Here is a 342813-nt window from a genome sequence, read left to right on the forward strand (position 1 = left end):
CCAGTCGATGCAGGAGCTTGAGCTCTCGCCGGCCATGACGCGCCTCGACGAGTGCTTGATCCGATCGGCCACTGGCGCGCGCGACCCGGACATCTATTACAGTTGGGCACCTCTCGAACAGATGAGCGAGAAGGAGAAGGCCGACATCTTCAACACGAAGGCGACGGCAGCTCGTACCCTCGTCGGATCAGGGACCGGACAGGAGATCATCCCGCGCGATGCGCTGTCGGACGCCCTGGTCAACACCTTCGTCGAGGATGGCTCATTGCCTGGCCTCGAAGCAGCGATTGAAGAATACGGGAAGCTGAGCGAGCAAGAGCCTTCGGAAGAGGAGATTGCCGCCGCTGCGGCTGCACAGGCAGCGACACAGCCGAAGCCGGGCGCCAACACCCAGCAGGCAGCGGACGCCGCTCCACGGACGCTCTATGTCAGCCGCAAGGTGACCAACGCAGCCGATATCATTGCATGGGCCAAAGGGCAGGGCTTCACGATCACGCTCCCAGCTAATGATCTGCATGTGACCATTATGTATTCGCCGACCGCTGTCGATTGGATGCGGGCCGGTCAAGATAGCTGGAACGCCGACGGAACGCTCGTCATCCCGCCCGGCGGCCCGCGCGTCGTCTCGCAGTTCGGTCAAGGTGCCATTGTGCTTGAGTTCTCCTCGGCCGCGTTGTCATGGCGCCATGAGGAACTGAAGCGCATCGGCGCTGAGCCGACCTATCCGGAATATGCGCCGCATATCACGATCACCTATGAGCCCGGCGACGTCGATGTCGACAAGGTCGAGCCGTATCGCGGCGCGATCAAGCTTGGCATCGAGCTCTTCGCCGAGGTGAAGAGCGATTGGGAAATGGGCGTCAGCGAGGAATGACCATGAACTTCACCGACGATGTAACCGTCGCGGGAACGCGCCGGCGTGATGACGGCTATCTGGTCGCCGACGCCCGCATCGCCCGCACCGGCGTTCAGAGCTATCTCGGCTCCGAGGTTGGGAAGCCCGACATGGCCATGGTCAAGGTCTATCGGCCCGGCTCCGAGGTGTTCAGCGATGACACCATGAAGAGCGCGGCGCACCGCCCAGTGACGAACGATCATCCGTCCGAGATGGTAACCTCTGACAATTGGAAGAAGTATTCGGTCGGCCAGACCGGCGACGAAGTCTCGGGTGAGGGCATTTTCATCCGCGTCCCGCTCATGGTCAGTGACGAGGCCGCCATCAAGGATATCGAGGCAGGCAAGCAAGAGCTTTCCGCCGGATATACCTGCGATCTCGACTTCACGGCGGGTAAGACGCCCAGCGGTGAAGAGTTCGACGCCATCCAGAAGAATATCCGGATCAACCATGTTGCCGTCGTGCAGCGCGGTCGAGCCGGTTCGAAAGTCCGCATCGGCGACGGTGTGGCAGCTTGGGGCATCAGCCCTTTCACCACTGATCACAACCCTGAAGAGGAAAAGATCATGACCCTGAAGACGGTTACCGTCGACGGCATCCCGGTTGAAGTAACCGACCAGGGCGCCGTGGTTATCGGAACGCTGCAGACGCGGCTTGCTGATGCCAACACCAAGTTCGCCGACGCTGCCAAGGATCATCTGGCGGCCATCGCTGCCAAGGATGCCGAATTGGCCAAGAAGGACGCCGAGATCGACGCCATGAAAGCCAAGGTGCTTTCCGACGCCGATCTCGACAAGCGCGTCCAGGCTCGCGCCGATCTCGTGACGGTCGCCAAGACCATCGCAAAGGACGTGAAGGTTGAAGGCCTGTCCGATGCAGCCATCCGCAAGGCGGTTGTTGCTGCCAAGCTCGGTGACGCGGCCATTGCCGGGAAGCCGGACGCCTATGTTGATGCCCGCTTCGACATCCTCGTCGAGGACGCCAAGAAAGTGGCCGGCGCCGATCCGTTCGCCTCCACGGTCAAGGATGGCATCAACACTCCGCTCACCGCCGACAAGGACGTGGCCGATGCTTACACGCTGATGGTCGCCGATCTCAAGCTCGGCAAGACCGCCGCAACGGCCAACTAAGGGAGACGCTGCAATGGCAACGTACCAGACCACCTATGGAAACGCTCCCGCGAAAGGCCTGCCAGGTCAGATCGCGAACGAGGAGAAGTGCAACAAGATTTCTCGCACCGTTGAATCGGCCGCCGGCATTGAGTTCGGTCAGCCTGCATTCCGCGGCGCGAGCGATCACGGCGCTGTAGCCGGCGGCGCTTTCGCCGGTACCGCTACGAGTGCCGCAGGCTCTGGCAACGTCGGCAATGGCGTCATGGGAGCTGTCACGGTGTCTGCTGGCGCCAAGAAGGGCGTCTATAAGCTCGTCATCATCGCGCCGGCTGCGAATGCCGGGGCGTTTGAGGTCTCCGACCCGGATGGCGTCTTCGTCGACAACGGCAATGTCGCCGCTGCCTTCTCTGCTGGCGGGCTGGCCTTCACGCTTGCTGACGGCGCTACCGACTTCGCTGCGGGCGATTCCTTCGACATCACCGTCGCCCTCACGGCGAACGGCACGTTCATCGGTCTCGCTGTGCTGAACCCGGCAGTTCCTCCGGTCGCGCCTGGCTCGACGCTAGTCGACGGCTATCCGCAGTACTTCACCGGCGCCTTCATGACGATGGGCCAGATGTACGTCACTGCCGGCGCGGCCGTGGCCGATGGTGGCGATGTCTATTGGAACCCGGCCACCAAGCGCTACACCTCCACCACGACGCATATCCGGATTCCGGGTGCGACGTTCGACACCAGCGGTGCAGACGGCGACATTGTCGAAGTCTCGCTGAAGCTGCGTTAATCCGCGAAAGGACATCAGACAATGAACAACATCGTTCGTCAGGCCTTTGCCGATGCACAGGCCGCAATGCCCTTCGTGATCGCGCAGGGCCGCAACATCGAAACCCGCATCTATCAGCGGCGCTATCCGACCTTCAACTATGGGCTTCACGTCCCCGTCGTCACAGAAGGCAATGAATGGGCGATCGGAACCACGTTCTTCACCGTCGATACGGCGGGCGAAGCGAAGTTCCTGTCGGGCGCCGCCACCGATATGCCGTTCAACCAGGCAACGAAGGACATGGCCAGCCATGACTTCGCCATGCTCGGTTCGGGCTGGGAATGGAACCTCGAGGAAGTCAACCAGGCTTCGCTCTACAACATCGACCTGAACGGCACGAAGGCACTTTCCGCCGCCGATAAGGTGGAGCGCCTGCTCAATTCCGTGGCCATGGTTGGCTCCACGGAGAAGAACTGGACCGGCTTCGTCAATGCCACCGGCGTCTCCCGTGTTGATGTTGCCGCCGACGGTACGGGCTCGGTCACTTTCTGGGCCGCCAAGACTGTCGACCAGATCCTTCGGGACATCAACAACCTGATTTCGAGCGTGCGTGAAAACACGTCCGAGGTCGAATGGATTGACAGCCTTCGCCTGCCGCCCGAGGCCTTCCGTGACGTCGCCACCCGCCGCATGGGTGCCGGTGACGGCTTCCTGACTGTCCTCGAATACATCCGCCGCAACAACGTTTACACGGCGGAAACCGGTCAGGCCCTCGACATCCAGCCGCTGCGCGAACTGGCGAATGCCTCTCAGGATGGCGGCGGCCGTATGGTCGTTTACCGTCGTGATCCGGAAGTCCTTCGCTTCCACCTCCCGATGCCGCGCCGGGTGCTGCAGCCGCGTCAGAAGTCCATCATGGGCTTTGAGACCGGCATCATCGCCCGCACCGGCGGCACTGAGGTTCGTCTCCCCGGCGCCATGGCGTACGGCGACGAGATCACCGCACCGTAAGGAGATCATCCATGAAGGTGACCAACAACAGCCGAGCCGTGCAGGGCGTCCATACTCTGCACGGGGTCCGGTATATCCAGCCGGGCGCTAGCCGCCATCTGGTATTGACGCTGAGCCAAGCCGCGCGGGTCGAGCGTCTGCCGTTCATTGAGCTTGACGGCGATCCCGTCGAGGATCCCGCTCCGTCTCTATCGGTTTCGGCCGACGGCAAGGAAGGGGTCTACATTCCGGCTTCGGAGTTCAATGGACTGCGCGATTCCTTCGAGCAGCTTCGTACTGAGAATGCGTCTCTTCGCCAGCGCATCGATGAGCTGGAGGGCAACGGCGGCGAACAGACGAAGACGATCGATGAAGTCCTCGTCCTCGCCGACGACGGCACGCACTTCAAGACCTTCGAGGCGGAAGCCAAGAAGATCCTCGGTGATGCCACGCCGGCAACCAAGGATGAGATCGTCGCAGCCCTGAAGGCCAAGCAGACCGCATAACAATCAGCCCGGCGGGAAACTGCCGGGTTCAACTTCCCCTCGGAGAATGACATGGCTGGCTACGGAAACAACGCCGATTTTACGGCATATGCGGAAGCAGCCGGCTATGTCATCCCCGACGGTACGACCGATGCCGAGATAGCCGCAGCGCGCCAACGCGGTTCTCTCGTGATCGATCGATATGAGGTGAAATTCAGCGGGACGCGCACCGGCGGGTTTCAGCAGGAACGCTCATGGCCGCGCACAGGCGCAGTGACCTATTACGGTGAAGCAATCCCGTCCGACATCATCCCGACGCCGATCATCAACGCGAGCTATGAGGCAGCCTTCCTTGAGCTGACCAATCCGGGCAGCCTATCGCCTGTCATCACGGCTTCGGAGAGCGTCCAGCGCGAGAAGATCGGGCAATTGGAAGTCGAATATCAGCAGGCATCATCTTCGGCCACGCCGGCCGATCTAGTCGCGCTTGCAACGCCGGTCGTCACGATCATCGAGGGGCTGCTCTGGCTGTTCCTACGCCCGTGCTTTCCGGGGATCTTGGCAGTCTGATGGCAAACGCGATCTATACCCGCTTCCAAGCGACGGCCCAGCGGCTTATCGTCAAGTATGGCCAGAGCGGCACGGTGAAGCGCGTCTCGCCTCCCAATCCGATCGAAGGCGGCGAAGGCTCGATAATCTCGTATCCGGCCAAGCTCGTGCCGATGACCTACGATCAGCGCTACATCAACGGAACGACGATTCTGACGAACGATCGACAGGTTTATATCTCGTCCGTCGGTCTTGCTGTCGTGCCTCAAGTTGGTGACATCGTTTCCGCTGGCGGCGTGGACTATCACGTCATCAATGCCGATCCGAACAACTATGACGGCGTGACGAACGTCGTCTTCATCGTACAGGGAAGGATACTGTGATGCTGACACGTCGAGGCCTATTCGGTTTAGCGGCTGGTGGCGCTGTCGCAGCCCCGACGCTGCTCAAAGGCGAGCAACCGTTCCCTTCCGTTGGCGTTATCGGGGAAATTGGCCCTGAAGCTGAATTTCCTATTGTGAACGTGCAAATCGCTGCTGGTGAGGCTGAAATCAAGCGGTTGGTCGTAAATGGCGTTGATGCTGCTCTCAGGCAATACGTTGGTTCCGGTCGACTGATGCCACTCTATGAAAGCCGCCGAGGCTGATGATGCGGCATTCGTGGCTCTTCCGCTTCCGTGCTCTTGGTTCCGGCGGCCCTTCGATCTGCGCTGCCATGTGGATGTCTGGCGTTATCTCCGCCCCTGAAGCCATTGGCTTCTCTGTTGCATCCCTGCTGATCTCTGCCGGCATTGCCGCAACGTGGAAGTGGTAAATGCCAACCCTTCGCCAGCAGCTTGACGACCTGATCGAAAAGCTTGCGCCCGACATGGAGAAGGCCTTCCACGCCGCCGTCGACGACCTGAAGGATGAGATCGTTCTAAAAGAGGTCGTCGAGCGTCTGGAACGCCGCGACATCAACGGCGCGCTGGCTGCATTGCATATCGATCCGGAAGCGTTTCAGCCGCTCTCTGAGGCGCTGCGCAACGCCTACAATGCAGGCGGCTCGCTGGTGGCGGAAAACATGCCGCGCCTGTTCGATCCGAATGGCGGTCGCGTCGTGTTCCGCTGGGACGTGCGCAACCAGGGTGCAGAGGCGCACATCCGCGAGCTCTCCTCGGCGCTGATCACCAACGTTTCGGAAAGCACGATCGAGGCGGCCCGTCAGACGATCGTCGAGGGCTATTCGCGCGGGCAGGGGCCGAACACGATCGCTCGCGATCTGGTGGGCCGGAAGAACGCAGTCACCGGCAAGCGGGAAGGTGGCGTGATCGGGCTCAATGCCCCACAAGCCGAGCTTATCGAGCGCACGCGGATCAATCTCGCCTCGGGCGATCCGGCTCTGATGTCGAAGTATCTCGCTCTGCAGACGCGGGACAAGCGACTCGACGGCGCGGTGAAGAAGGCTATTGCGGCCGGGAAGCCGCTCGATCAAGCCACGCTCGACAAGGTGCTGATGCGCCTCAGGGATAACAATCTCCGCCTTCGTGGCAACACCATCGCCCGAACGGAGACGCTGACATCCGTTATGTCGGCGCGGCACGAGAGCTACAGGCAGGCTACGGCGAAAGCCAACCGGAACGAAAACCTGATCACTCGCAAGTGGCACAACTCCGGTAAGCGGACGTCTCGCCACACCCACCAGATCTTGAACGCCCAAGAGGTCACGGGGCTGGACATGCCGTTCCATTCCGTATCGGGCGCTATGCTGCGCTATCCGGGGGATACGTCGCTGGGTGCACCGGCCTCCGAGATCGTGAACTGCGAGTGTGACTGCGAATACAACTTCAACTTCGCCGAGGCCTATGCACGGTCGCGAGGTCGGTAGTATGATCAAGAATTGCAGGGTGCCAAAAGGTGAGCGCAAGCCGTCAATAGCGCCATTATCCCGCAAGGGAGGCGAAGCTCGGACAGTCGTGGGTAAACTGTCCATCCCTGCAATCCACGAAGGCTGACCGATGGCAACAGAAGGCCAATCCTTCAGCGCTCAAGTCGGAGCGTGGGCTGCCGCAGAGCTTGAGCGCGCGGAAGCTGTCTTACAGACCGCAGCGCAGACGGTCGCCAATGAAGTCCGGACACCAGTCGCCGAGGGCGGCCGGATGCCGATCAAGACGGGAAACCTACGTCGCTCGCTAATGGCCTCAACCTCGACGATGCCAACGATGGTCGAAGGAAAGCAGACATTCTCTGACGGTGGCGTCGATCTGGTCATCGCCGGCGCGGAGTTGGGCGGGATCATCTATCTCGGCTTTCAGGCCGCCTACGCCGCCAGGCTCAATTTTGGCTTCGTCGGGGAAGACAGCCTCGGCCGCTCCTACAATCAGGCCGGGTTCGGCTTTGTGGACGCGGTGGCGCAGCGCTGGCCGCAGATCGTTGCTGCAGCCGAAGCTACTGTTCGGGATCGCTTCGAGAAAGCTTGACGCCCTCGGACAGGGCCAAGAACGCGGTCTGGATAATCGACAAGTCACGGATGGCCATGGCGAGCACGTCTTGAGCGTGCTTCGTCCGAACGGTCCTGTTCAGAAGAAGAGCAAGCGACTGGTGGATGAGGTCATAGACCTCTTCATCTGTAAGCGGGCGGTTGTCGGCCATTGGAGGCAGGAGTAGCAGATGGTCGATACGGTTGAAAAGGTCATTTATCAGGCGCTGCTGGTCCGCATGCAGGCTTTCGTGCTGCCGGCCGGCGTCGACCTTGTTCTGCCCGGCGCGATCTACACGCCGACGGCCACCAGCAAGTTCATCTCGGTGGAAGTCCATTTCAACCGCTCGATCGAGACTGACCTGTCGCTTGTCATGGACCCGATCCGCCAAGGCTTCATGCGGACGAATGTCATGTGGCCCAAGGGAGCGGCGATCGTTGACGGATACAACGTCGCAGGCGGCCTCTGTGCTCATCTGAAGCGTGGAACCAAGCTTCTACGCGACGTCACGCAAGTTCGCATTGATGAGGCGCCGGAGATCGGCGTCCTCGTTACCGGGGATACTCATTTTACGATCCCTGTCACGACGCGCTGGAATTGCCAGCCTCAAGTTCCGGCCTGATTGGCCTGCCGTATTCTCCGCGCCTTCGGCAAGCGTAATCAGACACCTGAAAGGAAAATCTCATGAGCCTTCTCGCTCCTGTAGCTGGTTGCCATATCGCCATCGGGCCGGCCGCCGTTGATGTGCCGGATGACGACGATATCACGCTGGCCGAATTCACAACTGGTGTGACCTATGTCGACATCGACGGATGGCAGACCATGGGCGCCCACGGAGACAGCAAGACGCTGATCACCGAATCCATCATCAACCGCAAGCGTGACGCCAAGACCGGCGGCACGACCAATGGCGGATCGATGCAGAACAACTTCATCATTCTGCGCGACGACCCCGGCCAAATCGCCGTTCGCACCGCCGCGACTACCAACTTCAACTATAAGATCCGCATCACCTATGACGATGCGCCTCCCGGCGTCGGGTCAACGCCTACCATTGAGTATTTTTACGCTCTCATCATGTCGGCAAGTGAGGCCGGCGGCGGCGCCAACACGGCGCAGCTTCTCAACGCCACCTTCGAAATCAACTCAGCGTCGGTATATGTGCCGGCAGATGTGGCCTGATCATGAGTAAGCAAACTGCTGGAAATGCGGAAATCGACTTCATCGACCTGTCGCTGCTTGATGAAAATCTGCAGCTTCAGGAAGAGGGGATCGATGTTGAAATCCTCGGCCCAACAAACAAGCCGACGGGATTGGTGATCACGATATTCGGCCCAGACAGCACCCGCGCACAGGAAGCTAGCAAGGCTCTTTCTGCGGCGATCGAGCAAGAGGCGGCGAAGGAAGGCAATATCGATATTGACACGCCTGAAGATCGTCGTCGTCGCCAGATTTTGTATCTGTCCAAGGTCACCAAGGGATGGAACAAGCCTATTGGCGCAGAACGCCTTGAATATTCCGAGGCCAATGCCCGCCTGCTCTACACCAAATACCCGATCATCGAGGACCAGGTGAAGTTCAAGGCTGAGCGCCGCGGGTCTTTTATCAAAAGCTGATCCTCAAACTGCAGAAATGCATGAGGGATCAGCATGAGGGAAAGAAGCCCCGCATTCCAGTTGCGGGGCAGCATGTTTGGTATTGGTTCAAGAAAATGGACGTTACCAGAGAGGGGACTGGCTATGGGATCAATCCCCTACAGCCGACCCAGATTGAGGCGTGGACGCGCCAACGCGGCATCAAGCTCACGCCCTGGCAGTTAGACGCGATCGAAGCTCTCGATATGCTTCGTCTGCAATTGTTCTTTGAGAAGAGCGAGCAAGACGAGGGGGCCGTTGGGAAGCCGGTTGTTTCAAAACAGCCGCTTACCCCAAAGTCCATGGCCTATCTGTTCCCTGGCGACCGTATCGCATTTTCGCGGGCCGGAAAGCGGCTCTGACCAACAGTCGCAGGCCATTCAGAATCTTCAATCCGTCACTCGCTAGCGGGGCGATAACTCGCGCGTAGAAGAGGCAAACTAAAAATGACGACTGCTCAACTCGGATTTGCCATCGATTCCAGTTCTGCTGCCGGCGCCGCTTCTGACCTTGATAGGCTCACTACGTCCTCTGGCAAGGCTGAACAGGCCGCGAACAAGGTCAGCATTGCGGCGACGAAGGCGAGCCGTGGTTTCGGTGATATCAGCCCAGCCCTTGATCGCCTCATTGCTGGGTTGTCCCGCCTGGAAGCCACGGCGAGTTCGATCGATCAGCGTCTCGCCGCCATGGCGAAGAGTGCCAAAAGCGCGGCGGCTGCTAATCGTTCGCTTGCCGAGACGACTAGCAGTGTTCAGGCGTCGCAGTCGAAGGGAGCGTCCACGGCTACGCAGGCCACGGCAGCTATCGATCGCCAGCGCCAGGCAACTGAGCGTCTTAATGCTGCTCAGCGCGCATCCAACAGGGCGCCAGCCGCAGCAAACCAGAACCGTGGTGCCCAGAACTTCCAGACCGCGAACGTTGCCGCTCAGTTCCAGGACATCGCGGTCACCTCTGCAATGGGTATGAGCCCGCTTCAAATCGCCTTGCAGCAGGGCACGCAGCTATCGGCTGTTCTTGGACCGATGGGGGCGACTGGCGCGGTCAAGGGCCTCGCTGCCGCCTTCTTGTCGGTGATTAGCCCGGTATCGCTGGTAACCCTCGCGCTTGTCGGCGGCGCAGCGGCTGCCATTCAATATTTTTCGTCGGCAGGCAAAGAATCCAAGACCCTCGAAAAGCTGCTGGATGAACAGGTAGCCGCGATAAAGCGCATCAAGGATGTTTGGGGTGAAGCCGCGACTGCTCGCAGCCAGTACGGGCGCGAAAGCTCGGGATCAGCTTCCTTCGGCCTTGAGACCAACATTTCGGAGATGACTAAGAAGCTCCGGGAAGCCAACGCCCCGACGACGTTTGGACCCGGCGCTGTCTCTTCGTCTGTCACGGACGCTATCAACAAGAACATCGGCGCGACGGGCCTCACCGCACGCCAGTTTCGCGAGACGAGCCTATTCAAGACCCTCAGCATCGACTTTCAGCAGCTCCAGAAGGTGACTGTTGAAGGAAAGCCCGACGTTCTGGGTCTCGTCAGCTCGCTCGAAGACATAGGGCGCAGCGCGAATAACGCCGGCATCAAAGCCATTGCACAAGACGCGGTTGCCGCCCTGCAGCCATTCAAGGATCTAGCTCAGGCTATCCGTGACGCAGAGGTCGAGCGCCTCCGGTTGTTCGATTCCGTCGGCCCGAACGCCATGGCCCTTTCGCAGGGGCTGATTGCGCAAGCTGACAGCAACCAGAGCGCCATCTACGAGTCCCGCAATCGGGTAGCAGCCGAACGCCAGCGAAAGGCGCTTGACGCCCAAATCATGGGGATCAACGCGCGTTCTCCTTCCGACCGGGAAGCGGCGGCTCGTGCTTCGGCGGCTGCCACCTACAACAACGATGAGGATCCAACTCAGCGGAACCAGCGCATCAATGATGCCGCTCAGATTTCTCGCGTGCAGTCCGAAAAGCAATTGGCAGATGCCGCGCGCGATCGGGCGATGAACCTCGACAAGATATTGCAGGATCAGCAAACAGATATCTCGCTTATCGGCAAGACCGGCGGTGCTGCCGCTGCCCTTCGCAAGGAATATGAGCTGACATCGGCTCTTCGTATGGAGGCCGCTCGCCAGGGCATCGATGTCGACAAACAAGAGATTGAGGCGATCAAGCAGAAGTCTGCTGAACTCGGCAAGCTCACCGATACCTACAACCAAGGACGGTTCAATTTCGACATCAATCAGCAGAATAGCGATGCCCAACTCTCGCCTCGGGACCGCCAAATTGTCCAGACCCAGCGGCAATATAGTCTGTCCGAAAACCCGAACGACGCCAACGGGAAGGCAATCGGCCAGCAACTCGATTGGCAGGATGCGAAGAACACGGCGAAGCAGTTCGGATCGGCATTCAGCAACGAACTGATCTCCGGTAGCCACAATATCGGCAAATCATTCCTCAAGGGCTTTCAGTCTTCCATCGAGAATGGAGCACAGAAGCTTTGGGAGAAACTTTTCGATGGCGTTGGCACGACCTTCGCCAATTGGATTACAGGGTCGAAGGGACTGGCGGGAACGCAGGCCGGCGCCGCAAATGGGGCGGTCGCACTTGGCGGCAAGCTTCTCGGCGGCACATCTGGGACCGGACAGGCCGCCGCGACCACTTCACAGACAGGCGTTGCTGCGCAGGCTTGGAACTTCTTCGCCGGCAAGGGTCTGCACCCGCATCAGATCGCGGGCGTTCTCGGCAACATCAGCGCCGAAAGTGGGTTCAATTCGAAGGCCGTCGGTGACGCTGGGAAAGCATTCGGTTTATTCCAGAACCATGCGGCCCGTGGCGGCGGATCGGCTCTGCTTTCGAGCGGCGTAGATGGTCAACTCAATCACGCGTGGAATGAACTGCAAGGGCCGGAGAACAAGGCGTATCAAGCCCTCATGAAGTCCACCGATGTTCGTGGCGCGACAGCGGCTTTTGCTGGCTTCGAACGCCCGCGCGGCTTCTCCTTGGGTAATCCAGAAGGGGCAGATAATTTCTCCGGCCGGCTCAGCGCCGCCAATGACGCCCTGAACAAGTTCGGGACCACGACCAATCAGGCCACGCAAGGAGTGGGGGCGCTTGGCAACGGCCTTGGACAGCTTGGAACATCGCTCGGTAGCGGGGCCGCTGGCGCCGCAACAGGCGCTGGAGGGGGCGGCCTCTTCGGCTGGCTCGGAAACCTGTTCAAACCGGCTGCCAGCGCTTCATCGGGCTTCAACATCGGATCGAACATGGTGCCCTTCAAGGGCTTTGCCACCGGCACGAACTATGCGCCCGGCGGCCCGGCAATTGTCGGTGAGAACGGCCCGGAGCTGATGAACCTGCCACAAGGCTCTCAGGTCACCAGCAATCACAAGCTGATGTCTGCGCTCGCTGCGAACAGCAACAATGCTCCACAGGCTTCGCAGTCTCTCATGGTCAACGTCCAAGGCGCCAACGGCGATGATCATGTCCGCACGCTCGTGCAGCAGGGCGTGGGCGCGGCTCTCTCCGACTACAACACTCAGCAGCGGCGCGGCGGCGTTGGCGTCCTCCAGGCACGCTATTCGAACCAGAAGGTATAACGATGGGCAGCTTTATCAATCAGCCCACCGTTCCCATCATGTATCTGCGTCCGACGCGGGCGAGTTTCGATGTCATTGGCAATTCGATCGACGGCGGCACGAACTCGATCGGAGAATCCATCGACATCGAGATCGGCGGCGGCGGCCGAGTTGTCTGCGCATACGAGCGCTGCGTCTTGCAGGGAGACGATACCGAACGGCACGAGGTCATCAACTGGCTTGGCGCCCGCATGAATGGTGGGTTCCGGTTTGCGAACGTGCCGATCATCAACGACGGGATCGGTCCATTCCCGATCATCAATGGTAAGCGCCGGCCGATCATCAGCGGTATCCCGCATTCCGATGGGTCACTCTTTTCGGATGATTCCGGATACTCGCAGGCGACAGTTTACGGAATGATCACGGCCAACGCTGTCGTCGGTGCTGGCGTCGTTCAGATGCAAGTCTTTGGTGCTGCGCGGCCGCTCCGCTGGTCGGACTGGTTTTCGATCTATCATCCGACAAAGGGATGGCGAGCCTACCGCTATTGGGAAGTTCAATCTGTCAGCGCCGATGCAAACCCGATCTACACGCTAGCGATAGGGCCTGCGTTGCGCCAGGCGATCACCGTTGGAACGCGGGTCGAGCTGGCGCGGCCGATGTGCTGCATGAAGTTCCCGAAGGGTGTCACGTTGCCATGGGATTTTGAGGCGAACTATCAGTCGCGCCCCACGCTTCAATTCACTGAGGCTATGTGATGGGTGTCTTCCCCGACTACGTCATCGCAGCGATGCGCCAGAGCCATGCGCTCGGCATCTTCCTGCGCATCGACGCAGACCCGGCGCTTCACGTCTGGTTCGGCGTCGAGGAGAAGACGGCACGCTTTGACAGCATCGATCCAGAGGGTACGACCTATCTCGGCGGCGGCTACCTCATCGGCATCCCCACGCTGGAAATGCTGGTCAACGGGCAGTCGGACAACATCGACTTCACGCTTTCCGGCATCGACCCGACTACCGCAGAGAAGACGCTGGACAGCATCCCCCCCGTTCGCGGCGTAGCCGTTCAGCTCGGGCTTATGGTGCTTGATGATTACTACCAGCCGATGGCCCCGATTGTGGCCATGTGGAATGGAACCGCTTCGCATACCTCCGAAATCGGGCAGGCGTCAGAGAGCGGTGACATGAGCGTGACGCTCAATCTTTCGGTCGTCGCCGGCAGTGTGACGCGCTCGAGGGCAGCGAAGACGCTTTGGACACACGCCCAACAGACGTTGCTCTCGTCAACGGACAATTTCTGCAAGCAGGTTCAGCGCCTCGCCAATGGCTTGGCAGTTGTCTGGCCCAATTACGGCTGAGGAATTCATGACATTGAAAGAATGGCTCGAAAAGCCGTCGCACCGGTTTCGGTGGGGCGGCCAAGGCGGTGACGACTGCCTGATGTTCTGCGCCTCATGGGTGGAGCATGTCACGGGCAGCGATCCTGTCGCAGACTTTCGGGGCACATACGGGACAGAAGAAGAGGCCCACGCGATCGTCGAGCAGCGCGGCGGCATGGTCGCGCTCGTATCCGAAATGGCGATCCGCGCCGGGTTTGAGCGCACCGATAGCCCTGAAGATGGAGATATCGGGATCATAATCGCACCGGCTGGTCTTGGCGGGAGCCTCAAGGAGATCGGCGCCATCAAATTCGGCCCCCTGTGGGCGGTGATCGGCCCGGCTGGCGTCCGCGCAAAAAAGGCTGAATGTATCGCGGCTTGGCGGGTGCCTCAATGAGCACGCACCATCAACGCATGCTGCAGCGCTATGGATTGGCGCATTCGACGTCGCTCTACAGCCAGGTCGTGTTCGATCCGATCTTCACGCCGTTGTTCACGACATTGCTCGGAAGCTTCGGGGCAACGACGATCGTCGGCAGCGTGACCGTCGCGCAAGTCGCCTCGGCTCTGACTGTCACGGCGCTATCTGTCGGCCTGCAATCGCTTATGGCGCCCAAGCCGCCGGAGCCCGAGAGCGGTCGTGTCGCCAAGACGCAGAGCGAGCCGTATCGGATATGGGCGGTTGGCCGCAATAGGCTCGCCGGCGCCTATATGCTTTGGGAGGCAAGCGGCGATTTCCTCTATTCGGTTCAGGCGCTCGTCGCCCATCGGGTAAAGTCGATCAACCGCTATTGGCTGCATGCCGACGAGGTCTTTATCGACGCCGACGGCTTCACGACCAACGATGACAATGGCCGCTACGGGAACAACGTCCGCCTCCTGACGCGCATCGGCCTCACTCCTGAGACCGCCTATGCGCCGCTCGTGGCCAAGCTGTCCGCTTCCGGTATTTGGACGAACAATCACCGCGGCGACGGGCAAGCCTCGATCGCGATGATTGCGGAATCGACCACGCAGAAAAACCAGAGCAAGCGCTTTCCCTATGGCGCTCCGCAGGTTTCCGCCGAAGTCGATGGCGCTCTCTGCTGGGACTTCCGCGATCCGGCTCAGAGCCCGACAAACCCCGCGACGTGGGTATGGACGCGCAACAGCGTTCTTTGCCTCTGCTGGCATGAATGCTTTAACGAGTTTGGCAACCGACGCGATTATACCAAGGCTATTCTGCCAGTACTCGACATGTGGACCGAAGAGGCCAACATCTGCGACGAAGATGTCCCGCTCGCCGCTGGCGGCACAGAGAAGCGCTACGAGTGCAACGGCTGGGACACGACAGAGAACGGCCCGAAGGTCGGCACTCAGGCAATTCTATCGACCTGTGACGGCTGGATGATCGAACGCGGCGATGGCGCACTGCTGCTCACTGTCGGCAAGTTCAGAGAAAGCCGCGTAGAAACCCTGACAGATGCCGATCTCATCGGCCATCAAGTTCAGTACGATGTTCTTTTCGAGGACGAGTGCAATAAGCTCGTCCCAAAGTTCACCTATCCAGATACGGGCTATTCGAGCTGCGACACAGATGCTTTCCAAGACACCGACGCTCAGCTTACCGCAGGCCGGGTCTTGTCGCAGGACGGCGACTATCGTTTCTGCCATCAATGGCGGCAAGCTCGGCGGCTCGGAAAGCGCGATTGGGACCGCGTCCGCCAAAAGGTTAGGGGATCGATCGACGCTCGCCTGTCAGGCGTCAATGCTGTCTATGCCCGTTGGATCCGCTTTGAAACGCCGGTTCGGCTGCCACGGCTCAATGGCAAGATCATTGAGGACAGAAAGTCAACTCTGGCAATCACTCGAGGCGGCTTCACGATGGAGTTCGTGCAGCACCCGGACAATATCGATGATTGGAACCCGGCGACGGATGAGGGCGCGCAGCCGCCCGTTCCGAACACTCTGGGAACCGCCGAGATCTCGCCCGGCGTCATCAACACGGTGCAGGCAAAGGCCAATGGCGGCTCGGTGTATCTCCGCGTCGTTCTTGTCGACCCTGGTTCCGATAGCTGGACACCAGTTATCTTCTACCGCCTATCTGACATCGGCGGGGGTACGCCGGGTGCATGGGTTGAGCAGCAGTTTCCCGACTGGACGTTGTCCGGCGGCTTTATCGAGTTGAATACTGGCGCTGTTCCGGTCGATGTCGATCTAGATGTTGAGGCCGGTTACATCGGATCGAACGGATCATATGGCCCGCGCTCTCCGACTGAGGAAGTCCATACGACGGCCGATCCGACCGCCCCGATTGCTTTAACCTCGTTCAGCAACACCGACGCGGCTCCGCATCTTGGTCGCGCCACCTTTGGATTTACGACCGGAAACGACACGCATGTGCGTTCGGTGCAGTTGTTTCGTGTTGCGACCGGCGCCGCGTTTAATCCGACCACGTCCTTGAAGATTGGCACGCCGCTGGCCGTGGCCCCGAACGGGACATATAGCTATGTCGATGGCGATGCGACGCGCGCAAACGTGCTTACAGATGGTGATTTCGCCACCAGCCCAGGGCCATGGTCCCTCGGCACTGGTTGGACGATAGCCAGTGCCGTGGCGACTAAGGCGGCCGGCTCTGTTTCCGTCCTCTATCAGTCCATGACCATTGCAAGCGCCGATGTCGTTCGGGTGGCCTTCAGCGTCACTTCCTACACGGCCGGCAATATTCGTGCTCGTCTGGGGACTTCCGGCACGACGCCGCTCGACGATGCTGCAGATCATGCCGCCGCAGGAACATTCCTGCATTCTATCACGGCGACTGGAACCAGAAATTCGCTTGCGCTGCGAGCCGACGCCTCGTTCGCCGGCTCCATTGATAACGTCATCGCATACAAGCAGACAGCGACGACAGCCCCGCAAGGGACTTGGGATTATTACGCTGTTCCAGTCAACGGAAGCGGCGTGATCGGCCCATCGAGCGGCCCCGTGACTGTGACCATCATCTGATCAACAGCCATCAATCAATTATCCGCCTTGGTTAATCGCCGGGGCGCTTTTTCATGGAGAAATGCATGGCTAAGAGCCCTCTCGTAATTTGGGCCGATGGTCCCTCTTCCGACCCGACGAAGCCCTATAAGCCGGACGTTCGCGAATGGGCGCTCTGGATGCAGGGGCAGCTTGACCCGTCTGGTTCCGGAACGGGCGTGGACTTTGCCACCGATCTAATCGCTCATGTCGGCGACTTCGATAATCCGCACCACGTCACCAAAGAGCAGCTTGGCCTTGGCAACGTTGACAACACGTCTGATGCCAACAAGCCAGTCTCGAACGCCACGAATGCTCTGATCGGTACGGCCGGCGATCTGATCAATGCGCGGCCCGGCGACATGCCGCAGCATTTCGTCGATACACTGATCGGCGGCGTCCCGGCTTTGCTCGCGCCGCTCGCTACCGGTGAGCAGAAATACGACGAGAACGGCCGGGTTTTGCGTGTGTCCGGCTCTGGCGTTGTCGGCACGCGCACGCTTTATTCGCTTGAGCCTGCCAAGACATATCTGGTCGAGTTCGTCGTTCAACGCCGCTCGAATTCCTCCGATCCATCCAATGATGCCGTTCGTTGCGCACTTGCCTGGTACGATCAGGGGGCGAATCCAAGCGGAACGCCGCTGACCGTTGTTCAGGACATCACGACGCTCAATGTAGGTTCTGGTCGAACGCTGGTATCGGCTACCGTCTCGCGCGCGTCCGGAACGGGCATCACCATCGTTTCGCCAGCTGATGCGCGCTACGTGCGCCCCTATGCCCAGACCTACGGTACGAGCCCGGTTACGGACATCGAAATTATCCGCTGGGAGGATATCACCCACGCAACGACGTATGCGCCGGACGTTGATGCTCTTGAGGTCCGCATTGCGGCACAGGAGGCGATTGACGCGGATTCCCGCCTGGATACGCTAGAAAGCCAGGTCACGGCTCCAGACAGTGTTCGGTTCAAGACTGTTGCGGATCTGGCGGCTGCCGACGTTCCAGAATCTACTGATGTCGTGGAACTGCTCGGCTATTACGAGGCTGGTGACGGCGGGGCCGTCCAATGCCGGCGCATGGCGGCGATCGAGGCAGTGCAGCCCGGAGAGCATCCCTCCAACAGTGGAAGCAAGCGGTGGGGCCTTATAGGCTCTCGTTTGTCAGCGTTGGTATTCGGTGTGAAAGGCGATGGTACGACAGATGATGCATCGGCCATGCTGGTGTCGCTCAACTGGTTTGCAAGCGCTTCTAATCTGGCTCTCATCTATCCTGGCAATCGAAGCTATCGCATGGCTTCGGGAATCCTTCGCGACTTCAGCGGGCCTCCTTCGGTCGGCAGCCTGACGTTTGAAGGATCCATCAAGCCGGACGCCGGCATCGGCAGAGCAATCACCATTCGAAACGCCCGTGGTGGCAGGTTCACTTGCAAAGTGAGCGGCGGCGGCCAGACGGCAGACTATTCGGTGGCGAATCCTGTCGGTGGCGACGAGGCGTTTGTCTTCGTCAATCTTTATCGCGCCATCATTCGCAATGTCGAGGGGGCCAACTACAAGGGACGCGTTCTCAGGATAACGAGTGATGTGGCCAATATCGGACCTGATGGGTTCAAGACGCAGTGGGTTGATATTCGAAGGGTGAGCTTTGACAGCACATCTCCTATTACGGCAACGGAAGCCACTCGTATGGCTACGGGTGTAGGGCAGGGTTTTTACATCGACACCGGTACTAATGCTTTCGGAAACATGAATAACTACATTACCCAGTGGGAGCTTTACGGTTCCATATGGGAAAACACGTCTGACATTACATTGCTGAACGCAGAGACCGGGTGGCGCGGAAACTCTGGCATGGAAGTTCGTGGTTGCTTGTCGTTTTGGGGCGGAAAGCTCAAGATCGGTTCTGAAAAGGGCGTCGGGTCTCCCGACCTTCTGCGCATTATTCCAAGCACTGTCACCACTGGAACAGCAGTTCCGCGCGCCTGCCAGAACGTTGAGATAGAGCATATTTTTGCGGTCGGCGGCACAAACAACGTTGTTATTACGGACGTTGGCACCGTAGCCGGCCAGGGGATTGTGATCCACAGCCTGAATAGTCGCACCTCGGTCACGGCAGGTCTCGTGCTGAACAACGTCCGCAAATGCAAGATCGGATACGAGAGCTATGCGGATGGTATCGCGCTTGTTACGACGGGGTCAACGCAGAGGGTTGACTTCCTACGCTTCAGCTCTGACGCGAGTAAGTTGCAAACCATGGTTATCGGCGATGGCGCGGCTGGCATTAATTTCTTCGGCGGTGGAGCCTATAACGGCAACGTGAATGCTGCAGCGTCTACAGCACTGTGTGAAATCAACACAGTTGGTCGAATTAATTTCTTCGGGTTCGAGTTCTCTTCGGGCAACGTAGATTACTTGCTTAAAATGGTGTCCAGCAACGGTGTGCGGCTGTCAGGAGGCGCCGTATCGGCTTCTGGAGGTTCTGCAGTCATGAGCGGACAGCCGAGTAGAGCAAGTAATGTTTCTGGTCTGACATCCGCTGCGCGCGGACAGGTATCTGTAGCATCGGGGGCAACCTCGGTAACCATAGCGCATGGCCTTTATAAAATACCTTCGTGGTGGGATGCTAAAGGAAACACGACCGAAGCGGCCGCACCAAGAGTGACGGCCGACGCCACTAACCTCACCGTAACCTTCCCGGCTGCGCTTACGGCGACTTCTCTTGTGGTATGGAAGGCAGAGGTAGATTTCGCAGGAACTTGATATCAAAGGAGTTAGCTAAATGACGGCAGCGACAACAGATGCAGCAGCAGAGCAATTGCTCGCCGCTGCGAAGGCTATTCTTGCTTATCCTGGCATGGATGAGTTCATCAGCAATGGAGATCCGCAAGCGGCCTATGCGATTATGACGGATGCGTTAGCTGGATTGCAATCTGCTGTGGCGGCCGCCGAGGCCGTTTCATAGAATACTTCTGATGATCCACTCTATTTGTTTTCTCTGAAACTGGGCACAACTGCTGCGGCATGCCGTCTTGTGTTGCCTGCATCCACCGTCTATTGATGTCGATTATATTACGTTTTTGCGACATAGAAAGGCGAGGGACATGGCTGAGGGCACGAATAGAGATTACTGGGATCAATATTATCAGGTGCCAGCCGCCCGAAATTCAACCCTTCCGTCACAATTCGCGGTCTTTGTTTTAGGAGAGATTCGCGGTGCAAAACATATCGTCGAATTTGGCTGTGGAAGTGGTCGGGACAGCTTATTCTTCGCCAAGAGTGGATTGCGCGTCACCGGCATTGATGCGTCTGCTACTGCAATTGCTGCATGCCAGGGGGAAGCATTTCAACATGAGTATCCAGCGAGCTTCTATCAGGCCGTTCTGGGCGAAAATGCGATAATTCCTATGATTTGGGGTGGCCTACCCGAGGATTTGAGCGACACCATACTTTATGCGCGCTTCTTCCTGCATGCCATCAACGAGGAAGCGCAACGAGCTTTCCTCGATGTTGCTAGCCAAATGGCTGCAAGCGGCGCCACCGTCGCTGTCGAATTCCGCACGCATCGAGACGAGAAGCAGAGCAAGGTGACGGAAAGCCACTACCGCAGGTTCATCAACCCAACTGACTTCCAGAGGGATGTTGTCCTCGCCGGTCTCAAGGTCGATTATTTTGCCGAAGGGGTTGGCTTTGCCAAGTACGGTGAAGACGACGCCCACGTTGCCCGGTTCATAATTCGAAAGGGGTGACGATGATTGATCCGCTACTTCTAGATTTAAAAACTCTGGAAGCGAATGTCCGGGCATTGTTCGCTCTGGATGACGATTTGCTGAGCTTGATATCCCCGCCGGATACAGACCCTATTCGCAAATATTACGTGAGGGCGGTTAAATATATCAGGGCCGGGGATTACGAAACGGCGCAAAGGCTGATCTATGGCGGCAAAGTACCGGACGATTTCAAGAAGACGATCCAGAGGACGGTAAATGAAGTTTACCTGCTTCAGCGGAATTTAGAATGGGCTAAGCCAGGCATCATGCGCACCTTCCGATTTTGGTCGGAGGCTGAGAAGAAAGACTATATCGCCATGGCTTCACGGGTCGTTGGCGATCTGAACAAATCGGGGCTGAATGCCTGCCTTGGATTTGGCTCGGTATTATCCTTTGTGCGCGATCGCGATCTGATGCCGCATGATGATGACCTCGATATAATCGTCGCTATGGATCAATCGATACGCAGCTTCCCCGCTGCGCTTGACGCGATTAGGGGAAGGCTTGTCGATATGGGGCATGAAGTATCCGGCGATTTTCTCGGCCATTGTCATGTCGTTGTAGCTGGCGACATTGTCGTAGATGTCTTCGCAGGTATAGCCGAGGATGAATATGTGACGTGGTTCCCAGGGCCGCGACGCGCGATCAAAAGATCCGATGTTTATGCCCCTATCGAGGCGCGTTTCTTGGGTGTCGAAAGCTTATTTCCCAAGAACCCATATCGATACCTTGAGCTGATTTATGGCCATGATTGGGAAAAGCCAAAGCCTCTTTGGAACCATATATGGGATCAGGAGGCTATTTCTGACTTGTTGTGAGGGGCCGGCCAGGTCGGCTTTGCACCTGCAACATTGACGGTATTGCTTCGCTAAAGCACGGATAATGGGCGCGTGATGTATGAGGCGTAGAGCATTTCTGCAAGGGGCGTTGGTCGCCGCAGTAGCAGGCACTGTGAAGGCGCAAGACGCTCCAACGCCCGCGCCAGCGGTCCCGAAGTCCAGAAATGCTTGGTCTGTTCTGGACTTCCATGGGGGATCCTTCGGGGCGAAGTTGCAGAATGCACTAAATGCTGCGGCTGGCGATAATCTGGAAATTAAGATTCCGGGTGGCTCTCCGCACGACTTGGATGAGCCGGTCCAAATCTCATCAAATAGCGTTCTGAGGATCGCATTGTCTGGCGATGGGATGACGACGACTGAGATTCGGTGCCACGGCGTCGGGCTTCAGCTTCATGGGGAAGCCGGTTCCAGATATTCAGTGCAGGACCTAGCATTTACCCCGCAAACGCCAAAAGCCGGCACGGCGCTGACATTTGACTGGTCCGCAGCTGCGATCGGCAAAGGCTTCGTCATTGAGAATGTTGCCTTCGGATCAATGGTTGCGGATCCGGACAACTTCTTCGATCGTGGGCTTGAGATCCGAACCAAGGGCAGCGGTCAGGTGAGCGGCTGCTGGTTTAATGGTAAGTCGAGCACCGATCCTCAAGGCGAAGGTCTGGTCCTTGCTGGCGCGAACGATGTAATCGTTTCCGACACTCATATGTATAATCTAGCATATGCTTGCCGTTCAGATGGCCGCACGACGCTTGAGGGATTCAAGCTCCAAGGTTCATACTTGGTGCGCGTAGGGCATGGTGTTTACTTCGAGGCGAAGCCGGTCGGCTTGCCGTATATCGAAGTGGCTCTGAGCCACATCAGTGCATGTTATGAGGCGGTCCATTTGGACGGTTATAGTCAGGCCAATATCGTTGACAACCTGATCTATGCTCGCAACGATATCTCTGTGGGCGATACACAAACGGATATCTGGATTCGCTATTGTCCGGAACTGACGATTGCGCGCAACAAATTTATGAGCGGCATGGATAAGGCAAAGTTTAGCAAAACGGCGATCAAGACCGTTGGAATTGTCCGGAACGGGTCGATATCTGAGAATCTGGCAAGTGACCGCACGGTGTTTCTTTCCATAACGGATGACGGAAAAAGCGGCGCTCAAGACCTAGTTGTCTCGAAAAATCGAGCAGCCAAAGATGAACAAGGCAAGTCCACCGTTACCGAGATGTATCAGATCACTCAGAGCCCGTTGCATCGTCGGATCACTTGGGACGGCGCGCGGGATGAATTCGAGAGCAGCGCGATACTGAAGTCCGACTTCACTGTCTCGCCAGGTCAGTGGGTGGAAATGCCATTCCACCTAGCGCAGGTTGGAACTGCGGGGTTGGCTCTACAGGAAAAAGATCCGCCGGGCGAGTTCGCTATCCCCGCTGGAATTACCTACGCAAAGGTATCTGCTCGGGCCAGAATTGTGATGAAGGGCGGTTCGATATCCGTTTGCGGAATCCGGATTATCAAGGAAAACGGCTCTGGATCTCAAGAGATTGCCCGGTCTACCGAAACCGGAGTTAATTGTACGGTAGCCGTCGAGGCCGAGGTTTCAACTCTTATGATGAGTGATACGATCAGAGTTGAAGTTTTTCACAATGCAAAAGATGCCGGACTCGTAAGCAGTGCGCCAGCGGAGACGGCTTTCAGCTTTTCACCTCAGTGAATACCTTGCGAGAAGAGGCAACATTTAGTGCCGTGTCCAAGTCGACGGATATGGCTATCTCTCGGTAGCTGACGCCATTGCGGATTACATGAATCATGTAAGGCTTCAGGAGAGCCTTGGCGTCGTCTGGCTGGGAAAGTTTGCTTTGCTTTGCCATCAGAGTTCCTCGTGTTGAGGTTCCGTAGCAGTCGAATATTACAATTCAGCGACATAAGCCGAATTTGGGCCGCCTTTCTATAATCAAGCGCTCGCTCACGCGGGCCTTTTTCTTTTCCAAGGACATCCGATGAAACTGAAACTCGTTCCAGACGCTGGGCGGCTGCTGAAGCATTCCGTCACCTTGCGCATGATAGAGGCCTTTGTCGCGATCACTGTGCTTGAACTGGTGGCTACGCTCGCGCCCACCGTTGCCAGCTATCTGCCATTCAATCCGATCTGGCTCGCCGCTGCCGCCTCTGTCTGTGGCTCCCTGGCTTGGGTGTTCAGGTTCATTCTTCAACGAAAAATCTCAGGAGACGAAGATGGCGAATAAGAGCCGGTATCTTGCTGGCGCAGCCGGCGCTGTGTTGCTCGCCGCAGCAACCGCATACACAGGATCATGGGAAGGCAACAGTTACACCGCCTATCTGGATTCTGGCGGCGTTCCGACGATCTGCAAAGGTCATACGGGGCCGGAAGTGCACCTCGGCATGAAGGCGACGCCAGCCGAATGCGATGCGATGCTGCGCGCCGATATCTTGGCGCACGAACGCCGGATGCTCGCATGTGCACCCGAGCTTCAAACCGTATCGGATAAGACCTATATCGCCATCAACGATTGGGCATTCAACGTCGGAACAGGGGCCGCGTGTGAATCGACCCTTATCAAGGTCAAGCTCAGAAAAGGTGATATCCGTGGCGCTTGCGAACAACTCAGCCGATGGGTGTTCGTCAAGGGTGAGGTGATCAAGGGTTTGACGAATCGTCGCGTCACTGGGACGCCTGGGCGCGTCAGTGAGCGCGCGCTTTGCTTGGCGGGGCTCTGATGTTCGGAATCCTCGATTATCTCAAAATAGGCGCCGGCTTCGCGCTGGGCGCCGTCCTTGTTTTCTATCCCGCTCGGTGGATCGGCCAGGGCGAAGGCAAACAGATTGCCGCGACGGCCGCGCTCTCCAAATCGGTAACGCTTCTCCGCGAAAGGAATGTGGTCAATGAACAGGTGTCTACTGCTGATGCTGCCGCTCTGTGCGCTGATTTCGGGTTGTCAGACGACGACACCGCAGAATGCGTGCGACGGTTGGCAGAAGCTCCAGCCAAGCCTAGCGACGTCGGTAACGATCCTGCAAACGGATCGGCCTTTTGCCAATCAGGTCGCGGCCCACAATAAATTCGGCCTGTCGCAGAAATGCTGGTGATGCGAAATCGCCCCGCATCTTCCTAGCTCTCCCGCATTGAAAGAAACGAAACGAGATGACGCCAATGGACCCGACCGCAATTCCCGCCAATCGTTTTAATGAGCTTCCTTCCGAAACGCAGGAATTTCTCTCCCAACTTCGAGAGGACGATATCGAGTTGCTGAAAGACGGTCTCGAGCTCGTGCGGTCGACAAGAACCGTCGGCCGCTTCATGCGCTGGATGATCCTTGGCTTCCTTGCCGTCATGGTCGGCGCGGTTTCGTTCTATGAGAACGTGCTGAAAATCATAGCCTGGATGCACCCGCAGAAGTGAGGCTCGGTAGCTTTCGATTCCCATGAACATCCAGAGAACGCCACTGTGCCGTAAACGTGCCGTTTGTGCCAACGAGTTCCTGACTCGTTCTCGTTTCAACCTGCATAGACCTGCAAGACATATAAAGAGTGGATTTTTCACTTTCCGTCAAAAAGCCCTTGCAATCAAAGGCGATCCCTCATAGTTAGGCCGCACCGGAGAGGTGGCCGAGTGGTCGAAGGCGCTCCCCTGCTAAGGGAGTATACCAGTGATGGTATCGTGGGTTCGAATCCCATCTTCTCCGCCATTTTCCCAAAAATGCGAAAAGCCGGTTCCATTGAATTCCTCGTTGAGTAGCCGCGAGGCACGTTCCAGGCGTTTGTCGCGACAGGGACCTTTCACAACAGCACCGTTGCCAGCACATCCACTCCACGCTCGATCTCATGCTCGTCAAGGCTCGCATAGCCGATGATGAAGCCGGCGCGATCGGGCCGGTAGGGCGCATGAGCGGCCGCATAAGTCGGCGTCACGGGGTAGAGGCCGATTCCCGCTTGCCGGGCGCGCTCGATCAGTTGGTTTTCCTCATTTGCGGATATGGCGTTGCACCAGACGATGACATGCAGGCCGGCGTCTGCACCGACGATCGTGAGGCGGTCGCCGAGTTTTGCACGCAGCGCCGCAAGCAGGGTTGCCCGCCTGGCGGCATTGTGTCGCCGTGTCCGGCGGACGTGCCGTTCATAGGCGCCCGTCGCAATCAGGGCTGCGGCCGCTTCCTGTTCGAGCTGCGGCGAATGACGGTCGGTGAGCCGCTTGGCGGCCGCGAATGCCTCCGCCAGCTCGTGCGGCACGACCATGTAGCCAAGGCGTAGGGTCGGCGACAGCGTCTTGGAGAGGGTGCCCAGATAGATGACATTGTCCGCCCCGCCCAGCGTCTGAAGCGGTGGGACCGGTGCTATATCGTAGCGGTACTCGCCGTCGTAATCGTCCTCGATCACATAGGCCCCGCATTGTCGCGACCAGGCGAGCAACGCGTTGCGGCGTCCGATCGACATGACGCCGCCGAGCGGGAATTGATGAGAGGGTGTCACAAAGGCCAGTCGCGCATCGATGAGGTGAAGCAAGTCTGTCCTCAGTCCTTCGTGATCGGCCGGGACCGGCACGACGGTCGCGCCGACGGCCGTGAAGACGTTTCGGGCCATTGCATAGCAGGGGTCTTCGATCACCACGGCATCGCCGGGATCGACGAGCAGGCGTGTACAGAGGTCGAGCCCTTGCTGCGATCCGTTGACGATAATGAGTTGGCCCAGCTCGCAGCGAATTCCGCGTGCCCGCCACAGATAGGCTTGCAATGTCGTGCGGAGCGCAAAGCTGCCGCGCGGGTCGTCATAGGCCAGCCGGTCCCGCCGCCGCCTGACTGTGTCATCGACCGCCCGTTTCCACAGCAGCGCCGGAAAGTCCGACGCAGCCAGGTCTCCATAGCGGAAATCGGCAATCAGCTTTGATGGGTTGTGCTGCGGCGGATGCGGCAACACCTGTAGTCGCTCGCCATAGGCGGAGAGGTGGCGCTTGGTCGTGGTCGCTGAGGCGGCTCGCTCCGGAGGAGATTCGACGGGGCGCAGCATGGCGACGCGGGTGCGCGCACCTTGCCTGCTCTCGATGAAGCCCTCAGACAGCAATTGTTCATAGGCGATCGTCACCGTCGAGCGCGCGACGCCAAGCTCGGCCGCGAGCGAGCGGGTCGAGGGCATGGGCGAGCCGGAGGCATAGATGCCGTTTGCGATCTGCGCCTTCAGCTCCTCATAGATGCGGCGTGCGCCGAGCCTGGACGAACGACCGGCCTCACCCTCTAACTGGTCTTCCATTTATTCTCCAAACTGGCCGTTTATTGCATGCCAGTGTGCCGCTATTGCTCCGGAAAACCAAGGATGATGTCGATGTATGTTCCGCCGGCCTTTCGGGAGTACGATCCCGCCGAGCTCCATGCCATGATGCGTGAAGCGCGCCTCTGCAATTTCGTCACGGCAACCGCGGATGGATTGCTCTCGACGCCGCTGCCGCTGTTTCTCGATCCGGATGAGGGCGAGCACGGGACGCTCTACGGCCATCTTGCCCGGGCCAATTCGCAATGGAAGACGCCGCCGATCGGCGAGGCTCTCGCCATTTTCATGGGGCCGGACGCCTATGTCAGCCCATCCTGGTATGCGACCAAGCAGGAGCACGGCAAGGTTGTGCCGACCTGGAACTATACTGCAGTGCATGCCTATGGGGCGGTGGAGTTCTTCGAGGATGCGGATAGATTGCTCGAGGTCGTGTCGCGCCTGACCAATCTTTACGAACGACCGCGCGCCGAGCCATGGGCCGTGACCGACGCGCCGGAACCCTTCATCAAGGCGCAGCTCAAGGGGATCGTCGGACTACGCCTGCCTATCGGCCGAATCGAAGGCAAGCGCAAGATGAGCCAGAACCGCAGCGCGGAGGATCGGGCGGGTGTCGCCAAGGGGCTCGGCGAGAGCGATCGTCCGACGGACCGGATCGTTGCCGATCTCATTCCCGTGGATGATGCTTGAGACTGCCACTACCGCTGATCTCTCAAGGACCAGCGGCATCAACCAGCGTGCGGTTCGCTGGACAATCGCGCAATCCCCATAAACGCCAGCAAGGCTCCGCTTCCAAGAACGGCGGTGATCGTTAGCGCCCAGCTCACGCCGATATTCTCCATCAGCAGGGCGAAGGCGAAGGGCGCGGCCGAGGAGACGATCAGGCGCACTGACATGAGCTGACCCTGGCGGGCGCCGTATCCCTCACTGCCGAAGAGGGCCAGGGGCAATACGCCGCTGACAATGCTGTAAAGCCCGTTGCCCATGCCGAACAGCACGGCGAAGGCCAATGCTCCGGGAACGGAAGGCGCGGTCAGAAGCAGCAGCGCCGCCGAGGCTGGCAGCAGTGTGGCGGAAATCATCGCAAGCCTGATCTGGGACAGGTTTTTGCCGAACATCATGTTGATGAAGCGGCTTGCAACCTGTGCGGGGCCGAAGAGCGTGCCGACCATGACGCCGGCAACGCCGAGCCCCAGCGCGCCGAGAAGCGGCAGCATGTGCACGAGGATGGCCGAGCCGACGAAGCTCTGGAGCGCGAAACCAATTGCCATGAGGATGAAGCCTCTCCGTCGGGCGGCGGCGGGAAGACTGCCATCGACCACTGTGCTCTGCGTGGTGCCATCGGCATTTCCCGTTTCGTTGGGAGGCCGGTCCAGCCGCGACAGCCAGGCGTGGATCGGCAGGCAGATGAAAAGGTTCATCGCCGCGAAGACAAAATATACCTGCTGCCACGACAGTGCGTTGTGGAGCGCCGTAGTGATCGGCCAGAAGATCGTCGAGGCAAAGCCGGCGATCAGCGTCAGATGGACGATACTGCGTTGCGCGGTGTGTGACTGTTGCTGCACGAGAAGAGCAAAGGCGGCGCCATATTGCACCAGGGTCGAGGCAATCTCGATGGCGATCAGCGCCGGCACGAAGGCGATGCCGACCGGCGCCAGGGCGCAGGCGATCAGAGCGGCTGCTGCCGCCAGCGACCCGACCGTCATGATGCGTGCGGCGCCATAGCGGTCCATCCAGCGGCCCGCCCATGGCGCGGCCAGACCGCCGATCAACAGCGCGCCGGAAAGCGCACCGAAGATCCATTCGGTCGGCCATCCGAAGTCGCGCGCCATGGCGGGAGCCAGAATGCTGAAGCTGTAATAGAGTGTGCCATAGCCGATGATTTGCGTCAGGCCGAGCGCCGGGATAACGAGCCGGGATCTTGCGCGAGGTGCGGCTGCTGAAGGGTTTGCGGGCGATTGGTCGAGGCGACCACCGGACGCATCCGCAAGATCGCCGGACATCAGCGATGAGCCTCGGCAATTGCCGCGACCCGGTCACCGCGCTCGTACCAGCCCTTGGATCTGTTCACGACCCAGACGACGGTAAGCATGACTGGCACTTCGATCAGCACGCCGACGACGGTGGCGAGTGCGGCGCCCGAATGGAAGCCGAAGAGGCTGATCGCGGCGGCGACGGCGAGTTCGAAGAAGTTCGATGCTCCGATCAGCGCGGAAGGGCCGGCAACGCAATGTTGTTCGCCGGCAATGCGGTTCAGCAGATAGGCAAGTCCCGCATTGAAATAGACCTGGATCAGGATCGGCACCGCAAGGAGCGCAATGACCAGCGGCTGTGCAACGATCTCTCCGCCCTGGAAGCCGAACAGCAGCACCAGCGTTGCCAGCAGTGCCACGAGCGATACTGGGCCGAGCCTGGCGAGCAGCCGATCGAGCGCTTCCTGGCCGCCTGAGGCAAGCAATCGACGACGCAGGAGTTGTGCGATGATCACTGGAATGACGATGTAGAGGACGACCGACAGGACAAGCGTGCCCCACGGCACGGTGATGGCGGAAAGGCCGAGCAACAGGCCGACGAGTGGCGCAAAGGCGACGACCATGATGGCGTCGTTGAGCGCCACCTGGCTCAGCGTAAAATGCGGTTCGCCCTTGGTCAGGTTCGACCAGACGAACACCATGGCGGTGCAGGGCGCGGCGGCGAGGATGATCAGCCCGGCGATATAGCTGTCGATCTGGCCGGCCGGCAGATAGGGTCGGAACAGCCAGCCGATGAACAGCCAGCCGAGCAGAGCCATCGAAAAGGGTTTCACCGCCCAGTTGATGAACAACGTCACGCCGATGCCGCGCCAATGGCGGCCGACTTCGCCAAGGGCGGCGAAATCGATCTTGAGCAGCATCGGAATGACCATAAGCCAGATCAGCAAGGCAACCGGCAGGTTGACCCGGGCAATCTCGGCCGCGCCGACGGCCTGGAATGCACCGGGCATGATGTGTCCAAGCGCGATGCCGACGACGATGCAGAGTGCGACCCAGAGGGTGAGATAGCGTTCAAAGATCGACATGGTGCTTCCTCAAGCGCTCGCGACACGGCGGCCGTGTTCGTCGACGATGCGCTCGCCGTCCTCCTTGAAGAACTCGCCGAGCTGGGGAGGCAGCAGATCGAGAACCTCTTCGGACGGCCGGCAAAGCTTCACACCCTTCGGGCTGACCACGATCGGCCGGTTGATCAGGATGGGCTGCCGCATCATCGCGTCGAGAAGCTGGTCGTCCGTCAGGTTCGGATCGCCAAGGCCGAGCTCCGCATAGGGCGTGCCCTTTTCCCGCAACAACTCGCGGGTAGCTATTCCCATCCGCGCGATGAGCTGGACTAGCATCGCGCGTGACGGCGGCGTCTTCAGATATTCGATGACATGCGGCTCGATGCCGGCATTGCGGATCAGCGCCACTGTGTTGCGCGAAGTGCCACAGTCAGGGTTGTGGTAAATGATGACATCCATGATCTGTCTCACTTTGCTTTGTCTTCGAGAGCACTTGTTCCAGCGAACTGGGCGATTTGGTTGAAGATGCTGTCTGATTGATTGGCGTCATGCATGGACGGCGTCCTTCTCGGGCTTGCAGCAGGAGGATAGCGCCGCAACGGCCGGGCTGCACACGTCGGGATGGCCCTGGCAGCAGTCGCGCATGAGGAATTCGATGAGACCGGAGAGCGCGGGATAGGCGGCGGTGTAGATGATCGAGCGGCCCTCGCGCCGGGATTCGACCAATCCGGCGTGTTCGAGATGGCTCAGGTGGAAGGACATGCGCGAGGAGGAGGCGCCGTCCATGGCCTCGCCGATCGCGCCGGCTGGCAATCCTTCGGGTCCGGCCGTCACCAGCAGGCGGACGATTCGCAACCGGGTCTCCTGCGAGAGTGCCGCGAAAGCGTCGAGGGCTTGCTTATCGTTCATAGTTGCCTCAATATATCAAGAGTAGTTGAGATAAAGGTACATGAAGATGATTGACGATGCCAGACCCCTGGAGATGAATTTTGACGGTGACGCTTCGCTCGGCGCACTGTTGGGCGCATTGGAGCCGTATGCCGGCAAGGCGCTGGTAATCGATTATGGCGGGCGGACGATTCGGTCCGGCTATCACGTCACCGAGGTGAAGGCCGGCTCATTCGTCACGCTCGACTGCGGCGGAAACCCGGATGCATGGCGTGAGACCGTTCTACAGATCGAGGATATCGCCCAGGAAGGCGAGGGCGACTATTTGTCGGTCGACAAATTCCGAGAAATTCTCGATCAGGTTGCCCAGCGGGTCGAGCTTGATGCTCGCGCGCGGCTTACTTTCGAGGTGGGGCCTCCGAATGCCGCCATGCGGGTTTTCGATGTTGACAGGCTTCGCATGGAGGCCGGTCGCGTCGTATTGCGGCTTGTCGCTCGCGCGGCGATCTGCAAGCCAAGGCACCGTGCCAAGCAGGAGGCAACAACCACATGCTGCGGTCCGAAGGCGGCTGGTGAGAGCTGCTGCGCCGCGTAAAGGTCAAAGGGTGCAATGGAAGGACATTCATTCCGGATGCCTTTCTTTCATTGCAGGCTCAACGAGCTTCTTTTGTCATTCGGCTGCAATCTTGAGGGCGAATAATCTGTAACTGTCGCTCCCCGTCGAATCGGCCGCAACAGAATCGCGTACTCGGGAGTCTCGATCCGGGACCCCGGAATGTGGTTTGTCTGTTCCCCGCCATTGATGGGGATCGCGGCAAATGTCGGAAATGGCGTGTCCGGCGTCGTTGGTGTCACGGATTTGCCCCGGATCTGCCATGTTGGCGGCTTGTCCCATTTCCACGTCTTCATTTAATATTGGCTCGTAAGTGTCGATACATTAAGGACTTTCTTAACGAAGTCTAAACAAATGTGGCGCCCGTGTTGCTGACTTGTGTCCTTTCGGCAACAGGAATTATGTAAGGCTCCTGTGAAACCCCCTTTCCGGCAAGATGTAGATTGCGTGACAGTTCGCGTCTTGTATTTTCAAATTCGGAAGCGCGGGCGATTGATCGTCCACTTCTTGAAACACGAGGATGGGGCAGGGAATACCTTCGGGTAGTTCTCATTCTCGAATGAAACTTTGACTGGAGGTCAATAATGAACATCAAGAGCCTTCTTCTCGGCTCCGCTGCTGCCCTCGTAGCAGTTTCCGGTGCTCGCGCGGCTGACGCTATCGTTGCTGCTGAGCCGGAGCCGCTGGAATACGTTCGCATCTGCGACGCATACGGCGCTGGCTATTTCTTCATTCCGGGCACCGAAACCTGCCTCAAGATCGGCGGTAAGGTTCGTACGGAAGGTCAGTGGTACGACGCCTACAACCCGCAGCACACCACGGGTACGCTCTGGCACACCCGCGCTGAGTTGAACGTCAACACCGCGACCGACACTGAATACGGTCCGCTGAAGACCGAAACCATCATTCGTTGGGATTGGAACGACGGCAACTCCACCAGCACGAACCTGCTGTGGTCGTACATCAGCCTCGGCGGCTTCACCGTTGGTAAGACGGACTCGCAGTTCAACCAGTTCACCGGTTATGCCGGCGACGTCATCAACGACGACGTGGTCTATGACGGCCCGTACGAACTTAACCAGATCACCTACAACTACGACGCCGGCAACGGCTTCACGGCTGTGGTCTCGGTGGAAGACAGCAACTCTGGTCCGGGCGCCACTGGCGTTAACGGCGAAGACAGCCACAACCATTACGCTCCGGACGCTGTTGCCGGTGTTGGCTACAAGGCTGGCGCATGGTCCTTCAAGGTCGTTGGTGGTTATGACTCCATCGTCGAAGAAGGCGCCATCAAGGCTCGCGTCGACGCTGACTTCGGTGCTTTCTCGGCCTTCGTCATGGGCGGCTGGAACACGGACGGCGACAAGCTGAACAAGTACGCTGGCTCGAACGGTGGCGGCGACGCTGCTGATATCGGCTGGGGTGACTGGGCAGTTTGGGGTGGCGTTGGCGTACCGGTCAACGAAAAGCTGAAGTGGAACCTGCAGCTCGCCTACACCGACTCGAAGATCTTTGCTGCTACCACGAACGTCAAGTGGAACCCGGTTAAGAACCTCCTGATCGAGCCGGAAGTCTCCTACACCAACTGGGATTCGATCAACGAAGACCAGTGGGCTGGTATCCTCCGCTTCGAGCGTTCTTTCTAATCTGATTTGACTTCGGTCATGATCTGATTTGTCACGCAAGTGACGAAAAGCCCGGCTTTCGAGCCGGGCTTTTTGCTGTTCGGCGGTAGATGATCGACGTTTGATTCCAACGGGGGAAGGATGTCTTTGCTTACTTTATGTATTAGCTATCTTTAATTGAGGGCGGCTTTATAACTTGAGTGCTGTTTGAAAGTAATTCCAAGTGGCGTTCTGCAGAACGTATCTTTCTTGTGACAATTTTGCGACGTGATTTTTGTGCAACGCGAAATTCGAAACAAGTGTCACACACGCCTATAGTTTGTATCTGATATTGCTCTGAAAAATTCGATCTGTAGGTTCGCAAATCGGAAGCGAGGCTTACTGTCTCGATTCTCCCAGATCAGGGGTCAACTTTGAACGCAAGGTGGGGTGGGGCGCGTCGTTTTTCGGCGTGAATACTCTTGCCTAATTAATTTTGGAACTGGAGTTATTATGAACATCAAGAGCCTTCTTCTCGGCTCCGCTGCTGCGCTGGCAGCAGTTTCCGGTGCTCATGCAGCAGACGCTATCGTTGCTGCCGAGCCCGAGCCGCTTGAATATGTTCGCATCTGCGACGCCTATGGCGCTGGCTACTTCTTCATTCCCGGCACCGAAACCTGCCTGAAGGTCGGTGGCCGCGTTCGTACTGAAGGTGGCTGGTATAACGCCTACAAGGCTGGCCAAGACGCAGGTGCTCGCGGTACCTATTGGCATACCCGTGCTGAACTTTCCCTCGACACCGCGACCGACACCGAATACGGCCCGCTGAAGACCAATACGGTTGCTCGTTGGGACTGGAACGACGGCAATTCGACCACGACGAAGCTCCTCTGGGCTAACATCAGCCTCGGTGGTTTCCTCGTCGGTAAGGCTGATTCGCAGTATTCGACCTTCCTCGGCTATGCCGGCGACGTCATTAACGATGACGTGATCGAATACGGTATCAATGGTACCGACGAACTCAATCAGCTCACCTACAAGTATGATGCCGGCAACGGCTTCACCGCCGTGATCTCGCTGGAAGATTCCAATTCCGGCACGGGCGCAACCGGTGCAAACGGCGAAAACAGCACTGACCACTATGCTCCGGACGTCGTCGCGGGTGCGGGCTACAAGGCCGGCGCATGGCAGTTCCGTGTTGTAGGCGGCTACGACTCCATCGTTGAAGAAGGCGCTGTCAAGGCTCGCGTCGATGCCGACTTCGGCGTCCTTACCGCTTTCGTTATGGGCGGCTACAACACCGATGGCGACAAGCTCAACAAGTATGCCGGTGCCGGCGGTGCTGGTCTTGGCTGGGGTGACTGGGCTGTCTGGGGTGGCGTTGGCGTTCCGATCAACGACAAGCTGAAGTGGAACCTGCAGCTTGCCTATGACGACCTGAAAACTTTCTCTGCGACGACGAACGTCAAGTTCAACCCTGTCAAGGACCTGCTGATCGAGCCGGAATTGACCTACGTGAACTATGACGCTGTCAACAAGGACACCTGGGCTGGTATCATTCGCTTCCAGCGCACGTTCTAATTTGGTTCGAAGAACCGGATTTGACATAGCTCATATTCTGATCTGACCTCCGATCAGAAGGGATTGGCCCGGTTTTCCCAACCGGGCCTTTTCTGTTTCGGTCCCACCCCGTCGTCTCAGAATCAGAGCGTTGCGAGGAAATCCCTGATTGCGGCCGGGATATCGCCGACATGCAGGATCGGCGCGTGTCCTTGTCCGAGGGCAATCTTTGCCGTCATGCCGGGATGGCGCCTTGCCATTTCCTCGACCGTGGCGGTCGCCAAAAGCTTGGAGTTCTCCCCGCGAATCACCATCAGCGGGATGGTCTGAAACGCCTCGAATTGTGGCCACAGATCCGGAAGCGGCGCTTCGAGGTCCAGCGATTGCATCTGCGCGGCAATGGCGGGATCGTAATCAGCGGCGATCTTCCCGTCCGTGACGGTGTAGATCGCCCGCGCCATGTCGCGCCAATCCTCCTCCGCCAGCGCCGTGAAGGTGCCGCCGTGATTTTCCCGCAGGATGTCGACAGCCTCGCTCCAGTCGCCGGGCTTCCTGTCGCGGTTCAGATAGTCGCGGATATCGCCAAGCCCTTCCTTCTCCAGAACAGGGCCGATATCGTTGAGGATGACCGCTTTTAGAAGATCCGGATGGCTGACGGTCAATAGATGCAGGACGAGGCCGCCACGCGATGTGCCGATGAAGACCGCCTTGGATATGTGGAGTGCTGCGCACATCGCAAGCACGTCCTGGGCTTCCACAACGAGATTATAATGGCTTTTGTCGTCATCCCAGGCCGACAGGCCGCGCCCTCGGGCATCGAGCGTGATCACCCTGCGCGGCGCAATCGCATCGCTGGACAAGAGTAGTGCCAGTTGATGAAAATCCCGCGAATTGCGGGTCAGTCCCGGCAGGCAGATGACGGGCGGCAGTCCGCTAACCGATGAACGGTCGCCGCCATAATCACGCGCATGGAGTTTCAGTCCGTCCGGTGCGGTGATCGTCCTGACAATAAAGCCGCTCTCATCGCTGCTGCTCATGAATAGTCCCTCGTGGATGATATCTCACGAGGGATGTAACGTCATTTTGCAGTTTGCGACAATCGGAGTTGCGAGGAGGGAGATCAGCCGCGGCCGTAGATCAGGTCGCGTTCGATATCGGTCTTCTGGCCGAGCCGCGCCTTGTAGACCTGATAATTTTCCATGACGCGCTGGACGTAATTGCGCGTTTCGGGGAAGGGGATGCGTTCGATCCAGTCCACGACGTCGTCGATCGACTTGCCGCGCGGATCGCCATAGCGGCTGATCCATTCCGGCACTTTGTTCGGGCCGGCATTATAGGCGATAAAGGTCAGGATGTAGGAGCCGCCGAAGGCGTCGATCTGTTCGCCGAGGTAGTGAGCGCCGAGCGTCGCGTTATAGCCGGCATCCTGCGTCAGCTTGGCGTCGGAATAGGTCATGCCGTGACGGCCGGCGACTGCCTTGGCCGTCTTCGGCAGAAGCTGCAGCAGGCCGCGCGCATTGGCCGAGGAGACCGCCGCCGGATTGAAGGCGCTTTCCTGCCGGGCGATGGCATAGGCGAGCGCCTTGCCCGAGCCGGTAATATTGGCATTGTCCGGAATGACGCCGATCGGGAAAGCAAGCGCGGCGACATCGACGCCACGGCCATAGGCGATCTTGCCGACCTGAAGGGAAAGCTGATGATTGCCGGAACGCTCGGCCTGCGCTGCCAGCATTGCGATCTCGCCGGGGCTATCCAATTGCTTTGCCAGCGCCCGATAGAGAGCCTCGGCTCGCCAACCGTGACCCGCCGCCTCCAGCCGCGTGATCGCCTGGACGGCTTCACGCGATTGGAAAAGCCGCCGGTCTTCGCTTGTCGGTGAGGGGTAGGTGACGTTCAATGTCCGCCGGCCAAGCTTCTCGGCGGCGAGCTGGCCATAGAAGGTGCTGGGATAGGAGGCGGCCTTCGAATAGAATTCTGAAGCCTTGCCGGGACCGCCGGCTTCGGCGGAGCGGCCAAGCCAGTACCAGGCGCGCGACTGCGAGATCGGGCCGTTCGAAACCTGCAGGATCTTGCGGAAATGCACCGAGGCTGCGGCGCCGTCCTGCAGGCCGCGCAGCGCATACCAGCCGGCATGGAATTCCGCCTCGCCGACATCTTGCGGGCTCTCCGCCGCACTGGCGTCGACGACGCGATAAGCAGATTTGAAGTTACCCTGGTCGACCAGGCCGCGGCTGACGATGCGCTGCTCGTTCCACCATGCTCCGGCATTGACAAGTGCCCCGCGGTCGCGCGGGATCTGCGTCAGGAGGCTGGCGGCATCGTCATATTTGTCCTGGCGGCGCAGGTTCTCGATCCGCATGAAGAGATAGGCGGGATCCTTGCGCCATTGCGCATCGATAGTGGCAAGCAGGGTCCCGGCATTGGCCGAGCGATTGTTGACCGCCGCCCAAGCCTTGTAGAGCGACTGCGCCTTGCCGAGATCGCCGAAGCGCTTGGCCTGCGCGGTGCGGTCGCGATAAAGCAGAAAATCCATGCGCGCCTTGTGATCGGCCGGCGTCAGCAGGCTGGAGAATTCGGCGAGGATCTTATCTTCGAAGGATTTATCCAGAGCTTCATCGCGCCAGATCTTGCGGATGAGCTTGGCAGCTTGCGCCGATGCACCGCGCGAAACCAGCGCTCGCGACAGGATCACGCTGCCTTCCGGCGTTTCCGGCTGTGTGTTGCCGAAGGCGGCAAGCACTTGATCGGCCGGCGGATTTTCGGTGTAGAGCGCCCGTTCGGAGTTGGCGCGCAGGCTGCCGAGACCCGGCCATCCCACAAGCTCGCGCGCTGCTGCTGCGATTTCGCCAGAGGGAACGCCGGCCTGGCCCGAGGTCGCGATCGCCCAGGTCAGGATATGACGGTCGAGCGTCCCCTGGCCCATGCTGTTGCGGACAGCGAGCGCCTGCATCGGGTTCTTGTTGGAAAGGGCGTCGAGGCCGGCCTTGAGGTCGCCGCTGAGAGGCGCGACGGCGGTTCCGCGCGGGATGGATCCCGTGTTCAGCGGATCCGGCATGGTCATCGCCACATCGGTTGCCCTGCGCGGCAGTGTCTGTTCACCGGGGAGTTGTGATGCAAAACTACTCCACGCGACCGCCACGCCCGCAGCCGCAGTCAGGATCACGAGAGGTCTTTTCATCCGGTTACTCACAACAAAAAACAGGTCCCTTCCATTTGCCGAAGTTTATATTAACGAAACCTTAGCGTTGGCTCGAATTTCAATCAATTATGATATCGGAAACTGCTCTTCACCAATGAAAGCGTGCTTGTCGCCGGCAAGTCGGCGCTTTATGGTGCGCGGATTCATAACCATGGATTGCGGCTGAAGCGTGAAAGCGCCGCCGCGAGGAGACTTGCATGTTCCAGGGGTCCATTCCCGCACTCGTTACGCCCTTCACTGACGCCGGCAAGGTGGATGAAGCATCCTTCGCTTCCCATGTCGATTGGCAGATCAAAGAGGGCAGCAGCGGGCTCGTTCCCGTCGGCACGACGGGAGAATCGCCGACCCTGTCGCATGATGAGCATAAGCGTGTCGTCGAGCTCTCGATCGAAGTTGCAAACAAGCGCGTCCCGGTCATGGCCGGTGCCGGCTCCAACAATACCCGCGAGGCGATCGAGCTTGCCCAGCACGCCGAAAAGGTGGGCGCCAATGCGGTGCTGGTCGTCACCCCTTACTACAACAAGCCGACACAGAAGGGGCTTTACGCGCATTTCTCGGCGATTGCCGAAGCGGTGAAGCTGCCGATCTATATCTACAATATTCCCGGTCGCTCGGTTGTCGACATGACGCCGGAGACCATGGGCGCGCTTACCAAGGCCTATGCGAACATCGTCGGCGTCAAGGACGCGACGGGCAAGATCGAGCGCGTGTCCGAGCAGCGTATCACTTGCGGCAACGACTTCCGTCAGCTTTCCGGCGAGGATGCGACGGCGCTCGGCTTCAACGCTCACGGCGGCGTCGGCTGCATTTCGGTGACGGCGAACGTCGCGCCGCGCCTTTGCGCCGAATTCCAGGCTGCGACGCTTGCTGGCGATTATGCCAAGGCGCTCGCCTATCAGGATCGGTTGATGCCGTTGCACAAGGCGATCTTCCTGGAGCCAGGCCTCTGCGGTGCCAAGTATGGTCTCTCCCGTCTCGGCCGGATGAGCCGCAACGTGCGCTCGCCGTTGCTCTCGACGCTGGAGCCAGGCACGGAAGCGGCCATCGATGCCGCCATGCGCCATGCCGGCCTGTTGAACTGACGGCAACACCGACGCTAGCCCTATTCGAGACCGCTCTCTTCACAAGGAGGGCGGTCTCGCTTATTTAAGGTCTGGAACCTCGGAATTGACGCACGAAAAAGAAGAAGAAAAATCATGGCCCCCAAAGGCAGCCAACGCGTAGTGAAGAAGATTGTCGCGGAGAACCGCAAGGCGCGCTTCAATTACGAGATCATCGATACCTATGAGGCCGGCATCGTGCTGATGGGCACAGAGGTCAAGTCCCTGCGCGAAGGCAAGGCGAATATCGCCGAATCCTATGCCTCGGACGAGGACGGCGAGATCTGGCTGATCAATTCCTATTTGCCGGAATATCTGCAGGCGAACCGCTTCAATCACGAACCGCGCCGCCGCCGCAAGCTGTTGCTCTCAGGCCGTGAGATCGGCCGGCTACGCTCAGGCATCAATCGCGAAGGCATGACGCTGATCCCGTTGAAGATCTATTTCAACGACAATGGTCGCGCCAAGCTCGAATTGGCGCTCGCCAAGGGCAAGAAGCTTCACGACAAGCGTCAATCCGAGAAAGAACGCGACTGGAACCGGCAGAAGGGCCGCATTCTCAAAGACAACAGGTGAGGGTGAGGAGCGGTCGGGCAAAGCCCGAGCAATCGATCCTGCGAATCGATTGCAGCGACAAACGCCCTGAGCCAAAGCGAAGGGCCGGTGGCGCAGCGAACACTGGACGTATTCGCTGCGGGTTTACCTATTCCTCGGCATCAGCCGCAGTAGCTGCCGGCTCGGCTGGGCGCGGCGGGCGATCGGAGGGATCGCGGCCGATTTCAGCTTTTAGCGACACGAGATCAATGAAGTGATCGGCCTGGCGGCGCAGATCGTCGGCGATCATCGGCGGCTGAGTGGCCATCGTCGAGATAACCGACACCTTGCGGCCGCGACGCTGCAACGCTTCCACCAGGGTGGTGAAGTCGCCGTCGCCGGAGAAGATCACCAGATGATCGACGGTTTCGGACTGCTCCATGGCGTCGATCGCCAGCTCGATATCCATGTTGCCCTTGATCTTGCGGCGCCCCATGGAGTCGGTGAATTCTTTCGCTGGCTTGGTGATGACCTTATAGCCATTATAGTCGAGCCAGTCGATCAGCGGGCGGATCGAGGAATATTCCTGATCCTCGATCAGAGCGGTGTAATAGTAGGCACGCAGCAAATATCCGCGCTTTTGGAACGCCTTCAACAGCTTACGGTAGTCAATATCAAAACCGAGGCTCTTGGATGCGGCGTAGAGATTGGCGCCGTCTATAAAAAGGGCAATTTTTTCGCGTGGGTCGAACATCGCTTACATATCCACTGTTATCAAAATGCAATTACTGTACTCAAAATGTAGCCAAAACAATGTCTTGCATGACGCCGGCGAACAATTCATATTACTTTATGAATCATTCATATAACCAAGATTTAGGGCACGAAATCCGATATTCCAAGCAATCTTAAGTAGAATCCTTGATTTGTCTAATGAATTTTAGCGCATTGGGGAGGGATTGGGACCCCTGGAGCAGGAAAAACTTGAATTTGCCTTCGTTTGCTTGTATCGGCGTGCTACTCCGAGACATGATGACGACATCACGACCGCAAAGGACAGGCAATGGCCCGTGTCACAGTAGAAGATTGCATTGATAAAGTTGAGAACCGGTTCGAGCTCGTGTTGCTCGCCAGCCATCGCGCCCGCCTGATTTCGCAGGGCTCCTCGATCACCATAGACCGCGACAATGACAAGAACCCTGTCGTGGCCTTGCGCGAAATCGCCGACGAGACGCTGTCTCCCGACGATCTCAAGGAAGACCTGATCCATTCGCTGCAGAAGCACGTCGAAATCGACGAGCCGGAACCCGATCCGGCAAGCCTCCTGGCTGCTGGCGGCAGCGTTTCGGCTTCGGGCGACGAAGAAGAAGATGCTCCGGAAGCCGTCACGTTCGACCAGATGTCGGAAGAAGAGCTGCTGGCCGGCATCGAAGGCCTTGTTCCGCCAGAAAAAAGCGACGATTACTGATCGTCGAGCTTGATGCTCTAACCAAGAGCGATATGATGAAGTAATGTGTGCGCCGGTCGTATGACTGGCGCGCTTTCGTTTTTGCTGGAGTAGCTTGGGAATGATGCGGCAGTACGAGCTTGTTGAGCGTGTGCAGAAATACAAGCCCGATGCCAACGAAGCTCTTCTTAACAAAGCCTATGTCTATGCGATGCAGAAGCATGGACAGCAGAAACGCGCCAGTGGCGACCCCTATATTTCCCATCCTCTCGAAGTCGCCGCCATCCTGACCGACATGCGTCTGGATGAATCGACGATTGCCGTCGCCCTCCTGCACGATACGATCGAAGATACGACCGCGACCCGCGCTGAAATCGACGAGCTGTTCGGCGAGGATATCGGCCGTCTGGTTGAAGGTCTGACCAAGATCAAGAAGCTCGATCTTGTCACCAAGAAGGCGAAGCAGGCGGAAAACCTGCGCAAGCTGTTGCTCGCCATTTCCGACGATGTCCGCGTGCTCCTGGTGAAGCTCGCCGACCGCCTGCACAATATGCGCACGCTCGACCATATGTCGCCGGAGAAGCGCGCCCGCATCTCCGAAGAGACGATGGAAATCTATGCGCCGCTCGCCGGCCGCATGGGCATGCAGGACATGCGCGAAGAGCTGGAGGAGCTTTCCTTCCGCCATATCAACCCCGAAGCGCATGACACTGTCACCAAGCGTCTCGAGGAACTGTCGCGGCGCAACGAAGGCCTGGTGAAGAAGATCGAGGTGGAGCTGCGCGACCTGCTCGTCGCCAATGGCCTTGCCAATGCGATGGTCAAGGGACGGCAGAAGAAGCCTTACTCGGTCTTCCGCAAGATGCAGTCGAAGTCGCTGTCCTTCGAACAGCTATCCGATGTCTATGGCTTCCGCCTGCTGGTCGACGATATTCCCTCCTGCTATCGCGCGCTCGGCATCGTGCATACGCGCTGGCGCGTCGTGCCCGGCCGGTTCAAGGATTACATCTCGACGCCGAAGCAGAACGACTATCGCTCGCTGCACACCACCATCGTTGGTCCGTCCAGCCAGCGCATCGAGCTGCAGATCCGCACCAAGCGCATGCATGAAATCGCCGAATTCGGCATTGCCGCCCATGCGCTCTACAAGGACAAGGACGGCAACAGCAATGGCGACGGCGAGCTGCTGTCGCGCGAAAGCAATGCCTATTCCTGGCTGCGCCACACCATCGAGGCACTGGCCGAAGGCGACAGCCCGGAAGAGTTCCTTGAACATACCAAGCTTGAGCTCTTCCAGGATCAGGTTTTCTGCTTCACGCCGAAGGGCAAGCTGATCGCGCTGCCGCGCGGCGCCACGCCGATCGATTTCGCCTATGCGGTTCACACCAATATCGGCGACACCACCGTCGGCGCCAAGATCAACGGCCGCATCATGCCGCTGGTGACGCGCCTGACCAATGGCGATGAAGTCGAGATCATCCGCTCCGGCGTGCAGGTTCCGCCGGCCGCCTGGGAAGAAATCGTCGTGACCGGCAAGGCGCGCGCCGCCATCCGCCGTGCCACGCGTCTTGCCATCCGCAAGCAATATGCCGGCCTCGGTCACCGGATTCTGGAGCGCACCTTCGAGCGCGCCGGCAAGGTCTTTTCGCGCGAGGCGCTGAAGCCGGCGCTGCATCGCCTCGGCCAGAAGGATGTCGAGGACGCGATTGCCGCCGTCGGACGCGGGGAGATGTCGTCGCTCGATGTACTGCGCGCCGTCTATCCCGACCATCAGGACGAGCGCGTGACCGTCAAGCCCGCCGGCGACGAAGGTTGGTTCAACGTCCGTAGCGCCTCCGGTATGATCTTCAAGATCCCCGGCAAGACCAAGGCGGATCTCGCCGCGAGCATCGAGGGTATCGATGCCCTGCCGATCCGCGGCCTGGCGGCGGATGTCGAAGTGCATTTCGCCCCGACCGGCGCCGTGCCCGGCGATCGGATCGTCGGCATCATGGAAAAAGGCAAGGGGATCACCATCTATCCGATCCAGTCGCCGGTGCTGCAGCGCTTCGACGATCAGCCGGAGCGCTGGATCGACGTGCGCTGGGATCTGGACGAGGCCAACAAGTCCCGCTTTGGCGCCCGGATCCTGATCAATGCGCTGAACGAGCCGGGCACGCTTGCCAAGGTCGCCCAGACGGTTGCCGGCATCGATGTCAATATCCGCATTCTCAACACGGTGCGCGTCGCCGCCGACTTTACCGAGATGGCTCTGGATGTCGAAGTCTGGGATCTGCGTCAGCTCAACCAGCTCCTAGTGCAGCTGAAAGAGCTCGACTGCATTGCCACTGTAAAGCGGCTTTACGAATAATTATCTCTAGCGATGACCTTGATCCGGCGAGGCTGCATATTTTGTGACCAATTTATGGTCAAATCCGACCGCCTTTATGTGTAGCCATGCGATATGTGCATGGCTGCATGGGTTTTACAGCGTTGGTAATTAACCTTTGCAACGCTTATCTTCTGGTCATCGAAGAAACGTAACAGAGATGAGAGAAGACAATGTTTGGTCCTATCAAGAAATTCGCCCGCGCCTTGCGTGTTCCGAGTGCTGAAGAGCGCGAAATGGCTTACCTGAACGGCTCGCACGACCGTTTTGACCTTGAATATCGTCAGCGTCAGGTCGATCGCGGCATGTTCCGTCAGCGTTAATCGCTGACAATACTTTCGAATGGGAAGGGGCGTGACAGTTGCTGCGCCCTTGGAGCATCCCGCCACAAGCGGATTGAATGTTCCTGATCCAAAAGCTAGAGCGGTTATTGGTGTTTTGAACACCCAGTGCTCTGAAAAGCAGCGCATTGCGGCTGGACAATCAGCGCATGAACGCTTTGTCGCTCTTGTCATGACGGCCCTCAGTGCACTAGATAAGCCGCATGTTATTTCGACGCCGAAAACCACTGACGTTCAGGGAGAAACTGCGGGAGCATCTATGGCCCCGTAAGGGTTTCATCCGCTCGTTCCAATATTTTGGAAAACGCCTCGTGCGCCTCGCCGCTTCGCCACATTCGGTGGCGGCTGGCTTTGCGGCGGGCATTGTCGTTTCCTGGACCCCGTTCATCGGTGTGCATTTTGTGATGGCGATCATCATCGCCTATCTGATCGGCGGCAATGTGATTGCGTCCGCGCTTGGCTGTCTGGCCGCCGGCAATCCTATTACCTATCCCTTCATCTGGGCGTTCACCTGGGAAATCGGCCATCTGATCCTGGCGCGCGACAGCGGCGGGCAGGGCGCTGGCATCGATCTGCCGGCGCTGTGGCACAAGGGCGATCTCTCGCAAATTTGGGACCCGGTTCTGAAACCGATGTTGATCGGCGGCATTCCGCCGGCAATCGTTTCGGGCGTCGTCGTCTATGCCTTGACCTATTACGGTGTGAAGAGCTTCAAGACCCGCCGCAAGGAGCGGCTGATGCAGCGTGCCCGCGAGCGCATGTCGCTTGCCGACAACGCATCCGGCGTCTGACGGGCGCTGATATCGCCGCGGCCAGCTGGAGGGCTTCTCATGATCATCGGGATCGGCAGCGACCTTATCGACATCCGGCGCGTCGAGAAATCGATCGAGCGTTTCGGCACCCGCTTCACCGAGCGCTGTTTCACCGACATCGAGCGCGCCAAATCCGAAGGGCGCAAGAACAAGGCCGCTTCCTACGCCAAGCGTTTCGCCGCCAAGGAAGCCTGTTCCAAAGCACTCGGCACCGGTCTGGCGCAAGGCGTTTTCTGGCGAGACATGGGGGTGGTCAACCTGCCGAGCGGCAAACCGACCATGCAATTGACGGGCGGAGCAGCCAGGAGGCTGGCCGCCTTGCTGCCGGAAAATCACCGCGCCGCCATTCATTTGACGATAACGGATGATTTCCCTCTCGCTCAAGCCTTTGTGATTATCGAGGCACTGCCGATTGCGGGCTGAATGACGGCCGTGTGTCGCTTTTGATACCGGCGCCATTGCCGCCGTGGTATGAAGCGGGTAGAGAGTGCCTGAATGAAAGTGCGCCGGTGGGGTGCGAACAAGGAATAAGACTGCGTGTCCGAGAAAGCCGAAAAACAGCAGAACGCCCTCTGGGAAAACATCAAGGTTATCGTACAGGCTCTCGTCCTGGCCATGATCATCCGCACGGTGCTATTTCAACCCTTCACCATCCCGTCCGGTTCGATGATGCCGACGCTTCTTGTCGGGGACTATATCTTCGTCAATAAATTCGCCTATGGCTATTCGAAATACTCGTTGCCTTTCTCGCCCGACCTGTTCAGCGGCCGTCTTTTTGGCAGCGAACCGAAGCGTGGCGACGTCGTGGTCTTCCGTTTCCCGCCGAATCCGGATGTCGACTATATCAAGCGCGTCATCGGTCTGCCGGGCGACCGCATTCAGGTGAAGAACGACATTCTTTATATCAACGGTCAGGCCGTTCCGCGCGAGCCGCACGGCACTTTCGCCTCGGATTACAGCCAGGAGCCGGGCGACAGCATTCCGGTCTACAGCGAGCGGCTGGCGGACACCGGCAAGGTCTATGATACGCTGGACCTCTCGCCGACCTCGCGCGGCGACAACACGCAGGAGTATGTCGTTCCGGCCGATCACTACTTCATGATGGGCGATAACCGCGACAATTCCGACGACAGCCGTTTCGACGTCGGTTACGTGCCGGCCGAGAACCTGATTGGCCGCGCCAGCGTCATCTTCTTCTCGCTCGGGCATGACACCTCGTTCCGCGAAATCTGGAAATGGCCGACCAATATGCGTTGGGACCGCCTCTTCAAGGTTGTCGAATGACGAAGACGTCGACGCTCTCGCAGGCGGATCGTCTTACGCTTGAAGCCGCGATAGGCCATGCCTTCGTGGAAAAGGAGCGCCTGGATTGGGCTCTGACACATGCCAGCGCCCGCACGCACAAGGCCGGCAATTACGAGCGGCTGGAATTTCTCGGCGACCGGGTTCTCGGCCTGTGCATCGCCGAGCTCCTGTTCCGTACGTTCGGCGCGGCGACCGAGGGCGAGCTTTCGGTTCGCCTCAACCAGCTCGTCAGCGCCGAGACCTGCGCGGCGGTCGCCGACGAGATGCAACTGCATCTCTTCATTCGCACCGGCGCCGATGTGAAGAAACTGACCGGCAAGCGCATGCTGAACGTGCGCGCCGATGTCGTCGAAAGCCTGATCGCGGCGCTCTATCTCGATGGTGGCCTCGAAGTGGCGCGCAAGTTCATTCTGCGTTATTGGGAAGGGCGTGCTGTTCGGCCCGATGGCGCCCGCCGCGACGCCAAGACGGAATTGCAGGAATGGGCGCATGCGAAATTCGGCGTCACGCCCGTTTATAGGGTTGATGACCGCAGCGGACCGGATCATGATCCCCGCTTCACGGTAACGGTGGAAGTGGCTGGAGCCGCGCCCGAGACCGGTATAGAACGCTCCAAGCGCGCCGCCGAGCAGGTGGCCGCGACGCGGATCCTGGAGCGCGAAGGCATATGGCAGCCGCAGTCGGCTCAGAAATGACGGAAAAAATGACCAATCAGGAAGACACGGCTGCCGGCGAAGGTGCAGCTGAAAATAACGGCCCGACCCATTCGGGTTTCGTGGCCCTTATCGGCCCAACCAATGCCGGCAAGTCGACGCTCGTCAACCGGCTCGTCGGCGCCAAGGTGTCGATCGTCAGCCATAAGGTACAGACGACGCGCGCCATCGTGCGCGGCATCGCTATCCACGACAATGCGCAGATCGTCTTCATGGACACGCCCGGCATCTTCAAGCCGCGCCGCCGTCTCGACCGCGCCATGGTGACCTCAGCCTGGGGCGGCGCCAAGGATGCCGATCTCATCATGCTGCTGATCGACAGCGAACGCGGAATACGCGGCGATGCAGAAGCTATTCTCGAAGGGCTGAAGGAAGTCTTTCAGCCGAAGATCCTTGTTCTCAACAAGATCGACCGCGTTCGCCGCGAAGACCTCTTGGCGCTTGCCGCCGCCGCCAATGAGAAGATCGCCTTCCAGGAGACCTTCATGGTCTCGGCCGAAAACGGCTCCGGCTGCGAAGACGTCATGAACTATCTGGCAAAGACCCTGCCGGAAGGCCCCTGGTATTATCCGGAAGATCAGATCTCCGATTTGCCGATGCGTCAGCTCGCCGCCGAAATCACTCGCGAAAAACTGTTCCTGCGCCTGCATCAGGAGCTTCCCTATTCCTCGCATGTCGAGACGGAAAAGTGGGAAGAGCGCAAGGACGGCTCGGTTCGCATCGAGCAGGTCATCTATGTCGAGCGCGAAAGCCAGAAGAAGATCACCCTCGGCAAATCGGGCGAGGCGATCAAGGCGATCTCCACCGCCTCGCGAAAGGAACTGTCCGCGATCCTGGAGCAGCCGGTCCACCTCTTCCTCTTCGTGAAGGTGCGCGAGAACTGGGGCGACGATCCCGAACGCTTCCGCGAAATGGGGCTCGAGTTTCCGCGCGGATAGAATTGAGTTCCGGCGACTGTCTCACCTCGCGACAATCGCCGGCCAGATGCTGGAGCCGTCAAGGCGATTTTTTGGGGCAGCTTATCCCCTCGCATATCTCTTCGGTTGGATCTTTCGCGGCAGCTTCCTTGAAGAAGGGTGCTCATGGGCGTCGTTCATTTGATCCCGGCGATCTCACCCGTCTCTGCGTCGTTCAGACAAACAAGACATTGAAAAAGCTGCCGAAACGCGGGTTGATCCACTCGCGGCGCGCAGCTGTGACGTGTTGGCGGGCCGACGGGTTCACCACGCTTGCGCGAATCGGGATGGCTCAATCTGGACACGTGAATGCTCGGCAGGCGGGGGCGTTGACACGATCTGGCACATGTCTTTTTAATGGCAGCTGATAGTGTATCAACATAGACTAGTATCACCGTCACTTTTCGACCAGTTTCACCTCTTACTAACCGCAGCGGCAAAAGCGATTGGAGCATGATCACGAGCCCATAGTACCGCGGGGCGAAAAGTGCGAAGCGGGTTAGGGCAAGGTCATGTGACTTGAGACCGAGCCAACACGGATGGGGGAATGCCGTCCATTCAACACGGGCCGATGATTGGCGCCGGAGGGATAGATGTGGAAAGTACTACGGGGCGTGGCGTCGTCAGACGCGTGCATGAAGGGGTGTCGCTGATATGACGGTTCAGCGCGCTCTTATTTTGGAAGATAATCTGATCATTGCCATGGAGGCGGAGGAAATCCTTCGTCTTGTCGGGGTCGCAGAGGTGGAAATCGCCTCGAACCTGGAGCAGGCAGTCAACGCCATCCATACCGATCACTATGACTTTGCGATGCTGGATGTGAACCTGGGGGAGTCGATGAGCTTCGGTTTTGCCCGGTTGCTGGTCGAGCGCGGCATCGCCTTCGGTTTCGTCAGCGGCTATTCCGATACGCTCGATTTCCCGGCGGACCTGCGGCATGTGCCGTTGCTCAACAAGCCCTTCGACGAGGCGGCCATGCGGATATTCGTCGACAAGCTGTCATCGGCAAGCAGATCGTCCGAGATGTGACAGCGCCCGCCGTTTGTCCTAAACTCGAATCAAGACAGTCTACGGGACAAATCGGCCGATGCAGTGGCAGGACCATGCGATCATTCTGGGCGTCAAGCGCCTCGGCGAGACTAGTGTCATCGCCGAGGTGATGACGCGCGATCGCGGCCGGCATATGGGACTGGTGCGCTCCGGCCGGTCGCGCTCCATGCAGCCGGTACTGCAACCAGGCAATCTGGTCGAGGTGACGTGGCGCGCGCGGCTGCACGAACATCTCGGTGAGTTCCGCATGGAGCCGGTGCGGCTGCGGGCGGCGCGGCTGATGGAGACGGCGACCGCGGTCTATGGCGTGCAGGCCATGGGCGCGTTGCTGCGCCTGCTGCCCGAGCGCGATCCGCATCCCTATCTCTACGACGCGCTCGACGTCATCCTCGAAAACATGCAGAACCCGTTGGACGCCGGTGAGCTTTTCGTCCGTTTCGAGTTGGCGGTGCTCAACGAGCTTGGCTATGGCCTGGATCTGGGCGAATGCGCCGCGACCGGCGTGCGCGACGATCTGGCTTTCGTGTCGCCAAAGACTGGACGCGCCGTTTGCCGTGCAGCCGGCGCACCCTGGGCCGACAAGATGCTGGCGCTCCCGCCTTTCCTTGCTGCTGGAGCCGCTGAGGCTGCAGATGGCGAAAGCCTCGCCGCCGCCTTCCGCCTGACCGGCTTCTTCCTGCATCGCCATGTCTATGAGCCGCGCGGCATCGAGATCGCCGCGGCGCGAGACGGTTTCATTCAAGCCGCGCTGAAAGCGGTGAATGCCGTTTCGCTGGATCGGCCGGACAATCAGCCCGTCATCGCCGCCAAACGTTGAGGCTTGTTAAATCGGCGAAGCGATTATCGCCGCTTGAATGCCCAGCCTTCCGGCCGCTCCTCGACCACCGTCACCGTATCGCCAATCTTCACGGTACCTTCGCCGCGCGGGACGACATTCCAGCCGAAGAGCGGGCCTGGAACACGCCGATCGGCGGACATGCGGACGCGGCCCATTGCCGGCATAGGGTTCGGAACGTCGCGCGAGCCCGTCTGCTGATCCTGCGTCGTCATGATGCAGCGGGCGCAGGGCTTGACGAGATCGAGGCGAATGCCACCGATGTCGATCGCCGCCCAGCGGTCCTCCGGCCACTCCTCGTCGCAGTCGATGACGATGTTCGGGCGGAAACGCTCCATGCTGACCGAGCCCTCGCCATGGGCGGCAAGATTGGCATTCAGCGCCTTCAGCGAGCCGGTGGTGGTGATCAGGATCTGGTAGCCGTCGGAAAAGGTGACCGGCGTGTCGTCGCCCGCCCATTCCGGGCTGGCAATGCGCGTGGCGAGCCGGTCGAAGAACACCATCCTGACATCGCGCCCGAGCCAGCCGGACAGCGCCGTGTTCGTCGCGTCGTCGGCGACCGAGGCATTAACGGCCGACTTCCAGACATCGACGTCCATGCGGTTATCCGGATGCGGCGGAGGCACGATGATGTCGGCCTTGCCCTCCATTTTCAGCCGCAAATAAGAGGGAGCCGGCTGGACATCGATGCGGGCAATATCCTGCAACTCGCGCTGGGTGATGAAATGCCCTGAGGGGTCGACCAGCATGGCCCGGCGGTCGCCGGCGAGACCGAAGGCGTCGATGGCGGCGGAGGGAATGGCTATGCCGCGTGCGCTCTTGAGCGGATAGATGAAGAGGTCGCTGACCTGCATGAGTAGTCCTCAGATTTCGTCGATGAACATTGCCAGCACGGTCTTCAGCCGCTCATGCCGGTCGCCGGCGAACCTGCGGCCGGCCTCGGTCTGGAACCCATCCGCCAGTTTGAACAGCTTCGTCTCGAAATGATCGATGGCGAAGCGCTTGTCGTCAAGCGGCCGCTCCGTGGCAAGCGGATCGAACGGGTCATAGAGACCGGAGCCCATGCGCCCGGCGATATAGAAGCAGCGCGCTGCACCCACCATGCCGATCGCATCCAGCCGGTCGGCGTCCTGCAATATTTTCGCCTCCAGCGTTTCCGGCGGCAGATTGGCGGAGAAGCTGTGCGTGGTGATCGCATGCGCGGCGGCGGCGATGTCCTCATCGGTCCATCCAAGCTCTCTGAGGATGCCGGACGCCTTCTCGGCGGCGAGCCTCGATGCCTGGGCGCGATGCGGCGAGTTCTTCTCGACCGAGACGCAATCATGCAGCAGCGTGGCTGCGGCGAGGATGCGGGCATTGCCGCCTTCCTCGGCCTGAATGGCCATGGCGCTCCTGAAGACGCGCAGGATATGGGCGATGTCATGCGAGCCGTCGTCGCCATCGGCTGCATGCGGAATGAGATCCGCGGCCAGCGTTTCGAACGGGGCAAAGGCCCGCGCCATCCTGTTGGTGTCCATCGTCAGCCCCGTGTCGGAATGATCTCTCCTGTTCCTATCGAGCGCGGAGATTCTCTGCAATCACCCCGAGGCCTTCTTGCCCGTCAGAAGCTTCTGATAGAACAGGCCGATGCCGATCAATACCGCGCCGAGGCCGATGAAGGACAGCGCCCGCAGGAAGCCCTCCAGATTTGCCATGTCGATGAGGAAGACCTTGACGACGGCGACGAGGACCAGCGCGGCGGAGGCGATGCGCAGGCTGCGGGCATCAAAGCGTGCCCCGAGCCAGAGAAGGGCGATACCGATCGTCAGCCAGACGACGGAGTAGGAATAGAGTTCCCCTTGAATGAAGCCGTTCCAGAACGGGATATACTCGCCCTGCCAGAAGCGGCGCACCGATAGCGTCGCCCAGGCAAAGGTCATGACGGCGCCGGCGACTGCCAGCATGGTCACATAGGGCAGGGGCCGCCTGTTTCGCGCATAGAGAGCCAATCCGGCATAGGCGAGCGCCGGCAGCAGATAGCCGAGCAGCAGCAAGTTGAAGAAGGGGATCCTGCCCGTGCTCTCGCCGGTGATGAACGGATTGAGCCCGAGCAGATGCAGCGTCAGGATCGAGATGACGGAGAGGACGCCGACTGCCATGCCGCCATAGCGGAAGACGGGGCTCGAAGCGCTGAGATCGAGCGCCATCAGCGTTGCCGAGGCGCCGATCGCCAGCAATGTGTAGATCGATTGTTCGCCAAGCGTCGGAACGCTTGAATTAAGCACGCCGCCATTCATCGCGTGACGCACGAGGATGGCGATGGTCAGCAGCACCAGAAGGCTCGCCAGCGCCTGCAATGCATTGCGAAGCCTGAGGCTTGGCGAGCGCCTGACCTCGAATGCGGACCAGACGGCGAGTGCGGCGGGGATACCGTAGCCGACCAGCAGCATGTTGAAGACCGGCGTCGTGCCGAGTTCACCCGGGTCGACGATCGTCGGTTGCCAGGCGATGCGTCCCATGGTGATGATCAGCGCCGCGACCATCGTCCATGGCAGCACCAGCCACGAGCGGATCCGCCCGACCAGCAGATAGGCAATGCCCAGCATCGGCAGCAGGATCGTCGGCACGGCGTCGTGGGCAAGCGTATGTAGGGCAAAGACCGCAGCGGCAAACGAGCCGGCCGCGAGGATATTCGTAGGCAGCGCCAGGCTGCTCTCGGCGGAGCGGCGATGCTGCCATTCGGCGAGCGCCATCAGGATGACGGCGAGCCCGATGCCATAGAGCCCGTGCAGCCAGTCGCGGGTCCAGTTGCCGAAGGTGATGTAGCTGATGGTGGCGATCGCCAGCGGTGTGGCGGCCATGATGACGCTCCAGAACGCCGCAAAGGGCTTCTCGCTCTCGCCGAACCGTTTGAGGAAGAAGACGCCGATCAGCACGAAGACTGCACCGAGGCCGAGACCTTCATAGACCACGATATCATAGAGCGCTGGCGAAACCTCCGCGATGCCCCAATCCAAGGCATTCATCGGGGACGTCAGAAGCATGGACATGCCAAGACCGGCGGCGACAGCTGACAAGATGGCCGCCCAGGCCGCATGCAAACGGCTGGCTCCGAAGGCCGCGACTGCCGCAACGATCGCCGCGAACAGAAGGGTGGCGTTGGAGAGCGGGTATCCGTTCAACAGGCCGTAGCCCAGCATGGACAGCGCGACTGCGCAGGCGCCGATAGATGCTGTCAGCGTCATGCCGAGTGGCTCGCGGGCGAGAAATAGGACCGGGCGGCTCACGGGCGGCAGGGCCGGCGACTCTTCTGAGTCGGTCAGCCCGGCTGGCACTGAAGGATCTTCGCCAGGCACTGCTGCGATTTCATAACGCCCCGGCCAGATGAAGATCGTACCGGCGATCATCGCCAGCATGGCGAGTGTGACGGGGCTAAGGTCAACGACAGGACTGTTTGTAATGTAGAGTAGTGCCCAAAGGCTGAGGAGCACATTTGCCAAGGCGGGCGCGATCTGCCAGCGGCGCAGCCGCGATGCGGTGGCTGTGGCGAGCCAGGTGAGGACGAGATAGCCGAACAATACCCACGGCTTTGGCGCCGTCGAGGCGATCAGGGCCGGGGTGACCATCGAGGCCAGCAGACCGAGGCCGGCAAGCGCCTGGCCGTGCAACAGCGACAGGCCGAGGGTGGCAAGCGAGATCAGCGCCAGGAGAAAGAAGGCGGTCGCCGGTCCGATGAAGCCGTAAATGCCATGCGCGGCATAGGTCGAGCCGAACAGCGCAACGACACCCGCCGCCGTCAGCACGCCGGGGATCATCGCATTCTGGAAGGCATTGGCAAGAACTGGCGCGGAGCGGCGGCGGATCACTTCGCCGGCGGCAATCAGAACCAGACCGAAGAGCGCGGCGAGTGCCAGCCGCACGCCTGGGCTGAGCAGGCCGCTCTCGATCGAATACTTGACCATGAAGATACCGCCGAATGCCAGCGCGATACCGCCGACCCAGACGGCCCAGCGGGCGCCGATCGTGCTTTCCAGGCTTTCATTTCCGGAGGTATGGGCATCCTGCGCAAAGGCGGGAGTTACGGTCTCATGGATTGGTGCTGTTTCGCCGCCATCGGTCATGGTGGCTGCTTCAACAGCAGGCGCCGCTACCGTCTCTGCCAAGGGCTGCGCAGCAGATTCGGTGTCTGAATCGGCCACATCGATGGTTTCGGCCGCACTAGCTGATTCGCCGCTTCCCATGGCCAGCACCCGGCCGGCGAGTGCATTCTGCAGCTCCTGGACGCGGCTTTCGAGCTTTCCTAGCCGTAGATTGTAGCTCCGCAGTATAAAAATACCGACGACTACGACCGCGATCAGCAGCAAATCCATGATGTCCCCTCCATGGGCTCTTGGCCGCACATTATACGAAATGAACCGGGGAGTAAGGGACGATCAGCCAATTCACTCATGATTCCAGGGGATTACGCGACGAAGATGGCGTGTTCTGGTTTGCCGACGGCTCTAGAATTATTAGGATGTGTTAATTTATAACTTGGAAACTATTGTTAATACTCATTAACAATTTGGCCTTTACCGATGCTGAGAACAGGCCTATCAGCACATGTATAGTTCAACTGAAATGTATTGCGTACAAACGACGTCGCATGAGGCGGCTCCTACCCTAGGAGGTTTGTATGTCCCATGTATCTTCCATATCCAACAGTTCCTATCCTTATCGGGGCACTCTTTCGCGGCTCGACGCGAATGATGATGGTGTCCTGAGCCGTGAGGAGCGTGAAGCCGATGAGCGCCCGGGTATCCTCGAGGACGATTCGAATGCTGAAGGCAGCGATGGAACCAGCAGTGCGCTGAGCAGCCTGATGGCGAAGCTCATGCAAATGCCGATTGCCGGCACGACTGCGACGGGCAAATCGCTGGAGACGAACAGTGCTTTCGACCTCGACCTGCTGACGCCGATGGATGCCTATAACAGCACCTACGGACAGTACGACGTGGACAGTGCAGCGGCCTGATCCGCTTTTGCCGGATAATGATAGCGGTTCGCCGGACAACGGCGGACCGCTTCTTTGTGATTGAAACTATTCATTTTCCTCCTCGCCGGAACACCCGTCCCCGTGATGCGTTGCATTGGTAACGCCAAAAGGGAGGATGTATCCATGAGAACGATCATTATTGCCGCAACGCTGGCGCTGACTGCGGCCTTGCCCGCCTTCGCGCAGGGTAAGCAGACGGCGATTGCGAATTTCATCGGTGCCGACGGCAAGCAGTCGGGACGGGCGGTCCTGACCGAGGCGAAGACGGGCGTGCTGATCGAGCTCGATGTCTCCGGACTGCCGGTCAATCGTTGGGTTGCCTTCCATATCCACGAGAGTGATCGCTGCGACCACACACACGGGTTCGATTCCGCCGGCGGCCATTTCAATCCCACCAAGGCGGAGCATGGTCTGCTTGCCGCCAATGGCCCGCATGCTGGCGACATGCCCAACCAATATGTCGATCAGGACGGCAAGCTGCGGGCACAGGTCTTCAACGGCATGGTATCGCTCGACGGCAAGAACGGTATCCGCGGCCGGACGCTGATGATCCACGCTGACTCCGATGATTACCGCAGCCAGCCCGTCGGCGGTGCCGGCAAGCGGCTGGCCTGCGCGGTGATCCAATAGTTTTGCCGCCTTAGTGATTCGCGGCATTTGCCCCGATTTCTTACCTAGCGCCGGTTGTCCTTCTCATGCGGAGGCCCACCGGCGATATGATTCGATGCCTGTCAATTGGGGTTAATGATCAATTAACACCTATCTTTGACCACCCCTCCAAATCGGCCTATCCCATCAGGCATTTCAACAAGTGTGCTGCGTCCCACCGAAAGCGCCTGGTGGCGTTTACTTCAGGAGATTTGGATGAGTAGTATTTCTTCAGTTGGAAGCAGCATGAGCGCTGCCTCGTACAATCCCCTTGATAAAAACCATGACGGCGTTGTGGACGCCCAGGAGCTGCAGGAAGCAGCGCAATCAGGGCTTCTGTCGGCGAGCGTTCTCGGCGATGAGGACAGCGATGACAGCAGCGCTCAGAGTCCGACGAGCGCGTTCTCCGGCAATCTGGCGTCCATGCTGCTGCAGATGCAGCAGGCGAGCGCCAGCGGCCAGACCGGCACGGACACGTCAAGCGATGACTCGTCCGACCAATCACCGATGGACCAGCTCTTCGCCAGCCTCGATACCAACAAGGATGGCAAGGTTTCCTCCGACGAGTTCGTGGCCGGACGCCCGAAGGACATGAGCGAAAGCGATGCCGCGAACCTGTTCAACAGCCTGGATACCCAAAGCTCGGGTTCGCTGGACAAGGATCAGTTCGCCGAAGGCCTCGATGTCCTAAAGTCGACCGATGCGTCCGCCGCCGATGTCCTGTCGCAGGAGCAGCCCTCCAGTGATAGCACCAGCGACAATGCCGACCAGAACGCGCTGGAAGTTTTCATCAGCGAGCTGCAGGCCTCGATGAACGTCTATCAGAATACCTATGGTCAGTATGATACGGATCAGACGAACAGCGTTGCCGCCTGATCAGTTGCCATGACTTAAACCTGAAATGGACGGAGATTGCGCAAATGCAGTCTCCGTTTTTTATGGGACGTCGATCTCCGCTGGCAGCGGCAGCACGAAGGGCGCATTGCCATCCGCGTCAGCACCCCGGCCGATCGCCTTGACGGCGTCGACCAGCCGTCCCTTGCGGCCAAGCACCTCGTCACCGATCATGATCAATCGCGTGTTCGGCGTCGCATAGCGCGAGGCGGTACGCAGGCGGCGGGCAAGCGTCAAGTCGTCCTCTCCGGGATGAACGGCAAGCGCTGCGATCAGTGCCGCCGCCGGCGAGCGCGAGACGCCCATCCAGCAATGGATCAGCAGTGGCGCGGTGCGATCCCAGCTTCTCGCGAAATCGATGATGTCGCGGACATGCGTCTCCTGCGGTGCGACGAGATCGCCGGTGCCGGCAAAGCTGATATCGTTCATGCCGAGCAACAGATGCCGCTCCGCCTTGATCACGGCCGGCCGATGAAAGCTCTGCTCCTTCGCCATCAGGCTGATCATTTCCGATGCGCCATGGCGGACAGCCATTTCAGCGATGCGCGCCAGCGGCGACACGACGATCGTGGTCATGCCTCGGCTCCCACGGCGGCGCGTTCGGCCTCGATCGCCTCGAAACGTCTTAGGAAAAGCCGCTGGGCTTCGATCGCCGGCATGGGCTGGATCGGCAGCATGTCCTGCGTAATGCCGCGCGGCTGGCCGAAGAACTTTCGCGCTTCCTGCGGTGTAAAGCCGGCCAGCAGCGTTGCCTCGAAATAGGCTGAGACCGTGTCGGCCTTCTTGATCTTTTCCTTCAGGCGCGGGGCGCAGTGTGGCGGCAAGGCGAAGCGCCGGTAGATTGCCGCCTCCAGCCGCTTTTCCACCAGCTTGTACTCGCCGCCGACCACCGATTTGAACGGTGAGATCATATCGCCGATGACGTATTCGGGAGCGTCATGCAGCAGCGCCGCCAGCAGTTCATCCGGTGTCGCCGGGTTGAGCTGGCGGAAGATCGCCTCGACGACGAGGCTGTGCTGCGCCACCGAGAAGGCGTGATCCCCGGAGGTCTGGCCGTTCCAGCGTGCGACGCGGGCGAGTCCATGGGCGATATCGCTGATCTCGACGTCGAGCGGCGAGGGGTCCAGCAGGTCGAGCCTGCGCCCGGACAGCATGCGCTGCCAGGCACGCGGGGTAGTACCCGATGTCATGCCGAAGCCTCGTCGGTATGCGTCGGGAAGGTGAGGCCGGACCAGACGGGCAATGCAACGGAGACCGCGATGCCGGCGGCCAGGATCGGCGTGCCGGCAGCGATGGCTTCGCCGGCGCGGTCGATACGAACAATGGCAAGCCCGCTGGCGCCAGCGATCGAACCCAGCGTGCCGATCGGCTTGCCGCCGGCGGTCAATTCCGTGCCGCTTGCGGGCAGATCGGTGCTTCCGGTGACGATGACGACCCGCCGGCGCGCGGTGCCGCGATGCTGCATGCGCGAAACCACTTCCTGGCCGACATAGCAGCCCTTGCGGAAGCCAAGGCCACCATTGAGGTCCAGCAGCACATCATGCGGAAAAGCGTCCTGCAGGGCGAAATCCGGGCCGGAAACGGCAATGCCATTGGCGATGCGTAGCGCCTCGTAAAGTGTCTCGGCGTCGTCGCCATGATGGCCTGATGTCCGCGTCAATACAATGCCCGCCTTGGCGAAGCGGCTATCCTTGGGGCCTTCGGCTGCATTGTCGCCCCAGGCGACCGTAACGCCGTCGGTCTCCTCTACAGCGAAATCGACCGGCGCGCGCAGCCTATACATGGTGAGCCGCTTCAGCAGCCCATCCCTTTGCGCCGTATCGGTTTCCAGTAGAAAGCCGGGGCCATCCCTGGAGATCATGAAGTCGAACAGGATCTTGCCCTGCGGCGTCAACAGCGCGCCGGGACGCACCTCGTCCGTGCCGAGCGAGGCAAGGTCGGTAGTGATGAGATTGTGCAGGAAAGGCTCCGCCTCGGCGCCGGTGACGCGAAGAAAGGAACGGTCTTTCAGGAATACGGCTGGCATGATGAACCCGCTAATTTCGCCTATCGCCCAGAGGTAGGGCCTCTGCTCGGGAACCGCAAGTTCTGCGGCCGGATCATTCGCCGGAGGTGAAGAATTTCCACTTGCCGTCGGGCGTGATGCCGACGCGATAGAAATTATAGCCGCCGAACTCCAGCATGTCGGAGAAATCGCCGGCGGTGACGATCCGCATCAGGTCGACCTTTTCCGGCGCGGTCAGGGTCTTGATGTCCTTCTCGGCGAAATAGGGCCAGACATACATCTCGTTCGGCGTTCCCTGGCCGACATGGGCGCAGGCACTCGACAGGATATCGAGGAGGATGGAGAGGATCTCGATGCCGTCGGAATCGCCGGAGAGATCATGCAGCGTCTTGATCGGATCTTCGCCCGGATCGTCCGCCGTCACCTGCGTCTGGTTGAGGCCGCCACCGACATTCATCAACGGGCGCAGGCGCTCAAGATCGCCGGAGGCAGCCGCCTCGACGATGGTCTCGCGCAGCTTGCGCACCGGCTCCGGCACCTTGCTGATATCGTAGATGATTTCCGCCGGCTTGCCGTTATTCGGAGCATCGTTGGCGGCGGCGCCGCCGCTGGATTCTCCGGCCTGGCTCTTGACCAGCGGGTCCGGCATGGGAAGAGCTTTGGAGGGGGCTTCCAGCGCCTGCTCGATCGGCTTGTCACTGTTTTGCTGCGTAGGCTTGCTCGCAGCACCCGACTGAGCGGCGGACGGATTTATCAGCGAAAAGGCGAGAGCCGGCAGAGGGGAAGCAAGGCTGCCGAAAAACATAGTCGCGGCGGCGAGCGAGGCAATGGAACGTCGAAACTCATTGCCTGGTACTACATGCATAAGGGATCTCTGGCTGTTATTGCAGGGTGCGGTTCGGAGAGAATTCACCAGCAAGCATGCGTTCCCTAAGCGATTCGAGCAAGGCTTCCGCGCCCTGTTCCCCATGAATGCGAATAGTCTCGCGGATGGCATGGGCAATCGCGGCGTCGGCGATGATCTCCGGCTCAATGCCGTCGGCCATTCCGTCGGCCCAAGCCTCGTTCTGGTATTCCAGCGCTGCCTGCATCTTTTCGTGGACGATCATGTCGTCGATTTCGTTCAGGCTAGCTTCCATCGATTCTTCCTTACGACGTTCATGTCCTTACCGCTTGATTAACGACTTTATCAGCCTTTTCCTAAAACGACACGGCTCGGTACGAAAAGGGGTTAATAAATCGTCAATTTCCAAAGCGAGCGGTTATTTCTGTAGCGAGTGTTGCACCTTCGTTACGGTATCGCTCCTCGGCGACAACGGCCTGCGAGGTGCAATTCGTGTAAACCGACGCAAAAGATCTGTACCCACGGTTGAACGCGGCGGTTAGTCTTTCCTTGCGTTTCGGTTCGTTCTTGGTCTCCGCGTCGAGCAACTGCTGCATGCCCGTCCGCCAGCCGTCTTCCGTGGCGGGGCTGCAGAGGTTGCGCAGATAGTTGACCGAGCCGAGAATTTCGGCGAGCCGCAAAAGTTGGTCGTCATAAGGCGTCGGCTGCTCGGCGTCGCCATTATCGCCGGGCGCCTGCACTTGCGGAGCGGTCGTCGCCGGCTGCGCAAAGGCCGGAAATGCAGCCGCAAGCGCGGCGCAGATCACAAGCGGATGAATGAGGCGACGATGAATCATGTGTTCAATTGATACGGCAAGCATGACGGGAACAAGGCGAAAGGCTCGCTTTCCACCCCGTTATTGTTAAGCATCGTTAACGCCGGAGCCGGCTCATCCCCTCAGCCACGGGCTGCAGCGATCCGCTCGACGCATTCGAGCACGCTTGCTGGAACGGGCAGGGCGCGGATCTCCTCCAGCGTGTACCAGCCGATTGCAGCGGCATCGTCGGCGGCTTCGGCGGTCGCTTCCTCGTCGGCATCGACCTGGAAGACCGACAGGAGGAAGTGACTGGTAAGTGTCCCGTCTGCTGCATGGCTCCGGAGATCATAAGTCTCGAACAGGCGGGGATTGCGGGCCGGTATCCCCGTCTCCTCCTCGAACTCCCGCACCGCCGTTTCCGCCGGCGTCTCGCCGTCCTCGGCCCGTCCGCCGGGAAAAGCATACATATCGGCGGACGGCGGGTTGCGGCGCAGCACCAACAGGAAGCGACCGTCGCGTTCAAGGATGGCGGAGGAGGCAGGGCGAGGGATGGAGGTCATGGGTCTTCGAATCCCGAGGGAAATATTATGCGGCGATGGAGGCTTTCAATGCTTGCAAGATACGGCTCTTGTTGCACCGGATGAAAGCCCTTTTACTTGCAAATGAGAACGACGATTCGAAACCGCCGCCCAAGCAGCCGAATATTATGATGACATACGCCCTCTATGCCCTTGCCGCGTTGGCTGAGATTGCCGGCTGCTTTGCCTTCTGGGCTTGGCTGCGGCTGGCAAAGCCCATCTGGTGGCTGGCGCCCGGCCTGGTGTCGCTGGCGCTGTTCGCCTGGCTGCTGGCGTTGGTGCCGAGCGATGCGGCGGGGCGCACCTACGCGGCCTATGGTGGTGTCTATATCGTCGCCTCCATTCTCTGGCTTTGGCTAGCCGAGGGACGGTTGCCTGATCGCTGGGATATCACCGGTGCCGCGGTCTGCCTCGCGGGTGGCTCCATCATTCTCTTCGGCCCGCGCGGCTGACCTTCTCCTTGACCCAGGGCTTTCAGGGTGCAAAACAAGCCCTATGTGCGGACGCTTTGCATTGACATCGACGCCGGAATACGTGGGCGAGGCGCTGGGCGTCCTGCTCAGCGAAGGCTTTCCCGCGCGCTATAATATCGCGCCGACACAGCCGATCCTCGTTGTCATCTCGGGCGACAGGCAGGAGCGGGGCAGCAACCTGCCGGATCGTCGCGCAGTGCTCGTCCGCTGGGGCTTTACGCCCGCCTGGGTGAAGGATCCGAAGGAGTTTCCGCTGCTGATCAATGCGCGTGCCGAAACCGCAATCGGCAAGGCCTCGTTCCGCGCCGCCATGCGGCATCGGCGCATTCTGATCCCCGCCTCGGGCTTTTACGAATGGCATCGCCCCTCCAAGGAGAGCGGCGAGAAGTCTCAAGCTTATTGGATACGCCCGCGCGAAGGCGGTGTCATCGCCTTTGCCGGCCTGATGGAGACTTGGGCGTCGGCCGATGGGTCGGAAGTCGATACGGGTGCGATCCTGACGACGGCGGCGAACAAGACGATGCGTCCCATTCATGACCGCATGCCCGTTGTCATCAAGCCGGAGGATTTTGCCCGCTGGCTGGATTGCAAGACACAGGAGCCGCGCGAGGTTCTCGACCTGATGGCACCGGTTCAGGAGGATTTCTTCGAGGCGATCCCGGTTTCGGATCGCATTAACAAGGTCGCCAATATGGGACCTGACTTGCAGGAGCCGGTAACGATCGAGGCTCCGGCCAAGCCGTTGAAGAAGCCAGACCCTGGCGATGGCCAGTTGAACCTCTTCTGAACGGCTTCGTGTCGAGATCGGCGCTGCCACAAGCCGCTGATAAGACAGTCGGCTCCCGCTGGCTGGCGAATAAAGTCTGGTCTTAGGCGATCTTCTTTTTCATCGGCTTGGTCTTCAGCATCAGATGTGCTGCCAGAACGGCCTTCAGGCCGAGCGGACGATAAAGCAGGCTGGGATCGATCTTTGCCTGCGGTTGTGCCGCTTCGTTTTTCTTCGTGGTCATGGGTTACTCCTCACCTTGTTCCCGCTGGTGTTTTCTGAATCACCAAACTGCTTCGCTAATGTGTCGTAAATCATGACAAATCAAAGGCGTTTGCCGATCAGCTTTTGTAAACAGCGACCATATTTCGCGAGATGAGCGCGAAATTTCCGTATTTTATATATCTACCTAAGGTATTAATTCTTAATTAACCATATGCCCGCTTGGCGTGAGCCGACGCAACCCGTCGACCAACGACGAGCAGTATGGCTCGGCGCGTCGAGCCATGCCGGCTTTTTGGCTAGATATGCCGACCGATATCGTCGTTGGAATCGTCGACGTCGGGATCGGCGGGGCCGTTGATGGTGAAGGTGCCGTATTTGCGCGCCCAGGAGCGGGCGCCGAGCGGCAGTGACAGCAGGTAGGCAATGACGGTCACCACCATGACATGCCAGGTGTAGCTCATCAGCAGCGCCACATAGACAACGAGCGCCAGCATGATCGGCAGCACGAGATCGCGGCGAATGCCGCTGCCTCCGGTCTTGCCGGACCAGACGGGCAAGCGGCTGACCAGCAGGAAGCCGATCAGCACGGTATAGGCGGCACCCCAATAGGCGAAGGTTCTGGTGGGCTCCACGCCCAGAAAACCGAGATAGACCGGCAGCAGCACAAGCATGGCGCCGGCCGGCGCCGGCACGCCGACGAAATATTCCGACTGCCAGGACGCCTTGTGCTCGCGCTCCGCCATGACGTTGAAGCGTGCAAGGCGTAAGCCGGCGGCGATGGTGTAGATCAGGGCTGCGATCCAGCCGAGCGAGCGTGCCTGATCGAGCAGGAAGACATAGACGACAAGCGCCGGCGCGACACCGAAATTGACGATGTCGGCAAGCGAATCCATCTGGGCGCCGAATTTGGACGTGGCCTTCATCAGCCGCGCCACGCGTCCGTCGACGCCGTCGAGGAATGCGGCGACCAGCACGGCAACCACGGCGAGTTCGTAACGGTTTTCGAAAGCGAGACGGATGCCGGTCAGGCCCGCGCAGATCGCCAGGACGGTGATCATGTTCGGCACCATCAGCCGTAATGGAATTTCCCTAAGGCGCGGCCCGCGCGCCTCGTCATTGGGACCATTCGGCTCGAAGGGCGGAAAGGGCGTTTTCATCCTGCTCGTTTCCTTGGCGCTTAGCTGCGGCGGCTAACGGTCGGGCCTTTCGGCGAGCCGAATTCGGCGATCACGGTCTCGCCGGCGATCGCCCTCTGGCCGACCGCAACGCGCGGTTCGGCGCCCGCGGGAAGGAAGACATCGAGACGTGAACCGAAGCGGATCAGGCCGATGCGCTCGCCGGCGTCGAGCGGCTCGTTGACATTGACGAAGCAAAGGATGCGGCGGGCAACGAGGCCCGCGATCTGCACGACGCCGATCTCACCATGCTTGGTTTCGATCGTGAGGCCGTTGCGCTCGTTCTCCTCGCTCGCCTTGTCCAGCTCCGCATTGAGGAAGCTGCCCTGGCGATAGGCGATATTGGTGATGCGGCCGCGCATCGGCGAACGGTTCACATGGCAATCGAAGACATTCATGAAAATCGACACGCGCAGCATCGGCTCGATGCCGAGATTAAGCTCGGCCGGCGGCGTGACCATCTGCACGCCGGAGACCTTACCGTCGGCAGGCGATATGGCCAGATCATCGTCCTGCGCCGTCATGCGCTCGGGATCGCGGAAGAAATAGGCGCACCAGAGCGTCAGGATCAGGCCGATCCAGAAGAGCGGCTTGAAGACCCAGCCGAGAACCAGCGATGCAACAAAGAAGCCTGCGACGAAGGGATAGCCTTCCTTGTGCACGGGGACGATTACGTTGCGTACGCTATTCAACAAGCTCATCGATGGCGGGCTCCTGTGATTGCCAGTTGACGGTGACTACAGGCAAAAGCCGTCATGGGCAATGGTTTCGCGCAGTCACCCCCAGGCGAAACCGGCCGGGATAAGCCTATTGCCATTGCCGCGTTCCCCAACGCTTGGTCGGGCACAAATTCTTGCAACGCCGAAAGGGTCGTCGCGACAGCGAATGAAAAGCCGCCGGAAGATGGTCCGGCGGCTTGTTATGCCAGTGCTGTGCTCAGCGAGGATCAAAGGCCGAGAGCGGCCCGCAGCTCTTCCCTAGCGGCCTCGTATTCGGCCTTGTAATCCTCATGCGTGGTGATGGTCTGTGCGATGACTGTGCCCGCGATGCGGCCGGCCTCGATGTCGGTGGCGTAGTGGATGCCGCCGACGATGCGGTTATGGCCGTATTCCCAGGCGCGGGTCATGATGACAGCCTTCTTTTCCGGCACCATGTTCGAAAGCACGATACCCATCAGCGTTCCGAGCGTCGTATGGCCGGACGGATAGGAACCGGACTTCGACAGAGGCACGATCGGCTTGACGAGATCGCTGTAGAGATGCGGGCGCGGGCGCTTCCAGACATCCTTGGCCGGATCGACGACGGCGCCCTCGGTTTCGACGATACGATCGAAGAAGGCCGAGAACTTCGGAAGGTTTTCCTTGGTGAATTTCGGATTGTCGATGACGTCGGAGAAGCGCCAGACGTTTTCCTCGGCATCGGCAACTGCGCGGGCAGCCATTTCCGGGGTGCGGGTCACCTGCAGCGTCAGGATTTCTCCCAGCTCGGCTTTGGTCTGGGCCGAGTCATTGGCCGGCGGTGGGGGCAGAAGGTTCAGGAGATTGATCTCCTTGGCATTGGCAAATGGCTTGGCGTCGTCGGCGAAGACCGGCGCGGCAAGACCGACGGCGAGAAGGAGGGTAAAGGTTCTGGCGAGATTGCGCATTCGGGGGGCCTCTTCGAATGAGTGACCGCTCTCGCTATCAAGCGCGTATCTCAGTCTCATGACAGCCGCTTGCTTCAGCGCGCCGGCGCGAGCCGATTGACCACACCGAGGTCGTCGTTCTCGCGCACCTGCTTCAGATGCTCTTCGGCCTGTGTCGCTTCGCGCTGGCGGTTCCACATCGAGGCGTAGAGGCCGTTCTGTTCCAGAAGGGCGGCATGCGTGCCGCGTTCGGCGATTTCCCCGCTTTTCAGCACGATGATCTCGTCGGCGCCGATGACGGTGGAGAGCCGGTGGGCGATGACCAGCGTCGTGCGGTTCTTCGAAACGACGTCGAGGGCCGTCTGGATTTCCTGTTCGGTCGTGGTGTCCAGCGCCGAGGTCGCTTCATCGAGGATGAGCACCGGCGGGGCCTTGAGAACGGTGCGGGCAATGGCGACACGCTGCTTTTCGCCGCCGGAAAGTTTCAGGCCGCGTTCGCCCACCTTGGTCTCAAAACCCTCGGGCAGCTGGCGGATGAAGTTGCCGATCTGGGCAATTTCGGCCGCTGCCATCACCTCGTCCTCGCTCGCACCCGTCCGTCCGTAGCGGATGTTGTAGGCGATGGTGTCGTTGAAAAGCACGGTATCCTGCGGCACCATGCCGATCACCTTGCGCAGGCTCTTCTGCGTCACCGTGCGCAGATCCTGATCGTCGATGGTGATCGTGCCGCTCTGGACGTCGTAGAAGCGGTAGAGCAGCCGCGACAAGGTGGATTTGCCGGCGCCCGAGGGACCGACAACGGCGACCGTCTTGCCGGCCGGCACCTCGAAGGAGATGCCTTTCAGGATCGGCCGGGCGGCGTCATAGGCGAAATGCACATCCTTGAAGGAAATGGCGCCCTTGCCGATGACAAGTTCCTTGGCGTCGGGAGCGTCCGTTACCTCGGGCTTGACTTCCAGGAGGTCGAACATCTCCTCGATGTCGGTCAGGCCCTGGCGGATTTCGCGGTAGACGAAGCCGATGAAGTTGAGCGGCACGGAGAGTTGCAGCAGCATGGCGTTGACGAAGACGAAGTCGCCGACCGTCTGGTGGCCGTTAAGAACGGCCCAGCCGGAGACGACCATCATGACCGTGGTACCGAGTCCGAAGATCACGCCCTGGCCGAAGTTGAGCCAGCCCAGCGACGTCCAGACGCCGGTGGCGGCCTTCTCGTAACGCGCCATCGACTGATCGAAACGCTTGGCCTCCATCTCCTCATTGCCGAAATATTTGACCGTCTCGAAGTTCAGGAGTGAATCGATCGCCTTGGTGTTGGCGTCCGTGTCGCTCTCGTTCATCGTCCGGCGGATGGAGATGCGCCAGTCGCTCGCCTTGACGGTGAACCAGATATAGAGCCAGACCGTAACCGCCGTGATGGCGAGATAGGAAAAGCCGTAGCCGCGCCAGAAGATGATGGCGGTCAGCAGGAACTCGACGAAGGTCGGGAGAGTGTTGAGAATGGTGAAGCGGACGATCGTCTCGATGCCCTTGGTGCCGCGCTCGATGACGCGCGACAGGCCGCCGGTCTTGCGCTCAAGATGAAAGCGCAGCGACAGCTCGTGAATGTGCACGAAGGTCCGGTAGGCGAGCTGACGCACGGCATACTGGCCAACGCTGGCAAACAGTGCGTCCCGAAGCTGGTTGAGGCCGAGCTGGATAAGGCGGGTGACATTGGTGGCGATGATCAGCGCGATGGCGCCGACCATGAAGGCCGGCAGGATACCCTGCATGTCGAGCTTGCCGTTCAGCGCATCGACGGACCATTTGAAGAAATACGGGACCAGCAGCAGGAAGAGTTTCGAGACCAGCAGGTAGACGGTTGCCCAGACGACCCGCATCTTCAGGTCCATGCGCCCCGTCGGCCACATATAGGGCCAGAGATTGACGAGCGTATTCAATGGATTGCTGGAATCCGCCGATATGGTCTTCTTGCGGTCTGCCATGTCCGTCTCCGGCGAATATGTGAGGCAGCCGGGCAATGGCACGCAATCGCGCCGCCTGGCTGGAAAGGCCCAGTCGGATCATGACCAGGGCAAAGGGATTGGCGGCACGCTTATACTATTTTGATGCCCGGTAAAAGCAGCGGCCAGGCGTTGATGGCGCCTGGCCGCATCGTATTGGTTTTGTTGCGAGAGCTTGCCTCTTACAGATGCTCGCCCGAAAGCCGCTTGCGGTGCAGTTCTTCAGCATTCGGCAGCGCGTCCTTCGGCAGGCCGAAGACCTGGCCCGGTAGGATGCGGTCCGGATTATTGATCTTGTCTTCGTTGGCGATATAGATCGTCGTATAGCGCACGCCCGCGCCGTAGATGCGGCGGGAGATCTGCCAGAGCGTATCGCCGCGGCGGATGATGACCGCATTGGTGTCCTGCGATAGCGGCGCCTGTTCTATGGTTTTCGGGCCGCCGCCATTGGAGGCGGTTTCCGCGCTTGCCGGCGTCGCTTTTTCCGGCTTGGCGACGGCGGCGATCATCTGCTCGAGATTGGGCAAGGCATCGCCGACCGACTTCGGATCCTTCGGCAGGGCCTGCAGCGAGGAAAGCGCCTTGAGTGCCGCGTTCGAGGCATCCGTGGCCGCCTGTTTCAGCGCCGCATTCGCGTCGATCGTCGGACGGAATTCCGAAAGGGACTTGAGCGCGATTTCCGTTCCCGAACGGGCAGCGGCAAGCTGCTCGGCATTCGGCTGCTTGCCATCGGCGAAGAGGCCCTTCAGCAGGGTGAAGGCCTTCGAGGCATTCTCCGTCAGCTTGCCGAGCTCACCTACGTCAAGCGGCACCATGGTGGTGGCGGCCGGATTGCTGCTGGCACCGGCAGCCGCTGGTGTCTGCGCCGCGACCGTCACCTGATTGCCCTCGGGGCGGGTGAAGTTGACGCTGGTGCGGACCACCACATCGCCGTTGCCGCCGAGAACGTCGACGCGGATCTTGTGGTTGCCGACCGACAACGGCATTGTACCGTCGACGACGAAATGCCCATCGGCTCCCGCTGCGATTTCACCGATCAGCTTGTCGTCGGCATAGGCGCGGACCTTGGCGTTCGGCTTGGTCGTCCCGGCAACGAAGATGTGGTCGTTCTCGATTTCGACCGCATTGACCATCACGTCTGGCTCGCTGCCGGACGTTGCGGCAGGCGGCGTGGCTGTAGCGTTGCCGGCGGTCGCGGTCGCGGTGGCGACGGCGGCATTATCCTGCGGTTTGGCGTCGGCGGCGGTCGCCGGCGGGTTGGTGGTCGTCGCCTGTTCGCTCGGAGAGACGCGTCCCTGCTTGGCCGACGGCGCGGTGATGATGCGGCTTGCTACGCCCGGCTTGGAGACCATGGCAAGAAGTTGGCTCTTGTCGTCCTTCGGAACCGAAACGGTGGCGACTTCTTCCGAAGTCACGGCCTTGCCGTCCTTGCCGGTTGCGCGCAAGGCGAGTTCATGGTCGCCGGGCGGCAGCGGATTGTCGAGCACGGCCACGAAATCGCCGCTCGGCCCGACCTGGGTCGTCGTCACCACCTTGTCGCCGTCGACGATTTCCAGCTTGGAATTGGGCTCGGCCGAACCGGCGATGACGGTGGAGCCATCGGGCTCGACACGCAGCACGTCGAAGGATGGCGTCGAGGATCCGGCTGCGGCCTGTGTCTGCGGCACGGGCTGGCCGGTCAGCGCTGCCAGCGCCTTGTCGATCGCGGCATTGGCATCGGCGATGTTTTCCGGAAGCGACTGGATGATGGAGAGCGCCTTGCCGGCGCCGTCATGCGCCTTGTCGACCAGGGCGGTCGTGGTGGCGTCCGTCCCTTGCGGAGCGGTAAAGCCGACGACTGCTTGCAGCGCCGTGATCACCTTCGTCTTGGCGGCTGCGAATATATCCTCGCTCGGACCCTTGCCGTCCTTGAAGAGCGCCTTGAGATCGGCGAGGGAGGCTGTCGCCGCGCCGCTGAGATCGGTGAGCTTCTTGACGACATCGGCGGCATTGATAGCGGTTTTGGCAGCGTTCTGCGTTGCTTCGCTCGCCTTTTGCGCAGCATCATCCGCCTTTTGCGCGCTCTCAGAGAGGGTGTTCTTCACCGTGTCGCTGGCCTGATTGACGGCGTCGCCGATCGGCTTCTTGTCGCCGTTGATGCGTGGCATCACGAAAAAGACCATCAGGAGGGTCGCAATTACCAGCACCAACAGAGCCAGCCAGCCGGCACGGTTCTTCATCATCATTCATCTCCAAGCGGCGGCATCGTCCCCACTCTTGAAATTGCTAACGATTTCGCCTGCTTTTACAAGCTTTCTCAGGCATTTCCGCATGTTCGGGCACAAGTTTTCTTGTGAAAATTCTTGACTGAGCATCTGCAGCATAGTTGTTTGCATTCATGACCGAAGATTCTGCACCAATTCGATCCATTTGCGTCTATTGCGGCTCAAGGCCGGGACGCGATCCTGCCCACATGGCCGCGGGCCGCGAGCTTGGCAAGCACATCGCCGAGAGCGGGCTGCGCCTCGTCTACGGCGGCGGAACGAAGGGCATCATGGGCGCTGTGGCAAGCGGTGTCCTGTCGCATGGCGGCAAGGTCACCGGCATCATTCCGGAATTCCTCGTCGATATGGAAGCGACGCGCCATTCGCTCGGCCAGTTGGACGAGCTCATCATAACCCCGGACATGCATACGCGCAAACATGGCATGTTCGAGCGCGCCGACGCCTTCGTCGCACTACCGGGCGGTATCGGCACGCTGGAGGAGATCGTCGAGATCATGACCTGGGGCCAGCTCGGCCGTCATGAGAAGCCGATGGTCTTTGCCAATATCAACGGTTTCTGGGACCCGATGATGGAGCTGATCCGCCACATGACGGAAGAAGGCTTCATCCATACGTCCCATCGCGTCCAGCCGCTGGTCATCGACCAGATTGCCGACATCATCCCGGCGATCCGCAAGCATGCCGCTGAAGTGCAGGGACCGCGCGATGGCGAAGAGGCTGTTATCTCAAAGCTCTGATTAAGGATTCGCTAACCATGTTTGTCGGTTAGCGTGTCCGGCTCTGACGCAGCATCGACCAGCTATAGAGCACCAACCCCGCCCAGATCAGCGAGAAGGCGATCATCTGCGTCGTGCCAAAAGGCTCCTTGAACAGGAAGACCGCGATGAGGAAGATCATAGTCGGCGCGATATACTGCATGATGCCGATCGTGGAGAGCCTGAGCAGCTTCGCCCCATTGGCGAAGATCATCAGCGGCAGGGCGGTCACCAGGCCGCAACCGAGCAGAAGCGCCGTATCCGCGATGCCCGTGCGGTAGAGATGGCCTTCGCCGCGTGCTTCCAGATAGAGGATGTAAAGCGTAGCCGGAATGCAGAGGAGCAGCACCTCCAGGAAGAAGCCCTGGTTTGCTCCTACCGGCAGCGTCTTGCGGAAAAAGGCATAGAAGCCCCAGGATAGGGTCAGCGTCAGCGCCACCCAGGGTACGGTGCCGGCCTCGATGGTCAGAATGACCACTGCCGCCGCCGCAAGGCAGATCGCGGCGATCTGTAGCGGCGCCAGCTTCTCCTTCAACAGCAGGGCGCCGAGCGCGATACTGAACAGCGGATTGATGAAATAGCCGAGCGCCGCGTCGAGCGAATGTCCGGCGCTGATCGCCCAGACATAGGTTCCCCAGTTTACGGTCACCAGCGTCGCCGTCAGCGACACCATGGCGACCGTGCGCGGACTGCTGAGCGCCGCCTTGATATCGCCCATGCGACCGAGCGCCAGAAGCACGACGCCGGCAACGGGTACGGACCATAAAATACGGTGGGCGACGATCTCCGTGGCCGGAATATGCGCCAAGGCCTTCATGTAGAGCGGCAAGACGCCCCAGAATAGGTAGGCCGTCAGCGCGAAGCCGAAGCCGCGCAGGCTGTCCTCGTTCTTGACGTCAGGTGCGACCGTGTCGGTAGCCATTGGTGTTTCCCGTCATGCTATTTTTATTGGGGACGGGATTACTCCAAAGTTTGGCATTGGGCCAATTCATTTCCTTGACGGCATGGTCAAGGTTTTTGATGAGCGGCGGATCACTCCGCCGCGATCTTGCCCGCCATATGCCGGTTCTTCATCAGCTTGTAGATGACGGAATCCATCAGCGCCTGGAACGAGGCGTCGATGATGTTTTCCGAAACGCCGACCGTCCACCAGCGCACGCCGTCGCTATCGGTGGATTCGATCAGGACACGGGTCACGGCCCCGGTGCCGCCATTGAGGATACGCACCTTGAAGTCGGCCAGTTCCAGATCGTCGATCTCATGCTGGTATTTGCCGAAATCCTTGCGCAGCGCCAGATCGAGCGCGTTGACCGGGCCGTCGCCTTCGGCAACCGACATGATGGTCTGGCCGTCGATGATGATTCTGACCACCGCTTCCGAGACAGTTTTTACTCGGCCGTGGGAATCGAAGCGGCGCTCTACCATGACGCGGAAGCCGTCAACGGCGAAGAAGTCCGGAATGGTGCCGAGCGTGCGGCGCGCCAGAAGCTCGAAGCTGGCGTCGGCACCTTCGTAAGCGTAGCCGGTGGCTTCCCGTTCCTTGACGATCTGGATCAGCCGGTCGAGCTTCGGATCGTCCTTGCCGACCTCGATGCCGCGCCGTTTCAGCGCATTGATGAAATTCGACTTGCCGCCCTGGTCGGAGACCATGACCTTGCGGAAGTTGCCGACGGTTTCCGGCGGCACATGCTCGTAGGTGCGCGGATCCTTCAGCAGTGCCGAGGCATGGATGCCGGCCTTGGTCGCGAAGGCGGAAGCGCCGACATAGGGGGCCTGATGGTCCGGCGAGCGGTTCAGCAGCTCATCGAAGGCATGCGACAGGCTGGTCAGGCCCAACAGCCGTTCGCCGTCGATCGCCGTTTCGAAACGCTCGCTATAGGTTCTCTTCAATGCCAGCGTCGGGATTAGCGTGATCAGGTTGGCATTACCGCAGCGCTCGCCGATGCCGTTCAGCGTGCCCTGGATCTGCCGCACGCCGGCTTCGACGGCGGCAAGCGAGTTGGCGACCGCCTGGCCGGTGTCGTTATGAGCATGAATGCCAAGACAGTGCCCCGGAATGCCCTCGGCGATCACGGCCTCGACGATGGCGCGCACTTCCGGTGGCTGCGTGCCGCCATTGGTGTCGCAGAGCACGACCCAGCGGGCTCCGGCCTCATAGGCCGTCTTGGCGCAGGCCAGCGCATAGGTCGGATTGGCTTTGTAGCCGTCGAAGAAATGCTCGCAGTCGACCAGCGCTTCCTTGCCCGCGCCGATGGCCGCCTTGACGCTTTCGGCAATGCTTTCGAGGTTTTCCTCGTTGGTGCAGCCGAGCGCGACCTTGACGTGATAGTCCCAGCTCTTGGCGACGAAACAGATGGCGTCGGCCTTTGCCTGCAGGAGGGTCGCAAGGCCCGGATCGTTGGAGGTGGAAACGCCGGCGCGCTTGGTCATGCCGAAGGCGACGAAGGAGGCCGTCTGCGTCCGCTTCTCGTTGAAAAAGGCGGTATCGGTCGGATTCGCGCCAGGATAGCCGCCCTCGACATAATCGAGGCCGAATTCATCCAGCATGGTGGCGATCGAAATCTTGTCCTCGACCGAAAAATCGATGCCGGGCGTCTGCTGCCCGTCGCGCAAGGTCGTGTCGAAGAGATAGATTTTTTCGCGTGTCATACTGTTTCCTCCGGCGAGCCGGTTTCTTCTTGCTCAGTCACTTCCTCTCCTCACCTTGAGCTTGTCGAAGGGGCGGGGAGAGGTATCGTTCAGGCTTGGATCTTCCCTGCGAACTTATCGGTGGCGCGGATCAGCTGGTCGAGAATACCGGGCTCGGAATAGGCATGGCCTGCGCCTTCAATCAGATGAAATTCCGCTTTCGGCCATGCCTTGTGCAGCGCCCAGGCATATTTTGCCGGGCAGGGCATGTCATAGCGGCCATGAACGATAGCGCCTGGAATGTCCTTCAGCTTGTAGGCATCGCGCAGCAGTTGGCCTTCGTCCATCCAGCCGGCATTGACGAAGAAGTGGTTCTCGATGCGCGCGAAGGCATGCGCGAATTCCGTATCTTCGAACGGCGTGCTGGTCGAAGGGTCGGGCAGAAGCGTGATGGTCTCGCCCTCCCAGAGCGACCAGGCTTTGGCGGCCTCGAGACGGGCAGCCTTGTCCTCATGCGTCAGCCGGCGGTGATAGGCGAGCATCATCTCATGGCGCTCTTCCGGCGGGATCGGTGCTAAGAAGCGCTCCCACTTATCCGGGAACATTTCCGAGACGCCGAACTGATAATACCAGTCGAGCTCCGCCCTGGTCAGCGTATAGATGCCGCGTACGACCAGTTCCGAGACATGTTCGGAGTGGGTTTCCGCATAGGCGAGCGCCAGCGTCGATCCCCAGGAGCCGCCGAACACCAGCCACTTGTCGACACCCGCCATGCTGCGCAGCCGTTCGATATCATCAACCAGATGCCAGGTCGTGTTGGCCTCGAGCCCCGCATGCGGCGTGGACTTGCCGCAGCCGCGTTGGTCGAACAATGTCACATCGTAGAGCGTCGGATCGAACAGACGGCGATGGCTCGGCGAGATGCCGCCGCCTGGGCCGCCATGCAGGAAGACGGCAGGCTTGGCGCCAGGCGTGCCGGCGCGTTCCCAATAGATGACATGGCCGTCACCGACATCGAGATGGCCGGAGGCATAGGGCTCGATTTCCGGGTAAAGCGTGCGCAAAACTTCCGTCATATTTTCAGCCCTTCCGAGGGCCACACGTCGGTGTCATGGTCGGGGTGTTGGAAGGAAATGATCCGTTCCTGCTGGGCATAAAAATCCGGATCCTGATGTACCGGCTGCTGGAATATGGTTTCGACCCAAGGCAGGCGCGAGGCGTGATTCACCTGGATCTGCGGCGCCAGATCGTCGCGTTCGTCGAAGGCGCCGATGGCGATCTCCAGGCCGCCGGGATGGCGATAGGTCAGCGGCGTGCCGCAATTCTTGCAGAAGCCGCGCTCGATGTTGACGGAGGACTGGAAATAAGTCGGCTCGCCGCGCGTCCATTCCAGCTTACCGTCCGGTGCGGTCACCAGAGCGGAGAAGAAGCTGCCGAACTGCTTCTGGCACATGCGGCAATGGCAGATCGAGGGGCGTCCGAGTTCACCGCGAATGCGAAACCGCACCGCGCCGCACTGGCATCCTCCGCTTCTGGTGACTTCAGTCATGGTTCTTCTCCTGTGGCCAGGTTTGGGTATCGTGATCGGGATGCTGATGATTGGACGAGCGGATCGCCTCGGTGCGGTCAGCCTCATCTTCATCCGCTTCCACCGGCAGCACATCCAGCGCATGGAACCACGGCATCTTTGCCGCCAGATTCGATTGCGCGACCGGTTGCACCGCCATCGGCTCGTCCAGCGAGCCAAGTGTCACATTGATGGAATCTGCGCCGGGAATATCGTAGAACAAAGGCGTGCCGCAGGTGCCGCAAAAGCCGCGGCGCACAAGGTCGGATGAGTGAAACCACGAGGGCTCGCCACGCGTCAGCTCGAAATCCGTAAGCTTGGCACTGCCCAGCGGTAGCGCATAGTTGCCGGAGGCTTTCTGGCACATGCGGCAATGGCAAAGATGCGAATAGCCGAGGGCTCCGGCGGTTCGATAGCGAACCGCGCCGCATTGGCATCCACCGCTATATCCCGCCGCCTTGGTCATTGACCCGTCTCCTGTGGCCATGCTGCCGTATCGTGATCCGGATGCTGGTACGACACAAGCTCCAGCACAAAGGGCGCCTGTTCCGCATCCTCTTCCGTCCGGTGGCCGGGCAGCAGATGCAGGCCATCGACAAAGTCGATCTTGCCTTCCGTGCCGAACTGCACCACCGGCGGCAATAGCGAGGGATCATCGAAAGCGCCCGCCGCGACCGCTATGCCATCCGGCGCCTCATAAGTCAGCGGCGTGCCGCAATCGCCGCAGAAGCCACGCTCGACGAAATTCGACGAGCGGAACGTCTTCCGCTCCCCCCGCGTCCAGACAAGCTCGGCACCGCGGGTCGAGACCAGTGGTGCATAATAGGCGCCGAAGGCCTTCTGACACATCCGGCAGTGACAGATCGACGCGTCCTTGAGCTCGCCCCGCACCCGGAAGCGAACCGCACCGCATTGACAGCCGCCGGTGTAGGTCACACTCACCGCTTGACCTCCCAGGTCGTGATGCGCTCGCCCGTTGCCGGATCCTTGCCGTCCTTCAGCTGAATACCTTCAGCCAGAAGTACGTCCCGGATCTTGTCTGCCTCGGCAAAGTTCTTCGCTTTCAGCAGTTCCAGACGTGCTCGCACCCGTGCATCGATCTCCGAAGCGACGGCATCATCCATCTCGACCTTTTCGGGCAGCAGACCGAGCAATGCAGCACTTGCCGCAAACACGGGCAAGATGCTGGCATCGGCATTGGCAGCCTGTGCCAGGGCATGCAGCGCCTGGATCGCGACGACGGTGTTGAGGTCGTCGGCAAGGGCGGCCAGCACGGTGGCGTCCGGCTTGGCATTACCGATATCCGCCGCTGGCCACTTGGCGAGAAGCCTTTCGGCCTCTTCCAGCCGCTTCACGGAGAAGTCGATCGGCTCGCGATAGTGCGTCATCAGCATGGCAAGTCGCAGGACTGCGCCCGGCCAGGTCCGGCCGCCGAGTTTCTCCGTCTGCAGCAGTTCGTAGATGGTGACGAAATTGCCTTCCGACTTCGACATCTTGCGGCCTTCGACCTGCAGGAAGCCGTTGTGCATCCAGACATTCGCCATCACGTCCGTGCCATGGGCGCAACGCGACTGGGCAATCTCGTTCTCATGGTGCGGGAAGATCAGATCCAGACCGCCGCCATGGATATCGAAGACATCGCCGAGATAGCGGCCGCTCATGGCCGAGCATTCGATATGCCAGCCCGGACGGCCACGGCCCCAAGGGCTTTCCCATCCGGGCTCGTTGTCGGCGGACAGCTTCCACAGCACGAAGTCGCCGGGGCTCTTCTTATGGGCGTCGACGGCGACACGCGCGCCGGCCTGCTGCTCGTCGAGATTGCGCTTCGAGAGCTGGCCGTAATCGGCCATGGACTTGGTATCGAACAGCACTTCGCCCGCCGCCTGATAGGCATGGCCCCTGGCGATCAGTTTCTCGATGATCTCGATCATCTCAGCGATGTTGTCCGTCGCACGCGGCTGCACCGTCGGCTCCAGGCAGCCGAGCGCGGTCGTATCCTGATAATACTGTGTCTCGGTCTTCTCGGTGACCAGGCGGATCGCCTCGTTCAGCGGCAGGCCGGGATGGTCGCGCAGTGCCCGCGCGTTGATCTTGTCATCGACGTCGGTGATGTTTCGCGCATAGGTGACATGGCTTTCGCCATAGACCTGCCTGAGCAGCCGGAAGAGCACATCGAAGACGATGGCCGGGCGGCCGTTGCCGATATGGGCGAAATCATAGACAGTCGGGCCGCAGACATACAGGCGCACGTTCTCGCGATCGATCGGCTGGAAGTCGACCTTTTCGCGCGTCAGCGTGTTGTACAGCTTCAGTTGTGGCTCGGTACCCATTTCATTCTCCCAAAGGCATAAATCCGAAAAATATCGTCACCGGCAGGCCGGGGCGTTTGTCATCTTGGATTTTGGGAGACGAAAACGGCCAGGCCAGCGAAGCGCTAGCGAATAATTTTCCGGCAGATAATGCAGATAACCGTTTTCATGGCAGGCTTTATCGCTCGACTATGGCGATTGGTCAAGAGCCCAATCTCTCCTTCTCCCCTCGGGGAGAAGGTGGCCCGAAGGGTCGGATGAGGGGGACGACGAGCGCTAGCTCGGAGCGGCCTGAACGATAGAGAAGAGCAACCCTTACGGTGCAACGCCCCCTCAACCCGAGCTTCGCTCGACCTTCTCCCCGAGGGGAGAAGGTGTTCTATTCCGGCATCCGATAATCGACGAGCTTGTTCTCGCGCACGACGAAGAGCTTGCCGGTTTCCGTCACATCCGGGCCGGCGAGCGGCAGGATGGATTGCGCCACGTCGCGGGGATGCGGCAGCGTATCCGGATCTTCGCCCGGCATAGCTTGGGCGCGCATGGCGGTGCGGGTGGCGCCGGGGTCGACGCTGGTGATGCGCAGTGGTGTGCTCTGGGTTTCTCCGGCCCAGGTGCGGGCAAGCGCCTCGACGGCGGCCTTGGAGGCGGAATAGGCGCCCCAGAAGGGGCGGCAGCGATGAGCTGCGGCCGACGACAGGATGATGGCGCGGCCGGCATCGGAGCGCATCAGCAGCGGTTCGACCGAGCGGATCAGCCGCCAGGTGGCGGTGACGTTGACGGTCATCACCTTCTCGAACACCTTGGCCTCGATATGGCCGATCGGCGAGATGACGCCGAGCACGCCGGCATTGGCGACGAGAATATCGAGCTTGCCCCAGCGTTCGAAGATCGACGCGCCGAGCGCATCGATCGCGTTCATGTCGGCGAGGTCGAAGGGCACGAGCGTCGCGGACCCGCCGACGGCCTTGATGGCGTCGTCAAGCTCCTCGAGGCCGCCCACCGTGCGGGCGCAGGCAATCACATGCGCGCCGGCCTTGGCCAGTTCCAGTGCGGTGAAATAGCCGATACCGCGCGATGCGCCGGTAACGAGGGCGATCTTGTCCTTGAGATTGACGCTCATGCTGCCTGGATCCGAATGCTCTGGGGAAGGAAAGGGGCGAAGATACGCCCCTTGTCAGCCGTTACCGGGGTCAGCCGTTGCTGGCAAGCATGGAGAGCTTGCGCACATTGCTGGTGCTTTCCCGGTCGAGCAGGCGGGTCGGATAGTCACCGGTGAAATAGTGGTCGGTGAACTGCGGCTGCGCATTGTCGCGCGGCGTGCCGCCGACGGCGCGGTAGAGGCCGTCGATCGACAGAAATGCCAGCGAGTCGGCACCGATGAAATCGCCCATCGCCTTCAGGCTGTTGTATTGATTGGCGAGCAGCTTTTCGGCATCCGGCGTGTCGATGCCGTAGAAATCCGGATGGAAGATCATCGGGCTGGCGACGCGCACATGCACTTCAAGGGCGCCGGCATCGCGGATCATCTGCACGATCTTCACCGAGGTGGTGCCGCGCACGATGGAATCATCAACCAGAATGACGCGCTTACCTTCGATGATGGCGCGATTGGCGGAATGCTTGAGCTTGACGCCGAAAGCGCGGATCTGCTGCGTCGGCTCGATGAAGGTGCGGCCGACATAGTGGTTGCGGATGATGCCGAGTTCGAAGGGAATGCCGCTTTCCTGCGCATAGCCGATAGCGGCCGGCGTGCCGCCATCCGGCACCGGTACGACGACATCGGCCTCGACTGGGGCTTCCTTGGCCAGATTGATGCCCATGTTCCGGCGGGCGACGTAGACGTTGCGGCCGCCGACCACGGAATCGGGACGGGCGAAATAGACATATTCGAACAGGCAAAGGCGTTCCGGCTTGGAGACTTCCGGCTTGCGGGCATCGATGGTGATTGAGCCGTCCGGCTGGATCTCGCAGATGACGACTTCGCCGTTTTCGATGTCGCGGACGTATTTAGCGCCGATGATGTCGAGTGCGCAGGTTTCCGAGCAGAAGATCGGCTTGCCGTCGAGTTCGCCCATCACCAGTGGCCGGATGCCGATCGGGTCGCGCGCGGCGATCAGCTTGGTGCGCGTCATCGCGAGCATCGAATAGCCGCCCTCCATCTGGCGGATCGCGTCGATGAAGCGGTCGGAGGAGGAGGCCTGCTTGGAGCGGGCAATGAGGTGGAGGACGACTTCGGTGTCCGATGTCGACTGACAGATGGCGCCGTCGGCGATCAGCTGCCGGCGCATGGTCAGGCCGTTGGTGAAATTGCCGTTGTGAGCAATCGCGATACCGCCGACTTCCAGTTCGGCAAACAGTGGCTGGACGTTGCGCAGGATGGTTTCGCCCGTCGTCGAGTAACGCACATGGCCCATCGACCGGTCGCCGGGCAGGCGGGCAAGCGTGGCGGGATCGGTATAATGATCGCCAACGAGACCCATGCGCCGTTCGGAGTGAAAGCGCTGGCCGTCGAAGGAGACGATGCCGGCCGCTTCCTGGCCGCGGTGTTGCAGGGCATGCAGCCCGAGCGCCGTGAGCGTCGCCGCGTCCGGGTGGCCGAGAATGCCGAAGACGCCGCACTCTTCATGCAGCGTATCGCCGTCGATGTCATCCTCGATGGAAAGGGAATGGGTCATGGCTGCAGGACCTTTGCTCTCAACATGTGTGGGTCGGGGCGGCATCGCTACTGAATGCAAAAATAGCTGAAAATCCGGCCGGAAAAACTATCGGGCCGGATCTTCGGTTTCCATGGCGTTCACATGGCGATTATCGCCCGGCGGGTCAAGCCTGTAAACGCTTTGTCAATTATTCGTTTGCGGCGCCGGTGCGTCGTCTGACGGTGCCGTATCGTTCGTTGCGCCACCATCCTGCGGCTGCGACTGCTGTTGATTCGGCGAGATCTTGTTGATGATTTCGGCCGGAATCATCTTCTGAACGTTTTCCGGAAGCGCGGACCTCAGCTTTTCAACCATGGAATCGAGGAAAGGCTTCGATTTCGCATTGTTGACCCAATCCGGGCGAGCCGGCGGTGCGACGAGCCAGTTCCAGAAACCGACGACGACGACCATCAGCAACAGGCCGCGGGCGGCGCCAAAAAGAAAGCCGAGCGTGCGATCTAGCGCGCCGATGCGGCTGTCGATGATGAAGTCGGCGATCCTGATGGTGATGAAGGAAATGATGATCAGCGCGATGAGGAAGATAACGGCGGCAGAGGCGATCGTCGCGATGCGAGTGTCCGCCGTGTAGCGCAGCGCATAGGGTACGAGCAGCGAATAGAAATAATAGGCAGCGACGGCCGAGCCGCCCCAACTGACGATCGAGAGAATTTCGCGGGAGAAGCCGCGCACCATGGCCAGAACGGCGGAGAACAGGATGACGCCGATAACAATACCGTCGAAAATCGTAATGGGCATGTATAATCCACTCCAAGACTTGCCATGCCGAGCATGGCTGCCATCGGCCTCACTATGCGCCTCTCTTGCCGTCAAGAACGGCTGAAGTAAGGCTCAGTCCTCGTCTTCCGCACGCTTGAGCGCGCCCTTCGATCCGGCAATGCGCACCACCAGATCCGGCAGACTGTCGATCTCGCTCCAGCGTCCACCATTGCCTTTCGGCAGGTCGGGGGAGGCGGTCGGGAGAAGCGCTGCAGAAAATCCCAGCTTCTCGGCTTCCTTGAGGCGCTGGCCGGTGTGCGCAACCGGCCGGACGGCGCCCGACAGGCTGACTTCGCCGAAATAGACGCAATCGGCGGGAAGGGCAATACCGGCCAGGGAGGAAACCAGTGCAGAAGCGACGGCAAGGTCGGCAGCCGGCTCAGAAATGCGATAACCGCCGGCAATATTGAGATAGACGTCGTGCTGGCCGAGCCGCACGCCGCAATGAGCCTCGAGAACCGCGAGAATCATCGACAACCGCGCCGAATCCCAGCCGACGACGGCGCGCCTGGGTGTTCCGAGCGATGTTGGGGCGACCAGCGCCTGCACTTCGACCAGTATCGGCCGCGTGCCTTCCATACCAGCAAAGACGGCTGCACCCGGTGATTTCGAGTTGCGCTCGCCGAGAAAGAGTTCGGACGGATTGGCCACTTCGCGCAGGCCCATATCGGACATTTCGAAGACACCGATCTCGTCGGTCGGGCCGAAACGGTTCTTCACTGTGCGCAGGATGCGGTAGTGATGGCCGCGATCGCCTTCGAAATAGAGGACGGCGTCGACCATGTGCTCGACGACGCGCGGGCCGGCGATCTGACCGTCCTTGGTGACGTGACCGACCAGCACCATCGCAGCACCCGTCTGCTTGGCAAAGCGGATCATCGCCTGAACGCCGGTGCGCACCTGCGTCACCGTGCCGGGCGCGGATTCGGCAAGCTCGCTCCACAGCGTCTGGATGGAATCGATGATGACAAGATCCGGCCGTTTGCCTTCGGCGAGCGTCGCCAGGATATCCTCGACATTGGTTTCGGCGGCCAGCATCACGTCGGTGTCGGCGGCATGCAGCCGCTGGGCGCGAAGGCGAACCTGCGCCACGGCTTCTTCACCGGAGACGTAGACGATCTTGTGCCCTCGCCGGGCAAGGGCGGCCGCTGCCTGCATCAGCAGCGTCGATTTGCCGATGCCGGGATCGCCGCCGACCAGCACGGCCGAACCACGCACGAAACCGCCGCCGGTCGCCCGATCAAGCTCGGAGATGCCCGTGTAGATGCGCGGCGCTTCCTCGATTTCGCCGGACAGCGCCGTCAACGTCACCGCTCGACCCTTCTTCGGCACCTTGGCGGGACCGCCACCGATGCCGCCCATCGGATCTTCCTCGACGATGGTGTTCCACTCGCCGCAGCCGTCGCATTTTCCCGCCCAGCGATTGTGGATCGTGCCGCAGTTCTGGCAGATGAATTGTGTACGGGCTTTTGCCATCGGATGCTGTTCTCAATGTTCGAATGCTTCGCTCTTCAAAGCGAATCGCGATCGGCTGTCAGATAATGTCTTTCGCGGCCTATCAAAACTAATGATTTCCGTATCAATGGCGATCGTGTCAGGCTTATGCCAGCTTTTTGATGGATGATGACCGATGTTCGACTATTCGCTTGCACACTGGATCGCGTTTCTATCCGCAGCGACACTTCTCAATCTGTCGCCGGGGCCGGATATCGCCTTCATTCTCGGTCACACGATCCGAGGCGGCAAACGGTCGGGTTTCGCGGCCCTGTTTGGCATATGGAGCGGCGCGTGTCTGCATGTGCTGATGGCCGCCGCCGGGCTGTCGGCAATCCTGGCTGCCTCCGCGCTCGCCTTCTCGACGATAAAATGGGTGGGGGCCGCTTATCTCATCTGGCTCGGCGTTCAGGCGCTGCGTTCGAAGGGCGACGGCGCTTGGATCAAGGAGACGGGCAAGACGTTGCCGTGGAGCCGGATCTATCGGCAGGGTATTTTCGTGTCATTGCTCAATCCGAAAGTAGCGATCTTCTTTCTCGCCTTCCTGCCGCAGTTCGTCGTTGAAGGCGCTGGCCCGGTCTGGGCGCAGCTATTGCTTCATGGCAGTCTCATCATCGTGGTTGCCGCCTTCATCGAGCCGCCGCTCATCCTTCTCGGTGGCCGTCTTACCGAGGCGCTGCGGCGCAATCGAAGCGTCGGCCTGTGGCTGGATCGCGGGCTTGGCGCGCTGTTGGTGGCATTGGGTGTCCGCTTGGCGATCAGCACGCGCTGAGGCCGGCTACTCCTCAACCTCTTCCGAAATATATCGCCGCTCATGCCGGAGCCCCAGGCTCGTCAGCATTTCATAGCCAATCGTACCGGCCGCGCGGGCTGCATCGTCGACCGGAATATTGTTGCCGAAGAGTTCGACGTAGTCGCCGGCGCGAACGAGATTGTCCGGCAGATCGGTGACGTCGAAGATGGTGAGGTCCATCGTGATGCGGCCGGCAACGGGAACCCTGTGGCCGGCGATGAAGCCATGGCCGCCGGGTAGGCCGGTCTGACGCAGCGGCACGCCGCCGCTCGACTGGCTGCGCATATAGCCGTCGGCATAGCCGGCGGAAACGATCGCCAGACGGCTGTCACGCGTAAGCTGCATCGCACGCCCATAGCCGACGGTTTCACCGGCTTTTACGAAGCGGGTCTGGATGATCCGCGCTTCGGCGGTTGCGACCGGCCGCATCGGATTGACGATGCCGGGAACCGCCTCGCCGCCATAGGTGGCGATGCCCGGACGGGTAAGATCGAAATGATATTCCGGGCCGAGGAAGATGCCGGCCGAATTGGCAAGGCTCGCTTCGATGCCTTCGAAGGCGGCGCTCACCTTGCGGAAGGCTTCCAGCTGCTGCCGGTTCATCGGGTTGGCGGGATCGTCACCGCAGGCGAGGTGGCTCATCACCAGCACCGGCGCAAAGCTTGCCGGGCGGGAGACGTCGTCGGCCAGCGCCAGCGCATCCTCCAGCGGCAGGCCGAGCCGATTGAAGCCGGTGTCGACCTGCAGAGCGCAGGGATAATCGCCATAATCCGACAGCACCGACATCCAGAAGGTGAGCTGCTCTTCCGAGGCGATGACCGGCACGAGGTCGTTTTCGAAGAAGACCCGCTCCATGCCCGGCCAGATGCCTGAGAGCACGAAGATGCGCGCATCGGGAGCGTAAAGCCGCAAGGTCGCGCCCTCATCGGCAGTCGCGACGAAGAAGTCGCGAGCGCCGGCCAGATAGAGCGCTTCTCCGACATCCTCGATCCCGAGCCCATAGGCGTCCGCCTTGACGACGGCCGAGGCGCGGGCGCGTCCGGAGCGGTGCGCCATGTCGCGCCAGTTCTCGACAAGGGCGTCCAGATCGACCGTCAGCCGCAGGCCGGCAGCGGCGAAAGCGTCATTGTCGTCGAAACTATCTGTCATGAAACCGCCTGAACGAGAAATGGCCGGAGGGGACTATTGCTCCGGCCAGAATAGTGATCATCGCTGCAAAGAGAAAGTGCTGCACTGCACATATGTGCCGTGAGCGACCGTCATCAATGCTCCTCGTAAGGGGAGAAGGATGGGTCAGCGAGGTCGGCGAAGCGCGTGAATTCCGACTGGAAGGCGAGCTTCACCGTGCCGGTCGGCCCGTGGCGCTGCTTGGCAATGATGACATCGGCCGTGCCCTTCACTTTTTCGAACAGGGCTTCCCATTCGGCGTATTTCGGATCGGCCGGATCGCGCGGTTCGGAGTTCTTGACGTAATATTCCTCGCGGAACACGAAAAGCACGACGTCGGCGTCCTGCTCGATCGAGCCGGATTCGCGAAGGTCGGACAGCTGTGGCCGCTTGTCGTCGCGGCTTTCGACAGCGCGCGAGAGCTGAGAAAGTGCGACGATCGGAACATTCAGTTCCTTGCCGAGCGCCTTCAGGCCGGTGGTGATCTGGGTGATTTCCTGGACGCGGTTCTCGTTCGATTTCCCTGAGCCGGTCATGAGCTGCACGTAGTCGACCACGAGAACGTCGAGGCCGCGCTGTCGCTTCAGGCGCCGCGCGCGGGCGGACAGCTGGGCGATGGAGATACCGCCGGTCTGGTCGATGAAAAGCGGCACCTTCTGCATCATCATCGAGCAGGCGACCAGCTTTTCGAAGTCGGCATCGTTGATGTCGCCGCGACGGATCTTCGACGAGGAGACTTCCGTCTGCTCGGAGATGATACGGGTGGCGAGCTGTTCGGACGACATTTCCAGCGAATAGAAGCCGACGACGCCACCGTTTTTCGCCTTAGTGGAGCCGTCCGGCTGTACTTCGCCTTCATAGGCGGCGGCAATGTTATAGGCGATGTTGGTGGCGAGAGATGTCTTGCCCATGCCGGGACGTCCGGCAAGGATAATCAAGTCCGAGCGCTGCAGGCCGCCCATCTTGCTGTCGAGCGAATGAATACCGGTAGAAATACCCGACAGGCCGCCATCGCGCTCCTTGGCGACGGCCGCCATGTCGATCGCCAGTGCTACGGCGTCGTTGAAGGCCTGGAAGCCGCCATCGTAGCGGCCGTTTTCGGCAAGCTCGAACAGCCGGCGCTCGGTGTCCTCGATCTGGCTCTGCGGCGGCATGTCGAGCGGCGCGTCATAGGCGATATTGACCACGTCTTCGCCGATGGTGATCAGCGCACGGCGCAGCGCAAGGTCGTAAATGGCGCGGCCGTAATCCTCGGCATTGATGATTGAGACGGCTTCGGTGGCGAGCCGGGCTAGATATTGCGCCACCGTCATGTCGCCGACCTTGTCGTCGGCCGGCAGGAAGGTCTTGATCGTCACCGGATTGGCGGTCTTGCCCATGCGGATGATGTCGCCCGCCACTTCGTAGATCTTCCGGTGCAGCGGCTCATAGAGATGGATGGGCTTCAGGAAGTCGGAGACGCGGTAATAGGCGTCATTGTTGACGAGAATGGCGCCGAGCAGGGCCTGCTCCGCCTCGATATTGTTCGGCGCTTCGCGGTAATGCGCTTCGGCGGGAGCAATGGCGGCAATGTTGCGCGCGGCTTCGTTCATTTTCCGTCTCTTCGTCTCTAGGTGTGCCGAATGGTTTGCGACGTTCCGGTGTCACGGTCAATTGCAGAAGAGCCTCAGCGTGGCGCACGATGCGAATTCGCTCGCGAAATTCACGTTGTTCCACTCATCCACAGGGACAAACTCTCCGCAGTAAAAAAGTCTTTGTCGCTGGGTTGCAATGGAATCGCCGACACGCGAATCACTTATGCAGAATGTCTGATGACGATTTTAACCCAGCCTGCCCCAGCATACATCGGTAAACTGGCGAGCGCCCTTGTAAAAATGAAAAAATCCAGCTATTTCCTAGAAATAGGGTAGGTTTTTAATCATATAAAGTAGGTATATGCCGGGTCAGCCACAACGCCGAGAAATCTTCGACGAGCTTTCCGCTTTTAATCGGAAGCTTAGGGCGGCGTTCGACAGCCTGGTGCGTGAGCATGGAATGACATTGGCGAGAGCCCGGGTCTTCCATAAGCTGTCGCGCCGTGATGGCATCAATCAGCGGGAACTTGCCGACGAACTTGAGCTTGAGACCCCGACGCTGGTTCGCATCCTCGATGCCATGGAAGCGCAGACCTTCATCGAGCGCCGCGCGGTGCCCTCGGATCGGCGCGCCAAGCAGATATTCATGACGGAATCCGGAAAAGTCGTGGCCGCCGAAGTCGAGGCTCTTGCCAGTGGCGTGCGGGCGGATATCTTGCAGGGAATTCCGGACGAGGATATCGGCATGGCTCTCAAGGTCATCCGGGCCATGACTGCGAATCTGCAGAATGTGGGCAAGTCATGAGGTGACGTATGAGCGGTGAGCCAGGCCCGATCGCAAATGCGAAAGCCACCGTCGCCGCACCTGCTGTCCAAGCCGCTCCACCGCCCATGCCCGGCTGGAAGATGCTGCTCTACATCGCCGCATCCATCATGTTCTTCCTGACGCAGGGCCTCGGTCTCAATCTCGCTCTTGCCAATCTCACCCAGATCCAAGGTTCTATCGCCGCGACAACCACCGAATCGGTATGGTTGTCGGCCGCCTATATGGCGCCGAACGTCAGTCTCGCCATCGCGCTGGTGAAGATCCGCATGCAGTACGGCGTGCGCAATTTTGCCGAGGTCAGCATTATCGGCTTTGTCGTCGCCTCGCTGCTCAATCTCTTCGTATCCGACCTGCAATCGGCCATCGTCGTCCGCTTCCTGAGCGGCATTGCCGCAGCGCCTCTCTCGACACTCGGCTTCCTCTATATGCTGGAGGCTTTCGAACCTGCCAGAAAGATGACGGTTGGCGTCAGCCTGGCGATGATGAATACGCTGCTGGCCGCTCCCATCACCCGCCTCGTCTCCCCATCGCTCCTCGACTATGGCGAATGGCGTGGGCTCTATACGCTGGAAATGGCATTGGCGCTGCTGGTGATGCCGATCATCTATCTATTGCCGCTGACGCCGCCGCCGCGTGTGAAGGTCATCGTCTTTGGCGATATCATCAGCTATCTGCTGATCGCGGTCGGTTTTGGCTGTCTGGCCGTCGTTCTCTCGGTCGGGCGGCTCTACTGGTGGCTGGAAGTGCCCTGGCTTGGCGTGCTGTCGGCGATCAGCATCGCCAGCCTGACGCTCGCCGCCGTCATCGACCTGCGTCGGGCGACGCCACTGATCGACGTCCGCTGGCTGCTCAGTCCGGCGATCATACATCTGACCGGCATTCTTCTGGTCTTTCGCATCATCTTCGGCGAGCAGAGCGCGATCATCATGACATTCTACCAGAATGCCGTCGGCCTGCTCTATGACCAGCTCTCGATGCTCTATTGGATCATCCTGGTGTTCACGATTGTCGGCGGTCTCGTCTGCACGGTGCTGATGAGCTATGGGCTGAGCTGGCAGATCCAGTTTGCAGCACTCGTCATGATGGCGGCGGGCGCCTTCATGGATGCACAGGTCACCACACTGACCCGGCCCGAGCAGATGTATCTCAGCCAGGCGCTGGTGGCGGCGGGCGCAGCCCTTTTCCTGCCGCCTTCCATGTCCGAGGGCTTCAAGGCGGCCTTTTCGAAAGGTCCGCCTTATCTGGTGACCTTCTTCGTGGTCTTCACCTTCACGCAGAGTATCGGCGGTCTGATTGCCACGGCCTTCTACGGCACGCTGATCACCATTCGCGAAAAATTCCATTCCGCCGTGCTGACCGAACGTGTGCTGCTGACCGATCCCCATGTTGCCCAGCGCGTCAGCCAGCTTTCGTCGTCCTACGGCAAAGTGATTGGCGATAGCGCGCTCCTGAAGGGCGAGGGACTGGCGTTGCTCGGCGCGCAGGTCACCCGCGAGGCCAATACGCTTGCCTATGCCGATGCGTTTCTGGTTGCCGGCGTGATCGCCGTCGTGTCGCTCGCCGGACTGTCGCTGCATGTATTCTATCGCTTCATCAAGGCACGGCTTGCCGACGATCGGCCGCAGACCGTGGCATCCAACCCCTGAGGATATGAAATAGCGCCATGTCGAGGCTCGTTCGCTCCCCCATCGAAGTCATTGCCGTTCTCGCCGGCGTCGGCGGCGTCATGCTGGTGCTTTATGCCTGGCACTTGCCGCCCTTCAAAAGCTCCGTCGAGACCACTGACGACGCCTATGTCAAAGGCTATGTCACCACCATCAGCCCGCAGGTCAGCGGCTATATCACCGACGTGCCGATCAAGGACTACAAGCTCGTCAAGCAGGGCGACGTACTGACGAAGATCGATGACCGTATCTATCAGCAGAAGGTAGCGCAGGCGCGCGCGACACTGGCCGGCCAGAAGGCGGCGCTTGCCAATTCCCAGCAGCAGGAGCAGGCAGCCAAGGCCGGCATCGCCTCCAGCCAGGCGCAGATCGACAGTGCCAATGCCGCGCTGAAGCGTGCGCAGCTTGCTGCGGATCGCGTCACGACGCTGGTGGCCAAGGGCGTGTCCACGACAAGCGATTCCGAGCAGGCACAGGCGACGCTGCAGCAGGCGCAGGCCGCGGTCAATCAGGCGAAAGCCGCCCTTGACGTATCGCAGCAGAACCTCACGACGATCATCGTCAACCGCGCCTCGCTGGAGGCCGGCGTCAGTGGTGCGGAAGCGGCCGTGCAACTTGCCGATATCGATCTTCAGAATGCAACCATCGTTGCGCCGCAGGACGGCCGTGTCGGAGAGGTCGGCGTGCGCCTCGGCCAGTATGTGACCGCTGGAACGCAGCTCATGGGTCTCGTGCCCAAGGATATCTGGGTGATCGCCAACTTCAAGGAAACCCAGCTTGACGGCATGAAGATCGATCAGCCCGCGACGATCTCCGTCGATGCGCTCGGCCACCGCCAGCTCAAGGGCCACGTCCAGCGCTTCTCGCCGGCCGCGGGCTCGGAATTCGCCGTCATCAAGCCTGACAACGCGACCGGCAATTTCACCAAGGTCGCGCAGCGCATCGGCGTCAGGATCAAGATCGATAAGGATCAGCCGCAGGCGGATGATCTGGCACCAGGCATGTCGGTTGTCGTCTCGATCGACAAGGACTCCCAGCCAGAGGTGGGCGTAAACGACGACTGAAGCAATTCCGGGAAACGTAAGTTACCCGGCTTCTATGGCCGTAAAGAAGAAAAGCCCGGATCGTGAGATCCGGGCTTTCCGTTATCCAGCGGTGGGCTGGAAATTATGCGTCTTCATCTTCGGCGTTGCCGTCGGCTTCCGGATCGAAGAAGTCTTCCGGACGCAGGGCATCTTCGTCGATGCCGTAGATGGCGTCAGCGGAGGTGAGGGTTTCGCCCTTGGACTGGCGCTCGGCTTCTTCAGCGGAACGGGCAACGTTGAGCTCAACGGTGATTTCGACTTCGGCGTGAAGTCCGATCGTAACATTGTGCAGGCCAATGGCCTTGATCGGCGTGTTCAGGTGAACCTGGCTACGGCCGATGTTGAAGCCTTCAGCGGCGAGGATTTCAACGACGTCACGGGCAGCGACCGAACCGTAGAGCTGGCCGGTTTCGCCAGCCGAACGAACGACGATGAAGGACTTGCCACCGAGAACGTCGGCAACCTTCTGGGCTTCGCTCTTGCGCTCGAGGTTACGGGCTTCGAGCGTTGCGCGCTCAGCTTCGAAGCGGGTCTTGTTGGCGGCATTGGCGCGCAGCGCCTTGCCGAGCGGCAGCAGGTAGTTACGGGCAAAGCCGTCGCGAACCTTAACCACTTCGCCCATCTGGCCGAGCTTGGAGATACGCTCCAGGAGAATGACTTCCATTTTAGTGTTCCTTTCAGATGTCAGATTTTCGTGTCTGGTTGTTTGGGTATTTCGGCATTCTTGTTCGGGGTGAGCGCGATCGCCTTGCGCGTATCGGACAAACCTAGAATGAGGATGAAGAGGGCAATGATAGGCCCCACTAAGTAGCAGAGGATCAGAACTGGCGCGCGCCAGCTTTTGCCACGGGTGCGGAAATGCAGGGCGGCATAGCCGGAAATTAAGAAACCGGCACCGAATGCGCCGAAAACTGTGGCGCCGACCATAGCCGGTATGCCGCCGACGAAACACGCGACGATACTGGCGAGAAAGACGAAGATCGCATTGCGGTTCATGCGCAGCGCAGAGGGGATGTCCTCGCGCGGGCGCAGATTGCGGCCTGATGCTGCGACGATGCGGGTAGCTATGTAGTAGGCGGCAAAGAGAAGGATCACCCAGGCGCTCGCCTGTGCCACCGGCAACATCAAAAGCAGCGTTGCCTTGGTCGGTGCAATGGTCTGAGGGTCGAACACTATGGTCGGGTTTTGGGTCGTCAGCGCGGTGATGAGTTCATCGACGATCTTCCCGACAAGCTCAGGGCCGTAGCCGATCATGATGCCAATGACGACAACGGCAAGGGTGACCAGGCCACAGAGGTGGAGCAAGATATCTGACAGAGGATACCAAGCCATCAAATGGTCCGGTCCGCCGAGTTCGGAAGCGGGGCGTGCCAGATTGGCTAGATGGCTGAGCCAGCCTGCTGGCGCCAGCGTCACCAGTGTCACCGCCAATGCGAAGGAGGGATCAATAGCGAGAGCACCGAGTGCCGCAGCGCTAACGACCGCAACGACGGCCGCGATATTCCCCCAGCCTAGGCCAGCAATCAGGATCGGGAGAGCAGATGCTGTATAGAGGACGGCGCTGAACGACGGCTGCGCCACTGCACCCCGCGCGAGCAGGATGGCGGTAAAACCGGCGAGGGCGCCGATACCAAGCACTTTTGCGTTCAAATTTTTCAAGTCGCTGTCCTGCTTCATGATCGAGCAGTTAGAGGATGCTTCCGACACTCAGGTCTGAAAGCCGTCCCCAACATGGGTTTTCAAGGTTCCGATCCGCGCCCATCGCGAAAGGGAGAAGGGAAGGCATGACTGCCTTCCCTCTATTCATGCAGCGTCGGCTTAAATTAAGCGACGACGTAAGGCAGCAGGCCGAGGAAACGGGCACGCTTGATCGCCTGGGCGAGTTCGCGCTGCTTCTTCTGGGAAACGGCCGTGATGCGGGAAGGAACGATCTTGCCACGCTCGGAAATGTAGCGCTGCAGGAGACGGACGTCCTTGTAGTCGATACGCGGCGCATTGGCGCCCGAGAACGGGCAGGTCTTGCGGCGGCGATGGAACGGACGGCGGACCGGTGCGGAGGAAACTTCAGACATTGTTCAAAATCTCCTTATACGCGGTCTTCGCGCGGACGGCGCGGACGGTCTTCGCGGTCACCACGATCCGGGCGCGGACCACGGTCACGGTCGCCGAAGCTGCGCTCCGGACGGTCGCCATCGCGGCGCGGGCGGTCGTCACGGTCGCGCTTCTGCATCATGGCAGACGGGCCTTCTTCGTGCTTTTCAACAGCGATCGTCATGTAACGCAGGACGTCTTCGCTGATGCGCATCTGACGTTCCATTTCCTGGACGGCAGCGGCCGGTGCATCGATGTCCATCAGGGCGTAATGAGCCTTGCGGTTCTTCTTGATGCGATAGGTAAGGGACTTGAGGCCCCAGTTTTCGATACGCCCGACTTTACCGCCGTTAGCTTCGATAACACCCTTGTACTGTTCTACGAGGGCATCAACCTGCTGTGCGGAAATATCCTGTCGGGCAAGGAATACATGTTCATAAAGAGCCATGACAGCTTCGCCTTTCTTGCGTTGATCTGAACCCGGGCTCTAGCGGCTAAGCCTCAACGACTGCTCCTGAGAGGGATAAACCCCAAGCAAGAAAAGCGTTTCCGAGACGGTCGAGAGCGGAGACACGGGAGGCTGGAACGCTTCCGTTCCGACGATTTTCCCTGGAGAAAACCGGCCCTCCGTTCAGCCACCAGCCAGAAGACCGGGTTGCGAACAGGGCGGCTTATACGGATTTTTGCGGGAAAGGCAAGGGGAGGGGCGAAATTGGGTTATTCGCTGGTCGTGCCATCAAGATGCAGGCGCCGCTATCTCGATCTTCTTTCCGTCCCGAAGCCTGTCGGAGACATACCAGCCATCCCACTGCGAGAACTGCTCGAATACTCTTTTATATCCCTTGCTCTCCAGCAGCTTCTGTATCGCGCTTTCCGTCTTCCGGTTGTTCTCCACGGATATGAGGTCAAATTTGCGGTCGAAGCTGTAGGCGGACAGTATGTCCAGCTCGCTGCCCTCGGTATCGATCGACAGATAGTCCACGGCAGGCGGTGCTTGGTATTTTTCGAGCAGATCATCCAGCGATATCGTCTCCACCTGAAGGTGCTTTCCCTGGCTGCGAAGGTCGGAGAAGTGATCGCCCTTGGAGAAATCGGCAATCGCGCTCAGTTCGGGATCGGATTCATCGGTCGCGATAAATGTGACGATGTCGTTGGATTTCGAAGAGACACATTTGTGCTCGATGGAGGCCGTTCTGTTGGCCGCGAGATCCGCGTGCCAGATGGGATTGGGTTCTGCAAGAATACCGTTCCAGCCGAATTTCTTTTCGAGCAGCCAGGTATTGCTGTTCTTCAGCCCGTTCGTTGAGCCGAATTCTACGAAAAAACCGCTTCGTTTCTCGGAAAGCTCAAAACAGACCCACAAATCCTGCATGATCTGGGCTTTGGACCAATCTCGCCTTGATAAGCAATAACTAATAAATCTGATATCTTCATTCAGTATGATATTTGATATCTGCGGCCTGTTGAGGCGAATGGCGTTGAATATCGTCTTCTGTATAGATTTATTATCATGCAACCTGTTGCAAATGGCCGCTATGCTGGAAAACGTAAATTTTCTTGTGTCGAACATTCTGGCTATCCAGGTCCCATGATAGGTTAGACTAGCTTAGAACGATTTTGTGCTTCAATCAATATTTGTATTGATATCGGAGGGTTGCAATTCCAAGTAACGCCTTCGGGTAGAAGTATTCCTTAGTCTCCGGCCTGTTCATCCCAGGATTTGCCGGGCCATCGTTGCGCCTCGCCCGTGTGGGCAAGGCGCTTTCGCTGGATGTTACATCGGCAGCGGATACACGCGGTGCACCTTTTCGATCTCCGCCAAGACGTCGTCTGACAGCGTCACATAGGCCGCGCCGATATCGGTCTCGAGTTGGGCGATCGATGTTGCGCCGATGATGACGGAGGCCATGAAGGGCTTGGTGAGACAATAGGCGATCGCCAGCTTCGACGGGTCGAGATTGTGTTTGGCGGCGATCTCGAGATAGGCCTTGACCGCCGGCTCCTGCAGCGGCTGCAGGCGGCCGCCGATGTCGTGGTTGATCGAGCCGCGCGAGCCGGCCGGCCGTGCGCCGCCGACATATTTGCCCGTGAGGATACCGCCGGCGAGCGGCGAATAGGCGAGCAGGCCGACATCTTCGTGATGCGACAGCTCGGCGAGATCGAGATCGAAGTGCCGGTAGAGTAGGTTGTATTCGTTTTGTGTCGAAACGACGCGCGGCAGGCTCTTCTGCTCGGCGATCGTCAGATACTTCTGAATGCCCCAGGTCGTTTCGTTGGAAAGGCCAAGCGCACGGATCTTGCCAGCCTTCATCAGCTCGCCCATCGTTTCCAGAATGTCGGTGATATTGGCGACAACCTTCTCGCGGTCCTGATGGAAGGGGTTGTAGCGCCAGTTCTGGCGGAAATGGAAATGCCCGCGGTTCGGCCAGTGCACCTGATAGAGGTCGATATAGTCGGTCTTCAACCGCTTCAGGCTGGCGTCGATCGCAGCACGGATATTGGCGGCATCCGCACCCTGACCGTTGCGCAGATAATCGCGGCCGGGGCCGGCAACCTTGGTGGCGAGCACGACATCCTTGCGCTTGCCGGTCTTTTCGAACCAGGTGCCGATATATTCTTCAGTGCGGCCTTGAGTCTCCGCGCCGACGGGCGTCGTCGGGTACATTTCGGCGGTATCGAAGAAATTGACGCCCTTTTGCAGGGCATAATCCATCTGTTCATGCGCCTCGGCTTCGCTGTTCTGCGTACCCCAGGTCATCGTGCCCAGGCAGATCTGCGAAACGGAAATATCGGTGCGGCCTAAATTCTTATACTTCATGGGAAAACCTTGCGGATAACGGGAACGTCTCTAAGGGGAAGGTCGAGCGAATTTAGGCTCGAATTGAGCAAGTGCAAGAAGAAAATTGGTGCATTTCGCAAACGCAAAAGCCGTTGGCTGCGGGGCTTGCGCTATTGACTCCACCGCAAACAATGTCATTTGGGAACGAAACGACGCCATAGGAAGCCTAATATAATGACTGTAGCTTTCACATTTCCCGGCCAGGGCAGCCAAACTGTCGGCATGGGCAAGGATCTCGCAGACAATTTCGCCGAAGCGCGCGCCGTCTTCGAGGAAGTTGATGAAGCGCTTGGTGAAAAGCTCTCCGACGTCATTTTCAATGGTCCCGAGGAGAAGCTGACGCTGACGGCCAACGCCCAGCCGGCGCTGATGGCAGTATCGATCGCCGTCATCCGCGTTCTGCAGGCACGCGGCCTCGATCTGAAGAGCAAGGTCGCGTATGTCGCCGGCCATTCGCTCGGCGAATATTCGGCGCTGTGTGCCGCCGGCACGTTCTCGCTTACCGATACGGCGCGGCTGTTGCGCATCCGCGGCAATGCCATGCAGGCGGCGGTTCCGGTCGGCGTCGGCGCCATGGCGGCGATCATTGGCCTCGAACATGCCGATGTCGTCGCTGTCTGCGCGGAGGCGTCGGTCCTTGGCGCCTGTCAGATCGCCAACGACAATGGCGGCGGCCAGATCGTCATTTCCGGCGAGAAGGCCCCGGTTGAGAAGGCTGCCGAGCTGGCGACCGCCAAGGGCGCGAAGCGCGCAATTCTGCTGCCGGTCTCCGCCCCCTTCCATTCTTCGCTGATGGCGCCCGCCGCCGAGGCGATGCGCGCGGCACTTGTCGACGTTGCGAAATCCAATCCGATCGTGCCGCTCATCGCCAATGTGCGCGCTGCTCCAGTCACGGACGCCGGCGAGGTCGCCAATCTGCTGGTGGAGCAGGTCACCGGCCAGGTGCGCTGGCGCGAGACGGTGGAGTGGTTCGCCGCTCATAATGTGACAACATTGTACGAGATCGGTGCCGGCAAGGTGCTGACGGGGCTTGCAAGGCGTATCGACAAATCGGTGAACGGCATTGCGGTGAATTCGGCCGCCGATATTGATACTGCGCTCGCAAGCCTGCTTTAAGAACATTACGGAACGAGGAACACTCCATGCTTGATTTGACCGGCCGCAAGGCCCTGGTAACCGGCTCGTCCGGCGGTATCGGTGAGGAAATTGCAAGGCTGCTGCACAAGCAGGGCGCCATTGTCGGCCTGCACGGCACCCGCGTCGAGAAGCTCGAGGCGCTTGCCGCTGAGCTTGGCGACCGCGTCAAGATCTTCCCGGCCAACCTGTCCGATCGCGAAGAGGTCCAGGCGTTGGGCGTCAAGGCGGAAGAAGAACTCGGCGGCATCGACATCCTGGTCAACAATGCCGGCATCACCAAGGACGGTCTTTTCGTGCGCATGAGCGACGAGGACTGGGACAGCGTGCTGGAGGTCGATCTCACCTCCGTTTTCCGCCTGACGCGGGAGCTGACCCATCCGATGATGCGCCGTCGCTATGGCCGCATCATCAACATCACCTCCGTCGTCGGCGTCGTCGGCAATCCCGGTCAGGCCAATTATTGCGCCGCCAAGGCCGGCATGATCGGCTTCAGCAAATCGCTGGCGCAGGAAATCGCCACCCGCAATGTGACGGTCAATTGCGTCGCTCCGGGCTTCATCGAGAGCGCCATGACCGGCAAACTCAACGATAAGCAGAAGGAAGCGATCATGGGAGCCATCCCCATGAAGCGCATGGGCAATGGCGCCGAGGTTGCATCCGCCGTCGCCTATCTTGCGTCCTCGGAGGCGAGCTACATCACCGGCCAGACGATTCACGTCAACGGCGGCATGGCGATGATCTGAAATGGAAAAGTCTATTGGTGGGAACTTTCCCTCCAATAGCATGTTGAGCAACGCAGAACCGGCAATTTTCTGGCTTTGCGACGGACTTAAACCGTGTTAAGCGGGCCATGACTGTGAACAGTCGCCCCGAAAATGCAGAAGGACTGTGCCGCGCATAAGGCGGCTGGGCCGGATCTCAGGGCGGGGTTGAACAGATTTGCCAGCGGCGCCAATAGGGGTGTTGCAGGCTTTGAACAGGGTAGGGATGTCACACGGCATTCTGATCAGGACATAAGGTCGAGGAAACCGACATGAGCGATATCGCAGAACGCGTAAAGAAAATTGTTATTGATCATCTTGGCGTCGACGCCGACAAGGTTGTTGAAAGCGCTAGCTTCATCGACGATCTGGGCGCCGACTCGCTCGACACCGTCGAACTGGTCATGGCTTTCGAAGAAGAATTTGGCGTTGAAATCCCCGATGACGCTGCTGACTCGATCCTGACGGTCGGCGACGCGGTAAAGTTTATTGAAAAGGCTCAGGCCTAATCATTTGCACTTTTTGATGGGCGGGCTCTCAGAGTCCGCCCTATTTCGTCCGGCGATGCCGGGCGCTTTCTATTCATACGCATGGCATAAGAGGACGGGGGTCTGCAGGCGATGAGACGTGTCGTTATCACGGGTACCGGCATGGTATCACCTTTGGGCTGTGGCACGGAGGTGTCCTGGTCGCGCTTGATCGCCGGACACAACGGCGCGCGTCTGGTGACGGAATTCGAGGTCGAAGACCTCCCCGCAAAGATTGCTTGCCGCGTTCCGGTCGGTGATGGCAGTGACGGCACCTTCAATGCCGACGACTGGATGGAGCCCAAGGAACAGCGCAAGGTCGATCCTTTCATCATTTACGGCATGGCAGCGGCCGACATGGCGCTCGCCGACGCCGGCTGGCATCCGACGTCGGATGAAGACCAGATCGCGACCGGCGTCATGATCGGCTCGGGCATCGGCGGCCTGGAAGGCATTGTCGAGGCCGGCTATACGCTGCGCGACAAGGGCCCGCGCCGCATTTCGCCCTTCTTCATTCCCGGGCGCCTCATCAATCTCGTTTCCGGCCAGGTCTCGATTCGCCACAAGCTGCGCGGTCCGAACCATGCCGTCGTCACGGCCTGTTCGACCGGTGCGCATGCGATCGGCGATGCGGCTCGCCTGATCATGCTCGGTGACGCCGAGGTCATGGTCGCCGGCGGCGCCGAAGCGCCGGTTTGCCGTATCTCGCTTGCCGGCTTTGCCGCCTGTAAGGCGCTGTCGACGGAATTTAATGACGACCCGCAGCGGGCTTCGCGTCCCTACGACCGCGACCGCGACGGCTTCGTCATGGGCGAAGGCGCCGGCATCGTCGTTCTGGAAGAGCTGGAACATGCCAAGGCGCGTGGCGCCAAGATCTATGCCGAAGTGGTTGGTTACGGCCTTTCCGGTGATGCCTATCACATCACTGCCCCGTCTTCAGACGGTGAGGGTGCCTTCCGCTGCATGACATCGGCCCTGAAGCGCGCCGGTCTGACGCCGGCGGATGTGGATTATATCAACGCGCACGGCACCTCGACCATGGCCGACACGATCGAGCTTGGCGCTGTCGAGCGGCTGGTCGGCGACGCCGCGCCCGGGATCTCGATGTCATCGACCAAGTCCGCGACCGGCCATCTCCTTGGGGCTGCCGGCGCGATCGAGGCGATCTTCTCCACGCTTGCCATTCGCGACAACATAGCGCCGCCGACGCTGAACCTCGACAATCCGGAACGCGAGACGGCGATCGACCTCGTTCCGCACAAGTCCCGCAAGCGGGACATCAATGTCGCTCTGTCGAATTCCTTCGGATTCGGCGGTACGAACGCGTCGCTTGTCCTGCGGCGCTATGAGGCATAATAAAAGCGCGTAAATCCCAAAAGCTTAAGTGCTTTTCGGCAAAGCTATGCGCCGCCCTTGAATGTTACCGCATGTTTCTGGCATCCCAAAAGATGCTCTCGCGGTAATGTCTGATCGGTCAAAAGCGGAGCTCCACCAGGCCCCGCTTTGTTTCCTGAACCTGTTTTTTGCCGCATTGCTTGGCCAAACAGCAGGCAACGACAAAATGAAGGGATTGCCGGTGAGCGATACGAATCAGAGCAACGGAACTCCGAACGGGCAGAAGGGGCCGATCATCCCGAAATCGGCCAACGAAGCGCTGCGTCCGGAACGTGTTCCGGATCCGCCGAAGCGCTCCCGCAAGGCCCGCAGTCAGATGGTGATCTTTCTGAACTTTCTGATGACGCTGGTCGTCTTCGTCATCGTTCTCGCGGTCATCGGTGCCTACTACGCCATTTCTGCCTATCAAAGCCCCGGGCCCCTGACGACCAACAGCAATTTCATCGTGCGCAACGGCGCGGGCCTTGCCGAAATTTCCAATCGGCTTGAAGCCAACAACATCATCTCCGATGCCCGTATCTTCCGCTACCTGACGGTCACCTATCTGCATGATGGCGAAACCTTGCGGTCCGGCGAATACGAGATCAAGGCCGGCGCTTCCATGAAAGACATCATGGAACTGCTGAAATCCGGCAAGTCGATCCTCTATTCGGTCACCCTGCCGGAAGGGCTGACCGTACGCCAGATTTTCAACAAGCTGCAGGCTGACACGGTGCTCGAAGGCGACCTGCCTTCGGCGCTGCCGGCGGAAGGCAGCCTGCGGCCCGACACCTACAAGTTCACGCGCGGTACCAAGCGGACGGAGATCGTTCAGCAGATGGCGGGCGCGCAGGAGAAGCTGGTCGATCAGATCTGGGAGAAGCGCGATCCGAACCTGGCGCTTGCCAACAAGCAGGAATTCGTGACGCTCGCCTCGATCGTCGAAAAGGAAACCGGTCTGGCGGATGAGCGGGCCCATGTCGCCTCCGTCTTCCTGAACCGCATCGGCAAGGGCATGCGCCTGCAGTCCGATCCGACGATCATCTACGGTCTCTTCGGCGGCGACGGAAAGCCGGCCGACCGACCGATCTACCAGTCGGATCTGAAGAAAGAGACAGCCTACAACACCTATATCATCAAGGGGTTGCCGCCGACGCCGATCGCCAATCCGGGCAGGGATGCACTGGAAGCCGTTGCCAATCCCTGGAAGACACAGGACCTCTATTTCGTCGCTGACGGCACCGGCGGGCATGTCTTTGCCGCAACGCTGGAAGATCACAATGCCAACGTCAAGCGCTGGCGCAAGCTCGTCGCGGAAAAGGGCGAGGACCCGAGCGCAATCGCGGTCGATGGTCAGCCGGACGATGGCGCCGCTGCTACCCCCGGTTCCGGCACACAGCAGAAAAAGAAGACGAACTGATCCTTGGCCCGCACCGTGCTTTCGATGGGACGCACGGGCGGACTCACGTTACAATCGTCCGCGATACGCTGATTTTCGGCGAATGATGGACCATAATCTTCGGAGGCTTGCATGGGGCTGCAGTCCATGACCGGTTTTGCCCGGCGTGAGGGAACGAGCGGGCGCTCTCGTTGGGCATGGGAGCTGCGGTCGGTCAACGGCAAGGGCCTTGACGTGCGTCTGCGGCTGCCGCCAGGACTGGAGCGCCTGGAAACCGATATACGCAAGCTGATCACCGACAGGTTTTCGCGCGGTAACCTCCAAGTCGGCCTTTCCGTGTCTGTCGACGAAAGCCGGGTCGAAGCCGTCGTCAATCAGAATGCGCTGGCGACCGTGCTGACGCTGCGCGACCAGCTTACCGGCCTTATCGATCCTGCGCCGCTCAGGCTGGACACGCTGCTCGGTATCCGTGGCATTGTGGAATTCAAGGAAGCTGAAGAGAGCGAGGAAGCGCTCGCGGCGCGTGACGCCGACATCATGGCGGGTCTTGATGGAGCGCTTGGCGATCTTACCGAGATGCGTCGGCAGGAGGGCCATGCGCTCGGCCAGATCCTTCTTGGTCATGTCGTCACTATCGAGACGCTGACGGGGGCGGTTGAGCGCGATCCTTCGCGCTCGCCGCAGGAGATCGCCGCAAAGCTGGCGGCGCAGGTTGCCCTGCTTCTTGACGGTGCAGCAAGCCTCGATCGCGACCGTCTGCATGCGGAAGCCGCACTCATCGCCACCAGGGCCGATCTGCGCGAAGAGATCGATCGGCTGAAGGCGCATGTGACGGCTGCCCGCGACCTGATCGCCAAGGGCGGTCCGGTCGGTCGCAAGCTCGATTTCCTTGCACAGGAATTTAACCGGGAATCGAATACTATCTGTTCGAAGTCGAATGCCGCGGCGGTCACCGCCGCCGGCATCGAATTGAAGGTGGTCATCGATCAGTTCCGCGAACAAGTCCAGAATTTGGAGTAGGCTATGAAGCCGGCGACATCCACATCCATTCCAATTGCCCGCCGGGGGCTGATGCTGGCCATTTCCTCGCCCTCGGGCGCGGGGAAGTCGACGATTGCCCGCACGCTGCTCGACACCGACAAGCATGTCGGCCTTTCCGTCAGTGTCACGACGCGGCAACGCCGGCCGAGCGAAATCGAGGGCGTGCACTATCATTTCGTCTCGCAACGGGAGTTCGAGCGGCTTCGCGATTCCGATTCGCTGCTTGAATGGGCAGAGGTACACGGCAATTTCTACGGCACGCCGCGCGAGCCGGTGGAAACGGCGATGGCCGAGGGCCGCGACATGCTCTTCGATATCGACTGGCAGGGCGCACAGCAGCTTCAGGAGAAGATGCCCGCCGATGTCGTCTCCATCTTCGTGTTGCCGCCGACCATGACGGAGCTGCAATCGCGCCTGCATCGCCGCGCCGAGGATTCCGAAGAGGTGATCGCCACGCGGCTTGCCAATTCGCGATCGGAGATCGCCCATTGGCGTGAGTATGACTATGTCATCATCAATGACGACCTGAATGCCGCCTTCGATGCGGTTCAGTCGATCGTCAAGGCCGAACGCCTGCGCCGCGACCGTCGTCACGGCATGTTCGATTTCGTCCGTGGTCTCCTGGAAGAAACGCCGAAGCTCTGATGCCGATCGGAAATTCCGATCCGGTCAGAAGCTCTGATCTCAGATCAGAGGCAATTCGCCAGGCGGCAGAATTCCACGACGGAGAGCGTTTCGGCGCGGCGCTGCGGATCGATATCGGCTTTGTGCAATAACGCCTCGCCACCCAGCGGCTTCAGGCTCTGGCGCAGCATCTTACGACGCTGACCGAAGGCAGCCTGTGTTACCTTCTCCAGCTTTTCGACGTCGCAGGGGATCGGTTTTTCCCTTGGGGTCAGATGCACGACCGTCGAGGTTACCTTCGGCGGCGGCGAGAAGGCCTGGGGTGATATGTCGAAAGCCATGTGGGCGTTCGTGCGCCAGCCGCAGAGAACGCCGAGACGGCCGTAATGATCGTCATCCTCGTCAGCGACGATCCGCTGGCCGACTTCCTTCTGGAACATCAGCGTCAGCGACTGCCAGAAGGGTGGCCAGTGGCCCGGCAGTAGCCAGTTTACCAGCAACTGCGTGCCGACATTATAGGGCAGGTTGGCGATGATCTTCACCGGACCTTCCGGCGCCATCGCCGCGAAATCCGTCTTCAAGGCATCGCCCTCGATGACCTCCAGCCGGCCGGGATAATGGGCGGCGATTTCGGCGAGCGCCGGTAGGCATCGCGCGTCGCGCTCGACGGCGATGACCTTCGCGGCCCCGAGCGCCAGGATGGCGCGCGTCAGTCCGCCCGGTCCCGGACCCACCTCGAAGACGGTAACGCCTTCCAGCGATCCGGCGGTGCGGGCAACCTTCTGGGTCAGATTGAGGTCCAGCAGAAAGTTCTGGCCGAGCGCCTTGCGCGCGTCGAGGCCATGGCGCTGAATCACATCGCGAAGCGGAGGAAGGCCGTCGAGCGCAGCCATCAGCGGTCGCTTCCCGCACGGCTGATCTCGCTTGCCAGCCTGAGGGCGGCCACGAGGCTATCCTCCTTGGCGACACCCTTGCCGGCAATGCCGAAGGCAGTACCGTGGTCCGGCGAGGTGCGGACAAAGGGAAGGCCGAGCGTGACATTGACGGAATCATCGAAGCCGAGCGCCTTGGCCGGGATCAAGGCCTGATCGTGGTACATGCAGATGGCAACGTCATAGCCTTGGCGCGCGGCGTCATGGAACATCGTGTCGGCGGGCAGGGGACCGAAAGCATCGATGCCCTCGTTGCGCAGCACCTCGATCGCTGGGCGGATGATCTGCTCATCCTCCTTGCCGATCGCGCCGTTCTCGCCGGCATGCGGATTGAGGCCGGCGATTGCGAGACGCGGCTTGGCAATGCCGAAGCGGGTCCTAAGATCGTGATCGGTGATCCGGCAGGTCTGGATGATCAGATCGGTCGTCAGCGCCGCCGGCACGTCCTTCAGCGGGATATGAATGGTGACTGGGATGGCCCGCAGTTTCGGCCCTGCGAGCAGCATTACCGGCATCACCGGCTTGCCTGTCGCACGCATAGCCAGATCTGCGAGGAACTCGGTATGTCCGGGAAAGCCGAAGCCGGCATCGTAGAGAACAGATTTCGCGATCGGATTGGTGACGACAGCCGCAGTGTCGCCATTCATGCTGAGCGAGACCGCCGTCTCGATAGCCGCAATCGTACCCTTCGCCGTAGCAACATGCGGTTCGCCGGCGACCACAGTCGTGCCGGCAGCGATTGGCAGCACCGGCAGGGCCTCGGTGAAGACGACGCTGGCAGTCGCCGCGTCTGCTTCCCGCAGGGGTACATCCAGGTTCAATTGCCTGGCGCGCGTCGCAAGGACGTTCGGATCGCCGAGAAAGAGGAAGGGTGGCAGAGAAAGCTCGCCGCGGCGGAGCCAGGCGGCGAGCGTGATGTCAGGTCCGATACCTGCAGGATCCCCTTGCGTCAGCGCGAGGGGGTGGGAAGGGTGCTGCGGCATCGCGGCAATCAGCGATAGAGGATCTGCGCCTTGGAGCGCAGTTCGTCCATATATTTCTTGTCGTTGGCGCTGACGCCCTGAGCACCCGCCTTGCCGATGTCTTCGGCGCGGAAGACGGCTGCGGCGGCAACGTCGTCGTTCACTTGGCGCTGGGAGCAGATGGCGACGTATTCAACGCCACGATCGGTGACGACAGGGGTGGTCGTGTTGCCCTGGGCCTTTTCAAGCAGCGGCTTCCAGACTTCGGGAAGATCGGGCGCGAGCACGCGGCCGAGATCCTGGACGGAAACGTCACGCATGGTTGCGGCAAAGACCTTCGCCTGGTCGCAACCGGGGAACTTGGAGCGCGAGGATTCCGCCTCGGCCTTGCGCTGGTTGAGGATGGCATTCCGCTTCGCTTGCGGGACGACGAAGATAATCTGTTTCAGGAAGTATTCCGTCGTGACCGGCTTTGTCTTGTTTTCGGTCATGCGCGTCACGAGGTCGTCGTTCGACAGCTTGCTGGAGTTGCTCGAGCCGAAGCGGGCATTGACGACGCGCGGCCAGCTCATGGAGACGGCGACATAGGATTTGAAGTGATCGACGCCGACGCCCATCTTGTCGAGGATCTGGCCGAGCTGCTGCGGCGACATCTTGTTGCTCGCGGCGAAGCGGCCGAAGGCGCTGTCGACGTCTGACGTCGACACCGACATGCGCACGCGGGAGATTTCAGCCCGCTTCAGCGTCTCGTCGACAAGCTGTTCCTGCGCCAGCTTGTTGAGGTCGCCCTTTTGATGCTGCAATTTGAGGAAGTTGACACGCTTGGCGATATCGCCCGAGGTAATCACCGAGTTGTTGACAACGACCTTCACCTCGCTTGCAGCGAATGCAACATCGCTGCTCGGCATGGCGAACGTGGCCATGATCAGCGCCGCGGCTCCGAACAGCACAGCGCGCATCGGTGTCTTTTCAGAGAACATCAATTACCCCTTCCCAAAGGTCCTTATCCGCACTGCGTCACATCGGGACGCCGTTCGCGCAATACGGCAATTTTGCGCCACATGTCTACAACAAGCACGACGAATTGCAAAATCCTTGCGGCGAAACAATGACGCGGAGAATGGCTGCGGTCGGTTTCAAACAAAAAGGGCCGGCTGTGGAGCCGGCCCTCTTTTTGAGTTTGATGGATCAGAACGTGGCGTCCTGTGTGTTGCCGAGATTGACGTCGCCGAGCGTACGGAACGTTATCCTGGCGCCGACCGACCAGTCGCTTGCCGATGCATCCGTCGAATCCTTCTTGTTCAGGAAGGAAATGCTGAAGATCGTGCATTCGTCCTCATAGGAGAGGCCAACGCCCTGGCGAGTGATCTCACTGTCGTTGATGTCATAGTTCACCGTACCGAATACAGACCAATATTCCTTGAACTTGATCTGCGCACGCGTCTGGATTTCATCCTGATCCGAGGTGAAACCGTATTGTGGCTGCGCGGCAATATGCGTGTAGGTCGCCGTGGTCTGGAAGACATCATTGGAGAAGCCGACCGTGGTATCGCCACGGCGGAAGGCAAAATCCTTCTCGTCGAAACGATAGGACTGCGAAAGCGAAATGCCCTGCGGCGTGGTGAGGCCAAACATGGTCACGTAGTCGGAGCGGGTGGTTTCAAGCCCCGAGTCCGCGCCGACGCCGGCCAGATCGGTCTCGGCGAAGGAGTTGCGGCCGGCAAGCTGGAAGGACTGGCCGAATATATGCTGCAACTTGTAGCCACTGTCGAAGTTGCCGGTGTAGCGCCAGCCGACATTGGCGCGTGTGCCGCCTTCGACGCGGTCGAAACCGGAGAACTTGTCGCGATCAAACAGATTGGTCGCATCGAAGACGAAGCTTTGTGCATCCTCATTCGGCAGACGTCCGGCAAGCTGCTCGTCCGGACGCACATAGAGCTGTGCGATCGGCTCGAACACATGCGTGCTGTTGCTGGTAGTGATGAGGAAGGGATACTTCGCTTCAACACCGGCCGTCGCCATGCCACGCGTGGCATAGTCGCTCGTGTCGTAATTGCCGGAATAAGTGCCAGCTCCAGGCGCATCCATGTCCAGGCCATAGACGTCGCCGCGAAGTGCCGCCAATGGCGTCAACACCAGACCTTGATCCGTGGTGAAGGTACGTTGCCACTGCACCTCGGTGCTGAGGCGCGTATAGTCTCCGGAAAGACCGAGATAGCGGTCATTCAGGCTGGAGTCACCGAGAGTATTGGTGGCGTCAAGCGCCAGGGTCTTGTCACGCGACAGGTGCGTGAAGTTCATGGTCGCCGACAGTTCGCCGCCATAGACCGACTTCGGATCGACATAGTGATAGTCGACGCTCGGATAGACGACCGCCTGCTGTTTCTCGGCGGTGCTGTTATTGTCGGCGTCCTGGACGTCGTAATAGAAGGCGCGCATATCGAAATAATTGCGCTTGCCGAGGCCGGTCAGATAGATGTCGTTGGTATGGGTGCTCTGGTTGAGACCATCGAGCCCATAGGTGCGCGAGAAGTTATTGTCGCTCTGCGCCATGACATCCCAGCCGAAGGTCCAGCGGGGATTGATCTTGAAATCCGCCTTGGAGGAGATCATGCCGCGAGCCTTGTGCTCGGCATCGCTGGTGCCGGACGTGAACGTGCCGGGGTCCATCTGGTTGATACCTGCAACCCGCAGGGTATGCGTACCGTTTTCAAACCGTTGACGGAATTCGCCCTCAAGCAGGAGGCCCTGGCTCGTGTAGCCAGTGGCACTGATCGTAGCGTCCATGCTCGGCGATATGACGTAGTAGTAAGGAACCTTCAGACCGAAGCCGAGGTGCTGCGAAACACTCATCGACGGAAACAGGAAGCCGGACTTGCGCTTCACCGTGTTGTCGGGAACCTCGATCCACGGAACATAGGCGACCGGTTGGCCGAACAGTTCAAAGCGGGCATGCTCGAGGCGGACGGTATGCGTCACGCCGTTTTGCACCACGCGCTGCGCCTTGACCTGCCAAAGCGGCGCGCGGCCCTGTTCGGAGCAGGCCTGACAGGCCGTATAGACACCCTTGGTCAGAATCAGCTGCGTGCCGCCGACACGCTCGCCTTTTTCGGCGACCATGCGGGTATTGTCCGGCATTTCGATGCGCAGGGCATTGACGAAACCGTCGGAGAAGCTGTCGGTGACATCCATCTTGTCACCGTACATACGATTGCCGTCGGGGGTGATCAACTCGACATTGCCGAGAGCCATCATCCGACCGGACTTCTGATTATATTCAACTTTCTGGGCGACCATTTTGTAGCCGCCATAGTTGATCTGCACGGCACCGGTGGCGGTGACGATCTGATTGTCCTTGTTATAGACCAATTCGTTGGACGAAAGGACTAGCTTGGAGCCGTCGGGTACCTTGACCTTTACAGGAGCGGTCGCAGCACCGGCGCCGCCATTGTTGTTGGTAGCCTGGGCGTAAGCTACGACCGGGCTCATGATATACGCGCATGTAGCCGTGCCCGTGATAAGGGCAGCCACAAACTTTCTGATACTCTTGCGGTTGCCCGCCACTAGCCGTCCTCCTGATGAAGCAGGATCGTTGCTCCGAATGCCAAAGCGACGATCACGGGTATCCATGTCGCCACGAAGGGAGGAACCACTCCGCTGCTCCCGAATGCCTTTACAAGCACGGTGACAACATAAAGCACGAAGCCTGAGAGGATTCCACCCAGAATCACGGAGCGCGATTGGTTGAATCTACTGAATTTTAGGGACACGGTTGCTGCGATCAGCGTCATTGCCACCAAAAGGAATGGCTGTGATAGCAGCGAGTGAAATTGCGTTTCAAGTGCCTTGGTTGAGATCCCGAAGGACTTGGCAATCGCTATTCGATTAGAAAGATCATAAAAAGCAATGGTTTCCGGCTGCGCCAAACGCTCGGAGACAAAATCCTGTTTCAGATTCGTACGAACCTGTGTCGTGGTTTTGTGAACGGGAATTTCGCCCGGGCTCCGCTCGACGACACTGTTAAGAAGCCAGTAACCATCTTCCAACTTTGCCGACTGGGCATCCTGCCTCAGAATGATATTTCCCTGTGAATCGAAGTGGATAAAGACAACGTTCATCAGCGTTGTGCCGTTGTTGAGAACGGCCTTGGCGCCGATGATGATGTCGCTCTTGCCATCCGACTGACGCAGCCACGGAATGGAAAGTGTATTGCGATAGGACGGATCGCCGCGCAGATCGGCTTCCATCGTTTCCGACTGCCGCTGGCCCCATGCCGCAACCGGATTGAGGGCGAACATGGTCATCAGCCCAACAGCGAATGCGCCGACAATGAAGGGTGTCATGAACTGCCAGACGGAGATGCCGGCCGCGCGCGCGATTACCAGTTCGCGACGGCGATTGAGCGTGATCAACACGGTCATGCCGACGAAGAGGGCGATGAACGGCACCGTTTGCTGCATGATGAACGGCAACCTGACCGCCGTCATCAGCAGACCGATTTTGACCGTATACCCCGGAAGGCCAGCGAGCCGCCCAGCGGTCTCGCTGAAGTCGATCAGATACACCAGCGCCGTGACGCCGAGGAAAAACCAGAGAGTCGTGGCGATGTAGCGCGTGAAGAAGTAGCGGCCGAGCGTGCTGAAGATCATGCGCCGCTCCCATTCGAGCCGCCGGGTGTCGGGATTCGTTCCTGAAGCTTCTGCCGCCAGGTGCCGAAGCGGTTGCGGATCGACACCGGCATGGACATTCTCCGGTTCCTGAACAGCAGGAAGATCGCAATCAGAGTGGCGCCGATATTGATCGCATAGAGGATGCCGACGAAATAAGGAGCCGTCTCGATCTGGTTGGCCGCGTAAAAGTCCGCCCAGCGCAGTGCAAAGGCGATAGTAAGCGCCGATACCATCGGATGCAGCCGCGCCTCGCGATGCGATCGCGCATCGCCGGCGATCACCAGGGATATCAGCGCAAAGATGGCCGGCAGCGCCCAATCGGTCAGGCGCCGATGCAATTCGGAACGATATCCGCTTGGTCTGGTCTTATAATCCGCATCATTCGGATCCGGACTGAGCAGGAAGCCGAGACTGCGGTCGCCTGCGCGCAGGGTTGCCTGACCGCGGTTTTGCGTCATGTCGGAAAGGTCGAAGGAGTAGGAATCGAATTTGATGACGGAGACGTTGCCGTCAGACGTCTTGCGGTGAACTTCGCCGTCTCTCATCAGCAGCGACGAGCCGCTCGCATCAACGGCGCCTTCCTTGGCATAATAGATGAGATCGAAAGCCGGATCGCGCGAATCCACCACGAACAGCCCCTTCAGGATTCGTCCCGACATGCGCTGTGTGATCTGCACATAAAGCCCGTCTTCGATGCGCCGGAAATTCTTCTCTTCGATCACGGTCGAGAGCAGGTCGGCATAGGCTTCCGCAACCATTTGCCGGGCGGCGACACGGGCCTTCGGTTCCACCATATTGTCAACGAGGAAGGAGAAGACGCTGATCGCTATGGCGAGAATCATGATCGGGCGGATGATGATGCTGCGTCTCGCGCCCGCCGCTTCCATGACGGTCAGCTCCGAATCGCTGTTCATCGCGGTGAGCGTCTGGGTGATGCCGATGACCAATGCGAACGGCAAAACGACGGGAATGATGGTCGGCAGAATAAGGGTCGCAAGCTTTGCGAACGAACCGATCGACTGGCCGCTATCGGTCACGAGATTGATGCGCTGCAGTACCTGAGTCGTCCAGATAATAGCGAGCACCGGCAGCAGGGCTACCAGGAACATCATGCCGACACGCCGTACGATATATGTTTCGAATAACTTCATGCCGGCCCTTAAACGCAACGCTCCGTCGGGCGAGCCGGCAGAGATTCATCCTCCTCTACGCTGTTTGCGTTTTTTTGGCGACAACCCACTCGCAAAAAATTCGTTAATTTTCTGAGATTCTTCTGCTGTGTGTCGTTTGGGAGAGGGCCAGAAGTGCGGAGAATATGACAAGAGAAGAGAGCCAGCCAAGCACGGCATCCGACAGATAGTGGCTTCCGAAGGCTACTCTGAGGGCCGGAATGAGGATTGAAACGACTGCGATCGGTGGCGCAAGAGCGGTGCGGGCGGGCTGCGGGATAATGAAGATCAGGCAGAACAGCCAGCCGGCGGATGCCGCTTCACCGGAGATGAAGGAACAGTTGCTGACGCATTTCCCGGCAAAAGACCCGGCATGAACGAAATCAAGCATGCCGCCGAAGAGGTCTGTCTGCCGTGGCCGTGGACGGCCCGAGAACGCCTTGAGCCAGAGATTGACGATCAGCACGGGGCCGAGAAGCAGCGAGCCGAGTGCAACTCTCAGATTGCGGTCTCGCAGCGTCTTGAAGGTTGCGCCGTGCTGCTGCCAGCCCTGGAGCAGCATCCAACAGAGGCCGGCGGCAACGATATAGGGAAGCTGGAAGAATATCTCCCTGAGCAGGCGCATATGCGGATCGTCCCCATAGGGGAAAATGCCGCAGACCTGGCTGGCTTTGACAGGGACGATGCATCGTTCCGGCAGGAAGAACATATTGGCGACGGCGAGATCGATCTGTGGAAAAATCGAAAACAGCCCGAGCAGTATCCACCATAGGCAAAAGAGAGCGACGAACGCGTCGCCGGCCGTGCGCGGTCGCAGGATCTCGGGAAAACGGTCCTGGCGATCGAAGGTGCTGGAATCGATGATCAACGTGGCGTTCCTGTCAGTGACAACGCCGGGCAGGCGGCGGCACGCAACGCATGCGCCAATAGGCTAGCGACAATAGATGACAGGGATTTGAAGGTGGCAGTGGACGCTTCTTCGCCGAATGTCTCGCCAAAAGCTTGTATTTGAGGGGGAAAGCTTGAATGATCGAAGTCTATAATTCTATTTTGCGATACGCATATATATCGGAGCAGAAATGTCTGTGAAATTCGAGATTTCCTTTGCCAAAACGGTCCGGCTCAATGGCGGTCTGGCCATTCTGCTGAAAGACACGGACAGCGAATCGCCGGCGGGGGCCGTAAGCGCCGATCCGGCGAATGTTTTCGCCAAGGCCGCGCGCATCGCCCACTTCACAGCCAAGGGTCTGGCGAGCCTCGATATCGTCGCGCCCGAGGGCTCGCCCGTCGACCGGATTATCGTCATTGGTACCGGCAAGGCTAAGGAGCTGAATGCGCATGATTGGCTGAAGCTCGGCGGTGCCGCCGCGGCGCGGATCCGCAACGTCGACAAGGCTGCGATCTTCATTGACCTGCCCGGCGTCCAAGCCGGTGGCAAGGCGGCCGCCGATTTTGCGCTCGGCATGCTGCTGCGCGCCTACAGCTTCGACACGTACAAGACGAAGAAGGGCGATGACGAGGACAAGAACGGTGCGCAGAAATCCGTGAAGGTGACCATCGTCACCCCGGATGCCGCGGCCGCAAAGAAGCTTTTCGCCGCCTCGGAAGCGATTGCCGGCGGCGTTATCCTGGCGCGCGATCTCGTCAACGAGCCGCCGAATGTGCTTGGCCCGGTCGAGTTCGCCGCCAAGGCCAAGGCGCTGGAGAAACTCGGCGTTGAGGTAGAGATATTGACGGAGCGCGAGATGCGCCGGCTCGGCATGGGTGCGCTGCTTGGCGTGGCGCAGGGTTCCGTGCGTCCGCCGCGTCTGGTGATCATGCAATGGAAGGGCGGCAAGGCAAAGGAAAAGCCGGTCGCCTTCATCGGCAAGGGTGTCGTCTTTGACACCGGCGGTATTTCCATCAAGCCCGCCGCCGGCATGGAAGACATGAAGGGCGACATGGGTGGGGCGGCGGCCGTGACCGGCCTGATGCACACGCTCGCGGCCCGCGGTGCGAAGGTCAACGCCATCGGCGTCATCGGCCTGGTCGAAAACATGCCCGATGGTAATGCCCAGCGTCCAGGCGATATCGTCACCTCCATGTCCGGCCAGACGATCGAGATCATCAACACCGATGCCGAAGGCAGGCTCGTGCTCTGCGACGCGCTTTGGTACACAAACGATCGTTTCAAGCCGCAATTCATGATCAACCTGGCGACCTTGACAGGCGCGATCCTGGTGGCGCTCGGCAATCTGCAGGCCGGCCTGTTCAGCAATGACGACCAGCTGGCAAACCAGCTCACTGCCGCCGGCCTTGTCACCAACGAACGCCTGTGGCGCATGCCGCTCGGCAAGGACTACGACAAGATGATCGACAGCAAGTTCGCCGATATGAAGAACACCGGCGGCCGCTATGCCGGCTCGATCACCGCCGCGCAGTTCCTCAAGCGATTCGTGCAGGAAACGCCCTGGGCGCATCTCGATATCGCCGGCACGGCGATGGGCTCGACCTTGGACGAGATCAACCAGTCCTGGGGTTCGGGCTTCGGCGTGCGCCTGCTCGACGAACTGGTCCGTGAGAACTACGAATCGTGACCTTCGGACATGTTTGAGATAGGAGAGGCGGCATGACCGACGTTCTCTTCTATCACTTGACCGAATCGAAGCTCGAAGATGCCCTGCCGCCGCTGATCGACAAGAGTGTCGAGCGTGGCTGGCAGGTCGCCATCCAGACACGCGAGCAGGCCCGGCGCGATGCGCTCGACACGCATCTCTGGACCTATCGCGAGGACAGCTTCCTCCCGCATGGCACCGACGAAAGCGAGATGGCGGACAGGCAGCCGGTTCTCCTGACCGTCTCACCGGACAATCTGAACAATGCCAGCGTCCGCTTCTTCATCGACGGCGCCGAAGCCGCCGATATCGAGACCTACCAGCGCGTCGTCTTCATCTTCGACGGTTACGATCAGGAACAATTGGAAGGCGCCCGCGCGCAATGGAAGAAGTTGAAGGGCGAGGGGCATAACCTCACCTATTGGCAGCAGACCCAGGAAGGCCGTTGGGAAAAGAAGGCGTGAAGGAGTTCGATTATCAGTCGAATGATCAAATTCCCTGGCGTGAGATACCGGGCGGTGGCGAGTTCGTCGAATATTTCGGCCATGATCCCGACTTCCATGATGCGGAGATCGTGCAGATCACGCTCAACCGCCACTCTCAGAGCTCGATTTCGATCCATACTTGGAACAATGCCCCTTTCGACATCGCCAAACATGTGGTCGTAACCTTTTCTTTGGCTGATATCGCTGATCTTCAGCTTGAGAATTTCAGCCATCAAAATGTTCTCAACGGCCTTGCGGTTCGATTGGCGCCCGAGCGAAAAGACAGGCGGCCATACTACGGCCGCGACCCGCATCCGAAGGATATCGAGATTGAACTGCGACCCTGCTTTGGGCTCTGCGGGTTCATACGGGCGAGGACGATCAGCATCAGCTTTGCGAAGGGCAAGCCCGAGGACACAACCAAGTCGTGATATGCGACACGCGACAAGGATAAGACAGCGCGTCAGATCGGGCTGTTGTTCGCAAGAACCTTTTCGATGAAGTCTTTCTTCGACGCCGTATAGGCGGCGCGGTTGTCGGCATATTTCCTGGCCAGGTCGATCTTCAGCATTTCATAGGCCAGTGCCAGATCTGGATGTGCACGGAGCCTGTCGCGAAATAGAAGCCATCGATTCCAGTTGATGCTGTTATATTCAACGATATGAACGAGATGCGTGCGCGTCTCGCCTTCGATATCACGACCGAAAATATGATCGTCGGGAACGAGGTCGGTGCCGACATAGCAGTAGCCGATCTCCTCCATCGGCCGGATGCATGCCAAGCCGTCATCGAAGCGCCTGACTGCGACAGCGATATCGATGATTGGCTTCGCCTTGATCGAAGGGATCGACGTGCTGCCTATATGCTGGATGTCGAGGGCGATATCGCCGAGCGCCTTGCGAATGGCTGCCGCTTCGAGCGCGTAGGCTTCCTGCCAACGGGCATTCGGCACAGCAAGCGTGACGCATTTGTTACCGACGCCTAGCCCGAAATTTACCCCGCGTTCCGAGGACATTACGATCTCCGTAGCAAGTGAAGATGCGCCACTCTAGCATGGCGCGCGGCGCATCTCACCGGTCAATCGAGTTTAGTCGTGGAAAGCCTCGACGAATTTGCGCTTGCCGAGCATGAATGCATCGGCGACATGGCGCAGCGGCGCGAGGTCGACATCGGACGTGCCGGCTTTGACGATCTCGGCGAAGCGGCGATAGAGCGATGGATATTCGGCCTCCGGCGCGGTGAAGGTCAGTTCGCCGTTAACGGAGAGCTTCGAGCCGCCTTCGGAGAGCACCATCTGGCCCGCCTCGGTTTCGGCGACGATATCCCAGCTCTGCTTGCCGGTCTGGCGCCAGTCGAATTCGGCACGAACCGGAAGCCCCTGGCCGCTCTTGAACTGCAGATCGGCGGCGATCGGCGAATCGCGGTTCTCGGGGAATTCCAGCACGGCGCCGGTGAGGAACAGTGGCGGCAGGATGTGGGTGACGATCGACAGCGCGTTGATGCCCGGATCGAAGACGCCGAGGCCGCCGGCCTGCCAGATCCATTCCTGGTTCGGATGCCAATGGCGCACATCTTCCTTCCAGATCACATGCACGCTCTTGATCGTCGTCCCGTCGAGGAAGGCCTTGGCGGCTTCGACGGCTGGCGCGTAGCGCGAATGCCAGCTGGCAAACAGCGAAACACCCTTTGCCTTGGCGAGTGCCTCAAGATCGGCGACTTCGCTCAGCGTCGCGCCCGGCGGCTTTTCCAGGAAGACATGCTTGCCAGCCTGGAGCGCCTTGTAGGCGGCTTCATAACGATATTGCGGCGGCATGCAGAGCGAGACTGCATCGATCTCGGGAACCGCGTCCAGCATGGCCTCGATGGTGGTGAAAGCCGGAATGCCTTCGACCGTGCCATGGCGGCTTGCGGTCGCAACCAGTTTGAAATCCGCATTGTTGGCGATGGACGGAAGATGCTGGTCTCGGACGATCTTGCCGACGCCGACGATAGCGAGATTGATGGGGGACATGGGGTGTCTCTCGATTAGTATGATTATTGGTATGGTCTTTTATCAGAACGTCAGAGGTGGGCAAGGCCGGCAAAGCGCAAATGCAACGCTCCTCCCGCAAGGCCACGCTCACCCTGCCATCTTCACAGTTGGAAAACCAGCTTAGGCTCTTGATTGACAGCGTGAAATCGGCACTCTGCCTGTGCGCGGCGTAAGGATCCTGGGAAGAAACTGCCGCGGGGGGAAAAATCATGAAAGCATTGCTCGGCTTCAGCCGGCTCATAGATCATGTCACGGAGATCATCGGCAAATCGGTCTCCTGGCTCATCCTGGTTGCGGTTCTGGTCAGCGCCGGAAACGCCATCGTCCGCAAGGTGTTCAACATCTCGTCGAATGCCTGGCTGGAGGCGCAATGGTATTTGTTCGGCGCCGCCTTCATGCTCGCCGCCGCCTATACGCTTAGGCAGAACGAGCATATCCGCATCGATATCCTCTACGGCTCTCTCTCGCGGCGCGTGCAGCACTGGATCGACCTTCTCGGCCATTGCCTGTTTCTCATGCCCTTCGTGCTATTGATGATTTACGATCTCATCCCCTATGTCCGGATGTCCTTCATGTCCGGCGAAGTCTCCTCCAGCGCCGGCGGCCTGATCATCTGGCCGGGCAAGGCCTTGCTGCTGGCGGGTTTCTTTCTGCTGGCGCTGCAGGGTGTCTCCGAGATCATCAAGAAGATCGCCATCATGCGTGGCGATATGGATGATCCGACACCCTACGTGCCGACCCATGCACCTCTCGATATCGAGACGCATGCAGGGGAGGTGCGCTGATGTTGGAATTCATTGCCGTGAACATGGCTCCGATCATGTTCGCTTCGCTGATCATCTTCCTGCTGATCGGCTATCCCGTTGCCTTCGCACTCGCCGCCAACGGTCTGCTGTTCTTCTGGATCGGCGTCGAGCTGGCACCCTATTCCGGCGGCTCGATCCACCTCTCCTGGCCGCTGCTCAACGCGTTGCCGGATCGCTTCTGGGGCGTGATGTCGAACGATACGCTGCTGGCGATCCCATTCTTCACCTTCATGGGCATCGTACTCGAGCGCTCCGGCATGGCCGAGGATCTGCTCGACACGGTCGGTCAGCTCTTCGGGCCGATCCGCGGCGGCCTTGCCTATGCGGTGATCTTCGTCGGCGCGCTTCTGGCCGCCACCACCGGCGTCGTTGCCGCCTCGGTCATCGCCATGGGCCTGATCTCCCTGCCGATCATGTTGCGCTACGGCTATGACCGGCGGGTTGCATCCGGCGTTATCGCCGCCTCGGGCACGCTGGCGCAGATCATTCCGCCGTCGCTGGTGCTGATCGTGCTGGCGGACCAGCTCGGCCGCTCCGTCGGTGACATGTATGCCGGCGCCTTGATCCCCGGTCTGGTCCTGACCGGCCTCTACATGCTCTACGTGCTGATCATGTCGATCGTCCGGCCGAACTCCATGCCGGCGCTGCCGAAAGAGGCGCGTTCGCTCGGTTCGGGCGTGACCTCGCTCTTCGTCGCGTTGCTGGTCTGCGCTGGTGTCGCCTATGCCGCTCATGTCTATCTGACGCCGATCTACGGGGAAAACGCCGATATTCTCGGCGCAACCGTCGGCGTCGCATTCATCTATGCCATCGCCGTCATCGACAAGACGATGAAGTTCAACCTGATGTCGCGGTTGGCGCAGCAGGTGGTCATCGTGCTGATCCCGCCGCTGGCGCTGATCTTCCTCGTGCTCGGCACCATCTTCCTCGGCATCGCGACGCCGACGGAAGGCGGCGCGATGGGGGCGGTGGGCGCGCTGATCATGGCGTTGGCCAAGGGACGACTGAACATGGATGTCATCCGCTCGGCGCTGGCGTCGACGACGCGGCTCTCGTCCTTCGTGCTGTTCATCCTGATCGGCTCGCGCGTGTTCTCGCTGACCTTCTACGGCGTCAACGGCCATGTCTGGGTGGAGCATCTGCTGGTGTCGCTGCCGGGTGGCGAAGTCGGCTTCCTGATCGCCGTCAACCTGCTGGTCTTCGTGCTGGCCTTCTTCCTCGATTTCTTCGAGCTGGCCTTCATCATCGTGCCGTTGCTGGCCCCCGCCGCCGAAAAGCTCGGCATCGACCTCATCTGGTTCGGCGTCCTGCTCGGCGTCAACATGCAGACGAGCTTCATGCATCCGCCCTTCGGCTTTGCGCTGTTCTACCTGCGCTCGGTTGCGGCAAAGGTGCCCTATCTCGACAAGGTGACAGGCAAAAACACCGCGCCGGTGACGACGGGGCAGATCTATTGGGGTGCCGTGCCCTTCGTCGGTATCCAGATCCTGATGGTGGCGCTGACCATTATGTTCCCGCAAATGGTCATGCATTACAAAGGTTCAGGTACGGGCATCGATCCGAATACGATCAAGATCGACGTGCCGGGCTTCGGCACTCCTGGCCAGGACAATGGCGGCGGTCTCGGCCTGCCAGGCCTGCAGCTGCCGGGCGGTAATCCGCTGCAGGACAAGCCGGCTGATCAGAATGGCGGGCAGTCCAATCCGCCCGCCAACGACCTCAGCCAGCCGCCGTCGTTTAAATGATGGCAGGGCTGCCGTGCTTCATGCATTCGAAAAGAAAAACCCCGGAGCAATACTCCGGGGTTTTCATTTGACCATGGGTGAAGATCAGATCTTTCCGGCGCGCTGCTGCGTCATCATGTAGACGTCGTAGCTGTATTCCGCGACCTGGGCATAGAGGTAATGCTGGCCCCGGAAGCCCTTGATCGATTCCCAGATCTTCTTGAAGGTCGGGTTTGAGGCTTCCATTTCGGCATAGACCTCATTCGACTTTTCGAAGCAGGCATTCAGGATTTCGGTGCTGAACGGCCGCAGCTTGGCGCCTTCAGCGACGACGCGCTTGATGGCGGCCGGGTTCAGATAGTCGTATTTCTGCAGCATGTTGGCGTCGGTCGCCTGGGCTGCGGTGCGCAGCAGCGACTGATAGGCCTTCGGCAGGCCCTCATAGGCCGCCTTGTTGAACATGAAATGCACCGTCGGGCCGCCTTCCCACCAGCCGGGATAGTAGTAGTAGGGGGCGACTTTGTAGAATCCGAGCTTTTCGTCGTCATAGGGGCCGACCCATTCAGCCGCATCGATCGTACCTTTTTCAAGGGCGGGATAAATGTCGCCGCCGGCGATCTGCTGCGGCACGACGCCAAGGCGCTCCACCACCTTGCCGGCAAAGCCACCAATTCGCATCTTCAGGCCCTTGAGATCGGCGACGGTGTTGATTTCCTTGCGGAACCAGCCGCCCATCTGCACGCCGGTATTGCCGCCGGGAAAACCGATCAGCCCTTGCGTTGCCAGGAATTCGTTGAAGAGATCGATGCCGCCGCCGTGATACTGCCAGGCGTTCATCCCACGGGCATTGAGCGCGAAGGGAACGGCCGCTCCCAGCGCCCAGACCGGATCCTTGCCCCAATAATAATAGGAGACCGTGTGGCATGCCTCGACCGTGGCAGCGGACGCAGCGTCGGCGGCCTGTAGGCCGGGTACGATTTCGCCTGCCGCGAAGACCTGGATCGTGAAATTGCCGTCGGTCGCTTCCGATACATATTTCGACAGCACCTCCGCGCCGCCATAGATCGTGTCGAGCGACTTCGGGAACGACGAGGTCAGGCGCCAGTTGATTTTCGGAATAGTCTGAGCAATGGCCGGAGCCGCAAGGGCCGCGGCGGCAACCGAGCCCGCACCGGCAACGCCGGCTTTCCTCAGAAATGAACGACGATCCATCTATATTCTCCCCCCAGGATACGAGCGGGCGGGTTGGCCCGCTCTTCGTGATCACGACGCAACTAATCATGTCGTTCGATGCGTTTCAAGCGCACCGAACGATCTGCAACCGCTGATTTTCCGAGGATATCGGGAAAGCCTAATTCAGGCGCCGTCCGGCTTCATGATCGTCTCCCGGAGGAAGCTGTAACCCAGCGCGATACGCGCCGCGAGGTCGCTCGACGCGCCATCGCCGCCATGGCCGCCGGAACCGAATTCGTGGAACAGCGGATGGTGGCCGAGCTCTTCCATCCGCGCCGCGAATCGCCGCGCATGCGAGGGATGAACCCGGTCGTCATTGCTGGAGCTTTCGACATAGATCGGCGGATAGGTGACGTCCGAGGCGGGTTTAAGATTATGGAGCGGCGAGTAGGAGAGAAGGTAATCGCGATCGGCCTGGTCGTCGGGATTGCCATACTCGTCGATCCAGGCCTGCCCGGCGGGAAAGACGTGGAAGCGGGTCATGTCCAGCACCGGTACCTGACACCAGATCGCGCCGAAATCCCTAGGATAGCGGGTCAGCATCGCGCCGGTCAAAAGCCCGCCATTGCTGCCGCCATTGGCGGCGATGCGCGATGGCTTGGTATAGCCGCGGGCGACGAGATCGCGGGCGATGGCGGCAAAGTCGGCAAACGCCCTGTGGCGGCCATGCCCCTTGGCGGAGCGGTGCCAGTTCGGCCCGAGCTCACCGCCACCGCGAATATAGGCCTGCACATAGGCGCCGCCCTGTTCCAGCCAGCGGCCGATGACGCCGGAATAGTTGGGGCTGAGCGAGACATCGAAGCCGCCATAGCCGTATAGCAGCACCGGCAGTTCGCCTTGCGTCCACGTCTTCGGCAAGACCAGCCGGTACGGCACCTTCGTGCCGTCTTCGGATGTGGCCTCCAGCAATTCGGAGGTCATGCCGTCGCTGTCGAAATAGGCGGGCGAGCTGGCACCCTGAATGAGTTCGAGCGGCTTTTTGCGGTTGGAAAGTTCCAGGCGATAGCAGGTTGGCGGCCGAAGGAAGCCTTCGCCATAGACCTGCAGCGTGTCGTCGCCGAGATGCAATTCGGAATAAAGCGGCTGGAGCGCAACCGTTTCGACATCTCCAGGAAGCGGGATCTCCTGGATCTCCGCATCCGGCTTGATCAGGTCCAGGACGAAAAGGCGGGGTTGCAGATTGTCGGAGACGACGAAGACGCACCATTCGCGCAGCAAAAGAAACTGCGATACGGACTGCCGCTCACTGGGCGAAAACAGCACGCGCGTCGCCTCGGTGCTGATGTCGCCAGCCTGGCGCGGCAAGGGCTGCAGCGCCAGAGCGCCGGCGGGGATGCGCTCATCGGTCTTGGCGAGCCAGAGGCAATAGGAATAGTTGAACTGGATGTCGATTTCCCTCGGCAGATCGATCCGCCGCAGGGAAAAATCCGGATCCTTGATGAAGACGCTGCAACTGCCGATCTCGTGGCCGGTGATGAACAGGCGGATCGGCTTGGCGGTCCCCTTCTTCACAATGCCGGAGAGCACCGGATCGATGACCACGCAGGAACCGTAAACGTCTGTATCGGCCGTGGCGTAGAGCAGCGGCGCGTTCGCCGGCGCCTGACCGCGCTTCAGGCGTCGGCCGACGCGGGGCCAGCCGGAGCGCGTTGCGGACAGGCGATCGATCGAGCCGAAATAGGCGATCTCGTCGCGGCTGAGCCAGGTCGCATGGCAACGCGCCGGCGGCGTATCGAAGCCGCCTTCGACGATGCTCTTGGCCTCGCAATCGAACTCCAATAGCCGCCCGAGGTCGGAGCCGCCGTCGGAGAGGCAGATCAGCACGCGCGTCGGCTCCCACGGGCAGGTGATCGCGCCGCGCCAGATCCAGAGTTTGTTCTCCAACCCGCAGAAGGCGTCGAGATCGAAAATCGGCTCCCAGGGTGCGCTCGGCACCGGGTCCAGGTCGGCGGGAAGCCGCCGCCATACGCCAAGGGGATGATCCGCACTGCGATGGAAGTCGAACAGCCACTTGCCACGGCGAACCGGCTGGATCAGCCGGTCCTCGCGCTCGATCATTGCTTTGATCGCCGCGCTATCGGCCTCGAATTCGGGCGTCACGAGAGCCCGTTCCGACTGCGCATTCCTCTCGGCGACGAATTGGAGGGTGAGGGGATCGTCGTCGTGCTCGAGATGGAGATGCATAAGATACCTGATACGCTATTGATGATGTGAATCGCATATGAACAAATCAAAATGCACCCGGAGAAGCAACCATGCTTCCCCAAGTGCATGCCGTCATACAGATTTCTGCTGTCTATCGGCCTCAGCGCACCATCTTGATATCGGCCTGGGCGACCAGATCCGATGTCGGCTTGGGCGCGGCTTTGTACTTCAGCGTCACGACCTTGTAGCCCTCTTTTTCCATGCGGGTCAGAAGGGCCGGCAGCATGGTTGCGGTGCGCTGGTGGATGTCGTGCATCAGGACGATACCGCGGCCGCGCTTGCGCAGTTCGTTCATGGTACGCGCCGCGACGGCGGCGGGCGACAGGGTGAAATAGTCCTTACTGTCGACATCAACATCCATGATCACGAGATCACGCATGGTGACGGCCGTGCGCAGGCGCCTGGAATCGGCAAGATAAGGGAAGCGGAAGAAGGGGACATCCGTGCCGACGACCTTGGCGACAGCGTTCTTGCCGCGCATGATCTCGGCCATCGCCATGTCGAAGCTCATCTTGTCGAGATCGGGATGATGGAAAGTATGGCTGCCGATGGTTTCGCCAGCGGCAACGACCTTGAGTGCCGTCTCCGGATGCGCCTGCGCCATCTCGCCGACCATCATGAAGGTCGCCTTGACGCCGAACCTGTCGAGGGTTGCGAGAATGCGCTCCGTCTTGCCGGGGGCAGGGCCGTCATCGAAGCTCAGGATGACTTCCTTGTCGGCGAGCTTCAGGTCGTGCAGGGAGGAGACTTCCAGCGTGCGCCCGGCCAGCGTGTGAGTGCGGCCTTCGTCGCTCGTTTCAGCATCGGTGCTCGCCCATTTGCTCGGCTCCATCTCGATGGGGTCGTTGGCCTTCAACGCCTTGCGTTGTGGCTCCTCGGCGGCAAAACTCGTCTTCAGCGAAGCTTCGTCCCCCGGCTTCGTGGCGCAACCGGCAAGGGAAAGGGACACGGCAAGGCCGGCCAATAGGAGACGGTAGGTCATCGGAAGCGCTCAACATATGTGATTGAATGTTGTGCGTATTTTCTCCGACTATGGTTAATGATCGGTTAGGATCGGTGCGCGGCCGCCTACGGAATCATCCGTTCTAACCGGCCATCGCGCTTTCATATTCCGAGGAAAGCTCCAGCCATTGCTCCTCGGCGGCGGCAAGCTTCTCCGCTGCGTCGGAGCGCTGCTTGGCCTTCTCGGCAGCCTTTGCGGGTGCCTTCTCGTAGAGCGCAGGATCCGCAAGTTCCACATCAAGCGCCTGAATCAGTTTCTCCAGCTTAGCCGTCAAGGATTCGATTTCGTTGATCTTTTTCCTAAGCGGCGCGAGCGAGGCGCGGCGGTCGGCATTGAGCTTGCGCTGGTCCGCCTTGGAGACGGCATCGTCGGCGCCGTTCGCCTTGGCCTTGTCGTCCCTGGCCTTGGGGCTGGCGACCACGAGGCTGCGGTATTCTTCAAGATCGCCGTCGAAGGTGGAAACCGTGCCGTCGCGTACCAGCCAAAGCTGATCGACGGTCGCCTCGATCAGATGGCGGTCGTGCGAGATCAGGATGACGGCGCCGGAATAGTCGTTCAGCGCCTGGATCAGCGCATTGCGGCTGTCGATGTCGAGATGGTTGGTCGGTTCGTCGAGGATCAGCAGGTTCGGCGCATCGAAGGCGGCAAGGCCCATCAGCAGTCGCGCCTTCTCGCCGCCCGAGAGATCCTTCACCGGCGTGTCCATCTTCTCTGTCGCAAGCCCCATCTGCGCGACGCGGGCGCGCACCTTCGGTTCCGGCGCGTCCGGCATGCGGCGGCGGACATGCTCGACGGCGGTCTGGTTCGGCACGAGGTCGTCGAGCTGGTGCTGTGCGAAGAAGCCGATCTTCAGGTTCGGCGCGAGCTTCACGTCGCCGCTATCGGCATCGAGACGGCCGGAGACGAACTTCGCGAAGGTGGATTTGCCGTTGCCGTTCGAGCCAAGCAGCGCGATGCGGTCATCGGCGTCGATGCGCAGGTTGAGGCGCTTCAGGATCGGCTTGCCGGGCTCGTAGCCGACAGCACCTCCGGTGACGGCGATGATCGGCGAGGCCGCCTGCTTTTCCGGCTCGGGAAAGCTGAAGCCCATCACATGATCTTCGATGACGGCGGCAACCGTGCCCATGCGCTCCAGCGCCTTGACCCGCGACTGTGCCTGCCGGGCCTTCGTTGCCTTGGCCTTGAAGCGGTCGATGAAGCTCTGCAGGTGCTTGCGCGCCGCATCGTTCTTCGCCTTGGCCTTGGTCTGCAGCTCGTCGGCCTCCGCTTTCTGCCGCTCGAACTGGTCGTAGGAGCCGCGATAGAAGGTGAGCTTCTTCTGGTCGAGATGGACAATGGCGTTGACAGCCGTGTTCAGCAGATCGCGGTCATGCGAGATGATGATGACCGTGTGCGGATAGCGGCGGATATAATCTTCCAGCCAGAGCGTGCCTTCGAGATCGAGATAGTTGGTCGGTTCGTCGAGCAGCAGCAGGTCCGGCTCGGAGAACAGCACGGCCGCAAGCGCCACGCGCATGCGCCAGCCGCCGGAAAAGGAGGAGGCCGGGCGGTGCTGCGCCTCATGGTCGAAACCGAGGCCCGCCAGAATGCTGGCGGCGCGCGCTTCGGCGGAATGGGCGCCGATATCGGCAAGCCGGGTCTGGATATCAGCGATGCGGTGCGGATCGGTCGCCGTCTCGGCCTCTGCGAGCAGGGCGGTGCGCTCCTTGTCGGCTTTCAGCACGATCTCGATCAGTGGCTCTTCCGTGCCCGGCGCTTCCTGGGCCACCTGGCCGATGCGGGCGTTACGCGGGATCGCGACCGATCCGCTCTCAGCGGCGAAATCGCCGGTGATCACCCGGAACAGTGTCGATTTGCCGGCGCCGTTCTTGCCGACAAGCCCAGCTTTCGTGCCCGCCGGAAGCGTTACGTTGGCATGGTCGATGAGGAGACGGCCGGCAATGCGGGCCGAAAGGTCGGAAATCGAAATCATGGCGCGGTTTTGGCCGAACTCTGCGCCGAAGGCAAGAGCTGGAAAGGCCTTAGGCGTGCATGTTGCGTGCCTTTGCAGGCAAGTTGGCGCAGTCACGCAGCCGCTCGGTCAGCTCGGTTTCGTAGAGCAGCAGATTGCTGAGCGAGGCGTTAAGACAGTCCATGGCATCGGCGGCATGCGGGGCTACTTCGATCTCGCGGGCGAAGCGCTGTTTCTTCCTCAGCCCTTCGGCCAGTTGATTGGCCACGTCGCGCAGCATCTCGGCCGCATCGCTCTCGGATTTCCGGGCGACCAGGCCGCAATGGCTGACGAGGTGATGTTTCAAGCCGATATCGTCGAGTCCGGTTTGCGACGGGGTAGGGCCAAGGGACGCAATCTCACTGGCGATCCCGCGATCATGGCCATAAAGCGCCTCATGGAAGAGCTGGTAGTTGCGCGGCAGGTTCCTGACCTTCAACTTGGCCATATGACGGCCGATCGTCTCAAGCTCGGTCTCCGCCTCGCCATTGTCGTTGCCGATGGAATACGCCGAAACACCTGCCTTGGAACTCTTCATGCTCACTCTCTGACTGTCACCCGGCTGATATATCCCTCCAACTTGTAGGCACGCAGGTTAATACGACATGAACGAAATGTCTTATCAGTATGATCTTACATCAATATCAGCCGGAAGAACAACGCATGACTGCAATCACGCATCAATGGCTCGCCTTTGACTTTACATCCAGTGTCTTCCTTGACCGCGCAGGAAGTAGATCAGGTCGAGCTCCAGTGACTGTTTGCCCAGAGCCGTCAGCGTCATGTGGCATTGGCCACGATGATGGGTCTGGTGGTTGAACAACTGTGCGACGGCAGCCCTCAACGGATGGGTAATGGCGCCCGGCCGGGTGACCGGTGAATAGGTGATGTCGGCGGCAAGTGCGGCATCGTCGAGTGTCTCGACCCAATCGATGATACGCTGATCCTCGGCCTCGCGTGCGGCACGGAGACCGGCGTGGTCGTCATGTGGGATGGCGTTCAATATCGCTGCGACCTCGCCGGTGCCGGTGAAACGGTGCATCCACATCCGGTCGGCTACAAGCAGATGGTTGAGCGTGTTGCGCAAGGAGCCGAAGAAGGCACCGCGGTTTTCGTGAAATTCCGCATCGCTGATCTGAGCGGCAGCATCGTATAGCAGGGTATTGGCCCAGCGATTGTAGTGGGCGAACATTCCGAAGTGTCTGTGCATATTGGTTCTCCTCCAGGGCTTTGCTGCAAGCCTAGAATAAAATTGAGCAAATGGGGTTGATGGCATCAATGAAATTTGCCGATGGGATTGTCGTTCCTCTACCGGACGGGCCGCGAATCGCTCGTCTGGACTGTGACAGCGGCGTGAAATTGGCGCATGCCCCTTGTTTTCGGGCTGTGGGGCGGGTAAAGACCGCCCACTTTTCTCTGAATACAAGGAATTGACCCATGGCGATTGAACGCACTTTTTCGATGATCAAGCCGGACGCAACCAAGCGTAACCTGACCGGTGCCATCACCAAGATTTTTGAAGACAATGGCCTGCGTGTCATCGCGTCCAAGCGCGTCTGGATGAGCAAGCGCGAAGCTGAAGGCTTCTACGCCGTTCACAAGGAACGTCCTTTCTTCGGCGAACTCGTCGACGGCATGACCTCCGGCCCGACTGTCGTTCAGGTCCTGGAAGGCGAAGGCGCCATCCTGAAGAACCGCGAAATCATGGGTGCCACCAACCCGGCCAACGCCGCTGAAGGCACGATCCGCAAGATCCACGCCCTGTCGATCGGCGAAAATTCCGTTCACGGCTCCGACGCTCCGGAAACGGCTGCCGTCGAAATCGCCTACTGGTTCTCCGAAACCGAAATCGTCGGCTGAATCAGCCTTTCAGCCGAAGCGCTGAAAAGACTGAATTGATTGATGAAAAGCCGGGGCCTTGCGCCCCGGCTTTTTCATGCCGGGCAGGCGCTATCGTGTCCGTAGTCGACGCTGCCGTCGCTTTTGAAGACATCCGGATTTTCCGTGTAGACCGGGCCGACGACAAGCGGCTTCGTCGGCAGCACGGTCTGGTCGAGGTCGGATTTCACCTCGGTCTTGATGGTCTGGATTGTCTTGTCGCTGGCATCGACCAGCCTGATCGAGACGGAATAAGGACGGTCCTTGCGCACGCAGCGCAGATCCGGGCTCTCGAGCGTGATCTTGTCCCAGAACGTAAAAATCTTCTGCCGCACCACCAGGGGATCGCCGCCCGCCGGATTTTCGAATTCCGCGACCGCCGTCGTCCCTTCCGGGATCGGCGCGATCTTCTTCAGCGTGATCATGTAGCTCGCGGTCGCGACGCGATAGTTGAAGACGAAGAGCCGGCCGCTGAGTTCGGTCGGCCCGCTTTCCGGCTCTCGCTGGCAGCCGGCAACGGTCAGCCCGGCGATTGCCGTCATCAAAACGATCATCCCGGTCCTCATGGTGTGCTCTCCTCCTTTTTGCGGCGATAATGCCGGCTCGCCTTGGCGCGGTTGCCGCAGACCGCCATGTCGCACCAGGCCCGGCTCTTGTTCTTGCTGCGGTCGATGAACAGCCAGCCACAGTTGCGGCAGATCTTCATGCGTTCTGGGTCAGGCATCGCAATCAGCCGCAGAGTGGAATGCACTGTCGCGGCATCGAGCCCATCAGGAGAGGCGGCCTGTCTCAGCACCGTCGCCAGCGCCTCCAGCAGATCGGCCAGTAGCGCATCGGCACCGCGATCAAGGACGCGAGCGCGGAAATAGCGGTCTATCGTTTCGCGGAGTGCGATGAAGTCAGGTCTGTTTTCCGGCCGTACAGGCAGGATGTCGCCGAACAGGGCCCGCTCGGCGCAGAATTTCGCGGCCGCCTTCGGAAAACTCTCCATCTGCCCCGCCGCTTCGAAGCGGTCGGTGCGCCGCTCGTCGTCATGGCGCAGAATGACGCTGTTGGCGACATCCAGCGCCAGCGCGCCACCGGAAAAACGATGCGGGGTCCAGGAAAAGCTCATGCTGAAATTATAACTGGTAAAATCAGTTTTACCAGTTACTATTTATCGACCATGGGAGGATCGATGGCCTATCTCCTGCAGCAATTGGCAAATGCCGTTCCGCTTGCCGCGCTCTATGCCGCGCTGGCCTTCGGCTATGCCATCGCTTTTGGGGTGATGAAGCGGGCCGATATCACCTATGGGGCGCTCTTTGCTTTTGCCGGCCAGATGCTGGTCCTGTTCACTGACGTCGGCTATACGAGGCTCATCCTGATCCTGCCGGCGGCTCTTGCTTTCGGCGCGGCCATCGCGGCCGCCTATACCTTGGGAACGAGCCTTCTCGTCGGCCGCGCGATCATGCTGCCGCTGTCGCGCAAGTCGCCGAACACGGTGATCGTTGCGGCTCTCGGCATGATGATCATCCTGATGGAGACGGCGCGGCTTGCCTCCAATACGCGCGGCATCTGGCTGCCGCCGTTCCTGAACGAGATGATCGTGTTCTGGGACAGCGGCGATTTCCGCGTCACGCTGACCAAGATCCAGCTTATCAACACCGCGCTGATGGTCTTGATCGTCCTCGGTGGAGCCTATGTGCTCAAATATACCGGCTGGGGCCGCATCTGGCGGGCGGTGACGGATGACGCGCTGGCCGCCGAGCTTTGCGGCACGAGCGCCAATCGCGTCTTTCTCCTGGCCTATGTCGCCTCGGCGCTGGTCGCGACCGTCTGCGGGCTGCTGGCGACCTCCTATTACGGCACGATGGATTTCGGCGCCGGTCTGATGTTCGGGCTGAAGGTGCTTTTGATCGCCGCTGTCGGCGGCTATTCCGATCCGCTGAAATCGGCAGGTGGCGCTGCATTGCTAGGCCTGTTCGAGACCCTATGGGGCGCCTATGGCCCATTCCTATGGCGTGATTTCGTGATCTTCTCGCTGCTCGTCCTGCTGCTGGTGCTGAGCCGGCGCGAACGCGTGGTTCCCTGAGAGCCTATTTGTCGCCGGCCCATTTCTCCCGCGCGGTATCGTCGGCATCCTTGGCCGAAACCCAGTCGCCTTCCGCGCCATCCTTGGCGTGTTCCTTCTTCCAGAAGGGCGCGGAGGTTTTCAGGAAGTCCATGACGAAATTGGCGCCATCGAAAGCGGCTTGCCGATGCGAGGCGGCGGCGATGACGAGGACGATGTTTTCGCCTGGCGTAATCTTGCCGTAGCGATGAATGGCAGTCAGGCCGCGAAGCTCGAAACGCTCGATGGCAAGCGTCGCAATGCGGGTGATTTCCGCTTCCGCCATGCCGGGATAGTGTTCGAGTTCCAGCGCACCCAGCATCCCGCCTTCATCGCGGCAGAGGCCCGAAAAGGTGACGACCGCGCCGATATCAAGCCGCCCCTTCGTCAGGCGATCGATCTCGGTTTGGAGATCGAAGTCCTCACGCTGGACTTTGATGAGTGGTGAAGTCATCGACTGGCTCTCCTTCTCCTCACCGGGGAGAAGGTGCCCGACAGGGCGGATGAGGGGGGCGAGGTGCGAAGCTCCGAGGCCTTGAGCGGTAAGCGAAAGGCAGCCTTACGGTGCAAAGCCCCCTCAACCTGCGCTACCGCGCGTCCTTCTCCCCGATGGGGAGAAGGCAAAACCCCTTCCAACCTTCGCAGGCTAACCATATTTCACCCACCCGTCATCGGTGGAAATATGCCGATTTCACGGGCGCCAGCGATCGGTTCGTCGTGATCGGCATGTTCCATATTGATGGCAACGCGGATCGCGTCGGGAAACTGAAGCGCCGTCTCGTATTCCTCGCCCAAGGTCTTCAAATGACTCAGGAGATCGCCAACGGTAACCACATCAGAGGGGAGGGAAATCTCTTCCTCTCCCTTGCCGATCCGCTCCCGCACCCAGGCGAAATAGACGAGCTTCGTCATCATTCTTCGTCCACGATATGCTTCAATCCGGCGCGGAAATAATCGTAGCCGGTATAGATCGTCAGCAGCGCCGCGATCCAGAGCAGGACGATGCCGAGTTCCGTCGTATAGGGTAGCACCTTGTCGCCGGCCGGCCCAGCCAGCAGGAAGGCGATGGCGACGAGCTGCGCGGTCGTCTTCCATTTGGCGATGCGCGTCACCGGCACGCTGACTTTCAGCGCGGCCAGATATTCGCGCAGGCCAGAGACGAGTATCTCACGGCACAGAATGATGATCGCCGCCCAGAGCGACCAGCCGGCGATGGTACCGTCGGCGGCGACCAGCAGCAGGATCGAGGCGACCAGCAGTTTGTCGGCGATCGGGTCGAGCATGCGGCCGATATTCGAGGTCTGATTCCAGATGCGGGCGAGATAACCGTCGAGAAAATCGGTGAGCGAGGCGATGACGAAGATCCAGAGCGCTACCCATCGCGCGAAATCGGATCCCTCCAATTTGCCTTCGACGAAGAAGCACAGGACGATCAGCGGTACGCAAAGGATGCGGCCATAGGTGAGCAGATTTGGAATGCTGTATGCGCGCGAAGCCATGGGGTTCGTTTCGTTTCGGTTGTTTCACTGGACCGAAATGGACTTGTCCTTGAGGACGCTATCTCGTTCCAGTGATTTGATTTAGCATGATCTTACCCAAAAACCGCTCGGCACTTTTTGAGACCATGTCCTAGATGATGGTTTGGGAACCTTACCGTCAACATTGTTTCTGTTTTTTCGTCACTATTCCGTGGAATTTGCGACGGGCTGTTCTTATTTCGCGGCGTCCTCGTGAAAATGGTTGTAGACCTGCGTCGCCACGGCTTCCGATATGCCTTCGACCGCCATCAGGTCGGAAAGCGCGGCGCGTGATACGGCCTTGGCGGTGCCGAAGTGCTGCAGTAGCGCCCGCTTGCGCGAGGGGCCGATACCGCCGATTTCATCCAGTGGATTCTTCACCATCTCCTTCTTGCGCCGCGCCCGGTGCGAGCCGATGGCAAAGCGGTGCGCCTCGTCGCGCATGCGCTGGATGAAGTAGAGCACGGGATCGCGGGGCGGCAGTGTGAAGCTTTCGCGGGAAAGGGCGAAGAAGCGTTCGCGGCCGGCATCGCGGTCGACGCCCTTGGCCACGCCGATGGCGATGACGCTGTCGGTGATTCCCAGCTCCTCGAGAATGGCGCGCACGGCCGTCATCTGTCCCTGACCACCGTCGATGAGGATGACATCCGGCCAGGCGGGAAAGGGCTGATCGGCTGCATCCACGGAGGCAGCCTCCGCCGCGCCGCTGCGATCCGGTATGCCCTCTTCCTTCAACAGACGGGAGAAGCGCCGTGTCATGACTTCGCGCATCATGCCGAAGTCGTCGCCGGGCGTGATGTCGGTCGATTTGATGTTGAACTTGCGGTACTGGCCTTTGACGAAGCCTTCCGGCCCGGCCACCACCATGCCGCCGACGGCATTCGTGCCCATGATATGCGAGTTGTCGTAGATCTCGATGCGCTGCGGCACGTAGGGAAGCTGAAACGTCTCCTTGAAGCCCTCGAGCAGCCGCGACTGCGAAGCTGTCTCGGCAAGCTTGCGGCCATGCGCCTCGCGCGCATTGGCAACGACGTGATCGACCAGATCGCGTTTCTCACCGCGCTGCGGCACCAGGATCGAGACCTTGTGGCCCGCTTTCTCGCTAAGTGCCGCCGCCAGCAGCTCGATTTCCTCGACCGTCTCCGACAGCAGGATCTGCTTCGGCACGGGCTTGTCGTCGTAGAACTGCGCCAGGAACGAGTTCAGCACTTCGGCGCCCGAAAGAGATGGGTCGGCCTTCGGGAAATAGGCGCGGTTGCCCCAGTTCTGACCGGTGCGGAAGAAGAAGACCTGGATACAGGAGATGCCGCCCTCGTGATGGATGGCGAAGACATCGGCCTCTTCGACGCCGGCGGGATTGATGCCCTGATGGCTCTGCACATGCGACAGCGCCGCCAGTCGGTCGCGAAAGACGGCAGCGCGCTCGAAATCGAGGTCTTCGGCAGCGGCATTCATCGCCTCGGCCATATGCGCCTTGACGTTCTGGCTCTTGCCGGACAGGAAATCCTTCGCCTCCTGCACCAGCTCGGCATAGCCCTCATCGCTGATCTCGTGCGTGCACGGCCCGGAACAGCGCTTGATCTGATAGAGAAGACAGGGCCGGGTGCGGGTTTCGAAGACGCTGTCGGCACAGGTGCGGATCAGGAAGGCGCGTTGCAGCGAATTGATGGTGCGGCCGACGGCGCCAGCCGAGGCGAAGGGGCCGAAATATTCGCCCTTGCGCGCCCGCGCGCCGCGATGCTTGAAGATCGCAGGTGCCCGATGATTGCCGGTGATGAGAATATAGGGAAAGGACTTGTCGTCCCGCAGCAATACATTGAAGCGCGGCCGCAAGCGCTTGATCAGATTCGCTTCCAGCAGCAGAGCTTCTGTCTCGGTGCGAGTGGTGACGAACTCCATGTTGGCGGTTTCGCGCACCATGCGGGCGATGCGGTTGGAATGCACCCGGCCCATCGCATAGTTGGCGACACGCTTCTTCAGGCTGCGTGCCTTGCCGACATAGAGCACATCGCCGGCTTCATTGAACATGCGATAGACGCCGGGATTATTCGGCAGCCGTTTGACGAATTCGGCGATCAGCTCGGCGCCGCGAAGGCCAGTCTCGTTCTTGCCGCCTTCGTTCCAGTCTACGGGCGCGACAGGGGAGGCGCCGGCATCGCCCTCTACCTCGATGTCGTCTTCAATGTCTTCCGATTCGTCATAGAGAATGCCGCCGTCGGGCAGCTTTCGTCCGTTCATTCCATGCTCTCCGACACATCAGGCGTTTCCCAGGCAAGGTGCTGGCCGCCATCGAGCGCTATCATTTGGCCCGTGATCGAAGGCGTGTCAAAAAGAAAGCGGACGGTGCGGCCGAATTCCTCAAGTCCAGGCGCGGCCTTCAATATGAGTCCGTCGATCTGTGCCTGGAAGTCCTCTTCCGTCTGCCGGACGCTGCGCACCGTCGGGCCCGGGCCGATGGCGTTGACGCGGATGCGCGGCGCAAAGCTCTGCGCCATGGTCTGGGTCGCCGTCCAGAGCGCCGCCTTCGACAGCGTATAGGAATAGAAGCGCGGATTGAGCGCCCAGACGCGCTGGTCGACGATGTTGACGATCAGCCCGGGAACGCCGTCCGGAAGCTGGCGCGCGAAATCTGCAGCGAGGATCGAGGGCGCGCGGACATGCACGGCAAAATGCGAGTCAAAGGCCTCGGCATCGAATCGGTCGGCAGAATCACCCTGGAAAACCGAGGCATTGTTGACCAGCAGATCCAGCGGTCCGAGCTCCGAAACCACCCTTTCGATCAGCATCGACGTCTCCGCCGAATTTTGCAGGTCGGCCTTGATCGCAATCGCCTTTTTGCCCTTTTGCCGCAATTTCGTCACGATCTCTGCTGCCTCGGCGATCGATTGGTTGGCATGCAGCGCCACCGCAAAGCCGTTCGCCGACAAATCCTCGGCCATTGCTCGGCCTATTCTTTTTGATGCACCCGTTATCAGCGCGGTGCGTAGTTTTTCCTGGCTCAAGATGCTGCCTTTTCCTCGCCGTTACCCAACAGAAGCTCATATAGGGCGTCGATACACCATATGAAATGGTGCTCATGCGACACAAGTGGGGAAGATGACTTGTGTAAAGCTTTAGATATATTTGGATAAAAATAAGTATACCCGCTTTAACCAATCGTTATGGTTAACAATTCGTCTGTTGCACTGAAGCAACATCGAAATTCAGCCACGCGTGTGCCACAATGATATCATAATTTAGCTCTTCGAATTCCTCATTTGCATTCCAATTTCAGTGTCGATCCGGGAGGGACATTTTGTAATTGCTCGTGATGATCCGAAGTCGACGACAGTAGACCAAGAACACGAGCCTGAAAGGAGAAAAGTATGCGTACTCTTATCAAGACCCTCATGGTCTCCGCTTTCGCTCTCGGCGGTGTCAATGCAGCCTATGCAGCTGATGCCGTAGAGCAGATTCCGCAGCCGCCTGTTGCACAGGAAGCCGCTCCGGCCATCAACAACTGGTCCGGTTTCTACATCGGTGGTGCAGGCGACTGGCAGAAGGGTGAATTCCACAAGCGCACTGGCAACGCCTATGGTTTCGGCGGCCAGGCGTTCACCGGTTACAACTGGCAGCAGGGCCAGATCGTATACGGCGTTGAAGCTGACCTCGGCTACTCCGGTTTGGACGCGAGCCGCAACGGCCTGACTGCCAAGAACGGCGTCAACGGCTCGGTTCGCGGTCGTCTCGGTTACGACTTCAACCCCTTCATGCTGTACGGCACGGCCGGTCTGGCTGTCGGCCAGAACAAGCTTTCCGACGACACCTCGTCCGACAGCAAGACCGCTGTTGGTTACACGGTTGGTGCCGGTGCTGAAACCTTCATCACCAGCAACGTAACGGCTCGTATCGAATATCGTTACACCGACTACGGCAAGGAAAAGTTCGGCCTCGACTCTGGCAACTTCTCGCGCGGCTACGACGAGCAGAGCGTCAAGGTCGGTGTTGGCGTAAAGTTCTAATCCGACAGAATTGTCTGACGAAGAAGCCGGGGTTTTGCCCCGGCTTCTTTCGTTTCAGCCTGTCTTCTAGCCAGCGACGCCGCGCATTCGTCATGCGGGGAGCGCTGCGGCGATCAGCCCTGGGGCTTCATCGCCTGATAGTCGGGAAAATGCTTTTCGAACTTGCGCGCCCAGGCGATCAGGTCGGCGTGATCGTCTTCCCACTGCCCTTCGAACCGCAGTTGCAGATAGCCAAGCAGCGATGCGAGGGCGAAGTGCCCGCCATGCAGCCTCTTGCCGATCTTCGGCGGCTCGGCATTGAGATGGGTGAGGGCGCGGCCGACCTTCGTCCATTGCCGGTCGATCCAGGGCTGATGCTGCTTGTCCGGGTCGCGCAAGCGGCGTTCGTAGACGATCGACAGCAGGCATTCGTTGGTACCGTCGCAAAGCGCTTCCAGCACCTCGGCTTCGGTGCGCTTACCATCCTTGGCGGGATAAAGCGTCTTGCCCTTCAGCCGGTGGAAATAATGCATGATGCAGCGGCTGTCGAAGATCGCTTCGCCGTCATCCGTCAATAGCGTCGGGATCTTGCCGAGCGGATTGTTGTCGACCAGCACGTTCGGCCCGGCATTGGTGTCGACGCGGATTTCGTTGATATCGATGCCGAGATGCCGGGCGGCCATCCGAACCTTGCTGGAAAAAGGGGAGGTGGACGAGCAGAGCAGCTTCATGGATTCACCTTGTCATGTGCGGAGTGAAATTCAGTGTTCGCCGCGCAGCCAGAAGGCCCGTTGCGAGGCGAAGCGGTCCTGCGCCAGCATATCTTTCAGCGCCGGCAGCAGCGCATGCAGTTCGTCCTTCAGTGTGAAGGGCGGGTTGACGATGATGAGGCCGGAGCCTGTCAGCCCGGTGAAGCCCCGGTCGCTCTTGACCGTCAGTTCGGCGCAGAGGACCTTGGGGATCTCCAATGCCTGCAGCGTCTCGTGGAAGGCCTTGATCGGCGCATCCTTCTTGATCGGATACCAGAGGCAATAGGTGCCGCCGGGAAAACGGCGCCAGGCTTTGGCAAGGCCATCCGCCAGCCGCTCATATTCGCCCTCTTCCTCGAAGGGCGGATCGACCAGCACGATGCCGCGCTTCTCCTTCGGCGGCAGATGTGCGCCAAGCGCCAGCCAGCCGTCGAGCTCGGTGATGCGGGCATGGTGGTCGCCTTCGAACAGCCGGTGCAGCCGCTGGAAGTCCTCGGGGTGCAGCTCCATGGCCGACAGCCGATCCTGCGGACGGAACAGCATGCGGGCGAGCTTCGGCGAGCCAGGATAGAACTGCAGGCCACCGGCGGGATTGAGCTCGCGAACGGCGGTCAGATACGGCTCCAGCAGATCGGCGAGCTGTGGCACGAGTTCGGCATCGAGAAGCCGGCCGATACCGTCCTGCCATTCGCCGGTCTTCTGCGCTTCCTCGGAAGAGAGGTCGTAGAGCCCGATGCCGGCATGGGTATCCAGAACGCGGAACGCCTTGTCCTTGTTCTGCATGTAGCGGACGAGCCGGGCGAGCACCGCGTGCTTGAGCACATCGGCGAAATTGCCTGCGTGGTAGATATGCCGATAGTTCATTTTCGGTGAAGTCCGTATGAATTGTTGCGATGGGCGAGATTATGCCTTTTGGCCGGACATGGCTTGAAATATACAAATACGATGAACATTGCGACCCCCATTCCAGCCAAATCCAAGATAGGCCATACCGCCTGTCCCCATGACTGTCCCTCCACCTGCGCGCTGGAGATCGATCTGACCGAGGATGGCAAGGTCGGTCGGGTGCGCGGCGCAAGGGACCATTCCTATACGTCGGGCGTCATTTGCGCCAAGGTCGCTCGTTACGCCGAGCGGCTTTATCATCCCGATCGGCTGATGAAGCCGCTGCGCCGCGCTGGCGCCAAGGGCGAGGGACGCTGGCAGGAGCTCTCCTGGGACGACGCGCTGGACGAGATCGCCAATGCCTTCGTCAAGGCCGAGGCGAGAGACGGCAGCGAGGCGGTCTGGCCCTATTATTATGCCGGCACCATGGGCTTGGTGCAGCGCGACAGCATCAATCGCCTGCGCCATGCCAAGCGCTATTCCGGCTTCTTTTCCTCGATCTGCACCAACCCCGCCTGGACCGGCTTCACCATGGCGACGGGCACGCTGCGTGGCCCCGATCCTCACGAAATGGGCCGTACCGACTGCGTCGTCATCTGGGGCACCAATGCGGTCGCCACGCAAGTGAACGTGATGACCCATGCGGTGAAGTCGCGCAAGGAGCGCGGCGCCAAGATCGTCGTCATCGATATCTACGATAATCCGACGATGAAGCAGGCCGATCTGGCACTGATCGTCAAGCCGGGCACGGATGCGGCTCTCGCCTGCGCAGTCATGCACGTCGCCTTCCGCGACGGCTATGCCGACCGCGCCTATATGGCTCGATATGCCGATGATCCCGTTGGTCTCGAAGCGCATTTGCAGACGAAGACGCCGGAATGGGCGGCTGCTATCACCGGCCTGTCGGTCGATGAGATCGAAGCATTCGCCAGGCTCGTCGGCACCACGAAGAAATCCTATTTCCGCCTCGGTTACGGCTTCACCCGCCAGCGCAACGGTGCCGTGGCCATGCATGCGGCGGCGTCGATCGCCACCGTGCTCGGCTCCTGGCAATATGAGGGCGGCGGTGCCTTCCATTCCAACAGCGATATCTTCCGCATCGATGGCAGCGAGCTGACGGGTCGGTCGATGCTGGATCAGGATATCCGCATGATCGACCAGTCGCAGATCGGTCGGGCGCTCACCGGCGATGCCGTGGCGCTGCGCCATCGCGGGCCGGTGACGGCCATGCTGATCCAGAACACCAATCCGGTGAACATTGCGCCGGAACAGCGGCTGGTGAAGCGCGGTTTTGCCCGCAACGACCTCTTCGTCGCCGTGCACGAACAATTCATGACCGATACCGCCGAGATGGCCGATATCGTCATTCCCGCCACCATGTTCGTTGAGCATGACGATATCTACCGCGCCGGCGGCCAGAACCACATCCTGCTCGGCCCCAAGCTGGTCGAGCCGCCTTCGACCGTGCGCAGCAATCTCTTCGTCATCGAGGAACTGGCCAAGCGTCTCGGCGTCGCCGATCGTCCCGGCTTCGGTTTTTCCGCACGCGAAATGGTGGACCGTATCCTGTCGGATAGTGGCCTGCCGGATTACGATTATTTCCTCGAGCACAAATGGTTCGACCGTCAGCCGGCTTTCGAGGAGGCGCATTTCCTCAACGGTTTTGCCCATCCCGACGGCAAGTTCCGTTTCCGTCCGGACTGGGTCAACCAGCCTGCGCCGAATCGCCCGCCGGAAGCCGTTGGCTTGCTCGGCCCGCACATTGAGCTGCCGGAATTTCCCGATCAGGTCGATGTCATCGAAGTCGCCGATCCCGATCATCCCTTCCGGCTTGCGACTTCGCCGGCACGCAACTTCCTGAATTCGAGCTTTGCGGAAACCAAGACCTCGCGCCAGAAGGAAGGTCGCCCGGAGGTGATGATCAATCCGGCGGACGCCGCAGCACTTGACGTCATTGATGGCGATCTCGTCCAGATCGGCAATATCCGGGGCGACATCCGGCTCCATGCGCGCATCACGACGGAGGTAAAAGCCGGCGTATTGATCGCCGAGAGCCTGTGGCCGAACAAGGCGCATGTGGATGGCGAGGGTATCAATGTGCTCACCGGCGCCGATCCTGTCGCGCCCTATGGCGGCGCCGCCGTTCACGACAACAAGGTTTGGCTGCGCAAGGATGCGAGATGACGAAGTTCGAAAAGGCCAAGGTCGAGATCGTCAGCGAGAAGACGCTCTCGGATCAATGGACGCGGCTTAGCAACTACGACATCGACTACACGGATTCCAGCGGCGAGATGCACCGGCTGAAGCGCGAGATCTATCACCGCACGCCGGCCGCCTGCATTCTGCTCTACGATCCCAAGCGCGAGACGGTCATCCTCGTGCGGCAGTTCCGCCTGCCTGCCTATCTCACCGGTTTTCCCGCCTGGATGATCGAAGTGCCGGCCGGCTTGCTCGATGGCGATCATCCAGAAGAGGCGATCCGCCGCGAGGTGATGGAGGAAACCGGTTTCCGGGTCCGCGATATCAGGTTTCTTTTCAAGACATTTACCTCGCCGGGCGCGGTCACCGAAATCATCCATTTCTTCGCGGCCGTTGTCGACACCACCGATCGTATCGCCGATGGCGGTGGGCTTGCCGACGAGCATGAGGACATCGAGGTGCTCGAAGTCCGGCTGGCCGACACGGTGGCGATGATCGAAGCGGGCGAGATCTATGACGCCAAGACGGTCATGTTGCTGCAATGGGCGGCACTGAACAGGGCGAGCTTGGGATAGGCCGTTTGGAAGGGTGCAAGCACTGTCAAGATCAGTGCTGCGACCTTCATCACTGTGTCACGAATTGCGCCTATCGGGAGGCATTCGCCGGATAGGTCCGGACCATTGTCACAAAATCGAAACAATTGACGCTATTCCAGGAGAAAGCCGATGTGGCTCAGCAATTTCACGCTCGTTCTTCCCAATGAAGTCGTCGATCAGGGCTCCATTCGCATCGAGGACGGCGTGATCGCCGAAATCCGCGCCGAGCCGGTGGCGAATGCGACCTTTGATGGTGGTGGACGGTTGCTGATGCCGGGTTTTATCGATCTGCACGGCGATATGATCGAGCGCGAGATCGCACCGCGCCCGAATGCGACCATGCCGATCGATTTCGGTATCCACGAACTCGACAAGAAGCTTGCCGCCGCCGGTGTGACTACGGCTTACGCCGCCGTCTCCTTCGCCACGGAAAGCGTCTACGGCCATGTGCGCTCGCTGGAGACCACTTCGGCGGTGATTAAGGGCATCAACAGCCTGCGCGATCACCTGCTGATCGACCATCGCGTCCACGCCCGCTACGAGATCACCAATGTTGGCGCCGCGCCGACGCTGGAGCGGCTGCTGGAGGATGGCGTCGTCGACATGGTGTCACTGACTGACCACACGCCGGGGCAGGGGCAGTACAACAATATCGAGGCCTATATCCTCAGCATGTCCGAGCGCCGCTCGATGTCGCGGGAGGCGGCAGAGGACGTGGTCGCTCGCCGTATCGCCATGCGGCAGGATCCGGACATCGAACGCAAGTTGCGCGACATCGTCAGCCTGTCTCTGAAGCACAAGCTGTCGCTCGCATCGCATGACGACGACAGCGCCGAGAAGGTGGCCGAGATGCATGATCTCGGCGTCACGATCAGCGAATTCCCTGTGACGCTGCCGGCCGCTGAAGAAGCGCACCGTCGTGGCCTCTGGACGTTGATGGGTGCACCGAACGCGCTGCGCGGTCAGTCCATGTCGGGCAATCTGAGCGCGCTTGACGCTGCCCGTGCCGGCCTGCTCGGCATCATCGCCGCCGACTATCATCCGGCCGCTTTCGTACCGGCAATCTTCAAGATTGCCGAAGTTGCCAGCGGCGGACTGCCCGTAGCCGTTGCCATGGCGACGGCAAATGCCGCGCGCTCTGCCGGCCTGACGGACCGCGGCGAGATCGCTGTGGGGCAGAAGGCCGATCTGGTAGCTGTTGAGCATGGTGCGGTTCACCGCATTCGCGCCACCTTCCGCAACGGCCGCGTCGTCTATAGCGACGGCACGCTGCATCCATTGATGGCCATGGCTGCGTAAGGGGAAACCCGACTAGATCCGGCTGACGTCGCCAAGCAGGGACAGGATCTGCTGGCCGGCGGCAGCCGGTGCCTTTGCCGTGGCAATGGCCTTGCCGTTTTCCATCCGGACCTTGCCTTCCGCCAGCAGCCGTAGCGACTGTGGATAGAGCTGATGCTCGATCGTCAGCACGCGGGCGGCCAGCGCGTCGGCGGTGTCGTCGGTGAGCACCGGCACGGCCGCCTGGCCGACCACCGGACCCTCATCCATGCCTTCGGTGACGAAATGCACGGTGCAGCCGGCGATCCGCTGGCCGGCGTCGATGGCGCGCTGATGCGTGTGCAGGCCGGGGAAGAGCGGCAGCAGCGACGGATGGATGTTGATGATCCGGCCTTCATAGCTCTGGATGAAGCGGCCGGTGAGCAGGCGCATATAGCCGGCAAGGCAGATGATGTCGGGCGATAGCGCCGAGAGCTGCGCGAGGATGGCCTCCTCATGCGCGTCCTTGCTGGCAAAATCCTTGCGCATGAAGGCATAGGTGGCAATGCCCTCGGCGGCGGCCTTCGCCAGCCCGCCGGCATCCGCCTTGTCGGAAATTACGGCGACGATTTCCGCCGGATAATCTGAAGCCGCAGCCGCCCTGACCAGCGCCATCATGTTGGAGCCACTGCCCGAGATGAAGACGACGACGCGTTTGCGGGCCGAACTCATATTGCCAGCGTACCCTTGTAGACGGTGCCGGCAGCGCCTTCGTCGCGAGCGATCATGCGGCCGAGCGTGACGATGGATTCGCCTTCGGCTTCAAGCGCCGCCTTGACGGTGTCGACATTTTCGACGGCAACGACAGCGATCATGCCGATGCCGCAATTGAAGGTGCGCAGCATTTCCTTGGCCTCGACGCCGCCGGTCTTGGCAAGCCACGAGAATACCGGGGGCACCTTGACGGCGGTCAGATCGATCTCGGCGGCAAGATGCTTCGGCAATACGCGCGGAATGTTTTCCGGAAAGCCGCCGCCGGTAATATGGGCGAGCGCCTTGATGGCATGGGTCTCGCGGATCGCCTTCAGAAGCGGCTTCACATAGATGCGGGTCGGCGTCAGCAGGGCTTCACCCAGCGCCTTGCCCTCCGCGAAGGGAGCCGGCGCGTCCCAGGCGAGGCCGGAGAGATCGACGATCTTGCGCACCAGCGAGAAGCCGTTGGAATGAACGCCGGAGGAGGCGAGGCCGAGAATGACGTCACCCTCGGCGATGTCGCCGGAGGGAAGAAGCTGGCCGCGTTCGGCCGCACCCACGGCAAACCCGGCGAGATCGTAATCGCCGTCGGAATACATGCCCGGCATTTCCGCGGTTTCGCCGCCGATCAATGCACAGCCCGCCTCGCGGCAGCCGGCTGCAATGCCGCCGACGATCGCCGCACCCTGGTCGGGGTCGAGCTTGCCGGTGGCGAAGTAGTCGAGAAAGAACAGCGGCTCTGCGCCCTGGACGACGAGGTCGTTGACGCACATTGCAACGAGATCGATGCCGACGGTGTCGTGATAGTCGGCGTCGATGGCGATCTTCAGCTTGGTGCCGACGCCGTCATTGGCGGCGACCAGCACCGGATCGGTGAAGCCCGCGGCCTTCAGGTCGAAGAGGCCGCCGAAGCCGCCGATTTCGCCGTCGGCGCCGGGACGGCGCGTGGAGCGCACGGCGGGCTTGATTTTTTCGACCAGCAGGTTGCCGGCATCGATATCGACGCCCGCGTCGCTATAGGTCAGACCGTTTTTTCCAGACTGGCTCATGCTTACGCCTCCAATGGCCGCCCTTCAATCGCGACAGGGCCTTGATCGGGTCGCCATTGCATGACGTGGGCCTTTATGCAAGGCGCTAACATAGGCAAACCCTCGATTTTCCCCGCTTCACAGTGCTTGAAGGCCGATTTCCGGCCACAGGCTTGACCATAATTGCGGCGTCATCCTATGTCCTAAGCGAGCGACAGCAGGGCGGCGAGCAGTGGGGACGACGATGAAGCAACAAGTCAGCGGGACGAGCCTCAAGCGTCAGGTCACCTTCTGGCTGGTCGTGCTCGTCATCTTCATTGTCTTTCTCTACCTGTTCAGCTCGATCCTCTTGCCGTTCATAGCCGGCATGGCGGTTGCGTATTTCCTCGATCCGGTTGCCGACCGGCTGCAAAGGATCGGCCTCAGCCGCCTGATGGCGACGGTGGTGATCCTCGTTGCCTTCGTGCTGTTCTTTGCGCTGGCGCTGACGATCGTCATCCCGATCATCATCAATCAGTTCAATGATTTCGTCCAGCACATACCGGGCTATGTGCAGCAGCTGCAGCAGCTCATCGCCAAGGCGCAGACGATGGTGCTGCCCGACTGGATCCGCAACCAGCTCGGCGTCCTCAAGGACAATTTCTCCAACATCATGTCGGACGGGCTGAGCTTCGTCGGCGGTCTGTTCGCGCAGATCTGGAGTTCCGGTAAGGCGCTGGTCAACATCCTCTCGCTGATGGTCGTCACCCCCGTCGTCGCTTTCTATATGCTGCTCGACTGGGATCGCATGATTGCCAAGGTCGATGCCTGGGTGCCGCGCGATCACGTCACCACCGTCCGTCAGATTGCCACCGAGATCGATCAGTCGATTGCCGGCTTCATCCGCGGCCAGGGCTCGCTCTGCATCATTCTGGGCATCTATTACGGCGTTGGGCTGTCGCTGGTCGGCCTGAATTTTGGCCTGTTGATCGGCCTCTTCGCCGGCATGATCAGCTTCATTCCCTATGTCGGCTCGCTGGTCGGCCTGTTCATCGCGGTCAGTGTCGCGCTGGTGCAGTTTTGGCCGGATTATATCTGGGTCGGCCTCACGCTCGCCGTCTTCTTCACCGGCCAGTTCCTGGAAGGCAATGTGCTGCAGCCGAAGCTCGTCGGCGAAAGCGTCGGCCTGCATCCGGTCTGGCTGATGTTCGCGCTTTTCGCCTTCGGTGCGCTCTTCGGTTTCGTCGGCCTGCTGGTCGCCGTTCCGGCTGCGGCCGCCTGCGGCGTGCTTGTTCGCTTTGCCCTTTCGCGGTACCTTCAGAGCGACCTTTATTATGGACACTCGGAAGCCGACAAGGCGCGTAGAGCCAAGGCCGGCAATCCTGAGAAAAACTAGACATGACCGATGTGAAGAACGCTGATTTGAGGCGCAAGCCCGCCGAACAGCTACCCTTGGCCTTTACCCATGACGCCGCCAGCGGCCGCGACGACCTGCTGGTCGCCGATCCCTTGAGCGCGGCGGTGAAGATCGTCGATTCCTGGCCGCACTGGCCGTCGCCGGTGGTCATTCTCGCCGGCCCGGTCGGTTCTGGAAAATCGCATCTTGCCAGCATCTGGTGCGAGAGAAGCGGCGCTGTCCCGATCCATCCGAAGGCCGGCTCGGACGCAGCCGTCATAGCAGCCCATGGACCGGTCATTTTCGAAGACGTCGATCGCGTGGGCTTCGACGACACCGAACTTTTCCACGTCATCAACAGCGTCCGGGAAAACGGCACGGGCCTGCTGATGACGAGCAGGCTCTGGCCGATGTCCTGGCCGGTGACGCTGCCAGACCTGCGTTCGCGGCTGAAAGCGGCGACCGTCGTCGAGATCGGCGAGCCGGATGAAGAATTATTGTCACAGGTGATCGTAAAGCTCTTTGCCGACCGGCAGCTTTATATCGATGACAAACTTGTCCTCTATATCGTCAACCGGATGGAGCGGTCCCTGAATGCCGCGCAGTTGATCGTCGACCGGCTGGACCGGCTGGCGCTTAGCCGCGGCACGAGAATTACACGCATACTGGCCGCTGAAGTCTTGAATGAATTGGGTAATTCCGATCCGGCAGATTGAGCGGCAGGTGAACTGTCACAGTTCCGTCGTCAAACTGCTATACGTGGCAAGGTCTCAGATGAGGGTAGGTGGAACATGGACTCGGCAGTAACGGAACAGCAGGACGCCAACCAGCAGGCCACGGAGGCAGCGCCGCCGATCAACGAGCTGCTGAGCAGCCCCGAACGCTTCATCAATCGTGAATTCTCCTGGCTGCAGTTCAATCGCCGCGTCCTCGAGGAAACGCTGAACACGGCGCATCCGCTGCTGGAGCGCATCCGCTTCCTCTCAATTTCTGCCGCCAACCTCGATGAATTCTTCATGGTGCGCGTCGCCGGCCTCGAGGGCCAGGTTCGCCAGAAGATCCTGGTGCGTACGCCGGATGGCAAGACGCCCGCCGAACAGCTCGACGACATCCTGCGCGAGATCGACAACCTGCAGATGGAGCAGCAGGCATCGCTTGCCGTGCTGCAGCAATATCTTGCCAAGGAAGACATTCTGATCGTCCGCCCGCCGGCTCTGTCCGAGGCCGACCGGGTCTGGCTCGCCAATGAATTCGAACAGGCGATCTTCCCGGTCCTGACGCCGCTCTCCATCGATCCGGCGCATCCTTTCCCGTTTATTCCGAACCTCGGCTTTTCGATCGCGCTGCAGCTGAACAGCATGAACGGCCGCGAGCCGATGACAGCGCTTCTGCGCCTGCCGCCGGCGCTCGACCGTTTCGTTCGCCTGCCGGACGCCAGCAACGTCATTCGCTACATCACGCTCGAAGATGTCGTGAACATCTTCATTCAGCGGCTCTATCCCGGCTATGAGGTGCAGGGTTCGGGTACCTTCCGCCTCATCCGCGACAGCGATATCGAAGTCGAGGAAGAAGCCGAAGATCTGGTGCGCTTCTTCGAGACGGCGCTGAAGCGCCGCCGTCGTGGTTCGGTGATCCGCATCGAAACCGACTCGGAGATGCCGCTCGAACTGCGCCAGTTCGTGGTGGAATCGCTGAACGTACCGGAAAACCGCATCGCCGTTCTGCCAGGCCTGCTGGCGCTCAACACCCTGTCCGAGATCTGCAAGGCTCCGCGCGACGATCTGCGCTTCGAGCCCTACAATGCGCGATTTCCTGAGCGCGTCCGCGAACATGCCGGCGACTGCTTTGCCGCCATCCGCGAAAAGGACATGGTGGTCCACCATCCTTACGAATCTTTCGACGTGGTGGTCCAGTTCCTGATTCAGGCTGCGCGCGATCCTGACGTCCTGGCGATAAAGCAGACGCTTTACCGCACCTCCAATGACAGCCCGATCGTGCGTGCGTTGATCGACGCCGCGGATCTCGGCAAATCGGTAACGGCGCTGGTCGAGCTCAAGGCCCGCTTCGACGAAGAAGCCAACATCCGCTGGGCGCGAGATCTGGAGCGTGCCGGTGTGCAGGTCGTCTTCGGCTTTATCGAACTCAAGACGCATTCGAAGATGTCGATGGTCGTACGCCGCGAGGACGGCAAGCTGCGCACCTATTGCCATCTCGGTACCGGCAACTACCACCCGATCACTGCCAAGATCTATACGGACTTGTCCTACTTCACCTGCGACCCGAAGATCGCCCACGACATGGCGAACATCTTCAACTTTATCACCGGCTATGGCGAGCCGGAGCCGAGCACGAAGATTGCCGTTTCGCCCTATACGCTGCGCCCGCGCATCCTCCAGCACATCGAGGAGGAAATCGAGCACGCCAAGAGCGGCAAGCCGGCGGCGATCTGGATGAAGATGAATTCGCTGGTTGATCCCGACATCATCGATGCGCTTTATCGCGCCAGCAATGCCGGCGTCGAGATTGATCTCGTCATACGCGGCATCTGCTGCCTGCGTCCTCAGGTGCAAGGTCTGTCCGAAAATATCCGCGTCAAGTCGATCATCGGCCGCTTCCTCGAGCACAGCCGCATCTTCTGCTTCGGCAATGGCCATGGCCTGCCGTCGGACAAGGCGCTGGTCTATATCGGCTCGGCCGACATGATGCCGAGAAACCTCGACCGGCGTGTCGAAACTCTCGTGCCGCTGACCAACAAGACCGTGCACGAGCAGGTTCTTTCACAGATCATGCTGGGCAACATCATTGACAATCAGCAGAGCTACGAGATATTGCCGGACGGTACTTCGAGGCGTACTGAGGTGCGCGCGGGGAAAGAGCCGTTCAACGCGCAGCAGTATTTCATGACCAATCCCAGCCTGTCCGGCCGTGGTGAATCGCTGAAATCCAGTGCGCCGAAACTGATCGCCGGGCTGTTGTCGGGCCGCAAGAAATAACTGGACCTGCATGGTTGAATCAGAAGCCCAGGGGCGCCTTCCCGGTATAGCCCCGGTCTCCGTTGTCGATATCGGGTCGAACTCCGTTCGTCTTGTCGTCTATGAAGGCCATTCGCGGTCGCCGACCATTCTTTTCAACGAAAAGGTGCTGTGCGGCCTCGGCAAGGGCATAGCCTTGACCGGAAAGATGGATGAGGAGAGCGTCGCACGCGCTCTCGCCGCCCTGCACCGGTTCAAGGCGCTGTCCGACCAGGCGCGCGCATCGACCATCTATGTCCTGGCGACGGCTGCCGCCCGCGAGGCGAGCAACGGTCCTGAATTCATCCACAAGGCCGAGACGATCCTGCAGCGGAAAGTACGCGTGCTGTCGGGCGAGGAAGAAGCCCGTTTTTCAGCGCTCGGCATCATCAGTGGTTTTTTCCATCCGGACGGTATCGCCGGCGATCTCGGCGGCGGTTCGTTGGAGTTGATCGACATCAAGGACCGGGAGATTGGTAAGGGCATTACCTTGCCGCTTGGCGGCCTGAGATTGTCGGAATATGCCAATGGCTCGATCGAGAAAGCCCGCAGCTTTGCCCGCAAGCATGTGAAGACGGCGAAGCTGCTCAGCCAGGGCGAAGGACGTACTTTCTACGCGGTCGGCGGCACCTGGCGAAACATCGCCAAGCTGCACATGGAAATCCGCAAATATCCGCTGCACATGATGCAGGGCTATGAAGTGCCTCTCGACGAGATGGTGCGCTTCCTCGATCAGATCGGTGAAGCCAAGGAAATGAAGGATCCAGCATTCCTGTCGATTTCCAAGCACCGCCGCTCGCTGTTGCCCTTCGGTGCGGTGGCGATGCGGGAAGTGCTGGCGGCCATGAAGCCATCGGTCGTGACATTCTCGGCCCAGGGCGTGCGCGAAGGCTATCTCTATTCGTTGCTGACCGAGGCGGAGCGCAACAGCGATCCGCTGCTGACGGCGGCGGGCGAACTTGCCATCCTGCGTGCCCGCTCGCCGGAGCATGCCCGCGAGCTTGCCGAATGGACCGGCCGCATGATGCCATTCTTCGGTATCACAGAGACAGAGGAAGAGAGCCGCTATCGCCAGGCCGCCTGCCTGCTTGCCGATATCAGCTGGCGTGCCCATCCCGATTACCGCGGCCTGCAGGCGCTGAACATCATCGCACACACGTCCTTCGTCGGCATCACCCATGCCGGCCGTGCCTTCATCGCACTTGCCAATTACTATCGTTTTGAAGGCCTGCACGACGACGGCGCCACCGAGCCCCTGGCAACCATTGCCACGCCGCAGCTCATCGAGCGTGCCAAGCTGCTCGGCGGCCTTTTGCGCGTCGTCTATCTGTTTTCGGCCTCGATGCCGGGCATCGTGCGCAATCTGTCGATCCGTCGCTCGTCGAGCCCGGATCTGGACCTCGAATTCGTCGTCCCGGCCGAATATCACGATTTCGCGGGCGAGCGGCTGGATGGGCGCTTGCAGCAGCTCGCAAAGCTGACGAACCGGCGGTTGGCATTCCGGTTCGAATAGAAAGCCTTCTCCCCGGGGGGAGAAGGCAGGTTTCTTACTTCGCGTTCAGGAAATCACCGACCTCGAGAATGCTGAACTCGTTATCATCGGCCTTGTTGACGGCACGACCGGCTGAGAAGGGCAGGTTGTTGTCGTTGCCGATGATGATGTGGGTGGCATCGACACGGTCGACATTTTCGATAGTGACGAACGGCATGTCGTAGAAGCCGTCACCGCCGCCCTGGCGGCGCTTGTGGTCCGGATCTTCGATCCGCAGCAGGTCGATATAGCCGATCTTGCGCGCGGCCTTGCCGACATTGGCGTCGCTGAATTCTATCTTGTAGACGCGCTTCAACTCTGCCGGCGCCTCGAAGCAATCCGGCTTCGGCTGCTTGGGGTCGGCGCAGGCCTTGTCCTTGGTGCCGGCGCCGTTGTCGCGCTCGATCACCAGGGCGGTCTTGTCGTCCAGCATGTTGAAATCGCCGATCGATACGCCCTTGTCGGCGAAAGGATAGAGCCAGCTGCGGCCGGTCCAGCTTTTCGAGGCGACATCGAATTCGATGACGCGGATGGCGGTGTGGCCGTCGACACTCTCCATCTGACCGTCGTCCTTGTAGAGTGCGCCTTCCAGCAGGCCATAAAGCTTGGAGCCGTCCTTGGACAAAGCGAGACCTTCGAAGCCGCCGGAACGCTTCAGGTTGAAGACCGGCATCTTCAGCGTCGGGTTACCCGGAAGCTGCAGCAGGGCGTTGTCGGGAGACATCACCGGCTTGCCGTCGAGCGTGGTCGGGAACACGTCGGTCAGCTGGCCCGATGTGTCGAATTTCAGAAGATAGGGGCCGAATTCATCGCCGATCCAGAAGCCGTCGGCGACGGGCTGGATCGATTCGATGTCGAAATCGGCGCCCGTCAGATGCCGCGTATTCGAGCCTTCAAGAACGATCGGGAAGGGAGCCTTCTTGTTCGGATCGGAGAGGAACAGGTTCTTGACGACGTCCACCTTGCCATTGTCCCAGTCGAACTTGAGCTGGTGGAGGAACAGCATGGCATCGCTGGAATTCTGCTTGGAGCCGAAGCCGTTGTCCGACAGCGTCCAGAAGCTGCCGTCGGGCATCGCCTTGATGCCGGAGAAGCCCTGGATCGGCTGCCCGTCGAAAGGTAGCTTCAGATCGGTCACGCGGGCGCCGTCCTTGCCTGGTACTGTGCCGAGGGCCTCGGTGCGCTTGCGGTCCGGCGTGGTGAACTTGCCGGAGGTCTTCAGGAAGTCGGGTGCATCGGCGGGTGCTGCGACTATGGTATTGGCCGGAAGAATAGCCTGCGAGGTCAGCTTGGCGGGAAACTGCTGCTCATCGGCTTGGGCCGAGGCGGCCATTAGAACAAAAAGTGCCGTGGAAGCGAAAAGAATTCGGGTCATCATGTCACCTTGTTAGCTTGGGTTGGCAAGATAACCCTCGCTTAGCAGGCGAGTTATGTCGGCGAATTAACGCTTAGGTGAAGCTTTGGTGACTGTGCACAACTCATAGGCTGTAGGGCGTTGGCACCTGACGGAGACACCTACTGCGCACCAATTGCGGCCTGCGGCACTGCACGCCTTTGCATATGCAGGGCAATGACGCCAAGTGTCTGGTCGCGACCGCGAACGGCATGGTCGCCGAGATCTTCCTTGATGATCCCGTCGGGAAGCTCCAGCTGCCGCGCGAGGTCGGTCGAGATAAGCACCTGACGTTCCAGTGTCTTGCAAAAGGATTCCAGCCTCGCCGTAGTGTTTACCGTGTCGCCGAAATAGGCGATCTTGTGATGATCGACGCCGATTTCTGCGGTGACGATATTCCCCCCGTGTAGCGCTGCCCGAAGGCGCGGCACCCGGCCGTAGGATTTCAGCCATTTCTCCGAGTTTGCCTCGATGTCGGCGAGAATATCGAAAACGCAGCGCACGCAGCGGGCATCCTTTATTCCCCGTTCGAGCGGCCAAGTGATGATGGCCGCATCGCCGATATAGTCGTCGATCGCGCCCTTATACCGCCGCACCGGCTCCGCGAAGGCGCTGAACAGCGAGCCAAGGAATTCCTGCGCCTTCAGGTCGCCATGCTCTTCGGCAAACGCTGTCGACCCGACGAGATCTATGAACAAAAACACGCGCTCTTCCTGCACCGGATTGCGATAGCGGCCGGTCAACAGGCTGAGAAAGACGTCGCGGCCGAGCAATTCCCGAACGCGCCCGATAAAGATGACTACGGCGGTCACCGCCACGGCATAGAGATAAACGTCGAACTGCAGCAACGTGACGTCGGCCCAGGAGCCGTTTATCAGCCCCGCGGATTTCATCAGGCTACCGGCGATCGCAAAGCCGGTAGCGATAATGGCGAAATCGACAATGAGCGCGGAGGCGATGAAGGCTGGCGTGGGCAGGCGATGCATCCAGTCGTTCAGGCGCGGTAGGATCATGCGGCGTTCGAAGGCCAGCAGCGGCATGCCGGTGAACACTGCGAAGACTGCGCCGATGTACATTGGCGTTTCCGGGAAAAACATCTTGCCATAGGCAACGCCGCTTCCGGCGACGAAGAGTACCGTCAGGATCCAGTTACGTATTGAAGGGAACGTTCCCATTCGGTCGGCCCACCCAGAGATGACGTATACTGCCAAAATCAGAGCGTTTCGGCAAAGACTCTGCGTCATCAAGGATATGATAACGCCAAGCGTTCATTCCAAGAGATTTACGGCGCATTCGTGGTTGCGACCAGAAAAGAGTGCACCGTGGTTACAGGGCGACTGTTTCGACCCGTTTGCCGACAAAGCGCAAGGCGACCTGGCCCTGGATGAGCTGTAGCGCCGTCTCGCCGAAGAGATCGCGCCGCCAGCCGGTAAGGGCGGCCACCTCGGCCTTCTCGCCTTCAGCGGCGATCTTGTCGAGATCTTCGCTGTTGGCGATGACCTTCGGAGCGACGCCGTGCTTTTCGGCGGTGAGCTTCAGCAGAACTTTCAGCAGTTCGGCGGCGGCAGCCGTGCCTTCGGGGGCTTGCTGATGACGTGGTGCGTGAGGCATGTCGGCCTTGGGTAGTGCTAGCGCTTGATTGATTGCTTCCAGCACGGCTGCTCCCGAGGCGGAACGCTCCCAGCCCTTGGGGATGGTGCGTAGGCGGGCGAGCGCTTCCGTATCCTTCGGCTGCTGCTGGGCGATTTCGTAGATGGCATCGTCCTTCAGCACACGGGCCCGCGGCACGTTGCGGGCGCGCGCCTCGCGTTCGCGCCAGGCGGCTACATATTTCAGCACGGCCAGTTCCTGCGGCTTGCGCAACCGCATCTTCAACCGTTGCCAGGCGTCGTCGGGATGCAAGTCGTAGGTCTCGCGCGCTTCGAGGATCGCCATTTCCTCAAGCAGCCAGGAGGCGCGGCCTTCGCGCTCGAGCTGCTCCTTCAGCGAAAGATAGACATCGCGAAGATGGGTGACGTCGGCGAGCGCATAGTCGAGCTGCTTTTCCGACAGCGGCCGGCGGCTCCAGTCGGTGAAGCGCGAGGACTTGTCGATCTGGATATTCTTGATGCGGCTGACCAGCTGGTCGTAGGAGACCGAATCGCCGAAGCCGCAGACCATGGCGGCCACCTGCGTATCGAAGATCGGATGCGGAATGAGATTGCCGCGATTGAAGATGATTTCGATGTCCTGGCGGGCAGCATGAAACACCTTCATGACGGCGGTATTGGCCATCAGCTCGAAGAAAGGCTTCAGGTCTAGGCCCTTGGCCAGCGGATCAACCAGCACTTCAGTCGTCGGGCTTGCCATCTGAATCAGGCAAAGCTCCGGCCAGAATGTCGTCTCGCGCAGGAATTCGGTGTCGATGGTAATGAATTCTGACTTGGCCAGCTCTTGGCAGGCCGCCTCCAACTGGGCGGTAGTTTCGATCATATCAACACATTCATCGGTAAAATAGTTTGTTAATCTTCCTTCTCCTTTCGGCCGGATATGTCAATACGTGGAGAGACGAAGTATCTCACAGCATTCCGCTTTTCCGGAAATTCGTCAAAAAGGCCACTGCTCTAGGCGACGCGCATATAACTGGTCATTCCCGTCTTCTGATGCTCGATGATGTGGCAATGCAGCAGCCAGTCACCGGGATTGTCGGCAACGAAGCCGAGTTGCACCTTTTCGTCCGGCTGGATCAGGTAGGTGTCGGACACGAAGGGCTGCGCCTGCCGGGTCGAGGAGGAGAGCACGGTGAAGCTCATCCCATGCAGATGGATCGGATGGGCATGCGGCGTCACGTTTTCCATGTCGAGGACATAGCTTTTGCCGAGCTTCAGTTCGGCGAGCGGCGATGTCGGATCGGGCGTATCGCCCGGCCACGGCACCTTGTTGATCGCCCAGAAACTGTAGCCGAGCGAACCGCAGATGCTGTCGGTGGATGTATCCTCCGCCGTGGCGCTGAGGATGAGCGGGATGTGCTGGGCGGCGCCGAGATCAGCCTTTGCGACGGGATTGTCCTCCAGAGGCGCGAGATCGCGAACGTCGCGCTTCAGCGAGCTGCCGACCGAGCGCAATGTCGCCAAGACTTTCGGATCGGTGCCGCGAATATCCTCCAGCTTGACGATCGCGCCTTCCTCGTCCGGCATCCGCACGGCCAGTTCCAGGCGCTGGCCGGGGCCGAGTTGCAATAGATCCAGCGGAAAACGCGCAGGCACCGGATTGCCGTCGATGGCGATCACCGTCGCCTGGGCTCCATCCATCCGGAAGGAATAGATGCGCGTGACATCGGTAATGGCAAGCCGCAGGCGCACCAGCCCGCCAGAGGGCGCATCATATTGCGGCTGCTGCTGCCAGTTGGCAGTCCGCACCGTCCCATAGGTGCCGGATTTGGCGGCATCGCGTGGGCGGAACTGGGCGATGAACTGACCGTCGCCAGCGAGCCGCCAGTCGCGCAGATTGAGCACCACTTCCGAATCGAATGTAGGATCCTTTGGATTCTCCACGACGATGACACCGGTCATGCCGTGGCCCATCTGGATCAGCGTGTTGCAATGCGGATGATACCAGAAGGTGCCGGCATCCGGGGGCGTGAAGGCGTAGTCGAAGTGGTCGCCGGTATAGACATAGGGCTGCGTCAGGAACGGCACGCCATCCATCTTGTTGGGCAGCCGGATGCCATGCCAGTGGATCGTCGTGGGGTCGTCGATGCCGTTGATCAGCCGCGCGGCGAAGGGCTCTCCCTTCCTCATGCGGACGACCGGCGGCTGGCCTGCGTCGCCATAGGTCAACACATCCCTGGTTAGGCCGCTATCCGCCAGGCTGGCCTGGGTCTTCACGGTCTTCAACACCTGCGGCTCCGCCGCCAGCGCCCTGCCGCCGAACTTGCCGGCGATGCCGAGCCCGACACCATAGGCACCGGCGACAGCGGAGGCTTTCAGGAGATTGCGGCGGGTGAGAATGGGCATGCGGGGCTCCGGGGACGCGGGACTATGCTCATCTGTTTAAAGTTGAGCGCAGCGTTCAGCAATAGCACTGGGGTAGCCAAACCGCCGCATCGGCTACTGGGGGTGGAGGTGGTTGGAACGTCACGAAAGCAGTATTAAACCTGCCCTGCGGTGCTTCGAGCCTTGACAAATCAGGCGCACCATGCGCTTTTCCGCCCGATTTTCTCGTCGGCAGGCGAGGGGCTTTTGTCCATATTCGCCGCCGACCGCCAAGTCCAGGATATATACTATGCATCGCTATCGCAGCCACACATGCGCCGCCCTGCGCAAGTCCGACGTCGGTTCGACTGTCCGCATCTCCGGCTGGGTTCATCGCGTCCGAGATCATGGCGGCGTGCTGTTCATCGACCTGCGCGATCACTACGGCATCACCCAGGTCGTCGCCGACCCCGATTCTCCGGCCTTCAAGCTGGCCGAGACCGTGCGCGGCGAATGGGTCATCCGCATCGACGGCCTGGTGAAGGCCCGTACGGAAGATACCGTCAACAAGACCATGCCGACCGGTGAGATCGAGCTTTACGCGCAGGAGATCGAAGTGCTCTCCGCCGCCAAGGAATTGCCGCTGCCTGTTTTCGGCGAGCCGGACTATCCGGAAGATGTGCGTCTCAAGTATCGCTTTCTCGATCTGCGTCGCGACACGCTGCACAAGAACATCGTCAAGCGCACGCAGGTGATCTCCTCGATGCGCCGCCACATGGGCGAAGTCGGCTTTACGGAATACACGACGCCGATCCTGACGGCTTCGTCGCCAGAAGGCGCACGCGACTTCCTCGTGCCGAGCCGTATCCATCCCGGCACCTTCTATGCGCTGCCGCAGGCGCCGCAGCAGTACAAGCAGCTGCTGATGGTCGCCGGTTTCGACCGTTATTTCCAGATCGCGCCGTGCTTCCGCGACGAAGACCCGCGTGCCGACCGTCTGCCAGGCGAATTCTACCAGCTCGACCTCGAAATGAGCTTCGTGACCCAGGAAGACGTCTGGAACACGATGGCACCGCTGATGACCAGCATCTTCGAGGAGTTCGCCGAGGGCAAGCCCGTCACCAAGGAATGGCCGCGCATTCCCTATGATGTCGCGATCCGCAAGTATGGCTCGGACAAGCCGGACCTGCGTAACCCGATCGTCATGGAAGCCGTGACCGAGCATTTCGCCGGCTCCGGCTTCAAGGTCTTCGCTAACATGATTGCGTCCAACCCGAAGGTTGAAGTCTGGGCGATCCCAGCCAAGACCGGCGGCTCGCGCGCATTCTGCGATCGCATGAATGCCTGGGCACAGAGCCAGGGCCAGCCGGGTCTCGGCTACATCTTCTGGCGCAAGGAAGGTGAAAAGCTCGAGGGCGCCGGCCCGCTTGCCAAGAACATCGGCGAGGAACGCACCGACGCGATCCGCACGCAGCTCGGCCTCGATGATGGCGACGCCTGCTTCTTCGTGGCTGGCGATCCCGCCAAGTTTTACAAGTTTGCCGGCGAAGCGCGCACCCGCGCTGGCGACGAACTGAACCTGATCGATCGCGATCGCTTCGAGCTGTGCTGGATCGTCGACTTCCCGTTCTTCGAATGGAGCGAGGAAGAAAAGAAGGTCGACTTCGCCCACAATCCGTTCTCGATGCCGCAGGGCGGCCTTGAAGCGCTGCAGAACCAGGATCCGCTGACGATCAAGGCCTACCAGTACGACGCCGTCTGCAACGGCTTCGAAATCGCCTCGGGCTCGATCCGTAACCAGTCGCCGGAAACCATGGTCGCCGCCTTCGAAAAGGTCGGTCTCAGCCAGGCGGACGTCGAGGAACGCTTCGGCGGTCTCTACCGCGCCTTCCAGTACGGCGCGCCTCCGCATGGCGGCGCCGCCTTCGGTATCGACCGCATCGTCATGCTGCTGGTCGGAGCCAAGAACCTGCGCGAGATCTCGCTGTTCCCCATGAACCAGCAGGCACAGGATCTTCTGATGGGTGCTCCTTCGGTGGCAACACCGACGCAGCTGCGCGAACTGGCGATCCGCCCGGTTCCGCCGGTCAAGAAGGACTGAGCTCTTTCGGGCTTCTAAAAATGCAAAACCCGGCGATCGAAATCGCCGGGTTTTTTATTGATCTCGGAAGAGCCTTAGAGCCCTGCATAGACCGCATTATCGAGGTCGACGGTGAATTGTCCCCACATGCCTTCGAGTGCGGTGTTGGTGAGTGCTACGACGGTCAGTCCCTTCTGCGGATCGACGAACCAGTGATGGCCATAGACGCCGCCCCACTTCACAGTTCCGACGGAGAACGGAATATTCGCAGCGGTAGGGTCAGTGACCACGGACCAGCCGTAACCAAAGCCGACGCCCGGCATTAGCGGTTGCATATGCCCGCCCGCCTGATCCGCCATCATGGCTTTGACCGTCTTGCCGGACAAGAGTGGCGCGCCGCCCTTGCGCACGGTCTCCAGGATGGCGAGTACATCGTCCGCCGTTCCGGCCATGCCGGCGCCGCCCGAATGGTAGGACGCCGGGTCGAATATCCGGTCCGGTGCGAACCGAATGAAGCCGTCGAGTATGGGCGCCACGGCCTCGTCTCCCATCCGCTGTGGTTCGGGCGAACCGTTCATATAGGGAGCGGCGAGGCGGCTCGGGTCATGCACGGAAAAGGCGGTATCGACAAGACCAAGCGGCCCAGTCACCAGCTCTGCAACAGCCTTGTCGAGGCTGCCGCCGGTTTCCTTTTCAATGATGCCGCCGAGCACATCCATCGCCAGCGAATATTGCCAGCCGTCTCCGGGGGCGAAGCGCAGCGGTGCGCTTGCGAGACGCCTCAGGTTTTCGGCAAGCGCGAGACCTGGTTCACCGAGCCCATCGGACACGCCGGCGCGGTGATAGGGGCCGCCTTCTTCCTCGGCGAATGTGTAGCCCAGTCCGGACGTATGCGTCAGCAGGTGGTGGATGCGAATGACCGCTTCGGTTCCATCCGGCAGGCGTGGCCGGAAATCCGGCAGCCATTTCGTTATGGGATCGTCCAGGCCTATCCGGCCCTGTTCGACAAGCCGCATGGCGGCGATGGCGACGATCGGCTTAGTGACGGAGGCGAGGCGGAAGATGGTTTCCTCCCTCATGGCCACGCCGTTCTCGCGATCCGCCAGGCCGGCGGCGCGTCGATAGATCTGCTCGCCATTCCGCGAGATCAGAACCACGGCTCCGACCAGTCTCTTATCCGTCAGGGCAGCATCGATTGCGGCATCGACGCCCTCGGCTATGGAGCCGAGGGATGGCCGAGAGGCGTTTTCAAGGGGAAGACTCATGGTGAGAAACCTTCTATAATCACAATGACCGCTCCTGAATAAACCAAGTTGCGAGATATTTCTAGAGTGACCATTGTGAAAAATAGCGAAGACACGAAAAAATCCTCCCAGCGAAAGCGTGGCCGTCCGCCGGCTTTCGATCGTGAGACGGTTCTTGCGGCCGCGCGTGATACCTTCTGGAAGCATGGTTATGACGGCTCGTCCATTGCGGATCTGACCGCCGCCATGGGGATCACGCCGCAGAGCCTTTATGCCGCGTTCAGTTCAAAAGCCGATCTCTACCGCGAGGCGCTGGAGCAATATCGACGCATGCCGCGACCGGAGCCGGGCAATCCTTTGCAGGAAGCGGTGGACACCGTCACCGCGTTCGATCGCTTTCTCCGGAATGCTGCCGGGATATTCACCGCGCCGGAACATCCCAAGGGCTGCATGATATCAACGGCCGTGCTGAATTGCGCGGAAGAGAACGAACCGGTGGCCCATCATGTTGCTTCCATGCGCCTGCAGACGCTGGATCTGTTTGCGGCAAGGGTCGAGCGTGGCATCGCGGAGGGGGACATGCGGCCGGATGCGAATGCGCGGTCACTGGCCCGCTTTCTCGGAGCGATCGTGCAGGGCATGTCCGTTCAGGCACGGGACGGTGCGACCAGGAAGGAGCTGCTCGAGATCGTCGCCCATGCCCGAAGCGAGCTGATGCAATATCGGCTTGGACCGGCTGCCGCCAACTGAACTTATGAAAGAACCCGGCAATCGAAATTGCCGGGTTCTTTATGTGTCGGGATCGAGGGTCCGATCAATCGTTCGACGAAACCTTGAGGCCGATAACGTTCGGGATCGAATTCGGAGCGCCCATGGCGGCACCGATGATCATCGGCAGCGGCACCGGCTTGTCCGGGGACGCATTGATGGTCAGGCTCTTCGGATTGTCGAGATAGGCGCTGACGGCGGTGGAGACGGCGTTCTGCAGTTCGGGAATGTTGAGCTGAGCCATCATGATCGGCGTCATTGCCTTCAGCGTGTCAGCCAGCTGCTTGCCGGTAACGCCTTGCTGCTTGCCGGCAAATTCGAGCGCGCGCGAAGTAATCGACGCGTCGTCGAAGCGGATCTGAGCGCTGTTGAAAGTCAGCTGCTGCAAGAGGCCGAGCATAGCGAGGCCGGCGGACTGCTGCGCGTCCTGCTGGTTCGGGTTGGAGCGCACGGTCTTCAACGCTTCCTGCAGCGACTTGGCAAAGGCAGGCGTATAGCCGGAAAGGCTGAGCGCGATGTTCAGCTTGCCGATATCCTTGAAATCGAAGGAGTATTCGGTGATGTCGATCTTGCCCGGAGCAAGCTCCCAACCGCCCTTCATGGCGATGACGCCATCCAGCTGTTTCAGGTTGAGCTGTTCGATAGCCAGTTTGCTTTGCGGATCGTTGACCGCGCTAAGGTCGACGGCGACGCCGTTTACCTTGGCATCGAAGTCAAGGCCGGAATTGTCCGGACGCTTGGTCATCGAGGCATCGGCGTTGGAAATTGCAAATACCTTCGTGCCGTCCTTGGTCACGGAAACCGCGCCGGCATGGGCGCTCTTGTAGAAGAACATCGAGCCAAGATCGCTTTTGTCCGCATCTGCCGGAACTTCGACGCCGTCCATCTTCAGGCCCGCGGCGTTGATGGTGAGGCCATCCTTGGTCGCGGCGACATCGGGGAAACTGACCTCATCGATCGTATAGCCGCCGCCGGCTTCGCCGACACCCGTCATCGTGATGTCACCGAGTTTGACGCCGTCCGGGCTGCCGGCCGCCTTGAAGCTTGACCCCTTGAACGTCACCGTCGTGCCGCTGACATCCACGCTGTCGGCGGCGAGGGACGCCCCTTGCGCGGAGTAGATGTTGTTGATCTTCTTCAGCAGGTCGTTACCGTCGAGTGCGAAAGCAGAGCTGGCAAAAGACAGGATGGCGGCACTGGACAGCATCAGCCGTGTTGTCCGATAGAAAGTCATGGTGGCGTTTCCTCGTTGAGTTGTTGTCGGCGGGCATACAGATTTTGCGTGTACCGCGGCGATATATATTCACCTTTGCCTGAAATTCCAATGACAATGGCGGCTACGAGCGCGGGCATGGGAGTTGTGTGCAACCTTACGCCAGATTGTGCTTGAACTGAGGCGTCATCCACAAGTGCTTTCCACTGATTTCTTGCCGGGAATCGGCTTCTCCGCTAGTCAAGGGCCATGGGAAAAAATCTTGTACCGCCCGGTGGCGGCGACGACGACAGCATCGTTCCGGTCGACCTGAAGGCCGCGCTCGAAGAGCGCTATCTGTCCTATGCCTTGTCGACGATCATGCATCGCGCTCTTCCGGATGTTCGTGACGGCCTGAAGCCGGTTCATCGCCGCATTGTCTACGCAATGAGCGAGATGGGCCTGCGCCCCAATGCCGCCTTCCGCAAATGCGCCAAGATCGTCGGCGAGGTGATGGGTAACTATCACCCGCACGGCGACCAATCGATCTACGACGCGCTGGCCCGTCTGGCGCAGGATTTCTCGCAGCGCTACACGCTGGTCAACGGCCAGGGCAATTTCGGCAATATCGACGGCGATAGCCCGGCCGCGATGCGTTATACCGAATCCAAGATGACGGCGGTTTCCGAGCTGCTGCTCGAAGGCATCGACCAGGATGCCGTAGATTTCCGCGATACCTATGACGAGTCGAATTCCGAACCGATCGTCCTGCCCGGCGCCTTCCCGAACCTGCTCGCCAACGGTTCCTCTGGCATTGCCGTGGGCATGGCGACCTCGATCCCGTCGCATAACGCCCACGAACTCTGCGACGCGGCACTGCATCTGATCAAGGATCGCGATGCCACCGTCGAGACGCTGGTGGAGCTCTATATTCCCGGCCCGGACTTTCCGACCGGCGGCATCATTATCGACGATCGCCGGAGCATCATCGACGCCTACAAGACCGGCCGTGGCGGATTTCGCGTCCGTGCCAAATGGGAGATCGAGGATCTCGGCCGCGGTGGCTACCAGATCGTCATCACGGAAATCCCGTTCCAGGTGCAGAAATCGCGGCTGATCGAGAAGATCGCCGAGCTGCTGCTGGCACGCAAGCTGCCGCTGCTCGAGGATATTCGTGATGAATCCGCCGAGGATATCCGCGTCGTCCTGATCCCGAAGAGTCGCACCGTCGATGCAACGATCCTGATGGAATCGATGTTCAAGCTGTCGGAGCTGGAAAGCCGTTTCCCGCTCAACATGAACGTTCTGTCCATGGGCCGCATCCCGAAGGTGATGGCACTGAACGAGGTGCTGAAGGAGTGGCTCGACCATCGCCGCGAAGTCCTGCAGCGCCGTTCGCGCTTCCGGCTCGCGGCCATCGAGAAACGCCTGGAAATCCTCGGCGGCTTCCTGATCGCCTATCTCAACATCGACGAGGTCATCGCCATCATCCGCGAGGAGGATGAGCCAAAGCCTGTGATGATGGAGCGGTTCGGACTCACGGATAATCAGGTCGAAGCGATCCTCAACATGCGGCTGCGCTCCTTGCGCAAGCTTGAGGAATTCGAAATCCGCAAGGAGTTCGATGGCCTCAGCAAGGAAAAGACCGATATCGAGGCATTGCTCGCCTCCGACGAAAAGCAGTGGCAGACGGTTGCCTGGGAAATCGGCGAGGTGAAGAAGAAATTCGCCAAGGCGACCGAGATCGGCCGCCGCCGCACGCAATTCGCCGAGGCCCCTGAGGCTGACGACGCGGCGATCCAGCAGGCGATGATCGAGAAGGAACCGATCACCGTCGTCGTGTCGGAAAAGGGCTGGATTCGCGCGTTGAAGGGTCACATCTCCGACACCGCGACGCTCACTTTCAAGGAAGGCGACGCGCTGAAGGTGGCCTTCCCGGCGCAGACGACGGACAAGATCCTGATCGTCACCACCGGCGGCAAGGCCTATACGCTCGGCGGCGACAAGCTGCCCGGCGGGCGCGGTCATGGCGAGCCGCTGCGCATCATGGTCGACATGGAGAACGATCAGGACGTGCTGACCGCCTTCGTCCACGATCCGCAGCGCAAGCAGCTCGTCGCGTCGACCGCCGGCAACGGTTTTGTCGTGGCGGAAACGGAGCTGGTCGCCAATACCCGCAAGGGCAAGCAGATCATGAACCTCACGACCCCGGACGAGACGAAGCTGCTCGTGCCCGTCTCCGGCGATCATGTCGCCGTCGTCGGCGAGAACCGCAAGCTGGTGGTTTTCCCGTTGTCACAGGTTCCGGAAATGTCGCGCGGCAAGGGCGTACGTCTGCAGCGCTACAAGGACGGCGGTGTCTCCGATATCAAGTGCTTCGCCATCGCTGATGGCCTGACCTGGGAAGACAGCGCCGGCCGCACCTTCACCAAGACGAAGGACGAGCTGGCCGAATGGCTGGGCGATCGTTCTGCCGCCGGCCGCGCGGTGCCGAAGGGCTTCCCGAGAACCGGCAGGTTTTCGGGGTGAGGAACGGTCGGAATAGTTGATGAAACGCCCTGTTGGGGCGTTTCAGGCGACTGATGCGTTGAAGCTGGGGAGGGGCTGACTGGTGTGCGGATGCCGTCACTTGCTTAGAGAGACGGAGAAATCTCTGAGGAATTGTGTCGCGCCCGTTTCATCGATTTCTCCGGCTGCGACGCCCAATACGAAGGCGACGATCATTCCATCGTCCGTGTCGATCAGATAGCCGTTGATGTAGAGAAACGTAAAGGCGGCCAGATAGCCCGTTCTTTTATTTCCGTCTGAAAAAGGATGGTTCCGAACGAGGCCATAGAGATTGGCCGCGGCAAGAGCGAATAGATCGTTTTCGCCATATGCGGCTTTGTTTAGTGGACGTGCGATAGCTGCTTCCAGCGCGTTTTCATCTTTGAGACCCGCTAATCCGCCATGCTCCGCGATCTGCTCGTGATGCATGATCTCGATGGCTTCGCGCGTCAGCCATTTGTATCCCGTCACTTTGCGAGCTCACGCAGGGCTGCACGATATTTCTGCATCCCCAGCCTTGCTGCCCGCAATTGTTCGGCAAGGTCAGCGCGCTCTGGAACCAGTTCGATAGTGCCATTCACTTCACGTATTTCCAGAGCATCGCCGCTTTTCAAGCCGAGTCTTTGAAGAACTTCCCTCGGAATGATCACACCTTCGGAATTGCCGATCTTGCGGATGACGATGTTCATGCATAATGCTCCCGATGTAGTAACAACGTTATAACATCGAGTTGCGTGTTACGCAACTTTTACCCCGCCACCGCTCTTGCCTTGACGCGCGCCTGCCATAGCGAATGCGCTGCCAGCGCCAGGATCAGCACCAATCCACCCGCGAGCGTCATGTTGCTCGGCGCTTCGGCGAAGATCAGCCAGACCCAGATCGGCGCGAGGATCGTTTCCAGCAGGTAGAACATCGCCACTTCCGGCGCCGAGAGGAAGCGCGTGCCGGTGGCGAGGCACCAGAAGGAGAGAGGCATCAGGATTGCGCCGTCGAGCAGGATCCAGCCGGGATGATCGATCGTGAGACTTGCAGGAACGACGTGGTAGAGGCCGACCGCGGCGGGAATGACGGCCGAAAGCAGCGAGGCAAAGCCCATGTCCCGGCGCGAGGCGCGGCCAATGGTAATGGCGCAGGCGATGGCGAAGGACGCGAAAACCGAGAGCGCGTCGCCGAGGAAATGGCCGCTCTCCATGCCATCCCGCACGATCAGGCCGACGCCGAAGATCATGGCGATCATGGTGACGATGGTGGAAAGGGCCGGGCGTTCTTTGAGGAAGATCCAGGAGAGGAGCGCGGCGAACATCGGATTGAGGGCGATGATGAACACGACATTCGCCGCCGTCGTGTAGTAAATGGCAAGCACAAAGGCGATGGTCGTGACGCCGTAGAGGATGCCGACGGGAAGTCCGGCCCAGCCCGGCAGCACACCTCGGAGCGAGCCGGTGAGGCGGCGGATGACGACAAGGGCGAGAAGCGACACGATGACGGTCGCAACGCTGCGCGCCGACAGCACGGACCAGGCATCACCGCTCGAAAGCCGGATCAGCGGGATATCCATCGATAGAGCCAGACCGCCGATCGTGCTCAGCAGCAGGCCTTTCCTGTGATCGGAGAGATGAGAGGCCATTCAGCGGGAGTGATCTTCGCCGGCATTGGCGGGATCGAAGCGCTCCCATCCGCGTGGTGTCAGATGCTCCTGCGGCTGGAACCGGGTCTTATAGTCCATCTTGCGCGAGCCCTTGACCCAATAGCCGAGATAGACGTGCGGCAGGCCGAGCGCCTTGGTCCGCCTGATATGATCGAGGATCATGAAGGTGCCGAGCGAGCGGTCCTGGAGATCGGGATTGAAATAGGAATAGACCATCGACAGCCCGTCGCTCATCACGTCGGTCAAGGCGGCTGCCAGCAGCTCGCCCTTCGGCCTCTGCTCCAGTCCCGAACCTTCCTCGCGCCGGCGATATTCGATGATGCGGGTGTTGACGTGGGTGTCCTCGACCATGATCGCATAATCGAGCACGGTCATGTCGGACATGCCGCCCTGTTGATGGCGATAATCGAGATAGCGGCGGAAGAGGGAATATTGCTCGCTGGACGGCTGTGCCGGGAATTCGGTGGCGATGATATCGCTGTTCGTCGACTGTACGCGCTTCATCGAGCGGCTGGGCTCGAACTCCTGGGCGAGAATGCGGACGGAGATGCAGGCGCGGCAGGCTTCGCAGGCGGGGCGGTAGGCGATATTCTGCGAGCGGCGGAAACCGCCCTGGGTCAGGATATCGTTCATCTCCGCCGCGCGCGGGCCGACGAGATGGGTGAAGACCTTGCGCTCCATCTCCCGCGGCAGGTACGGGCAGGCTGCCGGTGCCGTCAGATAAAACTGCGGAGATGGCGTCGACTGCGTATTCATCTGCCGCTGGTTGACCTTTCATCCGGCATTCGACATCGCACAAGCATGGCCCAAGTTTGGAAAACGTCAACCATGTCCTTCATATGAGATCACAGTTTCCTGCCTTGTTTTGATGCAAAATGCCTTTCAATGCGCAATAAACGGCCCGGATAACCGGGCCGCGAGGAGGTTTGAGGTGGATATCGTCCTGTTCTAGGCGGTTTTGACGATAACCGTGCCGAGCAACAGGTCATGAATCAGGCGGCTGCGTTCGATGAACAGACCCGCCAGCAGGATGAGCGGCGTCAGGACGGAGTTGAGAATCCAGAACAGGGCCAGATGCACGATGGCGGTCAGAAAATCCATCCGCCGGCCATCGACCCGCACCATGGCGATGCCAACGGCGCGCATGCCGAGCGAGGCCTGGTGCGGTCCACCGAGCGTCCAGCCGAAATAAAGGCCGGCCACGAGGATGAAGAGGACGGGGTAGAGGAAGAAGCCGAGTCCAAGCGTCAGGACCGATACGAAAAACAAAACGACCGCTGCCGGAATGCAGAGCAGGGCGACGATGACATAGTCGATGATGAACGCGAAGATGCGCCGGCTCAGCACGCCACTATAGGCGCGCCAGTCGTCCGGTGCTGCATAAAGCGGGCTGGGATTAGAGCTCATTGTCTTCTTCCTTAGAGAAACATTCGCGGAACATATGGTGTGAGGTTAGGCAAATGCAATAAGTCTGTGGTGAGCAATTACCTCTTTGCCAGAAGCTTCGCCACGTCCATGGCGAAATAGGTGAGGATGCCGTCGCAGCCGGCGCGCTTGAAGGCGAGCAGCGTTTCCAGCATCACCCGCTCGCCGTCGATCCAGCCGTTGGCGGCGGCGGCCTTGATCATCGAATACTCGCCGGAGACCTGGTAGGCGAAGGTCGGGAGGCCGAATGCCTCCTTCAGCCGCCAGCAGATGTCGATATAGGGCAGGCCGGGCTTGACCATCAGCATGTCGGCACCTTCCTCGACATCGAGGGCGGCGTCGCGCACGGCCTCGGTGCCGTTGGCGGGGTCTATATAATAGGTCTTCTTGTCGCCCTTCAGCAAGCCGCCGGTCGAGATGGCCTCGCGATAGGGGCCATAGAAGGCCGAGCTGAACTTGGTGGCGTAGCTCATAATGCCGACACCTTGGTGGCCGGCGGCGTCCAGCGCCTGGCGAATGGCGCCGATGCGCCCGTCCATCATTTCCGACGGCGCGATGATGTCGGCGCCGGCATCGGCCTGGTAGACCGCGGCGCGCATCACCCGCTCGACCGTCTCGTCGTTGACGATGTCGTTGCCGCGCAGAATGCCGTCATGGCCGTGGCTGGTGAAGGGATCGAGCGCGACGTCGGTGATGACGCCGATATTCGGCACGGCCTTCTTAATGGCGGCCGTGGCGAGATTGATAAGGTTGTTCTTTTCCAAACTGTTCGAGCCGGTCGCGTCGCGCAGTTCCATTTCGATGTTCGGGAAGGTGGCAAGCGCGGGGATGCCGAGGTCAGCAGCTTCCTTTGCCGCCTCCACGGCTTTGTCGACCGTCATGCGATTGACGCCGGGCATGGCCGGGATCGGCTCGACGATGCCGCTGCCGGGGATGATGAAGATCGGCCAGATCAGATCGTCGACAGTCAGGCGGTTTTCCTGCACCAGGCGACGCGTCCAGTCGGCCTTGCGGTTGCGCCGCATCCGCCGATGCCCGGTTATCTCGTCAACAAGATGCGTCTTGTCCTGCATGGTCCCGCCGTCCTCTTTGGTCTATCTATGGCCTTAATATACAGGCAGCGTACCTATCACGCTGTCCCCAGGATTCAAAACCAGGCGAAAGGCCGCAGCCATTATAACTCTGGCGAGCCCGAGGCCTCCTACGTATTGTTCGCGCATGGAACCTGATTCTTCCGCCATACCCAAGAGCACGCTGACCGACATCCTGTTCGTCGTGTTCCTGCGGCTGATCGCCATCGCCTGTTTCTGGCTCGGCCTGCAATATTGGTCGATGCTGGTCGGCTATTCGCTGGCGGGCCAGGCCCGGTTCGATCTGCTCAATCTGCCCTGGAAGGTGGCGAGCGCCGGCCTGGCCGTCGTCTTCCCCGTCGCGGCGCTCGGTCTGTGGCTGACGGTCTCCTGGGGGCCGGTCATCTGGGTGCTGGCCGCGGGCGGTCAGGCGCTGATGTACGGGCTCTGGCCACAGATCTTCGGCTCCAATTTATTGATCGTGATCCTGCATGCCTGCGTGGCCGTTCTCTACTGCGCTTTCCGCATTTTGCTATGGCTGGAAAAGCGCCGGCGCCAGCAGCAGGTAATGGTTGATTTACCCTGAGACACTAACCCGTCGTGGTAAGGTGCTGTTAAGCTTGCAGTTTAAGTAGAATTTTATGTGTATTCGATAGGGTCTCACTCAAGGCGGGAAGAAAACGACACCGCCAAACAAACAGTGAGGCCAAGTCATGATGAACACGAAAATCAAGCCGCAGGCAGTTGCAACCGCTCGGGACCAGCAGGTCGAGGACATCCGTGGTCTGTACATGGAATCCCTCCACCTGGTGGAGCGTCTTCACCGCCGTCTCCTCGATGTGATCAAGGATGAGTTCGACCGCCAGGGTCGCGACGACGTCAACGCCGTCCAGGCGCTGCTCCTCTTCAACATCGGCAATTCCGAGCTGACCGCCGGCGAGCTGCGTTCGCGCGGCTTCTACCTCGGCTCCAACGTTTCCTACAACGTCAAGAAGCTGGTCGACCTCGGCTTCATCAACCACCAGCGTTCGCGCATCGACCGTCGCTCGGTTCGCATCAGCCTGACGGATAGCGGCCAGGATATCGCCGAGACCGTCGCCAAGCTCTACGACCGCCATATCGGCTCGATCGACAAGGTCGGCGGCATCGGCACCGACGAGTTCACCCAGATGAACAAGCTCCTGCAGCGCCTCGACCGCTTCTGGAACGACCAGATCCTGTATCGCCTGTAAGCAATACCAGCGGATTGACCGCGAGACTCTCCAGTCAAAACAAGCCGGATGCGTTTCCCTGCGCGTCCGGCTGTGTTCGTTCAAGGGGCTGTCAGCTCCGTTTGCGCGCTAGATTGTTTGGTCAAACGCACAATTTTTCTATTTTGTCGTTTAGAGCGCCTATCAAATACAACCGAAAACTTGAAGTTCCCTTGATCCTCAATACAGATAGGAATCGTTCAGGGGTATGGCATCGGTTGTAGGGGGAGGTGTCGTGAGCTCTTTCTTTGTTGTCTTCGCCATGGCTATTTGTGGTTGGGGTGGAGCTTATGTGGCAAAGGCTCGTGGAAAAGAGCCGGATCTTTGGGCCATCATTTGCGCGCTGTCTCCACTTGCTGGAGTTCTTTTGCTCGCTGTAAGTAGCCGATCGCCTGCTAGGCGTCCCCAGCCGTCTGTCCCGGAAGCGGGGATGTCGACAACCGGAAGCTTTTCGCAAGCCGACCTTAAACGGTGAAAAACACTCGTTGAGCTTGATCCTGATATCGCTGCTGCCGCGGCAATTGCACGGGAGAAGGGCATAGATTGCGAAATGATGTTGGCCGAGAAATATCTAACTGTGAATGACAAGTCTTATTTGCAGCCTGCGCTGGAGGAAGCCTTGGCAGAAAGTGCAAGGAAAGTCGACGCGAATCTTTGAGCGTTGGCAGTGTCCACGGCAGCCGGCAATATGGCAGGGACGATTGCCGGTCAGCTCGGAACCTTGATGTTTCGAAAGAATTTCGGAGGCGACTATTCGATCGCTAACGGTCCCTTAGGTAACACGACATTTCCGACGTTCGGCAGAATGATAGCTCACTTCAAGGCTTGATGTGCTTGTTGAGGGCGAACCAAGAAAGGCCAGATCCGGTATCGCCTGTAAGCAATACCCACGGATTGAACGGGATACTTCCCAGTCAAAACGAGCCGGCTGTGTTTGTTCGAGGGGAGGGACATCTGCCCCGTTCTGTGGGCTTTTTGCCACGTCTCGTCGCGACCTTGCGGGAGTAACGCCGTCCACGACCTCTACACCATTGACGCCGGATCAACAGGCGCTATTAACCGCGCTGATCTAGTGATATTTTAGCAAGTGTAACATGGCATTTCGTCCGATCCGGCAGGCGCAGGCAAGTTTCATGCCGGGCGACACGAATCGGCCATATTGCTATGACAGCGGAAACGGATGGCAAGCGGCGCTTCAAGTCATGATTTTCATGCCTTAGCGCTTTGGGCTCGCAATATTGTGACGGTCCGTGACGAAGTTTTTGTGGTGCTTTAGGACAACGGATTGATACTGAGCTGCACGACTTGGCGCGAGCTGAGGTATTTGCTGCTTCCTCTCTTGGCTGCGGATGAAATTGATCGCAGCGTTTAACGGTAGGGATATGTCGAAGAAAAACGGAATTGAACCTTTCTCGCGCCGCTCATTCCTGCGGTCTGCGGCAACTTTTGGCGTGGCCGCTCTGGCGGCTCCTGCTCTTGCGCAGCAGGATCAGACTCCGCTCGACGCGCTGATCAACAACCGCGCCCGTGGCAACTGGGATGACCAGTTCGACGCAAAGGCCGCGGCACGCACGGCTGCCGCCGTCCAGTCGAACACGCCGATCCTCGGGCCTGATTCCGTCCCGAACATCCAGCAGGCGATTGCCCAGTATCAGAATATCGCCGCCAATGGCGGCTGGCCGCAGATCAATCCCGGCGATCAGAAATTGCAGCTCGGCGTCACCGACGGTTCCGTTCAGGCGTTGCGCCAGCATCTGATGGTGACGGGCGACCTGCCGAGGGAAGCTGGCATTTCCTCAGCCTTCGACTCCTATGTCGACGGCGCAGTGAAGCGTTTCCAGGCTCGTCACGGCCTGCCGCCGGATGGTGTCCTCGGCGACTTCACGCTGAAGGCAATGAACATCCCCGCTAACGTTCGCCTGCAGCAGCTGAACACCAACCTCATTCGCCTCCAGACGTTCCCGGCCGATCTTGGCCGCCGTCACGTCATGGTCAACATCCCGGCGACCCGTGTCGAAGCCGTAGAGGACGGTCAGGTGGCGCTGCGTCACGAGGCGATCGTCGGCCGCGAGTCGCGCCCGACGCATATCATCAATTCGAAGATCTACGAGGTCATCCTCAACCCCTACTGGACAGCCCCGCGCTCCATCATCATCAAGGACATCATGCCGTTGATGCGGAAGGATCCGACCTACCTGACGAAGAACAATATCCGCCTTCTTGACGGTAAGGGCCAGGAAGTTGCGCCTGAGACGATCGACTGGAATTCGGACAAGGCGCCAAACCTGATGTTCCGTCAGGATCCGGGCAAGACCAACGCCATGGCGTCCACGAAGATCAACTTCTACAATCCCAACAACGAATATATGCACGACACGCCCGAACAGGGCCTGTTCAACAAGCTGATGCGTTTCGACAGCTCGGGCTGTGTGCGCGTTCAGAACGTGCGCGACCTGGCGACCTGGCTGTTGACCGACACTCCGGGCTGGCCGCGTCAGCACATCGAGCAGGTCATCTCCACGCGCGTCAACACGCCGATTAAGCTGGCGACGGAAGTGCCGGTCTATTTCGTCTATATCTCCGCCTGGAGCGCTGCCGACGGCATCGTCCAGTTCCGTGACGATATCTATAATCTCGATGGCAATTCCCAGCTCGCGCTCGACACGACCCAGGGCATGGAGCAGCCGGTTCAATAACCGGCCTTGCTTTGAGGAAATTTCTGAAAAGCCGCGTCTTCGGATGCGGCTTTTTCGTTTGCGGGAGCCGCTCATCGTAGAATGCCCAGCAAATGTCGCTGATCGTATTGCTCTCGGGCGACCCTGACGCTAATACCGTCCCATTGCCGATCTGGCCCGTTCAGGAGCTTCCACCATGACCACTGCTTCCACCGAACCTTTCTTTAATCGCTCGCTCGCCGATACCGATCCGGAAATCTTTGGCGCAATCGGCAAGGAATTGGGTCGCCAGCGGCATGAGATCGAATTGATCGCCTCGGAAAACATCGTTTCCCGCGCCGTGCTGGAAGCGCAGGGCTCGATCATGACGAACAAATATGCCGAGGGCTATCCGGGCAAGCGCTACTATGGCGGCTGCCAGTTCGTCGATATTGCCGAAGAGCTCGCCATCGAGCGCGCCAAGAAGCTGTTCGGCGTCAACTTCGCCAACGTCCAGCCGAACTCCGGTTCGCAGATGAACCAGGCCGTGTTCCTGGCGCTGCTGCAGCCGGGCGACACCTTCATGGGTCTCGACCTTAATTCTGGCGGTCACCTGACGCATGGTTCGCCGGTCAACATGTCCGGCAAGTGGTTCAACGTCGTGTCCTACGGCGTGCGCGAAGGCGACAACCTGCTCGATATGGAAGCGGTTCAGCGCAAGGCCGAGGAAACCAAGCCGAAGCTGATCATCGCCGGCGGCACCGCCTATTCCCGTATCTGGGACTGGAAGCGCTTCCGCGAGATCGCCGACAGCGTCGGCGCCTACCTGATGGTCGACATGGCCCACATCGCCGGCCTCGTCGCCGGTGGCCAGCATCCGTCGCCGTTCCCGCATTGCCACGTCGCGACCACCACGACCCACAAGTCGCTGCGCGGCCCGCGCGGCGGCATGATCCTCACCAATGACGAGGATCTGGCGAAGAAGTTCAACTCGGCCGTCTTCCCGGGTCTCCAGGGCGGCCCGCTGATGCACGTCATCGCCGCCAAGGCCGTGGCACTCGGTGAAGCGCTTCAGCCGGAATTCCAGGACTATGCCGCGCAGATCGTCAAGAACGCCAAGGCGCTCTCCGAAACGCTGATCTCCGGCGGCGTCGATGTCGTCTCCGGCGGTACGGACAACCACCTGATGCTGGTCGACCTGCGCAAGAAGAACGCCACCGGCAAGCGCGCCGAAGCTGCTCTTGGCCGCGCCTACGTCACCTGCAACAAGAACGGCATCCCGTTCGATCCCGAAAAGCCCTTCGTCACCTCCGGTGTCCGTCTCGGCACCCCGGCCGGTACGACGCGCGGCTTCAAGGAAGCTGAATTCCGCGAGATCGGCAATCTCATAATCGAAGTGCTGGATGGCCTGAAGGTCGCCAACTCCGACGAAGGCAATGCCGCTGTCGAGGCTGCCGTGCGCGAGAAGGTGGTCAAGCTCACCGATCGCTTCCCGATGTACGGCTACATGGGCTGAGGAGAGCGAATGCGCTGCCCCTATTGCGGTTCGGAAGATACCCAGGTCAAGGATTCGCGGCCGGCGGAGGATAATACCTCCATTCGCCGGCGGCGGATCTGTCCTGATTGCGGCGGCCGTTTTACCACCTTCGAGCGCGTGCAGTTGCGCGAGCTGATGGTTATCAAGAAGACCGGCCGCAAGGTGCTGTTCGATCGAGACAAGCTGGTGCGCTCTTTCGAGATCGCGCTGCGCAAGCGCCCGGTCGACCGGGATCGTATCGAGCGAGCGGTTTCCGGCATCGTCCGCCGCCTGGAAAGCTCGGGCGAGACGGAAATCAGCTCGGAACAGATCGGCCTGCAGGTGCTGGAAGCGCTGAAGAGCCTCGATGACGTCGCCTTCGTGCGCTATGCTTCCGTCTATCGCGATTTTTCGCATGCGGAGGATTTCGAGAACGTGATCACCGAGATCAACGCCAAGATCGCCCGCGATCCGCTGGACCCCTGACGATGACGACGCGGCCTGACGACGAGCGTTTCATGGCCGCGGCGATCCGCCTGTCGCGCTGGCATCTTGGGCTTACCTCCACCAACCCGTCCGTCGGCTGTGTGATCGTCAAGGATGGTGCCGTCATCGGCCGTGGCGTTACCGCGGTTGGAGGCCGGCCGCATGCCGAGACGCAGGCCCTGGCCGACGCCGGCGAGGCGGCGAGGGGGGCCACGGCCTATGTCACCCTCGAACCTTGTTCTCACTACGGTAAGACGCCGCCTTGCTCCGAGGCGCTGATCGCCTATGGCGTAGCCCGGGTCGTCATCAGCGTCACCGATCCCGATCCGCGCGTTTCCGGACGCGGCATCGCAATGCTGCGGGATGCGGGGATCGAGGTCGATATCGGTATTCTCGAGGAAGAGGGCCGGCGCTCGCTTGCCGGTTATCTCATGCGCCAGACGAGAAACCGGCCCTATGTGACTCTCAAACTTGCCGTTTCCGCCGATGGGATGATCGGTAAGGCGGGCACGGGGCAGGTGCGCATCACCGGCGATGTCGCCCGGGCCCAGGTGCAGGTCCTGCGCGCCGAAAGCGACGCCATCCTGGTCGGCATCGGCACGGCCATCGCCGACGATCCGGAATTGACCTGCCGCCTGCCGGGCTTGGAAGATCGAACGCCGCTGCGCATCGTCATTGACGACCAACTTCAGCTTCCGCTCGGTAGCAAGCTTGTGAAGACGGCGCGGCAATATCCGGTGATCGCTGTCGCTGGACATCCGCCACCCTTCGATGAAAATACCGACAAGGTCTTCATGGCCCGCCGCACTGCACTGGATGCAGCCGGCATCGAGGTGCTGCAATCCAATTCCAGCGAACCGGGCGAGTTGTTGGAAGCGTTCGGCACGCGCGGCATCTCCTCCCTTCTGGTCGAGGGTGGCGCAAGGGTAGCGCAACGCTTTCTCGATGCGGACCTGGTCGACCGCATTCTTCTCTTCCAGGGGCCGGATGCGATCGGCGAGGGCGGTATTGAATCGCCAGTCACGAAGACCAATATCCCACCCAGTTTCAGGCATATCCGCGCGAGCCAGTTTGGCGATGATCGCTGCGACGAATTTGAAAGAGGTTTTTGATGTTTACCGGAATTGTCACCGATATCGGCACGGTCGAATCCGTCTCTCCGCTGAAGGAAGGCGTCAAGCTGCGTGTCGCCACCAATTACGACCCGGCGACGATCGACATGGGCGCCTCGATTTCCCATTCCGGCATTTGCCTGACGGTGACCGGTCTGCCGGAAGCGGGCAGCAACGGCCGCTGGTTCGAAGTGGAAGCCTGGGAGGAAGCCCTGCGGCTGACCACCATCGGCAAATGGCAGGCCGGCAGCAACATCAATCTCGAGCGCTCGCTGAAGATCGGCGATGAGCTCGGCGGCCATATCGTTTCCGGCCATGTGGACGGCAAGGCCGAAATCCTGTCGGTGACGGAAGAGGGCGACGCCACCCGCTATCGCCTGCGCGCGCCGGTACATCTCGCGAAATTCGTCGCTCCCAAGGGCTCGATCGCCCTCGACGGCACATCGCTGACGGTCAACGCCGTCGACGGCACCGATTTCGACGTGCTCCTGATCCGCCACACGCTGGAGGTCACCACCTGGGGCGAGCGCAAGGCCGGCGATTTCGTCAATTTCGAAGTCGACACCATGGCCCGCTATGCTGCACGGCTTGCGGAATTTCCGGTCGTCCGGGAAGGCTGACCTTCGACTCTCTCAGGCGAGCGTCTTTTCCATGCGAAAGTTTGGAAGGGTCTGCCCGCGCTTTTCCACGGTTTGAGCAGCGAGGACAATAAACCCTTTTCGTTCGAAGAAGGGTTTGGCCGTGAGGCTGGCCTCAGTGAAAATCCGCCGGTGCCCCTGGTTGCGGGCGGCGGCCTCCACGGTTTTCAAAAGCAAGCTGGCGACACCCTTTCCCTGATGGTTTGGGTGGACGAACATCATATCCAGGCAGCCATCCGTCTTCAGATCGCTAAAGCCGACGGGCTGCGTCTCGCAAATGGCCATCCAGGTTGGCCTGCTGGCGCGCCACTCCGCCCAGACCGCGGGATCATCGACCTTCGCCCAGGCATCGATCTGCGCGGCATTGTAATCCCGCGACGCGACTTCCCGAATGGCTCTCAGGAAAATGTCGATCGTGGCGCCGGCGTCATCGGAGCGATAGTCCCTCACGCTGATGCGATGTGATGAGCGCATGGATACAATTACCTTCGACATGTCGCTGCTGATCTATTTCCAGCGCTCGAGCATGACGTGTGTTCTATTCTTGTAGACAGTTTCGCCGATGCGGTGGAAGCCGACCTTTTCCGCGACCCTTAGCGAAGGTTCGTTCTCCGGATCGATGATGCAGGTCATGCGCCGGTCGATAAAGATTCTGTCGGCCCATGCGATTGCCGCCCGAACGGCCTCTGTCGCATAGCCCTTGCCGTGCAACGATGGAGAGATGGCCCAACCGGTTTCCAGGGTGCCTTCCGTCGTTGGATTCATATCGCGATGCGAGTCCAGGAAGCCGGCTTCGCCGACCAGATGGCCGCTCTCGCGCTCCTCGATGGCGAAGAAACCGAAACCGAGGATATGCCACATGCCAGTATAGCGTAACAAACGCGCCCATGTCTGTTCGCGTGACGGTGGTTCGCCACCGACGAAGCGCATCAGGCCCTCCTGCTTCCAGAAGTCGGCGTAGTCCTCAAATTCTTCCAGCCGGTGGGCGCGCAGGATCAGTCGTTCGGTCGTCAATGTCGGGATAGTGGTCATGGCGGGAGCGATTTCCTTTCTTTCGGGCATTGCTGCATTCATGCTCATCTCGTTACGCTCCCGGTTCGCCATCCCAATAATCCACAGGCGCCCCGTCGCGGCCGATAAAGCGGAATCGTGTCTCATCGGCCCGGTTGGTCTTTGCCAAGAACTTGCCGGAATCGGGATATTCGACGATCTCCGTCCGCGCCTTGGTCGAGATGGCAAGATAGATCAGCACGCCCGGACCGGTATTGATAAGCTGATGAGCGGTTTCCTGGCCGCCGGCCGGAGCGCCCAGCACATCGCCTTTGGCAACGGCAAAACGCTCGCTCCCGAAACGATATTCGCCTTCGCCGTCGATGATGACGAAAAGCTCTTCCTCGACATGATGATTGTGAAACGGACAGCCTGATTTGTCGGGCGGCACCTCGTTGTAGCTGATGCCGAGATCCTTGAGGCCGAGCAGCGCGCCGAAAGAGGCGTCGCTTCCGGCAAAAAAATCTCCCTGCTGCCAATGGTCGAGCTGAAGCTCGCCAATATTGACGGCGCGTCTGGTCTTCTTCGTCATGAGGGCCTCCCTTGCCGGTCGCGAATTATTATCGAAGCGAGTGCGGCGGCGGAAGATACAATTTCCAGCAAAGTCCGATCTTCCCCAAATCCCGATCAGAATCGGGGCGGATAGCTGAAAAACACTTGCCAAGCGCGGCCCGCCGTGGTTTGACCCGCCGTTATCGGTGCTGCCCGCCCTCTCATTCCGCAGGTGACGTATGTCCAGCTCTACCAATGCCCACATCCTGATCGTGGAAGCCCGCTTCTACGATGATATGGCTGACGCCCTTCTCGATGGCGCCAAGGCCGCGCTTGCAGAAGCCGGAGCGACCTATGACATCGTCACCGTGCCCGGCGCGCTGGAGATTCCGGCCGCCATCGCCATGGCGCTCGACGGCGCCGACAATGGCGGCACGGAATATCAGGGCTATGTCGCCCTCGGCATGGTCATTCGCGGCGAAACCTATCATTTCGATATCGTCGCCAATGAATCCTCGCGCGCTCTCATGGATCTCGCCGTCAGCGAATCCCTGGCGATCGGCAACGGGATCCTGACCGTCGAAAACGACGACCAGGCCTGGGCGCGTGCACGCCGTTCGGACAAAGACAAGGGTGGCTTTGCCGCTCGCGCAGCGCTGACGATGATCGCGCTGAAACAAAAGTTGGGTGCATAAGTTCATGGGCAATCAGGATAACGAGCGACCGGCAAAGACCGCGAACCAGCGCGGGGCAGCCCGCCTTGCCGCCGTTCAGGCGCTCTATCAGATGGATATCGGCGGAACCGGCGTGCTGGAGGTGGTGGCCGAATATGAGGCGCACCGTCTCGGGCAGGAGCTGGATGGCGACACCTATCTGAAGGCCGACGCATCCTGGTTTCGCTCCATCGTCTCAGGCGTCGTGCGCGAGCAGACCCGTCTCGATCCGCTAATCGGTTCCGCGCTTCAGGACGATTGGGCGCTGTCGCGTCTCGACAGTACCGTACGCGCCATCCTGCGCGCCGGCACATTCGAGATTCTCGACCGAAAGGATGTCCCGGTCGCGGTCATCGTGACCGAATATGTCGAGATCGCCCACGCCTTCTTCGATGATGATGAGCCTAAGCTCGTCAACGCCGTGCTCGATCGAATCGCCAAGCAAGTTCGCGGCGAAGCCAAGAAATAAGCAGCGATGCCGGCGCCGTTGATGGCGCCGTCTACTTTCGTTTGCTTCGCTCGCGCCTGATTTCAGCTACGAATGTTCTTTTGAACCGCCATCGGGTGATTTACCCGCGGGCGGTCTTGACGCGACGTTTTCCCAAACGCAATCTCCGCTATGCACATCTGTCGACCGCCTGGGAGGAGGGGGGTCACCGTTGTCGCAGGCGGCCGGAGGAGGAGTGAACCGCCGGCTTTTTTGGAGGGAAAAAGCGAAATGTCGATTCTTCTAGGTGTTATAGCGTGCGGATTGCTCTCGGTGGTTTATGCCATCTGGACAACCCGGTCGGTGCTTGCCGCCGACCAGGGTAATGCACGCATGCAGGAAATTGCGGGTTATATTCGAGAAGGTGCGCAGGCCTATCTGGCGCGTCAATATATGACTATCGCCGTTGTCGGCGTCATCGTTTTCATCGCGGCCTGGCTTTTGCTATCGGCCGAAGCCGCTTTTGGTTTTTTGATCGGTGCGGTCCTGTCGGGCGCTGCCGGTTTCATTGGTATGCATGTCTCCGTGCGGGCCAATGTTCGCACCGCGCAGGCCTCGTCACATAGTCTGTCGGCCGGTCTTGATATCGCCTTCAAGTCGGGCGCCATCACCGGCATGCTGGTCGCTGGCCTCGCATTGCTAGGCGTTTCCATCTATTTCTACGTGCTGACCGTCGTGCTTGGCCATGAGCCGGGCTCGCGCGATGTCATCGATGCGCTGGTGTCGCTCGGTTTCGGCGCATCGCTGATTTCGATCTTCGCCCGTCTCGGCGGCGGTATTTTCACCAAGGGTGCCGACGTCGGCGGCGACCTCGTCGGCAAGGTGGAAGCCGGCATTCCCGAAGACGATCCGCGCAATCCCGCGACCATTGCCGACAATGTCGGTGATAACGTCGGCGATTGCGCCGGCATGGCCGCCGACCTGTTCGAAACCTATGCGGTCTCCGTCGTCGCCACCATGGTTCTCGCCGCGATCTTCTTCGCCGGCACGCCGGTCCTTGCCTCAGCCATGGTCTATCCCCTGGCGATCTGCGGCACCTGCATCATCACTTCCATCATCGGTACCTTCTTCGTCAAGCTCGGCGCCAATGGCTCGATCATGGGTGCGCTCTACAAGGGGCTGATTGCCACCGGCCTTCTGTCGATTATCGGTCTCGGCGTGGCCACCTCGCTGACCATCGGCTGGGGTTCGATTGGCACTGTCGCAGGTTTCGATATCACCGGAAAGAACCTGTTCCTTTGCGGTATCGTCGGGCTGATCGTCACGGCGCTGATCGTCGTGATCACCGAATACTACACCGGCACCAACAAGCGGCCGGTCAATTCCATCGCCCAGGCGTCGGTCACCGGTCACGGCACCAACGTCATCCAGGGCCTTGCCGTCTCGCTCGAATCGACGGCTCTGCCGGCGATCGTCATCGTCGGCGGCATTCTCGCCACCTATCAGCTCGGCGGCCTGTTCGGCACCGGCATTGCGGTCACCGCTATGCTCGGCCTTGCCGGCATGATCGTGGCACTCGATGCCTTCGGCCCGGTCACCGACAATGCCGGTGGCATCGCCGAAATGTCGCATCTGCCGCCGGAAGTGCGCAAATCGACCGATGCGTTGGATGCTGTCGGCAACACCACCAAGGCGGTCACGAAAGGCTACGCCATCGGCTCGGCCGGTCTCGGCGCGCTGGTGCTGTTTGCCGCCTATTCGAACGACTTGAAGTATTTCGCAGCGCATGGCGATCAGTTCCCTTATTTCGCCGATGTGGGGCCGATCTCCTTCGATCTCTCCAACCCCTACGTCGTCGCCGGGCTGTTGTTCGGCGGGCTGATCCCCTATCTCTTCGGCGGCATCGCCATGACGGCCGTCGGCCGTGCGGCAGGCGCGATCGTCGAGGAGGTTCGCAGGCAGTTCCGCGAGAAGCCGGGCATCATGCTGGGCACGGAGCGTCCAGACTACGGCCGCGCCGTCGACCTTCTGACCAAGGCGGCCATCCGCGAGATGATCATCCCGTCGCTGCTGCCGGTGCTGGCGCCGATCGTCGTCTATTTCGGCGTGCTTCTGATCTCCGGCTCCAAGGCTTCGGCCTTCGCGGCACTGGGAGCTTCATTGCTGGGGGTCATCATCAACGGCCTGTTCGTCGCCATTTCCATGACGTCGGGTGGTGGTGCCTGGGACAATGCCAAGAAGAGCTTCGAAGACGGCTTTGTCGACAAGGACGGCACCCGCCACATGAAGGGCTCGGAGGCGCATAAGGCCTCCGTGACCGGCGATACCGTCGGCGATCCCTATAAGGATACGGCTGGCCCGGCGGTCAATCCGGCGATCAAGATCACCAATATCGTCGCGCTGCTGCTGCTTGCCGTTCTTGCAGGATAAGGGCGAAGGCGTAACCAATGAAAAACCCGCGGGGCTTGCGCCTCGCGGGTTTTTTGATGCGGTCTATCCGGCTTATTGACCCGGATTGAGGTTGTTGAGGAAGTTCCTCGCACCGTTGACGCCGTTGCCGCCACCCTGCAGGATCTGTTGCAGGAAGGTGATGTCGCGGCCGCCGGTCGGCGTCGTACGGCTGATCATGTCGAAGACCCTGCCGTCCTTCAGCGTGTAGTTGGCTTCCTGCTTCACGATGCCATCCTTGTCGAAGTAGATCGCCAGAATGTTCTGGTCGACCAGCTTCGGCTTCATGAAGGCCGCGGCGCGGGTGCGCTTCTGGGATATGTAATAGAAGACTTCGCCGTCGAAGGTCGCCGTCGTCGATGGCGTACCGAGCGAAAGCAGCACTTGCTCGCGGCTCGAGCCGACGGGCACGAGATTGAGCGATTGCTGATCGAAGATGTAGCCGTTGTTCATGACCTCTGTGGTCTTGCAACTCGTAAGCCCCGCGGTCCCGATCACCAGGGCGATGGCGGCACTGCTGATGAAAGTTCTGTCAGACTTGAAATACCGTTTCGTCAACGACATCCCATCTCCCCTAATGAATCAAACCGATGGCCGGGCGGCCAATAAGATCTTGCTGTGCACATCATTGTGGCCTTTCCGCGATTGGGTAGGGCAACAGCGATGTTGTTCGGCACTCTTCATCACCAATCATGCACAGTGCGACGACGGGTCGGGGCGGGGCCTTGAAGCGGGCACAAACGGCATTGCAATTCGCGCCTGCTTCGGTAAACCAGCTTTTAAGTGGATGCAACAAGGCCAAGCACGACACGGCGCTCTGAATGGCCAATTCCGGGAATTTTCATGATTTTTGGGCTGTTCCGCAAAAGAAATCACAATCAGATCATCGTCGTCAGACAATATGACGTCCTGACCTCCATGGCGCGCCAGCCGGTTTTCTACACCGACTATGATGTGCCGGATACGGTTATGGGGCGTTTCGAACTGCTGTCGGCGGTGATGATCCTGTTTTTTCGCCGGACGCGTTCGTCCGCGACCAGCGGCCACGAGCTTGCGCAGGAAATTATCGATGCCTTTTTCGAGGATATCGATTATTCCATCCGCGAACTTGGTATAGGCGACAACAGCGTGCCGAAGCGGATGAAAAAACTCGCGGGCATGTTCTACGGGCGGCTCGAAAGCTATGCGGCCGCCATGGACGGGAATGATCGCGATGCTCTGGCCGCAGCGCTTCGGCGCAATATCTACCCCACTGCCGGCGAAGAGGCCCCCTCGATGCTTGGTCTGGCGGACTGGATGATGATGGCAGAGGCGCATCTGGCAAGCGTGGCGGAAGCCGAAATTGCCACCGGTTCGGCAATCCTCCCGCAGCCTGGCGGGATCGACAAAGACGTAGCCTAGGAGACAAAAAATGAAGAAGCCGAACTCCGACGAAACGCCCTTTTCCTATCCGGTAAAAGTCGGCCATATCTCCGCCAATCCGGTGGAGGTGCGTCTTGCAGCCGACGACCGGGAGCTTGCCGGTCTCGCCAAGCTTTGGAATGTGCTCTCCGTGCCGACGCTCGAGGCGGATCTGAAGATCGCCCGATGGAAGCGTGATGGGGTTCGCCTCAAGGGCAATGTGCGCGCAAAGATCGTTCAGGCCTGCGTCGTCACGCTCGAGCCGGTCGAATCGGATATCAATGAGGAATTCGAGCAGATCTTCGTCCCCGAGGGGTCGAAACTGGCGCGGATGCCGTCTGTGGATGCCGGAGAAATGGTGCTCGATCCGGATGGCGCGGACCTTCCGGAAACCTTCACCGGCGATACGATCGATGCCGGCGCCGCCGTCGCGGAATTTGCCGCGCTTGCCATCGATCCTTACCCGCGCAAGCCCGGTATCGAGTTTGAAGACCACATCGAAGACACAGGCGAAGATGACAAGAAACCTTCGCCATTCGCTGTCCTGAAAGACTGGAAAAAGGAATAGACACCCCTGGCAATTGAACACAATTCAGTTGTAACGCGGGGAGAAACCGGTATTTTGACGCCAATTTCGCCAGGCCCGGCGGACAAGAAGGACTAGGGACGCGTGATCAGAATTTCTCTTGACCTAATGGGTGGCGATTTCGGCCCTGAGGTTGTTATTCCTGGCGCGGCCAAGGCGCTGGAGAGGCATCCCGATATTACCTTCATCATGTATGGCATGAAGGATCGTTGCGAAGCGATCCTGGGCAAATATCCAAAGCTCCGCGACAAATCCGTCTTCCACGAATGCGATGTCGCGATCAGCATGGACGAGAAGCCGAGCCAGGCGCTGCGCCGTGGCCGCTACGTCTCCAGTATGTGGCGCTCAATCGAAGCGGTGAAGGTCGGCGAGGCCGATGTCATCGTTTCCGCCGGCAATACCGGCGCGCTGATGGCTATGGCGAAGTTCTGCCTGCGCACGATGGCCAACATCGAACGCCCGGCGATCGCCGCGATCTGGCCGACGCTTCGCGGCGAAAGCATCGTGCTCGACGTTGGCGCGACCATCGGCGCCGATTCGCAGCAATTGCTCGATTTCGCATTGATGGGCGGGGCGATGGCCCGCGCCCTCTTCGAGATCGAACGCCCGACCATCGGCCTGCTCAATGTCGGCGTCGAGGAAATCAAGGGCCAGGAAGATGTCAAGGAAGCCGGTCGCCTGATCCGTGAAGCCAATCTTGAATCGCTTGAGTATTCCGGCTTCGTCGAAGGCGACGATATCGGCAAGGGCACGGTCGACGTGGTGGTGACGGAAGGCTTTTCCGGCAATATCGCGCTGAAGGCTGCCGAGGGCACGGCTAAGCAGATTGGCGCTTATTTGCGCTCGGCCATGACGCGCACGTTGCTTGCCCGCATCGGCTACCTCTTCGCCAAAGGCGCCTTCGACCTGCTGCGCGAGAAACTCGATCCCAGCAAGGTCAATGGCGGCGTCTTCCTCGGCCTTAACGGCATCGTCATCAAGAGCCATGGCGGCGCCAATGCCGAGGCTTTCGCGGCCGCTATCGATGTTGGCTACGACATGGCCAAGAATGGCCTGACACAAAAAATCGAAAATGATCTGAAAAGATACCATGCCAGGCGGCAGCCGCCGATCGGACCTGAAGCGGCATGAGTGACGGGGTATAACAGGAATGATTCGTTCAGTTGTTCGCGGATTCGGGTCGGCGCTGCCTAAGCGCGTCATGACGAACCGTGATATGGAGCAAGTCGTAGACACCAGTGATGACTGGATCGTCCAGCGCACCGGTATTCGCCAGCGCTACATCGCCGGCGAAGGCGAAACCACGGCCTCGCTCGGCGAGCAGGCGGCACGGGCAGCGCTTGCCAATGCCGGGCTGACGGCGGATGATCTCGACATGATCATCGTCGCTACCTCCACGCCGGATAACACCTTTCCCGCGACCGCAGTGAACATCCAGAACCGGCTCGGCATGCATCATGGCTTTGCCTTCGATGTTCAGGCTGTCTGCTCGGGCTTCGTCTATGCCGTGACCACCGCCGATGCCTATATTCGCGGTGGCGTTGCCAAGCGCGTGCTCGTCATCGGCGCCGAAACGTTCTCCCGCATTCTCGACTGGACCGACCGCACGACTTGCGTTCTCTTCGGCGACGGCGCCGGTGCGCTGATTCTCGAAGCAGGCGAGGGGACGGGCGCCAATACCGATCGTGGCGTGCTGACGGCAAGCCTGCGCTCCGATGGTGCACACAAGGACAAGCTTTATGTCGATGGCGGACCTTCCTCGACGGGAACGGTCGGCGTGCTGCATATGGCCGGCCGAGAAGTGTTCAAGCATGCCGTCGGCATGATCACCGACGTCATCGAAGCGACGTTCAAGGCGGCCGATGTCACAGCCGAGGATCTCGACTGGCTGGTGCCGCACCAGGCCAATCGCCGCATCATCGACGGCTCGGCCAAGAAACTCGGAATTGCTCCCGAAAAAGTTGTGGTGACGGTGGATCTTCACGGCAATACATCGGCGGCATCGATTCCCTTGGCGCTTGCGGTTGCGGCCGGCGACGGCCGAATCAAGAAGGGCGATCTGGTGATGCTGGAGGCCATGGGCGGCGGTTTCACCTGGGGCGCGGTCCTGTTGCGCTGGTAGGCGCCATCTCCAAAAGCCGATTCCGAACAAGAGCTTGACCGTTTGGTGCAAGGGCAATAGTCTCGTACGGCTGAATAAGATTACCTATCAATATGGGCGGGGAGCTATGACGGGCAAGACAGTGACGCGCGCAGACTTGGCGGAGTCGGTATTCCGGAAAGTTGGCCTCTCCCGGACCGAATCTGCGGAACTCGTCGAGACGGTGATCGATGAGATTTGCAACGCCATCGTGCGTGGCGAAACCGTAAAACTCTCTTCCTTTGCGACATTTCAGGTGCGCGATAAAAACGAGCGCATCGGTCGAAATCCGAAGACCGGTGAAGAAGTCCCGATCTCTCCGCGCCGTGTCATGACTTTCAAGGCATCCAACGTCCTGAAGACGCGAATCCTGAAGGCACATGCCAGCCGCAAGGCGAAGGCACGGCCGGCAAATCCTGCTTCCTGATCCATTTGAAACGGATGTCGGCGTGGCCCGCACGTCGGCTGTCACCCTGTTTTCCGGATCTTTCTCGGCTATTTTTCGGCTTGCTTGTGCAACAGCTGAAGAGATGACTTGAATTTCTCCCCGCAAACCGTTGAAATATGGTGAGTCGTATCGCGACGAGCCGCGGTGCCGATCTGGCTTCGCATGGTCCGGCCCGAATGATGTCGGAAACATGCTGTGGGAGTATGACGATGGACAAGAGCCCAGATGCATTTCGCACAATCAGCGAAGTCGCGGAAGACCTTGATCTGCCGCAGCATGTCCTGCGCTTCTGGGAAACCCGTTTCCCGCAGATCAAGCCGATGAAGCGAGGCGGCGGCCGGCGCTACTACCGGCCAGAGGATGTCGATCTGCTGAACGGCATCCGTCATCTGCTTTACGATCACGGCTATACGATCAAAGGCGTCCAGAAGCTCCTCAAAACCAACGGAAACAAATTCGTCATCGCCGTCGGCCATGGCGATCTCGCCAGCGTCGAGGCGCTTGCCGCCGCCGCGCAGGAACCGGCCCCGGCCGAGCCGCGCGTCGGGTCCGGCCATCCCGATGAGGATCAGATCGTCGGCCGCGCCAAGGCGCCGATCAGCCGCCGTTTCTTCAACTTCGTAAGCGGCGAAGACGACGTGCCGGATGTTTCCCTCGGCAAGTCGAGCGTCGGCAAGGAAGACAGGGCGCTGCTTCAGGAAACGCTCTACGATCTCCTGGAATGCAAGCGGTTGCTGGATCAGGTGCGGTAAGCCAAGCCATTTACGTCCAATGATGCGGATGATTTTTGTTCAGTTGCATGTACCAGGGGCAGGGCGGTCTTGTTGAAAGACTGCCCGGCACGCGCTTTGCCGATCAATTGCACTTGCGCGGAACGATGGGATTCGCCTGACTCGGCGCGACGATGGACTTGCCATCGGCGGAGCGGGGCAGCGTCCAGCAGGCGTTCGGATCTTTTTCTTCCGTATCGTCCACGTCGCTTCTTTCGGTAATGGCGCTGCGATAGTTCCTGTAGTCGCCGGCGCCGGGGCTATCGCCCGAACCGCCCCGGTCGCCCCCGTGATCGCTGGAGCTGGCCATTGCCGCCGTACCCATGCCAACGGCGATGAGGAATACGCTTAAGGTTTTGAAAGGCATATGTTTTTCCTCCGAACCATAACTTTCTTGAATCGCGTCTGATCGCGACCACCTCCTGATCCCGGCGGGTAATTGTATTTATTTATGACCATCTTTCAATACAGCTCCAGCGCCCCTTCGGGCGGTGCTCGCCATCCTTCGGATGCTCCGTCTGCGCGAGTAGTGTGATCCCCGGACCAACGGCAGTGATATTTTTGTCACGTATAAGAAGCTAAGCGGATATAACAATTAGCTCGCTATGCTTATTAACTTGCAAGCCCGCGGCGCTGAGTTCAGCTTTGACGGCGAAGCTTCACCGCTTCGTTCCCGTTAAGGGGGAGACGTCAAGTCAGGCTATGGGGCGGTATGGATTTGTCTACCGCGGAGCTCCGTCCCCTGATGGATATTCGAATGGAGACACCATGAACATCAAGAGCCTTCTTCTCGGCTCCGCTGCCGCGCTGGCAACGGTGAGCGGCGCCCATGCGGCCGATGCCATCGTCGCGGCCGAACCCGAGCCAATGGAATATGTCCGTATCTGCGATGCCTATGGCACCGGCTATTTCTTTATTCCGGGCACTGAAACCTGCCTGAAGATCGGCGGCAAGATTCGTACCGAAGGCGAATGGTACGATGCCTATAATCCGAAGGGTAAGGTCGGCACGCTCTGGCATGACCGTACCGAACTCAATGTCGATACCGCGACGGACACGGAATACGGTCCGCTGAAGACCAACACCATCTTCCGCTGGGAGTGGAACGACGGAGGAGCTACCTCCTCCAAGCTGCTGTTTGCCAATATCAGCCTCGGCGGCTTCACGGTTGGCAAGCTCGACTCGCAGTATAACCTCTATGCCGGTTACGCCGGCGACGTCATCAACGACGACGCGATCTACGACGGTCCGTACGAACTCAATCAGTTGACGTACAAATATGATACCGGCACCGGTTTCTCCGCCGTCATCTCGCTGGAAGACAGCAACTCGGGTTCGGACTCGGACAGCTATGGCGGCGCGTGGGTTACCTCGAAGACCGATCAATATGCGCCGAACGTCGTGGCTGGCTTTGGCTACACGACGGGCACGCTCGGCTTCAAAGTCGTTGGCGGCTATGACTCCATCGTCGAGGAAGGCGCCATCAAGGCCCGTATCGATGCCAAATTCGGCGGTGTGGAAGCTTTCCTCATGGGCGGCTGGAACACGGATGGCGACAAGCTCAACCAGTATGCCGGTTCCTATCAGGATGAATCGGCCTGCACGACCTCCGATGGCGTTGTCCATGGGGCAAAGTGCGGCTGGGGCGATTGGGCCGTCTGGGGTGGCGTTGGCGTACCGGTCAACGAAAAGCTGAAGTGGAACCTGCAGCTCGCCTATACCGAATCGAAGATTTTCGAAGCAACGACGAACCTGAAGTTCAACCCGGTCAAGGATTTCCTTATCGAGCCGGAATTGACCTACATGCACTATGACTTCATCAATGATGATACCGTTGCCGGCATTCTCCGTTTCGAGCGCAACTTCTGATCGGATCTGCGATCACCGTGTAAGGTATGGAAAGCGGCTGCCATAGGCAGAAGCTTCGAAGAATGGCAAAGAAGCCCGGTTTCATGCCGGGCCCTTTGTTTTTAAACGCACTTTGGAGACGTTGGCGCTTAGGAGAGCGCTCGATCGGTAAGGAAACGTCCTGTCGAGCCCATGGTGCTTTCTTGTTAACTAATTGGTAATCGAAGGCTTGCGTTAGCTTACCTTTGGCTGTATTTCCGTATTTAGAGACAACACTTTAAATTGCCGGAGGGGAATATGCGCATACGAGCTACCATGGCGCTCGGTCTTTTCGCCATATCGACTATTTTGACGAGCTGCCAGACGCCGGAGCAATCCGCAACCAGCGCCGAAATGACCTGCCAGTCCCAGGGTTTTCGCCCGGGTACCCAGCGTTACAGCCGCTGCGTCGGCGCCACCTATCAGGCCAATCGCGCCCAGGCGCAGCAGGCCGAAAATCAGGCTGCCGCAGGGATCGCCGCAGGCGTCATCGGTGGCGTCCTCGTTGGTGCCGCGGTCAGCGACAATCATCACCGCGGCTATTATGGCCGCCCCTATTACCGCCGCTGCTATCGCTGCTGGTAAGCCGGAGCGAACGCTTCGCTTGCAAAATCAAAAACTCCGTCAGCGCTATACTGGCGGAGTTTTTTGTGGGCGGCTGCTTGCGGCAAGAGCAAGCCCAGGAAAAGTGCGCAGCAGTTTTCCGTCCGGAATTGCGTCAAAACAATAGGATGGAGCGTTTCAGCGCTTCCGTGAAACGCTCTAGTTCACCGGCGTCATCACTTCACGGCTCACGAGCTTCAGGCTGTGATCAGGCTGGATGATGTAGGTCTCGTAGACGTCCTCACCCCACTGATTGGTGAAATGGTGCGGCAGGCGCGTGCCCGGAGGCGATAGCGTCAGCTTCATCTGCGGCTGGCCACGATAGGTGATGCTGCCGGGAATGGGCTGCAGGGATTGTTCGGTCGTGGTGCATGCGGCAAGCAGTGGCGCGCATAGCAGAAGAGCAATCAGGGGCTTCATCGCCGTAACTTTCCAATCACATCTTGTTCAATGATAATCCGTCGGTGAAGAAAGACGGACAGGTATCTGTGAGTGTGGCTCGCACTTACTATATAGAGGTAATGTCGGGGTGGCCGGCGGCAAGGTTTCTCACGCAGATGTGCTTGGAACTGCCGCTACTGGACTTGGAAGGAGCTACACATGCGAATGATCACCAGGTCGCTGGCTGTTGCAGGTTTTGGCCTGTTGCTGGCCGCCGGCGCGGTCTTGCCCGCCAGCGCCATTTCCATGCCGGGACTTTCGGTGCCGGAGCGGCAATCCGATATCATCCAGGTCCACGGCCATGGCCACTGGCACAGCCACAACCATTGGCGCGGTGGCCACCAGCGCCACGGTTTCGACGGCTATTACGACGACGATTCGGATAGCGGCGTGCTCTTCAAATCCTTCGTGACCGGCACGCTGTTCTACAGGCAGCACATGCAAGGCTATTACGATAGTCGTGCGCGGGCTTGCGCCAGCCGCTATCAATCCTATCGCCCCTCGGACAATACATATCAGCCGAGCCACGGGCCGCGCCGGGAATGCAGGTGAGCGAAAGAGCGAGGATTTTTCTCGCTCAGGCCGCCATTTTTCTACCGAGCTGCGATTTTACCCCTTGCGCTGCCATGGCTGACAGACTAATGCAAACATGCCTTTTAGGCAGGTCGGGGCGTAGCGCAGCCCGGTAGCGCACTTGACTGGGGGTCAAGGGGTCGCAGGTTCAAATCCTGTCGCCCCGACCATTTAAATCCTTGAACTCCCAATCAAATTTTCACTGAGTTAACTGCACCAGGATGCAGTTTGTCCCGTCCAGCGGCGGGCGAGCCCTTCGGCTACCAATTGATCGCCGATGGAGCGGCCGGCGCGCATGGCGATGCGGAATTTGCCGCCATGTTGATCTTCGCCGCGGGCACTGCCGGAGAGTGCGAACGTGCCGTCATTGAGCAGGGCTTGCAGGCGCAGCTTCGCGGCGGCGCCCTTTTGCCGTTCGCCGGCGCAGTGCGATGGGTCAGTATCTGGCACATCGATATCCGCCAGGCGGATTTTGACCCCGTTCTGCCAGAAGGTACTGCCGTCGACGACACAGTTGCCCCCGCTCGCACTGCCGCACAGGCCGAATCGACTACCGCTTTCGCGGGCAGGGGCGGTGGCCAGCACCGGAGCCGCACGCTCCACTGGCAAGGAGACGGGAATGGCATTGGGTGGAACAGGCATCGTCGTGTCCGGCCGTTCGGGAACGACGACCGCCATCTTAACCTTCGGCTTCATGGCCGGTGTCGGCGTCGCCTGTACCACCTCTGTCGTCTGCGATACATGCCGGGCGCCGGTAGCGCCCACATTGGCCAGGAGGGCCGGCATTTCCCTGCGGTGCTCATAGGCGAAGATGCCGGCTGCGGCGGCCACACCGACCATCCCCCATAGCCACATCGAATTGCCCGCTTTGGACTGTGGCTTGCGCCGCGTGCGTCGTTTCGCTTTTGCCATGGTGTCATCCCTCAATTGCGGGGGGATTATCGCCGCGATTTCTTACCGATCCGTTGGCATTTCGATTGTTCGCGTCCGGTGCGAGCTTTCTTCACTTCGCAGTCGAGGCGGCAGGCTTTAATTTGACCGCCATGCCGACCTGGCCGCGCACCGTCAGTTTCGGCCCGCGGCCATCGATGTTGGTAACATCGGTGTTGCTGGAAAGACTGTTGATCTGGCAATCGTCGGCGATGGTGTCGAGCAGCACTGCGCAGTTGCTGGTCGCGATGCGATAGAAGGATTTTGAGCGCATCCCGCTGTTGCGTTTCATTGTCGCCGTCTGCGACCGGAACGGAAAGCGATATGCCGGACTGTACGGAAATATAGCCATCGGGCATTTGGCGTGGGTTTCGCAGCGGCAATGCCGACAGCGACTGGGCAAGGGCTGGCTCGGTTGCGCCAAGCAACAGCATGCAGAATGTCGCAGAACTGATGCGCTTGTTCATCAGGAAGCCTCCGTTTCGTTGCATCCTTATGTCAGACGCCCGTCAAGACTTGATGATTGTGTCGCTTAAAATTGTAGTATTATAAAGGTTGTGTTGGCTGTAGCCGACACGCCTGTTTTACAAAACCTTTCTTGCCAAGCCACGAGGTGGGGCGCATAGTTATTTCAATGTCGCCGGTTACATGCGGGCTCCGGTGATCGTGTTGGCGTGCTTCCGCCCGACGGACGAGGCAGCGCAGATGTTGGAAACCTCCATCCATCCCCAGGATTTACCCCTGTTTTCGGACGATCTGGATCGTCTGGAAAAGGTGCTGGATGCTGTTTGCGAGGATCGCGGCATCGATCATCGCGGCCCGGAGGCCGAGCGTCTCGGTGCCCTGATCATTCAGCTCTATCGTCAGGGCGTAAAAGAAGATGCGAAGCTCATTGCCCTGGCACGAGCTTATCTCTGACATCTCCGGCTTCTTTGTTGACGATAATCTAATCGATTTAAGCTGATTTCACATAGCAGCAATGATGCATTGTGACTGTTCGAATCTCGTTCTTCGCCCTATATTTGCTGCATCGCACAAATAGAGTCGCATTGCTCGATGCCGGCCCCTTGGGAACGGAGTGCGGTCGCCGCCCGCCAAACAAAATCAACAACGGCGGGTGCGGATAATTTGAAAGGTCTAGGATGAATTTCAAGGTTCCGAGCCGGCTCCGCCGTTTGCTCGTCGATTCCGTCGAGTTGCCACAGCTCAAATTTCCCGTAACGAGGCCGCGGTCGCAGCCGGCACGCCAGCGCGTATCCACGCAGCTCGTGCCGCAGAGCCTAACAGAGGTCTTGTGGTTCGGGCGCAATCCGGGTGACCTGCGCATGCTGGAATATGTGCCGCCGGGCATCGACGGTCCAATGCCGCTCGTCGTCGTCCTGCACGGTTGCCAGCAAAATGCCGAGGATTTCGATCGTGCCAGCGGCTGGACGGCCCTGGCGCGCAAGCATGGATTCGCTGTGCTCTACGCCGAGCAGAAGCCCTTCAATAATCCCAATCTCTGTTTCAACTGGTTTCGCCCGAGCTCGGTATCCCGCGATCGCGGCGAACTGGGGTCTATCCGCGAGATGATCGATTTCAGCCGCCGGCTGCATAAGATCGACGACAACAGGATTTTCGTCATGGGCCTTTCGGCCGGCGGCGCGATGGCGTCTGCGCTGCTTGCCACCTATCCGGAATTGTTCGCCGCCGGCGCCATCGTCGGCGGTCTGCCCTTTGGTGCCGCCCGCGATGCCATGTCGGCGCTGGATGTCATGAGAAGGGGTTCTGCGCGCCCGGCCGAAAAGTGGGCAGAACTCGTCCGCGAAGTCTCGCCGGATGCCGGCCGGTTCCCGTCGGTCTCCATCTGGCATGGATCTGACGACGGCACCGTCTCATACGCCAATGCCGAGGCGTCGGTGGCGCAGTGGCTGGCGGTGCATGAGCGTCCGCAAACGAAGGGCCGGTTGCGCCTATTCGAGGGCGGCGAGCGGCGCGAATGGCGCGGCGACCACGGCGACGTGGTGGTGGAACTGGTAACGCTCAACGATTTCGGCCACGGCCTGCCGGTCCGTTCCACTGTTACGGGCAAGGAGCCGGCCAACGATACCGAACGCTTCATCCTGTCGGCCGCCATCTCGGCTCCGGAGCAGCTCGTTCAAAGCTGGAAGCTGGCGTAGCGCCTAGACGATCAAGCTAGATCAGTCTGCGCAAAATCGTCGCCTTTATATAGAAGGCCGCTTCCATACGCTTTTGCGCAAGCATACGCGAAACAGTCACCAAAATTGAGATCGGCCGGATGGCCGATTGCTTTTCCGTACATCGCAGCTGCGTCCATCGCTCCGTTGCCGATGGTGTTCGTGATGGCAATTTCTGTTGCGCCAATTTCAGCAATTAAGTCATCCACCAGCTTGCGAGACTCCTGCAAAATCATAGGGTCTGGTTTCGTACCCGGCCCGCTCCGCTTGTGAACGGCAGCCCGCGCAATGCCCAGCATTGCTTCGAAACGGACGAGCGGAGATACTGCACAGGCATTTTCGACATGCGAGAGCCTTTTAGCGAGCTCCTGCCAGCCGGGTTCCTGGTTGAGGATTGCGACAATGACCGATGCGTCTATGAACATCAGACGTCGTCCCACATTTCATCCGTAAATGCCTTGAAGTCGAAATCTGGATTGGGCAGGCCGAGTTTCGTAGCTTCCGCCTGAATCTTGGCAATACGATCACGAAGCGGTACGGCGTCTCGCAGCCGATCGATTTCATGACGAAGCGCGGAACGTACCGCTTCAGTCTTGGTGCGCGCCTTGCTCAACGTCTGCAGTTCAACTGCGAGTGCGTCGATATCGTCGTCTCTTATATAGAGGGGCATCTGCATATCCCAGAATGAATATTCGAATATATTTTAACGAATATTCACCTGCATGGCAATGTTCCGGATATCAGTCGTCGTTGGTGGCGTTCAGGTTTTCCGGCCGGGTGCCGCCATCTTCCGCCCAATGCTTGAAGCGGATGCCGGCGCCGCCGTTTCCGTCGCTGCCGTTGGCGAGAAACAGCACGCCATGGGCTTCAAGGACGGAGCGGACGGCGACAAGCGCCTTGGCGTCCGCCGCACTGACATCCGTTTCCAGCGTTTTGATCGTGGCCAGGGGCAGCTTGCTTTCGGCGGCAAGCGCCTCCGACGACAGTCCAAGCATGGCGCGTGCGCCGCGGAGTTGCGCTGATGTAATCATGGTTGAAATTTAGCGCAAAAACCCGAAAACAGGAACCGATTTCGGACGGAGCTCACCTGCAAATTTAAAGAATGCCGCCTTTTTCGCGCGTCTTTTACGAGGCGCTGCGCAGCAGGAGTTTTTCCTGTCTCCGCAGCGGCGTCGGCGCGCGATAGCCGAGCAGTTCGAAATAGATTTCCTCTGTCGCGTCGGCCATGCCGGCGAGCGTATAGCCATCCTTGCGTTGGCGGGCTTCGGTGGTGAAGTTCCGCAGCAATTTCGGGTCGGCAAAGCGCCGCATCGTCATCGCTAGTTCCGAGGGATCGTCGCTATTGGCGACGATATAGCCGTTGCGGCCGGGCTCGATCACCGTGCGCGCCCCGCCGACATCAGTCAAAAGCAGCGGCTTGCCGCCGGCCGCGGCCTCCAGCATGACATAGGACATGGCCTCGTAGCGGCTGGGCATGACGACGACGTCGAAGGCATCGATGGCAGCGGCACCCGGGATCGCATCATCGAGATAAGCGCGATCCTCAAGGCCGGCGGCCTTGATCATGCTCTTGACCGTATCGGTGAGTTCGCCGACCCCGATCATCAGCAGATGCGCCTGAGGCAATTCCCTGGCGATGCGGGCAAAAGCCTGGACAAGCCGTTCCGGTGCCTTCTGCCGCGTAAGCCGGCCGACGAAACCGAAGAGTAGGGCGTCCTGCGGTATGCCGTAGCGTGCACGGATGGCGGCGCGTTGCCCCGATGGCGGCGCGCTGACGCCATTGACGACGATGCGCAGGCGCGCTTCCGGAATACCCAGCGACCGCGCGTGATCATACTCATCGCGGGACACGCAGATCAGGCAGTCGGACAGCTGGCTGCCGAGCAGCCGCTCAATGCCGCCATAGATCGTCCGGCCCTTGGAGTCGAGCGTCGGGTCCATGGTGCGGAAGGCATGCGGCGTGTAGATGACCGGAACATGTGGGCCTGGCAGCCGCAACCGTGTCAGCGCGCCCGCCTTGGAGCTGTGGCCATGGATCAAATGGAATGGCCCGTGCCGCGCAGCGATCCGGCGAATGCCCCACCATGCGGTGAGATCCCAAGGCCCCGGCGCGCGCCGCATGGCGAGCGGAATGACGCTGTCGAGGCCCATGCCTTCAAGCTCCGCGACGAAGGCGGCTTCGGCGCGCAGCGGCGAATAGACCGCCGTCACCGAATGGCCCCGATGCTGCATGGCGCGGCAGAGGTCGAGGAAGTGCCGCCCGGAGCCGCCGCCGCTCGGTTCGAGGACCTGCAGCAGTGACAGGCGTTTGATGCCGACATTGATGGTCATGATGCAGCCCCCTTCCGGGTCAGGCCACGCTGATGATGTTGCTCCAGAGCCCCGCAGCCCCAGACGATACCGATCAGCATGTAGAGATGGCGCCAATGATCGGTATCGATGACGTTACCGATGCCGACATGGCCGAGAACGACGATCCAGGCGATCATCACGTAGGGCTGCCAGGGCCGCTCCTTCAAAAGGTTGCGAAAGCCGATATAGATCGTCCAGCAGATCATGCTGACCCAGCAGAAGAAGCCAAGCCAGCCATAGGTGGTCAGCGTCTTCAGCCAGATATTGTGCTCGTCCTCGCGAAAGAGGGTGGAGAACACTAGCGGTCCGATGCCGAGCGGCCTTTCCATCGACATCATGAAGCCGAGACGATGGCGCTCGAAGCGGCCGAGATGTCCGCCGTCATAATCCTGGACGAGCTGCGTGCGCGTGGAGAACAGGTCGCTGACCTGATGGAATTGCAGCGCGACGATCAGCACCACGACCATGAGAATGATCGCCGTCAGCGACATCACGAGGATGCGCAACCGAAAGGCATTGCTGCGGTGTTTCAGCAGCATGCAGAAGATCAGCATCACCGAGGCAAAGGCGAACAGCGCCCAGGCGGCGCGCGAGAAAGAGAGAAAGATGCCAAAAGCCAGGACGACCAGGCACAGCGCCTTGATCGGCGCCTTCTTGAGATCGCCGATCAGGATGCCGTGCATGAGATAGATAGTCGGTGTCACCAGATAGGGACCAAAGACGTTCGGGTCCTGGAAGGCGCCCATGGCACGGTCGTAGCGGGTGAAGATACCGAAGCCGGGAACGGCGTGGAAATAGCCGAGGATGCCAAGGCTCGCCGTGATCAGCGCGGCAACGACCCAGGTGTTGAAGATCAGCTTCAGCCGTTTTTCGCTGTCCTCGATGATCGCGGCGTAAAAGACGGCGCTCAGCGCCAGGAAGGTGGAGACGGCGATATAGACCGGCCCGTCAAGATGATCGCTGGCACCGAGATCGCGCATCTGCGTCAACGACAGCATGCCACCGACATTGAAGGTCAGGAAGAGGGCCAGCAGCGGCGCGGTGTTGCGCGAGATCTTCAGCCCGAGGAGGAACCAGAAGCCGATGAGAAAGGCGAGCCACAGCTCATAGGGTGCGGGTTCGGCGATGACGAAGCCTGAGAGGAACACCCCGAAGGCGACGCAAGCCGTGCCGATCAGCCGAAGCGTAGCGAGCTGCGGCCGGTCGACGCGCGGTAAGTGGAGGTCGATCGCGGTCAATAGGCATTTTCCGTGTTGAGAAGACGGAAAGGCGTCAGAAACAGGATCTTTAGATCGAAGAACAGCGACCAGTTCTCGATGTAATAGAGGTCGTAGGCCGTGCGGAACTTGATCTTGTCGTCGCTGTCGATCTCGCCGCGCCAGCCGTTGATCTGCGCCCAGCCGGTGACGCCGGGCTTGACGCGATGGCGGGCGAAATAACCCTCGACCACATCGGCATAAGTGCGGTTATGGCTCGCCGCCAGCACGGCATGCGGACGCGGGCCGACGAGCGACAGGTTGCCGATGAGCACATTGAAGAGCTGCGGCAGCTCATCGATCGAGGTCTTGCGGATGAAGCGGCCGACCGGTGTAACGCGGGGATCATTCTTGGTGACCGCGTTGCGGGCCGTCGGGTCGCTCATATGCGTATACATCGAACGGAACTTGAGGACCTTGATGATCTCGTTGTTGAAGCCGTGACGCTTCTGCATGAAGAACACCGGCCCCTTCGAGGTCGTCTTCACCGCGATTGCGGCGGCAAGCATGACCGGCCAGAGCAGTGACAGCGCGAGCAGGCTGAAGAAGACATCGAAGATGCGCTTGGCGACGCCATCCCAATCGCGGATCGGCTTGTTGAAGATGTCGAGCATCGGCACCGCGCCGACATGCGAATAGGCGCGCGGGCGGAAGCGCAGCTTGTTGGCATGCGCCGCCAGGCGGATATCGGCGGGCAGCACCCAGAGCATCTTCAGGAGCTGCAGAATACGGTCTTCGGCGCTCATCGGCAGCGCGATGATCAGCATATCGACCCGCGTCAGCCGGGCGAATTCGACCAGCTCGGGTACGGTGCCGAGTTTCGGATAGCCGGCCACCATGACCGGCGATCGCTTCTCGCCGCGATCGTCGAAGATGCCGCAGATGCGGATATCGTTGTCGGGCTGATGCTCGAGCGCGCGGATCAGTTCCTTGGCCGGCTCGCCGCCGCCGACGATGACGGCGCGCCGCTCCATGATGCCGTTGCGCGCCCAGTGGCGGATGCCATAAGCGAACACCAGGCGCGCGCCGACAAGGAAAGCCGCGCCGGCGACAAACCAGGTGGTGAGAAGGCGGACAGAATAGACGCCATCGACGTGGAACGGGAGAAGGGCAATGGAGACGACTGCGAACGCCGCCACCCATGGCAGCAGGATGCGCTGCAGGAAGCGATGCGGCATGCGCAGCATCGGGATTTGATAAGCGTCGGCCAACTGCAGAAAGAGGATGGAGAGCGTGCTGAGCGAGATCGTTACCGTTGCCTTCGCCAGAAAGGAATGATCGCCCGATGCTGTCAGGAAGAAGAAAACCGCAAGTCCGACGACGAGCAGCCAGAGGAATTCGAAGAGCCGGTACTGGCCGATGATGATCGCCGGTGTCTGGTTGCCTTCGCGAAACTGTTCGGCAATCTGGCGGGCATAGGCATTGATGTCGCCGGACAGATTCTCGCCGCCCTTTTCCTCGGCGCTACGGGCGCGGATTTCCGAAACCTGCTTGCGAATATGGTCCAAGTCGAACTGCTTGGACTTCTCGATGGGGTTCATGGCAATTCATCCGATCGTTACCGGATATCGCCTAGCAGGTATGAGCTAAAAAACGCTTACAACACTCGCTTGTATTCTAACGTTCTGTACCTGGCTCAAGTATATTGTAATATAGGTTGACAGTATCCCTCGCCATGATCGAGGCTGAAAACGCCGAGCGGATTGTGCCGATATCGGGCATGATGCGGTGAGCCCAATCCGTCTCGGTAATGGCCTCGGCCATCACGCGTGAAAGATCATCGCTATCGTCGGGGATCACGAGCGCCGCGCTATCCTCGCCAAGCGCTTCCGGAATACCGCCGACGCGTGAGGCGATCACGGCTTTCTCCGCCGCAAGCGCCTCCAGCACGATATAGGGCATGGCCTCGGCACGCGAGGGGACGACGACGGTCTGCGACAGGGCAAAGGCGTCCTGCACGCGCATGGCGGGCAACAGACCGATGCGCTGGCCGAGGCCACGCTCGATCATCATCGTCCGGTATTTGTCCCGGTCCGGCCCGTCACCGATCATCAACGCGGAGAGGGGGCGGCCGATCCGTCGCTCTGTCTTGGCGAAGGCCTCCACAAAAAGATCGGGACCTTTGAGGTCCCGCAACATGCCGATATAGACAAAATGGACCGCGTCCGATCGCGTGGGGGCGGTCCTGAAGTCACTATCGCTGATGCCGTTGTAGATCAGCGCGGTGCGCGTCCGTGGCTTGCCGATCTTGCGCTCGTAACTTCGGCGTTCGAAGTCGCAGATGAAGATCAGGCCGTCGGTCAGGAATTCCAGCAGCCGCTCCAGGCTATGGACCAGAATGCCTTGCGGTGAGGTGCGCGAAAAATGCAGGCTGCCGCCATGCGCTGTATAGAGGCGGGCTACGCGATACTTCTTCACCCGCAGGACTGAGCCGATGATGCGTGCAAGCAGGCCGCCCTTGGCGCCGTGCCCATGCAGCACATCCGGCCGCAAACTTTTGATTGTCTTATAACTTTTCCAGAGCGTCGTCATATCGGACAGGCTGATATGCCGCCGGATCGGCAGACGCGTCACGCCGAGCGCGAGGAAGGGCATGACATCGTCGAACAGCCGGTCCTCATGCGCCCCGCCGGTGAGGCTGTCGCAGAGAATGCCGACCTCATGGCCCGCCTTGCTCTGTTCCTCCGCCAGATCGCGGATATGGCGGAAGACCCCGCCGACCGGTGACCTGAAGCAATGGAGGATGCGGAGCGGTTTTGTCATGATCGGGAACGGTCAGAACAGCCGTTCGCGGACATAGATCGTATCGCCCGCCAGCACCGGATCCGAAATGCCGACCCGACCGGTCATGACATGGCCGTTGATCTTGCGGGTCACGTCGGCATTGGCCTGGTTGGCGCGGCTGCTGAAGCCGCCGGCAACCGCGATGGCGTTCTGGATCGTCATGCCGGGCACGTAGGAATACTGGCCGGGCTGGCCGACTTCGCCCATGATGTAGACCGAGCGGTAGCGGTCGATGTCGATGGTGACATCGGGATCGCGGATATAGCCCTGGCGAAGTTTCTGGGCGATCTGGCCGGAGAGCTGCTGCAGCGTACGCCCGCGGGCAGGGACCTGGCCGATGAGAGGGAAGGAGATGTAGCCGGCCTGGTCGACCGTATAGGTATTGGTCAGGCCTTCCTGGTCGAAGACGGTCACGCGCAGGCGATCGCCGCTGTCCAGCATATAGGGCTGGATCGTCGCTTCACTGAAGGCTTTCGGCGCAGGCTGATAGGTGTTGCAGCCGCTGAGCGCGGCGCTCACGGCAGCCATGCCGAGTGCCAGGACAATCTTTGGCTTTGCGAAGGACATTTCGCGCTCACGGACGAGGAAAATCACTGTCGCCGTTATCGATCCGTTAGGGTTAACGGTCGGTAAAGAGCGAAGAAAAATTCATATCATTCATTAGGAGTCTCGAAAGTAATACTCAAAAATACTATTAACGCTTGGGTTACTATAGTCGTTTACAATTAACCTTGGCTTTATATTATGGAGTTCTTGTATATGCCCGGCGTCAATAACAGCCAGCAGGATGTTGATATTGATCTGGCGCTGCTCTTTCGCGCCGTATGGCAGCGACGGCTGCGGGTCATCGCCATCACGCTCGCCGGCGCTTGCCTGGCGTTTGCCGTCGCCAAGGTCGTCTCCCCGGAATATCGCAGCGAAACCCGCATTCTGATCGAGCAGCGCGCGCCGGCATTCGCGACGACGACGCAGAATAGCGACGCCGGCTCGGCTCCCTTGCTGGACGAGCTCAACATCGCCAGCCAGGTGCAGATCCTGCAATCGGCCGATCTCGTCAAGCAGGTGATTACCAATCTGAAGCTCTATGAGCATCCGGAATTCGACGCGGCGACCAGAAGCTCCACCTTTTCCGACATCCTGGTCATGTTGCACCTGAAGAAGAGCTCGCTCGACAAGGCGCCGGAAGAGCGGATGCTCGATGCCTTCACCAACCGGCTGCAGGTCTATCAGATCAATAGTTCCCGCGTTATCGGCGTCAGCTTCACCTCCCGCGATCCGGATCTGGCGGCCAGCGTTCCGAACGCTATGGCGCAGGTCTATCTGTCGATGCAAAGCGGCGCCAAGCTCGATTCCAACAGCGAGGCTACGCGCTGGCTGGAGCCGGAAATCGCCAATCTGCGTGAGAAGGTCAGCGAGGCCGAAAAGAAGGTCGCCGACTACCGCTCCGCCAATGGCCTCCTGCAGACCAGCGACACCAATACCTTCGCGACGCAGCAGCTTACCGATATCTCCGGTCAACTGGCGCAGGTGCGTGGCGAAAGGGCCAATGCCGAGGCACGCGCTCAGGCTGTGCGTGGCGCGCTCGCCTCCGGCCGCTCCACCGATACGCTGACCGATGTCTCGGGCTCGCAGACCATCCAGCGGCTGAAGGCAACGGAATCCAGCCTGGAATCGCAGATCTCGGATCTGTCCACGAGCTTGATGGAAGGGCATCCCCGGCTGAAGAGCCTGCGCGCCCAACTCGCCGACATCCGCCAGCAGATCGACCGCGAGACCCAGAAGATCCTGGCCAGCATCGAGAGCGAAGCCAAGGTGGCGCAGTTGCGCGAGCAGCAGCTCGTAGCGCAGTCGAACACGCTGAAGGCCGATAGCGCCCGGGCAGGGCAGGATGAAGTCGGCCTCAACGCTCTGGTACGTGAAGCGACCGCGCAACGGCAATTGCTGGAAACCTATCTTGCCCGCTATCGCGAGGCCGCGTCCCGCGTCAACAAGAATTCGAGCCCGGCGGATGCCCGCGTCGTCTCCCAGGCCGTCGAGCCGGTCGATCCCTATTTCCCCAAGGTCGGACCAATCGTCGTCGTCGCCGCGCTCGCATCCTTTCTCCTGACCTGCATCGTCATCATGCTGATGGAGCTCTTCAGCGGCCGCGCCCTGCGTCCGGTTGGCCCGGCCGAGCGCGACGCCCTGGTCCGCAAAGAAGCCACTGTTCGTCCGCTGACCGCAGCCAACGCACAACAGAGCGCTGTGCCGGCAAGCATGCTCTCCGTCGCAGCCGATCAGGCATTGGCGCGCGAGATGGAAGAGCAGGTTGATTTCGGGCATTTGCCTCAAGCGGTAGCCGAAGAGGCGGAAGATGAGGAGGATTTCTCCATCCAGTCGGTCGCCGACTATCTGATCGACCGCGGTTCCCGTCTCGCCATTGCCATATCGCCAACCGGTGACAATGGTTCCACTGCAACCGTGATGCTGGCGCGTACCATCGCCGATGCCGGATGCCGCATCGTGCTGGTCGATATGACGGGAACCGGCTGCCCATCGCAGCTGATGGCCGAATCCGACGATCTTTCAGGGGTGACGGATCTGCTCTGCGGCGAGGCCGCCTTTGCCGATACCATTCACCCGGATCGCCTGTCCGACGCGCATCTTGTGCCGCAGGGCACCAGTGATGTCGGTCGCGCCATGCGCGGCGCCGACCGCCTGTCGCTCATCCTCGACGCGCTTGGCTCGGCCTATGATATCGTTCTGGTCGAATGCGGTGCCGCCGACGTCTCCGGCGTCGCGCGTCTGACACGCAGCAAGGATACGGAAATCCTGCTCTCCATGCCGGAACCCGACGAAAACCAGTTCATGACGGCGATGACGGAATTCCAGAAGGCCGGCTATGAACATATCATCCTGATGTCCGGCTGGCGCGTCGAGCGTGGCTCCGACGCCCGCCAGTATGCAGCCTGATCAATCCTTGTCGGCGTCTTCCGTCGAAGAGGCGTTGATGCCCTGCCGCGCGCGCTGTCGCTGGATCAGGCCATAGAGCCTCGGATTGGCCTTGATAGCCGCCTTGGCGCGGGTCACGCCTCTTTGCGCGAAGGCCGCGACATGGCCGACTACCGAGACCGGCAGGATCAGGTCGTGCTGCACAGTCTCCATAGGACACCACGAGCGCTTGTAGCCTTGGTCGCCGATGCCGAAGTCGAAGAGGGCCACGCCCTCGCGATGCAGCCGCTCGATCATCAGCCAGAATAGCAACTCGCCGGGGCTCGCCTCGGGAACCAGCGTCTCATCGATCGAGGCGAACTGGCAGATGACGTGATCGCCCTTGCGCGAGAGAGCGGCAACCGCCGGGATATGCCCCTCAAATTCGCCCTTCAGTCGCAGCGCATGCATCTCCAACGCGGTATTGTGCCCTCCCACGTCCTGATGCGCCAACAGCCCGTGCAGGGCGGTTTGGGTTAGTGCGTCCCGGAACACGTCCGGTAAACCCGCCGTCTTGAAGCGGACCGCTTTCTGCCGGAAGAATAGGTCGAGCAGCGCATCCTGTTGATCGGGCCCCGCGATCACATGTTCATAACCGCCCTTGTCATCAAGGATGCGGCTCTGGTGCTTGAATTTCTTGCGCCGCCGCTTTGCATTCACCTGCTTCAGCGTCGCTTCGAAGGAGCCGAGGAAGGGCAGTTGAAAGGCGTGGTTCTGGTTCTCGACGGCGGGTAGCGAGGTGAGGGGGCTTATGCGGCCGCGCCAGGTGAGCGGCACATTGCGCAACAGCATCAGGTCGGCCATGCTACGCAGTGCGTGCACGATCTCCGCCTCTAGCGACGCTGTCATGCCATCGGCTGCGGTTTCCAGAAATTCCGCTGAGAACAGTCCGGTATTGATGTTGCTATGGCGCCCGCCGATAAATTCGGCGCGGCGCACGCCGTTGGAGCGAATGATCTCCAGCGGCAGGATAAAGGCGGTGCGCCCGTTGAACGAGCCGCGGACGATTGCCAGCGGATACCCGGAGGTTTCGGCCCAGGCAGCACACCAGTCATAGCTCTGATGGAGCGAGGCGAGATCGTCCTGCTCCAACGCTCGCCATTCGGCTTCCAGCGGCGTCATATTGTCGAAGACTTCGACGCGGATGCCGCCGCTCGCCGCCGATGGCTCGGTAGTGGACACAATATCCCTGCGCACCGCGTTCGTAGCGGGCATGTCGGCGATATCGAGCTTCTGCCTGTGCACCTGATGTCTCCGATCGGACGGCATTCGGGTGCAGTCTTCGCTCAGGTGGCTTATTTTTGATTTAAGGTGAGGTCATGCGAAGGATTTCCCGCTCATCACGGTTATCCCCGCGTTAATCCGCGATGGCTTGAACAGATGTTTATCGGGCGCGGGGTCCGGCCATCCACTTGATGATTCCCATCGCCGGCAGCACCCAGATAATGCCGCTGACGAAGAAATAGAGGAAATGCATCCAGCCGGGTTGATCGGCCAGCGTACGCACCGCCACGATCATCGCCACGATCGCATAGATCACCACCAGCAGGACGAGCAAAATCATCCCGACAAATTTGCGCAGGCGAAGGGGCACGGGTTGGTCTCTCCTCTTACGACGGCATACCGCGACGGCATGCCGCAAACTCCCGGGACTTGTTTTGCACGCCCCCATCAGGCAAATCAACAGGCGCATGAAGGGAGATACTATGGCTGTCGCAAATTTGACGTCGGAACAGGCTGTTTTGAACGAAGTGGCCCGCCAGGACCGCAATCGCCGCGCTATCCGCATCTGGCTCGGTTGCGTGCTTCTGGCGCTTTTTGCCCTCGTGCTGGTCGGCGGCGCGACACGCCTCACCGAATCCGGCCTGTCGATTACGCAGTGGCAGCCGATCCATGGTGTCATCCCGCCGCTCAATGCACAGGAATGGCAGGAGGAGTTCGACCTTTACAAGCGCATTCCGCAGTTCCAGCTATTGAACAAGGATATGACGGTCGACGAGTTCAAGGGCATCTTCTGGTGGGAGTGGGCACATCGCTTCCTTGCCCGCGCCATGGGCGTCATCTTCGGCGTGCCACTGTTGTTCTTCGTGCTCACCGGCCGTGTCGAGCGCAAGCTATGGCTGCCGCTTGGCGGTATTTTCCTGCTTGGCGGCCTGCAGGGCGCGATCGGTTGGTGGATGGTCTCGTCCGGCCTGCAAGCGCGGACCGATGTCAGCCAATATCGCCTCGCCACCCATCTCGTCACCGCTTGTCTGATCTTTGCCGCCTGCATGTGGTTCATACGCGCGCTGTCGCCGCATTCGAACGAACCGGCGCCGACGCGGTATTCGGCGAAACTCGCCGGCCTTATCGCCTTCATGGCGCTGTTCCAGATCTATCTCGGTGCGCTTGTCGCCGGTCTCGACGCGGGCATGTCCTATAATACCTGGCCATTGATGGATGGTGCGGTGGTGCCGGGCGGACTGTTCGTGCAGTCGCCGGGCTGGATCAATTTCTTCGAGAACCCGAAGATGGTGCAATATGTCCATCGTCTCGGTGCCTATGCGCTCTTTGCCGTCGTGGCGATCAACATGATAATCTCGCTGCGCGCCGCGGCAGAGACGACCCATGCCCGTCGCTCGGTCGTGCTGTTCGTGCTGGTGTTGATCCAGGCGATCCTGGGTATTACGACGCTGCTCCTGCAGGTGCCGCTACATCTGGCGCTGACCCACCAGGCCGGTGCCCTCATCGTCTTCGGCTTTGCCATCGCCAACTGGCGTGGTTTCTATGGCGAATATCCGCGTCAGACGGTCATTGCCGTGAGGGACTGAGGCGGATGATCGCCTCGCCCCCTTGTTTAGCAAAGCTTCAGCGCGACGCTATATTGCTGGGCGGCGACGACAGACGCGCCACCACCTGTATACGCTTGAATTCGCCGCGCTTGAAGGCAGCCAGGAAGCGGTTGTAATCCTTAAAGACCACGCAGCCGTTCGATTCGCCGCGGCCTCCTCTGAGCATGTATGAGTGCGTGAGCAAGCCGTCACGGCCATAGACGCGGGCGCCGTTCGCGGGTGTCAGGCGCAGCGCCTGCACGCCATGGAACAGACTTTCCCTGTATGTCAGATTGTACGTTTCAGGCGGCGTCGGGCCGGTGTTTTTGCGGTCGACATAGCGGGGATTGTCACGCATGTGGCCGAGGCCGGAATGCGCCTCGAGGCGTTCGCCGCTCGGCAGATAGACGGTTCCGGCCGAGATATCGTAGATGGCGGTGCCGTTGCCGCCGCGCGGGCTGATGGCCGCGAAGGGGTTGAGGAAGGGTTTCGGCCTGGTTTCATCGTCGTCCGTCTTGGCGTAAGCCGTCAAATGCGCCGGCGGTGCCACGGCAACCGTGTCATCGCTGCTGGACCTGGCGGGCGCAGTTGAGGCGACAACGGGCGTCTTTTCCACCACATGCTCCGGGCGGGCGAGCGGTATCACGCTCGGCAGGTTCGCGGCGACCGGCAAAGTCTCCGCAGCCGGCAGGTCGGTGTCCTTTGCGGGCAGCGGCACGGCATCAACCACGGCCGGCATGCTGGCAAGGGGAGCGGCGGAGGCGATTTCGACCGGCTGCGGAGCGACATCTGCCGGGGCGGCCGTTGGCATGGAGGCGGCGGCATATCTGGCCTGCATCAGCGGCAGCACGGTGTTGGCGAAATTGAGGGCGATCACTTTGCGCAGATGGTCGATGGTGGCTGGCGAAGCCGCCACGACCGGCCGGCCGCCCTTGATGCTGGTTGCCGAAGCCTGCTTCTGTTGAAACTCTGAGGCCTGTTGTGCAAGGGCGCTTGCAAGCTGTGCCCGCATCGCATCGGCGGCGGTTACCTTGGGCTGAACGACGACGTCTCTTGTCGCCGTGTATCCGGCTCCGCCGATCGGCGCGTCGGCCGGCACGCTGCTTGTACGAATTTGCTGGTTCATGGGCAAGGTCTGGCTCGCCAGGCGGGCAGGGTGCGTCAGATGGCTCTGCGGCACGATGAAAGCAGACGCCCTCGGCGTCAACGAATCCGCTGCCGACATATCCGCGCCGGGCAGGGACAGGACCATCGATTGCGTGGTGATGAGGGTCGCGGCCACCCAGGCAAAAACCACGACGGAGATGCCGGTGACCACTGTGCCGGGACTGATCCCGGACGATTTTTTCCGGCGCAACGCAGGCCCGGAACGGGAATTGATGTTACCGAACGTCTCGGCCGCAAACGCCATGATACTCTTGATCCAAACTACATACGCACCATGCCGGCTCACAGAAGTATCCGTGCCGGGACGCGTAAACTGCGTCCGGACGCCACTCTGCCGGCTGTCGGAAAGCATGCCGAATTATGGTAACCAATTCCTTTACGCCGGCTCGATCCTGAAAATTGCTTTATGAGCTATGATCATAGCCGCGTGTCCCGAAATGGTTGATACAGGCCGTAGGGAGCGAATGTGGCGTAATTACCACACACAATCAAATTTTCGTTTGGCGGGGAGTTTTCCATTGGGGCGGGTCGTTCGCCCTGTCCGAAAGGCAATCGCCAAATGCATTCGGCGGCCGGAACGAAATCCCGACCGCCGAAGATTGAAAGTACCGCTGAGAGGTCTTAGGCGGAGAGCATCAGGTCCATATTCTGGACGGCTGCACCTGAAGCGCCCTTGCCGAGATTGTCGAGCAGGGCGACGAGATTGACCTGTTCGGTACGGGGCGTACCGAACACGAAGAGCTTCATCGTGTCCTTACCGGCCAGTTCGACGGCATTGATGCGCGGCAGAGCACGGCTCTCGGCAAGCGAAATGACCTGCACGATATCCTGACCGGCAAAGTGTGCGGCAAGCGCGGCATGGATGCTTTCCAGCGTTGCGCCCTCTGCGAGGTTATCGAGGTGCAACGGCACCTGCACGATCATGCCCTGCGGGAACTTGCCGACCGACGGAGAGAAGATCGGCGCGCGGTCGAGCAGCCCGTGCGTCGTCATTTCCGGCACATGCTTATGGGTCAGCGGCAGACCATAGAGGAAATGCGGCGCGGTGATCGCATCCGGATGATCGGCATTTTCCATCTGCGCGATCATCTGCTTGCCGCCACCGGTGTAACCGGAAACGGCATTGACGGTGACCGGATAGCCGTCCGGCAGGATGCCGGCGGCGCGCAGCGGCCGCAGAAGAGCGATGGCGCCGGTCGGATAGCAGCCGGGATTGGCGACGAAACGGGCGCTCGTGATCTTGCCGCCCTGTTCCTTGTCCATTTCGGCAAAGCCATAGGCCCAGTCCGGATGCACGCGGAAGGCGGTCGAGGTGTCGATGACGCGGACATTGTTGTTGGCCGAAACCATCTTTACCGCTTCCTTCGATGCATCGTCGGGCAGGCAGAGAATGGCGATGTCGGCGCTGTTCAGCATGTCTTCGCGCATGGCGGCATTGCGCCGCTCCGCTTCCGGAATGGACAGAAGCTCGACGTCGCGGCGGTCGGCCATGCGCGTGCGAATCTGCAAGCCCGTGGTTCCGTGTTCGCCATCGATGAAGATCTTCGGTGCCATGTTCTTTATTCCTGCTCTTTCAATAGGTTCAGAATGTTTCCGGACTCAGTTTGCCATGAAGTTGATTCAAAATGATAACAGCTGGTCTTAGCTTCCAGCCGCACGCCTTTCGGCGTGGAGACCGAGCATATACATCGCCACCGTCGCCCCTGCAATGGCGGTGATGTCGGCATGGTCGTAGGCCGGTGATACCTCAACGACATCGGCGCCCCTGATATCGAGTTGATGCAGCCGCTGCAGTGTTGAGAGGATTTTCGCACTTGACGGACCGCCGGCAACTGGCGTTCCCGTGCCCGGCGCATAGGCCGGGTCGAGGCAATCGATATCGAAGGTCAGGTAGGTGGGCGCGCCCCTGGTATGGGTGATGATAGCAGAGGCGATATCGGCGGCGCTCATATCTTCGACCTCGTGGCCGTAGAGAACACGGATGCCGTAATCCTCCGGCGCATGCGTGCGGATGCCGATCTGGATGGAACGGTCGGGATCTATTAGCCCGTCGCGAGCGGCGCGGGCGACGAAAGAACCATGGTCTATGCGCCTGCCGTCATCGAACCAGGTGTCCTGATGCGCGTCGAACTGCACCAGCGCCAGGGGGCCATGCTTGGCGGCATGCGCCTTGAGGAGCGGCCAGGTGACGAAGTGATCGCCGCCGAGCGTCAGCAGGAAGGCGCCGCTATCGAGGATCGCATTCGCTTGGCTCTCGATCGCCGTCGGTGTCTCCTGATGATTGCCGTAGTCGAGCAGGCAGTCGCCGTAGTCGATGACGGACATTTCGGCAAAGAGATCGCGGTTGAAGGGGTATTGCGGGTCGTTGTCGAAGATTGCGGAGGCGCGGCGGATCGCCTGCGGGCCGAAGCGTGTTCCCGGCCGGTTGGATGTTGCCGCGTCGAAGGGAATGCCCCAGACGACGGCATCAACGCCCTCGAGCGATTTGGTGAAGCGGCGGCGCATGAAGGAGAGTGCGCCGGCAAAAGTCGGATCGCTGGCCGCGGATGTCAGGCTGGTTGCTGTAAAGGCGTGATCGATCGACGTGCTCGGCACTAACTTTTCCTTCGGTTACGCTGAAAGCACAGTCTAGCTCGACGCGCGCAAGCGTCCATGCCGGCAGGGCTTCAAATGGAGGTTTTTCCCGTCTTTGCTATTTTTTGGCTGGAGCCGTGCATTGATAGGCCTGCTTGATGCAAGCAATTTGCGGCGTGGAGCATTCGGCTTTTCCGTCGGTGAGGGTGCAGACCGAGCATTGATCGGTGAATTCCTTGCAATCCGGATTGGCCTGTATGAATTCCTTCATGCTCTCCGTCTGCGTTTGCTCTTGCGTCGTCGGTTGCGGAGCGTCCGCCGAAAAGGCAGGCGAGATGCCCGATATCGCAAACAGAAATGGCAGGATCAATCCAGCTATCGTCCGTGTCATCCTGAGGCTCCTCCATGGGTGATGCGCGAGTTTGCCATAAAATGCGCGCTTTGCCTGCATGGCGATGTGGCATTCGCCAAAAAAGAACAGGAAAAACAAAAAGGCCGGGTGAAAACCCGGCCTTTCCACAATCCGATCTCGGATAAGCGATTAACGCTTCGAGAACTGGAACGAACGACGTGCCTTCGCACGGCCGTACTTCTTACGTTCGACAACGCGGCTGTCGCGGGTCAGGAAGCCACCCTTCTTCAGGACCGAGCGCAGGCCCGGTTCGAAGTAGGTGAGAGCCTTGGACAGGCCGTGACGAACAGCACCGGCCTGGCCGGAGAGACCGCCACCAGCAACGGTAGCAATGATGTCGAACTGGCCATCACGGGCAGCAGCGACGATCGGCTGACGCAGGATCATCTGCAGAACCGGACGGGCGAAATATGCCGTGTAGTCCTTGCCGTTGACGATGATTTTGCCAGAGCCGGCCTTGAGCCATACGCGGGCAACAGCGTCCTTGCGCTTGCCGGTCGCGTAGGAGCGACCGAGCGAGTCAACCTTGCGGACGTGAACGGGAGCAGCTGCTTCCGATACCGTGCCGAGATCCTTCAGGGAAGAGAGATCAGCCATTATCAGGCGCTCCTTACGTTCTTCTTGTTCAGCTTGGCCACGTCGAGAACGACCGGCTGCTGCGCTTCATGGGGATGGTTGGAGCCGGCGTAGACGCGCAGGTTCTTCATCTGGCGACGGCCGAGCGGGCCGCGGGGAACCATGCGTTCGACAGCCTTTTCGACGACGCGCTCCGGGAAGCGGCCTTCGATGATCTGACGAGCGGTGCGCTCCTTGATGCCGCCGGCATAACCGGTGTGCCAGTAGTAAACCTTGTCTTCGTACTTCTTGCCGGTCAGAACGATCTTGTCGGCATTGATGACGATGACGTTGTCGCCGTCGTCGACGTGCGGCGTGAAGGTAGCCTTATGCTTGCCACGCAGACGCATAGCGATGATAGAAGCGAGACGACCAACGACAAGCCCTTCGGCGTCGATGAGAATCCACTTCTTCTCCACCTCTGCAGGCTTCTGGGAGAAGGTTGCCATGTTGTATACTCTCTTTTAGGACCCAGGACCCGAAGGCATCAGGGCGTTTCTTGTTGCTTGGTTTGGCGAGCGAGACGCACGCCAAAAAGAAAGCAGCCCGGAAAGACTGCGATCTGGGGCGGCTTATAGAGCGAATGTGTGGGAAGGTCAATATGACGGATTTCGACACTTGTAAAAATTACCAAGCAAAATCAGTGTATTAATAGTATGGTATTTATATACCACACAATTGGCGTCGCCATATGATCGAGGCCGTTTCAAATTCTATCTGCGCGCGCCCTTTATTTACAGCGGGTATTCCGTCTTACGTACTATGCTCGACATCATATGTTATGCGTAGTACGATGAGCGATATGATCAAGAGCTCGGCATCCAGCGCGACGCAGCAGTTCCTCGATACTGGAAAATCGAAGTTTTCTGGTTTGGACATCGATAAAGCAAAAAAGCGCGTGGCAATGCTGCATAGTGCGCGTTCGCTTGATGATCTTAGCCCGTTGAAATCCGTAGGACTGCACAAGCTTTCTGGTGATAGAAAGGGGCAGTGGGCGATGATCATAAATGGTCCCTGGCGATTGTGTTTTCGTTTCGAAGACGGTCACGCCTGGGATGTTGAAATAGTGGATTACCATTGAGGACGGCAAATGTTCGAAGTTCATCCGGGAACCATTCTAAAGGAAGAGCTGGAAGCACGGCAGATGTCAGGCAATGCGCTGGCTTTAGCCTTGCGCATCAATTCCGGTCGCGTATCGGAAATTCTCAACGAGAAACGCGGCATCAGTCCAGACACGGCACTGCGGCTCGGACGATATTTCGGTAATGACGCACAGTTCTGGCTCAGTTTGCAGTCTGCATATGATCTTGCCATTGCCGCGCGCGAGCATGGCGATCAGATTGCACGAGAAGTCATACCCGCTCAGTCCGCGGCTTGATGAACTCTGCCCTCAAACTAGCTTCAGAATCAGAACGCCCGCGGCAATGATCGCGCCGGCAATGTAGCGCCAGATGCTCGATCGTTCCTTCAGAATGACCACGGAAATCACCAGTGCGAACAGGATCGAGGTTTCGCGCAGGGCCGCGACGGTGGCGACGGGCGCCTTTGTCATGGCCCATAGTGCCAGGCCGTAGGATGCGATGGAGCCGGCGCCGCCGATGAGGCCGCGCCACCAGTTGTAGCGGACGTGGGCGGCGACCGCGTTCACGCCGCGCTGCGAGATCGCCCAGGTGAACAGCAGCACCGGCGGCAGCAGCGACATCCACAGCGTATAGGATATCGAATTGCCCGATAGTCGCGCTCCGATGCCGTCGACATAGGTATAGGTGGCGATCACCACGGAATTGGAAAGCGCGAGCTTGATGGCTGTCCGGCCACCCTTCCGCGCTTCGAAGGCCAGCGTCATGATGCCTGCGCAGATGGTCATGATGCCGAGGATCGCTCCACCCGACAAGCTCTCCTTGAGGATGAAGCCGCTGGTCGATGCTATGATCATTGGCGCAACGCCACGCATCAGGGGGTAGACGAGGCCGATATCGCCGGCGCGATAGGCGGCGGCTACCAGCTGGAAATAGGCGAATTGCAGGATTGCCGACGTGCCGATGAAGGGCCATGCGGACGAAGCCGGCAGCGGCAGAAGCGCCAGGAAGGGCAGGGCGGTGGCCGCGCCGCCGGCCGCAACCAAGGCGGCATCCAGCGACTTGTCCGTTCCGGCCTTGATGATCGCGTTCCAGGTCGCATGCAACAGGGCACCGAAGAGGACGAGAGCGATGACGTCGAGAGACACGGAAACCTCAGGGAAATAGACGCTAGCGGGCAAAAATTTGATAATTTGTGGTTATCCCGCCGCCATTTGATCCCCAATGCACCAAAAAGCAACAGACGAGCCTGCCATGCTTCTCAATTGTATCGCAATGCAACTGATCCGCGGAAAATCCGCCGCCCATTTCGTTCGCTGCATGTTCTATTTTCGGCACGCAACTATGAGGTGTTTCTAATGCACCTGGGTATGAAGCGAGAACAAAAATTGGATGTCGAGTGAACGCATTGTGACGGCTTTCAATGATCAATGCCCAAAGCGCTGTGAAAATGCCGATGAGAAATAGCGTTAACAGATTTCGCGATCCGGCGCCGTCCAATCATTCGCAAAACGTGTTTGACACGTATGCTCTGGCATGAAAGGCGGCAAGCGGATCGGGGAACAGGCAAAATTCACCGGCAATAATGTATCGGCGCGTCCCTGGCTTTTTCTATAGATATCAACTAGCATTCCCAACTGAAACAGTAAAAAGTAATATTTATTGCAAAACAAGCGATTTTTAACCACGGTCATTGTCCGCGGGAAGTTCATGTGCTGGCATATATCGCCCGTTCGCAATCGGTTCCCGTTCCGCAACCCATTATAAGGTCTCACTAATTCACCTCTGAATGAATAGTGAACAAAAATCGCATTTCATGAGAACCTTACCCGGCAGTTGCGGCAGGCGTGATTGAAAGCGCTTTGGGTACAGCCTAAAAATCCTATGCACCGGAAACTATTTTGCGCTGCAGCAGCGGCAAGCAAGGCATGGCGACAGCGCTCGACCTGATTCGAATCCAGACGCGGAATCGAAAGAGAGGAACGACCTTTAACGACCTTTGAGCGGTTGGATACTCATTAAGCTGTGATTAATCCGGAAAAATCTCGTCGTCGAAATCGGTTGACGGCCGGCAGGTGTAGACGGGGCAATTAGCCTGGTCTTTGGTCGGCATATAGTTTTGATAGGCGTAGTAGCCGACGTCGCAGGCGTTGCTGTCTGAGACGAAGCGATCGTAAAGCGTCATGTTCCGCGTTCTGGTGGCCGGATAGCGCATGATGACGGCCCGCTCGCGGTTGATGACCGCCCTGGCCTCGGCGCAGGTGAAAGACATGGCATTGTAGCGCGATATCGCCAAAGCCGGCGTGGCGGCCGTGGCGATCAGTAGGCCCAGCAGGATGATTTTTTTCATTGGGGCAATCCTCCCTGAAACTGTTATAATTCTTATATATACATCCAAAATCGAAGCTGCGGCTTCTGGATTTGTGACAAAACACAAGTGTGATCGAATAGGGAGGCTCCGTGATGAACCACGACCGTTATGATGATTCCTATATCGCTGATATCCTTTTGTCCGTGCGCACCATCGCGCTCGTCGGCGCGTCGCCCAATCCCGCGCGTCCGAGCAATGGCGTCATGGCCTATCTTCTGGCGCGGGGCTATCGCGTTATTCCGGTCAATCCCGGACAGGCCGGCAAGGAGATCATGGGCCAGTGGGTCTTTGGTCACCTGGCCGATATTCCGGAGCCTGTCGACATGGTCGATGTCTTTCGCGCGCCGGAATATCTGCGGACTGTGGTCGAGGAGACGATCATGATCGAGCCGCGCCCGCCGGTCATCTGGGGGCAGCTCGGCGTGCGTGACGATGCGGCCGCCGCAAGAGCGGAAGCCGCCGGCGTCAAGGTCGTCATGGACCGCTGCCCGGCAATCGAATATCCGCGACTGGTCGCCTGACGCAGGGCTCGGCCCATCTTCGGGTGCTGGCCGTTTGTCGCGCGGTATCGTCGAAAGGGAGCCAAGTTTTTCCCGTAAAGGGAAGAGCTTGGAAATCTTCGCGGTTACCTTTCAGATCCCAGGCGCTATGATCCTCTCATCACGATAATAATGTTGACGGAGGAAAGACCATGGCGACGAACAATCCGGGTTTCGACACACTGGCGATCCATGCGGGTGCGCAGCCGGACCCGACGACGGGTGCCCGCGCGACACCGATCTACCAGACGACTTCCTTCGTCTTTCAGGATGCGGATCACGCTGCAGCACTCTTCGGGCTGCAGCAATTCGGCAATATCTATACCCGCATCATGAACCCGACCCAGGCGGTGCTGGAGGAGAGGGTGGCGGCTCTTGAAGGCGGCACGGCGGGCCTTGCGGTTGCCTCCGGCCACGCCGCGCAATTGCTCATCTTCCACACCATCCTGAAGCCGGGCGATAATTTCGTTGCGGCCAAGCGCCTTTATGGCGGCTCGATCAACCAGTTCGGCCATTCCTTCCAGAATTTCGACTGGCATGTGCGCTGGGCAGATTCCGATGATCCCGCCACCTTCGAGGCGCAGATCGACGGACGCACCCGCGCCATCTTCATCGAAAGCCTCGCCAATCCCGGTGGTACCTTCGTCGATATCGCGGCCATCGCCGCTATTGCGCACAAGCACGGCCTGCCGCTGATCGTCGACAACACCCTGGCCAGTCCCTATCTCATTCGGCCGCTGGAGCATGGCGCCGATATCGTCGTGCATTCGCTGACCAAATTCATCGGCGGCCATGGCAATTCCATGGGCGGCATCATCATCGACGGCGGCACCTTCGACTGGTCGGCTTCGGGCAACTATCCGATGCTGTCGACGCCGCGGCCGGAATATAACGGCATTGTGCTGCACGCGACCTTCGGCAATTTCGCTTTTGCCATCGCCTGCCGCGTCCTTGGCCTACGCGATCTCGGGCCCGCCATTTCACCCTTCAACGCCTTCCTGATCCTGACTGGCATCGAGACGCTGCCGCTGCGCATGCAGCGCCATTCCGACAATGCGATTGCCGTCGCCCGCTGGCTGAAGGGGCACGACAAGGTGGCCTGGGTAAATTATGCCGGCCTCGAGGATCACCCAAACCATGCGCTGCAGCAGCGCTATTCCCCAAAGGGGGCAGGCTCCGTCTTCACCTTCGGCCTGAAGGGCAGTTACGAAGCGGGCAAGGGCTTCGTGGAGGCCCTGGAACTGTTCTCCCATCTCGCCAATATCGGCGACACCCGCTCGCTGGTGATCCATCCGGCCTCGACGACGCATAAGCAACTCACCGACGAGCAGAGGACTGACGCCGGCGCCGGTTCAGATGTGGTGCGCCTGTCGATCGGCATCGAGGACGTCAAGGACATCATCGCCGATCTGGAGCAGGCCCTGGCGAAGGTTTGATAAGCGCCCACTACTTTCTCAGTTCACGGCCTCGAGGAGATCTCAATTTCGTTACAATTGGTCCGCTACAACTTTAGCGACGAATTGAAACGGTGAGCTCCAGAAAACCATGATCTCAAGATTGCGCGTAGCGGTCCTCTTCGGCGGACAGTCCTCTGAACACGATGTTTCCCTCATGTCCGCCCGCAACGTCATTAAAGCAATCGATGTCGACAAATACGAGATCGTGCCGATCGTCATAAGCCGTGACGGACGGTGGTTGTTGATCGATCTGGAGGAGGGGACTCTGCCTAACTCAGTCGCTTATGCTGGTCGTGAAGTCTGTCTGCTGTCGGGCGGCAAGGGCCGTCTTCTTGCCGTCAGCGACCCGACCGGAGCGCGAGAGCTGCCTGCAATAGATATCCTGTTCCCGGTCCTGCACGGTCTCTATGGCGAGGATGGCTCCATCCAGGGCCTCGCCCGAATGGTCGGCGTTCCGTTGGTCGGCTGCGGCATCCTGGGATCGGCAACCGCCATCGACAAGGATATCGCCAAGCGTCTGCTGCGCGACGCCGGTCTGCCGGTCGCCCGTTCGATCACCGTGAGGCCGGGCAATAGCCCGTCGTTCGAAGAGGCGGCAAGCGCCTTGGGCTCGCCGGTCTTCGTCAAGCCGGTACGGCAGGGCTCTTCCGTCGGCGTCAGCAAGGCGGCGAACGCCGAGGAATTTCGTGCGGCGCTCGTTGAGGCGTTCAAGCACGACGATAAGGTGCTCATAGAAGAGTTCGTCAAGGCGCGCGAAATCGAATGCGCTGTCCTGGAGCAGACCGATGGTACGCTGTTCGTTTCCCTGCCGGGCGAGATCGTCACCGGCAAGGATCACAGCTTCTATACCTATGACGCAAAATATCTCGATGCCGATGGCGCCATAACCAGCGTTCCGGCCCAATTGCCTGCCGATCTCACCCAGCGCCTCCGCGAACTCTCGCTGGATGCGTTTCGCGCATTGGGCTGCGAAGGTCTCGCGCGCGTCGATTTCTTCGTAAGGCCGGACATGAGCGTGGTGGTGAACGAGGTCAATACGATGCCGGGCTTCACCAATATCAGCATGTATCCGAAGGCCATGGAAGCGACCGGGATCTCCTATCCGGCGCTCGTCGACCGGCTGATCGAACACGGGCTTGCAAGAGGCGGACGATAGCGGGATCTTCAGGTCCTGGTGTTGCTGAACGTCGCGAAGCTGACCAAATGCGGTGCACTACGACCGAGCGTTTCCACATCGGCATGGGGGATTTATGACGACATATTTACGATTGGATACCGCCGGCATCGAGCCGGAAACGGGCGCTCCGGCGGATGATCGCCTCATTTCCGGCGCGCCGAAATTTCGCACCTGGAATGTCGAGGAGGCCGATGGTGGGCTCTATGCGGGCATCTGGGAGGCGACGCCGGGCAAATGGAAAATCGTCTATGACGAGTGGGAATATTTCCACATCCTGTCCGGCCATTCGGTGGTAACCGCCGAGAATGGCGAGACTTTTCACCTGCGCGCCGGTGACCGGATGATTTTAAAGCCCGGCTTCAAGGGGACGTGGGAAGTTATTGAAACGACTCGCAAGGACTATGTGATCCGTCTCTGACGGCGCCTTGGATTTTGCCGCAAAGCCAGTTGAATCAAAACATGAAGACCGGCGCCGCTTCGATTGCGCGCCGGTATTTCTTATGCGGTCCTCGGGATGGCCATTTCCATTGCCACAGGTTGTGTCACCGGGCTTTCACCAAACTGTCATCAAACTGAAACACTGCGCCTTTAGACGCATCACTGTCGCCAGGAGATTCAGGTGGGCGTTACCAACCGATGGGACACCCCGCGCCGGACTCCTGCTCGCCATCCTTTCATCACTTGAGGAAGTGAGTCTAAAATGCTGAACCAGAAATTTCGTTCGCTTTGCCTGACGGCAGGCTTTATCGCTGCTATGTCCGCTTCGGCCTCGGCTGCCGACATCACAGGCGCCGGCTCGAGCTTCATCGCGCCGGTTCTGTCCAAGTGGGCTGAAGGCTACAAGGCTGCGACGAACAATGTCGTCAACTACCAGTCTGTCGGTTCGGGCGCCGGCATCAAGCAGCTCCTCGACAAGACCATCGTATTCGGCGCTTCGGACAAGCCGATGAGCGACGCTGACCTCGAGAAGAACGGCATTGCCCAGTTCCCGATGATCTCCGGCGGTATCGTCGTTTCCTATAACGTTGAAGGCGTAAAGCCGGGCGAACTCGTTCTCGACGGCAAGACGCTGTCCGACATCTTCCTCGGCAAGATCGCCAAGTGGGACGATGCGGCCATCAAGGCCCTCAACCCTGACGTCAAGCTGCCTTCCACGCCGATCTCGGTCGTTTATCGCGCCGACAGCTCGGGCACGACCTTCAACTTCACCGACTACCTGTCGAAGGTTTCGCCGGAGTGGAAGGAAAAGGTTGGTTCGAACACGGCGGTTGAATGGCCGGTTGGCTTCGGCGCAAAGGGTTCGGAAGGCGTTTCCACCACTGTCAACCAGACAGCTGGTTCGATCTCCTACGTTGAATATTCCTACGTCATCGCCAACCACATTGGTTTCGCGAAGATGAAGAATGCTGCCGGCAAGGTTATCGAGCCGAGCCTCGACACATTCAAGGCTGCTGCTTCCAACGCCGATTGGGCCAACGCCAAGAACTTTAACCTCATCATCACCAATCAGCCGGGCGACCAGAGCTGGCCGATTGCAGCTTCGACCTGGGTTCTGCTCTACAAGAAGCCGGCCGATCCTGTTCTCAACGAAGAAGCGCTGAAATTCTTCAAGTGGTCCTATGAGCACGGACAGAAGGACGCGACCGCCCTGTCCTATCTTGCGATCCCGGAGAGTGTTGCCGCGGTTGTCGAGAAGTCCTGGACGAAGGACTTTGGCGCGAAGTAATTTGTGCTAGCTGAGAAGTTACGGCGGACAGGGCACGGCCCTGTCCGCCTTTCGTGACAGGACAAGGGGAAATCGATGGCTGACGCGACTCAGACGGCTGGCTTCCAGGCACTGGATACCAGCGCCGTCACCAGAAAATTCCGGATACAGGATCGAATTTTCTATTTTATGACGCTTGGCTCGGCTGCTCTTGTCGTGCTTCTGCTGCTGGCAATCATCGTGGTTCTCATCATCGATGCCTTGCCAACCTTTCAGGCCTTCGGGTTTTCGTTCCTCTGGGGCACGAAGTGGAGCGCTCCCGCCGATATCTATGGCGCTGTGCCTGCGATGGTCGGTACGCTGGTGAGTTCGTTCATCGCCATGCTGATCGCCGTTCCCCTGGGCATCGGCATCGCCATCTTCCTCACGGAACTTTGCCCCGGCAGCCTGCGACGTCCAATCAGTACGGCCATCGAGCTTCTGGCCGGTATTCCCTCCATTATCTACGGCATCGTCGGCCTGTTCATTCTCGTGCCGCTGATGCAGACTTATATCCTGCCTTTCCTTATGATGACGGTCGGCCAGGTACCGTTGATCGGCCTGCTTTTCCAGCCGCCGGCGCCGGGCGTCGGCCTGCTGACGGCAAGCCTCGTGCTGGCCATCATGATCCTGCCCTTTATCACCGCGATCTCCCGCGACGTGTTCAGCACCGTGCCGCCGATGCTGCGCGAATCTGCTTACGGCACGGGCATGACCACATGGGAGGTGGCTCGCCATATCCTGATCCCCTATACGCGTCGCGGCCTCGTCGGCGGCATCATGCTCGCCCTTGGCCGCGCGCTTGGCGAAACCATGGCCGTTACGTTCGTTATCGGCTCGGTGAGCCGCCTGCAATCGTCGATCATCTCGCCGTCCACCACCATTTCCGCCCAGATCGCGAACAACTTCGGCGATGCCGACGGTCTGCAATTGTCGAGCCTGATTGCGCTCGGCCTGCTCCTGTTCGTCCTTTCGTTCTGCGTGCTCGCGGTGGCGAGGTGGATGATCGGCCGCGGCACCGCGCTTTGAGGAAGAAACCCATGGACAATGCAATTCGTCAGAACCTCGTGTCGAGGCGTTATGGGAAGAACCGGGTGATGATGGTCTTGTGCCTCATCGCGGCCATTCTCGGCATATTCTTTCTCAGCGTGATCCTTGGAACCCTGGTTTATCGTGGTGTATCGGCGCTCAGCCTTGATGTGTTCACCATGTCGATCCCGGCCCAGGGCTCGCGCGGTGGCCTGATCAACGCGATCTATGGCACGGTACTGGTCACGGGCTGCGCCATCCTGATCGCAGCGCCGATCGGCATTCTCGCCGCCACCTATCTGGTGGAATATGCCAACGGCACGAAACTTACCGAGGCCGCCAAGTTCCTTAACGATATCTTGCTGTCCGCACCCTCGATTATCATCGGCGTGTTCGTCTACGGCGCCGTGGTCGTACCCATGCACGGCAACTCTGCCATCGCCGGCATCCTCGCGCTGGCGCTGATCGCCCTTCCGGTCGTCAACCGCACGACGCAGGACATGCTGTTGCTGGTGCCAAACGAGCTTCGTGAGGCGACAGCCGCACTCGGCGCGCCGCGCTGGAAGGCCATGATGATGGTGATCTACCGTTCCGCCTGGACGGGTATCCTCACCGGCATCCTGCTGGCCGTTGCCCGTATCAGCGGCGAAACCGCGCCGCTTCTCTTCACGGCGGGTTACAGCAAATTCATGAATTCGAGCCTGACCGGTCCAATCGCTACGCTGCCGGTTGCCATCAATACGCTCGCCGCGGATGCAGGCGAGGATCTCAAACAACTGGCCTGGGCCGGCGCGCTGATCATCACCGTTGCCATCCTTGCTCTCAATATCCTTGCCCGTGTCTTGAGTGGTCGTCGCCAATGACGCAGCCGCCGAACGATAGGAATGAAACCATGAACATGAGCGACAGCAATTTCCAGAGCGTCAATGCACAGCCGGGGAAGGATGCTGCTTCCCAGTCGGATCTCGGCATGATCGCGAAACTTGATGTGAAGAACCTCGATTTCACCTATCAGAACGGCCATCGCGTTCTAAAGGGTGTGAATATGAGCATCCGCAAAAATGCGGTCACAGCCTTCATCGGCCCTTCGGGTTGCGGTAAGTCCACACTGCTGCGCACCTTCAACCGGATGTATGATCTCTATCCGGGCCAGACGGTTGCCGGCGAGATCCTGCTGGACGGCCGTAATATTCTTGCCAAGGACGTCGATCTGAACGATTTGCGCGCCAAGGTCGGCATGGTGTTCCAGAAGCCCACGCCGTTCCCGATGTCGATCTATGAAAACGTCGCTTTCGGTATCCGGCTTTATGAGAAGATTTCCAAGGCTGAAATGGACGCACGCGTCGAAGCGGCGCTGATGGAAACAGCGTTGTGGAGCGAAGTGAAGGAAAAGCTGCACCAGAGCGGACTTGGACTTTCCGGCGGTCAGCAGCAGCGCCTCTGTATCGCCCGCGCCATCGCCTTGCGCCCGGAAGTCCTGCTCCTCGACGAGCCGACCTCGGCTCTCGACCCGATCTCGACCGCCAAGATCGAGGAACTGGTGTCGCAGCTGAAGGGCGAGTTCACCATCGTCATCGTGACGCATAACATGCAGCAGGCGAGCCGCATTTCCGACAACACCGCCTTCATGTATCTGGGCGATCTGATCGAGTACGGCCCGACCGAGCAGATCTTTCAGGCGCCGAAGGTCAAGCGCACGGAAGACTACATCACCGGTCGTTACGGCTGATACGACAAACGCGAGCGGCGCCCGCAGCCGGCAATTTTACCAAGGCGCGCCCGCTTGGCGCGCCATTTTGCGTTTTGGGGCACGATCGAGCGAACAGAATACTCGCTCGCCGACTCTCAGCTCACCAGCTCAGTTCGAGCTTGTCGAGGCCGTGGAAATGATAGACGTCCTTGACCTCGGGCGTCCGCTTGAGCTTCTGTCCAGGCAGCCGTTCGAACAGGATCGGCAGCACCACGTTCAGTTCCAGCCGTGCCAGCGGCGCGCCGATGCAGAAATGGATGCCGGCACCGAAGGAGAGGTTCGGCGCTTCGTTGCGGTCGGGCTTGAAGGTGAGGGGATCTGAAAATTTCTTGGGGTCCAGATTGGCGGCGGCGAGAATCATCGCCACCTTGTCGCCGCGCTGGAAGGAGATCCCGTCTATTTCCGTCGGCTCCAGGCACCAGCGATCGAAGATATGCACCGGCGCGCAGATGCGAAGCGTCTCTTCCACCGTACGTTCGGTTGTCGCCTCGTCCTTGAAAAGGTCCGATGGCGCATAGCCGCTTTCGAGGATGACGCGGACGGAGTTGCCGATCTGGTGTACCGTCGCCTCATGCCCGGCGTTGAGCAGCACGATCGTCGTCGAGACCAGCTCATCCTCGGTCAGATACTGGCCCTTGTGCTCGGTGGTGATCATATGCGTCAGGAGATCGTCGCGCGGATTGGCGCGGCGGTCGCGGATGACGGTTTTCACATAGTCGGAGAATTCCTTCGCCGCCTGATCCGCCGCGTCCTCGTCTTCGCGCGTGCGGCCGAACATGTACATGCGAACATAGGCATGCGACCACTTCAGAAGCTGCGGCCCCATCTCCTCCGGGATGCCGATCATCCGCGCGATCATGGTGACAGGGATAATATCGGCAAAGGCCGACAGCAATTCCACTTCGCCGTTCTTCTCGAATTTGTCGATCAACCGGTTGGCCAGCTCAGCCAGTTCCGGCTTCATTTTCTCGACATGGCGGGAGACGAAGGCGCGGTTGACGAGGGTTCTAAGCCGCGTGTGTTCCGGCGGCTCGATTTCGAGCAGGGAATGCTGTTCGGCAAGATCGAAGTTTTTCAGATGCGACAGTGGCGCGGGCATGCCGAGCTCTTCGCGGCTGGCGATATGCAGGATCTGCCGCCCGAAGCGGCGGTCGCGCAGCAGCCCGTTCACATGGTCGTAGCCGATCAAATACCATTGCTTCTGCTCTTCCCAGTAGAAGGTGGGACATTCGGCATGCAAGGCGGCGTAGACCGCATTCGGGTTGCTGTAGAAGGTGGGATTACGGCCGTCGAGTGAGAGGCGGCGCGCGACGGGATCGATGGAGAAGACGGAGGATATGGTCATGACGAGAGGATTATCGGAATAAATCGAATGGGAAAAGACCGTTACATCTGGGCGAGCGTACCGAGACGGCGGAGCGCATGGATCTGGTCGTCGAGCGTCGGCACCAATTCGCCGCCGTTCGGATCCGGCGGCATGTCGGTTGCCATCGTCGCTTCCGCCTCGCCGAAGACGACGGTGCAGTTGCGGCCGGCGCGCTTGGCGGCATAAAGCGCCCGATCGGCGGCAGAAACGAGCCGATCCCAACTGGCGATATCGCAAGGCATGATCGCCAGGCCGACGCTGACCGTCGCCGATACGAGCGATTGGCCGGCGAGCAGTGGCACGCGGCAGAAATCGGCGCGGACCGTCTCGGCAATCGCCTCCGCTTCGGCCTGATCATTGATGGGGATGAAAGCGATGAACTCCTCGCCGTCCATGCGGCCGAATGCGGCGCTACCCGGTATGAATTGCCGGCCGATGCGGGCAAATTCGGCAAGTACGATGTCACCGGTCTGGTGGCCATAACGGTCGTTGATCGCCTTGAAGTGATCGAGATCGAACAGCAGCGCGGCAATCATGCCGGAGCCCCTGGCGGCCCTTTCGACTACAAGCGGGAAATGATCCTGCAGGCCGCGCCGGTTCAGAACCCCCGTCAGCATGTCCGTGATCGAAATCGTCCGCCAGCGCCGCTCCGCGCGTTCCATCAATAGCCGGCCGCTGAGCACAATGGCCGCGGTGATCAGCAATGCACAGCCAAGGGCGGAATAGCCGCGATAGATCAACGCCTCTTCTAGGCTCGGCCTCAGAAGGATCATCGACATAGAGGACGCAAGGCAGACGCCGGCGAGCGCCATGAACACGAAGGCGAGCTGGGAGCGTGTTGCTTCATACCGGCCTTCCACCGGGCGCACTGCGTTGGCCAGCAGCGTGGCGCCGACAGCGCCCGCGAGATCATACAGGAAAACGCGGTTGGCATAGCTTTCATGGATCCATGGCAGCCCGATGCCGGCGATCCAGATCGCCGGCGGCAGCAACGCCAACCAATTGAGCCTGCGCTTGTCCATCCGATGGAAACCGGCGATCCAGGCACTCTCGCCAAGAAGAGCGATGCCATTGCTGAACTCGATCGACAGAATGTCCGGAATGAGACCGCGCGCCGCCACGAGACCGAATCCGACGGCGCTGAAGGCAAAACCCATCGCCCACATCAGATAGGCCGACATGCGGCGATCGTGCCGCCAGGCGAGAAAAAAGCACTGCGGCGAGCGTAATCGCTTCCGAGCACCAGATGGTCAGTCCCGTGGTGATGTTGAGCACGGTCGGCGTCTCTCCCTTTCCGCGGCGCGGATCGCGTCGATGTAAAGGGACCCGGCAACGCTTGCAATCGGCGCATCGTCGCCGTTAAGCCGCTTGGTAAATTTTAGCTGCGCTTGTGGCGGGCACTGTGCCAACATCGCGTGGATTTCATCCTTCCTTCACCTTTTGGTTGGGAAATGCGGTGGAGTACGCGTATCGCGTCATCGGATCTATTGGCATTGGCGGTTGGAAACGCTTCTTCAACATCTATTGAGCATTAGGCCTTTTTGACGTTATCCCTTCGGGCGTCTTGAAGTGCAGGGCGGTGACACTCTATGTAGGGATAAAGAATTTTATTCGATTCCCGGTGTTATCGCCGCCGGGGGCAAGCTTGGTAAAGGACGCACATGAGAAATCCAGTCGATATAGCTATGGCTCTGGTGCCGATGGTTGTTGAGCAGACCAACCGCGGGGAACGGTCCTACGACATCTATTCCCGCCTGCTGAAGGAACGCATCATCTTCCTGACCGGCCCGGTCGAAGATCACATGGCGACGCTGGTCTGCGCCCAGCTTCTTTTCCTCGAGGCTGAAAACCCGAAGAAGGAAATCGCGCTCTACATCAATTCGCCGGGTGGCGTCGTGACCGCCGGCATGGCGATTTACGATACGATGCAGTTCATCAAGCCGGCCATTTCCACGCTTTGCATCGGCCAGGCTGCGTCCATGGGATCGCTGCTGCTTGCCGCTGGCGACAAGGACATGCGCTTCGCAACGCCGAATTCCCGCATCATGGTTCACCAGCCTTCGGGCGGTTTCCAGGGGCAGGCTTCGGACATCGAGCGCCATGCCCGCGACATCATCAAGATGAAGCGCCGCCTGAACGAAATTTACGTCAAGCATTGCGGCCGGACCTATGAAGAGGTCGAGCAGACGCTGGATCGTGACCACTTCATGTCCTCCGACGAGGCCAAGGATTGGGGTCTGATCGACAAGGTGCTGACGTCGCGTACCGAAATGGAAGGTGAAGCCGCTACGTGAGTTATTCACGCAGCGGTGGCTTCTACGCCACAGTTCTATCCCATTTGTGATCGAATAGGGGTTTAAAGTGGAGCGGAACACGGTAATAGTACGCATTCATGCTATGTAGCGTTTTTATGACATGGCATTCGGCATTCGAAGGGGGATTCGTTGCCACCGTGGTCCGGCTATGATTGCCTGGGCTGCGTTCAGTACCCCGAAGAGCGCCGCGATCTGCTGATGAAACGAGGGGCAGGTCCGGCGGGCGCATTGAGTGGACCGCGATTTCGATATGGAAATCCGCGGCGTGCTGGAAGGAAAAGGATATGAGCAAAGTCAGCGGCAGCAACGGCGGCGACTCCAAGAATACTCTGTATTGTTCATTCTGCGGCAAGAGCCAGCATGAAGTCCGGAAGCTGATTGCCGGACCGACCGTCTTCATCTGCGATGAATGCGTCGAATTGTGCATGGATATCATCCGCGAGGAAAACAAATCCTCGATGGTCAAGTCCCGTGACGGCGTGCCGACGCCGCAGGACATCATCAAGGTTCTCGACGAATACGTCATCGGCCAGAGGCAGGCGAAGAAGATCCTGTCGGTGGCGGTGCATAACCACTACAAGCGTCTCGCGCATGCGTCCAAGAACGGCGATGTCGAGTTGGCGAAGTCGAACATCATGCTCGTCGGCCCGACTGGCTGCGGCAAGACCTATCTTGCGCAGACGCTGGCCCGCATCATCGACGTGCCCTTCACCATGGCGGATGCCACGACGCTGACCGAAGCCGGTTACGTCGGTGAAGACGTCGAAAACATCATCCTGAAGCTTTTGCAGGCTGCCGACTACAACGTCGAGCGCGCCCAGCGCGGCATTGTCTACATCGACGAAGTCGACAAGATTTCCCGCAAGTCGGACAATCCGTCGATCACCCGCGATGTCTCAGGCGAGGGTGTGCAGCAGGCGCTTCTGAAGATCATGGAAGGCACGGTCGCTTCGGTTCCGCCTCAGGGTGGCCGCAAGCATCCGCAGCAGGAATTCCTGCAGGTCGATACGACGAACATCCTGTTCATCTGCGGCGGCGCCTTTGCCGGTCTCGACAAGATCATCTCCGCTCGTGGCGAAAAGACCTCGATCGGCTTCGGTGCTGCCGTCAAGGGCCCCGATGACCGTCGCGTCGGCGAAGTGCTGCGCGAGCTGGAGCCGGAAGATCTGGTCAAGTTCGGCCTGATCCCGGAATTCATCGGCCGTCTGCCGGTCCTGGCGACGCTGGAAGACCTGGATGAGGATGCGCTGATCCAGATCCTGTCGGAGCCGAAGAACGCGCTCGTCAAGCAGTACCAGCGCCTGTTCGAGATGGAAGACGTCGAATTGAACTTCCACGAGGACGCATTGCGCGAAATCGCCCGCAGGGCGATCGTGCGCAAGACCGGCGCTCGCGGCCTGCGCTCGATCATGGAAAAGATCCTGCTCGACACCATGTTCGATCTGCCGGCGCTGGAAGGTGTTCGCGAAGTGGTCATCTCCGAAGAAGTGGTTCGCGGCTCCGCTCGCCCGCTCTACATCTATGCCGATCGGCAGGATGAAAAGGCCAACGCCACCGCCTGATCGACAGATCTGCGGCTTAAATCGAGGGGCTCGTCGTTGACGGGCCCCTTTCTATTTGAAAAATCGTACAGTTTCCTGATAAAGTCCGGGATAAGCTTATGGGAACGCCGTCCAAACCGGTTGTGAAGAGCGCCCGCCGCAGCCATGATGGCATGATTCCGGAATCGTCGGTGGATCGGGTTTTCGCCCGGCTTTGGTCCTCCGGGACCTGCGTTGCCGGCAGTGTTCGAGTAGCCGGGGTCCGGTGTTTGTTGTTGCGTTCCTCCTCGTGAATACATGTCTCGCTGCCTCACGGCGCGCGTCTTGCACGACTTGAAATAGATAATGCGAAGCTCCACTTCTAAGCCAAGTGAGAGAGCCGGCTAATCCCCCAAGGCCGGTAGAGAGCCCGGGAACGGGACGACGGAAAGGAAATGACATGACTAAGAAAACGTCTGCGGCAAATGAGAGCATTGCCTATCCGGTATTGCCGTTGCGCGACATCGTGGTTTTCCCCCACATGATCGTGCCGCTGTTCGTCGGACGGGAAAAATCCATCCGCGCGCTGGAAGAGGTCATGGGGTCTGACAAGCAGATCATGCTGCTCACCCAGATCAATGCCAGCGATGACGATCCGGCCCCGGATGCGATCCACAAGGTCGGCACCGTGGCGAATGTACTGCAGCTCCTGAAGCTTCCCGACGGCACCGTCAAGGTGCTGGTCGAAGGCAAGGCACGCGCGGAGGTCGATACCTATACGGCTCGCGAAGATTTCTACGAGGCCCTTGGCCACGTCTTGCCTGAGCCGCAGGAAGATCCGGTCGAACTGGAGGCGCTCAGCCGCTCGGTCGTTTCGGAATTCGAGAGCTATGTGAAGCTCAACAAGAAGATTTCGCCGGAAGTGGTCGGTGCCGCCAGCCAGATCGAAGACTATTCGAAGCTGGCCGATACGGTTGCCTCGCACCTGTCGATCAAGATCACCGAGAAGCAGGAGATGCTGGAGACCACCAGCGTCAAGGGCCGCCTCGAAAAGGCGCTCGGCTTCATGGAAGGCGAGATTTCGGTCCTGCAGGTTGAAAAGCGCATCCGCTCGCGCGTCAAGCGCCAGATGGAGAAGACCCAGCGCGAATACTACCTGAATGAGCAGATGAAGGCGATCCAGAAGGAGCTTGGCGACGGCGAGGAAGGCCGCGACGAGATGGCCGAACTGGAAGAGCGCATCTCCAAGACGAAGCTGTCCAAGGAAGCCAAGGAAAAGGCCGATGCGGAGCTGAAGAAGCTTCGCCAGATGAGCCCGATGTCGGCGGAAGCCACCGTCGTGCGCAACTATCTCGACTGGCTGCTGGGCATCCCCTGGCACAAGAAGTCGAAGGTCAAGACCGATCTGAACAATGCCGAGAAGATCCTCGAAGCGGATCATTTCGGCCTGGACAAGGTCAAGGAACGCATCGTCGAATATCTGGCTGTCCAGGCACGCGCGTCGAAGATCAAGGGGCCGATCCTGTGCCTCGTCGGTCCTCCGGGCGTCGGCAAGACCTCGCTCGCCCAGTCGATCGCCAAGGCGACCGGCCGCGAGTATGTCCGCATGGCGCTTGGCGGCGTTCGTGACGAAGCCGAAATCCGCGGTCACCGCCGCACCTATATCGGTTCGATGCCCGGCAAGGTCATCCAGTCGATGAAAAAGGCCAAGAAGTCCAACCCGCTCTTCCTGCTCGACGAAATCGACAAGATGGGCATGGATTTCCGCGGCGATCCGTCTTCGGCCCTGCTCGAAGTGCTGGACCCGGCGCAGAACTCGACCTTCATGGATCACTACCTGGAAGTCGAATACGACCTGTCGGATGTGATGTTCATCACGACGGCGAATACGCTGAACATCCCTGCGCCGTTGATGGACCGCATGGAAGTCATCCGTATTGCCGGCTACACCGAAGACGAGAAGCGCGAAATCGCCAAGCGGCACCTGCTGCCGAAGGCCATCAAGGAACATGCGTTGCAGCCGCAGGAATTCTCTGTCAGCGACGATGCCCTGATGGCAATCAGCCAGCAGTACACCCGCGAAGCCGGTGTTCGTAACTTCGAACGCGAATTGATGAAGCTCGCCCGCAAGGCGGTCACCGAGATCATCAAGGGCAAGAGCAAGTCCGTTGCGGTCACCGCTGCGAACATCGACCAGTATCTCGGCGTTCCGCGCTTCCGCCATGGCGAAGCTGAGCGTGAGGACCAGGTCGGTGTTGTCACCGGTCTCGCCTGGACGGAAGTCGGTGGCGAATTGCTGACGATCGAAGGCGTGCTGATGCCGGGCAAGGGTCGCATGACCGTTACCGGCAACCTGAAGGAAGTGATGAAGGAATCGATTTCCGCCGCGGCCTCCTACGTCCGCTCGCGCGCCGTCGATTTCGGCATCGAGCCGCCACGCTTCGACAAGAGCGACATCCACGTCCACGTACCGGAAGCGGCAACGCCGAAGGATGGTCCGTCGGCCGGTGTTGCGATGGCAACCGCCATGGTTTCGATCATGACCGGCATCCCGGTTTCCAAGGATGTCGCCATGACTGGCGAAATCACGTTGCGCGGTCGTGTGCTGCCGATCGGCGGCCTGAAGGAAAAGCTGCTTGCAGCCCTTCGCGGCGGCATCAAGACCGTGCTTATTCCGGAGGAAAACGCCAAGGATTTGGCGGAGATTCCGGACAATGTGAAGAACAACATGGAGATCATCCCGGTATCCCGCATGGGCGAGGTGATCAAGCATGCGTTGGTTCGCCGGCCCGAGCCGATCGAATGGGACGGCACCGTCGAAACACCGGTGATCGCGACGGTCGAAGGTGTGGACGATGTCGGAGCGACAATCGCGCATTAAGTGCGGTTTCGCCTGATTTATGACAAATTGACACAAAACCAGAAAAGACCGGCGTTTTTGCCGGTCTTTTTTTGTGAAAAGCTTTTGGCGGTGCTTGCTTTTCCTTGATTTGCAGGGCTTTTGGGGTTGCGGCGGGCCGGAGCATACGTATTCTGCGCCCCGCTAACAGACTAGTCGTTTCATACCAGTAGAAAGGGGTGGAAACATGAATAAGAATGAGCTCGTGTCCGCAGTGGCCGAGAAGGCCGGTATTACGAAGGCCGACGCTGCTTCCGCTGTTGACGCTGTTTTCGATGCCGTGCAGGCTGAACTGAAGAAGGGCGGCGACATTCGTCTCGCAGGTTTCGGTAGCTTCACCGTTTCTCACCGTGCAGCCACCAAGGGTCGCAACCCGTCGACCGGCGCTGAAGTTGACATCGCGGCTCGCAACGTGCCGAAGTTCACGCCCGGCAAGGGCCTGAAGGACGCTGTTAACAGCTAATTTGTTTTCACCTGCCGCCAGGAATTTCCGGGGGGCGGAGGATATTGGGGGTCCGAGTTTTCGGACCCCTTTTCATTTGCGGCTCTTGCTCAGAGAAGCGTCCGTCCGCCATTGACCGCAAACTTCTGACCCGTCAGGAAGTCCGCCTTGTTCGAGGCGAGGAATACCACCATGTGGGCGATGTCCTCTGGTGTTCCAAAATGCCCAAGCGGAGTTTGGGCGAGATAGTCATCGATCGACTGCTGAGACGATCCGACATGGCGTTCGACGGGGATCCAGCCGGGAGCGACCAGATTGACTGTGATCCCTTCCGGTGCCAGTTCCCGAGCCCAGGAACGGGTCATGGAAAGCATGGCGCCTTTTGCCGATGCATAGTTGCCGACATTGGGGTTGCCGAGCTCCGCTATTTCCGAGCCGATATTGATAATTCTTCCCGACTTGCGCTGGCGCCAATCCGGGAGCGCCGCCTGAAGCAGTTCGAGAGGCGCTTTGACGAAGAACTCAAGCTGATCGAGATAGGTTCGCCAGGATTGCTCCATCAAGGGCATGCTTGGCTGCGACCCTGTGGCATTGTTGACGATCAGGTCGACGGGGCCGAGCGCGTCCCTGATTGCATCCAACCCCTCAGTGAGCTGAGCCTTGTCGATCACACTGAATTTCGCCGCGTAGGCTTGGCCGCCCCGTTGCCGGATCGTGTCAACCACCGCGTCCGCTCCAGGCGTATCGTTCGCATAATTGACTGCGACTGCCCAACCGGCTTCGGCCAGTTCGCGCGCGATGACCGCGCCAAGCCCGCGGGATGCGCCGGTTACAAGCGCTACTTTCATTGAATTCTCCTCCCGTGCCTCCGTTCGTGGCCGGATCTGCACCCGGCCACCTATCGTCTAAAAGGTCATTGCTCTTACCAGCGGTGATGGACGTGCGGAGCGATCAGACGCTCGTAGATTTCGCGCGTTGCCGCCATGACGTCGGCCGACAGTGGCGCCAGGTCGGCCGCTGCCGCATTGGCCTTGGCCTGCTCGGCATTGCGAGCGCCGGGGATGACGACAGTGACCGCGTCGTGCATCAGGATCCAGCGGAGTGCAATGGCCGCCATGCTGGCGCCGGCCGGGACGAGCTTGCGCACCTCTTCCACCGCCTGCAGGCCGACTTCGAAGGGCACGCCGGCAAAGGTTTCGCCGACGTCGAAGGCTTCGCCGTTGCGATTGAAGTTACGATGATCATCGCTGGCGAAATGGGTGTCGCGGGTGATCTTGCCGGAGAGCAGGCCGGAGGCGAGCGGCACGCGGGCGATAACGGCGACCTGCTTCCGCTTGGCTTCCTTGAAGAACAGGTGATCAGGACGCTGGCGGAAGATGTTGTAGATGATCTGGATGCTGACGACATCAGGATACTCGATCGCCTTCAGCGCCTCTTCGACCTTCTCGACGCTGACGCCATATCCCTTGATCTTGCCGGCCTTCTGCAGCTCGTCGAGACCAGCGAAGACCTCGGAGCGATAGAGGACTTCGGTCGGCGGGCAATGCAGCTGCACCAGGTCGAGGCTGTCGACACCGAGGTTCTTCAGGCTGCGGTCGATGAAGCCTTCGAGATTGGCTTTGGTGTAACCGTCAGCCACATGCGGGGAAAGCCGGCGGCCGGCCTTGCTCGCCACCATCGGGCGCTCGCCGCCGCGTTCCTTCAGCACGTCGGCGATGATCTTTTCCGAGCGGCCGTCTCCATAGACGTCGGCAGTGTCGATGAAGGTCATGCCGGCGTCGAGTGCTGCGTTCAGTGCCGCGCGGCCATCGGCCTCGCTGACATCGCCCCAGGCGCCGCCGATTTGCCAGGCACCGAAGCCGACATCCGTTACAGTGAAGGGCGTGCGGCCGAAAGCATGGTGTCTCATGAAAATCTCTCCGTTCGTACTGAAAGGCTAGCGCAGTAGCAGCCGTCTGAAGCAGCGGCAAGCGCGTGAGGGTGGTGCAGCATCGCAATCGTGTGACATAGGAATATGACAGCACTCGGCAATCCACGAAAGCATGGGATGACCGCTGCCGGCAGGTATTCATTGCCCCGGTATTTGCCTAAAAGGGATGCCAGATATCTGACATCGACCGGAGCCTATGGCCTCTTTCAGCTTCATCCACGCCGCCGACCTGCATCTCGGTAGTCCTTTCCAAGGGCTGGCCTTGAAGGATGCCGCGATCGCCTCGATCTTTGTGGAGGCGAGCCGCAAGGCCTTCTCGACGCTGGTGGGGTTGGCAATCGAGAAACAGGTCGATTTCTTCCTCATTGCTGGCGACGTTTATGACGGCGATTGGAAGGACAACAAGATCGGCCTGTTCTTCAACCGCGAAATGGCGCGGCTGGAGCGGGCCGGCATCCCGGTCTATCTGCTGCGCGGCAACCACGACGCGGCGAGCGTCATCACCAAGACCATTACGCTGCCGGCCAACGTTCATGAATTCCCGACCAATAAGCCCGGCTCCGTCCGGCTGGAGACGCTGCAAGTGGCGTTGCACGGGCAGGGTTTTGCTGAGCGTTCGGCCAATGACAATCTGGCGGTAAATTACCCCGCGCCCGTATCCGGCTGGTTCAATATCGGTGTTCTCCACACCTCGCTCACCGGCCGCGAGCCGCACGCGCCCTATGCGCCGTGCTCGGTCGATGACCTGCGGTCGCGCGGCTACGACTATTGGGCGCTCGGCCATGTCCATGACTATGAAGTGGTGGCAACCGATCCGCTGGTGATCTTTCCCGGCAATCTGCAGGGCCGCAGCATTCGCGAGCGGGGTGCCAAGGGCGCCGTGCTCGTCACCATCGAGGATGGCCGCATCAGCCATGAACGGCTGATTGTCGACGAGGCGCGGTTTGCGCAGGTCGATATCACAATCGACCCGGAGGACGATCAGGCCGCGATCCTGCGCCGCGTCGAGCAGGCGGTACAGCCGCTCTCCGATCAGATGGCGGGACGGATGACGGCGCTGCGGGTCCGGCTCTCGGGCGTCACGCCGCTGCAGGGTACTATCGCCGCCAATCGCCAGCAATGGCGTGACGAAGTCGAAGCGGCCTGCCATCGTGTCCACGAGGATATCTGGCTGGAGAAGCTCGAACTGCGGCTGGAACCGCCCGCAGCGGCTGTTGTCGAGGCCAATGGCACGCTTGATCTCGGACAATTGCTCTCCGAGCATGCCGGCGATGCGGATATCGTAGCGGAAGCCAGCCGGCTTGTCGGCGAGATCGCGGTTCGCCTGCCGGGTGGGCTGGGCGCGGCTGAGTTGCCGCTGGACGATACTCTGGAGACCTTGATCGAAGAGGCGCGGCAATTGCTGCTGGCGCGCGGGCAGGGGGCGGGCTGACCCATGCGTTTTAACCGGCTCGACATCCTCCGCTATGGCGCGCTGACTGACCGCACGCTCGATTTTCGCCCCGGCGCCAGGCTGCATGTCATCTATGGGCCGAACGAGGCCGGCAAGTCTTCGGCGCTCAGCGCGATCTCCGATCTGCTGTTCGGCTTTCCCACGGCCGCCGAGCAGAGCTTCCTGCACGAGCCGACAACCCTGCGCGTCGGCGCATCGATCGCCACGCGCGATGGAACGACACTCGACTTCCGCCGCCGTCGCGGGCGCAAAAACACGCTGCTGGTGCCCGACGACAAGGAAGCGCCGCTTGCCGAAGACGCCCTGGCGCCATTTCTCGGCAATCTGAGCCGCGATGTCTTCGAGCGCGCCTTCGGCCTCGATTCGCTCCGTCTGCGGCAAGGGGCGACAGCGATGCTGCGCAGCGGCGGCGAGATCGGCAGCCTGCTGTTTTCCGCCGCCTCCGGTCTCACGGGCCTCTCCCGCCTGCGCCAGTCGCTGGAAGGCGAAGCCGATGGCATCTATGCGCAGCGCCGCTCCAAGGATCGCAGTTTCTATCAGGCGCTGGACCGCCATGACGAAGCGCGCAAGGCAGAGCGCGACAACGAGCTCAGATCCGGCGATTGGAAGAAGCTGCTCGCCGAAGCCACCGAACTGGAAGCCGAGCTGGAGCTTCTACAAGAGCAGCGCCGTCAGACGCGCCAGGCGCTCGACCGGCTGCAAAAGCTGAAGACATTGCAGCCGCTGCTGGCTGAAATCGATGGGGAAAGGGCGGCCCTTGAGGGCCTTGTCGATCTCTCTGCGATACCGGATAGTTTTTCAGATCGCCTGGAACAGGGCCTGAACGACAAGCGCGCCGCCGAAGACGAACTGCGCCGCGCCCAGCAGCTTGCCGCGCGCACGGGCGAAGAACTGTCGCTGATCCGCATTGACGAAACCGTACTGCAAATATCTGATGATATCATCCAGCTCTTTGCCGATACCGGCAATTATCGCAGCCAGCGCCAGGATCTGCCGCGTGTCGATCAGGAGCTGGCCGGCTATGATGCGACGCTTGTTCAGCTCGCCCGCCGTCTCGGTTTCGCCGATGCATCACAGCTGGAAAAGCAGCAGCCGAGCGATGCCGATCGCGTCCGTCTCTCCGAATTGGTCGAGGAGGGCAGGCGGCTGTTACTGCAAGAGCAGGGAAATAGCGAGCAAGTGGACAGTGAGCGCCGCCAGCTTGCGGCGTTGGAGAAAGATGGCTCGGCAGGCCGCCTGATCGATCCGAGGCCCTATGTTGATCAGCTCGAGGCATTGGCCGGCGATCTCGCCAGCCTTGGCCGCCTGGATGGGCTGGAGACGCAGATCAGCCGTATCGAGGCGGATCTGCGCGAGGCCGCCTCCCGCCTGCGTCCGCCAATCGCCGATATCGATGCGCTCTTTGTAACCCCACTGCCTGACGGCGCTGAGATCGCCGCGCATCGCGAGACCATTGATGCAGCTCGCGCTGGCCTACGTGAAGCATCCGACAAGCTACGTGGCTATGATGAGCAGTTGACGGAGATCGAACAGGCGCTGGCCGATGCGGAACGTACCGGCACGATCGTCACCCATGAACAAATCATCGGCGCGCGTGAGGCGCGCGATGCCCAATGGCGGTCGATCCGTGACGGGTTAACGAATGGAGGTCAATCTCCTGACGGCAAAACGATCGCCAGCTTTGCGACAAGCCTTGCAGAAGCGGATCGACTGGCCGATGCGGCAGTGAGCGATGCGGATCGCGTCTCGCGCCATGCCGATAACCGCTTGCGTCAGGCACGACTGCTTCAGGAGCGTGAGACGGCCGCAAAACGATTGCAACAGCGCGAGGAAACCTCGGCAAAGGCGCTTGCCGCTTTCGCGGCGCTCTTCAAAGCATCCGGCGTTTCTGTTCTCGATCCGGCGACGATGCTGGAATGGCGGCGCGGTGTCGAAACTCTGTTCCGCGAGCGCCGGGCTCTCCGCGATCTGCAGGACGAGCGAAATGAGGCTAGCCTGGCAGAGACGCGTGTCGCGCCGGCGCTGAAGGATATTGCCGATGCCACCGGCTACAAGAGTGGTCGCCTGCCGCCGAGCGCGATGGCCGAAGGCCTGCGCAAACATCTCCGTCTGCTTTCGGAGCGCTGGAACGAGAGCCGCACGCGCGAAGGCGAGATCGGTGCTGCGCGGGATCGGCTGACCCGACTTGGCGAGCAGCAGCAGGATATCGAGCGACGTCAGGCCGCCTGGCGCGATGCGTTCGGCAAGGCTGTCCTGTCGCTCGGCCTTTCCGCCGATGCGACGCTGGAAATGGCCTCCGTCGCCTTGAAGGCATGGACCGAGCTCCCGGACGTTTTGGCGGAGCACGATAATCGCCAGCGCCGCGTCAGCGGCATGCGCCGCGATATGGCTGATTTCGAGCGGCGGCTCGCGACCCTTGCCGCAACCGCCGGCTTAGAACTCGATCACCTGCCGCCGGACGCCGCCGCCGAGGCATTGCATGCCCGCGTCAGCGCCGTGCGCGGTGAGCAGAAGAAACATGACCGGCTTGGGGAGGAGCGCCAGCGCGCCGAGGCGCAGGCTGCCCATTGTGGCGAAGCGCTTGCGACGGTCACGGCCGTCCTTGCCGATCTGACGGCGGATTTGCCCGAGGATACCGATCTGTCTGCTCTGCTCTCGCGTCTGCGCGATCGCGCCCGCTTGCAGGCACGGCTGACTGAAAGCCGCGACCGCCTGCGTCTGCAGTCGGAAGGCGATGGCGAGGAAGCGATCCGTGCCGAGCTCGCCGGCTTCGAACGTGTCGCCGCCGGGCTGGAGATCGAGCGGCTATCTGCCGAGGATCAAAGACAATTCACCACGCATGGCGAGCTTATGGCCCGCCTGAGAGAAAACCAGCGCCAGCGAAGCGCCCTCGAAACCGGAGTCAGCGCCGAATACGCCGTCTTCGAAAAGCTCTCCGCCGAGCAGGAGGCCAAGGACCTGGCGCGGCAATGGGTGGTGCTGAAGCTTGCCGCGCAGATGCTGGCGAGCTCTATGGAGGCCTATCGCGAACAGCAGGCCGATCCGGTGATCACGCGGGCAGGCGAGCTGTTCTCGCTGCTGACCGGCCATGGCTTCACGCGGCTGGTCGAGGAACACGACGACACTGATACGCTGCAATTGCTGGCCGAGCGTTCAGGTGGCGAACGCGTGCCGCTCGCAGGCTTGAGCGAAGGCACCGGCGATCAGCTTTATCTCGCCCTGCGGCTTGCCTTCCTCGAAGACTATTCGGCCCGCAACGAACCGGCCCCACTGATCGTCGACGATATCTTCCAGACCTTCGACGACGAGCGCGCCAGTGCCGGGCTGAAGGCGCTCGCGGGCACGGCGGAGCGTTTCCAGACCATTCTCTTCACCCATGAGATGAGCGTCGTCGAGATTGCCAAAAGCGAGATCGGTGGGGATTTGGATCTGATCCGGCTCTAAGTATCCTGCAAAGTACCAGCCTTCTCTCTTGGATGGCATCCTCGAATGGCGTAGGCTGGCTGTGGGAGCGAGGTGCGGCGAGCACCGTTCGAAGCAGGAGATAAGCCTTGGAAATCAAGCCGAATGGATCACGCCCGGTGCTGAAGGCGCCGGCCGAGTATTTTACCGGCGAGGTGCGCCAGGAGCCGTTGATGCAAGCTCCGGCGCCAGCCCGCGTCCAGGTCTTCAGTGTCAGTTTCGAACCGGGAGCCCGCACCGCCTGGCACACGCATCCTTTCGGCCAGACCTTGGTGGTGACTGCTGGCAAGGGACTTGCGCAAAGCTGGGGCGGCGACATCCGGGAGATCAATGCCGGCGATGTCCTCTGGTTCGCGCCCGGCGAAAAGCACTGGCACGGCGCCGGACCGGAGACCGCGCTCACCCATATCGCCATTCAGGAGACGCAGGACGGCAAGGCCGCGGAGTGGATGGAATATGTGACCGAGGAGCAGTATCGCGCCTAATAACGCGACAAGGCATCGATCCGGCGGGATCGCCGTGAACTCACTGTGGCGTGTGCAATTTCGTCGGGATCAGGATCTTCGGGTCCGATTTGTCCCGGCTATAGGCAGGATTGAGGGCGCGGTCCGCGAAGGTCCGCGTGTCGTGTGCCCGGCGCAGATTGTCCTTCTCCTGTTCAAAGCGCTTCTTCCTCGCTCCGGATTTGTCCGATCCTCGTGACAGCGATTCATGGTGATAGAGGCAGGCAAACGGCGTCCATATGATGCGGAACCCAGCTTTGTGGGCACGCACGCAATAGTCGACGTCATTATAGGCGACCGCGAAATTCTCTTCGTCGAATGTGCCGATGGCGCGAGCGCAGTCCCCGGAAATCAGCATCACCGCGCCGGTCACGCAGGTCATGGAATTGCGGACATGAAGCCTGTTCATCGGGCCGCCGAATTCTTTCGGCTTGTTCATGTACCAATGACCTGCCAGCCCGCCGAAGCCGACGACGACGCCGGCATGCTGGAGCTTGTTGTTGCCATAGAGCAGCTTGGCGCCGACAATGCCGGTTCCCTCAAAGGCGAGGCATGTGACCATCTCTTTCAGCCAGCCAGGCTCGATGATTTCGACATCGTTGTTGAGGATCAGATAGTGCTCACCCGCAGCAGTGCCGAGGCCGCGATTGACCGAGCGCGAGAAGTTGAACTGCTCCGGCGTAATCGAGGCGGAGAATTGCGGGTAGGTCCGGCGATAATGGTCGTATAGATCGAGAACGGCCTGGTCCGAGGAGCCGTTGTCGATGATCAGTACTTCGAAATTGGGGTAATCCGTGCGTTCGAAGAGATCCTTCAGCACCCGAGAAATCAGGTCGAGGCTGTCCTTGCTGGGAATGATAATCGAAACCTTGGGCCAGGAAGCCTCCGACCGCTCGAACATGACGCGATGAAGGGTATTCGTCAGCGCCTCTTCTACCCGAACGGGTTGCTGCCGAAGCGCGAATCGTTCGGAAAGCGCCTTGCGGGCATTGGTGGTCGCTGCATCCATGAACTTGCGCGAATAGGTACGGCCATTGCGCCGCCACCAATAGGCCGGGTAGGGTAGGTGCAGGACGGTCTCGTCCGGCAATCCGTCCAGATAGCGCAGCAGCAGATCGTAATCCTGCGAGCCATCATATCCGGTGCGCAGATAACCGATCTCCTGGAGCCGACTACGGCGATAGATGGAGAAGTGATTGATGTAGTTGACGCCCGTCAGCAGAACGGGATCGTAGGCCGGCTTCAGCATCAGCCCTGTGGGCCTCAGCATGTCATCGACCACCAATTCGTCGGTATAGAGAAAATTCGCACGTGGGTTTTGCTCGAAGACGTGCCGCACGACCTTGAACGCATGCGGAGCGATCACATCGTCGTGGTCCAGAAAGGCGACCCAAAGGCCCCGCGCCTGCGACAGCCCGGCATTGGTGGCAGCCGCTATGCCGCCGTTCTTGGGATTGAGGACGAAACGAATGTTGTCTTTCGGCTTCTGCGTCTCATACCAGTGCTTTGTTTCCGACGAGGTGGATCCGTCGTCGCTGAGAATGAGTTCGGTGCCCTGCTCATTTTGCGCTTCGAACGATCGGACGAGATCGTCGAGATAGCGGGGTGGGGCATTGTAGACCGGCACGACGACGCTGAGCCATGTTCCGGAGGTTGCGGAAACGGGCAAGGGGGCGACCTCGGCGGCCAGCCGATAGCTCGCCTCCGCATATTGGACCGTCTTGCTCGGGGAGCGCTTGCCGAAAGCGAGCTTCGGCATTTTGGTCCAGTATTGCGGCAATTTGCCGAGATCCACGCGCTCGGCTTGCCCATGGGTGCCAAGCAAAGCGGCGATATGCTTCTCGGCCGATTTCACCGAGGAAAACGCCTTTACGTCGAAGCTGAGCGTGGTGGGAAAGGTCGCCGGGTCAGCGCGCAGGGTGCAGATCGTGCCGATAGCCCCGACATCCGCCGTGACGATGAACCGATGCCCCGCCGGCAGCGTGACCGTATCCTTCTCTCGGAATCCACGACCGCGATTGATATAGAATTTTGGGTCTATGGCCTCGTCTGTCCCGGCCATATGAATGACGACAAGCCTTTTTCTGACGGGCGAAAATCTGACCTCGAAAGCGGGATCGTCCCCGAGCGACTTCCATCGATTGGAATTTGCTTCCGACGAAATCTCGCGTTCAAGGTCGTCATTCGGTAAAATCTTGAGTGTCATTGATACCTGGATATCCAAATAGCTGGCAGCGAAAAACGCATCCTTGGCCGGTTCACGCTATATCACCAAGCACATCGAAACGGATGCCTGGAAACGCCGCCGTCGTGCTTTGCCGCATTTTTTCTATCGATTTCACTGTGGCATTGCGTGCAATCAATCGCCGATCCCGATCGCCCACGAGTTGGTCGATCGCCATCAGCCATTCCTCCGCTGTGTTGCCGATGTGAAGCTCCCCGGCGACCGCGCAGCGCGAGAATGTCGGGCAGCGGGAAAATATTGCCGCCGCCCCCATGCGGCTGATGTCGATCCGCTTGGTATCCGACCGGCTATCATTGGTCTTTCCGATCAGGAGCGGCGCGAGGGCAATATCCGCGCCGTGATCCGTGGTCCTTGCCAGATAGGATGCCCAGGGCAAGGGGGGGCTTATGGTCATCCGTCTCTGTTCGATCTCCTGACGGCCCCACTGGCGCGCAAGGCTGCCCTCGGCGAAGACCTCAAAATGCAAATTGCTGTGCTTGTCCATTGCCGTCTTGACGATCGGCATCAGGAATTCGTGTTCGCGGCGGTGAACACCCGTCCCATGATAGACCATCTTCAGCGATGTAGAGGCTTCGCCGGCGATCTCGGACGATCTTCCTTCGAGAGTCGCTGGCATCGGCGCGAGAATCGCGATCTTTTGATGTGCATCCGACAGCGTATCCGCCAGGGTCTCCGTCGATGTCCACAGATGCGTGAGCAACCGGTTGACGCGTGGAAGCGGCCGGACGGCGAGATTGAAGAGGGTGAATTTGTAGGGCCAGGTTGCCTCGTCACCTGCAACGACAGCCGGGATATCGTCATCGACGAAATAGGCCACACCCGCCAGGCTACGGCGCCTGTCTTCGAGCCAGCGCAATTGCGGCTCCTTGATATAGCGGCAGATGATGACGAAAAGGCCTTCGCTATCGAGATCTTCTAACCCCTCGTCGAGCCCCTTCATGATGACAGGGATATTGGCAAGAGCCTTGGTTCGTTCGTCCAGATAGTAGCTGACGCTGGGATTGGGGTATCGCGACAACACGAGAAGCCGCTTTGCAGCGGAAGGCGCTCCACCAACGGACGTCGCGGAAAGCCGTGGCCTTGGAAGCAATCCGTAGATGATGTTGCGCAGGATTTGCATGGATGGCCGACCGGGAGAAATCACGCGAGACGATTTCGCAGGGCAGTCAACAGGCCGACGACAACGCCCCAGATGAGGATGGTGACCGCCAGAACACCGCCGATCCAGAGGCCGCGCTTGGGATATTTGGCCTCGTCGGGCAAGCTCGGGGCAAGAAACGTGTCGAGATAAAGCAGTTGCTGCTTGCTGACGAACTGCACTTGCTCCAGCGTTTTCATGCTGGCCGCAAACTGCTGTTCGGCCAGGGTCTGTTCCAGCTCTTTCTGAGACATGCCGACCGATACATCGGCGAGGTTCTGCTCCGATTTGCCTTGTCCGGCTACCTGCCTGTTCAAATCGTCGAGCTGCTTTTGCTTGCTGTCGATTTCGCGCTTCAGCACGCGCATCTGCGGCGCGGTCGGCGATACGTTGCCGAGCAGCGCATCATATCTTTGCTGGAGATTGATTCTGTCTGTCTGCACGGCAGTGATCAGGTTCGTAAAGATCGTCGATGATCCCGCAACGCTAAGGACGCCGGTTTGATTGCGGGCGATTTGAAGCTGCTCCCGCGTCTTCTGCAGTTGATCCCTTGCATTGTTCAGGTTGGCCTGTGCAGTGGCGATGACATCGCGCCAGATACGGTTGTTGACATCATTGACCACGACTTCGGACGCGGCGACCACCTCGTGCAGTACCTTTTGCGCGTCGGTAGGCGAGAAAGCACGGACCTTGACGGTCACGATACCGCTGGTCGCATCGGTCTTGATGGAGACCATGTCCTCCCAGTAATCGAGCAGTTTTTCCGTCGAGGCATCCTGTTTGAGCCTCGCCAGCGGATCGATATCCGAATTTCCATAGAGTTTCTGGAAATCGACTTTGGACTGGAGGGCGGCCACCATGTCCTTGCTGGCAATAAAATTCGTGACGATCTGCGTGTCCTGAGCGATTTGCGCCGATGGTAGGCCCGTGACCTTGGCGAGCTGGTCCTTGCCAAGCGCCGGTGTCGAGGAGCGAACGGTGAAGCGTGTTTCGGACTGGTATTGATCCACGGCTATACGCGTGAAGTAGAAGACCGAAACGATATTCGGAATGATAATAATCAAAACCGCGGACGCCAGCATCAGCCGTCCGATGATTTGCTCGAGCGGACGGGGCCGTAAGCCGACTGCCTTGAACAGCTGGCTCCGCTTCGATGTCGAGAAGCGCAGCTTGCGCGCGGTCACGGACAGCTTCGCGGCAACATCGCGGCTGTGCTGGATCGCACTCAGCTGAACAGAGTCAGACGTCTTTCCGCTATCGTGAGCCATATGGAACCTTGTTGCCACTCCGTCGCATCTTACTACCTGTTTAATCTATAATAGGCTTCGATGGCCTGTTCGACCTTGTCGAAAACCATAAGTCTGCCGTCGACGAGCACCATACCCTTATCACAGTGCTTTTTGATCATGCCCATACTATGCGAGATCATGATGAGGTCGGAATGTTTTCGTCGGCTCTCGAAAGCGGCGCGACAGCGTTCCTGAAAGCGGGCATCGCCGACGGAGAGAACTTCGTCGACCAGGTAGCACTCGAATTCTATGGCCATGGAAAGCCCGAAGGCCAGACGCGCGCTCATGCCGGAGGAATAGGTGCGTACCGGCGCATTGATATAATCGCCCAGCTCCGCGAATTCCTCGACGAAACGGGAGACTCGTTTGACATCCTCTCCATAGGCGCGGGCGACAAAATGAAGATTTGCCTTGCCTGTCATAAAGGGGTTGAAGCCGCTGGCAAAACCCAGGGGCCAGGACACCCGCACGTCCTTGGTTATCCTGCCTGAATTTGCCAGCATGGTGCCGGCGATCATCCGCATGGTCGTCGACTTCCCCGCGCCGTTTACGCCGAGCAGGCCATAGGAATAGCCCGACATGAATTCGCAGCTTACGCGATCAAGGATGACTTTCTTGCCGTTCTGCGTCTTGAAGTGTTTCGACACGTTTTTGAAGCGGATCATCGGTTGTCCCTCACTATATCCGGTGATCCTCCACCGACGCCCAGATCAGCGACAGGGTGGTCCAGATAACGGTCAGGGCAAGCAATATCATCAACGGCGTCGTGAAACGATGCGGGAAGATGGCTTCATCCGGAAGCGTCGGATTGACGAAGACGGCGAGATAAAGCGTTTTGCGAAGCGCTTCGGCAAGCACCGTATCGTAGTTCCTTTGGGAGGCCTGATAGAGGTTCTCCGCGATCATCCGGTTCGTGTCCAGCTGCGAGTATTCCAGCAAAGCCTTGGAAAGGCTTGCATTTTCAGGGCCAGTCAGCTCCAGTTTCATCTTGTCGATCTGATCCTGGAGACTTTGCTGGGCAAGCGTCAATTGCTGATAGGCCGGCGAACTATCCGCATTTGACTGCCGCATCACAAAGAGGCGCGTTTCGAATTCGAGCTTCTGCGCGAGCAGCCCCGTCAGAAGCGCGCTGCTGCTGGTGGCCTGTGTCTCCGGACTGAGAAGCCCGGATTGATGCTGAAACTGATTGAGCGCGATCAGGGTGTCGCTGTAGGCTTTTCCGTTTTTCTCGACATCGCCCCGCATGCTCTGCACGATGTCGTCGCGCGCGCGCTGCGAAAGCTGGTTGATCAGCAATTCGCTCTCCTGAATGATAGCCTGGGAGAGCTTGACGGAATCATCCGGCGTGAATGCGCGCACCTTCAGGGTGATGATGCCCGAGGAGACGTCGATGTAGGCGCTGACGTGATTTGTCCAATAGTCCAGAAATTCCTCGTCGGATTGCGAGGAGCGAAATCGAGAGAGAAAATCTGCATCCTGCCGCGCAAACATGGACCGGTAGTCGAGTTTCTCGCCAATTCGCTTAAGGATTTCGGTCGAGTGGATGAAGCTCGTGACGACATAGGCGTCTTGCGAGGCGGAGCGCATGCTGAGAAGGCCTGAAGGCCCGGAACTATTGTCGGATGATGTACCGTCGCCCTTGTCGCTCGAACTGGAACTGGAAAGCGAGCGAACTGCGAAGCGAGCTTCGGCGACATACTGATCCGAAGCAATGAAGATGTAATAGACCGAGCACACCAGAAACGGCAGGATCACGAACAGCAAGAAGGTGATGAGCCTGATCGGCGGCTTTCCACCGGTCTGAAGCTCCGGATCGTGCACGCCGGGCGCCGGTATATATTCGATCTCTTCCAGATCGGTACGTTCGCGCCGTTCGGGGACCCACCGCCGAAACAATGACGGCAGAACATGACGAGCCGGCTTTACTTGCGGATACTGCTGGTCGACCGTCTCTTCAATGACTGTTTTGGGCATGTCGGCTTACACTCGTGTTCCGCAATTCCGGCGCGGTTGGTTTCATCGCCTCACGCACATAGTGATCAAAGATCAAATCTTCTTCGAGCATTAGTTCGGCAATATGCAACGAACGCAATCTCGTAGCAACGTCTTCAAGAGCGGTGTGCCTGGAGAGCAACGGAAGATCGCCGATCGAAATACCGAACAGTTCGCCTATCGCGTCTTGAAAATGGATGCTGTCGGTATCGTGTCCGACGACGGTAAAACGGGAAAGCAGGTCGATAGCCGCGGCGACATCGCCGCGCGTCGCCAGTTGCTCCGGCGTGGTGGTGACGAGTTGGCGGGTAACGGGCGATACTAGAACGTTCGTGACATTCTGGGGCGCTTTCTTGAGTGCGGTTTTAAGAGACGCCTCGTTTTCGAGATCGACTTCCGCGAAGTGTTCCGCCGCGGGCGCCAGGATGATCTTGTCGCGGTCGCCAAAGAAGGAGATCTGGGTTTTCGCCATGCGCTTCAGGAGAAAGATACGCAGAGCCAGCTCGTAATAGGGGTCGGTCAGCAGCACGATGGCCTTGAAACCCTTGTCGAGGAACTCCTCATAGTTCCGCAACAGCAAGCGTCCGCTGATGTAAATCGACTTGACGGCGTTGAGATGAAAGGCCTGGAGGGCTGTCTCATGGCCGAAGCGTTCCACCGACGACAGCTCATACTGAAAATGACGACCGCAGTGATAATCGAATTTGACCATCGGAAGGAGTTGCGTTTCCAGCCGCAAGATCTTCTGGGGGACCAGTTGCGATACTTGCGGTCGCCGATAGATCAGCAATCCCGACTTGGCGTCATGGATCATGAGGGTACTGCGCTCGGCGAGATCGGGAATGATCTTCGTATCGAGTTTGAAGCCGACCCGGCCGTTCTCATGGCGGCCTGAATCAATAACCGCCTGTCTGAGCTGGTCGCAGGGGCGGACCATCAACTCACCGTTCGCATCCGATACCCTGATATGCGGCAGATCGGAGAAACCGTCCGGGATGAGATAGCCCTCGAGAACCGAGCCCCGATCATATTCGAGATTAAACAGCAAGGCTGCCTCCTAGCGTTTCGGCCTGCTCGGCAGGGAGAATGCGCTGGTCTCGAAGAACCGTCAAAGTGTCGTATGTGCCTTCAATCACGTCGAGATTATCCAAATCTACCGGCGTTGCACGCCGGCTGAGTGTCCTTGTCACGAGGCCGCCTGTGCCTTGCGGGCAAGGAGGGCAAAGCACGGTCCACCGGGATGGTTGAGATCCTGATCCCTGATCACGATATCGCTGTATCCGAGCTTTTCCAGTAGGGTCAAAATGTCATCCCGATGCATCCAGAAATGCCGGTCCTTCATACCGCCGCAGAAGGATGCATTCGAGTTGGCGAGCTGGTAGCTGCGCTCGTAATAGCGCACGGGAACCCCCTCGATCGTCTTCGTCTCGATTTTACCGCTGAAAGGGCGACGTCGTACGTCGTCTTCGGGCATCGCCTCATCGAGGAAAAAATGCGTCCAGATGAAAACGGCGTTGGTGCGGTTTGCCAGTTGCCGCAAGAACTCCCCAGGGTCGGCCATGTGGTAAAGCACGCCTGAGGCGAGGGCGAAATCATAGACTTCGTCGTGGTCAGCAAGCCAAGCCTGAATGTCACCCAATAAAAACGAAGCGCTGTTGATATTGAGAATCTGTCTGGTCAGCAGGCATCTCAGAAAACAGAGGCGATTTGCTTCGATGGCGTCGATTCGCGCCGGCTGCTGGCGATCCAGCATATAGGTGTGCATTCCCTCCAGCGGTCCGACCTCAAGAATCTTCTTCCCCTTGATGGAGCCAAAGGTTTTTAACGCCCAGCTGATCCGGTCATCCGCATAAAGGGGAAGGCTCCCGGCTTTCAGCTTGAGGGCGGCGGGAAAGGCGCAACTCCAGCCCGGAAGAGCATCGATCGCATTCTGATGATCGGGTTTACCCTGTTCGTACTGATCAAATATCGCTCCGAGAGAGCTCTCCTGGGTCTTATTCTTGAATCGCTTTGGAAAGCCGAACATTGGCAAAACCTTCATTCCCATCGGTACTTCATTCAGGTTTCGAGGCCGGTCGAACCGGATATTCGTCACGGCCTCATGGCAGTATGTATTGTACCCATAACCACTCTGATGAATTCGTTCCGCTCGTTCGATTCTGCTGTGGCAAATCCGGCGAAGAACTAATCCGAAGTTTTACTGATCCCTCGTTGTCATGGTCGGCGTCTATGCTTCTGCCACGGTTTAGAGTTCGCGACTGCGATAGGCAAGAGCATGCTTATGAAAAGGGGAGGCGGAAAGGCGGCTTCAATCAGGTTGAGTATGATGAGCCTTACCTGACGTCATTCCTTAACGGATGCTTTTATCACTGCGTAAATATTAATTTAAATTTATACAAGATTGCTGGGATTAATTGCGTTACTCATGGTTTCAGCCTATAGGGCAAAGGTCGCGCAGCCATTGAGGGTGACGTGTGCTCACTAAGACAGCATACATTTTTTTGGCTGCGTGTGTCTTGAATGGGCTTGTTGAGGGGCGTCCATTATGCTTTTCAAGGCGCCAACGGATTTGTGAATAATACGCTGCTCCGACCAAGTTGGTCGTGATGGCTGGTATAAATTTGGGGTTATTCAATTGAATCGCGTAGGCGCGTTGCTAGTTTGCGTACTTCTGGCGGGATGTAACTCCGTATCCAGTGAAGGGCCATTGGCCGGTGCGATCGATGATGCCGCCGGGCAGTCCAGCGCCGAGCTTGGGCGCAAGAATGCCGCCGTTTTCGATGTCGTTGATATTGATAGCCGCACGGCGCGTCTCGTTTCCGACTATGTTTCCTCCGCGCTCAACCGTCGGTTTGGCATCGGTGGCGGCGTCGGGCGGGTGGTCATCGGCGTCGGCGATGCGCTTCGAGTCACCATTTTCGAAGCCGGTTCCGACGGTTTGTTCTCGACCGCCCAATCGAAACAGGTGTCGCTGGATATCGTCGTCCAGCCGGATGGAACGGCGGCCATTCCCTATGCGGGTTCCGTTAAATTCGCGGGCAAGACGCTTGAGCAGGCTCGCAAGGCGGTCCTGGCCGCGCTGGCGACCAAGGCTGTCGAGCCTGATGTCATTGTCACGAGCACGGGTACGGCATCACGCACTGTGACCGTTTCCGGCGCCGTCGGTCGTCCGTCGCTGGTTCCTCTGGACCTGACAAGCGAAAAGATCACGCAGGTGATCGCCAAGGCAGGGGGCCCTGTCACGCAGCCTTATGAAACCTCGGTCACCGTGGTTCGCGGCAACAAGATCGGCACTGCCCTTCTGAAGTCGATCGTCGAACACCCTTCCGAGGATATTTACGTTCAGCCTGGCGACCAGGTTTTCCTCGTACGCGACCCGAGAACCTTTACCCTTCTCGGTTCCGTCAAGGGTGACGGTCGTATCGAGTTCGGCGCCAACGATCTTAATCTTCTCGAAGCTGTCGCGCTGGGTCACGGCGCAATCGACGAGTCGACCAATGCCCAGGGCTTCTTCCTGTTCCGTTATGAAGAGCCTGATATCGTCCGGAGCCTGCTCGGCCCCGCCCGCTTCCAGGCGCTTCTGCAAAAGGGAATGGCGCCGGATTCCAAGGGGCGTTATCCGATCGTCTATCGATTCGACATGTCGCATCCCGACAGCCTGATCGTCGGGCAAACATTCCCGGTCAAGAGCCGTGATGTCATCTATGTATCGCGTCACCCCTCGGTCGACATCCGGAAGTTCCTGACGCTTATCGGCTCTCCGCTCGGAATCGCTTCCCAGGGTGCCTCGACGGCGGCTAATCTCGGGCAGTAAGCCTAGGGTAAGGGATGCGTGATTCACGCATCCCTTGTTGCATTGATCGAAGCTTTGATGCGGGCATCGAGATGATTCCGGCAGATGATCGTGTTCTTGAAAGACCGAAATTTACGAGGAATCGCAAAGTTTGGCGAGGAGTTGGCAAGGACCTGCTCGTATTCTTTCAAACGCCTAAGTTGCACGATTTGAAACTGATTGTGCGCCGACACCTTTCTCGCAAGGCGCTCTGTTCGTCGTTTTTTAACCTGACATGGCGTTCTGTACTTGGCTTTTTGCAGGTGACAACTGCAGATAATTATGATGTGAACGTTTATTAGATGAAGATGGCTACTTTCATCCTGGGACAGTTTAAAAAATAACGCCGAGAGATCATGACGATTGAAATTATCGGACGGGCGAGTATCGCCCCGGGGGCGGGTTCGATTGAAGAGCTGCAGCTCGTTCTCAAGGAAGGGCGTTGCACTGTTGGCCGCATTCCCGACGAACGCTGGGATCTCGCCCGCTTCTGGCATCCGGTCGTCGGTACCCAGGGAAAAACCTACAGCTACGCCGCCGGCGTCATGGCGGACATCTATTCTTTCGATCCGGCAGTCTTCGGTCTCTCGCAACGCGAGGCAATGCAGATGGATCCGCAGCAGCGCATCCTTCTGAACCTCGTCTGGCGGGATTTGGAAGATGCGAACTTGCCTGTCGACGGCTTCGATGGCGAGAGGGTCGGCGTCTATGTCGGTGCATCGTCACTTGATCATGGCAATCTGACCGCTGAGGACCCGGCAGCCGGTAGCCCATATTTCATGACCGGCAACACGCTTTCGATCGTTGCCAACCGTATTTCACATATTTTCGGCCTGCGGGGGCCGAGCATGACGATCGACACGGCCTGTTCCTCATCGCTTGTGGCGCTTGATCAAGCCGTGAGGGCGCTGGAATGCGGTGATATCGACACCGCGATCGTCGGTGGCGTCAATCTTCTGCTCCATCCGCTGTCCTTCGTCGGCTTTTCGCAGGCGCGCATGCTGTCGCCGGAAGGTCTTTGCCGAGCCTATGACGACAATGGCCGTGGTTACGTCCGCGCGGAAGGTGGGGCGGCCATCATTCTGCGCAGGACCGATCGCGCGCTCCGCGAAAAGGATCGCAGCTATGCCCGCATCCATGCGGTCGGGGTCAATTCTTCCGGTCGCACCAATGGCATCTCGCTGCCATCTAGGGATGCGCAGGCCGCTCTTCTGCGTTCGATCTACGAAGGGCAGAATATCGACGTCAACCGCATCGCCTTCATCGAAGGTCATGGCACAGGCACCAAGGTCGGTGACCCCGCCGAAGTCTGGGCGATCGGCGAGGTTATTGGCCGGAACCGGCGGGCGCCGGTGCCGGTCGGCTCGATCAAGTCCAATATCGGCCATACCGAACCTGCTTCCGGCCTCTTTGGCCTGCTGAAGGCAATGATAGCGCTGGAGAACAATTTTCTGCCGGCGTCGCTGCATTTCGACCAGCCGAATGAGAACATCGATTTCGAAGGATTGAACGTTCGGGTCAACACGTCGGCCATCGAGCTTCTTCCGGCAAAACGCCCACGCTTTGCCGGCATCAATTCTTTCGGCTTCGGCGGCACGAATGCCCATGTCGTCATCAGCGATCCCGATCCGGTTGCTCCTCCCGAGCCGCAGATGCGAGGCGACGGTGCGGTTTTCGTCGCGAGCGCACACACGGCTTCGGCGCTTTCGAGGTTGCTTGAGGACTATAAGAGTAGCCTGACGCGGGCGGAGCCCAAGGAGGCCCGGCAGATCGTCGCGTCCGCCGCGGCCAATCGTGAGCCCATGCGTCACCGTTTTGCGGCCAAAGCGAAGGACAGCGCGGCGGTGCTTGCGGCGATCGACGCGCATTTGTCGGGCGAGAGTTCGGTTGGTGAAACCGGGGAAGTGCCGGGCCAGGCCATCAAAATTGCCTTCGTCTTTTCCGGCAATGGATCGCAATGGGCAGGAATGGGCGTCGAGGCATATCAGGAAAATCGCCATTTCCGGCAATGTTTCCAGTCGTTCAGCGCTCTCTTCGAATATTATCTCGGCGAAAAGCTGACGGATATTCTGGTTGCCACCGATCTGAGCTTGCGGCTCGCGGATACCAAGATCGCACAGCCCCTGCTGTTTGCCGTTCAGGCCTCGCTGTCGGATTGCCTGGCGGCAGTCGGCGTGAAGCCCGATGTCGTCTTCGGCCATTCGGTCGGCGAAATTGCCGCCGCCTATGCTGCCAAGGCGCTGACGGCGGCCGAAGCGGTCGCAATCGTCGCCAAGCGCTCGCTGCATCAGGATCTTCTGGCCGGCGAAGGCAAGATGGCTGCTGTCGTTCTCAACGAGGACGCCGCGCTCGCCTTCGCCAAGTCGCATGGCCTGGACGATATCTGCATTGCGGCGATCAACGCGCCGAATTCGGTCACGATTTCCGGTCCCGTCCACGAGATCGAGGCGTTCAGGGATGCCGCTCGCAAGGCCCACATCGTCGCGCACGTGCTCGACATCAATTATCCCTTCCATCACCCGATCATCGACCGAGCGAAGGACGCTTTCCTGGCGGATCTGCCGGATGTCGCGCCGGATACCGGCACGGGTGCTTTTATTTCGACGGTGACCGGCGAGCTTCATGACGGGCGTCTGCTGGACACTCAATATTGGTGGCGCAACGTCCGCGACCCCGTGCTGTTTAAGGTTGCCTGTCAGGCGGCAATTGCGATGGGATGCAACCTGTTCATCGAGATCGCACCGCGTCCGATCCTGTCGAACTATGTGACGGAGATCGCCAAGCAGGCGTCCGTCCAGGCGGTTGCGATACCGACATTGCTGCGCGAGGCGCCGGTTTCCGGCCGCGATCCGGTTTCACAATCCTTTGCGCGCGCTGTCGCCCATGGTGCGCCGGCACTGCGTTCGCGCGGAAGTGCGACCCGCAACGCCTTCGTCAAGCTGCCGCCCTTGCCGTTCGAACCGGTCGAACTGCGCTCGCAGCCGACCACCGACGAGATCGACATTTTCGGCCGCGACGGCAAGAGCCCCTATACCTTGCTCGGCTGGCGCACGGATCCCAACAGCTCCAGCTGGAAGAACCATCTGGACGCACATCTTTTCGCCGACCTTGCCGAACACGTCGTTGACGGCAAGGCGATCCTGCCGGGAAGCGGTTTCATCGAGATCGCCGTCACCGCGATACAACAATATTACGAGACCGACGAGGTCGAGCTCGGCAATCTCGAAATCCTGCGGCCCCTGGAATTGCGCCATGACCGCATGGTGGAGCTGTCGACTATCCTGTCGCCGGAGACCGGCAACATCGAGATCCGCTCGCGTGAGCGGTTGAGCAATGACGACTGGACCGTCCACGCCGTTGCGCGCGGCCGCAAGCCGATCGGCCTCGGCGCGATCGAGCCGCTAGCCCAGCGTCGGTCCGAGGGCCGGAAGTCCGTCCTGACATCCGAAAAAACTTATGACATGGCGGAGCGTTTCGGGCTGCAATACGGCCCGCATTTCCGGCTTCTATCGAAGGCCGTTGCTTTCGGCCACGATGTCATTGAAGTGGATCTCAAGCGGGCTGCCGCTCCGAGCCACCCGTTTGCAACCTACAATGTCAATCCGATGTCGGTCGACGCGGCATTCCATGGTCTCGTCGCGCTATTCGAACAGCTGTCCGGCGACGAGGCCGGCGCGCCCTATATTCCTGTTCGCTTCGGTACCGTGCGGGTTTCGGGCAAGGGGAGGCCGGTTGCCAAAGCCGTCATAGAGATCGATCGGTTCAGCCGGAATTCGATCAAGGCCCGCTTCCGCATGTTCGATGCCGAGGGCGGTCAGATCGCTGCTTTCGACGATTGCCGCTTCCGCCGCACCTATCTGCGCCGGCACACGACGCTTGCCTCCGTCGCCTTCCACTATGAGACCGTGCCGTCGGCGATCTTCGGACGTCGGCCCGGTTCGGACATGGCGCTGCCGGATGCTTCTGTGCTGCAAGGCCCTGCGGGGACACATTCGTTCAACAATGCGACGCTGCTGCTCGATGCAGCGATTTATCGGGCATGTCACGAGATCGCGCTGGCGGTTGCGGGCAAGGGCGGGACAATTTCGTTTTCGAACCTTCCAGATGAGCCGGAGTTCCGGTCATTTCTGGTCAACTGCCTCTATATTCTGGAGGATGCCGGTATTGCCTCGGCAGGCGACGACGAGTGGCAAGTGCCGCTCGATTTCACCCTGCCGCCGGTCAATGAAGTCCTGCGAGAGCTTTATGGTGAGGATGCCGGCCGGGTTGCCGAGGCCGTTCTCGTCAACAATGCCTATCGCGAAGCGCTGGAGCGGCTCGCGGCGGTCCACAAGCACGTCCTCGGCCAGCCGCCGGTCAAGGCCGTCGTTCATACAGTCGGCGGAGCGACGCTGGAGCATGTGCTCGTTCACGCTCCGCTGAGCGGCAAGCGCCTTTCGATCATCGCCGAGACGCTGGCGGTATCCATGCAGGCCAATCCCGGCGCCGTCAGCCATATTCTGGAGGCGGGTTCGACATCCGCGGCCTTCAGCCGTCGTCTGGCGGCGATTGCCGCGAAGGCCGGAGCCTCCCTGATCATCGCCGAGCCGCGAGAGCAGGTGCGTCGCGCGCTTGAGATCGCCTTCGAGCGGGATGCGCATGTCATCGTCACAGAGCCTGCCAAGCTTGCGGATCAGCCGCTCGCCGACATCATTGTCGCGTCAGGCGATCAGAGCCAGCATCTTCTGTCCCGCGACGAAGGGTTGAAAGCCGCCATCCGCGCCGCAGCCGCATGCGGTTCGCAGCTTTTGTTCGCTGATCGTGCTCCGAGCGCCTTCAACGATTTTGCTTTCGGTCTGTCGGAAGGATGGTTTGCCGGCAGCCAGTCGCCGGAATTCCCGGTCGGCCAGCTCGGCACGCCGCAACAGGTCGAGGACATCTTCGCAGCACTTGGTTTCGCCAAGCCGCAAGTTGAAGAGACAGTTCTCCCGGAGGGTGTGCTGATCACGGCAATGGCCGTGTCCGAACGCGAAACAGCCGATGCTGGCCTTTTGTCAGATGCCGACACGTCGCTCTTGGTTTTGTCCGAGCGTGGGCAGCACCCTATTGGGGTTATCAAGGGGCAGGCCACCACAATCGACTTGGGAACAACGACTCGGAATCTTGGCGATGTCGTAACATCGCTCGACTATGAGCCACGTCGCATTCTCTATGTTGCTGAAAGACTGGGCGATCATGATGCGTCCGACCTCTCGCTGAGGCGGTTGCGGATGTTCGCTGAGCTGGTAGATGCCTTGGCACGTCGTGCTAGTGGCGACAGGCAGCGCTTGGTGATCATCGCTCCGGGCGGCTCACCGCTGGCCAAAGAGCGGGTTGATAGCGCCAATGCTGGTCTTTGGGCCTTCGCGCGCGTGTTGCAGAACGAATATGACGTCTTTTATGTGCACCTTCTCGACGCCGAGTCGGATGACGAGCGGGCGACCGCGGCTGTGGAGAGCATCCTTGCCGCCAAGACCGACAATAGGGAATGGACGCTGGATCGGGCAACCGGCGAAATCCGCGAGGTTCGCGCGGCCGCTGGTCCCTTTGCCTTGACCGATATGAGCCGCCGCGACGTCTCGGCCGCCACGATCCGGCAGCATACGAGCGGCCGCCTCGATAGCGTCGTTTGGGAAGAAACGAACCCGCCCGTGCCGTCGGGTGGCGAAGTGATTGTCGCGGTCGAAGCCACCGGCCTCAATTTCCGCGATGTCATGTGGGCCATGGGTCTGCTTCCGGAAGAGGCGTTGGAGGACGGGTTTGCCGGCGCCACGATCGGTATGGAATTCGCCGGTCGCGTTTTGGCGACAGGATCCGCCGTCGGTGATATTCAGCCGGGCGACAAGGTCATGGGGATCGGCCCCGCTGCGTTTTCGACCCATGTCCGTGTGCGCCGCGATGGCGTCACCAAACTACCGGAGAAGATGGAGACGGTTGCCGCGGCCACGGTGCCCGTTGCCTTTCTGACTGCCTATTACGCAATGGTCGAGCTCGGGCGTATTCAGCCCGGCGAAACGATCCTGATCCACGGTGCGGCCGGCGGTGTCGGTCTCGCCGCGCTTCAGGTCGCCAAGCTCAAGGGCGCCAAGGTGATCGCCACTGCGGGCACCGTCGAGAAGCGCCGTTTCCTGGAGATGCTTGGTGCCGACCATGTGCTCGATTCCCGCTCGCTGGATTTCGTCGCGGGCGTTCGCCATTTCACGCGGGGCGAGGGCGTCGATCTCGTGCTGAACTCGCTGTTCTCCGAAGCGATGGAGCGGAGCATCGAACTAGTCAAGCCGTTCGGACGCTTCCTGGAATTGGGCAAGCGCGACTATTACTCCGACCGCAAGATCGGCCTGCGCCCCTTCCGCCGCAACATCAGCTATTTCGGCATCGATGCCGATCAGTTGCTGGTCAGCGCTCCGGCTCTCACGAAGCGGATATTTGCCGAGATCGGTGAGCTCTTTGCCGCCGGTAAGCTGACGCCGCTGCCCTATCGGGCCTTCGGCTACGACGAGATCGGCAGCGCTTTCCGGCTGATGCAGAATGCAGGCCATATCGGCAAGATCGTTGTCCGCCCGCCTGTTTTGGGTGTCGATCGCGTCTTGCCGGCGCCGGCGAAATCGTTGCGGCTCGACTCCGATGGTATTTTCCTTGTGGCCGGCGGCATCGGCGGCTTCGGTCTCGCCGCTGCCGATTGGCTATTCTCCAAAGGGGCACGCCGCATCGCGTTGTGCTCGCGCCGTGGCGTGGCCGACGAGGAGACGCTGAGAGCCGTTAGCGAATGGGAAAAGAAAGGCGCGATCGCAACGCTGCACGCCTGCGATATCACCGATGAGTTGGCCGTCGAATCCCTGCTCGGCTCGCTTCGCTCCGAAGGCGCCTTGAGGGGCGTTATCCATGCGGCAATGGTTCTGGACGATGCGCTGCTCGCCAACCTGACGCAGGAACGCAACAAGCCCGTTATTGATGTGAAGGTTCGTGGCGCTGACGTCCTCGATCGTTTGACCAGATACGATCGCCTCGATCTATTCCTGCTGTTTTCCTCGGCAACGACCATGCTCGGCAATCCGGGGCAGGCGAATTATGTTACCGCGAACGGCTATCTCGAAGGCTTGGCGCGCGCGCGCCGCGCCGCCGGGCTACCGGCGCTTGCCGTCGGCTTCGGTGCCATCGCGGACAAGGGATTTCTGGCCCGCAACGGCGAGGTCAACGAACTCCTGTCCAAGCGTATCGGCAAAGCCGCCTTGAAGGCACGCACTGCGCTTGAGCAGGTCGAGCGCTACATGCTTGCCGATACCGGCAAGGTCGAAGCCGCAGCCGTCATGATCGCGGAGATCGATTGGAGCGCTGCCCGTATGCTGCCGATTGCCGGTCGGTCGCTGTTCGAGCCGCTCATGCGCCACGCGGGCAACCACCAAACCCTGAATGACGGCGATACGATCGATCTCAGGGAACTGATCAAGGGCAAGTCCGAGGACGAGGCGCTGGCCGCTCTGCACACGCTCGTCGCTTCGGAGATCGCCGCGATCCTGCGCGTGACGGAAGATACGATCACACCTGACAAGGTGTTGAAGGATATCGGCCTCGACAGTCTGATGGCGATGGAGCTTGGTATGAGCTTCCAGCAGAAGACTGGCTTCGACATTCCCTTAAGCGGTGTCGGGGAGGGGACAACGGTCAGCGACGTGGTCAGCCGCCTGTGCGATCGTGTCATGAACCGGAGTGGCGAGGAGGCCGCGAGTTCGGCGGCGGGCGAGGATCAGGTGGTCAGCCGCCTGGTGCAGAGCCATTCCCTGCAACAGAAAAAGGCCGCGCAGTCATGACGCAGGATGCCAATGACGATACTCCCGCCGGCGACCGGAAGAGCAGCCTGCTGGAGCAGATGCGCCGCGTCGGTGAAGCTTCGGGACGCAATCGGGCCGAACGGTTGAACAAGCAGGCGCAGCAGCCGGTGCGCCAGGCGACGCGCTTTGAGGATTTGCCGGAATACAAGCGCGTGATGACGCAGAAGATTGCCGGCGAGATGGCGGGCATCACCAATCCCTTCTATCGCTCGCATGATGTTGCCGCCGGCGCGACGACGCGAATGGGCGGACGTGACTTCATCAACTTCGCCTCCTACGACTATCTGGGCACCAATACGGACCCGGTGGTGACGGCCAGCGCCAAGGAGGCCATCGACCGCTTTGGCATTTCCGCCTCCGCCAGCCGGCTTGTCGCTGGAGAGCGGCCGGTCCATGTGGAGCTGGAGCAGCGGCTTGCCAAGCTCTATGGCGTCGGTGACGCCGTCTGCTTCGTCAGCGGTTACCTGACCAATGTCGCCGCGATCGGCTGCTTGATGGGCCCGCAGGATCTCGTCATCCATGACGAGTTCATCCACAATAGTGTGCTTGCTGGCATCAAGCTTTCCGGCGCAGCGCGTCGTCTGTTCAAGCACAATGATACCGAGAATCTAGAAAGCATCCTGAAGACGCTGTCGTCAGATTTCCGCCGCATCCTGGTGATCGTCGAAGGTGTCTATTCCATGGACGGCGACATCGCCGATCTCCCGGCATTGCTGGAGCTGAAGGCGCGCTACGGCTTCTGGCTGATGGTGGACGAGGCGCATGCGCTCGGCATCCTGGGCACGAGTGGTCGCGGCACTTTCGAGCATTTCGGGGTCGATCCGCGCGACGTCGACATCTGGATGGGAACGCTTTCGAAGACGACGTCGAGCTGTGGCGGCTACATCGCCGGTAGCAGTGCGCTTGCCGATATCCTGAAGGCCGAGGCCGGCGGCTTCGTTTATAGCGTCGGCCTTGCTCCGGTTCTGGCGGCGGCGGCTATTGCGGGTCTGCAGATTCTGGAATCAGAGCCGGATAGGTCTGCGCGGCTCCGGCACAACGGCAATCTGTTCCTGGAATGTGCCACGCAGGCGGGCCTTGATACTGGCCTGAGCCTCGGTTTTTCGGTCGTGCCGGTTATCGTCGGCGATTCACTGCGCGCCGTGCAGCTTTCCAACGATCTGCTGAATGAGGGCATCAATGTGCTGCCCATCATTCATCCGGCGGTGCCCGAAGGCATGGCACGCCTGCGCTTCTTCATCACCTGCGATCATACAGAAGAGCAAATTCGCCATTCTGTCGCCGTAACTGCCCGAAAACTCAAAGATTTACAGGATCGGAATTTCGGCCTAGGGTCCATCGACATGGACAAGGTGATGCAGTTATTGCCGACGCGCCAGACCTCCGGCGCATCATAACGTCAAGGCGATCATTTCATGCATGTTATCGTCACCGGAGGCTCAAGCGGGATCGGTCTGGCGGTAGCCAAGCTCTATGCCGGCAGGGGGGATCGCGTTTCCCTTCTCGCCCGTCACTTAGGGCGTCTGGAACAGGCGCGCAACGAGCTTGCCGCCGTCTCGGGTACCGATCCTTCCCGCATCCAGATTGCTTCCGTCGATGTCGCATCCGCCAGTCAGACCTTGGAGGCTGTCGCGCTCTGCGAACGCGCCTTCGGTCCTTGCGACATCCTCGTCGCCTCGGCCGGAATTGTCGAGCCTTCAGCTTTCGACGCGATGTCGGCGTCGGTCTTTGACGAACAGATCGCGACGAACCTCCTCGGAACGGCGAACGTCGTGCGTGCGGTCTACAAGGGCATGAAGGCGCGCCGTGGTGGCAGGATCATGATGATCTCTTCTGGCGCCGCGCTGATCGGCATATACGGCTACACGGCCTATTGCGCCTCGAAGTCGGCTCTGGCCGGTTTTGCGGAAGCGCTGGGCGCCGAGGCGGGTGCTGCCGGAGTTCGCGTCTCTATCTGCTTTCCGCCGGATACGCTCACGCCGCAATACCGCCGCGAAATGTCGATGCGGCCCGCCGAGGCGGAGCTTCTGATGGGCACCGTGAAGCCCTGGAGCGCCGACGCAGTGGCGGCAAGGATCGTTCGGGGTCTCGACCGCGGCAAGGCTAAAATCCATTTCGGATTGTCATTGACCGCGCTCGCCTATTTCGGCCCGTTGATAAAACCGCCGCTGATGTGGTGGTTTTCCCGTAAAATGAGAAAAATAACTGGGCAAGGAGATGAGGTAAGTCTTGTCGATGCGGTCGATGGAGGCTTTGATCGCGGGAAGTGAGCACGGAGTTTGCTCAACCCGTGCGACAGTGCTGCGCGCTCGGTAAAGGCGCGCAAGAGACGAAAAAAATTGGAAGGGGGCCGCGTTCGTTCCGGTGTTAGGAAGAGCTGTGGTGGTTGGCGGATATTTGGACGATATAGTTTTGAAGCTTCATGATTTTCCAGCTCTTCTGACGGTTGCCTGCTTCGCGTTCTCCTGCGTCGTCATCTTCCTGACCGATCCCTTTGCGATGCCCGCTGCCATTAACAAGCAGAATCGTACCGAGAGAAGCTTGAGGCGGCGAGCCTTTGAATGGGCTGCAAAAATTCCCGTCATCGCTCTGGTCTATGCTGGTTTCTTCGCTATTTCCTGGCGCCCGCTTTATGGCGCGCAGGGCGCGATCAGCTTTTTCGTCATCTTCACCGGCATTTCGCGCGCAAAATTCCAGTTCATCCGCGAGCCCCTGGTTTTCTCCGACATCGCGCTGGTGGTCGATGTTTTCAAATACAAGGAAATTTTCTACGCGAGTTCCCTGAATGTCGTCTTCTGGATCATCGCGCTTTCCTATGTGTTCGGGGTCAGTGGTCTTTACATGTATTTCGAGCCGTCGATCCTGCCCAACAGCAACGGCTTCCTTTGGGTTCTCGTGATGCTGGCCGTCGCCTTCGGTCCTTGGCTTGCCTTGTTCAGCCGCATCGTCAGCGATCCGGTCTGTCGTTTCACGCAGAAGGTTCTGGGCAAGGTCGACGTCAAGAAGGACACGGTCAGGTTCGGCACGTTCGAATCCGTCGTCTTCCATTTCGTCATCTGGGTCGGCGTCAGGCGCGAGGCAATCGTCACGCAGCTGTCGGAACGCCTTATCTCCGTCCTCCACGAGCTTTGGGAGCATGGCGACGACGAGCCGCTGATCGTCGTCTGGCAGTCCGAATCCTTCATCGATCTCCGGCATTTCGGTGTGGAAAACGTCAAACTGCCCAATCTCGACCGGCTGCGGGAGCAGGCGGCGCAATGGGGGCGGATGACCAGCGTTTTTGAGGGCGGCTATACGCTACGCACCGAATTTGCCGTTTTGAGCGGCCTGCTGCCGGAAAACGTTCATATCGACGCGAGCTATCCCTATCTGCGCGCCAGCCACTACAAGGATGTCGTCTGGCCGGCGCGGCTGAAGAAAGTCGGCTGGAAGACACAGTTCATCCATCCCTATGACAAGACTTTCTTCCTGCGTCACAAGGCCATGCCGCAACTCGGCTTCGACCGGATGATGATGCTGGACGAATTCGATCACAGACCCGATCGTGATGGACCCTATGTCAGCGATCTGGCGCTGACGAAGAGCGTGATTCGCGCAATCGACGAGGACGGAGCGGCGAAGAATTTCGTCTTCGTCGCCTCCATGGCGAATCATGGTCCCTGGGAGCCCGGCCGCTGCGGCGATCTGACGGATCCTGTGGATATTTATAGCGAATTGCTGATGCGCGCCGATCATGCGCTCGGCAATCTCGCCCATCATCTCGACAGGCTCGATCGCCCAGTCTGGCTGCTCTTCTACGGCGATCATGCGCCGCTGCTGAAGGCTTTCGCCGATCCTTTCCCGGATCCGCGCACGGACTACATCATCGTTCCGCTTGGACGCGCCAGGGCACATTCGCAAAAGCCGATGCCGCCACAGGAAGAAGCGCCCTGGAACCTCATCGGCACCTTGCTGCGCTACGCCGGCCTCAGCACCGAGGTCACGGAGTGATGGCAAGCGGGCAGGGGGCTGGCGGGCAGGAGACTGCGGCGCGCGTCTTTCTCTTCCTGCAAGGGCCGTCATCGCCGCTTTTCGTCGAAATAGCCAAGGGGTTGGAGGCCGCGGGCTGCCGCTGCATCCGCATCAACCTCAATCCCGGTGACTGGATGTTCTGGCATCGCCGCGGCACCTTCAATTTTCGCGGCGGTTTCAGAGGCTGGCGCGATTATGTCCGCCACCGAATCGAGGAGGACAAGGTCACGGACGTGATTCTTCTTGGCGAGGAGCGTCCCTATCATCGGGTGGCGATCGAAGAGGCGCGGCGGCGGGGCGCAGAGATCAATATCGTCGAGATGGGATATCTGCGTCCGGATTGGGTGACGCTTGAGCGTGACGGAATGTCGTCCAATTCGCGCTTTCCCGTCGATCCGCAGCATATCCTGCAAGCAGCGGATGGGCTGCCCGAGCCGGACTGGACGCGTCGCTTCAGCCACAGCTTCCTTGCCGAGGCGGTCTACGATCTTCTCTACAATCTCCCGAATGCCTTCCTGTGGTTTCTTTATCCCAACTACCAGCGCCATGCGCTCTACCATCCGCTGGTGGAATACGCGGGCTGGCTTCGCCGCCTGCCGTCGGGCGGCAGGCGCGCGCGGGAGGCAGACGTGACGATCGAAGGCCTGGTTGCCGACGGGACGCGATTCTTCGTCTATCCCTTGCAGCTTCAGACGGATTACCAGCTGCGCTCGCATTCTCCCTTCCACCAGCAGCAGGATGCCATAAGGCAGATCATACGATCCTTCGCCGGTCATGCGGCCCCGGACTCACATCTGGTGGTCAAGCTTCATCCTCTCGATAATGGGCTGGTCGACTGGAAGCGCTATGTCGACGGCGCCGCCGCCGCCCATGCCGTTTCGTCGCGCGTCCACTTCATCGACGGCGGCAATCTCGAAAAGTTGATCGCAGCGAGCCGTGGCATGGTGACGGTCAATTCCACGGCAGCGCTTTCGGCCCTGCAGGCCGACAGGCCGGTAAAGACACTCGGAGCGGCCATCTACGATATCGAAGGTCTGACCGACCAGAAGCCATTGGATTTCTTCTGGGAAGCTCCCGCGGCGCCATCGGCCGATATTCGCGGCGCGTTTCTGAAATTGCTGGCCGCCTCCATCCAGGTGCGTGGGAATTTCTACTCCCATTCCGGCGCACGCGCCGCGGCGGTTACGATCGCGGAGCGGCTTCTAACCCGGACCGTCAACTTGCCAGGCGCCTATATCGACCCGCCACCACGGCAGAAGCCAGTGAAAATCGATATTTCCTAAGCGTCTATCGAGCCGAAAGCACGATCAGCTTCGGAAAAGCAGCACCGCTCACTCTCGCATATGTGAGTCGCCGATGGGGCTACCGACCCCAAAATTGACATAACGGCACCTTACATAAGGAATCATAGTAAACTTAACGCGTCGATTCGACGTTAAGACAAGAGCGAATATGCGGTTTGCCGGGAGCAAACGTCATGGATGGCAGTAAGATGGAACGGTTTATGCTGAAGGAGCTGCTGGCGATCATCGCAGCTCTCGTGCTTGTTTCGGCAGTGCTTTTGACGATCGTCATCACGGGCAACTACTGAGCGGCACGCCTCGGCGGGCCCGGTTCCATTCGTGCGCAAGATATAGAGGGTGCTCTCTCCCCGAAGTGAGAACGAGCGCTGAACAATTGCGAAGCGCGCGACTTTGCCTATTCATTTTTTTGAAAAAATGGTGGGCGATGAGAGACTCGAACTCCCGACATCCTCGGTGTAAACGAGGCGCTCTACCAACTGAGCTAATCGCCCTTCAGCGAAGCGGTGCAATTGCCCGCCGCGTTTCGGTGGCCGTGATCTATGCGGAACGACGAAAAACCGCAAGAGTGTTTGTGAAGATTTTTTGATTTTTTTGTTCGCGCCGTCTCGGCGCAGGTTATCAACAATATGTGCTTTCTCGAAAGCAGGCCGGGGGAGGGCGGGGCGTATCAGCCGTTTTAGAAATGCGTGGGGCGCGAACCTGCCATGCTAAATCGATGGAACCGAAACGCGCCGGCGTCGCTTCTGAAAACAATTCGCAATCTGTCATGGATTTGTATTCAAACCTGCTTGACACCCAAACACGAACCCCGTAGTTAGCCGCTCATCGAACGGCCAAGGCCGCTTTGATGGGTGCGAAAGCATCCGGAACGCTTTGAAATGAATGCGGGTGTAGCTCAGTTGGTTAGAGTGCCGGCCTGTCACGCCGGAGGTCGCGGGTTCGAGCCCCGTCACTCGCGCCATTTCAAAGAATGAATTCCGGGTTTTTGCCGGACCGTCAGGTCAAACAATGCGCGGGTGTAGCTCAGTCGGTTAGAGTGCCGGCCTGTCACGCCGGAGGTCGCGGGTTCGAGCCCCGTCACTCGCGCCATTTCGCTTCAAGTAACTACAATCAATCATCTATTTGCTGCGATTGCGAAAGGCCCTTTTCGCCTTTGCGCCGATTTGTCGCGATATCGTTGCAACACATTGATAAGTCCGCTTCGCTAGTGCTTGAAGCGAGATATTCAAAAGGCTTGCGCCCGCGCTCCGGCTGCGCTAACCACGGCTTTGTTGCAACGCTCTTTCGCTTGTTGGGCATTTGCTCAAAGGCGCCGCCCCGGCGCTCATGGCAGGCAGGGATGGACATGATGACTGGACTGCTCAGTTCCTATATTCCGATAGCGATTTTCATTGGTATTGCCGTAGTGATCGGCCTGGCGTTGTTGATCACGCCGTTTGCCGTCGCCTTCAAGGCGCCCGATTCGGAAAAGCTCTCGGCCTATGAGTGCGGCTTTAACGCATTCGATGACGCCCGTATGAAGTTCGATATCCGGTTCTACCTGGTGTCGATCCTCTTCATCATCTTTGACCTGGAAGTCGCCTTCCTCTTTCCCTGGGCCGTATCCTTCAGTGCGATCGGCTGGCTCGGGTTCTGGTCGATGATGGTGTTCCTCGCGGTGCTGACCATCGGCTTTATTTATGAATGGAAAAAGGGAGCCCTGGAATGGGAGTAGCCCAAAGCAACACGACGCTCGTTGGGCCGCAGCCGAAGGGGATCATCGATCCCGCGACAGGCAAGCCGGTTGGCAGCAATGATCCGTTCTTCGGCGAGATCAACAATGAACTCGCCGACAAGGGCTTTCTGGTCACCTCGACCGATGAGCTGATCAACTGGGCCCGTACCGGCTCGTTGATGTGGATGACCTTCGGGCTCGCATGCTGCGCCGTCGAAATGATGCAGGTTTCCATGCCGCGTTACGACGTCGAGCGCTTCGGTTTCGCGCCGCGTGCGTCGCCGCGCCAGTCGGACGTCATGATCGTCGCCGGCACGCTGACCAACAAGATGGCTCCGGCGCTGCGCAAGGTCTATGACCAGATGCCGGAACCGCGTTACGTCATCTCGATGGGCTCCTGCGCCAATGGCGGCGGCTACTATCACTATTCCTATTCGGTTGTGCGCGGCTGCGACCGCATCGTGCCGATCGATATCTACATACCGGGCTGTCCTCCCACAGCGGAGGCGCTGCTTTACGGCGTGCTTCTGCTGCAGAAGAAAATCCGGCGCACCGGCACGATAGAACGGTAAGGCAGGGGACAAGGTATTATGAGTGAAGCCCTGAACGAGCTCGCCACCTATCTCACGGAAGTTCGTGGCGCCCTGATTTCGTCCAGCGAGATCAAGTACGGCGAACTGAATGTGACGACGACGGCCGAAAACGTTATCGCACTGCTGACCTTCCTGCGTGATGATGCCAAGTGCGGCTTCGTCAACATGACGGATATTTGCGGCGTCGACTGGCCGCAGCGCCCTGACCGCTTCGATGTCGTCTATCATCTGCTGTCGCCGAAGAAGAATCTGCGCATCCGCGTCAAGGTTCCGGTCGCCGAAGATCAGCCTGTTCCGTCGGCCTGCGGCATCTATCCGGGTGCCGACTGGTTCGAGCGCGAAACCTGGGACATGTACGGTGTTCTCTTCACCGGCCATCCTGATCTGCGCCGTATCCTGACTGACTACGGTTTCGAAGGCCACCCGCTGCGCAAGGATTTCCCGACCACCGGCTTCGTTGAAGTTCGTTATGATGACGCTGCCAAGCGCGTCGTCTACGAGCCGGTCGAGCTGAAGCAGGAATTCCGCAACTTCGATTTCTTGTCTCCTTGGGAAGGCACGGACTACGTGCTGCCGGGCGATGAGAAAGCAAAGGCATAATTTGATGGTGTGTGGCGGGCTTTCAGCCTGCCATTCTCTAGAATACCTGAAAACGCGAGCCCGTCGCCATGACAGAACATAACGTCCGCAACTTCAACATTAATTTCGGTCCGCAGCATCCGGCTGCGCACGGCGTTTTGCGTCTTGTCCTCGAGTTGGACGGCGAAATTGTGGAACGCGTCGATCCGCATATCGGCCTGCTGCATCGCGGCACGGAAAAGCTGATCGAAACGAAGACCTATTTGCAAGCCGTTCCTTACTTCGATCGCCTCGACTACGTGGCGCCGATGAACCAGGAACATGCCTATGCGCTGTCCGTTGAAAAGCTGCTCGGTATCGAAATTCCGATCCGTGGTCAGCTGATCCGCGTGCTCTACTCGGAAATCGGCCGTATCCTTTCGCATCTCTTGAACGTTACGACGCAGGCGATGGACGTCGGCGCGCTGACGCCGCCACTCTGGGGCTTCGAAGAGCGCGAAAAGCTGATGGTGTTCTACGAGCGCGCCTCGGGTTCGCGCATGCACGCTGCCTACATTCGTCCGGGCGGCGTTCACCAGGATCTGCCTGAAAAACTGGTTCAGGATATCGGCGATTGGTGCGATCCCTTCCTGAAGGCGCTCGACGATATCGACGACCTTCTGACCGGAAACCGCATTTTCAAGCAGCGCAACGTCGACATCGGCGTCGTCTCGCTGGAAGACTGTTGGGCCTGGGGCTTCTCGGGCGTCATGGTCCGCGGCTCCGGCGCCGCCTGGGACCTGCGCCGCTCGCAGCCCTATGAGTGCTACTCGGATCTGGAATTCGACATTCCGATCGGCAAGAACGGCGACTGCTACGACCGCTATCTGATCCGCATGATCGAGATGCGCGAATCCGTTCGCATCATGAAGCAGTGCGTCAACCGTCTGCTCGGCGATGCCAAGACCGGTCCGGTCTCCTCGCTGGACGGTAAGGTCGTGCCGCCGAAGCGTGGCGAGATGAAGCGTTCGATGGAAGCGCTGATCCACCACTTCAAGCTCTACACCGAAGGTTATCACGTCCCGGCCGGCGAGGTTTATTGCGCCGTCGAAGCGCCGAAGGGCGAGTTCGGCGTCTATCTCGTCTCCGACGGCTCGAACAAGCCATATCGCTGCAAGATCCGCGCCCCGGGCTATGCGCATCTGCAGGCCATGGATTTCATGTGCCGCGGCCATCAGCTTGCCGACGTCGCGGCCGTGCTCGGTTCGCTCGACATCGTGTTCGGTGAGGTGGATCGCTGATGCAGCAATGGCTGGTCATCGCTGCTGCGTTGCTTGTTGCTTCGGGCGCTTCCGCCCAGCAAGTCGGCAAGACGCAGACGTTGCCCAGCATCTCTCTGCAAGGTTCGAATGCGAAAAGCCCGAATGTTGCGAAGGGTGGGGATGGAGTCTCACCGGGCACGGAATCGACCATGGCCGATCTCGTGTCACGCGGTTATGAAATCAAGGCCGCTGTGCCGAACGGCGGAAAGTTTGTTGTGTTTATGCAAAAAGACCAGTCGGCCTATGCCTGCGAATTCTTGTCCCTGACAGATACGCGGTGTGGGTCCATAAACTGAGATAAGGCGTGAAAGATGTCCGTTCGTCGACTAGCCGAAGATCAATTCCAGCCAGCAGCCTTCGCCTTCAACAAGGAGAATGCGGTTTGGGCGGAAAAGACGATCAAGAAATACCCAGAGGGTCGCCAGCAATCCGCGATCATCCCGCTGATGATGCGCGCGCAGGAGCAGGAAGGCTGGGTCACCAGGGCGGCTATCGAGACGATCGCCGACATGCTGGACATGGCCCACATCCGTGCGCTTGAAGTCGCGACCTTCTACACGCAGTTCCAGCTGAACCCGGTCGGCACAAAGGCGCATATCCAGGTTTGCGGCACGACGCCCTGCATGCTGCGCGGCGCTGAAGGGCTGGTGAAGGTCTGCAAGAGCAAGATCAATAGCCACGCCTTCGAACGCAATGCCGATGGCACGCTCTCCTGGGAAGAGGTCGAATGTCAGGGCGCCTGCGTCAATGCACCGATGGTCGTGATCGGCAAGGATACCTATGAGGATCTGACGCCTGAACGTCTCGAAGAGATCATCGATGCATTCTCCGCAGGCGAGGGCAGCAAAGTTCCGACCGGTCCGCAGATCGACCGCGTCTTCTCCGCGCCGGAAGGTGGCCTGACGTCGTTGACGACAGAGGCTCCGAAAGCAAAGAGCGCGAGCAGCAAGGCTGCGAGCAGCACTTCGGGCAAGGTCGACGCGGCTCCGGTTCCTCCGTCGGAAGCGGCTCGCCCAAAGAGCACCGACGCTGAAACCAACGCAGCGCTGAAGACACCGGCGACCGCGCCGGCCGCTGCCGCCAAGAATGCCAAGGCAGCCGAGGCGCAGCCGCTTTCCGAGACTACCGCCGCCGAGCCCGTCAAGGCGCTGGCCAGCAAGACCGAAAGCACACAGAAGCCGGCATTGACCGACAAGAACCGTCCCGCCGGCATCGAAAAGCCCGCGACCCCGGATGACCTGAAGCTGATTTCCGGCGTTGGCCCTAAGATCGAGGCCATCCTGCACGAATTGGGCATTTTCACCTTCGCGCAGGTCGCAAGCTGGAAGAAGGCCGAACGCGAATGGGTCGACGGCTATCTGAATTTCAAGGGCCGGATCGAGCGTGACGACTGGATCAAGCAGGCCAAGGCACTCGCTAAGGGTGGCGAAGCGGAATATATCAAGGTCTTCGGCAAGAAGCCGCGGTAAGAGGTGAAGCATGTTACAAGATCAAGATCGCATCTTTACCAATATCTACGGCCACAAGGACAAGTCCCTGAAGGGCGCAATGTCGCGCGGCCATTGGGACGGTACCAAGCAGATCCTCGAAAAGGGTCGTGACTGGATCATCAACGAGATGAAGGCGTCCGGCCTTCGCGGGCGTGGCGGCGCAGGCTTCCCGACCGGCCTCAAGTGGTCCTTCATGCCGAAGGAAAACGACGGCCGTCCGCACTACCTCGTCGTCAATGCCGACGAGTCGGAGCCTGGCACCTGCAAGGACCGCGACATCATGCGCCACGATCCGCATACGCTGATCGAAGGCTGTGTCATCGCCGGTTTCGCCATGGGCGCCAACACCGCCTATATCTACGTTCGCGGCGAATATATGCGTGAGCGTGAAGCGCTGCAGGCAGCGATCGACGAGTGCTACGATGCCGGGCTTCTCGGCAAAAACAATAAGTTGGGCTGGGATTATGATGTTTACGTTCATCATGGCGCCGGCGCTTACATCTGCGGCGAGGAAACTGCGCTGCTCGAAAGCCTGGAAGGCAAGAAGGGCCAGCCGCGCCTGAAGCCGCCATTCCCGGCCAATATGGGTCTCTACGGCTGCCCGACCACCGTCAACAACGTCGAGTCGATCGCCGTTGCCCCGACGATCCTGCGCCGCGGCGCCGGCTGGTTCTCCTCCTTCGGTCGCCCGAACAATGTCGGCACGAAGCTGTTCATGCTCTCCGGTCACGTCAACCGTCCTTGCACGGTCGAGGAAACCATGGGCATCACCTTCCGCGAGCTGGTCGACAAACATGCCGGCGGCATTCGCGGCGGCTGGGACAATCTGCTTGCCGTCATTCCCGGCGGCGCGTCGTGCCCGATCGTTCCGGCGGCTGACATCATCGATTGCCCGATGGATTTCGACGGCCTGCGCGAAGTCAAGTCATCCTTCGGTACGGCGGCGGCCATCGTCATGGACAAGTCCACCGACGTCATCAAGGCGATCGCCCGCATCTCGGCCTTCTTCAAACATGAAAGCTGCGGTCAGTGCACGCCGTGCCGTGAAGGCACTGGCTGGATGTGGCGCGTGCTTGAGCGTATGGCCAAGGGCAATGCGCAGAAGCGCGAGATCGACATGCTGTTCCAGGTGACGAAGCAGATCGAAGGTCATACCATCTGTGCGCTCGGTGACGCCGCCGCATGGCCGGTACAGGGCCTGATCCGCAACTTCCGCCCGGAAATCGAAAAGCGCATCGACCAGTACACGGCCAATGCGACGAGCCACGGCGCAGTGCTGGAAGCAGCCGAGTAAGGATGACGATGGCGAAGACCTCAGATACCAGGCAGGACAGCGGAGCGGCCGATGCATCGGCTGATCTCGGCCGTATTGCCGCGGATATGCTGCGGAACGCGCCGGTCATGCCGATCCATCCGTTGATGGCGCATCCCGCGGCGGCGTTCGCCGCAGCTGCCGCCATCGGCTTCGGTTTCACGTCGCAGATCGCCGGTGCGTTCTTCGGCGCGCTGCAGGGCGCGGTCGAAGCGACGAACAGGCAAGCTGTTGCGCCGGATGAAGAAAAGCCGGTGGCGAAGAAGGATGGGGCAGGGGAGGCGAAGCCGGTCAAGGTGTCGCCTGCTGCCAAGCCCACCATTGCAAAGCAGGCAGCGGTGAAGAAGGTCGAGCCGAAGCAGGTCGCAGTGAAAGCTGCGCCAGCAAAGGTGCCGGCCAAAGCCAAAGCCAAGATTGCCGCTGAGGCGCCGGTTGCGGCAAAGCCAGCGGCGGCTCCGGTACGCAGCCGCAAGGCTGCCGTGAAGACGGATGACCTGAAGCGGATTTCGGGCATTGGTCCGAAGCTGGAGCAGGTTCTGAACGGACGCGGCATTCTGCGGATTGCCGATATCGCCGCCTGGAGCGACGCGGATATCGATCGGATCGACGCGGAGCTTGGTTTCGATGGCCGTATCCGCCGTGACGATTGGGTCGGCCAGGCAAAGGCGCTCCAGCCGAAAGGCCGGGCTTGAGAGTTTTCCACGGCTGATCCAGCCTTGGAGCGAGAATGAGCGGTGGACATGGTGCGAGCACGGCTCGTGATAGTGTCGCCGGAATGCGGATCTTGTGGGGGACAAGGTTCGGCAAAGGTGATTGTGAGCAAGACTGGTGCCACGCGGCTCAAATGCCGTGCCGGTGGCGAGTAGGTGTTGCGGTCATGAAATTGTCTGTGGCCAGGTTCGGCGGCAGACGTGACATAGGACTGAGTGGACGATGGCAAAACTGAAGATTGACGGCAAAGAGATCGAAGTCCCGGATCACTACACGCTTATCCAGGCGTGCGAGGAAGCCGGCGCCGAAGTCCCGCGCTTCTGCTTCCATGAACGACTGTCGGTGGCCGGCAATTGCCGCATGTGCCTCGTCGAAGTGAAGGGTGGCCCGCCGAAGCCGCAGGCATCCTGCGCCATGGGCGTGCGCGATATCCGCGGCGGCCCGAACGGCGAGCTTCCGGAAGTCTTCACCAACACGCCGATGGTCAAGAAGGCCCGCGAAGGCGTGATGGAATTCCTGCTGATCAACCATCCGCTGGATTGCCCGATCTGCGACCAGGGCGGCGAATGCGACCTGCAGGACCAGGCCATGGCCTTCGGCATCGATAGTTCGCGCTATCAGGAAGACAAGCGCGCCGTCGAAGACAAGTATATCGGCCCGCTCGTCAAGACCGTGATGAACCGCTGCATCCACTGCACGCGCTGCGTCCGCTTCACGACAGAAGTCGCCGGCATCTCCGAACTCGGCCTGATCGGCCGTGGCGAAGACGCCGAAATCACCACCTATCTCGAGCAGGCGATGACCTCCGAGCTCCAGGGCAACGTTGTCGACCTTTGCCCGGTCGGCGCGCTGACCTCGAAGCCCTTCGCCTTCACGGCCCGTCCGTGGGAACTGAACAAGACCGAATCGGTCGACGTCATGGACGCACTCGGCTCGGCTATCCGCGTCGACACCCGCGGCCGTGAAGTCATGCGCGTGCTGCCGCGCGTCAACGAACAGATCAATGAAGAGTGGATCTCCGACAAGACCCGCTTCATCTGGGACGGTCTGAAGACGCAGCGCCTCGACAAGCCTTATGTCCGCAAGGACGGCCGCCTGCAGCCGGCGACCTGGGGCGATGCCTTCGCTGCCATCAAGTCCGCGGTCGCTGCTACGAGCGGCGACAAGATCGGCGCGATCGCCGGCGACCTCGCTTCCGTCGAGGAAATGTACGCTCTCTCCGAGCTGCTGAAATCGCTGGGATCGGAAAATCTCGACTGTCGCCAGGACGGGACGGCGCTTGATCCGTCGCTCGGCCGCGCAAGCTATATCTTCAATCCGAGCATCGAAGGCATCGAAGCCGCCGATGCGCTGCTGATCGTCGGCGCCAATCCGCGCGTCGAAGCAGCGGTGCTGAACTCGCGCATCCGCAAGCGCTGGCGCCGCGGCAAGTTCCCGATCGGTGTGATCGGCGAACATGCAGATCTGCGTTACACCTACGACTATCTCGGCGCCGGTCCGGAGACGCTTGCCGATCTCGTCAGCGGCTCGCACAGCTTCGCCGACGTTCTGAAGACCGCGCAGAAGCCGATGATCATCATCGGCCAGGGCGCGCTCATCCGCGAAGACGGCGCAAAGGTGCTGGCGAATGCGGCCAAGCTCGCAGCCGCTGTCGGCGCGGTCAAGGATGACTGGAACGGCTTTGCCGTGCTGCACACCGCAGCATCCCGCGTCGGCGGCCTCGATCTCGGCTTCGTGCCGGGCGCAAAGGGCGTCAACGCTCAGGCGATGCTCTCTTCGATGGACGTTCTCTTCCTGCTCGGCGCCGACGAACTCGACTTCAGCCGGAAGGGCGCGAAGTTCACCGTCTACATCGGCTCGCATGGCGATAACGGCGCGCACAATGCCGACGTCATCCTGCCGGCAGCCACCTACACGGAGAAGTCGGGCACCTGGGTCAACACCGAGGGCCGCGTTCAGGTCGGCAACCGTGCAGGCTTCGCCCCGGGCGACGCCCGCGAAGACTGGGCTGTCATCCGCGCTCTTTCCGACGTACTCGGCAAGAAGCTTCCCTTTGATTCGCTGAGAGAATTGCGCGTTAAGCTCTATGCCGCTTTCCCGCATTTCGCAGGCATCGACGAAATCGCCGAAGGCGATAGCGCTCAAATTGTCGCACTTGCGAAAAAAGCCGGCGCGATGGGCAAATCCGCGTTTGCTTCGCCGATCAAAGACTTCTATTTGACGAACCCGATAGCGCGTGCCTCGGCGGTTATGGCCGAGTGCTCCGCATTGGCCCGCAACAATTTCCAGGCTGCGGCAGAGTAAGGGCAGAGGACCATGGATTCATTCGTTTCGACCTATCTCTGGCCGGCGCTGATTATGATTGGTCAGTCCCTGCTGCTTCTGGTCTGCCTGCTGGTCTTCATCGCCTATATCCTTCTTGCCGACCGCAAGATCTGGGCGGCCGTTCAGCTGCGCCGCGGCCCGAACGTCGTCGGTCCCTTCGGCCTGTTCCAGTCCTTCGCCGACCTTTTGAAGTTCATGGTCAAGGAGCCGATCATTCCGGCCGGCGCCAACAAGGCAGTCTTCCTGCTGGCGCCGCTGGTTTCCGTGGTGCTGGCGCTCTCCACCTGGGCCGTTGTGCCGGTGGCGAACGGCTGGGTCATCGCCAACATCAATGTCGGCATTCTCTACATTCTGGCGATCTCGTCGCTCGAAGTGTACGGCATCATCATGGGCGGCTGGGCTTCGAACTCGAAGTATCCGTTCCTCGGCGCGCTGCGTTCGGCCGCGCAGATGGTGTCCTACGAAGTCTCGATCGGCCTCGTCATCGTCACCGTGCTGCTCTGCGTCGGTTCGCTCAACCTGACGGACATCGTCATGTCGCAGCAGACCGGCCTCGGCACCAAGCTCGGCCTGCCGGCCTCGTTCCTCGACTGGCACTGGCTGTCGCTGTTCCCGATGTTCATCGTGTTCTTCATTTCGGCTCTGGCTGAAACGAACCGTCCGCCCTTCGACCTTCCGGAAGCGGAATCGGAACTGGTTGCCGGCTTCATGGTCGAATACGGTTCCGCGCCGTACATGATGTTCATGCTCGGCGAATATGCCGCCGTCGTTCTGATGTGCTCGCTGACCACGATCCTTTTCCTCGGCGGCTGGTTGCCTCCGGTCGATATCTGGATCCTGAGCTGGGTTCCGGGCATCATCTGGTTCATGCTGAAGGCATGCTTCGTCTTCTTCATGTTCGCCATGGTCAAGGCTTTCGTGCCACGCTACCGCTACGACCAGCTCATGCGTCTCGGCTGGAAGGTATTCCTGCCGCTGTCGCTCGCCATGGTCGTCATTGTTGCATTCGTGCTGAAGCTGACGGGATGGGCATGATGATGTCGATCCTCGCTTCAAGCAGATTTGGAGGTTGAAGATGGCCGGATTTTCCAACGCCGTCAGCTCGGTGTTCCTAAAGGAATTCGTCGGCGCATTCTTTCTGTCGATGCGTTACTTCTTCAAACAGAAGGCGACGATCAATTATCCCTTCGAAAAGGGACCGGTCAGCCCGCGTTTCCGCGGTGAGCACGCCTTGCGCCGTTATCCGAACGGCGAAGAGCGCTGCATCGCCTGCAAGCTTTGCGAGGCGATCTGTCCTGCCCAGGCCATCACCATCGAAGCCGGGCCGCGCCGCAATGACGGCACCCGCCGCACGGTGCGTTACGACATCGACATGGTGAAGTGCATCTATTGCGGCTTCTGCCAGGAAGCCTGCCCGGTCGACGCCATCGTCGAAGGGCCGAACTTCGAATTCGCCACCGAAACCCGCGAAGAGCTTTATTTCGACAAGGCGCGGCTTTTGGAAAATGGCGACCGCTGGGAACGCGAAATCGCGCGCAACATCGCGATCGACTCGCCGTACCGTTAAGCGGAACTTTGAATATGCCGTGACGGGCGGCTGAGATAGTCGCCGTCGCGGTTGAATAGAGACCGGGGCTTTGTGCCGGACATGTGTCCGGCCAAGTCCCATCGGGCAGGGACACTCCCGGCTGCCCGGGGGAAGACGAAAAAGGCACCAACATGGGTCTGCAGGCTCTTTTTTTCTATATCTTCGCCTTTGTCGCGGTGGCGTCGGCGTTCATGGTTATCTCGGCGCGGAATCCGGTCCACTCGGTCCTGTTCCTCATCCTGGTCTTCTTTAATGCCGCTGGCCTCTTCCTCCTCCTGGGGGCGGAATTCCTGGCGATGATCCTGCTGGTCGTCTATGTCGGCGCGGTTGCAGTTCTCTTCCTCTTCGTCGTCATGATGCTCGACATCGACTTCTCGGAGCTGAGGGCTGGCATTCTGGAATATGCCCCGATCGGCGCGCTGATCGGCATCATCCTTGCCGCCGAACTGATCGTCGTCGTCGGTGGCAGCGTGATTTCGCCCGAGATCGCCAAGTCGGTCGCCATGCCGATCCCGGCTTTGACGGAGCGGACGAATACCGCCGCCCTCGGCGACGTGCTCTATACCAACTACGTTTATTTCTTCGAGATCGCCGGCCTTGTGCTGCTGGTCGCGATGATCGGCGCTATCGTTCTGACGCTGAGACATCGCACGCACATCAAGCGCCAGAATATTTCCCAACAGGTCGCCCGCACGCCCGCGACCGCCGTCGAGGTGGTCAAGGTCAAGCCGGGGCAGGGCGTCTGAGGCGAGGCACGAGGGTCAAAGGAACAAGAACATGGTTATCGGACTTTCCCACTACCTCACGGTCAGCGCCATCCTTTTCGTGCTCGGCGTCTTCGGTATCTTCCTGAACCGCAAGAACGTGATCATCATCCTGATGTCGGTCGAGCTTATCCTGCTCGCGGTCAACATCAACATGGTCGCCTTCTCGTCGTTCCTCAACGACATCGTCGGCCAGGTCTTCGCTCTGTTCATTCTGACCGTCGCTGCTGCGGAAGCGGCCATCGGTCTGGCAATTCTCGTCGTCTTCTACCGTAACCGCGGCTCCATCGCCGTCGAAGACGTCAACGTGATGAAGGGCTGATACAGCTATGTTCCTATATAAGGCTATCGTCTTTCTTCCCCTGATTGGCGCTGTTATCGCCGGCCTGTTCGGCCGCGGCATCGGCGCCAAGGCGTCGGAATACGTCACCACCGGCTTGATGATCATCGCCGCGATCCTGTCCTGGGTCGCCTTCTTTACCGTGGCGCTTGGCCACGTCGAAGGTCCGATCAAGGTCGACGTGCTGCGCTGGATCCAGTCCGGCGGCATCGACGTCGCCTGGTCGCTGCGCATTGATACGCTGACCTCGGTGATGCTGATCGTCGTGAATTCGGTTTCGACCCTCGTTCACGTCTACTCGATCGGATACATGCACCACGATCCGCATCGTCCGCGCTTCTTCGCCTATCTCTCGCTCTTCACCTTCGCCATGCTGATGCTGGTGACCTCCGACAACCTCGCCCAGATGTTCTTCGGCTGGGAAGGCGTCGGTCTCGCCTCCTATCTGCTCATCGGCTTCTGGTTCAAGAAGCCGTCGGCGTCCGCCGCCGCGATGAAGGCCTTCATCGTCAACCGTGTCGGCGACTTCGGTTTCGTGCTCGGCATCGCCGGCGTCTTCGTCCTCTTCGGCTCGATCAACTTCGACGTCATCTTCGGCAATGCCCAGGCATTTGCCGCGGGGCAGGGTGGTCAGCCGGGCGATATCGTTCTGAACCTCTTCGGCATGCATCTTGATCGCGGCCATGCGCTGACCGGCGTCTGCCTGCTGCTCTTCATGGGCGCCATGGGCAAGTCGGCGCAGTTCCTGTTGCACACCTGGCTGCCGGACGCCATGGAAGGCCCGACCCCGGTGTCGGCACTTATCCATGCCGCGACCATGGTCACCGCCGGCGTCTTCCTTGTCGCCCGCATGTCGCCGATCTTCGAACTCTCGCCGGATGCGCTGACGTTCGTCACCATCATCGGCGCGATCACCGCCTTCTTCGCGGCGACCGTCGGCCTCGTGCAGAACGACATCAAGCGCGTCATCGCTTACTCGACCTGTTCGCAGCTCGGCTACATGTTCGTCGCTCTCGGTGTCGGCGCTTACGGTGCTGCCATCTTCCATCTGTTCACGCATGCCTTCTTCAAGGCGTTGCTCTTTCTCTGCGCCGGCTCGGTCATTCATGCCGTCGACGGTGAGCAGGACATGCGTCACATGGGCGGCCTGCGGACCCACATTAAGAAGACCTACTGGATGATGATCATCGGCACGCTGGCGATCACCGGTGTCGGCATTCCGTTCACGCCGATCGGCTTTGCCGGGTTCTTCTCCAAGGATGCGATCATCGAGGCTTCCTACACGTCGCATAATCCGGCTTCCGGCTTTGCCTTCACGCTGCTGGTTATTGCGGCACTGTTCACCAGCTTCTATTCCTGGCGTCTGATCTTCATGACCTTCTTCGGCAAGCCCCGCGCTTCGCACGAGGTCATGCATCACGTGCATGAATCGCCGAATGTCATGCTGATCCCGCTTTATCTGCTGGCGATCGGCGCTGTCTTTGCCGGCTGGTATTTCCATGACTACTTCGTCGGTCATGATTACGAAGAGTTCTGGAAGCACGCGCTCTTCATACTGCCGGACAACAAAATCCTCGAAGAGATGGAACATGCTCCGCATTGGGTCGAGCTCAGCCCGTTCATTGCGATGGTCGTTGGTTTCGTGACCGCCTGGTACATGTACATCAAGTCGCCGGAGACGCCGAAGGCGCTCGCCAAGCAGCAACCTGCACTCTACGAATTTCTGCTGAACAAGTGGTATTTCGACGAGCTCTATGACTTCCTCTTCGTTCGTTCCGCCAAGGCGCTCGGTCGCTTCCTTTGGAAGAAGGGCGATGTCGGGGTCATCGATACGTACGGTCCGAACGGTATCGCGGCCCGCGTCTCCGATGTTACCAACCGCGTCGTTCGCCTGCAGACCGGTTACCTCTATCACTATGCCTTCGCGATGCTGCTCGGTATTGCAGCCCTCGTTACCTGGATGATGCTCGGGAGTTCCCTCTGATGACCGATTGGCCTATTCTTTCAACGGTCACGTTCCTGCCGCTGGTCGGCGTTCTCATCCTGCTGTTTATGCGGGATGACGGACCCAATGGCCGCCGCAATATCCTGAACGTCTCGCTGCTGACGACGGTCTTTACCTTCATCGTTTCTCTGTTCATCTGGATCGGCTTCGACAACGCCAATCCGGGTTTCCAGATGATCGAGAAGCATGGCTGGCTCGGCACCGGCATCAGCTATCACCTTGGTGTCGACGGCATCTCCATGCTGTTCGTCATCCTGTCGACCTTCCTGATGCCCTTCTGCGTGCTGGCAAGCTGGCTCTCGGTCGAGAAGCGCCTGAAGGACTACATGATCGCCTTCCTCGTCCTCGAGACGATGATGATCGGCGTTTTCGTGTCGCTGGATATCGTGCTGTTCTACGTCTTCTTCGAAGCCGGCCTGATCCCGATGTTCCTGATCATCGGCGTCTGGGGTGGCAAGGACCGCGTCTACGCCAGCTACAAGTTCTTCCTCTATACGCTGCTCGGCTCGGTGCTGATGCTGCTCGCCATCATGGCGATGTACTGGCAGGCCGGCACCACGGATATTCCGTCGCTGCTTGCCTACAAGTTCCCGCCGCATATGCAGACATGGCTATGGCTTGCTTTCTTCGCATCCTTCGCGGTGAAGATGCCGATGTGGCCGGTGCATACCTGGCTTCCCGACGCGCACGTTCAGGCGCCGACGGCGGGCTCGGTCATCCTGGCCGGTATTCTCTTGAAGCTCGGTGGCTACGGTCTCATCCGCTTCTCGCTCGGCATGTTCCCGAACGCGTCTGAATATTTCGCACCGCTCGTCTTTGCGATGTCCGTTATCGCCATCATCTACACCTCGCTGGTGGCGCTGATGCAGGAAGACATCAAGAAGCTGATCGCCTACTCCTCGGTCGCGCATATGGGCTATGTCACCATGGGCATCTTCGCGGCCAACCAGCAGGGCGTTCAGGGCGCGATCTTCCAGATGCTGTCACACGGCATCGTCTCGGGCGCACTCTTCCTCTGCGTCGGCGTGATCTATGACCGTACCCATACCCGCGAAATCGCGGCCTATGGCGGCCTGGTCAACAACATGCCCAAATACGCGGTCGCGATGATGGTCTTCACCATGGCCAATGTCGGTCTGCCCGGCACTTCCGGCTTCATCGGCGAATTTCTGACCCTGATCGGCGTCTTCCGCGTCAACACCTGGGTTGCGCTGTTTGCCGCCACCGGTGTCATCCTTTCGGCCGCTTACGCGCTTTGGCTTTACCGCCGCGTCATTTTCGGCGCGCTGGAAAAGGAGAACCTGAAGAAGCTGCTGGATCTGTCGCCGCGTGAACAGTTGATCCTCTATCCGCTGATCGCACTGACGATCCTCTTCGGCGTCTATCCGGCTCCGATCTTCGATGCGACGGCCGCCTCGGTGGATCTGCTTGTGAACAACTACACCGCAGCCCTGCACGCCGCGCAGAATGTTGCGCTGTCGATGAATTGATGACGGGACCTATTCGACATGACTGCTGACACAATTCTTGCAAGCCTGCATCTTTCCATCCCCGAGCTTATCCTCGCGGTCGGTGCGCTTGTGCTGCTCATGATCGGCGTCTTCTCAGGCGAACGGTCGGGTCCCACGGTCACAGGCCTAGCCATCGCGGTTCTCGTGGTGGCCGGTCTCTGGATCATCTTCGTGCCGGGCGAAGGCCTGGCCTACGGCGGCGCCTATCTCGCCGATGGCTTCTCGCGCTTCATGAAGATCGTCGCGCTGGTCGGCTCGATCGTCGCCATGTTCATGAGCATGGGGCAGGCGCGCGAGCAACAGCTCGATCGCTTCGAGTTCCCGGTGCTCCTGTTGCTGGCGACCCTCGGCATCCTGCTGATGATCTCGGCGCATGACCTGATCTCGCTCTACCTGTCTCTGGAACTGCAATCGCTGGCGCTCTACGTCGTCGCTGCCATCAACCGCGACAGCTTGAAGTCGACGGAAGCGGGTCTGAAGTATTTCGTGCTCGGCGCGCTGTCCTCGGGCATGCTGCTTTACGGCATGTCGTTGGTCTACGGCTTCACCGGCCACACGACCTTCGATGCGATTGCCACTGCGCTCAGCGCCGAAACCCGCTCGCTCGGCCTGGTCTTCGGCCTGGTCTTCGTTCTCGCCGGTCTTGCCTTCAAGATCTCGGCCGTGCCGTTCCACATGTGGACGCCGGACGTCTACGAGGGCGCGCCGACCCCGGTCACCGCCTTCTTCGCGGCTGCGCCGAAGGTTGCGGCCATGGCGATCCTGACCCGTATCGTCATCACCGCTTTCCACCCGGTGCTTGCTGACTGGCAGCAGATCATCGTCTTCATTTCGATCGCCTCGATGGTGCTCGGCTCCTTTGCTGCGATCGGTCAGCGTAACTTCAAGCGACTGATGGCCTATTCCTCCATCGGTCACATGGGCTATGCGCTGGTTGGCCTTGCGGCCGGCAACCAGACCGGCGTTTCCGGTGTCATGCTTTACATGGTCATCTACATGGTCATGACCCTCGGCGTCTTCGCCATCATCATGGCGATGCGTCGCAAGGACGGACGTCAGGTTGAAAATGTCGACGATCTCGCCGGCCTTTCGACGACCAATCCCTTCATGGCAACCGTGCTGACGGCGCTGATGTTCTCGTTAGCAGGTATCCCGCCGCTCGCCGGCTTCTTCGGGAAGTATTTCGTCTTCGTCGCTGCTATCCAGGCCCATCTCTATGCGCTCGCCATCATCGGTGTTCTCTCGTCGGTCGTCGGCGCCTATTATTATCTGCGCGTCATCAAGCTGATGTGGTTCGATGAAGCCAAGGATGAGTTCGTCCGCACGGCCGGTTCGCTGCGTCTGGTCTTCGGCCTCTCGGGTCTCTTCGTCATCACCTACGTCTTCTTTGGCGGCGCTATCGGTGGTGCTGCCGATCTTGCTGCCGCGACGCTGTTTTGATGGCGTCTGACATGAACAGCCGGAAGTCGCTCGCCGACTTCCGGCACGATGCTCTCTCAGAGACTGCCTCCACCAACAGCGAATGCCTGGAGCGGGCGAGGGCGGGTGATGTCGGCAATCTTTGGGTGACGGCGGCCCGTCAGACCGGCGGCCGTGGACGCCGCGGGCGTCCCTGGGTGTCTGAGCCCGGCAACCTCTACGCTTCTCTTCTTCTTATCGATCCCGCCCCCATGGACCGACTTGGCTCATTGCCTCTGGCTGTCGCCGTCGGTGTGCATCAGGCGGTGCGCGGCGTGCTGCCCCTGGCGGCGGAGCCCGTCGAGGTCAAATGGCCGAACGACATCCTGATCGGGCGCAAGAAGACCTGCGGCATTCTGATCGAGGGCGAGGCTCTCCCGGACGGACGTTACGCGCTGGTGATCGGTATTGGTATCAATGTCGCCGTCATGCCCGACAATCCGATGTATCCGGTCACCTGCCTGCGTGAGCAAGGCTCGACGGTATCGCCGGAAGAATTGTTTGCCCATCTCTATGCTTCCGTGGCTGAGACGCTGGCCGTCTGGAACAGCGGCAGAGGTGTTCGCGAGATCACGGCGCGCTGGCGCGACGTTGCTTGCGGCATCGGTGAAAAGATTACAGTGAATCTGCCAGACCGATCGATTTCCGGGCATTTTGCCGGAATTGATGATAATGGCTTGTTGATGCTCGACGCCGGCGGCGGCAAGATTTTGCCGATCGCGGCGGGCGACGTTTTTTTCAGATCGTAGGTAAAGTATAGATATGGCGAAGCAAGACGAACTGGTGTTTCTGCCTCTCGGCGGCGTCGGCGAGATCGGCATGAACCTCGCCCTTTACGGCTATGGTACGCCGGAACATCGTCAGTGGATCATGGTCGATTGCGGCGTCACCTTTCCGGGGCCGGATCTGCCGGGCGTCGATCTCGTGCTCCCTGATATCCGCTTCCTCGCCAAGGAACGCAAGAACCTCAAGGGCATCATCATCACGCATGCACATGAGGATCATTATGGCGCTCTGAGCGATCTCTGGCCGGGCCTGAATGTCCCGGTCTATGCCTCGGGCTTTACCGCCGGTCTGCTGGAAGCCAAGCGTGATTACGAAAAGACGATGGGCCAGATCCCGATCACCCCGTTCAAGGCCGGTGATCGCATCAATGTCGGTCCCTTCAACATCGAAGGCATCGCCGTCAATCACTCCATTCCCGAGCCGATGTCGCTGATGATCCGCACGCCGGTTGGCAACGTCATCCATACCGGTGACTGGAAGATCGACCACGAGCCGTCGCTCGGGCCGCTGACCGACGAGGCGCGGTTCCGACAGCTCGGCGACGAAGGCGTGCTGGCGCTGATGTGTGATTCCACCAACGCCCTGCGCGATGGCGTGTCGCCGTCGGAAAAGGATGTTTCCGCAAGCCTGCGCAAGATCATCGAGAATGCCGAGGGCAGGGTGGCGATCACCACCTTCTCCTCGAATGTCGGCCGCATTCGCACCATTGCCGAGGCCGCGGAAGCCGCGGGCCGCGAGATTTTGCTGCTCGGCAGTTCGCTGAAGCGCGTGGTCGACGTCTCCCGCGATATCGGCATCATGGAAGGCCTCAAGCCGTTCATCGCCGAGGACGAGTATGGCTATATCCCACGCGACAAGGTCGTCATCATTCTGACGGGCAGCCAGGGCGAGCCCCGCGCCGCCCTTGCCAAGCTGTCCCGCGATGAAATGCGCCACGTCGCGCTCGCCGCCGGCGATATCGTCGTTTTCTCCTCGCGTGCCATTCCGGGCAACGAGAAGGCCATTCAGGATATCAAGAACGGTCTCACCGAACAGGGCGTGCATGTAGTGACGGACGCCGAAGCGCTCGTCCACGTCTCCGGCCACCCACGCCGCAACGAGTTGCAGAAGATGTACGAGTGGACAAGGCCAAAGGTCGTCGTGCCGGTACATGGCGAGCCGACGCATCTGGCAGCACATAAGGAACTGGCCGAGCAATCCGGCATCTCTATCGTGCCCAAGGTTCGCAATGGCGACATATTGCGGCTGGCGCCCGGTTCGGTTGAGGTGATCGGCCAGGCTCCGCATGGCCGCATCTTCAAGGACGGCATACTGATCGGCGATTTCGACGAGATGGGCATCGGCGATCGCAAGAAGCTTTCCTATGTCGGGCATGTCGCCGTCAACGTCGTGCTTGATGCCCGCTATGACATCGTCGGCGATCCGGATCTCGTCGCGATCGGCCTGCCGGCCTATGACGACGAGGGCGAAGAGATGGAAGACACGCTCTTCGACGCCGTCGTCAGCGCCATCGAGAGCATTCCGCGCGCGCGCCGCAAGGATATCGACATGTTGCAGGAAGCCGCGCGCCGCGCCGTGCGTGCAGCCGCCAATCATGGCTGGGGCAAGAAGCCTGTCGTGACGGTCTTCGTCACGCGCATGGCGAGCTGATCCGCGTTTCGATCCGATCAAGGAAGAGAGAACAGCCATGCTCGGACGCATCAATCACATTGCGATTGCCGTTCCCGATATTGCCGCTGCCGCCGCCACCTATCGCGGGACGTTGGACGCCAAGGTCTCCGAGCCGCAGTCCCTGCCGGAGCATGGCGTCACCGTCGTTTTCGTCGAGCTGCCGAACAGCAAGGTCGAGCTTGTGGAGCCGCTTGGCGATGCCTCGCCGCTGTTGAAGTTCCTTGCCAAGCATCCCACCGGCGGCATGCATCATATCTGCTACGAGGTGGAGGATATCCAGGCGGCGCGCGATCGGCTTATCGCGGGCGGTGCGCGGGTGCTGGGCGATGGCGAGCCCATGATCGGCGCCCATGGCAAGCCGGTGCTCTTCCTGCATCCCAAGGACTTCTTCGGGACGCTGATCGAGCTTGAGCAAGTGTGACATTAGGGCGCTGGGCCGCGCTTTGAAACCTGACGGCTTTGGCTCTATAAGCTGTTGTGGATGAGGAGGAGGCGGGCCGATTTGGCCTGTCTTGAGGGAGCATATGGCCCAGCAGATTTTCTCGACTTGCGCCGTCTATTTCGTTGTCTGGTGGATCACGCTTTTCGCCGTCCTGCCGTTTGGTCTGCGCACGCAAGCCGAGGACAATCATGTCATCCTCGGCACGGTCGAGAGCGCGCCGACGAAGTTTCGGGGTTTTCGAGTAGTGCTGATCACAACCCTGGTCTCCGCCGTGATCTACGGCGCATGGTATGTCAGCGCCCATTATTTCGGCTTCGGCTTCAACTCTATTCCGCCGATCATCCCGCGCTACGACGGCTGAAGCCCGTCGCCGGAAATTCGTTCAGATATCAGCCGGAAACTATATGTCACCGAATAGCCCGGAAACTGTCACACCTCCGTCATGGGGTTGAGGCAAAGAGGCTGCGCAACAATGTCCGCCCCGCTATGCCGTTTGGCTAGGGTTGAAGGGTGTTTCAAAGCCTGATTTTTGAGAAAACCGGGTGGCTGCTTGAAGCGGGAAAGCAAAAAAAAACAAGGCCATAAGCCTTGTTTTTAAGTATCGCGTGATCCTTATCCGTTGCCGGGGCAGCGACGAGCGCGCCTAAGATCTGATCCTCCCAAGACTTGACCGCGAAACGACAAGAATTTAGCCTTCCTGCCTCTTTTGTGGGCTAAAATTAGCTCAAAGAATGAGCTTTGTCATCTGTTTTTTTGCTTTTTTGCTACACTTGCGCAGAATTTTTCTGTTGACAGTTTCTCGCCACAAATCCTTATAAACATGCATTTTTTCGAATTCGCGGAAATGGTTGATGGCGCTCGGTATCTGCGGGCGCACGCCGGATTCGCGCCGCGCAAATGCGGGTTTCCTTCCTGCCCCGAAGCAGTTATGAACTGCCTCCAGCAGTCAATTTTTTAACGATTCCGCCGGACGCGGAACGTCAAACCATCTGGAATCGACCCATGCGCCTGTCTCGTTACTTCCTGCCCATTCTGAAGGAAAATCCCAAGGAGGCGGAAATCGTCTCCCACCGGCTGATGCTGCGTGCCGGGATGATCCGCCAGCAGTCGCAAGGCATCTATTCCTGGTTGCCATTGGGTAAGCGCGTTCTCGACAAAGTCAACAAGATCATCCGCGAGGAACAGAACCGTTCCGGCGCCATCGAGCTGTCGATGCCGACCTTGCAGTCGGCCGAGCTCTGGCAGGAAAGCGGTCGTTACGACGCCTATGGCAAGGAGATGCTGCGCATCAAGGATCGCCAGGAGCGGCCCATGCTCTACGGCCCGACCAACGAGGAAATGATCACCGACATCTTCCGGTCCTCCGTCAAGTCCTACAAGGACCTGCCGCTGAACCTCTACCACATCCAGCTGAAGTTCCGCGACGAGATCCGTCCGCGCTTCGGCACCATGCGCTCGCGCGAGTTCATGATGAAAGATGCCTATTCCTTCGATCTGACGCAGGAAGGCGCCGTGATTGCCTATAACAAGATGTTCGCGGCCTATCTGCGCACCTTCGATCGTCTTGGTCTGAGGGCAATTCCGATGCGTGCCGATACCGGCCCGATCGGCGGCGACCTCAGCCATGAGTTCATCATCCTCGCCGATACCGGCGAATCCGAAGTCTTCTGCCACAAGGATTTCGTCAATTTCGACATTCCCCCGGAAGACACGAATTTTGATGATGCCGCCGGCCTGAAGGGCATCTTCGACAAGTGGACGTCGCTTTACGCGGCAACCTCCGAAATGCACGACGAGGCGGCCTTCAACGCTATCCCCGAAGGTGAACGCCTGTCGGCCCGCGGCATCGAAGTCGGCCATATCTTCTATTTCGGTACGAAATATTCCGAGCCGATGGGCGCGAAAGTGCAGGGTCCCGACGGCAAGGAGCATGCCGTCCACATGGGATCTTACGGTATTGGCCCGACACGCCTTGTTCCCGCCATCATCGAAGCATCGCATGACGAGAACGGAATCATCTGGCCGGCCTCGGTCGCGCCCTTTGATGTCGTCGTGATCAACATGAAGTCCGGTGATCAGGCCTGCGACACCGCTTGCGAGACGATCTACGCGGCACTCTCCAAGGCCGGCAAGGATGTCCTGCTCGACGATCGGGACGATCGCGCCGGAACGAAGTTCGCGACCGCCGATCTGATCGGTGTGCCCGTGCAGATCATCGTCGGGCCGCGTTCGATCGCGGGCGGCGAAGTGGAAGTCAAGGACCGCAAGACGGACGCCCGCGAGACGATGACCGTCGAAGCGGCGATCAATAAACTGGCAGGCTGATACAGCAATAGGATGAGAAGCGAATGGCGGTAACCGCGGCAGCCGAGCAGCAGGAAAAGTCTATCACGACTAGTCCGTCATCGCGTCCATTCTCCGGTTTCGAGCGGCTTGTCGCCTGGCGCTATCTGCGCTCGCGGCGCAAGGAGGCATCGATTTCGGTGATTGCCGGCTTCTCGCTGGTCGGCATCATGCTTGGCGTCGCGGCGCTGATTATCGTCATGGCGGTGATGAACGGCTTTCGCGCCGAGCTTTTCAAGCAAATTCTCGGCTTCAATGGTCATGTCGTTGTCCAGCCTATCGATTCGCCGCTGAATGATTATGCCTCGCTGGCGCAGAAATTCATGACCGTTCCCGGCGTCACCATGGCTCTGCCGCTGGTCGAGGGCGAGACGCTGGCCTCCGGTCGCGGCGGCTCCGGCACGGGCGCGCTCGTCCGTGGCATCCGCTCCGAAGACCTGACCAAGCTCAAGACGGTTTCGGACCACGTCGTCGAGGGTGACATGGTCGGCTTTGCCGCCGGTCAGGGCGTCATGGTCGGCTCGCGGCTGGCACGGCAACTCGGCCTCACAGTCGGCGATCAGATCACGCTCACCGCGCCCGACGGCGATGTGACGCCGTTCGGGGTCAATCCGCGCGTCAAGGCCTATACCATCTCCGGTATCTTCGAAGTGGGCATGTCGGAATATGATTCCTCCGTGGTCTTCATGCCGCTTGAGGAGGCGCAGCTGTTTTTCAACGCGGAAGGGATCGTCGAGAAGATCGAGCTCTTCGTCAGCAATCCGGATGACGTCGACGAGCTAAGGCCGAAGATCGAGGCGGTGGCCGGGCGGCAAATCTTCCTGACCGATTGGCGGCAGGTCAACGCCACCTTCTTCTCGGCGCTTCAGGTCGAACGCAACACCATGTTCATGATCCTGACTTTGATCGTCATCGTCGCGGCACTGAACATCATCTCCGGTCTGATCATGCTGGTGAAGGACAAGGGAAGCGATATCGCCATCCTGCGCACCATGGGCGCGACATCGGGGGCGATCATGCGCATCTTCTTCATGACAGGCGCCGCGATCGGCGTTGTCGGCACTCTCGCCGGCGTCGCGCTTGGCGTTCTCGTCTGCCTCAACATCGAATCGATCCGCCAGTTCTTCTCCTGGATATCGGGCACGGTGATCTTCAATCCCGAGGTCTATTTCCTCAGCAAGCTGCCGGCGCAAATGAATCTGAGCGAGACCATTTCCGTGGTCGTGATGGCATTGACGCTGTCCTTCCTCGCCACGATCTTCCCGGCCTGGCGTGCCTCGCGGCTCGATCCGGTGCAGGCGCTACGGTACGAATAAGGAATTCCACATTTGATAAAGCGCAACGTCGTTCTCCAGCTTTCGGGCGTGGAGCGTCATTACGGGCAGGGCGATACCCGGCTGTCGATCCTGAAGAGCGCCGATTTCGCCCTGCATAGCGGCGAGATCGTCGCCCTGGTCGCGCCGTCGGGGACAGGCAAGTCGACGCTCCTGCATGTCGCCGGCCTGCTGGAACATCCCGATGCCGGCGAGGTGACGATCAACGGCCATGCCTGCGAAGGACTGTCCGATGAAAAGCGCACGGCCGTTCGCCGCAGCGAGATCGGTTTCGTCTATCAGTTCCATCATTTGCTGCCCGAGTTCTCGGCGCTTGAAAACATCATGATGCCGCAGCTGATTTCCGGCCTGTCGCGGAAGGAGGCGAGCGTCCGCGCCGCCCAGCTTCTCGATTACATGCGCATCGGCCACCGCGCCGATCATCGCCCGGCCGAGCTCTCCGGCGGCGAACAGCAGCGCGTCGCCATCGCCCGTGCCGTCGCCAATGCGCCGCTGGTATTGTTGGCCGACGAGCCGACCGGCAACCTCGATCCCGAGACCGCGCATTACGTCTTCGATGCACTCGAAGCGCTGGTGCGGCAGTCAGGTCTTGCGGCGCTGATCGCCACGCATAATCACGACCTTGCGGCTCGCATGGACCGCCGCGTTACCATCAACGACGGCAAGGTCGTGGAGTTCTGATCATCATTTAGGGGACGATCAGACCGCCGCGATAGTCGAGTTCGTAAGCTTTGCGCTCGTTCACCAGGATGACTTCGTGGCCGCTGAAGTGGTTACAGCCGCCGGTGCTGCGGTCGACATAGCGGCCGAGCGGATGGTCGAATTCGAAGCCGCCGAGGAAGCGCTTCTCATCGAGGTAAAGACGCAGCAGCGACGCCTTGATGATCATTCCCGCCATCGTGCCGTCGATCAGATCGGGCTCGACGATATGTCCGAAATAATTCATCGCCCAGACCGGTTGGTCATCGAGCCAGACCAGTTCCTGGCCGGCGAAATCCGTGCCGCCGAAATAGCTGTCGAGGTAGCGCCAGCGGCCGCCGGCATAGCCGATATCATGCGATCCGCTGCGACAGGACGGCAATCTCTCGCCATCGCCGACATAGGTTTCGGCCTTCGCCGTGACAATGAAATCATTCAGCTCGGCAAGATCCGGCACGGTTCTCTCCATTCATGGTGGGCGCTCAGCATGTCACGCGGGCTATGAGTTGTAAAGAACATATAGTGAACAAATGGAAAATTATTACTCGCTTGCGCCGCAACCCTTCTGGCCGAAATCGTCCTCCCAGTCCCCGATCTTGATGGTCTTGCCCTCGGTCTTGAGGTCCTTGCCGCCTTTTGTCGCCTTGCCGGTCAGGACATTGAAATCGCAGCTATAGCCGCCATCGGGGTTCAGTGTGTCGCGATAATCATAGGTGTAACCGGCGACGACGAAGGCATTGTTGCGGAAGGCGAGCGTGAGTGTCTGTTCCCAGCGGTCCCGTCCGATGGCATCGTTCTGAGAGGTGACGGCGATCGAGCCGTTCGGCAGCGCCTTGATCGAGGGTTCCTGGCCAAAGACGCCGTCGGGTTCCGTGCTGCCCCAAACCTTGTTCGGTGCTGCCGCCGCAAGCCTCAGCAAGGAATGCTCATCGTCGCGCAGATAGATGTAGATGCCGATGGAATCGTCCGCCTGATCATCAGGCGCCGGCGCCACCAGTAGGGCGAGATCCGGTTTGCCGTCCTTGTTCCAGTCACCGATCGCGGCATCGATGATGCGCTCGGGCGCAATGGTGGTTTCGGCGGCGGCTGCCGCGGTAGCGGAAAAGGAAATGAGGGCTGCGACAACAAGCGGCTTCATGGTGATCTCCCCGTTCATCTCTCTCCTTAGCTGCGGCTGGTTCTTCCGTCCATCGACACGCAGGAGAACGTCGACGATGAAATTTATTGATGGCCCTATTGACTCTCGAACAAAAATAGAACAAATAAGAAACATAACGAGTAAGGAGCGCGTAAATGACCGATATCATTCGAGACGTTGCAGCATTCACCTCCATCGTGATGTTCGTCGCCAGCTTTTCCCTGATCATGATGGCGATGTGAATCTTATCCCCACGGGTGTTGCGATGCACCCGTGAATCATGAGGACTGCTTCTGGACTTTACCGTCCGCTATGCCGACAATGCAGCCGATTCATTTGGGCATGCGGAAGGGCATAAAGTGGCGGATATGACGAGCAGCGACGCGACGAGCGCACCGGTCGGTGACACGCCGGAATTCGTGCATCTTCGCGTCCATTCCGCCTATTCGCTGCTCGAGGGCGCATTGCCCCTGAAGAAGATCCTTGCCAAGGCGGCCGGCGACAATCAGCCGGCCATTGCCATCACTGATACCAACAACCTTTTCGTTGCGCTGGAGTTCTCCCAGAAGGCGATGGACGATGGCCTGCAGCCCATTATCGGCTGCCAGGTGTCGATCGATATGGAGGATGGTGTCGAGGGCGAGAAGCGCGGTCCGCAGCAGGCTTTGGCCAAGCTGCCGTCCATCGTCTTGCTTGCCGCCACCGAGCAGGGCTATGAGCGGCTGGTCGACCTTGTCAGCCGCGCCTATCTCGGCGGCGAGGGCAATCAGGCCGTCCATATCACAGCCTCCTGGCTGGAAGAGATCGGCACGGAGGGGATGATCGCGCTGACGGGGTCGCTCGGCGGCCCCGTCGACATGGCGCTGAAGGAGGGGCATGCCCCTCAGGCGCTGTCGCGGCTTCTGACACTGAAGCGCCTGTTCGGCGACCGGCTCTATGTCGAGCTGCAGCGTCACGGCACCTATGACCGTCGCCACGAACAGAAGATGATCGCGCTCGCCTATGAGCACGAACTACCGTTGGTCGCCACCAACGAGGCTTTCTTCCCGACCCGCGACGATTACGATGCCCATGACGCGCTGATGGCGGTCGCCCACAATGCCATCGTTTCCGACGATACCCGTTTCCGCCTGACGCCGGATCATTATCTGAAGAGCCGTGCCGATATGGCGAAGCTCTTTGCCAACCTGCCGGAGGCGTTGGAAAACACCGTCGAGATCGCCCGACGCTGCTCGTTCGTGCTGAAGACCCGCAAGCCAATCCTGCCGCGCTTCACCGGCGCCGCCGCCGACGAGGAAGAGGCCGATCGCGCCGAATCTGCAGAGCTGCGAGCCCAGGCGGTCGAGGGTCTCGATCAGCGCCTTGCCTCGCTCGGCATGGCGCCAGGCTATGTCGAAAAGGACTATCGCGAGCGTCTGGAATTCGAGCTTAGCGTTATCGAGGGCATGAAATTCCCCGGCTACTTCCTGATCGTTGCCGACTTCATCAAATGGGCGAAGCGTCACGATATCCCGGTCGGCCCCGGCCGTGGTTCGGGCGCGGGGTCGCTGGTCGCCTATGCGCTGACCATCACCGACGTCGATCCGCTGCGCTTCTCGCTGCTGTTCGAGCGCTTCCTCAATCCCTCACGCGTGTCGATGCCGGACTTTGATATCGACTTCTGCCAGGATCGCCGTGAAGAGGTGATCCGCTACGTGCAGGCCAAGTATGGCCGCGAGCAGGTGGCGCAGATCATCACCTTCGGTTCGTTGCAGGCACGTGCTGCTCTCCGCGACGTCGGCCGCGTACTGGAAATGCCCTATGGCCAGGTCGACAAGATCTGCAAGCTGGTGCCGAACAACCCCGCCAATCCGACGCCACTGCACCAGGCGATCAAGGAGGAGCCGCGCCTTCAGGAGGAGGCCGACAAGGAGCCTGTTGTCGCCCGCCTGCTCGACATCGCCCAGAAGATCGAGGGCCTCTATCGCCACGCCTCGACCCACGCCGCCGGTATCGTCATCGGCGATCGGCCTCTGTCGAAGCTGGTGCCGATGTATCGCGATCCGCGCTCCGACATGCCGGTCACCCAGTTCAACATGAAATGGGTGGAGCAGGCCGGCCTGGTGAAGTTCGACTTTCTCGGCCTGAAGACGCTGACGGTCCTGAAGACGGCCGTCGATTTCGTCGCCAAGCGCGGCATTAGCATCGATCTCGCCAGCATCCCGCTCGACGACAAGAAGACTTACGACATGCTTTCGCGCGGCGAGACGGTCGGCGTGTTCCAGGTGGAAAGTGCGGGCATGCGCAAGGCGCTCATCGGCATGCGTCCGGACTGCATTGAGGACATCATTGCCCTGGTGGCGCTCTATCGTCCAGGTCCGATGGAAAATATCCCGGTCTACAATGCCCGCAAGCATGGCGAGGAAGAGATCGAGTCGATCCATCCGATGATCGATTATCTGTTGAAGGAGACGCAAGGCGTCATCGTCTACCAGGAGCAGGTGATGCAGGTCGCCCAGGTGCTCTCCGGCTATTCGCTCGGCGAGGCCGATCTTCTGCGCCGCGCCATGGGCAAGAAGATCAAGGCCGAGATGGACCAGCAGCGCGAGCGTTTCGTCGATGGCGCCGTCAAGAACGGCGTGTCGAAGGGGCAATCGGACGTTATTTTTGATCTACTCGCCAAGTTCGCCAATTACGGCTTCAACAAGTCGCATGCCGCCGCCTACGCCATCGTCTCCTACCAGACGGCCTATATGAAGGCGCATTATCCGGTGGAGTTCCTCGCGGCGTCGATGACACTCGATATGGCGAACACCGAAAAGGTCAACGATTTCCGCCAGGACGCCAAGCGCCTCGGCATCGAAGTCATCGCGCCGTCGATCCAGACCTCATTCCGCCGTTTCGAGACGGGTGAGAACCGCATCTACTACGCTCTGGCTGCCCTCAAGGGCGTCGGTGAATCCGCCGTCGACCATATTGTCGAGGTCCGTGGTGATCAGCCTTTTGCCGGCATCGAGGATTTTTGCCTGCGCATCGATCCGAAGCAGATCAACCGCCGTGTGCTGGAAAGCCTGATCGCCGCCGGCGCCTTCGATTGTTTCGAGATCGACCGCGCGCAGCTGATCGGCGGGATCGACCGCATCATGGGCTACGCGCAGGTCGCGCAGGAAAACAAGCGTAGCGGTCAGCATGATATGTTCGGAAGTGCGGCCTCGGGGCCTGAGAAGATCTCCTTCCCGCCTTTCACGCCTTGGCTCGCCTCGGAGCGGCTGCTGCGTGAATTCCAGGTTCTCGGCTTTTATCTGACCGCCCATCCGCTCGACACCTACAAGAGCGTGTTGGACAAGATGCGCGTGCAGAACTTTGCCGATTTCTCCGCGGCAGTGAAGCAGGGGGCCAGCAACGGCCGACTGGCCGGCACCGTCATCTCCAAGCAGGAGCGCAAGACGCGCACCGGCAACAAGATGGGCATCTTCGTCTTCTCCGACGCTTCGGGCCAGTTCGAAACCGTGCTGTTCTCGGAAGTGCTCAATCAATATCGCGACGTACTCGAAGTGGGCAAATCCTTCGTCATCACGGCTCAGGCCGACGAGCGTCCGGAAGGCATCAGTCTGCGCCTGCAGACGGCGCAGTCGCTGGAGGAGAAGTCGCTGCAGATGCAGAAGGCGCTGCGCGTCTATGTCCGCGATTCCGGCCCGCTGAAAGCCGTGGCTGCCCACCTCAACGCGCGCGGAGATGGCCTGGTTTCCTTCATCGTCATCAAGGAGGAGGGCAAGCGCGAGGTCGAGGTGGCGCTGCCCGAAAAGTACCGTATCACGCCGGAGATTGCAGCCGCGCTGCGCACCGCGCCCGGCGTGATTGATGTGGAGCTGGTCTAGCCCTTTTTCCCCAGCGCACCGCTATTGGTGATGGTGATGAAATCGGTGCCATTGCCGGTTTCAGGGCCGACGCCAGTGTCGGAAATCGTCAGGGACGACCCTGCCGTCAGCAGATCCCCGATCCTGCGCCTGATGTCGTCGGGAATAGTGATGCGGTTCAGCGCGAGATCGGCGGCGTCGAACGATTGCGCCTGCTCCTCGCTGGTAATGCCAAGCCGCTTCTTCGTATCTTTGGAAAGATCGTCTTCCAGCGTCACGCCGAACCAGTCCGTCTTGCCGTTTATCCTGTCGACCGCATTTGCGGTGAAGAAGTGTGTGCCGAGCGCTTCCTGCGGCTCGGCGATGATTGCGGGCGCTTCGAACAGCGGCTTGAAATTCTGGCGAACCATGATAGCGCCGTTTGGCGGCTCGCCCTTGCCGGCGGCGGCATAGACCGCCTTCATCAGCGCGGGGCTGACGAGGCTGCCCGTTGCCGTGATGTCGTGCGCCTTCTTGAAGTCACCGATTGCCTGTACGGTCGCCGGTCCGAGCAGGCCGTCCGGGGTGCCGGTGGCAAAGCCCAGGTCGTTCAACAGACCCTGCAGATCACGAACGTTTTCGCGTAGCCCCCGGCGGGTCATAAGGATGCTGAGCGGTGCCTGGTCGACCGGCGGTGCTGTCCGCACGGCTGGCGGCACTGGCAAGGCGGCCGTGTCGTTGGTGGCGACCTGCACCGGCTGTGCCTGCGGCATGAATATGGCTGTCGTCGGGCGCAGCTCGAGATCGGAGAACAGTACGGAAGCGGGGGCGGCCTCGGGCTGGAACAGCATGGCGTGCTGGAAAGGCTGCGGCACCAGCGGATGGTCGGCAATAACGACATGCACGCCGCGCTCGGTCATCTGGTAGAGCATCTTGGCAAAGGCCTTGGGCATGCGCACGCAGCCATGCGAAGCGGGATAATTCGGCACTGAACTCGACTCGTGCAGTGCGATGCCGGACCAGGTCAGCCGCTGCATGAAGGGCATCGGCGAATTCGAATAGAGATTCGACTTGTGATACACCTCCTTCTCCAGAATGGAGAAGATGCCGCTCGGTGTCGTGTGGCCGCGCTTGCCGGTCGAAACCTTCGACGTCGCCACCACCTTGTCGCCATCATAGACGGCGAGCGACTGCCGGTCTTTCGACACGACGATCTGCAAGGTGCGAACATCGTCTGCCGCAAGGGCGGGGTGAACGAGGGCTGTGGCCGACAACAGGCCAAGTCCGAAAAGAAAACACGGCTTCATACACATACCAAAACGCAATACTCGTATTGATGCAGACTAGACTTCGAAGTTTAAGGAAGACTTGAAGACAAGCCATCAGTTCGAAATGCTTTTCCGGCGGCTCACCAGGAAAAGACCGTTCAATGTGCGCAATTGCGGCAGGATGTGTTTTATGTAATTCTTAAATTACAGAATGTGGAGCCGGGTGGGGGTTCGACATGCAAGTGGACCTGATCGAAACGCTTGAAGATCTGCAAGCGTTGAAAGGCAACTGGGATCGGATCTACGAGATCGACCCGGAAGCGCACTGCTTTTTGTCCTCGACATGGATATCGAGCTGGTTTGCCTCACGCACCTTGCCCTGGTTCGTACTGGCGGCGAGGGAAGAGGCGGACGGTGCCTATGTGGCTTTCCTCCCGATCCAGATCGGCACCGGCCTCGATCGCGGCAAGGGCTTTTACAATATCGTCGCCATGGGCGGCTCATACTTCGCGCCCTATACCGGCATTCTCTGCGATCCCGCCCATGCCGACGCATCGGCCGCGGCCTTTGCCGAGCATATACGCAGCTTTCACTGGCGCAGCCTTCATCTGGACGGGATCGACCGATCATCCGAGCGGATCATGCATTTCCTCGAACACTTCCCGTCCGAGGATTTTACGGGCGACAGGGTCAGGCATCCGGCACGGATCCAGAATGCGACAGACCGGGTCGACCCGGAGATCCATCTCCATGTGACGCTGCCGGCGGATTTCGAATCCTTCCTCAGCGAAAAACTGCGCCCACGGGTGAGGCGCAATGTCCGCCTTGGCTTGCGCAAGCTGGATGGCTCGACGGCGCTGCGGGTGACGCATGGCGGCAATGGAACCGCCGAGGAGGACCTGGTGAGATTGCTGAGCCTCTGGGAGAAGCAATGGGGACAGCGCAACCCGGGCCATGCGCGCTACATCCTCGACAATGCGCGGTCGGTTCTGCCGGATAGCCTCCGCGACGGCGATCTCTTTTTGCCGATCCTGTGGCAGGACGAGACGCCGATCGCGGCTGCCGCCATCCTTCTCGACCGCCCCAGGAAAAGCCTGATGTGTTTCCTGAGCGCGCGCGACTTGACGATCCGGGATCTTTCCCCGGGCTTGATACTGCATGCCCATACGATCCGCTGGGCAATCGAGAACGACTTTCGTATCTACGATCTCGGCGCGGGCAATTATGCGCATAAATATGCTTTCGGCTCTGTCAGCCGTCGCATCGAGCATTATCGGATCGACACGCGGACGGGATGGAATCTTGGCGAGCGGCTGGATCCGCATTGCCTGTCGCTCGTGCTTGCCCGCGTCAAGGATCTGCATGCCGCTGGTGATACGACCGATGCCGAGATCGGTTGCCGGCAGATTCTTGCCGCCGAGCCTGCGCATCGCGAGGCGGGGGCGCTCTATCGCGACATCGCGGCGTCACGCTCGCTCTGGCAGAAAATCTGGTCCGATGATGCCCCGGCCGGTGACCAGGGATCTGCCGCTCGCGTCCAGGCGGAAACGCAATGCCGCGCCGCGATCGCTGAAAATCCCGGAGATTTCGATGCTATACACCGGCTGAGCGTGCTTTTGCTGCTGCGCGGCGAGGCGCGGGAAGCGGAAGCGGAGATCAGACGAGCACTGGAGCTGCGGCCGGATTCCGCCGCAGCTCATTGCGTCTACGGCAATATCCTTGCCTCGACCCAGCATTTCGAGGCCGCCGTCATTCGCTATGATCGCGCGATTACTCTGGAGCCGGACTACGCGATTGCCCACAACAACAAGGGCAACGCCTTGCGCCATCTGGGCCGCCCCGACGAGGCGCTGGCGAGCTATGACGAGGCGATTGCGATCAGGCCGGACTACAAGCAGGCGATCGCCAATCGCGCAGCACTTTTTGATGACGAGCCGGACGTGCTGCCGCCCCTTTCTCACGTCCCACGCTTGCCGCCGAATGTGTAGCCGGTTTCGACCGTCTTGTTGCCGAATTTTTCCCTGAGCTTGTCCATGGCAGCCTCGGCTGCCGCACGGCGGCTCGCCTGTTCATCGATCAGATCCGGCGGGTCGGCGCGGGCGGCGTCGCAGAGATCGGTGACGCCGATGCCGATCAGCCGGAATTTTGTGCCGTCGGTCTCATGTTCGAGCAATCGCAGCCCGGTGCGGAAAATGCGGTCGGCAAGCTGGGTCGGGTCTTCAAGGCGGCGGTTGCGGGTGCGGCTCTTGAAATCCGCCGTTTTCAGCTTCAGCACGACGGTGTGCCCGGCAATATCGCTGCGCTTCAAGCGCCGCGATACTTTTTCCGAGAGATCGCGCAGGATCGGCACGAGATCGTCATGACGTGAGATATCCTCGAAAAAGGTCGTTTCCGCCGACACGCTTTTTGCAGCCTCGTTCGGATGCACCGTGCGGTCGTCGACGCCGCGAGACAGGCGGAAAAGCCGCTGGCCGATGACGCCATAGCGGCGCATCAGGTCGCCTTCCTCCATGCTCTGCAACTGGCCGATGGTACGGATGCCGTCGCGCTCCAGCGTCACGGCAAAGGCCTTGCCGACGCCCCAGATGGTCGTCACCGAACGCGGCTCCAGAAACGACAAAGCCTCCTCTCGGCCGATCACGGAAAAGCCGCGCGGCTTCTGCAAGTCGGAGGCGACCTTGGCGAGAAACTTGCAATAGGAAAGGCCGACCGAGATGGTGATGCCGATCTCGCTTTCGATACGTTTGGCGAATTTCGCAAGGATTCGCGCCGGTGGGTCGTGATGCAGGCGCTGTGTGCCTTCGAGCTCGAGAAAGGCCTCGTCAATCGAGAGTGGTTGCACCAGCGGTGTCAGCTCCTGCATCAGCATCCGTACCTCGCGGCCGACGCGGACATATTTCTCCATGTTCGGGCGGATGACGACCGCCTGCGGACAGGCTTCCAACGCCTTGAACATCGGCATGGCGGAGCGCACGCCATGGATGCGCGCGATATAGCAGGCGGTGGATACGACGCCACGTTTGCCGCCGCCGATGATGACCGGCTTGTCGGCCAGTTCGGGATTGTCGCGCTTCTCGATCGAGGCATAGAAGGCGTCGCAATCGATATGCGCCAGCGTCAACCCGTAGAGTTCGCGGTGATAGACAAGGCGCGGGCTGCCGCAGGCACGGCAGCGCGTTCGCTCGCTCAATTGCTCGCTCAAGCAATCGCGGCAAAAACCGGAAATTTTGTCGGGCGCGCTGGTCATGAAATGAGAACAAAAATTGAACATCGCTACCTTATGTTCTAAGCTCGCGAGTCTCAAGGCGGAAAAGCGCCAAAGGAGGCGATGTTGGAGGAATTGAAAGTGCTGCCCCTGACGTCGGATCGCTGGGGTGATTTCGAAACGCTCTTCGGCCCGAGCGGCGCCTGCTATGGTTGCTGGTGCACCCATTTCCGTATTCCGACATCTGAGCGGAAGACGATGGATGGTGATGCCAAGAAGGCGTTCATGCGGGCAAGGGTCGCTGCCGGTCCGTCGCCCGGCATTCTCGGTTATATCGGCGAACGCCCGGTCGCCTGGGCGCAGGTCGGTCCGCGTTCGGAACTGCCGCAGTGGAATTCCCCGAAAACCGTGTCACGGCCGCTCGATCCGGCCGATGCGGACGACGGCTCGGTCTGGGCCGTGAGCTGCTTCTTCATGAATTCGCGCGATCGCGGTAAGGGATACAGCCACCGCATGCTGTCGGAGGCGGTGAATTTCGCCAAGGCCTCCGGCGCGCGCATTCTCGAAGGCTGTCCGATCGAACGGACGAAACAGTCGAAATCCGTTGGCCTCTATGTCGGGTCGCTGCGGATATTCGAGGCGGCCGGATTTTCCGAAGTGGCAAAACGAAAGGATGGGCGGCCCTTGATGCGCCTTGTTCTCTGATGGTGCTGTGGCTGGGCCTAGCGGGCGATATGGGCGTGGATCAATGGCGCCGCCTCAGCCCAGTCGTTCGTCTGGGGAATATCGGCGGCCACGGTCGGGGCCATGCGATGTACGATCGAATCCGGCCTCAGATTGATCAGCAGGCAGCTTTCGACATGGTCGCGAACCGAATGCAGATTGTGCGCCATGTCGTCTACGAAGGCGACGGGAAGGGGGCGGGCGCCATGCAGGGTCCGCAGGATCGGCCCCTTCGGCTGCAGCGAGGCAATCAGCGGATAGACAAGGCCGAGCCTGTCGAGAAGGCGGCGGCGCTGGGCCGAGAATTGCGGCGGCATGGCGGTGAGGAAAACGATGTCGGCGTCCTTGGAAAAGTCACCGAGGGCATCGACGACGCGGTCCAGAGGCGTCTGCCACTGCTCCTGCGCCTCGAAAAAGGCCTCGATCAGGCGATGGACGTCCTTTTCCTCCAAAGCCGAGCCATTGGCCTTCGAAATGATATTGCCGGTCAGCCGGAAGGAACGCGGCAGGAATTCATGGCCTTCGGCATCAAGAAAGACCAGGAAAGGCGCGAAAAAATGCAGCACGACATCATCGACGTCGCAGACCACCAGTGGCCGGTCTCCCAGGCGGACATGCGACATGTCCAGTTCGAGCGGGGCGTCCATGGTCAATATTCCCCCGAGGAGAGGCCGGGCGGCGAGAAATGCGCCGCGGCCGCCGTAACGGTTTCCGGCGCCGTCCCGCTTGCCTCGCAGAAAGCGAGCAAGGTCGGTTCATGGTTCATCAGGAAATCCAGCATGCCCGCGAGAAAGGCCGGTTCGTTGATGGCATTGCGCACCTGTGCCGGCTCGACGCCGGTCAGGGCCAGGAAACGACCGAACATATCCGGCTCGTTGGCGAGCCAGCCAAGTACCGCGATCGCAGTCTCTTGCGGGTCGGCGGCAGCCTTCTTCGAGTTCTTGAAGTTACTTTGCATTTTGAGAGGTAAGTTACCTATTTTTCAACCAAATGCCGCTAAAGTCCGATTCAAATATTTTTGGAATCGATTTGTCGCGACCTTATATTTTCAGCAAGTGGATGCAATACCGAATGCAGGGACAGCTCTCCATGCCTAAGCAAGTGATGATTGTAGAAGACAACGAGCTGAATATGAAGCTCTTTCGCGATCTGATCGAAGCGTCCGGCTACACGACGATCCAGACGCGGAACGGTATGGAAGCGCTTGATCTTGCTCGAAAACATCGCCCGGACCTGATCCTCATGGATATCCAGCTTCCCGAAGTTTCGGGGCTGGAAGTGACGAAATGGCTGAAGGAGGATGACGATCTGCATGTCATCCCGGTAATCGCGGTCACCGCTTTTGCGATGAAGGGTGACGAAGAGCGCATTCGTCAGGGCGGCTGCGAAGCCTATGTCTCGAAGCCGATCTCCGTTCCGAAATTCATCGAGACCATCAAGACTTATCTGGGCGACGCCTGAGCGTGGGGAGCGACCGATGACCGCGCGCATCCTGGTAGTTGACGATATCCCGGCCAATGTGAAGCTTCTCGAAGCGCGGCTGCTGGCTGAGTATTTCGAGGTGCTGACGGCCGAGGACGGCTTGAAGGCGCTCGCCATTTGCGACAGCACGCAGGTCGATCTCGTCCTGCTCGACATCATGATGCCGGGTATGGACGGTTTCGAGGTCTGCGAGCGGCTGAAATCCGATCCGCGCACCTCGCATATCCCCGTTGTCATGGTCACCGCGCTGGATCAACCCGCCGATCGCGTGCGCGGCCTGAAAGCCGGTGCCGACGATTTTCTGACCAAGCCTGTGAACGACCTCCAGCTCATCTCGCGCGTCAAGAGCCTGTTGCGGCTGAAGACGCTCAGCGACGAGCTGCGCATGCGCAACGAGACGGCCCGCAATTTCGGCATCGAAGATCTGCTGCGCCTGGGGGATGGCCGCGTTGACGAAACTGGCCAGGTCCTCCTGGTCGACGGTCGGGCCAATTCCCAGGAGCGCATCATCCGCGCCCTGAAACCGATCGCCCAGGTGACGGCGACCTCCGATCCGCAGGCGGCCCTGTTCGAGGCCGCGGAAAAGCCGTTCGAGCTGGTCATCGTCAATTCCAATTTCGAAGACTATGATCCTCTGCGGCTTTGCTCACAGCTTCGCTCGCTGGAGCGCACGCGTTTCCTGCCGGTGCTGCTGGTGACGGAGCAGGGGGCCGACGAGATGATCGTCCGGGCGCTCGACCTCGGCGTTAACGACTATATCGTCCGGCCGCTGGATCCGAACGAGCTGGTTGCCCGCAGCCTGACGCAGATTCGCCGCAAGCGTTACAACGACCGTCTGCGCGCCAGCGTGCAGCATACGATCGAGCTTGCCGTCACCGACGCGCTCACGGGCCTCAACAACAGGCGCTATCTCGACAATCACCTGAAGATTCTCTTTAATCGCTCGCTGGCGCGGGGCCGGCCGCTGTCGATCCTGATCACCGACATCGACCGTTTCAAGCTGGTGAACGACACCTATGGCCATGACGCCGGCGATGAGGTGCTGAAGGAGTTTGCCGCTCGTATCCGCTCCACCGTGCGTGGCGCCGACCTGGCCTGCCGCTACGGTGGCGAGGAGTTCGTCGTGGTGATGCCGGATACGCCTCCCGAGGTTGCCGCCGCCGTTGCTGAACGACTGCGCGCCGCGGTGGAAACCGCGCCCGTCACATTGCGGGAAACCGGGGCTGCGCTCAATATCACCGCCTCTTTCGGCATTTCGTCCCGCCTGGAATCCATGGAGACGCCCGAGCAGTTGATGAAGCAGGCCGACCTTGCGCTTTATGAAGCCAAGAAGGCAGGCCGCAATCGGGTCGTTGCGGCAGCCGCATGATCCAGAATGATACCGCTGCCGATTCCAGGTCCCCGTCAATATTCATGGGCATTTCGGAGTTTTGAACAGCAATCAAAAATTTAAAGTCATGATTCCACAATTATATGCGCACTCACTTCCGCCGCAGAATAAACGTTATAATTGCTGTATAATCTGACCGAAATGCTTGGTCGCCGGCGCTGACCCAATGCCCAATAATGTATTGCACACGATATGCTCGACGGCTTTGAAATTGAACCGGTGAAAAACTATGAGGACACCACTCATAATATGCGTGTCACCATAGTATGAAATTGTACTTAAATATCCCCCGTTCGAATTTGCTATGTATACGCTAATTATCTCTTGGTTTTTGGGATGTACTCGCTTGGGGATTGTTATCTTTTCTACGGACGAAACTGGGTAAACGCGGGAATTTTAACCATTCGGCCAGACGAGAATTTTTTATCATTAAGAATTTGTTGATTTTCTTTCGATTTCGGGCAAATTTAGTCCCGTACAGAGATAGCCCGGAAGGGTTTGAGAATACCCCATGATGCTCAGGTCCGCCGCATCTCCTGGGTCGTGGGGTCGGTCGGCTGGCAGGCAATTTTAAGCGGTTCCTCGTGCCGTTTTGCAGGCTAGCCGGCCCCCAATTTAAAACGCCGCTCTTCCTTCGGAAGGCGGCGTTTTTCTTTGCTCGTAAATATCAGTGGGATGAGTTTTAGATTTCACTGATCAGCGGTGTCTTTGCGAAGTTTTGCACAGGGAAGAAGGCTGAAAAAGAAAAAGGCGCTAACCTTGCGGTTGCGCCTTTTGCTGTAACCAGAAGTTTAGGAAACTTACTTGATCTTCGTTTCCTTGAACTCGACGTGCTTCTTAGCAACCGGGTCGTACTTCGTCTTCGTCATCTTGTCCGTCATCGTACGGCTGTTCTTCGTCGTGACGTAGAAGAAACCGGTGTCGGCCGTCGACAGCAGCTTAATCTTGATAGTGGTAGCCTTGGCCATGGTCGTCCTGCCTTTAAGAAAAATGAAAGCCGTGGACGGCCAGTGCGGAGGTCCACGGCAAATTCTGGCGCGAAAATACAAATCGCGCCCGAAAAGTCAACCTCTGTTGCCCATGAAAAGCAGCCGTATCCCCGAAAGCAGGACATAAAGGCCAAAGAAAAAGGCGATTGCCCAGGCAAAACCGCTAGGGCTGGCAATATCCATGGCGGTGCCGACGGTCGGCGGGCCGAGGACCATGCCGATCGCGTAACAGAAAACGAAAGCGGCGTTGGCGGCGACCAGATCAGAGCCCGTCAGGCGGGTTCCCAAGTGGCTGAGGCCCACCGTATACATGCCGGAGACGCAGCCGCCCCAGAACAGCAGGATGACCGCCAGAAGGATCCAGTTCGAGGCCAGCGAGGGCAGCAGAAGCGCGCCGACGAACCCGATCGTCGCCATGATCGACAGCAATGGCCGCTTGTCGCGCATACGGTCGGCAAGTAGCCCAAGCGGGATCTGGAAGATGAAGTTGCCGACGCCCATGACGGTCAGCAGCAGGGCTGCCTGTGATTCGTTGAAACCGAGGCGCGTCGCATAGCTGGTGAACAACGATCCGCCGCCGACCGTCACCGCGCCGAACACGAAGACGGCGGCCGTGGCTGTCGGCACCAGGAAGATGTAGCGAACGAAGTGCAGTTCCGGCTTCTCGTCAACGATCGGGCTCTCGTTGCGGGCGATGAAGATCGGGATGGCCGCGGCGAGAATGATGCAGGCGCCGATGGCAAACGGCATGAGACCCTCGCTGCCGACCAGCGAGAACAGCAGGGGACCGGCGGCAAAGCCGAGCGAGAAGACCGTGGAGTAGATGCCGAGCACGAAGCCGCGCTTGGAGGGAGGGGAGGCCGCGTTGATCCAGAATTCCGACAGGATGAACAGGGTCGTCGTCGAGCCGTGAAAGATCAGGCGCAGCGGAAACCAGAGGACCAGGCTCTCGGCGTAATAGAAGCCGAGCGAGCTCAATGCGGAGAGCACGACGGCCCAGATCATCGTCTGCACCACACCGAAGCGGTGGGCGAGCTTGGTGGTGATCAGGGCCGCTATCATCGCGGCGACCCCCATCATCGCCGTATTCAGCCCGATCAGGCTTGAGGGAATGCCGCGTTTTTCCAGGATGATGCTGAGAAGCGGAAGGCCGAGGCCGATGGCAATGCCGACGGCGGAAACGGACGAAATAGCGGCGACGAGCGAAGGCCAATGAATTTCTTCGACATGGCCGGCCTTGCCGTTCGTCGGTTCAGTCATGAATTGATCCTTAGAGCATTTGGCGAACGAATCATTCGCGACGCGGGGGGATAGAAAGGCACGGCACGGCCAAATCCAGGTGACGGTTCGGCTTTCATGGGATCGGTCGTACCCTCCAGAATGATCCTTTCGACGCCCGGCATGTTCAGACAAGAAACGTCGCCGATGTCAAGCCGTGGGAGATCGGGCAATTCGCGCGAATCACCAATATGGGATGATTCGATACCGATCATGGCTGAAGGGCGTAGCGGCACGTGCCGACGCTGGCCGGCCGACAAGGCTGGCGATATCCGTTCGAATACGGTGGTCAAGAGCGCCCGTTCCCCTGATCCCACTCATCCGGGCTGTCGTCATGACCGCCGAAGCCATGCATCCGGAGCGCCCATTGCAGGCCGATGACGCCACCCTTGATCGGTTGGATGATGGCCAGCGCGGTGATCACCGTGATCGGCGCCCAGATGGCGAGATGGACCCAGACGGGCAGGTGAAAGGCCATGTCCGTCATCATGAAGCCACCGACCACGACATGGCCGAGCACCAGGATCACCAGATAGGGCGGCAGGTCGTCGGCGCGCTGGTGGAATATCTCCTCGCCGCAGGCGGCGCAGCGGTCGACCGGTTTCAGGAAGGCACGGAAGAGCTTGCCCGTGCCGCAGCGCGGACAGCGGTTCAGCAAACCGCGTATGATGGAGCGCCCCAGCGGTCGTTCAGCCTCGTCGGGACCGCCATAGCGGATCGTGGAGTCGGACGGGCTGCTCGTCATGAACGTTTCCTTCCTGCCGGCAGCCGCCGTCTATCGACGGCCGCGCGGTGGTCTCGTTCCCGGTGCCTTGCGCGCCGGGCTCTTGTTGCGGCGGGTCGCCTTATGGAACGAGCGCACCGCTGTCGGCATGGCGCGGCCGTCGCTCAGCATTTCGAAGCGCAGGGCACCGGCAAGCGGGATCGCTTCCGCCAGCCGCACCGTTACGCTGTCGCCGAGACGAAAGCCGAGCCCCGTCTTTTCACCCGTCAGCGCCTGATGCGCCTCGTCATAGATGAAATAGTCGGAGCCGAGTGTGGATATAGGGATGAAACCATCGGCGCCATAGTCTGGCAGGGTGACAAAAAGTCCCGACTTGGTGACACCGCCGACGCGCGCCTCGAATTCCTCGCCGACGCGCCCGGCAAGATGATGGGCGATCAGCCGGTCGACCGTCTCGCGCTCGGCCGCCATGGCGCGGCGCTCGAAGGTGGAGATCTCGGCGGCGATATCGTCGAGCGCTGCTTCCTCGTCCGGCGTGATGCCCCCTTCGCCGAGGCCGAGCGAGCCGACGAGGGCGCGATGCACGATCAGATCCGCATAGCGGCGGATCGGCGAGGTGAAATGCGCGTATTTCATCAGGTTGAGGCCGAAATGCCCGATATTGTCGGGGCTGTAGATCGCCTGGCTCTGCGAGCGCAGCACCATCTCGTTGACCATGGTCTGATGCGGCGTGCCCTCGGCCTTTGCCAGGATGCCGTTGAAGCTGTTGGCGCGAACATTGCCGCCCTTGGCGAGCGAGATGTCGAGCGTCGCGAGGAATTCGCGTAGCACTTCCTGCTTGGCAAGCGTCGGGCCGTCATGGATGCGATAGATCAGCGTCTGCTTCTTCTTCTCCAGCGTCTCGGCGGCGGCCACGTTCGCCTGGATCATCATTTCTTCGATGAGCTTATGCGCGTCGAGGCGCGGCGGCACGATGACACGATCGACCGTGCCGTCCGGCTTCAGCTGGATCTTGCGTTCCGGCATGTCGAGTTCGAGCGGCTGACGCCGGTCGCGGCCGCGCTGCATGATCCTGTAGGCGTGCCAGAGCGGCTTCAGGATGGGCTCTAGCATCGGTCCGGTCTTGTCGTCCGGCTGACCGTCGATCGCCGCCTGCGCCTGCTGATAGGACAGCTTGGCGGCACTCCTCATCATGATGCGATGGAAGGTGTGGCCGGCCTTGCGGCCTTCCTTGGAAAAGATCATCCGCACGGCAAGGGCAGGGCGGTCGACACCTTCCTTGAGGGAGCAGAGATCGTTGGAGATGCGCTCGGGCAGCATCGGCACGACGCGGTCCGGAAAATAGACCGAATTGCCGCGCTTCAGGGCCTCGCGATCGAGCGGGGAATTGGGGCGTACATACCAGGAGACGTCGGCGATGGCGACGGTGACGATGACGCCGTCGGGATTGTCGGGCGAAGGATCCATTTCGGCATAGACGGCGTCGTCATGGTCCTTGGCGTCGGCAGGATCGATGGTGATCAGCGGCAGGCTGCGCCAGTCCTCGCGATGCGACATCGTCGCGGGCTTGGCCGCATCCGCCTCGGCGATGACGGCTGGCGGGAAGACGTGCGGAATGCCGTGTGCATAGATGGCGATCATCGAGATCGCCTTTTCCGAGGCGACGGAGCCGACGATCGACAGCACCTTGGCGCGGGGCAGGCCGAAACGGCCAAGGCGGGCCACTTCGACTTCGACCAGATCGCCGTCCTTGGCGTCGCCGGTATACTCCGGATCGATCACCATTTCCTCGCCGCGTCGCTGGATCGGCATCAGCCGCCCGCCGCCGCCCGGCGTCTCGCGGAAGACGCCCATGGACGCGCCCTGGCGCTTGTCTATGACCTTGATGATGCGCGCGGTGTAGGCCGGGCCGCCGCGATCGACGGCTGAGAAGATCTTGGCGAGGATGCGGTCGCCCATGCCGGCGACGGGCGCCTTGCCCTTGCCGTTGCGGCCGGCGGGCGAAGAGGATTGCTTGATCATCACGGCCGGAGCCACGCCGTTTTCTTCCGGCCATTCCGTCGGTCGGCCAATCAGGCTGCCGTCCTTGTCGCGCGTGGTAATGTCGAGAACGGCGATCGGCGGCAGCGCGCCGGGGCGGATGAGCGACTTGCGGCTCTTCTGCACCATGCCGTCCTGTTCAAGCTCGCGCAGGAGGCTCTTGAGTTCGATGCGGGCCTCGCCCTTCAGCCCGAAGGCCTTGGCGAGTTCGCGCTTGGACGCCTGCTGCGGATGATCGGCGATGAAGCGCAGGAGAACTTCGCGCGGCGGCAGGACGCCATGGATGATCGCCGCCATCGGCTCCGCGTCGCCGCTGTTTTTCTTCACGCGGCCAACCTTGCCGGAGCGGTGCTCCGGCGATGAATTCCTGCCGCGTGGTTCTCTGCTCACTCTGCACTCTTCTTTGTTGTCTTCGCCTTGGTGGCCGCTTTGGCCTTCGGCTTGGCGGTGGTCTTCGTCGTCTTGCTTGCGGCCGCTGCCGTCTTGGTTTTCGCCTTCGCGGGTGCCCTGGCAGGCTTCCCGCCGCCGGACTTGCCGGCCTTGGCAACGATCAGCGCCAAGGCTTCCTCGACCGTGATGGCCTGCGGATCGGAACCCTTCGGCAGCGTGGCGTTGACCTTGCCCCAGTTGACATAGGGTCCGTATTTGCCGTCGCGAACGGTAATAGAGCCGCCGCCGTCGGGATGCGCGCCGAGATCCTTCAACGCCGCCGGCGTGCCGCGTCCGCCGCCTGCCTTGCTCTGCTTTTCGGCAAGAACTGTCACGGCGCGGTTGAGGCCGACGGTGAAAACGTCCTCGACCGTCTCGAGATTGGCGTAGCTGCCGTCATGCAGCAGGAACGGCCCGTACCGGCCGATGCCGGACGAGATCATCTTGCCGCTCTCGGGGTGCTTGCCGATATCGCGGGGAAGCGAGATCAGCGCCATGGCCTTTTCATAGTCGATATCTTCCGGCTTCCAGCCCTTCGGTAGGGAGGCGCGCTTGGCTTCCTTGCCGTCGCCGCGCTGGATATAGGGTCCGAAACGGCCGGAGCGTAGGGTCAGCTCCTCGTTGGTCACCGGATCGGTGCCGAGCGCCTTCGGTTCATTCAGCCCCGAGGCTTCCGCTTCCGTACCGCCTTCCGAGGAAAGCTGGCGCGTATAGTTGCATTCCGGATAGTTGGAGCAGCCAACGAAGGCGCCGTATTTACCAAGCTTCAGCGACAGGTTGCCCGTGCCGCAGACCTGGCAGATGCGCGGATCGCTGCCGTCTTCGCGCTTTGGGAAGACCAGCGGCGCAAGCGCCTCGTTCAGCGCGTCGAGCACATTGGTGACGCGCAACTCCTTGGTGTCCTCGATTTGGGCGAAGAAGTCGCGCCAGAAGTCGCGCAACACGTCCTTCCAGTTCAACTCGCCGGCCGAGATGCGGTCGAGTTTTTCCTCGAGATCGGCGGTGAAGTCATACTCGACGTATTTAGTGAAGAAGCTTTCGAGGAAGGCGGTCACCAGCCGACCCTTGGCTTGCGGCACCAGCTTGCGCTTGTCGATCGTCACATAGTCGCGGTCGCGCAGCGTCGCCAGCGTCGCCGCATAGGTCGACGGGCGGCCGATGCCGAGCTCTTCCATCTTCTTGATCAGCGACGCTTCCGAATAACGCGGCGGCGGTTCGGTGAAGTGCTGCGTCGAGTTGATCTTCTGCTTGGCGAGGTTTTCGCGCGCATTGATCTCCGGCAGGCGGCCATCTTCGTCGTCGGCATCGTCGCTCTGCTCGCCGTCTTCTTTCTGGTCGGTATAGGCGGCAATGAAACCGTCGAAACGGATCACCGAGCCGACCGCGCGCAGGCCAGCCTTCTGGCCGCCATTGTCGGCAAGGATCTCGACGGTTGTGCGCTCGATCTCGGCGGAGGCCATCTGGCTGGCGATACCGCGCTTCCAGACGAGGTCGTAGAGCCGCAGTTGGTCGGCATCGAGGTATTTGCGGACGCGGTCGGGCGTCCGATCGAAATCGGTCGGGCGGATTGCTTCGTGCGCTTCCTGGGCGTTCTTCGCCTTGGTCGAGTAGAAGCGCGCCTTTTCCGGCAGGTAGCGGTTGCCGAACTGATCGGCGATCGCAACGCGTGCTGCATCGATCGCTTCCGGCGCCATCTGCACGCCGTCCGTACGCATATAGGTAATGAGACCGACGGTCTCGCCGCCGATATCGACACCTTCATAGAGCTTCTGCGCCACCTGCATGGTGCGCGAAGCCGAGAAGCCGAGCTTCGAGGAAGCGGCCTGCTGCAGGGTGGAAGTAGTGAAGGGTGGGCTCGGATTGCGCTTGACCGGCTTTGCCTCCACGCTGTCGACGACATAGGAGGCGCCTTCCAGGAGCGCCTTCAGATTGCCGGCCTCTTCGCCATTGCCGATCGAACGCGGCTGCAGGCGCTTGCCGTTTGCGGCCACCAGTCTGGCTTCGAATTCGTCGCCGCGCGGCGTCTTCAGGATCGCCGAGAGGTTCCAGTATTCTTCCGAGATGAAGCGCTCGATCTCGGTTTCGCGGTCGCAGACGAGACGCAGGGCCACTGACTGAACGCGGCCGGCCGAGCGGGCACCCGGCAGCTTGCGCCAGAGCACAGGCGACAGGTTGAAGCCGACGAGATAGTCGAGCGCGCGGCGAGCGAGATAGGCGTCGACCAGCGGCACGTCGATGTCGCGCGGGTCGGCCATCGCGTCGAGCACGGCCTTCTTGGTGATGGCGTTGAAGACGACGCGTTTGACGGGCTTGCCGTTGATAACGCGCTTCTTGTTGAGAAGATCGAGCACATGCCAGGAGATCGCTTCACCCTCGCGATCCGGGTCGGTCGCGAGAAACAGGCCGTCGGAGGATTTCACCGCATCGGCAATATCCTTCATGCGCTTTTGCGAGGCGGGGTCGACTTCCCACAGCATCTCGAAGTCCTGATCGGGTAGGACCGAGCCATCCTTGGCGGGCAGGTCTCGCACGTGGCCAAAGGAGGCAAGAACCGTATATCCGGGTCCCAGATATTTGTTGATTGTCTTGGCCTTGGCAGGCGATTCCACCACTACAACGTTCATCATAATTCTCTGAATAAGAGGTCGCGCCGGAAAAAGGCGCGGGAGAGACCGGGTATTTTACCTCCCCGGCCTTTCGACATGGACAGGGAATTCGTCGCGGTCAAGAGGCGATGTCGATTTTTGCCATCGGCTCGATACCGCGATCCCTGCCGAATGGCATCAGTGTTACATCCCGAAGAAACGCTTGCTGACGCTTTCGACAGGGCTGCCGCCATCATATCGGGATGATCCATCGTGCTTTCAATCCAGCATTGAGATCGACACCAGCCCACCGGGATGCCTGTGCAGCCGGCCGGCCATATCCAGTTCGAGCAGCACGGAGTGGACCGAGGACACCGACAGGCCGGTGTGGCGGATAATATCATCGATCTCCACCGGCGTCGGTCCGAGCGCGTCGACGATCTGGTCGCGGTCGGTATCGTCGGGTGGCGGTGACAGCGGCTTGTCGTTCTTTTCGACCGGAGCCTCGGCAAGCTGCGGACGGAAGAGGTCGGGTTCGGCTAGTGGCCGTAGCGCCTCGACGATATCATCGGGACGAGTGACGATGATCGCGCCGTCCTTCAGCAAGCCATTAGTGCCCTCGCAACGTGGATCGAGCGGCGAGCCGGGAACGGCAAAGACCAGCCGGCCGAATTCGCCGGCAAGGCGCGCGGTGATCAGCGAGCCGGAGCGCGTCGCCGCCTCGACGACGACGAGGCCGAGGGAAATGCCTGCAATCAGCCGATTGCGGCGCGGAAAATCGCGTGCGCGGGGCTCCCAGCCGAACGGCATCTCGCTGACGGCAAGGCCGTTGCCGTCCCATATTTCATTCAGCAGGCTGACATTTTCGGGCGGGTAGGGCTGGTCGAGCCCACCGGCCATGGCGGCGATGGTGCCGGTCTGAAGGCTGGCGCGGTGTGCGGCCGTATCGATGCCACGGGCAAGGCCCGAGATGACGGCATAGCCGGCCTGGCCACAGGCACGGGCAATCATTGCCGCGAATTTGGCGCCGCTGATCGAGGCGTTGCGCGAGCCGACGATGCCGATGGCCGGCGGAACCGCCGTGGATAGATTGCCTTTTACTGTCAGAAGCGGCGGCGCGCCGTCGATCTCTTTCAGTGCCTGCGGATAGCCCGGTTCACCGATGCCGACAAAGCGGGCGCCGAAGCGGTGCACCGCCTCCAGCTCACGCAGCGCGTCCTGCTCGCTGGCGATACGTATCACCCGCGTCGCGCCGCCTCGTTGCGACAGGTCGGGCAATGCGGCGAGCGCGGCTTCGGCGGAGCCATAATGTTGGATGAGATCGCGAAAGGTCGAGGGGCCGACATTGTCGGAGCGGATGAGCCTGAGCCAGGCGATCCTTTGTTTTTCCGTCAGCGCAATTCCGGTTCGTCCTGCGCTGCCTGCGACCATTACCCCTTCGCTCCGATCTTGGTTTCCGTGCCGGCAGTCAGCCGGACGATATTGGCCCGGTGCTTGTACCAGGAGATGACGGTCATCAGCGCCATGACGGCGGCGATCTTATCGGCGCCCAGTATCCACAATGCAACCGGAATGACAAGGGTTGCAACCAGCGCGGAAAGAGAGGAATAGCGGGTGGTGAAGGCGATGACCAGCCAGATGATGGCGAAGATCAATGCCATGAATGGCGCGAGACCGAGCAAAATGCCCAGGTAGGTCGCAACGCCCTTACCGCCCTTGAAGCCGATCCAAACCGGGAAGATATGGCCGATGAAGGCGGCAAAACCGGCAAGTATGGCCGCGTCTTCACCGAAGAAATGCCAGACGACCAGCACGGCCGCCGTGCCTTTGAAGGCATCGAGCAGGAGTGTTGCCGCCGCCAGGCTTTTGTTGCCGGTACGCAGCACGTTCGTTGCGCCGATATTGCCCGAGCCGATATTGCGGACATCGCCGAGGCCTGCCATGCGCGTCAGGACCAGACCGAAAGGGATGGAGCCGAGCAGGTAGCCGATAATGGCTGCTGCGAGCGCAGTCTGCGGGGAGAGCTGCCATGTCCAGAATTCCGCCATCACGTCTTATTCTCCATAAGCCTCAGCTTTGCCTACAGACTGTGAACCAGCTTGCCCGCGACATAGGTCGCAACGGCCCGGCCGCTCATTCTCGCGTCTTCGAACGGTGTATTTTTCGAGCGCGACAGAAGCATGTCTTTGGCGACAAGCCAAGGCTCGTCGAGATCGATCAGCGCAATATCCGCCTTCGCGCCCGGCTTCAGCGTGCCGGCGTCGAGGCCGAAGATCTGCGCCGGCCGCGTCGACAGGGCGTCGATCAGCCGCATCAGGCTGACCTGGCCGCTATGATGCAGGCGAAGTGCTGCGGCAAGCAGCGTCTCCAGCCCGACCGCGCCATCTTCCGCCTCGCCGAACGGCAGACGTTTCGTATCCACGTCCTGCGGATCATGCGAAGAGACGATGATGTCGATAGTGCCGTCCGCCAGCGCTTCGATCATCGCCGTACGGTCGTCTTCGGAACGCAGCGGCGGGTAAAGCTTGAAGAAGGTGCGGTATTCGCCGATGTCGTTTTCGTTCAGCGCCAGATTGTTGATCGAGATGCCGCAAGTAACCTTTGCGCCGCGCGAGCGGGCGAGGAGGATGGCCTCCGCCGATTCCGGCACCGAGATCATCGCCGCGTGGTAATGGCTGCGCGTCAGGGCGGCGATCCTCAGATCACGCTCGAGCGGAATGAGTTCGGCTTCCTTCGGAATGCCGGAAAGACCGAGCCAGCTGGCAAACAGTCCCTCATGCATGACACCGTTGGCGCCGAGATATTTGTCGCGGGTCTCGCAGGAGATGACGGCGCCGAATTCGCGCGCATAGGTCATGATCCGACGCAGAACCTGCGTGTCGTGGACGCCGGAATGCGCGTCGGTAAAGACGACGGCGCCGGCTTCGCGCAGGAGCCCCACTTCCGTCATTTCCTCGCCGGCGAGACCCTTGGTGAGTGCCGCTGCCGGATAGACATTGACGACAGCCGTGTCGCGCGCCGTCTTCTTGACGAATTCGACCAGCGCGATGTCGTCGATGATCGGATCGGTGTCCGGCATCATAATAAAGGAAGTCACGCCGCCGGCCGCTGCCGCGCGGCTTGCCGAAGCGATGGTCTCGCGATGCTCGCCGCCGGGCTCGCCGACATGGACGCGGGCGTCCACAAGGCCGGGGACGGCGACGAGACCGGTGCAATCGCGCACCTCGGCACCCTTCGGCGCAGCTTTGCCCTTCGCATCCTTGCCGGCGGAGACGATGAGGCCGTTTTCGACGATGATCGTGCCGACCTCGTCGAGATTGCGCGAGGGGTCGATGATGCGAACGTTCTGGAGGACGATCGAGTTGCTCATGCGCCAGCTCCCTCGGTGCGCGGCCCCTGGTTCTGCGAGACCAGCAGCGTCTCCATGACCGCCATACGCACCGCGACGCCCATTTCCACCTGTTCGGCGATGACGCTCTGCGGGCCGTCGGCGACTTCCGAGGCAATCTCGACGCCACGGTTCATCGGACCGGGATGCATGACCAGCGCATCCTCCTTGGCCGCCTTCAACGTCTCGGCGTCGAGACCGTAGAAATGATAATATTCGCGCACGGACGGTACGAAGGCGCCGGACATGCGCTCGCGCTGCAAGCGCAGCATCATCACTACGTCGGCGTCCTTCAGCCCTTCCTTCATCGAGTGGAAGACTTCGACACCCATATCCGCGATCCCAGCGGGCAGGAGCGTTGCGGGCGCGACGACCCGGACGCGTGCGCCCATGGCGTTCAGCAGCAGAATGTTGGAGCGGGCAACGCGCGAATGCAGCACGTCGCCGCAGATGGCGACGATGATTCGCGACAGCTTGCCCTTGGCGCGGCGGATTGTCAGCGCGTCGAGCAGCGCCTGTGTCGGATGCTCGTGCTGGCCGTCGCCGGCGTTGACCACCGAGCAGGAGACCTTCTGCGCCAGCAGTGCTGCGGCGCCGGCGCTGGAATGGCGGATGACCAGCACGTCAGGGCGCATGGCGTTTAGCGTCATCGCCGTGTCGATGAGCGTCTCGCCCTTTTTCACCGAGGAGTTGCCGACCGACATGTTCATCACGTCGGCACCAAGCCGTTTGCCGGCCAGCTCGAAAGAGGCTTGCGTGCGGGTCGATGCCTCAAAAAAGAGATTGATCTGCGTCAGCCCGCGAAGCGTCGATGTCTTCTTTTCGCGCTGACGGCTGATCTTCACCGCCTCGTCGGCCTTGTCGAGAAGATAGGTGATATCTTGTTCGGTGAGGCCCTTGATGCCGATGAGATGGCGGTGGGGAAAGAAGACCATGAAGCTGCCCTCTGAATTTCGTCAGGGGGTCTATAAAGAGGGAGCGCCCCAGGGGCAAGCGCGGGCTTTGGATAAGCGCATTTGTTCCCCATGCAATTTGATTCGAATCTCGTTACAGCGCTAATCTCGAAAGCCGAAACTTCAGGTTTCCTTTTGCAATCCTCTTGCTCTAAAAGCGAAATATGACCCAATCGACCCGGAATGACGATACATTTGCCGAACTGAACCAACCGAGCCTGTGGTCCGGCATCAATGCCTATCGTTCCGATCCGCTGATCGTCGATCTGACCTCCACCCTGCCGCGCTCCACGCGTGAAGACCTGGAGCAGCTGGGCCGCTACGTCACCTCGCATGAGGCGCAGGAACTGGCGCGCATGGCAAACCAGGGCACGCCGCAATTGCGCACCCACGGCCCGCGCGGCGAGCGTCTGGACGTGGTCGAATTCCATCCAGCCTGGCATGCGCTGATGCGTCGCTCGATGTCGGCGGGCCTGCATTCCTCGATCTGGGATGCCCAGGCCGATCCAGACGCGAAAGGCCAGTCGCACAAGGTTCGCGCCGCGCGCTTCTATCTGACGGCGCAGCTCGAATGCGGCCATCTCTGCCCGCTCACCATGACCAGTGCCTCTGTCGCGGCGATGATGGCGTCGCCGGCTGTCCAGAAGGATTGGGCGCCGAAGGTCCTGTCGCGCAAATATGATTCGTCCAACAAGCCGGCCATGCAGAAGTCCGCCGTCACCATCGGCATGGGCATGACAGAAAAGCAGGGCGGCACGGATGTGCGCGCCAACAGGACGACCGCAGACAAGGTCAGCGACGGCATCTATCGGCTCTCCGGCCACAAATGGTTCATGTCGGCGCCGATGAGCGACGCCTTCATTATGCTGGCGCAAACCAAGGACGGCATGGGTTGCTTCCTGGTGCCGCGCCTGCTTGAAGACGGCTCCGCCAACGGCCTGCAATTCCAGCGGCTGAAGGACAAGCTCGGCAATCGCTCTAACGCCTCTTCCGAAGTCGAGTTCAGCGACACTTTCGGCTTCCTGCTCGGTGCGCCCGATGGCGGCATCCGCACCATTCTTGACATGGTGACGCTGACGCGGCTCGATTGCGCGCTGGCTTCTGCCGGCATCATGCGTGCTTCGCTCGCCGAGGCCGTGCACCATACGCGCGGCCGCAGCGTCTTCGGCAAGACGCTGGTCCAGCAGCCGATCATGACGCGCGTGCTCGCCGACATGGCGCTCGATGTCGCGGCCGCGACCGCGCTCGCCTTCCGCCTGGCGGAATCCTTCGACAAGGCCAGCAGCAGCAGCGAAGATGCCGCCTATGCCCGCGTCATGACGCCGGTCGCCAAATACTGGTGCTGCAAGATTGCGCCTGCGCTGATCTACGAGGCGATGGAGTGCATCGGCGGCAGTGGCTATATCGAGGAACGCCCGATCGCCCGGCATTACCGCGAGGCGCCGGTCAATGCGATCTGGGAAGGCTCCGGCAATGTCATGGCGCTCGACGTGCTTCGCGTGCTGAACCGGGGCAGGGACCTGTTCGAAACCGTCTTCGCCGGTCTCGCCCGCGATCTCGGCCCGGCCGGCAAGAAGACCATCGACGTGCTCCGCGCCGCCATGGCGCTGTGCGAACAGGACGAGGGCGCTGCCCGCCTGCTGATCGAGCAGATGGCGCTCGCCGCCGGTGCCGCTGAGCTTTATCGACTGGGTGCAGGCAAGATCGCCGACGCCTTCATCGAAACCCGCCTGGCCGGCGGCTGGCGCTCGACCTACGGCATGCTCGATGCGCGATTCGATGCGAGCTACATCGTCGATCTGCTCTATCCGCCTGCGACTTGAGGCGTCGTTCCGCTGACGCCGCGGGTCTGCGGCGGCGTCAGTTGATGTGATACCAATAATTATTATATAATGGTATCAGCAAGGGAGCTGCTCATGGCCCGTAACACATCTGTTTCGCTTGGTGACCACTTCAATACCTTCATCGATGCTCAAGTGCAGACGGGCCGATATGGTTCCGCCAGCGATGTCGTTCGGGCAGGGTTGCGTTTGCTGGAAGAGCACGAAGCCAAGGTCAAGGCTCTTCAGGGCGCATTGATCGCCGGAGAAGAGTCCGGGAAGCCTACTCCATTCGACAATGCCGCATTCCTGAAGCGGATGCGCGCTGCATATGGCGAGTAAGTCGGGCCGGTACGCCTTATCACCTCTTGCAGAGGCGGATCTTGAGGAGATCTGGCGCTACACTGCTGAAAACTGGTCGGTAAAGCAGGCGGAGACCTACCATGCCGGTATCCTCGATGCTTTTGAGGGCCTTGCGTCTGGTCTCAAGGTTGGTCGTTATGCTGACATTCGCGAGGGCTATTTCAAATACGTCACCGGGTCCCATGTGATCTATTATCGACAGCAGGATACGGAGATTGCCGTCATTCGTATATTGCATCAGCGAATGGACGTGAGCCGCCATCTCTGAAAGGGCTTATAGGCCCTGATCGATCCGTCTGCCCGCATAATTCCAAGACCTATGGAAGAGGCCCCCCATGATCAACCTCCGCCCCGTCCAATCCGATGACATCGACCAGCTCTATCTCATATCCCTGGTCACAGGCGATGCCGGCAAGGATGCGACGGTACTTCATCGCGATGGGCGGATGATTGGGCATATCTATTCTGTGCCCTATGCGGTCCTCAGCCCACAGACCGTTTTTATTGCTAAGGACGGGGAGGGTGTTTGCGGTTATATCGCCGGCGTCTTCGACACGGTTGCTTTCGAGGAAAGGCTGGAGCGCGAATGGTGGCCGGAGCTGCGTGAGCGCTATCCGGAGCCATCGGGCAATCCTTCGACCTGGAATGCGGATCAACGGCGCAGTTATGCGATCCACCATCCGAAACGAGTGCCGGCCTTTCTCACAGACCGGTTTCCCGCCCATATCCATATGAACCTTCTGCCACGCACGCAGGGGCAGGGCATCGGCAGCGCTCTTCTCGACAAATGGCTGTCGAACGCCCGCGACAAGGGCGTCAGAGGAGTCCATCTCGGTGCGAGCGCGGGCAATCATAGCGGGATTCGATTCTGGGCGTCGCGCGGGTTTACTCAGGTGGAGTTGCCGCTGGAACTTGCCTCGCCGACGACCGTCTGGTTCGGCCAATATCTCTAGTCTGTGGATTCCCGGGTTTAAGACACCTCCACGGTCGTCGCGTCATTGTTCGCTTGTGCTTGGTTTGTTATTCACCGGTCGGTGACTGACTGGAGCCGATACGATGCCGAGCGCAAACGCCGTTCTGAAAAAACCGATCGAAACACCCGTTGAGCCGGAAAAGCGAATCCGCAATCGCGCCGCCACCGAGCAGGCGATTCTGGATGCCGCCAAACGGCTGCTGGCGGAAGAGGGGTTTCAGAATTTCGGCATCAACGCGGTCGCCCGCGGCGCCGGCTGCGACAAGCAACTGATCTACCGCTATTACGGCGGCCTCGACGGGCTGGTGGAGGCGATCGGCACGGATCTCGGAAGCTGGGTGAAGGATCGTATCCCCGACGATACCGGCGGCATGTTCCTGCTGACTTATGGTGACCTCATGGAACGGCTGGCCTTGCTTTTCCTCGATGCGTTACGCGCCGATCCGCTGATGCGCCGCATCGTCGCCTGGGAAGTGTCCGAGAATAGCGAGCAGGTACGCCGGCTTTCGGAAGCGCGTTCGAGAGCGCTTGGCAGCTGGATCGAGCGCATGCGCGGCTCGCTGGTCCCGCCGAAGGGGATCGACGCCGTCGCCGTCAATGCGCTGATCTTTTCGGCCATACAGCATCTTGTTCTCTCTGCTGCCGTCGGTGATCAATGCGCCGGCCTTGCGCTGAAAACAGCGAAGGATTGGGAGAAGGCGGCCACGGCACTGCGACGTATCGTGCGCGGCGTCTACGGCTGAAGGTCTGATCGTGGGGGAGATATCCACAGCCCCGCCCGGCCGTTAACCTTAACAATTGGTTTACATTGCGCCGCATCGGTTAACTCGCCACTGTGCACAGACTGATTGTTAACCAATAAGCGTGCAGCCATGGGGTCCAGACCCGCAAAAATCGCGTTTCTCATCGCGGCGATGATGTTCTTCGCCATTCTGACACTAGATATAACCGTGCCGGCGCTGGTGTTGAGCGCGATGGCACTGACGAACTGGCTAGTCCTTTCGACTGGAACGACGCAATATCAGCGTCGAAGGGGGACCGCATGAAGTGGGTGCTGATCTTCTGGGCTGCGCCTGTCTCGTTCCTCGGGGCGTGGTACTATCTGTCGTATTACGACATGAGCTTCGGCATTTACATGTTGACGCGCCAGATGCACGACCTCGTCTTCCAGATCTACGGCAATATCCTCGGGATCCCGCCGGAGAGCATTCCGCCGCTGGTGGCCCGCGCCATTGCCTTCGACACCCTGCTGGTTTTCGCGCTCCTCGCCTTTCGCAAGCGCGCCGAGATCCTGGCGTGGTGGAAGCGCCGTCAGGAATGGAGGTCTGGAAAGGCGGGCCTGCCGAGAGCGGAGAGCCTGTCCAAGGCTCCTTGAAGAATGAAGCTTGCGGCGGCTGAGTCGATGCGCTCGGCCCGCTTGGCCCGCGAAACGTCCATTTCCAATAGCGCCCGTTCGGCAGCGACCGTTGACAACCGCTCGTCCCAGTAGACGAAGGGCAGGGCGGTCTTGTCGGCCATGCTGCGCACGAAGGCGCGGGTTGCCTGCACACGCGGCCCCGCCGATCCATCCATGTTCATCGGCAGGCCGATGACGAAGGCGGCGACCTTTTCCTTCTCGGCGAAGGCAAGCAGCGTCTGGGCGTCCTGGGTGAATTTCACCCGCTTGATCACCGGGCGCGGCGTGGCGAACCGGCGGCCGAGATCGGACATGGCAAGGCCGATCGTCTTGGTGCCAAGATCGAGCCCGGCAATCGCCTGTCCGGGCAGCAGCATCACGGCAAGGTCTTCGATGGTCAGTGTAGTCATATGTTCTTGTCTCCCCGTCAAAACAAGTGAAGTCCGTGCTGCTTTTCTTTGTGACGGTTTCGGATATGTCCTAACACCAGTCTTGCATTTCAAATCAAGCATTAAGGAGAAATCCATGAAGATCACTTGGCTCGGCCACTCCGCTTTCCGTCTCGAAACGGCCAAGGCTAAAATCCTTATCGACCCGTTCCTCAGCTATAACTCCTCCTTTGCCGCCGCCGGGATCGACCTCAAGGAGGCCACGGCTGGCGTCACCCATATTCTGCTTACGCACGGCCATGGCGACCATGTCGGCGATACCGTTCAGATCGCCAAGGATACCGGCGCCGTCGTTCTCGCCAACGCCGATCTTGCCGCTTGGCTCGGCAGCAAGGGTGTCGAGAAGCTGGAAATGGGCAATACCGGCGGCACCGTCTCGCTGGGCGGCTTCACCGCGACCTTCACCAACGCGCTGCACTCCTCTGCCCAGATCACCGAAGACGGCGTGTCGCATGCGCTCGGCAATCCGAATGGCCTGATGCTGCATTTCGACGACGAGCCCTCGCTGTTCCACATGGGTGATACGGACATCTTCTCCGACATGGGCCTGATCAACGAACTGCACCAGCCTGATATCGGCATCGTGCCGATCGGCGACCGCTTCACCATGGGCGGCGCTGTTGCCGCGCTCGCGTGCCAGCGCTTCTTCAACTTCAAGACCGCCATTCCCTGCCACTACGGCACCTTCCCGATCATCGACCAGACCCCGGAAAAGTTCATCGCCGGCCTGGAAGGTTCGAAGACGGCTGTCGCGGCGCCGAAGCCGGGCGAGAGCATTTCCGCATAACGATACCCGTTGCGTATGGCGGACATGGCCTTTATAGCGATAGGAAAAATCCTATCCGGAGAATGCCATGTCCGTCGATCTTGCCACTGTAAAACGCGTCGCCCATCTTGCCCGCATTGCCGTCAATGAAGACGAAGCGCAGCGGATGGTGGGCGAGCTGAATGGCATGCTGGGCTTCGTCGAGCAACTCTCCGAAGTGAATGTCGATGGCGTCGAGGCCATGACCTCGGTTACGCCGATGGCGATGAAGAAGCGGACGGACGAAGTCACCGACGGCAGCAAGGCCGACGACATCGTCGCCAATGCGCCGATCACCGATCAGAATTTCTTCCTGGTGCCCAAAGTCGTCGAATAAGGGCTCGCTTCGAGCCTGTTCCGACCCGTTGCCCTTTTTAAAGATCTGAAGCGAAACAAGATGAGCGAACTGACCAGCCTGACCATTGCCGAAGCCCGCGACAAGCTGCGCGCCAAGGATATCACCGCCACCGAACTCACCGAGGCCTATCTCTCGACGATCGATGCGGTCAATGATCAGCTCAACGCCTATATCAAGGTGACGCCGGAAAAAGCGCGCGACATGGCCAAGACCTCCGACGCGCGTCTCGCCGCCGGCAAGGCCGGCGCGCTGGAAGGCATTCCGCTGGGCATCAAGGATCTCTTCGGTACCGAAGGCATCCACACCCAGGCCTGCAGCCATATTCTCGACGGTTTCGAGCCGCGCTACGAATCGACTGTAACCCAGAACCTCTGGAACGACGGTGCCGTCATGCTCGGCAAGCTCAACATGGACGAGTTCGCCATGGGCTCCTCCAACGAGAGCTCCTATTACGGCCCGGTGATCAACCCCTGGCGCGCTAACGGTTCCAACCAGCAGCTCGTTCCGGGCGGTTCCTCGGGCGGTTCGGCCGCGGCCGTTGCCGCGCATCTCTGTGCTGGTGCGACTGCCACCGACACCGGCGGCTCCATCCGCCAGCCAGCCGCCTTCACCGGCACCGTCGGCATCAAGCCGACCTATGGCCGCTGCTCGCGCTGGGGCATCGTCGCCTTCGCCTCGTCGCTCGACCAGGCCGGCCCGATCGCCCGCGATGTCCGCGACGCTGCCATCCTCCTGAAGTCGATGGCAAGCGTCGACGCCAAGGACACGACCTCGGTCGATCTGCCGGTGCCGGATTATGAAGCCTCGCTCGGCCAGTCGCTGAAGGGCATGAAGATCGGCATTCCGAACGAATACCGCGTCGGCGGCATGCCGGACGAGATCGAAACGCTCTGGCAGCAGGGCATCGCCTGGCTGAAGGATGCCGGCGCCGAGATCGTCAACATCTCGCTGCCGCACACCAAATACGCCTTGCCGGCCTATTACATCGTCGCTCTCGCCGAGGCATCGTCGAACCTCGCCCGTTATGACGGCGTTCGTTACGGCCTGCGCGTCGATGGCGAGAATATTGCCGACATGTACGAGAAGACCCGCGCTGCCGGCTTCGGCAACGAGGTCAAGCGCCGCATCATGATCGGCACCTACGTGCTCTCCGCCGGCTATTACGACGCCTATTACCTGCGCGCCCAGAAGGTTCGCACGCTGATCAAGCGCGACTTCGAACTCGCCTTCCACGCCGGCGTCGACGCCATCCTGACGCCCGCCACACCATCCTCGGCCTTCGGCATCGCCGACGAGGACCTCGCTTCGGATCCGGTCAAGATGTACCTCAACGACATCTTCACGGTGACGGTCAACATGGCCGGTCTCCCCGGAATCGCCGTCCCCGCCGGCCTTGATTCCAAGGGCCTGCCGCTCGGCCTGCAGCTCATCGGCAAGCCGTTCGACGAAGAAACGCTGTTCAAGACGGCGCATGTCATCGAACAGGCCGCCGGCAAGTTCACGCCTACGAAGTGGTGGTAAGCGCTGCTTTTTCGTGACCGCAGCCGATCAAGCAATCGGCGTGGTCATTCTAGAGTAAGTTGCACATCAATAAGTCGTGTTATAATTGCAACAACACGCGCGCATAAGCGTGCGCGCTTATTTCTCCACCTTGAAGCGATTCTAAACTGGAGCTATACGCGCCTTCCCGGTCGTCGTGCCGATGCGAGCGTTGATGGTTGGAGCTGCAAAACTCCTCCCGTGCAGGCGGTTTGCCGTTCTGTATACGAATGCCGTGTCGGGAGACGGGAAGGCTTTTGGAGTATAGCTCAGTGGCAGAGCACCGGACGTTCGTCCGGAGGTCGTGGGTTCGAATCCCGCTACACCGGCCAAATGGATAGCTCAGCTAGGTAGAGCATCAGATTCCTAATCTGATTGTCGAAGGTTCGAATCCTTTTCCAACTGCTGGTCGAAAGGCCGGCACCAGCCCGCAAAGCTATTTATCAATGACGGTCCGGGGACCGGAATGCGCAAGTTCGGATATCCACGCAATCTCTAGGGATTGCCCGGATGGAAAAGCGAGCGTCAGGATTATGGGCTCGATTGGCGTTGAAGATTTCGCCGTGCCCCGGCCAGCAAGGAGGAAGCCCTCCAAAGCCGCCGGGATACTGCGCAACCCGCTCCTCGCAAATCCGCCCGTCGTCGCTGCCACCGGTCTCCGGATTTCGATGATCGGCGCATGAACGAAACACGAAAGGAACATCGGTCTATGACGTAGCGCATGCCGAAGGAGTATGAACAATGATGACATTTCTCGATAAGATCTTGGGACGCAAGCGCGTCCTCGTTAAGGAAAACGAACGTCTGGTCGCCCTGCACAAGGGGACGATCCTTGGCATTTTCGGGCCGGGTCAGCAGGTATTGCCGAACCGACGCAACAGCCTTGAGGTTTTCCGCTACGAGCTGACCAATCCGGTGTTCGCATCGGTCTACGAGAAGGCGTTGTTCGAAAAGCTCCCGGAGGTTGCCGAGCATCATCTCACCGTGTTCCGTACCGATGTCGGCGAAGTTGCCGTTATTGAGCGCGATGGCGCAATTTACGCCACACTTGGTCCGAGCCAGAAGCTTGTTGTCTGGAAGGAATCGGGTCCGTGGAAGGAAATGCGCGTCGATACCGCAGACGAGCTTTCCGTTGACCGGGTCTTGTCGCGCCGCCTCGGGCTGGCACGGAAGCACGAGTTCATCTCGAGCTACGCCGTGCTCGAAGGGCAGGTGGGTCTGTTGTTCGTCGACGGCATCTACCTGCGGATGCTTGATGCGGGCATGCATACCTTCTGGAATGTCGGCAAGGCTCTGCAGGTCAAGATCGTCGATCTGAAGCGTCAGTCGCTTGATGTTGCCGGACAGGAACTCCTGACCAAGGATCGCGTGACGATCCGTGTCAACATCTCCGCGGATTACCGTGTGGTCGATCCGGTCAAGGCCGTCGGCTCCGTCAAGGATTTCGCGGATGCGCTCTATCGTGCGCTGCAACTGGCTTTCCGCCGGACGCTTGGCACGATGACGCTGGACCAGATCCTGGAGCGCCGCGTCTCCATCAACGCCGAAGCGGCCGAAAAGGTGCGCGAGGACATGATGGTGATCGGCGTGGAGATCTCGGATATCGAGCTCAAGGACGTGATCTTGCCGGGCGATATGCGTGAGATCCTGAACCAGGTGGTTGCGGCCGAAAAGCAGGCGGAAGCCAACGTCATCCGCCGCCGTGAGGAGACGAACGCCACCCGTTCGTTGCTCAACACGGCCAAGGTCATGGCGGAACATCCGGTCATGCTACGGCTGAAGGAGCTTGAAGCTCTGGAAGCCATTGCCGGCAAGGTGGATAGGCTGACGATCCACAACGGCACGAGCGGCTTGATGAACGATCTCGTCAAGCTTCGCGATATCTGATGCCACTGACAGGAAGGGCCGTCCGGAAATCCGGACGACCCTTTTGCACATGCCAATATTCCGCCCAGCCACCATCACATTTTAGACCGAAATACGATCATAAATTGCAGTAAGCCACTCGGCTCTATCATCTGCAACCGAATCGGAAGGTCTCTTCATGCTCAAGCAAGTCACGGCGATCCTGCTTCTCAGCGTGGCATTCCCAGCGGTTTCGCTGGCGGCCGACAATGGGGCCATTCGTGCCATTACCTTGTCCTCGGGCGGTCTTGCCGAAGTATCTCGATCGGCCGCAGTCGATAGCGATGGCGTGGCCCGACTCGAGGTGCCGCTCGATCAGGTCGATGACATGCTCAAGAGCCTTGTGGTCAATGGGACCGAGGGCTCGGTGGCGGGCATTTCGCTGGCAGGGCCGCAGCCTTTGCAGGAGACCTTCAAGGGCCTGCCGTTCACGCCGGAGGCGCTCTCATCCGTGCCGTCGCTTCTGACTTCAATACAGGGCGCCAGGGTATTGGTAACCAGCGGTGGGAAAACCGTTGAGGGAGACATTCTCGGGATCGAGATCAGGAAGGCTGGCGAGAATGCGCCAATTCACTTGCTGACTGTTCTTGACAAGGATGGCGCGGTGGAGACGCTGGAGCTTGGCGAGGATGCGTCCGTCCGGATTGACGATGCCGGCATGAGAGCAAAGCTTGCCAAAGCGGCGGCAGCCATTGCTCGTGGCAAGAACGACAGCACCCGCACCATCGATATCAAGGTGAACGGCGCGAAGAACAGTGGTGATATCGGCCTCACTTATGTCATTCCGTCTCCGATCTGGAAAACGGCTTACAAGGTTGTGACCGAGGGAAATGGCAAAGCGCGTTTGCAGGCATGGACCGTGCTGGAAAACGCCAGTGGCGAAGATTGGAAGGGCGTAAAACTGACGTTGACTTCGGCCGAGCCGGTGACGCTGAAGCAGGGCCTGCACCAGCTCTACTGGAGAGAGCGGCAAGAGGTGCCGGTCGACACGGCTTCGAACAATGTCCCCGATCCCGATAGTGGAGACCTTTCCAACAGGCAGCATCTGGCATCGGATGTCGAGGGACGAGCCGCGCCCGCGCCTGCCGAGGCCATGATGGGCGGTGTCCGCAGAAAGGCAGCGGCGTCTGCGTACGTGGCTGACGAGCTCGAAAGACCGACAGTGCCAATGCAAATGGCCGCAGCCAATCCGACCGCTGCGACCGAAAGCGATATCTCGGCCACTTTTGAGCTTCCAGGGACTTACGATCTGGCAAATGGCGACACCTTGTCGGTGCCGATCGTGGATGCGGAGCTGGATGCGGATATGGTGGACATGTATCGGGCGGGCAGCTCCTTCCGCAATCCGATCGCTGCCGTGATGCTCAAGAACACCGCAGGTGTCAGCATGCCAGCGGGAATTCTCACGCTATACGATAGCAAGATCGGCTATGTCGGCGATTCCCAGCTATCCGCGCTGCCCAAGGGTGATACGCGTCTCGCCAGTTTCGCAACCGACCGAAAGGTGTCGATCAGCGAGCAGCAGACGCCGACGGAGGAGATTGCCTCTCTGAAGGTCTCAGATGGCGTGATGCAAGCAGTCGTTAAATATCGCCAGACGACAACATACACCGTTTCAGGCGCTCTTGACGGTGAAAGGACCGTCATCGTCGAACACCCGATCAGGGATGGCTGGTCATTTTCGTCGGGCGAAAGCTTCGGTAAGACGGCAACACATCAGCGGCTCAAGGTGGTCGTGCCGGCCGCTACGGAAAAGACGCTGACCGCTGTCGACGAGCAACTTCAGAGCAACAGCTACGCCCTGGTAGATGTTGACCCGGACATGCTGCTCGGGTGGTCGGCTTCGGCACAGGACAAGGCACTCACGGACAAGCTCGCAAATCTTGCAGACGCGCGCAAAAGGCAGGTCGCCATCCAGAACGAACTGGCGAGCCTCGATAGCGAAATCGAGAAAACCATCAACGAGCAGGAGCGGGTAAGACGCAATATCGGCGCCGTGCCTGACAATAGCGATCTGAAGAAGCGCTATTTGAAGGCTCTGGCGGATAGCGAGGATCAAATCGCTGCAATGAACGAAAGGCGCGATGCTGTGCAGGAGGAGAGTGATCGTCGAGGCGACCACGTGGCGGACATCATCAGGACATTCTGATCGCCATCCGCCTCCTTATTTGAGCAGTCTCAATCGATAAGAGCCGCCCCGACCAGGCGGCTCTCATGTTTTCCCTATCGATTATCCAACTGCGCCCTCACCAGCCTCAGTCCCCGTTCGGTAATCCGATAGGGATGCCCGCCGGAGGACTTGATGGCCTTCAAGTGTTTGAGCTTGCGAAAGAGCGTGAGGTCGAAGCCGGGATAGAGCCAGCCGTCGCGGGTGAAGCAGCTCGCCGCCTCGATCTTCTTGGTTTCGGAACGAATGATTTCGATGCGCCCGCCCTGGGCGAGCAGATGCAGGATGCGCTGTTCGGCGCGGGAAATGTCCATGGTTCTCAAGATCCGGAAAGCGCCATAAGGCGCAACAAAACCATCCGGCGCTCCCTTTAGGGAAGCCGGGGCTTCGTTTTCTGGCCCAGCGCACAAGAAGACTTGCGGGCGGGGCCTTTACCGGGACTCAGACGAGTTGAACATCAAAACTCCATTGATGCTGCATTTTTAAAACAGGTTGCAGTCGGCGGTCAAGTTGCACTCTCGTGGAGCACGGGCCGCTATGGTGCGCCTGCTCACATATGGCTGGCAAAAGCCGCGAGCCGGTGTTTTACTGCTCACAAACATCGGGGAATCGATGATCCATATTCGCAATGCGCGTGAAGGCGAAACGGAGATATTGACCAATATCGGCCTGCGGTCATGGCGGAAGGCCATGGGCTCGATCGGCGGCTCCGAGGCGATGCTGGAAGGCGCCAGTGATGCCTTTTCGAATTTCACCCGCGATGTCTGGTTGACAATTACCGTCGTTGAACTGAACGGGGAGGTCGCCGGCTGGGCGGCGCGCGAGGCGCTGGACGAGACTATCTCCGATTTCTGGATCGATCCCGACTATGTGCGCCAGGGGCTCGGTTCGGCGTTGCTGGCGCGCATCGAAGAGGATGTTCTGGAGCAGGGGCTGGAGAAGGTCTCGTTGCAGACTCATGCCGACAACGGCGAGGCGATCGGTTTCTTCAAGGCCCATGGCTATGCCATCCATTGGCTCTCTGTCGTCTATTCTCCGAAGCTCGATCGTGACGTGCCGACGGTCGGCCTGTCAAAGGCGCTGGTCGACAGCAGCGACGGGACATATGGTTCGGGCTTATAGCATCCGCGCGGTGCCGAAAGTCTTGCGCCGCCTCGCCAATTGCTCTACCTCACAAAGTTCAGAAGAACAGCATTTCAAGAGCTTCCCATGACCCTTGTCGACGTCCGTACCCCAGATCCGAAGCGCTTCATTCCCGGTGCCACCGGCGATTGGGAGATTGTTATCGGGATGGAAGTCCATGCCCAGGTGTTGAGCAAATCCAAGCTCTTCTCCGGCGCTTCGACCGAGTTCGGCAAGCCGCAGAATTCCAACGTCTCGCTGGTCGACGCCGCCATGCCCGGCATGCTGCCCGTCATCAACGAGGAATGCGTTAAGCAGGCCGTGCGCACCGGTCTTGGCCTGAAGGCGCAGATTAACAATCGTTCGATCTTCGACCGCAAGAACTATTTCTATCCCGACCTGCCGCAGGGCTATCAGATCTCGCAGTTCAAGGATCCGATCGTCGGCGAAGGCAAGATTGTCATCTCGCTCGGTCCCGACCGTCAGGGCCAGTTTGAGGATATCGAGATTGGCATCGAGCGCCTGCATCTGGAGCAGGATGCCGGCAAGTCGCTGCACGACCAGCACGCCACCATGTCCTATGTCGACCTCAACCGGTCCGGCGTGGCGCTGATGGAAATCGTCTCCAAGCCGGACATGCGCTCGTCGGATGAGGCCAAGGCCTATATGACCAAGCTGCGTTCGATCGTGCGCTATCTCGGCACCTGCGACGGCAACATGGACGAAGGTTCGATGCGCGCCGACGTCAACGTCTCCGTGCGCCGTCCGGGCGGCGAGTTCGGCACGCGCTGCGAAATCAAGAACGTCAACTCCATCCGCTTCATCGGCCAGGCGATCGAATACGAAGCCCGTCGTCAGATCGCTATTCTCGAAGACGGTGGCTCCATCGACCAGGAAACCCGGCTGTTCGACCCGAACAAGGGTGAGACCCGCTCCATGCGCTCCAAGGAAGACGCGCATGATTATCGCTATTTTCCCGATCCGGACCTGTTGCCGCTCGAATTCGACGACGCCTTCGTCAAGGAGCTTGCAGCGCATCTGCCGGAGCTGCCGGACGACAAGAAGGAGCGCTTCGTGCGCGACCTCGGCCTGTCGATCTATGATGCCTCTGTGCTGGTCTCGGAAAAGGCAATTGCCGATTATTTCGAAACCGTTGCGGCTGGCCGTGATGGCAAGATGGCTGCAAACTGGGTGATCAACGACTTGTTGGGTGCCTTGAACAGAACCGGCAAAGACATTGAAGAGACTCCGGTTTCGCCCACCCAGCTCGGCGCGATCATCGACCTCATCAAGGCCGAAACCATCTCCGGCAAGATCGCCAAGGATCTGTTCGAGATCGTGCTCACCGAAGGCGGCGATCCCACCGAGATCGTTGAAGCGCGCGGCATGAAGCAGGTCACCGACACCGGCGCCATCGAAAAGGCCGTCGACGAGATCATCGCCGCCAATCCGGATCAGGTCGCCAAGGTCAAGGCCAAGCCGACGCTTGCCGGCTGGTTCGTCGGTCAGGTGATGAAGTCGACCGGCGGCAAGGCCAATCCGCAGGCCGTGCAGGCCCTCGTCAAGGCTAAGCTCGGCATCGAAGAGGAATAGGCGAGTGTATTTCGTCCGCACCGCCGGCGAGCAGGATCTGGAGAAGGTCCGCGCTCTGTTGCGCGAAACCTGGCATGCGACCTACGACCGGCTCTATGGCGCAGACAAGGTCAGCGAGCTGCATGGTTCCTGGCATTCTCTTCAATCCCTGAAGGCTCGGCTTGCCAGAAAGAACTCCGAGTTCCTGGTCGCGGACGATGGCAAAAACATTGGCGGCATGGGCTATGCCGCCATGTCGGCGGAGCTGACGAAAACCGTCATGCTCTACATGCTCTATGTCAGCCCCCGCTGCCAGCGCCAGGGCATCGGCCGCGACATCTTCGCTGAACTGGAAACCTGCTTCCCCGATGCCGAGATCATGCGGCTCGAAGTCGATCCTCAAAACGAGCCGGCGATTGCCTTCTACAAGGCCCATGGTTTTGTCGAAGTCGGCCGCACGGAAAACTGCGGGAATGAACAATCGGGCATTCCGGCGCTGATATTCGAGAAGCCTCTCGAAAACCACTGAAAGCTTGGGCAGGTCGATCATGAACAGCGCCGATTTGATCATTCGCGAAGCTCGTGAGTCCGACCTTCCCGCCTTGATCGCGCTCTTCGCCGCCGACGCGCTCGGCGGCCATGGTGACACCACCGATCCCTCCGCCTATGAAGATTATCTCCGTGCCTTCCGCACCGTCCAGTCCTCGTCCAACCAGGCGCTCTATGCCGCCGAACTGGCCGGCGAAGTCGTCGGCACTTTCCAGGCGATGATCACCACGACGCTCAATGCCCGTGGTTCGTCCTCGATGATCATCGAAGCCGTGCAGACGCGCAGTGATCTGCGCGGGCAGGGGATTGGCGCCGCGATGATCGAATTCTGTATCGCCGAGGCAAAAAGTCGCGGTGTGCGGTTGGTGCAGCTCACATCGAACGCCGTGCGCAAGGATGCCCATCGTTTCTATGAGAGATTGGGTTTCAAACCGACCCATCTCGGCTTCAAGATGGCTTTGAAATGACCGCTTTTCCCGCTGGAATCACTGGACAAGCAAGTCTAGTGGCGGCATAAGCGAGAGATCGAATTCTGGTATCGCTCGCCTTTTTGCGGGCACAAGGAAAAGACATGTGGAATTTACTCCTGCAAACCTTCACTTGGTGGAATGGTCAGACGATGGGCACCCGCTTCGCGACATGGCGGTTCGGCAAGCGCGTCGGCGAGGATGAATTTGGCAATGTCTATTACGAGGGCGGTATGTCGTCCTACGGTCTTCCGAAGCGCTGGGTGATCTACAAGGGTTACGCAGAGGCTTCTGCCATTCCTCCGGGCTGGCACGGCTGGATGCATCACCGCACAGACGTTCCGCCGACCAAGGACAATTACGTCGCCAAGGAATGGCAGATTTCGCATCGCGCCAATCCGACCGGTTCGCCGCAGGCCTATCGTCCGCCGGGCTCGCTCGCCGTTGCCGGCGAACGTCCGCGCGTCACCGGCGACTATGACGCCTGGACGCCGGGCAACTGAGCATAGGAAGCCGGCTCGTCCTTTGGCCACAATTGGCCTATAGGCGCAGAAGATGCCGGCTCGTGCTCGGCGCTTTGACCGAGACCAAGCGGAGATTGGCGGATATGACGTTTTTCACGCGGAGCGCTTCTTTGCGTGCGATATCGGCAGCAGTTCTTGCGCTCGCCGCAGGAGCCCTATTGCCACCGGCCGCCGAAGCCGCCCGCATTTCCAATCCCGTTGCCGTGTTCTCCGGCCTCGACAAGATCACCGGCCGCATCACCACCTTCGATGTCTATGTCAACGAGACCGTGCAGTTCGGCGCCCTGCAGGTGACGCCGAAGGCTTGCTATTCGCGCGATGACACCGAACAGCAGAAGGTCGACGGCTTCGTCGAAGTGGACGAGATCACCCTCGACCGCCGCATCCGCCGCATCTTCACCGGCTGGATGTTTGCCGATAGCCCTGGCCTCAACGCTGTGGAACATCCGATCTATGACGTCTGGTTGAAAGAGTGCAAGCAGAAGTCGGACATTCCGCCGCCGGACTCGGCTGGCACCAAGTAAAGCGCCTCCCCAAACTTTGACAGCGCCGAGAGTTTCACCCGCAGAAGTGACCTTCAGCGGGCGATTTCGTTATTCGTCGTCTTGCGGCGAAGCGACGCTCATCTGAACTGGATACGGTTTGGTTTCGTCCGTGAGATCGATGACAATGCTGGTGCCATCCTTGATCCTTCGCCGCAGGGCGTCAGCGCGATCCGGATGAATTTGCAGTTTCCCGCTTTTATGCAGCGCCTGAAGCCGGGATCGTGCGATGCCGAGTTCCGTGGCGAGCAGGCGGTCCAGCCGCGTGCTGACAGGAAACGTGACCGCCAGTTCGATGTCTAGCCTTGTCCAGCTGTCCGTTCCATCCAACACTTCCTTCTGAACATCGGCCTCGGCAAATTCGTCAATGCGCTGAGCCTTGCGCCGCAGTGCATCGAGATCGAATTCCTGCGTCCGTATCCAGCTGAGATCGTTGGTTTGCAGTGCCTCAAGAGTGGCAGGCGACAGCCCACGAACATTCTGGCGCTCGAAGAGCGTTCGGTTCCATGTCTTGTCGCAGGTCGAGCATTTATAGACGAGCCAGGCATCGAGTTTCTTGCCGTTGGCGTTGAGCCTGATCTTGCCGCTGGATCTGAAAGGCTTGAGGCCTCCGCAGCAACTGCAGGCGATCCACGGTTGCGGGGCAGTTCGAGGATTGATGGTCCAGCGGACCTTGAGAATAGTGCACATACCGTCTTGGTCTTCCGTTTGGAAGTTCACCAAGCTGGCGGCAGGACAAGCCCTTTACGGGCGCGGTGTGGCGATGTCTAGGACGGATGAAGAGCTGAGACAGCAATGGCTGTGCATGGCACATGTCAACAATGCCAAACCGGTCTCAGGCCACCACCCGATGAACATGATCACACGCCGGGTGGCGATGGGCCGCCCTCACATATGGGGTGAAATTGGATGAGACCGGTATTTACGATGGCAAAGTGAAACCTCGACGCGCCGACACTCTTCGCGTCGAGCGATAGCAGATCGCAACCAGAATTTGAAGTCGCCAAGACAACGAAAAGCCGGTCGTTCTTCTGTGAACGAAACCGGCCGGAATCGTTCCTACGCGTCAGTGTTCTTGTTGCGGCGAAACAGCCCGAGGACCTTGCGCCCGGCGGCCAGGACGCCGGCGACAACGACAATCAATCCCTTTTTCAGCGCCAGGAGCGCCACGCCAAAACTCTTGAAGAAGCCGAGGACGACGGCGAGGAAGCCGAGCTTGGCTGCGATCTTCACGCCGGCACCGGCGGCAATCATTCCCGCCATACTGTAGGCGGCGATCTTGTCCCCGTTGACGAAGTCGGCATAGCGCTTGCCGCTGTCATATTGCACGGTGTTGATGACGCTGGGGATTGCCGCGTTGATCTCCGGCAGCTGCTCAAGCCCGGCGACGAAATCAAGCTCTGTAACACCCTCGCGGCCAAGGACACGCACGGAATAGTTCAGCGTGTGCGCACCGTTCGGATCCTTGCCGAAGATCAGATCGCGCGCCCAGTGGAGGGCGTGGGTCGCCTTGTCGTAATGCGGCGGCTCGGCCCAGCCGACCAGCGTGATCGGATCGTAGCCCGCCTTCTCACGTTCCGGATTGCTCTCCTGGATCCCATCCTGGATCTGTTTCAGCAGCGCCGTGTAGTCCGTCGAGGCGGCATCGTCGTCGGAGACGTGGCCACTGCCGTCATAATCGATAACCGCGCCCCAGGAGCGCGGATCGATCGGCGAATACTTCGCCGGGAAGATCATGCCGAACGTGTTGCCGGCGGCGCTATCCGGGTTGCCCCAGAGCTGGACCAGCACCTTTCGCGTATCTTGCTGATTGAGATAGTAGAACTGATCGGAGACGTTCAGCGTGGCGTTGGCGCCGGAAAGCTTGATCGCGCCCTGCTGGAAGTCGAGCGTCTTCAGGACTGCCCCGTATTTGCCTTCGGGCACATCGGCACCGAACATGTCGCGAAAGGATTTCGCGTCGGCCTGCGTTGCGGCCAGCGCGGCGAGAAAAGCGATTGCAAGATATTGTTTCAAGATACTACCCCCGGCTGTCGACCCGAAAGTAGCGGACTGATGATTTAAATCAATGCTGAGATGGAGATTCTTAACTGTCGGAGAAGCTCAAATTGGGCGATTCCATCGCCTTTTCCAGCATCCTTGCATATTCGTCTTTCGGCACGTCGATCGCGCCGAATGTCTTCAGGTGCTCGGTGGTGAACTGGGTGTCGAGCAGGGTGAAACCGCGCTCTCTAAGTCGCTCGACCAGATGCACCAGGCAGATCTTCGAGGCGTCCGTGCGGCGCGAGAACATGCTCTCGCCGAAGAAGGCCGAACCGAGCGAGACGCCGTATAATCCTCCGACCAGCATGTCGCCGTCCCATGCCTCGACGGAATGGGCGTGGCCGATATGGTGGAGGGTGGAATAGAGCGCTCGGATCGTCTTGTTGATCCAGGTGCTGGGCCGGCCGCTGGTCTGTTCAGCGCAGGCGGCGATGACGGCGTCGAAATCCGTGTTGAAGCGGATATCGAAGGTTTTTTGGCGGATGGTCTTCGCCAGGCTTTTTGAAATATGAAAGGCATCGAGCGGCAGGACGCCGCGCAGTTCCGGCTCGACCCAGAAGATTTCCGGGTCATCGGCCGATTCCGCCATCGGGAAGAGCCCGATGGAATAGGCGCGCAGCAGAATTTCCGGAGTAATGCCGGGATTTCTGCCGCGCGGCCGTGCCATGGGCGCTTAGACCGAGGTCTTCGCCAGGTAGTCTTCCAGCCAATGGATATCGTAATCGCCGTTGGCGATATCCTGATTGGAAACCAGATCCTGGAACAGCGGCAAGGTGGTCTTGATACCGTCAACCACGAATTCGTCCAGCGCGCGGCGCAGGCGCATCATGCATTCGACGCGGGTGCGGCCGTGCACGATCAGCTTGCCGATGAGGCTGTCGTAGTAGGGCGGGATCTTGTAGCCCTGATAGGCACCGGAATCGATACGCACGCCAAGGCCGCCGGGGGCATGGAAATGCGTGATTGTGCCGGGGGAGGGTACGAAGGTGCGCGCGTCCTCGGCATTGATGCGGCATTCGATGGCATGACCATGGAAATGCACTTCGTCCTGCGTCACCGACAAACCACCGCCGGAGGCGACGCGAATCTGTTCGTGCACGAGATCGATGCCGGTGATCGCTTCCGTGACCGGATGCTCCACCTGCAGGCGGGTGTTCATTTCGATGAAATAGAACTCGCCGTTTTCGTAGAGGAATTCGATCGTGCCGGCGCCGCGGTATTTCAGCTTCATCATGGCGTCGGCGCAGATCTGGCCGATTTTCATGCGCTGCTCGACGTTGAGCGCCGGTGAATTGGCTTCTTCCCAAACCTTCTGGTGACGGCGCTGCAACGAGCAGTCGCGTTCGCCGAGATGGATGGCATTGCCTTCGCCGTCGCCGAACACCTGGATTTCGATGTGGCGCGGCTTGCCGAGGTATTTTTCCATGTAGACGGATTCGTTGCCGAAGGCGGCAGCCGCCTCGGTACGTGCCGTCGACCAGGCTTCGAGGACGTCCGCTTCCGTGCGGGCAACCTTCATGCCGCGTCCACCGCCGCCGGCGGTCGCCTTGATCAGAACGGGATAGCCGATTTCCTTCGCCGTCTTCAGCGCTTCTTCTTCGGTCTTCACTTCGCCGTCCGAACCGGGAACGACGGGAATGCCGAGCTGCTGCGCAGTCGTCTTGGCGGTGATCTTGTCGCCCATGATGCGGATATGGTCCGCAGTCGGGCCGATGAAGGTGATCCCATGCGCATCGAGGATGTCGGCGAACTTGGCGTTCTCCGACAGGAACCCATAGCCCGGATGCACGGCGTCGGCGCCGGTGATCTCGCAGGCGGCAACGATCTGATGGATGTTGAGATAGCTCTCGCGTGACGGCGGCGGGCCGATGCATACGCTTTCATCCGCCAGACGCACATGCATCGCGTCGGCGTCGGCTGTCGAGTGCACGGCAACGGTCGCGATGCCAAGCTCCTTGCAGGCGCGCAGCACCCGAAGGGCGATCTCTCCGCGATTGGCTATGAGTATCTTCGAAATCATGGGCATGGGCTTACTCGATGACCACCAGGGCTTCGCCGTATTCGACCGGGCTTCCATCCTTGATGAGGATTTCAGTTACGGTTCCGGACTTGGGCGCGGGGATCTGGTTCATCGTCTTCATCGCTTCGATGATCAGCAGCGTCTGGCCTTCCTTGACGACAGAGCCGACCTGGATGAAGGCCGCGGCACCCGGCGCGGACGCCAGATATACCGTGCCGACCATCGGGGCGCTAACGACGCTGTCCGGGTTCCGCACCTTGCCGGCGGGAACGGCAGCTGCTGCCGCTGCGGCAGCGGGAGCCGCTGCGGCATAGGCAGGCGCTGCGATCGGCGCCTGAACATACTGCGTCGTGCCAGCGCGGGAAACGCGGATACGCAGATCTTCCTGCTCGACTTCGATCTCGGTCAGATCGGTTTCGTTGAGAATATTGGCGAGGTCGCGGATGAGCGCCTGGTCGATACCCGTTTTCTTTTCAGCCATGGATCTTGTGCCCTGTAATTCTTGTCATTGTGTGATGGATTTCAGCGCGTGCAGCGCCAGGATGTAACTGTGAGGCCCGAAACCACAGATCATGCCCTTGGCGGCGGGCGCGATCATCGATTTGTGCCGGAATTCTTCGCGTGCGTGGATGTTGGAAATATGAACCTCCACCACTGGAACCGAGATGGCTCGGATTGCATCATGAAGCGCGATCGACGTGTGGCCGTAGGCTCCGGGATTGAGCGCGACGCCGACAGCAGTGTCGCCGGCTTCGTGCATCCAGTCGACCAGCACGCCCTCATGATTACTCTGACGGAAATCGATGACGAAGCCCAGGCTTTCGCCCACGGACTTACAATCGGCTTCGATATCCTTGAGTGTCTTGCCGCCATAGATGCCCGGCTCGCGCTTGCCAAGGGCATTCAAATTGGGTCCGTTCAGGACGAAAATGGTTTGCGCCATCAGAGGTTCCGTCAAAGTGCAGCGCAACCTATAGACTCCCGAGGGCCCAGAGGAAAGCCCCCAGATAGGAGGGTGCGCGTGTCTGATGTGGAAACGCCCCGATTTTGGCGATTTTGCGCTCAATTCGGAAGCGGTTCGATTTCGTGAAGGCCCGAGCGTCCTTCAGCATGCTGCCTACTTGAGATCGCTCGGGATGGTCAGGCCAATTGGTTCAGCAGGTGGTCTTGCCGCAGCTGCGGACATTGGCGATCTTCTGCTGGATGGCCTCGAGGCCGATGGCGCCGGAGATCGTCTCGTTGCCGATGACATAGGCTGGCGTGCCGGTGACGTTGAGATCGGTGGCAAGCTGGTAGGTTGCCTTGACCGAATCGGTGTTCGGGCTTTTGGCCATCTCGGCGCGGATCGCCGCCTCGTTGACGCCGAGCGAACCCGCGACTTCGATTGCGCTGTCTTCCGAGGCGCGGCCGTCGCTGCCAAGCAGGGCGCGATGGAAGGCGGCGTATTTTTCAGGCGCCAGCTTGCGGAAAGCATCTGAAACTCTTGATGCGGCAACGGAATCCGGTCCGAGGATCGGGAATTCCTTCAACACGAAGCGGACATTCGTGTCCTGCTTCAGCAGCGTGTCCATATCGCCGAGCGCATGGCGGCAATAGGTGCAATTATAGTCGAAGAACTCGACGACGGTGATGTCGCCCTTCGGATTGCCGATCGAGACATCGTTCTTCGAATTGAAGATGGCATCCTTGTTCTGCGTGACTGCCTGGGACGACTGGGCAAGGCGCGCTGCGTCCTGCTTCTTCTCGAGCGCCGCCTGCGCATCCAGCAAGACTTCCGGGTGCTCGACGAGATATTCCTTGATGAACTCTCCGAACTCCTTCTTCTGCTGATCATCCAGCGCGGCTGCGGGCTGGACGAAGGCGAGCGATGCGGCAATGGCGACCGCCGAAACCGTCAGCAGGGTTTTGGAAAAAAGGGTCATTGGGTCCTCGTTCGAGTCGATGCTAAGACGTCATCGTCGGGTGCGACATAGCACCGCCAGGTTAAAATCCGCAAATAGGTATCGGCAATTTACGGTGCATGCTTATTTCCAGAAACAGGAATTTTCACGGCGAAGCAGCAATCGCGGGATTGTGAACGAACAGGTATTGCGGCAATTGTCACACGCCCATCCGTTATGAAGAAAGAATTGACCTTGTTTTCCCTATCCAAACGCAGCGATGTCGAACCCTTCCATGCCATGGACGTGCTGGCCGAGGCGACACGACGGCGGCAGGCGGGCCACCCGGTCATCTCCATGGCCGTCGGCCAGCCGTCGCATCCCACACCCCAGGCAGCGCTTGAGGCGGCACGCACGGCGCTGGATCACGGCCGTATCGGCTATACCGATGCTCTTGGCACGCTCGCGCTGAAGCAGGCGCTCGCCGGCCACTACCGAGCCCGGTATGGGTTGGAGATCGATCCCGCGCGGATCGCCATCACCACCGGCTCGTCGGCCGGCTTCAATCTTGCTTTCCTGACGTTGTTCGACCCAGGCGACAGCGTTGCCATCGCCCGGCCCGGCTACCCGGCTTACCGCAACATCCTTGCCGCCCTCGGGCTCGATGTCGTCGAGGTGCCCGTCACGGCCGAGACGCATTTCACGCTGACGCCGGAGAGCCTGGAGGCGGTGCAAGTGGCCAGCGGCAAGCGGCTGAAGGGCGTGCTGCTTGCAAGCCCCGCCAATCCGACCGGTACGGTGACGGGCAGGGCGGCGCTGAAGGCGCTTGCTGATTACTGCGCCGATCGCTCGATCGCTTTCATCTCCGACGAGATCTATCACGGCCTGACCTTCGTCGGCGAGGAGACGAGTGCGCTGGAACTGACCGACGAGGCGATCGTCATCAACTCCTTCTCGAAATATTATTGCATGACCGGCTGGCGCATCGGCTGGATGGTGCTGCCGGAGCGGCTGGTGCGCCCCGTCGAGCGCGTTGCCCAAAGCCTTTACATCTCGGCGCCGGAGCTTTCACAGATCGCCGCCACGGCAGCGCTTGGGGCAGGGGCCGAACTGGACACCTATCGTGAAAGCTATCGCCGCAACCGCGATTTCCTGATGCAGCGCCTGCCCGAAATCGGTTTCTCCATCGCCTCGCCCATGGATGGCGCCTTCTATGCCTATGTCGACGTGAGCAGGTTCACCAACGACAGCATGGCCTTCGCCCGCAAGATGCTGGCAGACATCAACGTCGCCGCCACGCCCGGCCTCGACTTCGATCCGATCGAGGGACACCGCGCGGTGCGATTTTCCTATGCCGGCTCGAATGCGGAGATCGAGGAAGCCGTGGAACGCATGGCCGCCTGGCTGAAATAGAATCCCATATCAGCCACTTGCGATGGGTTTTGAAGGTATTTCAGGAAGCCCTTGAATCAAATTGTGAGGAGCGGGAGGCCCGCCAATCGGGCCGCATCGCCCTTCGACGGGCTCAGAGTGAAGCGGGGAGAGTGAACTGGCCTGTCCAAAATGAGCTCCATTTCCAAGCTTGAAGATCAGCAGTCACCTGAGTTTGAAGGTTAGCCTGCCGCCCTCAGCTTGAAAGGCTAATCCTCACCCTGAGCCCGTCGAAGGGCGAGGTGGTTTTGGGAAAAGAACGATCGTTCAAAATAAAAAACCGGCCGTGTCACCACGGCCGGTTTTTTCAATTCATCCGAATAGCAGCGTTCAGAAGAAGCCGCGGCGCTGCCACCAGCCAGCCTTTTTCGGCTTTCCGTCGCTATCGGTGCCCTCGTTGGTGCGGGTGGATTTGACCACCGGCTCGGAGGAAGAGACGTTCGATTCGCGGTTGGCGCGCGCCGGCTTGGCTGCTTCGAGCTCCGTTGCCACGGCCGGTTCGGTCGGGGTGTCGAGAGCGACTGCGATTTCGGTAACCGCTTCGACTTCGGCGTCAGCGACGGGTGCGGTTTCGACAACTGGAGTTTCCACAGGCGATGCTTCCGCCTTCGGCTTGCGCCGGCTGCGGCTCTTGGCAGGCTTCACGTCTTCGGTGACGATGGATGCCGTCTCGACCGCGGCCATAGCCGGCTGGCCTTCGACGGCAGCTTCGCCTTCGGCAACGATGATTTCGGCGACTGTCACAGAGACGTCGTTCTCGCCATCATCTTCACCGTCAGCGCCTTCGTCGGAACCGGATTCCTCGCCGGCCACCAATTCATTGCCTTCGCCATCGCGATTGCGGCGGCCGCCCCGCTTGCCACGGCGGCGACGCTTGCGCTTCTGCTGAGCGTCTTCGTCGCTGCCTGAAACGGCCGAGACTTCACTGTTCTCGTTGTTATCGTCCTCGTCGCCTTCATCTCCATCCTCATCACCGTCTTCGGCGGAGGTGTCTCCGGGCTGGGAGGCCGTCTGGACTTCGTTGCCGCGACCACCGCGACGACGACGGCGGCGCTTGCGCTTGCGGTTGCCGTCATTGGCCTCGGAAGACCGGGCAACGGGCGGCTGCTCGACGCTGGCTGCCTTTTCTTCCAGTTCTTCGTCTTCGTCCTCATCGGCCTCGATAACGATATCGTCGTCATCATCGTCCGGAATGGCGGCGAAGTTGAACAGGGTTTCGATCTTCACCGGATTTTCCACCGGTTCGCCGCGATCGATCGCGAAATGCTGTGCACCGACGGCATTGTCCGCGCCGATGATGATCGCAACGCCGAAGCGGCTTTCATAATCGACGATCGTCTGACGCTTGTGGTTGAGCAGGTAAAGCGCGATTTCAGGCGTCGTGCGGACGGTGATGTCGTGGGTCGTGTTCTTGAGCAGATACTCTTCGATGCCGCGCAGAACATGCAGCGCGACCGAGGACTGCGAACGCACATGGCCGGAGCCGCCGCAATGCGAGCAGACCTGCGTAGTGCTTTCCAGAACCGATGCGCGGATACGCTGGCGCGACATTTCCAGAAGGCCGAAGTGCGAGATGCGGCCGACCTGGATGCGGGCGCGGTCGTTCTTCAGGCATTCCTTCAGCTTCTTCTCGACAGCGCGGTTGTTGCGCTTCTCTTCCATGTCGATGAAGTCGATGACGATCAGGCCTGCAAGATCGCGCAGGCGAAGCTGGCGGGCCACTTCGTCGGCGGCTTCGAGGTTGGTCTGAAGCGCCGTGTCCTCGATGGAATGTTCGCGGGTCGAGCGGCCGGAGTTGACGTCGATCGAAACCAGCGCTTCCGTCTGGTTCATGATCAGGTAGCCGCCGGACTTCAGCGTGACCTGCGGCTGCAGCATGCGGTCGAGCTGTGCCTCGATGCCGGAGCGCGAGAAGATCGGGTGGATGTCGCGATAGGGCTGAACCACCTTGGCGTGGCTCGGCATCAGCATCTTCATGAAGTCTTTTGCTTCACGATAGCCTTCCTCGCCGGATACGATGACTTCGCTGATGTCCTTGTTGTAGAGGTCGCGGATCGAGCGCTTGATCAGGCTGCCTTCTTCATAGACGAGGCAGGGAGCGGTCGAAGCGAGCGTCAGCGTGCGGACGTTTTCCCACAGGCGCATCAGATATTCGAAGTCGCGCTTGACCTCGACTTTGGTGCGGTTTGCGCCAGCGGTGCGCAGGATGACGCCCATGCCCAACGGCACTTCGAGCATCTTGGCGATTTCCTTGAGGCGCTTGCGGTCCTGCGGATTGGTGATCTTGCGGGAGATACCGCCGCCGCGTGCCGTGTTCGGCATCAGAACCGAATAGCGACCGGCGAGCGAGAGATAGGTGGTGAGAGCAGCACCCTTGTTGCCGCGTTCTTCCTTGGCAACCTGCACCAGCAGGATCTGCCGGCGCTTGATGACTTCCTGGATGCGATACTGCTTGCGCGGCTTGCGCTGCACGCGGTCCGGAACCTCTTCCATCGCGTCTTCGGCGCCGACGGATTCGATCACTTCCTCTTCATGGTCGTTGTCATCATCGTCGTCATCGTCATGACGGCGCTTGGAAACGTCGACGTCTTCGGAGATCGAGTCGGTTTCGACCATTGCGGCCATTTCGCCGGACGGGCCTTCCTCGTCTTCGCCGGGGGCGTCGACCTTTGCCTCGGCAACTGGCGCTTCGTCGGCGGGAGCTTCAGCGACCACCTTCTTGCGGCTACGGCGCGGCTTGGCCTTCTTGACCGGGGCTTCCGCCTCAGAGGCCGGAGCGGCTGCCTCAAGGGCAGGGGCCTCTTCCGCAATGGCGGGCGTGACAGCCTCATCTGCCGTTGCGACTTCATCCTTCTGGACGATGCCGATATCGGGCTGTTCCTGCTTCGAAAGATCGAACGCCGTTTCGACATGCTCGACATCGTCGTCGCGGCGATGCTCTTCGGCTTCCGCCCTCAAGAGCGCCTGCCGGTCGGCCAACGGGATCTGATAGTAGTCGGGATGGATTTCGGCAAAGGCCAGGAAGCCGTGCCTGTTGCCGCCGTAATCCACGAAAGCGGCCTGTAGCGAGGGTTCTACCCTGGTTACCTTGGCGAGATAGATGTTGCCGCGGATTTGCTTCTTGTGCTGCGACTCGAAGTCAAATTCTTCTATGCGGTTCCCGCGAACGACAACAACGCGCGTCTCTTCCTCGTGAGACGCGTCGATAAGCATTTTGTCTGCCATGTAAGTTGTGCTCCTCGGCGCCGGCATGCGGAAAGGGTCCGGCCTGTCAATGAGACGGGCCGGATGCAATCCACCACTGCTGCACCGGATAATGAAAGTCGCGATTGGTTGTTTTGCGATGACAACAGCCAGACATCAGCCGGGATGTTAGTTCCCCGGGGTCTGTTCACTTCTTGAAAAAGCTGCTGCGGTAACATCCGTAACCAAGCGAGATCGACAATGCCTTAGACCCAACGATCGGGTCCGATGAATGTGCTCTCTTAGAGAGCGTTTGGTGGCTATCCACCGATGAATTTCCCGCGCAAAACCGGAAATCCAGATATCCAGTATGGGAGCAGAAGCACTGGAGACGGCGGATGACGGCCGCTTATGGCGCCTAGTACTCGAGGCGGCTGCCTTTGCGGCGACTCTATCCCGTCAACACTTCTACCCTAATATGCGTTGTATGTTTTATCTGTCACAATAGCAAGGGGAAAGCCAAGTATGCCATAATATTGATGGATTCGTCGGATGATGAAGATGCGGGGACCGCGCTTCCGATTCTTCGCCCGGTGCGCCACCACATCAAATACTATCGCGCCATCGATGGCTTTCCTGTCTTTTTGAGACTTCAAAAACAACATCGGATTGAATATGGGGCGCGGCGGACAACTGTTAAAGGGATTGCGGCATGGGACGGAGAGTGGCGTGAGGGCTTTGCGCATTGCAGTGGCGGCTCTTGCCGTGACGGCCCTTTCGATAGTTTCGCCATTCGCGATGGCTGAGGCCGCTGCCGATCCCGTGCTTGCCTATGGTGCCCGCATTGCCGGCGATGACGCCCGCACCCGCATCGTCATCGACATGGACCGCGAGCCGGCGTTTTCCGTGCACTATCTCGACAATCCCGTGCGTGTCGTCATCGATCTTCCGGCGACCGCCTTCGGTTTTCCGGCTGCCGACCTGAAGCCGATCGGCCTCTTCAAGGATATTCGCTACGGCACCATGGACGAGGACAGCGCCCGCATCGTGCTGACGGCAACGAAGCCCGTGAAGCTGGTCATGGCCAAGGTGCAGCCGGACGAAAGCGGCAAAGGGCATCGTCTCGTGCTCGACGCCGAGATGCTGCCCGCCGGGCAATTCGCCGAGCTCATCAAGCAGCAGAGCTGGACCAGCGATGACACCGCCAAGGATGTCGGCCCAGTGGTGCCGATGGAAAAGCCTGATCCGAGTACCTTCCTCGTGGCCGTCGATGCTGGCCACGGCGGTATCGACACCGGCGCGACTGCCAGCGACGGTGTCACGCAGGAAAAGGGAATCACGCTCACCTATGCCAAGCTCCTGGCCGACAGACTGAACGCCCAGCCGGGTATCAAGGCCTTCCTCACGCGCGACAAGGATGAATATCTGTCGCTGTCGCAACGCGTGACCATCGCCCGGCAGAACCATGCCTCTCTCTTTATATCTCTGCATGCCGATACGTTGAAGCAGAAGGATATTCGCGGCGCGACCGTCTACACCATCTCCGACAAGGCTTCCGACAAGCTTGCCGGCGAAGTGGCCGACCGCGAGAACAATTCCGATCAGCTCGCCGGTGCAGAGACGCAGGCTCAGCCCGCCGCCGTCGCCGATATTCTCATGGACTTGACCCGGCGCGAAACGCAGGCTTTTTCCATATCGCTCGCGCAGGACGTGCTGACATCCTTCAACGGCCAGATCGCCATGATCAACAATCCGCATCGCCACGCCGGGTTCCGCGTGCTGCAGGCGCCGGACGTGCCCTCCATTCTGCTCGAACTCGGATTCCTGTCGAACAAGGATGACGAGAAGCTGTTGCTCGATCCCGATTGGCGGCAGAAGCTGATCGGTCAGTTAACCGAAGCCGTTAAACAATATCGTGCTTCAACCGTCGCAAACGGCGGCTAAAGGTATGGACGGCGAGCGCCGTTCGTGTCTTCCATGTAACAGCCGCTGCTAATAGGCCGGGATGAAATGGCAAATACCGGCAATGGGCCCTATTTTGCTCACATTCCCGCCTTTACAGCAAAGTATCGTTCGCCCACGGAGGGCATGTACGGCTTTGTGTTGTTGCCGTCTTGCATTAACACCGTGAGCGTGCAAAACGCCCGTAAATATGCGATCGTCTCGCATATGTGCCGCATGAAGAAGAAGCACCGGTAGCATCATATGGTCAGACTGATAGGATATTTCTTTGGACTGGGCTGCATCCTGTTCCTGGGTGTTGCGGCCGCGGCGGCTATTTATCTGAGCATCGTCTCCAAGGACCTGCCGGACTACGAAGTCCTGGCGAAATACGCGCCGCCGGTCACGACGCGCATCCATGCCGGCAACGGCGCGCTCATGAAGGAATATTCGCGGGAAAACCGGCTGTTTATTCCGATCCAGGCCATTCCTGACCGCCTCAAGGCTGCTTTCCTGTCGGCCGAAGACAAGAATTTCTACAATCATCCCGGCGTCGATGTCGGCGGTCTGATGCGCGCCGTCGCCGTCAACCTGCAGAATATCGGTTCCGGCCGCCGCTTTGTCGGCGCATCGACGATCACGCAGCAGGTCGCCAAGAACTTCCTGCTGTCGTCCGACCAGACCTTCGACCGCAAGCTCAAGGAAGCGATCCTTTCCTTCCGCATCGAGCAGGCCTACAGCAAGGACAAAATCCTTGAGCTCTATCTGAACGAGATCTATTTCGGCCTCAATTCCTACGGCATAGCCGGTGCCGCGCTCACCTATTTCGACAAGTCGGTCAACGAGCTGACCATTGCCGATTCGGCCTATCTCGCCTCGCTGCCCAAGGGTCCTTCCAACTACAATCCCTTCCGCCATCCGGAAGCTGCGATGACCCGCCGCAACTGGGTCATCGACCGCATGGTCGAGAACGGCTATGTCAGCCAGAGCGATGGTGAAGAGGCCAAGAAACAGTCCCTTGGCGTCGTGCCGCCGAAGAGCGGACCGTCGCTTGCCGCCTCGGATTTCTTTGCCGAGGAAGTTCGCCGGCAGTTGATCGACCAATATGGCGAAAAGGCCCTCTATGAGGGTGGCCTTTCCGTGCGCACGTCGTTTGATCCGCAAATGCAGCTCGAAGCGCGCCAGGCGCTGCAGGACGGCCTCATCGACTATGACGAGCGCCGTGGCTTCCATGGCCCGATCAAGCAGATCGCGACATCGCAGGACTGGGGTCCGGAGCTTGCCAAGATTCCGGCTTTGAGCGATGTGCCCGAGTGGCAGCTGGCTGTGGTGCTTTCCGTATCCGATCAGGCCGTCGATATCGGCTTGCAGCCGAGCGTCGATGCCGCCGGCAAGGTTGCGACCGAGCGCAAGCGCGGCACCATCGCTGCCGCCGACATGCGCTGGGCGTTCCGCCTGGCCGGCAGCGGCAAGACGGCGAAATCGCCGAGCGGCGTGCTGAGCCCCGGCGATGTAATCTTCGCCCAGAAGACCGGCGGTGCGGATTCCAGCACCTATCGCCTGCGTCAGCCGCCGAAAGTGCAGGGTGGACTCGTCGCGATGGACCCGCATACCGGCCGCGTGCTTGCCATGGTCGGCGGCTTCTCCTACGCGCAATCGGAATTCAACCGCGCCACCCAGGCCAAGCGCCAGCCCGGCTCGTCCTTCAAGCCCTTCGTCTACGCCGCGGCCATGGACAATGGCTACACGCCGGCTTCGGTCATTCTCGATGACCCGCTGCAGATCACCCTTAGCAATGGGGATGTCTGGAAACCGACAAACTATGAAGGCGAGGGCGGTGGCGCCCATACGCTGCGTTTTGCCATCGAACATTCGCGCAACCTGATGACCGTGCGCCTTGCCTCCGACATGGGCATGCCGTTGGTTGCCGAATACGCCGATCGCTTCGGCATCTATGACCGCATGAATCCGGTGCTCGCCATGTCGCTCGGCGCTGGCGAAACGACGGTGCTGCGCATGGTTTCGGCCTATTCGGTCATTGCCAACGGCGGTAAGCAGATCAAGCCGACATTGATCGACCGCATTCAGGACCGCTATGGCGCGACCATCTTCAAGCATGAAGAGCGCGTCTGCGAAGCCTGCAATGTCAGCGAATGGAAAAACCAGGACGAGCCCGTGATCGCCGACAATCGCGAGCAGGTGCTCGATCCGATGACGGCCTATCAGGTGACGTCGATGATGCAGGGCGTGATCCTTCGTGGTACCGCCGCCGGCAAGATCAAGCTGAACACCGACGTTGCCGGCAAGACCGGTACGACCAACGACGAGAAGGACGCCTGGTTCGTCGGTTACACGCCGAGCCTCGTGGCCGGCCTCTATATCGGCTACGACACGCCGAGCACGCTCGGCCGCGGCGGAACCGGCGGGTCGCTTGCCGCGCCGATCTTCAACGAATTCATGCAGGCTGCCACCAAGGACCAGCCACCGCAGAAATTCCAGGTCCCGGCGGGCATGAACATCATGGCCGTCGATCGCGGGACCGGCATGGCGGCTCAGCCCGGCGATCCGAACGCCATCATGGAAGCCTTCAAGCCCGGCACCGGCCCGGCCACGACCTTCACGGTCATCGGCGGTGGCGATGCTTCGGCACAGGTCGCGCCCGAGGAGATCCTCAGAACCTCGCCGCAGGCCAACCAGGCGGTTACCTCCGGCTCCGGCGGCCTCTTCTGATCCCATCGGATTTCTCCAATGAACATGCCGCGGGGCTTTACAGTCGCGGCATGTGTATCTATGTCACCAGCACTCTTTGAATTGAACAGCGGTTCTCATGAAGCCGCCGAATGAAGAAGCAGGATTATGCGAGCGGAAATCGAGAAAGTAGTCGACGAAACCAAGCAGGCTATAACCCTGCTGAGGAGGCATCTTTGACTGGGATCAGGCGGTAAGACGACTGGACTGGTTGAACAACAAGTCAGAGGATCCGAACCTCTGGAACGATGCCGCCGAAGCACAGAAACTGATGCGCGAGCGCCAGCAGCTCGATGACGGCATCAGCGGTGTGCGCGCGCTTGAGCAGCAGGTTGCCGACAATGTCGAGCTAATCAAGCTTGGCGAGGAAGAGGGCGATGCCGACGTCGTACGCGAGGCTGAAGAGGCGCTGAAAGCGCTGAAGACCGAGGCTGCGCGACGGCAGGTGGAAGCCATGTTGTCGGGCGAAGCCGACAGCAACGATACCTATGTCGAAGTCCATTCCGGCGCCGGCGGCACGGAGAGCCAGGACTGGGCGAACATGCTTCTGCGCATGTACACCCGCTGGGCCGAACGCCAGCGCTTCAAGGTGGAGCTTCTGGAAGTTCATGACGGCGAAGAGGCCGGAATCAAGTCCGCGACGCTTCTGGTCAAGGGCCACAATGCCTATGGCTGGCTGAAGACCGAATCGGGCGTTCATCGCCTGGTGCGTATCTCGCCCTATGACAGCAATGCGCGCCGTCATACGTCGTTCTCGTCGATCTGGATCTATCCCGTCGTCGACGACTCGATCCAGATCGATATCAATGAGGGCGACTGCCGAATCGATACCTATCGTTCGTCCGGCGCCGGCGGCCAGCACGTCAACACGACCGATTCGGCCGTGCGTATCACGCACATCCCGACCGGTATCGTCGTGCAGTGCCAGCAGGAGCGCTCGCAGCACAAGAACCGCGCCAAGGCGTGGGACATGCTGCGCGCCCGCATGTACGAAGCGGAGTTGATGAAGCGGGAAGAGGCGGCCAACGCCGAAGCCGCGTCGAAGACCGATATTGGTTGGGGCCACCAGATCCGCTCCTACGTCCTGCAGCCCTATCAGCTCGTCAAGGACCTGCGTACCGGCGTCACCAGCACCGCTCCTGACGACGTGCTCGACGGCGATCTAAACGAGTTCATGGAAGCAGCGCTCGCCCACCGCATCAGCGGCGCAGCCGATGCCGTCGTGGATGACGTGGACTGAGAACCGGACGTGTTTGAACAATAAAAGAGCCCCGGAGACGGGGCTTTTTTGTTGGCTAGCGATATGCCGTCACGGCAGTGGGCAAAGTCATCCTCAACCCGAAAACTGTTCCGCCAGGATCCTGTCGGACCACGACCGGTCCGGATCGGAGAGGATGCGTGCCGTCGTGTCCTCGCTCTGGGTAATCCGGACGCTGACGACCGATTTGACCTCGGTATTGTCGGCTGCGGCATTGACCGGCCGTTTTTCCGCCTCGAGCACGGTGATATTGACCGCCACCTTGTTCGGCAGGAGCGCGCCGCGCCAACGGCGGGGGCGGAAGGCGCTGACCGGCGTCATGGCGAGCAGCGGCGCCTCCAGCGGCAGGATCGGGCCGTGGGCGGAAAGATTATAGGCAGTGGAGCCCGCCGGCGTCGTCACCATCAGCCCATCGCAGATCAGTTCCGGCAGACGGACGCGGCCGTCGATCTCGACCTTCAGCTTTGCCGTCTGATAGGACTGGCGAAACAGCGACACTTCGTTGATGGCGAGCGCAACGCAGCTGCTGCCATCCGCATTGCGTGTGGTCATCTGCAGCGGATGAAAGGCATTTTCGACAGCGGCCTCGATGCGCTCCAGCAGGTTTTCCGTGCGATAGTCGTTCATCAGGAAGCCGATGGAGCCGCGGTTCATGCCATAGACGCGCTTGCCGGAATTCATCGTCGTGTGCAGCGTCTGCAACATGAAGCCGTCGCCGCCGAGCGCCACGACGATATCGGCCTCCGCCTGCGGCGTCTGGCCGTAAAGACGGATCAGCTCCTCCCGTGCGGCCTGGGCTTCCGGCGCGGTCGAGGCGAGAAAACAAACAGATTGAAAAGCGCGTGACATGCAACGTCCCTTAAACAGTCATACTAGGAGGTAATGATATTCCGCCCGTGCGACAAGACGTTTTGCAAAGACTGGTGAATCCACAAGGAGATGGCTGATCCACTGCAACGAGGCCGAACGGCCGATTTTCCTCTTTACAGGAGATCAAAATCTGCTACTTGGCATGCCGTTGTGCCCTTGTAGCTCAGTTGGTAGAGCACCTGATTTGTAATCAGGGGGTCCCGGGTTCGAACCCTGGCGGGGGCACCACATTTCCCCATTGACGAAACATCTCCTGAGTTGGCTGCCAGATCGCCGCCTGCGAGAAGGTATTTGCGCCGGCATGATTGGAAATGTCATCCTTTGGGTATTTATGATGATCGCCAGGATGCGATTCTCTTTTTCTAGGTGTGGAAAGCTATGACCGTTAAGCCCACAAAGCCCAAACTTGAGCACTCCGAGCTCTCCGGCGAATTCACCGAGGACGGGATGACCGTGCTCGTGGATATCTTCCGCCCGGCGGGCACCCAGCAGGACTGGCGGATGGAAGTGATCACGCCCGAGGAGGATCTGATCGAATGGGAAGAGCCTTTCGCGACCGATCGCGAGGCGTTTGACGAGTTTCTGGCGACGGTTGCCCGCGACGGCATCAAGACTTTTTTTGACGATTCCGATCCGGCCGTTCATTAGCCGAGAGGCGCACGCCCGACAGGGCTTCTTCGGGTCGAATCCGCTGCGAATGCGGGCGTATTTACAAAGCCCGAAATGGGCATACACTTCTCCTTCGACTGCGGACGAGGGAACGGCCATGCGCAAGGCATTCAGGCATATCGTCTTGGAACTGTCGCTCGTCGTGAGCGCGGTGATTGTAACTGCGCCGGCGCTGGCCGGACAGGATTGCTACTGCAAGAACAGCGATGGGAAACAGCATGCGATCGGCGAGGTCGCCTGCATGACCGTGGGTGACAAGAGCTATCTTGCCCAGTGCGAGATGAACCTCAACGTCACCTCATGGTCGAAGCTGCAAGAGGGGTGTCCGGTCACCCAGCGATCGCCGGGGCAACAATCAGCCTGGCATCCGCAGGCGATTGCGGTTCGCTGAACGGGTTTCGATCTAATGGCAGCGATAGGCGCGCTCCGAAAGCGCGCCCATGCCTGAACGGGTCATGAGCTCGTAGAGAATGCGCCGGCCGAAGGGATTGTGCTGGCTGATGGTGCTAGCCGCCTTGCTTGCGCACCAGCAGCATCGGATCGCCTTCTTCCTCGTCGGATGTCTTGAAGCTGCCATCCGGCTGCATGTCGAAGGAGAGAGAGGAACCGTCGCCTCCCATCAGCACCAGCCCGAAACCTTCGGTGGCCCAGAGGGAAAGCTTGAGATCGGCAATGTTGGCCGGGCAGTCGCTGCCTGGTGACATTTTCGATGTGCCGTCCTTGTCGGTCTCGCTGGTCAGCGTGACATCGCAGATGGCTTTGCCGTCCGGGTGCCGGACCTGCCAGGTGCCGCTCAGGGTTGCCGCGGTCGGGACATGGTCGACATCGCCGAGCGCCGGCAGCAGCCACATCGGATCGGCGCCTTCGCTCTCCCACGGCGAGCCTTCCTCTTCCTGGAGGCGAACCAGCACCTTCTGCGTCGCGTCGGTGATGGTGAGCGAGCCGTCGTCGGTGAAATTCCAGGCGGCTGCCTTGGCAAGCGCGGGCAGGGCGGTCGCACAGGCATCCGCACCGCTGATGGTATAGCCGCCGGCCGTTTTTCCGGTCTCGAAGGTGAGGCGGCAGCCCTTGGCGCCGCTCTCAGGCGCCAGCAGCCAAGTGCCCGCCTGTGCCTGCACAAGCTCCTCATCGGCAGCGCGTGCCGGTTGGCCGGTGGCAAGGATGACGGCGGCAAAGGCCGCCGCGAGACCAAAACTACGGATCAAGGCAAATTCCCCCAAAATCTGCTGCGGCAGCGTAGTGCCGCTAGCTTCTCAGATAGGACCGTGCCGCATAAAGCGCGATCGCGGCGGCGTTCGAGACGTTGAGTGACTTGATCGCGCCCGGCATGTCGAGCCGCGCCAGCGCATTCACGGTTTCCCGCGTCTTCTGGCGCAGCCCCTTGCCCTCCGAACCGAGGACGAGGGCGACCTTCTCGCCCGAAAACGTGCCTTCGAGTGGTGCCGGTCCTTCCGAATCAAGGCCGATGCTGACGAAGCCGAGGCGATGCAGCTCGCCGAGTGCGTCGGCAAGGTTGGTGATCTGTATATAAGGGATGAGTTCCAGCGCGCCGGAGGCGGATTTCGCCAGCACGCCTGATTCGGTCGGGCTGTGACGCTGCGTGGTGATGACGGCGGCCGCGTCGAAGGCGACGGCCGAGCGCATGATCGCGCCGACATTGTGCGGATCGGTCACCTGGTCGAGCACCAGCAGCAGCGGGCTGTCTTTCAGCGCTTCAAGGCGGCGAACGGGCAGGGGGCGGGTCTCCAGCATCACGCCCTGATGGATCGCTTCAGGACCGAGCACCTTGTCGATATCCTGCGGCGAGACGATCTCGACGGGAATGCCAATTGCGTCGACTGGGCCGATCTCCAGCCGTACCAGCGCATTCTGCGTCGTCGACAGCTTGATGTTCTTCCGCTCGGGATTGGCAAGGGCGGCGCGAACCGTATGCAGGCCATAGAGATAGACTTGGTCGGGCGCCAGCGCCGGCGGCTTCCAGTCATCCGCGCCCGGCCGTTTGCGTTTCTGCGGCACCGGCGTCGGAATTTCGCCGCGCTCGCGCTTGGCGTCGCGATGCGCCCGCCGCAGCGTGGCGTAGTGTGTGTCCTTGGCCGATTTGTCGTCAGCGGTGTTTTCTGGGCCTGAAGGGCCGGATGTTCTGTCTTTGCTCATGCGGCTTTATAGCGGCAGCACCTCGGAGCGCATAGTCCTCTTTCATCCACGGGTTTTCCCCTAGGCTGAAATTTTTTCGTCATTTTTGGCAATTCCTTGTGTTGACAGACGGAAACGGGCCGGTCATATACGCGGCGCAGATCGAAGCGGTGACGCCGGTCTAGCAAGCTTGGTCGCAAGATCCAGTCGGAATACTGGAGGGATGCCCGAGTGGTTAAAGGGGACGGACTGTAAATCCGTTGGCTCAGCCTACGTTGGTTCAAATCCAACTCCCTCCACCATTCCGGACCGGATCTTGACCACCCGCGGGTATAGCTCAATGGTAGAGCAGCAGCCTTCCAAGCTGAATACGCGGGTTCGATTCCCGCTACCCGCTCCAGCATTTCCAATACTTATATTTTGTCTAGACGTGCTTGTCCTGTTCGATGGCACGCCTTTATTGATTCAACGCGAGTGTCGGTGAAGCCGATGGGGCATGTGAATTACATCCCGCACTCTCCATAAGATATTCAGCTATGCATCTTTGACGTGAGGGGTTGCTTATATTGGAATGAACGGTAGATATTTGTGAGCCAACCGAAAAGGGGGAGTGCACATGGGTATCTTCGACAAGATCAAGAATGCAATCTGGGGAGAGGCAAAGGCTGCAGAAGCTTCTCCGACGGCAACGCCGACCACAGCTGGTGCTACGCCGGCTCCTTCCGCTCCCACGGCGACGACGCCTGCCACGAGCGCGCCGGCGTCTACGGCTTCCCCCGTGGACATCGCGTCGATCCTCGACGCGGCCGTGAAAAAGAGTGGCCAGAAACTCGATTGGAAACATTCGATCGTGGATTTGATGAAGGCGCTCGGGATGGATGCGAGCCTTACGGAACGCAAGGAGCTTGCACAGGAGCTGGGCTATACCGGCGATGCGGGCGATTCCGCCAAGATGAACATCTTCCTGCACAAGGCGCTGCTGAAGAAGCTTTCGGACAATGGCGGCAAGGTGCCGGCCGATCTGCTCGATTGATTGCAGCAGGCTTATGGTGCGCTGCATCTGGAGTGGCGCCATAGGTCTACGCTAGACGGGCGATCCCCGAGATCGCAACTTTCAGCGCCCTTTCCCTTTATCGGAGAGGGCGCTTTGCGTTGGCGGCGTGCTATCGGCTCGATAAATGCAGGTGCAATCTTGCTCCCGGCATCTGGAACTATTTCCTCGGCATCCCTATCTAAGCCGCTGAACCGGCAAATGCTTTTATGTCTTTCCGGATCGGCCGGCGAAGCCTTAGGGGCAAATCGGTGCTGAGGGCCGCTCACTGCCCGTCATCGGCCATACCGAGCCAACAACAGGGCCTGCAATTAAGTCTTGCGCAAATGCGACGAAAGCCTTAAACGGCGGCACTAAACCGGTTCGCCGGGGTCACTCATTTACGTTCACAGGAAGCATTCAAATGGCAAAGAGTAAGTTTGAGCGCAATAAGCCGCACGTTAACATCGGCACGATTGGCCACGTTGACCACGGCAAGACGTCTCTGACGGCAGCGATCACGAAGTACTTCGGTGAGTTCAAGGCGTATGACCAGATCGACGCTGCACCGGAAGAAAAGGCGCGCGGTATCACGATTTCGACGGCACACGTTGAATATGAGACGCCTGCTCGTCACTACGCCCACGTCGACTGCCCCGGCCACGCTGACTATGTCAAGAACATGATCACGGGTGCGGCACAGATGGACGGCGCGATCCTGGTTTGCTCGGCAGCTGACGGCCCGATGCCGCAGACGCGCGAACACATTCTGCTCGCCCGCCAGGTTGGCGTTCCGGCGATCGTTGTGTTCCTGAACAAGGTCGACCAGGTTGACGACGCCGAGCT

General features: G+C 60.0%; 326 protein-coding genes and 9 tRNA genes (1 of these 335 cut by a window edge). 187 read left to right on the forward strand and 148 right to left on the reverse strand.

The annotated features are described in order from the left end of the window. The 29 genes from AB6803_RS12765 to AB6803_RS12905 all read left to right on the forward strand — a co-directional run. A protein-coding gene (locus AB6803_RS12765) for an anti-CBASS protein Acb1 family protein (protein WP_371109236.1) crosses the window boundary here: on the forward strand, positions 1 to 874 show its end. 998 nt of this gene lie to the left of the window's left edge; 874 of the gene's 1872 nt are visible here — the last part of the coding sequence; its start codon lies off the left edge, out of view; the stop codon is at positions 872 to 874. A gap of 2 nt (positions 875 to 876) precedes the next feature. Beyond that, positions 877 to 2025: a DUF2213 domain-containing protein gene (locus AB6803_RS12770; RefSeq protein ID WP_371109237.1), complete on the forward strand. Its 1149-nt coding sequence runs from the start codon at positions 877 to 879 to the stop codon at positions 2023 to 2025. A gap of 13 nt (positions 2026 to 2038) precedes the next feature. After that, the gene (locus AB6803_RS12775; protein ID WP_371109533.1) at positions 2039 to 2791 is read left to right on the forward strand and encodes a hypothetical protein; all 753 of its coding nucleotides are present in this window, start codon (positions 2039 to 2041) and stop codon (positions 2789 to 2791) included. A gap of 21 nt (positions 2792 to 2812) precedes the next feature. After that, the gene (locus tag AB6803_RS12780) at positions 2813 to 3781 is read left to right on the forward strand and encodes a DUF2184 domain-containing protein (RefSeq protein WP_371109238.1); all 969 of its coding nucleotides are present in this window, start codon (positions 2813 to 2815) and stop codon (positions 3779 to 3781) included. 11 nt (positions 3782 to 3792) lie between these two features. After that, entirely contained in the window at positions 3793 to 4266 is a 474-nt protein-coding gene (locus tag AB6803_RS12785) for a hypothetical protein (protein ID WP_371109239.1), read from the forward strand. 51 nt (positions 4267 to 4317) lie between these two features. Next, the gene (locus AB6803_RS12790; protein WP_371109240.1) at positions 4318 to 4815 is read left to right on the forward strand and encodes a DnaT-like ssDNA-binding protein; all 498 of its coding nucleotides are present in this window, start codon (positions 4318 to 4320) and stop codon (positions 4813 to 4815) included. Beyond that, positions 4815 to 5177: a hypothetical protein gene (locus AB6803_RS12795; RefSeq protein WP_371109241.1), complete on the forward strand. Its 363-nt coding sequence runs from the start codon at positions 4815 to 4817 to the stop codon at positions 5175 to 5177. The genes AB6803_RS12790 and AB6803_RS12795 overlap by 1 nt, the downstream gene beginning before the upstream one ends. Beyond that, positions 5177 to 5440 (forward strand): hypothetical protein, encoded by a 264-nt coding sequence (locus AB6803_RS12800; RefSeq protein ID WP_371109242.1) that lies wholly within the window; start codon positions 5177 to 5179, stop codon positions 5438 to 5440. Before AB6803_RS12795 ends, AB6803_RS12800 begins: the two co-directional genes overlap by 1 nt. A gap of 167 nt (positions 5441 to 5607) precedes the next feature. Further along, complete coding sequence (locus AB6803_RS12805; protein WP_371109243.1) at positions 5608 to 6660, forward strand: head morphogenesis protein; 1053 nt, start codon at positions 5608 to 5610, stop codon at positions 6658 to 6660. A 130-nt stretch (positions 6661 to 6790) separates the two neighbouring features. After that, on the forward strand, positions 6791 to 7252 hold the full coding sequence (locus tag AB6803_RS12810) for a hypothetical protein (protein ID WP_371109244.1): 462 nt from the start codon (positions 6791 to 6793) through the stop codon (positions 7250 to 7252). A 190-nt stretch (positions 7253 to 7442) separates the two neighbouring features. Then, positions 7443 to 7874, forward strand: a complete 432-nt coding sequence (locus tag AB6803_RS12815; protein WP_371109245.1) for a phage tail terminator-like protein — start codon at positions 7443 to 7445, stop codon at positions 7872 to 7874. A 62-nt stretch (positions 7875 to 7936) separates the two neighbouring features. Next, positions 7937 to 8434, forward strand: a complete 498-nt coding sequence (locus AB6803_RS12820; protein WP_371109246.1) for a hypothetical protein — start codon at positions 7937 to 7939, stop codon at positions 8432 to 8434. 2 nt (positions 8435 to 8436) lie between these two features. After that, positions 8437 to 8868, forward strand: coding sequence for a hypothetical protein (locus AB6803_RS12825; protein ID WP_371109247.1), 432 nt, complete (start codon positions 8437 to 8439; stop codon positions 8866 to 8868). A 20-nt stretch (positions 8869 to 8888) separates the two neighbouring features. Beyond that, a complete protein-coding gene (locus AB6803_RS12830; protein WP_371109248.1) occupies positions 8889 to 9248 on the forward strand; it encodes a hypothetical protein in 360 nt (119 codons plus the stop codon). 84 nt (positions 9249 to 9332) lie between these two features. Further along, the gene (locus AB6803_RS12835; RefSeq protein ID WP_371109249.1) at positions 9333 to 12458 is read left to right on the forward strand and encodes a phage tail tip lysozyme; all 3126 of its coding nucleotides are present in this window, start codon (positions 9333 to 9335) and stop codon (positions 12456 to 12458) included. A gap of 2 nt (positions 12459 to 12460) precedes the next feature. Further along, a complete protein-coding gene (locus AB6803_RS12840; RefSeq protein ID WP_371109250.1) occupies positions 12461 to 13195 on the forward strand; it encodes a hypothetical protein in 735 nt (244 codons plus the stop codon). Beyond that, positions 13195 to 13794, forward strand: a complete 600-nt coding sequence (locus AB6803_RS12845) for a hypothetical protein (RefSeq protein WP_371109251.1) — start codon at positions 13195 to 13197, stop codon at positions 13792 to 13794. The genes AB6803_RS12840 and AB6803_RS12845 overlap by 1 nt, the downstream gene beginning before the upstream one ends. Positions 13795 to 13801: 7 nt before the next feature. Continuing rightward, complete coding sequence (locus AB6803_RS12850; protein ID WP_371109252.1) at positions 13802 to 14212, forward strand: hypothetical protein; 411 nt, start codon at positions 13802 to 13804, stop codon at positions 14210 to 14212. Next, positions 14209 to 16800 carry a hypothetical protein gene (locus AB6803_RS12855; protein WP_371109253.1) on the forward strand — a complete coding sequence of 864 codons (2592 nt, stop codon included), beginning with the start codon at positions 14209 to 14211 and terminating at the stop codon, positions 16798 to 16800. Before AB6803_RS12850 ends, AB6803_RS12855 begins: the two co-directional genes overlap by 4 nt. Positions 16801 to 16865: 65 nt before the next feature. Further along, positions 16866 to 19574: a hypothetical protein gene (locus AB6803_RS12860; protein WP_371109254.1), complete on the forward strand. Its 2709-nt coding sequence runs from the start codon at positions 16866 to 16868 to the stop codon at positions 19572 to 19574. A 19-nt stretch (positions 19575 to 19593) separates the two neighbouring features. Then, positions 19594 to 19776 (forward strand): hypothetical protein, encoded by a 183-nt coding sequence (locus AB6803_RS12865; protein WP_371109255.1) that lies wholly within the window; start codon positions 19594 to 19596, stop codon positions 19774 to 19776. 139 nt (positions 19777 to 19915) lie between these two features. After that, the gene (locus AB6803_RS12870) at positions 19916 to 20560 is read left to right on the forward strand and encodes a methyltransferase domain-containing protein (protein WP_371109256.1); all 645 of its coding nucleotides are present in this window, start codon (positions 19916 to 19918) and stop codon (positions 20558 to 20560) included. 2 nt (positions 20561 to 20562) lie between these two features. Next, positions 20563 to 21399 carry a hypothetical protein gene (locus tag AB6803_RS12875; RefSeq protein ID WP_371109257.1) on the forward strand — a complete coding sequence of 279 codons (837 nt, stop codon included), beginning with the start codon at positions 20563 to 20565 and terminating at the stop codon, positions 21397 to 21399. 133 nt (positions 21400 to 21532) lie between these two features. Next, on the forward strand, positions 21533 to 23128 hold the full coding sequence (locus AB6803_RS12880) for a hypothetical protein (protein WP_371109258.1): 1596 nt from the start codon (positions 21533 to 21535) through the stop codon (positions 23126 to 23128). A gap of 286 nt (positions 23129 to 23414) precedes the next feature. Further along, positions 23415 to 23660: a hypothetical protein gene (locus AB6803_RS12885; RefSeq protein ID WP_371109259.1), complete on the forward strand. Its 246-nt coding sequence runs from the start codon at positions 23415 to 23417 to the stop codon at positions 23658 to 23660. Further along, entirely contained in the window at positions 23650 to 24153 is a 504-nt protein-coding gene (locus AB6803_RS12890; protein WP_371109260.1) for a lysozyme, read from the forward strand. The genes AB6803_RS12885 and AB6803_RS12890 overlap by 11 nt, the downstream gene beginning before the upstream one ends. Further along, complete coding sequence (locus AB6803_RS12895; RefSeq protein WP_371109261.1) at positions 24153 to 24494, forward strand: hypothetical protein; 342 nt, start codon at positions 24153 to 24155, stop codon at positions 24492 to 24494. The genes AB6803_RS12890 and AB6803_RS12895 overlap by 1 nt, the downstream gene beginning before the upstream one ends. A 92-nt stretch (positions 24495 to 24586) precedes the next feature. Next, positions 24587 to 24835 carry a hypothetical protein gene (locus AB6803_RS12900; RefSeq protein ID WP_371109262.1) on the forward strand — a complete coding sequence of 83 codons (249 nt, stop codon included), beginning with the start codon at positions 24587 to 24589 and terminating at the stop codon, positions 24833 to 24835. A 196-nt stretch (positions 24836 to 25031) separates the two neighbouring features. After that, positions 25032 to 25121, forward strand: a tRNA-Ser gene (locus AB6803_RS12905). Between the two features lie 91 nt (positions 25122 to 25212). On the opposite strand, the gene AB6803_RS12910 is transcribed toward AB6803_RS12905, so the two are convergent. Next, complete coding sequence (locus tag AB6803_RS12910; RefSeq protein WP_371109263.1) at positions 25213 to 26676, reverse strand: PLP-dependent aminotransferase family protein; 1464 nt, start codon at positions 26674 to 26676, stop codon at positions 25213 to 25215. Between the two features lie 72 nt (positions 26677 to 26748). Here AB6803_RS12910 and AB6803_RS12915 point away from each other — a divergent pair, with 72 nt between their 5' ends. Further along, complete coding sequence (locus AB6803_RS12915) at positions 26749 to 27381, forward strand: FMN-binding negative transcriptional regulator (RefSeq protein WP_371109264.1); 633 nt, start codon at positions 26749 to 26751, stop codon at positions 27379 to 27381. A gap of 38 nt (positions 27382 to 27419) precedes the next feature. On the opposite strand, the gene arsK is transcribed toward AB6803_RS12915, so the two are convergent. From arsK to AB6803_RS12935, 4 genes are all read right to left on the reverse strand, one after another. After that, positions 27420 to 28694 (reverse strand): arsenite efflux MFS transporter ArsK, encoded by a 1275-nt coding sequence (arsK, locus tag AB6803_RS12920; RefSeq protein WP_371109265.1) that lies wholly within the window; start codon positions 28692 to 28694, stop codon positions 27420 to 27422. After that, positions 28694 to 29749, reverse strand: coding sequence for an ACR3 family arsenite efflux transporter (gene arsB, locus AB6803_RS12925; protein ID WP_371109266.1), 1056 nt, complete (start codon positions 29747 to 29749; stop codon positions 28694 to 28696). The genes arsK and arsB overlap by 1 nt, the downstream gene beginning before the upstream one ends. Positions 29750 to 29758: 9 nt before the next feature. Continuing rightward, positions 29759 to 30184: an arsenate reductase (glutaredoxin) gene (gene arsC / locus AB6803_RS12930; RefSeq protein ID WP_371109267.1), complete on the reverse strand. Its 426-nt coding sequence runs from the start codon at positions 30182 to 30184 to the stop codon at positions 29759 to 29761. Positions 30185 to 30271: 87 nt separating this feature from the next. Then, positions 30272 to 30634 (reverse strand): ArsR/SmtB family transcription factor, encoded by a 363-nt coding sequence (locus AB6803_RS12935; protein WP_371109268.1) that lies wholly within the window; start codon positions 30632 to 30634, stop codon positions 30272 to 30274. A 40-nt stretch (positions 30635 to 30674) separates the two neighbouring features. Here AB6803_RS12935 and AB6803_RS12940 point away from each other — a divergent pair, with 40 nt between their 5' ends. From AB6803_RS12940 to AB6803_RS12950, 3 genes are all read left to right on the forward strand, one after another. Then, positions 30675 to 31208 (forward strand): DUF6428 family protein, encoded by a 534-nt coding sequence (locus AB6803_RS12940; RefSeq protein ID WP_371109269.1) that lies wholly within the window; start codon positions 30675 to 30677, stop codon positions 31206 to 31208. 602 nt (positions 31209 to 31810) lie between these two features. After that, the gene (locus tag AB6803_RS12945; RefSeq protein ID WP_371109270.1) at positions 31811 to 32872 is read left to right on the forward strand and encodes a porin; all 1062 of its coding nucleotides are present in this window, start codon (positions 31811 to 31813) and stop codon (positions 32870 to 32872) included. 471 nt (positions 32873 to 33343) lie between these two features. Next, a complete protein-coding gene (locus tag AB6803_RS12950) occupies positions 33344 to 34411 on the forward strand; it encodes a porin (RefSeq protein WP_371109271.1) in 1068 nt (355 codons plus the stop codon). A gap of 122 nt (positions 34412 to 34533) precedes the next feature. Here AB6803_RS12950 and AB6803_RS12955 read toward each other — a convergent pair whose 3' ends face one another. Both AB6803_RS12955 and AB6803_RS12960 read right to left on the reverse strand, forming a co-directional pair. Next, the gene (locus tag AB6803_RS12955; RefSeq protein ID WP_371109272.1) at positions 34534 to 35427 is read right to left on the reverse strand and encodes an alpha/beta fold hydrolase; all 894 of its coding nucleotides are present in this window, start codon (positions 35425 to 35427) and stop codon (positions 34534 to 34536) included. 83 nt (positions 35428 to 35510) lie between these two features. Beyond that, positions 35511 to 37568: a lytic transglycosylase domain-containing protein gene (locus AB6803_RS12960; RefSeq protein ID WP_371109273.1), complete on the reverse strand. Its 2058-nt coding sequence runs from the start codon at positions 37566 to 37568 to the stop codon at positions 35511 to 35513. Between the two features lie 218 nt (positions 37569 to 37786). On the opposite strand from AB6803_RS12960, the gene dapA reads away from it, so the two are divergent. Beyond that, positions 37787 to 38671: a 4-hydroxy-tetrahydrodipicolinate synthase gene (dapA, locus tag AB6803_RS12965; RefSeq protein ID WP_371109274.1), complete on the forward strand. Its 885-nt coding sequence runs from the start codon at positions 37787 to 37789 to the stop codon at positions 38669 to 38671. Between the two features lie 114 nt (positions 38672 to 38785). Beyond that, the gene (smpB, locus tag AB6803_RS12970; protein WP_007693105.1) at positions 38786 to 39265 is read left to right on the forward strand and encodes an SsrA-binding protein SmpB; all 480 of its coding nucleotides are present in this window, start codon (positions 38786 to 38788) and stop codon (positions 39263 to 39265) included. 127 nt (positions 39266 to 39392) lie between these two features. Here smpB and AB6803_RS12975 read toward each other — a convergent pair whose 3' ends face one another. Continuing rightward, positions 39393 to 39977 carry an NYN domain-containing protein gene (locus AB6803_RS12975; RefSeq protein WP_371109275.1) on the reverse strand — a complete coding sequence of 195 codons (585 nt, stop codon included), beginning with the start codon at positions 39975 to 39977 and terminating at the stop codon, positions 39393 to 39395. Positions 39978 to 40286: 309 nt separating this feature from the next. Here AB6803_RS12975 and rpoZ point away from each other — a divergent pair, with 309 nt between their 5' ends. From rpoZ to recO, 10 genes are all read left to right on the forward strand, one after another. Continuing rightward, complete coding sequence (gene rpoZ / locus AB6803_RS12980) at positions 40287 to 40691, forward strand: DNA-directed RNA polymerase subunit omega (RefSeq protein ID WP_371109276.1); 405 nt, start codon at positions 40287 to 40289, stop codon at positions 40689 to 40691. 100 nt (positions 40692 to 40791) lie between these two features. After that, positions 40792 to 43020 (forward strand): bifunctional (p)ppGpp synthetase/guanosine-3',5'-bis(diphosphate) 3'-pyrophosphohydrolase, encoded by a 2229-nt coding sequence (locus AB6803_RS12985; protein WP_371109277.1) that lies wholly within the window; start codon positions 40792 to 40794, stop codon positions 43018 to 43020. A 191-nt stretch (positions 43021 to 43211) separates the two neighbouring features. Beyond that, positions 43212 to 43361 carry a DUF3563 family protein gene (locus AB6803_RS12990; protein WP_007693095.1) on the forward strand — a complete coding sequence of 50 codons (150 nt, stop codon included), beginning with the start codon at positions 43212 to 43214 and terminating at the stop codon, positions 43359 to 43361. 221 nt (positions 43362 to 43582) lie between these two features. Then, positions 43583 to 44170, forward strand: a complete 588-nt coding sequence (locus AB6803_RS12995) for a DUF2062 domain-containing protein (RefSeq protein ID WP_371109278.1) — start codon at positions 43583 to 43585, stop codon at positions 44168 to 44170. Between the two features lie 39 nt (positions 44171 to 44209). Next, positions 44210 to 44614 carry a holo-ACP synthase gene (gene acpS / locus AB6803_RS13000; RefSeq protein ID WP_371109279.1) on the forward strand — a complete coding sequence of 135 codons (405 nt, stop codon included), beginning with the start codon at positions 44210 to 44212 and terminating at the stop codon, positions 44612 to 44614. A 114-nt stretch (positions 44615 to 44728) separates the two neighbouring features. After that, complete coding sequence (lepB, locus tag AB6803_RS13005; protein WP_371109280.1) at positions 44729 to 45475, forward strand: signal peptidase I; 747 nt, start codon at positions 44729 to 44731, stop codon at positions 45473 to 45475. Further along, a complete protein-coding gene (gene rnc / locus AB6803_RS13010; protein ID WP_371109281.1) occupies positions 45472 to 46191 on the forward strand; it encodes a ribonuclease III in 720 nt (239 codons plus the stop codon). The genes lepB and rnc overlap by 4 nt, the downstream gene beginning before the upstream one ends. Positions 46192 to 46199: 8 nt before the next feature. Then, entirely contained in the window at positions 46200 to 47147 is a 948-nt protein-coding gene (gene era / locus AB6803_RS13015; protein ID WP_371109282.1) for a GTPase Era, read from the forward strand. Positions 47148 to 47819: 672 nt separating this feature from the next. Then, complete coding sequence (locus AB6803_RS13020; protein ID WP_371109283.1) at positions 47820 to 48194, forward strand: response regulator; 375 nt, start codon at positions 47820 to 47822, stop codon at positions 48192 to 48194. Positions 48195 to 48252: 58 nt separating this feature from the next. Next, positions 48253 to 49032, forward strand: coding sequence for a DNA repair protein RecO (recO, locus tag AB6803_RS13025; protein ID WP_371109284.1), 780 nt, complete (start codon positions 48253 to 48255; stop codon positions 49030 to 49032). 23 nt (positions 49033 to 49055) lie between these two features. Here recO and AB6803_RS13030 read toward each other — a convergent pair whose 3' ends face one another. The 3 genes from AB6803_RS13030 to AB6803_RS13040 are packed head-to-tail and all read right to left on the reverse strand — an operon-like array spanning position 49056 to position 53399. Next, positions 49056 to 49904, reverse strand: coding sequence for an MOSC domain-containing protein (locus tag AB6803_RS13030; protein ID WP_371109285.1), 849 nt, complete (start codon positions 49902 to 49904; stop codon positions 49056 to 49058). 9 nt (positions 49905 to 49913) lie between these two features. After that, a complete protein-coding gene (locus tag AB6803_RS13035; protein WP_371109286.1) occupies positions 49914 to 50567 on the reverse strand; it encodes an HD domain-containing protein in 654 nt (217 codons plus the stop codon). Between the two features lie 60 nt (positions 50568 to 50627). Next, positions 50628 to 53399, reverse strand: coding sequence for a DUF2339 domain-containing protein (locus tag AB6803_RS13040; protein WP_371109287.1), 2772 nt, complete (start codon positions 53397 to 53399; stop codon positions 50628 to 50630). A 305-nt stretch (positions 53400 to 53704) separates the two neighbouring features. Here AB6803_RS13040 and AB6803_RS13045 point away from each other — a divergent pair, with 305 nt between their 5' ends. The 3 genes from AB6803_RS13045 (at position 53705) to AB6803_RS13055 (ending at position 55588) form a co-directional block, all read left to right on the forward strand. After that, positions 53705 to 54043, forward strand: a complete 339-nt coding sequence (locus AB6803_RS13045; protein WP_371109288.1) for a hypothetical protein — start codon at positions 53705 to 53707, stop codon at positions 54041 to 54043. Positions 54044 to 54187: 144 nt separating this feature from the next. Next, positions 54188 to 54694: a superoxide dismutase family protein gene (locus AB6803_RS13050; protein WP_371109289.1), complete on the forward strand. Its 507-nt coding sequence runs from the start codon at positions 54188 to 54190 to the stop codon at positions 54692 to 54694. A 264-nt stretch (positions 54695 to 54958) separates the two neighbouring features. Further along, complete coding sequence (locus tag AB6803_RS13055) at positions 54959 to 55588, forward strand: EF-hand domain-containing protein (RefSeq protein ID WP_371109290.1); 630 nt, start codon at positions 54959 to 54961, stop codon at positions 55586 to 55588. A 60-nt stretch (positions 55589 to 55648) separates the two neighbouring features. Here the strand turns inward: AB6803_RS13055 and AB6803_RS13060 are convergent, their stop codons facing one another. The 7 genes from AB6803_RS13060 to AB6803_RS13090 all read right to left on the reverse strand — a co-directional run bounded on the left by AB6803_RS13060 (position 55649) and on the right by AB6803_RS13090 (position 59812). Further along, positions 55649 to 56182 (reverse strand): tyrosine phosphatase family protein, encoded by a 534-nt coding sequence (locus AB6803_RS13060; RefSeq protein WP_371109291.1) that lies wholly within the window; start codon positions 56180 to 56182, stop codon positions 55649 to 55651. Further along, positions 56179 to 56796 (reverse strand): YfbR-like 5'-deoxynucleotidase, encoded by a 618-nt coding sequence (locus AB6803_RS13065; RefSeq protein WP_371109292.1) that lies wholly within the window; start codon positions 56794 to 56796, stop codon positions 56179 to 56181. The genes AB6803_RS13060 and AB6803_RS13065 overlap by 4 nt, the downstream gene beginning before the upstream one ends. Then, the gene (locus AB6803_RS13070) at positions 56793 to 57632 is read right to left on the reverse strand and encodes a folate-binding protein YgfZ (protein WP_371109293.1); all 840 of its coding nucleotides are present in this window, start codon (positions 57630 to 57632) and stop codon (positions 56793 to 56795) included. The genes AB6803_RS13065 and AB6803_RS13070 overlap by 4 nt, the downstream gene beginning before the upstream one ends. A gap of 73 nt (positions 57633 to 57705) precedes the next feature. Further along, entirely contained in the window at positions 57706 to 58476 is a 771-nt protein-coding gene (locus tag AB6803_RS13075; RefSeq protein WP_371109294.1) for a hypothetical protein, read from the reverse strand. 16 nt (positions 58477 to 58492) lie between these two features. Then, positions 58493 to 58750 (reverse strand): hypothetical protein, encoded by a 258-nt coding sequence (locus AB6803_RS13080; RefSeq protein ID WP_034518861.1) that lies wholly within the window; start codon positions 58748 to 58750, stop codon positions 58493 to 58495. A gap of 103 nt (positions 58751 to 58853) precedes the next feature. Next, positions 58854 to 59315 carry a TIGR02301 family protein gene (locus AB6803_RS13085; RefSeq protein ID WP_371109295.1) on the reverse strand — a complete coding sequence of 154 codons (462 nt, stop codon included), beginning with the start codon at positions 59313 to 59315 and terminating at the stop codon, positions 58854 to 58856. A gap of 77 nt (positions 59316 to 59392) precedes the next feature. Beyond that, positions 59393 to 59812, reverse strand: a complete 420-nt coding sequence (locus tag AB6803_RS13090) for an NUDIX hydrolase (RefSeq protein ID WP_371109296.1) — start codon at positions 59810 to 59812, stop codon at positions 59393 to 59395. Positions 59813 to 59961: 149 nt separating this feature from the next. On the opposite strand from AB6803_RS13090, the gene AB6803_RS13095 reads away from it, so the two are divergent. Further along, positions 59962 to 60282, forward strand: coding sequence for a YnfA family protein (locus tag AB6803_RS13095; RefSeq protein WP_371109522.1), 321 nt, complete (start codon positions 59962 to 59964; stop codon positions 60280 to 60282). A 43-nt stretch (positions 60283 to 60325) separates the two neighbouring features. Further along, positions 60326 to 61090, forward strand: coding sequence for an SOS response-associated peptidase (locus AB6803_RS13100; RefSeq protein WP_371109297.1), 765 nt, complete (start codon positions 60326 to 60328; stop codon positions 61088 to 61090). Between the two features lie 82 nt (positions 61091 to 61172). Here AB6803_RS13100 and AB6803_RS13105 read toward each other — a convergent pair whose 3' ends face one another. The 6 genes from AB6803_RS13105 to AB6803_RS13130 all read right to left on the reverse strand — a co-directional run bounded on the left by AB6803_RS13105 (position 61173) and on the right by AB6803_RS13130 (position 68315). Beyond that, positions 61173 to 61313 (reverse strand): hypothetical protein, encoded by a 141-nt coding sequence (locus AB6803_RS13105; RefSeq protein WP_371109298.1) that lies wholly within the window; start codon positions 61311 to 61313, stop codon positions 61173 to 61175. Positions 61314 to 61590: 277 nt separating this feature from the next. Next, positions 61591 to 62451 (reverse strand): CDP-diacylglycerol--serine O-phosphatidyltransferase, encoded by an 861-nt coding sequence (gene pssA, locus AB6803_RS13110; protein WP_371109299.1) that lies wholly within the window; start codon positions 62449 to 62451, stop codon positions 61591 to 61593. Positions 62452 to 62471: 20 nt separating this feature from the next. Next, positions 62472 to 63170, reverse strand: coding sequence for a phosphatidylserine decarboxylase (locus tag AB6803_RS13115; protein ID WP_371109300.1), 699 nt, complete (start codon positions 63168 to 63170; stop codon positions 62472 to 62474). 245 nt (positions 63171 to 63415) lie between these two features. Continuing rightward, positions 63416 to 64114, reverse strand: a complete 699-nt coding sequence (locus AB6803_RS13120) for a phosphatase PAP2 family protein (protein WP_371109301.1) — start codon at positions 64112 to 64114, stop codon at positions 63416 to 63418. Between the two features lie 74 nt (positions 64115 to 64188). After that, entirely contained in the window at positions 64189 to 66075 is a 1887-nt protein-coding gene (locus AB6803_RS13125) for an ABC transporter ATP-binding protein/permease (RefSeq protein ID WP_371109302.1), read from the reverse strand. Positions 66076 to 66275: 200 nt separating this feature from the next. Continuing rightward, the gene (locus AB6803_RS13130; RefSeq protein ID WP_371109523.1) at positions 66276 to 68315 is read right to left on the reverse strand and encodes a LysM peptidoglycan-binding domain-containing protein; all 2040 of its coding nucleotides are present in this window, start codon (positions 68313 to 68315) and stop codon (positions 66276 to 66278) included. Positions 68316 to 68470: 155 nt separating this feature from the next. Between AB6803_RS13130 and AB6803_RS13135 the strand changes: the two genes are divergently transcribed. Continuing rightward, positions 68471 to 69094, forward strand: a complete 624-nt coding sequence (locus tag AB6803_RS13135) for a TIGR00730 family Rossman fold protein (protein WP_371109303.1) — start codon at positions 68471 to 68473, stop codon at positions 69092 to 69094. A 28-nt stretch (positions 69095 to 69122) separates the two neighbouring features. Here AB6803_RS13135 and rarD read toward each other — a convergent pair whose 3' ends face one another. The 11 genes from rarD to radA all read right to left on the reverse strand — a co-directional run bounded on the left by rarD (position 69123) and on the right by radA (position 80565). Next, entirely contained in the window at positions 69123 to 70034 is a 912-nt protein-coding gene (rarD, locus tag AB6803_RS13140; RefSeq protein ID WP_371109304.1) for an EamA family transporter RarD, read from the reverse strand. 110 nt (positions 70035 to 70144) lie between these two features. Next, on the reverse strand, positions 70145 to 71761 hold the full coding sequence (gene cimA, locus AB6803_RS13145) for a citramalate synthase (RefSeq protein WP_371109305.1): 1617 nt from the start codon (positions 71759 to 71761) through the stop codon (positions 70145 to 70147). 89 nt (positions 71762 to 71850) lie between these two features. Next, a complete protein-coding gene (pip, locus tag AB6803_RS13150; RefSeq protein ID WP_371109306.1) occupies positions 71851 to 72816 on the reverse strand; it encodes a prolyl aminopeptidase in 966 nt (321 codons plus the stop codon). Next, complete coding sequence (locus AB6803_RS13155) at positions 72813 to 73289, reverse strand: GFA family protein (protein WP_007693032.1); 477 nt, start codon at positions 73287 to 73289, stop codon at positions 72813 to 72815. Before AB6803_RS13155 ends, pip begins: the two co-directional genes overlap by 4 nt. After that, positions 73282 to 73773: a GFA family protein gene (locus tag AB6803_RS13160; RefSeq protein WP_371109307.1), complete on the reverse strand. Its 492-nt coding sequence runs from the start codon at positions 73771 to 73773 to the stop codon at positions 73282 to 73284. Before AB6803_RS13160 ends, AB6803_RS13155 begins: the two co-directional genes overlap by 8 nt. Further along, positions 73770 to 74249 carry a GFA family protein gene (locus tag AB6803_RS13165; RefSeq protein WP_371109308.1) on the reverse strand — a complete coding sequence of 160 codons (480 nt, stop codon included), beginning with the start codon at positions 74247 to 74249 and terminating at the stop codon, positions 73770 to 73772. Before AB6803_RS13165 ends, AB6803_RS13160 begins: the two co-directional genes overlap by 4 nt. Further along, complete coding sequence (gene cysS, locus AB6803_RS13170; protein ID WP_371109309.1) at positions 74246 to 75637, reverse strand: cysteine--tRNA ligase; 1392 nt, start codon at positions 75635 to 75637, stop codon at positions 74246 to 74248. The genes AB6803_RS13165 and cysS overlap by 4 nt, the downstream gene beginning before the upstream one ends. A 358-nt stretch (positions 75638 to 75995) precedes the next feature. Next, positions 75996 to 76736 (reverse strand): SDR family NAD(P)-dependent oxidoreductase, encoded by a 741-nt coding sequence (locus tag AB6803_RS13175; RefSeq protein WP_371109310.1) that lies wholly within the window; start codon positions 76734 to 76736, stop codon positions 75996 to 75998. Positions 76737 to 76806: 70 nt separating this feature from the next. Beyond that, on the reverse strand, positions 76807 to 78291 hold the full coding sequence (purF, locus tag AB6803_RS13180) for an amidophosphoribosyltransferase (protein ID WP_371109311.1): 1485 nt from the start codon (positions 78289 to 78291) through the stop codon (positions 76807 to 76809). A 165-nt stretch (positions 78292 to 78456) separates the two neighbouring features. Next, the gene (locus AB6803_RS13185; RefSeq protein ID WP_371109312.1) at positions 78457 to 79068 is read right to left on the reverse strand and encodes a CvpA family protein; all 612 of its coding nucleotides are present in this window, start codon (positions 79066 to 79068) and stop codon (positions 78457 to 78459) included. 93 nt (positions 79069 to 79161) lie between these two features. Next, a complete protein-coding gene (gene radA, locus AB6803_RS13190) occupies positions 79162 to 80565 on the reverse strand; it encodes a DNA repair protein RadA (protein WP_371109313.1) in 1404 nt (467 codons plus the stop codon). Positions 80566 to 80719: 154 nt separating this feature from the next. Between radA and AB6803_RS13195 the strand changes: the two genes are divergently transcribed. Further along, the gene (locus tag AB6803_RS13195; protein ID WP_371109314.1) at positions 80720 to 81355 is read left to right on the forward strand and encodes a LysE family translocator; all 636 of its coding nucleotides are present in this window, start codon (positions 80720 to 80722) and stop codon (positions 81353 to 81355) included. A gap of 6 nt (positions 81356 to 81361) precedes the next feature. Here AB6803_RS13195 and alr read toward each other — a convergent pair whose 3' ends face one another. Next, positions 81362 to 82525 (reverse strand): alanine racemase, encoded by a 1164-nt coding sequence (gene alr / locus AB6803_RS13200; RefSeq protein WP_371109315.1) that lies wholly within the window; start codon positions 82523 to 82525, stop codon positions 81362 to 81364. A 113-nt stretch (positions 82526 to 82638) separates the two neighbouring features. Next, positions 82639 to 84135, reverse strand: coding sequence for a replicative DNA helicase (locus AB6803_RS13205; protein ID WP_371109316.1), 1497 nt, complete (start codon positions 84133 to 84135; stop codon positions 82639 to 82641). A 343-nt stretch (positions 84136 to 84478) separates the two neighbouring features. Between AB6803_RS13205 and AB6803_RS13210 the strand changes: the two genes are divergently transcribed. From AB6803_RS13210 to AB6803_RS13220, 3 genes are read left to right on the forward strand one after another with little or no spacing between them, the layout of a single operon-like run. Further along, entirely contained in the window at positions 84479 to 84922 is a 444-nt protein-coding gene (locus tag AB6803_RS13210) for a MarR family winged helix-turn-helix transcriptional regulator (RefSeq protein WP_174163061.1), read from the forward strand. 8 nt (positions 84923 to 84930) lie between these two features. Further along, positions 84931 to 86589: an MFS transporter gene (locus tag AB6803_RS13215; RefSeq protein WP_371109317.1), complete on the forward strand. Its 1659-nt coding sequence runs from the start codon at positions 84931 to 84933 to the stop codon at positions 86587 to 86589. Positions 86590 to 86606: 17 nt separating this feature from the next. Next, positions 86607 to 87671, forward strand: coding sequence for an HlyD family secretion protein (locus AB6803_RS13220; protein WP_371109318.1), 1065 nt, complete (start codon positions 86607 to 86609; stop codon positions 87669 to 87671). 103 nt (positions 87672 to 87774) lie between these two features. Here the strand turns inward: AB6803_RS13220 and rplI are convergent, their stop codons facing one another. From rplI to AB6803_RS13250, 6 genes are all read right to left on the reverse strand, one after another. Then, positions 87775 to 88356, reverse strand: a complete 582-nt coding sequence (gene rplI / locus AB6803_RS13225; RefSeq protein WP_371109319.1) for a 50S ribosomal protein L9 — start codon at positions 88354 to 88356, stop codon at positions 87775 to 87777. Positions 88357 to 88376: 20 nt separating this feature from the next. Beyond that, the gene (locus tag AB6803_RS13230) at positions 88377 to 89351 is read right to left on the reverse strand and encodes a DUF2232 domain-containing protein (RefSeq protein ID WP_371109320.1); all 975 of its coding nucleotides are present in this window, start codon (positions 89349 to 89351) and stop codon (positions 88377 to 88379) included. 164 nt (positions 89352 to 89515) lie between these two features. Then, positions 89516 to 89764: a 30S ribosomal protein S18 gene (gene rpsR, locus AB6803_RS13235; RefSeq protein ID WP_004122103.1), complete on the reverse strand. Its 249-nt coding sequence runs from the start codon at positions 89762 to 89764 to the stop codon at positions 89516 to 89518. 14 nt (positions 89765 to 89778) lie between these two features. Next, positions 89779 to 90231, reverse strand: coding sequence for a 30S ribosomal protein S6 (rpsF, locus tag AB6803_RS13240; protein ID WP_153366183.1), 453 nt, complete (start codon positions 90229 to 90231; stop codon positions 89779 to 89781). A gap of 288 nt (positions 90232 to 90519) precedes the next feature. Continuing rightward, positions 90520 to 91353, reverse strand: coding sequence for an FkbM family methyltransferase (locus AB6803_RS13245; protein WP_371109321.1), 834 nt, complete (start codon positions 91351 to 91353; stop codon positions 90520 to 90522). Positions 91354 to 91557: 204 nt separating this feature from the next. Continuing rightward, on the reverse strand, positions 91558 to 92601 hold the full coding sequence (locus AB6803_RS13250) for an aldo/keto reductase (RefSeq protein WP_371109322.1): 1044 nt from the start codon (positions 92599 to 92601) through the stop codon (positions 91558 to 91560). Positions 92602 to 92796: 195 nt separating this feature from the next. Between AB6803_RS13250 and fabD the strand changes: the two genes are divergently transcribed. From fabD to gmk, 7 genes are all read left to right on the forward strand, one after another. Then, positions 92797 to 93738 (forward strand): ACP S-malonyltransferase, encoded by a 942-nt coding sequence (fabD, locus tag AB6803_RS13255; RefSeq protein WP_371109323.1) that lies wholly within the window; start codon positions 92797 to 92799, stop codon positions 93736 to 93738. A gap of 26 nt (positions 93739 to 93764) precedes the next feature. Continuing rightward, positions 93765 to 94502 (forward strand): 3-oxoacyl-[acyl-carrier-protein] reductase, encoded by a 738-nt coding sequence (gene fabG, locus AB6803_RS13260; protein WP_371109324.1) that lies wholly within the window; start codon positions 93765 to 93767, stop codon positions 94500 to 94502. 290 nt (positions 94503 to 94792) lie between these two features. Beyond that, on the forward strand, positions 94793 to 95029 hold the full coding sequence (locus tag AB6803_RS13265) for an acyl carrier protein (protein ID WP_003547058.1): 237 nt from the start codon (positions 94793 to 94795) through the stop codon (positions 95027 to 95029). 111 nt (positions 95030 to 95140) lie between these two features. Further along, a complete protein-coding gene (gene fabF / locus AB6803_RS13270) occupies positions 95141 to 96403 on the forward strand; it encodes a beta-ketoacyl-ACP synthase II (RefSeq protein ID WP_371109325.1) in 1263 nt (420 codons plus the stop codon). A gap of 220 nt (positions 96404 to 96623) precedes the next feature. Next, positions 96624 to 97841 (forward strand): endolytic transglycosylase MltG, encoded by a 1218-nt coding sequence (mltG, locus tag AB6803_RS13275; RefSeq protein ID WP_371109326.1) that lies wholly within the window; start codon positions 96624 to 96626, stop codon positions 97839 to 97841. A gap of 111 nt (positions 97842 to 97952) precedes the next feature. Next, the gene (locus AB6803_RS13280; protein WP_371109327.1) at positions 97953 to 98840 is read left to right on the forward strand and encodes a YicC/YloC family endoribonuclease; all 888 of its coding nucleotides are present in this window, start codon (positions 97953 to 97955) and stop codon (positions 98838 to 98840) included. A 3-nt stretch (positions 98841 to 98843) separates the two neighbouring features. Further along, positions 98844 to 99506 (forward strand): guanylate kinase, encoded by a 663-nt coding sequence (gene gmk / locus AB6803_RS13285; protein WP_371109328.1) that lies wholly within the window; start codon positions 98844 to 98846, stop codon positions 99504 to 99506. A gap of 44 nt (positions 99507 to 99550) precedes the next feature. Here gmk and rsmA read toward each other — a convergent pair whose 3' ends face one another. The 7 genes from rsmA to AB6803_RS13320 all read right to left on the reverse strand — a co-directional run bounded on the left by rsmA (position 99551) and on the right by AB6803_RS13320 (position 108086). Continuing rightward, positions 99551 to 100378, reverse strand: a complete 828-nt coding sequence (gene rsmA, locus AB6803_RS13290) for a 16S rRNA (adenine(1518)-N(6)/adenine(1519)-N(6))-dimethyltransferase RsmA (RefSeq protein ID WP_371109329.1) — start codon at positions 100376 to 100378, stop codon at positions 99551 to 99553. Then, complete coding sequence (gene pdxA / locus AB6803_RS13295) at positions 100378 to 101400, reverse strand: 4-hydroxythreonine-4-phosphate dehydrogenase PdxA (protein WP_371109330.1); 1023 nt, start codon at positions 101398 to 101400, stop codon at positions 100378 to 100380. Before pdxA ends, rsmA begins: the two co-directional genes overlap by 1 nt. 8 nt (positions 101401 to 101408) lie before the next feature. After that, positions 101409 to 102359 (reverse strand): peptidylprolyl isomerase, encoded by a 951-nt coding sequence (locus tag AB6803_RS13300; protein WP_371109331.1) that lies wholly within the window; start codon positions 102357 to 102359, stop codon positions 101409 to 101411. Positions 102360 to 102567: 208 nt separating this feature from the next. Beyond that, positions 102568 to 104868, reverse strand: a complete 2301-nt coding sequence (locus AB6803_RS13305; RefSeq protein ID WP_371109332.1) for an LPS-assembly protein LptD — start codon at positions 104866 to 104868, stop codon at positions 102568 to 102570. Positions 104869 to 104942: 74 nt separating this feature from the next. Continuing rightward, a complete protein-coding gene (gene lptG / locus AB6803_RS13310) occupies positions 104943 to 106028 on the reverse strand; it encodes an LPS export ABC transporter permease LptG (RefSeq protein ID WP_371109333.1) in 1086 nt (361 codons plus the stop codon). Next, positions 106025 to 107200 (reverse strand): LptF/LptG family permease, encoded by a 1176-nt coding sequence (locus AB6803_RS13315; RefSeq protein WP_371109334.1) that lies wholly within the window; start codon positions 107198 to 107200, stop codon positions 106025 to 106027. Before AB6803_RS13315 ends, lptG begins: the two co-directional genes overlap by 4 nt. Positions 107201 to 107303: 103 nt before the next feature. Next, positions 107304 to 108086, reverse strand: a complete 783-nt coding sequence (locus tag AB6803_RS13320) for a phosphatase PAP2 family protein (protein ID WP_371109335.1) — start codon at positions 108084 to 108086, stop codon at positions 107304 to 107306. Positions 108087 to 108297: 211 nt separating this feature from the next. Here AB6803_RS13320 and AB6803_RS13325 point away from each other — a divergent pair, with 211 nt between their 5' ends. The 3 genes from AB6803_RS13325 to AB6803_RS13335 are packed head-to-tail and all read left to right on the forward strand — an operon-like array spanning position 108298 to position 110728. After that, positions 108298 to 109794, forward strand: a complete 1497-nt coding sequence (locus tag AB6803_RS13325; RefSeq protein WP_371109336.1) for a leucyl aminopeptidase — start codon at positions 108298 to 108300, stop codon at positions 109792 to 109794. A gap of 32 nt (positions 109795 to 109826) precedes the next feature. Beyond that, positions 109827 to 110276: a DNA polymerase III subunit chi gene (locus AB6803_RS13330; protein WP_371109337.1), complete on the forward strand. Its 450-nt coding sequence runs from the start codon at positions 109827 to 109829 to the stop codon at positions 110274 to 110276. Further along, positions 110273 to 110728 carry a hypothetical protein gene (locus tag AB6803_RS13335; RefSeq protein WP_371109338.1) on the forward strand — a complete coding sequence of 152 codons (456 nt, stop codon included), beginning with the start codon at positions 110273 to 110275 and terminating at the stop codon, positions 110726 to 110728. Before AB6803_RS13330 ends, AB6803_RS13335 begins: the two co-directional genes overlap by 4 nt. Before the next feature lie 32 nt (positions 110729 to 110760). On the opposite strand, the gene AB6803_RS13340 is transcribed toward AB6803_RS13335, so the two are convergent. Together AB6803_RS13340 and AB6803_RS13345 are read right to left on the reverse strand one after the other, a co-directional pair. Then, on the reverse strand, positions 110761 to 111312 hold the full coding sequence (locus tag AB6803_RS13340; protein ID WP_371109339.1) for a GrpB family protein: 552 nt from the start codon (positions 111310 to 111312) through the stop codon (positions 110761 to 110763). Positions 111313 to 111384: 72 nt separating this feature from the next. Beyond that, positions 111385 to 112308 carry a Gfo/Idh/MocA family protein gene (locus AB6803_RS13345; RefSeq protein ID WP_371109340.1) on the reverse strand — a complete coding sequence of 308 codons (924 nt, stop codon included), beginning with the start codon at positions 112306 to 112308 and terminating at the stop codon, positions 111385 to 111387. Between the two features lie 230 nt (positions 112309 to 112538). Here AB6803_RS13345 and AB6803_RS13350 point away from each other — a divergent pair, with 230 nt between their 5' ends. After that, the gene (locus AB6803_RS13350; protein WP_174050880.1) at positions 112539 to 113114 is read left to right on the forward strand and encodes a TRAP transporter small permease subunit; all 576 of its coding nucleotides are present in this window, start codon (positions 112539 to 112541) and stop codon (positions 113112 to 113114) included. Then, entirely contained in the window at positions 113114 to 114880 is a 1767-nt protein-coding gene (locus AB6803_RS13355; RefSeq protein ID WP_371109341.1) for a TRAP transporter large permease subunit, read from the forward strand. The genes AB6803_RS13350 and AB6803_RS13355 overlap by 1 nt, the downstream gene beginning before the upstream one ends. A gap of 84 nt (positions 114881 to 114964) precedes the next feature. Here AB6803_RS13355 and AB6803_RS13360 read toward each other — a convergent pair whose 3' ends face one another. From AB6803_RS13360 to AB6803_RS13385, 6 genes are all read right to left on the reverse strand, one after another. Continuing rightward, positions 114965 to 116071 (reverse strand): TRAP transporter substrate-binding protein, encoded by a 1107-nt coding sequence (locus AB6803_RS13360; RefSeq protein WP_371109342.1) that lies wholly within the window; start codon positions 116069 to 116071, stop codon positions 114965 to 114967. Between the two features lie 144 nt (positions 116072 to 116215). Further along, positions 116216 to 118276 (reverse strand): prolyl oligopeptidase family serine peptidase, encoded by a 2061-nt coding sequence (locus AB6803_RS13365; protein ID WP_371109343.1) that lies wholly within the window; start codon positions 118274 to 118276, stop codon positions 116216 to 116218. Between the two features lie 121 nt (positions 118277 to 118397). Continuing rightward, positions 118398 to 119279: a polysaccharide deacetylase family protein gene (locus AB6803_RS13370; protein WP_371109344.1), complete on the reverse strand. Its 882-nt coding sequence runs from the start codon at positions 119277 to 119279 to the stop codon at positions 118398 to 118400. Positions 119280 to 119382: 103 nt separating this feature from the next. Next, on the reverse strand, positions 119383 to 121272 hold the full coding sequence (locus tag AB6803_RS13375) for an ABC-F family ATP-binding cassette domain-containing protein (protein WP_371109345.1): 1890 nt from the start codon (positions 121270 to 121272) through the stop codon (positions 119383 to 119385). A gap of 49 nt (positions 121273 to 121321) precedes the next feature. Continuing rightward, positions 121322 to 121828 carry a hypothetical protein gene (locus AB6803_RS13380; RefSeq protein WP_371109346.1) on the reverse strand — a complete coding sequence of 169 codons (507 nt, stop codon included), beginning with the start codon at positions 121826 to 121828 and terminating at the stop codon, positions 121322 to 121324. Between the two features lie 162 nt (positions 121829 to 121990). Continuing rightward, positions 121991 to 122500, reverse strand: coding sequence for a DinB family protein (locus AB6803_RS13385; RefSeq protein WP_371109347.1), 510 nt, complete (start codon positions 122498 to 122500; stop codon positions 121991 to 121993). Between the two features lie 227 nt (positions 122501 to 122727). Between AB6803_RS13385 and ndk the strand changes: the two genes are divergently transcribed. Further along, positions 122728 to 123150 carry a nucleoside-diphosphate kinase gene (gene ndk, locus AB6803_RS13390; RefSeq protein WP_007702574.1) on the forward strand — a complete coding sequence of 141 codons (423 nt, stop codon included), beginning with the start codon at positions 122728 to 122730 and terminating at the stop codon, positions 123148 to 123150. A 74-nt stretch (positions 123151 to 123224) separates the two neighbouring features. On the opposite strand, the gene AB6803_RS13395 is transcribed toward ndk, so the two are convergent. Together AB6803_RS13395 and AB6803_RS13400 are read right to left on the reverse strand one after the other, a co-directional pair. After that, entirely contained in the window at positions 123225 to 123734 is a 510-nt protein-coding gene (locus AB6803_RS13395; RefSeq protein ID WP_371109348.1) for a hypothetical protein, read from the reverse strand. After that, positions 123731 to 124282 (reverse strand): CGNR zinc finger domain-containing protein, encoded by a 552-nt coding sequence (locus tag AB6803_RS13400; protein WP_371109349.1) that lies wholly within the window; start codon positions 124280 to 124282, stop codon positions 123731 to 123733. Before AB6803_RS13400 ends, AB6803_RS13395 begins: the two co-directional genes overlap by 4 nt. 63 nt (positions 124283 to 124345) lie before the next feature. On the opposite strand from AB6803_RS13400, the gene AB6803_RS13405 reads away from it, so the two are divergent. Further along, on the forward strand, positions 124346 to 125242 hold the full coding sequence (locus AB6803_RS13405; protein ID WP_371109350.1) for a branched-chain amino acid ABC transporter permease: 897 nt from the start codon (positions 124346 to 124348) through the stop codon (positions 125240 to 125242). A 4-nt stretch (positions 125243 to 125246) separates the two neighbouring features. Here AB6803_RS13405 and AB6803_RS13410 read toward each other — a convergent pair whose 3' ends face one another. From AB6803_RS13410 to AB6803_RS13430, 5 genes are all read right to left on the reverse strand, one after another. After that, the gene (locus tag AB6803_RS13410) at positions 125247 to 125714 is read right to left on the reverse strand and encodes a molybdenum cofactor biosynthesis protein MoaE (protein WP_371109351.1); all 468 of its coding nucleotides are present in this window, start codon (positions 125712 to 125714) and stop codon (positions 125247 to 125249) included. A 203-nt stretch (positions 125715 to 125917) separates the two neighbouring features. After that, the gene (moaD, locus tag AB6803_RS13415) at positions 125918 to 126172 is read right to left on the reverse strand and encodes a molybdopterin converting factor subunit 1 (protein ID WP_371109524.1); all 255 of its coding nucleotides are present in this window, start codon (positions 126170 to 126172) and stop codon (positions 125918 to 125920) included. Then, positions 126172 to 126759 carry a CDP-diacylglycerol--glycerol-3-phosphate 3-phosphatidyltransferase gene (pgsA, locus tag AB6803_RS13420; RefSeq protein ID WP_371109352.1) on the reverse strand — a complete coding sequence of 196 codons (588 nt, stop codon included), beginning with the start codon at positions 126757 to 126759 and terminating at the stop codon, positions 126172 to 126174. Before pgsA ends, moaD begins: the two co-directional genes overlap by 1 nt. Positions 126760 to 126972: 213 nt before the next feature. Further along, positions 126973 to 129015, reverse strand: coding sequence for an excinuclease ABC subunit UvrC (uvrC, locus tag AB6803_RS13425; RefSeq protein ID WP_371109353.1), 2043 nt, complete (start codon positions 129013 to 129015; stop codon positions 126973 to 126975). Continuing rightward, positions 129012 to 129779, reverse strand: coding sequence for an SDR family oxidoreductase (locus AB6803_RS13430; protein ID WP_371109354.1), 768 nt, complete (start codon positions 129777 to 129779; stop codon positions 129012 to 129014). Before AB6803_RS13430 ends, uvrC begins: the two co-directional genes overlap by 4 nt. A gap of 363 nt (positions 129780 to 130142) precedes the next feature. On the opposite strand from AB6803_RS13430, the gene AB6803_RS13435 reads away from it, so the two are divergent. After that, the gene (locus AB6803_RS13435) at positions 130143 to 130778 is read left to right on the forward strand and encodes an outer membrane protein (RefSeq protein ID WP_371109355.1); all 636 of its coding nucleotides are present in this window, start codon (positions 130143 to 130145) and stop codon (positions 130776 to 130778) included. 113 nt (positions 130779 to 130891) lie between these two features. On the opposite strand, the gene AB6803_RS13440 is transcribed toward AB6803_RS13435, so the two are convergent. Together AB6803_RS13440 and AB6803_RS13445 are read right to left on the reverse strand one after the other, a co-directional pair. Continuing rightward, complete coding sequence (locus AB6803_RS13440; protein ID WP_371109356.1) at positions 130892 to 131488, reverse strand: glutathione S-transferase; 597 nt, start codon at positions 131486 to 131488, stop codon at positions 130892 to 130894. Positions 131489 to 131518: 30 nt separating this feature from the next. Next, entirely contained in the window at positions 131519 to 132370 is an 852-nt protein-coding gene (locus tag AB6803_RS13445; protein ID WP_371109357.1) for a 23S rRNA (adenine(2030)-N(6))-methyltransferase RlmJ, read from the reverse strand. An 81-nt stretch (positions 132371 to 132451) separates the two neighbouring features. Here AB6803_RS13445 and AB6803_RS13450 point away from each other — a divergent pair, with 81 nt between their 5' ends. The 3 genes from AB6803_RS13450 to AB6803_RS13460 all read left to right on the forward strand — a co-directional run bounded on the left by AB6803_RS13450 (position 132452) and on the right by AB6803_RS13460 (position 136485). Further along, entirely contained in the window at positions 132452 to 134575 is a 2124-nt protein-coding gene (locus AB6803_RS13450; RefSeq protein WP_371109525.1) for a molybdopterin-dependent oxidoreductase, read from the forward strand. After that, entirely contained in the window at positions 134572 to 135165 is a 594-nt protein-coding gene (locus tag AB6803_RS13455) for an NUDIX domain-containing protein (RefSeq protein WP_371109358.1), read from the forward strand. Before AB6803_RS13450 ends, AB6803_RS13455 begins: the two co-directional genes overlap by 4 nt. 150 nt (positions 135166 to 135315) lie before the next feature. Then, positions 135316 to 136485: an alpha-D-ribose 1-methylphosphonate 5-triphosphate diphosphatase gene (locus tag AB6803_RS13460; protein ID WP_371109359.1), complete on the forward strand. Its 1170-nt coding sequence runs from the start codon at positions 135316 to 135318 to the stop codon at positions 136483 to 136485. A 12-nt stretch (positions 136486 to 136497) separates the two neighbouring features. On the opposite strand, the gene purN is transcribed toward AB6803_RS13460, so the two are convergent. Continuing rightward, positions 136498 to 137175 carry a phosphoribosylglycinamide formyltransferase gene (purN, locus tag AB6803_RS13465; RefSeq protein WP_371109360.1) on the reverse strand — a complete coding sequence of 226 codons (678 nt, stop codon included), beginning with the start codon at positions 137173 to 137175 and terminating at the stop codon, positions 136498 to 136500. Then, on the reverse strand, positions 137172 to 138245 hold the full coding sequence (gene purM, locus AB6803_RS13470; RefSeq protein WP_371109361.1) for a phosphoribosylformylglycinamidine cyclo-ligase: 1074 nt from the start codon (positions 138243 to 138245) through the stop codon (positions 137172 to 137174). Before purM ends, purN begins: the two co-directional genes overlap by 4 nt. Before the next feature lie 223 nt (positions 138246 to 138468). Here purM and AB6803_RS13475 point away from each other — a divergent pair, with 223 nt between their 5' ends. The 4 genes from AB6803_RS13475 to ppx all read left to right on the forward strand — a co-directional run bounded on the left by AB6803_RS13475 (position 138469) and on the right by ppx (position 144123). Next, on the forward strand, positions 138469 to 139599 hold the full coding sequence (locus AB6803_RS13475) for an AI-2E family transporter (RefSeq protein ID WP_371109362.1): 1131 nt from the start codon (positions 138469 to 138471) through the stop codon (positions 139597 to 139599). A gap of 2 nt (positions 139600 to 139601) precedes the next feature. Next, a complete protein-coding gene (gene hdaA / locus AB6803_RS13480) occupies positions 139602 to 140315 on the forward strand; it encodes a DnaA regulatory inactivator HdaA (protein ID WP_371109363.1) in 714 nt (237 codons plus the stop codon). 75 nt (positions 140316 to 140390) lie between these two features. Further along, positions 140391 to 142592 (forward strand): RNA degradosome polyphosphate kinase, encoded by a 2202-nt coding sequence (locus AB6803_RS13485; protein ID WP_371109364.1) that lies wholly within the window; start codon positions 140391 to 140393, stop codon positions 142590 to 142592. A gap of 10 nt (positions 142593 to 142602) precedes the next feature. Beyond that, positions 142603 to 144123, forward strand: a complete 1521-nt coding sequence (ppx, locus tag AB6803_RS13490; protein WP_371109365.1) for an exopolyphosphatase — start codon at positions 142603 to 142605, stop codon at positions 144121 to 144123. Between the two features lie 34 nt (positions 144124 to 144157). On the opposite strand, the gene AB6803_RS13495 is transcribed toward ppx, so the two are convergent. From AB6803_RS13495 to AB6803_RS13510, 4 genes are all read right to left on the reverse strand, one after another. Next, a complete protein-coding gene (locus tag AB6803_RS13495; protein ID WP_371109526.1) occupies positions 144158 to 145516 on the reverse strand; it encodes an esterase-like activity of phytase family protein in 1359 nt (452 codons plus the stop codon). A gap of 140 nt (positions 145517 to 145656) precedes the next feature. Beyond that, positions 145657 to 146709: an adenylate/guanylate cyclase domain-containing protein gene (locus AB6803_RS13500; protein ID WP_371109366.1), complete on the reverse strand. Its 1053-nt coding sequence runs from the start codon at positions 146707 to 146709 to the stop codon at positions 145657 to 145659. A gap of 151 nt (positions 146710 to 146860) precedes the next feature. Beyond that, entirely contained in the window at positions 146861 to 148006 is a 1146-nt protein-coding gene (gene rnd, locus AB6803_RS13505; protein WP_012651204.1) for a ribonuclease D, read from the reverse strand. Between the two features lie 131 nt (positions 148007 to 148137). Then, the gene (locus AB6803_RS13510) at positions 148138 to 149529 is read right to left on the reverse strand and encodes a multicopper oxidase family protein (protein ID WP_371109367.1); all 1392 of its coding nucleotides are present in this window, start codon (positions 149527 to 149529) and stop codon (positions 148138 to 148140) included. Between the two features lie 268 nt (positions 149530 to 149797). Here AB6803_RS13510 and aspS point away from each other — a divergent pair, with 268 nt between their 5' ends. Beyond that, complete coding sequence (gene aspS, locus AB6803_RS13515; RefSeq protein ID WP_371109368.1) at positions 149798 to 151588, forward strand: aspartate--tRNA ligase; 1791 nt, start codon at positions 149798 to 149800, stop codon at positions 151586 to 151588. Between the two features lie 74 nt (positions 151589 to 151662). Here the strand turns inward: aspS and AB6803_RS13520 are convergent, their stop codons facing one another. Then, positions 151663 to 152832, reverse strand: coding sequence for a serine hydrolase domain-containing protein (locus AB6803_RS13520; RefSeq protein ID WP_371109369.1), 1170 nt, complete (start codon positions 152830 to 152832; stop codon positions 151663 to 151665). Between the two features lie 66 nt (positions 152833 to 152898). On the opposite strand from AB6803_RS13520, the gene AB6803_RS13525 reads away from it, so the two are divergent. Then, a complete protein-coding gene (locus AB6803_RS13525; RefSeq protein WP_371109370.1) occupies positions 152899 to 153561 on the forward strand; it encodes a TetR/AcrR family transcriptional regulator in 663 nt (220 codons plus the stop codon). Between the two features lie 64 nt (positions 153562 to 153625). Here AB6803_RS13525 and AB6803_RS13530 read toward each other — a convergent pair whose 3' ends face one another. Then, entirely contained in the window at positions 153626 to 154813 is a 1188-nt protein-coding gene (locus AB6803_RS13530; protein ID WP_371109371.1) for a hypothetical protein, read from the reverse strand. Between the two features lie 228 nt (positions 154814 to 155041). On the opposite strand from AB6803_RS13530, the gene parC reads away from it, so the two are divergent. Next, entirely contained in the window at positions 155042 to 157300 is a 2259-nt protein-coding gene (gene parC, locus AB6803_RS13535; RefSeq protein ID WP_371109372.1) for a DNA topoisomerase IV subunit A, read from the forward strand. A 96-nt stretch (positions 157301 to 157396) separates the two neighbouring features. Here parC and AB6803_RS13540 read toward each other — a convergent pair whose 3' ends face one another. The 6 genes from AB6803_RS13540 to hemB form a co-directional block, all read right to left on the reverse strand. Beyond that, positions 157397 to 157789: a type II toxin-antitoxin system death-on-curing family toxin gene (locus AB6803_RS13540; protein WP_371109373.1), complete on the reverse strand. Its 393-nt coding sequence runs from the start codon at positions 157787 to 157789 to the stop codon at positions 157397 to 157399. Beyond that, a complete protein-coding gene (locus AB6803_RS13545) occupies positions 157786 to 158007 on the reverse strand; it encodes an AbrB/MazE/SpoVT family DNA-binding domain-containing protein (RefSeq protein WP_371109374.1) in 222 nt (73 codons plus the stop codon). The genes AB6803_RS13540 and AB6803_RS13545 overlap by 4 nt, the downstream gene beginning before the upstream one ends. Before the next feature lie 59 nt (positions 158008 to 158066). Beyond that, positions 158067 to 158945: a DMT family transporter gene (locus AB6803_RS13550; RefSeq protein ID WP_371109375.1), complete on the reverse strand. Its 879-nt coding sequence runs from the start codon at positions 158943 to 158945 to the stop codon at positions 158067 to 158069. Then, positions 158946 to 159722: an arginyltransferase gene (locus AB6803_RS13555; RefSeq protein WP_371109376.1), complete on the reverse strand. Its 777-nt coding sequence runs from the start codon at positions 159720 to 159722 to the stop codon at positions 158946 to 158948. Between the two features lie 192 nt (positions 159723 to 159914). After that, positions 159915 to 160373, reverse strand: coding sequence for an RDD family protein (locus AB6803_RS13560; protein WP_007691495.1), 459 nt, complete (start codon positions 160371 to 160373; stop codon positions 159915 to 159917). A 77-nt stretch (positions 160374 to 160450) separates the two neighbouring features. Then, complete coding sequence (gene hemB / locus AB6803_RS13565) at positions 160451 to 161464, reverse strand: porphobilinogen synthase (RefSeq protein WP_371109377.1); 1014 nt, start codon at positions 161462 to 161464, stop codon at positions 160451 to 160453. Positions 161465 to 161609: 145 nt separating this feature from the next. Here hemB and AB6803_RS13570 point away from each other — a divergent pair, with 145 nt between their 5' ends. The 7 genes from AB6803_RS13570 to AB6803_RS13600 all read left to right on the forward strand — a co-directional run bounded on the left by AB6803_RS13570 (position 161610) and on the right by AB6803_RS13600 (position 169099). After that, positions 161610 to 162047: a DUF6163 family protein gene (locus tag AB6803_RS13570; protein WP_037220664.1), complete on the forward strand. Its 438-nt coding sequence runs from the start codon at positions 161610 to 161612 to the stop codon at positions 162045 to 162047. A gap of 130 nt (positions 162048 to 162177) precedes the next feature. Continuing rightward, positions 162178 to 162693, forward strand: coding sequence for a transcriptional regulator LdtR (gene ldtR / locus AB6803_RS13575; RefSeq protein WP_371109527.1), 516 nt, complete (start codon positions 162178 to 162180; stop codon positions 162691 to 162693). Positions 162694 to 164093: 1400 nt separating this feature from the next. After that, positions 164094 to 165407, forward strand: coding sequence for a murein L,D-transpeptidase (locus AB6803_RS13580; protein WP_371109378.1), 1314 nt, complete (start codon positions 164094 to 164096; stop codon positions 165405 to 165407). Between the two features lie 175 nt (positions 165408 to 165582). Next, a complete protein-coding gene (gene glyA, locus AB6803_RS13585; RefSeq protein WP_371109379.1) occupies positions 165583 to 166881 on the forward strand; it encodes a serine hydroxymethyltransferase in 1299 nt (432 codons plus the stop codon). 9 nt (positions 166882 to 166890) lie between these two features. Continuing rightward, the gene (gene nrdR / locus AB6803_RS13590) at positions 166891 to 167367 is read left to right on the forward strand and encodes a transcriptional regulator NrdR (protein ID WP_007692797.1); all 477 of its coding nucleotides are present in this window, start codon (positions 166891 to 166893) and stop codon (positions 167365 to 167367) included. 2 nt (positions 167368 to 167369) lie between these two features. Beyond that, complete coding sequence (gene ribD / locus AB6803_RS13595) at positions 167370 to 168479, forward strand: bifunctional diaminohydroxyphosphoribosylaminopyrimidine deaminase/5-amino-6-(5-phosphoribosylamino)uracil reductase RibD (protein WP_371109380.1); 1110 nt, start codon at positions 167370 to 167372, stop codon at positions 168477 to 168479. After that, complete coding sequence (locus tag AB6803_RS13600; RefSeq protein ID WP_371109381.1) at positions 168479 to 169099, forward strand: riboflavin synthase; 621 nt, start codon at positions 168479 to 168481, stop codon at positions 169097 to 169099. The genes ribD and AB6803_RS13600 overlap by 1 nt, the downstream gene beginning before the upstream one ends. A 12-nt stretch (positions 169100 to 169111) precedes the next feature. Here the strand turns inward: AB6803_RS13600 and AB6803_RS13605 are convergent, their stop codons facing one another. From AB6803_RS13605 to AB6803_RS13615, 3 genes are read right to left on the reverse strand one after another with little or no spacing between them, the layout of a single operon-like run. Then, entirely contained in the window at positions 169112 to 169591 is a 480-nt protein-coding gene (locus AB6803_RS13605) for a GNAT family N-acetyltransferase (protein WP_371109382.1), read from the reverse strand. Positions 169592 to 169624: 33 nt separating this feature from the next. Then, on the reverse strand, positions 169625 to 170197 hold the full coding sequence (locus AB6803_RS13610; protein WP_371109383.1) for a GNAT family N-acetyltransferase: 573 nt from the start codon (positions 170195 to 170197) through the stop codon (positions 169625 to 169627). 4 nt (positions 170198 to 170201) lie between these two features. Then, positions 170202 to 170699: a cupin domain-containing protein gene (locus tag AB6803_RS13615; RefSeq protein ID WP_371109384.1), complete on the reverse strand. Its 498-nt coding sequence runs from the start codon at positions 170697 to 170699 to the stop codon at positions 170202 to 170204. A gap of 199 nt (positions 170700 to 170898) precedes the next feature. On the opposite strand from AB6803_RS13615, the gene ribH reads away from it, so the two are divergent. From ribH to AB6803_RS13630, 3 genes are all read left to right on the forward strand, one after another. Beyond that, the gene (gene ribH, locus AB6803_RS13620) at positions 170899 to 171354 is read left to right on the forward strand and encodes a 6,7-dimethyl-8-ribityllumazine synthase (protein ID WP_371109385.1); all 456 of its coding nucleotides are present in this window, start codon (positions 170899 to 170901) and stop codon (positions 171352 to 171354) included. A gap of 4 nt (positions 171355 to 171358) precedes the next feature. Then, a complete protein-coding gene (nusB, locus tag AB6803_RS13625; protein ID WP_371109386.1) occupies positions 171359 to 171841 on the forward strand; it encodes a transcription antitermination factor NusB in 483 nt (160 codons plus the stop codon). A gap of 249 nt (positions 171842 to 172090) precedes the next feature. Continuing rightward, positions 172091 to 174229 carry a sodium-translocating pyrophosphatase gene (locus tag AB6803_RS13630; protein ID WP_174050942.1) on the forward strand — a complete coding sequence of 713 codons (2139 nt, stop codon included), beginning with the start codon at positions 172091 to 172093 and terminating at the stop codon, positions 174227 to 174229. A 72-nt stretch (positions 174230 to 174301) separates the two neighbouring features. On the opposite strand, the gene AB6803_RS13635 is transcribed toward AB6803_RS13630, so the two are convergent. After that, a complete protein-coding gene (locus AB6803_RS13635; RefSeq protein WP_371109387.1) occupies positions 174302 to 174811 on the reverse strand; it encodes an outer membrane protein assembly factor BamE in 510 nt (169 codons plus the stop codon). A gap of 279 nt (positions 174812 to 175090) precedes the next feature. Here AB6803_RS13635 and AB6803_RS13640 point away from each other — a divergent pair, with 279 nt between their 5' ends. From AB6803_RS13640 to AB6803_RS13665, 6 genes are all read left to right on the forward strand, one after another. Beyond that, entirely contained in the window at positions 175091 to 175648 is a 558-nt protein-coding gene (locus AB6803_RS13640) for a ubiquinol-cytochrome C chaperone family protein (protein ID WP_371109388.1), read from the forward strand. A gap of 10 nt (positions 175649 to 175658) precedes the next feature. Beyond that, the gene (locus tag AB6803_RS13645; RefSeq protein ID WP_371109389.1) at positions 175659 to 176216 is read left to right on the forward strand and encodes a DUF177 domain-containing protein; all 558 of its coding nucleotides are present in this window, start codon (positions 175659 to 175661) and stop codon (positions 176214 to 176216) included. Between the two features lie 102 nt (positions 176217 to 176318). Further along, entirely contained in the window at positions 176319 to 177365 is a 1047-nt protein-coding gene (plsX, locus tag AB6803_RS13650) for a phosphate acyltransferase PlsX (protein ID WP_371109390.1), read from the forward strand. Between the two features lie 19 nt (positions 177366 to 177384). Next, positions 177385 to 178356, forward strand: coding sequence for a beta-ketoacyl-ACP synthase III (locus tag AB6803_RS13655; protein WP_371109391.1), 972 nt, complete (start codon positions 177385 to 177387; stop codon positions 178354 to 178356). Positions 178357 to 178462: 106 nt separating this feature from the next. Continuing rightward, positions 178463 to 178801, forward strand: coding sequence for an integration host factor subunit alpha (locus AB6803_RS13660; RefSeq protein WP_007692773.1), 339 nt, complete (start codon positions 178463 to 178465; stop codon positions 178799 to 178801). Between the two features lie 224 nt (positions 178802 to 179025). Continuing rightward, entirely contained in the window at positions 179026 to 179574 is a 549-nt protein-coding gene (locus tag AB6803_RS13665; protein ID WP_012651214.1) for a MerR family transcriptional regulator, read from the forward strand. Positions 179575 to 179677: 103 nt separating this feature from the next. On the opposite strand, the gene AB6803_RS13670 is transcribed toward AB6803_RS13665, so the two are convergent. Beyond that, a complete protein-coding gene (locus AB6803_RS13670; RefSeq protein WP_371109392.1) occupies positions 179678 to 179959 on the reverse strand; it encodes a hypothetical protein in 282 nt (93 codons plus the stop codon). A gap of 401 nt (positions 179960 to 180360) precedes the next feature. Between AB6803_RS13670 and AB6803_RS13675 the strand changes: the two genes are divergently transcribed. Then, a complete protein-coding gene (locus AB6803_RS13675) occupies positions 180361 to 181461 on the forward strand; it encodes a porin (RefSeq protein WP_371109393.1) in 1101 nt (366 codons plus the stop codon). Between the two features lie 276 nt (positions 181462 to 181737). Beyond that, complete coding sequence (locus AB6803_RS13680) at positions 181738 to 182064, forward strand: hypothetical protein (protein ID WP_371109394.1); 327 nt, start codon at positions 181738 to 181740, stop codon at positions 182062 to 182064. Positions 182065 to 182241: 177 nt separating this feature from the next. Here AB6803_RS13680 and AB6803_RS13685 read toward each other — a convergent pair whose 3' ends face one another. Next, positions 182242 to 182502, reverse strand: a complete 261-nt coding sequence (locus AB6803_RS13685) for a hypothetical protein (RefSeq protein ID WP_371109395.1) — start codon at positions 182500 to 182502, stop codon at positions 182242 to 182244. 180 nt (positions 182503 to 182682) lie between these two features. Here AB6803_RS13685 and AB6803_RS13690 point away from each other — a divergent pair, with 180 nt between their 5' ends. Continuing rightward, positions 182683 to 183075: a BA14K family protein gene (locus AB6803_RS13690; protein WP_371109396.1), complete on the forward strand. Its 393-nt coding sequence runs from the start codon at positions 182683 to 182685 to the stop codon at positions 183073 to 183075. Positions 183076 to 183189: 114 nt separating this feature from the next. Then, positions 183190 to 183266: transfer RNA gene (locus AB6803_RS13695), tRNA-Pro, on the forward strand. Positions 183267 to 183303: 37 nt separating this feature from the next. On the opposite strand, the gene AB6803_RS13700 is transcribed toward AB6803_RS13695, so the two are convergent. Both AB6803_RS13700 and AB6803_RS13705 read right to left on the reverse strand, forming a co-directional pair. Next, the gene (locus AB6803_RS13700; RefSeq protein ID WP_371109397.1) at positions 183304 to 184008 is read right to left on the reverse strand and encodes a thermonuclease family protein; all 705 of its coding nucleotides are present in this window, start codon (positions 184006 to 184008) and stop codon (positions 183304 to 183306) included. 91 nt (positions 184009 to 184099) lie between these two features. After that, positions 184100 to 184318, reverse strand: a complete 219-nt coding sequence (locus AB6803_RS13705; protein ID WP_371109398.1) for a hypothetical protein — start codon at positions 184316 to 184318, stop codon at positions 184100 to 184102. Between the two features lie 413 nt (positions 184319 to 184731). Here AB6803_RS13705 and AB6803_RS13710 point away from each other — a divergent pair, with 413 nt between their 5' ends. After that, the gene (locus tag AB6803_RS13710; protein ID WP_371109399.1) at positions 184732 to 184944 is read left to right on the forward strand and encodes a hypothetical protein; all 213 of its coding nucleotides are present in this window, start codon (positions 184732 to 184734) and stop codon (positions 184942 to 184944) included. Between the two features lie 224 nt (positions 184945 to 185168). Beyond that, positions 185169 to 186185, forward strand: a complete 1017-nt coding sequence (locus AB6803_RS13715; protein ID WP_371109400.1) for a PHB depolymerase family esterase — start codon at positions 185169 to 185171, stop codon at positions 186183 to 186185. A gap of 11 nt (positions 186186 to 186196) precedes the next feature. Here AB6803_RS13715 and AB6803_RS13720 read toward each other — a convergent pair whose 3' ends face one another. From AB6803_RS13720 to AB6803_RS13755, 8 genes are all read right to left on the reverse strand, one after another. After that, positions 186197 to 186628, reverse strand: coding sequence for a type II toxin-antitoxin system VapC family toxin (locus AB6803_RS13720; RefSeq protein ID WP_371109401.1), 432 nt, complete (start codon positions 186626 to 186628; stop codon positions 186197 to 186199). Then, on the reverse strand, positions 186628 to 186873 hold the full coding sequence (locus AB6803_RS13725) for a type II toxin-antitoxin system VapB family antitoxin (RefSeq protein WP_174162959.1): 246 nt from the start codon (positions 186871 to 186873) through the stop codon (positions 186628 to 186630). The genes AB6803_RS13720 and AB6803_RS13725 overlap by 1 nt, the downstream gene beginning before the upstream one ends. 70 nt (positions 186874 to 186943) lie before the next feature. Continuing rightward, positions 186944 to 187198, reverse strand: coding sequence for a DNA-binding protein (locus AB6803_RS13730; RefSeq protein WP_371109402.1), 255 nt, complete (start codon positions 187196 to 187198; stop codon positions 186944 to 186946). 130 nt (positions 187199 to 187328) lie between these two features. Further along, positions 187329 to 188534, reverse strand: coding sequence for a glycosyltransferase family 4 protein (locus AB6803_RS13735; RefSeq protein ID WP_371109403.1), 1206 nt, complete (start codon positions 188532 to 188534; stop codon positions 187329 to 187331). After that, positions 188531 to 189793, reverse strand: coding sequence for an O-antigen ligase family protein (locus AB6803_RS13740; RefSeq protein ID WP_371109404.1), 1263 nt, complete (start codon positions 189791 to 189793; stop codon positions 188531 to 188533). Before AB6803_RS13740 ends, AB6803_RS13735 begins: the two co-directional genes overlap by 4 nt. Further along, a complete protein-coding gene (locus tag AB6803_RS13745) occupies positions 189790 to 191352 on the reverse strand; it encodes an undecaprenyl-phosphate glucose phosphotransferase (RefSeq protein ID WP_371109405.1) in 1563 nt (520 codons plus the stop codon). The genes AB6803_RS13740 and AB6803_RS13745 overlap by 4 nt, the downstream gene beginning before the upstream one ends. A 76-nt stretch (positions 191353 to 191428) precedes the next feature. Then, complete coding sequence (locus AB6803_RS13750; protein ID WP_371109406.1) at positions 191429 to 192574, reverse strand: glycosyltransferase family 4 protein; 1146 nt, start codon at positions 192572 to 192574, stop codon at positions 191429 to 191431. Positions 192575 to 192586: 12 nt separating this feature from the next. After that, positions 192587 to 193162: a polysaccharide biosynthesis/export family protein gene (locus AB6803_RS13755; protein WP_007692743.1), complete on the reverse strand. Its 576-nt coding sequence runs from the start codon at positions 193160 to 193162 to the stop codon at positions 192587 to 192589. Between the two features lie 192 nt (positions 193163 to 193354). Here AB6803_RS13755 and AB6803_RS13760 point away from each other — a divergent pair, with 192 nt between their 5' ends. After that, positions 193355 to 195547, forward strand: a complete 2193-nt coding sequence (locus tag AB6803_RS13760) for a GumC family protein (RefSeq protein ID WP_371109407.1) — start codon at positions 193355 to 193357, stop codon at positions 195545 to 195547. Here the strand turns inward: AB6803_RS13760 and AB6803_RS13765 are convergent, their stop codons facing one another. Continuing rightward, positions 195548 to 196810 (reverse strand): GNAT family N-acetyltransferase, encoded by a 1263-nt coding sequence (locus tag AB6803_RS13765; RefSeq protein WP_371109408.1) that lies wholly within the window; start codon positions 196808 to 196810, stop codon positions 195548 to 195550. Between the two features lie 139 nt (positions 196811 to 196949). Beyond that, complete coding sequence (locus AB6803_RS13770) at positions 196950 to 197159, reverse strand: DUF2842 domain-containing protein (RefSeq protein WP_371109409.1); 210 nt, start codon at positions 197157 to 197159, stop codon at positions 196950 to 196952. A gap of 112 nt (positions 197160 to 197271) precedes the next feature. On the opposite strand from AB6803_RS13770, the gene AB6803_RS13775 reads away from it, so the two are divergent. Next, positions 197272 to 198375, forward strand: a complete 1104-nt coding sequence (locus tag AB6803_RS13775) for a COX15/CtaA family protein (protein WP_371109410.1) — start codon at positions 197272 to 197274, stop codon at positions 198373 to 198375. Positions 198376 to 198412: 37 nt separating this feature from the next. On the opposite strand, the gene AB6803_RS13780 is transcribed toward AB6803_RS13775, so the two are convergent. The 6 genes from AB6803_RS13780 to rplM all read right to left on the reverse strand — a co-directional run bounded on the left by AB6803_RS13780 (position 198413) and on the right by rplM (position 203592). Continuing rightward, positions 198413 to 199786, reverse strand: a complete 1374-nt coding sequence (locus tag AB6803_RS13780) for a tlde1 domain-containing protein (protein WP_371109411.1) — start codon at positions 199784 to 199786, stop codon at positions 198413 to 198415. Positions 199787 to 200163: 377 nt separating this feature from the next. Next, the gene (gene argC / locus AB6803_RS13785) at positions 200164 to 201096 is read right to left on the reverse strand and encodes an N-acetyl-gamma-glutamyl-phosphate reductase (protein ID WP_371109412.1); all 933 of its coding nucleotides are present in this window, start codon (positions 201094 to 201096) and stop codon (positions 200164 to 200166) included. Positions 201097 to 201183: 87 nt separating this feature from the next. Next, positions 201184 to 202137, reverse strand: a complete 954-nt coding sequence (speB, locus tag AB6803_RS13790) for an agmatinase (protein ID WP_371109413.1) — start codon at positions 202135 to 202137, stop codon at positions 201184 to 201186. A 97-nt stretch (positions 202138 to 202234) separates the two neighbouring features. Next, positions 202235 to 202507, reverse strand: coding sequence for a hypothetical protein (locus AB6803_RS13795; RefSeq protein ID WP_371109414.1), 273 nt, complete (start codon positions 202505 to 202507; stop codon positions 202235 to 202237). A 150-nt stretch (positions 202508 to 202657) separates the two neighbouring features. Then, entirely contained in the window at positions 202658 to 203125 is a 468-nt protein-coding gene (gene rpsI, locus AB6803_RS13800) for a 30S ribosomal protein S9 (RefSeq protein ID WP_007692725.1), read from the reverse strand. A gap of 2 nt (positions 203126 to 203127) precedes the next feature. Further along, complete coding sequence (gene rplM / locus AB6803_RS13805) at positions 203128 to 203592, reverse strand: 50S ribosomal protein L13 (protein ID WP_007692724.1); 465 nt, start codon at positions 203590 to 203592, stop codon at positions 203128 to 203130. A gap of 344 nt (positions 203593 to 203936) precedes the next feature. On the opposite strand from rplM, the gene AB6803_RS13810 reads away from it, so the two are divergent. Together AB6803_RS13810 and AB6803_RS13815 are read left to right on the forward strand one after the other, a co-directional pair. Then, the gene (locus AB6803_RS13810; protein WP_371109415.1) at positions 203937 to 204224 is read left to right on the forward strand and encodes a type II toxin-antitoxin system RelE/ParE family toxin; all 288 of its coding nucleotides are present in this window, start codon (positions 203937 to 203939) and stop codon (positions 204222 to 204224) included. 9 nt (positions 204225 to 204233) lie between these two features. Continuing rightward, on the forward strand, positions 204234 to 204521 hold the full coding sequence (locus AB6803_RS13815; RefSeq protein WP_371109416.1) for a HigA family addiction module antitoxin: 288 nt from the start codon (positions 204234 to 204236) through the stop codon (positions 204519 to 204521). Positions 204522 to 204533: 12 nt separating this feature from the next. Here AB6803_RS13815 and AB6803_RS13820 read toward each other — a convergent pair whose 3' ends face one another. Both AB6803_RS13820 and AB6803_RS13825 read right to left on the reverse strand, forming a co-directional pair. Then, positions 204534 to 205370 carry an EamA family transporter gene (locus tag AB6803_RS13820; protein WP_371109417.1) on the reverse strand — a complete coding sequence of 279 codons (837 nt, stop codon included), beginning with the start codon at positions 205368 to 205370 and terminating at the stop codon, positions 204534 to 204536. A gap of 881 nt (positions 205371 to 206251) precedes the next feature. Then, positions 206252 to 206572, reverse strand: coding sequence for a hypothetical protein (locus AB6803_RS13825; protein WP_371109418.1), 321 nt, complete (start codon positions 206570 to 206572; stop codon positions 206252 to 206254). A 113-nt stretch (positions 206573 to 206685) separates the two neighbouring features. Here AB6803_RS13825 and AB6803_RS13830 point away from each other — a divergent pair, with 113 nt between their 5' ends. The 8 genes from AB6803_RS13830 to pstB all read left to right on the forward strand — a co-directional run bounded on the left by AB6803_RS13830 (position 206686) and on the right by pstB (position 214268). After that, the gene (locus tag AB6803_RS13830; protein WP_153366090.1) at positions 206686 to 207114 is read left to right on the forward strand and encodes a CoA-binding protein; all 429 of its coding nucleotides are present in this window, start codon (positions 206686 to 206688) and stop codon (positions 207112 to 207114) included. Between the two features lie 170 nt (positions 207115 to 207284). Further along, positions 207285 to 208568, forward strand: a complete 1284-nt coding sequence (locus AB6803_RS13835) for an O-acetylhomoserine aminocarboxypropyltransferase (RefSeq protein ID WP_371109419.1) — start codon at positions 207285 to 207287, stop codon at positions 208566 to 208568. A gap of 109 nt (positions 208569 to 208677) precedes the next feature. Continuing rightward, positions 208678 to 209745, forward strand: coding sequence for a D-alanine--D-alanine ligase family protein (locus AB6803_RS13840; RefSeq protein ID WP_371109420.1), 1068 nt, complete (start codon positions 208678 to 208680; stop codon positions 209743 to 209745). Positions 209746 to 209839: 94 nt separating this feature from the next. After that, the gene (locus tag AB6803_RS13845; RefSeq protein WP_371109421.1) at positions 209840 to 210184 is read left to right on the forward strand and encodes a cupin domain-containing protein; all 345 of its coding nucleotides are present in this window, start codon (positions 209840 to 209842) and stop codon (positions 210182 to 210184) included. A 282-nt stretch (positions 210185 to 210466) separates the two neighbouring features. Continuing rightward, entirely contained in the window at positions 210467 to 211492 is a 1026-nt protein-coding gene (gene pstS / locus AB6803_RS13850; protein WP_371109422.1) for a phosphate ABC transporter substrate-binding protein PstS, read from the forward strand. Between the two features lie 75 nt (positions 211493 to 211567). Beyond that, positions 211568 to 212539: a phosphate ABC transporter permease subunit PstC gene (pstC, locus tag AB6803_RS13855; protein WP_371109423.1), complete on the forward strand. Its 972-nt coding sequence runs from the start codon at positions 211568 to 211570 to the stop codon at positions 212537 to 212539. A gap of 11 nt (positions 212540 to 212550) precedes the next feature. Beyond that, positions 212551 to 213402 carry a phosphate ABC transporter permease PstA gene (gene pstA, locus AB6803_RS13860; RefSeq protein WP_371109424.1) on the forward strand — a complete coding sequence of 284 codons (852 nt, stop codon included), beginning with the start codon at positions 212551 to 212553 and terminating at the stop codon, positions 213400 to 213402. 107 nt (positions 213403 to 213509) lie between these two features. Beyond that, the gene (gene pstB / locus AB6803_RS13865; RefSeq protein ID WP_371109528.1) at positions 213510 to 214268 is read left to right on the forward strand and encodes a phosphate ABC transporter ATP-binding protein PstB; all 759 of its coding nucleotides are present in this window, start codon (positions 213510 to 213512) and stop codon (positions 214266 to 214268) included. Between the two features lie 121 nt (positions 214269 to 214389). Here pstB and AB6803_RS13870 read toward each other — a convergent pair whose 3' ends face one another. Beyond that, the gene (locus AB6803_RS13870) at positions 214390 to 215634 is read right to left on the reverse strand and encodes a cytochrome P450 (RefSeq protein ID WP_371109425.1); all 1245 of its coding nucleotides are present in this window, start codon (positions 215632 to 215634) and stop codon (positions 214390 to 214392) included. Between the two features lie 41 nt (positions 215635 to 215675). Beyond that, positions 215676 to 216836, reverse strand: coding sequence for a diguanylate cyclase (locus tag AB6803_RS13875; protein WP_371109426.1), 1161 nt, complete (start codon positions 216834 to 216836; stop codon positions 215676 to 215678). 480 nt (positions 216837 to 217316) lie between these two features. Between AB6803_RS13875 and clpP the strand changes: the two genes are divergently transcribed. From clpP to hupB, 4 genes are all read left to right on the forward strand, one after another. Continuing rightward, positions 217317 to 217949, forward strand: a complete 633-nt coding sequence (clpP, locus tag AB6803_RS13880; RefSeq protein WP_371109427.1) for an ATP-dependent Clp endopeptidase proteolytic subunit ClpP — start codon at positions 217317 to 217319, stop codon at positions 217947 to 217949. Between the two features lie 305 nt (positions 217950 to 218254). After that, on the forward strand, positions 218255 to 219532 hold the full coding sequence (clpX, locus tag AB6803_RS13885; protein WP_007692709.1) for an ATP-dependent Clp protease ATP-binding subunit ClpX: 1278 nt from the start codon (positions 218255 to 218257) through the stop codon (positions 219530 to 219532). Between the two features lie 418 nt (positions 219533 to 219950). Then, a complete protein-coding gene (gene lon / locus AB6803_RS13890) occupies positions 219951 to 222371 on the forward strand; it encodes an endopeptidase La (RefSeq protein ID WP_371109428.1) in 2421 nt (806 codons plus the stop codon). 205 nt (positions 222372 to 222576) lie between these two features. After that, on the forward strand, positions 222577 to 222852 hold the full coding sequence (gene hupB, locus AB6803_RS13895) for a DNA-binding protein HupB (protein ID WP_034507562.1): 276 nt from the start codon (positions 222577 to 222579) through the stop codon (positions 222850 to 222852). 89 nt (positions 222853 to 222941) lie between these two features. On the opposite strand, the gene AB6803_RS13900 is transcribed toward hupB, so the two are convergent. Both AB6803_RS13900 and AB6803_RS13905 read right to left on the reverse strand, forming a co-directional pair. Further along, on the reverse strand, positions 222942 to 223679 hold the full coding sequence (locus tag AB6803_RS13900; protein WP_371109429.1) for an SDR family oxidoreductase: 738 nt from the start codon (positions 223677 to 223679) through the stop codon (positions 222942 to 222944). A 74-nt stretch (positions 223680 to 223753) separates the two neighbouring features. Continuing rightward, positions 223754 to 224740, reverse strand: a complete 987-nt coding sequence (locus AB6803_RS13905; protein ID WP_371109430.1) for an aldo/keto reductase — start codon at positions 224738 to 224740, stop codon at positions 223754 to 223756. A gap of 217 nt (positions 224741 to 224957) precedes the next feature. Here AB6803_RS13905 and AB6803_RS13910 point away from each other — a divergent pair, with 217 nt between their 5' ends. From AB6803_RS13910 to AB6803_RS13920, 3 genes are all read left to right on the forward strand, one after another. Next, positions 224958 to 226193 carry an exonuclease SbcCD subunit D gene (locus tag AB6803_RS13910; protein ID WP_371109431.1) on the forward strand — a complete coding sequence of 412 codons (1236 nt, stop codon included), beginning with the start codon at positions 224958 to 224960 and terminating at the stop codon, positions 226191 to 226193. Positions 226194 to 226196: 3 nt separating this feature from the next. Next, positions 226197 to 229658: an AAA family ATPase gene (locus tag AB6803_RS13915; protein WP_371109432.1), complete on the forward strand. Its 3462-nt coding sequence runs from the start codon at positions 226197 to 226199 to the stop codon at positions 229656 to 229658. 107 nt (positions 229659 to 229765) lie between these two features. Continuing rightward, positions 229766 to 230161, forward strand: coding sequence for a cupin domain-containing protein (locus tag AB6803_RS13920; RefSeq protein ID WP_371109433.1), 396 nt, complete (start codon positions 229766 to 229768; stop codon positions 230159 to 230161). A gap of 40 nt (positions 230162 to 230201) precedes the next feature. On the opposite strand, the gene AB6803_RS13925 is transcribed toward AB6803_RS13920, so the two are convergent. From AB6803_RS13925 to AB6803_RS13955, 7 genes are all read right to left on the reverse strand, one after another. Further along, positions 230202 to 232385, reverse strand: coding sequence for a glycosyltransferase family 2 protein (locus tag AB6803_RS13925; RefSeq protein ID WP_371109434.1), 2184 nt, complete (start codon positions 232383 to 232385; stop codon positions 230202 to 230204). A gap of 52 nt (positions 232386 to 232437) precedes the next feature. Next, positions 232438 to 233544, reverse strand: coding sequence for a hypothetical protein (locus AB6803_RS13930; protein WP_371109435.1), 1107 nt, complete (start codon positions 233542 to 233544; stop codon positions 232438 to 232440). A gap of 20 nt (positions 233545 to 233564) precedes the next feature. Further along, positions 233565 to 234830: a capsule biosynthesis protein gene (locus AB6803_RS13935; protein ID WP_371109436.1), complete on the reverse strand. Its 1266-nt coding sequence runs from the start codon at positions 234828 to 234830 to the stop codon at positions 233565 to 233567. Between the two features lie 32 nt (positions 234831 to 234862). Then, positions 234863 to 235516, reverse strand: a complete 654-nt coding sequence (locus tag AB6803_RS13940; protein ID WP_371109437.1) for an ABC transporter ATP-binding protein — start codon at positions 235514 to 235516, stop codon at positions 234863 to 234865. 13 nt (positions 235517 to 235529) lie between these two features. Continuing rightward, on the reverse strand, positions 235530 to 236825 hold the full coding sequence (locus tag AB6803_RS13945) for a capsule biosynthesis protein (RefSeq protein ID WP_371109438.1): 1296 nt from the start codon (positions 236823 to 236825) through the stop codon (positions 235530 to 235532). Continuing rightward, a complete protein-coding gene (locus AB6803_RS13950; protein ID WP_371109439.1) occupies positions 236806 to 237891 on the reverse strand; it encodes a hypothetical protein in 1086 nt (361 codons plus the stop codon). Before AB6803_RS13950 ends, AB6803_RS13945 begins: the two co-directional genes overlap by 20 nt. A gap of 138 nt (positions 237892 to 238029) precedes the next feature. Continuing rightward, positions 238030 to 238890 (reverse strand): class I SAM-dependent methyltransferase, encoded by an 861-nt coding sequence (locus tag AB6803_RS13955; RefSeq protein WP_371109440.1) that lies wholly within the window; start codon positions 238888 to 238890, stop codon positions 238030 to 238032. Between the two features lie 588 nt (positions 238891 to 239478). Between AB6803_RS13955 and AB6803_RS13960 the strand changes: the two genes are divergently transcribed. The 7 genes from AB6803_RS13960 (at position 239479) to AB6803_RS13990 (ending at position 253816) form a co-directional block, all read left to right on the forward strand. After that, complete coding sequence (locus tag AB6803_RS13960; protein ID WP_371109441.1) at positions 239479 to 240657, forward strand: polysaccharide biosynthesis/export family protein; 1179 nt, start codon at positions 239479 to 239481, stop codon at positions 240655 to 240657. 14 nt (positions 240658 to 240671) lie between these two features. Beyond that, positions 240672 to 240977 (forward strand): hypothetical protein, encoded by a 306-nt coding sequence (locus AB6803_RS13965; RefSeq protein ID WP_371109442.1) that lies wholly within the window; start codon positions 240672 to 240674, stop codon positions 240975 to 240977. 54 nt (positions 240978 to 241031) lie between these two features. Continuing rightward, positions 241032 to 248501, forward strand: coding sequence for a type I polyketide synthase (locus tag AB6803_RS13970; protein WP_371109443.1), 7470 nt, complete (start codon positions 241032 to 241034; stop codon positions 248499 to 248501). Then, a complete protein-coding gene (locus AB6803_RS13975) occupies positions 248498 to 249919 on the forward strand; it encodes an aminotransferase class I/II-fold pyridoxal phosphate-dependent enzyme (protein ID WP_371109444.1) in 1422 nt (473 codons plus the stop codon). Before AB6803_RS13970 ends, AB6803_RS13975 begins: the two co-directional genes overlap by 4 nt. 18 nt (positions 249920 to 249937) lie before the next feature. Continuing rightward, positions 249938 to 250792 carry an SDR family oxidoreductase gene (locus tag AB6803_RS13980; protein ID WP_371109445.1) on the forward strand — a complete coding sequence of 285 codons (855 nt, stop codon included), beginning with the start codon at positions 249938 to 249940 and terminating at the stop codon, positions 250790 to 250792. A 142-nt stretch (positions 250793 to 250934) separates the two neighbouring features. After that, positions 250935 to 252512: an LTA synthase family protein gene (locus AB6803_RS13985; RefSeq protein WP_371109446.1), complete on the forward strand. Its 1578-nt coding sequence runs from the start codon at positions 250935 to 250937 to the stop codon at positions 252510 to 252512. Continuing rightward, positions 252512 to 253816, forward strand: coding sequence for a capsule biosynthesis protein (locus tag AB6803_RS13990; RefSeq protein WP_371109447.1), 1305 nt, complete (start codon positions 252512 to 252514; stop codon positions 253814 to 253816). Before AB6803_RS13985 ends, AB6803_RS13990 begins: the two co-directional genes overlap by 1 nt. Before the next feature lie 436 nt (positions 253817 to 254252). On the opposite strand, the gene AB6803_RS13995 is transcribed toward AB6803_RS13990, so the two are convergent. Continuing rightward, positions 254253 to 254328: transfer RNA gene (locus AB6803_RS13995), tRNA-Val, on the reverse strand. A 393-nt stretch (positions 254329 to 254721) separates the two neighbouring features. Here AB6803_RS13995 and AB6803_RS14000 point away from each other — a divergent pair. The 25 genes from AB6803_RS14000 to AB6803_RS14120 all read left to right on the forward strand — a co-directional run bounded on the left by AB6803_RS14000 (position 254722) and on the right by AB6803_RS14120 (position 278785). Beyond that, positions 254722 to 254798 (forward strand) — tRNA-Asp (locus AB6803_RS14000). Between the two features lie 51 nt (positions 254799 to 254849). Continuing rightward, positions 254850 to 254926 (forward strand) — tRNA-Asp (locus AB6803_RS14005). A gap of 145 nt (positions 254927 to 255071) precedes the next feature. Next, positions 255072 to 255551, forward strand: a complete 480-nt coding sequence (locus AB6803_RS14010) for an NADH-quinone oxidoreductase subunit A (protein ID WP_371109448.1) — start codon at positions 255072 to 255074, stop codon at positions 255549 to 255551. Further along, on the forward strand, positions 255542 to 256123 hold the full coding sequence (locus AB6803_RS14015) for an NADH-quinone oxidoreductase subunit B family protein (RefSeq protein ID WP_371109449.1): 582 nt from the start codon (positions 255542 to 255544) through the stop codon (positions 256121 to 256123). Before AB6803_RS14010 ends, AB6803_RS14015 begins: the two co-directional genes overlap by 10 nt. An 18-nt stretch (positions 256124 to 256141) precedes the next feature. Continuing rightward, the gene (locus AB6803_RS14020) at positions 256142 to 256744 is read left to right on the forward strand and encodes an NADH-quinone oxidoreductase subunit C (RefSeq protein ID WP_371109450.1); all 603 of its coding nucleotides are present in this window, start codon (positions 256142 to 256144) and stop codon (positions 256742 to 256744) included. Positions 256745 to 256812: 68 nt separating this feature from the next. Continuing rightward, positions 256813 to 258003, forward strand: coding sequence for an NADH-quinone oxidoreductase subunit D (locus AB6803_RS14025; RefSeq protein ID WP_007689950.1), 1191 nt, complete (start codon positions 256813 to 256815; stop codon positions 258001 to 258003). Next, positions 258003 to 258320, forward strand: a complete 318-nt coding sequence (locus tag AB6803_RS14030; RefSeq protein ID WP_371109451.1) for a hypothetical protein — start codon at positions 258003 to 258005, stop codon at positions 258318 to 258320. The genes AB6803_RS14025 and AB6803_RS14030 overlap by 1 nt, the downstream gene beginning before the upstream one ends. Positions 258321 to 258335: 15 nt before the next feature. Continuing rightward, positions 258336 to 259493 carry an NADH-quinone oxidoreductase subunit E gene (locus AB6803_RS14035; RefSeq protein WP_371109452.1) on the forward strand — a complete coding sequence of 386 codons (1158 nt, stop codon included), beginning with the start codon at positions 258336 to 258338 and terminating at the stop codon, positions 259491 to 259493. Between the two features lie 10 nt (positions 259494 to 259503). Continuing rightward, positions 259504 to 260808 (forward strand): NADH-quinone oxidoreductase subunit NuoF, encoded by a 1305-nt coding sequence (nuoF, locus tag AB6803_RS14040; RefSeq protein ID WP_007689953.1) that lies wholly within the window; start codon positions 259504 to 259506, stop codon positions 260806 to 260808. 8 nt (positions 260809 to 260816) lie between these two features. Next, positions 260817 to 261518, forward strand: a complete 702-nt coding sequence (locus tag AB6803_RS14045) for a 5' DNA nuclease (RefSeq protein ID WP_371109453.1) — start codon at positions 260817 to 260819, stop codon at positions 261516 to 261518. A gap of 241 nt (positions 261519 to 261759) precedes the next feature. Continuing rightward, entirely contained in the window at positions 261760 to 263841 is a 2082-nt protein-coding gene (gene nuoG, locus AB6803_RS14050) for an NADH-quinone oxidoreductase subunit NuoG (RefSeq protein ID WP_371109454.1), read from the forward strand. Positions 263842 to 263853: 12 nt separating this feature from the next. Then, a complete protein-coding gene (nuoH, locus tag AB6803_RS14055) occupies positions 263854 to 264897 on the forward strand; it encodes an NADH-quinone oxidoreductase subunit NuoH (RefSeq protein WP_007689956.1) in 1044 nt (347 codons plus the stop codon). A gap of 40 nt (positions 264898 to 264937) precedes the next feature. Continuing rightward, positions 264938 to 265429, forward strand: coding sequence for an NADH-quinone oxidoreductase subunit NuoI (gene nuoI, locus AB6803_RS14060; RefSeq protein WP_007689957.1), 492 nt, complete (start codon positions 264938 to 264940; stop codon positions 265427 to 265429). A 152-nt stretch (positions 265430 to 265581) separates the two neighbouring features. Then, positions 265582 to 266196, forward strand: coding sequence for an NADH-quinone oxidoreductase subunit J (locus AB6803_RS14065; RefSeq protein WP_034518728.1), 615 nt, complete (start codon positions 265582 to 265584; stop codon positions 266194 to 266196). A 31-nt stretch (positions 266197 to 266227) separates the two neighbouring features. Further along, positions 266228 to 266536 (forward strand): NADH-quinone oxidoreductase subunit NuoK, encoded by a 309-nt coding sequence (nuoK, locus tag AB6803_RS14070; protein WP_007689961.1) that lies wholly within the window; start codon positions 266228 to 266230, stop codon positions 266534 to 266536. A 7-nt stretch (positions 266537 to 266543) separates the two neighbouring features. Further along, positions 266544 to 268538 carry an NADH-quinone oxidoreductase subunit L gene (nuoL, locus tag AB6803_RS14075; protein ID WP_371109455.1) on the forward strand — a complete coding sequence of 665 codons (1995 nt, stop codon included), beginning with the start codon at positions 266544 to 266546 and terminating at the stop codon, positions 268536 to 268538. Then, entirely contained in the window at positions 268538 to 270049 is a 1512-nt protein-coding gene (locus tag AB6803_RS14080; protein WP_371109456.1) for an NADH-quinone oxidoreductase subunit M, read from the forward strand. Before nuoL ends, AB6803_RS14080 begins: the two co-directional genes overlap by 1 nt. A gap of 18 nt (positions 270050 to 270067) precedes the next feature. Next, complete coding sequence (gene nuoN / locus AB6803_RS14085; RefSeq protein WP_371109457.1) at positions 270068 to 271510, forward strand: NADH-quinone oxidoreductase subunit NuoN; 1443 nt, start codon at positions 270068 to 270070, stop codon at positions 271508 to 271510. Further along, positions 271510 to 272277 carry a biotin--[acetyl-CoA-carboxylase] ligase gene (locus AB6803_RS14090; protein WP_371109458.1) on the forward strand — a complete coding sequence of 256 codons (768 nt, stop codon included), beginning with the start codon at positions 271510 to 271512 and terminating at the stop codon, positions 272275 to 272277. The genes nuoN and AB6803_RS14090 overlap by 1 nt, the downstream gene beginning before the upstream one ends. A 13-nt stretch (positions 272278 to 272290) precedes the next feature. Continuing rightward, entirely contained in the window at positions 272291 to 273964 is a 1674-nt protein-coding gene (locus tag AB6803_RS14095; RefSeq protein ID WP_371109459.1) for a ribonuclease J, read from the forward strand. 37 nt (positions 273965 to 274001) lie between these two features. Continuing rightward, entirely contained in the window at positions 274002 to 274406 is a 405-nt protein-coding gene (gene mce, locus AB6803_RS14100) for a methylmalonyl-CoA epimerase (protein WP_371109460.1), read from the forward strand. Between the two features lie 103 nt (positions 274407 to 274509). After that, complete coding sequence (locus tag AB6803_RS14105; protein WP_371109461.1) at positions 274510 to 274788, forward strand: DUF1467 family protein; 279 nt, start codon at positions 274510 to 274512, stop codon at positions 274786 to 274788. Positions 274789 to 275429: 641 nt separating this feature from the next. Next, complete coding sequence (proS, locus tag AB6803_RS14110; RefSeq protein ID WP_371109462.1) at positions 275430 to 276752, forward strand: proline--tRNA ligase; 1323 nt, start codon at positions 275430 to 275432, stop codon at positions 276750 to 276752. Between the two features lie 23 nt (positions 276753 to 276775). After that, positions 276776 to 278086 carry a lipoprotein-releasing ABC transporter permease subunit gene (locus tag AB6803_RS14115; protein ID WP_371109463.1) on the forward strand — a complete coding sequence of 437 codons (1311 nt, stop codon included), beginning with the start codon at positions 276776 to 276778 and terminating at the stop codon, positions 278084 to 278086. 15 nt (positions 278087 to 278101) lie between these two features. Further along, a complete protein-coding gene (locus AB6803_RS14120; RefSeq protein WP_007689984.1) occupies positions 278102 to 278785 on the forward strand; it encodes an ABC transporter ATP-binding protein in 684 nt (227 codons plus the stop codon). 7 nt (positions 278786 to 278792) lie between these two features. Here AB6803_RS14120 and AB6803_RS14125 read toward each other — a convergent pair whose 3' ends face one another. Together AB6803_RS14125 and AB6803_RS14130 are read right to left on the reverse strand one after the other, a co-directional pair. Further along, the gene (locus tag AB6803_RS14125; protein ID WP_371109464.1) at positions 278793 to 279260 is read right to left on the reverse strand and encodes a DUF5680 domain-containing protein; all 468 of its coding nucleotides are present in this window, start codon (positions 279258 to 279260) and stop codon (positions 278793 to 278795) included. Between the two features lie 84 nt (positions 279261 to 279344). Next, positions 279345 to 279941 carry a hypothetical protein gene (locus AB6803_RS14130; RefSeq protein WP_371109465.1) on the reverse strand — a complete coding sequence of 199 codons (597 nt, stop codon included), beginning with the start codon at positions 279939 to 279941 and terminating at the stop codon, positions 279345 to 279347. A 368-nt stretch (positions 279942 to 280309) separates the two neighbouring features. On the opposite strand from AB6803_RS14130, the gene dnaE reads away from it, so the two are divergent. Beyond that, a complete protein-coding gene (gene dnaE, locus AB6803_RS14135; protein ID WP_371109466.1) occupies positions 280310 to 283798 on the forward strand; it encodes a DNA polymerase III subunit alpha in 3489 nt (1162 codons plus the stop codon). Here dnaE and AB6803_RS14140 read toward each other — a convergent pair. After that, positions 283795 to 285063: a L,D-transpeptidase family protein gene (locus AB6803_RS14140; protein ID WP_371109467.1), complete on the reverse strand. Its 1269-nt coding sequence runs from the start codon at positions 285061 to 285063 to the stop codon at positions 283795 to 283797. The two genes, dnaE and AB6803_RS14140, sit on opposite strands and share 4 nt — an antisense overlap. A 197-nt stretch (positions 285064 to 285260) precedes the next feature. Between AB6803_RS14140 and AB6803_RS14145 the strand changes: the two genes are divergently transcribed. Next, on the forward strand, positions 285261 to 287012 hold the full coding sequence (locus AB6803_RS14145; protein ID WP_371109468.1) for a GNAT family N-acetyltransferase: 1752 nt from the start codon (positions 285261 to 285263) through the stop codon (positions 287010 to 287012). Here the strand turns inward: AB6803_RS14145 and AB6803_RS14150 are convergent. After that, positions 286982 to 288271 (reverse strand): DNA polymerase IV, encoded by a 1290-nt coding sequence (locus AB6803_RS14150; protein ID WP_371109469.1) that lies wholly within the window; start codon positions 288269 to 288271, stop codon positions 286982 to 286984. The genes AB6803_RS14145 and AB6803_RS14150 overlap by 31 nt on opposite strands. 81 nt (positions 288272 to 288352) lie before the next feature. On the opposite strand from AB6803_RS14150, the gene AB6803_RS14155 reads away from it, so the two are divergent. Next, positions 288353 to 288934, forward strand: coding sequence for a GNAT family N-acetyltransferase (locus AB6803_RS14155; protein ID WP_371109470.1), 582 nt, complete (start codon positions 288353 to 288355; stop codon positions 288932 to 288934). Between the two features lie 17 nt (positions 288935 to 288951). Here the strand turns inward: AB6803_RS14155 and AB6803_RS14160 are convergent, their stop codons facing one another. Both AB6803_RS14160 and AB6803_RS14165 read right to left on the reverse strand, forming a co-directional pair. After that, complete coding sequence (locus AB6803_RS14160; RefSeq protein WP_371109471.1) at positions 288952 to 289599, reverse strand: hypothetical protein; 648 nt, start codon at positions 289597 to 289599, stop codon at positions 288952 to 288954. Positions 289600 to 289601: 2 nt separating this feature from the next. Further along, the gene (locus AB6803_RS14165) at positions 289602 to 289910 is read right to left on the reverse strand and encodes a DUF3572 domain-containing protein (protein ID WP_371109472.1); all 309 of its coding nucleotides are present in this window, start codon (positions 289908 to 289910) and stop codon (positions 289602 to 289604) included. Positions 289911 to 290041: 131 nt separating this feature from the next. On the opposite strand from AB6803_RS14165, the gene AB6803_RS14170 reads away from it, so the two are divergent. Together AB6803_RS14170 and AB6803_RS14175 are read left to right on the forward strand one after the other, a co-directional pair. After that, positions 290042 to 290413, forward strand: a complete 372-nt coding sequence (locus AB6803_RS14170; RefSeq protein WP_028754034.1) for a response regulator — start codon at positions 290042 to 290044, stop codon at positions 290411 to 290413. 16 nt (positions 290414 to 290429) lie between these two features. After that, entirely contained in the window at positions 290430 to 291803 is a 1374-nt protein-coding gene (locus tag AB6803_RS14175) for a PleD family two-component system response regulator (RefSeq protein ID WP_371109473.1), read from the forward strand. 821 nt (positions 291804 to 292624) lie between these two features. On the opposite strand, the gene rpmG is transcribed toward AB6803_RS14175, so the two are convergent. The 10 genes from rpmG to AB6803_RS14225 form a co-directional block, all read right to left on the reverse strand. Next, entirely contained in the window at positions 292625 to 292792 is a 168-nt protein-coding gene (rpmG, locus tag AB6803_RS14180; protein WP_003547442.1) for a 50S ribosomal protein L33, read from the reverse strand. Positions 292793 to 292888: 96 nt separating this feature from the next. Next, positions 292889 to 294073: an MFS transporter gene (locus tag AB6803_RS14185; RefSeq protein ID WP_371109474.1), complete on the reverse strand. Its 1185-nt coding sequence runs from the start codon at positions 294071 to 294073 to the stop codon at positions 292889 to 292891. Beyond that, positions 294070 to 294384, reverse strand: a complete 315-nt coding sequence (locus AB6803_RS14190; protein ID WP_371109475.1) for a hypothetical protein — start codon at positions 294382 to 294384, stop codon at positions 294070 to 294072. The genes AB6803_RS14185 and AB6803_RS14190 overlap by 4 nt, the downstream gene beginning before the upstream one ends. Further along, positions 294381 to 294836 carry a DUF983 domain-containing protein gene (locus tag AB6803_RS14195; RefSeq protein WP_371109476.1) on the reverse strand — a complete coding sequence of 152 codons (456 nt, stop codon included), beginning with the start codon at positions 294834 to 294836 and terminating at the stop codon, positions 294381 to 294383. Before AB6803_RS14195 ends, AB6803_RS14190 begins: the two co-directional genes overlap by 4 nt. Positions 294837 to 294866: 30 nt before the next feature. Beyond that, positions 294867 to 297245 carry a ribonuclease R gene (gene rnr / locus AB6803_RS14200; RefSeq protein ID WP_371109477.1) on the reverse strand — a complete coding sequence of 793 codons (2379 nt, stop codon included), beginning with the start codon at positions 297243 to 297245 and terminating at the stop codon, positions 294867 to 294869. Further along, complete coding sequence (gene topA, locus AB6803_RS14205) at positions 297242 to 299908, reverse strand: type I DNA topoisomerase (RefSeq protein ID WP_371109529.1); 2667 nt, start codon at positions 299906 to 299908, stop codon at positions 297242 to 297244. The genes rnr and topA overlap by 4 nt, the downstream gene beginning before the upstream one ends. Before the next feature lie 240 nt (positions 299909 to 300148). Next, entirely contained in the window at positions 300149 to 301300 is a 1152-nt protein-coding gene (gene dprA / locus AB6803_RS14210; RefSeq protein WP_371109478.1) for a DNA-processing protein DprA, read from the reverse strand. Continuing rightward, a complete protein-coding gene (plsY, locus tag AB6803_RS14215; protein WP_371109479.1) occupies positions 301300 to 301917 on the reverse strand; it encodes a glycerol-3-phosphate 1-O-acyltransferase PlsY in 618 nt (205 codons plus the stop codon). Before plsY ends, dprA begins: the two co-directional genes overlap by 1 nt. A gap of 32 nt (positions 301918 to 301949) precedes the next feature. Next, positions 301950 to 303239 (reverse strand): dihydroorotase, encoded by a 1290-nt coding sequence (locus tag AB6803_RS14220; protein WP_371109480.1) that lies wholly within the window; start codon positions 303237 to 303239, stop codon positions 301950 to 301952. Further along, a complete protein-coding gene (locus tag AB6803_RS14225; protein ID WP_007692028.1) occupies positions 303236 to 304192 on the reverse strand; it encodes an aspartate carbamoyltransferase catalytic subunit in 957 nt (318 codons plus the stop codon). The genes AB6803_RS14220 and AB6803_RS14225 overlap by 4 nt, the downstream gene beginning before the upstream one ends. A gap of 182 nt (positions 304193 to 304374) precedes the next feature. Between AB6803_RS14225 and AB6803_RS14230 the strand changes: the two genes are divergently transcribed. The 6 genes from AB6803_RS14230 (at position 304375) to AB6803_RS14255 (ending at position 308741) form a co-directional block, all read left to right on the forward strand. Continuing rightward, on the forward strand, positions 304375 to 306033 hold the full coding sequence (locus AB6803_RS14230; protein ID WP_371109481.1) for an acyl-CoA dehydrogenase family protein: 1659 nt from the start codon (positions 304375 to 304377) through the stop codon (positions 306031 to 306033). 93 nt (positions 306034 to 306126) lie between these two features. Continuing rightward, a complete protein-coding gene (locus AB6803_RS14235) occupies positions 306127 to 306372 on the forward strand; it encodes a type II toxin-antitoxin system ParD family antitoxin (protein WP_371109482.1) in 246 nt (81 codons plus the stop codon). Next, on the forward strand, positions 306362 to 306661 hold the full coding sequence (locus tag AB6803_RS14240) for a type II toxin-antitoxin system RelE/ParE family toxin (protein WP_371109483.1): 300 nt from the start codon (positions 306362 to 306364) through the stop codon (positions 306659 to 306661). Before AB6803_RS14235 ends, AB6803_RS14240 begins: the two co-directional genes overlap by 11 nt. Before the next feature lie 67 nt (positions 306662 to 306728). Further along, positions 306729 to 307346 carry a GNAT family N-acetyltransferase gene (locus tag AB6803_RS14245; RefSeq protein ID WP_371109484.1) on the forward strand — a complete coding sequence of 206 codons (618 nt, stop codon included), beginning with the start codon at positions 306729 to 306731 and terminating at the stop codon, positions 307344 to 307346. Between the two features lie 103 nt (positions 307347 to 307449). Continuing rightward, positions 307450 to 308109 carry a TetR/AcrR family transcriptional regulator gene (locus tag AB6803_RS14250; RefSeq protein WP_371109485.1) on the forward strand — a complete coding sequence of 220 codons (660 nt, stop codon included), beginning with the start codon at positions 307450 to 307452 and terminating at the stop codon, positions 308107 to 308109. Positions 308110 to 308408: 299 nt separating this feature from the next. Further along, on the forward strand, positions 308409 to 308741 hold the full coding sequence (locus tag AB6803_RS14255; protein WP_371109486.1) for a DUF6105 family protein: 333 nt from the start codon (positions 308409 to 308411) through the stop codon (positions 308739 to 308741). On the opposite strand, the gene ruvX is transcribed toward AB6803_RS14255, so the two are convergent. Further along, a complete protein-coding gene (ruvX, locus tag AB6803_RS14260; protein ID WP_371109487.1) occupies positions 308678 to 309172 on the reverse strand; it encodes a Holliday junction resolvase RuvX in 495 nt (164 codons plus the stop codon). The genes AB6803_RS14255 and ruvX overlap by 64 nt on opposite strands. A 115-nt stretch (positions 309173 to 309287) precedes the next feature. Between ruvX and AB6803_RS14265 the strand changes: the two genes are divergently transcribed. The 6 genes from AB6803_RS14265 (at position 309288) to AB6803_RS14290 (ending at position 315967) form a co-directional block, all read left to right on the forward strand. Then, complete coding sequence (locus AB6803_RS14265; RefSeq protein ID WP_034518669.1) at positions 309288 to 309998, forward strand: metal-dependent hydrolase; 711 nt, start codon at positions 309288 to 309290, stop codon at positions 309996 to 309998. A gap of 67 nt (positions 309999 to 310065) precedes the next feature. Further along, positions 310066 to 310353: an Asp-tRNA(Asn)/Glu-tRNA(Gln) amidotransferase subunit GatC gene (gene gatC, locus AB6803_RS14270; protein ID WP_371109488.1), complete on the forward strand. Its 288-nt coding sequence runs from the start codon at positions 310066 to 310068 to the stop codon at positions 310351 to 310353. A gap of 60 nt (positions 310354 to 310413) precedes the next feature. After that, positions 310414 to 311895: an Asp-tRNA(Asn)/Glu-tRNA(Gln) amidotransferase subunit GatA gene (gene gatA / locus AB6803_RS14275; RefSeq protein WP_371109489.1), complete on the forward strand. Its 1482-nt coding sequence runs from the start codon at positions 310414 to 310416 to the stop codon at positions 311893 to 311895. 349 nt (positions 311896 to 312244) lie between these two features. After that, positions 312245 to 312314: transfer RNA gene (locus AB6803_RS14280), tRNA-Arg, on the forward strand. A gap of 343 nt (positions 312315 to 312657) precedes the next feature. After that, positions 312658 to 313800, forward strand: a complete 1143-nt coding sequence (locus tag AB6803_RS14285) for a slipin family protein (RefSeq protein ID WP_371109530.1) — start codon at positions 312658 to 312660, stop codon at positions 313798 to 313800. Positions 313801 to 313957: 157 nt separating this feature from the next. Next, positions 313958 to 315967, forward strand: a complete 2010-nt coding sequence (locus tag AB6803_RS14290) for a DUF4139 domain-containing protein (RefSeq protein ID WP_371109490.1) — start codon at positions 313958 to 313960, stop codon at positions 315965 to 315967. A 74-nt stretch (positions 315968 to 316041) separates the two neighbouring features. On the opposite strand, the gene AB6803_RS14295 is transcribed toward AB6803_RS14290, so the two are convergent. After that, complete coding sequence (locus AB6803_RS14295) at positions 316042 to 316299, reverse strand: YjhX family toxin (RefSeq protein ID WP_012651247.1); 258 nt, start codon at positions 316297 to 316299, stop codon at positions 316042 to 316044. Between the two features lie 298 nt (positions 316300 to 316597). On the opposite strand from AB6803_RS14295, the gene AB6803_RS14300 reads away from it, so the two are divergent. The 6 genes from AB6803_RS14300 to AB6803_RS14325 all read left to right on the forward strand — a co-directional run bounded on the left by AB6803_RS14300 (position 316598) and on the right by AB6803_RS14325 (position 320743). Further along, entirely contained in the window at positions 316598 to 317107 is a 510-nt protein-coding gene (locus tag AB6803_RS14300) for a GNAT family N-acetyltransferase (RefSeq protein ID WP_371109491.1), read from the forward strand. Positions 317108 to 317194: 87 nt separating this feature from the next. Next, complete coding sequence (gene gatB / locus AB6803_RS14305) at positions 317195 to 318700, forward strand: Asp-tRNA(Asn)/Glu-tRNA(Gln) amidotransferase subunit GatB (protein ID WP_371109492.1); 1506 nt, start codon at positions 317195 to 317197, stop codon at positions 318698 to 318700. 4 nt (positions 318701 to 318704) lie between these two features. Continuing rightward, on the forward strand, positions 318705 to 319208 hold the full coding sequence (locus tag AB6803_RS14310; protein WP_371109493.1) for an N-acetyltransferase family protein: 504 nt from the start codon (positions 318705 to 318707) through the stop codon (positions 319206 to 319208). 19 nt (positions 319209 to 319227) lie between these two features. Next, positions 319228 to 319695, forward strand: a complete 468-nt coding sequence (locus AB6803_RS14315; protein WP_371109494.1) for an N-acetyltransferase family protein — start codon at positions 319228 to 319230, stop codon at positions 319693 to 319695. A gap of 104 nt (positions 319696 to 319799) precedes the next feature. Then, positions 319800 to 320198 (forward strand): NADH:ubiquinone oxidoreductase subunit NDUFA12, encoded by a 399-nt coding sequence (locus AB6803_RS14320; protein WP_371109495.1) that lies wholly within the window; start codon positions 319800 to 319802, stop codon positions 320196 to 320198. A 104-nt stretch (positions 320199 to 320302) separates the two neighbouring features. After that, positions 320303 to 320743: a DUF2155 domain-containing protein gene (locus tag AB6803_RS14325; RefSeq protein WP_371109496.1), complete on the forward strand. Its 441-nt coding sequence runs from the start codon at positions 320303 to 320305 to the stop codon at positions 320741 to 320743. Positions 320744 to 320812: 69 nt separating this feature from the next. On the opposite strand, the gene AB6803_RS14330 is transcribed toward AB6803_RS14325, so the two are convergent. From AB6803_RS14330 to AB6803_RS14360, 7 genes are all read right to left on the reverse strand, one after another. Further along, complete coding sequence (locus tag AB6803_RS14330) at positions 320813 to 321451, reverse strand: DUF1062 domain-containing protein (RefSeq protein WP_371109497.1); 639 nt, start codon at positions 321449 to 321451, stop codon at positions 320813 to 320815. A 369-nt stretch (positions 321452 to 321820) separates the two neighbouring features. Beyond that, positions 321821 to 322777 (reverse strand): DUF2167 domain-containing protein, encoded by a 957-nt coding sequence (locus tag AB6803_RS14335; RefSeq protein ID WP_371109498.1) that lies wholly within the window; start codon positions 322775 to 322777, stop codon positions 321821 to 321823. A 70-nt stretch (positions 322778 to 322847) separates the two neighbouring features. Further along, positions 322848 to 323471: a leucyl/phenylalanyl-tRNA--protein transferase gene (gene aat / locus AB6803_RS14340; protein WP_371109499.1), complete on the reverse strand. Its 624-nt coding sequence runs from the start codon at positions 323469 to 323471 to the stop codon at positions 322848 to 322850. Positions 323472 to 323477: 6 nt separating this feature from the next. After that, positions 323478 to 324830, reverse strand: coding sequence for an acetyl-CoA carboxylase biotin carboxylase subunit (gene accC, locus AB6803_RS14345; protein WP_007691978.1), 1353 nt, complete (start codon positions 324828 to 324830; stop codon positions 323478 to 323480). Between the two features lie 4 nt (positions 324831 to 324834). Next, a complete protein-coding gene (gene accB, locus AB6803_RS14350) occupies positions 324835 to 325305 on the reverse strand; it encodes an acetyl-CoA carboxylase biotin carboxyl carrier protein (protein WP_371109500.1) in 471 nt (156 codons plus the stop codon). A gap of 24 nt (positions 325306 to 325329) precedes the next feature. Further along, positions 325330 to 325767, reverse strand: a complete 438-nt coding sequence (gene aroQ, locus AB6803_RS14355; protein ID WP_371109501.1) for a type II 3-dehydroquinate dehydratase — start codon at positions 325765 to 325767, stop codon at positions 325330 to 325332. 211 nt (positions 325768 to 325978) lie between these two features. Continuing rightward, a complete protein-coding gene (locus AB6803_RS14360; protein ID WP_371109502.1) occupies positions 325979 to 326746 on the reverse strand; it encodes a DsbA family protein in 768 nt (255 codons plus the stop codon). A 213-nt stretch (positions 326747 to 326959) separates the two neighbouring features. On the opposite strand from AB6803_RS14360, the gene AB6803_RS14365 reads away from it, so the two are divergent. Then, positions 326960 to 328117: a pyridoxal phosphate-dependent aminotransferase gene (locus AB6803_RS14365; RefSeq protein ID WP_371109531.1), complete on the forward strand. Its 1158-nt coding sequence runs from the start codon at positions 326960 to 326962 to the stop codon at positions 328115 to 328117. Between the two features lie 348 nt (positions 328118 to 328465). Here AB6803_RS14365 and AB6803_RS14370 read toward each other — a convergent pair whose 3' ends face one another. Beyond that, positions 328466 to 331360 carry an Rne/Rng family ribonuclease gene (locus AB6803_RS14370; protein ID WP_371109503.1) on the reverse strand — a complete coding sequence of 965 codons (2895 nt, stop codon included), beginning with the start codon at positions 331358 to 331360 and terminating at the stop codon, positions 328466 to 328468. 756 nt (positions 331361 to 332116) lie between these two features. Between AB6803_RS14370 and AB6803_RS14375 the strand changes: the two genes are divergently transcribed. From AB6803_RS14375 to prfB, 3 genes are all read left to right on the forward strand, one after another. Continuing rightward, entirely contained in the window at positions 332117 to 333262 is a 1146-nt protein-coding gene (locus AB6803_RS14375; protein ID WP_371109532.1) for an N-acetylmuramoyl-L-alanine amidase, read from the forward strand. 261 nt (positions 333263 to 333523) lie between these two features. Beyond that, complete coding sequence (locus AB6803_RS14380; protein WP_371109504.1) at positions 333524 to 335989, forward strand: penicillin-binding protein 1A; 2466 nt, start codon at positions 333524 to 333526, stop codon at positions 335987 to 335989. Between the two features lie 126 nt (positions 335990 to 336115). Beyond that, a protein-coding gene (gene prfB / locus AB6803_RS14385) for a peptide chain release factor 2 (protein WP_371109505.1) occupies positions 336116 to 337247 on the forward strand; the annotation gives its coding sequence in 2 pieces (ribosomal slippage) (positions 336116 to 336184 and positions 336186 to 337247; 1131 coding nt in all). A 93-nt stretch (positions 337248 to 337340) separates the two neighbouring features. On the opposite strand, the gene AB6803_RS14390 is transcribed toward prfB, so the two are convergent. Then, entirely contained in the window at positions 337341 to 338114 is a 774-nt protein-coding gene (locus AB6803_RS14390) for an NAD kinase (protein ID WP_371109506.1), read from the reverse strand. A 173-nt stretch (positions 338115 to 338287) separates the two neighbouring features. Between AB6803_RS14390 and AB6803_RS14395 the strand changes: the two genes are divergently transcribed. From AB6803_RS14395 to AB6803_RS14405, 3 genes are all read left to right on the forward strand, one after another. Then, positions 338288 to 338363: transfer RNA gene (locus AB6803_RS14395), tRNA-Thr, on the forward strand. A 150-nt stretch (positions 338364 to 338513) separates the two neighbouring features. Further along, positions 338514 to 338783: a hypothetical protein gene (locus tag AB6803_RS14400; protein ID WP_371109507.1), complete on the forward strand. Its 270-nt coding sequence runs from the start codon at positions 338514 to 338516 to the stop codon at positions 338781 to 338783. Positions 338784 to 338901: 118 nt separating this feature from the next. Further along, a complete protein-coding gene (locus tag AB6803_RS14405; protein ID WP_371109508.1) occupies positions 338902 to 339195 on the forward strand; it encodes a hypothetical protein in 294 nt (97 codons plus the stop codon). Between the two features lie 115 nt (positions 339196 to 339310). Here AB6803_RS14405 and AB6803_RS14410 read toward each other — a convergent pair whose 3' ends face one another. Both AB6803_RS14410 and rlmB read right to left on the reverse strand, forming a co-directional pair. After that, the gene (locus AB6803_RS14410; protein WP_371109509.1) at positions 339311 to 340009 is read right to left on the reverse strand and encodes an AprI/Inh family metalloprotease inhibitor; all 699 of its coding nucleotides are present in this window, start codon (positions 340007 to 340009) and stop codon (positions 339311 to 339313) included. A 40-nt stretch (positions 340010 to 340049) separates the two neighbouring features. Further along, entirely contained in the window at positions 340050 to 340958 is a 909-nt protein-coding gene (gene rlmB, locus AB6803_RS14415; protein ID WP_368512813.1) for a 23S rRNA (guanosine(2251)-2'-O)-methyltransferase RlmB, read from the reverse strand. A gap of 196 nt (positions 340959 to 341154) precedes the next feature. Between rlmB and AB6803_RS14420 the strand changes: the two genes are divergently transcribed. The 4 genes from AB6803_RS14420 to AB6803_RS14435 all read left to right on the forward strand — a co-directional run. Continuing rightward, a tRNA-Tyr gene (locus AB6803_RS14420) sits at positions 341155 to 341239 on the forward strand. 24 nt (positions 341240 to 341263) lie between these two features. Next, positions 341264 to 341337 (forward strand) — tRNA-Gly (locus tag AB6803_RS14425). 216 nt (positions 341338 to 341553) lie between these two features. After that, positions 341554 to 341970, forward strand: a complete 417-nt coding sequence (locus tag AB6803_RS14430) for a DUF3597 domain-containing protein (protein WP_371109510.1) — start codon at positions 341554 to 341556, stop codon at positions 341968 to 341970. Positions 341971 to 342391: 421 nt separating this feature from the next. Next, on the forward strand, positions 342392 to 342813 hold a 422-nt coding region (locus AB6803_RS14435; protein ID WP_371109511.1), incomplete at its 3' end, for a GTP-binding protein.

This window comes from Rhizobium sp. RCC_161_2 (assembly GCF_041355235.1).
Taxonomy (GTDB): Bacteria; Pseudomonadota; Alphaproteobacteria; order Rhizobiales; family Rhizobiaceae; genus Rhizobium.

Excerpts from the sequence above, each read along its gene's own strand:
- arsC (WP_371109267.1), bottom strand. The coding sequence starts at position 30,184 with ATGGATGTCATCATTTACCACAACCCTGACTGTGGCACTTCGCGCAAC.
- ribD (WP_371109380.1), top strand. The coding sequence starts at position 167,370 with ATGACGACGCGGCCTGACGACGAGCGTTTCATGGCCGCGGCGATCCGC.
- AB6803_RS13070 (WP_371109293.1), bottom strand. The coding sequence starts at position 57,632 with ATGCCAGCCGTATTCCTGAAAGACCGTTCCTTTCTTCGCGTCACCGGC.
- nuoK (WP_007689961.1), top strand. The coding sequence starts at position 266,228 with ATGGTTATCGGACTTTCCCACTACCTCACGGTCAGCGCCATCCTTTTC.
- cimA (WP_371109305.1), bottom strand. The coding sequence starts at position 71,761 with ATGACACGCGAAAAAATCTATCTCTTCGACACGACCTTGCGCGACGGG.
- AB6803_RS12850 (WP_371109252.1), top strand. The coding sequence starts at position 13,802 with ATGACATTGAAAGAATGGCTCGAAAAGCCGTCGCACCGGTTTCGGTGG.
- AB6803_RS13485 (WP_371109364.1), top strand. The coding sequence starts at position 140,391 with ATGGACTCGGCAGTAACGGAACAGCAGGACGCCAACCAGCAGGCCACG.
- nrdR (WP_007692797.1), top strand. The coding sequence starts at position 166,891 with ATGCGCTGCCCCTATTGCGGTTCGGAAGATACCCAGGTCAAGGATTCG.
- mce (WP_371109460.1), top strand. The coding sequence starts at position 274,002 with ATGCTCGGACGCATCAATCACATTGCGATTGCCGTTCCCGATATTGCC.
- AB6803_RS12800 (WP_371109242.1), top strand. The coding sequence starts at position 5,177 with ATGCTGACACGTCGAGGCCTATTCGGTTTAGCGGCTGGTGGCGCTGTC.
- hemB (WP_371109377.1), bottom strand. The coding sequence starts at position 161,464 with ATGCAGGACAAGACGCATCTTGTTGACGAGATAACCGGGCATCGGCGG.
- AB6803_RS13775 (WP_371109410.1), top strand. The coding sequence starts at position 197,272 with ATGGCTGTCGCAAATTTGACGTCGGAACAGGCTGTTTTGAACGAAGTG.
- AB6803_RS14380 (WP_371109504.1), top strand. The coding sequence starts at position 333,524 with ATGGTCAGACTGATAGGATATTTCTTTGGACTGGGCTGCATCCTGTTC.
- AB6803_RS13915 (WP_371109432.1), top strand. The coding sequence starts at position 226,197 with ATGCGTTTTAACCGGCTCGACATCCTCCGCTATGGCGCGCTGACTGAC.
- AB6803_RS13720 (WP_371109401.1), bottom strand. The coding sequence starts at position 186,628 with ATGTTCATAGACGCATCGGTCATTGTCGCAATCCTCAACCAGGAACCC.
- gatB (WP_371109492.1), top strand. The coding sequence starts at position 317,195 with ATGACCCTTGTCGACGTCCGTACCCCAGATCCGAAGCGCTTCATTCCC.
- AB6803_RS13435 (WP_371109355.1), top strand. The coding sequence starts at position 130,143 with ATGCGTACTCTTATCAAGACCCTCATGGTCTCCGCTTTCGCTCTCGGC.
- purM (WP_371109361.1), bottom strand. The coding sequence starts at position 138,245 with ATGAGCCAGTCTGGAAAAAACGGTCTGACCTATAGCGACGCGGGCGTC.
- AB6803_RS13050 (WP_371109289.1), top strand. The coding sequence starts at position 54,188 with ATGAGAACGATCATTATTGCCGCAACGCTGGCGCTGACTGCGGCCTTG.
- lptG (WP_371109333.1), bottom strand. The coding sequence starts at position 106,028 with ATGATCTTCAGCACGCTCGGCCGCTACTTCTTCACGCGCTACATCGCC.
- AB6803_RS13325 (WP_371109336.1), top strand. The coding sequence starts at position 108,298 with ATGTCTGTGAAATTCGAGATTTCCTTTGCCAAAACGGTCCGGCTCAAT.
- cysS (WP_371109309.1), bottom strand. The coding sequence starts at position 75,637 with ATGGGTACCGAGCCACAACTGAAGCTGTACAACACGCTGACGCGCGAA.
- AB6803_RS14045 (WP_371109453.1), top strand. The coding sequence starts at position 260,817 with ATGGCGAAGACCTCAGATACCAGGCAGGACAGCGGAGCGGCCGATGCA.
- AB6803_RS13530 (WP_371109371.1), bottom strand. The coding sequence starts at position 154,813 with ATGACTTTCTATCGGACAACACGGCTGATGCTGTCCAGTGCCGCCATC.
- AB6803_RS13250 (WP_371109322.1), bottom strand. The coding sequence starts at position 92,601 with ATGAAGTATAAGAATTTAGGCCGCACCGATATTTCCGTTTCGCAGATC.
- AB6803_RS13460 (WP_371109359.1), top strand. The coding sequence starts at position 135,316 with ATGTGGCTCAGCAATTTCACGCTCGTTCTTCCCAATGAAGTCGTCGAT.
- AB6803_RS13280 (WP_371109327.1), top strand. The coding sequence starts at position 97,953 with ATGGGGCTGCAGTCCATGACCGGTTTTGCCCGGCGTGAGGGAACGAGC.
- AB6803_RS13685 (WP_371109395.1), bottom strand. The coding sequence starts at position 182,502 with ATGAAGCCCCTGATTGCTCTTCTGCTATGCGCGCCACTGCTTGCCGCA.
- uvrC (WP_371109353.1), bottom strand. The coding sequence starts at position 129,015 with ATGAACGGACGAAAGCTGCCCGACGGCGGCATTCTCTATGACGAATCG.
- AB6803_RS14320 (WP_371109495.1), top strand. The coding sequence starts at position 319,800 with ATGTGGAATTTACTCCTGCAAACCTTCACTTGGTGGAATGGTCAGACG.
- AB6803_RS13730 (WP_371109402.1), bottom strand. The coding sequence starts at position 187,198 with ATGCTTGGACTGTCGTCGGAGGCGCTTGCCGCCGAAAGCAAGCTGCCC.
- AB6803_RS12820 (WP_371109246.1), top strand. The coding sequence starts at position 7,937 with ATGAGCCTTCTCGCTCCTGTAGCTGGTTGCCATATCGCCATCGGGCCG.
- lon (WP_371109428.1), top strand. The coding sequence starts at position 219,951 with ATGACTAAGAAAACGTCTGCGGCAAATGAGAGCATTGCCTATCCGGTA.
- AB6803_RS13155 (WP_007693032.1), bottom strand. The coding sequence starts at position 73,289 with ATGACTGAAGTCACCAGAAGCGGAGGATGCCAGTGCGGCGCGGTGCGG.
- nuoG (WP_371109454.1), top strand. The coding sequence starts at position 261,760 with ATGGCAAAACTGAAGATTGACGGCAAAGAGATCGAAGTCCCGGATCAC.
- AB6803_RS12945 (WP_371109270.1), top strand. The coding sequence starts at position 31,811 with ATGAACATCAAGAGCCTTCTTCTCGGCTCCGCTGCTGCCCTCGTAGCA.
- AB6803_RS13060 (WP_371109291.1), bottom strand. The coding sequence starts at position 56,182 with ATGACCACGATCGTCGTGTCGCCGCTGGCGCGCATCGCTGAAATGGCT.
- aat (WP_371109499.1), bottom strand. The coding sequence starts at position 323,471 with ATGGCACGGCCGCGCGGCAGAAATCCCGGCATTACTCCGGAAATTCTG.
- ruvX (WP_371109487.1), bottom strand. The coding sequence starts at position 309,172 with ATGACTACACTGACCATCGAAGACCTTGCCGTGATGCTGCTGCCCGGA.
- AB6803_RS14035 (WP_371109452.1), top strand. The coding sequence starts at position 258,336 with ATGTCCGTTCGTCGACTAGCCGAAGATCAATTCCAGCCAGCAGCCTTC.
- AB6803_RS12940 (WP_371109269.1), top strand. The coding sequence starts at position 30,675 with ATGAAGATGATTGACGATGCCAGACCCCTGGAGATGAATTTTGACGGT.
- AB6803_RS13265 (WP_003547058.1), top strand. The coding sequence starts at position 94,793 with ATGAGCGATATCGCAGAACGCGTAAAGAAAATTGTTATTGATCATCTT.
- AB6803_RS12815 (WP_371109245.1), top strand. The coding sequence starts at position 7,443 with ATGGTCGATACGGTTGAAAAGGTCATTTATCAGGCGCTGCTGGTCCGC.
- AB6803_RS14245 (WP_371109484.1), top strand. The coding sequence starts at position 306,729 with ATGATCAACCTCCGCCCCGTCCAATCCGATGACATCGACCAGCTCTAT.
- parC (WP_371109372.1), top strand. The coding sequence starts at position 155,042 with ATGGGAAAAAATCTTGTACCGCCCGGTGGCGGCGACGACGACAGCATC.
- AB6803_RS13355 (WP_371109341.1), top strand. The coding sequence starts at position 113,114 with ATGTTGGAATTCATTGCCGTGAACATGGCTCCGATCATGTTCGCTTCG.
- pssA (WP_371109299.1), bottom strand. The coding sequence starts at position 62,451 with ATGAAAACGCCCTTTCCGCCCTTCGAGCCGAATGGTCCCAATGACGAG.
- AB6803_RS14150 (WP_371109469.1), bottom strand. The coding sequence starts at position 288,271 with ATGACCAGCGCGCCCGACAAAATTTCCGGTTTTTGCCGCGATTGCTTG.
- AB6803_RS13135 (WP_371109303.1), top strand. The coding sequence starts at position 68,471 with ATGACCGAAGATTCTGCACCAATTCGATCCATTTGCGTCTATTGCGGC.
- AB6803_RS13345 (WP_371109340.1), bottom strand. The coding sequence starts at position 112,308 with ATGTCCCCCATCAATCTCGCTATCGTCGGCGTCGGCAAGATCGTCCGA.
- AB6803_RS13735 (WP_371109403.1), bottom strand. The coding sequence starts at position 188,534 with ATGACCATCAATGTCGGCATCAAACGCCTGTCACTGCTGCAGGTCCTC.
- AB6803_RS13750 (WP_371109406.1), bottom strand. The coding sequence starts at position 192,574 with ATGACAAAACCGCTCCGCATCCTCCATTGCTTCAGGTCACCGGTCGGC.
- aspS (WP_371109368.1), top strand. The coding sequence starts at position 149,798 with ATGCATCGCTATCGCAGCCACACATGCGCCGCCCTGCGCAAGTCCGAC.
- gmk (WP_371109328.1), top strand. The coding sequence starts at position 98,844 with ATGAAGCCGGCGACATCCACATCCATTCCAATTGCCCGCCGGGGGCTG.
- AB6803_RS14080 (WP_371109456.1), top strand. The coding sequence starts at position 268,538 with ATGACCGATTGGCCTATTCTTTCAACGGTCACGTTCCTGCCGCTGGTC.
- AB6803_RS12875 (WP_371109257.1), top strand. The coding sequence starts at position 20,563 with ATGATTGATCCGCTACTTCTAGATTTAAAAACTCTGGAAGCGAATGTC.
- AB6803_RS13655 (WP_371109391.1), top strand. The coding sequence starts at position 177,385 with ATGATTCGTTCAGTTGTTCGCGGATTCGGGTCGGCGCTGCCTAAGCGC.
- AB6803_RS12810 (WP_371109244.1), top strand. The coding sequence starts at position 6,791 with ATGGCAACAGAAGGCCAATCCTTCAGCGCTCAAGTCGGAGCGTGGGCT.
- AB6803_RS13245 (WP_371109321.1), bottom strand. The coding sequence starts at position 91,353 with ATGTTCGACACAAGAAAATTTACGTTTTCCAGCATAGCGGCCATTTGC.
- AB6803_RS13520 (WP_371109369.1), bottom strand. The coding sequence starts at position 152,832 with ATGAGTCTTCCCCTTGAAAACGCCTCTCGGCCATCCCTCGGCTCCATA.
- AB6803_RS13405 (WP_371109350.1), top strand. The coding sequence starts at position 124,346 with ATGGCCTATCTCCTGCAGCAATTGGCAAATGCCGTTCCGCTTGCCGCG.
- AB6803_RS13845 (WP_371109421.1), top strand. The coding sequence starts at position 209,840 with ATGACGACATATTTACGATTGGATACCGCCGGCATCGAGCCGGAAACG.
- AB6803_RS14360 (WP_371109502.1), bottom strand. The coding sequence starts at position 326,746 with ATGACCCTTTTTTCCAAAACCCTGCTGACGGTTTCGGCGGTCGCCATT.
- AB6803_RS13640 (WP_371109388.1), top strand. The coding sequence starts at position 175,091 with ATGATTTTTGGGCTGTTCCGCAAAAGAAATCACAATCAGATCATCGTC.
- AB6803_RS13955 (WP_371109440.1), bottom strand. The coding sequence starts at position 238,890 with ATGGGAATGAAGGTTTTGCCAATGTTCGGCTTTCCAAAGCGATTCAAG.
- AB6803_RS14390 (WP_371109506.1), bottom strand. The coding sequence starts at position 338,114 with ATGTCACGCGCTTTTCAATCTGTTTGTTTTCTCGCCTCGACCGCGCCG.
- AB6803_RS13400 (WP_371109349.1), bottom strand. The coding sequence starts at position 124,282 with ATGAGCTTTTCCTGGACCCCGCATCGTTTTTCCGGTGGCGCGCTGGCG.
- AB6803_RS13760 (WP_371109407.1), top strand. The coding sequence starts at position 193,355 with ATGCCCGGCGTCAATAACAGCCAGCAGGATGTTGATATTGATCTGGCG.
- pip (WP_371109306.1), bottom strand. The coding sequence starts at position 72,816 with ATGACGGAAGTTTTGCGCACGCTTTACCCGGAAATCGAGCCCTATGCC.
- AB6803_RS14295 (WP_012651247.1), bottom strand. The coding sequence starts at position 316,299 with ATGGACATTTCCCGCGCCGAACAGCGCATCCTGCATCTGCTCGCCCAG.
- AB6803_RS13815 (WP_371109416.1), top strand. The coding sequence starts at position 204,234 with ATGTTCGAAGTTCATCCGGGAACCATTCTAAAGGAAGAGCTGGAAGCA.
- AB6803_RS13160 (WP_371109307.1), bottom strand. The coding sequence starts at position 73,773 with ATGACCAAGGCGGCGGGATATAGCGGTGGATGCCAATGCGGCGCGGTT.
- AB6803_RS13670 (WP_371109392.1), bottom strand. The coding sequence starts at position 179,959 with ATGCCTTTCAAAACCTTAAGCGTATTCCTCATCGCCGTTGGCATGGGT.
- dnaE (WP_371109466.1), top strand. The coding sequence starts at position 280,310 with ATGACGAGCAGCGACGCGACGAGCGCACCGGTCGGTGACACGCCGGAA.
- AB6803_RS12995 (WP_371109278.1), top strand. The coding sequence starts at position 43,583 with ATGTTATTTCGACGCCGAAAACCACTGACGTTCAGGGAGAAACTGCGG.
- pstS (WP_371109422.1), top strand. The coding sequence starts at position 210,467 with ATGCTGAACCAGAAATTTCGTTCGCTTTGCCTGACGGCAGGCTTTATC.
- AB6803_RS13825 (WP_371109418.1), bottom strand. The coding sequence starts at position 206,572 with ATGAAAAAAATCATCCTGCTGGGCCTACTGATCGCCACGGCCGCCACG.
- AB6803_RS12825 (WP_371109247.1), top strand. The coding sequence starts at position 8,437 with ATGAGTAAGCAAACTGCTGGAAATGCGGAAATCGACTTCATCGACCTG.
- AB6803_RS14265 (WP_034518669.1), top strand. The coding sequence starts at position 309,288 with ATGAAGATCACTTGGCTCGGCCACTCCGCTTTCCGTCTCGAAACGGCC.
- AB6803_RS14020 (WP_371109450.1), top strand. The coding sequence starts at position 256,142 with ATGAGTGAAGCCCTGAACGAGCTCGCCACCTATCTCACGGAAGTTCGT.
- AB6803_RS13130 (WP_371109523.1), bottom strand. The coding sequence starts at position 68,315 with ATGATGAAGAACCGTGCCGGCTGGCTGGCTCTGTTGGTGCTGGTAATT.
- radA (WP_371109313.1), bottom strand. The coding sequence starts at position 80,565 with ATGGCAAAAGCCCGTACACAATTCATCTGCCAGAACTGCGGCACGATC.
- rpsR (WP_004122103.1), bottom strand. The coding sequence starts at position 89,764 with ATGTCTGAAGTTTCCTCCGCACCGGTCCGCCGTCCGTTCCATCGCCGC.
- AB6803_RS12985 (WP_371109277.1), top strand. The coding sequence starts at position 40,792 with ATGATGCGGCAGTACGAGCTTGTTGAGCGTGTGCAGAAATACAAGCCC.
- AB6803_RS12910 (WP_371109263.1), bottom strand. The coding sequence starts at position 26,676 with ATGGAAGACCAGTTAGAGGGTGAGGCCGGTCGTTCGTCCAGGCTCGGC.
- AB6803_RS13965 (WP_371109442.1), top strand. The coding sequence starts at position 240,672 with ATGCGTGATTCACGCATCCCTTGTTGCATTGATCGAAGCTTTGATGCG.
- AB6803_RS13030 (WP_371109285.1), bottom strand. The coding sequence starts at position 49,904 with ATGCAGGTCAGCGACCTCTTCATCTATCCGCTCAAGAGCGCACGCGGC.
- AB6803_RS13370 (WP_371109344.1), bottom strand. The coding sequence starts at position 119,279 with ATGACCTACCGTCTCCTATTGGCCGGCCTTGCCGTGTCCCTTTCCCTT.
- AB6803_RS12915 (WP_371109264.1), top strand. The coding sequence starts at position 26,749 with ATGTATGTTCCGCCGGCCTTTCGGGAGTACGATCCCGCCGAGCTCCAT.
- AB6803_RS13020 (WP_371109283.1), top strand. The coding sequence starts at position 47,820 with ATGACGGTTCAGCGCGCTCTTATTTTGGAAGATAATCTGATCATTGCC.
- AB6803_RS13795 (WP_371109414.1), bottom strand. The coding sequence starts at position 202,507 with ATGACACGGACGATAGCTGGATTGATCCTGCCATTTCTGTTTGCGATA.
- AB6803_RS13875 (WP_371109426.1), bottom strand. The coding sequence starts at position 216,836 with ATGTCGGCCTATCTGATGTGGGCGATGGGTTTTGCCTTCAGCGCCGTC.
- nuoN (WP_371109457.1), top strand. The coding sequence starts at position 270,068 with ATGACTGCTGACACAATTCTTGCAAGCCTGCATCTTTCCATCCCCGAG.
- AB6803_RS13560 (WP_007691495.1), bottom strand. The coding sequence starts at position 160,373 with ATGAGCTCTAATCCCAGCCCGCTTTATGCAGCACCGGACGACTGGCGC.
- rpsI (WP_007692725.1), bottom strand. The coding sequence starts at position 203,125 with ATGGCTGATCTCTCTTCCCTGAAGGATCTCGGCACGGTATCGGAAGCA.
- AB6803_RS13105 (WP_371109298.1), bottom strand. The coding sequence starts at position 61,313 with ATGACCACGAAGAAAAACGAAGCGGCACAACCGCAGGCAAAGATCGAT.
- AB6803_RS14105 (WP_371109461.1), top strand. The coding sequence starts at position 274,510 with ATGGCCCAGCAGATTTTCTCGACTTGCGCCGTCTATTTCGTTGTCTGG.
- arsB (WP_371109266.1), bottom strand. The coding sequence starts at position 29,749 with ATGTCGATCTTTGAACGCTATCTCACCCTCTGGGTCGCACTCTGCATC.
- AB6803_RS14195 (WP_371109476.1), bottom strand. The coding sequence starts at position 294,836 with ATGACGAGCAGCCCGTCCGACTCCACGATCCGCTATGGCGGTCCCGAC.
- AB6803_RS13900 (WP_371109429.1), bottom strand. The coding sequence starts at position 223,679 with ATGAAAGTAGCGCTTGTAACCGGCGCATCCCGCGGGCTTGGCGCGGTC.
- AB6803_RS13185 (WP_371109312.1), bottom strand. The coding sequence starts at position 79,068 with ATGCCCATTACGATTTTCGACGGTATTGTTATCGGCGTCATCCTGTTC.
- nuoL (WP_371109455.1), top strand. The coding sequence starts at position 266,544 with ATGTTCCTATATAAGGCTATCGTCTTTCTTCCCCTGATTGGCGCTGTT.
- pstC (WP_371109423.1), top strand. The coding sequence starts at position 211,568 with ATGGCTGACGCGACTCAGACGGCTGGCTTCCAGGCACTGGATACCAGC.
- clpP (WP_371109427.1), top strand. The coding sequence starts at position 217,317 with ATGAGAAATCCAGTCGATATAGCTATGGCTCTGGTGCCGATGGTTGTT.
- gatC (WP_371109488.1), top strand. The coding sequence starts at position 310,066 with ATGTCCGTCGATCTTGCCACTGTAAAACGCGTCGCCCATCTTGCCCGC.
- gatA (WP_371109489.1), top strand. The coding sequence starts at position 310,414 with ATGAGCGAACTGACCAGCCTGACCATTGCCGAAGCCCGCGACAAGCTG.
- AB6803_RS14130 (WP_371109465.1), bottom strand. The coding sequence starts at position 279,941 with ATGAAGCCGCTTGTTGTCGCAGCCCTCATTTCCTTTTCCGCTACCGCG.
- AB6803_RS14175 (WP_371109473.1), top strand. The coding sequence starts at position 290,430 with ATGACCGCGCGCATCCTGGTAGTTGACGATATCCCGGCCAATGTGAAG.
- AB6803_RS12780 (WP_371109238.1), top strand. The coding sequence starts at position 2,813 with ATGAACAACATCGTTCGTCAGGCCTTTGCCGATGCACAGGCCGCAATG.
- rsmA (WP_371109329.1), bottom strand. The coding sequence starts at position 100,378 with ATGGCTGCGCTCGACGGCCTTCCTCCGCTTCGCGATGTGATTCAGCGC.
- fabF (WP_371109325.1), top strand. The coding sequence starts at position 95,141 with ATGAGACGTGTCGTTATCACGGGTACCGGCATGGTATCACCTTTGGGC.
- AB6803_RS13835 (WP_371109419.1), top strand. The coding sequence starts at position 207,285 with ATGGCGACGAACAATCCGGGTTTCGACACACTGGCGATCCATGCGGGT.
- AB6803_RS13385 (WP_371109347.1), bottom strand. The coding sequence starts at position 122,500 with ATGCACAGACACTTCGGAATGTTCGCCCACTACAATCGCTGGGCCAAT.
- AB6803_RS14430 (WP_371109510.1), top strand. The coding sequence starts at position 341,554 with ATGGGTATCTTCGACAAGATCAAGAATGCAATCTGGGGAGAGGCAAAG.
- AB6803_RS14400 (WP_371109507.1), top strand. The coding sequence starts at position 338,514 with ATGACCGTTAAGCCCACAAAGCCCAAACTTGAGCACTCCGAGCTCTCC.
- AB6803_RS13175 (WP_371109310.1), bottom strand. The coding sequence starts at position 76,736 with ATGAGCGTCAATCTCAAGGACAAGATCGCCCTCGTTACCGGCGCATCG.
- AB6803_RS13605 (WP_371109382.1), bottom strand. The coding sequence starts at position 169,591 with ATGCGCTCATCACATCGCATCAGCGTGAGGGACTATCGCTCCGATGAC.
- AB6803_RS13045 (WP_371109288.1), top strand. The coding sequence starts at position 53,705 with ATGTCCCATGTATCTTCCATATCCAACAGTTCCTATCCTTATCGGGGC.
- pstA (WP_371109424.1), top strand. The coding sequence starts at position 212,551 with ATGGACAATGCAATTCGTCAGAACCTCGTGTCGAGGCGTTATGGGAAG.
- pdxA (WP_371109330.1), bottom strand. The coding sequence starts at position 101,400 with ATGCCGCAGCACCCTTCCCACCCCCTCGCGCTGACGCAAGGGGATCCT.
- AB6803_RS12775 (WP_371109533.1), top strand. The coding sequence starts at position 2,039 with ATGGCAACGTACCAGACCACCTATGGAAACGCTCCCGCGAAAGGCCTG.
- plsY (WP_371109479.1), bottom strand. The coding sequence starts at position 301,917 with ATGGCGGAATTCTGGACATGGCAGCTCTCCCCGCAGACTGCGCTCGCA.
- AB6803_RS14115 (WP_371109463.1), top strand. The coding sequence starts at position 276,776 with ATGGCGGTAACCGCGGCAGCCGAGCAGCAGGAAAAGTCTATCACGACT.
- AB6803_RS13065 (WP_371109292.1), bottom strand. The coding sequence starts at position 56,796 with ATGACATCGGGTACTACCCCGCGTGCCTGGCAGCGCATGCTGTCCGGG.
- hupB (WP_034507562.1), top strand. The coding sequence starts at position 222,577 with ATGAATAAGAATGAGCTCGTGTCCGCAGTGGCCGAGAAGGCCGGTATT.
- AB6803_RS12975 (WP_371109275.1), bottom strand. The coding sequence starts at position 39,977 with ATGTTCGACCCACGCGAAAAAATTGCCCTTTTTATAGACGGCGCCAAT.
- rpmG (WP_003547442.1), bottom strand. The coding sequence starts at position 292,792 with ATGGCCAAGGCTACCACTATCAAGATTAAGCTGCTGTCGACGGCCGAC.
- AB6803_RS14325 (WP_371109496.1), top strand. The coding sequence starts at position 320,303 with ATGACGTTTTTCACGCGGAGCGCTTCTTTGCGTGCGATATCGGCAGCA.
- AB6803_RS14285 (WP_371109530.1), top strand. The coding sequence starts at position 312,658 with ATGACATTTCTCGATAAGATCTTGGGACGCAAGCGCGTCCTCGTTAAG.
- AB6803_RS12865 (WP_371109255.1), top strand. The coding sequence starts at position 19,594 with ATGACGGCAGCGACAACAGATGCAGCAGCAGAGCAATTGCTCGCCGCT.
- AB6803_RS13500 (WP_371109366.1), bottom strand. The coding sequence starts at position 146,709 with ATGGGAACGTTCCCTTCAATACGTAACTGGATCCTGACGGTACTCTTC.
- AB6803_RS12795 (WP_371109241.1), top strand. The coding sequence starts at position 4,815 with ATGGCAAACGCGATCTATACCCGCTTCCAAGCGACGGCCCAGCGGCTT.
- AB6803_RS12950 (WP_371109271.1), top strand. The coding sequence starts at position 33,344 with ATGAACATCAAGAGCCTTCTTCTCGGCTCCGCTGCTGCGCTGGCAGCA.
- AB6803_RS13210 (WP_174163061.1), top strand. The coding sequence starts at position 84,479 with ATGCCGGGTCAGCCACAACGCCGAGAAATCTTCGACGAGCTTTCCGCT.
- AB6803_RS12960 (WP_371109273.1), bottom strand. The coding sequence starts at position 37,568 with ATGAAAAGACCTCTCGTGATCCTGACTGCGGCTGCGGGCGTGGCGGTC.
- nuoF (WP_007689953.1), top strand. The coding sequence starts at position 259,504 with ATGTTACAAGATCAAGATCGCATCTTTACCAATATCTACGGCCACAAG.
- AB6803_RS13395 (WP_371109348.1), bottom strand. The coding sequence starts at position 123,734 with ATGAGGACCGGGATGATCGTTTTGATGACGGCAATCGCCGGGCTGACC.
- AB6803_RS14240 (WP_371109483.1), top strand. The coding sequence starts at position 306,362 with ATGGCGAGTAAGTCGGGCCGGTACGCCTTATCACCTCTTGCAGAGGCG.
- AB6803_RS12830 (WP_371109248.1), top strand. The coding sequence starts at position 8,889 with ATGAGGGATCAGCATGAGGGAAAGAAGCCCCGCATTCCAGTTGCGGGG.
- AB6803_RS14330 (WP_371109497.1), bottom strand. The coding sequence starts at position 321,451 with ATGTGCACTATTCTCAAGGTCCGCTGGACCATCAATCCTCGAACTGCC.
- hdaA (WP_371109363.1), top strand. The coding sequence starts at position 139,602 with ATGACCGATGTGAAGAACGCTGATTTGAGGCGCAAGCCCGCCGAACAG.
- nuoH (WP_007689956.1), top strand. The coding sequence starts at position 263,854 with ATGGATTCATTCGTTTCGACCTATCTCTGGCCGGCGCTGATTATGATT.
- AB6803_RS13445 (WP_371109357.1), bottom strand. The coding sequence starts at position 132,370 with ATGAACTATCGGCATATCTACCACGCAGGCAATTTCGCCGATGTGCTC.
- AB6803_RS12860 (WP_371109254.1), top strand. The coding sequence starts at position 16,866 with ATGGCTAAGAGCCCTCTCGTAATTTGGGCCGATGGTCCCTCTTCCGAC.
- AB6803_RS12790 (WP_371109240.1), top strand. The coding sequence starts at position 4,318 with ATGGCTGGCTACGGAAACAACGCCGATTTTACGGCATATGCGGAAGCA.
- glyA (WP_371109379.1), top strand. The coding sequence starts at position 165,583 with ATGACCACTGCTTCCACCGAACCTTTCTTTAATCGCTCGCTCGCCGAT.
- AB6803_RS13475 (WP_371109362.1), top strand. The coding sequence starts at position 138,469 with ATGAAGCAACAAGTCAGCGGGACGAGCCTCAAGCGTCAGGTCACCTTC.
- AB6803_RS13680 (WP_371109394.1), top strand. The coding sequence starts at position 181,738 with ATGCGCATACGAGCTACCATGGCGCTCGGTCTTTTCGCCATATCGACT.
- fabG (WP_371109324.1), top strand. The coding sequence starts at position 93,765 with ATGCTTGATTTGACCGGCCGCAAGGCCCTGGTAACCGGCTCGTCCGGC.
- rpsF (WP_153366183.1), bottom strand. The coding sequence starts at position 90,231 with ATGGCTCTTTATGAACATGTATTCCTTGCCCGACAGGATATTTCCGCA.
- AB6803_RS13705 (WP_371109398.1), bottom strand. The coding sequence starts at position 184,318 with ATGAAACGCAACAGCGGGATGCGCTCAAAATCCTTCTATCGCATCGCG.
- AB6803_RS13035 (WP_371109286.1), bottom strand. The coding sequence starts at position 50,567 with ATGGACACCAACAGGATGGCGCGGGCCTTTGCCCCGTTCGAAACGCTG.
- AB6803_RS13665 (WP_012651214.1), top strand. The coding sequence starts at position 179,026 with ATGACGATGGACAAGAGCCCAGATGCATTTCGCACAATCAGCGAAGTC.
- AB6803_RS13215 (WP_371109317.1), top strand. The coding sequence starts at position 84,931 with ATGAGCGGTGAGCCAGGCCCGATCGCAAATGCGAAAGCCACCGTCGCC.
- aroQ (WP_371109501.1), bottom strand. The coding sequence starts at position 325,767 with ATGGCGCAAACCATTTTCGTCCTGAACGGACCCAATTTGAATGCCCTT.
- AB6803_RS13755 (WP_007692743.1), bottom strand. The coding sequence starts at position 193,162 with ATGTCCTTCGCAAAGCCAAAGATTGTCCTGGCACTCGGCATGGCTGCC.
- AB6803_RS14185 (WP_371109474.1), bottom strand. The coding sequence starts at position 294,073 with ATGACTGAACCGACGAACGGCAAGGCCGGCCATGTCGAAGAAATTCAT.
- ndk (WP_007702574.1), top strand. The coding sequence starts at position 122,728 with ATGGCGATTGAACGCACTTTTTCGATGATCAAGCCGGACGCAACCAAG.
- AB6803_RS13055 (WP_371109290.1), top strand. The coding sequence starts at position 54,959 with ATGAGCGCTGCCTCGTACAATCCCCTTGATAAAAACCATGACGGCGTT.
- AB6803_RS14140 (WP_371109467.1), bottom strand. The coding sequence starts at position 285,063 with ATGAAGCCGTGTTTTCTTTTCGGACTTGGCCTGTTGTCGGCCACAGCC.
- AB6803_RS13120 (WP_371109301.1), bottom strand. The coding sequence starts at position 64,114 with ATGCGCAATCTCGCCAGAACCTTTACCCTCCTTCTCGCCGTCGGTCTT.
- AB6803_RS12890 (WP_371109260.1), top strand. The coding sequence starts at position 23,650 with ATGGCGAATAAGAGCCGGTATCTTGCTGGCGCAGCCGGCGCTGTGTTG.
- rpoZ (WP_371109276.1), top strand. The coding sequence starts at position 40,287 with ATGGCCCGTGTCACAGTAGAAGATTGCATTGATAAAGTTGAGAACCGG.
- AB6803_RS13095 (WP_371109522.1), top strand. The coding sequence starts at position 59,962 with ATGACATACGCCCTCTATGCCCTTGCCGCGTTGGCTGAGATTGCCGGC.
- arsK (WP_371109265.1), bottom strand. The coding sequence starts at position 28,694 with ATGTCCGGCGATCTTGCGGATGCGTCCGGTGGTCGCCTCGACCAATCG.
- AB6803_RS13610 (WP_371109383.1), bottom strand. The coding sequence starts at position 170,197 with ATGAGCATGAATGCAGCAATGCCCGAAAGAAAGGAAATCGCTCCCGCC.
- ribH (WP_371109385.1), top strand. The coding sequence starts at position 170,899 with ATGTCCAGCTCTACCAATGCCCACATCCTGATCGTGGAAGCCCGCTTC.
- AB6803_RS13100 (WP_371109297.1), top strand. The coding sequence starts at position 60,326 with ATGTGCGGACGCTTTGCATTGACATCGACGCCGGAATACGTGGGCGAG.
- AB6803_RS13810 (WP_371109415.1), top strand. The coding sequence starts at position 203,937 with ATGAGCGATATGATCAAGAGCTCGGCATCCAGCGCGACGCAGCAGTTC.
- rplI (WP_371109319.1), bottom strand. The coding sequence starts at position 88,356 with ATGGAAGTCATTCTCCTGGAGCGTATCTCCAAGCTCGGCCAGATGGGC.
- AB6803_RS12785 (WP_371109239.1), top strand. The coding sequence starts at position 3,793 with ATGAAGGTGACCAACAACAGCCGAGCCGTGCAGGGCGTCCATACTCTG.
- argC (WP_371109412.1), bottom strand. The coding sequence starts at position 201,096 with ATGGCACCGAAGATCTTCATCGATGGCGAACACGGAACCACGGGCTTG.
- AB6803_RS13220 (WP_371109318.1), top strand. The coding sequence starts at position 86,607 with ATGTCGAGGCTCGTTCGCTCCCCCATCGAAGTCATTGCCGTTCTCGCC.
- AB6803_RS12885 (WP_371109259.1), top strand. The coding sequence starts at position 23,415 with ATGAAACTGAAACTCGTTCCAGACGCTGGGCGGCTGCTGAAGCATTCC.
- AB6803_RS14170 (WP_028754034.1), top strand. The coding sequence starts at position 290,042 with ATGCCTAAGCAAGTGATGATTGTAGAAGACAACGAGCTGAATATGAAG.
- AB6803_RS13495 (WP_371109526.1), bottom strand. The coding sequence starts at position 145,516 with ATGACCCGAATTCTTTTCGCTTCCACGGCACTTTTTGTTCTAATGGCC.
- AB6803_RS13555 (WP_371109376.1), bottom strand. The coding sequence starts at position 159,722 with ATGAATACGCAGTCGACGCCATCTCCGCAGTTTTATCTGACGGCACCG.
- AB6803_RS13410 (WP_371109351.1), bottom strand. The coding sequence starts at position 125,714 with ATGACTTCACCACTCATCAAAGTCCAGCGTGAGGACTTCGATCTCCAA.
- AB6803_RS14315 (WP_371109494.1), top strand. The coding sequence starts at position 319,228 with ATGAACAGCGCCGATTTGATCATTCGCGAAGCTCGTGAGTCCGACCTT.
- AB6803_RS14255 (WP_371109486.1), top strand. The coding sequence starts at position 308,409 with ATGAAGTGGGTGCTGATCTTCTGGGCTGCGCCTGTCTCGTTCCTCGGG.
- AB6803_RS14225 (WP_007692028.1), bottom strand. The coding sequence starts at position 304,192 with ATGGTCTTCTTTCCCCACCGCCATCTCATCGGCATCAAGGGCCTCACC.
- acpS (WP_371109279.1), top strand. The coding sequence starts at position 44,210 with ATGATCATCGGGATCGGCAGCGACCTTATCGACATCCGGCGCGTCGAG.
- AB6803_RS13545 (WP_371109374.1), bottom strand. The coding sequence starts at position 158,007 with ATGAACATCGTCATCCGCAAGATCGGCAATTCCGAAGGTGTGATCATT.
- AB6803_RS14290 (WP_371109490.1), top strand. The coding sequence starts at position 313,958 with ATGCTCAAGCAAGTCACGGCGATCCTGCTTCTCAGCGTGGCATTCCCA.
- AB6803_RS13350 (WP_174050880.1), top strand. The coding sequence starts at position 112,539 with ATGAAAGCATTGCTCGGCTTCAGCCGGCTCATAGATCATGTCACGGAG.
- rplM (WP_007692724.1), bottom strand. The coding sequence starts at position 203,592 with ATGGCAACCTTCTCCCAGAAGCCTGCAGAGGTGGAGAAGAAGTGGATT.
- AB6803_RS13380 (WP_371109346.1), bottom strand. The coding sequence starts at position 121,828 with ATGAAGAGTTCCAAGGCAGGTGTTTCGGCGTATTCCATCGGCAACGAC.
- AB6803_RS13940 (WP_371109437.1), bottom strand. The coding sequence starts at position 235,516 with ATGATCCGCTTCAAAAACGTGTCGAAACACTTCAAGACGCAGAACGGC.
- AB6803_RS13715 (WP_371109400.1), top strand. The coding sequence starts at position 185,169 with ATGAATTTCAAGGTTCCGAGCCGGCTCCGCCGTTTGCTCGTCGATTCC.
- rnc (WP_371109281.1), top strand. The coding sequence starts at position 45,472 with ATGACGAAGACGTCGACGCTCTCGCAGGCGGATCGTCTTACGCTTGAA.
- AB6803_RS13980 (WP_371109445.1), top strand. The coding sequence starts at position 249,938 with ATGCATGTTATCGTCACCGGAGGCTCAAGCGGGATCGGTCTGGCGGTA.
- purN (WP_371109360.1), bottom strand. The coding sequence starts at position 137,175 with ATGAGTTCGGCCCGCAAACGCGTCGTCGTCTTCATCTCGGGCAGTGGC.
- era (WP_371109282.1), top strand. The coding sequence starts at position 46,200 with ATGACCAATCAGGAAGACACGGCTGCCGGCGAAGGTGCAGCTGAAAAT.
- accB (WP_371109500.1), bottom strand. The coding sequence starts at position 325,305 with ATGGCTGAAAAGAAAACGGGTATCGACCAGGCGCTCATCCGCGACCTC.
- AB6803_RS14375 (WP_371109532.1), top strand. The coding sequence starts at position 332,117 with ATGGCTGAGGCCGCTGCCGATCCCGTGCTTGCCTATGGTGCCCGCATT.
- AB6803_RS13510 (WP_371109367.1), bottom strand. The coding sequence starts at position 149,529 with ATGCCCATTCTCACCCGCCGCAATCTCCTGAAAGCCTCCGCTGTCGCC.
- AB6803_RS13630 (WP_174050942.1), top strand. The coding sequence starts at position 172,091 with ATGTCGATTCTTCTAGGTGTTATAGCGTGCGGATTGCTCTCGGTGGTT.
- AB6803_RS14030 (WP_371109451.1), top strand. The coding sequence starts at position 258,003 with ATGCAGCAATGGCTGGTCATCGCTGCTGCGTTGCTTGTTGCTTCGGGC.
- rarD (WP_371109304.1), bottom strand. The coding sequence starts at position 70,034 with ATGGCTACCGACACGGTCGCACCTGACGTCAAGAACGAGGACAGCCTG.
- AB6803_RS12845 (WP_371109251.1), top strand. The coding sequence starts at position 13,195 with ATGGGTGTCTTCCCCGACTACGTCATCGCAGCGATGCGCCAGAGCCAT.
- AB6803_RS12840 (WP_371109250.1), top strand. The coding sequence starts at position 12,461 with ATGGGCAGCTTTATCAATCAGCCCACCGTTCCCATCATGTATCTGCGT.
- AB6803_RS13935 (WP_371109436.1), bottom strand. The coding sequence starts at position 234,830 with ATGGCTCACGATAGCGGAAAGACGTCTGACTCTGTTCAGCTGAGTGCG.
- AB6803_RS13440 (WP_371109356.1), bottom strand. The coding sequence starts at position 131,488 with ATGAAGCTGCTCTGCTCGTCCACCTCCCCTTTTTCCAGCAAGGTTCGG.
- AB6803_RS13710 (WP_371109399.1), top strand. The coding sequence starts at position 184,732 with ATGTTGGAAACCTCCATCCATCCCCAGGATTTACCCCTGTTTTCGGAC.
- AB6803_RS13870 (WP_371109425.1), bottom strand. The coding sequence starts at position 215,634 with ATGACCATATCCTCCGTCTTCTCCATCGATCCCGTCGCGCGCCGCCTC.
- AB6803_RS13910 (WP_371109431.1), top strand. The coding sequence starts at position 224,958 with ATGGCCTCTTTCAGCTTCATCCACGCCGCCGACCTGCATCTCGGTAGT.
- AB6803_RS13780 (WP_371109411.1), bottom strand. The coding sequence starts at position 199,786 with ATGGCGTTTGCGGCCGAGACGTTCGGTAACATCAATTCCCGTTCCGGG.
- AB6803_RS14015 (WP_371109449.1), top strand. The coding sequence starts at position 255,542 with ATGGGAGTAGCCCAAAGCAACACGACGCTCGTTGGGCCGCAGCCGAAG.
- AB6803_RS14405 (WP_371109508.1), top strand. The coding sequence starts at position 338,902 with ATGCGCAAGGCATTCAGGCATATCGTCTTGGAACTGTCGCTCGTCGTG.
- AB6803_RS13365 (WP_371109343.1), bottom strand. The coding sequence starts at position 118,276 with ATGCATCTCCATCTCGAGCACGACGACGATCCCCTCACCCTCCAATTC.
- dprA (WP_371109478.1), bottom strand. The coding sequence starts at position 301,300 with ATGGTCGCAGGCAGCGCAGGACGAACCGGAATTGCGCTGACGGAAAAA.
- AB6803_RS13125 (WP_371109302.1), bottom strand. The coding sequence starts at position 66,075 with ATGGCAGACCGCAAGAAGACCATATCGGCGGATTCCAGCAATCCATTG.
- AB6803_RS12935 (WP_371109268.1), bottom strand. The coding sequence starts at position 30,634 with ATGAACGATAAGCAAGCCCTCGACGCTTTCGCGGCACTCTCGCAGGAG.
- AB6803_RS13925 (WP_371109434.1), bottom strand. The coding sequence starts at position 232,385 with ATGACACTCAAGATTTTACCGAATGACGACCTTGAACGCGAGATTTCG.
- pgsA (WP_371109352.1), bottom strand. The coding sequence starts at position 126,759 with ATGGCTTCGCGCGCATACAGCATTCCAAATCTGCTCACCTATGGCCGC.
- AB6803_RS12770 (WP_371109237.1), top strand. The coding sequence starts at position 877 with ATGAACTTCACCGACGATGTAACCGTCGCGGGAACGCGCCGGCGTGAT.
- nuoI (WP_007689957.1), top strand. The coding sequence starts at position 264,938 with ATGGCCGGATTTTCCAACGCCGTCAGCTCGGTGTTCCTAAAGGAATTC.
- AB6803_RS13725 (WP_174162959.1), bottom strand. The coding sequence starts at position 186,873 with ATGCCCCTCTATATAAGAGACGACGATATCGACGCACTCGCAGTTGAA.
- AB6803_RS14025 (WP_007689950.1), top strand. The coding sequence starts at position 256,813 with ATGACAGAACATAACGTCCGCAACTTCAACATTAATTTCGGTCCGCAG.
- recO (WP_371109284.1), top strand. The coding sequence starts at position 48,253 with ATGCAGTGGCAGGACCATGCGATCATTCTGGGCGTCAAGCGCCTCGGC.
- AB6803_RS13660 (WP_007692773.1), top strand. The coding sequence starts at position 178,463 with ATGACGGGCAAGACAGTGACGCGCGCAGACTTGGCGGAGTCGGTATTC.
- AB6803_RS12805 (WP_371109243.1), top strand. The coding sequence starts at position 5,608 with ATGCCAACCCTTCGCCAGCAGCTTGACGACCTGATCGAAAAGCTTGCG.
- AB6803_RS14065 (WP_034518728.1), top strand. The coding sequence starts at position 265,582 with ATGGGTCTGCAGGCTCTTTTTTTCTATATCTTCGCCTTTGTCGCGGTG.
- clpX (WP_007692709.1), top strand. The coding sequence starts at position 218,255 with ATGAGCAAAGTCAGCGGCAGCAACGGCGGCGACTCCAAGAATACTCTG.
- AB6803_RS13645 (WP_371109389.1), top strand. The coding sequence starts at position 175,659 with ATGAAGAAGCCGAACTCCGACGAAACGCCCTTTTCCTATCCGGTAAAA.
- AB6803_RS13830 (WP_153366090.1), top strand. The coding sequence starts at position 206,686 with ATGAACCACGACCGTTATGATGATTCCTATATCGCTGATATCCTTTTG.
- AB6803_RS13975 (WP_371109444.1), top strand. The coding sequence starts at position 248,498 with ATGACGCAGGATGCCAATGACGATACTCCCGCCGGCGACCGGAAGAGC.
- accC (WP_007691978.1), bottom strand. The coding sequence starts at position 324,830 with ATGCCCATGATTTCGAAGATACTCATAGCCAATCGCGGAGAGATCGCC.
- rlmB (WP_368512813.1), bottom strand. The coding sequence starts at position 340,958 with ATGAGCAAAGACAGAACATCCGGCCCTTCAGGCCCAGAAAACACCGCT.
- AB6803_RS13455 (WP_371109358.1), top strand. The coding sequence starts at position 134,572 with ATGACGAAGTTCGAAAAGGCCAAGGTCGAGATCGTCAGCGAGAAGACG.
- AB6803_RS12900 (WP_371109262.1), top strand. The coding sequence starts at position 24,587 with ATGGACCCGACCGCAATTCCCGCCAATCGTTTTAATGAGCTTCCTTCC.
- AB6803_RS13550 (WP_371109375.1), bottom strand. The coding sequence starts at position 158,945 with ATGGCCTCTCATCTCTCCGATCACAGGAAAGGCCTGCTGCTGAGCACG.
- AB6803_RS14300 (WP_371109491.1), top strand. The coding sequence starts at position 316,598 with ATGATCCATATTCGCAATGCGCGTGAAGGCGAAACGGAGATATTGACC.
- AB6803_RS14160 (WP_371109471.1), bottom strand. The coding sequence starts at position 289,599 with ATGGACGCCCCGCTCGAACTGGACATGTCGCATGTCCGCCTGGGAGAC.
- AB6803_RS13375 (WP_371109345.1), bottom strand. The coding sequence starts at position 121,272 with ATGATTTCGATTTCCGACCTTTCGGCCCGCATTGCCGGCCGTCTCCTC.
- AB6803_RS13615 (WP_371109384.1), bottom strand. The coding sequence starts at position 170,699 with ATGACGAAGAAGACCAGACGCGCCGTCAATATTGGCGAGCTTCAGCTC.
- purF (WP_371109311.1), bottom strand. The coding sequence starts at position 78,291 with ATGACCCATTCCCTTTCCATCGAGGATGACATCGACGGCGATACGCTG.
- AB6803_RS13930 (WP_371109435.1), bottom strand. The coding sequence starts at position 233,544 with ATGCAAATCCTGCGCAACATCATCTACGGATTGCTTCCAAGGCCACGG.
- AB6803_RS12990 (WP_007693095.1), top strand. The coding sequence starts at position 43,212 with ATGTTTGGTCCTATCAAGAAATTCGCCCGCGCCTTGCGTGTTCCGAGT.
- AB6803_RS14090 (WP_371109458.1), top strand. The coding sequence starts at position 271,510 with ATGGCGTCTGACATGAACAGCCGGAAGTCGCTCGCCGACTTCCGGCAC.
- AB6803_RS13745 (WP_371109405.1), bottom strand. The coding sequence starts at position 191,352 with ATGAACCCCATCGAGAAGTCCAAGCAGTTCGACTTGGACCATATTCGC.
- rnd (WP_012651204.1), bottom strand. The coding sequence starts at position 148,006 with ATGATCGAAACTACCGCCCAGTTGGAGGCGGCCTGCCAAGAGCTGGCC.
- AB6803_RS13205 (WP_371109316.1), bottom strand. The coding sequence starts at position 84,135 with ATGAACGAAGCCGCGCGCAACATTGCCGCCATTGCTCCCGCCGAAGCG.
- AB6803_RS13340 (WP_371109339.1), bottom strand. The coding sequence starts at position 111,312 with ATGTCCTCGGAACGCGGGGTAAATTTCGGGCTAGGCGTCGGTAACAAA.
- AB6803_RS13305 (WP_371109332.1), bottom strand. The coding sequence starts at position 104,868 with ATGAGCCCGGTCGTAGCTTACGCCCAGGCTACCAACAACAATGGCGGC.
- AB6803_RS13945 (WP_371109438.1), bottom strand. The coding sequence starts at position 236,825 with ATGCCCAAAACAGTCATTGAAGAGACGGTCGACCAGCAGTATCCGCAA.
- AB6803_RS13970 (WP_371109443.1), top strand. The coding sequence starts at position 241,032 with ATGACGATTGAAATTATCGGACGGGCGAGTATCGCCCCGGGGGCGGGT.
- AB6803_RS14145 (WP_371109468.1), top strand. The coding sequence starts at position 285,261 with ATGCAAGTGGACCTGATCGAAACGCTTGAAGATCTGCAAGCGTTGAAA.
- ldtR (WP_371109527.1), top strand. The coding sequence starts at position 162,178 with ATGAACACGAAAATCAAGCCGCAGGCAGTTGCAACCGCTCGGGACCAG.
- AB6803_RS13300 (WP_371109331.1), bottom strand. The coding sequence starts at position 102,359 with ATGTTCTCTGAAAAGACACCGATGCGCGCTGTGCTGTTCGGAGCCGCG.
- AB6803_RS13570 (WP_037220664.1), top strand. The coding sequence starts at position 161,610 with ATGGAACCTGATTCTTCCGCCATACCCAAGAGCACGCTGACCGACATC.
- AB6803_RS12955 (WP_371109272.1), bottom strand. The coding sequence starts at position 35,427 with ATGAGCAGCAGCGATGAGAGCGGCTTTATTGTCAGGACGATCACCGCA.
- AB6803_RS14220 (WP_371109480.1), bottom strand. The coding sequence starts at position 303,239 with ATGAGCAACTCGATCGTCCTCCAGAACGTTCGCATCATCGACCCCTCG.
- AB6803_RS12855 (WP_371109253.1), top strand. The coding sequence starts at position 14,209 with ATGAGCACGCACCATCAACGCATGCTGCAGCGCTATGGATTGGCGCAT.
- AB6803_RS13600 (WP_371109381.1), top strand. The coding sequence starts at position 168,479 with ATGTTTACCGGAATTGTCACCGATATCGGCACGGTCGAATCCGTCTCT.
- topA (WP_371109529.1), bottom strand. The coding sequence starts at position 299,908 with ATGAACGTTGTAGTGGTGGAATCGCCTGCCAAGGCCAAGACAATCAAC.
- AB6803_RS13675 (WP_371109393.1), top strand. The coding sequence starts at position 180,361 with ATGAACATCAAGAGCCTTCTTCTCGGCTCCGCTGCCGCGCTGGCAACG.
- AB6803_RS14250 (WP_371109485.1), top strand. The coding sequence starts at position 307,450 with ATGCCGAGCGCAAACGCCGTTCTGAAAAAACCGATCGAAACACCCGTT.
- smpB (WP_007693105.1), top strand. The coding sequence starts at position 38,786 with ATGGCCCCCAAAGGCAGCCAACGCGTAGTGAAGAAGATTGTCGCGGAG.
- AB6803_RS13085 (WP_371109295.1), bottom strand. The coding sequence starts at position 59,315 with ATGCTTGCCGTATCAATTGAACACATGATTCATCGTCGCCTCATTCAT.
- AB6803_RS13450 (WP_371109525.1), top strand. The coding sequence starts at position 132,452 with ATGAACATTGCGACCCCCATTCCAGCCAAATCCAAGATAGGCCATACC.
- AB6803_RS13075 (WP_371109294.1), bottom strand. The coding sequence starts at position 58,476 with ATGCATGTAGTACCAGGCAATGAGTTTCGACGTTCCATTGCCTCGCTC.
- proS (WP_371109462.1), top strand. The coding sequence starts at position 275,430 with ATGCGCCTGTCTCGTTACTTCCTGCCCATTCTGAAGGAAAATCCCAAG.
- AB6803_RS12870 (WP_371109256.1), top strand. The coding sequence starts at position 19,916 with ATGGCTGAGGGCACGAATAGAGATTACTGGGATCAATATTATCAGGTG.
- dapA (WP_371109274.1), top strand. The coding sequence starts at position 37,787 with ATGTTCCAGGGGTCCATTCCCGCACTCGTTACGCCCTTCACTGACGCC.
- AB6803_RS13840 (WP_371109420.1), top strand. The coding sequence starts at position 208,678 with ATGATCTCAAGATTGCGCGTAGCGGTCCTCTTCGGCGGACAGTCCTCT.
- ppx (WP_371109365.1), top strand. The coding sequence starts at position 142,603 with ATGGTTGAATCAGAAGCCCAGGGGCGCCTTCCCGGTATAGCCCCGGTC.
- AB6803_RS12835 (WP_371109249.1), top strand. The coding sequence starts at position 9,333 with ATGACGACTGCTCAACTCGGATTTGCCATCGATTCCAGTTCTGCTGCC.
- fabD (WP_371109323.1), top strand. The coding sequence starts at position 92,797 with ATGACTGTAGCTTTCACATTTCCCGGCCAGGGCAGCCAAACTGTCGGC.
- moaD (WP_371109524.1), bottom strand. The coding sequence starts at position 126,172 with ATGACGAAGCTCGTCTATTTCGCCTGGGTGCGGGAGCGGATCGGCAAG.
- AB6803_RS13990 (WP_371109447.1), top strand. The coding sequence starts at position 252,512 with ATGGCAAGCGGGCAGGGGGCTGGCGGGCAGGAGACTGCGGCGCGCGTC.
- alr (WP_371109315.1), bottom strand. The coding sequence starts at position 82,525 with ATGACAGATAGTTTCGACGACAATGACGCTTTCGCCGCTGCCGGCCTG.
- AB6803_RS13090 (WP_371109296.1), bottom strand. The coding sequence starts at position 59,812 with ATGACCTCCATCCCTCGCCCTGCCTCCTCCGCCATCCTTGAACGCGAC.
- AB6803_RS13580 (WP_371109378.1), top strand. The coding sequence starts at position 164,094 with ATGTCGAAGAAAAACGGAATTGAACCTTTCTCGCGCCGCTCATTCCTG.
- AB6803_RS14235 (WP_371109482.1), top strand. The coding sequence starts at position 306,127 with ATGGCCCGTAACACATCTGTTTCGCTTGGTGACCACTTCAATACCTTC.
- AB6803_RS13195 (WP_371109314.1), top strand. The coding sequence starts at position 80,720 with ATGTTCGACTATTCGCTTGCACACTGGATCGCGTTTCTATCCGCAGCG.
- AB6803_RS14095 (WP_371109459.1), top strand. The coding sequence starts at position 272,291 with ATGGCGAAGCAAGACGAACTGGTGTTTCTGCCTCTCGGCGGCGTCGGC.
- nusB (WP_371109386.1), top strand. The coding sequence starts at position 171,359 with ATGGGCAATCAGGATAACGAGCGACCGGCAAAGACCGCGAACCAGCGC.
- AB6803_RS14165 (WP_371109472.1), bottom strand. The coding sequence starts at position 289,910 with ATGCAAAGTAACTTCAAGAACTCGAAGAAGGCTGCCGCCGACCCGCAA.
- AB6803_RS13330 (WP_371109337.1), top strand. The coding sequence starts at position 109,827 with ATGACCGACGTTCTCTTCTATCACTTGACCGAATCGAAGCTCGAAGAT.
- AB6803_RS12895 (WP_371109261.1), top strand. The coding sequence starts at position 24,153 with ATGTTCGGAATCCTCGATTATCTCAAAATAGGCGCCGGCTTCGCGCTG.
- AB6803_RS13080 (WP_034518861.1), bottom strand. The coding sequence starts at position 58,750 with ATGGAAGCTAGCCTGAACGAAATCGACGACATGATCGTCCACGAAAAG.
- AB6803_RS13905 (WP_371109430.1), bottom strand. The coding sequence starts at position 224,740 with ATGAGACACCATGCTTTCGGCCGCACGCCCTTCACTGTAACGGATGTC.
- AB6803_RS14370 (WP_371109503.1), bottom strand. The coding sequence starts at position 331,360 with ATGGCAGACAAAATGCTTATCGACGCGTCTCACGAGGAAGAGACGCGC.
- AB6803_RS13700 (WP_371109397.1), bottom strand. The coding sequence starts at position 184,008 with ATGGCAAAAGCGAAACGACGCACGCGGCGCAAGCCACAGTCCAAAGCG.
- AB6803_RS13360 (WP_371109342.1), bottom strand. The coding sequence starts at position 116,071 with ATGGATCGTCGTTCATTTCTGAGGAAAGCCGGCGTTGCCGGTGCGGGC.
- AB6803_RS14230 (WP_371109481.1), top strand. The coding sequence starts at position 304,375 with ATGACCCAATCGACCCGGAATGACGATACATTTGCCGAACTGAACCAA.
- pstB (WP_371109528.1), top strand. The coding sequence starts at position 213,510 with ATGATCGCGAAACTTGATGTGAAGAACCTCGATTTCACCTATCAGAAC.
- AB6803_RS13040 (WP_371109287.1), bottom strand. The coding sequence starts at position 53,399 with ATGGATTTGCTGCTGATCGCGGTCGTAGTCGTCGGTATTTTTATACTG.
- AB6803_RS13690 (WP_371109396.1), top strand. The coding sequence starts at position 182,683 with ATGCGAATGATCACCAGGTCGCTGGCTGTTGCAGGTTTTGGCCTGTTG.
- AB6803_RS13315 (WP_371109334.1), bottom strand. The coding sequence starts at position 107,200 with ATGAAGTTATTCGAAACATATATCGTACGGCGTGTCGGCATGATGTTC.
- AB6803_RS13115 (WP_371109300.1), bottom strand. The coding sequence starts at position 63,170 with ATGAGCTTGTTGAATAGCGTACGCAACGTAATCGTCCCCGTGCACAAG.
- AB6803_RS13635 (WP_371109387.1), bottom strand. The coding sequence starts at position 174,811 with ATGTCGTTGACGAAACGGTATTTCAAGTCTGACAGAACTTTCATCAGC.
- AB6803_RS14155 (WP_371109470.1), top strand. The coding sequence starts at position 288,353 with ATGTTGGAGGAATTGAAAGTGCTGCCCCTGACGTCGGATCGCTGGGGT.